The sequence below is a fragment of the Tateyamaria sp. 7Alg 36 genome, assembly GCF_059882455.1.
The window spans coordinates 2,477,913-2,931,350 of the sequence record NZ_CM187613.1 but is presented as its reverse complement, the minus strand read 5'-3'; the positions used below and the strand labels follow the sequence as shown (position 1 = coordinate 2,931,350).

The window sequence follows — 453,438 nt, the reverse complement described above, 5'->3', positions numbered from 1 at the left end:
TTGAGCACATCGGGATGCGCATGTTGGAACGGAATGTCGAGGTATGGCAGCACAAGACCGTCCGCCATCAGCGGGATCAAGTTGCGCACATGCGGATAGGGATAGACGTAGTGCAACCGCACCCACGCGCCAAGCGATCCCAGATCACGTGCCAGATCGGTGATATGGGCACGGTGGCCGCGATCTTCGGCATGTTTGATATCGACGCCATAGGCCGACGTATCCTGCGAAATCACCAGCAGTTCGCGCACACCCGCCTCGACCAGCTTTTCCGCCTCGCGCACGACGGCGTGGGCGGGGCGCGACTGCAAGCGCCCGCGCATGTCGGGAATGATGCAGAACTTGCACTTGTGATTGCAGCCCTCGGAAATCTTGAGATAGCTGAAATGGCGCGGCGTCAGGCTGACCCCACGGGCAGGCAGCAGGTCGATGAACGGGTCCGGCGACGGCGGCACGGCTTTGTGGACGGCATCCAGCACCTGTTCGTACTGGTGCGGGCCGGTCACGGCCATGACCTTGGGATGTGCGCCGGTGATAAACTCCGGCTCCGCCCCCAGACAGCCCGTCACAATCACACGCCCGTTTTCGGCCAGCGCCTCGCCAATCGCGTCCAGACTTTCGGCCTTGGCACTGTCAAGAAAGCCACAAGTGTTCACGATCACCGCATCGGCACCGCTGTAATCGGGCGAAATTCCGTACCCTTCGGCGCGCAGGCGCGTGAGGATGCGTTCGCTGTCCACCAGCGCCTTGGGACAGCCCAGCGACACCATGCCGATGGTGGGCTGCCCGTCACGGCGATTGGGATCGCGCACGGCCTGTGGCGCGGCGTCATCATCAAACCGTGCCTTCGGGGCAAGGTCGGGGCGGAGATCAGGAGGGTTTGTGCTCATACACCGCCTCTTATGTGAACTCGGGGCGCGGGAAAAGGGTTGGGATGCAGGCAAAGGGTGCATAGAGTGCCCCTAAACGTTGTCAAAGCGGAGCAGCCCCCATGAAATGGATCACACGTCTTGTCGGTTTCTTTGTGGTGCTGGTTCTTGTGACGGGGGTTTCAATCTTCTTTCTGCCTGCCGACCGGATCGCGAAACTGGCCGCGAACCAGATGCGCGTGGTGACGGGACGTGACGTGACGATCACGGGCGATGTGTCGATGACGCTGTTTCCCGTGCTGGGGGTCAATGTCGGCGGGCTAGAGGTTGGCAATGCCGAATGGTCCGAACAGGGGCCAATGCTGACGGCGGAAAACGCGGCCATCGGCGTGGACCTGATGGCCTACATCCGCAACCGCGAAATCCGCATCACCAATATCGAGGCGACGCGCCCGACGATCCGGCTGGAAAGCCGCAAGGACGGGCGGGCAAGCTGGGTCTTTACCGATGCCAGCGGCACCGCCCAGATCGAGACGGAGGTCGCCCCCGCCGCCCGCACCCCGCAAGCGATCTCGATCCAGCGTTTGTCGGTGACCGACGCCACCCTGATCTATGATGCCGAAGGCGCGGACCTTGTGTCCTATACCGGCGTCGATCTGACGCTGGACTGGCCCGAACGGCTGGGCGCAGCCGACATCACCGCCAGCCTCAGCCCCGCAGGCAGCGACGTGAATGTGGACGCGCGCATCGGTGCATTCGCGGGCTTCATCACCGGACAGGTACAGCCCGTGACCCTGTCGGTCAGCGCAGGCGGCGGCATCTTGTCGCTGAACGGGCGCGCCAGCACAGGTGGCGACGTGGCCGGGCGACTGTCCGTGGATATGCCCAGCACAGACGCCTTTATGGCCGCCCTTGCCCTGCCCCGCCCTGGCCTGCCTGCCGGATTGGGCAAGGCCGCCAAACTGCAATCGGACCTGACACTAACATCCGACCGCCGCCTGTCCTTGCGCGATCTGTCGGCGGATCTGGGCGGCAACGCCCTGACGGGGGCCGCTGACATCACCCTGAACGGCAAACCCGTCATCAACGCACAACTGAACGCAGGCGCGCTGGACCTCAGCGGCCTGAGTAGTGGCGAAGGCAGCGGCGCCGCATCGACCCCCGCCCCCGCAGGCAGCGGCTGGCCCAAGGACCGCATCGACGCCAGCGGCCTTGCCGCTTTTGACGGTGAAATTGCCCTGACGGCCAGTTCCATCGACCTCGGCCAGTTCAAGCTGGGCAAGACACGCACCCTGCTGCGCAACGACAATAGCCGCATGGTTTATGAACTGCGCGAGGTCAGCGCCTATGGCGGCACTGTCACGGGCGAATTCGTGGCCAACAACCGGTCCGGCCTGTCGGTTGGGGGCAAGATGATCGCCAGCGGCATCGACATGCAGGCGGTGCTGACGGACGCCGCGGGGCTGGACCGTCTGACAGGCGATGCCAATGCCGAATTGAACTTCCTCGGGGTCGGGCAATCGGTCGATGCAATCATGAAATCGCTGTCGGGTTCGGGCGCGATCAAATTCGGTCAGGGCACGATCATCGGCATTGATCTCGACCGGCTGATGCGCTCGGGCCAGACGGGCGGTGGCACCACTGTCTTTGACAGCCTCGGCGCGACGTGGACGATGGACAGCGGCGTCATGCGCAACCAAGACCTGCTGTTGCAACTGGCCAATTACGAGGCACGCGGGGCGGGCCAAGTCGGCCTTGGCGCGCAGACGATCGACTACACCTTCACCCCCGTGGCGTTGCGCGCGAATTCCGGCAACGGCATTGCGATCCCTGTACGCATCTATGGCCCGTGGTCCAATATCAGCATCCGCCCCGACCTTGAGGCGGCAATTGACTTGAACCTCGGCGAAAAGATCGAAGAGGAAAAGGCCCGCATCAAGGAACAGGCACGCAGCGCCGCACGTCAGAAACTGGCCGAGGAACTGAATGTGACCGACACGGGTCAGGATCTGGAAGACGCCGCGAAGGAAAAGCTGAAAGACGAAGTGCGCAAGGGCCTGTTCAAACTGTTCGACTAAGCCCCGCGCCTATATCGCGACCCTAGAACGTCTGATCGTAGGCACCGACTTCCGGCTGGCTGCTCACCACCGCGTCGATCCAGTCAAATATGCGGCGCAAATCCGCCTCTGACACCGGACTTTCGCAGACAACCACCAGATTGGGCGTATTCGACGACGCACGCACCAGCGCCCAGCCGCCCCCCTCCAACATCACGCGCGCGCCGTTCACCTTGACGATGTCCGTGATCCCGTGCCCGCCAATCTGCGCACCTTGGGCCTGCATTTCGTCCAGTTGCACCATGATACGGGCCAATACATCGCGCTTTTCCGTATCCGAACACCATGGGGCCATGGTCGGCGTCGTGAAGGTCTGGGGCAGCGCGTCATACATATCGGCCATGGACATGTCGGGATTGCGGTCCATCAGCTTGCAGATCTCGACCGCCACCCGCATGCCGCAGTCATATCCGCGCCCTATCGGCTCGGCCAGAAAGTAGTGGCCCGACTTTTCAAAGCCCGCCAGCGCGCTCAGTTCTTTGACCCGCCGTTTCATGTGGCTGTGGCCGGTTTTCCAGTAATCCGCCTTGGCGCCAAGTTCCTGCAACACAGGGTCGCTGGCGAACAGTCCGGTGGATTTGATATCGGCCACAAAGGTTGCGCCGGAATGCAGCTTGGCCAAATCGCGCGCCAGTATCACGCCCATCTTATCGGCAAAAATCTCGCGGCCTGTGTTGTCCACCACGCCGCAGCGATCACCATCGCCGTCAAAGCCAAGCGCAAGATCCGCGCCCGTCGCCTGCACGCTGTCGGACATGTCGTGCAACATCTCCATCGCTTCGGGGTTCGGGTTGTAATTGGGAAAGGTGTAGTCGGGCTTCGTGTGACTGTGGATCACCTCGACCCCGATCCGCTCAAGAAGCTCGGGCGCAAAAGCGCCCGCCGTGCCGTTGCCCGTGGCGCAAACCACCTTCAGCGGGCGCGTCATGCGGAAATCACCGGCCAGATCGTCCAAATAAGCCTCTCGCACCCCGTCGACAAAGCGGTATCCGCCGCCATCACGCGACTCACCACCGCCCGACATGACGATATCGCGCAACTCGGCCATCTCTTCGGGGCCAAGGGTCAGCGGGCGGTCAAACCCCATCTTCACCCCTGTCCAGCCGTTCGGGTTGTGGCTGGCCGTGACCATGGCCACCGCCGCCACATCAAGGTGGAATTGCGCGAAATAGGCCATCGGACTGATCGCGGGGCCGATGTCGCGCACCTGAATGCCCGCCTGCATGAGGCCTAGCATCAGCGCATTCTTGATCGACAGGGAATAGTCGCGATAGTCGTTTGCGACCGCAATAACCGGATCGACCCCGCGCCGGTGCATCAACGTGCCAAGGCCAAGGCCAAGCGCCGTCATCCCTGGCAGGTTGATGTCGTCAGGATATTTCCAGCGCGCGTCGTATTCGCGAAACCCCGTCGGCGCGATCATCGCATCGCGCATGAATTCCCAAGTATTCGGCGTGACGGAAGCGGCGGGTTTCTTCATGCCCGTCAGATCGTGATCGGGTTAGCTTTGGCCAGCGCGTCGAACTGCATCAGCGTGTCGATCAGCGCGGGCATCTGATCCAAATAGATCATGTTCGGCCCGTCCGAGGGGGCGGAATCCGGATCGGGATGGGTTTCGATGAACACCGCGGCAGTGCCAATGGCCACGGCGGCACGCGCCATCACAGGGGCAAATTCGCGCTGCCCGCCAGACGATCCGCCCTGCCCGCCCGGTTGTTGCACCGAATGGGTCGCGTCCATCACCACGGGATAGCCCGTCTGCGCCATCTGCGGCAGGCTGCGCATATCGGCGACAAGCGTGTTATAGCCAAAGGATGTTCCGCGTTCGGTCAGCAGAATGCGGGTGTTACCGGTGCTTTCCACCTTGGTGATGATGTTGGGCATCTCCCAAGGGGCCAGAAACTGACCCTTCTTGATGTTGACCACCGCACCGGAATTGCCCGCCGCCAACAGCATGTCGGTCTGGCGGCACAGGAAGGCGGGGATCTGGATGATATCCGCGACCTCGGCCGCCACGGCACACTGCGCCTCGTTATGAACATCGGTCAGGATCGGCACATTGAACGTGCTTTTGATCGACTGCAACGCGGCTAGACCCGCATCAATGCCCATCCCGCGCTGCCCAGAAAGAGAGGTGCGGTTGGCCTTGTCATAGCTGGCCTTGAACACGTATTGCGCGCCCGCGGCGGCACATGCCTCTTGCATGCGGCCCGCGATCTCGTGGCCCTGATCGACGCTTTCGATCTGGCAGGGGCCTGCGATCACTGTCAGCGGGCAGTCATTCCCGATCGTCAGACCGGCGACGTTCACGTGTTTCATATTAACTGGTTACCTGTTCTCTGAGGATCGACGCGGTAAGCGAGACCATCAAATAGATGCCAGCAAAGACGATGAAAGCCAAGACTGTGTTCTCGAAAGCGCGCGGATAGGACGGTTCCTGACTGGCAATCGGTTCAACCGCGACGGTCAGATAGCGCACCTGGCGGGACGCCTCGACGCGGGCCTGTTCCATCTGTTGAAGGGCCGATTGCATCATCATGTCCCGCGCGGCTAGGTCGGCCTGCGCGATCTGCAAGCGCGCCGCCAGTTCCGCCAGCGAGTTTTCGCCCTTGGACACATCGGTCATCTTGTCCTCAAGCAGCCGCAACTGCGTCTTGAGGATGTCCAGCGTGCCACGCGCACCGTCGACACGGCTTTGGTTGGGGCGCGGGTTGTTCAGCAGGCTCGCCAGTTCGATCTCTTTCTCGATCACCTGCGATTCCAGCCCCGAAATCTGCGTGCGCAACGACGCGATCACGCTTTCGGGGTCAAGGGTCGACCCTTCGATCTGCAAGCGCACCAATGCCTCTTGGGCATCGCGGCGTTCGGATTCCGCGCGATCAAACCCTTCGCGGGCATCACGCATCTGGTCTTCGCGCTTTTGCTGGGACAGGTTGTTCACCCGCTCTTCGGCATAGTTGATCAGCTGGCGCGAGAACTGGGCGGACACCTCGGGATCGGCGGCAGCCACCTCCATACGGATCATGCCCTCGGTCGGGTCATAGCCGATTTTGACGTTCTTCTTGTAGATCTTGTAAGCTTCTTCGTTAGTCGGCTCCTCACTCAACCGCTGGATCGGGTCGATCCATTCCTGCGAGAAGTGCGATTTGAACCCCACATCACGGTCAAGACGCAGCATGGCGTCCTTGGACTGCAAGAAACCCTGCACCGCGATACTGTCCGAATTGGTGGCAAACTGCGTTGGCAGCAGCCCGCCAAGCGGCCCTGCGCCCCCCGACCCTTCGTTCTGAATGATCAGGAATTCGGATTTGGTCGCGTACATGGGTGTCGCGATGGTATAGAAATAGTACCCCGCCAGCAGCGTGGGCAGCATCACAAAGAATGCCAGCCGCACCAGCAGCAGCGCCGTCTTCTTGCGGCGGCGGCGACCGATATCGCGCTGGATGTTGCGCATTTCCTGCGCGCGACGGTCCGCCGGGCTGACCTCGGTCGAGGGCAACTGTTGCTTTTGAACCGGCATCGTCTGGGGCAGTTGGACGCGGTTCGCCCCTGCCCCGCCCGCCTTGGCGGGCAGACCCGCGAACGCGTCGGGCGCGCCGCCTTCGTGCTGTTCGGCCCCCGCTTGGGGCACCACTAGTTCCAGCATGTTGGACCGCTGGAACGGGTCAATCCCTTGCGCACGCAGCAGGCGCACGGCATCAAAATCGGACGTCGCAGGCAGGTTGTGCTTCTGCGCCACGCGGCGGGCCATACGCAATTGGCGCCCTGTCAGCCCTTCCTGACGGATCGCTTCGATTGTATTTTCGCTCTCTACCTGACGGGGTGATGACACGTCTTGGGACACGGGTGCGCGGGCAGGTTGTTGGGGTGCGGGTTGCTGGGGCGCTGCGGGGCGCGGCTGCGCCTCTTGCGCAGACGGTTCGTTCGACTGCGCGCCTCCCGCATCCGGTGCAGCACTCAGGGAGGCCGTCCGTTTGATGCGGAATTTTCTAGCTTTGGGTTTCGTAGTCATAAAGCCGTTTCGCCTCTTCCAGCGTATCGAACATGTGCAACTTGCCATCCAGAAGGACAGCCGCCGAACGCGCGAATTTTTCGAGCGTTTGCGCCTGGTGCGAGACGATGATGATCGTCGTGGTTCGCAGCCGTTCTTGCAGCACAGCGCCCGCTTTGCGGTTGAATTCGACGTCGGTGGATGACGGCATCCCCTCGTCGATCAAATAGATATCGAAGTCGAGTGCCAGCATCAGCGCAAAGGAAAAGCGCGCCCGCATACCCGACGAATAGGTGCCGATGGGCTGGTCGAAATATTCGCCCAGATTACACAGCCAGCGGCAGAAACTTTCAACATAGTCGGGATCCAGCCCGTAAAGCCGCGCAATATAGCGGCAGTTCTCGTGCGCCGAAATCTTGGCGATCACGCCCCCCATAAAACCCAGCGGGAACGAGATGTTGCAGCTGCGGCGGATTTCGCCCTCGTCCGGTTTTTCCAGACCGGCCATCATGTTGATCAGGGTCGTCTTGCCCGTCCCGTTTGGCGCCAGCACCCCGAACGAGTGCCCCAACTCCACCCGAAAGGACACACGGTCAAGGATCACCTTGCGCTGTGTGCCCGTCCAGAAGGACTTGGATACATTTTCAAACTCAAGCATCCCGTTGCTCCGCGGTGTGCTGATGTCCTACCCCTGAAAGGTGGGAACGAAAAACCCTCCTTACCAGAGGTGTCTTAAGGTTTTAGCCGTCAACTTAGGCGACATTATGTCCAAGTTATTTAGAAATGTACAGGTGGCCCGACGCGCCCTTTGCAGCGCCGGACCACCCGTGAAACGTGTGGTTTTCAGGCCGTTTCAGGCCACCACCTGCCACGCGATACCGCCCAGAACCGCCCCCGTCAGCGCAAAGCCGAGATAGGCGGCAAACACCTTGGGTTTGACCAGTGCCCAGACCGCAATCGCGGCTGGGATACAGCTGACCCCACCGGCGAGCATGAACGACATAGCCGCGCCGTTCGACATGCCTTGATCCAGCAGTTCCGCCACCAGCGGCGCCGCCGCATAACCGTTGAGGTAGGCAGGCATGCCCACCAGCGCGCCAAGGATCACGGTACCGACCCCGTCACCGCCCAACACGTTCGCGATCAGGTCCGCAGGCATGTAGTGCACCATCAGCGCCTCGACCACATAGGCCAGCGTCAGCCACTTCAGCAGGAAGACCGCGTTTTGCAGCCCTGTGTCACGGAATACCTGCACACGGTCGCTGTCGGTCCAGAACTTCCACTGCGGCTTGGCCGAGAACGGCTTTTTCACACCGCAGCATCCGCCAACTTGCGGCTTTTCCCGCAATGGATCGCTGAACACAGGTGTGCCGGACAGCAGCATCGTGCCAAAGCCGCCGAATACACCCAAGCTCACCGCGGCCACAGCTTTGGCAATCGCGAACTCGGTCCCGATCGCGCCTGTGGTGATCGCGAACATTGCGGGATCCATCAGGGGCGAGGCCAGCCAGAACGCCATGACCGCGCCCAGCGGTGCGCCCACCGCCAGCAATGCGGCGATAAAGGGGATCACCTCGCACGAACAGAAGGGTGACAGCCCGCCCAACAGCGCGGCCATGACGATCATCCGCGCCTGATTGCCCTCGAACGCCTTGGCCAGCAGGTTCTCGGCCCCCGTCGCCTTGAGGTAGGCCACCGCCAGCACCGCAAAGGCGATGAACGGCGCGGTGCCCGCCAGCGCCTTTAGGACAAAGGCAATGGTCGGCCCGAATTGCGGCGGGTCCAACACGGCAACCAGCCCCAGCAAAAGGGCCGAGCATAGCCACGCCCCGCCAATGCGTTTGTGCCAGCGGATCGGATCCGGTGTGGTGGTGGTTGTGTCAGCCATGGGTGTGATCCTCGCAAGGGGTCGCGCTGTCGGCGCAGCATTCGGTCAGCAAAAAGTTCGACAGGCTTTGCACCTCGTCAAAGGCGACAGCGGCGCAGATGATGGACCGCCCTTGCCGCGCTTGGGTGACAAGGTTCGCGGCCGACAGGATTTTCATGTGATGGGTCAGCGTCGATCCGGTGACGCCAGAGCGCGTCCCAAGATCGCCGATGCTCAGCCCCTCGGGGCCGGCGCGCACCAAGGTGCGCAGCACGGTCAGACGTTGTTCTGACCCGAGGGCGGCAAAGGCGCTCGCCGCGCGGGTGACATCAAGCGGGAGGGGTGATTCCATTTTCATATTTCTAGATATATAGAAATGAAGCGCGCGCGCCAAGCATTAATTCGACAATCATCGAAATGATTGTTCCCCCGCGCTTAATGCCCTACCTCGCCCTGCATGAACCTTGCTGACGACATCCGCGCCTGCACCCTTTGCGCCGACCGCTTTGCGGCCACGGCCACAGCCCATGCGCCGCGCCCCGTCGCATGGTTCGGGCCCGCGCCGCGTATCCTGATCGCAGGGCAGGCTCCGGGGGCGCGGGTCCACGCCAGCGGGCGCCCCTTTACCGATCCGTCAGGGGATCGCCTGCGCGACTGGATGGGCGTGGACGAGGCGACATTCTATGACACCGCGCGCATCGCCATTGTGCCCATGGCCTTCTGCTTTCCAGGCTACAACGCTAAAGGCTCCGACCTCGCGCCGCCCAAAATCTGCGCCCAGACATGGCGCGCGCAAGTGATGGAGCAATTGGGCGAGGTACCCCTGACCCTGCTGATCGGCGGCTATGCCCAAAGCTGGCACCTTGGCACGCGCTCGAATGTTTCGGACACGGTCGCAGGCTGGCGCAGCCATGCGTCCCGCGCCTTTCCCTTGCCTCACCCGTCGTGGCGCAATACCGGATGGCTCAAGAAAAACCCGTGGTTCGAGGCCGAGGTGCTCCCCGCCCTGCGCGCCCGCGTAAAGGAAGTGCTGCAATGACACAGACCCCGCTGGATATGGCCCACACCGCCATGACCGCCGCCCCCGACGACGACGCCCTGCGATTACGCTTTTTCGAACGTCTGGGCGATGCAGAACTGTTCCTGCTGCTCGAAGGCGCGCCCGAGGGCGATGCGGTCACGCCGCAGGTCTTTGATCCGGGCACGGGGAACATCGTGCTGGTCTTTGACCGCGAGGAACGGCTCGCCGCCTTTGTCGGGGGGGAGGCCCCTTTTGCGGCACTGTCGGGCCGTCTGATCGCCCAATTGCTGGCGGAACAGCAGTTGGGGCTGGGCCTGAACCTTGATGTGGCGCCGTCCTCGTTCCTGCTGGATGCGGACGGGGTCGCGTGGCTGGCCCAAACGCTGAGCCACGGACCGGACGAGGTTGAGGCGCAACTGGCCGAAGTCACCGCACCCAAGGGTCTGCCCGACACGCTGATCACCGCCATCGACACCAAACTGGCCACCGCTACGGGACTGGCGCAAATGGCCTACTTGGTCGGTTCCAAAGATACGAACGGGGTGCAGGGGCATTTACTGGCCTTTGTCGGTGCGGCCAGCGGGGCAAAGGGCGCGCTGGCCCAAGCCGCGTCCGAGGCGCTGACGTTTTCGGGGATCGAGGCGGGGGCCATGGATGTCGGGTTCTTCGATGCGTCCGATCCGGTGACGGAACGGCTGGCCCGTGTCGGCCTGCGTTTCGACTTGCCCCAACCCGCGCCAGCACGCACACCGGACACCTCCGCCCCCGGATCGGACCCCGACCGCCCGCCACGCTTGCGCTAGGTGTCATCACGCAAATCCGACAGCGGGTCACTTCACCGCGAGGGGCCGTCACAGAACGTCAGGGCCGGTATATAGATAGTGGAACGTCGCAATTCAGCGGCATCACCCATCGACCGTCCCTGACCCATACCGACAAGGAGCCCCCATGACGTCCCGATTCGCCCTTACCCTCGCCGCCGCTGCCACGGCCCTGACCATGGCCAATGCTGCCTTCGCTGGCGAACAATATGTCGACCCGACAGGCTTTGCCGTGTCCGGCTATGACGTGGTCGCCTATTTCGATCTGCCACAAGCCGCCGTGGGCCAATCCCAACCCGCCGCTGTGCCAGGCAATGCGTCGATCACTGCCGACTATAACGGGGCCACCTTTGCCTTCTCCTCGACCGAGAACCGCGACAGGTTCCTCGCCGATCCCGCCAAATACGCGCCGCAATATGACGGGCACTGCGCCTATGGCGTGGCCAAGGGCGGCAAGGTTCCGGGCAATCCGAACCTGTGGCGGATCGTGGATGGCAAACTGTACCTCAACATCACCCGCAACGTTGTCGGCTTTTGGGAAGAAGACATTCCTGGCAATCTTGAGCTGTCCGAAACCAACTGGGTGTCGATCGACCCCGACCCCGCATCCGACCGCGCCATTCCCAAATTCGAAAGCGCCGCGCCGCTGAAATGACCGGCACAGCCCCACCACCGATCAAAGGCCCGACGCGCATGACGCGGCGAGCCTTTGGCATCGGGCTGGGGATTGCGGGGATCGGAGGCAGTCTGTTTGCCGCACGCTGGTACAATGTCGGGGCGCGGGCAGATGCTGAAACGGCCTTGTCCGCGCCCGACGCCCACCGCGCCGCAATGGCAGGGGCGTTAATACTGATCGACATCCGCCGCCCGGACGAATGGCAGCGCACAGGCGTTGGCGAAGGGGCCCGCCCGCTGGACATGCGGCGCGCAGATTTCACCGAGGCGCTGCTGGCCCAAGCATCCACCCACGATCAACCCATCGCGCTGATTTGTGCGCGGGGTGTACGCTCACGCGGGTTGGCCGCACAGCTAAAAACCGCAGGGTTCACCAATGTGCTGGACGTGTCCGAAGGGATGAGTGGTTCCGGCGCAGGCCCCGGATGGATCAAACGCGGCCTGCCCGTTGTAGCGTGGTACGAGGGCTGAACGCCCCCGCCCCTAACTTACTCGGCAGCCACCTCTGGCGCTTCGATCCGCGCACGAAACACCGCACGGGCCTGACGCGCATGGCCGACGATCGTCGGCTCGCGCAGGGTCAGCGGGTTATCAAGCCGCAGGCGCGTACACGTCGTCGAACTCAGCGCCGACAACGGCACCGACAGCAGCAGACTTGCCATGATCGGCACCAACCACCAAGAGATCAGGCCCGACAGCAACCCGACCAGCAGCAGCACGCCCAGAACCGTTTCCACCCAGTGAAACTTCACCAGCGTGGCCAAAGGATAGGCTTGCGCATCGCGGCTTTGCGGTTGCCAGCCAGAGCCATAGCCCGTCACACAGCGGATCACAGCGCGCGTCTGTTGGATCATCAGGATCGGCGCATAAGCAATGGACAGGGCCAGTTCCAACAGCACCGCCCCGATAAAGGCACGCCGCCCGCCGAACAGGCGCACTGCCTTGGCATGGGCGATGATGATGCTCGCGCTAGCAACCTTGGGGGCCAGCAGCATCGCATACATCACCAACAGGAAAATCGCGCTGTCGATATGGGTCATCGCCGGTGGCCAGTTGGGGAATAGCGGGTTCGCCTCGTTGAAATAGGTGATGACGTTGGTGTCGCCATCGCGCCCTAGCAAGGTCCAGAACACCAGCAGCACGAACCACGCTGGTGACATCAGGTAGGCAGCCGCCCCTTGGAACAGGTGGAAGCGGCTGACAGGATGCAGGCCACGTGTGGTCAGCAGGCGCAGGTGTTGCAGGTTGCCTCGGCACCAGCGGTTGTCGCGCAACACATAGTCGATCAACGTGCCGGGTGTTTCCTCGAAACTGCCGGACACACGCGGCAGGAAACGCACGCGCCAACCCGCACGTCGCAGCAGCGACGCCTCGACAAAGTCGTGGCTCAGGATCAGATCCTCGCGGCCCGTCATGCTGCGCAGATGCGGCAGACCCGCGGAGGAGGCGAAGGCCCGTGTGCGGATGATCGCGTTATGGCCCCAATAGTTGCCCTCGGTGCGCGCCCAATGGGCCAACCCCTCGGCCAGCAACCAGCCATAGGCCACGTTCGAAAACTGCTGCATGCGGGCAAACAGGGTGCCCGCGCCGATCAGTTGCGGCAAGCTCTGGATCAGGCCGGTTTGCGGGTCTGCCGCCAGTTCGCAGGCCAGACGGTCGATGGCACGGCCCGTCATCAGGCTGTCGGCGTCCAGCACCAGCATCGCCTCATAGGCCGCGCCCCACCCTGTCACCCAGTCCAGCAGGTTGCCCACTTTGCGGTCGGTGTTATCGGCCCGACGCCGGTAATGCACGGGAAACGGGGCGGAGGCGCTGAGCGCCTGATAGGCGCGCCATTCCTGCGCGGCGATGGCATCATCGCGGGTGTCGGACAGAACGAACAGGCTGTAACGGTGCCCGCCTTTCTGACGCGCCAGATCGCCCAGCATCGCTTGGGCATTGCCGAAAACATCCCACGGCGTTTCGTTATAGACAGGCACCAATAGCGCCACATCCATCGCGGGCGCAGGCGCGGCGCGTTTGTCGCGATCCAGCCGCCCGACCAGCCCAACGGTCACAGTGGACACAGCCAGACTGACCCAGACAAAGGTGGACCCGATGAGCGTCAGCAGGAAATATTCCAACACGGTCATGCCCGCATTTGAAAACAGCGAATGCAAACCCCAAAGCATCAGGCCGGTTGTGAACAACGCAGGGGCAAAGACCGCAATACGCCACAGGGGATCACGCGCCTCGGGCGCGGGCACGTCCAGCGGTGGTACGGTGGAAAAATCCTGTTCCGGCATTGCCAAGGGCGCACGCTCGGGCATGGATTGCGTTTGGGATTGGGTCAGGTCTTGGGTATGAGGTTCGCTTTGATCCATCACGATTTTATCCACCGGTAAAGCCACACTTCGCTCAACGCCTCGCCATCAAGGCGCAACTGGATACGGAATTCCGCCCACTCCGCCTCTCCGGGGGTAAAGGTAAACGCAAGGCGCGGGCCGCCCGTCGCCGGATTGCGCTGCATCACGCCTTCGGTCACTTCGCCAGCAGTCGTGCGCACCAGACGGTCGATGCGCGACAGATCATCCGGCACGTGGTCTGCATTCTCGAAATCAATGGCAAAGACGCGGCCCCCTTCGGGGCGCGCACCTGCGGCAGTGTTCAACACGCGCAGCGGCATGGCCGCCTTTGGCGCGGGATCCTGCCCCCAGTCCAAACGATAGGTAAAGCGGTGCGAGGAACCTGCCGCGATCTCTTCGGCGGGGCGCCAATAGGCGACGATATTGTCGTAGATTTCCAGATCAGCGGGAATTTCGACCAGTTGCACGGCCCCGTTCCCCCACCCTTCACCGGGTGTGACCCACAGGCCGGGACGGCGGTGGTAAAGCGCCTCAAGATCGTTGAAATCCTCGAAATCGCGGGCGCGCTGCATCAGCCCGAAACCGCGCGGATCGACATCGGCAAAGGCGCTGATCTGCAAGGTGCGCGGGTTGGCCAGCGGACGCCAGATGACCTCGCCCCCGCCGTTGTGAACCATCAACCCGTCATTGTCGTGCACCGCAGGGCGGAAATCGTCGAACCGCTGGCGGTCGGTATCATCAAACAGGAACATCGAGGTCAGCGGCGCGATCCCCACATGGCTGAGCGCCTTGCGGGCAAAAATCTCGGCCTCGACTTCCATATGCAGTGGCTGACCCGGCGTGATGGCAAAGCGATACGCCCCCGTGCAGGACGGACTGTCGAGCAAGGCATGCAGGATGATCGTTGCCGCGCCCGCTTCGGGCTCTTCCAGCCAGAAGTCGGTGAAATCGGGGAACTCTTCGCCCGACGGCTCGCCCGTGTTGAGCGCAAGTCCGCGCGCGGACAGGCCATAGATGTCATCGGTGCCGATGCCACGGAAATAGCTGGCGCCCTGAAATACCGCATATTCCTCATAAATGCCGGGCTGGCGCAACTCGGCGCGTAGGCGCAGGCCAGAATAGCCTAGCGTGTCATCGACCGGCACATCGGGGAACTTGTCGGTTTTATCGAACACGCCCATGTCGAACTTCAACGGGCGGGCCTGATCGCCCTGCACCACGTTGATCCGCACCGCCTGCGGGAAATAAAGCCCCGGTGGGAACACATCGACCCGCTGCGGCGCGTCCGATCCTTCCCACAGCGCATTGCGCGCATCGAACCAGATCTTGCGATACTGGTCATAGGTCAGCTTGCGCCATGCCTCGGGGATTTGCGGGCGCGGCGTATAGGGCTGGCCCGCCAAAGCGCGGGCGCGGTCCGTCACATGGGACGGGGTGAACGGGGTTGCTTCGGCCAGTTGCAGGCCCGGCTCGGCTGTTTCGGCAAAGGCCCCGCGGGGTGCCACAGCAAGAGCGGCCAGCGAAGCCAAGAATTCACGACGCAACATCAATGCGTTACCTTCTTCCATGGGTTGGATTTGTACCAGCCGGCTACATAGGCCGTAATGATCAACACACAAATCCCGAAAAGGTTCACAAGCAAAACTGTGCCGAAATTCCGCCCAAGCACATCCATGGCAAAGCCCATGAAGCGCGCGGTGAACATCGACACGACAAAAACCGCCAGCGATTGCTGCCCGACCTTGAGGATCAGCGTCAGCACGACGCCCCAGACGCGGCCTGCCACGCTGTGACCAGCACGCAGGCGGTCGCCCTTGTCACCTGCCAGCACCCACATCAGATAGGCCAGCGCCAGAAAGTGCACAAAGCGCAGGATGCCGAAGTCGGATTTGCTGATCCAAGCCTGATTGTCGGCCCGCCAGTCGCGCGCCCAGTCAAAGCCGAACTCGCGCGTGCCGATATTGGACAGCGGTACGTTGGCCAGCACCACCGTCAGCGCAATCGCGATCATCACCGTGTTCACGGGCGGTTTCGGCAGCCAGCCGCGCATGAAGGCAAAGCCGGTGAAAAAGATCAGTTGCCACGCAAACGGGTTGAAGAACCATGCACGGTCCGAGGACGGATCGGCAGGCAGTTCCAGATGCGGCAGGCCAAGCGCCTCGGTCAACGCCGTCTGGGCCAGCAGCCAGCTGATCCCCATGAACGCCGCAACCAGCCCCAGATGCACCCGCGCCAGCACCATCACCAGCGGCATCATCACCAGCACGACCATATACATCGGCAGAATGTCGAAATAGTTCGGCACATAGCGCAGCGTCATGAACCGCAGGATCAGGTCGGAAACCGTGCCGGTATCCACCTCGGAATAGAAACGCCAAAGGTTCAGCTGGCCCACATAGTTCCGCGTGCCCTCCCATTCGAGGCCCGTCAGAAACGACACCAGCGCCAGCGTGGCAAAGAACAGCCCCACATGCGCCCAGTACACCTGCCAGACGCGATAGGTTACGCGCGCTGTGCCCAGCCGCCAGCCCACCGTGTCAAACGCACGGCCAAAGGCGATGGCACTGGCCATGCCCGAACAGAATACAAAGATTTCCGTGGCGTCCGAAAATCCCCACCGTGCCGGAATCCACGACGTGGCAAAGTTGCCCGGCGTATGGGCGAAAAGGATGATGAACATCGCAATACCGCGGAAGAAATCCAGACGGATATCACGGACCCGCACAGGGGCCGCAGAAGGGGCTGCCACGGGTGCGCTAGCAGGCGCGGCAGAGGGGGAGGAGGAGGAAGGATCGGCAAATGTCATGGCCGCTCTTTAATCTGCTTCTGCGGGGGTGTCTCTGGCAATTACATCACTGCGCGGGTATGCGCCGTGCATCGCTCAAACTCTGCAATCTGGTTGCGGAAAACCGATCAATCGCGCCTGATCTTTGGGCGATTCTGTCCTCGATCAGGGTCTGGACCGCATCTGTCATTCCGGCACGCAGGCCCGCATCGATAGTCATACGTTCAAACACATCGCGCTGCGCGTGACTGCCGCCGATGGTTTGCAGTGACGGGCGCGCGGCGGCCAGATTGCGAAACGCCAGATCATAGCGTCCTTCGGCAAAGGCGTTCAGCCCTGCAAGTGCCGCGCGACCCGGATTTGCGACACGGGCAGGCATCTCGCCGCTTCGCGTGGCGTCGATGGCATAACGCTGTGTCAGCGCCGCGCTCGCGGTGGTTTTACCGGCGGCGGACAGGGCCAGCATGTAATGCAGATCAGCAAAGACAAGGCATCCATCATCGGTGCGTGCCTGTGCCAGTTCGGCCAGTTCATCCCAGCGGTTGGCGACATTCACGCCCTCAAGCTCCAGCCGCATCAACAGCGACGTCGCATTGGCCATATCGCGGTAGTCATCGCTTTTCTCGGCACGGATCTGATCGTCATACAGCGCCAGCACGATGTCATGTTCGCCGCGATCCAGATGCAACAGCGCCTTGTGCCACCACACATGGTAGCGGAAGTTGTTGCAGTGATCCCACGCGCCGCAATTACCCTCAATCAGGGCGATGCCTTTGTCGGCACGGGCCGTCATGTCATAGACATGGGCCACCGCATGCAGCCCCCATGCATCGTCGCGGGCAAGGTCCAGCCCGCGCAGCCCTGCCGCCTCTGCCGCGTGATACTCTCCGGTTTCCTCCAACGTGAAGGCGTGACAACCCAGTGCGTAGCCTTCCAGCGGGTGTCCTTTGTGGGCGTCCAGCACCGCCTCGATCGAGGCACGCATGCCGACCCCGTCGCCAAGGATAAAGCGGATGCCGTGGCTTAGCTTGGCCGACAGCGTATCGGTGGGATGGTCGACCAGAATCCGTTCCATCGCGGCAATCGCGCCCGACGGTCGCCCGTCCAGCCATTCGCCCAAGGCGCGCACCCAAAGCCGCTCTCGGGTGCTGCCGCCGGATCGGGCAAGTGCCGCTACCGCATCGCGGCCCGCCTCCCGCGCCACCTCGGTCAGTTCCTTGCGCCCCATCATTAGGGAAAACAGGCCCTTGGCCGCGTGCCCCATCGCGAAGTCCGGCGCGCCTTTCAGGACAGCGCCCAGATGGGTCGGCGTCGCGGTGCCGTGGGACAGGAAGGCGCGGATCATGCCGTTCCAGTCCTCCAACACCGCAGCATCATCCAAACAGACCGGCGACTGGCAGATATCGTACATCATGGGCGGCTTACCTTCTTATCAGAAACCCCGCCTTTTTATTGCATTTCCGTTGTAAAATCAGGTTTTCCGCCCTGCCTACACGCACACGTGAAGCGTGAACCCCATTCCGTGAGCAAGGTTTCAGCCCCGCGCCGGAATGGGCGGCAATTTCACGTCATGGGGGAGGTCGGTGCCTAGCTCTCGCTGTCCTGTTGCGCATCCAGCATCGCCAGAACCGCCGCGGTATCCTCGCCAAAGCGTGGTGGAGGGCGGTTATAGCGCACCGGCGTGGCCGAGAATTTGAGCGGGTTGGCCAGCAGGCGGACAAGCCCGCCTTCAACGCCTTCGCGCGCAACTTCGACGACAGTGCCACGCGCCTGTGCCTGGTCGGACCCCAACGCCTCGGCCACATCATGGATCGGGCCGCAGGGCACCTTGACTGCCTGCAACCGCTGCAAAAGCTCGGCCTTGGTGAAGGTCGCCAAAACGGGACGCAGCGCGGGGATCAATGTCTCGCGGTTTTCGATCCGGCCCAGATTGGTAAGGTAGCGCGGATCGGCCCCAAGGTCCGGCGCGCCGATGGCATCGCAAAAACGGGCAAACTGCGCGTCATTGCCCACGGCCACCAGAATGTGCCCATCGCTGGCGGCAAAGGCGTCATAAGGCACGATATTGGGATGGGCGTTGCCACGTCGTTCCGGCACCGCGCCGGAGGTCAGGAAATTGCACCCTTCATTGATCAGCCACGCCATCTGCGCATCGACAAGGGACAGGTCGATAAGCTGGCCCTCGCCAGTCTGGTCGCGGTGGCGCAAGGCGGCCAAAATGCCAATGGTGGCATACATCCCGCACATCACATCCGCGATGCCCACGCCGACCTTCATCGGTGCCCCATCAGGCGCACCGGTCAGGGACATGATCCCGCCATAGCCTTGGGCCATCAGGTCATATCCCGGCTGGTCGCGGTTCGGCCCGTACTGCCCGTAGCCCGAGATCGAACAGTAGACGAGGGAGGGATGCGCCGCGCACAATGTCGCGTGATCCAGCCCGTATTTGACCAGCCCGTCGGGTTTGTAATTCTCGATCACCACATCGGCGCGCGCAGCCAGTTTGCGCACAGTCGCCTGCCCTTCGGGGGTCGAGATGTCGACGGCGATGGACTGCTTGTTGCGGTTGGCGCACATGAAATAGGCCGACAGATCTGTCTTTTCGCCGCTTTCGTCACGGGCATAGTTCGGCCCCCATCCGCGCGTATCATCGCCGCCCGTCTTGGGGTTTTCGACCTTGATAACCGTTGCGCCCAGATCGCCCAGCAGCTGCGTCGCCGTCGGCCCCGCCAGAATGCGGCTAAGGTCGAGGACAAAGACTCCGTCCAGCGCGCCCGCTTGCGCAGGTTGTCCCGTCTCAGATGCGTCCGTCATATGCCCCCCGTTCGATCTCTGCCGCGATGACGGTGAACCTGTCGCTAGCCAGCGCTGCGGTCAATGCGGATTCCAGCGCATCGCGCGAGGTGACGGTATGCCCCTCGCCACCAAAGGCGCGACCCATGGCGGCAAAGTCGTGGCGGGCGAAATCGACGCCTGCATTCGGCAACTGGCGCTGGCGCTGCTTCAGCTCGATCAGGGACAACGATGCATCGACAAAAACGACGAAAATGGTCTTCAGACCCAGTTCGGCAGCGGTGGACAGTTCGCCCGCCACCATCAGGAACCCCGCATCCCCCGAAAAACTGACAACGGGGCGGTCCGGTTCGATCACTTGCGCCCCCATCGCCAGCGGCACCGCGCATCCCATCGTGCACAGGGCCGACGATTGCATCAGCCCGCGTGGCTGCGCACAGGTCCACATCTGGCTCAGCAGAATGCGGTGCGCGCCACTGTCTGCGGTGGCAAGGGTGTCCTGCGGCAGCACACGGCGGCAGGTGTCGATCACTGCCGCCGGTCCCCAGACGTCATCGCGGGGAAACGCGGCGGCAAGGGCCGCCTTGGCCGCCGCAACTTCGCCCCCTTCCCACGTGGCGCGCGGCATGACGCCCTCGCCCAATGCAGTCAGGGTGGCGGCGCAATCCCCGATCACGTTCATGGTCGCCTGATGCATGTAATGGTGGTTCGGCGCTGCGGTGATGTCGATCATCGTCTGGATGCCGGGAAAGTAAAAATCCCGCCAGCCGGTGCGCATTTCAATCGGGTCATAGCCCAGCCCGATGATCAGATCCGCCTGCTGCACGAGCGGCAGCAGCACACCGTCCGCCTTGGGTGACAGTCCTGCACCGCCCAGCGCCAGCGGGTGTTCCTCGTCCAGCACGCCCTTGGCTTTATAGGTCGTGATGACCGGCACGCCAAAACGCTCGACAAAATCCCGCACCGTTCCCGAGATATCGGCGCGCTGCGTATCGAACCCTTGGGTCAGTGCATCGACCCCGATAATCAGCACGGGGCGCGCGGCACCGGCCAGAAGGGCGCGCATCTCGGCCAATTGGGCGGGTGCTGGCACCACCGGACAGGCAGGCGCACGCGGCGCGGGAATTTCCGGCGCAACGGGTGTCACGGCAACGGTGATCGGCACATCGACAAAGACAGGACCGGGCCGCCCTTCGGTCGCGATGGTCACAGCCTTGTCCGCGATCACATGGGCCGCACCCACGTCCAGCGTGAACGTCGCCTTGGTGATCGGCGCAAAAACGGCGCGTTGGTCCAGCACTTGATGGGTATAGGTCTGCGCCTCGTCCGCATCGACACAGCCCGCCAGCACGATCAGCGGCACGCGGTCCTGATGGGCATTGGCCACCGCATTCACCCCGTTGAGCGCGCCGGGCCCGACAGTTGCCACCAGAATGCCGGGCGCGCCGGTGCGGTGCCACGCCCCTTCGGCCATGAACGCAGCGGCGTTTTCATGCTTGCACTGGATGAACCGGATTCCCGCCCGCTCAAGCGCGTCGATCAGTGTCAGAACCTCGCCCCCCGGCATGCCGAACGCGTGACGGCAACCGGCCTGATACAATCGCGCCGCCAGCACATCGGCAGCACGCGGAGGAGAAGGGGGCAGCTCTGGCATATCGGGGCCTTCGGTTGGTGCGCAGATGCGCATTTTTCAGCAGTCGCGCTCAATGGCGCGTATCTTTGACGTCCTGTGCAGTCTTTCCACGCACCACGCGCACAAACAACTCACAGCTGCGTTGGCCTTTGTTTCAGATAGATCGCCCGCGCCCTTGACCTTCCAGTCACGGGAACCCTTATCTGACCTATCATGAAAGACACATCCCTCTCATTCGGCCTCAGCGGCCTCCACTGCGCATCGTGCGTCGGACGGGCCGAAGCGGCCCTTGCCGCCCTGCCCCAAGCCCGCGACGTCCGCGTCAATCTGGCTGACCACACGGCGCATGTTACAGGGGCCAAAGCCGCCGAGGTGCAACAGGCCCTTGATGGCGCAGGCTATCCTGCGCGCACAACGCAGGTCGAATGGACGCTCAAGGATATGTCCTGCGCCTCTTGCGTGGGCCGTATCGAAGCAGCGGCACAGAACCACCCCACCGTGATTAGCGCGCGCGTCCACTTGCCAACCAAAACCCTGCGCGCAGAACTGCTTGGCGATGGCGAACCCTTGCGCAGCACTCTGGCCAAGGCAGGCTATCCCGTCAGCGAGCCACAGGAAGATACCCAAAGCCCGCCGGACGAGGTCACGCCGCTGTTCACCCGCTTTTGCATCGCGGCGGCCCTGACCCTGCCCGTTTTCATCCTCGAAATGGGCAGCCATCTGGTGCCTGCGATGCACCACTGGATTGCGGCCACCATCGGCACCGCCACCAGCCATATGATCCAGCTTGTCCTGACGGCCCTTGTGCTGGTCGGTCCTGGCGCGGGGTTCTTCCGCCGCGGCATTCCCGGTCTGTTGCGGGCAAGGCCCGACATGGATGCCCTCGTGGCCCTTGGCGCAGGCGCGGCATTCTCCTTTTCGGCACTGGCAGTCATTGCCCCCACCATCTTGCCCCCCACAGGCGTCTATTTCGAAGCTGCCGCCGTCATCGTGACCCTGATCCTTCTCGGTCGCTGGCTCGAAGCGCGGGCCAAGGGTCATACCGGCGATGCGGTGCGCCGTCTTCTCGGCCTGCGCCCCGACACGACCGAGGTGGAACGCGACGGCACATTCACCGACATCCCGCTGACCCAGGTACAGGTCGGTGACACCCTGCGCGCCCGCCCCGGTGCGCGGATCGCCGTGGATGGCACCGTGCTGTCAGGCCAGACCCACGTGGACGAATCCATGCTCACGGGCGAACCCGTGCCCGTGCTCAAATCCACCGGTGCCCCCGTCAGCGCCGGCACCGTCCTTACCACCGGCACGTTAACCTATCAGGCCACCCATGTGGGCGACGACACCGCGCTGGCGCGCATCACCGCCCTGACCCAAGCTGCACAGGCCGCCCGCCTGCCGGTCGAGGCATTGGTGAACCGCATCACGGCGTGGTTCGTGCCCGCCGTTCTGGTGATCGCCGCAGTCACCTTTGCCCTTTGGTGGGCGTTGTCGGGATTGGGGCCTGCGGTGGTCGCGGGTGTTTCTGTCCTGATCATCGCCTGCCCCTGCGCCATGGGGCTGGCCACACCGATGTCTGTCATGATTGGCACAGGGCGCGCCGCCGAACTCGGCGTGCTGTTTCACAAGGGCGCAGCGCTGCAACGCCTGCAAGATGCCCGCGTCATCGCCTTTGACAAGACCGGCACCCTGACCATGGGCACCCCGAAACTCACCGACCGGATCGGCACAGATACGGACAAGATGCTGCGTCTGGCAGCAGGGGTCGAAAGCCATTCCGAACACCCGATCGCCAAGGCCATCACAGACGCCGCGCCCGAGATCCCTCGCGACGCAACCGACTTTGAGGCGGTGCTGGGCCAAGGCGCTCAGGCCACGGTCGACGGCACGCACGTTGTCGTCGGAAATGCGGCCATGCTTGACCACGCAAACGTCACGCCCACCCCCGAATGGATCGAAACAGCGGAAGAATGGGCCAAGGCAGGCATCACCCCCGTCCACGTTGCCCTCAACGGCACACATGCAGGCGTGCTGGCGATCAGCGATCCGATCCGCACCGGCGCAAAAGACACAATTGCCGCCCTGCGCGCAGGTGGCCGCCGCGTTGCCATGATCTCCGGCGATACCGAGGCGACAGCAAAGCACGTGGCGCGAAGCCTCGGCATCGACGACGTGATCGCTGGGGTCAAACCCGACGGCAAAGTCGCCGCCCTCGACAGTCTGCGCAGCGCCCACGGGCCCGTTGCATTTGTGGGCGATGGCATTAACGACGCCCCCGCGCTCGCCTCTGCCGATGTCGGGCTGGCAGTGAACGGCGCAAATGACGCCGCGATCGAAGCTGCGGATGTGGTGCTCATGTCGCCCGAGCCCGACGCCGTGCTGCGCGCCATCGACATCAGTGCCGCCACTTTGCGCAATATCCGCCAGAACCTCGGCTGGGCCTTCGGCTACAACGCCTTGCTGATCCCTGTGGCGGCGGGAGTCCTCGTCCCCTTCGGCGGGCCACAACTCTCGCCCCCCCTCGCCGCACTGGCCATGGCCTTGTCCTCAGTCTTTGTGGTGACGAACGCGCTGCGCCTGCGCGGGGCGGTGCGGCCATGAACATCTCGCGCGCATCCAAAGTCACCGGTCTACCGGCCAAAACCATCCGCTATTACGAAGAAATCGGCCTGATCCACCCCGACCGGAACGCCAACGGCTATCGCAGCTTCAGCGACACCGAACTGCACCGCCTCGCCTTCCTTGCACGCGCACGTGCCCTCGGCTTCTCCATCGCGGACTGCCAGTCGCTGCTGACCCTCTGGCAGGATCGCGACCGCACCAGCGCCGATGTCCGCCGGATCGCCCAAGATCACCTCGACGCCATCCAGACCAAGATCGACGACCTCAGCGCCATGCGCGACACGCTCACCCATCTGGTGAAGACATGCGCAGGCGACAACCGCCCAGACTGCCCAATCCTCAGCAGCCTCGGCGCATCGTCTTTGGGTTAGAAATACCTTGGGGGAGGCGCCATGCGACGGGGGCAAAGCCCCCTGAAACATGACGTGGCGCAGCCTCCGCCGGATTAGCGGCGGCGGTCGCGGCGCGAGGACATGGGCTGGAACGCCACGCCCACGTGGGCCTCGCAATAGGGTTTGCCCTGTTGCACGGGCAGACCGCAGAACCAGAAGTTATCAGTGGCAGGGTCGCCCACGGGCCATTTGCAGGTCCGTTCGGTCAATTCCATCAGGCTGATCTTCTTGGATTTCTTCTCGACCTCGTTGACCTTGGCCAGCGCCTCGGGGCTGATCTCGTTCGCCGACGGCTGCGGCGGCAGCGGCTGACCGGCGGGAATGATCTGTTTGCGCGCGGGCAGGTTCGGTTTAGCCTCACCTGCGGGCACAGGCTTGATCGCCGGCTCGGTCTTGGGCTGCGGTTGGGCCGGTGGTGCTTTGGGCTTGGCCTCGGCCTTGGGGGCGGCGGGCTTGGCCTTGGCCTCGACCTTGGCAGGTGCGGCACCGCTGCCTGCACGGTTGGACAGACCCAGCCGGTGGACTTTGCCGATCACCGCGTTGCGTGTCACGCCGCCCAGTTCCTTTGCGATCTGGCTGGCCGACTGGCCTTCGCCCCACATTTTTTTGAGAAGTTCAACGCGCTCGTCAGTCCAGGACATCGGCAGGCTTTCTTAGCTAAAAAGCGGCCCGCTGGCTGGGGCCGCCTAGAATTCAGTGTCAGCACCCTATTTTAATGGCGCGCGCCGAAGTTACAAGGGAGCTTGGTCAACTTCCACCGCAACGCGCCGTCCCTCGCGCCACGCCAGCAGCAACGCACCGGTGATGATGATGGTCGCACCCAGCACCGTGACTGCATCCGGTATCACGCCATAAAACAACACATCGTAAACGGCGGCAAAAATCAGGGTGCCATAGCTGAACGGCGCGACAAAGCTCGCATCGGCCCGCGCCATGGCGTTCACGAAACAGGTTTGCGCCACGGCCATCGCACAACCCAACAGCGCCATCAGCGCCCATTGCTGCGGCGTCGGCCAGATCCAGACCCACACCGCCGCAGTGGTCGCAATCCCGACGCCGATCCCGTTGTTCACCAGCAGGATCGAAAACGGGTTCTCACGGCGCGTCAGCTTTTTGATGATGTTCAACTCGAACCCCAGCACCAGCGCCGCGCCCAGCGCAAACAGCGCCGTAGGCTGAAAACTGTCAGGCGTGGGCCGCAGCAGGACCACCGCGCCGACAAAGGCAATCACTGCCGCAAGCCAGCGCCACTTGCCCACTTTTTCGCCCAGCAGCGGGATCGCAAAGATCATCCCGAAGACAGGGTTCAGGAACGAAATTGCCGTCGCATCCGCCAGCGGAATATGCGCCACACTTGCGAACATCAGTACCAGACCGCCCCAGCCGCTGAACGTGCGTGCAAAATGCAGTGGCAGATGTGGGCGTTGCAGTCGCGGGCGAAAAATGGCGACCGCGATGGCAAAGGTCGAAAACGCGAAAAAGAACCGCCCGAACACGATCTGGAACGGATGCATCGGCGCACCGAACTGCGTGGTGCCTAAGGCTTTGGCGATCAGCGTGGTCAGCGCGATAAAGGCGCAGGCCACCGCAATCAGCGTGGCGGCAAGGGGAGGATTGTGGTTCTTGGCGGCATACATGGCGTTGCATTGCGCCCAAAAGCAGAACCCGCGCAAGCGCAAAAATGCGCCTTTCACACCACACCGGCCCGCCACGTGCCGCCCTGCCCAAAAAACACTGGCCAAGGAAATCGCAACGCTCTAAGCACGCGCCATGATCAAACGCACTTCCCTCCGACGATACTGCGCGCGCAGCTAAGGCTGCCATTGATCCTGCTTGTGCGATGCGCATCCTGCATTGTGCGGCCCCCTTTCCTTTCAAAATTGTTGACCCCGCCGGATGGCTCATGCACGAACACCGTCATGCCGCTGGCCTTCTTAAAGGATGATCCCGATGATCGCTTCCGTTCTGCCGACCTATAACCGTGCGCCCTTTCACTTTGTAAAAGGCGAAGGTGCCTGGCTGATCGACACGGACGGGCGACGCTTTCTTGATCTGGGCGCGGGCATCGCAGTGAACGTGCTGGGCCATGCCAACCCCGCCCTGACCGAGGCGCTGACCGCACAGGCAGGCGCGCTTTGGCACACCTCGAACCTCTATCACATTCCCCAGCAACAGGCGCTGGCGGACAAGCTGGTGGATGCGACATTTGCCGACACGGTGTTTTTCACCAACTCGGGCACGGAGTCCTGCGAACTCGCTGTGAAAATGGCGCGCAAGTATTTTTACGACAAAGGCCAGCCGGACCGTACCGATATCATCACCTTCTCGGGCAGTTTCCATGGCCGGTCCTCTGCCGGTATCGCCGCTGCCGGATCGGAAAAGATGACCAAAGGGTTCGGCCCCCTGCTCCCCGGTTTTGTGCATGTGCCATTCGGGGATCACGACGCGCTGCACAGCGCGATCACCGACACCACGGCCGCGATCCTGATCGAACCCGTGCAGGGCGAAGGCGGGATTGTCCCCGTGCCGGACCAGTGCCTGAAAGGGCTGCGCGACCTGTGCGACGAAAACGGCATCCTGCTGATCCTTGACGAAGTGCAATGCGGCGTCGGGCGCACCGGCAAGCTGTTTGCGCATGAATGGGCGGGGATCGAACCGGACATCATGATGGTCGCCAAGGGCATTGGCGGCGGCTTCCCTCTTGGCTGCGTGCTGGCGACCGAAAATGCCGCCAGCGGCATGACTGCGGGCACGCATGGTTCGACCTATGGCGGCAACCCCTTGGGCTGTGCCGTAGGCAATGCGGTGATGGACATCGTGAACACCCCCGCCTTTCTGGACGATGTGAACCGCAAGGCGGGCAGCCTGCGCCAAAAGCTCGAAGGGCTGGTGGCTGCGCATCCCGAAGTGTTCGACTGCGTGCGTGGGCATGGGTTGATGATGGGGCTGAAGTGCAAGGCGCCCAATACCGACCTTGTGCAGGCCGCATACGATCAGGCGCTGCTGACCGTGCCTGCGGCGGACAACACCGTCCGTCTGCTGCCACCGCTCAACATCACCGATGACGAGATCACGCAGGCCGTCGCGCGGCTGGACGCCGCCGCCTCGACGCTTAACGCCTAAGCGCCGCGCCTATCCTATTCTGACTGCCGGTGCCGACCGGACAGATGTTCCAACGCTGGCCACCGGCCCAAGTTACAAGAGACTGATATGACCCATTTTCTAGACATCCACACCACCGACCAAGGCGATCTGCGCCAGATCATCGACAGCGCCCACACCATGAAGCAGGCCCGCGCCGGTCGCCCCAAGGGCACGCCCGATGACGACCAGCCGCTGGCTGGCCAGATGGTGGCGTTGATCTTCGAAAAACCCTCGACCCGCACGCGGGTGTCTTTTGATGTGGGTGTGCGCCAGATGGGCGGGCAGACCATGGTGCTGTCCGGCTCCGACATGCAGTTGGGCCATGGCGAGACCATCGCCGACACTGCCCGCGTGCTGTCACGCTATGTCGATCTAATCATGATCCGCACGTTCGAAGAAGCGACCCTGCTGGAGATGGCCGAATACGCCACAGTGCCGGTAATCAACGGCCTGACCAACCGCACCCACCCCTGCCAGATCATGGCCGACATCATGACGTTCGAGGAACATCGCGGCCCGATCAAGGGCAAGAAGGTCGTGTGGTCGGGGGATGGCAATAACGTCTTTGCCAGCTTTGCCCACGCGGCCAAGCAGTTCGACTTTGACCTCGTCTTTACCGGACCACAAACGCTGGATCCGGAGCCGAGCCTGAACGGCCTTTACACCACCGTGCGCGACCCAGCCGAAGCGGTCGCGGGGGCCGATCTGGTGGTCACTGACACATGGGTGTCGATGCACGATCCGCAATCCGCCCGCGAACGTCGCCACAACCAGTTGCGCGGCTATCAGGTGAACGACGCGCTGATGGCGCGGGCCAAGCCGGACAGCCTGTTCATGCACTGCCTGCCCGCGCACCGCGATGACGAGGCGACCTCGGCGGTGATGGACGGCCCCCATTCGGTGATCTTTGACGAGGCCGAGAACCGCCTGCACGCGCAAAAAGCCGTCATGCGCTGGTGTCTGGGCGTCTAACCCGTGACCCGCCCCAGAATCGCCATCGCAGGCGCAGGCAGCATCGGCTGCTTTGTCGGCGGCGTCCTTGCCCATTCAGGGCACGAGGTGCGGTTTCTGGGGCGACAAAGCCTTGTTGACGCAAGCGCCAAGGGTGGCCTGCGCCTGACCGGATTTGACGGGATGGACCTGCGCATTGCAGCGTCTGTTATCCACACCGATGCTCAGACGGCTCTGGCGGGGGCGGACCTCGTGATGGTCTGCGTGAAATCGGGCGATACCGCCGCGATGGGCAGCCTGATTGCGCAGCATTGCCCGCGGGCACAGGTCATCAGCCTGCAAAACGGCATCGACAACGCCGCCGCCCTGCGCCGCGCCCTGCCCGACAGCGACGTGCGGGCGGCGATGGTGCCCTTCAACGTGGTGAACACCGGCCCTGCCCATTATCACCGCGCCAGTTCGGGCGACATTCAGGTCGAGGCCGGGCCGCTGCCCGATCTTTCCTCGCCCCACCTGCGCTGGACGCAGGCCAGCGATATCGCGGCGGTGCAGTGGGGCAAATTGCTGATCAACCTTGGCAATGCGGTCAATGCACTGTCCGACATGCCGCTGCTGGAGCAGTTGCAGGACCGTGCATGGCGACGCCTGCTGGCCGACCAAATGGCCGAGGCGTTGAACGTTCTGCGTGCCGCCGGTATCGCTCCGGCCAAGACCACTGCCGCGCCGCCACGGCTGATCCCGCTCATCCTGCGCCTGCCCACCCCGCTGTTCCGGCGGGTGGCGGCGCAAATGCTGACCATCGACGCACAGGCCCGGTCTTCCATGTGGGAGGATCTGAGCAAGGGGCGGAGAACCGAGATCGACGCACTACAAGGCACAATCCTGCGACTTGCCCAAACGGTCGGGCAGCAGGCACCGCTGAATGCGCGCATGCACGCACTGATCCGCAAGGCCGAAGCGGCGGGCAACGGCCCACCCGGTTTGAGCGTGAAAGACATCCGGTCGTAACGGCACTTCGCATGATCCGCTTGCGCCTGCCCCCCACCGACCTATGGTCTGGGCGAGTTTTATGGCATGAAGGGCGCAGGGCATGGCGGCAGATATCGGGGTTTACGGCTTGGGGACCATGGGCAGCGCGCTGGCCCTGAATTTGGCGGATAACGGGTTCTCTGTCGCTGTCTCGAACCGTGAGGCCGAGTGGATTGACCCGTTCCTGAACGAGGCGCAAGGGCTTGCCGGTGCGGTCAGTGGCCATGCGGAACTGGCGGACTTTGTCGCCGCGATCAAAGCGCCCCGCACGATCCTGTTTATGATTCCGTCCGGCACGCCCATGGACGAGATGATCGCCGATGTGCGCCCCCTGCTGGAAGACGGCGACACGATCATCGATGGCGGCAACGCCGATTTCAACCTGACCCGCCAGCGCAACGCGGAACTGGACGGCACAGGCATCCACTTTGTCGGCATGGGCGTGTCGGGCGGCGAATACGGCGCGCGCAACGGGCCATCAATGATGGTCGGCGGGTCGGATCACGCGTGGACACAGTTCCGCCCCATGGCCGAGGCAATCTCGGCCCATTTCGAAGGTGATCCTTGCGTCGCCCATGTCGGCCCCGATGGTGCGGGTCATTTTGTGAAAACCGTGCATAACGGCATCGAATATGCCGACATGCAGATGATCGCCGAGGTCTATGGCGTGCAGCGCGATCTTGGCGGCTGCACCCCGTCGCAGATCGGCGCGATGTTCGGGCGCTGGCAGGACGGGCCGCTGGCATCCTATCTGGTGGAGACCGCGCATAACGTGCTGGTCGCCGTGGATGACGAAACCGGGCGCCCCATGGTCGAGATGATCAGGGATGCCGCCGGACAGAAAGGCACCGGCCTGTGGACCGTGATCGAGGCGCTGAAGCTGGGCCAGTCCGCCTCTGTGATCGAAGCGGCGGTCGGCGCGCGGGCATGGTCATCGCAAAAGGACGCGCGATTGGCGGCGCAAGACTTGCTGGACCATGGCACAAAGCCCGACATCCTGCCGACCGAGGCCGATCTGGGCGATGCCCTTCTGGCGGGGCGCATTCTGGCCCATGCGCAGGGTTTTGGCGTCATGGCAGCGGCCTCGAAGACCTTTGACTGGTCGCTGGACATGGCGCGGATTGCCGAAATCTGGCGCGCGGGCTGTATCATCCGCTCGGCCCTTCTGGGGGCCTTTGCCGACGCGTTTCGCGGGGAACTGCCGCACGGCCATATGATCCTTGCGCCCGCGATGGTGGCGCAATTGCAAGCCGCAGTTCCCGGTTTGCGCCGCGTTGTAGCGGCCGCCGCCCTTGCGGGCCAGCCGGTGCCAGCACTGGCGGCTGCGCTGTCGTGGCATGACAGCATGGCACAGGGGCGGGGCACGGCAGATATGATCCAGGGCCTGCGCGATTTCTTTGGCAATCACGGGTTCGAACGCACCGATAAAAACGGTGCGCATCACGGCCCGTGGGCGGCGCAGCCCTGATCCAAAGGACGCTGTCGCGACGCGATAGTTAGGGGGCGCTGCCCCCGTCCTTACGGACTCCCCCGCAGTATTTTTGGCCAAAAGAGGCGGTTATTTGCGCGGTTTGGCGCGTAAAGTGGGGTCGGCTTGTGTCGGATCTTCGGGCCATGGGTGTTTGGGGTATTGGCCGCGCATGTCCTTGCGCACGTCGCTATAGGAGGTTTCCCAGAAACGCGGCAGGTCGGAGGTGACCTGCACAGGGCGTTGGGCGGGGGAGAGGAGCGTGACTTGCAGCGGGGTGGTGCCCAGCATGGGGTGTGTGGTGACGCCGAACATTTCCTGCAGGCGCACGGCGATGTTCGGTGTGCCGCCTTCGTAGTCGATGGCAATTTTGCGCCCCAGCGGGGTTTCGAAATGGCCGGGCACGGCGCGGTCGAGGCGTTGCATATCGTCCCATCCTAGATGCGCCTGTAGGGCGGGCAGGATATCGAACGCTTTCCATTCTGCGGCGGTGCGCACGGTGCCAAGATGGGGCAAAAGCCAGTCTTCGAGCGTGTCCATCAGGGTCTGTTCAGACAGGTCGGGGAAATCATCCCCCATCAGGGCGGCGCGCGCCATCAGACGCTTGGCCCCGCGCGATGGTTTTAACCCCAGTTCGCGCACCCCGTCGAGCATGGCGCGTGCCATGTCCGCATCTGGTGCCTCGCCCCATGCGCGGTCGTCCAGCACCAGCGCGCCGAAGCGGCGTTGCGTGCGGGCCAGTACGGCGCGGTCCCGTTTGGACCATGCGCACAAGTTTTGCCAACTGATCTGGTCCGCGAACAGGTTTTCGAGGCCTTCTTCAGTCAGGGCGGCGGCCTGTCTGATCCGGGCCTCGCGCAGATCACCATCAAGGTCGGTCGCCACCAGCAGGCGTTGCCCCGTGAGGCTGTCGCCTTGGGGCAGGACCGCGCCCTTCCCCCCCGACAACACATAGCGGGGTGCGTTGCCCGTGCGGTGCAAGCCGATGCGGTCGGGATAGGCCAGCGCGGCCATCTCGCCCAAGTCGAGCGGCGCGGCCCGCGTGGTGGTACGGCGCAGGCGCTTTGCCTCGTCCTTGATGCGGGCGATGACGCCACGGTGGGCACTGGGAAAGGCGCGCGGGTCGTCGATGGCGCGCATGCGCAGTTTGAGGTCGGTGCCCGCCCCGCGCAAAGGGTCGCGTTCGGCCAAAAGGGCTGCCAGCGGCGCGGCCTGTTGCCCTGCGGTCACCAGCATGTGGGCCAGTCGCGGGTGCAGCGGTTGGCGGGCCAGCGCGCGGCCATGGTCGGTGATGCGCATCGCATCGTCCAGCGCGCCCAACATGTGCAGCAGCGCGCGCGCCTCGGCCAGCCGTCCGGCGTGGGGTGGCGTTACAAAGCGCAAGCCTTCATCCCCGCCCCACACGGCCAGTTCTAACGCGAAGCCCGCCAGATCACCGCTGGAGATTTCCGGCGGGGGAAAGGCGGCAAGCGCGCCGTCCTCGCCCTTGGTCCAAAGTTTGTAGGCCACGCCCGGCGCAACACGACCTGCCCGCCCTGCACGCTGGGTTGCTTCGGCACGGGTGACGCGTTCGGTGACCAGCCGCGACATGCCCGAAGGGGCGTCGAATTTGGCCCGCCGCGCGCGCCCGCCATCCACCACGATGCGGATATCCGGAATGGTCAGCGAGGTTTCGGCGATCGACGTTGCCAGCACCACCTTGCGCGCGTCGGACGGGGTGATCGCGGCGCGTTGGGCCTTGAAATCCATCGCACCGAACAGCGGATGTACGGTGGTGCCTGCGGGCACATGGGCCTCGATCAGGGCTTGGGTGCGTCTGATTTCTCCCTCGCCAGGCAGGAAGGCCAGTAGCGACCCGTCGGCAGAGGACAGCGCGTTCAGGATCAGGTCCGCCATAGCCGTTTCGAACCGCGTGTCCTTGGGCACGGGGCGGTCCAGCCAACGGGGTTCGACCTCGAAACTCTTGCCTTCGGAGGTCAGGATTTCAGCCCCCATCACCTTGGCCACGGGACCGGCATCAAGGGTGGCGGACATGGCCAGCAGCAGCAGGTCATCGCGCAGCGCCTCGGCCACTTCAAGGCAGAGCGCAAGGCCCAGATCGGCATTGAGAGAGCGTTCGTGGAATTCGTCAAAGATGACCGCCCCGACACCGGGCAGATCGGGCGCGTCCTGCAACATGCGGGTCAGGATGCCTTCGGTCACGACCTCGATGCGGGTGTCGGGGCCGACCGCGCTTTCGCCCCTGATCCGGTAGCCGACGGTTTGGCCGGTCTTTTCACCCAAGGTCGCGGCCATGCGGTCGGCGGCAGCGCGTGCGGCAAGGCGGCGCGGTTCCAGCATCAGGATCTTGCCATCGGTCAGCTTTGCCGCGTGCATGGCCAGCGGCACACGCGTGGTTTTACCGGCCCCGGGCGGCGCTTGCAGCACGGCACGCCCTGCGCGGCGCAGCTCTGCGATCAGGTCAGGCAGGATGGCATCAATGGGCAGTTCAAAGGTCATTCGCGCCTTATGGCCGAAGACCACGCGCGCGCCAACACTGGACATTTGCGCCCGCCTTTCCCACAAAACACCCCAACACAGGAGAGCGCGATGGACACCACCGATCTGGCCCGCCGGATCGCCGCAGGAGAGCGGCGCGCCCTCGCCCGTGGCATCACGCTGGTCGAAAGCGCGCGCGCCGACCATCAGGCCGCAGGGGCCGAGGTGATCGCGGCCCTGCCCCGCGACCGTCAGGCACTGCGCATCGGCATGTCCGGCACGCCCGGTGTCGGCAAATCCACTTTCATCGAAGCGTTCGGCATGATGCTGGTAGACCAAGGGCTGCGCGTGGCCGTGCTGGCGGTTGATCCATCCTCGGCACGGTCGGGCGGGTCGATCTTGGGCGACAAGACGCGGATGGACCGTTTGGCCCGCGCGCCGCAGGCATTTATCCGCCCCTCTCCCAGCCGCACCCATCTGGGCGGTGTGGCGCGGCGCACCCGCGAGGCGGTCGCACTGTGCGAAGGGGCGGGATTCGACGTTGTGCTGATCGAAACGGTGGGTGTCGGCCAGTCCGAAACCGTTGTGGCGCAGATGGCCGATCTGTTCCTGCTGCTGCTGGCCCCTGCGGGCGGGGACGAATTGCAAGGCGTCAAGCGCGGCATCATGGAAATGGCCGACATGATTCTCGTGAACAAGGCCGATGGCGATCTGAAATCTGCCGCCACCCGTACCTGTGCCGATTATGCCGGTGCGCTGCGCCTGTTGCGCAAACGCCCGCAAGACCCCGAAGGCTTTCCCAAGGCGATGACCGTCTCGGCACTGGCCGAAGAAGGGCTGCACAGCGCGTGGGAGGACATGCAGACCCTTGTGGCGTGGCGGCGCGATGCCGGCCATTTCGACGCCACACGTGCTGCACAGGCCCGATACTGGTTCGAGGAAGAAGTGCGCCAAGCGCTTTTGGCGCAACTGGACGCGGCGGATGTGCGCGGGGCGATGCACGATCTGGCCGATCAGGTGGCAAGCGGCGCGTTGACCCCTGTTATGGCCGCACGCAGGCTGGTAGAGGAAAAGCTGGCGAGATAAGCAGTGGTTTGCCCCCCTGCACTGTGTCAGAGGGGTTGACGCGGGCGGGCCATGGGCCTAATCACCGCCAAACCAGATTCCCGGGCGCCGTCACCGACGCGTCCTTTGCTAGATTTGCGAAGTCCGTTTCGCACCAAATGACGAGGATAAGCCATGTCGCGCGTATGCGAATTGACCGGTAAAGGCCCGATGACTGGCAACAATGTCAGCCACGCCAACAACAAAACACGTCGTCGGTTCTTGCCGAACCTGAACGATGTCACTCTGCAGTCCGAAACTCTGGGCCGCGGCATCAAGATGCGCATCTCTGCTGCTGCGCTGCGCACAGTTGACCACCGCGGTGGTCTGGACGGGTTCCTTGCCAAAGCCAAGGACGCGGAACTGTCGCCAAGCGTGCTGAAAGTGAAAAAAGAAATCGCCAAGGCGCAAGCTGCAAACGCCTGATAGGCCCGTTTGTACGCACTGAATTTGGCCCCGTCTGCATCGGCAGGCGGGGCTTTTTCCATTTCCGGCAGGACCGCACGATACGCCGTTCCCCTGCACCGACGCAGTTTGCCGCAGTTGAGTGTGCCCTGCGTCTGGCGTAAGCATCGCCTATGATACGTGTTCTCGCATCCTTGCTGCTTTCTATGGTGGTTGCACTGACCAGTGTGACGACCGCGCAGGCGCGCCATATGGATGCGGCGGTGGACCGGATGGTCATCTGCACCGGCTTGCAGACCAGCGTGATCTACATCGACGCGCAGGGCAATCCGACACAAAGCCCCCATGCCTGCCCCGACTGCATGGTGGCAGCGCCCGATATGCTGGCCGTCGCTTCGTTCGAACTGCGCACGGCACCTGTGGTGGCCACCTCGCCCGATGCGCCGCGGGCCATAGTCGCGCCGGATCGCCCCGACGGGACGCGCAAGGCGCGCGCACCCCCTGTCGCGGCCTGATCCCGACCACATCCCGAACCGATTTATCTTCTGAAAAAGGGGGCTCTTATGTCCTATCGTACCCGAATTCTGGCCGCTGTGGCCGCAACCTGCCTTGCCCTGCCCGCCCTTGCCGATGGCATCATGGTTATGGATCCCTATGCCCGCGCCGCAACGCCAACCGCCAAAACCGGCGCGGCGTTCATGACACTGCACAATATGACAGATCAGGACGACCGCCTGATCGCGGTCAGCACCGATGCGGCCAAGCGTGTCGAACTGCACACCCATGTCGAATCCGGTGATGGCGTCATGCAGATGCGCGAAATCGAAGGCGGAATCGCCCTTCCCGCCGGAGAGATGCACCACATGGTGCGCGGCGGCGATCACGTCATGCTGATGGGGCTGACCGGCCCGCTTGAGCAGGACGCCGAGATCACTGTGACCCTCGTTTTTGAAACGGCGGGCGAGATGGTTGTGACCGTCCCTGTCGATAATGAACGCGCCCCCGAAGAAGGCGCACATGGCGGCCACGGCGCGGCCTCGCACTAAGCCTCTGAATGGCTGGCAGGCCAGCGCTTTATGGCCTGCCAGCACCATGCCCCTTGAAATGCATATTGCGTGTTCTATATTTGTTCCAAGCCAAGGAACGGAGAACACAGATGTCGTATCACGCACGTCAGCCCGGACTTTTTGATCCTGCACACAGCGCCATGCCTGTCGCAGAACCCACACCCGCGACCGAGAAACAGGTCGCCTATGCCCGCGCCCTCGCCGTCCGCACCGGGGAAAAGCTGCCCGCCGAATTGCTGCACGACAAGGCGGGACTGTCCGCATGGATCGACCGCGCAAAGCGCGCGCCCGAGAACCAGTTCGCCGCCTACCCGAGCGCCAAGCAGGTGCAGTTTGCCGAACGCATTGCGCGACTGAAACGGCGCCAGATTCCGGCGCAGTGTTTCAAGGATAAGGTGATGATGTCACGCTGGATCGACGGCAACAAACCGCGCTAAGGGCAGATTGCCGCGCCTATCCCCTGTTAAGGCGCGGCGCGTGCCCTAAGTGGCAAGGCATGTCCGATGAAACCCGAGTCCTTTACAATGCCGACTGCCCCGTGTGCAGTTTTGAGATTGACCACTACGCCGCCTATAGCGCGCGCCGTGATCTGCCGATTCGATTTGAGGATCTGAACCGCGACGAACTGGCCGATTGGGGCCTTACGCGGGACGCGGCGGCGCGGCGGCTTTATGTGCTGAAGGGCGACCAGATCTATTCCGGCATTCCCGCCTTTATTGTGCTGTGGCAGGACATGCCCCGTTATCGCTGGCTAGCACGGCTTGTGTCTCTGCCAGGCGTGAACTGGGTGGCCAATGCGACCTACGATCACGTGCTTGCCCCCCTCATCTATCGCTGGCACCTGCGCCGTGTTGGCGCAACGTCAACATACTCGTGACGATTGCCGGTCTAGACTAGCGCATCGTCCCAAGTCAGTTTGAGCTTATGTCATATCCTTATTCCCTTCGTGAAACCCTTGCCGACGCGTCCGTGCATGCAATCGGTGTGATCTCTGCCATGGCGGCGGGCATCGTGCTGGTGGTCTATGTCGCGCAGACGCAGGACCAGACGCAGATCGCGGCGACGGGCATCTATACCGGCCTACTGTTCCTGTCACTGGTCATTTCCGCCCTTTATCACCTGCTGCCGTGGGATCGGTCGCGTCCGGTGTTCCGGCGCTTTGACCACGCGGCGATCTACCTCAAGATTGCGGGCACCTATACGCCGCTGGTGGTGCTGATCGGATCGGTCTTTGCCTATGTGGTACTGGCGGGGGTCTGGATCGTTGCCCTGATTGGTGTCGTCGGCAAGCTGAGCTTTTGGACACCGGACGGGCGCGGATCGCTGCCCGTGTATCTTGGCATGGGATGGGCGAGTGTGCTGCTGATCTGGCCGATGATCCAGACGCTGCCGCCTGCCACCGTTGGGCTGATCATCGGGGGCGGTGTTCTTTATACGCTGGGCACATTGGTCTACCGCTATCCCGAGATGCGCTATCAGAATGCGGTCTGGCACAGCTTTGTGCTCGCGGCCTCTACCTGCTTTTTCGCGGCTGTAACCGTCGGCGTGTCCGCCTGATCACTTTGCCAGTTCGCTAAAGGCGCGGGCGTTGCGGCAGTAGTGCGGGGTCGCCGATACTGCCCCCACCTGTTCGCCCAGCCAGCGCGTACAGGTTTCTGTCTGGGTGCAGCCGCAGCAGTTGATCACCAGATCGGAAATGTCCGACGGGCTTAGATCGCCGCGCAGCGCGGCTTGTTGCAGGTCGATCCCACGGGCCGTGGCCATACGGTCAACAAGGTCAGCGTGGCGTTTAAGGCGGGCATTGGTCATGGTTGCGATCCTTGGCTGATGGGCTGTTGGGGCCACCATGCCTTGCCCCCGCCAAGACCGCCTTGACCCAGATCAAAGCGCGTCCAGATAGGCCCGCACGCAGGTTTGCACGTGGCGGAAACGGTCGCCGCCAAGGTGTTTGCCGCCATACCAGCGCGTCACGATCACCAGATGGTCCTGCAATTCGGCCCGCGCCAGCATGCGCAAAATCACCATACCCGCACCCGATTCGCCGTCATCACCCTTGATCGGGCCGCCGTCGCGCAGATCGACCGCCCATGTGTTGTGGGTGGCCTTGGCATATCGCCGGTCCTGTTTGAGATCGCGCAGCGCCGCATCAATCGCGGCGCGGTCCGTCACCGAACAGCCCGACACCGCGTATTTCGACCCTTTGTCGGTCAGTATCTGGCCAAGCTGTTTCAACCGACCTCCTGCCAGCGCTGTGGTGCCGTGCGGGTTCTGCCGGCGCGGGGCTTACAACCCTGCCGACGTCCGGCGCACGGTTTCGATACGCTGCGCGTTGGGCGGGTGCGTGCCAAGGAAACGATCACCGGGATCGGGGATGCGGTTAAAGAACTGCGCGCCCTCGACCGGATTGTACCCCGCGCGTGCCGTGATGACTGTGCCAAGCGCGTCGGCTTCAAGCTCAAAATCCTTGGAATAGCTGCGGGCGCCAACCTGCGCACCGATCCGCTGGGCCGCGTCAATCGCGTTGGGATCGCCACCTGTGATCGACGCCAACCCGCCAAAGATCACCGCCCCTGCGGCAGCATTCTGTTTCTGACGCGAGATATGGCCGCGAATGTGGTGCGCCGCCTCGTGTCCCATAACAAAGGCGATCTCGTCCGCGTTGCGCGCCTCGTCCAGCAGCGCCAGCGTAAAGACCAGCAGCGGGCGCTGGTTTTCATCCAAAGTCTGGAAGGCGTTGGCAGGCTGGTTCGGGCGGTCGTCCACAAGAATGCGGAAGTCGCAATTCACGCCCGTGGTGCGGGTGCGGCATTCGCGTTCCGCCACCGGTTCGACCCGCGCCACAACCGAGGTAAAGGCCCGCCCCGTCTGGTCACGTGTGCGCAACTGGTCAGGCACATCGCGCGCCTCGGGCAGTGGTCCGGTCGAGGTCGGGGCCGATCCGACGACAACGTCATCACAGGCTGCCGCAAGTGTCAGCATCGACAGAACAGCTATCCAACGGAGCATAGGGGCGTTTCCTCTTGGTCTATGGCGGGCGCACAGCACTGTGCGTGGCTGGCGTAATATTTAACATGCATGCGCGCCGCTTCCAGTCCCCATTGTATCGCGGGCGAAGTTCGGCCTCTTTGCAAATCGCGCGGCATGTCCTAGCGTCGTCCTTATGTTTACAATTGAACACGAATTCGACGCCACCGTTATCACCCTTGTCGATGAGGGCGCGCGCCCGCTTCAGGAAGACGTGATCGTCAACAGCTTTGCCGAATGTATCACCGTGGAACAGTTCGATCCGCGCACCGACAGCGTGCTGCGCATTACCCTGTCGCCCGAACAGGTCCGCGATCTGGCTGCCGCACTGGACCTGCCCGAAGGTGTGTACCAGTTGAAGCCTGCGGACTGAAAACGCTGGCAGTCGCATCCCTGTCTGATACCGTGCGCGAAACAAGCAGGGACAGACCATGGCAATCGGCACGCAAATCCGCACATATTTCAACGGCAGCTGGCATGACGGCGATGTTCCGATCATGCGCGCGGCGGATCATGGCAGCTGGGTTGGCACGACCGTCTTTGACGGCGCACGCTTTTTCGATGGCCGCGCCCCCGATCTTGAGGCGCACTGCGCCCGCGTGAACCGCTCGGCCGAGGCGCTGATGATCACGCCCAGCATGGACCCTGCCGATATCGTCGCCGCCGTGCGCGAGGGGCTGACCGCCTATGGCCCGAACGATGCCGTCTATATCCGCCCGATGTACTGGGCCATTGACGGCGACGCGTCGGGGATTGTGCCGCAGAAAGAGTCCACCGGCTTTGCTATCTGCCTCGAAGCAGTGCCAATGGCGGATCAAAACGCCTCGACCACCTTGGGACGCACGCAGTTCCGTCGCCCCGTGCTTGAGGACAATGTTGTGAACGCCAAGGCGGGCTGCCTATATCCCAACAACGCCCGCATGCTGGCCGAAGTGCGCAAGCGCGGCTTTGGCAATGCACTGGTGGCCGATGCCATGGGCAATGTCGCCGAAAGTGCCACCGCCAACGTCTTTATGGTCAAGGACGGCGTGGTGTTCACCCCGATTCCGAACGGTACCTTCCTGTCCGGCATCACTCGCGCGCGCCACATCTCGAACCTGCGCGCCGATGGCGTTGAAGTGCACGAGACTGTGCTGCGCTTTCAGGATTTTGCCGACGCGGACGAGGTATTCTTGTCCGGCAACATGATGAAAGTGACCCCCGTCACCGCCTTTGAGGATACACAATACCAGATCGGCCCCGTCACCCGCCGCGCACGATCGCTTTATTGGGACTGGGCCGCATCGGCCTGATCGCAAGTAACTTTCCATTGCCAGCTTCGTGTTGCAGCGTCATGCTGGGCGCGGGAATGAAAAGAGGCCTGTCATGCGCAAATTTCTGGTGGTGCTGGACGATAGCCGCGAATGCCTGAACGCGATGCGGTTCGCCGCGATGCGTGCGGCGAATACAGGGGGCGGCGTCGCGATCCTGTCGGTGATCCCTCCGGACGAGTTCAATCACTGGATCGGTGTCGGCGCGGTCATGCGCGAGGAAGCCCGCGAACGCATCCACGCCCATTTCGAGGTGTTCGCCAAATGGATGCGCGACAAGCAGGGTGTGGACCCCGAACTGGTGATCCGCGAGGGCCAGCCCGTGGACGAGATCATCAAACAGGTGCGGGAAGATGACGATATCGGCGTGCTTGTCCTCGGCGCGGGCACCGACAAAAAGGGGCCAGGCCCGCTGGTCACGCAACTGACGCGCAATGCGGGCAACCTGCCGATCCCCATCACCATCGTTCCCGGCGATCTCAGCAAGGAACGGCTCGAAGCAATTACTTGAGCTTGCGGCGCGGTCATCGCCCACAACAGTTTAGAACCATTCCAAACCTTGACTTGGGCCTGCGTCGGGCGCATATCCGTCACAACCTTTCAGGAGACGCGCAATGTTTATCCAGACCGAATCTACGCCAAATCCCGCCACGCTGAAATTCCTGCCCGGTCAGACCGTGCTTGAAATGGGCACTGCGGACTTCCCGACAGCGGATGCGGCGACCAAGTCACCGCTTGCCGCACGCATCTTTGCGGTCGAAGGCGTGACAGGCGTGTTCTTCGGCACGGACTTTGTTACCGTTACCAAGGCCGACAGCGTTGATTGGGACCACATCAAACCTGCCCTGCTGGGTGCGATCATGGAACACTTCCAATCCGGCCAGCCGGTGATGGATGACGGCCACGCGCCAGCCTCCGGTCACGCCGAACATAGTGGCGAGGACGAGGCCGTCGTGGGCCAGATCAAGGAACTTCTCGACAGCCGCGTGCGCCCTGCCGTTGCGCAAGATGGCGGCGACATCACATTCCACGGCTTTGAACGTGGCGTCGTCTACCTGCACATGCAAGGCGCCTGCGCTGGTTGCCCGTCCTCGACCCTGACCCTGAAAATGGGGATCGAGAACCTGCTGCGCCATTACATTCCCGAAGTGACCGAAGTCCGCCCCGTCGCGGTCTAAGGGCATGCTCCGGACGGCGCGCCACATTGATGGCGCTAATCAACCCACAACAAACAGCGACCCCCAAGCGGTCGCTGTTTGCCGTTACAGCACCAGCACGAGCCTTGCCCCGTGACCGACGCCCCCCTCATCCTCGGCTTTGACACATCCGGCCCCCATTGCGCTGCCGCCCTGCTTCGCGGTGAAACCGTCATCGCCAGCGCGGGTGAAGCCATGTCTAAAGGACAGGCCGAACGTCTGATGGTCCTGCTCGAAGAGGTCTTGCAAAGCGGCAATGCCAAGTGGTCCAACCTTAATGCAATCGCAGTTGGCATCGGACCGGGGAACTTCACCGGCATCCGCATCGGCGTCTCGGCGGCACGCGGTCTGGCCCTTGGCCTAGACATCCCAGCCTATGGCGTCACGGGGTTCGAGGCGCGCACGCTCTGCGCCCCCGCGGGCACCACAGTCACCATTCCGGCACCACGCGACATGGCCTTCGTCCAAAACGCAGATGGCCCGCAGCTTGTCGCGCGCGACACCATCGACACCCCCGCGCCCGATCCAGACCCCGATGCACTTGCCCGCGCCATCGCACAACACGCCGCGACGCTCTGGCCCGCGGCGCTCCCCGCGCCGACGCCCTTCTACATCCGCCCGCCCGATGCGGCCCCCGCGCGCGATGCGCCGCCGCGCCTGCTGCCGTGACGCCCGACAACCTTTCGGCCCTGCACGCCGCTGCGTTCACGCAGGACCGACCGTGGTCGGCCAGCGAATTCCGCAGCCTGCTCGACAGCCCGCACTGTCATCTCGACCACCGCCCCCACGGCTTTGCCCTCTGGCGCGCCGTCGCGGGCGAGGCGGAGTTGCTGACCATCGCCACCCACCCCGATCACCGCCGGCGCGGCATCGCCCAAGACCTGATGGCCACATGGATGACCGCCGCCGCAACACTGGCCGACACGGCCTTCCTCGAAGTCGCCTCAGACAACCAAAGCGCCATCGCCCTCTACGCAAAATCCGGCTTTGAAACGGTCTCGCGCCGCCCGAAATACTATGCCCGCCCCTCCGGCAAAGTCGACGCATTGCTGATGCGCGCGCCCCTCCCCTTCTCTGTTCCATAAAAATCCTCGGGGGGGGCTGCCCTGCCAAGGGCAGTGGGGGGGCAGACAACCCCCCGCCCAAGGCTTCAGCTTGTCGTTGGGTCAGGTCCGAAACCACGGTCACAGAAACCAAAAAGCGGTTGACCCCACCCCGCCCCTGCGGCCTAATCCCGCATGATCACTGCGATCCTGGGCGCGCGTGGCACTGCTGCCGATGCCCCAACCATAAACTCGGGAGACCTGACAACATGACCCTCATGCAGAAATTCCTCGGCGCGACAGCCGCATTCGCCCTGACGGCAGGTGCAGCCATGGCCGAACCTGCCCTGATCTTCGATCTGGGTGGTAAATTCGACAAATCCTTCAACGAAGCGGCCTTTAACGGTGCCAAGCGTTGGGCCGATGAAACCGGCGGCAAGTTCCTTGAAATCGAACTGCAATCCGAAGCACAGCGCGAGCAGGCCCTGCGCCGCTTTGCCGAGAATGGCGCGAATCCCGTCATCACCACCGGATTCGCCTTTGCCGATCCGGTCAGCGTTGTTGCCGGCGACTATCCGGACACAAAGTTTATCAACATTGACGGCTGGATGCCCGAAGTGCCCGCCAACGTCCAACTGATCGGCTTTCAGGAACACCAAGGTTCCTACCTTGTGGGCATGATGGCGGCGATGGCGTCGGAAACAGGCACAGTCGGCTTCATCGGCGGCATGGACATCCCGCTGATCCGTCACTTCGGCTGCGGCTTTGCCCAAGGCGTAAAAGCGGTGAACCCTGATGCAACCGTGATCGCGAACATGACCGGCACCACACCTGCCGCATGGAACGACCCCGTCAAAGGCTCCGAACTGACCAAAGCACAGATCAGCCAAGGCGCGGACGTGGTCTATGCCGCAGCGGGCGGCACAGGTGTTGGCGTTCTGCAAACAGCCGCGGACGAGGACATCCTGTCCATCGGCGTCGACAGCAACCAGAACTACCTGCACCCTGGCAAGGTTCTGACCTCGATGCTCAAGCGCGTTGACGTCGCTGTCTATGACTCGATGACAGCCGGTGCCGACATCGAAACCGGTGGCTTCACCATCCTTGGCCTGGCCGAAAACGGCGTCGGCGTAGCCGTTGACGAACACAACGCCGATCTGGTGACCGAAGAGATGCAGGCCGCCGTCGACGAAGCCCGCGAGAAAATCATCGCAGGCGACATCGAAGTTGTTGCTTACTATGACAACGATAGCTGCCCTGTTCTGGACTTCTGATCCAAACTGGTGACTACTCAGGCCGCGCCCCAGCTATTGTGGCGCGGCTTTTTCGACGAGCAGGGAACTGAAAAATTATGACCGCCCCCGCGATCGAACTCAAAGGCATCTCCAAGGCCTTTGGCCCCGTGCAGGCCAACAAGGATATCTCGATCCGCGTGATGCCCGGCACGATTCACGGCATTATCGGTGAAAACGGCGCCGGAAAATCGACCCTGATGTCGATCCTTTACGGCTTTTACAAAGCCGATGCCGGAGAGATTTATATTGCCGGAAACAAGACCGAAATTCCCGACAGCCAAGCGGCCATTGCCGCAGGTATCGGCATGGTCTTCCAGCATTTCAAACTGGTGGAAAACTTCACCGTTCTGGAAAACATCATCCTTGGTGCGGAAGATGGCGGCTTTCTCAAGCCCTCTCTCGCCAAGGCCCGCAAATCCCTGATCGAGCTTGCTGCCGAATACGAGTTGAACGTCGACCCCGACGCGCTGATCGAAGATATCGGCGTGGGCATGCAGCAACGGGTCGAAATCCTCAAGGCGCTGTACCGGCAAGCCGATATCCTGATCCTCGACGAGCCCACTGGCGTTCTGACCCCTGCCGAGGCTGACCAGCTGTTCCGCATTCTGGACCGTCTGCGCGCCGAGGGCAAAACCATCATCCTGATCACCCACAAGCTGCGCGAGATCATGGAAGCCACCGACACGGTCAGCGTGATGCGCCGTGGCGAGATGACGGCGACGGTCAAAACCTCGGAAACCTCGCCCGAGCATCTGGCCGAACTGATGGTCGGGCGCAAAGTGCTGCTGCGGGTCGACAAAGTGCCCGCCACCCCTGGCGAAGTGGTTCTGGACATCAAGAACCTGCGCGTTGTGGACGAACAAAAGGTCGAACGCCTGCGCGGCATCGATCTGCAAGTGCGCGCGGGCGAGATCGTCGGCATCGCGGGCGTGGCTGGCAACGGCCAGTCCGAACTTCTTGAGGTGCTGGGCGGCTATGCCGATGGCACCGGCACCATCACCCTGAATGGCCAGCCGATTGACCTGACCGGCAAGTATTCGGACGCCCGTTCGCGCCGCGCGCGCGGCATTGCCCACGTACCCGAAGACCGCCAGCGCGAAGGTCTGATCATGGATTTCGCCGCGTGGGAAAACACCGCCTTCGGCTATCACCGCGATCCGGCTTATCAATCCGGCGTGTTGTCGAACAACGCCGCGATCAAGACGGAAACGCAAGCCAAGATGGACCGTTTCGACGTCCGCCCACCCAATCCGCAGCTTGCGGCCAAGAACTTCTCGGGTGGGAACCAGCAAAAGATCGTCCTCGCCCGCGAGATCGAGCGTAACCCCGACCTGTTGCTGATCGGGCAACCGACCCGTGGGGTGGACATCGGCGCGATCGAATTCATCCACCAGCAGATCGTCGCCCTGCGCGATCAGGGCAAGGCGATCCTGCTTGTCTCGGTCGAGTTGGAAGAGATCCTGAGCCTTTCCGACCGCGTGGCGGTGATGTTTGACGGGCGCATCATGGGCGAACGCCTGCCCAGTGAAACCGACGAAAAAGAGCTTGGCCTGTTGATGGCCGGCGTCAGCGGAGACCCAGCATGAAGCCGATACTTCCCGCCCTCGTCGCCCTGACCTGTGCCTTTGCCGCACCTGTGGGCGCGCAGACCGAAATCGACCGGTTCGACATCGCAATCCGCGCCGAACAAGAGGCCGACCAGTCGAGCCTTGCGACCCTTGCCACCACATTCGCGATGCTGGCCCCGCAAACCTCGGGGATGCGGCGCAATTCGCGTGTGGAATACCATTCGGGCACGGGCATGGTCGAAGACGGCGCTGCCTCGGAAAAGCTGCGCAATGCCCTGCCGCCTGCACTCGTGCAATCGGTCGAGCAACTCGAAACCATGCGCGCGGGCTGTGATATTTCGCGACACAGCTTTGCGGATGCGGATATCCTGCTGATCGTGCACGACGCGACCGAGGCACAGCCGCAGGACGCGCACCGCTGTTTCGTTGCGGGGCTTTGGGTCTATCACACAGGCGGCGCGCAGGGCGTAGATGTCAGCAACTGGCGTCCGCCCTATGTCCGCATTCTGGAATCGGTTGCGACCGGACAGCCTGCTTTTGCGGGCTTTGCGACAGGGGATAAGTAACATGGATGTAATGCCCAGATGGGCAGAGGTGGTTCTGGTCCCGCTGATCTCGCTTCTGCTTGCCGCGATCCTGTCGGCGCTTGTCATCCTTGCCATCGGAGAAGACCCCGTCGCCGCCGTCAAATTGATGGTGACGGGCGCGCTCGGCTCCACCTATGGCTGGGGCTATACGCTCTACTACGCGACGAATTTCATGTTCACCGGTCTGGCCGTGGCCGTGGCATTCCATGCGGGCCTGTTCAACATCGGTGGCGAAGGTCAGGCGATGCTGGGCGGTTTGGGCGTGGCCCTTGTGTGCCTGTTCATCCCGTGGCCGCACTGGACGCTGGCGGTGCTGGGCGCCGTTGTCGCCTCGGCCCTGTTCGGGGCTGCTTGGGCGGCGATCCCTGCCTATCTGCAAGCCAAACGCGGCAGCCACATCGTGATCACCACCATCATGTTCAACTTCATCGCAGCGGCGGTGCTGAACTATATGCTGGTCAACATCCTGCGCCCACCGCGCAGCATGGACCCTGCCACCGCGCGCTTTCCCGAGGCGGTGCACCTGCCATCGCTGCATGATCTGCTGGCCCCGCTGGGCATCTCCTTTTCCAAAGCGGCCCCTGCGAACGTTTCGCTGCTGATCGCGATGGCTGCTTGTGTGTTGGTCTGGCTGCTGATCTGGCGCACGCCTCTGGGGCTGGAAATCCGGTCTTATGGCAAATCGCACCGCGCCGCCGCCTATGCGGGGATCGGAGCGGTAAAAATCACGATGATCGCGATGCTGATCTCGGGCGGGCTGGCTGGTATGATGGCCATCAACAACGTCATGGGCGAGGCCGAGCGTCTGGTCCTGAACGCGGTCGAAGGCGCGGGTTTCATCGGGATCGCCGTGGCCCTGATGGGCCGGTCGCATCCTGTGGGCGTGTTCCTTGCCGCGATCCTGTTCGGGTTCCTCTATCAGGGCGGTGCCGAGCTTGCCCTATGGACGTCGATCCCGCGTGAGTTGATCGTGGTCATTCAGGCGCTGGTGATCCTGTTCACCGGCGCGCTCGACAATATGGTGCGGATGCCGTTGGAACGGATCTTTCTGGCGCTGCGACGGGGGGATGCATCATGAACTTCCTTGCTTTGTTCGACCTGACCGTTCTGGACACAACGGTGCGTCTGGCGACGCCCTTGTTGCTGGCCTGCCTTGCGGGGCTGTTTTCGGAACGCGGCGGGATTTTCGACATCGGCCTTGAGGGCAAGATGCTTGCAGCCGCGTTCTTTTCCGCAGCTCTTGCGTCGATTACCGGATCGGTGTGGATCGGCCTTGCCGCTGGAATCGGTGCCTCTTTGGTGCTGTCTGCGGTGCACGGCGTCGCCTCGATCACCTTTCGCGGCAACCAGCTGATTTCCGGCGTTGCGATCAACTTCCTTGCCGCAGGCATGACAGTGCTGATCGCGCAGGACTGGTTTGAACAGGGCGGACGCACGCCGTCGCTGCTCGCGGGCGGGCGGTTCGACCCGATCACCCTGCCCTTTGCCGATGCACTGGCAAGCGTGCCCGTCCTCGGCCCGATCTATGCCGAGCTGATCTCGGGCCACTCGATCCTTGTTTACGTCGCACTGCTGTGCGTGCCTGGCACTTGGTATGTCCTGTTCCGCACCCGTTTCGGCCTGCGCCTGCGCGCGGTGGGTGAAAACCCTGCGGCGGTGGACACGGCGGGTGTGTCGGTGGTTGGCCTGCGCTTTGCCGCTGTGGCGATCTGTGGCGTTCTGTGCGGCATCGCGGGGGCTTACCTCGCCACCGGTCTTCAGGCGGGCTTCGTCAAGGACATGACCGCAGGTCGCGGGTTTATCGCGCTGGCGGCACTGATCTTTGCCAAGTGGCGGCCATGGCACGCGCTGTGGGCAACGCTTCTGTTCGGCTATCTTCAGGCCATCGCCCTGCGTCCCGACATTATCGAAGGGGCCTTGGGCTTTAAGGTTCAGGTGCAGTTGCTGGACGCGCTGCCCTATATCCTGACGGTCGTCATCCTTGCCGGTTTCGTGGGCAAGGCCATTCCGCCCCGCGCAGGCGGCGAACCCTATGTGAAAGAGCGTTAGAGGCGCACCAAGATCGTGCTGCGCGGACCAAGGATCGCGCAGCACCCATTGTATTTGTTTGTGCTGCAAAGCAGCGTGACATCTTGATTTAACCCGTGCGGAGCGGCAAACAGAAACTATGCAAATTTACCTGCCCATCGCCGAGGTATCGGTTAACGCCTTTCTTCTTTTAGGGCTGGGCGGATTGGTGGGCATTCTTTCGGGCATGTTTGGCGTGGGCGGCGGGTTCCTAATGACGCCGCTGCTGTTCTTTATCGGCATTCCCCCCGCTGTGGCCGTCGCGACCGAAGCCAACCAGATCGTGGCCTCGTCCTTTTCCGGCGTACTGGCGCATCTCAAGCGAAAGACGGTGGACCTCAGGATGGGGTTTGTCCTGTTGATCGGCGGGTTGATCGGCGCGGCTCTGGGCGTGGTGCTGTTCAACTACCTCAAGGCGCTTGGTCAGGTCGATCTGCTGGTCAAGCTGTGTTATGTGCTGTTCCTTGGCATCATCGGCGGGCTGATGTTTGTGGAGTCGCTGAATGCGATCCGCAAAACTGCCCGCGGTGCCGTCCCTACCCGCAGAAAGCATAACTGGATTCACAAGCTGCCCTTCAAGATGCGGTTCCGTGTGTCCGGCCTTTATATCTCGGTCATTCCGCCCCTGATCGTCGGACTGGCAGTCGGTGTGCTGGCGGCGATCATGGGTGTCGGAGGTGGCTTTATCATGGTCCCCGCGATGATCTATCTGCTGGGGATGCCGACCAAGGTGGTGGTGGGAACATCCCTGTTCCAGATCATCTTTGTCACCGCGTTCACCACGATGCTGCACGCCACAACGAACTACACCGTGGATGTCGTGCTGGCGGTGCTGCTGCTGGTTGGCGGGGTGATCGGCGCGCAAATTGGCACCCGTATTGGCGTCAAGATGAAAGCCGAGCAGCTACGCATCCTGCTGGCGCTGATGGTGCTGGCCGTCTGTGGCAAGCTGGCCTTTGACCTGCTGGTGATGCCGAGCGAGCTGTATTCCATCGGCGCGGCGGGGGGCCACTGATGCGGTTCCTTCTTGCCCTGCTGTTGCTCGCCCTACCCGCCTCGGCCGAAACGGTCGTACTGGGGTTAAGCCAGAACGAAATCGCCATCACGACCAGCTTTGACGGTTCGGAAATCCTTGTCTTCGGTGCAGTCAAACGCGACACGCCTGTGCCCGAAGGGCCGGAGCTGGAGGTGATCGTCACGGTCGCTGGCCCTTCCGTGCCTGTCACCGTGCGCCGCAAGGACAAGCGCGTCGGCATCTGGGTGAACACCGAAGCGGTCGAGGTCGACCGCGCACCAAGTTTCTATGCAGTCGCCACCAGCGGCAAGCTCGGCGATGTGCTGCGCGATACCGAGGACTTGCGCTATCAGGTGTCCGTCCCGCGCGCGATCCGATCTGTCGGGGCGCCCATGTCGATCGAGGATTCCAGCCGCTTTACCGAGGCGCTGATCCGCATCCGGTCAAACTCCAACCTGTATCAGCTGCAGGAAAACCACGTGGTGGTGGACGAACAAACCCTGTTTCGCGGGCGCATCGAACTGCCCGCCGCGCTGACCGAAGGGGCCTATGTGACGCGCATCTTCCTGACCCGCGACGGCCATGTAATTTCGAATTACGAGACCACCATCGACGTGCGCAAGGTCGGCTTGGAACGGTGGCTGTTTACCCTGAGCCGCGAGCAGCCGTTTCTATACGGTTTGATGTCGCTGGCCATTGCCATCATGGCGGGCTGGGGCGCGTCTGCCGCGTTCTCCCTGTTGCGTAACTAGGGACTTTTGCGCGGACAGGACCGAGGGGCCAGCCCCTCGGACTCCCCGGGATTTTTTGGAACAGAGAAGTTGGACGGCGGGGCGTTTTGCCAGCGGTCTTGGCTAGATGTCTTCTGAGGGGGCGTCGAGGGTCAGGGGGGCGGCGGGGGTGCTGCGCAGATCCTCAACGGTCAGGGGGCCGGTCGGTTTGGCCAGACGGTTGCGTGTGACCCAGATCAGCCGCTCTTGCGCGCGGGTGATCGCCACGTAGGCGAGGCGCTTCCACAAGGGTTGGCCAGCCTCTGACCGGCCCATACGCGCCGCGCCGTAAAGGTCGGGGGCGAAGACTTGAACCGTGTCCCACTGGCTGCCTTGCGCCTTATGAATCGTCACCGCCGCGCCGTGCAGGAATGTGGCGCCCATGCGGGCGGCGAAGGGGATAAAAGGTTCTTCCTCGTCCGGTTTTTCGATCTTCACGATGGAGGCGGCAGAGACTTGCGGGTCTTCGGCGCCCATCACGTGCAAGCGCGAGAAACCCGGTTTGCGCCCCTCGCCAAGGTAGATGACCTGCGCACCTTTGATCAGCCCGCGCGCTTCGAGGTCGAGGCGTTTCTTGCGGTGTTTAAGGGGCAGTTCGAGGCCATCGCAAATCAGCGGCTCCCCTTCCAAGAGCGCGTCTTCGGGCGCGCCATGCACGCTGCGGAAGGCGTTGATCAGGCGAATGCGGGTGGCGTTGCGCCAGACCAGAACGGGGCTGCGCGCCATCAGGTCCACTTCGACCCTCTGACCCCATACCACACGGTCATCGCGGGCGGCGGCCTCTTCCACCATCTTTTCAAAACGGTAGAAATCGACCTCGGGGTCGGCCAGTGCGTGGGCGAGATCAAGGATCGGGTTGCCCTCCGCCTGACGGTGGATCCGGTTCAGGTGCAGCACGCGCGGGGCTGGCAGTTTTTCAAAGACCATTGTGCCGGACTGGTTGACCGGTGCCAACTGCGCGGGATCGCCGAACAACAGCAATGTGGGAAAGATTTCCTTAAGGTCATTGAACTGTTTGTCGTCCAGCATCGAGGATTCATCGACAAAACCGATGTCGAGCGGTTCCTCGCGCCGTTTCCAGCCGGTGATGAAATCCGACCCGCGCAAGCCCGCAGCGGCAAGCGCGCCGGGGATGGATTTGTTGCCCTGATAGAACGCATAGGCACGGTCCAGCGCCAGTTCCGTCAGCCCGTCGACTTCAGGGCGGTCGCCATTGCCCGCCAGCCATTCAGCGATGCGTTCGTATTCGGGATCATAGACCGGCGTGTAGAGAATGCGGTGGATCGTCGTCGCTGGCACCCCGCGAAAGCGCAAAACGCTGGCCGCCTTATTGGTGGGGGCAAGGATGGCGAGTGTGCGCTTGTCGCGCTTTTTGCGGGATTCGTAGTCGCCCGACACGATCTCGACCCCTGCCGCTTCGAGCGCTTTGTACAGTTCGGCGAGCAACAGCGTCTTGCCCGATCCGGCCTTACCCGTGATGGCCATCACCGATGTGGCCGAGGATTTCGGCGGCGTGAGGATGGTATCGTCAAGGTCGATGCCTGCGCTGCGCAACATGTCGGTTACGGCGTCAAAGGCGGTCGCTTGATCGTCGGAAAGGGCAAGGGATGTGATCATGGCGCGACCCTACAGTCGGGGCGCGCCACGGACCAGTGGGATCAGGCGTGCGGGGCCTGATCTATGCATGTTTGGACGGCAGAATGCTGCGTCACGATCCGGCTCAGGCGCTTTGTGCAAACTGGTGCGCGGGTTGACCGCCAAAGGCTTGGGCGAACCACTGGCGCGAACGGGCCATCGGGACGCCTGCGCGCTGCGCGACCTTTGCGGCTGCTGCGGGGTCGAAGTGCCAGAGGCCAACCTTGATCTGATCGCGCCCTTCGCCAGTGCACCCCAACACTTCGGGAGAGGAACCGATCATCCGGTAAATTCGCACCATGCGTGCATCAAACACACCGACAAAATGCGCGATGCCAAAGTTCTGCATGATCTCGCCCCCGCCCAGCATCAGCGCCGCCGCCACATGGCTGCCTGCACCACGGGTCAGGCAGAACCGCGTGCATTCCCAAATTTCGGGGCTGGAGATATCGCCCGAAGTCACGTGGCCGAAATGTTCGTTTACCATCGTGCGTCCCGTGGTTGGCAGGAACCGCATCGATCCGCCATGGCTGCCATCGGGTTCTTCCCAGATCACATAAAGCGGGTTCAGATCGTCATATTCGTCCCGCTCATATCCTTGGGCGTCGATACTGACATCCCAGCCAAGGCGCGTCTTGAACTGGTCGGCGCGGTCAAGAAACATGGTGCGGGCAAGTTTGGGGTGATCCTTCAGATCGCGGGCATAAAGATAACGCAGCATTCGGGTACTCCTTGTCAGACCTCGGCGGGTGTGACGAAAGTACTAGTGCTGCGTGCGTTAACGTCTGTTCATGGCCGCGACCGTCTGATGCGGCCTGCGCGCAACGGCCCTGCTTACACCACGATCAGACCGCGACTCAGGGCGCGGGCCACGGCATGGGTGGTGTTGATCGCCCCCAGTTTGAAGCGCGCGCTTTCGATATAGACGCGCAGTGTATGCTCGGAAATCGCCAGCGTGTCGGCCACCTGCGCACGGCTATAGCCCATGGCCAGCAGGGTCATCGCATCAATCTCGCGCGGGCTGAGCGATTGGGATTGTTCCGGTGTGCGGTCGGGTTCGAGGTCGAGCGCCTTTTGATTAAAGACGTGGGCGATCAGGATCAGGTCGCGCCGGTGTGTTTCGGTAAACGCCTCCCATGCGTCGTCGTCGCAGGTGTGGCTGACTGTGAACAAGGCGAACTGCCCGTTCGGCCCGCGGATCGGAACCGAGAACCCCTGATTGCCAACACCGTGTTCTATCGCCTCCGCCTGAAACTGGCGCGCATTCTTGCCCGACCAGTCCAGCCGCTTCCAGTCTACGGGGTGAAACCGCTGGAAACATCCGATGATGACCGGATCGACGCGCAGGTAATTCTGGTCAAGGTAACGTTGCCGCCATGTATCCGAATAGGTGCCACAGCCATATTGGTCGCCCGCCGAGTCGACCCAATGATAGACGACGTGACTGATGCGAAAGTGGTCGCGAAAGGCTTCGGTCGCCGCCTGAAGGGCGGCAAGGCCCTCAGCCTTTTCCAGCTCCTCCAAAATAGTTTCCGGCGTTCGCTTCGCCGCCATGGCGCTGAGCATTTGGGTCATCCTTCATCGCGGCGATCTCGGCCATCGCGACGATTGACGCATCATCCAACTGTTCTGCCAGTATGGGCATGTCATTGGCGCGGGCAAACGTCTTGAGGTCCGTTAGAACGTCCAGTATCCAGTCACTTCTCATGCTCAGACTCGCTTCTAAGTGGTTAACGATACATTAACACAACTATAGCATGTGCAACTTAGCCACGAAATTCACGTATTTCCCCTCCCCCAAAATGGTGAGGCGCGGATTTCTAACCTGTTGAAGAACAACAAACCGCGTCGAAACGGAAAACGCCCGCGAACCAATCAAGTGATTCGCGGGCGTTCTGAAATCATTCGTAGGCCGATGCGTCCCTATCGGCGGGCAGCGATTGCATCCTCAAGCGTGCGCAAACCGGTCTTGGGGGCCTGAACCAGCACGCTCATATTGCCGGGCTTGTGCGCATTGGCGAGCATCTTCATATGCGCCGCGCGCAAGTCGTCCCATGCGAATACTTCGGACATGCATGGATCAAGACGGCGTTCGACCATCAGATTGTTCGCGGCACTTGCCTGCTTCAGGTGGGCAAAGTGGCTGCCTTGCAAGCGCTTCTGGTGCATCCACATATAACGGACATCGAAGGTCAGGTTGTAGCCGGTCGTCCCCGCGCAGATCACGACCATGCCGCCCTTTTTGCACACAAAGGTCGATACAGGGAATGTCGCCTCGCCCGGGTGTTCAAAGACCATGTCGACATTGTTGCCTTTGCCGGTGATGTCCCAGATTGCCTTGCCGAACTTGCGGGCCTCTTTGAACCATGTATCATATTCGGGTGTGCCAACCGTGGGTAACTGCCCCCAGCAGTCAAAATCCTTGCGGTTGATGACCCCCTTGGCACCAAGGTCCATGACGAAATCGCGCTTGGTCTCATCCGAGATTACACCGATTGCATTCGCGCCCGCCGTGTTGATCAACTGGATCGCATAGGACCCCAAACCGCCCGACGCGCCCCACACCAGAACGTTCTGACCGGGTTTCAGGTCATGGGGTTCATGGCCGAACAACATCCGGTAGGCGGTTGCCAGCGTCAGGGTGTAGCACGCGCTTTCTTCCCATGTCAGGTGCTTGGGGCGTGGCATCAACTGTTGCGCCTGCACATTGGTGAACTGTGCAAACGATCCGTCGGGGGTTTCATAGCCCCAGATGCGCTGGCTGGGCGAATACATCGGATCGCCGCCGTTGCACTCTTCATCGTCGCCATCGTCCTGATTGCAGTGGATGACCACCTCGTCGCCCACTTTCCAGCGTTTCACCTTGTCGCCAACGGCCCACACGATGCCTGATGCGTCGGAACCGGCGATGTGGAACGGCTTGCCATGGCCGTCAAAGGGGCTGATCGGAGTCCCGAGCGAGGCCCAGACGCCGTTATAGTTCACACCCGCTGCCATCACGAGGACCAGCACCTCGTTACTGTCGAGCACCGGCACATCCACCACTTCCAACTGCATCGCAGTGTCAGGGTTGCCGTGACGTTCACGGCGGATAGCCCACGCATACATCTGTTTGGGAACGTACCCCATGGGTGGGATTTCCCCCATCTCATAGAGATCCTTTTCAGGTGCGTCGTAGGACGCAATGCCGGTGTCGAGTGCCATATATGCCTCCATCAGAATGTGCCGCAGCGCAGAATCGCCGCGTTCTTCCGTCTGAATATGAGGGCGCACGAAAGAAAACAATCCCCTGATGTGGATTTTTGTAATTTTATGACTTTGCTATTGCAGCATGATTGACGAACATTTGGCGGCGCACAGGCCAGCCCGCACAGGGATTCTGCGCGCCACATGCGTTGCCCGAGGGCCGTTTCAGTTATTCAGAGGGGTCTTCCGACGTTGCGTCATCATATCGGGTCATTGCGTTCGCATAGAACTGCAACAGCGGCCTGCCCGCCTCTTGCGGGGTCCAGCCGTCGGGGGTGTCGATAATCAGACCCCGCGCGGCCATCTGGCCCAGCACATGCGCCATCGCGGCACTCAGGTCCGATCCGTCCAGTGCCACCTTGTCAGCGCGGGCGCTGTGCAACTGGTCGGTAAGGGACTGCGTAGACACCGGCACGTCTGTCGACAGCAATGCCTGCGCCGCAATCGGTCCGGCCATTACCGGCATCTCGGTCCCGATCTCCTCCATCAAGCGACGGGCCAGAACGTCAAGCGCGGGCTTCTTGCCAAATTCACTGAGAGTCAGCGGCGCGCCAAAGACGACCGCTGCCTCGCCAAATGTCACCGTGCGCCCGCGCACACGCTGCCAGAACTTGCGCAGGATGAACCCCGCCACCACGGACATCTTGGCCGAAAAGCGCCGCGTGCCCGACACATGCGCCGCCGTCAGCACACGATCCTCCAGCACGCGGTCATAGGAAATCGCCACCGGAACAAAGGCCACGTCCCGTCCGCTGCGTTGATACGCCTCGACCACATAGGCAAGAAGTCCAAGCTTGGGCGGCGCAAGCCGACCATCCAGCGACAGACCGCCCTCGGGGAAAATCGCCTGCGTAACGCCCCCTTCGGTTGCCAGTTGCACATAGCGCGCCAGCACACGGCGATAGAGTTGCCCGCGGGATTTGCGCCGGATGAAATATGCCCCCATGGACTTGATCAACCGCGACAGCGGCCAGACCCGCGCCCATTCCCCCACCGCGTAGCTGAGCGCCGAGGCGCGCGCTGCCAGATAGGTCACCAACACGTAATCCATGTTGCTGCGGTGGTTCATCACAAAAACGACTGTGCTTTCGGCCGGAATTTGCGACAGGTGATCATCGTTCAGCGCGCCGGTCCGCACGTTATACAAAGAACAGGCCAGCCAACGCGCCGCCCGCGTGCCAAAGCCGAAATAGGCAAAGGCGGAAAAGCTTGGCACGATCTCGCGGGCATACCGACGGGCCTGCTGGAAAGCGACGTTTTCGGGCACGTCCTTTTTACGGGCATGTTCGACAATGGCCTCTGTCACCTCGGGGTCATAGATCAGCCGCTGGATCATGTCGTGACGGCGGGCCAGCTTGAACGGCTCAATCGGCACCGAAAGGCGCTTGTTCAAACGCTTGACCGCCCGTTCCAGCCTGCGCCTGAAGAACCACCGCACCGAGGGGAACAGGAAATGCGATGCGAACGTGATCGTCGCGAACAGCACGATCAGCGCAAAAAGCCAGAGAGGAAGTTCCACGGTGCTTGTCATTGCAACTGACACTCGCAAACGCGCGCCACGCGGTAAACGGTAAACTGCGCGTGCCCCGTATGGTCACGCCTGTCTGCGTCGCCAGTTAGGGGATGACGCTGCGCTGCGGCGAATTGACAAAGCCATAAAGTTACCTGTACATCGACTAAAACGTAACTTTATTACTATCGCCATCACGAGGGACCGATGACCCAAAAAGACCGCCCGTGGCTGATCCGCACCTATGCCGGACACTCGACCGCTTCGGCGTCGAATGCGCTGTATCGTGACAATCTGGCAAAGGGTCAGACCGGATTGTCCGTCGCCTTCGACCTGCCCACCCAGACCGGATATGACAGCGATCATGTCCTAGCCCGTGGCGAAGTGGGCAAGGTCGGCGTGCCCGTGTCCCACCTTGGCGATATGCGCGCGTTGTTTGCCGATATCCCGCTGGAACAGATGAACACCTCGATGACGATTAACGCCACGGCCCCTTGGTTGCTGTCGCTGTATATCGCAGTGGCCCAAGAACAAGGCGCTGACGTTTCGGCCCTGCAAGGCACGGTGCAGAATGACCTGATCAAGGAATATCTAAGTCGCGGCACCTATATCTGCCCGCCTGCGCCGAGCCTGAAAATGATCGCGGATGTGGCCGAATATTGCTATTCCCACATTCCGAAATGGAACCCGATGAACGTGTGTTCCTATCATTTGCAAGAGGCGGGCGCGACGCCGGAACAGGAACTGGCATTTGCCTTGGCCACCGCCACTGCGGTTCTGGACGCATTAAAACCCCGCATTGATCCAAAGGACTTTCCAGCCGTGGTGGGGCGCATTTCCTTCTTTGTGAATGCTGGCATCCGTTTCGTGACCGAGATGTGCAAAATGCGCGCTTTCGTCGATCTTTGGGACGAGATTTGCGAAACACGCTATGGCGTGACGGACCCGAAATACCGCCGCTTCCGCTATGGGGTGCAGGTCAATTCGCTGGGGCTGACGGAACAGCAGCCTGAAAACAACGTGTACCGCATTCTGATTGAAATGCTTGCTGTGACCCTGTCGAAAAAGGCGCGCGCCCGCGCTGTGCAATTGCCCGCGTGGAACGAAGCACTTGGCCTGCCCCGTCCATGGGACCAACAATGGTCGATGCGGATGCAGCAGATCATGGCCTTCGAAACCGACCTTTTGGAATTCGACGACCTCTTTGACGGCAATCCGGCGGTGGATGCAAAAGTCGCCGCGCTGAAAGAAAGCGCCCGTCACGAATTGGCGCAATTGGATGCCATGGGCGGTGCGATTACAGCCATCGACTATATGAAAGCGCAATTGGTCACGTCGAATGCAGACCGGCTGGCGCGGATCGAACGCGGTGAGACGATCGTGGTCGGGGTGAACAAATACGAAGCGGGCGAACCCTCGCCCCTGATGACCTCGGACGGCGGGATTATGGTTGTGGACCCCGCCGTTGAGCAGGACCAGATCGACCGTCTGAACTTGTGGCGGGCCGAGCGTGACGATGCCGAAGTAGCAGCAGCCCTTGCCGCCCTGAACCGCGCCGCCGCAGAGGGCGAGAATATCATGCCCGCCTCGATCGCCTGCGCCCGCGCAGGGGTAACCACCGGCGAATGGGCCGCGCAGATGCGCGCCGTGCATGGTGAATATCGTGGCCCCACAGGGGTTTCGCCTGCGCAGTCCAACGCGACCGAGGGGCTGGACGACTTGCGCGCGGCTGTCGATGTCGTTTCTGCTCGGCTGGGACGGCGCTTGAAGTTCCTCGTGGGCAAACCGGGCCTTGACGGGCACTCAAATGGCGCGGAACAGATTGCCGTGCGCGCCCGCGATTGCGGCATGGACATCGCTTATGAAGGCATTCGTCTCACGCCCGAAGAAATCGTGCGCGCCGCTCAAGATGAATCCGCTCATGTGGTGGGGCTGTCCATTCTTTCAGGCAGTCACATTCCACTGGTCGAAGAGGTGATGCGCCGCATGCACAGTGAAGGGCTAAGCGATATTCCGGTGATTGTAGGTGGCATTATCCCAGAGGACGACGCAACGCGGTTGCGCGCAATGGGGGTGGCACACGTCTATACGCCCAAGGATTTCGAATTGAACACGATAATGGCCGATATCGTGACCCTTGCCGACCCAAACGCAGTGGCCGCGCAATAAACCGACCAATAAACGTTGCGAATCCATTGATACAAAGATGCGCCAATTGCCCCGATCACAGAGCGATTGGCGTTCAGGCGTTTTAACTATCTGCATCACGCGCCCGACATTCGGATCAGAATGCCACCCGTACGGGCAGGTTTTCCACTTGAAAGAGAGGCACTCGCGTTATTCGGGCAATCCTCCGCCGTTGACACAATTTAGACGAATGCAGGCATTGAATTACGTGGCAAAATTAGGAACTAGGTTGGGTGGGAACCATATTGGAGTATCACATGGCAGTTAACCTCGACGAGATGAACCGCGAAGAACTGGAAACTTTGCGCGCAGATATCGACAAAGCGATTGTCGCCTTGCGCAAGCGTGAAAGAAAAGAGGCGCTTGAAGCGGCGCAGAAAGCGGCAGCGTCTTACGGGTTTTCGCTGGATGAACTGACATCCAAAAGCGCCGGTCGCAGCACGGCAAAAGGCGCAACAGCCGAGCCGAAATACATGAACCCCGAAAATCCGACCCAGACATGGACCGGAAAAGGGCGTCAGCCAAACTGGTACAAACAAGCCATCGAAAGCGGCAAGGATGCAGACGATCTGCTGATCTGAGCTTGCAAAATTTATACGGGGGCGGCTGCGACTGCCCTCGTATCAGACCTGTCTTTGTCATAGCATGGGCCGACATTTTTTCGGAACGGAGTCCCCATGACTGTACATATAGGCGCCAAATCAGGACAAATTGCCGAAACCGTGCTGATGCCCGGTGATCCATACCGCGCCAAGTGGGCGGCAGAGACGTTTCTTGACGGCGCAGAGCTGGTCAACGAAGTGCGCGGCATGCTTGGCTTTACCGGCACATGGCGCGGCAACCGCGTGACAATCCAAGGGTCGGGCATGGGCATGCCGTCCCTGTCGATCTACGCCAACGAGTTGATCAAGGATTACGACGCCAAGACATTGATCCGCATCGGATCCTGCGGCGGGATGCAGTCCCACGTGGCAGTGCGCGATGTCATCATCGCCATGACTGCCAGCACAATCACATCGCCCTCTTCCGGCATTTTCCGCGAGGTGAATTATGCACCCTGCGCTGATTACGGACTGCTATCTGCGGCCGTGACGGCGGCAGGTGCCAAAGGGACAAACACCCATGTCGGCGGCATCTATTCGTCCGACGTCTTCTATGCCGAGCGCCCCGATCTGGACGAGCAGATGGTGCGGCACGGCATTCTGGGGGTCGAGATGGAAGCGGCCGAGCTCTACACCCTTGCCGCCCGCTATGGCCGGCGCGCTCTTGCCATCCTAACGGTCAGCGACCATTTGCAGACCGGTGAGGCATTGCCCAGCGAGGACCGCGAGCGCACCTTTGGTGACATGGTCGAGATTGCGCTGGAAGCGGCATTTTCCTGAGTTGAGACATATTGGCATGGCGTGTTGTGCGCCATGCCTGCCCTTGTGCCGGCTGTTAGGGCAGAAGCCTCCGGCGGGCATATTTTGGGAACAATGATGGGTATGCCTAGGCGCCGTGGGTGCCGTCATATCCGTTTCTGGCGGGGCTTTCCCATCCGTCCAGCGCCCCTTTGGCTGGTGCGAACACTTCGATCTTGAGCGGGTAGCAGGCGGCAGCGTCCGAAGAATGTTGCGCACTACAATCCCCACCCGGGCAGGCGCTGAGCGCGCCGAGCAGATCAATCTCCGCGAAGAAGTCGATATGATCCCCCGGACGAACGGGGCTGGCCTTCATGAAATACTGGCCGGTATCGCGGGTAAACCCTGTGCACATGAACACGTTCAGTACATCATGCACGAAAGGTTCGGCCTCGGCCCGTGTCATGCCGGTGTGATCGGCCAAAGCGCGGATCAGGTTGGAATGGCAGCAGTAGTGGTAGTGGCCACCTTGCAGCAAGTTGCCCGTGTAGGGATCGCAGCGGGTGCCGATCACGTCATGGACCGAACCGCCATATTGGTCGATGCCGTACCAATCCAGGGTGTCATGGATGATCGTGGCCATCGGGCGCAGGTTTGGAAAACTGCTCCACATCCGCTGACCGGTCGTGATGTGGGTGCCGTGCAGGGCGCGGGTTTTGCCGGAATAGAACCGTTCGCTCAGGTCGTGCGCGTTCCAGAGGTTGAGGTCACCCACCTGAGGCCCCTCAACCGAGGAGATGCGAAATGCATGGCCAGCAGGCACGTTGAAACAGGCGGCCTCCCGCGGTGGGGCAATTACTTCGTCCGTTTTGGTCATACCATCGCGCAGGGCGTGATAGCGCGCCATGTCCGGCACGGGCAGCGTGTCATTCGGATAGCAGATCACGGGTTTGATCGCGCGGCGGGCGTGGGCGTCTGGGGGGCTGGCAGGCATGATTGGAACCTTTGATCTTTTGCCCGCCATTCGACGCCTTTGTGCAGGGGCAGGCAAGACCAAATGATGCGGCCAATGCGCCGCTTTCGGGCACGTGCCTCGTCAGGTTCTCATCAGACAGCTTGGAAGCGAAACTTGGACTTGCAATTCGCCGCCAGCCTGCGACCCTACCACTGCTAGAATTTGGAGGGCACTATATGCGTTTGGTAATTTCGGTTTTGATGATGGGCGGCTTGGCCGCATGTATGGCACCCGAGGCACCACCCGAACCCAAACCCGAGCCCCCTGCCATTCCCTTGTACGAAGCGGACAATCCCGGCCCATGGTGCGGCTACGCCACGCGGTTGTCGATGAACCCGGATGCGGAACCATCGCAGAAGTCGGCCGTGGAAGCCTTGGCGAAAGAACGCGGCTGCTGATCCAAGCCGCTGTGTCTTCTGCCAGCGACGCATCTGAGCGCTGGCAGGACCATCCTTTCCGAAAAACGAAAAAAGGCCCCGCCGACGCGGAGCCTTTTTGTCATTGCACCCGCGCGATCAGACGGTGCGTTCAACCATCATCTTTTTGATGTTCGCAATCGCCTCGGCAGGGTTCAGACCCTTCGGGCATGTTTTGGCGCAGTTCATAATCGTGTGGCAGCGGTAGAGTTTGAACGGGTCGTTCAGGTCGTCCAGACGTTCGCCCGTCGCCTCGTCCCGCGAGTCGATGATCCAGCGGTAGGCGTGCAGCAACGCTGCTGGCCCGAGGTAGCGGTCGCCGTTCCACCAGTAGGACGGGCACGCGGTCGAGCAGGATGCGCACATCACGCATTCATAAAGACCGTCCAGCTTTTTACGGTCTTCGATGGACTGGCGCCATTCCTTGGCGGGGCGGTTTGTCTTGGTTTCCAGCCATGGCATGATCGACGCATGCTGCGCATAAAAATGGGTCAGATCGGGGATCAGATCCTTGACCACAGGCATGTGCGGCAAGGGGTAGATTTTCACATCACCCTTCACCTCGTCCATGCCGTAGATGCAGGCCAAGGTGTTGATGCCGTCAATGTTCATCGCGCAAGACCCGCAAATCCCCTCGCGGCAGGAACGGCGGAAGGTCAGCGTCGGGTCGATCTCGTTCTTGATCTTGATCAGCGCGTCCAGAATCATCGGGCCACACGTATCCATGTCGACGAAATACGTGTCCACCTGCGGATTTTTGCCGTCATCGGGGTTCCAGCGATAGATGCTGAACTTGCGCACATTCGTCGCGCCCTCGGGCTTGGGCCACGTTTTCCCCGTCTGGATGCGGGAGTTCTTGGGGAGCGTCAGTTGGACCATTCGGGTTCTCCTATCACAGCGCAAGGGCGGCGGCGCCGGCCCTTAGAACACAGTTTTGGGTTTCGGGCCGTTCGATCACGGTCCTTACGAGCGTAGCTGTTTCGTCTGTTACACCAAGCACGGCGGCCTTGGCGAACTGGCCGATTTCATTGGCCGAAGAGTTGTCGATCACACAGTCGGTGAACGGAGTAATGAGTTGTTTCGGCACGCCGGGGATGCGGGTGGCGATAGCCTCGGTCACGGCGACCTTGGCACTGCGGCGAGCGGCCTCGTCCACGGCTTTGGTGGTTTCGTCGCAGGCACCAAGCGCAAGCAGCGCTGCCAGTATCATTGCGCGTTTCATGTGAGTGTCACCTGTGCGTTCGCTGTTTCCAGCAGTTGGGAAAGCCGTTCGGCATCTTGGGGGAACACCTCGGCCAGCTTGAGCATGAAGTCGATGTCACGCGCCGCTGTCCAGATCAGCAATTGATATTCAAGGTCATCCGCCATTTGCGTGCTGCGCTTGGCCACCGCCAGATCGCTGGCCGATGCGGCGCGCCCCTGAAAGGACGACCCGCCGCCGTAACGCTGCACCTCGCCAAGGCCCAGATCGCGTCCAGGCAGTTTGATACGGTCCAACGCTTCGGCGCGGTACGCCTCGTCATTGGCCCAATCGTCATAGCACAGCGGGATCACGTCCGGCGCGCGCACGCGGTCCAGCATCTCGCCATAGGTGCGCAGCGCTTGCATCATCACGCGCATCCGTTCCAGCGGGCCGTATCCGTCATTGCCTTGGATCTTGCGCAGCAAGGATGCGGACCATTGCAGGAAACTGCGATAGATGATGATGCACTGTTCAGGCGCATCATAAAGCGGGTCGCGGGCAACAGGGGGCATTGCATCTTCGTAGCTGACGATGGTGAACGGCGCGTCACCCGCCGCCCGCAGCTTTTCCTGCCCGTTGGCACAGGGCAGTTCCGCACCGCCCTGAAACACCGAGATATTGGCGGCAGAGCGGAACGGATCACCGGCGGGGCGACAGTTGTTGAGGAACAGTCCATTGCCCCCTGCTGCGTTGCGCATCATCCAGTTGATCAGGGCGTGGTTTCCCGACCTGCGCATCCCGTAGACGCGCAGGACATGGCCAGGGGCCAATGCCAAAGAGGGATGGGAACGCACCGCCTGTGCCATAAAGGGTTTAGTACACCCGTGCTTTTGGCGCGATCTTCTTCAGGTCGATCCCGCCGTCATTGTGGCTGGTCAGCGGTTGCATATGCACCCCGCGGAAGCCAAGCGATGCCTCGTTGCCCTTGAACCAGACAAGGCTGTGCTTGCGCCAGTTCTCGTCGTCGCGATCGGGATAGTCCTCGTGCGCGTGAGCGCCACGGCTTTCCTTGCGGGCGGCAGCGGCGGTGATCGTCGCCACAGCGTTGGGCATCAGGTTGGTCAGTTCCAGCGTCTCCATCAGGTCCGAGTTCCAGACCAGCGAGGTATCGGTGACTTTGAGGTCAGCCTGCTTGGCAGCGACGTCTTTCATCTTTTCCTCACCCTCGGCCAGCGTCTTGTCGGTGCGGAACACAGCAGCGTCCTGCTGCATCGTTTTCTGCATCTCAAGGCGCAACTCGGCGGTTGGGACGTGGCCCTTGGCATAGCGCAGCCCGTCAAAGCGGCTGAACGCGGCCTCGACCGAGCGTTGGTTCGGCGTCGGCACGGGCGCGTTCGGATCCACAACTTCCTTGGCGCGGATGGCGGCAGCGCGGCCAAACACCACAAGGTCGATCAGAGAGTTCGACCCCAGACGGTTGGCGCCGTGTACCGAAGCACACCCCGCCTCACCCACAGCCATCAGACCCGGCGAGATGTTGTCAGGATTGTCCTTGGTGGGGGCGAGCACTTCGCCCCAGTAGTTCGTCGGAATGCCGCCCATGTTGTAGTGCACGGTTGGCAGGACCGGAATCGGTTCCTTGGTCAGGTCGACACCGGCAAAGATGCGGGCCGATTCACTGATGCCGGGCAGGCGCAGATCCAGCGTTTCCTTGGGCAGGTGGTTGAGGTGCAGGTGGATGTGGTCCCCCTGCTCGCCCACACCGCGCCCTTCGCGGATTTCCATGGTCATGCAGCGGCTGACAACGTCGCGGCTGGCCAGATCCTTGTAGGTCGGCGCATAGCGCTCCATGAACCGCTCGCCCTCGGAATTGGTGAGGTACCCGCCCTCGCCCCGCGCGCCTTCGGTGATCAGGCAACCTGCACCGTAAATGCCGGTCGGGTGGAATTGCACGAATTCCATATCCTGCAAAGGCAGGCCCGCGCGTGCTGTCATACCACCACCGTCACCGGTACAAGTGTGCGCCGATGTGGCCGAGAAATAGGCGCGCCCGTAACCACCCGTGGCCAGCACGACCATCTTGGCGCTGAACAGGTGCATGGTGCCGTCGTCCAGCTTCCAGCACAAAACGCCCTGACACACACCGTCTTCGGACATGATCAGGTCAATGGCGAAATATTCGATGTAGAATTCCGCGTTGTTCTTCAGGCTTTGACCATACAGCGTGTGCAGGATCGCGTGGCCTGTCCGGTCCGCCGCGGCGCAGGTCCGCTGCACGGGGGGGCCTTCACCGAATTCGGTGGTGTGACCGCCAAAGGGGCGCTGGTAGATCTTGCCCTCTTCGGTACGCGAGAACGGCACGCCGTAATGCTCAAGCTCGTAAACCGCTTTGGGCGCTTCACGGGCAAGGTATTCCATCGCATCCGTGTCACCCAGCCAGTCGGAGCCCTTGACCGTGTCATACATATGCCACTGCCAGTTGTCGGGGCCCATGTTGGACAGCGACGCGGCGATCCCGCCTTGGGCGGCAACCGTGTGGCTGCGGGTCGGGAACACCTTGGTCACACAAGCGGTGCGCAACCCCTGTTCCGCCATGCCCAATGTGGCGCGCAGCCCGGCCCCGCCGGCACCCACAACAACCACATCGTATTCATGTGTCTCGTACTCATATGCAGCCATTTCGCGGCCTCCTATCTCAAAGCGCCGTGTGACACGCGCGCCCGTCTAAATTCAAAGCGCCAGTCGGGCGATGGCGAAGATGCCCGTCGCGGCGGCGGCATAGCTCAGGCAGATCATCAGGATGATCAGCACCTTCTGCATTGTTCCGTGCACGTAGTCCTCGATCAGAACCTGCACACCGTCCTTGAAGTGTTTGAACGTCACCGCAATGGTCAGCGCGGCCACGATGGCAGGGAAGGGACGCGCGAAATAGGCGGTCACTTCGTCATAGGATTCACCCAGCATCGGCCCAAAGGTGAAGACGAACAGCGGCACAAGGATCAGCAGCGCGACCGAGCTGACTTTCATCGCCCAGAAATGTTCGGTGCCGGAGTTCGCGGAACCAAGGCCGGTGGCGCGTTTGCGGTCGGTAAGAAATTGCATATCGGCCTCCCTCAGACGATGATCACGGTGATGATGGTCAGCACGACTGAGCCGACCAGAATGCCCCAGCCCATCTTTTCGGCTGTGTCGATATCAAGGCCGATGCCGTTGTCCCAGATCAGGTGCCGCACACCTGCCAGCGAGTGATACCAAAGACCAAGTAGCGACAAGGTCATGACCAGATCACCGAAAAAGCTGGTCAGCACACCGTCAGCGACGGCAAAGGCAGCTTCGGAAGTCGAAGCGGCCAGCAACCACCACACCACCAGAAGCGATGAGATCAACAAAGCGTTGCCCGTGATCCGCGTCAGGATCGACGTCATCGACGTCAATTGCGGGCGATAGATAGACAGGTGGGGCGAAAGCGGGCGGTTGCCCCGATTGACGTCGGCCATGATGCGTCCTTTTTGTTCCTGTGCGTAGTGATAGCGTATTCTACAAGAGAGTCACGCGCTGCGAGCGCAAAGCAAGCGCGGTTTATTGGCGCAGAGCAGGGTTTTTTCGACGTCGTGATCACAGTGTAAATGTGTGTGATCACAAAGCCGACCCAGTTCGAAGTTGTTAACGGTATTTGCCGCAGCGATACCGTCAAACCACGCACCGCATTCGCCCACGCTACCCCGCCACAACCAACACCAGCGCAAGAACCAGTACGGCACCGAGTACCAGTGCCAGACGCCACGGGATGGCAACGCCGGTTACCACCTCGACCCGCCGCGCCGCACCGCCGAGCGGGACCGCCATGCACAAACCTACGGCAGTAATCAGCACCTGCGCCCAAACGGCGCCATCTGAGACAGGCCCAACGGCCAGAACCGCCGTTGTGATTGCAAGCCCGAGGAAGCCGCCCGCAAGTCCAAGGTAGAAGGCCCGCAATACAAGGCGCGTGGCCAGTGTTAGAACCAACCCCTCGGCCTTAAAAATCGCCGCGTGATAGTCGAGTGGCACGGGTCCGAACGCATACCGCGCAGCCATGGCCAGCAGCGCCAAGGCAACTACGCCATCCAGCAGAACCGCTGCCATCACCATCGCCGCACCCCCTTCACAGCTTATTTGCCGGCGCGCATTACAGCGGCATCAGCGCCCAGTAATCCAGATCCAGCAATACATCCGGCAGATATTTCCCATCTGCTCCGCGCAACTCGAACGGCGCGCCGCCCTTGGTCGCCACCAGCCGCAGCCGGATCGCGCCAACACCGGGGGCTGAGGTTTCGGCGATATCCAGAACCTCGCTCCATGCGCGGATGGTATCGCCCGACAAACACGGATTGGCATGCGCGCCCGCGTTCAGCCCTACAACCAACTGCGCATTGGCCAGCCCGTTGAAGGACAGCGCGCGCGCCATGGAAATCACATGTCCGCCATAGATAAGGCGCGTTCCGTCAGCGCGCGCGGAGGTGTCGAAATGCACTTTGGCCGTGTTCTGCCACAGGCGCGTGGCCATCATATGCTCGGCCTCTTCGACAGTCACACCGTCCACATGGTCGATTTTTTCGCCCACCATGTAGTCGCGCAAGCGATGCGGTTCCCCCGCCAATGCGAAGTCGTAGCTTTCGAAATTCAGACCCTCGGGCACAACGAGGTCTTCCGGTGCAACGACTGATGATAGCTCCGGCACCACAGTCTGCGGCGCAGGGGCTGCATCGTCCCGTTTGCGCACCATCACCCAGCGGACATATTCCAGAACGGGCTCGCCGTGTTGGTTCGTGCCGGTTGTACGCACCCAGACCACGCCGGTTTTCCCGTTCGAGTTCTGCTTGACGCCGATCACCTCGGACCGCGCCGTCAGGGTATCGCCGGCCCAGACAGGGGCCAGCCATCGCCCCTGCGCATAGCCAAGGTTCGCAACCGCGTTCAGCGACACATCGGGCACGGTCTTTCCGAATACAGTGTGAAAGGCGATCATGTCATCCATCGGCGAGGCAGCGAGCCCACAGCCCTTGGCAAACTCATCCGAGGAATAGAGCGCATGCCGCGCCGGATAAAGCGCGTGATAAAGCGCCCGCTCCCCCGCGCCAACCGTGCGCGGCACCGCGTGGGTCAGCACGTCACCGACGCTATAATCCTCAAAAAAACGCCCCGCCGAAGTTTTGCTCATCCCTATTGCGCCCCCAGTTTCAGGTCGGGGGAATAGTCGACATCCACCTCTTTGGTGACGGCCTGACCGCAGCGCATGACGCCTGCTGCATGGTCCCATGTCTGGGTCGGTGTGCCATAAAGCTCCCACCCCTTGCTGAGTGCCTCTGTGACCTTATGGCAAAAGGCGGACGTGTCCTCTTCGGACAGAAAACGATACAGTTTCATAAAATTACCCCGGAAATGGCCAGACACCCAGCCAGTTGTGGATCATCCCGATCACACCCATCAGAACAACGGACGCCACCAGAAACATTGCATCTTTCGCATAGCTGCCGCCGGTGCCGCGTTCCCATACAGGTTCGGCCGCGTTCACGATGCGCAAAGTCAGGATCGCCCAGATCAGCAACCCGCCGAACATGATGATCGACGCCAGATCGCCGTTGACCAGCAAATGCGCCACCGTCCAGATGCCAAAACCCGTCAGCATCGGATGCCGCATCCCCGCCAGCAGCTTGCCCCGCTTGGGCGCAGGGCTGAGCATGTAAAGCGCGATCAACATCAACGTGTTGTTGATGTGGACCATAAAGGCGGGCGGGTTCCAGACGGGAATAAAGTCGGTCCCGCGATAGCCAATGATCATCAGCACAATGCCGACCCCGATGGCCGCCGCCACAGCGCCCTTGCCCGCGTCACCCATCGCGGCGCGCCGCGCGGGCGTGACACGTTTGAACAGATGCGCAGCCCACCACAGGCCCACACCCAACACCAGAATGATCCAATACATCGCTTTACCCCTCGTTCATGGCCGCTATCGCTTCGGCGCGGGCCAATGTTTCGCGTGCGGTTACGATGTGCAGATTTTCCACGATACGTCCATCGACCACCGCAACCCCCTGCCCTGACGCTTCGACCGCGTCAAAGGCTTCGATCTGGCGGCGGGCAAGGTCAATGTCGTCCTGCGAGGGTGAAAAGGCCGTGTTGGCGATGTCGATCTGCGCCGGATGGATCAGCGTTTTGCCGTCAAATCCCATGTCACGCCCCTGCGCACATTCCACGGCCAGACCGTCCTCATCCTTGAACGCGTTATAGACGCCGTCGACAATCGCCAGCCCGTGCGCCTTGGCGGCAAGCAGACACAGGCCAAGACCTGTTTGCAACGGCAGACGGTCAGGGCGGAAGCGTGTCTGAAGTTCTTTGGCAAGGTCGTTTGTCCCCATGACCATGCCCGTCAGGCGCGGATGGGCGGCGATGTTGGCAGCGTTCAACATGCCCAGCGGCGTTTCCATCATCGCCCACAGGTCCGCATCGCCGGTGATCTGCGCCAAGGCGTCAAGATCGGCGGGGCTGGACACTTTGGGCAGCAAAATCGCATCCGCCCCCATCGACACGGCGGCTTGGGCATCGTCCGCGCCCCATTCCGTATCAAGCCCGTTGATGCGAATGATCTTCATCCGTGCGCCGTACCCGCCTGTGGCCAATGCCTCGGCCAGCGTCGCACGGGCGGCAATTTTTTCGTCCACTGACACCGCGTCTTCGAGATCGAAGATGATTGCATCCACCGGCAATCCCCGCGCCTTTTCCAACGCGCGCGGCTTGGATGCGGGTATGTACAGTGTCGATCGAAGCGGACGTGCCGTGGCCATGCGAAGAACCCCCTGGTCATAAAGTTGCGCGAAACTGGTCATTTTTTTCCACATAATTCAAGGGGCATCCTGCCGCAGCGCAGAAAAAAGCCGCAACGTCAGGCCAATCCAACCGTCGCCGCCACCCACCGCACGATTTGTTAACCTTTAATTCAGAGGCTGGGCGCAGGCTGTTGCCATTCCGATTACTCGCGGGAGGGCCGTTTCAGCAGGGCTGCTGAACAGTTTACGGAAAGCGAGGCAATGGAATGGAACTCAACCGGGGCCGCCCTGTCATCGCCGCACTGTCCGGCATGCCCAGATGACGAGAGGTGACGCCTTCCATTGTGAAAGGCTGAACGTGATGACACGAATGACGACATGGATGATGCTGGGTACGCTGGGTGCTGCGGCAGTTCTGAATTTGGCGACCACCGGCGCGGCGGTGGCTCAGCAACAACGCAATTGCGGCCCGCGCGAGATGGTCGTGACCCGATTGGCGCAGCGCTATGGCGAGACGCGGCAATCCATGGGCCTTGGCGCGAACAACGCGGTGGTCGAGGTTTTTGCCTCCGACACATCGGGATCGTGGACGATTACCGTGACATCGCCCACCGGCGTCACCTGTCTGGTCGCCAGCGGCCAAGCATTTGAGGAACTGGCCGAGGCGCTGCCAGCCAAGGGCAAAGACGCCTAAAGCGCGAACCTCAGAACGGACATTAGATCAGGCGCGCCCCACGGGTGCGCCTTTTGTTTTGGCGTGTATCAGGACAGCCCGTCGATGATCAGCTTGGTGCCCGTCATCATCAACAACACATAAGTCAGCCCGAAAAACGCGCGTTCAGGAACCAGCCGGTGCGCTTTGACCCCCAACCAAGTCCCTAGCAGCGCGAAGGGCGCCAACGCCAGATTGGCCTGAAAGGTCTGGAGCGTGAACATGCCCAGAAAGGCATAAGGCACAAACTTGAACAGGTTGATTGCCCCGAACAGCAAAACCGTACTGGCCTGATAGGTGGTTTTGCTCAGGCCGAGCGACAGCAGGTACACAGCCGCAGGCGGGCCGCCCGCATGACTGACAAAGCTGGTGAACCCCGCCACCAGCCCCGCGATATGCCCGACCCAACCGGGCAAGGCGCTGTCAGCCAGCCGTATCCACCCCTTGGCGCGACCCACTTGCCAGATCACAAACCCGATCGAGATCACGCCGATCAGCACGCGGAACACATCCGCATCCGCCTTCGCATAAAGCCACGCGCCAAGCGCCACCCCCGGCAAGCTACCCGCGATCAGGCGCATCACCGCCGCCCAATCCCATTTGCCCCAATAGGGCCGCAGCGCCGCCGCATCTATCAGCATCAGCAAGGGCAAGGTCACGCCAAGCGCCACGCCGGGGTCCAGCACCAGCGCCAGAATCGAGGTTGCCGCAAAGGCCGCGCCAGAGCCGAAGCCGCCTTTGGAAATGCCTGCAAAAACGACAGCCGGAGCCGCGATTGCAAAAAACCAAATATCCAGTTGCAACACGTCCCGCCCCTTTGAAAAACTTCGCCTTCCCCACGCCTTAGCCCAAAGCCCGACCTCATTCCAGCGTCCACCGCCCCCTGCGCCGCAGCGCAGCACACTTGCGCGGCGCGCCGTTGCGCGCTACGCACCGCGCCAAAGAAAACCCAACGTTCGGAGAACCCCACACCATGGCACGACCCAAGATTGCCCTGATCGGCGCCGGTCAAATCGGCGGAACCCTTGCCCACCTCGCAGCCATCAAAGAGCTGGGCGATGTGGTCCTGTTCGACATTGCCGAAGGCACGCCAGAGGGCAAAGCCCTCGATATCGCCGAATCCGGTCCCTCCGAAGGCTTTGACGCCAAACTGAAGGGCACCCAATCCTATGCCGACATCGCTGGCGCGGACGTCTGCATCGTCACCGCCGGTGTGCCCCGCAAACCGGGCATGAGCCGCGACGACCTGCTGGGCATCAACCTCAAGGTCATGAAATCCGTGGGCGAAGGCATCCGCGACCACGCACCAAACGCCTTTGTCATCTGCATCACCAACCCGCTTGACGCGATGGTCTGGGCGCTGCGCGAATTCTCCGGCCTGCCCCACGAAAAAGTCTGCGGCATGGCAGGCGTTCTGGACAGCGCACGTTTCCGCCACTTCCTCGCCGAGGAATTCAACGTCTCCATGCGCGACGTGACAGCCTTTGTGCTGGGCGGCCACGGCGACACGATGGTGCCGCTGACACGCTACTCGACCGTTGCAGGCATCCCCCTGCCCGACCTCGTCTCGATGGGCTGGACAAGCCAAGAAAAACTGGACGCCATCGTTCAGCGTACCCGTGACGGCGGTGCCGAAATCGTTGGCCTGCTGAAAACCGGTTCCGCCTTCTATGCGCCTGCGACATCGGCAATCGAAATGGCCGAAGCGTACCTGAAAGACCAGAAACGCGTTCTGCCTTGTGCCGCCTATGTGGACGGCGCGCTTGGCCTCAAGGGCATGTATGTCGGCGTGCCAACCGTGATCGGCGCTGGCGGCATCGAAAAGGTGATCGATATCCAGATGACCAAGGACGAACAGGCGATGTTTGACAGCTCGGTCAACGCGGTCAAAGGTCTGGTCGAGGCGTGCAAAGGCATCGACGACAGCCTGACCTAAGGGTCGTTTAAAACCTATTCGAAAGGGCCGGATGCGGATGCGTCCGGCCCTTTTCTTTTGAGGATCACACATCAAGCGGATCACGGGTTTCCGTGCCCCGCAATCACGCGTCGGCGGGACGCGGTTTTCCCAATGCCGCAAGGCGCCCTAACCCTTTATTCGTAAGTGATTTGATTCCCTGCCTGACGCAGGCACAGCTTTTGTGATCACAGGATTTTCGGCAGTGATCACAAAATGGCGTTTTTCCGCCGAAAAAGCGGGTCCAACCACATTCTCGGTTTACCCCTCGTTCAGGCATGTTGGTATAGGCCCAAATCAGATGCATCAATACGGGACCCTTCGCTTATGAACATCCATGAATATCAGGCCAAAGCCCTCTTGCGCAGCTTCGGGGCTCCTGTCTCGGACGGGCGCGTCGTTCTGAAGGCCGAGGACGCCAAGACCGCCGCCGGTGCGCTGGACGGTCCGCTGTGGGTGGTCAAGGCACAGATCCACGCAGGTGGCCGCGGCAAGGGTTCGTTCAAAGAAGCCGACGCTGGCGAAAAAGGCGGTGTGCGCCTGACCAAATCGGTCGAGGAAGCCGCCGAAGAAGCCAAGAAAATGTTGGGCCGCACATTGGTCACACACCAGACCGGCCCCGCAGGCAAACAGGTCAACCGTATCTACATCGAAGACGGCTCCGGCATCGAAACCGAACTGTACCTTGCCCTGCTGGTCGACCGTCAAACCAGCCGCGTCAGCTTTGTCTGCTCGACCGAGGGCGGCATGGACATCGAGGAAGTGGCCGCATCCACCCCCGAGAAAATCCTGAGCTTCAGCGTCGATCCCGCCACCGGTTATCAGGCCTATCATGGTCGCCGCATCGCGTTCTCGCTGGGCCTTGAGGGCAAGCAGGTCAAACAATGCGTCGGCCTGATGGGTCTGCTCTACAAAGCGTTCCTTGAAAAAGACATGGAGATGCTCGAGATCAACCCGCTGATCGTTACCGACAGTGGCGATCTGAAAGTACTGGATGCCAAGGTCAGCTTTGACGGCAACGCGATCTATCGCCACCCCGACATCAACGAACTGCGCGACGAGACCGAGGAAGACCCCAAGGAACTCGCCGCGTCGAAATACGACCTGAACTACATCGCGCTGGACGGCGAAATTGGCTGTATGGTGAACGGTGCGGGTCTGGCCATGGCAACCATGGACATCATCAAGCTTTACGGTGCCGAACCTGCCAACTTCCTCGATGTGGGCGGCGGTGCGACCAAGGAAAAAGTGACCGAAGCGTTCAAGATCATCACCTCGGACCCACAGGTCAAAGGCATTCTGGTCAACATCTTCGGTGGCATCATGCGCTGCGACGTGATCGCGGAAGGTGTGGTTGCTGCGGTGAAAGAGGTCGGCCTGAAAGTGCCGCTGGTTGTCCGCCTCGAAGGCACGAACGTGCAACAGGGCAAGGACATCATCAACAACTCCGGCCTTGATGTGATCGCGGCGGACGACCTCAAGGACGGCGCGCAGAAGATCGTGAAGGCGGTCAAAGGCTAAGTGATGCCAACCGCCCCCTTTCGCATAACTGCATCTGCTACATCTGCCGTCGGACATTCGTGTCCGGCGGTCAGCTGCGTGTTGTCCGTCAGGGCGGCGTGCGGATGTGGTGTGCGGGTTGCACAGGGGGCATAGATGCGGCTGTTTGCAGTTCTTTTGGTGCTGGTGACTGCCATGGCAGGATGCAACGACGTGCCCGCAGGCACGGCCCAAGCATCGCCCGGGCTGCCCCCGATCGGGCTGGCGGCGACTGCCCGCTGGCTCGCGGATCGCGAGGCACATGTACCACGCCGCCCCCGTGCCAGCGAAATTCCGACAGAAGATCTGTGCGATATCGTTGACGATTGCGTTGCGCAGGTGGCCCGATGAGAGGCGCAGTAGTCATAGCTGTGGCCGCCTGCGCCGTCGCGTTCAGCGCCCCAAGCGCACGCACGCATCCGGCAATCGACGCGTTCACTGCCTACTGCTTCAAGGCAGGGCAAACCGCCGCGCAGGCCCGCACGAACATGCAAGGCATTGCGGGCGATCCCCTGCCTTTTACCCTGACCTTCTGGGACAAAACGCTGGAACCGGCACCCGCCGCGCCCGCCCATGCCGAACGCCGATGCGAGGTCCGCTTTGAGGGCGATCACGCCGATGCCGCCGTGGCGCAGGTGCAGGCCAAGATGGCCATGCCGCCGGTCTTTGGCACCTCGATCCCGCTGACCCCGCCCTATGCGGCTGTCGACGGCACCGCCTATCTGGATGCACGCGAATTGCTACGCGGACGCGTTGCCGTGGTGCACATCAAAACCGCCAGCAATCAGACCGTGATCACCGTCGATCGCCTGCCCGCAGGCAAGGGGTTGCAACCATGAGCGACCTGCGCCCCTGCCCTGCCTGCGACAACCACGCGGCCACCCAAAGCGCCGCCTACAGCCGTGGTGAATGGCACATCGCGACCTGCGACGGCTGCGATCTGACTTATCTGCGCAACCCCGTGACCTATGAGGCGCTGGAAGAAGACTTTGCGTGGGAAAAAACCTACGAAGAGAAAAAGATCAAATCCGGCGGCTCTACCGTGCTGAGCCCGATGATCCGCAAATTGCGCGCAAAACTGCGCCTGACCCACAAAGGCAATCAGGCGCAGATGGGGGCGTGGTTCAACAATGGTCACGTGCTGGATATCGGCTGTGGCAACCTGATGAACGTGCCCGAACCGATGGTGCCCTATGGCATCGAACTCAGCCGTGCGTTGCACGCCTATGCCGATCCGCAGATGCGGGCGCGGGGCGGGTATTGCGTGCATGGTGCGGGCGCCGAGGCGATCTGGGAATTCGACGCCGAGATGTTTGACGGCGTCATCATGCATTCCTACCTCGAACACGAAGTGGACCTGATGGGTGTTCTCAGGGGCATTCACCGCGCACTGAAACCCGGCGGCGCGGTTTTTGTCCGCGTGCCGAATTTCGGGTCCATCAACCGCCACGTGGTCGGACGCAAATGGTGCGGCTTCCGCTATCCCGACCACGTCACCTATTTCACCTTGCCCACGCTGCGTGCCACTGCGGAACGCGCGGGCTTTATCACGCAACTGGTCAACCGCATCGGTTTGCCCATTGACGACAACATCAAGGCGCTGCTGCGCAAGCCGCGTATCGCCGCATGACACACCCCGAATGCCAAAAATACCCTCAAGGAGACGCCCCAAATGGCCGTACTGATTGACGAAAACACAAAGGTAATCTGCCAAGGCCTCACCGGCTCCCAAGGCACGTTCCACACAGAACAGGCCATCGCCTATGGCACCAAGATGGTTGGCGGCGTCACTCCCGGTAAGGGCGGCATGACCCATCTGGACCTGCCGGTCTACAACTCGGTGCACGAAGCCATGGCCATGACCGAGGCGAACGCGTCGGTGATCTATGTTCCGCCCCCCTTCGCTGCGGATTCCATCCTCGAAGCGATTGACGCGGAAATGCCGCTGATCGTGTGTATCACCGAAGGCATCCCAGTTCTGGACATGATGAAAGTGCAGCGCGCGCTGGAGGGGTCCAAATCCCGCCTGATCGGCCCCAACTGCCCCGGCGTCATCACACCCGACGCGTGCAAGATCGGCATCATGCCCGGTCACATCCACAAGCGCGGTTCGTGCGGTGTTGTGTCCCGTTCCGGCACGCTGACCTATGAGGCGGTTAAGCAAACGACTGATCTGGGCATCGGCCAGTCCTCGGCTGTGGGCATCGGCGGCGACCCGATCAAAGGCACCGAACATATCGACGTCTTGGAAATGTTCCTTGCCGACCCTGAAACCGAAAGCATCATCATGATCGGTGAAATCGGCGGCAGCGCCGAAGAAGACGCCGCACAATTCCTCGCGGACGAGAAGAAAGCGGGCCGCTGGAAGCCGACCGCTGGCTTCATCGCCGGTCGCACGGCCCCTCCCGGACGCCGCATGGGCCACGCGGGCGCAATCGTTGCCGGTGGCAAAGGCGGTGCCGAGGACAAGATCGAAGCCATGCGCGCCGCTGGCATCGTGGTCGCCGACAGCCCAGCAACACTGGGCGAGGCCGTGATGGAAGCCATCAAAGGGTGAACCGTGGCCCGCGCATAAGCGCGGCGCTTGCGCCACTGGCGCAAGCGCGCTGCCAAAAGGCGGGGCATTCGGGCCTTGCCCGCGGGCTGCACTACCCATCTGCGAAAATTGCCCGCGCAACGGCAACTTTGTCCTTGCGCGGGCAGTGCCCCAAAGTGCTGAACAGCAACGCATTGAAACCAATGCAGACCTGTCACGTTGGTCCCCTTCAAGGCGGACCAACCGCGCAAACCAAAGGGCACAACAGCCACACCCGTGATGTCATAGTACCACGCCCCATATATGACCGCGTCGATCCTATGGTCGCGCAAGCCAGTTGCATGAATGAAAACGCACAAATCGAACCGCAGGAACCATCTTGGTTTCAATGGCTCCGGGGCCACGTCCCGGCCCGAGCAATCTGCTGAGGTAACGCAATGACCGACCAATCCCCCAACGACCAGTTCCATGCCTCGTCTTTTATGCAGGGGCACAATGCCGAGTACCTCGAACAGATGTATGCACGCTATGCCAACGACCCTGCTGCGGTTGATGAGGCATGGCAGGCGTTCTTTCAGGCGATGGGCGACGACGAAATGTCGGTCAAACGCGAGGCCGAGGGGCCAAGCTGGGCACGCAGCGACTGGCCCCCGATGCCCGGCGACGACCTGACACAGGCGCTGACCGGCGAATGGGCCGCCCCTGCCGAAGTCAAAGGCGCAGGAGACAAGATTGCCGCCAAAGCGGCGGAAAAAGGTGTCGAGGTCAGCCACGAGCAGATCAAGCGCGCCGTTCTCGACAGCATCCGTGCGCTGATGATCATCCGTGCCTACCGCATACGTGGCCATCTGGTGGCCGACCTTGATCCGCTGGGCATGCGCGACCAGACCCCGCACCCCGAACTCGACCCGAAATCCTACGGCTTCACCGATGCCGACATGGACCGCCCGATCTTCATCGACAAGGTTCTGGGCCTCGATATCGCCACCATGCGCGAAATTCTGGACATCGTGAAACGCACCTATTGCGGCACATTCGCGCTGCAATACATGCACATTTCCGACCCTGAACAGGCCGGTTGGCTGAAGGAACGGATCGAAGGTCTGGGCAAGGAAATCCAGTTCTCCCGCGAGGGACGCCGCGCCATCCTTAATAAAATGGTCGAGGCCGAAGGGTTCGAGAAATTCCTGCACGTGAAATACATGGGCACCAAACGTTTTGGTCTGGATGGCGGTGAATCCCTGATCCCCGCGATGGAACAGATCATCAAGCGCGGCGGCAACCTTGGCGTGCGCGATATCGTCATCGGCATGCCCCACCGTGGCCGTTTGTCGGTGCTGGCCAATGTGATGATGAAACCCTACCGCGCGATCTTCAACGAATTTCAGGGTGGTTCGTTCAAGCCCGAAGATGTCGACGGATCGGGCGATGTGAAATACCACCTTGGTGCCTCGTCGGACCGCGAATTCGACGGCAACACCGTGCACCTCAGCCTGACGGCCAACCCCTCGCACCTTGAGGCGGTAAACCCCGTTGTACTGGGCAAGGTCCGCGCCAAACAGGACCAGAACAACGACCCCGAACGCACCAGCGTCATGCCCGTGCTGTTGCACGGCGATGCGGCCTTTGCCGGTCAGGGTGTTGTGGCCGAATGTTTCGCCCTGTCGGGCCTGCGCGGCCACCGCACTGGCGGCACCATGCATATCGTCGTGAACAACCAGATCGGGTTCACCACCGCGCCGCACTTCTCGCGCTCGTCCCCCTATCCGACGGACAACGCGCTGGTGGTCGAGGCGCCGATCTTCCACGTGAACGGTGACGATCCCGAGGCCGTCGTGCACGCTGCCAAAGTCGCGACCGAGTTCCGCCAGAAGTTCCACAAGGACGTGGTCATCGACATCTTCTGCTACCGCCGGTTTGGTCACAACGAGGGCGACGAGCCCATGTTCACCAACCCCGTGATGTACAAGAAGATCAAGAAACAGAAGACCACGCTGACCCTCTATACCGAGCGGTTGGTCAAGGACGGCCTGATCCCCGAGGGCGAGATCGAGGATATGAAAGCCGCCTTCCAAGCCAAAATGAACGAAGAGTTCGAGGCCGGCAAAGAATACCGCCCCAACAAAGCCGACTGGCTGGATGGCAAGTGGTCCCACCTCGATAAGATGAAGCAAAAGAAATACCAGCGCGGCAAGACGGCGATCAAGAAAGAGACCTTTGCCGAGGTCGGTCGCGCCTTGTCCACAGCACCCGAAGGGGTTGCGCTGCACAAGACAGTCGAACGGCTGCTGGATGCCAAAGCCAAGATGTTTGAAACGGGCGAAGGCATCGACTGGGCAACGGGCGAGGCGTTGGCCTTTGGCTCCCTGCTTACCGAAGGCTTCCCTGTGCGCCTTGCCGGACAGGATAGTACACGCGGCACGTTCAGCCAGCGCCATTCCGGCCTCGTCAACCAAGAGACCGAGGAACGCTACTATCCGCTCAACAACGTGCGCGCCGGTCAGGCACAGTACGAAGTGATCGATTCCATGCTGTCGGAATACGCGGTTCTGGGTTTCGAATACGGCTATTCCCTTGCCGAACCCAACGCCCTGACCCTGTGGGAAGCGCAGTTCGGTGACTTCGCCAACGGCGCGCAGATCATGTTCGACCAGTTCATCAGCTCGGGCGAAAGCAAATGGCTGCGTATGTCCGGCCTCGTCGTGCTGCTGCCACACGGCTACGAAGGGCAAGGGCCCGAACACTCGTCGGCACGTCTGGAACGGTTCCTGCAAATGTGCGGACAGGACAACTGGATCGTCGCCAACTGCACGACACCGGCCAACTACTTCCACATCCTGCGCCGCCAGATCCACCGCGACTTCCGCAAGCCGCTGATCCTGATGACGCCGAAATCGCTGCTGCGTCACAAGCTTGCCGTGTCCAAGGCAGAAGAGTTCACAACCGGCAGCAGCTTTCACCGCGTGCTGTGGGATGATGCCCAACAGGGGAATTCGGACACCACACTGGTCGCGGATGACAAGATCAAGCGCGTCGTCATGTGTTCGGGCAAGGTCTACTACGACCTTCTCGAAGAACGCGACGCCCGCGGCATCGACGACATCTATCTGATGCGCTTCGAACAGTTCTATCCCTTCCCCGCGCAATCAGCGGTCAAGGAACTGGAACGGTTCAAAGAGGCCGAAATGATCTGGTGTCAGGAAGAACCCAAGAACCAGGGCGGCTGGACCTTTATCGAACCGAACCTCGAATGGGTTCTGGGCCGTATCAAATCGAAACACACGCGCCCCCAATATGTGGGCCGCGCCACCTCGGCCTCGCCCGCGACGGGTCTGGCCAGCAACCACAAAGCACAACAAGCCGCTCTCGTTGACGAAGCGCTGACGATCAAAGGAAAGTAAGCCATGACAACCGAAGTCCGCGTACCCACACTGGGCGAAAGTGTTACCGAAGCCACCGTCGCCACATGGTTCAAAAAACCCGGTGAAACCATCGCCGTAGACGAAATGCTGTGCGAGCTGGAGACCGACAAGGTCACCGTCGAAGTGCCCAGCCCCGTGGCAGGCACACTTGACAGTATTGTCGCCGCCGAAGGCGAAACTGTTGGCGTCGACGCGCTGCTCGCGACCATCTCGGAAGGCGATGCAGGCTCTACATCCGCACCCAAGGGCCGCGAAGCCTCCGAAGATCCGAAGGCCGACGCCTCTGCCGCCCGCACCGCCAGTGATGATGCCGCCCCCGCTGGCGACAATGTCGACGTCATGGTGCCCACCTTGGGCGAATCCGTGACCGAGGCGACCGTCAGCACATGGTTCAAGGCCGTTGGCGACACGGTCGCGCAAGACGAAATGCTGTGCGAGCTTGAAACCGACAAAGTCTCGGTCGAGGTGCCAAGCCCCGCCGCTGGCGTCCTGTCCGAAATTATCGCCGCCGAAGGCAGCACCGTCGACGCATCCGCCAAACTTGCCGTGATCGCGCCGTCGGGTTCCGCCCCCGCCAAAACCTCGGGCGATGCCGAGCCGACCAGCGACTACCAGAACCCGCCCGCAGGCCAAGGCACCGCGCGCAGCGATGTTGAAGACGCCCCAGCCGCCAAGAAAGCGATGGCCGAGGCTGGCATCAGCCGCGATGCCGTCACCGGATCGGGCCGCGATGGCCGCGTGATGAAAGACGACGTGGCCCGCGCCGTCGCGGCTGCGGGGTCCGCCCCTGCTGCTGCTCCTGCCGCGGCCAGCGCGCCGCGTGCGCCAGTGGCTGCCGATGATGCCGCACGCGAGGAACGCGTGAAGATGACGCGCCTGCGCCAAACTATCGCGCGCCGCCTCAAGGACAGCCAGAACACCGCTGCCATGCTCACCACCTATAACGAGGTCGACATGACCGAGGTGATGGCCCTGCGCAACGAGTACAAAGACCTGTTCCTGAAAAAGCACGGCGTGAAACTGGGCTTTATGTCCTTCTTCACCAAGGCATGCTGCCACGCGCTGAAAGAAGTCCCCGAGGTCAACGCCGAGATTGACGGCACCGACATCGTCTACAAGAACTTCGTCCACATGGGCATCGCCGCAGGCACACCCACGGGCCTTGTGGTGCCGGTGATCCGAGATGCGGATTCCATGTCCTTTGCCGATATCGAAAAGGCGATTGCCGAAAAAGGCGCGCGCGCCCGCGATGGCAAACTCTCCATGGCCGAGATGCAGGGCGGTACTTTCACGATCTCCAACGGCGGCGTTTACGGCTCGCTCATGTCCTCGCCCATCCTGAACCCGCCACAGTCCGGCATCCTTGGCATGCACAAGATTCAGGACCGCCCGATGGCCATCAACGGTCAGGTCGTGATCCGTCCGATGATGTATCTGGCCCTGTCCTATGACCACCGGATCGTCGACGGCAAAGGCGCGGTGACCTTCCTTGTGCGCGTGAAAGAAGCGCTTGAGGATCCACGCCGCCTGCTGATGGATCTGTAATAAGTCGGCGGGCTACGGCCCGCCGACCACGACCCGCCCGACCGGCTGGCACCATCCCGCTAATAGCCAACGGGCCGACAAAAAATCACGGCGGTCCCGCGCCGCCGTGACACACAGCACCAAACGCGCAGGCGCATCGCGGCACAACCGTTTGCCCCCACCGCACACGGCATGGCAGCATCGATAGGATCGCACAGTGACCCCCGAACTCACCTACCTCACCTATGCCGTACTCCTGTTGATCGTACACATCCTTGTGCAGGCGACATTCTCGGACCTGTCCAAAGGCATCGGCTGGGCGCTAGGCCCACAGGATGAGGACCGCGGCCAGAACGTGATCGCGGGGCGTATCCAGCGCGCCTTGCGCAATTACCTCGAAACACTGCCCGCCTTCATCGCGCTTGCCCTGACCCTCGCCATCAGCGAATTGGGCAATGGCACATCTGCCTTTGGTGCGGCCCTGTGGTTCTGGGCGCGCGTGGCCTATGTGCCTGCCTATGCCTCCGGCGTGCCGCTGGTGCGCTCGGCCGCATTCGCCGCCTCCCTCGTGGGGCTCGTCCTGATGATCCTGCCGCTGCTTGGTGCGTGACACTCCGGTCTGCATATCAGCGCGCCATCGCCGCGCGCCGTGCCTTTCGCGTGCACGGCTACCCGACGCTGGCCGACGCCGGATTTGACGGCGACTATGTCTCGCCCATCCAGATGACATCCGGCAACCTCACCGGCCCGCTGCTGATGTCCAAAGACTGGCTCGACGCGCCCTCGGCCGACCAGCACCGTGACCAACTCAACCGCACAGGCTACCTGCCGGACGCGCCCTACAACCGCGTCATCGACCTTGCCCTCGACCTGCTGGGCCTCAAGCGCGCCGATATCTACATCACGCCGGTCTTCCACGCGCTTACCCCGAAACGCTCCAGCACCATTCCCGTCGCAGATGCCCGCGCCAGCTTTGACGCCGTCGGGCGGCACGAGTTGCTGGGCCGCCGCCCCGTCGCCCTCGGGCAGGACAGTGCCCGCGTTCTGCGCTATTTCAAAATCGACCACATCGAAGTACCCCACCCCTCGGCGCGCATCGGCAGCTATGCCAAACGCGCCGCCCTGATTGCACAAGGACTCCGCACCGCATGACACCTGAACTCACGGCCCTCACCCTCGCCGCACTGCTGCAAGTGGTCCAATTCGTCCTCTACTCTGTCACCGCCCAGAAACAGGTCGGTCCCAAGGCCGCTGTGTCGCCCCGAGACCGCAAGGTCGAACTCACCGGCACCGCAGGCCGCCTGCAACGCGCCCTCAACAACCACTTCGAAGGGCTGATCCTGTTCACGATTGCCTGCGTGGTGGTGACACTGGCGGGCAAATCCGGCACGTTCACCTCATCATGCGCCTACATCTACCTCATCGCACGGATCTTCTATGTCCCCGCCTACGCGTTCGGCTGGACCCCGTGGCGCTCTCTCATCTGGATGGTCGGGCTGTTCGCCACGGTCGCCATGCTGATCGCCGCGCTTCTGTGAACATCATTGTTCCGATAAATATGCACGGCACAGCGCCTGCACCCCAAACAAACGACAATTCAAAGGATCAGATCCAATGTCTTCTTACGACGTAATCATTATCGGCTCCGGCCCCGGCGGCTACGTCTGCGCCATTCGCTGCGCCCAACGCGGCCTGAAAACCGCCATCGTCGAAGGGCGCGAGACGCTGGGCGGCACCTGCCTGAACGTGGGCTGCATCCCCTCCAAGGCGCTTCTGCACGCCTCGCATATGCTGCACGAGGCGGAACACAACTTTGCTGCCATGGGCCTCAAAGGCAAAAGCCCCTCGGTCGACTGGAAACAGATGCAGTCCTACAAAGAGGACACAATCGGGCAGAACACCAAAGGTGTCGAATTCCTGATGAAGAAGAACAAGATCGACTGGCTCAAAGGCTGGGGCAGCATCCCCGAGGTCGGCAAGGTCAAGGTCGGTGACGAGGTGCACGAGGCCAAGACGATCATCATCGCCTCCGGCTCTGAACCCTCCAGCCTGCCGGGCGTGGAAGTGGACGAAAAAACCGTGGTGACCTCCACCGGCGCGCTGACCCTTGGCAAAGTGCCCAAGAAGATGGTCGTGATCGGTGCGGGCGTGATCGGCCTCGAACTCGGCTCAGTTTACAAACGTCTTGGTGCCGAGGTCGAAGTGATCGAATATCTCGACGCCATCACCCCCGGCATGGACGGTGAGGTCCAGCGCCAGTTCCAGAAACTGCTGACCAAGCAAGGGCTGACCTTCACCATGGGTGCCGCCGTGCAAAGCGTCGAGGCAGGCAAGAACAAGGCGACCGTCACCTATAAACTGCGCAGCGACAGCAGCGAACACAGCGTGGACGCGGATGTGGTACTGGTCGCGACGGGCCGCAAACCCTACACCGACGGTTTGGGGCTCGACGCCCTCGGGGTCGAGATGACCAAGCGCGGCCAGATCGCCGTTGATGCGCACTGGCAAACCAACGTGCCTGGCATCTATGCCATCGGTGACGTGATCGAGGGGCCGATGCTGGCCCACAAGGCCGAAGACGAAGGCATGGCGGTTGCCGACACCGTAGCGGGCAAACATGGCCACGTGAACTATGGCGTGATCCCCGGTGTGATCTACACCCACCCCGAAGTCGCCAATGTCGGTGCGACCGAGGAAACGCTGAAAGAGGAAGGCCGCAAATACAAGGTCGGCAAATTCAGCTTTATGGGCAACGGGCGCGCCAAGGCGAACTTCGCCGCCGACGGATTTGTGAAAATTCTGGCCGATGCCGACACGGACCGCATTCTGGGCGCGCATATCATCGGCCCCGCTGCGGGCGACCTGATTCACGAGGTTTGTGTCGCCATGGAATTCGGCGCCTCGGCCGAAGATCTGGCACTGACCTGCCACGCGCACCCGACCTATTCCGAGGCTGTGCGCGAGGCGGCACTGGCCTGCGGCCTTGGTCCGATCCACTCGTAAATCCGAAACTACCCAGCGGTTGCGCCCACGGGCGCAGCCGCATGCCATTCCATGTCGCGCAAGTGGCTAGTGCCCCGACCAGCCCTCACTAGGCCGCTCTGCCCGCAGAACTCTCACCACATCGTCTGTGCGGCGCGGGCATTCCATGCGGCGTCATACTCGGCTCCACCCTCATCCCCGCTTGAGGCTTCGGCAAGGATCTCTCCGGCAGTGGGCAGGCCCGCGCTGTCATCCCGCGACCACAGCCCCGCCCGCATCAGCGCACGCGCGCATTGGGTATAGACCTCGGCCACCGATATCACGATCACCGTCGCAGGGTGCCGCCCCTTTTGTTCGAACCGCGCGCACATCTCGGCATCAGCCGTCAGACGGGCGGTGCCATTGACCCGAACAACCGTGTTCGACCCGGGCACCATGAACATCAGCGACACGCGTCCATCCGTCACGATATTGCGCAAACTGTCGAGCCTCTGGTTCCCGCGCCAGTCCGGCATGGCCAGCGTCTTGGCATCCAACGTCATCACCACCGGACCGTCATCGCCCCGCGGGCTGCCGTCGGTGCCATCCGGCCCCACGGTGGTCAGAATCACAAAGCGCGAGGTCGCAATCCATTTCGCATAGAGCGGCGTCAGATGGTCCGTGACCTTGCGCAGCGACGCCGCGCCCGGTGTGCCATACAGCGCCTCAAGCGCGTCGATGTCAGTGATGAAGTCCATCTGGATCAAACCCTCCCTCAGCCATCAGTGCATCCGAGCGCGTCTCGACCACCTCTTCAAGATGGGCAAGAAAAGCGTCCCGCTCCATCCCCGGTGCAATGGCAGGCAAGAACTCAACGACCGCCAGACCCGGCTTGCGCCACATCCCCTTGCGCGGCCAGAACACGCCGACATTGGTTGCCACAGGCACGCAGGGCTGGCCAAGCTGTTCATACAGAACGCCGGTACCGACCTTGTAGGGCACCTTGACCCCCGGTGCGACGCGGGTGCCTTGGGAATAGATAATCAACTGACCCGGATCGGCGCGCCCCGCCTCGACGTCGCGCACCATCTTGGCGATGGCCGCGCCGCGTTTGCCGCGATCCACCGGCACACAGTCCAGACGCTTGGCATAGAACCCGATGATCGGGGTCCACAGGATGTCGCGTTTCATGATGAACTTGGCCTTGGGAAGGGCGGTAAAGATCATCATGATATCGAGAAAGGACTGGTGCTTGGCCGCGATCAGCACTTCGCCTTCCGGCACCTCGCCACGTACCTCGTGGCGCAGGCCAACCATCCAGCGCATCGTCCAGAACACCCAGCGGCTGTAGGTTTTGCAGCACAGCCGCGCGCCTTCGCGGGCAAACAGCGCATAGGGGAAAAAGACCAGACCGATGACCAGCATCATCACATACATCTGGATGATGAACAGGTAGGAACGGATATGTTGGATCATGACAATGCCCTTAATGCGCGGCCCGCTGCATAGGCCGTGGCCAGCAGCGCGACAAAGCCGCAAATGATCGGTAGGGCCAGCGGTACAAGCCAGCCCGCCCCCTGAAACCCGATGCCCGTCAGGAAACCCGGTGTGTCGCCGCCCGACGGCATCAGCCACACCGCGATCAGCCCGGCAATAACCCCGACCGACGATCCCAGCAGCGCGCGCAGCGTGAACCGCCGCACAAAGGCTTGCGCGATATAGCTGTCGGTCGCCCCCACAAGGCGCAGCACCGCCACCACCTGCGCATTCGCCGCAAGCGAGGCATTGGCCGCCAGCGTCACCATCGCCGCCACCGCCGCAAGGATCAGCAACGCCGCCCCCCAGCCCAGCAGGCGCAGCCGTTGCGCCGCCGACACGAGCGGCGCCCGCCAGCGGCTGTGATCATCCAGCACCGCACCAGGTACTTCGGCGGCAAGACGCAGCCGCAGGCCCGTCGCGTCAAAGCCCTGCGCGGTCGCCGTAATCTCGATCAGGCGTGGCACCGGCAAGGTATCAAGCGGCAAATCCTGACCGAACCACGGGGCCAGTAATTCCTGTTGTTCTTCATCGCTCAGCGCGCGGGCGCTTTCGATGCCTGCCGTCGTCTCAAGCAGTTGCAGCGCCGCCGCCGTCTGCTGGGCGCGTTGGTCCTGCGGGGCGACAATGCGGATGGTCGCGGTGCGTGCCAGTTCCTGCCCCCAGCGGTCAGCAAGGCGGCTGCTGGCCAAGGACAGCGCCAGCGCAAACACCGCAAGGAACGCCATTGCCGCCGACACGAACAATGTCAGTTGCGCGGTAAACCCTGATGGCGGCACAACGCGGTCCGCGTATCTGTCGCCGGTCAGAAGGGCGCGCAGGGTCGACAGGTCAAACTTCACAGATCCGCCCCCGCCAGCTGCACCCGACGGTTCGAAATGCGCAAAACGCGGGCCTGCACATGCGCCTTCGCCGCGCGGATCAGTCCCAAATCATGGGTCGCGATCAGCACGGTTTTGCCCATGCGGTTCAACTCGACCAGCAGGGTCAGCAGGCGCTGCGACATCTCCCAATCGATGTTGCCCGTTGGTTCGTCCGCCAGCACCACATCGGGCGACATGATGACCGCACGGGCAAGGGCCGCGCGCTGACGTTCACCGCCCGACAGTTCGGGCGGCAGGGCGTCGGCGCGGTTGGTCAAGCCAACCCATGCCAGCAGTTCGCGCAAATCGGGGCCTGCGGCCTCGGCATGGCGGCCCGACACGGTCAGCGGCAGCGCCACATTGTCCGTCACCGACAGATGGTCGAGGAATTTCACATCCTGATGCACCACACCGATCTTGCGCCGGATCAGCGCCACGTCATCGCGCTCAAGCGAGCGTACATCGGTCTGGAACAGGCGCACATAGCCCGCCGTCGGCATTAATGCGCCGTAACACAGCTTGAGAAGGGTCGTCTTGCCCGCCCCCGAAGGCCCTGTCAGGAAATGGAACGATCCCGGCGCGAGCTTGACGGAGATATCCGACAGCAGCTCGCCCCCGCCATAACTGTAGGCCACATTTTCCAGCTCGATCACGCTTGTCCCCGCTCAATCCACCTGTTGTGCCTCAGCATCATGCCTGTTTCAATTGTCGAACACGGCCAGCTTGTTGCAGTAATGACTTTTCTGAGTAACCACTACAACATATGGTAACGGTTAAGAAGAGAGCAGGACCATAGATGCGGCTGATTTGTCCAAATTGCGATGCCCAATACGAGGTTGTGGATGATGTAATCCCCAGCGATGGCCGCGATGTGCAATGTTCCAATTGCGGTCAGACATGGTTCCAGCATCACCCCGACAACATGCCCGCAGACGAGGAAGACGCCGACGCACCGGTTGCGGATGACGCACCTGCCGAAGACGAAGAGCGTGTGCCAACCCCTGCCGAGCCGCGCAAACGGGAACTCGACGCCTCGGTCGCGGATATCCTGCGCCAAGAGGCCGAGTTGGAAGCCAAGGCCCGCGCGCGCGCCAGTGACAATCTGGAAAGCCAGCCGGAACTGGGATTGCAAGACGGCGAAAGCGATGCGGACCGCCGCGCGCGGCAAGCCCGCGAACGCATGGCACGGTTGCGCGGCGAACCCTCGCCCAGCGAAACCCATGTGAGCGAAGCCGCCGCTACTGCGGCAGCCATCGGTTCGCGCCGCGATCTGCTGCCCGATATCGAGGAAATCAATTCTACCCTGCGCTCGACCAGCGACCGGCAGGCGGGAACGACCACCGAAATGGCCACCATGGACGGGGCCGCTACCACGGCCAACCAGCGCAGCCGCTCGGGCTTCCGGCGAGGGTTTTTCCTTGTGGTTCTTTTGGCGCTGGTGCTGGGCGCGATCTATGTCTTTGCGCCGCAAATCGCCCAAGCCGTGCCGCAGGTCGATCCGTATCTCAGCAGCTATGTTGCCTTTGTGGATGGCCTGCGCATGTGGCTTGATACGCAGGTGACGACGTTCCTGACATGGCTTGATGCCATGGCGTCCTCGCAAGAGGGCTAAGCTCCGCCTTCGCTTCGCCGCTTCCCGACCGCCGTAATCAGAAGCGGTCGAGCAGCCGTTTCAAATAGTTCAGTTCCGCCTCGGGCCGTTCCCCGTCGCCCGAGCGGCGGCGGATTTCGTCCAGCAGGTCGCGCGCACGGCGATACACATCTTCGTCCTGCAACAACCCCTCTTCGGTGCCCACAGACCCGTTCGATCCCGGATCACGGCCCAGCGGATCGCGTGCCTCGGCGCGGCGGTCGCTGTCGGCGGTGCCTTGGCCCTGCTGACCGTTCTGCGCTTCTTGCTGCATCGCCTCGCCCAAGGCGCGCATGCCTTCGCGCAGGCCTTCCATGGCCTGTGACTGGTTGTCGATGGCTTCGGCGAAATCCTCGTTACGCAGCGCCTCTTCGGCCCCGTCCATGGCGCGGCCCGCACGGTCAAGCGCATCGCGCGCCGCGTCGCCTTCGGGTGTGCCCTGTCCGGGCAGGTTGTTCTGTTGCCGGTTCAATTCGTCGCGCAACTGCTGCTGACGGTCGGCCAGTGACCCGTTCTGGCCCTGCTGGTCGCCTTCGCCGCCTTGCTGGCCATCGCTTTCCTCGCCCTGACCCTGACCGCCTTGTGAATGCTGTTCACCGCGCCCTTGCCCGCCATTGCGCCCTTCGTTGCCTTGGTTCTCACCGGCACGCGCATCGGGGTTGAACTGTTCCTGCAGATCGCGGAACGCCTCGTCGCTTAGGCCCTGCTGGTCGCGCAGCGTTTCGGACAGACCTTCCATCGCCTGTTCACCGGCGGACTGGCCATTCTGCCCCTCGCCTTGAGTGACGCGCATGTTTTCCAGCATCTCCTGCAACTCTTGCAACGCCTGCTCGGCCTCGGCCATGCGGCCCTGTTCCATCAGTTCCTGAATGCGGTCCATCATCCGTTGCAGATCGTCTTGGTTCATCTGCATCTGGTTCTGGCTGTTCTGCTGGTCGCCGTTTTCCTCGTTCGCTTCGTCGTCGAGTTCGGCCTGACGCGATAGCTGGCGCATGTAATCGTCGGTGGCGCGGCGCAATTCACGCATCAACTCTTCTATCTCGGACTGGCTGGCCCCGTCGCGCATCGCTTGGTTCAGGCGCTCTTTGGCGCGGCGCAACCGCTCCAGCGCGTCCGACAGGTCGCCCTCTTCCAGCCCGATGGCGAGGGACCACATATCGCGGGCGATGTCCTCTTGCTGGGCATCGGTCATGCCATAGCGGGCAAGAGTTTCAAGACGGGTGATGATGCGGCGCATCCGCAACTGGTCGACTTCCTTGCGGAACACCTCGTCAGGGCGGTGGGACACGGCGCGCAGCAGTTGGGCAATGCGCTTGGCATTGTCGCGCGACCACAGCAGATCGCGGCGCTGTTCAATCACTGCCGCCGCGAGCGGGTCGAAAAACCGCCGCCCCGGCAGGAACATCTGGCGCGGCGCGGTCTGGGCCTGTTGTTCGGCAGCATCCAGCACCGACAGCACCACGGTCACAGGTAAGTTCGCCCACGGATGTTCCGAGAAATCCTCGATCAATGTTTCGTCGAACGATGCACGACTGCCCGCGATCGGCATCGGCAGCGACACGGTCAGTTCGGGGCGTGGTTCGGGTTCGATGGCAAGGCCATGGCGGCGGTCCACCGCGTCGAGGTCTAACGCGAACCGCGCCTCGCCCGCTTCGACGCCATAGTCGTCTTCGGCCGCGAACGGCAGTGACATCTCACCCAAGGCGTCCGCCTCGGGGTCTTTGGTGATCTCGACCCGTGGTGTTTCATCAGGGATGACCGAGACGGACCAGACCCGCCCGTTGGGGCCATTGATCGCGATCTCGCCATCGGTGACGACGGTGAAATCCTGCTCAGCTGCCGAGGCGGGCGGCACCTCGCCCACGCGGTCCGACACGGTTTCAGCAACGGTCAGCGCGCCGACCTCGCCATAAAGGCGCAAAGTGATCAAGCTGCCAGCGGGAACTTCCAGCGGCCCCTCGGCAATGTCGTTAAGGTAGATCGTCGGCAATCCGGTATAGCGCGGACTTTCGGCCCAGCCCTCCCAGACGGGACCGGTGGCCAAGCCATTCCCCGCCCCCGGTGCCATGTTGGATACTGACCCGACGCGCCAGATCGACCCGAAAATCAGCGCCACAGCAAAGATCAGAACCGCGACATAGCGCAGCGCATAAGGGTCACGCCGCGCGATGCGCAAATCCGCAGGCACAGCGCGCGCGGCACTGGCACGGGCGGCCATGCGGGTCTGGTGGGCGCGCCATACGGCGATGGAATCGGCGTCGCCCTCGCCAATGGCTTGGGTATCCATCAGCGCCTGAATGGGCCGACCGGGCAGGGTTTCGTCCAGCCGCACCAGTGCGGCCATCCGCGTCGGCAGGCGGAACCGCGCAATGGCATAGACCAGCGCAGCAACACCGGCCACCACAGCCGTCACCGCACCGGCCCAGACGACTTCGACGATCACGCTGTCCTGAAGGCCCAGCATCAGCACGGCCAGAACCGCCAACACAACGGTCGCCAGCGGCCACGTCGCGCGCCAGAAATTCTCGGCAAACATGCCTGCACGCGTCCAGAACAGCGGCCAGCGCAGAGCCTCTAGCCCGCGACGTGGATCATGTTCTGAACTCTCGGCCATATCTCGCGTCCCTTACCGGTGGCGAAGCGCAACTCCGCGCCTGAACCTTTACATAGGCCCCGAGCGTGTCAAAGCCATTCAGGTATCGTATCGCGATTTATAATTTCTTCAAAGGTCGGTCGTGCGCGGATCACCGCGTATTGATCACCATGCACCAGAACTTCGGGGATAAGTGGGCGCGTGTTGTACTCGCTGCTCATTACCGCGCCATAGGCACCCGCAGAGCGGAAGGCGACCAGATCGCCCGCCGCGAGCGGAGGCATCATGCGGCCCTTGGCAAAGGTGTCGCCGGATTCGCAGACGGGGCCAACGATGTCATAGGGCGTCTGTTCGGTACCGACAGCCGGTTCGATGACCGGCACGATGTCGTGGTGCGCCTCGTACATGGCGGGGCGGATCAGGTCGTTCATCGCGCCATCAAGGATCAGGAATTCGCGGTCTTCGCCGGATTTCACATAGATCACTTGCGACACCAGACAGCCCGCATTGCCCGCGATCAACCGTCCTGGTTCGATTTCGATCTCGCAGCCCAGATGGCCGACGGTACGCTTGACCATTGCGCCGTAGTCGCTGGGCAAGGGAGGGTTTTCGTTGCTGCGGGCATAAGGAATGCCAAGTCCACCGCCCAGATCAAGACGGCGGATGTTGTGCCCGTCCGCGCGCAGCGTCTCAGTCAGTTCGGCGACCTTCTGATAGGCCAGTTCGAACGGCGCAAGGTCGGTCAGTTGCGAGCCGATATGCACGTCGATGCCCACCACGTCGAGGTGCTCCATCGCGGCGGCCATGGCATAGACCTCGCGGGCGCGGGCAATCGGGATGCCGAACTTGTTCTCGGATTTCCCTGTGGCGATCTTGGCATGGGTTTTGGCATCGACATCGGGGTTCACGCGGATGGTGATCGGGGCGATCACGCCCAGTTCCCCCGCCACGCGGTTCAGCACCACCATTTCAGGTTCGGATTCGACGTTGAACTGGCGGATACCGCCGCTAAGGGCAGCGCGGATTTCCTGCGCGGTTTTGCCGACGCCTGAAAACACGATCCGGTCACCTGGCACGCCTGCGGCACGGGCGCGCGCATATTCACCGCCAGACACCACGTCCATGCCCGCCCCCGCAGCGGCGAGTGTCTTGAGGATCGCCTGATTGCTGGCGGCCTTCATCGCGTAGCAGACCAGATGGTCCATCCCCGCCAACGCATCGTCCAGCACCTTGAAATGGCGCAGCAAGGTCGCGGTGGAATAGACGTAAAACGGGGTCCCGACCGCCGCAGCGATTTCCGAGATTGGGACATCTTCGGCGTAAAGCGCGCCGTCGCGATAAAGAAAATGATCCATGCCTGCGCCTTTAGCGGGACGCAGGGCACAGATCAATTGGTCATATAGCGCGGGCGGCCTAGCGTTTCTTTTTGCTGGGCTTGGTCAGACGCTCGACCTGTTTCTTTTGGTGCGCAGTGACACCTTCCCAGATAGGAGCCAGATCGGGGTTCATCAACCCGCGGTTGGCCGCAATCTGGTAAAGGAAGTGGGACGGGTTGTCGTTGCACTCAAGCACTTTGGGCCCGTCGCCCGTGACCGCGATGTCGAAACCGCAGACGCCGAATTCGGGGAACACCCCGTGCGCGTCCAAAGCCAGTTGCAGGATGTCATCCCAGTGCGGCAGCGTCACGCCGACCACAGGCGCGTTGGAAACCGGATGCGCCGCCAGCTCTTGCGACTGAAGCCCCGTGCCGCGCACACAGCGCAACACCTTCCCCGTGGCCAGATCAAGATGGGCGAGCATCGTACCCTCTTGCCAGAAATTGTCGGACATGGCCGCAGGTGCGGGCAGTTTCCACACGGCATAGGCTGGCTTGGGGCCAGAGCCGTCATTGGTCGTCACAACGCGGACACAGCCGATGGCACCGCCCGCGATCTCGGCCATTTTCGGATCGGGATCCAGCGCGTCCTGAAACAGGAAACCGCCGCGATACCGCTCCATCACCTCGGCGGCGAACGTGTCGATGTTCTGCGTCACGCCGTTGCCCAGCCGGATCATATCGTCATCGCGTGCGGCAATGCGCACCGACCCTTCGGACAGTGACCCGTGATGCGGCTTGCCAAACAGTGGATAGACCGCATCGCGGCGCAGGAAGTCGCTGATCGCCTCGGCGCTGCGCAGCACGCTCATGCGGCCTGCCTCGCGGAAACCGCTTACCAACGCTTGAGTGCGTGCCGTGGGTAATCCCAGCTGTGTCAAAAGTTGGGTGTACAGCAACTTGTTCCCCACAAAGGCGCGTGTCGGCACGGCCACCGGCGGGTTCATCGCGGTGTTAAGCGCATTGATCCCTGCCTGTCCGAGAAAGGCGCGCTTTTCCTCAACCGGTGTGGCAGGATCAAACAGACGCAGCGCGTAATATTCGGGGCCTGCGATTTTTTGCACGCCGCCGCGCATCGAAAAGATGTCGCGCATCTGGCGCAGCGGGGTGACGCCGTAGGATTTAGCGACCTGCGCAATCACCGAGGTTTTCGCATGCTCGGCCTTGGCCGGTCCGTTCAACAGCGCCCCTTGCGGCGCCTGAATGCTGGTATCTGTCATCACATTGCCCTGCGTTTTCTGCTCGGCACCATGGGTAGCGCGCAAAAATGGCGAGATTTGGGCGTGATTGTTTCCAGATTAGTGAAAATCTTAGGTGACGGGGCGCGACCGCAGGAACAGGTACAGCGGCAGTCCGCAGCTGACCCCGATGCAGAACGTGGCCGGAATGGCGACCAGCGCCAGCCAGTTGCGCCGCACTGCGACCTCGGAAATGATCCAGACGGTCAGGGCGATGGCCGCGATGGTCAGATCCCAGACCAGACCACTGGACGCGGCGTTCGCGTGCCACGCATCCACCATCGCCATCAGATCATAGCCGTTTTCGTTGAACCACGACACAAAGTAGTACATCGGATGCACCGCACCCCAGACCGCAAGCGCAAGATACAGGATGCGGATCGGTGCCATGGATCAGAAAATGCCGACGCCGACGCTCAGCGGGCCGCGGGACACCCCGATGGAACCGCCCGTAGACACGCCGCCCGATCCGATGCTGACACCGATATTTGCCGTCGGCCGCACCGGTTCGCCATCCACACCGCAGGCGGCAACGCCCAGCAGGGCAATCAGGCAAAAGGCGCGTTTGATCACAGCATATCCTTCCAGCGGGCAACTTGCGCACGGACCTGTTCCGGCGCGGTGCCCCCGTAAGATGTACGCGATGCCACGGAATTTTCCACGCCCAAAACGTCAAAGACATCATTTGTGATGCCGTCATGGGCCGATTTCATCTGCTCAAGCGTTAGATCAGGCAGGTCACATCCCTGCGCTTCGGCCATAGCCACAAGGCTGCCGGTAATGTGGTGGGCATCACGGAACGGCAGGCCCAGCACCCGCACCAGCCAGTCTGCAAGGTCGGTCGCGGTCGAGAACCCCGACCCCGCCGCCGCTGCCAGCGACTCGCGGTTCGCGGTCATGTCGCGCACCATGCCGTCCATCGCGGCCAGCGCCAGCATCCAGTTGTCCGCCGCATCAAAGACCTGTTCCTTGTCTTCCTGCATGTCCTTAGAATAGGCCAGCGGCAGCCCCTTCATCACCATCATCAACGCCGTGTTGGCACCGAAGATGCGCCCCACCTTGGCGCGGATCAACTCGGCCGCGTCGGGGTTCTTTTTCTGCGGCATGATCGACGATCCGGTCGAGAACCGGTCAGAGAGGGTTACAAAGCGGAACTGGGCCGACGACCAGATCACCAGTTCCTCGGCAAAGCGGGACAGGTGCATGGCGCAGATGCTGGCCGTGCTCAGGAACTCCAGCGCGAAATCGCGGTCACTGACCGCATCAAGGCTGTTGGCCGCAGGGCGGTCAAATCCCAACGCCTCTGCCGTCATGTGGCGATCAATGGGGAAACTGGTGCCCGCCAGCGCCGCCGCACCCAAGGGGCTTTCGTTCATCCGCGCCCGCGCATCGCGCACCCGCGACAGATCGCGGCCAAACATTTCGACATAGGCCATCATGTGATGACCCCATGTAACCGGTTGTGCCGTTTGCAAATGCGTGAAACCCGGCATGACCCAATCGGCCCCCGCCTCGGCCTGTTCCAGCAAGGCAGCGATCAACGACAACAATGCGCCTTCCGCCGCGTCCAACTGGTCACGTACCCACAGTTTGAAATCTGTCGCCACCTGATCGTTGCGCGATCGGCCCGTGTGCAAACGCCCCGCAGGTTCGCCAATCACCTCTTTCAGACGCGACTCCACATTCATGTGGATGTCTTCCAAAGCGGTCGAAAAGGCGAATGTCCCGCCCTCAATCTCTGACAAGACCGTGAGCAGCCCTTCCCGTATCGCCTCGACGTCCTTATTGCCTAGAATACCTGTGGCGCCCAACATGGCGGCATGGGCGCGCGAGCCTGCGATATCCTGCGCGGCCATTCGCTGGTCAAACCCGATCGAGGCATTGATTGCCTCCATGATGGCATCGGGTCCGGCGGCAAAGCGGCCGCCCCACATGGTATTCGCGGATTTGTCGGTCATCAAAGGCCCCACTAAGGAAGAAACATGAAAAGATTTGTTGCTGTTGCCCTCTACATCGCCCTGAGCATGGGTGCAATTCCTGCCCACGCCGATACCGCCGACGCAGCTGCCCTGCGCGACGGGGATATGCGCAAACTGGTCTTCCATGAAACGCCCGAAGCGGCCTCGAACGCCGAGTTCGAACTGGCCGATGGCGCGGGCACGGCGACGCTGGCTGACTATGAGGGGAAATATGTCCTGCTGAACTTCTGGGCCACATGGTGCGCGCCGTGCCGCAAGGAAATGCCGATGCTGTCGGCGCTGCAAACAGAATTCGGCGGCGACGATTTCGAGGTGCTGACCATCGCAACAGGGCGCAATTCACCCGCAGGCATCGCCAAGTTCTTCGAGGAAACCAAGATCACCAACCTGCCCCGCCATCAGGATCCCAAGCAAAAACTGGCGGCACAGATGGGTATCTTCGGCCTGCCGATCACGGTGATTCTCGATCCCAAAGGGCGCGAGATTGCTCGCCTGCGCGGCGATGCGGATTGGTCCTCCGACAGTGCGCGCGCGATCATTGCCGAACTAATCGGCGCGAACAGCTAGGCGCCTCTTGGTCGGCGTCGGGGCCCTCTTTCCACCTGACACAGGGCGCGGCGATGACGCCACGCGACACTTGACGAAACCGCACCCCTTCCCTTGGATATCCCAAGGGAGAGGGATCACATGCCATTGCCAATACTGCTTTCACTGGTGATCGGCGGCATTGCTGGCATCGCGCTGGCACTGCATCTGTTGGGCCTGTCCAACGCCCCGACATTTACCGAACAATCCGCACACGACACATGGCTGCGCCACCGCCCCGACGACATCGTGCGCGACATCACCCTCAGCAGCGACAAACGCGCCGCCCGCGTCACGACCGACGCAGGACGCGGCATCCTGTGGCAAATGGGGGCCGACACCTGTGCGCGCATGCTGGACGGCACCGAACAGATCGCAACACGCGGCACCACCGTCACGCTACGGCGCAAGGATTACACCGCCCCGTCTATCCGGCTGAACCTCTCGGCGCAGGATAAGGAAGAGTGGGCCAACTGGATGACACAAACATGATGAGCGACCTGACCTATCCCGACGTGGTGCAATTGGCGGTGCCGTTCTTTATCGCCGCCATCGCGATCGAACTCACTTGGATCGTAATGAAGGGGCGCGGCGGGCGATACGAAACACGTGACGCGGTGACGTCTCTGATCATGGGCGCAGGCAACGTGGCATCCGGCATCCTGCTCGGCTTTATCGCATGGGGATTTTTCCTGTGGCTCTGGGCACTGACCCCGTTTGATCTGGGCACCTCGCTCTGGGTGGTGGTACTGTGCTTTGTGCTGGACGATCTGCGCTATTACTGGGTGCACAGGTTCGGCCACCGCATCCGCTGGGTCTGGGCCAGCCATGTCAATCACCACTCGTCCCAGCACTACAATCTCACCACCGCCCTGCGCCAGACATGGACAGGCACTTTCACCTTCATGATGGTGGTGCGCGCCCCGCTGATCCTTTTGGGCTTCCACCCCGCCATGGTGCTGTTCTGCGGCGGGCTGAACCTGATCTACCAGTTCTGGATCCACACCGAAGCCATCGGCAAACTGCCCCGCTGGGTCGAGGCGATCATGAACACCCCCTCGCACCACCGCGTCCACCACGGGCGCAACCCGCGCTACCTGGATGCGAACTATGCCGGTGTCTTCATTGTCTGGGACCGCTTGTTCGGCACGTTCGTCCCCGAACTCGAAGAGGAAAAGCCCGACTACGGTCTTGTCGAGAACCTTGGCACGTTCAACCCGATCCGCGTGGCATTCCATGAATGGATCGGCATCTGGCGCGACGTCACCCAACGCGGCCTCACATGGCGCGAACGGGCCATGTACGCCTTCGCCCCTCCGGGGTGGAGCCATGACGGCACCCGCGACACCTCCGAAACGATCAAGGCCAAACACCTCGCCCGTCGTCCCGCAGACAGGAACACCCCCGGCTTCTCCTGAGGCCCATCTTCTCTGTTCCAAAAAATCCCGGGGAGGTGCGCAGCACCGGGGCAGAGCCCCAAAAGTCACCGCCGCCCAGACAAGCGCGACGCCACCATAGCAGCGGCACCGCCTACAACCCGACGCCTACGCCGCATGGCGCAGCAATGCGGCCTCGCTGGCGTTAAGGTTACGGCGCGCATAGGCACCATAGGTGTGCGGGTCGAACTCCAGATCCGGCAGGCGGTCCAGCAGACGCGTACGGTCCGGCACCGCCAAAGTGGACAGCGCCGTATTGGCGGGATGGAAACTCTCGGTTTCAACACCATTGGCACGCAGCACTTGATGGCTGGGCAACAGCAGGTGGATATAGGTCACTTCACGCGCTTGCAGATCGACGGTGATTGTCGTGCCGTTGATCAGATCCTTGGCGGCCACCAGCACTTCGTCCACATTGAACAGATCACGCGCCACCGCGCCTTCGACCAGCATCCGGTGATCCGGCGACACAAGCAGTTCCTGATCGGGCCGCTCGACGCCCAAAGCACCGGTCGCAATACGCACAGGGCGCAAACGCGGCATCGCAAACAGGCGCGCGCCGGTCATGCGGCGGCTGCCCACCCACTGGATTTCCTGCGGGCCGTTGTCCTTGGTCCAGACCTGATCGCCCTCGCGCAGTGCCTCGATCGGGTGCGCGCCATCAGGCGTGTCGATCCACGTGCCAGGTGTAAAGCAGATGACCCCGCCCGCCCCGGCGCCCATGCCATCGCCCCGCGCGGTGTTCAGCGTGTGGTGCATCACCCAAAGATCGGTATCACGCGGCGGAATATCGTCGATGAACATCAACAGCGGTGTCCCGCCCTGACGCGCCTCGATCACTGTCACTGTATAACTCTTGGCACCGTCGGTAACGACGAAACTGTTATCCGCCATGACCTGCGTGTCATCGGTATCAAGGTCGGGCAGTGGCGTGTTGTCCACCGCCGCGCCAACCAACCGATGCACCATGCGCGCAGCACGCCGCCGCATCGCATCTCTTCCATCTGCCTTATCCAGACGCAAAACATCCCGCGGCCCGTCCACACGCAGAGAATCTCCGCGCCATGACCAAGCTGCGCCGACCGTAAGGGACGGCATGGGTGCGGCCTCAAGACCGTCTATTTCTGTTTGCGACCAGGAGATGACAAACGTGCCTCGAAAGCCCGTTCCCATTGCCTGTATGCCTGCCTTGTCTTTTTTTATTAATCAAACGTTAACATTTTCAGGCGGACCTGAGAAGACAAAATATTCGTTACTTTTCAACGATCTACACGCTTACGTTGAGGTATTTCCCGCTAAAGTTGACCTGACAACGATGCAGGCGGGACGGTGTGCCGCCCCTAGAACGCCACCCGCAACCGGACCGAACCGACGACCTGACCCTCGGTCTGGCCTTCGAATTCCTCGCCCAGATAGGTCAGTCCGTAAAAGCCGGTGATGCCTGCTTCGCTGCGCCAAGACATGCCTGCGCGCAGCCGTTCGCGGGTATCCGACAGGGCGACATTGCCCCCATCGGGCAGAAAGGCGCTATCGGCGACGGCGGCGATATCGGCCCCGAAGACAAAGCTGAAACCGCTCCAGTCCGCTTGCACCGTGCGATAGCGGTGGCCCGACACGCTGTCGCGCACCAGCAACTCGCCCCGCCCCAGATCACCGATGGTCAGGTCAAACCCTGCGCGCAGCAAAGTTTCGTTCCCCGCCCGCCCTTCGACGAAGGGACGCACGACGCTGCGCGCACCCACGGGCATGCTGCGCCCGATTTCGAACACCGCTGTCGGGTTGATCGCGTTGCCAATCTGGTTGTCGCGCACCGCATCGGAGGGGCGCGGAATGTTGAACGCATCGTGGAACGCGTCCTGAAATTCGTCCAGCTTGGTTTGCGGCCCGATAAACACCACGTCACCGCCGACGGAATATTCCATCAGACCGCGCTGGAAATGGGTGTGCAGCCCGACCGAAATCGCGCCTGCATAGGACCGGTCCGAAGGTGAGACGTTGCGGATATCGTCGGGGGCAATGATCTCGGCCCCTAGTCGCAGCTCAAGCAGCTGGCCGAATTGCGCAGGTGCCACGCCCGTCCATTCCGGTCCCCAGATGCGAGAGGACTGGACACCGCCCGTGCGCCAGCGATCCTCGCCATCGCCGAAAAAGTCGTTGGTGATCAAGCGCCCGTATCCAAGGCGCGACCGCTCTTGCGCTTCAGCGACAGAAGCTATGGACACGGATGCGGCAAGCAAAGCCGCGAAAATTCGAAACATCAGGCCATCCTGAATTGAGTGTGCCCCCCCGAGCAGGTCTGGCTTAAAACGCGCAGCCCCCCTTGGCTAGTGCGCAAAGGTCACAGTGGTCATTTGTTGGCCTTTGCGCGTGCCACATTCTGGCCGCTATTCACCACGCGCACGGCCCATCAGCGCGCGCGCCATTTCCTTGGCCATCTGCGCGGCCTCTTGCATATCGCGCACATGGGCGGTGGAAATCGCCCCCTCTTTCAGCAGGGCAAGTTGTTCGGCCATAGCCTTAGGGTCGGGGAACTTTGCCTCGGCACAGGTCTTTTCCAGATAGTCCACGATGCGCCGTTTATGTTCTGCGGCGATGCGATGGGCGGGGTGGCCGTGATCGGAAAACTCGCTGGCCGCATTGATAAAGGCACAGCCAGAAAACCCCATATCCTTAAACGCTGCACCCTGAAACCAGACCTCGAGCGCGTCGAACATCGCCAGCAGCCGCTGTTCGGGGTCGGCCGAGGCTTTCTCCATCTCGCTCATCAGCCAGTTGCGGAACCGTTCATCACGCAGTTGCAGCGCGGCGAGGATCAACTCGTCCTTGGAGCGGAAGTGTTTGTAGAGCGTCATCTTTGCCACCCCCGATTCGCGCAGAATCCGGTCAATGCCGGTGGCGTTGAAGCCGTGCACGTAAAAAAGTTGCAGGGCAGTTTCGACAAGATCATCGCGACGGGACGCCAACAGCTTTTCTCCTGTTATCAGACAGTTCTGTCTGCTTATGGCCCAGAATGCAGTGCAATACAACGCTCATTCTCCGGCTGTTCCGTGTCACATACGTGTGAATGGGTGTTGCAAGGTATACCGATCTGTATACCCTTAAAGGCAGGGCGCACCCCGCCCCACTCGCAACCACGCAGCGCAAACCGCCTGCACATACAGGACCCCAAGATGACACGCCCCCCGCTTCCCCCCTTCACCTCGGAAACCGCAGCACAAAAGGTCCGTCTGGCCGAAGACGCATGGAACGGGCAGCAGCCCGAGGCCGTCGCGCGCGCCTATACGCCTGATAGCCAGTGGCGAAACCGCACCGAACAGTTTTCGGGCCACGCCCTCATTGTCGATTTCCTGACCCGAAAATGGGAACGCGAACATGACTACCGGCTGATCAAGGAATTGTGGGCCTATGACGGCAACCGCATCGCCGTGCGCTTTGCCTATGAATACCGCGATGCGGACGGCGCGTGGTTTCGGGCCTATGGCAACGAAAACTGGGAATTCGCCCCTGACGGGCGCATGCAACGGCGCATCGCATCGATCAATGACCTGCCGATCAAAGAGGACGAGCGGCTGATGCACTGGCCGCTGGGCCGTCGCCCCGATGACCACCCAAGCCTTAGCGAACTCGGGCTGTAAGGGGGCGATCATGGCCAATGCCTATGCGGATATCGCCTTTACCCCCGCCGTGCGCGCAGAACAGGTGCGCCACGGATCGGATCATATCTATGCGCCCGACCCCGAAGGCAGCCCCCTGCGCGGCGCGCATCTGACCGCGCGCGAGGCGTCGTTCCTAGCAGCGCGCGACGGGTTCTTTCAATCGACCGTCAGCGAAAGCGGCTGGCCCTATGTCCAGTTCCGTGGTGGCGCTCCGGGGTTCCTGAAGGTGATCGACCCGCAAACCGTCGCCTATGCCGACTATCGCGGCAACAGGCAGTATATCTCGACCGGCAACTTGCGCCTTGATGACCGCGTGTCGATCCTCGCCATCGATTTTGCGCAGCGTCGGCGGCTGAAATTGCTGGGGCATGCGCAGATTACCGAAGACCCGACCGTGATCGCGCAACTGAACCCGTCCGACGGGCCAGTGGCCGAACAGGCGATCGTGATCCGCGTGGCGGGGTTTGACTGGAACTGCCCCAAACACATTCCGCTTCGTCGTACCGATGCCGAATACGGGGGCGAGATTGATCGCCTTCTGGCCCGTATCGAAGAGCTTGAGGCAGAACTGCACAGCTCATCCTGACCGACAAGCGCCGCGTCCGATCCTTTCGGGCGCGGTTTTTCATTGAGACAATTCGCATTTCAGAAAGAGAGGAGATTGCCATGCCATCTGTCACCGTTTCCTTTGTCCACGCCCTTATTTCAGCGGCGGGATGGACCCTTACCCCCGATGGGCAGGTTCTGTCGAACGGCCGCACGATGCACGAGATGCCGCCCCTGACCGGCGCACATATTGACGAACAAACTCAGTTCGGCCTGATTGAGGCCATTGCCGCTGCCCATCCCGACCGCGTGGGTCTTGTGGCGCGCTATGCCGATGCGATCCGCCCCGATGCCCTTGGCGTGCTGGGGCTGGCCCTGAAAAGCGCACCGACCTTGGGTGCATCCCTGATCCGGCTTGAACGCTATTTCCGCCTGCTGAGCGATACGGCTGTGTACCGGCTGCATCGGGACAGCACGCAGGCGGCACTGGTACTGGAAAGCCGAACGCCCGATCACCCTGCCCTGACCTTGCGAAACGAATGCGCGCTAGCCGCTGTGATGCGCAATCTGCATGGGTTCGTTGCCGAGGGGCTGGAGATTGAGCGCGTGACCTTCCGCCATGCCTGCCCCGACGATCCCGACCGCTATGCCGCGCATTTCGGATGTCCGGTAGAATTTGACGCGCCGCAGGATGCGGTCGTAATGCCGCGCCATATGCTGGACGTCAAAAACCGTATCGGGGATGCCGCGATCTCGGACTTTCTGACACAGCATCTGGATCAAGCACTCAGGGCCATGCGCCCCGCGCCGCGTTTGCGCACCGACTTGTTCCGCCGCTTACCGAAAACACTCAGCACCGGCGTGCCACAGGCCGCGGCGCTGGCGCACGAACTGGGCATGAGCGAGCGCAGCTTTTTCCGCCACCTCGCCGAAGAGGGCACGACCTATCGCGACGTGGTGCGGGATGTACAGATCAGTCTGGCGCGCGAGTTGTTGCAGCGTCGTGATTGCACATTGGCCGAGGTCGCCTTCCTCACCGGCTTTGCCGAGCAAAGCAGCTTTGGCCGCGCTTTCAAGCGCCGCGTCGGGCAGACCCCCGCGCAGTTCCGCAATGCCGCCCGACTGCCCGCGCCATGCAGCTTGGCAGGCGCGGCCCAAAGGCTGGCAGACGGGGCCGATACGATGCGGGGGATGACGGTCTAACCTGACTGCATCACATCAAAACGACGCCCCCCGCGACACTGGCCAGATGTGCAGGCCACGCGGACAACCCGAAAGGCACAGATCATGCAACACCCTGCCCCCCGCCGTGCCCCGCACCTGATGTTCACATCCCTGCCGCGCAAGGGTGACGCGCACGGCATACTTGCCCTTTGGGTGTCTGTGGTGGCGGGCGCGCTGACCACAGGCGCGATTGCGACACTGATCATCATGTCCGCCCCGACCTACGGCGCACCCGTCCGCACCGACGACCTTAGCCCCATCGCAACTGTCTGCGCCTGCGCCCTGCCGGATCCCGCACCGGATTAACGCCGCCCCAAAACCGCCCTTTCCCCTCTCCCGACGACCCTAAAGCGGCACCTCAGTGCCGCGCCCGACCCCGCATGTCTTGCGGGGCCACCCCCCGCTGTCGCCGCGCAATGGCGCAGCGGCAAACCCAACCTGAAAAGGAGTACACACCATGAAACAACACGATCACACATCCTGCGGCTGCGACATCGCACCGGAAAAAGTGGATGCGGCTCGCCGCCGCCTTCTGGCAGGGGCCGCCGTTACGGGCTTTGCGGCCGCTGCTGTCGCCGCCGGTTCCGCAACTGCCGCAACGCCCGAAGCGCGCGCGCTTTATGCCGACCCCAAGAACCCCGGCCTGCCGCAGATCGATATGGAGATTGTGCCAGGCCGCACGGCCCTTGTGGTGACCGACCCGCAAATCGACTTTCTGTCTGAGGACGGTGTCACATGGGGTGTCGTCGGAGAAAGCGTCACCGAACAGGGCACCGTGGACAACATCGAACGCCTGTTCAAAGCTGCCAAAGACGCGGACATGCCGGTCTTCATCTCGCCACACTACTACTACCCGCATGACCACAATTGGCAGTTCGAAGGCACGCTGGAAAAGACCATGCACGCCATCGGCATGTTCGACCGCCCCGGCGCGCTGGACCTCACAGGCTTTGATGGTTCGGGCGCGGACTGGATGCCGCAGTACAAGAAATACATCGAAGACGGCAAAACCGTCATCTGTTCGCCGCACAAGGTCTACAGCCCTGCGCAGAACGACCTGAACCTGCAATTGCGCAAACGCGGCATCGACAAAGTGATCCTTGCGGGCATGTCGGCCAACCTATGCACGCAGGCGCATCTTTATGACCTGCTGGAACTAGGCTTTGAAGTTGCCGTGGTGCGCGACGCCACTGCGGGCGCGAAAGTGCCCGAGGGCGACGGATACCTCGCCGCGATCATCAACTTCCGCATGGTCGCGAACGGCGTCTGGTGGACGGACGACGCCGTGACCCGCATCGCGCGCGGCGCCTGACGCTGCCCGCCCTTTCGCCATTCCATACCAACCCAAGAAGGACTGAAACCATGACCAAACACTTCCTGACCGCCACCCTGTCTGCCGCCCTGATCTGCGTCGCGCCTCTGGCCTTTGCCGCGGACGAGTACAACGTGAACAACGGCCTGACCTTGACGGGCCACCCGCTGGGCCTGCACGGGTTTGACCCCGTTTCGATGTTCAAGGCCGACGCGCCCGCCATCGGGCAGGCTGCGTTCACCTCCGAATATGACGGGGTGGATTACTATTTCGCTTCGGCAGAAACCAAGGCGGCTTTTGATGCGGACCCTGCGCTGATGCTGCCCCAGTTCGGCGGGTTCTGCGCCTTTGGCGTCAAGGTCGGCAAAAAGCTTGATGGCGACGTGCGCTATGCCGACATCGTGGATGGCAAGCTGTACCTGTTCGTGAACCAAGCGATCTTTGACAAATATCTTGAGGATCGTGCGGGCGTCATCGCAGGGGCCCACGCCCAATGGCCCGCGATCAAGGCAACGCCGATCAGCGATCTCTGATCCGCTTTCGGCTTACCTCGTCGGGCCGCGTGTCCTCCTCGCGCGGTCCGGCATTTTGCGTTTTTTACGTTTCACTACGACTAATGCCCCCGACAAAACGCACGTCGAACGGGCCGATTTGCGCCTGCCCTCACGCATGTTTTGAAGTCACCCAGACCCCTTATGCGCGATTTGCGCGCAGGCACTGTACATTTCTGCGCATTGAGTAACCGAGCATCGCCGCCTAATTGCCACTCAACGACAAACAGCGTTCCGGAGCTTGGACATGAAAAATCTCTCATTGGGTCTGCGTGCCCTTTTGACAGTTGCCTTTGTGGCGGCGGGCCTCGCCAAACTGGCTGGCGTAGAGATGATGGTTGCCACCTATGACGCCATCGGTGTGGGCCAGTGGTTCCGCTATGTGACCGGCGCGATTGAGGTCGGCAGTGCGGTTCTTTTGTGGCTTCCACGCCGCCAAGCCCTTGGCGCGGCCCTGCTGGGCGCGACCATGGTGGGCGCGGTTCTTGCGCACCTGTTTGTGCTGGGCGCGGCGAGCGGCCTACCCGCCGTGATCCTTGGCCTGATCTGCACGGCGGTCCTCTACCTGCACCGCGATCAGATCCCCGCAACACTTGGCCGCACAGCAGCCTAATCCCCCCTTCAAGATAGGAGACATACCATGACACAACCATACAAACTTACCGTACTCGCAGGCAGCAACAGCGCCGAGTCGATCAACCTGCAAGTGGCCAAACACGTCGCCAATGTGGTGAAAGACACCGCCGCCACAGCGGTCGAGATCGAGGTTCTGGACCTTAACGATTACGAGATGCCGATCTACAGCCCTGCGCGTCAGGCCGCTGGCATCCCGCAACAGGCACATGACTTTTTCGCCAAGATCGGCGCGTCCGATGGTCTGGTCATCTCGCTGGCCGAATATAACGGCAGCTACGCGACCGCGTTCAAGAACATCTTTGACTGGACCAGCCGCATCGAGATGAAAATGTTCCAGAACAAGCCGATGATCCTGACCGCCACCTCGCCCGGTCCGATGGGCGGGCGCAACGTTCATGCGTCTGCGATGTCCGGCTTCCCGTTCTATGGCGGCAACATCGTTGCGGGCTTCCAGTTCGGCCCGTTCGCCGAGCATTTCGACACAGAAACACAGTCGGTCACATCGCCAGAGATCAAGGCAGAAGTGGCAGCCGCCGCCGCCGCGATGCAGACCGCTCTGGTCAAGGACAAGGAAGCCGCTTAAGGCCTCCTGCTTGGGTCCGTCGGTGTCTCCCCCGCTGACGGACCCGTTTGTGTTGTTCCCCGTTTCGGGGGCAATGCAGTGCCGAACCGTCCAACGGGCGGCTCAGTGCAAAAATGGGTTGGGCCACGGCCGGACCACACGGGCGCAGGTTTTACAGTCGCCACTCACGCAACAAACACCCCTCGTGTCGGGCCTTCGGAATTGATTTCCCGAAGGCCCGCTTTTTTGTTTGAACCGCGCAGGCGGCTCAGGGCGTCAGAGGGTAAAGGCCGCACTGAAGGCTTCCAAAGCGGCGACGTCATCGCCTTGCGCAAAAGCTTCCATGGCGACCGGACCACTATATCCCATATCCACAAGCGCCCGCGCCACGGCGGCATAGTTTATCTCGCCTGTGCCGGGTTCGAACCTGCCCGGATTGTCGGCCACCTGTACCTCGCCGATCCACGGCAAACATTTTTCGCACCAGCGGATCAGGTCGCCTTCGCCAATCTGCGTGTGATACAAATCAAGGTTGATCCGCAATTGTGGCCGGTCCACTGCCGACACCAGCGCCAGCACATCCTCGGTCGTGCCGAACGGACAGCCGGGATGGTCCAGCGGGTTGAGGTTCTCCAGCGTGAATACCACGCCCTCCTCCTCGGCCAGATCGCAGATGCGGTGCAGCGTGTCGCGCGCCTTAAGCCACATTGCCCCCGTCGTCACATCATGTTGCCAGATCGGAATACCGCCATCGCCAAGGCCCGTGCCGTGCAGGTTCAGACGGTCCACGTTCAACCGCTTGCCGACCTGCACCGTTTCGCGCGCTGAGCGCAGCAGCATCTCGGCCCCTTCGTCATCGGCCAAACGCCCTTTGAGATAGCCGTTCATAATGGTGAAGTTGGCACCTGTCTTTTCCAGCGCATCAATGTCCCACGCGGGCCAGTTCCACAGACCGACGCCAAAGCCCATCTCGTGCAGTTTAGCCGCGCGCCACGCGATCGGTTTGTCCTGCCACAACATCTCTGCGCAGGCGGCGAGTTCGAAAAGTGCAGTCATATCCGGTGCCTCATCTTCTATTGTGCTGTGGACGAAATTTGCCGTGTGGCCCCGTCGCGAAGGCTGCGGATGCAGTGCGCGGGGGCCGGTCATCGGATCGCACGGCCCTGCCGCCCGATCCGGAAATGGTGTGCCGCATTGCGCGGCGGCCTTTCGGCTCTGTCTGGCGGATAACAGCGCGCCGTCACGCGCACCTTGCCGCCTTAGCGAAAGCCCTTAGGCGTCCCGTTCCATGATCCACTCAACCGGCGGGGCGGGTACAAAGCGCCACTTGCGCTTGGGGCCAGCCATAACGTTTAGGTAATACATTTCGAACCCGTAAGGTGCGCCGCACGGGTGGTGGCCGCGTGGCACCAGAACCACGTCGCCATCGCTGGTCGCCATGGTTTCGTCCAACTGCCCGTCATCGGTATAGACGCGCTGAATACCGAAACCGTCAGCAGGGTTCAGACGGTGGTAATAGGTTTCTTCCAGATAGGTGATGCGCGGATAGTCGTCTTCGTCGTGACGGTGGCTTGGATAGGACGACCAGTTGCCAGCGGGGGTGAACACCTCGGTCACTAGCAGGCTGTCGCAATAGTCCTCGTTCTCCATCGCGATATTGTTGATGTGGCGCGTGTTGGTGCCCTTGCCGCGTTCGGTCAGGGTAATGCCATCAGGGCCGATGCGACGTGCCTCGTGACCGCCCATGCCCGGAGCGGAGCAGACCGCCAGCACACAATCGGTTTCTGCCACAGCGTCCCATTCGGTGCCGTTTGGTAGATACAGGCAATGCGGCGGGGTCTTTTCAAATACGTTCATCCGGTCGCCCAGCACGCCCCAGTCCTGGCCCGCGCCGTTGATCTTGGCCTTACCCTCGACCATCACCAGAATGACCTCGCGGTCGCCCGTCACTTCGGCAGCGGTATCACCCGCCTTGAGGCGATAAAGCGAGAACCCGACATAGCGCCAGCCCGCGCTTTGCGGTGTGATCTCGTGGACTTTGCCGCGTGTGCCAAAGGGTTTTCTCAAAAGATCAGGCATGGGAACTACTTCTCTATTGTGAGGCCGGAGCGGCCGCAGATTTCGGTGATGTGGTCAAAGCCCAGCTTGGAATATTCGAACGGCGGGGCCTTGGCCGGATCCTGTTCCGCCTCGACCACGATCCATCCGTGGTAATCCATTGCTTTGAGCTTGTCGGTGATGGCCTGAAAGTCGATGCAGCCTTCCTTGTCGCCGGGCACCGAGTAGACACCCGCCGCAACCCCGTCGAGAAAGCTTTTATCTTCGCCGTTGACCCAGTCCAGTACGGGCTGTCGTACATCCTTGAAGTGGACGTGGTGCACACGGTGGCCCCATTTGTCCAACACCGCAACCGGATCGGCACCGGCAAAGTGCAAGTGGCCGGTATCATAAAGAAGGGTCAGATCGTCGCTTGATCCCTCCATCAGCCAATCAATGTCTTCGGCATCCTGCACCATCGCCCCCATGTGGTGGTGATAGCTGAGCGCGACGCCCTGATCGGCGGACCATTTGGCAACTTCCGACAGTTTCGCGGCATAGGCCATCACCTCGTCGCGGGACAGTTTGGGACGCTGGCTGACAGGGGTGTTGATCATGCCCTGAATGGTGTTGGAGCATTCGGCATAAACGATACAGGGCGCATTCAGGGCGGCGAACTGTTCGACCTGCTGGCGGATCGCGGCCTGTTCTTCTTCGACAGGGCTGACCATCAGGTTGCCCGAGCACCAGCCGCCACACAGCGACACGCCATAGCGGTCAAGATATTCGCGCAGGCCTTCGGTGTCGGCAGGCATCCGGCGGCCACGTTCGACACCGGTATAGCCGATCTTCGCCGCGTCCTCCATCGCACCTTCGGTGGTGTAGTCCTTGGTCAGCTCTGGCAGGTCGTCGTTCTGCCACGCGATCAAAGAAATGCCGATTTTCACAGCCATCAGTCTGCCCTTTGTTGTTTCTTGTTGGCTTCATATGCGGCGCGTGCCGCGTTCACTTCGGCACGTTCGCTGACTTCGGGAACGCCGACTTCCCACCATGTGCCGCCATGTTCGGTGGACGGGTAAGGATCGGTGTCGATCACGATGACATAGGGGCCCTTGGCGTCGAACCGTTTGGCCAGTGCTGCTTCCAGCTCCGCGATCGTGCTGACCTTGACGCTGACCGCGCCCATGGATTCGGCATGTTTGGCGAAGTCGATATTGGAATTCTCGCCGCCAATGGCGTGGTCCAGCAGGTTGTTGAACTCGGCACCGCCGGTGCCCATTTGCAGCCGGTTGATGCAGCCATAGCCTCGGTTGTCGGTGATCACGACGGTGAACGGGATGCCCATCATCGCCGCTGTCGCCATTTCCGAGTTGGCCATCATATAAGTGCCATCGCCGGTAAAGCAGATCACGTCGCGTGCGGGGTCCGCCATCTTGATGCCCATCGCACCGGCGATCTCGTAACCCATGCAGCTGAACCCGTATTCCATGTGATAGGACATGGGCCGCGAGGATTTCCACAGTTTGTGCAACTCGCCCGGCATGGTGCCTGCGGCGCACATGACGGCAGTGTCATCGGTTGCCGCACGTTGCACCGCGCCGATCACCTGCATGTCGGTGGGCAGTTGGTTGCTGTCCTCGGGCGCGTTCGTCAACGGATCGACCTTGCCGAACCAGTCGTCCTTCAGCCCATCAATCGCCCCGGGGGACGTATAGGAACCAAGGCTGTCGCCCAACTCGCCCAAGCCTACCAGTGCGTCCGCCTGCAACGGCACCGCACCGTGTTTCATCGCGTCATAGGCCGCCACGTTCAGCGAAATCAGCTTGCGCGCAGGGTTGGCAAACAGGCCCCACGATCCGGTGGTGAAATCCTGAAAACGGGTGCCGACACCGATCACCACGTCCGCCTCTGCGCAGACCGTGTTGGCCGCTTCGCCCCCTGTCACCCCGATGGGGCCAAGGTTCAGCGGGTGATCCCATGGGAGGGCCGATTTGCCCGCCTGCGTTTCGGTCACGGGGATGTTGTGTGCCTCGGCAAAGGTGGCCAGTGCATCTGTCGCCTGTGCGTAATGCACGCCGCCACCGGCCACGATCACGGGGCGTTTTGCGGCGCGGATGATGTCGGCCACGTCGGCCAATTCGTCCGCATCGGGGCGCATACGGCGCTGACGCCAGACCTTCGGTTCAAAGAAGCTTTCGGGATAATCGAACGCCTCGGCCTGCACATCCTGACAAAAGCTGAGGCAGACCGGACCGCATTCGGCAGGGTCGGTCATCACGCGGAAGGCGCGCGGCAAGGCGGTGAGCAACTGTTCGGGCCGCGTGATGCGGTCGAAATAGCGTGTCACCGGCTTGAACGCGTCATTCACGGTGACGGTGCCATCGCTCCAATCCTCGATCTGTTGCAGCACCGGATCGGGACCACGGTCGGCAAACACCTCACCCGGGATCAACAGGACGGGTAAGCGGTTCACATGGGCCAGCGCCGCCGCCGTCACCATATTGGCCGCACCCGGCCCGATGGAGGACGTTACCGCCATCGCCTTGCGACGGCCCGACTGTTTGGCATAGGCGATGGCCGCGTGGGCCATGGTCTGTTCGTTATGGCCGCGCCACGTTGGAAAGCTGTCCTTGTGGGCGTGCAGCGCCTCGCCAATGCCAACCACGTTGCCGTGCCCGAAAATCGCCCAGCAGCCTTCAATAAAGCGTGTGCCGTCGGGGCCCATTTGTGCCGCGATATAGCGCACCATGGCCTGCGCCGCTGTCAGCCGGATCGTCTTGACCATCGAAATTACTCCCTGTTCAGGCGGGCATCTGCCCGTGCCGTATCCCAGATGTCGCAGAGGCGCGTGTAACGTTCAACCATCTGCGCAACAGCGGCATCATCTGCCATTTCCCCTTTCAGCCATGCGCGTGCGGCATCGCCAAAAATCGTGCGGCCAACGGCGAAACCTTTGACCAGCGGCTGTTTCGCCGCCAGCGCAAAGCTTGCCGCCAGTTCCGCTTCGGGCGCGTCGAGGCCCAGCACCACAATGCCACGCACGCGCGGATCGTTGCGTTCAATCGCGGCAACGGCATTGGCCCATGCGGCTTCGGTCTTGAACGGTTCAAGCTTCCACCAGTCGGGATAGACGCCCGCGTCATAGAAGGTCTGGATCAGCGTGGCCGAGGTGTCGTCATCCACAGGGCCAACCTTGGAGGGAATGATCTCCAGCAGGAATTCCAGCCCGTTGCGACGTGCGGCGGTAAACAGGCGCTTGACCCGTGCAACCTGCATCGCGGCGGTTTTGTCGTCGTCGTCAGGGTGGCAGAACACCAGCAGCTTCACGACATTCTCGCGCGCCCATTCGCGCAGCTGGCCAAGGTCTTCGCCCAGTTCCGGTTCGAATTCGATAGGGCGAGAACCTGGCAATTCAGTCGGGCGACCGATCCAAAGGCCACTGCCGCTGGCGCGGTGCAGGGCCGTGCGCCCAATGCGGTTGTCGCACAGAATGCCATAGCCCGGCTTGCCGTCCTGCACCTCAAGCGCGGCCTGAAGGCAGAGTTCCTTGAACGCGCCGCCCTTTTCGCGGGTATAGCCGTCCATCTCTTCAAGTTGCAGGCGGTGGTCAAAGGCAAAGGTCTTGACCGAGGACCAGTCGCCGTGGCGGTTCGTCGCCCAATGGACCTGCTCAAGCTCGACATCGTTGCGCAGATCGGGGCGCTTGATCCCGCGTTCAAAGAAGAATTGCAGTTCTTCCCAGCTTGGATAGGCGGGGGTGCAGCCATGGCGGCTGACCGCGAAGGCACCGCAGGCATTGGCGTATTTCAGGGCTGTTGGCCAATCCTCGCCATCAAGCCAGCCTTTCAGCAAGCCGGACATGAACCCGTCGCCCGCGCCCAGTACGTTGAACACTTCGATGGGGAAACCGGGACCGGCCTGCCCTTCATCCAGCGTGTCGGGAATGGCGCCTTCGAACGCCACCGCGCCATCGGCACCGCGCTTGCACACCAGTGTCGCACCGGACACGGCGCGCACGGCACGCAGGGCTTCGATGGTGTTGGTTGATCCGCCCGCGATATGGAATTCTTCTTCGGTGCCGACAATCAGGTCGAACAGGTGCAGCGTCGCCTGCAACTTGGCCGTCACGGCCACGCTTTCCACAAAGCGGCTTTCGCCGTCGCCGTGCCCCGCCACACCCCACAGGTTGGGGCGATAGTCGATATCAAGCGCGGTCTGCATATTGTTGGAGCGGGCGATCTCCAGCGCCTTGAGTGTTGCCGCCTCGACCTGCGGGTTGCTTAGATGTGTGCCTGTGGCCACCACGGCGCGGGCCGAGGTTATGAAATCCTCGTCCACGTCATCGACCGTCAGGCCCATATCCGCACAATCCTCGCGGTAGAAGATCAACGGGAACTGTTCACTGTCACGAATACCCAGCAGCACCAGTGCGGTCAGGCGGTCAGGGTCCACTTTGACCCCGTCGGTATTCACCCCTTCGCGGGCAAGCTGTTCGGTAATGAACCGCCCCATATGTTCATCGCCGACACCGGTGATCACCGCCGATTTCAGGCCCAGACGGGCCGTGCCGCAGGCGATGTTGGTCGGAGAGCCGCCGATATACTTGTCGAACGATCCCATGTCCTCCAACCGCCCGCCGATTTGCGCGCCGTAGAGATCCACCGAGGACCGGCCAATGGTAATGAGGTCGAGTTTTGCCATGTGACGCACCTGTGGTTCGCATTAGATTTTCACGGGGCTGGTGGGAAAGTACCCGCCAGCCCCGCTTACCATTTCGTGTTCTTGGGAGGAACCGAATGGTGTTGGTTGGGGCGGTCTTAGACCGTGCCGCCCAATGATCCTTCAAGCTGCGCCATCTCTTGGCCACCGGCCATGAGGTCTTGCAGTTCTTCGGGGCTGATCTCGCCTCGTTTGGCGGTGCCCAGCGTTTTGCCACGGTTAAGGACAGTGAACCTGTCCCCCACCGCCAGCGCGTGCCGGACGTTGTGGCTGATGAAAACCACACCCACCCCTTGCGAGCGGACCTTGTCGATGGTCGCCAAAACGTTGGACGTCTGCCGGACACCAAGCGCCGAGGTCGGTTCATCAAGGATCAGAACCTTGGCCCCGAAATAGACCGCGCGAGCAATCGCCACGGTCTGGCGTTCACCGCCGGACAAGGTGCCAACCGCCTGATCGGGACCACGCAGGTTGATGCCCATCTTGCGCATCTCTGTCATCGTGATCTCGTTGGCGCGGTCCACGTCGAACCGTTTGGTCAGCGCGCGGCCCTTTGTCGGTTCGCGCCCCATGAAGAAGTTGCGCGCCACCGACATCAGCGGGATCATCGCAAGATCCTGAAACACGGTGGCGATACCTGCCTCCATCGAGTCCCGAGGTGTGGCAAAGCTCATCGGTTTGCCTTCGAACAGAATCTCGCCATGGGTTGGCTGGTGCACGCCCGACATCGTCTTGATGAAGGTCGATTTGCCGGCACCGTTGTCACCCAAAAGGCAGTGGCATTCACCGGGGCGGATATCAAAGCTGACACCGGCCAGTGCGATGATATTGCCAAAGTGCTTCTGGATGTCCTTCATCTGGACAATCGGGGCAACGCTGTCGTCAACTTCGCCGTGATGGAATGTGCTATCGTCAGTCATATCAACGCTCCCCCGTGACGCGCTTGCGAATGGCATTGTTGAACAGAACCGCGATCAAGAGCATGCCGCCCAGGAACACCTGGAACCAGTCCTGATCAAAGCCCGTATAGGTCAGGCCGATCACCACCATGCCGAAGATGATAGAGCCGAAGAAGGCACCGATGGCCGAACCATATCCGCCCGTCAGCAGACAGCCCCCGATCACAGCGGCGATGATGGCCTCGAATTCCTTCTGGAACCCGCGCCGCGCATCGGTGGAGCCTGCGTCGATCACTGTGATGATCGCAACCATGGCGGCGCAGCAGGCCGTGACCATGAACAGGGAAATCTTGATCCGGTGGACCGGCACGCCGGAGTTCGAGGCCGCTGTGGCGTCACCGCCCGCAGCAAAGATCCAGTTACCCGCAGGTGTGCGCAGCAGGATGTAGGTCGCAACCAGTGCCAGCACGATGAACCACAGGATTTCGACCGGAATGCCGGTGACCTTGGGTGTGCCGTTCTTGAATGTCTCGACCAGCCCGAGTTCAGCCAGCCATGCAAACAGGCCAGGAAGGGCGTCGCCAGAAAAGACAGGGGCGAGCCAGTCGTTTTCGGTCGCTTCGCGGATGCCGCGCAACTGGGTCGACCCACCAGAGGCCCATTTTAGCCCCACCAGCGACAGGCCGCGCAGGATGAACAGGAAGGCGAGTGTCACGATAAAGGAAGGCAGGCCGGAACGGATGACGATCACGCCGTTGATCGCCCCGACGCATGCCGAAAACAGGAATGTCAGCGGGATCGCCACAACCAATGGCAGGCCCCAGACCATGACGCAGACCCCAAAGAACAGGCCCGCAAAGGCAACCATGGACCCGATGGACAGGTCGAATTCGCCCCCGATCATCAACATCGCCGCGCCGATGGCCAGAATGCCAAGCTGGGCTGCGGGTGTCAGGAAGTTTATGATCCCCGAGGCTGTGAACATCGCGGAATCCGCGGTGACAAGAAAGAAAACGGTAACCAGAACGACACCCGCGATGGCGCCAAGCTCGGGTCGTTTCATTAGGCGCGAGATAAAGGATTCGGCCTTTATCCGTTCATCCTGTGTTGCATTTGTCGATGTGTCGGTCATGTCCCTCTTCCCTTATTGGCGAGGGTGGCGCGGTCGTCGCGCCACCCGTTTTTGCATGCAGCCGAAGCTTAGCGGATGCCCTGAGACGACAGTTCGATCACCTGAGCGGCCTTGTCAGCCGTGATGAGGTTCGGACCCGAAGCAACGTCACCACCTGGCATCAGGCCGTACTTGCCTTGCAGCGCCATGATGGACACGGCGAGGTAGCCTTGCAGGTATTGCTGCTGGTCCAGAGCGAAGGCCGCATCGCCATCGACGACGGACTGCAGGAAGCCTGCGGACAAGTCGAAGGTTGCGACGTTCACGTCACGACCGGATGCTTTGACAGCCGCGACCGAAGGTTCACCGGCTGTGGATGCGCCCAGGGCCATGACAGTGTCGACGCTTTCGTCAGACGCCAGTGCAGCGGCCACTTTGGATTCGATTTCGGCAGGATCGTTTGTGGTTGGCAGAACGGTCACTGTACCGCCAAAGCCTTCCTCGAAACCGGCGCAACGCTGGTCGAGAGAGATGTTACCGACCTCTTGGTTGACGCAAAGCGCGTTGGTGCCGCCCATGTCGGCCAGTGCCTTACCAGCGGCAACACCTGCGTCATACTCGTCCTGACCAACATGCATCAGCGCACCCAGTTCTTTACCCTGCGCGCCACCTGCGTTGATGGTCACAACAGGAATACCGGCTGCGATCGCACGCTCGACCGATGGCCCAAGCGCATCTGGGTCGGGGAACGAGATGACCAGCCCGTCGGGCTCTTCGTTCACGGCGGCGTCGATCAGCTGGGACATCAGAACCATGTCGAATGTCTCGGGCGAGTTGTACGAGACGTTCGCGCCCGTGTCGGCAGCCGCCTGATCAACGCCAGCCTTGACGACAGACCAGAACGCGTCGTTCGCCTGACCGTGTACAACGACCGAAATATCCTGAGCTACGGCAGGTGCGGCAACAGCCATTGCACCGGCAGCAATTGCGCCTTTCAGAAAAGTTTTCATGTGGGTTTCCTCCCTTTGGTTTCCCTTTGCACCGGAAATCTCCGGCGTCTTCTTTACACAGCAACCGCTGCGCAGTTCGCATTGTCCGTTGCCGGACAAGTGCCCCTTGTCAGGCCGCCTCCCCGCAGCCCGTATTCCCGATCAGATCTGCCAGAGCGACAGGCTGGCCCGACTTGGCGGACTGCGTCGCAGCCTCTGCCATCGCCAGCGCAGCAACACCGTCATGCAGGTTGACCGGCATGTCCGCCTTGCCTTTGACCGCCTCGACAAACGCGGCCCATTCAGCCTTGTAGGCGGGCATATAGCGTTCGAGGAAAAAGTACGTCGGCTTGGCGCTGACGACGCCGGCAGTGGTGGATTTGACCACCGTGTTCTCCAGCATGTTCTGCGCTTGCAGCAGCCCGTCAGAGCCCAGAATTTCCACCCGTTGGTCATAGCCGTACACCGCACGGCGCGAGTTCTTGATCACCGCGAGGCGTCCGTCCGCATAGGTCAGCGTGACAACGGCTGTATCCACATCACCCGCCGCGCCGATCGCCGGATCGACCACGGAAGTTCCCACCGCAGAAACAGTCACCGGCGCTTCGCCGATGATGAAATTCGCCATGTCGAAATCGTGGATCATCATATCGCGGAACAGACCGCCCGACACCTTGATGTATTCAACCGGCGGCGGTGCCGGATCAAAAGATGTGATCGACAGCAGCTCAGCCTTGCCGATCTCTCCGGCGGCAAGCGCGCCTTTCAGCGACGCAAAGCTGGGATCGAAGCGACGGTTAAACCCGATCATAATGCGCGATGCCTTGTCACCCACCGCCTTCAGGCAGGCAGAGGCACGCTCAAGGCTCAGGTCCACCGGCTTTTCGCACAGAACCGCCTTGCCCGCAGCAGCGGCGGTTTCGATCAAGTCCGAATGAGTGTCCGTAGATGTGGCGATCAGAACCGCGTCGATGCTGCTGTCGGCGATGATCTCGTCCGATGTGCGCACCTCGCAATTGAAGGTCTTTGCCAATGCCTGCGCATTCGCCTCGAACGCGTCGGAGACTGCGACAAGTTCGCTCTCCGGATGCGCAGAAATTGCCTGCGCATGAACATTCCCGATGCGCCCTGCCCCGAGCAATCCTACCCGCATGTTGAGACCCTCCCGATTCTCGTTTGGTAGGATCATTCACAGTTTTGCACCCGCGTGCAACAATTTTTTGCACGCGGGTGCAACGTTGCGTTATACAAAGGGTGTCTATGGACTTTGCACGTGCAAATGTGCGACCCCCATAGACCACGGGAGGCAACACGCCATGAAAAATCAGGACGGTTCCGTCACGGCTGACGATGTTGCCACGCTTGCGGGGGTTTCCCGTTGGACGGTGAACCGTGCCTTCAAGAAAGATGCGTCCATCTCTGCCAAATCCCGTGAGAAGGTGATCGAGGCGGCAGAAACCCTTGGCTATGTGCCCGACCTTCTGGCTACCAGCCTTGCAACGGACCGCACCAATCTAGTGGCGCTGCTGGTGGACGATTTTGCCAACCCGCACAAACTGGTGATGATGGAACGCCTGACCCGCATCCTGCGCAAGAACGGCTATGACACGCTGCTGGTCAACACCAGCGACGAGGAAGATGCCTCTGCCGCGCTGCTGAACGCCAGCCAGCGCCGCGTGGACGCCGCCGTGCTGATCGGGGTCAGCTTCAATGACCAAAGCCTAGAGACCGCCCTTGGCGCGAAACGGGTAAAGAAGCTGATCGTGTTTGCGCGCATGTCGGGCAATGACAACACTATTTCGGTCTGCTGTGACGACCGCGCCGCCATGACGGCGATCACGCAATATGTGGTTAGGGCGGGCTATCGCAAACCGCTGTTTCTGGCCGGACCACAAACGCAATCTGCCCACTTGCAGCGCAAGGAAATCTTTGTGTCCCAATGGTCCAAACTGACCGGACGCGTCCCCGAATTTGTGTCCGTGGGCAGCTATGATCCAAAGCTCGCCTATGACCTGATCGCCAAGATGTATCGCGGCAAACCCAAGTCCGACCTGCCCGACGTTCTGGTCTGTGAAAACGATGCGCTGGCAATGGGCTCCATCGACGCGATCCGTTTCGAACTGGGGCTGAGCGTGCCGGACGACATCGCCGTCACCGGCTTTGACGATGTGCCCCAAGCCTCAGGCCCGCAATACCAGCTGACCACCTATCGCCAGCCGCTGACGGACATGGCCACCGCGCTGGTGGACGTGCTGGACGGCAAGAAAGAGACGAAAAAGCTGAACGCATTTACCGGAAATCTGATCATCCGGACCAGCGCATAAGGCGCGTTATCTAAGCGGATTGGTGGCCGCCGCGACATTCTCGACAATGCGCCGCAACGGGTGACGGGTAATCCCTGCCCACGGCATTGTTTTCAGCCCCGCTGTATATCCCCAAGACGCTGCGCGCTCCGCCTGCCCTGCCGTCAGTTCGGTCGTGCCGGTATAATCCCGATTGCCGTCGCGAATGTCATGCCGCCCCGCAACGACTTCAACATCAAGAAAAGCCGCCAGCCGCGCCAGCGTCGCAGCCGGATCAGTCACCAAATCCTCGTACCGGACAGTGATAACGCTGTGCAGATAGTCGATGTCGCGGCGCACGATGTCATAGGCGTCCAGCCAGTGATCCATCATCGCCGCATGTGGCATGTCCACCCATTTCGACGTTGCCGCCGCAACCGCTTCGGGGTGGCGCGTCACCACGACAAATTGCGACAGGGGGAACAACTGCTGGTACAACCGCATCCGCGTGAGGTTCACCGGAGATTTCTCAACCCGCCAAGGCGCGTCAGCAAAGTACGGTGCCCAGTCACGCTCGAGTCGCTGCTGGGTTTCCAGACGATCAAACTGCGATCCTTCGATATGATGCTGCGCCGGATCGTTGGCAAAGTGCATCGGCACGCCATGACGCGCCGTGTGCGGGATCGCCCCTTGCAGATACACGCCCTCGTTTTCTGGTACAGGCGCGGCGTTGATCGCGCTTACCCCCGGCAAATCACCGATCAACCGCGCCACCAGACTGGTGCCAGAGCGGTGCAGCCCACCCACAAAAACATAGCGATGAGACGTCATGGCAATTCCCCGATTAGAGAGGGGGAACTAGGGCACACCGAATTGGCGGCAAGAAGCTTAATGCGCAATTTGCGCTTTTTTCCACATTTTTCCGAATTGGAAATTATTTCACAGAAAGGGCGGGAACCACATCAAGATTTCGTGGTTACTTTTGCGAAGCTGACGAATTTCACAGCTCTGAACCAGTAAAATCGTGGGAGGCTGATATGCGCATCATGCATATTTCGCTGGGCGGATGTCTATCCGCCCCGCCCGTCAGGTACGGCATGACGGAAGATACCGGTGGGCATATTGCCTATGTTCTGGGCGCAGCAATGGCGCAATCGGAACGCCCCGACATTACCGAAGTCACTATTGTTACGCGGCTGTTTGATGCACCTCACTTGGGAAAAGTATTTGCATCGCCACAAGAAACGATTTCGCCGAAATGCCGCATTCTGCGATTGGCGTCAGAACGGTCGGAATATCTGGAAAAAGACGACCTCACTGGCGAGCTTCCCACGCTGCAACGCGCCCTGCTGACGATGTTGGATGATATGGGCACCGCGCGCCCCGATGTGATCCATGCACATTTTGCCGACGCCGCCGAACTGGCGCTGGCCGCACGCGAACGCTTTGGCATTCCGGTCCTTTACACCGCCCATTCGCTGGGCGCGGAAAAGTTGAAGCCGAATGAAACCCCGTCCCCTTCGCTGCGCGCCCGTATCGCCCGCGAAACCCGCGCATTGGAGCAAGCGGATGCGATCATTGCCTCCTCCCGCGATGAGGTGGAGCGTCAGATACCCAACCTTGTGTCCGACGCCGAAGGGCGCGCGCATCGCGTCGGCCCCGGTGTGTGCGTGCAGAACGCGGGCGATCCCGACCGCGCGCGTGACCTGCTGCGCCCTTTTCTGCGCGACGTGGACAAGCCTATCATCCTCGCCATTGCGCGGCCTATCCGCAAAAAGAACCTGCGCCGCGTGATTGATGCCTATGCGACCGATCCCACCCTGCAGGAACGTGCCAATCTGGTGATCGTCGCGGGCCTGCGCGACGGTCTGGACACGGACGGAAGCGAACGGGACAAGGTGATTGCCGACCTGTTCGATGGCGTCGACCGCCACGACCTTTGGGGCAAGGTTGCGCTGCCGCGCCAGCACAGCGCGCAGGACATCAGCGACCTTTATGCGCTTGCCGCGCAGGACGGCGTGTTCTGCAACCCCGCCTTTCACGAACCCTTTGGCCTGACCCTGATCGAGGCGGCACAGGCGGGTGTCCCCCTTGTCGCCACGCATTCCGGCGGTCCGTCCGACATCATCCCCGAACTCGGCTTTGGCGCGCTGGTCGATCCCTACGACACGGCCAGTATCACCGCCGGTTTGCGCCGTGTTTTGGACGCGCCCGAACGGCAACTTGCCGCACGCCGCGCCCGCAAAATCGCACGCCAGACCTATGACTGGAAAGCTTGGGCCAAGCGAACACAGAGTGTGATTGAAACGCTGACAGACGTGCCACAGGCACCCGCCGTTCACATTCATCACCCCGACCACCTGCTGGCCTGCGACATCGACAATACGCTGACCGGATGTCGCAACGGCGCGCGCGCTTTTGCGGACTGGCTGACGCAGGAGGGTCGCGACTACGCCTTTATCGTAGCGACAGGACGCTCGGTCGCCGAGGCGCAGCGCGTGCTCGCCGATTGGGATTTGACCACGCCCGACACGATCATCAGTTCGACCGGCACCGAGATCTGGCGCCACGGCCACCAAGGCTTCACGCTGTGTTCAGACTATGCAGCGACACTTGCAGATGGGTGGGACATAACGGCGGTGCGCACGGCCCTGCTCAATGCAGATGTGCGCCTGCAACCCGTCTATGATCAACGCCGCTGGAAGGTCAGCCTGTTCGGCACCGACCGCGATGTGCCTGCGATCAAGGCGCGGCTGCGGCAGGCGGGCATTGCGGCGCGCATCATCCCCTCGCACGGGAAATACATCGACATCGTTCCCGCCCAAGCGGGCAAAGCCGCCGCGATCCGGTTTGAGGCCGACCGCCGCAACCTGCCCGAAAGCAACGTCATCGTTGCGGGGGACAGTGGCAATGACCTCGATATGCTGACGCGGTTCGATTGCGCCGTTCTGCCCGCCAATGCGCTGGCCGAACTGGACGGGCTTGCCTCGGTCTACCGCTCGCCGTTCAAACACGCGGCGGGGGTTCTGGACGGGGTGCAACACTATCGCACGCCGCAACCGATGCTGATGGCGGGGGAATAGGCGATGCGAGATTTCCATGACCCCGCGCTGCGCCCTTTCGGCTATTTCGCGCACCATCAGGGGCGCGGCCATGCCGAACGCTGCGCCGCCATTGTCAACGCCCTGCCAGAGGATCGCCCCGTGCGCGTCTTTTGCGCCCGCGATGATATCTTTCCCGAACTGCGCCCCAATGTGACGGTACAAAAACTGCCCTCGCTGTTCGAACCGGACGGGTCAGAGCCGCAAGGTGCCGCCCTTCTCGACACGCCAGAGACGACGCATTGCGCCCCTGTGGGCTGGACCGGCATTCGCACCGCGATGTCCCATATGGCGCAGTTCTTCGCCACGGATGCGCCCGAGTTGATGGTGGTTGATGTCTCTGCCGAGGTGGCGCAACTGGCGCGTCTGTGTTCGGTGCCTCATGTCAAGATTTTGCAACACGGCGACCGCAGCGATCCGGCCCATCGCGCCGCCTATGATGGCGCGGCAGGGTTGCTTGCCCCGTTTCACGCAGACCTCGCACAGGACGACTGGACCGCGTGGCAGGACAAACTGCACTTCGCCCCCGGATTGGGCGTGAACGTCGCCCTGCCGCCCCGCGACACGGCGCGCGCGCGGATCAAACTCGGGGACCGCCCCGTGGCACTGGTGGTGTGCGGTGGTGGCGGCAACGGCATTTCCGAGGCCGCACTGGGTGTCGCCGCACGGACCTATCCGCAGATGGACTGGATCACCATTGGCGAGGTACAGCGCGACTGGCACGCGACCCTGCCACCCAACCTAACGCATCGCGGCTGGGTCGATAACGCCCCCGACTTCATCGCGGCGGCGGACCTTGTGATCTCCTCCACCGGTAACACGACATGCGCGCAGGTGCTGACCGCCGCGACCCCTTGGATCGTGGTGCCGGAATGGCGCTACTTCGATGAACAGGTCGAAAAGGCGCAAGCTTTGGGACGGGCGGGCGCGGCGCTGCATCTGCCGCACATGCCCAGTTCGGCCCATGCATGGCGCACCGCGATTGATCAGGTACAGCGCGACCACGACCCTGCCCGACAACGCGCCTTGGCAGGGGGCGCTGACGCCCCCGCACACACGGCGGAATGGCTGGAAACCCTTGCCGCCCGCCTTTGGGACCGCCCCGAAATTTCAACAGCTATGAAAGAGGTTCACCATGCGTGACGTATCCGTTCTGACCATCGCCCGTGGCCGCGAGGCGCATCTGCACAATGTCATCCATGGCCTTGCCCAACAGACTTTGCCGCCACGCGAACTGGTGATCGCCGCCATGCAGGACACGCTGTATGACAACCTGCCCGCGACCCCCTTCCCGATCCACCAGATCAAGGTGACACGGCCCGACGGTGAACTGCCCCTTGCCGCGGCGCGCAACGCGGCGGCGGCCAAGGCCAGCGGCACGGTCCTTGCCTTTGTCGACGTGGACTGCATCCCGCACCCCGACCTTGTGTCGGACGTGGCCGAGGCGTGCCATGACGGGCGCGGGCTTGTGATGGGCGAGGTTGCCTATCTACCCAAAGGTGCCGCGTCGGACACTTTGGATTTTGCGCGTTTCGACGCCATCAGCGTGCGCCATTCCGACCGTCAGGGACCGCCCGCCGAAGGGTTGCGCGCCTGCGAGGATTACCGCTGCTTCTGGTCGCTGAACTTTGCCATGCACCGCGCCGACTGGGACCGTAGCGGCGGCTTTGACGAAGGGTATTTCGGTTATGGCGGCGAAGACACCGATTTCGGCCGTGTGCTGGATGCGCGCGGGATCGACATCTGGTGGATGAAAGGGGCCAAGGTCTATCACCAATACCACGACCATTGCATGCCGCCGATCCACCATGTGGAGGCCGTCGTGCGCAACGCCGAATACTTTGCGACCCGTTGGGGCCACCGGACCATGGGGCACTGGCTGCATGCCTTTGACCTGATGGGACTGATCGAGGCAAGCGAGGAGTCCCTGACGATCCTGCGCGCCCCTGATGAAGCCGATTTCGCCCTGTGCCGGCAGACCGAGGACATGCCTTATGCCAACAGCCGCCGTGTGATGGACAAGCTGATGCGCGATATTGAAACCGAAGAAGCGCGCCGCGCCGCCGCAGAGCATGGCGAAGAACGTATCTCTGCCATCGCGGCGGAATAAGGCGATGAAGATTGCAGTGATCGGACATGTGCGCTTTCCCATCGCGCGCCCATTTATGGGCGGGATGGAGGCGCATTGCTGGCACCTGTGTCGCGGTCTGCGTGCCCGTGGCCATGACGTCACCTTGTTCGCGGCAGGCGACAGCGACTGGGGTGGCCTTGTCGAGCCGGTGGTCGATGTCCACTATGATCGCGATTTTCCATGGCACAAATGGCACGGCACGCCCGAGTTGACGGCGCATCTGGACCACTCCTTTGAACGGATGCTGCCGCGCATTGCCGAAGGTGGGTTTGACGTGGTGCACAATAACGCGCTGCATCGCTTTCCGCCGCGATTTGCCAGCCGTCACCGTGTGCCGATGGTGACCTCCCTGCATGTGCCGCCCTTCAAGGTGCTAAAGCGCGCTGTGGGTGACGGCGGTGCGCCGTGGTCGCTGTTCACCACATGCTCGACACGTCAGTTGGATGCGTGGTTTGACGATGGCGACACGCGCTTTGCCCGTGTAGTGCCGAACGGCATTGATCTGGATGACTGGCCTTTCCAGCCGCAGGGCGATGGCACCGCCGTGTGGATGGGCCGCCTAACCCCGACCAAGGGGCCGCACCTTGCCGCGCAGGCCGCTGCGCGCGCCGATATCCCGCTAACACTGTACGGCACGATTGAGGATCAGACCTATTTCGATGAGGAGATCGCGCCGCTGTTGAATGACAACATCCGCTATGGCGGCTTGTTGCAGGGCAAGGCGCTGACCACCGCCATCGGGCGCGCCTCGGTCCTGTTGTTCACGCCGCTTTGGGACGAACCTTTTGGCCTAGCTGCGATTGAGGCGATGGCCTGTGGCCTGCCCATCGCCGCCATCGAAAACGGCGCGATCCGCGAAGTGGCGGGCGACGTGGCCCGCTATGCCAGCGCGGATGCGGATGAACTGGCCGACGCCCTCAGACAGGCCATCACCATCCCGCGCAGCGCCGCGCGCGCACGGGTGCAGCGCCTGTTCACACTGGACCGGATGTTGGAAGGGTACGAGCGGCTGTACGCGCAAGCGATGGACGCCGTCGCACAGGATTTCACAGTGCCGCCGTTCGAGCCGATCCAGTTGCCTCACATGGCCGAAGGTTTGGCGCGCGCGTCCTAGTTTGGCACTACAACGTCATGGCCCGCGACCTTGCTGATCGTCAGGCCGGTGCCGAACAGATCGCTAAGCATCGGGCCGGTCATGGTCAGCGCACGCGGGCCGGACACGACCATTTCACCGTCTTTCATGGCAACGATTCGGTCGGCATAGCGTGCGGCGACTCCCAAGTCGTGCAAAACAATGACCACACTGCGCTGCGAAGCCCCCGGACGGGTCAGGGCATAAAGCCGGTCCATGATGTCACGCACATGGCGCGGATCCAGCGCAGAAAGTGGCTCATCCAGCAGCAACCAAGGCGTTTCCTGCGCCCATGCCATCGCCACAAAGGCGCGCTGCCGCTGACCGCCGGACAGGGAATCGAGCCGCCGTTCGGCAAGTGTAGTCAGGTCAAAGGCGGCAATGGCCGCGTCAATCTTGCGGTGGTCTTCTTCCTTCGGGCGACCATGGTGGTGGGTCCAGCGCCCAAAGCTCACCAACTCGCGCACGCTTAACCGCGCCGTCACCTGTTCGTTTTGCGCCAGCAGCGCAACGCGGCTTGCACGCTCTGGCGGGCGGGCGTTGATCATGTCGCAACCTTCGACCGTGACACGCCCCGCACTCGGCTTCGCCAACCCCGCAACCGCGCCCAGCAGGGTCGATTTGCCCGCTCCGTTCGGGCCAATCAGCGCAGTGATACCGCCCTGCCCGAACCGCAGCGACACGTCCCTCAGGATGTCTGTGCCGTTCTTGGTGATCGTCAAACTGTCGACTTCAATCATGGCCGTGGCTTTCGCAAAACAAGGAAAAGGAACAGAACGCCGCCCGCAAATTCGACCACCACGGTCAGGGTGGATTGCAGGCCAAGCAGGCGTTCAAACACAAACTGCCCGCTGACAAGGATCGTCGCGCCGATCAACGCCGCAGCAGGCAACAGACGCGCATGGCGCCATGTGGGCAGTGCCGCATGCGCAAGGCTTGACGCGAGCAAACCCAAGAAGGTGATCGGCCCCACAAGGGCGGTCGAGGTCGCCACCAGCAGCGCCACAAGCGCGAGGGCGACAAAGACCACGCGGTCGAAATCCACCCCAAGCGGCAGCGCGACATTCCGGCCCAGTGCGACCACATCCAGATGCCGCGCGAGGGTCAAGGCACCCGCCAGACTTCCCCCAAGGATCACCGCCGCGATGGCCAGTTGCGTTGGATCGACCGCACCGAAGGTCGCGAACGACGCCTGTTGCACGATGGAAAACTCGGACGGGTCCAGCAGCCGTTGCGCCAGCGCCGCCAGCCCGCGCAACAACACGCCAAGGATCACGCCCGTCAGCACAAGGCGCAAGATGTCTTCGGCCCCCTTGCGCAACAGGATACTGAACAGGGCAACGGCGGCGATCACAAGGATCAGCGCCTCAAGCCCGAACTGCGCCAGCGACGGCAGCGCGGCATAGCCGACACCGCCAAGCGTCAGCACCAGCGCCGTCTGGATGAACACGAACAACGCATCGAACCCGACAATGCCCGGCGTCAGCATGCGATTGGCGGCAATCGTCTGGAACAGCACCGTGGCCGTGCCGATGGCTGCCCCGACCACGCACAGCGCCGCGAGCTTTGTCAGCCGCAGCGACAGGATAAAGCCCATAGGCGCACGCAGGTTCCACAACAGGAACAGACCGCAGGCCAGCACCAGAAGTCCGGCGAGGATGAACAGGCGACGCTCAACCATGAGATTTCCTTGGTGCGGCGTGCAGCAACCACAGAAAGATGCCCGCGCCGATCACGGCGAAAACCGTGCCAGCAGGAATTTCGTAGGGAAAGCGGATGATGCGCCCGATGATGTCACAGCCCAGCACCATGCACCCGCCCAGCCACGCCACCACCGGCAGGTTGCGGCGCAGGTTGTCGCCCCGCCAGCGCGACACGATGTTCGGCACCACCAGCCCGACAAAGGGGATTGTGCCGACACTTACCACCACTACCGCGACAATTACCGACACAAGGATCAGCCCCGCCAACAGGGTCTGGCGATAATCCAGCCCGAGGCTGCGCGCCGCATCCTCGCCAAGGCCCAGCATGGTGATCCGGTCGGCCGCCAGCCAGACCAGCGCGCCGATGGCCGCAACCACCCACAGCAACTCGTACCGCCCTTGCAACACGCCGGAAAATTCGCCGCTTTGCCAGACGCCGATATATTGAACAAGGTCGGTGGTCCACGCGAGCCACAGCACCGCCGCACCGATGATCCCGCCATAGATCAACCCGACAAGGGGCAGCAGGACTGGATCGCGGCGCGGCACATGGCGGGCCAGCCACAAGAACCCCAGCGTGCCGATCAATGCTGCCCCTGCCGCCACCGACATCTTCACCATCAGCGCCGATCCCGGTGCCAACAGCGTCACCCCCAACAGGCCCAGCATGGCCGACTCAGGCGTACCCACAAGGCTCGGCTCGACCAGCCGGTTCTGGACCGACATCTGCACGACAACCCCCGCCAGCGCCAATCCCGCCCCCGCCAGAAGCGCGGCAAAGGTGCGCGGCAGGCGGCTGACAACCAGCACCATCTGGCGGTCAAGATCACCGTTAAAAATGTCAGCCACCCCGAAAAGACAACTCGCCCCCACAAGGAGGACGAGCGTCAGGGCCGCGAAGAGCCTGTGTTGCACGGTGTTGCCTAGCTTGCGCTGTCGGTAAAGGCGGCGACGACCTCTTCAATCGTGCCCATGAGCGACTGGTACCCGCCGCCCACGAGATACAGCGGTGCGGATTCGAGGTACACGATCTGACCGTTCTGTCCTGCCGTCGCGCCCGCCACCAGTGGGTTGTCCAGCGTGACTGCTGCCGCTTCGCCCTCTTGTCCGATGGCCGCGCCACGGTCGACGACAAAGATCCAGTCGGGGTTCAACTCGGCGATAAACTCGAACGACACCGCCTCGCCGTGGGTATCCGCGTTGAGGTCGGGGTAGGCTTCGCCAAGGCCCAAGGATGTATGCAACCAGCCAAAGCGCGACTCGTCCCCATAGGCCGAGACCTTGCCGCCATTGGTCAGCACGATGAGAGCGTTGCCGCGCCCTTCGGTGACGCTGCGCGCGTTTTCGATGGCCGCGTCCAGATCGGCCAGCAAAGCGTCGGCGACGTCTTCTTGCTGGAACATGGCACCATAGGCGGTGATGCGCGCCTTGGCATCTGCCATCAGGTTGTCACCGGAAATGGTCATATCAACCGTTGGCGCAATGCGCGACAGCGGCGCGACCTGCCCTTGCGAACGTCCGCCCGCGATAATGAAATCCGGCGCCATAACGGCCAGCGCTTCGAAGTCAGGCTCGAACAGGGTGCCGACAGTGGGCGTGCCGTCGATCACATCCGCCAGATAGGCAGGCGGCGCGATGGCAGGAACGCCAGCGACGGGTACGCCCATCACCGTCAGTGTATCCAGCGCGGCAAGGTCGAATGCCACGACCGTTTCCGGAGCAACCGGAACGGTTTGGACGCCAGCGGCGGTTTCAATCTCGGCGGTTTGTGCCAGTGCCAGCATGGGCAAAATAGCAAAAGCGGTAGCGATAAGCGTCGTCTTCATAGGGTAACCTTTGCGCAGATAGGTGGTCCGGGGGAGGGAGTGGACAAAGTTGATTAAATCGGTCAGATAACTTTCCGACAGAAATACTCGGGAATAGATGACATGCAAGCCGAAATGACAGACCATGGGCAATTCACCACCGAACATGCCAGCCGCTACCTCCAACAATTGTGCAAACACTTCGCCCACAAGGTCGAGGTCGCGTTTGACGAGACCACGGGCACGGTCGATTTCCCCTTTGGTCCCGCCAAGCTGAACGCGACCGCCCAAGAACTGACCGTCGACATCACGGGCGGAAACGAGGAAGAACTGGACCGCGCACGCGGCGCCATCGACCGCCACCTCGCCACATTCGCGTTTCGCGAAAACTTCACCACGATGAACTGGGACAAGCTGGCGGGGTAAGCATCGGTCGGCTTGGTGGCGCTTGATTGCCGAGCCTGCCTTGACCGCCTGATTAACCCGCCTTCGGCTTCAGAAAGGGGCACGCCCCCACCAATGCATCGACGTCGGCCTCGTAGCCGCCGAATGGATCCCTACCCGGTTGCCGTTTCGCACATTGGGTGGCACTACGCTTGCTCGCGATCCTTACGCCGGTGACGGATCCGCGCTTACGGTCCTGTTGGCACGCTTTTCACCGAGCATCAGCATCGCGGGAGTTACAATCAGCGTCAGGACCGTGGCGACGATCAGACCGCCCGCGATGGCCGAGGACAGTTCGGTCCACCATTGCGTGGACGGCGCGCCATAGACGATCTCGCGGGTGAAGAAGTTGATGTTCAGCCCGATCACCATCGGCATCAGCCCAAGCGCCGTCGTGATGGAGGTCAGCACCACAGGGCGCAAACGTTGCGCGCCGGTGCGCAAGGCCGCCTCCAGCGGGGACTGCCCTGCCTTCTTCAGATCGTTGTAGGTATCAATCAGGACGATGTTGTTGTTCACCACGATGCCCGCCAAGGCGATCACGCCGATCCCGCCCATGACCACGCCAAAGGGGCGGCCCGTGACGATCAAACCCAACAACACGCCCGCGATGGAGAAGATGATCGCGCTCATCACCACGAAGGCCTGAAAGAAGCTGTTGAATTGCAACACAAGGATCACGAACATCAGGAAGATCGCAGTGATGAATGCACCCACAAGGAAGATCATGCTTTCGGCTTGATCCTCTGCCTCACCAGCAAAACTGTAGGACACGCTTTCGGGCAGGTCGGCCTTGTCCAGTTCCGCCGTCAGTGCCAGCACCTGATCATTCACCAGCAGTCCGGGGGCGACGTTCGCCTCGATTGTTGTCACGCGTTTCTCGTCGATCCGGCGGATGATGCCGGTACGTTCGGACGGAGCGAAGGTCACGAAGTTCGAGATCGGGACCAACCCTGCCGAGGTCGGAACGCGCAGCCCGCCCAACTCGGCCAGTGATCGTTCCTCGCGCGGGAAGCGCACGCGGATATCAAGCGAGCCGTCCACGTCATCAGGGCGGTAGTCGGCGACTGTGATCCCTTGGGTCAAAAGCTGTACCGCCTGCCCCAACATACTGACATCGGCACCAAAGCGCGCCGCCTCGGCCCTGTCCACAAGGATCGAAACCTCGACCCCCGGCACGGGGCGCGTATCGGTCACGTCGGTAAAGCCGCCAAGGCGGTCCATGATGTCACGCACCTGCTGCACCGCTTGCGCCTGCACATCCGAATTGCCCGCGATGATTTGCAGGTTCACAGGTTTGCCCGCCGTGGGACCGCCGCTTTCGGTCTGGACCTGCACGTCGATGCCCGCAATGTCGGATACCGCTTGGCGGATATCTTCGCCAATCTCGGCGGCAGGGCGTCGCGTGTCCCATTCCGTCAGTTCCAGTTGCAGCGTCCCGATGGTTTCCTCGTCCCCCTGCCCTGCGTTCATCATCGAACGGGCATAGACGCTGGCGATCTCGTCATAGCCAAGGATGCGATCCTCGACCGCGCGCACGAGGGCATCGCGTTCAAAAATCGAAAAGTTGTCACGGGCGCGCACCTGCACCTGCATGAAGTCAGGTTCGACCGAGGGAAAGAAAGTGACGCCCTTGCCGAACTGCCCATAGATGCCAAAACCGCCGAGCAACAGCGCCAACGCCAGCAGAACCGTCGTTCCGGGGCGCAGGATGGACCATTCCAGCAGCCGCACATAGCCGCCCGTGAACCCGCCCATACTGCGCGGATCGCCCAGTTCGGCGGCGTGCAGCGCGGCCTTGGCGGCCTGTGACTGCGGCTGGCGTTTCCCGATCAGGCCGCCCATCACGGGAATAAAGATCAACGCCATAAACAGCGACGCCGACAGGGTCAGGATGACGGTAATCGGCAGAAATTTCATGAACTCGCCCACCATGCCGGTCCAGAACAGCAGAGGAAAGAACACGCTGAGCGTGGTGGCGGTGGAGGCGATGATCGGCCATGCCATACGCTTGGCGGCAAAGGCATAGGCCTCTTTCGCAGGCGCGCCTTCCTGTAACTTCCGGTCGGCCAGTTCGGTGGTGACAATGGCCCCGTCCACCAGCATCCCCACCACAAGGATCAGCGAGAACAAGACCACGATGTTCATCGTAAACCCCATTGACCACAGCGCGATGACACCGGCCAGAAACGCCCCCGGAATGGCAAGGCCAACCAGAATGGCAGACCGCGTGCCAAGCGCAAAAACGATCACGATCATCACAAGGATCACGGCGGCGATGACGTTCGCCTCAAGATCGGTCAACAGGTCTTTGACCTGTTTGGACTGGTCCTGAAGATAGGTGATTTCGATGTTGTCGGGCCAGTCGGCGCGCAACTCGTCCACCAGCGCCTGCACCTCGGCCACCGTTTCGATGATGTTCGCGCCGGACCGTTTCGTAACTTCAAGCGCCAGCGCGGGTTGGCCGTTGATGCGCGCGAACGAGGTCGGATCCTCGAACGTACGCCGGATAGTTGCCACGTCTTCAAAGGTCACAACGGCGTCGCCGCGCACCTTCACCGGCATGGCCATCACGTCTTCTAAATCTTCGATCAAGCCCGGCACCTTGAGGACAATGCGCCCTGATCCGGTTTCAATCGCGCCCGCCGCAATCAGACGGTTGTTGCGCTGGATCTGGCCGATCAGTTCGTCAAAGGACAGGTTGTAGGTCTGGAACACGGTCGGGTCGATCAGCACCTCAAGGAACTCGAACCGCTGCCCGCCGATATCGACCTCAAGCACACCTGGCAGGGCTTCGATTTCTTCCTGAAGGGTTTCGGCCAGCGAATTCAGCGTCCGTTCAGGCACAGGGCCGGACAGGATCGCGGTGATGATCGGGAACAGGGCCGTGTTGATTTCGGTAATGGTGATGTCGTTGGCATCTTCGGGCAACTCGCTTTGCGCGCGGTCTGCCGCGTCGCGCACCTTGTCCAGCGCCTCGTCATTGTCACCGCCTGGGGTGAATTCCAGCTGGATACTGGCAAAGCCCTCGGCCGCGTCGGAATTCATGCTGTCCAGTCCGGTGATCGCGCCGAATTCGGCCTCCATCGGTTCCAGCAACAGGCGTTCGGCATCCGACGGGCTGATCCCGTCAAGGCCGGTGGACACATAAAACAGCGGCAGCGGGACCTCTGGATTTGCCTCTTTCGGGATCGAGACATAGGCATATGCGCCGACTGTCAGAACAGCCAGCAGCGCCATGACCACGATGCGCGACCGTGAAAAGGCGAAGTCGATGATCCGGTTCATTGCCCCTGCTCCGCCATGCTGGGTGCAACCGTCTCGCCCGCACTGACAAAGCCCTGCCCGACCGTGATCAGGTCAATCGTGTCCGGCAGGCCCGTGACCCAGATCCCGTCAATCTGCGCTTTAACAATCTCGATGGGGAAGAATTCGACGACCGCCTGATCGTCCACTGTCTTCACACCCAAGGTGCCCTCGGTGCTAAGCGATACGATAGAGGGCGACAGAAAGTGCGCCTTGGCCTCGCCCGTGGGAATGATCACCTCGGCAGAGATACCGGCGGGGATGGCACCGTCATCATTCGCCACCTCGACCTCGGCCAGAAAGGTGCGCGTTTCCGATGCGGCAGAGGTGCCGACAAAGGTCAGTTCGCCATCGCGTTCCTCGCCCGTGATAAAGCGGACCTTGGCGGATTGCCCGACCTTGAGCAGGTTCAGCGATTGCTGCGGCACCTGAATGGCGACGGTCAGCGGCGTGATGTCGACCAGGCGCCCCACCTCGGCCCCTGCGGAGACATATTCGCCTTCATCAAGGTCCAGTGTTTCGACGCGTCCGGCGAAGGGCGCAGTGATGGTCAGCGCTTTGGCGGCTTCCTCGGCCTGTGTCACCTGCGCTTGGGCAGCAACAAAAGCGGCCTGAGTTTGCGACACGCGATCCGCTGTGCCGACCCCGCGTTCAAGCAGTTGCGTCGCGTTGTCAAAGTCGCGTTTCGTGCGGGCAAGCTCCTCGCGGGCGCGGGCCAGTTCCGCGTCGCTGTTGGTAGGGTCAAGGCGGGCAATGGGTGCGCCCGCCTCGACATCCTGTCCTTTGCGCACGAACACCTCGGCTACGTCGCCGGTGGTTTCGGCGCGCAGCATCGTGTCGCGATCCGGCAGCGCCTGCCCTTCGGCCTGATAGAACTGCGTGACGATTTCGGCCTGCGACGTGGTGACGGCGACCGCAACCGGTTTGGGGTCTTCGCGCGTGACCACGGGGGCGGCGGTGTCGGACGGGATGATGAACCCGCTGCCCATCCAGCCCACAAGGATCAGAACCAGCACTCCTGCGATCCAGAAGGACCGCGACGCGCCTTTGTCCGACTGGAACTCAAGCGTGCGAGGGGCCGCGCCCTGATCCGAAGATACAGGTGCCTTGTCGGCAGCAGCGGAGTTGCCTGCCTGTCCGGTCGTGTCTTTCGCCATGAGTGCTGTCCTTCGTGGGTGCGGGTGGTTGCCCTGCATGTATTGTTTCAAGCCGATCCACTACCAGCCCAAGAGGCGCGCCGACCAATGGATAGAAGTTAGGGGCGCGGTTTCCCCGTTCAACTGCACGCCCGTGCAAGACTAGCTACTTTTACGCTATTATTCGGGTTTTTCACCCATTTACGCGCAATTTTGGCGCGGGTGTGGGTGAACCGGCGCGAAACGGTCCGCGAGACTTGGCGACGCATTCCCAACCTCAGCGCGCAGATTGCTAACGAAAATGGGGCTCAAGCGCTTGGCTTGGACCCCATCGTCTCAGAACGTCTTTACGAAAGACGCTGCAATCACTTGTTGGCGATTGCGTCGTTCATGATCTGGGTCGCTTCGCTTACCCATTCTTTACCACCGATGTCGGCAGCAAAGCTTGGCCACAGTGCCTTGGCGGCCTCTTGCCATTTCGCTTCGTCCGTTGGTGCGCCAGAGAGGGTCATGCCAAGCTCGACCAGTTTCTCTTTTGCAGCGGCTGTTTCTTCGGCAGACACCTGACGTTCGTACAGGGCCGCTTCTTCACCGGCTTTGTTCAGTGCTTCTTGCAGGTCTGCGGGCAGGCCTTGATAGAAACGCTCGGACACGATGATCGGGCCGGACCAGATCAGGTAGTGTACTTCGGTGATGTAGTCCTGAACTTCATAGAACTTGGACGAGATCGCCGTGGTGTAGGGGTTTTCCTGCCCGTCGATCACACCTTGCTGCAAGGCGGGGAACACTTCGGCCCACGCCATAGGGATTGGATCAAGGCCCCAGGATTTGAACGTTTCGATGGCGATGTTGTTCTTGGACACGCGGATTTTTAGGCCCTTGAGGTCTTCGAGGGTTTTCACTTCGCGCTCGCCATTGGTGAGAACGCGGAAGCCTTTTTCAAAGTATCCCAGAACGCGCACGCCAGCTTCTTTTGGCAGACGCTCGTTCAGGGGGCCTTTGAGGGCGTCCATTGCGGCATGGGCTTCTTCGTTCGACGTGAACGCATAGGGCAGCATCATAACGCCAACGGATGGGGCCAGTGGCACGAGGTTACCGGTGTACAGGATTTCCGATTCAATCGACCCCATGCGCAGCGCTTGTGCCACTTCCTGCTCGGAACCCAGCTGGTTCGAGGGGAAGATTTGAACGTCGATGCGACCGTCGGAATATTTCTCGACCAGTTCTTCGAACTTCAGCGCGCCCTTGTGGGTCGGGTTGTTTTCGTTGTCGCCATGGCTCAGGCGCATTGTGTAGTCGGCCGCAGCCGCTGGCAGGGCCACCAGCAGGGCAAGCGCCGCTGTGGACAGTTTCTTGGTCAGATAGTTCATGGTTTTCTCCTCCATATGAACAAAATCAGTTGATGAAGCCCATCATTCTGGGCAGCCAAAGCGTCAGCTCGGGGATGAAGGCGACAAGCACCATCACCGCGATCTCGGCGCAAAGGAATGGAATGGATGCTTTGGACACACGTTCGACCGTGGTGTTCCCGATCTCTGCCGCGACAAAGAGGTTCACCCCCAGTGGCGGCGTCGAATAGCCGATCTCGCATGCGATGACGAAAATGATGCCGAACTGGATCGGGTCGATCCCCACATTGGCCACCACAGGCAGCAACAGCGGCGTCAGGATGATGATCTGGGTCAGCGTCTCCATCCACATGCCGATAAAGACAAGCATGAGAAGCACCAGCAGGATCAGCAGGATCGGGTTGGATACCGCATCAATCAGATAGCCGGACACCATCTGCGGCACTTGGAACATGGACAGCATCCGCCCGATGATCCGCCCCGTCACCAGCACCAGCATCACAGTGCCGGTAATCCGCACGGCATAGGCAACAGCATCAAAGAACAGGCCCAGCTTGATCTCGCGGTAGACGAACACCCCGACCAGCAGCGCATAGAGCACGGCGACGACCGACGCTTCGGTCACAGTAAAGACGCCAGTGTAGATACCGCCCAAGATGATGATCGGTGCGGCCAGCGCCCATTTCGCCTCCCACGCGGCCTGCCCGATATTGGCAAGGTTACGCTCGGTCACGCCACCAGAGCTGTAGCCGCGCTTGACCGAGATAAAGCGGCTGGTCATCCACAGCGCGACGGCCAGCATCAGGCCCGGTACAACGCCCGCCACGAACAGCGCACTGATCGAGGTTTCGGAGGTGATGCCGTAAATGATCATCGGGATCGACGGCGGGATCACCACACCGATACCGCCCGCAGAGGAAGTAATGGCCGCGCCGAACCCCTTGTCATAGCCGTCCTTGATCATCGCGGGGATCATGATCGACCCGATGGCCGCCGTGGTCGCAGGACCAGAGCCCGAGATCGCCGCAAAGAAGGTACAGGCGACAATCGTCACCGTCGCCAGACCACCGGGCGCGGGGCCGACAATGGCGCGGCTAAAGCCGATAAGCCGACTGGTCAGACCGCCTTTCTCCATCAGCGTACCGGCCAGAATGAACATCGGCACAGCGATGATGGTGAATTCGTCCACCGCCGAATAGGCTGTCTGCACAAGGTAGGACATAGGCATATTGGCCGACGCCATGGTCAGCACCGCCGCAAACCCGATCGAGATCGCCACCGGAACGCCCAGCAGCAGCAGCACGACAAAGGTGCCTGCCATCAAAAGTGTTGGATCCATGATTAATCCCCGATCCGAGAGTCTACGGGGCCTTGCCCGGTGCGCCAGCGGCGCAGCATTACCTGAACGATCCGTACCGACATGAAGGCAAAGCCAAGCGGCACGATCATCTGCACCCAGACAAGGTTGATGCCGGTCGTTTGCGAGATGTAGGGGAACTCGAACATCGACACCGTGAAGTGATAACCGTGCCAGATCACCACCGCGTTGAAGGCCAGCCAGATCACATCGGCGAGTGTCAGCATGACCAGCCGCGCCTTGGGTGGCAGCATCTCGATATGCAGGGAAACGCGAATGTGGCGATCCCCAGCGGCAGCAATGACAAAGCCGAAATAGACCGCCCAGACAAAGGCGAAACGGCTTACTTCCTCAAGCCAGCTAAACGAGCGTCCCATGCCGAAACGGGCAATGACCTGAAAGCCGAGCAGGACAACGACAAGGGTCATCAACAGCGCGCCCAGCCACTCTTCTGGCGAGCGGCCACCAAGGTACCTACGCATTCAGTTTCTCCTTTGAAAACGCGCCGATCAGGGCGCGGCAAGTGGCGGCATCGGCCGAGGCGAAGGCCTGGATCCAATGCGCAACGCTGTCGGAAAACGCTTGATCGGCCTGCAACTGCCACGGCCAGATCGACAGGCCGAGGACCGCATCCGCCAGATCGACAGCAGAACCGGCATGACGGTCGCGCAGTGCGGCAACCTTTTGGCCCAGCGGGTCTTGGGTCACGACGCCGCCCGCATCAGAGGTCAGATCGCCCCCCTGCAAGGCCCATCCGGCAAGTACCATCGCCTGCGGTTCGGCGGACAGCCCACACGCCAGACGTTCGGCAGCGGGCGCCCCGATCCGTTGCGGCAACTTGAAACTTGCGTCGCTCGCGATCTGGTTCAGCGGGTGGTGGATGGTCGGGTTCTGCAATCGCTTGAGGCTTGTGCGCGCATAATCTGCAAGGTTCTCACCTGCCGGACATTCAAGCGTGGCGGATTGCGATGCGAAAAACACGTTCGCCCAATCGATCAGGGCCGCATCGGTCGCCGCCGCACACGAACTGTCGCGTCCGCACAGACGCCCCAACTCGGCATAGGCCGATTGCAGACCGTTCAGCAGGCGGTGTTTCATATGCTCGTAGGGGGCCAACGCGTCGACGATCTGCACGCCGACCTGTTCAAAGGCCGGACGCTCGGTCGCAAAGCGGTCTTCGATCACCCACTGGCGGAACGGTTCCGCAACCACGCCAAGCGCACTGCGATAGCCGCAGGCCACCTGAAGCCGGTCGCGCGCCGTGTCGGACATGGCCGGAACGATGCGATCCACCATCGACGTCGGAAACGTCACATGGGTTTCAAGCCACTTGGGAAGATCAGGGAACACCCGCGCCGCATAGGTATGCATCACAGAACCCAACAAACGGCCATTATCCGCAACGTTGTCACAGCTGGCCAATGTGATCGGGCGTCCACCGCTGCGGCGGCGACGTTCAAGCATCCATGCGAGATAGCCGATGGCCGTGCGGGGCGTTTCGGGCGTGGCCAGATCCGCGCTGACGGCGTTCAGATCAAGGTCCATGCTGCCCGACAGGTGGCAGTATCCTTTTTCGGTGATCGTCAGCGTGGCAAAGTCGATCCCGTCCCAATCGACTGCGTGCGCATCGCTTGCATCCCATACTTTCAGCAAGGTGCCAATGGGCCGACAGGCCGCGCCGTCGTCGTCTTCTTTCAGAAGGGCATAGGTGCCACCCTCGGCAGCATGGGCGCTGGAAATATCCGGTGGCGTCAGGTTGATCCCAACCACGCCCCAGCCTGCACCGTTCGCTGCTTTGGCAAGGTCGTCATAGTATTCCTGCTGATGCGCGCGGTGGAATGCCCCCACCCCGACATGCGCGGCGCGGGGCCGCAGCAGGCTGCGATCATAGGAAAGGTCGCCGTGCATCAGAAATGTACCATGACCTTGAGCGCGTCGGTCTTATCGAGGGCACGGGCAAAAGTCGCCTTTGGATCGTCCAGCGACATATCCGCCGAGATCATCGGGCGCAGATCAACCTCGCCCGAGACGATCTGACGAACCGCCTCGGCGAATTCGTCGATAAATCGATAGGTGCCGACCAAAGTGATTTCACGGGTCAGCAGTTTTGCAAAGTTCACCGGCGCAGACGGTGGCAAGAAGCCAACCTGTACCACGGTGCCGCGCGGCTTGGTCGCCGCCAGCGCCATGCTAAGCGCGGGTGCCGCGCCAGAGGCTTCGAAAACTGCGTCACAGCGGGGCGCGTCGGTCAGGCTGGCCATCGCCGCCGCATCCGTCGCGTCAAACACTTCGTCAATGCCAAGCGCCTTGGCGCGTTCCAGCGCAGCGGGGGCAATATCGCTCATCAAAATGCGCGCGGCACCTGCCGCACGGGCGGCGGTGGCACACATCTGTCCGATGACCCCTGCCCCAGTGACCAGCACCGTGGCCCCTTGCAGATCACCCGCCATCGCAACCGCGTGCAAAGCAACGGCATAGGGTTCGGCCATCGCCACATGGCGCAGGTCCGCGTCCGCGGGCACCTTGATGCATTGGCGCGCCTCGACCACCAGATCGCTGGCAAAACCTCCGTCGCAATGGGGAAAACGCGCCGCACTGCCCATAAAGGACATGTCGGTACACAGGTTCGACAGAGCCTTCGTGCAATAGTCACATGTCTGGCACGGGAGCGCGGGAGTAACCGCGACTTTGTCGCCAGCGGCAAACTCGGTCACGCCCTCGCCCACGCCGGAAACGGTGGCGGAAAATTCGTGCCCCATGACCATCGGACCGCGCAGAATCGAATCGCCGACCTGACCGTGTTCGAAATAGTGGAGGTCCGAGCCGCAGATGCCGCCATAGGCAAAGGATAGCAGGACCTGACCCGCCTTTGGTACAGGCGTTTCATAGGTCTCAATCGCGACGTTTTGCGCCCCGTGAATCACACAAGCTTTCATAGATCCCCCTCCTCGGTCATCAAAGTTACCCCTTGATGTGGCACCGCTTAGAACATAAAGTTCACGGCAACGTCAATATAGAACACAAATTCTAAATTCAGCAAAATGGGGGGCCGGGAAGTCAGTGGGAAACAAGACGACAACCGGAGAGGAATCGCCCCAGCGGGACTATGTCGCGCTGCGCGAAGAGATTGCCGCCTCTTACGACGAGCTTAGTAACCGACTGAAACTTATCGCAGATTTTACCCTGCGCGATCCGTCCGGCTTTGCCCTGCGCACCGCCGCCGTGCTGGGGGACGAGATCGGCGTCGCGCCATCCGCCATCATCCGCTTTGCCAAACATTTCGGATTCTCGGGCTTTTCCGAACTGCAATCTGTGTTCCGGGACGAGCTTCAGGCCAGTTCCATCCCCTATCAGGACCGGATCAGAGACTTGGAACGTAGCGGCGCAGCCCGCGATACAGCCGAAATGACGGACCGTTTTGTCGAGGCGGGAATCGCCTCCCTGCGGGAGTTGCAGCACAGCACACCCATCGAAAAGATCGAGGCCGCCGCCCGCCTGCTGGCTGATGCGCGCATTGTGCACGTTCTGGCCCAGAAACGCACATTTACCGCCGCCACATACCTTGTTTACAACCTCGCGCGTCTTGAGGTGCCTGCCCATCTGCTGGATGGCAGCGGCGGTACGCTCGAACAGCAGATGACGATGATCAGCCCCGACGACACGGTCGTCGCGATCTCGTTCCATCCAAGCGCCGAAGATACGGTGCAGTCCTTTGAACGTGCCCGCGCCATCGGTGCGCGCACGATTTCGATTACGGACCTGCCCCGCGCGCCGTTCACCACTGCCGACATCTGCTTCCAGATTTCCGAGGCAAGTGTGGATGGCTTTCGATCCCTCAACGCAACCATCTCGCTTGCACTTATTCTGGCGATCCGCGCCGGAACGCTGTGCAGCGAACAAAGACCCCAAGAAGATTAAGGAACTAAAATGGCCACCCAGCCTACGCCTACCTACGATATCATCACCATCGGTCGTTCCTGCGCCGACCTTTATGCGGACCAGATCGGTTGCCGCATGGAAGATGCCCGCAGCTTTTCGAAATATGTCGGGGGCTGCCCTACCAATATCGCGGTGGGCGGCGCGCGTCTGGGCCTGAAGACCGCCCTGCTAAGCCGTGTTGGCGACGACCAGATTGGGCGCTTTGTGCTTGAAACGCTTGAGGCCGAAGGCGTCGAGACTCGCGGCGTGGCCACCGACCCCGACCGCCTGACGGCAATGGCCTTTCTGGGGATCGAGGATGATCGCAACTTCCCGCTGTTGTTCGTGCGCACCGATTGCGCCGATGCGGCCCTGTGCGAAGACGACATTAACCCCGATTTCATCCGTTCGGCCAAGGCGATTGTCGTCACGGGCACGCATTTCTCGAAACCCCACCTTGAGGCGGCAAGTTTCAAGGCGATGCGGATCGCCAAAGAGGCTGGGCGCAAGATCGTCTTCGACATCGACTACCGTCCGAACCTTTGGGGTCTGCTGGGCGCGGGTGCGGGCGACGTCCGCTTTATCGCCAACGCGCAAGTAACGGCACGGGTCCAAACCATTCTGCCCGATTGCGACGTAGTGGTGGGCACGGATGAAGAGGTGCATATCGCTGGCGGTTCGACCGACACGCGCACGGCCCTTGAGAACATCCGCAAAGTGTCGAAGGCAACGATTGTCCTCAAGACGGGGCCGAAAGGGTGCCTCGTGTTCCCCGACGCCATCCCAGAGGACATCGAAGACGGCATTTCCTCCGACGGCTTCCCAGTCGAGGTGTTCAACGTATTGGGCGCGGGCGACGGGTTTATGGCGGGCTTCCTACGCGGCTATGTGCGCGACCTGCCGCTGGAAGACTGCTGCCGGATCGCGAATGCCTGCGGGGCGCTGGCTGTATCCCGCCACGGCTGTGCGCCCGCCTACCCAAGCTGGGACGAGTTGGAATTCTTCCTTGACCGTGGTGTCGTGAACCCGCGCCTGCGCGAAGACGCCGATCTGGAGCATGTGCACTGGGCGACCAACCGGCGCGGACACTGGGACAACATCTGCGCCTTTGCCATCGACCACCGGATGCAACTTGAGAAGATGGCCGAAGATGCCGGTGCCGATCCGGCGCGCATCTCGACGTTCAAGGATCTCGCGCTGGATACGATGTTGAGTGCGCGACGCCCCCAGATGGCCCTTGGCACGCTGCTGGACAGCACCTATGGCCGTCAGGCCCTGTTCCGTGCCGAAAAGGAAGGGCTGTGGATCGGGCGTCCCGTCGAACTGCCGGGGTCGTATCCGCTGCAATTCGAGGGTGCCGCATCCCTTGGTGCCGAGGTGGCGTCGTGGCCGGATGACCATGTCATCAAATGCCTCGTCTTCTACAACCCCGACGATTCCGAGGCGCTGCGCCGCCAACAACTGGACCAGATGCACCGCCTTGCCTCTGCCGCACGCCTGAGCCGTCACGAGTTCCTGCTGGAGATCATCGGCACCGAAGACGGCAAGGCCGGAGAGCTGGCAACGGCAGAAGCCATGCAGCAAATCTATGACGAAGGCATCCGCCCCGACTGGTGGAAGCTGACCGATCAAACCGATGCAGGCTGGGCCGCCATCGGCGACGTGATCGACCGCAACGACCAATGGTGCCGCGGCGTTCTGCTGTTGGGGCTGGATGCGCCGTTCGACACGGTCGAAACCAGCATCATCCGCGCAGCGACCAACCGCCACGTGCGCGGTTTTGCCGTGGGGCGCACGATCTTCGGGGACGCAGCGCGGGCATGGCTGGCCAATGAAATCGACGATGACGCGGCCAAAAAGATGATGAAGGACCGTTTCGACCGCCTCATCAACTGCTGGATGAGCGCGCGACAACAGCAAGCGGCGTAAACCCCCAACAGTTTGAAACAGGAAGGGCGGCCAGAACGGCCGCCCTTTTTACATCTTGCCCCACGCAGTCGCGCACGGAACGCGCCCCGACAGCCGTCAAATCACTTCTGAAGCTTTGCCTGCTCCAGCGACCAGTATTCCATATCGAACAGGTCCGCGTCCGAGATCGGGGCGAAGCGTTTGTAATCCTCTGCCGCATTCACGATCCGCGTGGTCTGCTCGAACAGGTCGCCCGCAATACGTGCCGACTTGTCGTTGGCCCCCACGCCAAACACCCCCACGCCCGGCACCAGCACGATGCGCGGCAATGGGTCGAGCATGGTTTTCGGCTCTGATGCATTGGGCGCATTGCGATTGAAATAGGCGGCGTATTCAACTGCAAAGGCGTCCAGTGCCGCGTTGATGGCGGCGAGATCGGCATTTTCGTCAATGATCATCGGAAAGGGTTTGATGCGGATCACATGGTCCGGCGTTGCCGTGCCACGGCGCGACAGTTCCGGCAGGTTCTCGCGCGCCAAGTAGCTGCGGATCGACGAACTTGAACGGAAGTCCAGCGCAGGATCGGCCCCCAAATCGCCCCGCGCGGCCAGCGCGCTGTACAGCGTATCCGTCAGCGCTTTGGGCGCGTCTCTGTCTGTCTCTTCCGGGCCTGGCACCTGAATGCCACGGGCGGCGAGGTAATCCTCGGCCATCGTGACGAATTCGACCATCAGTTCGTAGCTCTCCTTTGCCGTTTCGGCAAAGGTGAACAGGCCGTGCTGCTTGAGCCACAGGCCGTCCACCGACGGATCACGCGCCAGCGCGTCGTTGCACGCATGGCTAAGTGAATAGCCCGGCATCACGTAGGGCACAAAGCCGATGCGCGTGCCGTAAATTTCGGTCACCACCGCTTCCATGTCCTCTTGATCCGCAAGGGCAAGGATCGCCGTGGCATGGGTATGATCCACAAAGGCATGGGGCATATAGGCATGCAACAATGCCTCGATCGACGGATTGGGCGCGCCCTGATCCAGCAGGTTGCGGCGCAAATAGGCCACCATATCCTCGTCCGACATATGCGGAACGTCGCGGGTTTCGAGCAGCGGGTCCAGCCACATCGCGGGCAGACCCGGTGCCTCGATATCCCCCAGATCCCAGCCGGAGCCTTTGACATGGATGATCGGGCCGCCCTCGGCATCGGGAATTTTGACAGACGTGTTGCCGCCCCCGTGCAGCACCAGATCCGGTTCCTGCCCGATCAGGCGCGAACTATAGACCCGGAGGCCAAGCGCGGCGGGCTGGCCCTGTGCCTCGGCGGCGTCGATGAACTGTTGTGCCTCGGTATCATTCCATCTGGACTGCATATCGGTATCCCTGAAAGTAGAAGCAGGGACACACTAGGCGCCCCTGCAGTTTATGTTTTCGACGTCGATCAGAAGTCGTAGTTGTCGATATTGTCTGCGGTGAAAACGGTGCGTTCGGGCAGCAGGATGATGCCGTTGCCGTCCGCTTCGTACTCGTAACCCTGCACCGCATTTGGCGAGACTTCGACTTCGCCAATGCCGTCAACGTCGATCTTGTCACCTACGTTCAACGGGCCGTTTTCCAGCACATGCGCCGCCACCGCGACCGAGATCGCGCCTTGCTGGGTCACGTCCCACAGGCCGAACCGTTCGACCGTGCCGCGCTTGACATAGGGGCGCATCACGTTGGGAGTCGAGAACCCGACGATGGTCACATCGCCGCCACGCTCAAGGTTCTCTGCCGCTTGGGCAGAGGCAGGAAGCGCGTTAGCATCCGGTGCAATGATCGCGTCCAGATCCGGATAGGCGGACAGGATGCTTTCAGCGGTTTGTAGGGATTTCTGCGCGTCGTTGTAACCGTATTGCGTGGTCACAACTTCCCAACCCGGATGCTCGGCAGCGATCTTGGCTTTTGCTGCTTCGGCCCATGCGTTCTGGTCCGTTACGGTTGGCGAGGAATAGAAGAATGCGACCTTGGCCTCTTCTTTACCTTCCAGACCGTCATCGGCCATGTCCACCAGCAGACCGCCCAGTTGCTCGGGCGTGCCTTGGTTGACGTAGTAGGAACGGCATTCGGGGTTCACATCGGAATCCCATGTCATCACCAACACGTCCCGCGCCATCGCCTGTTTCAGCGCAGGGCACAGACCGTCGGGCGAGACCGACGACAGGATGACCGCGCCGTAGCCTTGGTTGACGAAGTTGTTCACGAACTGGACCTGACCGGAAACGCTTGGCTCTGTCGGGCCGTCATAGGTGACGTTTACGCCAAGCTTCTCTCCCATTTCCATGGCGCCGTTGCCGCCGGACGTGAAGAAGCCGACGCCGACCAGTTTGGGCACAAAGGCGATGTCGTCCGCCCATGCGGCAGTGGTCATCATGAGGCCAGCGGCCATCGTGCTGAGCAGTTTTGTTGTTGTATTCATTGTGTTTTCTCCTCCATTGGAAACAGTGCCCGGGTCAGTTGGCCCGCACCGAGCGCTCCGGAAAATACTCTCGCAGCAGCGCGGCCCCGTGGCGCAGCGCTACGACAAGAACCAGCAGCGCCCCGGACAGCGCGCTGGAAATCTGGCTTGGGACACCGCTCATTTGCAGGCCCTGTTGCAGATATCCGATGATGAATGTGGCGATGACCGTGCCCAGCACCGACCCCTTGCCGCCATAGATGGACGCACCGCCCAGAACGGCTGCGGTGATCGCGGGCAGCAGAGTGGCACTGCCCAGATCAACGCGGGCCGAGCCGAAGTAGGCCGACAGCATGATACCGGCGAGCGCGGCGGCAAGCCCCGTCAGCACATAGGTCAAAAGCTGCACGCGAAAGACCGGCATACCCGAATGGCGCGCGGCCTCTTCGTTCTGGCCGATCTGGAACACGAGGCGGCCAAAGCGGGTCAGGTGCAGCAGCACCAGCAGCGTCGCGGCAAAGCACAGGAAAACGAACAGTGGCATCGGCAGGCCAAACACCTGCGCATAGCCAAGCGCGGTGAAACCGGCGGGAAAGCCCCCGATCCCTTCATAGCCGTTCGCGCCCACCACACCCGACAGCACCGTCGCCGCACCGGAAAACATATACAGCGATCCCAGCGTCACCACGAGCGGCTGCAACCGTGTCAGTCGGATGATGGTGGCATTCAGCACCCCCGCCAACGCGCCAGTGGCAAAGCCCACCAACAGCGACAGCGGCAAGGGCAGGCCAAAGAAGTTGGCAACCCCGAAGGCAATCGCGGCCAGCCCGACGGTCGAGGCAAAACTTACATCAATGCCCCCCGCGATGATCACCAGCGTCAGCGGCACCGCAACGATCCCCACCTGCACAAAGTCGGACGTCCCGAACAGCAGCGAACTGGGGCGCAGAAAGCGCGGATTGATCATGCCAAAGATCACAAGCTCGGCCACCAGAATGGCCAGCAACAGCACCTCCCACCGCATCACATAGCGTTTCATGCTGCGTCCTTTCGTGCTTGGGACTTCTGGTCCGGTTTGCTGCCACGGCGATAGCGGGCCGCGCGGTCCCGCGCCTCTAGTGCGATGCGCAAGCGTCCGTCGATCAGCAGCACGCCCAGCAGCATCGCGCCGCCAATCAGGTCGTTCCAGTAGGCAGGGATTTTCAGGAAGACGAGCGAGGTATCGATCGAGGTAAAGAAGATCACACCGATGACCACACCGCCGACCGAGCCGACCCCGCCCAGCAGGCTGATCCCGCCCAGAACCAGCGCCGCAATCGCGCGCAACTCGATACCATTGCCCGCCTGATTGGGCACGAATCCGATCTGTGCCGCAAAGGTGATACCGGCCAGCGCATACATCGCCCCCGCCCAGACAAAGGCCAACAACTCGATCCGCCGCACCGGCAGTCCCAGATGGCGCGCCGCCTCGCGGTTGTCGCCGGTGACCATCACCCAGCGTCCCCGCCGGCTGCGCAGGAACCACCATACCGCAACGATTACGACGGCGGTTAGAATGCCCATGACCGACAGTCCGCCAAAGGATTTGGCACCAAGCGCCTTCAGCGCTTCGGGCAGTTCTTCGATCCACTCGCCACCAGTGGCGATCAGCATCACACCACGGAACAAACCCAAAGTGCCAAGCGTCGCCACGATGGACGGCACGCCAAGCCCCGCCACCAGCAGGCCATTGACCAACCCCGCACAGATGCCCGCCCCCAGCGAAAAGCCAAGCGCGAGTGGCAGTGCAAACCCGTCATTCAGCGCGAGCCCCAGTACGACCGCCGACAGCCCGAGAACAGAACCGCCCGACACGTCGATATTGCGCGTCAGGATCACCGGAAAGATCCCCAGCGCGACCAGCATCAACACCAACCCGTTGGACCAGATGATGGTGGCCGTTCCCGCCGACAGGAACCCCGGCGCGGCCAAACCGACCAGAAGCAGCACCGCCACGGTAACAAGGAACAGGGTCGCGACACGGTCGCGGGCGATCCGCTCAAACATTCTCGGCCTCCTGGGCCTCGAAGGCCAGTTGAGAGATTTCTTCGGGGGTGGCACCAGCGGGCAAATCCCCCGCCAGATGTCCGCCGGCCATCACGGTGATCCGGTCCGACAGGCGCACGACCTCATCAAAGTCCGACGAGATCAGCAGCACCGCCGTGCCCTGCGCGGCCAGCTTTTCGATGATGCGGTAGATGTCGTTGCGCGCACCGACATCGACGCCGCGCGTTGGTTCATCCAAGATCAACAGCTTTGGCTCGGCCGCCAGACATTTGGCCAGCAGCACCTTTTGCTGGTTCCCGCCCGACAGACTGCCGACGGGTTGATCCGCGCTGGCACATTTGATCCCCAGCATCTCGCGATACTGGGAAAAGCGTTCACGCTCGACCTTGGGGCGCAGGAAGAACGGCAGGCGGTCATAGACAAAGGACGAGGCATTCCAGAACAGAGGCGCCTCAAGGAACAGCCCGTATTGCTGGCGATCCTCGCTTAGATGCACGATGCCTTGCCGCACGGCGTCACTGGGCGATTTAGCCAACAGTGCCCGCCCCTCAAGCGTGACATGACCACCCCCGCGCGGGCGCAGGCCAACAAGGGTCTCGGCCAGTTCAGTCCGTCCTGCCCCGACAACACCGGTCAGCCCCAGCACTTCACCACGGCGCACTGTGAGCGAGATATCGGCAAAGCCTTCACCGCTTAACCCCTCCAGCGACAAAACAACCTCGTCCGAGGTCTGCTTGCCCCCGCCACGCGCATCCAATGCCGTTACACCAGGGCTCATCGCGGTCAGAATGTCGGCATCAGTGCTGTGATCCATGTCGGCGCTCAGCACAACTTTGCCGTCACGCAGCACCGTGATGCGGTCGCAGACCGCACGTAATTCGTGCAGCTTGTGCGAGATGAACACCAGCCCGTGACCCGCAGCGCGCAGTGCCTGCATGCGCGCAAACAGGGTCTGCACCTCGTGCGGCGTCAGGGCCGAGGTCGGCTCGTCCAGAATCAGCACCTTTGCCTTGCGGATCAGACCCCGCAGGATTTCCACGATCTGACGGTCAGCGATTTCAAGCGTTGCCGCCTTCGTGTCCGGTGACAGCGCCACGCCAAGTTGCGCGATCAGCTCCTCCACCCGTGCGCGGTAGGTCGCGGACGGTTTGGGCAGACCGATGCAGATGTTTTCAAGAACCGACTGGTTGGGGAAAATATGAGCCTCTTGCGGCACCAGATAAAGACCCATGGCCAGCGCCTGTGCGGGCGTCGCAGGTTCCAGCGGCGCATCGGCGATCCGCACCTGTCCCGCGCTGGCCGACACGAGGCCTGCAAGAATCTTCATCAACGTGGACTTTCCTGCCCCGTTGCCGCCCAACAACGCATGGATTTCACCGGCGCGAACCGAGAAATCCACCTGTTTCAACACAGGGATACCAGCGTAGCTTTTCGACACAGAGTTCAGCTCTGCAAGGACAGGTTCCATAACGCCTCCTCAACGTTATCGGCTCTGCCGCTGGGGCGGTGATCGGCGATCCGGTCATGGATTCGCAAGATGATCATCTGTTAGCGACTACATCATTTGTTCAGCAAAGGTATTTTCTGTCAACCACGTTGAATCGAGATTCCCGCAATATTTCCCATCGCTCCTTCCGGTGAAGAAGCGTATTGACTTGATCAAATGATCATTCACATACTAAATGATCCGGCGAGCCGTGGAGGAAGGCCCCTATGACCGACCAGACAACAAATGACGCTGACGAGGCGCTGCTGGCCCGCGTTGCGTGGCTTTATTACAATGACGGCCTCACGCAGAGCGAAGTGGGCGAAATCCTGAACCTGTCGCGCATCAAGGTATCCAGATTGCTGGATGCCGGACGCACATCGGGACTGATCCAGTTGCGAATCAACTCGCGCCAGCGCGGATGCCTTGAGCTCGAAACCCGCATGAAGCAGGAATTCGGCCTGAGCGATTGCCGTGTCGTGCCAGAAAGCCCGATCGAAGACACGAATATGCGTATCGGCCAAGCCGCCGCGCAGTACCTGATGCAGAAACTGTCCCCCGGTGACAGCCTATCGGTCGGCTGGGGCGAAACCGTCACGCATTCCATCCGCATGCTGGGCTATACCGCGCAGGAACGGGGCGTCGGCCTGTATTCCCTGACCGGCGGCGTACAGACATATGTCGAAGGCATGCGCGAGGCCAACTGGCACCGTAATGTAAACATCATCCCCGCCCCGCTGGTCGTATCAACACCCGAACTGGCACAGGCGTTGATGCAGGAACCCACGGTTTCCACCCTGATGGCCAAGGCGCTTGAGGCGGATTACAAACTGGTCGGGATCGGCGGCATCAGCGAAACCGCGACCGTGGTCAGCTATGGCTACATCCCCCCAGGAGAGATCGACCCCCTGCGCCGCGGCGGCGCGCGCGGTGATATCCTCTGCCGGTTCTATGACCGCAATGGTGAGGGCCTTGCCCTGCCCCTGCATGAGCGTGTGATCGGGGTGGATATCGACCAATTGCGCAATTCCAGTCAGGTCATCGGGGCTGCTGGCGGCGCAGCCAAAGTCGGCCCGATCCTGTCCGCCCTGCGCGGCAAGATCGTGAGCATCCTCGTGACGGATGAACCTACAGCCCTAGCCCTTCTTGACGCGGTGGAGGTCTGATCATGGCGTATTTTCTGGCATTCGACGCAGGCACCGGCAGCGGCCGCGCCGTTCTGTTTGACGAGGCGGGCGAAGAGGTCTGCGCGTCGGCACAGGAATGGTGGCACGCCTCCGACCCGCGCTATCCCGGATCCATGGATTTCGATACCGCAGGTAACTGGGCCGCACTGGCGCGTTGCTGCCGAGAGGTGATCGCAACATCCGGCGTGGACCCCAAAGACATCAAGGCCGTCAGTGCCACGGCCATGCGCGAAGCCTTCGTGCTTCATGACAAAACAGGTGCGGAGATCTGGGCCTGCGCCAATGTCGATGCCCGTGCCAGCGACGAAGTGCGCGCGCTGAAGGCCGATCATCCGGATCTGGAACACGACATCTATGCGCGTTCCGGCCAGACCTACGCCCTTGGCGCGTTGCCGCGATTGATCTGGCTGCGCAAACATATGCCCGACGTGCTGGAACGGGCGCAGTCACTAACCATGCTGTCGGACTGGGTACTGTACCGTCTGTCAGGCAGCCTCACGTCCGAACCGTCGAACGCGGGTACCACCGGCCTGATCGGCCTACAGGACCGCAGCCCGTTGCGCGGCATCTTCACCCTGATGGACCTGCCACCGGACCTTATCCCGCGCACCGTCAGCACGGGCGAGGTTATCGGGGAAATACATGCCGCCGCCGCCAAGGAAACCGGCCTTGCACAAGGCACATTGGTGGTCGCAGGTGGCGGCGATTGCCAGACCGGCGCATTAGGGTTGGGCGTGGTGAACGAAGGCGACTGCGCCGTAATGGGCGGCACCTTCTGGCAACAGGTGGTCAACGTACCGTTGAACCTGACAGACCCCACAATGAACCTGCGCATCAATCCGCATGTGGTGCCGGACCTCAATCAGGTCGAGGCGATCAGCTTTTTCACGGGCGCGGTCATGCGCTGGTTCCGCGATGCTTTCGGCCAAGGCAAAAGCTATACCGAGCTGGAGGCCGCATCCAAATCCGTACCTGCTGGCGCGTATGGCATCATCCCCATCTTTTCCGACGTCATGCGCTATGGCGAGTGGTTCCATGCCGCGCCTTCACTGTTGAACCTTTCGATTGATCCCGAACGCTCCGGCCCCGAAGCGATCTTTCGCGCGCTACAGGAAAACGCTGCCATCGTCGCCCACCGCAATCTGGAAGCGGTGTTTGATCTGACCGGTCGACGGCCCGACCGGATCGTCTTTGCAGGTGGTGCGTCGAAGTCCCCCCATTGGGCGCAAATCCTTTCCGATGTGACCGGCCTGACTGTGGCAACACCACGCGTCAAGGAAGCAACCGCACAAGGCTGCGCCGCCGCCGCTGCAACCGGCGCGGGCCTGTTCCCGACGCTGCGCGATGCGGGCAGCAGTTGGGCAAAGATCGAGGCGGAGTTCACTCCGAACCCCGACCTGCGCGACCTTTACGCAGACGCCGGCGCACGTTGGGCCAAGGCCTATGCCGTGCAGCGGGAACTCGTCACCTCAGATGTAACAACCTCAATGTGGCAGGCCCCTGGCACCTGACGCCCGGCCCCATACCGATCATTCACGAAAGGATTTCCATGCTTATTCAACTCGTCAACATTCAGGTGGAGGATGGCAAGCGCGACCGGTTTCTTGAGGCGTTTACCATCAACTGCAACGGCACACGACAAGAGCCCGGCAACATCCGCTTTGACCTGCTGCACGATCCAGAGGATGCCAACAACTTTTTCGTCTACGAGATTTTCGAAAGCGAGGCCGCGTTGGATGAGCACCGCAAGACCGCCCATTACCAGACCTGCGTCGAGATGATCGACCCGATCACGATTGGCGGCCGCACCAAAACCTATTTCACGCCGGTTCTGGTTCAGTAAACGTGGGCAATGACTGGCAAGCAGGGGGACATTCCCCCTGCGGGGTGTGGTGTCATCCCACCTCTGTCCGCCTGATATTTCTAAGAGACGTCGCTAAGACCGTCCCGCTAGGCTAGGCGGCACCCTTCCATTCCGTCGGGGTCACATACACGATCCCCTCATCGGCACTGACCATCACTTCGCCGTCCTGAATGTTGATCTGGATTTTCATCGCGCGGCTGGCCAGCTTGGCCAACGCCGCGGTGTCCGCCTCGGCAAAGTTCACCACCCGAAGGTTATCAAACCGCGTGGTGCTGTTCTTGACCTTGTCCCACCACATTTCGGCCGTCCGCCCACCATAGGGATAGACGATCACCTTGCCCGCCTTGCCACATGACTGCCGGATCACTTTCTCGCTCGGCAGCCCCAAGGCCACCCAGACATCAAGTTCACCACTCAGGCTTTTCTGCCAGATATCCGGCTCGTCATCCGTCGACAGCCCCTTGGTCATTTCCAGATTTTCATGGGCGTTCAGCGCAAAGGCGACAATCCGCACCATCATCCGCTCATCCGTTTCTGACGGATGTTTGGCTACAGTGAGCTTGTGCGTTTCGTAGTAGTGACGGTCCATGTCCGAGACCGAAAGCTCGACTTTATAAATGGTAGCCTTTTGCGCCATGATTTGCCCCGATCCTTTGGTGATTGGCCTGCCTACTCTGTCCCGTAGCCTTTGGAAAGCGGCCAATGGAACAGTGGTCGGGGCGGAAAGAGGACATCAGCGGCGCATGGGCCGAGCTCTGCTTATGCCGCCTCAACGGCGGGTAGCGTCACATCGGCTTCCTTGAGCTGTTGGGCGACGATCTCATTGAACGTCATGTTCGGGTTTATCTCGGCGAGCATGCCAACTTTTATCCAGAACTCCGCCTGCGCGTTGATAGACCGGCACATCACCGTGCTGGCTTTGCGGATATCCTCGTGTAGCCCGTCGCCGATTTTTACGATGCCCATTGATGCGTCCTCTTACGGTATGTATACGAAACATATACGAATCGTATAGCGGGTGATTTGTCACCAGTATAGGGAAAGAACGCCAGATGGGCAGCTATATCAACGTACCGGTAGCCCCCGCCGCCAAGGATGCGCGCCGAACGGAAAGCATCAAGCTCTATGGGCCAGACGCTTTTGAGGGAATGCGCCGCGCAGGCGCCCTGACCGCTGCCTGTCTGGACGGCGTTGCGGATCTGATCCGCCACGGCATTCCCCTGTCCGACATCAATTCCTATGTTTTGGACTTCGCGGCATCACATAATGCGATACCTGCGACCCTTGGTTACAAGGGCTACGAATATGCCTGCTGCACATCGGTTAACCACGTTGTGTGCCACGGCTTCCCCAACGAGAAAAAGCTGCGCGACGGGGATATCGTCAACGTTGACGTGACACTGATCGTTGACGGCTGGCACGGCGATTCAAGTCGGATGTACGCGGTCGGCAAACCCAAGCGGGCGGCAGAGCGGCTTATCCAGATCGCGCACAAGGCGATGATGCACGGGATTGAAGCCGTGCGCCCCGGTGCGCGGCTTGGCGATATCGGTCATGCGATCCAGTCCTATGCGCAGTCAGAACGCTGTTCGGTCGTGCGCGACTTCTGCGGCCATGGCATTGGGCAGGTTTTCCACGACTCTCCCAATATCCTGAACTTCGGCAAAGCCGGAGAAGGATTGGAGCTGCGCGAAGGTATGATTTTCACAGTCGAGCCAATGATCAATCTGGGGCGTGGTGAGGTAAAGATGCTGGCAGATGACTGGACGGCAGTGACCCGCGACAAGTCCTTGTCCGCTCAGTTTGAGCATTCGGTAGGTGTGACCGCTGACGGGGTCGAAATCTTCACTCATTCTCCAAAGGGCCTTCATGCGCCCGGTGTTGAGATTGAAATGGCAGCGTCTTAACTGCCGTTTGTTTCGGCCGCCGCATCCTAATTCGCGGGACAGCAGCCGTACCTTCATCACTCCCGAATAGATTGACGCAGACCTGCTTCGACGATAGGCAACGCCCCATGGAAAACACGATGATCATCGCAATCACATGGTGGCTGGCCTCCTGACAGGGTGGCCGGATGACCGAACGTATTCCGAGGCCGCCGCAGGGGCGGCCTTTTGTTTTCCAAGCTTCCCGATGCGCGGCCTCTCATTTCATGAGAACACCCAAAATGAACAAATCAACAATTCTGACAGGCGACCGCACGACGGGGCCGCTTCACATCGGGCACTACGCGGGCTCGCTCGCCAACCGGCTGCGATATCAGGACAGCCATGAACAGTTCCTGCTGCTGGCCGATACGCAGGCGCTGACCGACAACGCCCATGATCCGCAGAAAGTACGGCGCAGCGTGATTGAGGTCGCGCTCGATTATCTGGCGGTGGGCATTGATCCCGCGCGCACGACGATCTGCCTGCAATCACATCTTCCGGCGCTGGCCGAGTTGTCGATGCTCTACCTGAACTTCGTGACAGTTGCGCGGCTGGAACGGAACCCGACGATCAAGGACGAAATCCGCGCACGCGGGTTCGGGCGCGATATTCCCGCAGGTTTCCTCTGCTATCCGGCGGCGCAGGCGGCAGACATTACGGCCTTCAAGGCAACGGTCGTGCCTGTGGGCGAGGATCAGGCCCCGCTGATCGAACAAACGAACGAGATCGTGCGCCGGATCAACGCAACCGCAGGCAGCCCCGTGCTACCCGAAGCGCGGGCAATCATCCCCAAGGCAGGCAGATTGCCCGGCGTTGATGGCAAGGCCAAAATGTCGAAATCCGGCGGCAACGCCATCGCCCTGTCCGCCTCGCCCGAAGACATCCGCGCCGCCGTCAGGGCGATGTTCACCGACCCTAACCACCTGCGCGTCGAAGACCCGGGACGTGTCGAGGGCAATGTGGTCTTCACCTATCTCGACGCCTTCGACCCCGACCAAGAGGCGCTTGCCGACCTCAAAGCGCACTATCAGCGCGGCGGGCTTGGCGACGGCAAGATCAAGGCGCGTTTGGAAGCGATCCTGCAAGAGCTTATCGCCCCGATCCGCACGCGCAGAGCGCAGCTCTCCGAAGACCGCGGATACATCCTCGAGGTAATCAAGGAGGGCACGAAACGGGCGAGAGAACGCACCGAGGCGACCAAGCGCGAAGTGGTGAGTGCCTTGGGGCTGTTCCAGTTGTAGGTGGCTACGGCAGGCGCGCCGCTGCTTTGGTCGATACGTCCTCCACTCCCCATACGGCAAGACAAGGTCGAACCGACGGCGCCATATCTACAGGTCCAAAAAACAAGGGAACCGAGCATTTCCGCCCGGTTCCCTTCTTTTGCTTGCAAGCTGGCTAGTTAAGCTCGGTCGCTGGACGCTTATTTTCCGTCAGAACCGCCCTCACCCGCACTTCGAAAAGCCGCACGACGCACAAGTCATACATCCTTCGACCATGCGCAACTCATAGCTGCCGCAACTGGAACAAGCCGCCCCGCGCGGTTTGCTCATGCCGGTCACTTCCGCCTGCGGATCGGATTTCAGCCCCATGCCTTCACCGGCAATGAACCCTGTGGCGATCATGTGCTGCTCGATCACACCACCAATCGCCGCAAGGATCGACGGAATGTACTTACCGCTCATCCACGCACCACCACGCGGATCGAACACGGCCTTCAACTCTTCCACCACGAAACTGACATCGCCCCCGCGCCGGAACACGGCCGAGATCATGCGCGTCAGCGCAACGGTCCACGCGAAATGCTCCATGTTCTTGGAATTGATAAACACCTCGAACGGACGACGGTGCCCGCCAATCACCAGATCATTCACGGTGATGTACAGGGCATGCTCACTGTCGGGCCACTTCACTTTATAGGTGTTGCCCTCCAGCGACTTCGGCCGGTCAAGCGGCTCGGCCATATAGATGACGTCGCCATGGGGCTGCATCGGTTCGGCATCGTCATTCGCGATCACCTCCGCGCCTTGCGCCTCACCCGTCAACGCATCGGTCGTGGTGCCAAGCGCCGCCGCAATCTTCTCAAGCGTCGCCTGCGAGGGCGCCTTGTCCTCCGACTTCATCGAGTGCACGTAACCGGCGCTCAACTCGGCCTTCAACGACACCGCCTGATCGCTCATGTCGAGAGTCGCAGCGATGCGTCGGATATTCTCGTAGACCGTTGCCGCTGCTGGCTTCTTTTCGTCAGAAATACTCAAAACCGATCCGGTCACAGCATTCGGACGGTATGTGGTGCAGCCCTTACAGCCCTGATCCCACGCCGCCATATACACATCCTTGAAAGCATCGAAATCGATGTCCTCTGGGCAGTTGATGGTCTTGGAAATCGACGAATCCACCCACTTCTGCGCCGCGGCCTGCATCTTCACGTGATCAGCCGGTGCCAATGTTTGGGCGTTGACGAAATAGTCGGGCAAAGGCGCATCGCCCTTCAGGTCGCGCCACATCTGCACCGCGTAATCCACCACTTCCTCTTCCGTGCGCGACCCGTCCTTCTGCAAGACCTTGCGCGTATAGGCATAGGCAAAGACCGGTTCGATCCCCGAACTCACGTTGCCAGCATACAGGGAAATCGTGCCCGTCGGTGCGATAGAGGTCAGCAGCGCGTTGCGGATGCCATGTTCCGCCACTGCGGCGCGCACATCCTCGTCCATCGCCTGCATGGTCCCCGACGCGAGGTAGCCTTCTGCGTCAAACAGCGGGAAAGCACCCTTTTCCTTCGCCAGTTGCACCGAGCTCAGGTACGCGGCGCGGGCGATCGCTTTCAACCATGCCTCGGTCTGACGCGCCGCCTCGTCGGAGCCATAGCGCAACCCGACCATCAACAGCGCATCGGCCAGCCCTGTGACACCAAGGCCGATCCGGCGCTTGGCCGCGGCCTCGCGGGCCTGCGCCTCAAGCGGGAATTTCGATGCATCAACGACATTGTCCATCATGCGCACGGCTGTTGCGACCAGATCGCTCAGCCCCTTTTCATCCAAGGCCGCCGCATCGCCGAACGGATCCGTCACCAGACGCGCAAGGTTGATCGAGCCGAGCAGACATGCGCCATAGGGCGGCAGCGGCTGTTCACCACAGGGGTTCGTCGCAGCGATGGTTTCGCAATAGTTCAGGTTGTTCGCTTCGTTGATGCGGTCGATGAAAATCACACCGGGTTCGGCGTAGTCATAGGTGGCGCGCATGATGCTGTTCCACAGATCGCGGGCCTGCACCGTGCGATAAACCGTGTCGCCGAATTTCAGATCCCACGACCCGTCCGACTTGACCGCGTCCATGAACGCATCTGTCACCAGGACGGACACGTTGAACATGCGCAGCCGCGCTGCGTCCGACTTGGCCGAGATGAAATCCTCGATATCGGGATGGTCGCAACGCATCGTCGCCATCATCGCCCCACGGCGTGAACCGGCAGACATGATGGTGCGGCACATCGCGTCCCACACGTCCATGAACGACAACGGACCGGACGCATCTGCCGCCACCCCTTTGACGTCCGCCCCTTTGGGCCGGATGGTCGAGAAATCATACCCGATGCCGCCGCCCTGCTGCATGGTTAGCGCGGCCTCTTTCAACATCTCGAAAATGCCGCCCATGCTGTCGGGGATGGTGCCCATGACAAAGCAGTTGAACAGCGTCACGGACCGCGCCGTGCCCGCACCTGCCGTGATCCGGCCCGCAGGCAGGAATTTGAAATCGGCCAGCGCTTCGTAAAACGTGTCTTCCCACGCCTCTGGCTTGTCCTCGACCTTGGCCAGATCGCGCGCGATGCGGCGCCAGCTATCCTCGACAGTTGTGTCGATGGGCGTGCCGTCAGACTCTTTGAAGCGGTATTTCATGTCCCAGATCTGTTCGGCGATTGGCGCGGCAAAGCGTGTCATCAAGGCGTCCCCTAAGTGGCAGTCGATTCTGTATCAAGCGTGAAAGAGCGCTACCCTAACATGCCCCACACGTTGCTAAAACACCTCTCGGTGCTACAATATGAAGTGTGGGCAAAGGGTGACTCCGTGAAAAACTATATTAACCTGATTAAACTGTCCGTTGGCAGCGAAACCTTTGACGATATTGTCGCATGGCAATCGACCAAACGCGCACAAACAAAGGACGGTCTGCCCCGCCACGTCACCCGCATGTGGCCCAAGCGCGAGGAAGAGATCCTTGCGGGTGGCTCCATCTTCTGGGTGATCAAGGGCGTAATTACGTGCCGTCAACGTATCCTGCGGCTGGACGAACATATCGGTCAGGACGGCATCCGGCGCTGTGCCATCGTGTCAGACCCCGAACTGATCCGCGTGCAATCATCTCTCAAACGCCCGTTTCAGGGCTGGCGCTATCTCAAGCCCGAAGATACGCCGCCCGATCTGCCCAAAGGCCGCGAGGATGAAGAACCCTTGCCCGCCGAACTGAACCGCGCGTTGGCCGAGATCGGCGTGCTGTAAGCGCCCTGCGCAAAAATTTTCGAAATTATCACACTTTGCTGAAACTCTTGGCGGCGCTGCCCCGTGGGTATGGTCAAGCATCCAAACAAAACGGGTGTTCAACCGACAAAAAGCAAAGGGTTAGATATGAAGACGTTTACACTTGCCGCCGCTCTTGCCACCGTGGCCACAGCTTCTTTCGCAGACGGACACGCCACACCGATGGTAACGGCCGCTAACCAGTCCGTTGCCAATGGCGTCGTCAGCGCCGATTCCATCACCGCCGCCGAAAACGGCTGGCTGGTCGTACACCGCACCGATGCCGAGATGAAGCCTGGCCCCGTTGTCGCCTACGCCCCGATCCGTGCAGGCGAAACCAAAGACGTCGCCGCGATCCTGACCGAAGAAGTTGCAGCAGGCGAGATGCTGATGCTGATGGTCCATTCCGAAGCGGGCGGCATGAAAACCGGTATCTTCGAATACACACTGGGCGCCAAGGAAGACGGCCCCATCCGTATCGATGACAAGCTGGTCATGACTGTCATCACCGCGGAATAAAGTTTTTAACGAGTGCCCCCCAAGTGACGAGTTCTCACCCGGCCCGGCAACGGGTCGGGTGACCTTCAAATATTTGCGGTTTCTCTGGTTTCTCTAGCCAGCAGGGATTTGACACAGTATCTCAGGGTCATGTTGACTCCGGCAGATATTGAACAGCTGATCGCACGCACGGCCCTCAAGGACCGCAAGGCGTTTTCCGCGCTTTATGATGCGACCAGCGCCAAGCTGTTCGGCGTGTGCCTGTCCGTCCTGCGAAACCGCGCCGAAGCCGAAGAGGCTGTGCAAGACGTGTATATCCGCATCTGGAACAAGGCCGACCGATACGCCGTCACAGGCCACAGCCCAATGACGTGGCTGATCGCTGTGGCGCGCAACCTCGCCATCGACCGTCTGCGCGCGCGCAAGGTTCCGGCCAGTTCGCTGGACAATGCCATGGAAACCTCTGATCCCAGCCCCGGCCCCGAGGCCAGCGCCATCGCAGGCGCAGAAGCCCGTCGCGTGCTGGACTGTATGGATGAACTTGACGCCGACAAGGCACGCGCCGTCAAAGGTGCCTATCTGAACGGCGACACCTATCAGGATCTCGCGACGCGTTTTGACGTCCCCCTTAACACAATGCGTACATGGCTGCGCCGGAGCCTTGCCGCCCTGCGCGCCTGTCTGACCCAATGACCGAAGCAACCGCCCCTTCCGATCCCGACATCCTCGCCGCGGAATATGTGCTGCGCCTGTTGGACGCCGACGAAACGCGTGCCGCCGAACAGCGTATGCTGTCAGATACCGCGTTCCGCGATCTTGTTTACGAATGGGAACGGTACTTTACATCGCTGGCCGTCGGGTTCGAAGAAGTCCGCCCGCCCGCCATCATCAAGAAACGCGTGCTCGCCGCCGTAAATCCTCCGTCCCGCCGCCGCCAACGCGGCCTGTTCGGTCTGCTGGCCGCAGGCGCCTTTGCTGCCGTGGTAGGTGTCGCATTGTTCAGCCCCGCGCTGCGCACACCGCAAGCGCCCGTGCCGCAGTATCAAGCGGAACTGGTCTCTGAATCGGGCGATCTGGTCATCAATGCAGGCTTTGCACCGGATCAGGATCTGCTGGTCATCTCGCGCCTGTCGGGCACTGCGCGACCCGGTCGTGCGCTTGAACTGTGGCTGATCGCAGAAGGCGCGGCCGCGCCTGTGTCGCTGGGTGTGCTTGGCGATGCTGAAAGCGTCACGATTCCGGTTAGTGCAGAGATCGCCAGTGGCCTGCCAACAGGCACGCTCGCCGTGTCGGACGAACCGCTTGGCGGCTCACCCACGGGCGCACCCACGGGTGATGTTCTGGCCGCCGCCGCTGTCAGCGCGCTTTAACCCAGCAGTTTAAGCAAAGCGCGCAGATCGCAGCGTTCGCTGTCATCCAGTGCGGCAATCCGGCTGCGCCACAGCGTCGCCTGCGACGCCAGTATCAGCCCGTCCGACAGCACCTTTAAGTGGTTGGCCCGCAGCGTGTCGCCACTGGTCGTGATGTCGGCAATCGCCTCGGCAGTCTCGTTGGCAATCGTGCCCTCGGTCGCGCCTTGGCTGTCCACAAGTTGATAATCCGACACACCGGCATGGCGCAGGAAATCACGGGTCAGGCGGTGGTACTTGGTTGCAATGCGCAGGCGGAACCCGTGGCGCGTGCGAAAATCCGACGCCACCGCATCCAGATCATCGGTCAAATCCACGTCGATCCAGCATTGCGGCACCGCAATCACCAGATCGGCAAAGCCGAACCCCATCTCTTCGATCGGTTCGACCTGCTGTTCCCACAGGGGCAGCTTTTCATGGATCAGATCGGTGCCTGTCACGCCAAGGTGGATGCGCCCCGCCGCCAGTTCGCGCGGGATTTCCCCCGCCGACAGCAACACCAGTGACACACCGTCAACGCCTGTAACAGCGCCCGCATATTCGCGATCCGACCCCGTGCGTGTCAGGGTGACACCGCGTTCAGCGAACCATTCAAAGGTTTTTTCCATCAACCGCCCTTTGGACGGCACACCCAGCTTGATTGTCATTGCGCGCCCTCCAGAAGGGCCATCAGATCGGGCCGCAGCACCGCCCCGACAGCAGGAATGGCCGACCCGTTACCAAGACGACGGGTCAGCGCGTCATAGCGCCCCCCCGTGGCAACAGCCGGAAGATCGGGGCGGTTGTCGGCGTAAAAGCCGAAGACAAACCCGTCATAATATTCCATCGACGTGCGCCCATAGCTCGCCTCGAACTCTAGCGCGTCTACATCGACGCCCCGTGCGGCCAAGGCGCCCGCGCGCGCATCCAGCCGCGCAACAGCCGCGCCAATCGCGGGCAGGTCAACCGACAAATCGCGCAATTGCGACAGGGCAAAAGGCAGCGTTTCACGTACCGACAGCAAGGCATCCAGACACTCGATCTCGACGGCGCTGATCGGGGGCTGGGCCGCATCCTCAACCAGCAGCGCAATGCGCGCGTCAATCTCGGACTGGCTGCGGACACCTGCGGCGGGACCGCATGGCGCAACCTCGCCCGCAAGCAAGGCGCGGCGGCTTTCGGGCACAGGGACGCGCGCCGCAAACCGGTCAAGCAAGGCGCGGAAACGGCGCGGACGCCAGATGTGGCGGCGCAATGCGGCCTTGCGGCGGGCGGTGGTGTTCAGCCCGTCAACAGCCGCCATAAGAATACCGATATCCCCCGTCGCGGCGCGCAGATTCAGTGGCGCCACAACATCCGCGATCGATGCGAATACCTCGGCATCCGCACCAGCGGGGTCTTCTCGGTCAAAAACTTCGTACCCGACCTGTAGATACTCGCTGGCGCGATCCGGATCGGTTTCCTGACGGCGAAACACCTCGCCCGCATAGGTATAGCGGGCAGGCTCGGCCCCGTGAGCCATGTGCATCTGCACCACCGGCACGGTGAAGTCTGGGCGCAGCATCTGCTCGCCCCGCATCGCGTCGCTGGTCACATAGGCGCGGGTGCGGATATCCTCGCCATAAAGGTCCAGCAACAGGTCAGCCGATTGCAGAATAGGCGGGTCCACCACCACGGCACCGTTGGCCGTGAACCGGTCCCGCAAGGCCAATGCCCGTGCGCGCATATCGCTCATCCGTTCAAAATCTCGCGCACCTTGGCCAGCATCTCTGTGCGGGGCACTTCGAACTGGCTGGGGCGGTCTTTCCACTCTTCGTGGGTCGCGGTTTCCGCGATCTTGGCACCAAGGATCAGATCCTTGATCTGCACCACGCCACGGTCCTTCTCGTCACCACCTTCGATGATCGCGATGGGCGAGTTGCGCTTGTCCGCGTATTTCAACTGGTTGCCGAAGTTCTTGGGATTGCCCAGATAAACCTCGGTGCGGATGCCCGCCTGACGTAGTTCGGCCACCATGGCCTGATAATCGGCCATGCGGTCGCGATCCATTACGGTGACTACGACGGGGCCATGATCCGCCACATCGCTGCGCCCCGTGGCGCGCAACGCGGCCAGCAAGCGGTCGACCCCGATCGAAACGCCCGTCGCAGGCACTTCCTGCCCCGTGAAACGCTTGACCAGATCGTCGTAACGCCCGCCACCGGCAACCGAGCCGAAGTTGCGCGGACGCCCCTTTTCATCTTTGATCTCGAATGTCAGTTCGGCCTCGTAGACTGGGCCGGTGTAATACCCCAAACCACGCACAACGGACGGGTCGATGATGATCCGGTCAGGTCCGTAACCTGCCGCATCCAGCAGGGCGGCAATCTCTTCAAGCTCCGCCACGCCCTTTTCGCCGATGTCAGAGCCCGCAACCAGTTCCCGCAGCCGCGCAACTGTCGCCGCACCTGTGTCGCGGCGCGCATTCATAAAGCCCATGACGACCTCGGCCTTGTCATCGCTCAGGCCCGCGCCTTCGGTGAAATCACCGCTGTCATCCTTGCGCCCTTCGCCCAGCAACGCGCGCACGCCGTCGGGTCCAAGGCGGTCCAGCTTGTCGATGGCGCGCAACACGATACCACGTGCCGCATCCTTGTCGTCGCCGGCAAGGCCCGCGACCTCCATCACTCCGTTCAGAACCTTGCGGTTGTTGATGCGGATCACATAGTCGCCGCGCGCGATCCCAACCTCTTCCAGAGTGTCGGCCAGCATCGCGCAAATCTCGGCATCTGCCGCCATGCTCGCCGTGCCAACCGTGTCCGCATCACACTGATAGAACTGGCGGAAACGCCCCGGCCCCGGCTTTTCGTTACGCCAGACAGGCCCCATCGTATAGCGACGGTACGGGTTGGGCAGGTCGTTGCGGTGCTGCGCATAGACCCGCGCAAGAGGCGCAGTCATGTCATAGCGCAGAGCCAGCCAGTCGCCGTCCTCTTCCTGCCACGCGAACACACCCTCGTTCGGGCGATCCACATCCGGCAGGAACTTGCCAAGCGCCTCGACCGTTTCGACCGCGCTGCTTTCCAATGCGTCAAATCCGTAGCGATGATAGACCCCCGCGATCTTCTGCAACATCGCGGCACGTTCGGTCACATCCGTACCGAAGTAATCAGCGAAACCTTTGGGCGTTTGGGCCTTGGGGCGCGGGGTCTTTTTCGGCTTGGCCATAGCAGCTCTCCGGACAGGGTTCGGGCGCGTCGATACCGCAGGCAGGGAAAGGGGGCAAGGTGCGCGACTTGCGCAATCACGCGGAATGCCCCACATGGGGATCATGAACACGCGCATCGACAGACTCGAAGAACAAATCGCCCACCTGACCCGCACGGTCGAGGACCTTTCCGACATCGTGGCGCGACAGGAACGCGAACTGGCCATCGTCACGCGCCGCGCGCAAATTCTGATGCAGCGCGAAGCGGAACGCGAAAGCCAAGGTGGCGGCGGTGTTGTCGTCGGCGACGAGCGTCCGCCGCACTATTAAGTCCGACCCGCGCGCTGTCTGAAAACGGCCCTTCGGGGAGGATTTTTTGGAACAGAGAAGCCGGACCTTGTTCACCGATTATTAAGGTTAATGCCTTTGACTGAAGGCGCGCAGGGAGCAGGGATGCGAACCTGCGTGAACGGAGAAGGCTCTTGATCCATCGCGATCAAGGGCCGGACCCCTTCATTCTCTGTTCCTAAAAAATCCTCCCCGAAGGGTCGGGTGGCAATTGCAGCCCGCGTCAGGGCGTTTTCACGGCAGCGGCCAGCAGCGCCCCGTCATGCAAAAGCATATCAGACCAGCGCGCGTTTTCACCGAAGTTTTCATAGACGCTGATGAAAGCGGTGGTCTTTTCCAGCCGCGCCATCTTGCTACCACACGGGGCATTGCGCTTGGCGTTGCAGACCCCGTTCTTGACCTTTTCATAGGCCTGATCGGTTGATGAGTAAGGATATTCCTCTGCTGGCAGGCCATAGCGCAGTTGTTCATGGAAAGCGGGCGCGCCGAAGATTGCGAGGGACGCGGTGAACTGGCGGGCACAGTTGTCCTTGAACCCCGTGACGTAAAAGGTGCGGGCATAGGGGGCGTTCGGCGCGCTGTCATAGAGGCGATAGCTCTTGCCTGCGGCCACATCAATCGGGTCGCCCAATTCGTTCATGCGCAGGTCGCACACGCGGCCCACTTCGCCGAAGGGTAGCGGCGTGCCCATCTCCACATCGGCCAGCGCCATGCCAGCGTTTGGCGGCGTCGCGCGCATTCCGAACAGCCCCCTGCGTTTCGCGGGTTCGACCAGATCCTGCGCGGGAGCTGTCGAAGCATCTGTCGCGACGATCTTGGTATCCGCGTCCGCGGCTTTGGCGAGGACGACGGTATCGGCCTCAGCTTCCTGACTTTCAGACGTCTCGGGTTGCGTCTGCGCCGTCTCGGCGGCGGCCTCGCTCGTCGCGGCCTGTTTCAGCCAGCCGAACACGCCTTTGCGGGCGGGCGGTTCTTTGGGCGTTTCGGTGGTGCCTACTTCGGCGGCTGCGCCCTCTTCCAACGACGGTTCACCGCTTGCCGCGCCCTCGGCCGCTTGCGGTTCTGTGGTGGATGGAAACAAACCTGCCAGCACGCTTGCCTCGCGGTCCAACTCTGCCTGACTGGGCAAAGCCGCGCTGGAAGGTTCATCCGGAATCGCCGCTCCATCGGACACTTTTTCAACACCAGAAAGCGGATCGCCACATGCCGCCAGCAAAAATGGCATCAAAACCAGTAGACCGAATATACGCATGGGTGGACCTGTCCTCTCGGGGCACAGACTTAACGTCGCGATGCAGGCGCGTCCAGCCGAGCGGCCAAAAGGCGCCTACATCTCCTGGACTTCGACCACGCCGGTAAGGGACTTGATCGCCCCCTTGATCTGGGGGGTCACGGGGTATTCCGCGCCGAGGTCCATTTCGACCTCTCCGGGCAGGCTGTCATCCATCAAACATACGGTAATCGGCCCGCGCCCTGCACTTTTCGCAGCACTTTGCGCCCCTTCCAGCACCGTCGCAACCGATCCGAGAGCGCCCACCGCATCCACAAAAATGCGCAAGCCGATGCCACCCACATCCGCCACCACCGTGTCGATAGGTGCGACCGATCGCCCCAGAAGTTTCAACTGGTCGGATTCCATCGTCGCCTCGACCGTGACGATCACCTTTTCACCCGTGACCAGAAAATCCTGCGCCTTTTCGAGGCTTTCCGAAAACAGCGTGACCTCGTAGGCCCCCGTCGTGTCCGACATCTGGCAAAAGGCAAACCGGTTGCCGCGCGCAGATTTGCGCACCTGCAATCCCGCGACCACTCCGGCGAGCTTGGCGATCAGCGGCGCGCCTTCGGCCTTGGCGGTCACCTCGTCCAGCGTGATGACGCCCTTGCGTTTCAGCGGGCCCATGTAATCGTCGAGCGGGTGACCGGAGAGGTAGAAACCCACAGCCTTGAACTCCTCGCCCAGACGTTCGGCAGGCAACCAGTCGTCCACCGGCAGCAGGCGCGGTTCGGGCAGGTCATCGCCCGCCTCGCCGAACAGTGACACCTGATTGGAATTCTTCTGGTCAAAAATCGCCGCCGAATAGGCACTAAGCGCATCAAGCGCGTCAAACACGCGCCGCCGGTTCGGATCAAGCTGGTCAAAGGCCCCTGCCCGCGCCAGCATCTCCAAGGGTCGCTTGCCCACCCGTTTGAGATCAACGCGGCGCGCAAAGTCGAACAGCGTGGCAAACGGCTTGTCTCCGCGCCCTTCGACCACCAGCCGCATTGCCTCGACCCCGACGTTTTTCAACGCGCCAAGCGCATAGACCAGCGCCCCGTCCACCACTTTGAACGTCGCATCAGACCGGTTCACGCAGGGCGGCACATAGGGCAGTTTCAGCGCCTTGCGCACTTCCTCGAAATACACCGCCAGCTTGTCGGTCAGGTGGATATCGCAGTTCATCACACCGGCCATGAATTCGACCGGATGGTTCGCCTTCAGCCATGCGGTCTGGTAACTGACCACTGCATAGGCCGCCGCGTGCGATTTGTTAAAACCGTAGTTGGCAAACTTGTCGAGAAGGTTCCACACCTCGATCGCCTTGGCCTCGTCCACGCCGTTTTCGGCAGCACCTTTCAGGAACTTCGGACGTTCGGCATCCATCGCTTCCTGAATCTTCTTACCCATGGCACGGCGCAACAGGTCAGCGCCCCCAAGGGAGTAGCCCGCCATTTCCTGCGCGATCTGCATCACCTGTTCCTGATAGACGATGATGCCTTGGGTCTCGTCCAGAATATGGTCGATGGTCGGGTGAAGTTTCTCGCGTTCAGACTGGCCGTTCTTGACCTCGCAGAACTTCGGAATGTTTTCCATCGGACCCGGACGGTACAGGGCCACAAGGGCGATGATGTCCTCGATACAGTCGGGTTTCATCCGCTTGAGGGCGTCCATCATCCCCGAGCTTTCAACCTGAAACACCGCGACCGTCTTAGCCGAGGCATAAAGCTTGTAGCTCACCGGATCGTCCAGCGGGATGCCCCCGATGTCGTTCTCCATCCCCTCAGCGGGGGTATAAAGTTCGGTCCCGTCTGCCGCCACATGCAACGGCCGCCCAGAGGCAAGGATCTGGTTCACCGCGTTCTGGATCACGGTCAGGGTTTTCAGACCCAGAAAGTCGAACTTGACCAGCCCCGCTTGTTCGACCCACTTCATGTTGAACTGGGTGGCGGGCATGTCGGATCGCGGATCCTGATACAGCGGCACCAGCGCATCAAGGGGGCGGTCACCAATCACCACACCGGCGGCGTGGGTCGATGCGTTGCGCAACAGCCCCTCGACCTGCTGGCCGTATTCCAGCAGGCGGGCCACCACCTCTTCGTTGCGGGCCTCTTCGCGCAGGCGCGGTTCGTCTGCCAGCGCCTTCTGGATGCTGACAGGTTTGACGCCCTCGACGGGGATCAGCTTGGACAGGCGGTCCACCTGCCCATAGGGCATTTGCAACACGCGCCCGATGTCGCGCACGGCGGCCTTGGACAGCAGCGCACCAAAGGTGATGATTTGGCCCACCTTGTCGCGCCCGTATTTGCCTTGAACATAGCGGATCACTTCCTCGCGCCGGTCCATGCAAAAATCGATGTCGAAGTCGGGCATGCTGACCCGTTCGGGGTTCAGGAACCGTTCGAACAGCAGCGCATAGCGCAACGGATCAAGGTCGGTAATGGTCAGCGCATAGGCCACCAGCGACCCCGCACCGGACCCCCGACCCGGACCGACGGGAATATTCTCGTCCTTGGCCCATTTGATAAAGTCCGCAACGATCAGGAAGTAGCCCGGAAACCCCATGCCCTCGATAATGTCGAGTTCGAAATCGAGGCGTTTCTGGTATTCCTCGACGCTCGCCGCATGGGGAATGACCTTCAGACGCTCGAGCAGACCCTCATTGGCCTGACGGCGCAGTTCCTCAATCTCGTCGTCCGCAAACTTTGGCAGGATCGGGTCGCGGCGATAGGCCATAAAGGCGCAACGCCGCGCGATCTCGACCGTGTTGTCGATGGCTTCGGGCAGGTCGGCAAACAGGGTCACCATCTCGGCCTGCGACTTGAAATAGTGCTGCGCGGTCAACCGGCGGCGCGGCTCCTGCTGATCGACATAGGCGCCTTCCGCGATACAGATCAGCGCATCGTGGCTTTCATACATGTCGGTCTTGGGGAAATAGACATCATTGGTCGCGACCAATGGCAGGTCCATCGCATAGGCCATCTCGACAAAACCGCGCTCGGTCAGCCGCTCGTTTTCCGGCGCGCCGCTTTCGCCCGGATGGCGCTGCAACTCGACATAAAGCCGGTCCCCGAACACATCCGCCAGACGCGTCATCAATGCCTCAGCGGCGGGGCGCTGTCCGGCCTGCAACAACATGCCCACAGGGCCATCCGGCCCGCCAGTCAGACAGATGATATCGCTAGAATGGCCCGCCAGTTCCTCGACCGTGACATAGGGCAACTCGGACCCCTCGCGCAGATACAGGCACGAGTTCAATTTCATCAGGTTTTCGTAGCCCGCCTCGGACTGCGCCAGCAGCACAACAGGGGCCGGATCGCGCGGGCGTTCACCCGGACGGGGTGTTACATATTGCACATCCACCTGACAGCCGATGATCGGCTGCACCCCCGCCCCCGCCATCCCGACCGAGAATTCGAGCGCAGCAAACATGTTGTTCGTGTCCGTCAGCGCAATGGCAGGCATGCCCGCGCCGCGCACAAGATCGGGCAGTTTCTTCAGGCGCATCGCCCCTTCCAGCAAGGAATACTCGGAATGGGTGCGCAGGTGAATGAATCGGGGGGTATCGGTCATGTCGCGCAGACTAGGCCCAGCGCCCGCCACTATCCAGTGGTGGCGCAAACTTATGCACACCAAATCCGCACTGGCGCGGAAAAGTGCAAACGCTCTTGCCAACACGGGCGGGTGGCGCATAGCCTCTATGCAATCTGCTCTGGCATCCACCTCTACGCCGCATCGAGGTCCCGCCACATATTCAAGAGCGCAAGGTACCGCGGCAGGTCACATTCATGCGCACGACATTTCTTCTCAACGGAAGACAGGTCACGGCGGACACGTCCCCCACCACCACATTGCTCGACTGGCTCCGCGAGGACCAAAGACTGACCGGCACCAAGGAAGGCTGCAACGAAGGCGATTGCGGTGCCTGCTCTGTCATGGTCACCGACGAAACGGGCGCGCATGCGCTCAATGCCTGCATCCTGTTCATGCCACAGCTTGAAGGGCGCGCCGTGCGCACCGTCGAAGGCATCAGTGCACCGGATGGCACCCTGCATCCGGTCCAAGAGGCGATGATCGAACATCACGGCAGCCAGTGTGGCTTCTGCACGCCCGGCTTCATCACCACCATGGCCTGCGCCCACCTGAACGGCCAGACAGACCACGACACACAACTGGCCGGGAACCTGTGCCGCTGTACCGGATACGCCCCGATCATCCGCGCCGCCAAACAAGCCGAAACCGCACCCGTCCCCGACCACATGAAAGATACCCCGCCTCTTTTGGCCAAAAATACTGCGGGGGAGTCCGCAAGGACGGGGGCAGAGCCCCCTACAACACCTGACGCTCTTGCCACGTGGATGGACGAGAACCCTGACGGCACCCTGATCGCGGGCGCAACCGATGTGGGCCTCTGGGTCACCAAAGGCTTTCGCGATCTCGGGCCGGTGGCCTTCCTGAACCGCATTCCCGAACTGGCTGGGGTTACTGTCACCGACGATACGATCCGCATCGGCGCGATGACCAGCTTGCGCGATCTGCAAAAAGCCATAACGCCGCACCACCCCGCCTTTGGCGAGTTGATCCGCCGCTATGGCTCAGCACAGGTGCGCAACGCCGCGACCATCGGCGGCAACATCGCCAACGGCTCACCCATCGGGGATGGGCCGCCTGCCCTGATTGCCCTTGGCGCGACGCTGCACTTGCGCAGCAGCGCGGGCCCGCGCGAGATGCCGCTTGAGGAATTCTTCCTCGACTACGGCAAACAGGACCGCGCCAAGAACGAATTTGTCGAGGCGATCAGCGTCCCACGCGTGCCGGACCACCTGCGTTGTTACAAACTCTCCAAACGGTTCGATCAGGACATCTCGGCCGTCTGCGGCTGTCTCTGGATCGAGGTCGAAGATGGCACAGTCACGCAGGCGCGGCTTGCCTTTGGCGGCATGGCGGGCATCCCCAAACGCGCCAGCCATGCCGAAGCGGCGATCCTGAACCAGCCGTGGAGCGAGACAACCGTGGCCAGCGCCATGACCGCCCTGAGCCAAGATTTTACGCCCATGTCCGACATGCGCGCCTCTGCGACCTACCGTCTTGAGGCGGCGCAGAATATGTTGCTGCGCGCATGGCTTGAGGATCAGGGACAGGCCACCAGTGTCTTGGGGGTCACAGCATGAGCGTCGCCAAACCCCTGCCCCATGATGCCGCCCACCTGCATGTCACGGGGGCTGCCCGCTATGTCGACGACATGCCCACGCCCACCGGCACGCTGCATCTTGCCTTTGGCCTCAGCCCGTCGGCCTGCGGTACTCTGACCGCGTTTGATCTGGACGCCGTGCGCGCCGCTGATGGTGTGGTTGCAGTGCTGACGGCGGCGGACCTGCCCTTTGCCAATGATGTCTCGCCTTCGGCACATGACGAACCGCTGCTGGCCACGGACACGGTGCACTACATGGGCCAACCGGTCTTTCTGGTGATCGCACAAAGCCACCTGCAAGCGCGCTTTGCCGCGCGTCAGGGGCGGTTCGAGATCGAGGACGGCACGCCGATTTTTTCCATCGAAGACGCGCTGGCAGCAGATTCCCGTTTCGAGGATGGGCCGCGCGTCTATGCCCGAGGCGACGCGACCAATGCGCTCGACAAGGCCGAGAACACGCTAAGCGGCAGCATCCATATCGGCGGGCAGGAGCATTTCTATCTCGAAGGGCAAGCCGCCCTTGCCCAACCGGGGGAAGACGGGGACATGCATGTCATCTCTTCCACCCAGCACCCGACCGAAATCCAGCACAAGGTGGCCGAGGCCATCGGCCTGCCTATGCATGCCGTGCGTGTGGAAACACGGCGCATGGGTGGCGGGTTCGGCGGTAAGGAAAGTCAGGGCAACGCGCTGGCCGTCGCCTGCGCCATCGCCGCACGCGCGACCGGACGGCCTTGCAAGATGCGCTATGACCGCGACGACGATATGATCGTTACGGGCAAGCGGCACGATTTCCGCATCGATTACGATGTCGGTTTTGAGGACGACGGGCTGATTACGGCGCTAGACGTGCGCCAGTTCACCCGCTGCGGCTGGGCGATGGATCTATCGCTGCCCGTGGCCGACCGTGCCATGCTGCACGCGGACAACGGATATTGGCTGCCCGATGTGCGCATCGAAAGCCACCGCTTGCGCACCAATACCCAAAGCGCCACCGCCTTTCGCGGCTTTGGTGGCCCGCAGGGGATGCTGGGGATGGAGCGGATCGTGGATCACGTCGCGGCTGAGCTTGCCCTTGATCCGCTGGTGGTGCGCCAAAGGAACTTTTATGCCTCCGGCGGCAGTATTTCCGGCCAAAAGATGCAGACAACGCCCTATGGGCAGCCGGTGGATGATTTCATTCTGGACGGGTTGGTCAAGCAGTTATGCGAAACGTCGGACTACGCGGCGCGGCGCGAGGCCGTTGCAGCGTGGAACGCTGCCAATCCCGTGCTGAAGAAAGGCATCGCGCTGACGCCTGTGAAGTTCGGGATCAGTTTCACCCTGACCCATCTCAATCAGGCGGGGGCCTTGGTGCATGTCTATGCCGACGGATCGATCCACCTGAACCATGGTGGCACCGAGATGGGACAGGGCCTGTTCCAGAAGGTTGCGCAAGTGGCGGCGAGCCGTTTCGGCGTACCGCTGGAGATGATCAAGATCACCGCGACCGATACGGCAAAGGTGCCCAACACCTCGGCTACGGCGGCGTCGTCGGGCAGTGACCTGAACGGCATGGCGGTCAAGGCCGCCTGCGACACAATCCGCACCCGTATGGCGGAACATCTGGCCGAGTTGCATCAATGCGATGTGGCGGATGTCGTCTTTGCCGATGGGCATGTGCGGGCGGGCGGGCACAGCTATAGCTTTGCCGAGGTTGCGGCCCTTTCCCATCAGGCGCGCATCAGCCTGTCCTCGACCGGATTTTACAAAACGCCGGATATCGAATGGGACCGGATCAAGGGCCATGGCCGGCCGTTCTTCTACTTCGCCTATGGCGCGGCGGTGACCGAAGTCGTGATCGACACCTTGACCGGAGAGAACCGGATATTGCGTACCAACATTCTACATGATGCAGGCGCGTCGCTGAACCCTGCGCTGGATATCGGGCAGGTCGAGGGCGGTTACGTGCAGGGCGCCGGATGGCTGACAACCGAGGAACTGGTCTGGGACGATCAGGGGCGTTTACGCACCCATGCGCCGTCCACCTACAAGATCCCCGCCTGTGCGGACCGGCCCGATGTGTTCAATGTCGCCCTTTGGGACGGCGAAAACCATGCCGATACGATCTACAAATCCAAAGCGGTGGGTGAGCCGCCGCTGATGTTGGGCATCTCAGCCTTTCTCGCGCTCAGCGATGCGGTTGCGTCCTGTGGCGCCCACTATCCCGACCTGCACGCCCCCGCCACGCCTGAAGCGGTGTTGCGCGCCATTCACAGGGCGCGCGGCGATGTTTGACCGCGCCGCCCTTATTGCCGCCTGCGAAGCGCATGGCCGCGTGGTCCGCGTCGTGGTCAGCGCCGTGTACGGGTCGGCACCGCGTGAAGTAGGTGCCGCGATGCTGGTCTGGGCCACGGGGCAAAGCGGCACGATTGGCGGCGGGGCATTGGAATATGACCTGAGCCGCGCCGCCCGCACCCTGACGCAGGACACCAGCACCCGCCACGCGCTTGGGCCCGATCTGGGGCAATGCTGTGGCGGCGCGGTGGAGGTGTTGAGCGAAGTATATGACCTAGCCCGCGCGCGCGCCCTGCCCGAAGATATCGTCGCACGCGGCCCTGACCCGATGCCGATGGCAGTCCGGCGGGTGCTGAAAGAGGCACGCAATCAGGGGCAGAAGCCAAAGGCTGCGCGCATCGACGGCTGGATGGTCGAACCTGTACAAAGCCGCGCCCGCGAGGTCTGGATCTGGGGCGCGGGCCATGTGGGGCGGGCCATTGTCGACGTGCTTGGCCCCCTGCCCGATCTGGCACTGACATGGGCGGACACAGCACCCGACCGGTTCCCCGATGCGGTACCGACCCATGTGCGCACCGTTCCGGCCAGCGACCTGCCGCGCCTGGCCGCCCACGCGCCTGTTACGGCGGAACACCTTATCCTGACCTATTCGCACGACATTGATCTGGCCCTATGCCATGCCTTGTTGCAACGCGGCTTTGCGCAGTGCGGGCTGATCGGGTCGGCCACAAAATGGGCGCGGTTTTCCAAGCGCCTCGCCGCATTGGGCCATGACAGCGCCCAAATCGCGCGCATCACCTGCCCGATCGGAGACCCCTCTTTGGGCAAACAACCACATATGATTGCGATTGGTGTGGCGCATCGGCTACTTTCAGCGCAACAGCACGAGACACGCACAGCAAAGGCGCGCGCATGAGCACACAACTTCTTGGCCTGCGCGGCCTGACCAAGGCCTATCCCGGAGTGGTGGCGAACGATTCCGTCACGCTTGAGATCGGCGTCGGGGAAATCCACGCACTGTTGGGGGAAAACGGCGCCGGCAAGTCCACGCTGGTCAAAATGATCTATGGTCTGGTCAAACCCGACAGCGGCACGATGCAGATGCACGGGCAGGATTTCGCGCCGACAGATCCACGGGCGGCACGCGCCGCAGGGATCGGCATGGTGTTCCAGCACTTTTCCCTGTTCGACGCACTGTCCGTCGCCGAAAACATCGCGTTGGGCATGGAAGCGCCACCGCCAATGCGTACTCTGGCCGCGCAAATTCGCGAAGTGTCGGAAACCTATGGCCTGCCTTTGACGCCGGATCGCCTTGTCGGTGACCTGTCTGCGGGTGAACGCCAACGGGTCGAGATCATCCGCTGCTTGCTGCAGGAACCCAAGCTGCTGATCATGGACGAACCGACTAGTGTTCTGACCCCGCAAGAGGTCGACATCCTGTTCGAGACGCTGCGCAAGTTGAAGTCAGAAGGCACCGCGATCCTTTATATCTCGCACAAGCTGGAGGAAATCCGCAGCCTATGTGATGCGGCGACGATCCTGCGCGGCGGCAAAGTGGTTGGTACCTGCGTGCCGCGGGACACATCCGCACGCGAGATGGCCGAGTTGATGGTCGGCACCACCCTCGCCAGCCCCAAAAGCAGCGCGCACGACTTTGGCGAGGTGGTGCTGTCGACGAAAAACTTGAGCGTGGCGTCGCCCTCGGCCTTCGGGATGCCCCTGCGCGATATTTCGTTCGAGGTGCACGCGGGCGAGGTGCTGGGCATTGGCGGCGTCGCGGGCAACGGGCAGGACGAATTGCTGGGCGTGATGTCGGGCGAGCTGCCTTGCGGGCACGGCATGGTGACGTTCAAGGGCCGCGACCTGTGTGCCGACGGCCCCGAAGCGCGGCGCGGCCTTGGAGTGCTGAGCGCCCCCGAAGAGCGGTTGGGCCACGCGGCAGCGCCGGACATGTCGCTGATCGAAAACGCGATGCTGACCGGCGCAACCCGCGAAGGGCTGGCACGGCGCGGCATGTTGAATTGGGGCAAGGCACGAGACTTTGCCGAACGTATCATCGCGGGATTTGACGTGCGCACCCCCGGCCCTGCCACGGCGGCACGATCCTTGTCGGGGGGGAATTTGCAGAAGTTCGTGATCGGTCGTGAAGTGTTGCAGCGCCCCGATGTGCTGATCGTGAACCAGCCCACATGGGGCGTGGATGCCGCCGCTGCCGCGTCGATCCGGCAGGCGCTGCTTGATCTGGCCTCGGGCGGGACGGCGCTGGTTGTGATCAGTCAGGATCTGGACGAGTTGATGGAAATCTCGGACCGGTTTGCGGCCCTGAACGAAGGGCGGCTGAATGCGCCACGACCGACTGCGCAGCTTGATGTGGAGCAGATCGGCCTGATGCTGGGCGGCGCGCACGGGATGGAGGTTGCACATGTGTGATCTGTCGGACCGTGCATATTTGAAGAACAATGAAAGGCAGCCGCGATGATCCGGCTTGAGAAACGCCCGCAGCCGTCGCGTGCCATGTCGTGGGCGACACCGGTTCTGGCGGTGTTGGCAACGATGGTGTTTGGCGGCGTATTGTTTGCCATTCTGGGCAAAGATCCGATTCAGGCCATCCTGACCATTTTCTGGCAGCCGCTGTTTGGCGAGTTCGCATTCTATTACCGTCCGCAACTGCTGGTGAAGGGCGCGCCGCTGATTCTGATTGCCATCGGCCTTGCCCTTGGGTTCAGGGCGGGCATCTGGAACATCGGGGCCGAGGGGCAGTATATCGTCGGCGCGATTTGTGGTGCGGCGGCGGGTCTGGCCTTTTACCCCGCCGAGAGCGTTTTCATCTTTCCGCTGATGGTTCTGGCGGGTGCTTTCGGCGGCTGGGTCTGGGCCATGATACCGGGGCTGTTGAAGGTCAAGTTCGGGACAAACGAAATTCTGGTGTCGCTGATGCTGGTCTATGTGGCCGAGCAATTGCTTGCCTCTATGTCTTTGGGGTTGCTGAAGAACCCCGAGGGGTTCGGATTTCCGGGCTCGCGGAACCTGCAGCAATATGCATCGGCGCATAATGGCGAGTTGATCGCGGGGACGGGCATGCACTGGGGTGTTGTCGCCGCGTTGATCGCCGTGATCTTCGCCTATGTTCTGCTGACGCGGCATCGGTTGGGATTTGCCATACGTGTCACCGGTGAAGCCCCCCGCGCGGCCAAATTCGGCGGCGTCAATCCGGCGCGTCTGGTGTTGTTCTGTCTTGGCATGTCCGGCCTGCTAGCGGGGCTTGCGGGCATGTTCGAAGTGTCCGGACCTGCCGGACAAATCAGCATCGACTTCAATGTTGGCTACGGCTTCACGGCGATCATCGTCGCCTTTCTGGGCCGTTTGCATCCGGTTGGCATCGTCGCCGCGGGGCTGTTGATGGCGTTGACCTATATCGGCGGCGACATCGCACAAAGCCAGTTGGGCCTGCCGGCCGCCGCTATTCAGGTGTTTCAGGGGATGCTGCTGTTTTTCCTGCTCGCGCTTGATGTGCTGACGCATTACCGCATCCGGATCGGCAAGGGAGAGCTTGCATAATGGACCTTTCTGCCATCAATCCCATCCTTCTGATCGCTGCGATGATCGCGGCCTCTACCCCGATCATGCTGGCCGCGATTGGCGAGTTGATTGTCGAGCGCGCGGGCGTTTTGAACCTCGGGGTCGAGGGCATGATGATCACCGGCGCGGTTTGCGGTTTCATCATTGCGGTGAACACAGGATCGCCCGCCGTCGGCTTTGTCGGGGCGGCGGTCGGGGGCGCGGTTCTGTCGCTGTTGTTTGCCTTTCTGACGCAGGTAGCGCTGGCCAATCAGGTGGCGTCGGGCCTTGCGCTGACGCTGTTCGGGCTGGGGCTGTCTGCGCTGATGGGTCAAAGCTATGTCGGGATCAAACCGCCGCAGATGCAGGGCACACCACTGGGCGCGCTGGCGGATATTCCGGTGATCGGGCCGATCCTGTTCGGCCATGACCTGATCGTCTACCTCGCGCTGCTGATTGTGGCGGGCACGTGGGCCACGCTGAAATACACGCGCGCGGGTCTGATCCTGCGGGCTGTTGGGGAAAACCACGATGCCGCACACGCGCTTGGGTATAAGGTCAAACGCATCCGCACCGGCGCGATTATGTTCGGCGGTGCCTGCGCGGGCCTTGGCGGTGCCTATATCAGTCTGATCCGCGTCCCGCAGTGGACCGAGGGGATGACAGCAGGCGTCGGGTGGATCGCACTCGCTCTGGTGGTGTTTGCCAGCTGGAAACCATTGCGCGTCCTGCTGGGTGCCTATCTTTTTGGCGGAATCACCCAGTTGCAACTGAACCTGCAAGGTGCAGGCGTTGCTATTCCCGTCGAGTATTTGGCAATGTCGCCCTACATCGTGACAATCATCGTTCTGGTGATTCTGTCTGCGGACAAATCCCGCGCCCCCGGCTCACTGGGGCGCACATTCCACGCCTCGGGATAAGAGGCGCTTTAACTTCAGGGGGTAACTCTCATATGAAATTCACCACATTGATGGCGACAGCCGCGCTTGCGGTCGGCTTTGCCGGCGGCGCGATCGCCGACGGTCACGAAAAAACCAAAGTCGGCTTTGTTTATGTCGGCCCTGTCGGCGACGGCGGCTGGACCTACGAACACGATCAGGGCCGCCAAGCGGTCGAAGCGGAATTCGGCGACAAGGTCGAAACCGTCTACGTTGAAAACGTGGCCGAAGGACCGGACAGCGAGCGTGTGATGACGCAGATGGCGCTGGACGGGGCCGACCTGATCTTCACCACGTCGTTCGGGTATATGGACCCGACGATCAACGTGGCGGCCAAGTTCCCCGACGTGAAATTCGAACACGCCACGGGTTACAAACGTGCCGACAACGTGTCGACCTATTCGGCCCGCTTCTATGAAGGGCGCGCCATTCAGGGCCACATCGCGGGCAAGATGACCAAGTCGAACATCATCGGCTACATCGGGTCCTTCCCGATCCCCGAAGTTATTCGCGGCATCAACTCGGCCTATATCCACGCGTCCAAGGTGAACCCTGACGTCGAGTTCAAGGTGATCTGGGTCTACACATGGTTCGACCCCGCCAAAGAGGCCGATGCCGCCAAGGTTCTGATCGAACAGGGTGCGGATGTTGTTCTGCAACACACCGACTCCACCGCGCCACAAGCCGCAGCGCAAGAAGCGGGCAACGTGGTCACATTCGGTCAGGCGTCTGACATGGGGCAGTACGCACCGTTCCCACGCGTTTCTTCGATCATTGACGACTGGGCCCCCTACTACATCGCGCGCACCAAGGCCGTGATGGACGGCACATGGGAAAGCACGGACACTTGGGACGGTATTGGCGCTGGCATGGTCGGTATCGGTGAGATCACAGACGCTGTACCGGAAGACGTCAAAGCCGAAGCACTGGCCCTGAAGGCCGCGCTGGCGGACGGGTCTTACCACGCGTTCACCGGCCCGCTGAACAAGCAGGACGGCTCGGTCTTTCTCGCCGAAGGTGAAACAGCCGATGATGGCACGCTGGCTGGTATGAACTTCTATGTCGAAGGCATCGAAGGCGACATTCCGCAATAAGCGGACAGGGATCAGGCGCAGCGACTTGCGCCTATCCACGAAAGGCCCCGTTTCGCACGGGGCCTTTTTTTATCCGTCACCGGTGCGCGGTGCGCCTGTGTCGGGAAATATCTGCACCATCTCGGCATTGAACGACGCCCACGTCATCGTGGCCTTGTTGCCCGCCACCCCGTGATAATGCGAGCGTCCGGTGTCATTGGGCAGTCCGGCCCAGATTTTCGCCAGATTGTTCATGAATGCCTCGCGTCCAAGGCTGCCTTCCAAAAACCGTGTCAGCCCCGCATCGCGCAGCAGCGCATCGGCCAGACGGTCCTGCACATCGGGGGTGAACCGCGTCTTGGGATCGATGTTCAACCGCTGCACCAGCATCCGCAGAGTCGGCGGAATGAACTGATAGCGGCCGATGGCATGTGGCTGTCCAGGGGTGTCTTCGATCCAGTCATAGATGTCCTGCACCGTCAGCGCAGTGGGCGGCGCATCGGGGCGGATCTTGGCCCCGTGCTGGACTGCGTCATAGCCTTTCGATCCTGCCTCGGCCCGGGCGATCAGGCTGCGCAGGCGGGCAAGCGGCGCGTGACGCGGGCTGCTATAGGCCGGACCGCGCATAACGGCTGGCGCAAACATGCCGCCGCCATCGCGCCCTGCGAATAGGCTAGGCGAATTGCGCGGTTTTGCCCCCTCTTTCCGGATCAGGGGTGCACGATCCACCAGCAGGCTAACGCGGCTGACCATCGGCAGCGCATCCGCCCATGCAAAAGCCGCCTGACAACACAAACCCACACAGGCCAACAGGCCCAAGAAACGCTCCATCACAACCTCATTCTGAAATCACCGCGTGAGGGGCAAGCTGCCAGCCAAGCGTTGACATAGGGTTGCCAGCACCCGCCGATACCCGTCGGGTTTTACTAAAATACGGTGCAATTCCCGACGCGGGACACGGGCAAAGCCGCCCACCGAGTGACGGTGCAATTCGCCGCCGACGCAGCCTTAACCGTTGCGCGGGCGGGGCAAGTCGTGGCACCAATCACGCATGATTACATCTCTGAATGGCACCCCGCTGTCCCCGCTGACCTTTGGCACAATGCAATTCGGCGGCAACGCCGACGCGAACGAAAGCCGCGACATGTTCGACGCAGCGCGCGCCGCTGGCATCACCCATTTTGACACCGCCTATGTCTATACCGGCGGCCAGTCCGAGACGATCTTGGGCGAGCTGGTCAAGGACGATCGCGACAGCATCATCGTCGCCACCAAGGCCGCCTATGAATACGGGTCGGGCCGCGACAACATCCTGCAAGGTTTCGCCACCTCGCAGCAGCGCCTTCAGCTGGACGTGGTCGACATCCTGTACCTGCACAGGTTCGACGACGACACGCCCTTGCAGGAAACCTTTGACGCGCTGGCGACCCTGAAACACAGCGGCAAGATACGCCACATCGCCGTGTCGAATTTTGCTGCGTGGCAGGTGATGAAGGCGCAGGCGGTCGCGGCCAATTTCGAAATCCAGATCGAAATGATGCAGCCGATGTACAGCCTTGTGAAACGCCAGTCCGAGGTCGAGATTTTCCCAATGTGCGTCGATCAAGGGCTGGAAATCGTACCCTATTCGCCGCTTGGTGGTGGCCTGCTGACCGGTAAATATGTGCACGGCGCCACCGGTCGCCTGACCGAAGACCACCGCTATGCCGCGCGCTACAACGTCGAATGGATGCGCCAAACGGCGATGCAGCTTGACGCGCTGGCGTCCGAAAGTGGAACGCATCCCGCAACGCTGGCTGTCGCATGGGCGATGGCCCATCCCGCACGCCCCCGCCCGATCATCTCCGCACGGTCGCTTGAACAGCTTGGCCCGTCGCTGGCCGCACTGGATTTCGAGATGACGCCGGAGCTTTATGACCGGATCACCGCGCTCAGCGTGACGCCTCCGCCCGCGACGGACCGGATCGAGGAAGCATGAGCGACATCATCGTGATCGGCGGCGGGATCGCAGGGGTCTCTGCCGCGGCACGTCTGTCGGCGCACGCCAATGTTACCCTGATCGAAGGGGAACCCTCGCTAGGCTATCACGCCTCGGGGCGCTCGGCTGCGCTGTTCGAACAGAATTACGGCCTGCCCTCGGTCATCACGTTGAACCGCGCCAGCGCCGATTTCCACCAACCCTACCTCAGCCCGCGTGGTTTCATGCTGATCGCCTGCGCGGGCGAGGATGATGGTTTCGATGCCGACGCCGCCCAGTTGAAATGCCCCGAAGTGTCCTTGCAAGAGGCACGCAATCACGTGCCGATCCTGAACGACACGATCTCCCGCGCCGCCTATCACCCCGAGGCGTATGACATCGACACTGACCGGATGATCCAGGATTTCGCCAAGACGATCCGCAGCAACGGCGGGCGCCTCCTGACCGGCACGCCCGTCACCGGCATTCACCACGACGGCACATGGCAGGTCGCCTGCGGCCCCGACATCCTGCGCGCAACGACGCTGGTGAACGCCGCAGGGGCGTGGGCCGATCAGGTCGCGGTCATGGCAGGCGTCGCGCCTGTTGGGATCACGCCGCACCGACGGTCCATGGCGCGTATTCCGGCCCCTGACGGTCTGGACGTATCCCGCTGGCCGATCTTCTTTGGCGTGGGCGAAGCATGGTATGCCAAACCCGACGCGGGCGCGCTGCTGGTTTCGCCAGCGGACGAGGACGCCACCGAACCGCACGACGCGTGGCCCGATGACATGGTGCTGGCCGAAGGGCTGGACCGCTATGGCCAATGCGTCACCGCCCCTGTCACGCGGCTGATCGCTTCGTGGGCGGGCTTGCGCAGCTTCGCCCCCGACCGCACCCTTGTACTGGGGCGCGACGCGGCACACCCCGAATTCATTTGGTGCGCGGGGCAAGGTGGCTATGGCTTCCAGACCGCGCCCGCCGCCAGCCAGTTGCTTGCCGATCTGATCCTTGGCCACGCACCCACCATCGACCCCGACACCATCGCCGCCTTGTCCCCTTCGCGTTTTTCATAAGTCCTAGAGGTTGCCCATGTTCCGCCGTACCATCGCCCTTCTGCTTCTTGTTGCAGCCTGTGGGACTGCCCCCGCCCCGTTCAACGGCCCCTTGGTGATCGGGGACAGCGCACCGGTACAATTCGCCGGACGGCAACCCAGCACCTATCCCGTGCGCGGCATGGATGCCGCACGGTTCCAGACTTCTGTGGATTGGGAACGGGCCAAAGCGGTCGGCATCGAATTCGCCTTCCTCAAGGCGACCGAGGGTGGCGACCTCAAAGACCCGAAATTCGACGACCACTGGCGGGGCGCAGGCCGCGCAGGCATCGCACGCGGGGCCTATCACTTCTATTATTTCTGCACCTCACCCGAAGTGCAGGCGCAGTTCTTTATCCGCACTGCCCCGCGCACGCGCGGCAGCCTGCCCCCTGTGCTGGACATGGAATGGAACCCGTTCTCACCCACGTGCCAGCGCCGTCCCGATGGCGCGACCGTGCGGGCCGAGATGCAGCGCTGGATGGACATCGTGACCGCCCATTACGGGCAAAAGCCGATCATCTACACCACCCCGCGCTTTTACAAAGAAAACGGGCTGGGTGCGTTCAAGGGCGTGGATTTCTGGCTGCGTACAACGGCCAAAACCCCGGCCCAAGCCTATCCCGGCCAAAGCTGGCGCTTTTGGCAGTACACGGCCACCGGCACATTGCCCAACACACCGGGTGCAGTGGATATCAACGCCTTCAACGGATCGCGTGAAACGTGGGAGGCGTGGAAGGCCCGCCGCTCCATCAAATAGTGTGCGGCCTGCCACGACGCATCCCTCGCCCCCCGTATCAGGCGGGCAAGGGATATGTGCTTAGCCGTCCTTGCGGATCGCCTCGTTCTTCGGATCATAGGGGCTGTCTACGACGACCTCGGCATCCCACAACTGGTCGAACATCTTGACCTGCAACTTGGTCCCCGCCTCAGCCAGTTCCGGCGCGACATAGCCCATGCCAATGGATTTCCCGAAGGCCACCGAATACCCGCCCGAGGTCAACCGCCCGACACGGCGATCACCGTGATACAGCGCCTCGCGCCCCCACGGATCGGCATCATCCGGCCCATCAATCAACAGCGTCACGCATTTCGACCGCACGCCGATCGCCTGCATCGCATCGCGGCCATGGAACGGCTTTGACAGATCGACAAAACGCGGCAGGTCCGCTTCAAGCGGCGTCGCATCGCGCCCCAGTTCCGTCCCGAACGCGCGATAGGATTTCTCCTGCCGCAGCCAGTTCTGCGCCCGCGCCCCGACCAGCTTCAGTCCGTGCGACTCTCCCGCAGCAAGGAGTTGATCCCAGAGGTAGTTCTGCATCTCGATCGGGTGGTGCAGTTCCCAGCCCAACTCTCCGGTATAGGCGACGCGGATCGCCCGCACCGGACACATGCCCAGTTCGATATCGCGGTAGGACAACCACGGGAACCGCTTGTTGGACAGTGCCGTTTCAGGGTCAGGATCAACAATCAGCGACTTCAGAACATCCCGCGACTTCGGCCCTGCAATGGCGAAAACACCCCATTTCGTGGTTTCTTCGGTCGTATTGATACGGCCAAACTCGGGTTCCATATCCGCAACGCACTTATAGAGGTAATCCTGATCATAGGCCGTCCATGAACCCGCCGACACGAGGTAATAGTCATCCTCGGCCAGCCGCACGATCGTGTATTCCGTGCGCGTGGTCCCCGCCGCCGTCAGCGCATAGGTCAGGTTGATACGCCCCACTTTCGGCAGCTTGTTGGTGGTGAACCAATCCAGAAACGCGGTGGCGCCGGGGCCGCTCACGCGATGCTTGGTAAAGGCGGTCGCGTCGATCAGGCCGACGCCCTCACGGATCGCGCGCGCCTCCTCCACAGCATATTGCCACCATCCGCCACGGCGGAACGACCGCGCGTCGTGGTCAAAGTTTTCAGGCGCATCGACGGGGCCGTAATAGTTTGGCCGCTCCCATCCGTTCACAAATCCGAACTGCGCCCCCTTGGCCGCCTGACGGTCATAGCTGGGCGACGTGCGCAGCGGGCGACAGGCGGGGCGTTCCTCGTCGGGATGGTGCAGGATATAGACGTGCTCGTAGCACTCCTCGTTCTTGCGCGCGGCGAACTCGGTTGTCATCCAGTCGCCATAACGTTTGGGGTCCAGCGACGCCATGTCGATCTCGGCCTCACCCTCGACCATCATCTGCGCAAGGTAATAGCCCGTGCCACCCGCCGCCGTGATCCCGAACGAGAACCCCTCGGCCAGCCACATGTTGCGCAAACCTGGCGCAGGCCCCACCAACGGGTTACCATCGGGCGTATAGCAGATCGGCCCGTTGAAATCATCCTTCAGCCCGCTGTTCTCGCAGGACGGAATGCGGTGGATCATCGCCATATACTGCTCTTCGATCCGCTCCAGATCCAACTGGAACAGATCGGCGCGGAAACTGTCCGGCACACCATGTTCGAACCGCGCAGGCGCATCCTTTTCATAGACGCCAAGGATCCACCCGCCGCGTTCCTCGCGCACATAAGACTGCGCATCCGCATCACGGATCACAGGGTGCTCCACGTTGCCCTCGGCGCGGAACTTCACCAACTCGGGATCCTGTTCCATGACGATGAACTGGTGCTCTACCGGAATGGCGGGCATTTTGATGCCCAGCATCTTGGCCGTGCGTTGGGCGTGGTTGCCACTGGCCGTGACCACATGTTCGGCGGTGATAACGATTTGCTCGTCACTAGGCACAAGGTTGCCGCCCTTTTCGACCATCTTGGTCGCCGTCACTTCCCACGCCGACCCGTTCCAATGGAACGCATCCGCCTGCCATTTGCGTTCGATCATCACCCCACGCTGGCGCGCGCCCTTGGCCATGGCCATAGTGACATCGGCAGGGTTAATGTATCCGTCGGTCTGGTGATACAACGCCCCTTTCAGATCATCGGTGCGGATCAGCGGCCACTTCTCCTTGATCTGCTCGGGCGTCATGAACGTGTAGGGCACACCACATGTCTCGGCGGTCGAGGCATAGAGCATATATTCGTCCATCCGTTCTTCGGTCTGGGCCATGCGCAAATTGCCCACCACGGCAAAACCGGCGTTCAATCCGGTCTCTTCTTCCAGCGTCTTGTAGAACCGGATGGAATAGTCATGGATATGGGTCGTTGCAAAGGACATGTTGAAATACGGCAGCAACCCCGCCGCATGCCACGTGCTGCCGCTGGTCAACTCGTCACGCTCCAGCAACATCACATCGTCCCACCCCGCACGGGCCAGATGATAGGCGATTGAGGTCCCGACGGCGCCACCGCCGACAACCAGTGCTTTAACCTGCGTCTTCATGTCTCGAATCCTCGAACAAACCCTCCCCACTTCTAGAAAACAGGACCGTTGCGCGCGCAAGACCGCCGACCGCTCAAGGCGCAAAAACGACGCATTCTTTGGGTCTTAAATACCTTGGGAGATTTCAAAGAGGGCAACGCCCTCTTTGGGCCCGCGCGGCAAGCGCAAATAAAATCGCTGCGCGCGCTAGCGCGGCCTTTGGATTGCCGCAGGGGGTGACAGGGCCAGTGGGATGATCCCCCATGGCCCTGCTCGTTTTAAAGGGCGAAAATCTTGCCCGGGTTCATGATGTTTTGGGGATCGAGCGCGATCTTGATCGCGGCCATGAAATCGACCGTGTCGCCCAGTTCGCGCACCAGATAGGGCATCTTGCCCTGCCCGATCCCATGTTCACCCGTGCAGGTACCGTCCATGCGGATCGCCTCTTCGACAAGGAAGGCGGTGAACTCTTCGGCGCGGGCGACTTCGCTGGGATCACTGCGGTCCAGCAACACCAGCGAGTGGAAATTCCCGTCCCCCACATGCCCGACAATCGGGGCCATCAGGCCAAGCTCTGCCGCTTTGGCCTGCGCCCCTGTGACCGCTTCGGCCAGACGCGAAATCGGCACGCAAACATCGGTGGACAGGGCCTGCGCGCCGGGGCGCAGTTGCAGGCTCGCCCAGTACAGATCGTGGCGCGCTTTCCACAGCTTATTGCGCTCTTCGGCAGTGCCGGTGGTGGCGAAATCGAACCCACCTACATCCTCGGCAATCGCGCCGAACATCTCGGCCTGTTCGACAACCGAATTGTCAGACCCGTGGAATTCCAGCAGCAAAAGGGGCGTCTCCGGCAGGTCCAGTTTGGAATAGGCGTTGGCGGCCCGCACGTTTACCTCGTCCAGCAGTTCGATCCGCGCAACAGGGATGCCATACTGGATCGTGGTCATCACCGCCTGACAGGCGGCATCAATGCTGGAGAACGACATGCGTGCAGCGCGGATCGCCTCGGGAATGCCCTGCAGGCGCAGCGTGATTTCGGTGATCAGGCCCAGCGTCCCTTCGGAACCAACCAGCAGCCGCGTCATGTCATAGCCGGCCGAGGATTTCTTGGCCCGCTGCGCCGTGCGGATCACACGCCCGTCGGCCATCACCGCCTCTAGGGCGATCACATTGTCCTTCATCGTGCCATAGCGCACCGCGTTGGTCCCCGACGCACGGGTCGAGGTCATGCCGCCTAGCGATGCGTTCGCACCCGGATCGATGGGAAAGAACAGGCCACGGTCGCGCAGATAAGTATTCAACTGTTCCCGCGTCACACCCGGTTGCACAACGCAATCAAGGTCTTCGGCGTTCACGGCGATGATCTTGTCCATCGTGCTCAGGTCAACCGACACGCCCCCCGCAGGGGCGTTCACATGCCCTTCAAGCGAGGTGCCCGTGCCATAGGGAATGACCGGCACCCCATGTTCGGCGCAGATCTTGACGATGTCGGACACTTCCTTGGTCGAGTTAGGAAACACCACCGCGTCGGGGGCCTGCGCCTTGATCCATGTGGTGGTGTGCGCGTGCTGGTCGCGCATCGCTTGACCGGTGTGGAACCGCTCTCCGAACTGTTGCTTGAGAATGCCAAGGGCCGCTGCAATGCCGTCTTCGTTGCGTGCCAGATCAATCGCCTGAACCATAGTGTCTTCCTCTTCCCTGTTTCATCGCGCTTAGTCGCCCATCGCGATGCCTTCGCGACGCGGATCCGCGCCGCCGTGCAACTGCTCTGCGATGGCGATGGCGTGCAGACCCGAATTCAAGTCACGTATACCGACCTCGTAGCCGAAATCCATAAGGGCGCGCTCCATTTCTGCCGCCGAAGTGCCGTCTTCGAGGTCGAAAGAGCCGAAACGGTTCACCGCATGGGGCAAGGCCACGGCCTGCTGCATATCCATCCCCCAATCCAGATGGGCGATGATCGACTTGGCCACATAACCGATGATCCGGCTACCGCCCGGACTGCCGATAGCCAGAACCGGCGCGCCGTCCTTCATCACGATGGTCGGTGCCATGGACGACCGCGGGCGTTTGGCCGGTGCGATGGCGTTGGCGATGGGCACCCCGTCCTTGTGGGTGGCAAAGCTGAAATCGGTCAGTTCGTTATTCAACAGGAACCCGTGCACCATAAGACGCGAGCCAAAGGCGTTTTCGATTGTTGTCGTCATCGACGCCACATTGCCATAGCTGTCCACAATCGACACATGCGAGGTCGAGGGCAGTTCGATGCTTTGATCGTCGGCAAGGTTCAGGCTGTGATCGAAGGCGGGGTTACCAGCAGTCACGTCCTCAAGCGCCACATCCCCCGACAGCAGCGCACCGCGTTCCGCCAGATAAACAGGGTCAAGCATACCTTTGACGGGCAGCGGCACGAAATCGCTGTCCGCCACGTACCGCCCGCGATCCGCAAAGGCCAGCCGCGAGGCATCGCCGATCAACCGCCAGCTTTCGGGATTTGCGGGCCCGAGTGCGGCAAGGTCATACCCTTCCAGCATCCCGAGGATCTGACCGACCGCCAGCGCACCCGAAGAAGGCGGGCCCATGCCGCAGACCTCGTGATCGCGATAAGGCGCGCAGATCGCTGGCCGTTCCTTCACGCGGTAGATTGACAGATCAACTTGCGACAACACGCCGGGATTGTCAGTCTGGCGCTGCACCGTGTCTTCGATATCCGCCGCGATCTGCCCGGTGTAAAACGCCTCGGCCCCGCCCACGGCCAAGCTGCGCAAGGTTGCTGCATAGTCGGGATTGTCGCGCAACGCGCCAGCTTGCAATGGCGCACCATCGGGCATGAAATAGTCCGCTGTCACGGGATAGGTCGCCAACCGCTCGGCATCCTGTGCGATCATCTGCGCAAGGCGCGGCGACACCTCGAACCCGTCAGTGGCCAGATCAATGGCCGCGTCAAACAGGCCCGCCCATGGCTGCGTGCCCCAGCGTGCGTGCAACTCTGCCAGCAACGCAGGCGTGCCCGGTGAGCCGACCGACCGCCCCCCGACCACCGCGTCGAAAAAGCCCATCGGCGTGCCGTCGTCCTTCAGGAAAAGATCAGGCGTCGCGGCCAGTGGCGCGGTCTCGCGCCCGTCGAGTGTGGTGAGCGTTTCGCTTTCCGCATCGTACCAGACCAGAAACGCGCCGCCGCCAAGGCCCGACGATTGCGGTTCGACCAGTCCCAGCACCGTTTGCACCGCAACCAGCGCATCAGCGGCAGTGCCGCCCTCTGCCAGAACATCGACACCCGCTTGCACTGCCAGCGGGTTCGCCGCCGCCACCATGTAGTTCTGCGCGACCACAGGTTTGCCCGCCTCTTTCGCGGCCTGCGCGGCGGCAATCGCGGGTGACGTGGCAAGGGCAGCGCCCGAGGTGCCCGCCTCTGGCTGGATAGCGTCGGCGGCCTGTTGCGCCAGTGCGGCACCGCAAAACAGGGTCAGGGCAGCAGTCAGTAGAAAACGCATGTCGCAATATCCTTGGCAGTGCGGAACGCGGCACGGCGCTGCGTCCGGCGGGGTGGGGTCGGGTTACAGCATCGACGGCACGACCTGATCCGGCGGGCGGTGTCCGTCGTCGAATGTCTTGATGTTGATGATGACCTTTTCGCCCATCTCGATGCGGCTTTCGCGGGTGGCCGAGCCCATATGGGGCAGCAGCACCACATTGGGCAATTCGCGCAAACGCGGGTTCACCTGCGTGCCGCCCTCGTAAACATCAAGGCCCGCGCCCGCGATCTCGCCCGCGCGCAGCATCCGTGTCAGGGCGTTCTCGTCGATCACCTCGCCGCGCGAGGTATTCACGATCACTGCGTCCGGCTTCATCAGTTTGAGGCGGCGCGCATTCATCAAGTGGAAGGTCGACGGCGTGTGCGGGCAGTTGATGGAAAGAACGTCCATCCGCGCCACCATCTGATCCAGACTGTCCCACCATGTCGCCTGCACCTCGTCCTCGACCTCGCGGCGCAGACGTCGGCGGTTGTGGTAATGCACCTGCATGCCAAAGGCCGTTGCACGGCGCGCAACCGCACGCCCGATCCGCCCCATGCCCAGAATCCCCAGACGACGCCCCGCAATGCGCCCGCCAAGGAAGGCCGTGGGCGACCAACCCTCCCAATCGCCGGACTGCATCGCGGCCATGCCCTCGGGCATCCGGCGCGTCACGGCGAGGATCAGACCCATCGCCATATCTGCCGTGTCCTCGGTCAGCACACCGGGGGTGTTCGACACAAGAATGCCGCGCTGGCGCGCCGTGGCGACGTCGATGTGATCAACCCCCGCGCCGTAATTCGCAATCAGCTTCAGCCGGTCCCCCGCCTGCCCGATCATCGCACCGTCCACCGTGTCGGTGATTGTCGGCACTAGCACATCCGCCGTTTTCATCGCCTCGACAATCTCGGCACGTGACATCGGCGCGTCCACATCGCGCAAGCGCACATCGAACAGTTCGCTCAGGCGGGTTTCGACCTCTGGCGGCAACCGTCGCGTAACGACAACACTCAGACGATCCTTTGGCATATATGCTCTCCCCGGTCTTGGCCTGTACGCCATTTGAAGGCATGGTGGAGGAAGTGAGCACGAGGCACAAGAACCTCGGCCATTCCAAGAGGCACGAGATGATGAAAACTTCCCCGATGGTGGCGGTCCTGCGGCTGGTGTTCTGCATTGGCCTTGCCCTGATAACTGCCCTTCCCGCTGTTGCAAAAGATGTCGGTACCAAGTCGGTCGGCCCTGTCACAAACCTGCCCCTGCCGCGTTATGTGTCGCTCAAGGCGGCCGAGGGCAATGTGCGCCGCGGCCCGTCCCTGTCCCACCGCATCGATTGGGTGTTCACGCGCCGCGACATGCCACTGCAAATCACCGCCGAACACGGTCACTGGCGCAGGGTCGAGGACCGCGACGGTCTTGGCGGCTGGGTGCACTACTCGCTGCTGTCCGGTACGCGCACGGTGTTGATCGAACAGGACATGCTGACCATCCGCACCCGCCCCGAGGCGCAGGCCCCCGTCGCCGCCGCACTTGAGGCCGGTGTGATCGCCCGCCTCGGCAAATGCGACACGGAATGGTGCCGCATCACTGCCGCAGGCTACAAAGGCTGGGCGCCCAAGGCGCGTCTTTGGGGTGTCGCCATGGACGAAGTGCGCAACTGACCCCATTCGCGCCGCCCTTCGGGGCGGTTTTTGCGGCTTGCCCTGCACCGGCACTGGCTTTTCAGGTCCACAGGCTACATCCTGACGCTCATACGCCACGATGAAGCGGACCCGATTTTATGCGCGCGATTTCCTATTCTTCCTTTGGTGCGGCAGCCGATGTGCTTGCCTTGCACGACCTGCCCACCCCCACCCCAAACGCCGGAGAGATCCTTGTACGGCTCAGCTTTTCCGGCGTGAACCCGTCGGATGTGAAGGCCCGCGCAGGCACCCGCCCCGGCGTGACCAAACCGCCATTTGAGCAGATCGTGCCGCATAGTGACGGCGCGGGCGTGATCGAAGCCGTGGGCGAAGGCATTTCCCCCGACCGCATCGGCACCCGCGTCTGGATCTGGAACGGGCAGTGGCAGCGCCCTTTTGGTACGGCGGCAACCCACATCTGCGTGCCTGCCGAACAGGCCGTCGCCCTGCCTGATTCCGTTTCACTGGAAACCGGCGCGATCCTTGGCATTCCGGGACTGACCGCCTGCCACGCGGTCTTTGGCGGCGGTGACGTCGCGGGCAAAACCGTGCTGGTTCAAGGCGGCGCGGGCACCGTGGGTCTGCTGGCCGTGCAACTGGCGAAATGGGGCGGCGCACGCGTTATCGCCACGGCACGCGGCGACGGCATGGATATGGCCAAAGACGCCGGCGCGGACAGCGTTCTGGACTACAGCCGTGACGATCTTGCCGCCGCGATCATCGACGCCAATGGTGGCGCGCCTGTGGCCCGCATTGTCGAGGTCGAATTCGGCATCAACGCTGCGACGGACGCCGAGGTGATCGCCCCGAACGGCACCATCGCTGCCTATGGCTCGGCCAAGGAGATGACACCGACGCTGGCCTTTGGCCCGATGCTGTTTAAGGCGGTGACCATAGACATCGTCCTGATCTATCTGCTGCCGCAACAAGAACGGCAAAGCGCGATCAAACGCCTGCATGACGCGCTGGAACAGGGTGCGCTGACCTGCCCCGTCGAACGCATCTACCCCCTTGCCGACTGCGTCGCCGCCCATGCAGCTGTCGAGGCAGGCAATCGCGCAGGCGCCATTCTGGTCGAGGTCGGCGCATGATCCGTATCCTCGTCCTACTGGTCTGCGGCCTTTTCGTTACACCTGCATTTGCCCAAACCTCGGACCAGCCGCAGGGCACCATCGCGGTCGAGGATAGCGCCACACAGGACGCCGCCATCGCCGTGCGCATCCGCGATATCCTCGCAGAGCTTGAGGGCTATGAGGACGTGACCCTTCAGGTGTCGTCGGGCATTGTCACGCTGCGCGGCACCACGCTGGATGCCAGCACGGCGGCGCGTCTGAATGATATCGTGGCCCGTGTTGCCGGTGTCGTCGCGATCGAGAACGAAGTGAGCGAGACGACCGACGTGGTCGCGCGCCTGAACCCTGCGGTCGAGCGGTTCCAAACCCGTTTCTATCAGACCATTGCGATGTTGCCGCTGGTGGCAGTGGCGGTGCTTGCCTTTGTGGTTGTGCTGTTCGCGGGCATTCTTCTGGCGCGCATGCGCTATCCGTGGGACCGGATCGCGCCGAACGCTTTTATCGCGGACCTCTACCGCCAGCTTGTGCGCATGATCTTTTTCATCAGCGGTCTGGTCATCGCGCTTGATATTCTAGGTGCGACGGCGCTGTTGGGCACCATTCTTGGTGCTGCGGGTCTGGTCGGCCTCGCCATCGGTTTTGCCGTCCGCGACACGGTCGAGAATTTCATCGCCTCGATCATGCTGTCGATTCGCCAACCCTTCCGTCCCAATGACATCGTTGAGATCGAAGGCGACGTCGGCAAGGTCATCCGCCTGACCAGCCGCGCGACGATCCTGCTAAGCTTTGATGGCAATCACATCCGCATTCCCAACGCGACCGTGTTCAAAAGCCGCATCGTCAACTTCTCGACCAACCACGAACGCCGCTTCGAATTCGAGATCGGCGTCGGCTCCGAAGGGGATCTGGGCGAAGTGCGCAAACTGGCCGAACAGGTGGTTGCGGACCTGCCGTTTGTGTTGACCGAACCAGCGCCGCTGACATGGATCGAACGGATCGGTGACGGGTCGGTCATTCTGGTCGTCACCGGATGGATCGACCAGCGCGGCACCTCCCTCGCCTTGGCCAAGGGTGAGGCGATCCGCATGGTCAAGGCCGCCATCGAAGCCGCAGGGATTGAAGTGCCCGACACCACCTACCGCATCCAGATGGTCGGCGGCACGACCGAACAGCCCAAGGCCCCCACCACCCCCACCAAGAAACGCGCACCCGAGTCTGCGATGCCCGCTCCCGCCGATGTGGGCGACAGTTCACAAGCCGCGCTGGACCGTCTGGTGGACGCGGAACGAAACGATCCGGAAAACCCCGATCTGCTGACCGAGACCGGTCCGACAGAATGATACATTTTTTCCCTGAAAGGGGCTTGCACGCGCCGCCACTCCAGACTAATTAGCGCGTCACGTTGGGATGTAGCCAAGTGGTAAGGCAACTGTTTTTGGTACAGTGTACCGTAGGTTCGAATCCTACCATCCCAGCCACTTTACTCTGAAATCACAGAACGACCGCCCCGAGGGGGTAATGTTGCGTAAGCGGCATGATTTGTTGCGCCTGCGGTTTATAAAATGCGGCGCCGACTACGCGATATAGTACCGCGTACAGAATCGGAAAATGGCACATCTTCCTATCCGCTTGCGCAATTCACTCGGTGGAACAGGGCAATTCCCGTTCACACGTCCCAAACGACGCGGAACCCTTGGTGCGTTGTGGCCGTGTCCGGTGAGTTCCCGCTGCGCGCTGCGATACGGTAGCGGAAGCAATAACTTTTGTGACAAAGGTGCGAGCCGCCCTTGAGCAGGCGATACCCGCGGCGCGACTGTTGCTGCGTGCGTACCTTTCGGCGCAGGGAGCGGACGGTGAAAGGCTCCGCCGTCCATTCCCAGACGTTGCCGACCATATTGTACAGACCATAGCCATTTGGCGTGTAGGATCGCGCTGGCGCGGTGAACAAATGCCCGTCCAGCCCCTGATTTTCGTACGGAAACCGGCCCTGCCAGATATTGCAGGGGAAGTGCGCGATATCGTCAGGCTCCGCATCCCCCCAAGGAAAGAGGACGTCCCCAAGACCGCCGCGGGCAGCGTGTTCCCATTCCGCCTCGGTCGGCAGGCGGCCACCGGCCCAGCGTGCGTAGGCCTGCGCGTCGTTCCACGAGACATGGACCACTGGATGGTCGGCACGGTCTTGCAGAACATCCCTCCCCCCGCCATCGACATCGCGCCAATTGGCCCCGTCCACGCGGTGCCACCATTCCAGCGCAGGGACGCCACTGGTCCCACCAATATTGTCCGCGACTTGAGAGTGGAACACAAAGCTCCAGCCGATGCGCTCGGCCTCCGTCACAAAGCTTGTGTCTGCGACGAAGGCCGCGAAATCCGCATTGGTGACGGCAGTGGATGACATCCGGAATGCTGTGACCCGTTTGGTTCGTAACGGTCCTTCGCCGTCGTCGGGAATATGCGGCCTGCGCGTGCCAACCAGCGCCTTTCCCCCGGGGATGTCCACGGCGCCTGCATCTGCGCGTGGCGCCGCCGCCTGTGAGATTGCCATGGCAGAAGGCACCGGTCCGCTATCCGCAGACGGGGCACAGCAGCTGCTAGGCTTCTTGTCCGGTAATTGGCTCATGCGATGGTTATCAGGGTCCGTTTGTCGCGTCGCGCGGCGCATTCGATGGCATAGGTCCAAACCGCGATGATGCTCCATGCGCCATAAAACATCACCCCGCACAGCAGTACAACATGTCCCGGCACAGGACCGATCGAAGCACGCTCGAACAACTGGTCGACACTGACCAGCGGTGTCGGATGGATCGAAAGCTTGCCGCAATAGGCCAGCACCTGAATCGCGAACACCCACGCGTAATTTTTGCGCAACCGCCGTCCAATGGCGCGGATGAAACTGATATGGAATTGGGGCCGTTCATAATCGTTGGCCAAAAGCTGTTCCCATTCGCCGTTCCGGCACCCCCCCGGGCCGCGCAACAGTGGCGCGTAAAAGTCCGTTTCCATCAACCGCGCCCGCGCGCGCCAGACGTTGAAATAGCGATACCGCCGCGCTTCCTGCATCAGAAACACGCCGACCAGCAAACCGACAAGGATCAGTGGCAATACGGTCGCATTAAGACTACCGAAGGTGACCGTGAGGGAAACGCCCGTCACGACCACCGCCCAGTTCGTGGTTGTGTCGAGGCGGGTCCGCCAGACCGTGCTGCGATAGACTTCGCCCCGATAGAGGTGGGCCAGCGCGCCCATTTCTGCAGGCGTGAAATCCGTGCGGTTCGATTTGGCGACAGGGATGACCGGCGTGGTAGGATGCAGGTTCAATTCCGACGTGTTCATGTTCATGAAGGATACCTCCTTAACTGAGGGGGAGGGTGCCGGTCAGGAGGCCGCATTTGCCCCCTGCCCCAGCCGATAGGTTAAACCGCCTGCCGTGCCGCGATCAGCGTGATCAGCTTTTGCCGGTCCTTGTCGAAATTGCGGATGCCTTCGGCAAGTTTCTCTGTCGCCATGGCGTCTTCGTTCATCTCCCAGCGGAAGCGATCCTCAGGCATTGCGATGGGGGCGATGCCACTGGCCTTTTCCGGCGACAGAGCCCGTAGCAGGTCTCCCGTGTCGTCGCCAAGTTCATCAAGAAGGTTCGGCGCGATTGTCAGGTTGTCACATCCCGCCAGCGCCTTGATCTGATCGGTATTACGGAAGGATGCGCCCATAACGGCAGTCTGAATGCCGTTTGATTTGTAATAGTCATAGATCCTGCGCACCGATTGCACGCCCGGGTCTTCGTCGGGCGCATAGTCTGCCATGCCGTCTTTCGCCTTGTGCCAATCCGTGATCCGGCCAACGAAAGGCGAAATCAGGAACACGCCCGCATCGGCGCAAGCCACCGCCTGAGCGAGGCTGAAAAGAAGAGTCAGGTTGCAGTCTATCCCCTCGTCCTGCAGAATTTTCGCTGCACGAATGCCTTCCCATGTTGCGGCAAGCTTGATCAGGATCCGGTCTTTACTAATGCCGCGCGCCGCATAATCGGCGATGATGGCGCGCGCCCGCGTCACCGAGGCGTCAGTATTGAACGAAAGATGCGCGTCTACTTCGGTCGAGACGCGACCAGGCACCAGATTACACAACCGCGCCCCCACTGTGACGGTCAGCGCATCGGCCAATTCCGAGGCATCTTTGCCCGCCTTATTTCCGGCTTCGATTTCTTGCGCGATCAGTGTTTCCGACGCGGGGTCTTGCAACGCCTTCAGCACAAGGGACGGATTTGTGGTGCAGTCCACGGGTCTGTATTTGCGCACCGCCTCAACATCTCCTGTATCGGCCACAACGTCCGTCATTTCTCGTAACTGGTCCAGTACGCTTGCCATGATCGCTCTCCGGTCGGAGGCAGCCCCTCCGCTTTGCGTTATTGTTTAAAAGTGTGAATGCCGATTGCGCTTTTGGGATAACAGCGCACAGCACGTCAGAGCCCGGCCCGTCAGGGGGCCGGGGGTCACCATCATTCAGGCGGCGTGCCTTTAGATCGGCGTCGGTTTCGGTTTTTCGTGGGCAGGAACGGCATGCGGATCTTTGAGGAATCCGGTCAACCGCTTGCGATAATCAGCGGCCAGATTGGCCCGCCCCGAGTTTTCCAGCCGCTCAAGATACAGCTCGGGATCGGAATAAAGGACCGGCCCGCGTGTGAGGTTCTGTTGCATCTTGTCAGGCCCAGAGGTGGGTCGCCCAGCATATTCGAACCACCAATCGGCCAGATCCGCCTTGAGGGGGGCCGCCAATTCCGGCTGATCCGGCATCAGATCCTTGGTCATGTTCGGATCATTGCGCAGGTCATAAAGCGCTTCGGGATCCGCCTTGTAGGTGCCCGGATGCAGCGTACGGATATACAGCAGGTCGCCTTTCCGCACCGCGCGTTGGAAAGTGTGGACCCCCTGACTGAGGATCAGGTGGTCACGTCCCTTGAAATCCTCGCCGCGCAGAACCGGCGCAAATGACTTGCCGTGCCAGCCTTCGGGCGTGGGCAGGCCCAGCATGTCACACAAGGTAGGCCCGAAATCGAGGTGATAGAACAGCCCGTCATGCGACCGTTTTTCCTCGGGCAATTTGTCCGTCACACCAGGCCAGTGCACGACAAGCGGCACCCGCGTCGTGGCCGGATGGGCATAGGCGTGTTCGCCGTAAATACCATGTTCGCCAAAGGCTTCGCCGTGATCTGCGGTGAATACGATGGCCGTATCCTGATCAATGCCCAGATCTTTCAGCTTTTGCAGAATCCGGCCGATGTGATGGTCGATATACGAAATCGCGCCGTCATAGCCGTTAATCAACTGTTCAAAATCGGCACGGTTCGTGATCGCATGCGGCGTGATATCGGGGCTTGGCGAAGGATCGCCATAGGCCCCGTGCAAATCCTTGGCAGTCGCAGCGCCATACAAATCCTGATGCTGGGCAATCGCGTCTTCGTCCGGCCACGCGGGAGCAGGGCCACTTGCCGCCGCGCGGTCAAGCGTTTCGCGATCAATCTGATAGTCCCGATGCGCATCCCAAAAGTTCAACATCAGGAACCACTTGTCATCCGCGCCGCGCCGGTCCAGCCAGTCCAGCGCCGTATCGGTGACGTCGGCGGCATCCTCATCGATACCCAAAGACAGGCTCGGGCGCAGGAACTCCATGAAATTTCCGTGGAACCAGTAGGCCTGATGCCGTTCAGCAAAACAGGTCATCCCCACTGTGTGGTAGCCACCTGTGTTGGCAAGGTGAAAGCCAAGAAAGGGCGCATTGCTGCGCTGGCTGCGGGATTCCGTCAGATACATGTCGCCGTCATTGGCCTGATGACCGACGATACCCGTCGAGATACCGAACCGTTGCGTGGTGAATGCGCCGCGCGATGGCATGCAGGGCGTATCGGAGCTGTGGTATTCATCGAATCGCACCCCTTTGTCCGCGATAGACTGGATATTCGGGGTCAACTTACGGGCATAGCCGTAGGGCGAGGTGTGGTCCGGTCGCAGAGAATCTACGTCGATGTAAATGATGCGCATGGGGCCCCTCGCTTTGGTAGATGTGGAAAGTTTGCAACAAACAAATACCACCACAAAATACCAAAATCAAACATAAAAGCCCAAAATACTGGGCAGTTACTCAGATAAAACAGTGATATTTGGGAACGTACGAAAGCTCGCAAACACCGGATCAAGCCGCGAGCACGACTTCCACGTCAAACTCGGCAAGAACTGCCGCCATTTCCGGTGGTAACGGTGCGTCGGTGATCAGAACGTCGATACTGTCAAACCCCATAACCCGCACCGCCGAGGATTTCCCGACCTTGGAACTGTCGAGCATGAGCACCCGAGAATGCGCCTGCATCGCGAGGGTTTTCTTGATTTCCGCATCCTCGAAGGAGTAGTCGAACAGGCCGTCTTCGGTAATGCCAGCCACCGCGAGAAAAGCAATTTCGAACCGGAAATCCCGCAAATATGCGACGGTTTGCGCCCCGACAGTTGACGGGTCGGCCCCCGCGATGCGCCCACAGGGGGCGTAGATTTGCATCTGGTTCTTCGCCAATACGCGCTGGATCGGCAATGACGCACACACAATGTGGACCGAACTGTCAGAGATCAGCGACGCCAGTTCAAAACAGGTTGTGCCCACGTCGATGGCAACGGTCGAGCGCGATTCAATCCGCCGCACGGCAGTGGCCGCGATGCGTTTCTTTTCCGACCTGTTACGGGTTGCACGGTTTTCAACGCTGGGTTCGATCATCTCGAACACTTTACTGCGCAAATCATCGTTGGAATGCGCACCGCCATGGGTCCGCACCACGTGCCCTTCGGCCCCCAGCTTGTCCATATCCCGCCGGATCGTCATTTCGGACACGCCCAGACGTTCGGCAATATCGCTGACGGACGCGTGGCCGTTGCTCTCGACTTCGGCCAGAATGGCCTCGAGCCGGACAGTGGCAGGGATGCGTTTGGCGGTCATTTATACAACTCAGTTTGAATTCCGGTCAGCATACACTGTATCTATCAAAAACGAACAAAAATTGTCAACGTGATCAAAGGACGTCCGCCGGATTACTCCGGCGGCCGCATATGCGCCCAAGGCGCAGCAAGTTCGTAGGCCCGTGACGCCTGCATTACCAGCGCGTCAGCATGGCGCGCCCCGACAATCTGCAGGCCAATCGGCAAACCACCCTTGGACAGCCCCGCAGGAACACTCGCCGCCGGTTTGTGGAACAAGTTGAACGGAGAACTGAACGGCGCCCATTCCATCCAGTCCCATTCGTGTTCGGGATAATTTTTGGGCAGAAGCCGACCGTTGGTGACCGGCAGACAAGCGACAGAAGGTGTCAGCAGCAGGTCGTGTTGACCGAACCATGCGACCAGACGCTGGTAGATCGGGAACGCCTTGACCTTATCGAACAGGAACTCGCCCGAGGTTTGCTCCAATGCGCCGCGGGCGCATGCAACGAGGGCAGGATCAAGCACATCCAGATGGTCGCCAAGGCGGTGGTTCACGATGGCGGACATGATTGCCTGCCAGTTGCGCTTGGCAATTTCCATCGACCCCGATAGGTCAAGGTCCGCTGGCACCACTTCGGCCCCAAGATCGCTGAAACGCTGTGCGGCAGCTTCGCAAGTCGCAAGTACCTCTGGGTCGATCTTTTCGACAAAGCCAAGGTCCGCGCTCCACCCGACCCGCAAGCCATTCAACGGCTTGTCGAGGTTTTCCAGATATTTGGGCGATGGGTCTTCCAGAGAATAGAGGTCGCGATCATCAGGGCCGGCACAAACCTCCATCATCATGGCGGCATCGGTCACGGTGCGGGACAGCGGGCCGTAATGAGTGTGCTGGTTGGTGTTGGGCAGCATCAGCGGGATGCGCCCGTGCGAAGGCTTCAGTCCGTAGATGCCGCAGAAAGATGCCGGTATACGGATCGAACCGGCGCCGTCGGTGCCCGTCGCCAACGGCGCCATCCCCGCCGCGACCGCCACCGCAGAACCACCGGAACTACCACCCGGATTGCGCGATTTGTCCCACGGGTTATGGGTCATCCCGTGCAATTCCGAATAGGTCAGCCCGATCCACGCCATATCCGGCGTCGTGGTTTTGCCCAGTGGGATCGCCCCCGCCGCTTCCATTCGCTCGATGATCGGAGAGAAACCGGTGGCCACATTATCCTTGCTGGGAAACGAGCCAACCGTCGTCACCTGCCCCTTGTAATCGTCCGAGTCCTTGATCGCATAGGGCACGCCATGCAGCGGCCCCCAGAACTCGCCCCGCATCTGGGCCTCTTCGGCTTTTTTGGCCTTGTCGCGGGCAATGTCGAACATCGGCAGGCAGAAGGCGTTCAATTCGCCATCCAGCTTTTCAATGCGAGCAATGCAGGCTTCTGTCACTTCGACCGGCGATAGCGTCTTGTCCCGCACCCGCGATGCAATTTCCGATGCGTCCATCCAGTGTAATTCTGTTGCAGTCATCGGCTTAGATCCTTTGACCCGTCAGCGCATCGAACAGATGCACCGCGCTAAGACGCAACGAAACGCGGATTTCCTGTCCGGGGCGTAGGTTCAACCGTTCTTGCTGGGTGATCTGCACCACCTGTCCGCCGATTGTGCCGGTCAGGATGGTTTCATTGCCTGTCGGCTCAACCACGTCGACTTTCATCACCGCCATGCCGTCACCTTGGACGATCTCGAAATGCTCTGGCCGGATGCCGTATTTCGCGGCCCGTCCATCCGGATTGGCGGCCCCGTCAGGCAAGGGCAAGGTGCTGCCATCGCTCAGCTTGAACACCGATCCTTCGATCATACCTTCCAGCAGGTTGATGGAGGGGGAGCCGATGAATGTCGCGACAAATTCGTTCACTGGCGCATCGTACAGTTCCAACGGCGACCCGATCTGTTCGATGTGACCGCCCCGCATCACCACGATGCGATCTGCCATTGTCATCGCTTCGATCTGGTCGTGCGTGACATAGACAGAGGTCGCGCCCAGCCGTTGGTGCAGGGATTTGATCTCGGTCCGCATCCGCACGCGCAGCTTGGCATCGAGGTTCGACAGCGGCTCGTCGAACAGGAACACTTTGGGGCTGCGCACGATGGCCCGTCCCATAGCGACACGCTGGCGCTGACCACCGGACAGTTCGCGCGGGAAACGGTCCAGATAGTCGGTCAGGTTCAGCGTTGCTGCCGCTTCGCGGATGCGGGCATCCATATCCTCGGCAGGCACCTTGGCCAACTTGAGGGCGAAGCCCATGTTCTGTGCCACAGTCATATGCGGGTAAAGCGCATAGCTTTGGAATACCATCGCGATGTCACGGTCGCGGGGCGCGATGTCGTTCATCACTTCGCTGTCGATGCTGACGATCCCGCCGGTGACATCCTCCAGCCCTGCGATCATCCGAAGCAAGGTGGACTTCCCGCAGCCCGAAGGACCGACGAGGGCCACGAATTCCCCGTCCTGAATGTTGAGGTCGATGCCATGGATCACCTCGACGGTACCATAGTTCTTCTTGAGGTTTTCTACTGAAACATTGGCCATGGGGTTATCCTTTGACTGCGCCGGCCGTCAGGCCTTTGACAAGGTATTTTTGCAAGAGAAGCACCAACGCGAGGGTCGGAGCGAGACCGATCAGGCAGATCGCCATCATGACGGTGAAAAAGACGAACTGGTCGGACACCAATCCTGCCAGCACCACCGGCAAGGTCATATATTCAGGCTTGGAGGCGATGATCAGCGGGATCAGCAACTCGTGCCACGAGATGATAAAGATGATCACACCACACGCTGCCAGCGCCGGTGTCGACAGCGGCACGACGATGCGCACATAGGCACCAAATCGCGAGCAGCCATCAAGCCGAGCGGATTCCTCAAGCTCTTTGGGGAATGCTTGGAAATAGGGCACCAGAATGATGATCGCATAGGGCAGCAACAGCCCCACTTCGGCCATGATGATCCCCGGTAAGGTGTTGAGCAAACCGATGTTTCGCATCACCACAAACAGCGGCAGCATCAATACGATCAAAGGCACCATGCGGCTGACGACCGTCATATTCATCAGATAGGTCGTCCAGCTAAGCCGAAGCCGCGTGACCGTCAGTGCCGTCAGTGTCGCCAGCGTCAGCGTCAGCACGGTCACACTTGTGGCGACGATCATCGAGTTCAGGAAGGCATTGCGAAACCACGTGACCGAGTTCGGCAGATAGTCGATCCCCTGAAAGGACTCGCCCTTGTTTTCCCCGCCCGACAGGATCAGACGGAAGTTATCCAGCGTGTATTCGGCAGGCAGCAATGCCCAGACATCCGCGTGCAGCGTCCGTTCCGATTGCAAAGCACCAAGGACCACAGGCACCAGCGGCAGGATCAAAAAGCAGATCACCAGCACGTTGGCGAGGTACATGAAGATGCGGTAACGCCAAGTCATTCTCTTCATGATCAGTACTCCACTTTCTTATAGACGTAGCGGACATAGGCAATGGCCACGACACCGACGATCAGCGCCAGAACATAGGCAGATGCGGCACCCACCCCGATGTCGAAAGGCGGATTGAACGAGGTCTTGTAGGTGTACCAGGCCGCAACCCACGTATCGTTGCCAGGCCCGCCTTGGGTGATCGCGAAAATCTCGTCGAAGATCATGAAGGCAAAGGTAGTCCGCAGGATCAGTGTCACCGCGATGATGGGGCGCAGCAGCGGCAGGGTGATATAGCGGAACTTCTCCCATACTGTCGCGCGGTCAAGCTCGGCAGCCTCATAGAGATGGTCGGGAATACCCTGAAGCGCGGCATGGTATAGCAGGATATTGAAGGGAACAGTGCGCCAGACATAGGCGATGATGATCGCCATAAAGGCGGTCGAAGGATTGCCCAGCCAGATCACCTGCTCCTCGATAAAGCCGAGCTGGTACAGCAAGCGGTTCAGATAACCGAACTGGGTGTTGAAGATAAACGCCCACAGGAAACCGTTGACGATTGGCGGCACCGCCCAAGGGACAAGGATCAGGAACTTGGTGACCTTGGACAATTTCACCCGATGCTCGTTGATGACAAGTGCAATGGCGAGGCCGATTACCACCTCCAGCGCAACCGAGATCACCACAAACAGCACTGTGTTCTTCAGCGACTTCCAGAACACCGGATCACGGAACAGTTCGGCGTAGTTTTCCCAGCCGGTAAAGGAATATTCACCGGTGCGCAGTTCGCGCACGCCAACCTCGTGGAAGGAAAGGTAACCCGCGAAAAAGATCGGGTAAGCGAGGATGAGAACGAAACATATCAGTGTCGGGATGTTCATCCCCAATGCCAACCAAGAGGGGGCTAACTCCCCCCACCGACGTTTCCGCGCCGTGGCCTTACCGATTACAGTGTCTGCCTGTCCTATCATAAGAAATGTCCAATATTTCTTCAATTTACTGGGGTGGCTGCGCGCATGATCCGCGGCCTCGGAATTGATACCGGCACATGGCCGGTATCAAGTTTCGCACGTCGCGTTCTAGCGTTTGGCGGCAATCGCAGCGGCAGAGATGTTGTCGCACGCCACATCAACCGAAATCTCGCCCTTCAGACACGCCGTCAGTTCGAGGTTCAGTTGCTCGTTCCACTTGCTGTACCAAGGCTCTGTCACGGCAGGGACAACTTTTTCATAGTTGACGCCATTTGCAAAAATCCCGTTCAGCACATCGACATCAACCCTGTCAGACCAAGCGTTCCGCACCTCGTCGCTTTGCGCGACCGAGGTAAAGCCGGGATAGAGCATGGAGCTTTTGGCAAGGCTCAGCGCTTGCTTATAGGTGCCGTCCTTGGTTCTGCCACCGAGGTATTGCAGCATTTTCCACGCCCATTCGCGATCACGCGTGGCATCGGACATCATGTAATACCACGTCGCGACAAGGGTCGCGCCATCGCCCGGCAAACCGTGAATCTTGCCCTTGCCCGCGATCGGAGATTGGGCCGGATCGTTCATCTGGTTCATGAAGTAGTTGTGGAATGTCCCGAGATAGAGATGCTTGCCGGTGTTGAACACCTTCACAGCAGGCAAGAACTTGAGGTTCAGCGAATCCGGATCGGCGATCTCGTGCTTGATGAACGTGTCCTGAAAATACTGGAGCGCCTCGCGCGCAATCGAACCGGGGCCGAGTTCTGGGTTCATGTCCTCGTCAAAGATCCGACCGCCTCGGTTACAGACCTGACTGAACCATGTGCCTGGAAGTGTTTCGAGCGCCGGACCGCCAACCCAAAGCAGGGGGTAGTTCGACACACCATCGGCTTTTGCCTTCAGGCACTGTTCGGTCAGCTCATCCCATGTCTGGAACGGCTTGTCCTCGAAACCGGCCTTGGTCAAAAGCTCGTCGTTATAGGCGAAGGCCCACGCAATCGACAGATAGGGCAAGCCCCACAGCTTGCCGTCAACCGTTGCGGTCGAGCGCGCAAGCGGTGTCATGTCTGCAATATAGTCTTCGACGCCGGGCAGGCCGTCCAGCGGAGCAGCGATGCCCTGATCAATATAGCTGGCCATGGTGGACAGGATCGAAACAAAGACGTCGATGTCTTCGCCCGCTGCGAACATGGTGGTCAGCTTGGCGATCTGCGGCTCGATATTCGGCTCGATGATCTTTTCAACAGAGACACCCCAGTCCTCTTCGAACTTGGCGGCGATCTCTTCATAGATGTTGCCGTACTGCCAGACGACCAGATTGATCTGGTCGACATCTGATTCGGGCCGCGCCGCATAGGCGTCCTGCGCAAGCGCCATCTTTGGCAACATACCTGCGCCCGCAGCGCCGACAGCAGCCAGCGCCTTCAGGAAATTACGCCGCGCCATCAGCACGTCGTTAAGCGATGTTTTCACCTTGGTCATTTCTTTACTCCCTGTGATGCCGCATCTGATGGCGGAATTCTGATTGGTGCAATTATCGACTAGCACAAAATAATACAAATTAAAACATAAATGTTGCTTGTTTGTGTTTTTATGTTAGTTATTGAGCTGTAGAAATTTTACCCAAGGAGCCTCAACCCATGATTTTCGATTTTTTGGGGGATAAAAAACGCGCTGTCGTCTCTATGTGTCATATGGGGGCCCTTCCTGGGTCGCCGCTCTATGATTCAGACGGTGGCATAAACAAACTGATCGACGACGCGCTGTCCGACATCCACAAGCTGCAGGATGGTGGCGTCGACGCGATCATGTTCGGCAACGAAAACGACCGCCCCTACCTGTTGGAAGCGACGCCCGAATCAATCGCCGCCTACACAGCCGTCGTTCAGGCCTGCAAACCCGAACTGAAAGTCCCGTTCGGGGTAAACTACCTCTGGGATCCGACCGCCTCGATCGCGATTGCGGTGGCCACCCAAGCCAAATGGGTACGCGAAATCTTTACCGGTGTCTTCGCGTCCGACATGGGCGTCTGGGCCCCCAACGCTGCGCGCCCAGCACGCATGAAACGCGATCTCGACCGCCGAGACCTTAAATTGTTCTTTAATATCAATGCAGAATTTGCGCACTCGCTGGATCAACGCCCCATCGAACTGCGTGCAAAATCCGCCATCTTCTCCTCCCTGGCTGACGCTATCCTTGTGTCGGGTCCGATCACCGGCCAACCCGCCGATGCATCCGACCTGCGCAAGGTGGCCGAGGCTGTGGGCGAGATGGTTCCGGTCTTTGCCAACACCGGCGTGAACGTCGACAACGTCACCGACGTGATGTCTGTCGCCTCGGGCTGCATCATCGGCTCGCACTTCAAGGTCGACGGTGACACATGGAATGCCGTGGACGGCGACCGCGTCAAACGGTTCATGGATAAGGTTAACACCTTGCGCTAAACTTGCGATCCACTCACGGTCAAGCAAGGCACGAACGGCCCAACCGCCGTTCGTGCGCCGACAATTCCGATCTTCAAGCAGGCCCATCCGGCGGGTGACGCCAAATTAGGCAGCCTTCGCGAAGCTCAAACAATAATTAACAGAAAGCATCAAGCCACCAGACACGCCGGCATGGGCTTTCACTGATCATAGGGGCGGTTCATGAGCTGCGTCATCGGTCTCGACATCGGGACAACCTCAACCATTGGCATCATCCTTGATGTCTCCACCTCAACGATCATCGCCTCTGCAACGCGGCCCGTGACATTGTCGTCCCCCCAACAGGGCTGGGCCGAAGAAGATCCGACCGAATGGTGGGCGAATGTCTGCTCTATCGTGCCGGAACTTCTGGAACAGTCCGGCCTGAAAAGTACTGATATCACGGCCGTCGGCACCACCGGCATGTTGCCCGCGACGGTCCTGCTGGACAGCGACGGCGTCGTGCTGCGCCCCTCCATCCAGCAAAGCGACGGGCGCACAGGCCAAGAGGTTAAGGAAATCGCCGCCGAAATACCGGAAGAGACATTCGTCATGCGCGCCGGCAATGGCATTAACCAACAACTGGTGGCCAGCCGCATCCGCTGGATCGAAAAACACGAACCCGACGTGTTCCGCAAAATCGCAACGGTGTTCGGTTCCTACGACTATATCAACTGGTGTCTGACGGGCACGCGTGCGGTCGAACAGAACTGGGCGCTCGAGGCCGGATTTGTCGATCTTTCGACGGACGCATTGTCGGATGACCTGATCGCCCTCGCCCATCTGAACCCCGGCATGGTCCCTGACAAAGTAGGTTCGGCCGAAATCATCGGCCATGTCTCGGCCCAAGCCGCAGCGCAGTCGGGTCTGGCAGAGGGCACGCCAGTTGTCGGAGGGGCTGCGGATCATATCGCCTCTGCCTATGCGGCGGGGGTTCTGGCCTCTGGCGATGTACTTCTGAAATTCGGCGGCGCGGCGGATATCATGATCGCCACCGATACGGCCCGCCCCGATCCGCGCATGTTCCTTGATTATCACATCATACCGGGCCTGTTCATGCCCAACGGATGCATGTCGACAGGTGGGTCAGCACTGAACTGGTTCATCGCGCAATTCGCCAAGGCCGAAGCTGCCGAGGCCGCAAAACGCGGGATCAGCCCGCATCAATATCTGGACGAACTGGCATCAGGCGTTCCGCCCAGGGCTGATGGCGTGACCTTCATCCCTTATCTGCTGGGTGAGAAAACGCCGATCCACGATCCCGATGCGCGGGGCACCATTCTGGGCCTCAGCCTTAACCACGACATACGCCACCTCTGGCGCGCACTGCTCGAAGGCTATGCTTACGCTTTCCGCCACCACGTCGAAGTGTTCAACGACATGGGCTATCCGACCACGCGCTTTCTCGCTTCCGATGGCGGCTCCAAATCGAAACTCTGGATGCAGATCTGCGCCGATGTCCTTCAAACCCCTGTTCAGCTTTTGACCGGCCACCCCGGTTCGTGCCTTGGCGCAGCGTGGCTGGCGGGCATGGGCACGGGTGCAACCGATGACTGGGGCGGCGTCGCCAAATGCGTCAGCTACGGGGACGAAGTACAGCCCGATCCCGCGCAGCAGGGCCGCTATGACGCCGGATACACGTTCTTTCGCGACAGCTATGAGACACAGAAGGAACTGCGCACATGATCCGAGCGATTGCATGGGACATTGATGGCACACTGGTCGATAGCGAGCCGCTGCACCTTTTCGCCCTGAAAGAAGTATGCCGTTTGAACGACGTGGACATCTCCGATCTGGACGACATGCATTTTGTCGGCGTCCACATCGGTAATGTCTGGAAGGAACTGCAACCACGCTTTCCCGCGGAACTTTCGTTTGCGGACTGGGCGGCGCAGTTGAACTGCGCGTTTGAACAGAACGCCTGGCGTCTTGTGGAAATCCCGGGTGCCTCCTCGACCATCAAGTATATCGCTGCGATGGGCTTGCGTCAGGCTGCTGTGTCCAACTCCAACCGCGCAGTGGTGGACACCAACCTCGACGCTATCGGCGTCACCGAGTTGATGGATTTCAGCCTGAGCCTTGATGACGTCTGCGAGGGCAAGCCCGATCCCTTTCCCTATCGCTACGGCTGCTATCGGTTCGCCTTACATGCAAGCGAGGTTCTGGCCGTGGAAGACAGCGCAACAGGTGTTGCGAGCGCACAGGCCGCAGGCCTGCCAGTGGCGTTCCTCAAAGGCGGCTCAAAGATTCCGCAGGGGCCGGTTTTCCCGATTTCTTCCCTGTCGGAGCTTCCCGATCTGATCGTGGAACTGAATGGCGCCTCCGGCAATCTTCGGCAGCACCAACGGCGGGAAGCGTGAAGGACAAGAACATCATGGCGGACAAACCGAATATCCTATGGATCACAACCGATCAGCAGCGGTTCGATACCATCCACGCGCATGGTAACGCGGCGATCAACACGCCGAACATCGACAGATTGGCCGCCGAAGGCATGTCTTTCATGCAAACCTATTGTCAGGCGCCAATCTGCACACCCAGTCGCGCGTCCTTTATGACAGGCCGCTATCCTGCCTCGCATCACGTCCATCGCAACGGCAACGACCACTGGCCCGCCGCTGAGAAGATTCTGCCGGCGATACTGAAGGAAACAACGGACTACACCACCGGACTGATCGGCAAACACCACCTGTCACGTTCCGAGGACCGGATCGAACTGATCCCCGAAGACGGCTATGACGTGGCTGAACTGTCTGATTGCTGGCCTATCGGGCGCGACTATGACACGTGGCTGAAGGACAAGCATGGCGTCGAAGATCCGCTAAAACTCTACCCAGAGCTGCTCGCAAATGCCCCGCGCGACTACGGCCCTGGCCTGCCAATGGCGTTGCAGCAGTCGACGTGGTGGGCCGAAAGGGCGACGGCCTTTATCAAGGATCACAAAGACGGCCCATGGTTTCTGAACCTCAACGCGGTTGATCCACACCCGCCCTTCTTTCCGCCGCAAGAATTTCTGGACAGGTACGACCCTGCGGACATGCCCCTGCCCCACTTCCGCGAAAGCGATATCGCGCGGCAGGAAGAATTCTGGGACATCGACCAGCAGTGGAAGAAAATTCAGGACGTCAGGCATTATGACGCGACGCAAGATGTCGACCAGTCCCAAACGCCCCTGCAGGATCGTAACCTGTTCGACTTCCCCCCCGATACGTACGACGCGCGCATGGTCAAAGCGTGCTATTACGCGATGATCGAAATGGTCGATGAGCGGATCGGCGCCGTGCTGAAGGCACTGGAAGACAGCGGGCAGGCCGAGAACACGATTGTCATCTTCACCTCGGATCACGGCGAGATGATGGGCGATCACGGTATGCTTTACAAAGGCTGCCGCTTTTTCGAGGGGCTGGTGCACGTACCGCTGATCATCCGCTGGCCCGGTGTCACTACTGCGGGTGCGCGGACGGATGCGCTTGTTGAACTGGTCGATATCGCGCCGACCGTACTTGATATCGCAGGCGTTGAACGACCCTACAATATGCAGGGTAAGCCGTTGACAGATCTGCTGGCGGGCAAGGCCACATCGCACAAGCCGCATGTGGTCTGCGAGTTCAACGAGGCACTTGCGGGGATGCCCTATCAAAGCCACGGCACCATGGTTTTCGATGGCCGCTATAAAACCTGCATGTATCACGACGCGAACAAGGCCGAGATTTTTGACCTCCAGCAGGATCCGGGCGAGTTCACCTCGCTTTGGGACAAGCCGGGGTTCGAGCGTCAACAAATCCGGCTTTTGAAGCAGCATCTTGATGCGGTCATGGCCACGTCCGATGCGGGCATCGAACGAACCGGAAACTACTGATCCCGAACTGGCCGCGCGGGGCCTTTGCATTGGCCCCGCACCGACGCCAGCGTCAGGTCATATAGACCCCGCCGGTGACATTTACGCCCTGCCCCGTCATGAACCGCGCCCCGTTCGAGGCCAGAAACACCACAACATCGGCCACGTCCTCCGGCGTTTCGATGCGGCCAAGCGGGGTCTGGCTGACATAGTCGGCCAACACTTCCTCGGACGTCAAACCACGCAATTCCGCCTCCCACGCGACTTCGCGCTCCTGCATCGGTGTACGCACAAAACCGGGGCAAACGGCGTTTACGCGGATACCATCCTTGGCATGCTCGCGCGCCAGTGCTTGGGTCCAGCCCAACACCGCGAATTTTGACGCCGAATAATGCGCCAATAGTGGCGCGCCAACTTTGGAGGCAAGCGAAGCGGTGTTCACGATCACCCCTTTGACGTCGTGGGCAAGGAAATGCCCCACCGCGACCTGATTGGTGAAAAAGACGCCCTTGGCGTTGACGTCGAAGTTAAAGTTCCAGTCATCTTCGGTCAGGTCCAACGCAGGCTTCATATTCGACACCCCCGCATTCGCGTGACAATGGGTGATCGTTCCGAACGCCTCGGCCCCTGCCTCGAACGCCGCCTCGATCGACGCCTTGTCCCTTACATCAACCTCAAGACAGACTTTCGGGGCATCAATATCTTTTGCAGCCGCCTTGCAACCCTCGAGGTTCAGGTCGGTCAGGACCAGATTATACCCCGCCGCCGCAAAGGCACGCGCCGACGCCAGACCAATCCCGTTGGCCGCGCCCGTAATGAAAACCGTATCTGTCATAGTATTTAGCACCTCGGCATGATCGAACAAATTAGCACTTAATATAACACAAAGTTACTCAATCACACAACTCGAAAGATCAATCAGAGCTGCGATAGATCCACTCGCGTGGCATACGGGAGGCATGCGACCAGCCTTTCGCCTCAGAGTGACGCTGAAAGGACAACCGCGCGGATTAGGCAAGCAGCGCACGCAACCAATACGCCCCCGTCATACCACGACGACATTGCCGCGCTTGTGGCCCGTCTCGACATAGGCATGCGCCTCAATCAGATCGGCCAGTGGGTAGATCCGGTCCATGACTGGCGCGAGGCGTCCCTCGTCCATCAGGTTCAGTATCTCGGACAGCATGGCCCGAAGGTGCTTCGGCTGTTCCAGTCCCACCGCCGCGAACAGCGCACGCTTTCGCCCGAAAAAAGCGGATAGCAGAATCGCGGGCAGGCGTCGCAGCGTCGGCACGGGGCACAGATATCGCCCCGCCTTCGCCAGCGCTGGCCGTGCGGCAGAGAAGGATGTGACGCCCACTGTGTCAAAGATCACGTCGTATCCGGCCTCATGTTCCAGCGCGTCTTCGCTGGCGTAATCTATCACTCGAGCGGCCCCGAGAGATGCGACAAGATAGGTGTTGCGGGCGCTGCTGGTGGCCGTCACCTCTGCACCCAAAGCGGCGGCGATCTGCACTGCGGCGGAACCAAGGCTTCCTGCCCCACCGAGGATCAGTACGCGGTCGCCGCGTTGCACTTGGCCGAGATTGCAAATGTAGTGCCATGAGGTCAGCACGCCATCACACAGAACCGCCGCATCCTCATGCGACAGGCTATCGGGCTTGGGCATCAGTACGCCGTCCTCGGGAAGGTTGATGTGGCTGGCATTCGCGCCAAAGCGCATCCCCGACTCGCCAAACACCTTATCGCCCAGCGCAAAGCGGCTGACCTCATCGCCGACGCCAATCACCTCCCCCGACAGGCCAGTACCCGACAACCCGTTGCGCGGGCGGCGTAGACCAAGGAAGGGACGCGCGAACAAAGGCTCCCCTTTGCGCATCATCCCGTCGGCGCGGGTGACGGCAGATGCATGGATGCGGATCAGCACTTCATCGGGGGCAAGCTCAGGAATTGCCAGCGTGACAGGCGTCAGGATGTCGGGGGCGCCATAGCGCGGAATATGCCAAGCGGTGCGCGTAACAGTCATGGAAATGTCCTCGGTTTGAAATCTGCCATTGAACTAGAGGTTTTCAATCGTTCCGATCATGGCCTATAATACGCCACAGTGGTTCATAAATGATCCGGTTGATGTATGGACTGGAAATCCCTTCCCGCCTTTCTTGCCGTTGCGCGGCATGGTTCTCTCAGGGCCGCTGCCGAGCGTTCGGGCGGCACCCACGCGACCTTGCGCCGTCAGGTCGAGGCGCTTGAGGCCCAGCTTGGCACGCAGCTTTTCCGGCGTGGCGCGGATGGCTTGGCCCTGACCGCGGCAGGGCGGCGGTTGCTGCCGCAAGCGCTCGAAGCAGAGGCGGCATTACTGAAGGGGTTTAACGCGGTTCAGGGGCTTGACCGCGAGGCGGCGGGACGCATCCGGCTTTCCGCCGATCCGATGACCGCGCATTACCTGCTGGCGCCAGTGCTGGCAGACTTTGCCACGCTGTATCCCGAAATCGAAATCGAACTTCGGCTTGCCTATACGCTCGACTCGATTGCACGGAACGAGACGGACGTTTCGATCCGCCATGCTGCGACAATCGAGGACGACGCAGTGGGGCGCAAACTCTTTCCGCTTTCAATCGGGGTGGTTGCATCACGGGACTATATCGACCGAATGCTTCCCTCTGCGGGCCACAAAGGGCGCGGGTTAAGCTGGATCGGCTATGGGGACGCGCCCGAGCTTGCCACCATGATCGCAAACTCTGCTTTCCCAGAAGCGCGTGTCCGCCATTCCGTGCCTGACCCAGAGATGCATCTGCACTTGGCCCGTGCGGGCGCGGGGATGACGTTTCTGGCAGGCTGGGTCACCTCGGTCTTCCCAGAGTTGCAGCGCGTTCCAGGCACCGAACTTGATCAAAGACGTTCAACATGGGTTCTTTTGCACGGCGATCTGCGACGAGTGCGGCGCGTGCGGCTTTTCGTCGACTATCTGTACAACGCCCTTCAGGAACGCCGCGCGGCATTTCTGGGGTCTTGAACCAGAAATGCCGCGCTCAGGAATTTGAGGGCCATGCCGAAGGTCGTGTTTCGAGGCACCCTCGCTGTCAATGTACCAAGTGGCTGGGGCAACGGCAGCAGTATACGCGTGCCATTGCCCCTCCTTACGCCTCGGATGGATAAGTGATCCAGTCAGCTACGCAGCTGCGCCCCTGTCTGAAGAGGACCACGCATTCTTGGAAAACGCGGGATCGAGATCCGTTTCCGCAACATGGTTGGTATAGTTCGACATGGTTTTCAGCGCCGTGCCGAGAATAACCTCAAGCACGGTTTGTCGGGTGTATCCGGCCTGCAAAAACCGCTCGACCTGCTGCTCCGTCGGCCATCCACGGCTTTCGTTGATCACGATGGCGAACTGGCGCAGGGCCTCCAACTTGCTGTCAGCGATGGGTGTATCGTTGCGCAACGCTTCGACCACATCCTCCGGCACGCCAGCCATCTGGGACAGGGTGGTATGGGCGGCCATGCAATAGGCACAGCCGTTCAGGCGGTTGTTCGTCATCAGGATGATCTGACGCTCGGTTTCCGACAGGGCTGTCTTGCCGAAAATTGTTGCGAGGGTTGTGTACCCTTCGAGGATGGTGGGTGCTTCGGCCATGGTGGCGTAGAGGTTGGGGACAAAGCCATACCCCTTCAGCGCGGCTTGCATAATTGGTTTGGCATCTGCGGGCGCAGACTCCAGCGTGTGCGTTCGGAAATCTTTCATTGTCTGATCCTTTCTGGTTTCGGGGTGTCAGTTTGGTGAGACATCGGTTGTAAGTCAGGCTTGCCCAACTGTTGTGCCAAGGCGCGCGTTGCCTCTTTTGCCTCCATGACCGACCGGTCATGACGCGCGTCCTTGAATTCCTGATATTCGATGGCAACTGTCTGGATCTGCGCGGCATCGACGCCGAAGTAATGCGCGCAGGCGGCAATCGCGGGATCCAGCGCGTTCAGGTGCGCCCGTGGCCCGCCGCGTCCAAATCCAAACTCGCCGCGTGACGACAGCACGACCAGTTGCTTGCCCTTCAGGATCGGCTCAATCGGGAAATCGCCACGCGCCAGATCGAACGAGAATGTCCGACCAATCCGCGCAATATGATCAATCCATCCCTTCAACGCGGCAGGCATCCCGTAATTGTACATCGGGGCACCCATGACGATGATATCCGCCGCTACAACCTCGTCGATAAGGGCGTCCGACAGTGCCAGCCTGTCCGCCATCCAGTTTTCGCGGGCGTCGGCGGGGGTGAATGCCGCGTGGATAAACCGGTGGTCAATCGCCGGAACCGGATTCCGCCCGATATCGCGGTCAATCACCTTCGCGTCTGGATTGGCATTCAGAAACTCGGCTGTGAAAAGTTGTGTTAGCATACGCGTAAGCGACCGGTCTTCCTGTTGGGCGCTGGCGTCAATGCGAAGCAAAGTAGTCATGTTGCTCTCCTGTAGATCAAAGGTGTTCGCCCTTCCGGTTGGAATGAAAGCGCAAGGCGATAAGGGCCGCCAAAGTCACGCTGCAACGGCTGTGTTCGATTGATGTCTGTGGCACGGGCATGCGAAACGCCTTTCCTGATCGGGGGAATGCCGACTGTCCTCAGGACATCGCGCCAGCACCCTTCGTTGATGTTAGGAAAGAAGTTAGTCACCAAACTGCGGCAGGTATTGACCGCGCCTGCCAAGGTCACGACCGTACCTGCCAAAATCCGTTAGGTCTTAATCAGGCTCTGCTTGCGTGCTGTCTGAACTGTGCCGGAGCTTGTCCGAACCAGCGTTTGAAGGCGCGGCTGAACGTACTCTGCTCGGAAAATCCGGTCAGAAACGCGATCTCGGCGATAGAGGCATCGCTGTCGCGCAGCAGTTCTTGCGCCAGCGCCGATTGGGCCCGCCCCACCACGTTGCGAAAGGTCAGGCCCTCTTCGGCAAGACGTCGATAGAGGGTACGTTCACTCAGCCCCATCTCGTGGGCGACCTCACCCGCCTGCGGCATGCCAGTGCTAAGCTTCGGGGTCAGGCGGTTCACTAGGATATTACCAAGAGACGTATCATCACGAAGAGACGCGAATTCGGTTTCCAAATGTTGCGACAGAAATTCTGACACCGCCGCATCGCCAAGACGGTTGGACAAGGACAGCATTGCAGGATCAAACTCAATCGCGTCGCGGTCCGCGTCGAAGACAACCGGACAGCCAAAAATGTCGGCATATCGTGCAGGATCGCCGCGGCAGGAATGGCGGAACGTGACCAAATCCAGCACAAGATCCGCCCCGACAAAGCGGCGCATATTCTGCGCGAATCCGGCCAACGCGCCTTCGTTACGGAATTCCAGCGTGGCGTTCTGCGCGCTGACGGGGTCAAAGACAAAAGCAGCCGCCGCCTCCGACTCTTCGAGCCGATAAACAGCTGTGTCCGTCACTAGTTTGTAGTATCTATCAACCCGTTGCAGCGACTCCCGAAGGGTGGGCGCGGTCTTGATCGCAAGACCAAGCACCCCGAGGTCGTCCGTCGTCACCCTTTTGGCATAAGCATCCAGCAGCGTGACATCATCGCCATGCGCCTCACGAACGCATTGCAGCAGTTCGTAGTAGTCACCGGCATCCATCCGATCATTCTCAAGCAACCGAAAGCGGCGGAGAGTCCCGCCGTCACAGATCAGCACGCCATCCTTTGTCAGGGACATTCCGGCCGCTTCGGCCATCACACGGGCAAATGCTGTTGTCACATTCGGCATGGTTTGGAAAAATACAGCACTGTCGCTTTCAGAACCAGAAAATCTGGCGATCGCGTTGTCTCGCGACCGAGGTATGCAAAGAAAAGGAGCCGAGGCGCTGCTTATGGGTCAGGGTTGCACCATCTCAAATGACACGCTTTTTGGCCCCATGTTGAGTTGCCGCTGGTGCGGTTTCACCCCGACCGCCAACCGAACAAACGGGCAGCAGGTGCAATAACAATCCAAAATTTGCCCACCTGCATTGCCGCGCCGCCATCACTTCCCCACACCTGCACCAAGCCACCACACCCGCATGGCTGGTTGCGCGCTTGCTGAAATTGGGTTTCTTTGCACCGCAGACCATTTTTGGGAGGAAACCAAGTGAACTTGATTCTGAAATCCGCCGTGGCCGCGATGGCCCTGTCGGCGGTCACCACAACTGTGGCACTCGCCGAAACGCGCGTGACCTACAAGTCGGCCAAGACCGGATCGTCTTATTACCAGATGGGCGTCGAACTGGCCGAGGGCATGAAAGCGGGCACCGATGGCGAAATCTCCGTCACTGTTGAAGAAAGCCAAGGCTCCGTCCAGAACGTGATGGAAGTACGCGCACGGGGCGGCGATTACGTCTTTACCACGCCCCCCGCGCTTGTCGGCCTCGCCCAGCAGGGCAAAGCCATGTTCGAAGGCAAAGGCAGCCCCGCCTTTGACGACATCCGCGCTCTATTCCCGATCCCGTCGCTGACCATGCATTTCGTGATGTCCGCCGATAGCGGCGTCACCGATATTGCCGATCTGGAAGGCCAGACGATCCTCCTTGGCAAAGGGACATTCGGCGCACGAGAGGGCGAGGCGTACCTCAAGCTCTTTGGCGTGGACGAAGTCGTCAAGATCGCCGATGTCGAACTGTCCAACGCGGTTGCCGCGCTGAAGAACGGCCAGATTGACGGCTTTGTCACCGCAGGTTCCTACCCCGCGCCGAACGTGATCGAAGCGGCGGCGTCCACCTCGGTCACAGTGCTGTCGATGAGCGATGCGCAAATTGCCGAGACCAAGCGCACCAAGCTGACCATTCCCGCCGGCACCTATGCCGGTCAGGAGGCGGACATCGCCACCACGTCGCTGCCGGTTGTGGCATTCACGACCACCAAGATGGACGACGACACAGCCTATGCCCTGACAAAGACGTTCTGGGAAAACAAGGCCACGCTGGGTGACACATCCCCTTGGTGGAACGGCGTCGACCCTGCAATGCTGTCCAACATCAGCGGCAAGATCCACCCCGGCGCGGTGCGCTACTATGAAGAAGCGGGTATTGAGCTGAGCGACGCGCACAAGTAAAGCGTCGATCACTTTTGCAGGCCGGTCGTCCGATCCGGCCTGCGCTCCCCCGACCAAGAGAACCCCCTATGCCCAATTCTAGCACCGGCCGTATCAACGCCGTTTTCTGGTTGATCATGGCCGCCGCCCTTGTGGCCTATCACCTTGTGCTGATCTTTTCGGGGCTGGTTCCAAATCTGGTCAGTCGCCCGCTGCATATGGCGTTCATCCTCCCCTTCGTTCTGGTGCTGGGCAATACCAGCCGCTGGGGAGCCATTAGCGGCACGATACTGGCGGGGCTGGGCATCGCTGCGGCCCTGTGGATCGCCATCAACCACGACATGCTGGGCGGGCAATACGGATTTCTGGAAGGGAACTTCCAAATTGCCATCGCGGTCACGCTGCTTGCCGTTACGCTCGAAGCCGCACGGCGCGCCATTGGCTGGCCCTTGCCGTTGGTAGCTGCGGCGGCGCTGCTTTACGGTCTGTTCGGTCAGTACATTCCAGGACAGTTCGGCCATTCCGGCACGCCCACCGCCAGCTTCCTTGGCACGCTCACCATTGCCGAAGGCGGCATCTGGGGATCGCTTACCGGCGTGTCCGTCAGCGTGGTGGCGATTTTTGTCATCTTCGGTGCGGTTCTGAATGCGGGCGAGGCCGGTCAGGGGTTCATGAACGTGGCGGGTGCCGCGGCGGGTCGCCTCAAGGGGGGCGGCGCGAAAGTGTCAGTGATCTCCTCTGCGCTGTTCGGGTCAATATCGGGCTCGGCGTCGGCGAATGTGGCCTCGACCGGCGCAGTCACGCTGCCTGCTATGACAAAACTCGGCTACCCCAAACGTCTGGCCGCCGCGGTAGAGGCTGTCGCCTCATCCGGCGGGCAGATCATGCCGCCGCTGATGGGCGCGGGAGCCTTTGTCATGGTTGAGCTGACAGGCGTGCCCTACACCTCGATCATGGCCGCCGCGATCCTGCCTGCGATCCTTTATTTCTTTGCGGTTTGGGTCGGCATCAACGCCTATGCCACCCGCTTTGACCTTAAAGGCGTGGACGAGGCGGACCGGCCAAGCGGGCGCGACGTCATCATCACCTCGCTGTTCTTCCTCGTGCCGTTTTCGGTCCTGCTGTGGGCGATGTTTGTGTCCGGCTTTACGCCGCAATATGCCGCCGCGCTGGCCATTCTGGCGGGTGCGCTGTTGCTGTTCTTCAACGCTGATCTGCAGTTCCGGCCTGCGCAAATCGCGGAACGGTTTCAGGGCGCGGCCCTGAACGCGGCGCGGCAGGTGTCAATGATTGCGGCCATCATCCTGTGTGCGTCGATCATCATCGGCGTGCTTGGCATTACCGGCCTCGGTGTCAAGATCACGTCCCTGATCCTCGAAGGGTCCGGCGGATTGCTATGGCCCTCGCTGCTGCTGACCGCGCTGGCCTGTCTGCTGCTCGGGATGGAGGTTCCGACGACGGCGGCCTATGTCATTTGCGTGTCTGTTGCAGGCCCCGCATTGACCCAACTGGGGCTGGAGCCGTTGCAGGCGCACCTTTTCGTCTTCTGGTTCGCCCTGCTGTCCACGATCACACCGCCCGTCTGCGGCGCGGTGTTCATCGCGGCGGGGATGATCGGGGAAAACTGGTTGAAAGTCGCGCTGACGGCAATGGCCTTGGGCGTCGGGCTTTACCTCATCCCTTTGGGCATGATCGCAAACCCCGACATCATCCGCCTTGCCGACAGTCCGGTGGCAGCACTGATCGCAATGCTGCGCCTCGCCGTTGGTCTGGCCCTTGTCTCCTACGGCCTGATCAGCGTGCGCGAGGGGGTCAAAACCATCCTGCTTCTCGTTGCGGGCTTGGCAGTCATTTTCTCGGGCATCTATATCTGACGTCATCCCGTTAGGGCGACCGCCTACTTCCTCAACGCAGGCACCATCCGCCGCAACGTGCCATCCTTGCGCACGAACTGGTTATAGATGGCGGCGACGGCATGGGCCGTGATCAGCGCGAACAGAACGATGTTCAGCAGCCAGTGCACATAGCCCAGATTTGCAACACCTTTCCATGTGATGCCGCCCATGATCACCATGCAGATCAGCGTGGCATAAAGCGACCGGTGAACAATGCTCGCCACCCTCGCCTGCATCGGTGACGTCCCCGACGCATGTCCGAGCGCGCCATGGCGATAGCGTAGGTAAAGCCGCGCCAGCAACGCCAGAAAAACGGCCGAGCCAAAGCCCACATGCACCCACGCCATCGACACGTCATTGCTTTCGGGTGTTGCACCGGTCTGGATGGCACCAAGGGTGCGCTTGATCGGTTCGTTGAACAGCCACTGCACCCAGATGGCCGCGAAAACGAACCAGTGCAGGGCAACCTGGGCGGGTCGATATGTCTGGGGTTGGGGGGCCATTGGATGCGCCTTTACGTGCTGGGACGAACAGTCACGGCCACGCCCGCAGGATCGGTACCGCACAGCACATCACCGTCGCGCCGCAGATGCGGAGAGGTGACAGCCGCGCCCTGGGAAATCAGTTCGTAATGCACCAGACCGGCCATATCCTGCGGCATCGGGGGGCGGTTGGGTCCGGCCCAGATGTTCATCGCCAAACGGTGCGTGTTCGGTGCGCCCGCGCCCATATCGGCAAAGCCCCAGTGATCCAGTGTCAGATGACGCTCAAACCCGAGGGTCGCGAACCAGTCCAATGCAGGTTCAAGCGCGGGCACCTTCAGGTGCAAATGCGCGAGATAGCTGTCAGCGGCCAAAGGGGCCATCGGGTCTGCACCAGCGGCAAAGGCACGTTCGGCTGGGACATCAAGCGGCCCGCGCCCTGAATGCCGGTTGCCATTAACGTCATACAAGGTCAGCCCTTGGTACATATTGCCGAAATGCGAAAACCGCTCCGGCGTTTCAAAGGTGATCTCGATCTCCAGCCCGTCAGGATCGTGGCAGTACAGCGATTTGGCCATCAGGTGATCCGTCGGCCCGACCTGCACATTCAGGTGGACCAGACGGGCGAGTATCCGTGAAAATTCTGCCTGACTGCGCACCCCGATCGCGACGTGATACATGCCCGTGAACGGGGCCGCGACGGGCTTTGTCGCACCTGGATGCAGAACGATCAGGGTGCGGTTCTTTGTACCCAAAGCGACACCCGGCGCGGTGGACTCACGCTCGACCAGCCCGAAGGCCCATGTCCAGAACGCAATCGCACGGCCAAGGTCGGTCACTTGCAGATCGACCGCACCCCATGACAGGCGATCCTTCTGCGGGGAACGGTTTTGGTTGTCGTCAGCCACGGATGTGAGCATGGGAAAGCACCCCTTGAAAGAAAAAGGCGCCCCAGCGGGAGAAACCGGAGCGCAAGTCTGCATGGATCAGCGACGCGGCGCGATGGGTGCCTTGTTCGTGCGGCCCCAGATCACCAGAACGGCCAGCGCGAACAGGATCGCGTTCATCGGCAGCACTTCGAATTCACCACGGAATGTGTGTACGCCAGCGGCCAGCACCATGATCACGGCCAGACCGGCAGCGGCCATTTTGGTCAGATACGGCATGATACGTGTCGCAGCGGGCAGGATCAGGCCCAACGCGCCCGCGACCTCGGCCAGCCCGATGAATTTGATCAGCAGGAAGGGCGCGTTTTCGGCCCAGCCCATGCCCATCGCGACCAGTTCCTCCGATCCCGACATCAGCTTGGTGCCGCCTGCCATCAGGAACATCGCCGCCAGAAGGGCCTGCACGACCCAAAGGCCGATGTTCCAGCCCTTGCCGGTTTTTACGGGGTTTGCATCAATGGTTGTCATCTTGTTCTCTTCCTAAAGTCGCTTTGTAGCGAGGTGTGATGAGAGCAATTTAAACCTTTCGTTATGCGACATCATTATGCCATTTATTGATCTACCATTTACTATGGGTTGATCATGGACACTTTGCTAAGCCTGCGCGTCTTTGCCGAAGTCGCCGAGAACAAGAACTTTTCTGCTGTGTCGCAGCGTTTGGGACTTTCGCCAGCGATGACAAGCAAACACGTCAAACATGTCGAGGCGCGTGTGGGCGCACGCCTGCTGAACCGCAACAGTCGCAACGTAAGCTTGACCGAAGCAGGGGCGCAGTATCTGCAAACGGTCCGCCCCCTGCTGGACGGGCTGGCCGAGGCCGAGGCGCAGCTCGCCACCGATAGCCTATCGCCGCGCGGCACTCTCAGGATGTCAATGCCGGTGTGGATGTCCAATCCGGCCTTTGCGCGGATCCTGACCACCTATCACCAGCAGCACCCGCACGTGACCTTCGACATCGACCTGAGCGGGCGCAAGATCAACATCATCGAGGAAAGGATCGATCTGGCGCTGCGGGTCGCGTTCAAGCTCGACGACGGGCTGATCGCGCGCAAACTGGGCGAGGTTACGTTCCAACTGGTCGCCGCCCCTGCCTTTCTGGATCGTTTTGGCCGCCCCGACACCCCTGCCGATCTGAACGACGCGCCGATGCTGGCCTATTCCCAAGTCGCCGCCGATGGCCGCGTCAGGTTTGGGGGCGAGGACGGGATGGACATCAAATTCCGTCCCATTCTGCTCAGCGCGAACGAAAGCATCCTGCATCAAGCGGCGGTGGCGGGGATGGGCTTTGCCATGCTGCCCGACTGGGCCGCGCAGACAGACCTGCAAGAGGGTCGCCTTGAAACCGTGTTGCCCAACACTGAATGGCCAAAGCTGCTTATCCAAGCGATCTATGCCGACCGCAGTTACCTTCCCGCCAAGGTGCGCAGCTTTCTCGACTTCCTCGCCGGACCCGACGGGTTCGCCGCGGCTTTGCAATAGCGACAGGAATGATGCAGCACGCTTTTACGGTCTGGCACGGATAAGCGCCGGACCGCTTTCCATCGCGATGCCCTATGCCGACAGCGCCTGCTGCTCAAGTTGCGCCACCGCCGTCAGCGCAGGGCGTTCGGCACAGCGTTTGATCCACGCCTGAACGGATGGCTGATCCGGTGCGGCCTCGGGCAGCCATTGGAACGGGCTCGACAGCAGCAGATCAACGGCAGAGTAATCTTCGCCCAATAGATAGGGCTGTTCGGCCAAAGCCTCTGACAGGCGGGCGATCACGGCGTCCAGATCACGGAAGGTCGAATAGACGGCGGGGTGGTCGATCTTGGCGAAATCATGCACCAGAACAGGCTCCATCACGCCCTGATAGTAGAACAGCCAACTCAGGAAAGCGCCGCGTTGCGGGTGTCCGACCGGACGGCCCATACCTGCGGCGGGAAACATATCGGTTAGATAGGCGACGATGGCACCGCGTTCACGGACATGGTCGGTGTTGTTCACCAGATAGGGCACTTTACCCTCGGGGTGCGGGTTGCGCGGATCGCGCGCGCCGGTGCCGTCATCCCGCGCGACGCTTACCTGCACAACGTCGATCCGGTCCGCAATGCCCAACTCGTCGATCAATGCAAGAATCGAGGAAGAGCGCGAATAAGGCGCGTGATATAGCGTGGTCATAATAGCCTCTTGCAAAGTGAAATCATGACACGTTGGTAATCCCCGCTGCTGACAGCGCATGGCAGTTACGCCGCGACGCCCGCCCTAGGGCCATTCGGCAAAGGACACCTCCTTGGTGCGGGTGCGATAGAGCGGCGTGTAGGTGCGGCGGAACTGCGCGGGCGCGAGGCTTTCGTGGCGGCGGAAGAAGCGCGTGAAATAGGCCGCGTCGCTGAACCCCAGCTTATAGCCGACCTCGGCCACTTGCAGGTTGGTGGTAATCAGCAGCGCCTTGGCCTCTTCGATCAGGCGGCGCTGCATATGCTGGTGGGGCGGAATGCCAATGGCGCGGCGCACCGCCTCGTTCAGCCGGTCGCGCGACACGCCAATGCGGCGCGCATATTCCGCGACGGTCCAGTGGTTTTGCAGGTGCAGTTCGACCAGATTGAGGAAACTGTCAGAGATGCGGTGCGGCTGAGTCTCACTGGCCTGCAAGGGCGGCGCGGCGGCGCGCCAGATCTCGATCAGCAGCAGCGACACACAATGGTGCAGCACCGCCTCCCCTCCGGGGGCGAGGTCGCGCAATTCGGCCTCCATCTTGTCAAACAGCGCCACAAAGGACTGCATGATCGGCGGCGTAATGTCGGACAAAAAGATGCGGCGGCTGACCACCTGACGCACATGGGCCGAAATCGCATCAGTCGGCAATGCCCGCCCCAGTGCGCGTTCGGGGGTTCGAATCAGAAAGCCGCGCGTGCCCGCCGCCAATTTGATGCGCGAGGACCACCCCGTAGGCGACCAGATCAGGCATGGGCCTGCAAAATCACGCTCAATCTCGTCCGAAACGAAGGTACCCAAACCGGATTCGAGAAGCGCAAAAGTCGCCCGCCCGCCCGAAGTTGCATATTCCGTCGTGGTCAGCGCGCTTTTTATGCGCTCTGCTTGAATATTTTGCGGTCCCAAAACGAATTTATCCCCAACTTCCGACCAGCATTCCGTCAAAAGTACAATTATACCCTCAAAATGTCTATTATCTCCTCCCAACTCTAAGCCTAGGCTTTGATCGTCCCCGCTTCGGGAAAGGCGCGGGATCGGACTGTCGGGCCAATGGGCCACGATACTTCGTGACATATTGGGAGGAATAAAATGAAGAATTCGCTTTCTGGGGCGGTCCGCACTTTGCGCCGTCTGACAACCTGCGCGGTCTCTGTGCTGGCCATCACCGCCAGCTCGCACGGCGTTGCCGCGCAAGAGCGTGACAAGGTCACCATCGGCTACGCCATCTCGAAATCCGGCCCCAACGCAGGCGGCGCGGATATGACCGTGACACCCAACTACGAATTGTGGATCGAAGAGGTGAACGCAAAAGGCGGCCTGACACTGCCCGATGGCAGCCAATTGCCCATCGAAGTCGTCGCCTATGACGATCGTTCATCTGCCGAGGAGGTTGTGCGTGCGGTCGAACGTCTGGCCACACAGGATAAGGTCGACATCATCCTGCCGCCTTGGGGCACAGGCTTTAACCTTGCTGTTGCGCCGTTGATGGCCAAGTTCGGCTATCCGCATCTGGCGGGTGCTGCGGTGACGGACAAGGCATCCGACTTCGTCAAACGCTGGGACACAAGCTTCTGGTTCATGGGCGGCAGCGTCGACTATGTTTCCGCCTTCACCGAAGTGCTGGTCGCCGAGCGTGAAGCGGGCCGGATCAACAACAAGATCTCCATGATCTCTGTTGCGGACGGTTTCGGCATTGATCTGGTCAAGGCGGCACGCCCCAGCTTTGAAGCCGCCGGTTTCGACGTCTCCTATGACAAAAGCTTTCCACCGGAGACATCGGACTTTGCGACGATCCTGAACGAGGCAGCGGCATCCGAAGCCGACACATTTGTCGCCTTCACCTACCCACCCCACACTTTTGCCCTGACCAAACAGGCCAAAGTGGCGAACTACAGCCCGCCGGTCTTCTACCTTGGCGTTGGCGCGGCATTCCCCGTCTATCCCAAGATCGCAGGCGGGTCTGTCGAAGGCGTCATGAGCCTTGGCGGTGTTGATCCCAACAACGAGTTGAACAATGCCTACCGTGCCAAGCACGAAGAGGTCATTGGCCGCGGCGCGGATTACTGGGGGTCGGTTCTGATCTACGCATCGCTGCAAATGCTGGAACAGACCATCGAACGGGTCGGCCTTGATAAGGCGGCAATCGCCGAGGAACTCTCCACTGGCACATTCTCGACCGTGCTGGGCGCAGAGACACGTCTGGAAAACAACCAGCTGCGTGCAATCAACTGGGTTGGCCAGTGGCAGGACGGCAAGTTCGTCGCAGTCTCTGCCGAGGGTGGCAACGGCACGGCGCAAGCCAAACTGCCAAAGCCAGGCTGGGAATAATCCCGCAGGCCTGACCCTGTAACCAAAGAGCCGGAGCGCGGCGGGATAGCCCGCCGCCTCTGCTCACTCTGACAACGATCGGACTTTTCCATGCTTGAACACGTCGTCAACGGGCTGGTGCTCGGCGGCACCTATGCGCTTGTCGCGATGGGGCTGACCATCCAGTACGGTATCGCGCGGATCATGAACCTCGGCTTCGGGGATATGATTATCGGTGCCTGCTTTGCCACCTACGTCCTTTTCACCACTTTCGGGATTAACCCGCTGCTGGCCTTGGTGATCCTTGTGCCTGCCGGATATGCGGTCAGCGATCTGATCTATCGGGTGCTGATGAAACCGCTGGTGGCCCGTGCGCCCGATGAAGGCGCGCTCGAGGTGGACAGCATTCTTGTGACCTTTGGCCTGTTGTTCGTGATCCAAGGCGTGCTGCTGGCGATGTTCGGCGGCGGCTATGCCAGCTACAGCTTCCTCAACACCCCCGTTAGCGTGTTCGGCGCGATTGTCTCGGGCAACCGTCTGCTCGCCCTTGTCCTCAGCTTGCTGATCGGCGCGGCGCTGGTGGTGATCCTGTTCCGCACCCGCTGGGGTATGATCCTGCGCGCCGTGGCCCTTGCCCCGAACAGCGCGCCCTTGTTCGGCATCGACACCAACCGCGCGGCACGCACCGCCTTTGCCATCGGCGGCGCAATGGCCGCGACCGGTGGCGTCGTGATTTCGATGTTCCAGACCTTTACCGCCACCGCAGGCGTCGTGTTCACCATGAAGGCGCTGATCGTCGTCATCCTTGGCGGCAAAGGCAGCGTTCCCGGTGCCATCGTGGCGGGCCTGTTGCTTGGCCTCGTCGAGACATTTGTGGCCGCCTATATCGACCCCGGTCTGACGCTGGCATCCGTCTATGCGGTGTTCCTTGTGTTGCTGCTTGTGCGGCCCAACGGCCTGTTCGGAAAGGCGTAACCATGAAAACCATTCCTGCATTTGCACTTGCGGGCGTTGCCCTGCTGGTTCTGGCCCTCGCGCCGTTCATCGTGTCCGACTACTGGACCGGCGTATTGCTGGGCATGACGGGCTATGTCACCCTTGCCACCGCTTGGGCGCTGTTCTCGGGGCCGACGCGCTATGTCTCGCTGGCGACGGTCGCCTTCTTTGGTGTCGGTGCCTACACGGTCGCCGTCCTAAACGAAGTCCTGCCCTACCCGCTGGTCCTGCTGAGCGCTGCCGCCATCGGCGCGGTCATGGCGTTGGTGGTCGGGTTGTCGACGCTGCGCCTTGCCGGTGTGTACTTCGTAATCTTCACCTTTGGGCTGGCCGAACTGGTGCGCCAGACCGTCAGCTGGTGGGAGGTCAACATAACCTACACCATGGGACGCTATGTCTTCCTGCCGTTCGAAGGGCGACACATCTACTGGCAGCTTCTGGCACTGGCGGCAGTCACCTTCCTGATTTCGTGGGCCATCGGACGCTCGCGTTTCGGCCTCGCGCTCAAGGCGCTTGGCGATGACGAAACCGTCGCCGCCCATGCAGGCGTAGATGTGACACGGATCAAGCTGGTGCTGTTTGTTTTATCGTCAACGCTCATCACCCTTGTCGGCGCCATCCAAGCCCCCCGCTGGACCTATATCGAACCGTCGATCGTATTTAACCCGACGGTCAGCTTCATGACCCTGATCATGGCCCTGCTGGGCGGCGCGATGCGCCTTTGGGGTCCGCTGGTCGGTGCAGTGCCACTGTTCCTGTTGTTCGAATGGCTCTCGGTCAGCTTCCCCGACCACTTCTCGATCATCCTAGGCCTGCTGTTCATCGTCATCGTCTTTGTCATGCCGAACGGGGTTCTCGCCAAATTCGAGGACATGCGCAAAGGAGGAGGCCGGACATGAGCAAGCCACTCGACATTACCCACCTGCACAAACGTTTCGGCGGGCTGGTCGCAGTCAAGGACGTGTCCTTCAAACTCGCACCTGGCGAAGTTGTGGGCCTGTTGGGGCCGAACGGATCGGGCAAGACGACCGTGCTGAACATGATCTCGGGCGCGCTGCCCTGCGATGGTGGATCGGTGCGTATCGGTGACACCGACATCACCAAGATGAAACCGCACGAGGTCGCCAAACACGGCGTGGCGCGCACCTTCCAACTGGTGCGCCCCCTACCCACCCTCAGCGTGGCCCAGAACGTGCAGCTTTCGCTCGCCTTCGGCAAAAACAAACACTGGGGCCGCGAAGCACAGGAACTGGCCGAGGAAAAACTGGCCTTTGTCGGCCTTGCGGGGCGCGGCGATGAACAGGTCGGCAACCTGACCTATATCGACCAAAAGCGGATGGAGATGGCGCGCGCCCTCGCCTCGGAACCGGATCTGCTGTTGCTGGATGAATGGCTGGCGGGGCTGAACCCGTCGGAACTGCGCATTGGTATCGACCTTGTGCAGCATTTGCAGGGTCAGGGCATCACCGTGTTGCTGGTGGAACATATCATGGAAGCCGTGCGCGCCCTGTGCTCGCGCTGCATCGTGATGAGCGCGGGCGAAAAGATCGCCGAAGGGCCCTCCGCCGACGTGCTGAAAGACCCCGCAGTGATCAAGGCATATCTGGGAGACGACCATGCTTGAGTTGAAGGATGTGACCGTTCGCTATGGCAAGCACCTTGCGGTGGATGCTGTTAGCCTGCCCGTGGCCAAGGGCGAAATCGTTGTCGTGCTGGGCGCGAACGGCGCGGGCAAGTCGTCCATGCTCAAGGCCATCGCAGGCATGGTACCGACCGCCGAAGGGTCGGTGAACCTGAACAGCGAGTCCCTGACCGGTGTCCCAGCCCATAACGTGACCAATCGCGGCATCGCACTGGTGCCCGAAGGGCGCGGCATCGTTGGCCGCATGACGGTCGAGGAAAACCTGCGCCTTGGCGCAACGCCCCAACGGGCGCGTGCGTCCGAAGAGGAAACTCTGGCGCAGGTGTTCGACATTTTCCCGCGGCTGGAGGAACGGCGCAAACAGTTCGTGCAGACCATGTCGGGCGGCGAACAGCAGATGGTCGCCGTGGGGCGCGCCATGATGTCGAAACCCGAATTCCTGTTGCTGGACGAACCCAGTCTTGGCCTTGCCCCCATCGTCGTGGGCGAGATGTTCAAGGCGCTGGCGCAAGTGCGCGAAACCGGCGTGGGCCTCTTGATCGTCGAGCAGAACGTAAAGATCAGCCTGCGCCATGCGGATCGCGGCTATCTGCTCGAAGCGGGCCGGATCACCGGCTCGGGCACTTCAGAAGAATTGATGAACGACGCGGCTGTCAGACAGGCCTTTCTAGGCGGTGACCTGTAAATGGAGAATAATATGAGCGTTTTGGACCTACTGATCGACGGTGAATCCGTGCAGGCCGAAGGGGGCCGCACCTTTACCCGCAACAACCCGCTGACAGGTGGTGTGGCAACCGAAGCCGCCGCTGCCTCTGTCGCGGATGCAAACCGCGCCGCCGATGCGGCGGCCCGCGCCTTCCCCGAATGGTCCGCCACGGGTCCGGCGGAACGGCGGCGCCTGTTGCTGGCCGCAGCGGATGCGCTTCAGGCGCGCTCGGACCAGATCGCGGCCGCAATGGCCGAGGAACTGGGCGCCACCGCCGCTTGGGCTGGGTTCAACGTGATGTTGGCCGCTGGCATGCTACGCGAGGCTGCTTCCATGACCACCATGATCAAGGGCGAGATCATCCCCTCCAACCGTCCCGGTTCGATGGCGATGGCCGTGCGCCAGCCTGCGGGCGTGGTGCTGGCCATGGCCCCGTGGAACGCGCCCGTCATCCTTGGCGTGCGCTCGATTGCGATGCCGCTGGCCTGCGGCAACACCGTGGTCATGAAATCGTCGGAACTGTCGCCACGCACCCATGCGTTGATTGTCGAGGCAATTCAGGACGCCGGTTTCCCCAAAGGCGTGCTGAACGTCCTGTCCAATGCCCCTGATGACGCAAGCGAGATCGTCGAGACGCTGATCCGTCATTCGGCTGTGCGTCGCATCAACTTCACCGGATCGACCCGCGTGGGCCGTATTATCGCCAAACTCGCAGCCGAGAACCTCAAGCCTGCCTTGCTGGAACTGGGCGGCAAGGCCCCGATGATCGTGCTGGATGACGCCGACCTTGATGCGGCTGTCGCGGCAGCGGCCTTTGGTGCCTACATGAACCAAGGGCAGATCTGCATGTCGACCGAACGCATCGTCGTGGCCGAAAGCATCGCGGACGAATTTGTCGAAAAACTCGCCACTAAGGTGCGCAGCCTCACCGTGGGCGACCCGCGCGAAGGCAACACGTCGTTGGGCTGTGTTGTGGACAAGAATGCCGTGACACGGATCATGGAACTGGTGCGTGACGCCGAAGACAAAGGCGCGAAAATCGTTGCTGGCGGTCACGCCGATGGCGTGCTGATGGAGGCAACGCTGATCGACCACGTCACCCCGTCCATGCGCATCTATGCCGAAGAAAGCTTTGGCCCCACCGCATCTGTCGTGCGGGTGGCCAGCGTGGACGAAGCCGTGCGCGTCGCCAACGATACCGAATACGGTCTGTCAGCCTGTATCTTCGGGCGCGACACCGTGCGCGCGATGAATGTGGCCAAGCGGATCGAAAGCGGCATCTGCCACATCAATGGCCCCACCGTGCATGACGAGGCGCAGATGCCTTTCGGCGGCGTCAAGGATTCCGGCTATGGCCGCTTTGGCGGTCTTGCCGCGATCGAAGAGTTCACAACCCTGCGCTGGATCACCATTCAGGACGGCCAGCCCCACTACCCGATCTAAAGCTAACATGGGAGAGAGTGCGATGTTTGATCTGGAAGGCAAGACCTGCCTTATCACTGGCGGTGCAGGCTCGCTTGGACTGGCTGCCGCGCGCCTGTTGCACAGTCACGGGGCGAAACTGGTCCTTGTCGATCTGGATCTTGCCGCGCTCGACGCCGCCTGTGCCGACGCGTTCGGCGAACAGGCGGCGGACATCCTGTGCGTCGCGGCGGACGTCACCCAAGACGATCAGGTCAGCCGCGCCGTCAAAAGTGCGGTCGACCGTTTCGGTGCGCTGGATGTTGTCATCTCGAACGCGGGCACCTTCGGCACTGTTGCCCCGATCGAAGACTACCCGCTCGAGGTCTTCGACAGCGTTATGGCCGTGCATGTGCGCGGCGCGTTCCTGCTGGCCAAATACGCGGTGCCGCATATGCGTTCGGGCGGCAGCATCGTCATGACCTCAAGCGTGGCAGCAACGCGGGGCGATCCGGGTGTTTATGCCTACATCACCGCCAAACACGCGCTGACAGGATTGATGCGCGTGCTGGCCAAAGATCTCGCCCCGCGCGGCATCCGCGTGAATGCCATCGCTCCGGGGCCGATTTCGAACGGGTTCCAGCAAAATGTCGAAGATGGTCTGGGCGCTGAAATCGGGCGCGACGGCACCGAATTCTTTAACGAGATGATCCCGATGGGCCGTCATGGCACAGCCGAGGAAATCGCGGCCTCCATGCTGTATCTCGCGTCAGCCCAATCGGCGTTTACCACCGGCCATGTCCTGATGGCCGATGGCGGAATGTCCGTGTGATATTAGCGGAAAAGACCCTCGATATAGTCCGCGCCGATGCCGGACTTTTCGTAGTGGTCTTTGCACATCGCAATGTACTGGTGGACGTCGAAATAGCCGTCAGGCTCCCCATCTTCGTCCAGCCAGATCAGCGGACCGGTCACCTTGAAGAACGCCTTCATCGGGTCTTCGTGCTCGTAAGCGACCAGGGTGTGCCCCTCGCCCGGGGTCTCGTAGATAAAGTCACCGGCAGTGGCGATCCAGTCATGTTCCAGATATCCCCACTTGCCCGAGATCGTGTAGGCGAACACCTCGTGCGGGTGGTAATGGCGGTTTACGAGCCCCGGCCCCGTGGCCATCAGGATGTCGCACCACTGGTTCTTGCTGGGCGAAATCCAGAGGGGTTTGGAAAACACCGTGTCGGTGAACGGCACGAAATAGCGCATGTCGTCATCGGCGACATTGGGCAGATAGACCTCGGGTTTGGCATCGGGCTGGAACACTTTGGTGATCGGCTTCAGATCGCGCCAGAACTCTGCGCCTGTGTGCTTGGACTCGTCGTTCAACTCTACACTCCTTTATGTGTCGAAAGTGGTTGGTCAGGGGGTGATCTCTTGGGCCAGCTCGTCGGCGGCAGCCTTCAGCGTCGCCGCGGCGCGGGTGACAAAAGCCGCATCAAAGCGCCCCAATGTGCCAAAGGCCGACAGGGTCATCACCGTGCGTGCGCCCGCCTTGATCGGAACAGAAACCGCGGCGATGTCGGGTTCATTGTCACCACGGTTCAGGGCAACACCTTCGACCGCCAAACTGTCCAGAACGGGCTCAAGCGCGGCAAGACTGTCGGCGGTTTCCCCCTGCGCTTCGGCCCATTGGGCGCGGTCGCGCGCACTCATCGCGGCAAGGAACAGCCGCCCCTGCGCCGTGGCCATCATGGGCAATGTGGTGCCCGTTCTGATCTGGACCGAGATCGGGCGCTGCGACTGCGACACCGCCACACAAAGCGGCCCGCGCGGCGTATAGCGGCAGGCCATCACCGATTCCCCCAGATCCTGCCGCGCACTGTCCAGCACTGCCTGCAAGCTGGGCGGCAAGGGCGCGAGGTCTTCGGCCATGCGTCCCAGACGCGACAACCGTGGCCCCGGCGCATAGACGCCGCGCCGCACCGCCGTCAGCACGCCCGCGATTTCCAGCGTGGTCAGGAACCTGTGCGCGGTGGCTTTGGTCAGGCGCAATTCGGTCGCCACGATGTCTGCGGTCAACTGCGGGCGCGTCGCGTCCAACAGGTCGAGCGCGTCAAACGCCTTCATCACGGAAAGGTTGAGCGCAGTGGCCATGGCGAGATCTCCGGAAAACAGGTCTTGACCAAATTTGCCGATCAATCTCAATATATGCAAACAGAATCTCATTAAGTGCGAAACGATCCGCGACAGAAAGGCCAGCCAGATGAAAGATATGTCCACGATTACCGCCGGTGGTGCGATCTTTGGCAAACTGAAGGCGCTTGGCGTGGACTATATTTTTGCCAATTCCGGCACCGATTTCCCGCCCATCATCGAAGGGCTGGTCGAAGCACGCCGCGCAGGCATCGATCTGCCCACCCCCGTCACTGTGCCCCATGAACATGCCGCCGTGTCGATGGCGCACGGCTACTGGCAGGTTACGGGCCGCCCGCAGGCGGTTCTGCTGCACACCAATGTGGGTCTTGCCAACGGGGCCACGGCGGCGATCAATGCGTGGTGCGATCAGGTGCCGATGATCCTGATGTCTGGCCGCACCCCCGTGACCGAACACAGCCGCTTTGGCGCGCGCACCGTGCCTATCGGCTGGGGGCAAGAGATGTTCGACCAAGAGGCGCTGATCCGCGAAACCACCAAATGGCACTATGAACTGCGCTTTGCCGATCAGATTTCGGAACTGATGGACCGCGCTTGGGCCATCGCGAACTCGACCCCGAAAGGGCCGGTGTACCTGAGCCTGCCCCGCGAGGTGCTGTGCGAACCCTGCCCCCAAGAAGGGCTCGATTCCCCCTCGCGCATCCAACCGGTCATCGCGGCACCCGAACCCGACAGTCTGGCGCGCGCTGCCAAAGCGCTGGCACAGGCCAAGAACCCGTTGATCATTGCGCAACGCGGCACGGGCAGCGACGGGGGTTTTGCCGCGCTGCAAACCCTGTGCGAAACCTACGCCCTGCCGCTGTCGCATTACTGGTCCAATCAGGTGGCGCTGCCGCTGTCCCATCCCTGCCAGATCGGGGCCGATCCCGCCCCGTGGCTGGCCGAGGCGGACGTGGTTCTGATCCTCGACGCGCTCGCGCCATGGTTCCCCGACAAGGTAACGCTGCGCGATGACGTCACGGTGATCCACGCCGGCCCCGATCCGTTGTTCACCCGCACGCCAGTGCGCAACTTTGCCGCCGACATCACCCTTGCAGGGCCAAGCGACGGCATCATTGACGCATTGACCAAGGCCATGGCTCACGTCGACACCAACCAAGATGCGATTTCAGAACGCCACAAGGTTATCGCCGCCGCATCCCGCGACAGTCGCGCCAAGGCCGTGGCAACCGCAGAAGGCGGCGCAGGGTCGCCAATGACCAAGGAATGGGTCAGCCTGTGCCTTGGCCGCGCCATCAAGGCCCAAGCCGAACAGCACAACCGCCGCGCTACCGTGTTCCACGAACTCGGTTGCCCGCTCATGCCGCTCGACCTTGACCAGCGTGACAGCTATTTTCAGGAACCGCATTCCGGTGGCCTCGGCTGGGGTCTTCCGGCTGCCATCGGTGCGCAAATGGCTTGCCCCGACCGTCTGGTTTTTGCAACGATGGGCGACGGAAGCTACATGTTCGCAAACCCGACGGCCTGCCATCTTGTGGCCGAGGCGCATGACGTGCCGGTGATTGTTCTGGTGTTGAATAACGAGGAATGGGGCGCGGTACGCCATTCGGTCGAAGGGCTGTATCCCGAAGGTGCGGCGCGGGCCTCGAACGAGGTGCCACTGACGTCCTTGCGCCCCAGCCCCGACTTTACCCGCACGGCAGATGCAAGCCGCGCGTGGACCCAGACCGTCACCGACGGGGCCGACCTGCCCGCCGCGCTGGATCGCGCCATCGACGTGGCAACCACCGAAAAGCGGCAGGTCTTGCTGAACATCGCAATTGCACGAACCGCGCCGCACTGATCCGGCGCGTCCATAAATCCAAGGGAGGATAGAATGAACATCATGAAAACTCTGGCCACGTCGGCCATCGCCCTCGGGCTGGCGGCAGGTGCCGCCACCGCGCAGGAAATCCAGCTTAAACTGCACCACTTCCTCAGCCCCAAGGCCCCCGCGCACACGCAGATGCTTGAGCCATGGGCGCAGCGCATCGAAGAAGCCTCGGGCGGACGCGTCTCAATCGAGATTTTTCCGGCCATGACCCTTGGCGGCAAGCCACCGCAACTGCCGCGTCAGGCGCGTGATGGTGTTGTGGACCTTGTCTGGATCGTGAACGCCTATGCCGCAGGGGCCTTCCCCCGCACTGAGGTGTTTGAACTTCCCGGCGTCCATCAGGGCGACAACGCCGCCGTCAACAAGGCGATGATGGCGATGTATGACGATTACCTCGCGGATGACTTCCAAGGTGTCGTGCCGATGTTCCAGCACGTCCACCAAGGGCAGGCCATGCACATGGCCAGCGACGAAATCCGCAGCCCCGACGATCTGGCGGGCAAGAAAATCCGCATCCCGTCGCGCACAGGATCTTGGGTTCTCGAAGCGTTGGGTGCCTCGCCGGTACAGACCGCTGTCGGTGAGATTCCGGTGTCTCTGTCCAAAAAGGTGATCGACGGCGCGCTAATCCCGTGGGAAATCATTCCCGCCCTGAAAATCCACGAAGTGACCGAGTACCAGATCGAAGGTCCGGGCGGGAAACGCCTTGGCACGACATCCTTCTCGGTGCTGATGAACGAAGCCAAGTGGGACAGCCTGCCCGAAGACATTCAGGCGATCTTCCGTGAGGTCTCGAACGAGGATTGGCACGCCGAAGTCGGCGCTGTCTGGGCCGGTGCGGACGCACACGGCATCGAAGTGGCCGTGAACGCGGGCAACACCCACATCCAGCTGACCGAGGAAGAATGGGCAGCCTTTGAAGAGCGTACCGCCCCCGTGGTCGAGCGCTGGATCGAGGACATGGACGCCCAAGGCATCGACGGCCGCGCGCTGTATGATCGCGCCGTTGAACTGGTCAACCAGAACATGACCACAAACTGATGTCAGAATATCAAAGCGCGGGGCGGTTTCGTCCCGCGCGTCTTCTCATTGAAATATGGGCGTTGATCGGCGGCGTGGTGCTTTGCGCCGTTGTCGCCGTGAATGCGTGGTCGATCCTTGCCGGATGGGTGATGAACCGCCCCTTTCCCGGCGATTTCGAACTGACCGAGATGGGCACCGCCATCGCAATCTTTGCTTTCCTGCCCTACTGCCAGTTGACCGGGGCCAATGTCTCGGCCGACATTTTCACCATGCGCGCGTCGCCTTGGCAGGTGGCGCTGATGTCTGCTTTGGCCGCTGTGATCGCCTGTGCCTTTGCCGTCGTCCTTGCGTGGCGGATGTGGGCGGGACTGGTGGATTACAGAACCTATACCGAGTTCACCGGCATCCTTGAAATTCCGATCTGGTGGGCCTTTGTGCCCGCGATCATATCCCTGCTGCTGCTTGTGGTGGCCGCCCTTATCACCCTGAGCGAGGCCATCACGGCCCTTGGCACCAACCGGAGGTCCTGACCGTGGACAATCTCATGATCGGCCTCACCGGCCTTGGCGTGCTGGTGGTGCTTATCGGCATCCGCGTGCCGATTGCCTATGCCATGATCCTTGTGGGCGGCGTCGGCACCGCCCTTCTGAACGGCTGGCCCATCGTGCTGAGCCAGTTAAAAGACCTCGCCTATGCCCAGTTCTCGACCTACGACCTGTCGGTGGTGCCGCTGTTCATCCTGATGGGGGCGATCGCGTCGCGCACGGGTCTGTCTGCCGATCTGTTCCGTGCGGCCAATGCATGGCTCGGCTGGATGCGGGGCGGTGTGGCCATGGCGGCCATCGCCGCCTGTGCAGGGTTCGGCGCGGTGTGCGGATCGTCCCTTGCCACCGCATCGACCATGGGGCGCGTCGCCCTGCCCGAGTTGCGCAAATACAAATATTCCAACCGGCTGGCGACCGGCACCATCGCCGCAGGTGGCGTGCTGGGCATCCTGATCCCGCCATCCGTCGTGCTGATCATCTATGCCATCATTGTCGAGGCGAACGTCGTCACGATGTTCATGGCGGCCCTGTTGCCCGGATTGATCGCAGTGCTGTTTTTCATGGTCACGATCTTTGCCTATACCAGCCTTGTGCCCAATGCCGGCCCAGCAGGTGAACGCGCCACGCGCGAAGAACTGATAAGCGCGACGCTGCATATTTTTCCGGTACTCGTCGTCTTTGCCGCCGTGATCGGGGGCCTGTATTTCGGTCTGTTCAACCCGACCCCTGCCGCCGCGGTGGGCGTTGTGATGGTCGCGCTGATCGGCGCGCTGCGCGGCAAGCTGACCCTTTCCGAAACGCGCGACGCCTTGCTGGAAACCGCCAGAACCACGGGCATGATCTTTCTCATCCTGCTGGGGGCGGAACTGCTCAAGATCTTCATGGCGCGGGGTGGTGTGCCACAGGCCATGGCCGAGATGATGGCCGCGTCGGGCCTTGCGCCGATGACGACGCTGGTGATCCTGCTGGTGGCGCTGATCTTGTTGGGCTGTCTGATGGACAGCCTGTCAATGATCCTGCTGGCCATCCCGTTCTTCTGGCCTGTGCTGGTCGAGATCAACGGTGGCGATTGGGTTTCTGCGGCGGACAGCCCGTTCGGCATGACCACCGAAGACCTCAAGATATGGTTCGGCATCCTTGCGCTGATTGTGGTCGAGCTTGGGCTGATCACGCCGCCGGTGGGTATGAATGTGTTCATCATTTCGGCCCAAGCACGGGATGTCCCGATGCGCGACACGTTTCTGGGCGTGCTGCCGTTCTTTGGCGCGGAACTGGTGCGGGTGGTCGTGCTGCTGTCGATCCCCGGTATCGTGTTCTGGCTGCCGCGCCTGTTCGGGTCTTGAACGCGCAATAGCCTGACAATGAACCGGTGGCGGTTCAGTACCGCCACCACACTACCCATCCTTTGAACCGCCAGAATTGGCGCGTGGCCCGACCGCCACGCGCTATATTTATCGTTTCGCCGCAAGCTGCTAGGTTGCAGCGCAAATGCGCATGCCGGAACGCTTTCAAAGGATACCCACATGACCCGTTACAGCCTGCTTATCGCAGCAGCCGTTCTGACCTTGCTGAGCCTGATCGGGCTGATGTGGTCGGGCTGGATGATCCTTTTTACGGTGCTGTTCGCGCTGCTGACGGTTCTGGGCATCTATGACGTGTTCCAACCCAGCCATTCCATCCTGCGCAACTATCCGATCATGGGCCATTTGCGGTTCCTGTTCGAAGGCATCCGCCCCGAAATACGCCAGTATCTGATGGAAAGCGATCAGGACGAAGAACCGTTTTCGCGCGATCAACGCTCGCTCATCTACCAGCGTGCCAAAGGGGTCGAGGACAAGCGCCCCTTTGGCACGCAGCAGCGCGTCTATGATTCCGGCTATGAATGGGTGACGCATTCGGTCGTGCCAAAACACATTACCGATCACAATTTCCGCGTCCGCATCGGCGGGCCCGACTGCAAAAAGCCCTACGACGCATCGATCTACAACATCTCCGCGATGAGCTTCGGCTCCCTCTCGGCCAATGCGATCCTTGCGCTGAACATCGGCGCACAAAAGGGCGGCTTTGCCCATGACACCGGCGAGGGCGGGATCAGCCGCTATCACCGTCAAGGCGGCGGCGACCTGATCTGGGAACTCGGCTCGGGCTATTTCGGATGCCGTACCGAAAGCGGGCGCTTTGACGCGGACAAGTTCGCCAAACTGGCAGCGGACCCGCAGGTCAAGATGATCGAGCTAAAGCTGAGCCAAGGTGCCAAACCCGGCCATGGCGGGGTGCTGCCTGCCTCCAAAATCACGGCCGAGATCGCCGAGGCGCGGGACATCCCCATAGGGCAGGACTGTGTCTCGCCCGCGGCGCATCCCGAATTCTCGACCCCAATCGAAATGATGCAGTTCATTGGCAAATTGCGCGATCATGCCGATGGCAAACCTGTCGGTTTCAAGATGTGCATCGGCCACCGGCGCGAATTCATGTGCATCGTGCGCGCCATGTTGGATACAGGCATCGTGCCAGACTTCATCGTGATCGACGGCAAGGAAGGCGGCACCGGCGCGGCACCGCTGGAATTCGCCAATCACGTCGGCATGCCGCTGGTCGAGGGGCTGACCTTTACACACAACACGCTGCGTGGCGCAGGCCTGCGCGACAAGATCAAGATCGGCGCGTCGGGCAAGATCGTGTCGTCCTTTGACATGGCCAAGATGCTGGCCCTTGGCGCGGACTGGGCCAATTCGGCGCGCGGCTACATGTTTGCCGTCGGCTGCATTCAGGCACAGGCCTGCCACACCAACCACTGCCCCGTGGGCGTCGCGACCCAAGACCCGATGCGCCAGCGCGCCCTTGTCGTGCCCGACAAGTCCGAGCGCGTGTACCGGTTTCACAAGAACACCCTTAAGGCGCTTGCCGAGATGACGGGGGCTGCGGGCCTGACACATCCCAACGATTTTCGCCCCCACCACCTGCTGATGCGCGAAAGCGACCGCGACATGGTGACGGGCCAAGAAGTCTATCCCTACCTGCCCGAAGGGTTTTTACTGCGCAACGAACAGGACGATTACGGCTATTTGATGCGCTGGAACCGATCCAGCGCCGAGAGCTTTGAACCTTTCGACGCGGAGTAAAGTCCGCCCCAAGTTTTTCGCGCCCCGCGCAACAAAACAGTAAACTTGCGCGCCATGTTCGGGCAGGCTGCTTCGTGATCCCGACGAAAGAAGGAGAGCGCGGATGCAGTTTGGCCTGAGCGACGAACAGGAGATGATCGTCTCGACCGTGCGGAGCTTCGTCGAGAACGAAATCTATCCGCACGAGGCCGAGGTCGAGCGCAGCGGACAGGTGCCCCCCGAACTGGGCGAGGCGATCAAATCCAAGGTGATTGATCTGGGCTTTTACGCCTGCAACTTCCCCGAAAGCGTGGGCGGCGCAGGGCTGAGTCATCTGGACTTCACACTGGTCGAACGCGAGTTGGGGCGCGGGTCGATGGCACTGACCCACTTTTTCGGCCGCCCGCAAAATATCCTGATGGCCTGCAACGATGACCAGCGCGAACGTTACCTGTTGCCTGCGGTGCGGGGCGAGCGGATGGACGCGCTGGCCATGACCGAACCGGATGCGGGATCGGATGTGCGCGGCATGAAATGCACCGCCGTGCGCAGCGGCGGCGACTGGGTCGTGAACGGGTCGAAACACTTCATATCCGGGGCGGAGCACGCGGATTTCTTTATCGTGTTCGTGGCCACAGGCGTGGACGAAACCGACAAGGGGCCCAAGAAACGGATCACCACCTTTCTGGTGGATCGCGGCACGCCGGGCTTTGAAGTGCGCGAAGGCTACAGATCCGTCAGCCATCGCGGGTACAAGAATTGCATCCTCGATTTCAACGATTGCCGCCTGTCGGATGCGCAGGTGCTGGGCGAGGTCGATGGCGGTTTTGCGGTGATGAACGAATGGCTTTATGCCACGCGACTGACCGTCGCTGCCTTTTCGGTAGGCCGCGCGCGGCGCTGTTTCGACTTGGCCCTGTCCTATGCCGCCGAGCGCAAACAGTTCGGCCAGCCCATCGGCAAGTTTCAGGGTGTCGGGTTCCAAATCGCCGACATGATCACAGAGATCGACGCGGCCGACTGGCTGACGCTGGCCGCCGCGTGGCGGCTGGATCAGGGCCTGCCCGCCAACCGCGAAATCGCGAGCGCGAAGCTTTATGCGTCGGAAATGCTGGCGCGGGTCACGGATGCGACGCTGCAAATCTATGGCGGGATGGGGTTGATGGACGACTTTCCGATCGAACGGTTCTGGCGCGACGCGCGCGTCGAACGGATCTGGGACGGCACCAGTGAAATCCAGCGCCACATCATCGCGCGCGACTTGCTGCGCCCGTTGGGTGCGTGATGGAAAGGGCTGGATCGAGGGGCGCCGCCCCTCGCGCTCCCCGAGGTATTTCGGACCCAAAGATGAACGCAAGGGGCGTGTGAGTGAGCGGGCTTGAGCGGCTTTTGCGGCCACGCGCCATCGCAGTTGTCGGGGGCGGGGCGTGGTGTGCGCAGGTGATCGCGCAATGCGTTCGGATGGGTTTTGACGGTGACATCTGGCCGGTGCATCCACGCGATGCAGTGGTTGCGGGGCTGAATGCGTATCAGGCGCTGGCGGATTTGCCGCGTGCGCCGGATGCGGTGTTTGTCGGCGTGAACCGACATGCCACCGTGTCGGTTGTGGCCGAGCTGGCGCGGATGGGCGCAGGGGGCGCGGTCTGTTTTGCCTCGGGCTTTGCCGAAGCCGCGGCAGAGGATGCGGGTGGGGCGGATTTGCAGGCGCAGCTTGTAAAAGCTGCAGGCGACATGCCAATCCTCGGGCCGAACTGCTATGGCTTTATCAATGCGCTGGACGGCGCACTGTTGTGGCCGGACCAACATGGATGTGCGCGCGTCGAACGTGGCGTTGCCATCCTGACCCAGAGTTCGAATATCGCGATCAATCTGACGATGCAGCAGCGCGGCCTGCCGCTGGCCTATGTGGTGACATGCGGGAACATGGCGCAGACGGCGCAGGCGCGGATTGCCGAGACACTGCTGGACGATCCGCGCGTCACGGCCATTGGCCTACATATTGAGGGGTTCGGTGATCCGCGCCTGTGGGAGGCCTTGGCCGCCAAGGCCCATGCGCAAAAGGTGCCGCTGATTGCATTGAAAGTCGGCGCATCGGATCATGCCCGCGCCAGCACTGTGTCGCATACCGCATCACTGGCAGGCAGCGACGCTGGCGCGCAGGCGTTTCTGGACCGGTTGGGCATCGCGCGTTTGCATGGGCTGCCCGAGTTCCTTGAGACGTTGAAACTGTTGCATGTGCAGGGGCCATTGACGGGGACGCGCCTTGCCTCCATCAGTTGTTCGGGGGGCGAGGCGAGCCTTATTGCGGATATGGCGTCCGAGACATCTCTGACTTTTCCGGCTTTGGATGCAGCGCAGACGGGCGCGTTGCGGGCCGCGCTTGGGCCGATGGTCGCGCTGTCGAACCCGCTGGATTACAACACCTATATCTGGCGCGATACGGCGGCCATGACCCGCGCTTGGGCGGGGATGACGGGGCCGGAAATCGACATGACCGTGTCCATTGTGGATTATCCGGTGACGGATGCGACCGACTGGACCTGCGCGACCCAAGCTGCGATTGGCGTGCGGCGCGCGACGGGGCGACCATTTGGCGTGATCGCGACATTGCCGGAACTGATGCCGCAGGAGGTCGCAGCGGAGTTGATGGCTGAGGGTGTAGTGCCGTTTTGCGGCCTGCGCGAGGCGTTATCCGCCATAGAGGCCGCAGCGCGAAACGGCGCGCCCCACCCTTTGCCCGTCTGTGTCCCGCGCGCGAGAGGTGAGGCTGTCACGTGGTCGGAAAGTGCGGCGAAGGCAGCGCTGCGCGCATCCGGCATCGCGATCCCCGAAGGTGTGTCCACATCGGCCAGCGATGTGCAGGAGGCTGCCGCGCATCTGACACCGCCACTGGTCGTGAAAGGCACAGGCCTTGCGCATAAAAGCGATGCGGGCGCGGTGCGCCTTGGCGTGATGCCGGACGGTTTGGGCGCGGCAGTCGCGGCCGTTGGCACCGACACGGTGCTGGTTGAAGAGATGGTCAGCAATGCAGTTGCCGAACTGCTGGTCGGGATCACCCGCGATCCGGCGCATGGGCTGGTCCTGACCCTTGGGGCGGGTGGTGTGCTGACCGAGTTGCTGCGCGACACGGCCTCCCTGTTGCTGCCCGCCACCACAGAAGACATTCGCGCCGCACTCGACCGGCTGGCCCTGTCGCGCCTGTTGTATGGCTATCGCGGCAAACCGGCAGCGGATCTGGAGGCCATCACTTCGGGCATCCTCGCGCTACAATCCTTTGCCCTGGCCCACGCCGATGGCCTAGAAGAGATCGAGATCAATCCGCTGATCTGTACCCCCGATGCGGCGATTGCCGTTGATGCACTGATCCGAATGCCCGCCCCCGAACAGGAGACGCCGACATGACCGACAACCCCGTGAAAACCCGCCGCGAGGGGGCGATCCTTGAAGTGACCCTCGACCGGCCCAAGGCCAACGCGATTGATCTGGCGACCAGCCGCATCATGGGAGAGGTCTTTGCCGATTTTCGCGACGATCCGGACCTGCGGGTGGCGATCATCACAGGCTCAGGGTCCAAGTTCTTTTGCCCCGGTTGGGATCTGAAGGCAGCGGCAGACGGAGATGCGGTGGATGGTGATTATGGCATCGGCGGCTTTGGCGGTTTGCAGGAAATGCGCGCCATGAACAAGCCGGTGATCGCTGCGGTAAATGGCATCGCCTGCGGCGGCGGCCTGGAACTGGCGCTGAGTGCGGACATCATTCTGGCCGCAGATCACGCCACCTTTGCCCTGCCGGAAATCCGCAGCGGCACTGTTGCCGATGCCGCGTCGGTGAAACTGCCCAAGCGCATCCCCTATCACATCGCGATGGAGTTGCTGCTGACGGGCCGGTGGTTCGACGTGCAAGAGGCGCATCGCTGGGGGCTGGTGAACGAAATACTGCCCGCAGACGCCCTGATGGCGCGGGCGTGGGACATGGCGCGCCTTCTCGCCTCGGGGCCGCCGCTGGTCTATGCAGCGATCAAGGAGATCGTGCGCGATGCCGAGGATTCCAAGTTTCAGGACGCCATGAACCGGATCACCAAAAGCCAGCTGCCCACGGTCGAACGGCTTTACCGTTCCGAAGATCAACTGGAAGGCGCGCGCGCCTTTGCCGAAAAACGCGATCCCGTCTGGAAGGGCCGCTAGCCGCGCCGCGCGCCCCAGATCACCACCAGCACCGACAGCGCCGTGAAGGCGGCGGCAATCGGATTGGTCAGCAGGAACCACGGATCGCCCCCCGTCGCGGCAAAGGCCTGCCGCGCGGTCTCTTCGAGCTTGGAGCCCAGAATAAACGCGATCACAAAGGGCAGCGGCGAAATCGCCAGCACCCGCATGCCAAAGCCGAGAACCCCAAAGGCAATGGTAAACCACACTGCCTCCATCCGCGTTTCCTGCACGTAGATGGCCGTCAGGGTCATGAACAGGACCACCGGCAGCAGGCGCTGTTTCGGCACCCGCGCCAGAAACCCGATGGAGCGCATGAATGCACCGCCCATGGTCCAGTTCATCGCGTTGGCGAGGAACATGCAAGTGAACAGGCCAAAGGCGATCACCAGTTCTGTGTTCACTGCCTGCGCCGTTACCTTGAACACCGATGGGCCGGGGTTGAAGCCGCCGATACTCTCTGTCGCGAGGATCAGAAAGATCGCCGCCGTGTTGCCCGGAATGCCAAGGGAAAGAACTGGGATCAGATTGGCACCGGAGACCGAAGAATTCGCCGCCTCGGTTGCCGCGATACCAAGCGGCTGGCCAGCGCCAAAGGCGGGCGCATCCGGCGCGCGTGTCCTGTCATGGCGCGCCTTGGCCGCCGTATAACCCAACGTCGCGGCAAGGGTGGACCCGATCCCCGGCAGGGCACCGATGAGCGTGCCGATGACCGACGATCGCAGGATGGTCGGGGCCAGTGCGCGCCGCTCTGCCCATGTCAGGGGCCCATCATCCGCCCCTTTCGGGCCAGCGGCGCGTTTTTGTACGGGCACGGTGTCTACCAGCGCCATCTGGTGGAACACGGCTCCGACGATCAGCACCCCGAGGATGGCCGTGACAAAAGGAAAGCCACGGTTCAGCGACTGGGTGCCCATGGACAGGCGGGGGTAAAAATCCTCTCCGGTACCGACATAGACGGTCAGCAGCCCCAACCCGCACGAAATCAGCCCCTTGCCCAGCGATCCGCCCACGGCGGCAGAGATAAAGGACAGCGACAGGATCAGGAGGGCAGTTTTTTCCGGCAGGTCGAGATAGGCCTCGACCAGCAGGGCGAGAAAGGGCGCGCACAGGATCAGCACGATGTCCGAAAACGTATCCCCAGAGACCGAGGCGAAATGCGCGATGCGCAGCGCCTTCTTCTCTGCGCCGCGCTGCGCCATGGGATAACCGTCAAGCGTGGTTAGGTAACTGTCCGGCGTGCCTGGAGTGTTGAACAGGATCGCAGGCACCGCGCCGCCGATTGTGGCCCCTTTCATCACGCCGATCAAAAAGCCGAGCACGGGCAGCAACGCGTCGGACGATATGCCGAAGACCGAGATCAGGATCGGCAGGGACACGGCCATCGCAATCGGCCCGCCCAAGCCCGGCGTGGCGCCGACCACGATGCCAAGGACAAAGCCCGCGGCGACCATCAGCAGCGTAACCGAGATACCGATGCCCAGCAGGCTGAACGCCTCCGGCCCCTGAAAGACGGCCAGCACCCCCATCCAGACGTAATCCAGCAAGTCCATCAGAAATCGCCATTCGGGGGCAAAAGCAGCGTATCAAAGGGCAAGTCGAACACCCCGATCATGGCCAGCACCGTCGCGCCCGCGATGGCAAATGCGGCCCACGTCACCCGACGCTCGGCCAGACAGATGATCCCGCCAATGGACATCAACCCGCCAAGGGCGAACCCCACATATTTCCACGGCACCGTCCCGCGCAGCACCCGGTATTCGACTGTTTCGTCGGCCCACAGCCCCACGAGCACCGCAACAAGCGGCCCTGCCACCAGCATCAGCAAAAACCCTGCCACCAACAGCCCCAGCATCGCCGCCCCGAACCGGAGCGATACAGCCTGCGGTCTGTGATCTGCATGCGGTGCGATCATCAGAACCAAACCGCCCAGCAGGATGAAAACCGCCGCCGCCGTGGGGGCAAGCGCATCTCCGATTTGCACGCGGCGGCGCACCTGTTCAACCAGCCCAGTCTCGGTATCTAACGGGATCCACACCACAAGGCACAGCAGCGCAAAGGCCATGCAGATTAGGCAAAGCACTCTGTTACCGGTGCGGGTCATACTGCGCGCGCGCCTTTCCTCTGTATCCGGCCAACTGCTGTGCCGCCTCCGGCGATCATGGCAGTTTTTGTTATTCCGATACAGCCTCTAGCAATGCGCCCGCCGCGTCGTAGCGTTCGACCAGCACTTGCTGCAACGCATCGCCCGCAATGATGACGGGGCCGCCCAATGCTTTGGCGATCAGATCGCCCGCGCGAGTGTCGGGTGTGCTGACCACCTCTGCGATGGCGGCGGCCATTGTGTCACGCGCGTCGACCGGCAGTCCGGCAGGGGCGACAAAGACGAACTGGCCATCAGCGCTGAACGGGACGCCCAAATCACTGAGCAGGGGCGCATCGGGGGATTGGCGCAACGGTTCTGGCAGGGCCGAGGCAAGGTTGACCAGATCGCCCGCGGCAACGCCCTTGGATTGCAGCCCCGCGACAAAGCCGAGGTCAAGATCGCCCGCGTAAAGGCCGTTCAACACAGCCTTGCCGCCGCGCACCTGTACGATGTTGAAAGGCACGCCATGGGTTTCCCCCAGAAGATAGGCGATGTCGGACAGTCGCGGGCTCATCGTGCCAAAACGCAGCGCCTCCCCCGCCTTTCCGGCAGCAATCGCGTCTTCGATACTCCCCCACCCTTTGTCCGACAGTGCGACGATCCCCATCTGGAAACCGGCGGTCGAGGTGATGGCAGTAAAGTCGTTCGGATGCATCCCCGCCTTCGACGCAGCGGCCATGTTGTAGCCAAGCGTTTCGGTCACGACCATGGCGATCACGGTGCCGTCCGCCGGTGCGTCCTTCAGTTCGGCGGCGAGGTTCAGACCGCCCTTTCCCGTCACCTGCACAGGGTCAATGTCCCAGCCGTGGCGCTGTTCAAGTTCCTCTGCGATCAGACGCGCCTGCGTGTCGGCAGCGCCCCCCGCCGCAAAGCCGATCATCAGTTTGATCGGTCCCGGCGGAGTCCAGTCAGCAGCATGGCCAAGCGTTGCAACCAGTGTGACGGCCAACGCCGCGCCAAGTCTTTTGACCACTGTTTTCATCAGTGCTGTCCCTTTGTTCGTGCCCGCATCCGGCATCCCTGCGGCGCGGTTGTTCTGTTTTGTCGGCCCATAATAAAGGAGGTGCGGATCAAGACAATGCGCAGATCACTGCCCCGCCAGCCCCAGATCCACAGGCAGGCCACTAGGCACTTCGGACGGGATGCCCAAGCGGCCCTGCCCTGCGGTTTTACCCGTCAGCGCGCCAAGGAATTCGACCAGTGCCGCGATGCCTTCGTTCGTCATCAGGTTCCGTTCCAAAGTGATGGCGCGGCGCTGGCGGTCAATCTCGCGGCTGTCCTGCCAGACGTTGAAGTCCGCCGCCGCAAGCCACGGCACCTCTGGCAGTGCCGCCAGTTCGGGGCGCCACATCTCGAACCCTCGGGCCGGATCAAGGTGATGGCGCACGATACCTTCCAGATCGGGATAGGCACCGTTGTGCCCGTAAGGCGCGGTCAGTGCCACATTGCGCAGCATCGGCGTACGGAAGGCATAGGCGTCCTCAAGCCGGTCGCTTTTGCCCATCCGCCCCACATCGCGCACCATCGGATCAAAGGGCCGCGTGCGTCCTGGCCCGAATGGCGGCAGGCCGATCGCGTGAAACCTCTGGTCACTAGTCAGAGGTCCGGAATGGCAGCGCGAACATCCCGCCTTGCCGTAAAACAGGGTCATGCCCGCCTTTTGCATCGGTGTCATCGCGGCGCGGTCGCCTGCCAGATAGGCGTCAAAAGGACTGTCGATACTGGTCCACTCGTGGATCATAAAGGCGCTGAGCGCGTTGGCGATATCGGCAATTGTGATGTCGCTGGCCCTGTCGATGTGGTCAAAGGCTTGCGCGAACATCTCGGCATAGGCGGGAATGTGGCGCACCCGGTCGGTCAGGATCGGCCATGCATAATCAATTCGGTCATGGATCGCGCCCGCCACCTCGTTCTCGCGCGGGTTGCCCGCCATTTCGAACTGCGCCACCAACGGAAAGATCGCCTGCGCGGCCAGCAGGTTGGCCAACCCTTCGGGCAGGCGTTCCTGCGCGGGGGAGTTGAACCCGTTCTCATACGTGTCGGCAATGCTCAGGCGGCCATCATGGAACATCACGTTCAGATCGCGCGCGCCAAGGTTCCACAAACCGGGCGCATTACGCGGGATACGCTTGGGGATGCGGTCATCGCCTGTCCCGCCGGTGCGCGTGGGGCCAAGGCCGACACCCCCTTCACCGATGCCAAGGCTCAACCCGTCGCCGGTGCCAAGGTCTGGATGGTGACAGGTGGAACAGGCGATATTGCGGTTGCCCGACAGAATGCGATCGTAAAACAGCAACTGGCCCAGTTTGGCTTGTGCAAGATCGACCGTGATGAAATCATCCGGCCCTAACGGGCGCGGCAGGTCATCGGCAAATGCTGGCGCCGCGCACAGGAGGACAACATGCGCAAACTTGCCATAGCCCTTACCTTGCTTGCCCTGCCCGCGCAGGCCGACATGGAAAAGGCGCGTGACCTGATGGAGGCAGGCGCCTACCCCGCCGCCTACGAGGCGCTTTGGCCTGCGGCGCGATCCGGCAATGCCGAGGCCGAAGAATTGATCGGCGTCATGTATGCGATGGGCCTTGGCGTGCCGCGTGACGACGAGCGCGCCTTCGAGTGGTATCTGCGTGCGTCGATGAAGGGCCATCCCGGTGCGCAATCCGGTGTCGGCTGGTATTACGAAATCGGGCGCGGCATGCCCGCGCCGGATCTTGTGCGCGCCTATATGTGGTACACCCTGTCGGCCATCGGCGGCGATCCCGACGCGGCCATCTCGCTTGAGGAAGTGGTCAAGAAGATGACGCAGGAAGAGATTGATCGGGCGCATATTCTGGTCGCTGACTACAAGGTGTGGATGTATCCGTTCCGCTAGAGTGTGGCAGGCCGACATCGATATGAAAAGAGGGCAGCGCGCCGCGCTTTGGCGCCTGTTTATTCGTGATTGGAAGCGCACGTTTTTGCCCCCGCGCATTCGCCCGCCACGGCATTCTGCCACATCCGCGATGGAACGATACCGCAGCCGCTTTGTTACTCACCTTGAAATCTACACAAACCGAAGTGAGCGACATTATGGCATTCTGCACATCCACCGACGGCACCGAAATCCACACCTTGACCTATGGCGAAGGCCGCGACGTGGTGCTGATCCACGGCTGGCCCCTGTCCCACGCGATGTGGGAATATCAGATCGCCGATCTGGTGAACGCGGGCAATCGGGTGACCGCCTATTGCCGTCGCGGTTTTGGCCATTCCGGCAAGCCATGGACGGGCTATGATTATGATACGATGGCCGACGATCTGGCCGCCGTCATCGACCATGCCGACATCAAGGATGCGGCACTGGTAGGCTTCTCGATGGGTGGGGGCGAGGTGTCGCGCTATATGACCCGCCACCGTGGCAAGAACGTGCGCGCCGCTGCACTGGTGTCTGCCGTGACGCCCTTCATGCTTAAAACCGAGGACAACCCCGATGGCGTCGATGGTCAGGTGTTCGAGGATATGAAGGAAGGGTTGAAGAAAGACCGCCCAGCATTTTTGAACGACTTCTATCAGGACTTTTTCGGTCAGGGGACCGAGGCGGGCGGTGTGTCCGAGGCGCTGCTGCACGACGCGGTGCGCGTGGCGATGCAGGCCAGCCCGAAGGCGACCATCGACTGCGTTGATGCATTCGCTAAGACCGACTTCCGCCCCGACATGGCCGCCTTTGATGTGCCGACACTGATCATCCACGGCACGGGTGACAAGACCGTCCCCTTCGAGGCCAGCGCGAAACGCGCCGCCGACATGATCAAGGATGCGGAGTTGAAAACCTATGACGGTGCGCCGCACGCCTTGGTGAACACCCATACCAAGCGGTTCAACGACGACCTGATCGCGTTCCTCAAGGCATAACTGCCTTCCGAGCCAAGGGTGTACCGCACAGCGCGGTGCACCATTGGGCTTACGCGCACCATGCCAGCGACCCGCCACCGTCGATAGGAGGCCTCATGTCTTTCCCCACAGCGATATATCTCGATTACAACGGTCAGTGCCTGTCCGGTGTCCGCTATGACGCGCCCAGTCCCACTGGTGCGCGGGTTTTGATGAACCACGCCTTTGGCGTTACCCGCACAGGGGTCGGGCGCGCTTTTGTCGATCTGGCGCGCGGGCTGACGGACGCGGGCTGTACCGTCTATGCCTTTGACCGTTTGGGACATGGCGAAAGCGACGGGCGGTTTCAGGACATCACCGTGCCGGACGAACTGGACCAACTGTCAGCAATGCTGGACCATGTGGTTCAGGAGGCGGACGGGCCTGTGCATGTGTTGGGCCATTCACTGGGTGGTATGGAATCCGCCCGCCTAGTTGCGCAAAGGACCAAGGATGTGGCCAGCCTGACCCTTTGGGCGGCGGCGGCGGTGTTTGTCGATGACATCAAGGATAACCAGATACAGGGCAAATCGCTGGACCCTGTCTATGAAACCGGCGTGTTCGACCATAACGGTCAGGCACTCGGCCTGCCTTTCGTCGAAACCGCCAAAAGTTTTGACCCCTACGAAGGGTTGGAGGCCTACACAGGGCCGGTCTGGGTACACCAAGGCGCGGCGGACAATGTGGTGCCAATGAAATACGCCGAACGCTATGCCGAGATCTGGGGCGATGCAGCGACGTTGTATCGCTATGACAAGGCCGACCACGGCTGGAACAGCCTGCCGGAGCGGACGCTGCTGCTGCAACGCACCGTGGCGGATATCGCGGGTTTGGCGCAGGGATCGTAAACACACCCATAGCCAACAAAAAGGCCGCCCCGTTTCAGGGCGGCCTTTCGCATTTTCCGGACGGGCACGCGGCCCGCAGGATCAATTTAGATCAGCATCGCGCGAAGCGTTCACGTCAGCCTCGGCTTCCGCAACGGCTTTGGTCAGCGCGTCAAAGATTTCGGGGCCACGGGCCACGTTGCTTTTGAACCACTCGTAAACTGGCGTGGATGCTGCGGCGAATGCCTCCTTCTGCTCGGGTGTTGGTACGTAGAGGTCACCACCATCGGCTACGAACTCTTCATAGGCGGCGATGGATTTACGCTTGGGCGAGGCGAATGTCGCCTGTTGCAGCGCGTAGAAACCGTCCACAACGACGCGGCGCATATCCTCTGGCATGCTGGTGAACTTTTCGTTGTTCATCCACCACAGCGCGCCCATGTAGGCGTGGCCGTCCAGCGTCACATATTTCAGACCCGCATCGGGGAACTTCATGCCCATGATGTCGGTGATCCCGTTCTTGGATCCTTCGACAACGCCGGTCTGGAACGAAGTGAACAGCTCGGGCCACGGGATCGGGGTCGGGGACGCGCCAAGCGCCTTGACGAGTTCCTGCGGCAGGTCCGCGACCACGGTGCGGATTTTCAGCCCTTCCATATCCGCAGGCTCGGCCACGCGGCGTTTGGTATTGGCAAAGTTGCGCCAGCCGCCGGTGTTCCCGATGGTCATCAGGCGGATCATGTTGTCGGAATCCTCAAGCGCCATATCGCGCATCGCCCGTGTGAAGTCGCCCGACAGCACATGTTCCGCAATCCGGTCGTCGGCCATCAGATACGGCAGGTCGAGAACCTGCACATATGGGAAGATGCCGGACGCGCCGCCGGATGTGGAAATGTACACGTCGATCGACCCGTCCGCGACACCTTGCAGACATTCCGCACCGTTGCTGCAAAGCTGTGTGCCGATGAACAGTTCGACCGCGATGGCGCCGTTCGATGCCGCTTCGACATAGTTTTTGAACACGACAAGGCCGTCATAGTCTTCGTCGTTCTCGTTCGAGTTGGCGGTGGCGCGGATCGTGTATTCCTGCGCGCTGGCCATCATGGCGGATCCGGCAACAAGCGCCGCCGCCGCAAGGGTTTTCAGGGTTGTGTTGAGCATGGTTTGGTTCCTCCCGTTATCACTCAATCGTTTTTGTTTTGGCTAGTTCGCAAACCCCGCGAGGCGAGGAATGGTCATGGAAATGGCCGGAATATAGGTGATCAGAAAGATCACGATCACCTCGACCGCAAGAAAAGGCAGGATCGCCTTGGCGATGGTTTCGACCTTTTCCTGACTGACCGCCGCCGCCACGAACAGGACAAGCCCCATCGGCGGTGTGGCCAGCCCCACGGTCAGGTTCACCGACATGATGATGGCAAAGTGGATCGGATCGACGCCCATATCGGTAAAGATCGGCGCAAGGATCGGCCCCAGAATGATGATCGCGGGACCGGCATCCAGAAACATCCCCACCACGAACAACAGCAGGTTGATCAGGAACAATAGGATCAGCGGATTTTCCGACAGGGTCAGGATGTAATCCGCAAGGATTTGCGGCGCATAGGACAGGGACACAACCGTCTTGAACGCCATTGCGGCCCCCACCAGCAGCAGCACAATAGCCGACGTCAGGCCCGCACGGCTGAGGATATCAGGCAGGTCGCGCAGGGACATGGTGCGCAGCACAAAGAAGGCCACAAACAGCGCATAGGCCACCGCCACCGCCGCTGCCTCGGTCGGGGTGAACACGCCACCGAGGATGCCGCCAAGGATCAGAACCGGCGTCTGCAAGGGCACAATGGCGCGTTTGCACACGATGCGGAATTCGGCGCTGACCAAGGTGCGCAGCACCAACATCAGCGCGTGAGCGACGATGACCGCGCCTGCCAGCGTGACCCACTGCATCGTGGTCGACGATACCTCAAGCGGGGCAACCGCCCAGATCAGCACACCGATATTCAGCCGCACCAGAACAAAAGACACCCAGTATTCGAGCGGCTTCAGCGCAACGCCGTCAAAGGCGACACGCTTGGCCGCAGGCAGGTCGTAATGATCCGCTGTCAGGCGGATCACCACCATCAGGCCGACGCCCACCAAGATGCCTGGCACGATACCGGCCAGAAATAGGGCCGCGACGCTTTCGCCCATCACATAGGCATAGATGATCATAATGCCCGAGGGCGGAATGATCGGCCCGATCACCGAACTTGCCGCTGTGATGGCGGCGGCGAAACGGCGGGTATAGCCCTCTTTCTCCATCGCGGGGATCAGCATGGAGCCGAGCGCCGAGGTGTCCGCCACCGCCGAGCCGGACAGACCCGCAAACAGGATCGATGACAGCACGTTCACCTGCGCCAGACCGCCACGCAAATGGCCCATCAGGGCTTGGGAAAACTGTACAAGGCGGATTGTGATCCCGCCCTTGTTCATCAACTCACCCGCCAACATGAAAAACGGGATCGCCATCAGCGGGAAACTGTCCATCCCGTTATAGACGTTGCGATACAGCAAGGTGATGTCCTTTTCCTGCCCGTTCATCCACAACAGCAGACCCGGCGCGGCAAGCAGCCCGAAGAACACCGGCAGGCCGATCAGAAGAAACAGCAGAAACAGCGGCAGGAACCAGATCAACATTATTCAGCCCCCGCCAGATCGCCCATGTCGAGCACGGGCAGGCGATGCCCACCGCCCAACAACCGTATGATGCTGCGCAGGATCAGTTCGATATTCACGGCCAGCAACAGCCCCACACCCACCAGCAGCGACAGCATCATCCAGCTGCGCGGAATGCGGAACCAGCCGTCCAGCGTGGGCAGATACAGCGATGCCGTGGCAAAGCGCCCGCCAAAGCCTGTCACCTCGGACCAGCCGATCTGGACCGCGACAATCAGGATCAAGAGAGAGATGCACAGCAGTACGAGCGACAGGACCGCCGCCACCCGTGACGACATGAACCCCGAGATCATGTCGAGCGCCACGAACCCGCCCCGACGGAACGCGGTTGGGGCCATCAGGCCCGTCATCCACAACATGCAAAAACGGGCTGCCTCGTCAGGCCATGGCAGGGCGTTGTTGAACACATAGCGCGCAACGACTTGGGTCAGGATGGCCGCGACCATCACCGCAATGGCGACAATGCCGATGCCGCGCCCGATCTTGAGCACAAATGCATTCACGGCGCTGATCGGTGCCAGCACCGCCAGTAGTGCGCCCATACGGGCCCTCCCTTTTTATGCGTGGTCCGGCAGTTATATGTCCGCCGTGACCGTTTCGTCTGCGCGTTATCCCTGCGCGAGGGTCCCGAAATCGCCAGCGTAGAATGTCAGCGCAGAGCCGTCGCGCATCGACGTACGCTGCACCTGTCCGACGATGATAACGTGATCGCCCGCCGCATGTGCCGCCACTCTGCGACACTCGAACCGCGCAAGGCAATGATCAATCAAAGGCACGCCATCGGTGTTCAACTCCAGCCCCTCGTCCTGCAAGGCATGGGCGTTGCGCGCCACGCGGTCACACAGGGTTTTCTGATCAGCGGCCAGCACGTGGATCGCGTAATGATCCGCCGCCTCAAAATAGGGGAAACGGCGTGCGCTGCGTTCGACCGACCACAGTACAAGGGCCGGATCAAGCGAGACCGAGGAAAAGCTGTTAGCGACAATGCCGATGGGGCCATCCGCGCTTGGCACGGTGATAACCGTGACGCCGGTCGCGAACTTGCCGAAGGCATCGCGCAACTGGCGGCCCGTATCCTGATCGGGGCGAAAAACAGTAGAAAGGTTGGGATTTTGCATGGTCATCACGCGACCTCGTGTCCAAGGGCAGCCTCGTACAGGCGGAACCATGTGGGACGGTCCAGCGTCACGCGCAGCGCATCGCCAAGCCGCTTGATCCGGTCCAGATTGTTGGTGCCCATCACCGGCAGGATGCCCGCGGGATGCGCCAGCAGGAAGGCCACCGCGATGGCGGCACGGTCCACACCGTTTTCGGCGGCCAGTTCGTCCATCACCTTGTGCAATTTGTCACTGCCCGACATCAGCCCGCCGCCACCCAGCGGGGACCACGCCATGGGGCGGTGTCCGTGACGCTGGTGAAAGGCGATGTCGCCATTGGAAAACGGGTTGATCTCGCCCAGACTGATCTCGATCTGGTTGGTGACCATCTGCGTCTTCATCGCCGATTGCAGCAGTTCCCAGTCGTAGGGGCGGAAGTTCGACACTCCCACCGCGCCGACCTTGCCCGAGGCGACGGCCTCGTCCAGCGCGGCACCGGTTTCGTGGTGGTCCATGAACGGGTCGGGGCGGTGGATCAACAGCAGGTCGATATGGTCGATCGCCATGTCGCGCAGGGAATGTTCGATGCTCGCCATGATATGGGCGCGGCTGGTGTCGTAATATTTGACCGGCGCGCCCTCATAGCGGCCAACGGGCGCGACGATATCGCATTTGGTCACAATCTCCATCTTGGCGCGCAGGCCTTTGTCGGCTTTCAACGCCTCGCCCAACAGCGCCTCGGCCACATAGCCGCCATAGATATCGGCCTGATCAAAGGTCGTGATGCCTTGATCCAGACAGGCGTGGATCTTGGCCTGAACGTGGCTGGCGGACGTGTCGGAATCGTCGCCCAAGCGCCACATGCCATAGACGATGCGGGAAAATTCTACGGTATCGGATAGTTGGACACGGTCCATCAGCGGCGCTCTCCTAGCGAAAGGGGTGTGGCGGGCGCGCTTGCAGGCACCCGTCCGTAAACGTGGGGCAAAGAACAGGTTTTCAAGTGCGGCATGACACGCGCGCCAAAGTGTTTTGCTTCGTCCAGATGCGGATAACCAGAGAAGATGAAGGCACGGATGCCCATTTTCTGATATTCCTCGATCTTGGACATCACCTGATCGGTGGAGCCGACAAGCGCCGCACCGCAGCCCGACCGCGCCCGCCCCACGCCGGTCCAGAGGTTGGGTTCGACATAGCCGAACTTGTCCGCCAGTTCGCGGGCCTTGGCCTGATGCGCCACCCCGAGAGAGCCGGAATCGAGCCCGCGTTCGCGGATGATCTGACCATATTCGTCATCTAGCTTGGACACGATGTAATCGGCGTATTCTCGGGCCTCGGCCTCTGTATCGCGCACGATCATGTGCACGCGCAGACCGTAATCCAGCGTCCGGCCATAGCGTTCAGCCACCGCGTTCACGTCGCGCATGCGCCCCGCCAAAGCCTCTTTGGGTTCGGGCCACATCAGGTAGACATCGCAATGCTGGCCGCACAGTTCCAGCGCCGCCGGCGAATAGCCGCCAAAGTACAGCAGCGGCCCGCCGGTCTGGTACGGGCGCACAGGATCGGTGGTCAGGCCCGCGAAGTTATAGACCTCGCCCTTGTAGTTGATCTCGTCCTGCGTCCACGCCTGTTTCAGGATCTCGACCACCTCGCGCGAGCGTTGGTAACGGTAGTCGCTGTCGGCCTTTTCGCCGGGAAAGTCGGAGCTGATGATATTGACCGTCAGCCGCCCTTCCAGCATGTGATCCAGCGTTGCGATCGTGCGCGCCAGCATGATCGGCTGCATCTCGCCGCAACGCACGGCGGCCAGCATGTTGATCTTGGACGTAATCGGCGCACAGCCCGCCACAAAGGACAACGTGTCCTGCCCCACCTGATAGGAGGACGGGCACAGGATGTTGCGAAAGCCCTGCGCCTCGGCCTCGCGCACGATGTTGCTGCAATGTGCCCAACTGGACCGGAGATCGCCATCCGGCACGCCAAGGAACTGGTAGTCGTCCGAACACAGCGCCGAAAACCACGACACCTCTGCCGCGTCGAGATCGGGAGACGTGATGGGGACGATGGTCATCTGTGGCACCTGTTCGGCTGAGCGGAAGTTAAGTCTTGCGTAACATTGTCGTTGATGTAGATCAATAATGTATCAATTTTCCGGCAGCTGCCCCAAAAGGTCCAAGTGAGCACCCCGCGCAACGCCCCCCATGCCCTGCCGATCTATGTGCAGATCGCCGAGCTGTTGACCCGCGATATCGTCTCGGGCCGCTTGATCGACGGGCAGCGCCTGCCGCCCGAGCGGGAGATGGCCGCCGAACTGGGTGTGAGTGTCGGCACCTTGCGCAAATCGCTGCGTGATATGGCCGAAAAGGGTCTGATCGAAAGCGTTCAGGGATCGGGTAACTATGTGCGCGCTGGCGGGGATACCGGTACGGTCTATGCGATGTTCCGCCTTGAATTGCTGACGGGCGGCGGGCTGCCACGGGCAGAAGTTCTGGCGCTGGATCACATGGACAAGCCCACCGATCTGCCCGCCTTTGGCACGGCGGATCGCGCCACGCGTATCCGACGCCTGCGCAGCCTGAATGACACAATCATCGCGATCGAGGAAATCTGGCTGGATGCGGATGCGGGAATCATCGACCCCGCGACCATGTCCGAATCGCTTTATGCTACCTACCGCTCGGAATTGGGGCTGTGGATCCAGCGCGCCGAGGATCGGGTAAGCCTTGGCACCGTCCCCGCATGGGCCCCGCAAAGCTATGAACCGCGTTCGGGCGACATGGTCGGCTATATCGAACGGTTCAGTTGGGCAGACCGGCCCGACGCCATCGAATTTTCGCGCACATGGTACGATCCGGCCCGCGCGGTCTATGTCCAACGACTGAAGTAGAAAGGCCACACATGGCACAGCAGATACGGTATGGCATCATCGGATGCGGCATGATGGGGCAGGAACACCTGCGCAATATTGCCCTGTTGCCCGACACCGATGTGGCCGCGATTTTCGAACCCGACGCCGCGATGGCTGCCACGGCGCAGGCCATGGTGCCGGATGCCGTGATGGTGGACAGCGTCGCGGACCTGCTGGCGATTGAGGGGTTGGACTGCCTGCTGATCGCAAGCCCGAACTTCCGCCATGTCGAACAGTTGCAGCAAATCGCCGCCACACGCCCCCTGCCCGTTCTGGTCGAAAAACCGCTGTTCACCGCGGCAGAGGATTTCGAAAGGCTGCGCCTGTTCCGCGACACCTATCCCGCGCCGGTCTGGGTTGCGATGGAATACCGCTATATGCCCGTGATCGCGCAATTCCTGTCAAATGCCGATGTGGCCACGGGGGGCATCAAGCAGCTTTCGATCCGCGAACACCGTTTTCCCTTTCTGGAAAAGGTCGGGGACTGGAACCGGTTCAACCGCTACACAGGCGGGACGTTTGTCGAGAAATGCTGCCACTTCTTTGACCTGATGCGCCTCGCGCTGAAGGCCGAACCGGTTCGCGTCATGGCTTCGGCCTCGCAGGCGGTGAACCATCTGGACGAGCGCTATGACGGTGAGGTGCCGGACATTATCGACAGCGGCTATGTGATTGTCGACTTTGCCGACGGCACGCGCGCGATGCTGGAACTGTGCATGTTTGCCGAAGGCGCCGCCTATCAGGAAGAGCTGTCCGCCGTGGGTCCGGCAGGCAAGATCGAAGCCTTTGTGCCGGGACCGGGGCGGTTCTGGCCGGAGCACCTTGGCGATGCGCCGGTGGCAAAGCTCATCACGTCGCCCCGTTCACCGCAGGGGCCTGTGACCCACGCCATTCCGGTGGATCCGACCCTGCTGGAAGCGGGCGATCACAACGGATCGACCTATTACCAGCATCAACGCTTTGTCGCGCTGGTGCGGGGTGAAACCGAGCGGCCCGAGGTCACGTTGGATGATGGCTGGGCCGCGGTGGCGATGGGGATGGCAGCACAGGAAAGTGCGCGCGCGGGGCGTGCGGTGGACCCTCGGGACTATCTGTAGGCTCTTAGGTTTCGCCGCGCTGGCGCTGCGGCGACCGACCGGGGGCGTTGCCCCCGGACCCCCACAGTATTTTTGGCCAAAAGAAACGTGGTGCAGTGAAAGTACCCGAGCCGCCGATCGGGTGTGGTTCGGGATTTTTCTTTTAGGCAGTCAGCATGGATTTGAAGGCGTGCCATGACGCTTTGGGGGTGCGTTTGAGCGTGTCGAAATCCACGTGCACCATGCCGAAGCGTTTTTCGTAGCCCAGCGCCCATTCGTAGTTGTCCATCAGCGACCACGCCATGTAACCCTTGAGCGGAACGCCTTTGGCAATCGCCTCACGCGCGGCGTGCAGGTGGCTGTTAAAATAGGCGATGCGGGTGGCATCATCGACAGCGCCGTTCACCACGTGGTCGTCATTCGCCATCCCGTTTTCGGTGACATAAAGCGGCAGGTCGCCGGTGTATTCCCGCGCCGTACGCACCAGCAGATCGTGCAGCCCTTGCGGGTAGATTTCCCAGCCCATCTGGGTCTTTTCCAGCGGTCCTGTCACGCTGTGCAGATGCGGCCACGGTCCGTCATTTCCGGCCAGCAGCGTGCGCGTGTAATAGTTGATCCCTGCCCAGTCGAGCGGCGCGGCAATGGTTTTGAAATCGTCCTGCCAGCCGGTGGGGAAGTGGGGTTCCAACGCTTTTACGATACGGTCGGGGTAGCAGCCCTTGAACGCGCCGGAGACGAAGAAGTGGTTGTAATAGTCGTCATGGGTAGCGGCGGCTTCGAGGGCGGCGGGGCTGTCATCGGCGGGGGCGGCCCATTCGTAGTTGAACACCGCGCCGAGGTTCTTGACACCCATGGCGCGCATCCGTTCGATGGAGGTGCCGTGCGCCAGCATGACATGGTGCATCGCACGCGCCGTGGCGCGAATGTCGCGCAGGCCGGGCGCGTGGTGGCCGAGGAAATGGGACAGCCACGCGACGCACCAGAATTCGTTGATTGTCGCGACCGAGAACACCCTGTCGCCAATCCGGTCCATGATGGTTTCAGTGAAATCGCCGAACCACGCCGCCACATCGCGGTTGCGCCAGCCGCCCTGATCGGCCAGCGCCGAAGGCATTTCCCAGTGGTAAAGCGTTGCCATTGGTTTCAGCCCGCGTTCGAGCATCCCGTCCACCAGCCGGTCGTAGAAATCCAGCCCTTCGGGGTTCACCGTGCGCCCGTCCGGCATCACGCGCGCCCAGCTGGTTGAAAAGCGGTAGGCGTCAAAACCGGCATCGCGCAGCAGGTCAAGATCAGCGCCATAGCGGTTGTAGTGATCGCAAGCCGTCGCGCCATCTTCGGCACGCACGACGTTGCCGGGCGTCGCGGCAAAATCGTCCCACATGGCGCGGCCTGCGCCGCCGAAACGGTGCCCTTCGATTTGGTAGGCCGAGGTGGCAGCCCCGAACAGGAAGCCTTCGGGGAAGTCTGAGCGTTTATGGTCGAGCATGGTCTAGTCCTTGCGTGGGCCGGTCGAGGCGCCAACGACGAATTCGGCCTCCCACAGCGTTTGGGTATGAGGGGCGTCGGGGTCGTTGATCCGTTCGATCAGCATCCGTGCGAGGGCAGCGCCCGCCTCGCGGACGGAGGATTGCACGGCGGTGAAAATGGGCGGGGAACCTGCGTTGCCGAAATAGCTGAGGCAGTCGTCAAAAGTGGCGACCGACACGTCCACGCCCTGCCGTAGACGCCGTTCACCCAAGGCGCGGCGCGCACCAACGGCGCAGATGATCGACGCGACGACAAAGGCGGTGGGTGGATTGGGCCCGTCCAGCATGGCCGAGGCCGAGGCGTGGCCGTAGCTTTCGGTCATTTCATCGGACACCATCAGCGCAGGATCGACCTCGATTCCCGCGTCGCGCAGCGCGGTTTCAAATCCTTGGCGGCGGCAGATCGCGAAATCCAGCGTCTCCTGCCCGTTGATCAGCGCTATGCGGCGGTGGCCCAAGCCGATCAGGTAGCTGGTCAACTGGTGAAAGGCGCGGGTGTTGTTCACGTCCAGTCCCGTATAGGCGACAGTCGATCCGCTTGAACTGCCATGCACCACGAAGGGCAGGCCGATTTCGGTCAGTTGCGCCAGACGTGGATCGTTCTTGCGAGGCGCGTGCATGACCAGCCCGTCCACCACGCCGCGCGCCTTGAGATCGCGGTAAATCTCGACCTCGTCCTGATTGCCGACGCGCGACACCATCATGTCATAGCCATGCGCGGAATAGGTTTCACCCGCCCCGGCCATGAAGTCCCCGAAGATCGGGTTCACCATTTCACCCGAATCACCTTCGGAGATCACATGCCCGATGCACCGGCTGTGACCGGTGGCGAGGCCCCGCGCACGGGCATTCGGGCTGTAGTTGTATTTTCTTGCAGCCTCAATGACTCGCGCCCGCGTCGCCTCGGACACCTCGGGATATCCGTTCAGCGCCCGACTCACTGTCGTCTGGCTAAGGCCCAAATGGCCTGAGAGTTCCTTGAGATTAACGGGCATTTCCATCCAAAGCGCTTTTAGTTCGGGCGACGCTACTCCGAAGTTGGCAGGTTCGTCAAAACCTAAGGGCGTCGCGCTGATGTCCCGCCTACCCGTCTGATAGCGCAATCACAATGTTTGACAGGCGACGCGTTTTGAGCAACTCTGCCGACATTCCAAAGCGCTTTGGCAATCAACCATTGTGCTAACGTCCGGCGCACTAGACGCTGTACGTGGAGATGAAACGGGAGGAAGACCAACATGACCAGAACTCTACTGGCCAGTGCGGCTGCGCTGGCAATTACGGCTGCATCCGCCTCTGCGGACGGCCACATCGCTTTCCCCATCGGGGAAGGTCCATTCAGCTGGGACAGCTATAACGCTTGGGCCGAAAACGCGCCTGACCTCAGCGGACAAACCGTTACGATTTTCGGCCCATGGCTGACACCCGAAGACGGGTTCCTGAACAACGCGCTGGTCTATTTCGAAGAAGCCACAGGCGCTGACGTGATCTATACCGGTTCGGACAGCTTCGAGCAGCAGATCGTTATCGACGCCGAAGCCGGTTCCGCGCCCAACATCTCTGTCTTCCCACAGCCGGGTCTGGCGTCGGTCATGGCCTCCAAGGGCCAGTTGCACCCGCTGGGTTCCGAAACAGCCGACTGGGTTGCGGAAAACTATGCCGCCGGGTCGTCCTGGGTCGATCTGGGTTCCTACGCTGACGAAAACGGCGAAGACCAGATGTTCGGTTTCTTCTACAACGTGAACGTCAAATCGCTGGTCTGGTACAACCCCGAGAACTTCGAGGATGCGGGTTACGAAGTGCCCGAAACCATGGAAGAGCTGAAAGCGCTTACCGAGCAGATCGTTGAAGACGGCGACACACCTTGGTGCATCGGGCTGGGTTCCGGTGCCGCGACCGGCTGGCCTGCGACCGACTGGGTCGAAGACATGATGCTGCGCACAGTTGATCCGGCGGTTTATGACCAGTGGACCACCAACGAAATCCCGTTCGACGATCCACGCGTTATCGCAGCGATCGAAGAGTTTGGTTATTTCGCGCGTGACGATGCGAAAGTCGCAGGTGGCGCCGGTGCGGTTGCCTCTACCGACTTCCGTGACAGCCCCAAGGGTCTCTTCACCTCGCCGCCACAGTGCTACATGCACCGTCAGGCGTCCTTCGTGCCTGCGTTCTTCCCTGAAGAAGTGGAATTCGGCGTCGACACAAACTTCTTCTACTTCCCAAGCTATGCTGAAAAAGACCTCGGCAATCCGGTTCTGGGCGGTGGTACGCTGATGGCAATCACCGATCCTTCCGAAGGTGCGACTGCGCTGATGGAATACTTTAAACTGCCCCTCAGCCACGAAGTCATGATGGCGCAAACCGGCTTCCTTACACCCCACAAGGGCGTGAACACCGAAGCGTACAAGGACGAGACCCTGCGCGCTTTGGGTGACGTTCTGCTGGGTGCGACCACCTTCCGTTTCGACGGGTCCGACCTGATGCCTGGTGGAGTTGGTGCTGGCACGTTCTGGACAGGTATGGTTGACTATACAGGCGGCAAAGATGCAGCGGCCGTGGCTGCCGACATCCAGTCCAGCTGGGAAGCGTTGAAGTAAGCGCCCCGCACGAGATACCGGCCAGTCCGCGCACAACAGCGGGCTGGTCCAACAACAAGACCGCAAAGGTCAATGGGCCTGATATGGCCTGACATCAGGGAGGACCGTCCATGAATCCGGCATTCCAAGGCTTGATCACCATCTTTATCGGCGTCGGTGGGTGCATCGCCTACTTCTATTTCTCGAACCAGCTTCTGGACAAAGTGCTCTTCCGTGCCGAGGGGCCGAATGCAGGGCGCAACATCAACCGTGCCAACATGATCCGCCCTTGGCTGTTCCTGTTTCCCGCGATGTTCGCCCTTGGTCTCTACCTTGCCTATCCCGTTGTCGAAACGCTGCGCCTATCCCTGACGGACCGTGATGCGGGCGGGGCCTTTGTCGGGCTTGCCAACTACAATCAGATGTTTGGTGAATCCAAGTTCTGGGAAGCGCTGCGCAACAACATGCTGTGGCTGATCGTAGTGCCTGCGGCGTCTACCGCCATGGGCCTGTTGGCCGCGCAACTGACGGACCGGATCAAGTGGGGCTCGATTGCGAAATCTCTGATCTTCATGCCGATGGCCATTTCCTTTGTCGGCGCGGCAGTGATCTTCAAACTGGTCTATGACACACGGCCCGCAGATCAGGACCAGATCGGGGTGCTGAACGCGGTCTGGCTGCTTTTTGATGGCGGGTTCGCATCGATGTTGCTGCTGAAATTCGTGCCCATCGTCATTCTTTTGTCTTTCGCCGCGCTGGTCGCCTATGTCGGCTGGATTTTTGTGCGGCCTATCGCAAACTCCAATGCGACGGGTGGCGGGGCGGGCTATGTCCCGCTGCGGCTATTGGTGGCCTTTGGCGGGCTTTACCTTGTGTATCTGTCGCTGACCTCGATCGTGTCGCTGCTGGGTGCCACCCTGCCATACGGAGAGCCGCAGACCTGGCTGACCATTCCATTCTGGAACAGCTTTTTCCTAATGATCGTGCTGATCTGGATCCAGACAGGCTTTGCCATGGTGATCCTGTCCGCCGCCCTGCGCGGCATCCCCGAAGAAACCATCGAAGCCGCAATCATCGACGGTGCGGGGCCGTTCCAGATCTTTTTCAAGATCAAGGTGCCGCAGATCATGGGCACCATCGTTGTGGTCTGGACCACGATCACCATTACCGTTCTCAAAGTGTTCGATATCGTGTTCGCGATGACAAACGGGCAGTGGGAAACTCAGGTTCTGGCCAACTACATGTTCGACAAACTGTTCCGCGCCAATGACTGGGGCGTCGGGTCCGCAGCGGCGATCATCATCATGATCATGGTGTCCCCGATCCTGATCTGGAACGTCTACAATGCCCGCAAGGAAATGAGATAATGGCCCGAGGACATAAGGAAGCACATCATGGATAACATCGCTGGTTCCAAATCCTCCCTGAGCTGGGCGGTCAACATATCGGTCGTTCTGCTGGTCGCCCTGTGGGTGTTCCCGACGGTTGGCCTGCTGGTGTCGTCCTTCCGCACCACCGACCAGATTTCGACCTCGGGCTGGTGGAAGGCGCTGTTCCCAAGCGAGCAATCCCAACGCTTCCGCGTGGCATCGCCCGATGACAACCGCCGCGAGATTGACGGCGTGTTCGTCGTCGAAGGCACGTTCTTTGACGCCGGATCAGAGGCCGAGATCAGCCGCTGGGGCACCTCCAGCCGCGAGATCGAAGCCTATGCCGCCGGTGAAACCGCCGATCTGGGCGATGGCGAAACCATGACTGTCGAAGCCAACGGCGACTATGTCTGGTCCGGCAATGACGAACAGATCAGCGGACGCGGCCAGCGCGTGTTTGTAACCGCTCTGTCGCCGCCCGAATTCACCTTGGACAACTATGACAACATCCTGTTCAGCGGCAACGCGGGCGACAACATGGCCAAGGCGTTCTTTAACACGCTGACCGTGACCATTCCCGCCACGATCATTCCCATCGTCGTCGCGGCGTTTGCCGCCTACGCACTGGCTTGGATGGATTTTCCGGGGCGTGCGCTGCTGATCGCGGCGGTGGTTGGCCTGCTGGTGGTTCCGCTGCAACTTGCGCTTATTCCGCTGCTGAAACTGCACGTCGATATCGGCATCGGCAAAGGGTATCTGGGGGCGTGGTTGGCCCATACCGGCTTTGGGCTACCGCTCGCTATATACCTGCTGCGCAACTACATGGTTGGCCTGCCGCGAGACATCATCGAGAACGCCAAGGTCGACGGTGCCACCGACTTCCAGATCTTTACCAAGATCATCCTGCCATTGTCCTTTCCGGCACTGGCATCCTTTGCCATCTTCCAGTTCCTGTGGACGTGGAACGACCTGCTGGTCGCCAAAGTGTTCCTGATCGACTCGACCGGACAAACCACAGTGATGACCGACCAGATCGTGAACCTTTTGGGGACACGGGGCGGCAACTGGGAAATCCTTGCCACGGCGGCCTTCGTGTCCATCGCTGTGCCGCTGGCGGTATTCTTTGCCATGCAGAAATATCTGGTGCGCGGCCTGCTGGCCGGCTCCGTCAAATAAAGGCCCGACATGAACGACCTAACGAACATAGACACATCGAACGCCCTTGTGGCTGATAAGGACTGGTGGCGCGGTGCCGTCATCTATCAGATCTATCCGCGCAGCTTTCAGGACAGCAACGGCGACGGGATCGGCGATCTGAACGGGATCACCCAACGCCTGCCCTATATTGCGTCCCTCGGCGTCGATGCGATCTGGATCTCGCCCTTCTTCACCTCGCCGATGAAGGACTTCGGCTATGACGTGTCCGACTATCGCGGCGTTGACCCGATGTTCGGCACCATGTCCGATTTCGACGCGCTGACGCAGGCCGCGCACAGCCTCGGGCTGCGCGTGATGATCGATCTTGTGCTGTCGCACACCTCTGACGAACACCCGTGGTTCAAGGAAAGCCGCGCGGACACCGAAAACGACAAGGCCGACTGGTATGTCTGGGCCGACCCCAAGGATGACGGCACGCCGCCCAACAACTGGCTGTCGATCTTTGGCGGGCCTGCATGGCAATGGGATGGCCGTCGCGAGCAGTACTATCTGCACAACTTCCTGACCACACAGCCCGACCTGAACTTCCACTGCCCTGCCGTGCAGGATGCGCTGCTGGACGTGGTGCGGTTCTGGCTGGATCGCGGGATGGACGGCTTCCGCCTTGATACGATCAACTTCTATTTCCACGACAAGCAGTTGCGCAGCAATCCGGCCCTGCCCAAAGACCGGCGCGACGCGACCATCGCGCCGTCGGTGAACCCCTATAACCACCAGCTGCACCTCTATTCCAAGAACCAGCCCGAGAACCTCGCCTTCCTTGAACGGTTCCGCGCCGTGCTTGAGGAATACGATGCCGCCGCGGCCGTCGGCGAAGTCGGGGACGCGCAGATGGGTCTCGACATCATGGGCGAGTACACCAAGGGCGATGACCGCATCCACATGTGCTACAGCTTCGAGTTGCTGTCAGCCACTATGCCCACCGCTGCGCGGATCGCCAAGGTGATGGGCGATGTTGACCGTCTGGTCAGCGATGGCTGGGCCTGCTGGGCGTTCTCCAACCACGACGTCGTGCGCCATATGACCCGATGGGATCTCTCGGACGCCGCCGCACGCGCGCTGGCGACACTGATGATGTGTTTGCGCGGTTCGACCTGCATCTATCAGGGCGAAGAGCTGGGTCTGACCGAAGCCGATGTGGCATTTGAAGACCTGCAAGACCCCTATGGCATCGAATTCTGGCCCGAGTTCAAAGGCCGCGACGGCTGCCGCACGCCGATGGCGTGGGAAGATTCCAACCGCAACGGCGGCTTTACCACTGGTGATCCATGGCTGCCCGTCAGCCCCGAACACACCCGCGTCGCCGCTGGCACGCAGGAAAACGATCCGGCCTCGATGCTGAACCACTACCGCAAGGCAATTGCCCTGCGCCACGCGCACAAGGCCCTGCAAAAGGGCGACCATGACGCGGTCACGGCAACTGGCAACGTGGTGCACTTTACCCGCAGCGAAGGGGACGAACAGATTTTCTGTGCCGTGAACCTGAGCGACGAACCGGCAACACTTGCCCTGCCCGAAGGCAGCGAGTGGGTGTCGATCGGGGCGGAACTGGGCAGCATTGCACCCGGACCGGATGGGCAATTACACTTGGGTCCATGGCAAGTCGCCTTGGCGCGCAAGGTCTGAACGTAACAAGAAGCGCCCGAACCAGCGGGCGCGTCCACGGGAGGGGACGACCATGGCAGATTTGAAACTTACGAACGTCGCAAAGACATATGGCGGCAGTGTCAATGTCCTGAACAACATCAACCTCGACATTGAAAAGGGCGAGTTGATCGTGTTTGTGGGCCCGTCGGGCTGTGGCAAGTCCACCCTGTTGCGCATGATCGCGGGGCTGGAAAGCATCTCGGACGGGACGCTGGAAATCGACGGCACCGTGGTGAACGACGTACCGCCCGCTCAGCGCGGTATCGCGATGGTGTTCCAGTCCTACGCGCTGTACCCGCACATGACCGTGCACGACAACATGACCTTTGCGCTGAAGCTGGCCAAGAAATCGACCGAGGAAATCAATGCTGCGGTCGACAAGGCCGCGCGTATTCTTCAGCTTGAGCCCTATCTTGACCGCCTGCCCAAGGCCCTGTCAGGCGGTCAGCGCCAGCGTGTGGCCATCGGGCGGTCCATCGTGCGTGACCCCAAGGTCTATCTGTTCGACGAACCGCTTTCGAACCTCGACGCCGCCCTGCGAGTCGCCACGCGGATCGAGATTGCGCAACTCAAAGAGTCGATGCCCGACAGCACAATGATCTACGTGACCCACGATCAGGTCGAGGCGATGACCCTCGCCACCCGCATCGTGGTGCTGGCGAACAAGGGCATCGCTCAGGTCGGCACGCCGCTACAACTTTATGAACGCCCCGAAAACGAATTCGTCGCGCAGTTCATCGGCTCGCCTGCGATGAACCTGTTGCCGGGTGAGGTGGTGGAAACCGGATCGGTGACACGGGTGAAGATGAAGTCGGGCCATGTGGTCACGTCCTCTGTCCCGACCCGCGAATCCGACCGTGGCATGACCGTCAACGTGGGCGTGCGCCCCGAGGACATGACCGTCACCGAAGCCGACAATGCGGTCTACGAAGGCGTTGTGGATTTCACCGAAGCACTGGGCGAGGTGACGATCCTTTACTTCGAGGCCGCTGCCGGTGCCGAACCTGTCCTTGCCAAGATGCCTGGCATCCATCAGGGCCTGCGCGGCACCACGGTGAAGGTGACCGCCGACCCTGCCAAGGTGCAGCTTTTTGCGAACGGGCAGTCGCTCTACTATCGCTAAGGGGATGCGCGGGGCGCTTAGCCCTGATCAAACATCGCGGCGGACCGGTCCAGCAGGAACTGGCTGATGATCGGCCCCGCCGCCGCCCCGATACCACGCGCATTGGCACCGATCTGACCCTCGGCGGTGCTGGGGGTGATCAAGCCGCGCATGTCCTTCGTCGCAAGGCGCATACGGGTCATATAGACCAGTTGCGTGCGCAAGGCGGGGGGCAATGACCCGTCAATAACCGCCGCCTCGAAATCAATGACGGCACAGGCCGTGACCATCGCAGTGGCGAGCGCATCGGCAGTCTGTTCCATCCATGGCGTAACAAAGCGTTCCAAGTGGGACCAGTCTTGCGGCGATTCCCACAGGCTGCGCGGGTTCTCGCCCGCTTCGATCAGGCGCAATTCCAGCGTCCGGATCGAGGCAAGGTCGATCAACTGCCCCGACTTGCCGTTCACATCTTTGATCGGCATCGGGCCAAAAGCACCGGCGTTCTGCAGGTTCCCCTCGAACACGGCGTGGTCCAGAACCACCCCGCCCCCGATGAACGCACCAATAAAGAAATAGATGTAGTCGCGGAATTCCCGACCGACCCCGAACAGGTGTTCGGCACGGCACGCGGCTGTGGCATCGTTCACCATATGCACGGTCAGGCCGGTGATCTGCGCCACTTCTTGGGTAAAGTCGATGTCGCGCCAGATCGCAAAATCCTCGGCAGGGGCGCCGATCAACTCGTGCCAGTTCCACAGCTCGTGCGGGGCCGCGACACCGATCCCGCACAGGCGGGACCGCATGGTTTCGGGCATGTCTTCCAGCAACTCGGCAAAGCCGGTGCGCAGGAAATCGAACACGGCTTCGGGCAGCGGGTAGTCATAGGAATGGCGCAACTGATGGCGCACGGTGCCCGACAGGTCCAGCACCACCAGATCGGCACTGCGTCGCCCGACCTTCAGGCCCAGCGAATATGCCCCGTCAGGGTTCAGCGCGAATGGCACCGACGGCTTGCCCACCTTGCCCTTGATCGGCGCACCCTTGGTCAGAAGCCCGTCCTGTTCCAGCTTGCGCAGGATGACAGATGCGGTTTGCGGCGACAAAGCGGTGCGGCGCGCAAGATCACTGCCCGGCAACGCGCCATTGCGTTGCAAGATCGAAAGCAACAGCCGTTCGTTATAGGCCCGAACACCTGTCTGGTTGATCCCCGCAGACAAGCTGCGCACATGATCCAGCGTCATTTCATATTCTCTCCCCACAGATCATAGGGACACAGAGAAATTAATAAATCAAGTTTATTTATTAATTGACACGATTCGAGAATCGCGTTTTACCTAGGGGCAGTCGAACACGGGAAACTGCCCGTATTGACCAACATCCTAGGGAGGACACTATGAAGAAACTACTGCTTGGCTCCGTTTGTGCATTCACCGCAATGGCAGGCGCTGCGTTCGCTGATGCACATGCTGTATCCGCTTGCCTGATCACAAAGACCGACACAAACCCGTTCTTTGTTAAGATGCGCGAAGGCGCGACAGCCAAAGCCGAAGAATTGGGCATCACGCTCAACTCCTACGCTGGTAAAGTAGACGGCGACCACGAAACACAAGTGCAAGCGATCGAAACATGCATCGCGAACGGCGCAAAAGGCATCCTGCTGACCGCGTCCGACACTTCCTCGATCACACCTGTTGTACAGCAAGCCCGCGACGCAGGCCTTCTGGTCATCGCGCTGGACACACCGCTTGACCCGATCGACGCCGCAGACATGACATTTGCGACAGACAACTTCCTTGCCGGTGAACTGATCGGCCAGTGGGCTGCCGCAACACTGGGCGACGAAGCCGCCAACGCCAAGATCGCGATGCTTGATCTGGCCATCAGCCAGCCAACTGTCGGCGTTCTGCGCGACCAAGGCTTCCTGACCGGCTTTGGCATCGACGTCAAAGACCCAAGCAAATGGGGTGACGAAGATGACGCACGCATCGTTGGCAACGACATCACGTCCGGCAACGAAGAAGGTGGCCGTAAGGCGATGGAAAACCTTCTTGCCAAAGATCCAGGCATCAACGTTGTCTACACCATCAACGAACCAGCGGCTGCGGGTGCTTACGAAGCACTGAAAGCCATCGGTCGTGAAAACGACGTGCTGATCGTATCCGTCGACGGCGGCTGCCCCGGCATCCAGAACGTCGCAGACGGCGTGATCGGTGCAACATCCCAGCAATACCCGCTGCTGATGGCCTCCATGGGCATCGAAGCGATTGCAGCATGGGCCAAAGACGGTTCCAAGCCACAAGCGACAGACGGCAAAGACTTCTTTGACACAGGCGTTTCGCTGGTCACAGACAAGCCTGCCGAAGGCGTTGACAGCATCTCGGTTGCCGAAGGCACCGACCGCTGCTGGGGCTAATTGCCCTGCCTCGGGGGTGAACGCCCCCAAGGCATGCTTTTGCACACATGGGCGACGGTCGAAGACAACCATCGACCGTCGCCTTTGAATTTCATTAGTATGAAACATCAGGGGCGGGCATTTCGCCTGCCCCTTTTAAACACCCTCGGGAGGGGAAGACCAAATGTCACCATCCGACAACTATGAATCAGCGGCGTCATCCGCTGACGCCAACGTCGCCCAATTCGAAGACACCCGCACCGGACTGATTGGCCGCTTGCAGCACACGCTGCACCAGACGCCATCGCTTGTACCACTTATCGTTCTGGTGTTTTCACTGATCCTGTTCGCGGTCCTTCTCGGCTCGCGCTTCTTCTCCCCCTTCGCGCTGACGCTGATCCTGCAGCAGGTGCAGATCGTCGGCGTACTGGCCGCGGCCCAGACACTGATCATCCTGACCGCAGGGATCGACCTGTCGGTCGGTGCCATCGCGGTGCTGTGTACGGTCATCATGGGCAAGGCATCGTTCAGCTATGGCATCCCGCCCGCTATTTCCGTGGCCATCGGCCTTGCGGTCGGCACCCTTCTTGGCGCGATCAGCGGTTGGCTGGTCAGCCGGATGAAGCTGCCCCCCTTCATCGTGACCCTCGGCATGTGGCAGATCGTGCTGGCGGCGAACTACCTTTATTCCTCGAACGAAACGATCCGCAGTCAGGATATCGAGGCTGACGCGCCCTTCCTCCAGTTCCTCGGCACCAAGCTGTCGCTCGGTGGCGCGACCTTTACCCTTGGCGTGCTGCTGATGATCCTGCTGTTCATCGGGCTGGCCTATGCGCTACGCTCGACCGCGTGGGGGCGTCACGTCTATGCGGTTGGTGACGACCCAGAGGCGGCAGAACTGTCCGGCGTCAACGTGCACAAGACCTATATGAGCGTCTATATGGCCGCAGGGTTCATCTGCGGGCTGGCAGGCTGGGTCATGATCGGTCGCTTCGGTTCGATCTCTCCTTCGGCCACCACAGGCGTCATCGGCAACATTCAGGCCATTACGGCTGTTGTGATCGGCGGCATCTCGTTGTTCGGCGGACGCGGCTCTATCGCAGGGGCCCTGTTTGGCGCCCTGATCGTCGGTGTATTCGAACTCGGCCTGCGCATGGCAGGGGCCGACCCCCAATGGACATTCATGTTGATCGGTATGCTGATCATCGGTGCCGTCGCAGTGGATCAGTGGATCCGGAAAGTGAGCGCATAATGGAACCCATTCTCAAAGCACGCGGCCTTGTAAAACGCTATGGCAAGGTCACCGCACTGGATCACGCAGACTTTGACCTGATGCCAGGCGAAATTCTTGCCGTGATCGGCGACAACGGGGCCGGCAAATCCTCGATGATCAAGGCCGTGTCGGGGGCCACCATCCCCGACGAAGGCACCATCTGGATGGAAGGCAAGGAAATCAGCTTCCGCTCGCCCATCGAAGCGCGCGAACACGGGATCGAAACCGTGTACCAGCAGCTGGCCATGTCCCCTGCCCTGTCGATTGCCGACAACATGTTCATGGGCCGCGAGTTGCGCAAACCCGGCCTCATGGGGAAACTGTTCCGCCAGCTCGACAAAAGCGCGATGGAGAAGTTCGCCCGCGAAAAGCTGTCCGAACTGGGCCTTGCGACGATCCAGAACATCAACCAAGCGGTTGAGTCCCTGTCCGGTGGTCAGCGTCAGGGCGTGGCCGTGGCCCGCGCGGCGGCCTTCGGGTCCAAGGTCGTCATCCTCGACGAACCCACCGCCGCCCTCGGGGTCAAGGAAAGCCGCAAGGTGCTGGAACTGATTCAGGACGTGCGCAGCCGTGGCATTCCGATCATCCTGATCAGCCACAACATGCCCCACGTGTTCGAAATTGCGGACCGCATCCATGTGCACCGTCTGGGCCGTCGCCTGTGCGTGATCGACCCGAAAGAGCATTCGATGTCGGACGCCGTTGCCTACATGACTGGCGCTGCGGAACCGGCAAGTGCCGCCTGACCTCTCACTCTCACAGATCTGTACGCAGATCATGCAGGCGCCGCTGTCCCCACAGCGGCGCCTGATCGCCGTTGTGGGGCCCCCCGGCAGTGGGAAATCCACTGTGTCTGGAATGCTCGCAAACACGCTTCAGGCCATGGGACATATGGCGCTGGTCGTCCCGATGGACGGGTTTCACCTGGATAACCGTCTGCTCGATCTTGACGGCACCCGCGCCGAAAAAGGCGCGCCACATACATTCGACGCACGCGGCGTGCTGCGGCTGGTAAGTGCGATGCAGGATCCGGCCGATCTGGTCTATCCGCAATTCGACCGCAGTCGCGACATCGCCATCGCAGGCGCAGGGCGCCTGCCCGCCGCCTGTGAGACCGTCCTGATCGAAGGCAACTACCTGCTGTACGACGCGCCTGTTTGGCGCGAACTGGCGCAGCACTGGTCGCTGTCGATTGCCCTGACACCGCCGCGCGCATTGCTGCGGCAACGGCTGGTGCAACGCTGGCTGGACCACGACATGCCCCCGGATCAGGCCATTGCCCGCGCCGAGGGCAACGACCTGAAAAATGCAGACCGCGTGCTGGAAAACATGCTGCCTGCCGACATTATTCTGAACGAGGTGCCGACATGATCCTGTGCTGCGGAGAAGCGCTTATTGATATGATCCCCGACGCAAACGGGGCCTATGTGCCGCATGTGGGCGGCGCAGTGCTGAACACAGCGGTAGCTTTGGGGCGGCTGGGCGTGCCCACGGGGCTGATTACCGGACTGTCCTCGGACCCGTTCGGCACGATGATTGCCGACCACATGGCCGCAAGCAACGTATCGACCAACCACGTGGTGCGCAGCGCGCGCAACACGACGCTGGCCTTTGTGCATTTGGACGAAGGTCAGGCGACCTACACCTTCTACGATGAAAACACCGCGACCCGCGGCATCGAACCGGACGACATCGACCCCGTCCATTCCGATGCCGAGGCGTTGTTCTTTGGCGGTATTTCCCTTTGCAATCCGCCTGTAGCGGACAGCCTGCTGACCCTCGCATTGGCCCAGCCAGAGCGGCGTCTGGTTATGGCCGACCCTAACATCCGCCCCAGCTTTGTGTCCGACCACGACGGTTATCGCGCACGGTTGAACGCGTTGATCGGACGCGCAGATATCGTGAAGCTGTCCGATGACGATCTGAACTGGCTTGAGCCCGGCACAGCATCGCTGGCCGACAAGGCGCAGGCGATCCTGTCCAAAGGCACCAAAATGTTCCTGCTGACCGAAGGCAGCCAAGGCGCAACTGCCTATCTGCAAGGGGGGCGCCACCTGCACGCCCCTGCGGTCAAGGCCACGGTCGTCGACACAGTCGGCGCGGGCGATACGTTCAACGCAGGCTGCCTTGCCGCGCTGCGCGCCGCCGATGCGCTGCACCCGTCCGCCATTGCCGACCTGCCCGAGGCGACGTTGCACGATATGCTGACCCTTGCGGCACGTGCGGCATCGGTCACCGTGTCCCGCGCGGGCGCGAACCCGCCATGGGCCAGCGAACTGTCCTGATTGTCACATGATCACAGCGTCGCAGTTTGCTGCGGCGCTGCGCCCCCCGCGGACATGCCCCGCGCCTAGCTAGACAAAGGGCAGGTAGAAATCGCGCACCTCGTCCACGGATTTGTCCTTAAGCCGCTTCCACTCGTCCTGCTTGAGGAAGATCACCGCGTCGCAAATCTCCTCCCCCACCGCGTTGCGCAGAGTCGCGTCCTTGTCCAGCGCCTCTAGTGCGCGGTCCAGCGATGCAGGCACGTGGCGTGTGGCGCGGACATTTTCCAACCCGTCCAGATCTTCGGCCTCTGGCACAGGATAGGTGTTTTCAACGCCCAGCAGGGCCGCCTGCAACACCGCCGCCACGGCGAGATAGGGGTTCGTCGCACAGTCTGCCATACGATGCTCCAACCGCGCCGATTTGGGCGAGGTCACACAGGATCGCGTGGTAACCAGACGGTGATCGTCGGCCCAATTGCCCCAATAGCCCGCCATCGACGCAGGCCCAAGGCGGTCGTAACTGTTCACCGTCATGCCCAGCAATCCGGCCAACCCCTCGTGATGGTGGATCAACCCCGCGATGCAGCCCCGCGCCACATCCGACAGCGCCCCGTCAGGCGCAATAACGTTTTTGTCGTCACTGTCCTCAAAGCTGAAATTGATGTGCATGCCCGATCCGCCACGGTCGGGAATGGGCTTCGGCAGGAAGGTCAGCAACAGACCCATATCGGCAGCAACCTCGCGCGCCATGGTCTTGAACAGAAACGCGCTGTCGCAGGCGGCAACCGCATCATCAAACCCGAGGGTCAGTTCGAACTGCCCGCTGTCATATTCACCGTTCATCGATTCAATGCCCAGCCCGACCGACACTGCCGTGGACCACAGCGCATCCATCAAACCGGCCGGATCATTCTGCGGCCCCGTGCCGTAGACGAAAGCCCCCGGCGTGTCATAGGGCGTCCAGACGCCGTCGCTGTCCTGCTGGAAGACATAGGCCTCAAGCTCGATCCCAACCTTGGGTTTCAGCCCCCGTGCCGCCCATGCATCAACTGCCGCTTGCAACCGCCCGCGCGCGCACAGGCCGAAGGGGGCACCATCGACATGCAGACTGCCCAAGGCGATTTCGGTGTCACGCTGCCAGTCGGGGTGGCGTGCCGCGTCCAGCACCAATTCCATATCCGGCAATCCGTCGAACACCCCCGCCCCTGGAACAGGGATCAGGTCGCGGTCAAAAGTGGTGCCGAACACCCCGCGTGCAAAGCCGACCTTGCCCCCTGCGGCCAGTGACGACGGCACATATTTGCCGCGTGGCAGGTTCAGAAGGTCACAGAATAAGACGCGGGTCCGTTGGGTCATGGGCATCACTTCAAAGTTGGGCGCAGGGTCAGGGATTTGACCCCGCAGATGAAATTGGATCGGGTCCACGTGGGCGGCGACACGGCCTCAAGCCCGCTGATACGGCCCGCAAGTTCCTGCAACACGGCCCGGAGTTCGAGCTTGGCCAGCCACATGCCAAGACAGACGTGCGGCCCGCCCTGTCCAAAGGCCATGTGGCGGTTGGGGCTGCGATCAAGGCGCGCCGCGTCCGGTGCGTCAAACACGGTGTCGTCTCGGTTGCCCGACACAAACCACAGCAGCACCTTGTCGCCCTCGCGGATGGTGGTGTCATGCAGGGCCACATCCCGTGTCGCCGTGCGCCGGAAGTGCAAAGTGGGTGAGGCAAGGCGGATGAATTCATCGGCGCATGTGTCCCAGACCTTGCCCGACTGCAACTGGCCCAGCAGATCCTTCTGTTGCGTCAACAGCCAGAGCGCCATGGCGATGGAATAGCGGGTCGTGTCATTTCCGGCCGCCACCAGCAGGCAGAAGAAGTTCTTGAAATCCTGCCCCGCCATCGCGCCGTTTTCCGCCCGCAGCACCCGCGCCAGAATGCCCGCGTCATCGACAGGGCGCGCACCGCTCAGCACTTGATCGGCATAATCATACAGCTCGACTCCGGCAGGCGAGCGGAAGGGCATCATCCGGTAGGCATCTGTATCCACCTTGTCGATCACCGTGTCGGTAAAGTCTGGGTCGGTGTTGCCGATCAACGCATCGCCGCGCTGGACCAGCCATTCAAGATCGCCCTCAGGCACGCCAAGGATGCGCCCCAGCATCAACATCGGCAGCCGCTTGGCAATCAGGTCGATGCCGTCAAATTCGGTATGATCCAGCGCCTGCGAAACGATGTCCTTGGCCAAGTCGCGGATCAACGGTTCGAACCCCGCCATCACCGGTTTGGCAAAGGCTGGGTTCACCAGCCGTCGCGTCGCGGAATGTTCGGGCGGGTCGGTCTCCTGAAAGGTGCGGCGGGCAAGGTATTCTTCGCGGCTTTGATCCTCGATCCGGATGCCCTGCGCGCTGGAAAAGGTCAGCGCGTTCTTTTGCGCGGCCATGATGTCGGCGTAACGGGTCAACGACCAGAACCCCTTGTCCCCGCCATGACTGTCGGTCCAGTGCACGGGCGCGTTGGCGCGCATCGCGGCAAAGGTGTCATGCGGCACCCCGTCCATGAAACTGTCGTGGTCGGCCAGATTTTTCACGGATGCCCCCCGATAAATTTCGTGATCCATTGGCCGAACACCGCACCATCATTGCGCCGCCCCAGCGTCGCCTTGGCTTGCGCCACCTGATCGGATGACAGGACCGGCGCGGTGTGGTCCAGCACGCAGCGCATGAACGGGTCGGTAAATTCGGGGTGTGCCTGCGTGGTCAGGATATGGCCCCCCTTGGCGAACCCCGCCGTGGCGCAGTGATCCGAGGTGGCATAGCGGATGCACCCGTCAGGCAGGGTCGTCACCGCATCATGGTGGAACTGATAAAGGTTCAGGCGCGCGCTTTGCGGAACAGTCAGGCCCGACTGCGCGCTGATTGCGACCTCTTCAATGCCGATGTTCCAGTCCTGCCGCACAACGGTGCCACCAAGGGCGACGGCAATCGCCTGATGCCCGAAACAGCAGCCGATCAGTGGTTTGCGCGCTGCATCGCAGGCGCGGATGAAATCATACAGCGCGGGCAGAAACGGCAGATCGTCCAGTACCGACAAGGGCGATCCGGTGATCAGATACGCATCCTGTTCGTCGACGTCCCGCGGCACCTCACCCCCGATGGTCATGTAGATGCGGTAGTTGAACCGTTGGTCCTGCGCATCGAACAGGTCGCGAAAACGGTGTGCATCATCGGGAAACGCATCGCCCACCTCGACCGAACGGTCGTGGTTCACCTGCAATATGCCTAGGTTCAAGCGCGTCATATCATGTCCTGTAATGGAAAGGGGCGACCCACCAAGACCGCCCCTAAAGGTCAGCGGCCCAAGATCGTGTCGATCTCGGCTGATTTGACGCGGTCGGTTTCAATACGCGCTTGCGCCTCTTCCTGACCCTGCCAGTACACAGCGGCCCCAGTTTCAGACATCAGCGCCTGCGCCGCGTCCGAGGCCATCGTCTTGGCCGCGATCTCGGCAATGGTGTCGATCACCTCTTGTGGCGTGCCTTTTTTGACGAACAGACCGTTCCACAGCTCCACATCGTTCACGCCCGACTGCGCGGCAATCGTTTCGACCCCGTCCAGCTTGGCAATCGGTTCGGCACCGATATTGCCCAGCACGTTGATGTCGCCCAGACAAGGTTCGATCAAGGCCAGCGTCGTGTTGATCACATCCGCATCACCCGAGGACAGCGTGTTGCAATCCAGCATGTCAAAGGCGCTGTCATCCGCAAACTCGAACCCCATCTGCGCTGCGGCTGCCATGGATACCGAGGTCGGCGTCAGACCCGCGCCGAAGTGGCCCAGCACCACATCGTTGTCTTTTGCGTATTCCGCCAGTTCGGCCATGTTCGAATAGGGCGCGTCGCCTAGTGCGGCGAGGACGAAGGGATAGGTCAGAAAGATGCCCACGGGCACAAAACTGTCCTCTTCGATGCCGATGTCGATCTTGGGACCGACCACAGGCACACCGATCACAAGTGATCCGATCACCGATCCGTCTGCCGGTGCATCAAGCACCTCAAGCGCACCGGGAAAGGGGCCATCCCCGCCACCGGGACGGTTCACAACCGATGCAGGTTGTCCCGTTGCCTCGGCCATGTCGGCGGCGATCATGCGGGTCAGGATGTCTTCGAAATCACCCGGAGGCCACGGCACGATGAACTGCACCGGTCCCGTCGGATATTCAGCCAGAACAGGTGTCGCCAACGCGGCAATCGCGAAGGCGGCGGATGTCAAAAGCTTTTTCATAAGTACTCTCCCCTGTGGTTTATGTGCTTTCGGTTTTAGTGTTCGAATCTTTTACTCCGGAAACTGGTAAAAATTGTTATAACGATGACGATCAGGATCACGGCAAACAGCGTGCCGGATACGGGCCGGTTGATCAGATCGTACACGGTTTTGATCTGTCCCGCGCCTGCGGTCAGCTTTTCGATCATGATGGATCCCAGCACCAAGCCAAGAACAATCGGCACCAAAGGCCAGTCGATGCGCCGCAGGACATAGCCGAGAAAGCCGAAACCGGCGGCGAACATGCAATCCGTAATGGCGTTGCGGATCGAAAAGACTCCGACAAAGGACAGGATCAGGATGAACGCACCCAGCAGGCGGTTGGGCACATAGATGATGCGCGCAATCAAGCGGGTCGAGGCAAGCAAGGTCAGCACCACCAGCACGTTGATGATCAGCAGCGCGATGAACAGCGAGAACAGGAAATCGGGATTGTTCTCGAAAATATCCGGCCCTGGTTTGATGCCCGCATCGAAAAAGACGACCATCATCATCGCCGTCAGCGCCTCCCCCGGAACGCCGAGGGCCAGAAGCGGCACCATGGCGGCGGCAGGCACGGCGTTATTGGACGCCTCTGACGCGATCAACCCGTCCGGTGCGCCGCGCCCGAAGGCCTCGGGCGATTTGGACATGCCCCGCGCGGTGGAATAGCTGAAGAATTGCGCGACGAACTCGCCCACGCCCGGAATGATGCCCATGATGGTGCCGTACCCCGCGCTGATCAGCGCCACGGGTTTGAACCGCCCCAACTCGGCAAAGCCGCCTAGCAAGCCGCCCTTCAACCGCGCCTCGGGCGGGTCGGAATCCTTGCCCGTCAGCAGGAACAGCGCTTGGGAAATCGCAAAAATTCCGACGATCACAACGATCAGGTTGAACCCTGCAAACAGGTAGTCGATGTCGAACGTGTAACGGTCGATCTGCCGCGTGGTCTGCCGCCCGACCAACGAGATCAGGAAACCCAGCCCGAACAGCAGCGCGGCAATACCCATCGTCTTGCGATGCGCCGCGATCAGCAACACCGCCCCTAATGCAGCGGCCATAAAGATATCGCGCTGCCCGAACAGCGCACCCAGATCGCGCAGATACGGGCCGAACAGCATCAGCGCCGACAGTCCCAGCAGGATCGAAAAGCACCCCCCGAAAAACGACGCGGCATAGGCGAGTGACAAGGCGCGCGCCGCCTCGCCCCGCCGCGTCATGGCATAGCCGTCATAGGTGGTCAGCGCATTGACCGGCGTGCCGGGCGTATTGATTAGGATCGCGGGGATCGCACCGCCGTACATGGACGACCCGTACACCCCAAGCAGCAGCACAAGGCTGACCAGATCGTCCAGAAACACCGTGGCAGGCAGCAGGATCGCAATGGCAATCGCAGGTCCGATCCCGGGGACGGCCCCAATCACCAGCCCGCCGACCGACCCGATCAGGATCGCGACAAGGACAGGCCAGCTTGCAAGATTATCCAGACCTGTCCAAAGCGCCTCCATCTAGAACCACACCTTCATGAAGGTTTCGGCCCGTTGCGGCAGTTGATCATATAGCCAGATGTTGATCGGGGTGCGTATCTGCAAACCTGTGCGAAACACCAGCACGATGGCAAAGCTGGCGGCGAAACAAATTCCCATCCAGCGCCCCCCGCGATAGCCCAGCCGCCACGGCAGCGCCGTGCCCAACAGCAGTGTCGACATTAGATAGCCTAGCACCGGCACCAGCGCGGTATAGGCGATGAACCACACGATGAACTCAAGCCCGCGCAGCCATTGCGTCGCTTCATATGTCATGTCGGTGGGCAGCTTGAACCGCTTGCGCCACGCCTGTGCGCGCAAGGCGCCGATCAGGTTCCAAACCGCCGCAGGCACAAGGATCGCCAGACACAATAGCGGTGCCACCCAGCCCTGTTTCAAGATGCGGCCCAGCCGCGCGGTGCGCCCTTCTGGGTCGGTCACGCCGAACTGGTCCATCCAGTACCGCGCCATATTCGCGGGCAGCTTGCGGTCCTCCCACCCTGTCTGGGTGAAAAAGAAGCCAAGGAAGAACAACGCCACCGCAAGCATGAACAGCGAAAAGGCGAGATCGCCGCGCCCGCGGCGGAAATTGTTCACGTCCTCGATATTGACCCGCGGTGTGGGCGGACAGGCGCTCGCGAAACGGCGGCTCGAAGTGCCAGATCGCAGCGTTGCCGGCCGCGCGGCGCTGGTCAACGCCGAGGACGAGGCGCGGGTTTTCACGTGGCCGCCAACGCCTTTAACCCTGTCTCGGTCGCGGAAAGGATTTTATGGATGTGCGAGGCGTCCACGATCAGAGGCGGCGACAGGATCACATTGTTGCCGGACACGCGCACCATCACACCATCCTCATAGGCGGCCTTCTGGAAGGTCAGCGGCGCGTCCTTGGACACGGGTTTCTTGGTGGCGCGGTCACTGACCAGTTCAATCGCCGCCATCAGCCCCTCGCCACGCACATCACCGATCACGTCATAGCGGGTGGCAAGCTCTTGCAGCCCCGCCTTCAACTCTGCGCCGCGCGGTCCGGCGTTTTCCCATGGCTTGATACGTTGGGTTTCTTCCATCGCGGCGACAGCAGCAGCCGCGCCCACAGGGTGGCCGGAATAGGTATAGCCCATGTCGACGGACCCCGCGCCGGTGCGGTCCTCTTCAAACGTGGCGACCATGTGATCCGCGATCATCACTGCGCCGAACGGGAAATAACCGTTGGTGATCGCCTTGGCGGTGCAGGTCAGGTCAGGCTTTACCCCCCAGTGTTGCGAACCGGTGGGCGATCCCAGCCGGCCAAAGGCAGTAATCACCTCATCCGCGATCAACAACACACCGTGGCGGTCGCAAATCTCGCGGACCATCGGCATAAAGCTTGGATGCGGCGGGATAACACCCCCCGCGCCCAACACAGGCTCCATCACAAAGGCGGCGACTGTGTTGGCCCCTTGGAACTGGATTTCGCGCTCAAGCATCGCGGCTGAAAGTTTCGCCAACTCCTCGGCGCTGTCGGTGCCAAAAACGTTGCGGTACAGATACGGGCCAGGAATGTGATAGCAGCCGGGCAATAGCGGCTCGTAAGCGTTGCGGAACTTGGCGTTGCCGTTCACCGATGCGCCGCCAAAGTGGTTCCCGTGATATCCTTTTTCGAGGCTGATGAACTTCGTCCGCGTCCCCTCTCCGCGAATGCGGTGGTACTGGCGCGCGAATTTCAGGGCGACCTCGATACTGTCGGACCCGCCCGACGTATAAAAGCTGCGCGACATGCCGTCCGGCGCAAAGAAGTCGGCCAGCAGATAGGCAAGCTCGACCGCCTTGTCGTTGGTCGAGCCACGGAAGGTCGAATAGTAGGGCAGCGCGTCCAGTTGCGATGCGATCGCGGCCTTTACCGGTGCGCAGGAATAGCCGAGGTTCACGTTCCACAGACCACCCACCGCGTCGATGCTGCGATGCCCGTCCAGATCGGTGATATAGACCCCTTCGCCGCCCGTCAGCATAACCGGCGGGTTGGCCATGCTGTCCGCCGGATGCGCCATCGGATGCCAGAACTGGCGCGCATTGTGTTCTTTGAGGAAGTTGTCGTCTTTCATGACACGGCCCTTTCGCGGCTCGGGGTCCAGATTTCTTGTACGTCGGGCGGCACCGAGCCCCCCATGGCTTCGCAAATGTCGCGCCCTTTGGACATCAACAGGCGGGCAAGGCGGGCTTCGGCCTCTTTGCCGCCGCGCCCTGTTGGAAAGGCGATGGCGCAGGTGGCGAATACGGCCCGCGACGCGTTGAACAACGGAATGGCCACCGACGACACACCAAGGCGCAGCGCATCGCGGTTGCGCGCATATCCATGGCGCAAAACGGTTTTCAATTCGTGAAGGACCGCCTCGCGGTCCGGCGCAGGCGCCCCGCGCACCCATGTGCGTCCGTCGTTCAGCGCATGATCCACCAGCCCCTGCTGCGCATAAGCAAGGAAAGCCTTGCCCGAGGACGTCGCCAGCAAAGGCGGTAACCCGAAGGGATCGAAGCTGACCCGCACGGGGTGCGAATGGTTTTCGGAATGATACACATCGACCAAATCGAAACCCTGCACGCGGCTGACATGCACCAACTCGCCCGCCTCGGCGCTAATCGCGTCGATCAGGGCGCGCAGCATTTCGACCTCGGGCACCGTGCGGGCACGCATTCCGGCAAGACGGGTCAGCGACGCACCAAGGAAATAGGCGCGCGTGTCGGGGTCTTGCTCAAGAAAACCGGCCTGCTGCAACGCGACCATGTGGCGGTGCACCGTGGCTTTGTCGCGCCCCGTCAGCCGCTGCACGTCCGACAACCCGAGACGCGGCTGCGCTTCGGTGAACAGGTCGAGAAGGCCAAGGGCTTTTGCGATGGTAGACATGTCACAAATCTAGCCGCAGCTTGCACCATCTTGCAATTCATTTTTGCATCCACCGGTTCATATAATGAACCAGCCTGTTTGAGCAAACCCTGAATACTCACCAGCTCCCCGCTCAACGGCACAAACAAAAACAGCCGCGCAGGTCGGCGCGGCTGTCATAGTGTTGATTATATTGGAAAGGTTCGCGTCACGGTGCTGGTCGCCCTCAGGCCGCGCCCTGCGTCAGGTAATGCGCACAGCCATGCAAGGCGGAGGCATCATCGTTCAACAAATATGTCGGAATCTGCGCCAGACGCCCGTCAAACCCCGCCTCTTGCAGCAAGGGCGCGAGCGCCAGATCGCGTGTCGCACCGCTTAGCAATGTGCGCGCAAGGCTGCCGTTGAAGTAGATTCCGCCCTCGGGCAGGTACAAATACGCAACCTCGCGCACCAACGCACCCAAGGCGCGGGCGGCGATTTGCAATGTCTCGATACCGCCCTCTGCGGCCTCGACATGTTCGGGGTCACAGCCATGGCCGGTGCGCGCGCGGTGCAACTTGGCCAGTCCCTTGCCGGACAGCAGATGTTCCACCGTATCAAAGATGTCGTCATCGCCTGCCGCCTCGGCCACGATCGCCTCGACCGAATGGGGCAGACGGGCATGGCCCATCTCTGCCGAAAAGACGACGCCAGAGGGGCGGTGGGTCAGCGCGGCATTGAACCCCGTGCCAAGGCCCACAACCACGGCCTGCGGTTCCTGCGGGGCTGGCGTGCCGCTCAGGTGGGTCAGCGAGTCGCCCTCAAGCACACAGATCGCGTGGCCCAAGGCCTCAAGATCGTTCAGCAGAAAGACCTCTTGCAGCGACAGTTCCGCGGCCAAAGCCTGCGCGTCGAAATGCCAGTTACGGTTGGTCAACCGCCCCTCGCCTTTGCCCACCGGCCCTGCAATCGCGATGGCGGCGGTGGTCAGTCCCGGATGCTCTGCCACATAGCTCGCCGCCAATGCGCCAAAGCTGTCGTAATTGTCGTTGCGAAACCGGCGCACGGTATCTGCCCGCACGCCCGTCGCGTCGGCCACGGCAAGACGACAGTTCGTCCCCCCGACATCCGCCACCAAGTGCAGCGTCGTGGCCGACCCTTCACGCATTCTGGCTTTCCCCGGGCTTTTTACCCATAATGATCATCGACAACACATCGTCCTCTGTCACGTCTTCGACCCGCTCGGTTCCGATCAACTGACCGTTTTTCATCACCGACACGCGGTCGCACAAATCCATCATCTCGCGCGTATCGTGCGAAATCAGGAAAATGCCAAGACCCTGTGCCTTCAATTCCTTGATCAGGTCCGCAACCATGGCCGTTTCATGCACACCAAGGGCCGCAGTCGGTTCGTCCATGATTAAAATGCGGGCGTTGAAGTACACCGCGCGCGCAATGGCGACGGACTGGCGTTGGCCACCCGACAGCGACCGCACCGGTTCAGAGAAGCGTTGGAAGTTGGGGTTCAGCCGCGCCATGATCTTGCGGCTCTCGGCCTCCATCTTCGTGTCGTCCACCAGCCCGAAGCGGGTTGTGATTTCGCGACCCAAGAACAGGTTCGACGCCGCATCCAGATTGTCCGACAGCGCGAGCGTCTGGTAGATCGTTTCGATGTTCAGATCGCGGGCGTCGCGGGGGTTGTTGATCTCGACCTTTTTGCCGTCGACGTAAATCTCGCCACTGTCGCGGGTATAGGCACCGGCAAGGATCTTGATCAGCGTGGATTTGCCTGCACCGTTGTGACCCAACAGGCCGACAACCTCGCCCGGCATCACGTCGATGGACACATCGTCGACCGCCTTGATCCCGCCAAAGTGGATCGAGATGTTGCGCATTTCTAGAAGTGGGGTGCTCATCAGCTGTCTCCCGTTCTGCGACGATAAAGAATGTCGATCCAGACAGCGAGGATAAGCACGCCCCCCACGATCATGTTTTGCAGCGGTGAATCCACACCGACCATGCCCATGCCCGACACAAGCGCCTGCATGATAAAGGCGCCGAGGATCGCGCCATAGATGGTGCCGACGCCACCCGCCAGCGCGGTGCCCCCGATCACGGCGGCAGCGATCACGCGCAATTCGTCCAGTTCCCCCAGCGAACTGCCGGCCGACCCCAGACGGGCCGAGGCGATGACACCCGCAATGGCCGTCAACGCACCCATCAGGGCAAAGACCTTGACCGTCAGGAGGCGCGTGTTGATGCCCGACAGTTCCGCCGCATCAGGGTTGCCCCCCATCGCAAAGATGTAGCGCCCAAAGCGGGTCTTTTTGGCGACAACCGTCATCACGATGGCCACGGCCAGAACGATCAGCACCGAAATGGGAAAGCCGTATGCCTCGGTATAGCCTTCGGGCATTTCCAGCCCTTCGGCGGCAAACCGGCGTTGCAGGATCCGCGATGGCACCAGATAGGCGTTCATGATCGCCGTCACGCCACAGATCGCGCCCACAAGGATCGCGCCCAGTGCGTATTCCGCCCAAAGCGGCTTGACCGCGAAGTTGTGGCTGATGTGCTGGCGACGGGTGTTGATCAACAACAGGACGGTCACAACCGACCCGACCAACGCCAGCAACCAGCTGGCCGTGACCCCGATGGTGCCCGTGGCACCGCCCAGCATCACGAATGTCGGATCAAGCGGCGAGATCGTCGTGCCCTTGGACACCCACCACGCGCCACCGCGCCAGATCAGAAGTCCACCCAGCGTCACAATAAAGGAAGGGATCGCGAGATAACCGATCAACCAGCCCTGAAAGGCCCCGATGGCCGCACCGATGAAGATGCCCAACGCGACCGTCAGTACCCAGATCAGGGGACTGCCGAAACCGACGATATCTGGCAGCATCTGCGCCTGAAAGACGCCCATGATCATGCCGACCATGCCCAGAAGCGACCCGATCGACAGGTCGATATTGCGCGTCACAATGACGAACACCATCCCCGTCGCCATAACGGCCACGGACGCGGTCTGTAGCGTCAGGGTGAACAGGTTGCGCGGGGTCAGGAACGTGCCGCCCGTCGCAAGGTGAAAGACAAATGCGATCAGGAAGAAGGCACCGACCATGCCCAACAACCGTGTATCTATCTGAAGTGTTTTTACTAGTTTCCCAAGTCCGCCGGACATTGGCTCCCCCTCCCTGCTCGGACCTTTTTTTGACAGGTCGCGATACATGATGTCCCACCCGCGCAGGGCGGATGGGACTGATAGTTCAGACGCTGCTTATTCGCAGACAGCCAGACCGCTCACGCCCTGACACAGGACGTCTTTTTCGATCCAGCCTGCATCCAGAACGAGGTTCAGGTTGTCTTGCGTTACTGGCAGGGGGGCCAGCAGCATGGAGTTCACTTCGACACCACCGGGGGATGTGAATGTGGCAGAGCCTTCAATCGCATCCATGGCTGTTCCATTGGCCAGAGCAACGGCGATCTCGCCCGCGTTGCGGCCCAGTTCACGGCTGTCTTTCCAGACCGAAACGGTCTGCGTGCCTTGGGCAACACGGTTCAGTGCCGCGTGGTCGCCATCCTGACCCGAGACAGGGATACCGTCCATGCCTTGCGCCGCCAGAGCCGCGACAACACCGCCAGCCATGCCGTCGTTGGAAGAGATTACCGCGTCGACCTCGTTATTGGTCTGGGTCAGGATCTGCTCCATGTTGCGCTGTGCGTTCGCAGGCTGCCAGCCATCTGTATAGGTCTCGCCAACGATGGTGATGTCACCCGCGTCGATGGCCGCTTGCAGCACTTCTTGCTGACCGCCACGCAGGAAGTCGGAGTTCGGATCGGTGGGCGAACCCTTGATCATCACGTAGTTACCGGTTGGCTGCTTGTCGAACACGGCCTGCGCCTGCATCCGGCCCACTTCGACGTTGTCGAATGTCAGGTAGAAGGCGCGCGGATCTTCGATCAGGCGGTCATAGCCGATGACCGGAATGCCAGCCGCTTCGGCAGCATCAAGGGCGGGGCCGATGGCGCTGCCGTCCTGTGCCAGAATGATCAGTGCGTCGACGCCTTGTGTGATCAGGCTTTCGACATCGGCAAGCTGTTTGGTGGCCGAAGATTGCGCGTCGGCCGACAGATATGTCGCGCCAGCGGCGTCCAGCGCGTCAACAATGGCCGCTTCATCTGTTTTCCAGCGCTCTTCCTGAAAGTCGGACCAGCTTACGCCAACGGTCTTGGCATGGCCGTCCGCAAAGGCGGCTGTGGTCAACATTGTAGATGCCGCAAGCGCGGCAAGAATCGTGCGTCGTTTCATGTGGTGTCCTCCCAAAGACTGTTCCCGATCGTCATGGTTCGCGATCAGGTATTTCATTGTTAGCGGCTTAAATTCGAAATGCAAATTAAATTGGACAGCCCGTGAAAAAAGCGCCATCATCATCGCCATAACCCGCGCCACATACCCGTTTACCAGTTAGAAATAGGACGTCTTTTCATGGCCTTCGGACATCACAAAGCCGAAAGCAGGCGGTTGTTGCTGAAAGAGATTTCGCAGCGCGGCCCCCTGCCCCGCATCGATCTGGCAGAGCGCACGGGAATCAGTCGCGCCACCGTTACCTCGGTCACGGCGGACCTGTTGCGCGGCGGTCTGATCGAGGAAGTACCGCGTGATGCCAAGGCAGACGAGACCGCGCGCGGACGCCCCCGCGTCGACCTCAAGATCGCGGGCGACGCGCATCTGATCGCGGGTCTGAAAGTTTCCGATACGGCGGTGACGCTGGTGCTCATGGATTTCGAAGGCCACGATGTTGCGGAATTCGAACACCCCATCACCCGCGAGGGTAAAAGCCCCGAAGCACTGGCAGAAGAGATCGCAACCGGCATGGCGGGGCTGTGTGATATGGCGGGCTGCGAGATCACCGACATCTCCGCCTTGGGCGTCGGGCTGGCCGGTGTGGTCGATGCGGGCAACGGTCTGGTCTACTGGTCGCCGTCCCTGAATCAGCGCAACGTGCCGTTCGGGCAGGTGCTGCGCGACCGTCTGGGCATCAACGCCTATGTAGACAATGACGCAAACCTCGTGGCGCTAGCGGAACTGACCTTTGGCATCGGCAAGGACTGTTCGGATTTCATCGCCATCACCATTGAAAGTGGCGTTGGCATGGGCATCGTGCTGGGCGGGCAGCTTTATCGTGGCACGCGCGGCTGCGGTGCGGAGTTCGGCCATACCAAGGTGCAACTTGATGGCGCGCTATGCCGATGCGGGCAAAGGGGATGTCTTGAGGCCTATGTCGCCGACTATGCCCTGCTGCGCGAGGCCAACAGCGTCAGCACCCTCGCCGCCGCTGGCGATGCGGCCCACACAGTGACGAGCGTGCTGAACGCCGCCAGAAACGGCGACCCGACTGCGCGCACTGTGGTGGACCGCGCCAGCAAGATGTTTGCCATGGGCCTCGCCAATATCGTCAACATATTCGACCCCGAAGTGATCATTCTGGCGGGCGTGCAGATGGAATGCGACCACCTTTATGCCGACGCGGTGATCGAAGAGATGCGCAAAAGCATCGTGGATGTCGACAAGGCACCACCGGATGTGGCCGTGCATAAATGGGACACGGCGATGTGGGCGCGCGGCGCGGCGGCCTATGCGCTGGAATTCGTGCAACACACCGCGGTCGAGGAACTTGCCGATGCTTAGACCCGCCGCACTTGCCCTAGTGATCCTCGGTGCGCCTGCCTTTGCCGAAGCACCGAAATTCCGCCCTGTGAGCATGCCTGCACACGTATATGATGGCGGCTGGGAGCATTTTGTCGGGGGCGGTCTTGCGGTGTTTGATTGCAATGGCGACGCCCGCCCCGATCTGGTGGCGGCAGGGGGATCGAACCCGCCTGTCTTGCTGCGCAACACGTCCACACAAGGCGGCGATGTGACATTCGAAGTAGCCACGCCAGAGGCGCTGGAACTGAGCGCGACCGTCGGAGCCTATCCGTTGGATTTCAACAATGACGCGATCATGGATCTGGTCGTACTGCGCGTCGGGCCAGATGTGCTGCTGCAAGGTACCGGCGATTGCGGTTTCACCGCCGCGCCCTTCGACTTTGACGATCACTGGTCCACTGCCTTTTCCGCCGCATGGGAAAAGGGCCAAACCCGCCCGACCCTCGCCTATGGCCACTATGTTGACCGCGCCGACCCCGATGGCCCGTTCGAGGCCTGCGATGACAACCATCTGTGGCGTCCCGAGGGTGAAGGATATGCACAGACCACCCTCAGCCCCGGACATTGCGCGCTGTCGATCCTGTTCAGCGACTGGGCCCGCAGCGGGCGCGCCGATCTGCGCGTGTCCAACGACCGCCACTATTACGTGCGCGACGGGCAGGAACAGCTTTGGGCGATGGAGCCCGCGCCGCGCCTGTTCACCGAGGCCGACGGCTGGCACCAGCACAAACTGTGGGGCATGGGCATCGCCGCGCGCGATCTGGACCGCGACGGGCGCGACGAAGTGTTCCTGAGTTCGATGGGCGACCAGCGGCTGATGCGCCGCGAGGGCGACGGCCCGCGTTTTCGCGACGTCCCCTTTTCCATGGGCACAACGGCGCAGCGCCCTTATCTGGGCGATGACGGGCGCCCCTCGACCGGTTGGCATATCTCGTTCGGGGATGTGGACAATGACGGGCGCGACGATGTGTTCATTGCCAAGGGCAATGTCCAGCAGATGCCCGGCAACGCGATGGAAGACCCCAACAACCTGCTGATGGCGCAGGCCGACGGCACCTATGCCGAAGCGGGCGATGTCGCGGGTGTGGCGTCGATGCATCGCGGGCGCGGGGCGGCGCTCGTGGATTTGAACGCGGATGGTCTGCTTGATCTGGCAGTGGTGAACCGCCGCGCCCCGCTTGAGGTCTGGCAGAATGTCACCGCCGATACGGGCAAATGGATCGCTGTGGACCTGCGCCAGACCGGCCCCAACACCCAAGCCGTCGGGGCGTGGATCGAGGTTGACGACGGCCAAACCGTTCAGGCCCGCGAAGTGACCGTTGGCGGTGGCCACGCCGGTGGCATCGCAGGTCCGCAGCATTTCGGACTGGGCAAAGCGGATCAGGTCCGGTTGCGCGTGCGCTGGCCGCATGACGACTGGACCCCGTGGCAGGATGCGACAGCCAACCAGATCCTGACACTCAACAACCCCTGATACGCGCCTAGCGGTCTATGGGCAGGCCACTTGGCACCGCATCCGGCACGCCAAGTGCGCCGCGCAGGCTTTGTGGATCGGTCAGCGCGTTCAGAAAGGCGATGATATCCGCCACCTGCGCGTCCGACAGGTCTTGGGGGGACAACACATTGGCAGCGGCAATCGCGTCAACCTCGGCAGGGTCGGACAGCACGCGCAAATCGTCGGTGTCCATTTCGGGCAGCAGGGCATCGCGAATGTCATAGGCCCGCAAGGACGCAACAGGATCAAGGTGATGGCGCACCACCCCTTCGAGCGTGCCATAGGCACCCGAATGACCATACGGACCAGTATGCGCCACGTTGCGCAGCGGCGGTGTGCGGAAGGCATAGGCGTCCTCGGCCCGTCCCGTCACCCGCATCCGCCCCACATCACGCGCATGGCTTTCAAACCGTGCCGCCTTACCCGGACCGATCTGCGGCATGGCAATGGCGTGGAACTGGTGATCCGTCTGGAACCGCCCCGAATGGCAGCTTGAACAGCCCGCATCGCCATAGAACAGGTCCATCCCACGCATCGCAGCATCCTCCATCCGCGTCCCGTTGCGCAGGTACAGGTCAAAGGGGCTCGCCACGCCGCGCCATTCGAAATCAAGGAAGGCCGCGATCGCATCGGAAATATCGGTAAAGCCCACGGGCTCAGGCCCGATCACCGCATCAAAGCGGCGGCGGTATTCGGGAATGCCCTCGACCCGCTTGGCCAGAATGTCCCACGCACCGCCCGCGCCGGTCAAAAGCCCCTGCCGCACGGCGCGCGACACATCGCTTTCGGCGTAATGCCCCGCCATCTCGTCAGGTGACAGAACCGGAAACATCGACTGCGCCGAAAGGGCCGAGGCAAAGCCGCTTTCCATCTCGGCCCCGAGCGGCGTGCGCAAACTCGAGGCGCGGTTGTCGTCCCTCTCAAGCCGTCCGTCATGGAAAAAGACGGTGAATTCCGTTGCCCCGAGGTTGAACAAAGGCGGCGCGTTTCGCGGAATGCGTTGTTCGGGCAGGTTGTCTGGATCGGTCACACGATCCGGCCCCAGCCCGCGCCCGCCATCGCCCAGCCCCAGCGAAACGCCATCGCCGGTGGCGTGGTTGGGATGGTGACAGGTGGCGCAAGACACGGTCTTTGATCCGGACAGGATCGGGTCGTAAAACAGCAACTGCCCAAGCGCGACCTGTTCAGATTGCACAGGGCCGAACACAGGCTCTGCATAGGGCAGGTCCTGCGCCCAAAGCGGCCCCGTTGTCAGGGCCGCCCCAAGCGCAGCGCACAGTGTTGCGATCAGGGATCTAGACGAAACGCGAAACATAGTTCTCCAACATCTCCTGACGGCCCGACCGCGGCTGCGGATCAAGGCCGTGGCCCAGAACCCGTTCCGAAATCGTGCCCAGATCGCTTTTCAGCATATCCTTGGCCTCTTTGCGATCCCAGCCGGCATAGCGTTCCTTCAGCGCGTCTTCCAAACCGCCATCTTCGATCATCGCCGCCGCCGCCTTGAGGCCGCGCGCGCAGATGTCCATGCCGCCCACATGCGCCGCGATCAGGTCTTGCGGGTCCAGCGACTGGCGACGCAGCTTGGCATCAAAGTTGGTTCCCCCCGCGCCCAGACCACCCGCCTTGAGGATGTGATAGTAACACAGCGCCACCTCGGGCACATTGTTCGGAAATTGGTCGGTGTCCCATCCAGACTGGTAATCGTTGCGGTTCATGTCGATCGACCCGAGCATTCCCTCGGACGCGGCAACTGCGATCTCGTGTTCGAACGAGTGACCCGCCAGAATGGCGTGCCCTTGCTCAAGGTTCAGCTTCACCTCGTTCTCCAGCCCGTATTTGCGCAAGAACCCGATGCAGGTAGCTGCGTCATAGTCATACTGGTGCTTGGACGGTTCCTGCGGCTTCGGCTCGACCAAGATCTGCCCCTTGAAGCCGATCTTGTGCTTGTACTCGACCACCATGTTCAGGAACGCGCCCATATGGTCCAGCTCGCGGCCCATGTCGGTGTTGAGCAGCGTCTCGTACCCTTCACGCCCGCCCCACAGGACATAGTTCTCGCCGCCCAGCTTGTGCGTCGCATCAATGCAGGATTTCACCGTCGCCGCAGCATAAGCAAAGACCTGCGGGTCGGGATTGGTCGACGCGCCCGCCATCCATCTGCGGTGCGAGAACATGTTCGCCGTGCCCCAAAGGCAGCGCACCTTGGCGCTTTCCATCTTGGACAGGAAATAATCGGTGATTTCGTCCAGCCGCGACACACTCTCGGTCAATGTCGCGCCTTCGGGGCGCACATCGGCGTCGTGCCAGCAGAAATAGGGCACGCCCAACCGCTCGAACATCTCAAAGGCGACATCGGCCTTCATCTTGGCACGCCCCATCTCGTCCTGCGGATGCCACGGGCGTTCGAATGTCGGCCCGCCGAACGGGTCGCCGCCTTCCCACGCAAAGGAATGCCAATAGGCCACGGCAAAGCGAAGATGGTCCTCCATCCGCTTGCCCATCACCTTTTCGTCGGGATTGTAGTGGCGGAAGGCCAAGGGGTTCGTGCTGTCCTTGCCTTCGAATTTGGCAGGGGCGACAGAGTCAAAAAATCCGGTGGTCATGGCATGTCTTTCAAAGTTGGATAGGCAGCCGCAAAGCCGCGGTAAGCATCGTCATAGGCCGCAACAAGATCGGCCTGTGGTTGGAACACGGCCGCCACGGGCGGCTTGGTCATCACATCACGCGGGTCAGCGCCGGTGGTGCCGCACATGGCGATCCGCGCCGCGCCAAGGGCGGCGCCAAAGGCACCCTCCTCCGCCCGCTCAAGCGGAATGCCGAAAACGGTCGCCATCAACGACGACCAGTAATCCGATCGACTGCCTCCGCCGATAATCAGCGCCGTATCCAGCGTGGCACCGGACGCTTTCAGCGCCTCGAAACTGTCCCGCAGCGCAAAGGCAACGCCGGTCATGACCGCGCGCGTCAGATCCTGCGTACCGCTGGCCACATCAAGGCCGGTAAAACTGCCACGCACCTGCGCATCGTTATGCGGCGTCCGCTCGCCCGACAGATAGGGGTAGAACCGCACCGCACTAGGAGCATCCAGCGTATCGCCCATCGCTGTCGCCAACGCCCCCGCGCTCTGGCCCGTGATCCGCGACAACCAGTTCAGACTGTCCGTCGCAGCAAGCACCACACCCATCTGGTACCAGCGTTCAGGTACCGCGTGGCAGAACGTGTGCACTGCACTTTCGGGCAAGGGCGCGCATCTATCGCGCCCCGTCAACACCACCCCAGAGGTGCCGAGCGAAACAAATCCCTGCCCCTCGCCCAAGGCACCGACACCGCAAGCGGCCACGGCATTGTCCGCCCCGCCCGCCACAACCTTGCAATCCACAGACAGCCCCAGATCACGGCGCGCGCCCTGCACGTCGCCAACAATGTCCGTGCCTTCCAGCAATTCGGGCATCTGCGCCGTGCGCATACCGCCAAGCTGCAGCAACTCGTCCGACCACGCCCGCGCCCCAACATCCAGCCACGCGGTCCCCGCCGCGTCCGACATCTCGGTCACATAGCGCCCCGTCAGCCACCACAGCACATAATCCTTCGGCAGCATCACCCGCGCCACGCGGGCAAAAATCTCCGGCTCCTGCGCGGCAACCCACGCCAGCTTTGGCGCGGTAAAGCCAGGAAATACGATATTGCCACTGATGGCGCGCGCGACCGGATCGGCATCCATCGCCGCCGCCTCGCGGTGACTGCGCGTGTCATTCCACAGGATGCAAGGGCGCAACACCGCACCATCCGCATCCACCAGAACCGCCCCATGCATATGCCCCGACAAGGACAACCCCTTGACCGCGCCGAACGCGTCGGGATGCGCCGCGCGCAACGCCGCCAGCACGTCGGCCACGGCGCGCGTCCACTGCGTGGGGTCCTGTTCGCTCCACCCCGACGCGGGGTGGCTGACGTCATAGGTGGCGTCCGCACTCCCGACAGCATGGCCATCGCCATCCATCAAAAGCGCCTTGACGCCGGATGTCCCCAGATCAAGCCCGATATACATTGCAGTCCTCCCTGCGATGCACAGTTGCGCCCTTTAATTCGAATGTCAAATTAAACTCGATCCAATCTTCTCTGTTCTAAAAAATCCCCGCCGGAGGCTCCCGCCCTTGCACAAGCGCTGCGGGACGATAATACAAGCGGCACATCCACACAGGAATTCGCCATGACCTTCGACCGCTCCCTCAAAATCGCACCATCCATCCTTGCCGCCGATTTCGCGAATTTCGGGGCCGAATGCGCCGCCGTCGAGGATCAGGGCGCGGACTGGATCCATGTCGATGTGATGGACGGCCATTTTGTGCCCAACATCACGTTCGGGCCCGCGACCTGTGCTGCGATCCGCCCGCACATCAAAGGCGTCATGGACGTGCACCTGATGATCGCGCCAGTCGATCCCTATATCGAGGCGTTTGCGGATGCGGGCGCGGATGTCCTCACCGCCCATGTCGAAGCGGGGCCACACATCCACCGCACCCTGCAAGCCATCCGTGGCGCAGGCATGAAGGCGGGTGTCGCCCTGAACCCCGGCACGCCAGCCAGCGCGGTTCAGGAACTCATGGACATGGTCGATCTGGTCTGCGTGATGACCGTGAACCCCGGTTTTGGCGGTCAGAAATTCATCGACATGACGACCAAGATCAAAGCCCTGCGCGAGATGATTGGCGACCGTCCCGTGCATATCGAAATCGACGGCGGCGTCGATCCGACCACCGCACCAATTGTGGCCAAGGCCGGGGCGGACGTGCTGGTCGCAGGCTCTGCCGTGTTCCGTGGTGGATCGGTCAGCGACCCCGCGCCTTACGGCAAAAACATCCGTGCGATCCGGGCCGCCGCCGAAGGTGTGTGGACCTGATAACCGCCCCCGCGCGGGTCAGTCGAGTTCCGCCGCAAAGGCGGCAACCAGCTTGTGCTTGAGGATCTTGCCCGTCGGTGCAGCAGGCAGGGTATCGGAGAAGACATAGCGCGCGGGCCGCTTGTAGCCCGCCAACCGCTCGGCCACGAAGGCGCGCAGATCATCGGCGCACAGCTCTGACCCTGACAGCGGCTGGACAAAGGCCAGCACCTCTTCGTCCCCGTCGACAGCGCGCCCGATCACGGCGGCCTGTACTACCTCGGGATGGTCGTTCAGCGCCGCCTCGACTTCGGGCGGGTAGACGTTGAAACCGCCGTGGATGATCAACTCTTTCGACCGGCCCAGAATGTGCAACCGCCCCTCGGCGTCGATCCGGCCCAGATCGCCGGTGCGCAACCAGCCGTTCGCATCCAGCACCTGCGCTGTCGCTTCGGGATTACGGAAATACCCTTTCATTACATGCCCCCCACGGGTCAGAACCTCGCCCGCGCCCTCACCGCCGCCCGCGACAGTGCCGTCAATCGCGATTTCCACATGCGGCAGCGGTGGTCCGACCGAGGTGTCGGGATCGCCCATCCGGTTGCGCGTCGCCGCCGCGCCCGCGCTGCTTTCGGTCAGGCCGTATCCGTTCTGGATCGCCACCCCGTAGAACGCCTCGGCCTTGCGCTTCCATGCAGGATCCAGCGGTGCCGCCCCCGACGACACGAAGCGCAGCGTGTCGGACCCCAAACGGTCCAGTCCTTGGGTCTTGGCAAAGGCCATCAGCACCGCATGCATCTGCGGCACACCGGAAAACAGGGTGATCCCGTCGCGCAGCCCCGCATAAACCGCCGCCACGTCAAAGCGCGGGATCAGACGAACTGCCGACCCCGCATGGACCGCTGCCACCACGATCGAACACAGGCCGAACACGTGGGTCATCGGCAACACGCCATAGATCAGATCGGCAGGCGTCATCTCGCGGAACACGGCAGAGGTCGCGCCGCCAAAACGCACATTGCCATGGGTCAGCATCACGCCCTTCGGATCGCCCGTGGTGCCCGTGGTATATAGGATTACCGCCACATCCGCGTCGGCACGTTCGGTCCCTGCATCCCGCGTCACGGCATCAAGTGCCCCCCACGCCCCAGACAGGGTACTTGCCCCCAAGCGTTCTCCATGAGCCCGCGCATCCGGCGACACAGCCGAGGTGAACAGCACCACACGCGGATCGGCATGGGCGATCACCTTGTCGATCTCGGGCGCGCTTTGGCGGGCATTCACGGGCACGGCAACGGCCCCGACTGTCCACGCTGCGAACAGGCCAGCCACCGCGGCGGCACAGTTTTCGGCCACCAGCATCACGCGATCCCCCGCGACAACGCCATGATCGCGCAGCGCGTGGGCAAGGCTGTCCACCGCCGTGTTCAGCGCGCCGTAGCTCCACGCGATTCCAGTCGCATCCTCAAAAGCGGGGGCATCGGGACGGGCCGCGACTTGCGCCTGCAAAAGATCGTGGACCGCTGCACCCCCTGCCATCATCCGAACTCCGGCTTGCGTTTTTCAAGGAAGGCGGCAATGCCCTCTGCCGCCTCGTCCGAACCCGAGGCGCGCGCCATCGCGTCCCGTTCTGCATCCAACTGCTCTGCCTCCGTCCGCTCATAGGCGGCAGCGACCAGTGCGCGAATTGTCCCTTGGGCATCGCGCGGTCCGGCGGCAAGTGCGTCGGCGATTACATGCGCCTCCGACACCACCAGATCGGCGGGGGCGGCAACATTGACCACACCCAAGGCCAGCAACCGGTCCGAAGGGACAGGACGGGCAAGCAGGCACATCTCCATCGCGAGCGGGCGCGGCAACATACGCGCCAGTGACGCGGTTAGCCCCGCATCCGGCACCAAGCCCGCCTTTACATAGGCGGCTGTAAACATGGCACCGGTTTCGGCCACGATAAAATCACAGGCCAGCGCCAGCGACGCCCCAGCCCCAGCCGCACCGCCTTTGACGGCGGCAATCACCGGCACCGGACAGGCCCGCAATGCGCGCACCAGATCATGCAGCGTATCAATCCCTGCGCGGCGTTCATCCTCGGCCAATGTCCGCCGCGCGATCAGCACATTCAGATCACCGCCCGCGCAGAAAAAGTCGCCTTCGGAGGTCAGGATCACCGCACGAATGCGCCGTTCCTGTGCACGCTCCATCGCCTCGGCGATAACCTCGTACAGGGCGGGCGACAGCGCGCCGCGCTTGGCGGCATTGCCGTTCCAGATGATTAGGCGGTCGCCCGCGTCTTCCAGCCGTGCGGTCATGCGCGTACCCTTTTGTAGATGCCCGTCGAGGTCGCGATCACAGTGCCATCCGCGTCCGTTAGCACGCCTTCGGCAAAGACGGTGGACCGCCCGCCGCCCGCGACGGTGCCCGTGGCGACCACCCGTCCCTCGCGCGCAGGGGCGAGGTATTGCGTGGTCATCGACAGCGTCATGAACCGCGTCTGCCCTGCGTCATCCCCCGTCAGCGACGCGGCAAAACCCATCGCATTGTCGAGCATGCAGGACATGATCCCGCCATGCAGCCCACCGTGGCGGTTGGTGTGCTGCGGCCCGATATCCAGAATGCAGCGCGCCGTGCCATCCCCGTCCGAGATATCCACCACATAGCCCAGCAGGCTTTGCGTGCCGGTTTCGTCGCGGATGATTCCGCTGTCCTCAGGCGGCAGAGAGGGCAATGAAACGCTCCAGATGGTAATCCGTATCACCGAACCTGTGGTCGGCCATGATGATCCGCTTGGCGATATGGGCGAGCTCGTATTCCTGCGTCATCGCGATGCCGCCATGCATCTGGATCGCCTCTTCGGCGATCAAACGGCCCACGCGCCCGATCAGGTTCTTGCTGGCCGACAGGTGGCGGTCGCATGCCGCGTCCTCAAGATATCCCGCGGCGTTGATGACGGCGCTGCGGGCTTGCTCCATTTCGATCAGCATGTCGGACATGCGATGCGCCAAGGCCTGAAACGTCCCGATCGGGCGGCCGAACTGCTTGCGCGTCATCAGATAGTCCTTGGTCAGCGCGGTCGCGGTTTCCATCGCGCCCAATGTTTCTGCACAAACGGCGACTAGGCCCAGACGGGTCGCAGCCTCGTAGTCCGCCAGCGTCAGGCCCAGCGGTTCGGCTGGCGTATTGTCGAGCGTCACCTCGGCCGCACGCCCACCTGCCAGCAAGGGATAGCCGCGTACATCCAGCCCACTGGCATCGCGTGCCACTAGGAACAGCGCGATCTCGTCCCCGTCCCGCGCCGACACGATCAGGTGATCCGCAGCCTCGGCATTCATTACTACGGCCTTGCGCCCTGTCAGCGCGCCACCCTCGGCCCGTGTCTGCACATGGTCGATGTCATAGCGCCCGCCAGGTTCGCCATGGGCCACGGCAAGGTGCAGCGCGCCGCCGATCAGTTCCTCGACCATGTCGGTTTTGCCTGCGGCGGCCAGCAACCGCCCGCCCAGCAAGGCGCTGTCCATCACAGGTTCGACGACCCCTGCGCGGCCCAGTTCCTCGAACACCACGGCGATGTCGAAACCCGCGCCGCCGAACCCGCCCTGATCCTCGGTGAACAGCGCGCCCAGCACGCCCAGTTCCGCCAGTTCGCCCCAGATCGTCGCGGACATGCCCGCATCGGAATCCAGAATGTCGTTGCGCACAGAGGTCGTGTATTTGTCGCGCAGATACCGGCGCAACGTGTCCTGCAACATCTGGCGTTCTTCGGTCAGTTCAAAGTTCATCGGCCTGCCTCGCTGAGTGTGACTTTGGCGATAATGCCGCGCTGGATTTCGTTCGATCCGCCAAAGATCGACAGTTTGCGGTTGTTGAAATACTGCGCTGCCACCGGCCCCGCCTGATTGGGATCGGGGATGGTGTCATTCGCGCCCTCGACCGCCTCGGACGCGAACGGCATCGCATAGGGCCCTGCCGCACGGCGGGCCAGATCGTTGATTTCCTGCCGGATGGTCGATCCTTTGACCTTCAGCATCGACGCCTCAAGCCCCGGCGCACCACCGGCTGCGGCTTGCGACACGATGCGCAGGTTCGATGTGGCCATCGCCGCCATGTCAATTTCCACCTGCGCGATGCGGGCGGCAAAATGCGGGTTCTGGATCAGCGGCTTGCCATTGTGGTTTTCGGCACGCGCCAGTCGCTTGACGGCGGCAAGGGCCGCCTGACTGGCACCGACACCGCCCAGACCCGTGCGTTCATGGGTCAGCAGATATTTGGCATAGGTCCAGCCCTTGTTTTCCTCGCCCACAAGATTTTCGACAGGCACTTTCACATCCGTGAACCAGACCTCGTTCACCTCGTGACAGCCATCCAAAAGGATGATCGGCCGCACCTCAACACCGGGGCTGTCCATATCGATCAGGAGGAAGGAAATCCCCTCCTGCTGCTTGGCATCCGGATCCGTGCGCACAAGGCAGAAAATCATGTTCGCGTGCTGGCCCAGCGTCGTCCACGTCTTTTGACCATTCACGATGTAATGGTCGCCCTCGCGCACTGCACGGGTTTTCAGCGACGCAAGATCCGACCCCGCGCCCGGCTCGGAATAGCCCTGACACCACCAGTCGCTGCCATCCAGAATGCGCGGCAGCCAATAGTCCTGCTGCTCTTTCGAGCCGAATTTTTGCAACACCGGCCCCAGCATGGACAGACCGAACGGCACGATGCGCGGCGCGTTATGGGCGGCGGCCTCGACGTCGTAAATATGGCGCTGCACCGCGCTCCACTCTGCGCCGCCAAAGGACTTGGGCCAGTTCTGCGCCAGCCAGCCGCGTGCGTTCAGAATGGAATGCCAACGCTCCATGTCATCCTTGGTCAGGTCGCGCCCCATGCGTACCTTGTCCGCAATATCGGCAGGCAGTTCTTCCTTCAGGAAGCTGCGCAACTTGTCCTGAAAGGCCAGTTCTTCGGGGGAATAGCTCAGGTCCATCTCTCAGCCCTCTTTGTTCAGATCATCAAATGTGCGGCCCGTCGCCACAAGGTCGCGCAGTAATGGCGCGGGTTCCCAGAAATACGGATCGGTTTCGGCATATGTCTCGATATCGGCCAGCACGCCCGCTAGCCCCTGCATGTCCGCCCATTTCAACGGCCCGCCGCGATAGCGGGGAAAGCCGTAGCCGAACAGCAATGTCATATCGACATCCAGCGGGCGGCGGGCGATGCCTTCGCCCACGACCTTGGCCGCCTCGTTCACCATCGCCGCCATATATCGGCGCACGATTTCGTCGTGATCAAAGCTGCGCGGCGTGATGCCTTGTGCGGCGCGCTCTGCCTCGATCAGGGGCATGACATCGGGGTTGGGCACCCGCGCCTTCGGCCCTGCGGAATAGTCGTAATAGCCCTTGCCCGTTTTCTGTCCGAAATGCCCGTCCTCGCACAGACGGTCGGCATAGGTCGCATCCCGCGCCCGCGGGTCCAGCCCCTCGGCACGCTTGCGCTTGCGCACGGCCCAGCCGATGTCCAGCCCCGCCAGATCGGCCACCGCGAACGGCCCCATGGCAAAGCCGAACGCCTCAAGCGCCGCGTCGATGTCATAAGGTGATGCGCCATCAAGGATCATGTGATCGGCGCATGTGCGATAGGCGGACAGGATGCGGTTGCCAATAAATCCGTCACACACACCCGCACGCACCGAAATTTTGCCAAGCCGCTTACCCAGTGCAAATCCCGTCGCCGCCACCTCTGGCGTGGTCTTGTCCGCCACTACGACCTCAAGCAGTTTCATCACATGCGCCGGTGAAAAGAAGTGCAACCCGATCACATCAGACGGGCGCGACGTGGTCGCGGCGATCTCGTTGATATCCAGATAAGAAGTGTTTGACGCCAGCACCGCACCGGCTTTGCAGACGCGGTCCAACTCGGCAAAGACCGCCTTTTTGACGTCCATGTCCTCGAACACCGCCTCGATCACCAGATCGACATCACCAAGCGCGTCATAGCCGGTAACGACCTGCAACGCGTCGTCCAGCATCGCGGCATGGGCCTCTGCACTGATCTTGCCGCGCTTCAACGCACCGGCCAGATTGCCCTCGATCCGGCCTCGCGCAGCCTCTCCGGCCTCGGGCGACATTTCCACCAGATGCACGCGCAATCCCGCCAGCAGCGCCGCCGTGGCAATCCCCGCGCCCATGGTGCCACCGCCAACCACACCGATATGATCAACAGGCCGTGCCTCGACCCCCTTCAACTCTGGCAGGTTCCCGACCGCACGTTCCGAGAAAAACGCATGGATCATGCCCTCGCGCTGGTCGGTCTGCATCAGATCGAAAAAGATCTGCCGCTCGGCCTTCAGCCCTGCATCGAACGGGTTTTCATAACTGGCCTGAATGGCCCGCACACACCACGCGGGCGAAATCTGCCCCTTCGACCGCGCCAGCGTCGCCTCGAATGCCGCGTCCCAGTCAATCGGCTCCGGCAAGGGCATCGCGCTCACAACACGGCGCGGCGCGTCCTGATCCAGCAATTCCTGCGCATAGGCGATGCCGTTTTCCAGCGGATCGCCCTCGCGTACCACATCAAGAATACCCAGATCGCGCGCCTTGTCCGCGCCGATCTGCCGCCCCGTGGTCATCACATCCAACGCCGCCTCGATCCCCGTCAGGCGGTGCAGGCGCTGCGTCCCCCCCGCCCCCGGAATGAGCCCCAGATGCACCTCGGGCAACCCCACCCGCGCCGCAGGCACGGCAATGCGGTAATGACAGCCCAGCGCCACCTCCAACCCGCCACCAAGGCTGACCCCGTGCATCGACGCCACCACCAGCAGGGGCGACGCTTCGATCCGGTTGATCAGATCGGGCAGAAAGGGATCAAGCGGCGGCTTGCCGAACTCGGTGATATCGGCGCCCGCAAAAAACGCACGCCCCTCGCCCACGATCAGCACAGCGCGCACGCCGGCATCGGCCTCGGCCCTGTCCATCCCGTCCCAAAGACCTTGGCGCACAAGCTGGCTCAACGCGTTCACAGGTGGGTTTTTCACTGTGAGAACAGCAATATCCCCATGCCGGGAATAGGCGATTTTGTCGCTCATAAGGCCTCCGCTGATATGTCAGAACGCGACAAGGCTCCTCTCCCTGTCGCGCCACAACCAGCCTAAGTCCCGCCAGCAAAAGGGCAAGCCTTTGCTTTTCCGACGCCACGTCCCTTCTTCTCTGTTCTTAAAAAATCCCCCCCGGAGGGCCGGCCGACATCCCGCGCCGCGGATCAGCTTTCGCGCTTGTAGACAAAGCAGCGCCCGGGCACCGCCCCTTCCGGCAAGGGCTGTTCGACAAGGGCGTCGAAATACATCCGGTCAGAAGACACCATAAGCCCGCCCACTGCCAGCAGCGGCTCGATCAGTGGTGACACCTTTTGCGCAAAAATGTCGTTCTTCGCCGCATCGTGCCCACCCAGATCGGCATGCACCAAGCCCGCCGTGGGGCCGAACCGCTCCAGCGCCTGCGGCAGCGTGTCGAACACATCGCCCAGCAGTACCATGCCTTCGGGCGGGGTGCTGTCGGGATGCGAGGCGATGGCGCGTTCGAACACATAGATGTCACGCTCGGGCATGATGTGGCGCATGTGGTGATAGGTGCGCCCGTTGCCCAGCCCTAGTTCGAACACCGGCCCAGACAGGTCTGCCGTCAGCTGCGCGGCGTGGTCCAGACAGGCACGTTGCGAGACCATGCGGTCAACGAAAAGATCAAGGCGGCTCTGGGTCATAATCTGCTTCCTTTGGGTTTTATCCTAAATGGGGCAGTTGGACAAAAAAGTGTAGCCAAAATCACGACATAACCCTCCTATGGACCTATCTGCCGGAATCGGCTTCACTGCACTCTGTTCGCCTGCGCAACAAAGGATGGCACATGCCCCCCCTTCTGGACGTGAAAGATCTCTCTATCGGCTTCGGGTCGGAACCGCCCGTCGTCACAGGGGTAAGCTTTGGCGTGCAGTCGGGTGAAACGCTGGCCCTTGTCGGCGAAAGCGGATCGGGCAAAACGCTGACCTGCCGGTCGATCCTGCGCATCCTGCCCAAGGCAGCGCAACTGCGCAGCGGTTCCATCACTTTCGGCACAGGCGAGTCCCGCGCCAACCTGCTAACCATGAGCGCGAGCGAAATCCGTGCCGTGCGCGGCAATGCGATCTCGATGATCTTTCAGGAACCGATGCGGTCGCTGTCCCCGCTGCACCGGATCGGCAATCAGGTCAGCGAGGTGCTGACCCTGCACCGAAATATGTCCCAATCCGAGGCCAAGCGCGATGTGCTCGCCACGTTCGAACGTGTCGGCTTTGTCGACCCCGAACGCGCCTATCGCGCATACCCGTTCGAAATGTCCGGCGGCATGCGCCAGCGCGCGATGATCGCCATGGCTATGGTGGCCAAGCCCGAACTGCTGATCGCGGACGAACCCACCACCGCGCTGGATGTGACGACGCAAGCGCAGGTGCTTGGGCTGATGAAGGATTTGCAGCGCGAAACCGGCATGGCGATGATCCTTGTCACCCACGATCTGGGCGTCGTGGCCAACATGGCCGACAGCGTCGTGGTGATGAACAAGGGCCACGTCATGGAAAGCGGCCCTGCTGCCGCCGTCCTTGGCGCGCCCGGTCATGGCTATACCCAAAAGCTGTTCGCCGCCGCGCCGATGATACCGGATGTGGCCAAACCCTCTGACCCGCTGGTCGAGGACGATTTGATCCTGCAACTCAAATCCGTGTCCAAAACCTATTCCGTGCGCGCCGGTGGCTGGCGCGAGAACAAGAAGGTGCATGCCTGCCGCGATGTGTCGCTGAACCTTCAACGGGGCACGACCCTTGCGGTAGTGGGCGAAAGCGGCTCGGGCAAGACGACCTGTGCGCGCATCGCTTTGGGGGCCGAAGTGCCGGATGAAGGGTCCGACGTTCTGTTCCGCGCCCACAAGGACTCTGATCCCGTCCACGTGAACGCCCTGTCGCGCGCCGAAAAGGTCGCCTTCCAACGGCAGGCGCAGATGGTGTTTCAAGATCCCTACTCGTCCCTTTCCCCGCGCATGCGCGTCCAAGAGGCCCTGACCGAACCGATGGAAATCCACAACATCGGAACGCGGGCCGAGCGTCGCGATAAAGCGGCCGAGATGCTGCGTTGGGTGGGTCTGAACCCCGATATGCTCAAACGCTATCCGCATGCCTTTTCCGGTGGGCAGCGCCAGCGTCTGTCCATCGCGCGCGCGCTGACGCTTGATCCAGTCCTGCTGGTTTGCGACGAACCGACCTCGGCGCTGGACGTGTCAGTGCAGGAACAGATCCTGACCCTGCTGGAACGCATCCGCGACGGTATGGGCCTCAGCTATCTGTTCATCAGCCACGATCTGGCCGTTGTGGCCCGCATCGCGGATGAAGTGGCGGTGATGCGTCAGGGTGTGGTGGTCGAACAGGCCCCGCCGGACACATTGTTCTATGCCCCACGTCATCCCTACACCAAGGCGCTGATCGCCGCGCAGCCCGAACCGGACCTGTCCCGACCCATTGACCTTGCCGAAGTTGCCAAGGGCGCGGGGTCCGCCGCCGATTGGGACGAGGAGTTCAGGTTTGAGGGCCTCAATGCCCCCGATCTGGTGCAGGTCGAACCCGGACATAAGGTACGTTGCCATGTTTAACCGCGTGATTGGACTGTTTCTTGCAGGGGCGCTGGCCCTGCCCGCCGCCGCCGACACCACCCGCATCGCCGTGCAGGAAAGCGCCTTTTGGGCCGATGAGGTCGAAAAGGGCTATATGGACCCCGCGCCGCTGCGGATACCGGACGTACCGCTGATCGTGGACCTAGAGGCCAAGGGCCGGACCTTTGGCACGCAGGGCGGCACCTTGCGCACCATGGTCACACGGTCAAAGGACGTGCGCCAGATGGTCGTCTACGGCTATGCCCGCCTTGTCGGCTATGACGAGAATTACCAGCTGCGCCCCGACATCCTGCGCGATTTCGAGGTCGAGGACGGGCGCATCTTTACCCTGCACCTACGCCCCGGCCATCGCTGGTCAGACGGCGCGCCCTTCACCTCCGAAGACTTCCGCTATTGGTGGGAAAATGTCGCGCTCAACCCCGAACTGAGCCCCAATGGCCCACCCGAAGTAATGCGCGTTGGGGACATGATCGGCACGATGGAATTTCCGGACGCCCACACCGTGGTTGTGCGTTTTCCCGTGCCCAACCCGATGTTCATCCAGATGCTGGCACAAGCGGCCCCGCCGTTCATCTTCCGGCCTGCGCATTACCTCAAACAGTTCCACGTCGATTTCAACACGCCCGAAGCGATGGAAGAGATGATCGACGCCAAGCGCGTGCGCAGCTGGGCGCCGCTGCATAACAAGCTCGACAATATGTACCAGTTCGACAACCACGAACTGCCCACATTGCAGCCGTGGATGCCTGCCAGTTCCGGTGCGACCTCGCGCCAGTTGTTCGTGCGCAATCCCTATTTCCACCGCGTCGATGCGCGTGGCACCCACCTGCCCTATATCGACGTGGTCGAGATGGGCATCGTCGGGTCGGGTCTGGTTGCCGCCAAATCCAACGCGGGGGAATCCGACCTTCAGGCACGTGGCCTCGATTTCCGCGACGTGTCGATCCTGAAGAAAGGCGAGGCCGATGGCGCGCCCTATCGCACTTTCCTGTGGTCCAACGCCGCCGCCAGCCAAATCGCCATCTATCCCAACCTCAACTTTGCCGACCCCGTCTGGCGCGAGGTGATCCGCGATGTACGGTTCCGCCGCGCCCTGTCCTTGGCCATCGACCGCCGCATGATCAACCGCGCGCTCTATTTCGGCCTCGCGAAAGAGGGCGGGATGACCGCGCTTGAGGGCAGTCCGTTTTTTGACATCCCGAACCGCTTTGCGTGGTCGATCTATTATCCGCGCCGCGCCAATGCATTGCTGGATGAAATGGGCCTAACCGAACGCACCCCCGCGGGCATCCGCAAACTGCCCGATGGTCGCCGTATGGAATTCGTGATTGAAACCGCCGGCGAACGCCAAGAGGTCGAGAATACCCTTGCCATCATCACCGACACATGGCGCGAGATCGGGATCAAGCTGATCATGCGCCCGCTGGATCGTGACATCCTGCGCAACCGTGTGTTCTCGGGCGTGACCATGGCCGCTGTCTGGTACGGCTGGGACAATGGCATTCCGCAGGCATTCACCCCGCCCGACTACCTTGCGCCCACGGATCAGGTGTTCTTTGCATGGCCCAAATGGGGCCAATATTACCAAACGCGCGGCGGGGCAGGCGAACCTGTGGACCTGCCCGAGGCCAAGCGCCTGATGACCCTGAACGCCCAGTGGCGCGCCACCAACGATGACGAGGTCCGCAAGCGCATCTGGCGCGAGATGCTTGCCATCCATGCCGACCAGCAGTTCGGGATCGGCATCCTGTCCCAAGCGCCGCAACCCGTTGTCGTGTCCGACCGTTTGCGCAACGTGCCCGAATTCGGTGCATGGGCGTGGGATCCGGGGGCGCATTTCGGCGTGCACCGCATGGACGAATTCTATTTCAGCGATGACGAACAGATTGCGCAGGTTACCGAATGATGTTCATCCGCTATGCCGTGTGGCGTCTTTTGACGATGCTGCTGACGCTGGCCGTGGTGTCGGTGCTGGTGTTTATCATCATTAACCTGCCGCCTGGTGACTACCTGTCCAACCAGATCGCGGAACTGCGCGCCACGGGTCAGGCCGAGGGCGTGGCCAAGGCCGAATTCCTGCGCAAGGAATACGCGCTCGACCGCCCGCTGTGGCAGCAATACTTGATCTGGGTCGGCATGATCCCCGGCCCGCAGGGGTTTTCCGGCCTGTTGCAGGGCGATTTCGGCTGGTCCTTCGAATTTGACGCGCCCGTGGCCGAGATTGTCGGCGATGCCTTGTGGCTGACGGTTCTGGTGAACCTTGCGGCGGTTCTGTTTGTCTATCTGGTGGCGCTGCCGCTGGGGGTACTGGCGGCGGCGCGTTCGGCGTCATGGGTGGATTATACTACCGCCTTTGTGGGCTATCTGGGACTTGCGACACCCAACTTCCTGCTGGCGCTGATCCTGTTCTACTACGGGCACAAATATCTGGGCCTGCCCATTGGCGGGCTGATGTCGCCCGAGTTCGAAGGCGAACCGATGAGCCTTGCCAAAGTGCAGTCGATCTTGATCCACCTGATCGTGCCGACCTTTGTGATCGGCACATCGGGCGCGGCGGGCATGATGCAGCGTTTGCGCGCCAACATGCTGGACGAGCTGTCCAAACCCTATGTGGAAACCGCACAGGCCAAGGGGCTGGGCCCGACCAAGCTGCTGACGAAGTATCCGCTGCGCATGGCGTTCAACCCGTTCGTCGCAGACATTGGCAACCTGCTGCCCGCGATGGTGTCGGGGTCGGTTCTGGTCTCGGTCGTGCTGGGTCTGCAAACCATCGGTCCGGCGCTGCTGACCGCCTTGAAATCACAAGACCAGTTTTTGGCGGCCTTTGTGCTGATGTTCGTGGCGCTGCTGACGCTGATCGGGACGATGATCTCGGATTTGCTGCTGGTGCTGCTGGACCCGCGTATCCGCTATGGCGCGCGAGAAGGATAACCGAAAGATGAGCACCCTTCCCGACGGCCGCTATATCGACGACGCCCCCTATGATCCGGATGTGGACCTGTCCGCACTGGACCGCACGGATATGGACGCGCCCAATTGGCTGCTGGTCTGGCGCAAGTTCAGAAAGCACCGCCTCGGGTTGATCTCGGGTATTTTCCTGTTTCTGGCCTATCTCGCGATCCCCTTCGCGGGGTTCTTTTCGCCCTACACGGCGAACGAACGAAGTGCCGAATATCTGTACCACCCGCCCCAAGCCATCAACCTGTGGCACGAGGGCGATTTCATCGGCCCCTTCGTCTATCCGACCGAGGCGTTTGCCGATCTCGAAAATTACCGCTGGACTTATATCACCGACGAAACGCGCCCCATGCCGTTGGAGTTTTTCTGTGAAGGGTCAACATACAATCTGTTCGGTTTCATCCCGTCCAACACGCACCTGTTCTGTGCGCCGGACGGGGCGACAGTCTTTCTGCTGGGGTCGGACAGGCTGGGACGGGATGTGTTTTCGCGGATCTCATACGGGGCGCAACTGTCCCTTACGGTGGGTCTGATCGGCATTACCGTGTCGTTCATCCTCGGCATCGGCTTCGGGGCGATTGCGGGCTATTTCGGCGGCTGGGTCGATTGGGTCGTGAACCGCGCCATCGAAATCCTGCGCAGCTTGCCTGAACTGCCCCTATGGCTGGCCCTGTCGGCGGCGGTGCCGTCGAACTGGGGGCCGGTATCGGTGTTCTTTATTATCTCGATCATCCTCGGGCTGCTGGATTGGCCCGGCCTTGCGCGGGCGGTGCGCAGCAAGTTCCTGTCTTTGCGCGAAGAGGAATACGTGCGCGCCGCCGAAATGATGGGGGCCAAACCGGGCCGTGTGATCCGCCGCCATCTGCTGCCGAACTTCATGTCGCACCTGATTGCATCGGCAACCCTGTCGATCCCCGCGATGATCTTGGGGGAAACGGCGCTGTCATTTCTGGGGCTGGGCCTGCGCGCCCCTGCGGTATCGTGGGGCGTGATGCTGAACGACGCGCAGAACCTCGCCAGCATCGAGATCTATCCGTGGACGGCGATCCCGATGCTGCCGATCATAATCGTGGTGCTGGCGTTCAACTTCCTTGGCGACGGTCTGCGCGACAGTCTGGACCCTTACACAAGCTGATCGCTGTGCAAGGGCCGCTGTGCCATCAGGATTTGCGGCGCGGCGGTTGCCCGCCACCTGCGCCCGCCGCACGGCGGGCCTGATTTTTCTTGCTGTTGTACTTGGCCTTTTTGGGCGCTCCACCCGCGGGCGGGCCGCTTGGCTTGCCGCTGTGATCAGGCTTGCCGCGTGGCTTTTTCGGGGTGCTGACACTGCCGTCTTTGACCGCTTTGGCCATGGTGCTGGGCGCTTTGGCGAACGGCTTTTTGCCCGATGGCTTGCCAGCCGGTTTCGCACCGGGCTTGGGTTTGCGCGGTTTGGGCGTCGAGGTATCGTTCCAGTCGATCGGCGCGGCGTCATTGCGCGGCTTGGGCTTGGGCGCGGCCTGTTCGTCCCAGACCTTACGGCTTGAGGCGGGTTTGGGCGCATCGCCGTATTCCCGCTTGGGCTTGCCACCAAAGTCGCGTTTCGGCTTGTCGTCAAAATCCCGCTTGGGGCGGTCATCGTAATCGCGTTTCGGCTTGTCACCGTAGCCGCGCTTGGGTTTGTCCCCGAAGTCGCGCTTGGGCTTGCCACTCGGTTTGCCGTCAAAACGCGGCTTGGGCTGGTTCGCGGCATCGGGAATGCCGTCCAGCTTGGTCACCGTCGCGCCGCCTTCGATCTGCATGCCGCTACCCAATGCTGCGACGAAATCGTCCGCGCTGCTTTGCTTGAGTTCGACATAGGACGTGTCGTTCTGGATGCGGATCGCACCGATGTCGTCCTTGGTGATGTCACCCGCATTGCACAGGATCGGCAGCAACCGGCGTACTTCGACGCCCTGATCGCGTCCGCCCGTGACCGAGAACCAGACGCTTGGGCCAAACGGCGCACGCGCTTTGGGCGCGCCCTTGTCGCCGCCCACTTCGGACAGGTGTTCGGGCGAGGTGTGGCGCAGCCCGTGGATGCGCAACAGCGCGGCAGCCAGTTGGTCGGCGCTGAACTGTGCGGCGAGCTTGGCCACCATTTCACTTTCGGTTTCGGTGATCGGATCGGTCCACATCGGATCGTCCATCAGACGCAATTCGTCCTGTGCGCGCACGGCTTCGGCAGAAGGCGCATCGACCCATTCCGCATCGACCTGCGCACCCTTCAGAATGCGCATCGCTTTGGAACGGACCTTGGCCGTGACGATCAGCGCGCTGGTGCCTTTGCGGCCCGCGCGGCCTGTCCGGCCCGACCGGTGCAGCAAGGTTTCGTGGTTGCTGGGCAGTTCGGCATGCACCACCAGATCAAGGTTCGGCAGGTCGATCCCGCGTGCCGCCACGTCCGTCGCCACACAGACCCGCGCACGCCCGTCGCGCATCGCTTGCAGGGCGTTGGTCCGCTCGGATTGGGTCAGTTCGCCCGAAAGGGCCACAACCGGAAAGCCACGATTGGACAGGCGCGTGGTGACGCGGTTGACCATGGCGCGGGTGTTGCAGAACACGATGGCGTTGGGCGCCTCGTGAAAGCGCAGGATGTTGATGATCGCGTTTTCCGCGTCATGGTTGGCCACGGTCATCGCTTGATAGGTGATGTCGGCGTGCTGCTTTTCGCCGGTAGTGGTGGCGACGCGCACCGCGTCCTTCTGATAGGTTTTGGCAAGTCGGGCGATCTGCGCAGGCACCGTTGCCGAGAACAGCAAGGTGCGGCGCGAGTCGGGGCATTCGCTCAGGATGAATTCAAGGTCTTCGCGGAAACCGAGGTCAAGCATCTCGTCCGCTTCGTCCAGCACCACGCCGCGAATGTCGGTCAGATCGATGGACCCGCGCATGATGTGATCGCGCAGACGACCGGGGGTGGCGACGACAATATGCGCGCCACGGGCAAGGGCGCGCTTTTCGTCGCGCATGTCCATGCCGCCGACACAGGACGCCATGACCGCGCCTGTCTCGCCATACAGCCAGCCCAGTTCGCGTTTCACCTGCATCGCCAGTTCGCGTGTCGGGGCGATCACCAGCGCCAGCGGGGCCGCTGCCGTCTGGAACAACTCTTCTTCACCCAACAGGGTGGGACCAAGCGCCAGACCAAAGCCGACGGTCTTGCCCGAACCGGTCTGGGCCGAAACCAGCAGGTCGGAGCCGACAAGGTCGGGGTCTGTCACTGCCTTTTGTACGGGGGTGAGGTCGGTATATCCGCGGGCGGTCAGCGCGGTCTGGAGCGGTTTAATCACGGGTCAGGTCCTATCAATACAGCGGGCAACAGGCCGTGCCTGCCACCAAGCCTGCGCGCCTATGCCCTTTCATGGCCCGTGTCGAGGGGATTCCTCTGCTTGGGGTTAGCGATCGTCGCCGTCTGTTGCCCCGCCTTCCATCAATTCCTCTTCTACCGAGGCACGCGCCGCCGCCGATACGGCCTTGCGTTCGTCGTCGGTCAGTTCCCCGACCTGCTTGCCATCGGCAAGGCGCACGGTCACCTCGCGATGGGCAAATTTGATCCCTTCCCGTTCGAACAGGGCGCGGATTTCCTCGTATACCTTCTTGCGCACAAGCCACTGGTCACCCGGTTTGGTCATGAACTTGACGCGGATGATCATGGCGCTGTCCTGCATCTCGATCACGCCTTGGGATTTGAGCGGCTGGATAAAGTTGTCGCCAATCACCGGATCGTCCAGCAATTCAACGCCCAGCTTCTTGATCATCTTGCGCACCTTTTCCACATCCGTGTCATAGGTGACGCGCAGCGGCAGTTTCATGATGACCCAATCGCGCGAATAGTTGGTCAGCACCTGAATCTCGCCAAACGGCATGGTGTGCAGCGCGCCCAGATGGTGGCGCAGCTGGAAACTGCGTACTGAAATCTTCTCGACCGTGCCTTTCACGCCACCCACGTCGATATATTCGCCACGGCGGAACGCATCGTCAAACAGGAAGAACGCGCCGGAAAAGATGTCGCGCACAAGGCTCTGACTACCAAAGCCGATGGCAACGCCCAGAATACCCGCACCGGCAAACAGCGGGCCGACATTCACGCCCACCTCCATCAAGGTGATCAGGATGATGGTCACGATGATCAGGATCAGCATGAAATTGCGGAACAGCGGCAACAGTGTCGCCAGCCGCGAAGCACTCGAACCGCCGCCTTCGTCGCCCAGCTCGCCCGCTTCCTCATCGCCCTGTTCGTCCGCGATCTTGCGGTCGATCCAGATGCGGAAGGCGTGGTACGCGATATACCCCAAAAAGATGATGACGATCACGTCCAGCAGCCGGTCCGCCAGACTGTCCGTCATCACCCCGACACCCGGGCTCCACATGCCGATAAAGGCGTATGACCCCGCCACAAAGGCGATGATCCCCGCAATACGCCGCGCCAGATCCTGAAACGAGGTCAATCCGCCGCCCACTGGGCCAAGTTCAGCAGGGCGGGCCGCGTCCTCGTTGCCCTCTTGGGCCTTGCGGTGTTCTTCAATCAGGCGGGCGCGGGTGAAACTGCGTTCGATGAAATAGTTCAGCACGCCATAGACGACGATGATGGTCGTCAGGATGACCCAGCCGCCCACCAGCAATGGCACCGTATCCGGATCGCCCAGAACAAGGTGATAGGTCTGTTCGCAAAAGGCGAAAACAAAGAACAGGATGCTGATCGGCGCCCAAAGGCGCGACAGGGTGCGCAGCGCCCAGCTTGCCTGTTCGGGCGGCGTGCCGTGCAGGATTGCCTGCGTCACGGTGCGGCGGTTGAACAGCACCAGCGCGACGCTGAACAGCATGACAAAGAAGGACAGCAGCGAGAACAGGAACACGAACACTTCGAGGTTCAGACCCAGTTCACGGATCCACACCCCGAACAGCACCGTGCCAAGACCCAGAACCGAACCCACACTCAGCCAGCGATACAGGCGCTTGGAATCCTGATCGGACATCAGCGGGATGCGGTATTGCGTCAGGAAAGGCGACAGGATCATGCGCCACATGTCGATCATCACGCTGATCGCCAGAAATCCCACATTGATCAGCGTGGCGGTGAATTTCAGCGACGCATCCTCAAGCGGGCCGAACAGCACCGCCCCCAGCACAAAGGCCACGGCAATCGCGACAAAGGTGCCGATGACGCCCATGAAAAAGCGGAACACAAGGAACGGCATCTTCTCGCCATAGCCGACGGGATTTTCGCGGATGCGGGCGACCACGAAACTTTTGGCGATGCGCTGGCCATATACCTTCAGCTTGAACACGATCCCGAAGGACAGCAGCAAAAGCGCCAGTCCCGCCACCTTCAGATAGGCCATGATTGTGCCATCGGGGCTGGTGGCGCGCAGGATATAGACGACTTCGTTAAACGCGACGGGCAGGTTCAACAGCCGGTCGGTCAGCGCGGTGCGAAAGGCCGATGCATCATCCTGTATCGACATCAATGTGCCGCCCATGCCGGTGCTTTCAGCGGCGGCGGCATCGGCGTCTGTATCTGCCTCGCCAATCTCGGTCAGCACGCGGCCATTGCTGTCGATGACAATGACGCTGACCCCGTTTTCGGCGGCGGCGCGCATCACGTCATCAATGTCGCTGTCACTGGATGTGTCAGAGGTTGCGAACAGACTGCCCAGCGATTGGGCATGCACCGGAAAAGAGGCAAAGCCGGAGATCAGAACCAGCAGGGCGGCGCACAGCGCGTGTCCGGTTTTCAACTTCATCTCGCACCTGCCATCCAACTGCACGCGGTAAACGCTAGGCCACGGGCCATGCAAACACAATTCCAAGTCCGGCGAAAAGTGAACGCACTTGTTTTGCAATGTGCCCTTTTCCGTGTCATAGCGCGATAAATGGCGTTGGATGACACAGCAACTTGTTGCGTTTCCACATGATCGGACGGGCAGGCGTTGACGCGAGGAAGCAAAAGCCTGTTCAATACAAGACGAGGGATTCTTTGGCGAACCGGACACCGGACGACAAAGAGAGCGGGAACAAGACGGCGGCGATGGGCACTTTGACACCAGCGACACATGCTCAGTCCGGCCAGCGCCCGCGGCGCGTCGTACTGTACAGCCACGACACATTCGGTCTCGGGCATTTGCGGCGCAGTCGTGCGCTTGCCTCGGCCCTGACGCAATCGGGCACCGCCGGATCGGCGATCATCCTGACAGGCAGCCCCGTCGCGGGGCGTTTCACCTTTCCGCGTGCGGTCGATCACGTCCGCCTGCCCGGGGTCAAGAAGCTGGCCGATGGCACCTATGTCAGCCAGAACTCCGGCATGGATCTGGAATCCACCACCAGCCTGCGCGAAGGGCTGATCAATTCAACTATCGCGCAATACGACCCCGACCTGTTGATTGTGGACAAGGAACCCACAGGATTTCGCGGCGAACTGCTGCCCACGCTGGAAAGCCTCAGCAAGACGGGCCGCACCCGCATCGTTCTGGGCCTGCGCGACGTGCTGGACGAACCCGAAGTGCTGGAAGCCGAGTGGAAGCGTAAGGGCGCGCTGGACGCGGCCGAAAGGTTCTATGACGAGTTGTGGGTCTATGGGCCGCAATCCGTCTATGACCCCACGACCGGCCTGCCCCTGTCGCAATCCGTGCGCGACCGCACGGTCTGGACAGGCTATCTGCGCCGCGCGATCATTGATCCGGCGGATGTACCGGACACGCCCTATATCCTCATCACACCAGGCGGCGGCGGTGACGGAGAGGCGATGGTCGATCTGGTGCTGCAAGCCTATGAAAAAGATCCCGACCTTGGCCCGCATGCGGTGCTGGTCTATGGCCCGTTCCTGTCCGGCGACACCCGCGAACGGTTCGAAAACCGCGTTGCGGCGCTGAACGGACGGGTCACGGCAACAGGGTTCGACAGCCGCATTGAATCGCTGTTTGCGGGCGCGCAAGGCGTGATTTGCATGGGCGGCTACAACACGTTCTGCGAGGTGCTGTCCTTTGACCAGCGCGCCGTGATCGTGCCGCGCACCAAGCCGCGGCTGGAACAGTGGATCCGCGCCAACAGGGCCGAGGAACTGGGCCTTGTCCGCAACCTTGATGAATTCCGCGACGGCCTGACCGCCGAGTCGATGATCGCCGCGATCCGTGGCCTGCCGCACCAGCAACGCCCGTCAGAGGCGGGGGCGGACGGGCTGCTTGACGGTCTGGACGTGGTGATTGACCGTGCGCGCGCACTGATGAACACGCCGTTGGAAAACGCCGCCGAATGACTGCCAAAGCCCCACGCCTTGCGGTGGTCGTAAAAGGGTGGCCGCGCCTGTCCGAAACGTTCATCGCTCAGGAACTGGTGGCGCTGGAACGTGCGGGCATTGATTTCGACATCTGGTCGCTGCGCCACCCCACCGACACCAAGACGCACCCGCTGCATGACCAGTTGCGTGCGCGCGTCTTCTACCTGCCGGAATATCTGCACAACGAACCGCTGCGCGTGATGCGCGGGCTGCTGTCGGCACTGCGGCGTCCTGCGTTCTGGTCCGCCTTGCGCCAGTTCCTGCGCGACCTGTCCCGCGACCGCACCCGCAACCGCGTGCGCCGCTTTGGTCAGGCGCTGGTGATGGCCCACGAACTGCCTGCGGGCACACAGGCGCTTTATGCCCATTTCCTGCACACGCCCGCCTCGGTCGCGCGCTATGCGGCGATGTTGCGCGGGGTGCCGTGGTCGTTTTCCGCCCATGCCAAGGACATCTGGACCTCGCCCGAATGGGAATTGCGCGACAAGCTCGACAGCGCCAGCCACGGCGCGGCCTTTGGCGCGACCTGCACCGCCTTTGGCGCGGACCACCTGAACGCGCTGGCCGCCACCACCCCTGTCGATCTGGTCTATCACGGGCTGGACCTGTCCCGTTTCCCTGCCGCGCCCGAGCGTGAGATGCGCGCCGCAAGCGATCCCTTCGCGATGCTGTCGGTGGGACGTCTGGTGGAAAAGAAAGGCTTTGACCGCCTGATCGACGCGCTTGCCCTGCTGCCTGCCGATCTTGACTGGCACTGGACCCATATCGGCGGCGGCGCGCTGAAGGACGAGATGCGCGCCCGCGCCGAACGCCACAGCATCAACGACCGCATCACGTGGCGCGGTGCCTGCGACCAACCCGAGGTGATCGCCGCCATGCGCGCCGCCGACCTGTTTGTCCTGCCCAGCCGTATTGCCGAGGATGGCGACCGCGATGGCCTGCCCAATGTGTTGATGGAAGCGGCAAGCCAGAAGCTGCCCATCCTGTCCACGCCCGTGTCCGCCATTCCCGAATTCATCGACACCGGCGTGCACGGCATCCTGTGCGCCGACGATCCCGCCACCATCACCCAAGAGATGACGCGCATCGCCACCACGCCGTCCCTCGGCCCCGAACTGGCAGAAGCCGCCCATGCACGTCTGCACGCGGAATTCACCATGCAACCGGGGATCGACCATCTGGCGCAACGGCTGCGCGCGGTGATGGGCGCATGAAACTCGCCTTTTACGCCCCGCTGAAGGCACCCGGCCATCCCGTGCCCTCGGGCGACCGCGCCATGGCGCGCGCGCTCATCTCGGCGCTGGACCATGGCGGGCACGCGGTTTCTATCGCGTCGGATCTGCGCCTTTATGACGGGCGTGGCGATGCACAGGCGCAGGAACGCATGGCGGATCAGGCAGCACTCGAAGTCGCCCGCCTGATGGGCGCGGGGCGTCAGAAGGGCTGGCAGGCTTGGCTGACCTATCACAACTATTACAAGGCCCCCGACCTGATCGGCCCGACCGTGGCGAAGATGCTGGGCATTCCCTATCTCCAAGTGGAAAGCACCCGCGCCCGCAAACGGCTGACGGGCGACTGGGCAGGCTTTGCCGCTGCGGCCGAGGCGGCCAGTGATGCGGCGCACACGATCTTTTACCTCACCCACCGCGACGCCGAAACGCTGCGCCGCGATGCGCCCGAGGGGCAGAAGCTGGTCCACCTGCCGCCCTTCCTGGACCGCACCACTCTGCCCCGCCGCAGTGCGCAGGATAGCGCAATGCTGTCTGTGGCGATGATGCGTGCAGGGGACAAACTCGCCTCTTACGCGCTGATCGCCGAAACGCTCGCCGCGCTGCCCGCGACGCAGGACTGGCATCTGGACATCGCAGGCGACGGTCCTGCCCGCCCCGAGGTTGCCGCCCTTATGGCCCCGTTCGGCCCCCGCGTGACGTTCCTTGGCGCGCTTTCGCCCGACGCACTTGCCGCGCAATACGCCAGCGCCAGCCTGCTGCTCTGGCCCGGCGTGAACGAAGCGTTCGGCATGACGTACCTTGAGGCGCAGGCCGCGGGCATTCCCGTGGTGGCACAGGACCGCGCGGGCGTGCGCGATGTGGTATACGGCCCGATGACGCCAGTCGATGCAGGCCCCGCCGCACTTGCCCAACGGGTGCAGTCGCTGTTGCAAGACCCCACCGTCCTGCACAAAGCAGGCACGCAGGCCCGCGACCGGATCGCCGCGCAGCACCTGCTGCCTGCCGCCGCTACGAGGCTGAACGAAACGCTGGAGACCCTCGTATGATCCGCCTAGCCCTTTTGCGCCACGGCCACACCGCGTGGAACCGTGCCGGACAGATCCAAGGGCGCACCGACATCCCCCTTGATGACGAGGCGCGCGCGCATCTGGCCGCGCTGCACCTGCCCGACGGCTGGGACGGGGCCGATGTCGTGGCCAGCCCCCTCGCCCGCGCTGTCGAGACCGCGCAGATCGTCACCAAGCGCACACCCCTCCGCGAACCGGCACTGATGGAGATGGACTGGGGCGCTTGGGAAGGCCGCAAGGGCGTCGAACTGCGCGCCGATCCGCAGTCAGGCTTTCGCGATATCGAAGACTGGGGCTGGGACTACCGCCCGCCACAGGGCGAATGCCCCGACGACTTGCGCCAGCGCCTGCGCCCGTGGATCGCAGGGTTGCAACAGGACACCATTGCCGTGTGCCACATCGGCGTGATGCGGGTGATCATGGCCATGGCCACAGGCTGGGATTTCGACGGGCCCGCCCCGTTCACCATCAAACGCGACCGCCTGTTCGTGCTGCATATCGACGGCAATGACTGGACTCCGCAGCCCACGCCGGAACGACTGGTCCGGCGCCCGTCATGAGGCTGCGCCGATGAGGGTCATGATCGTCGTCACCCACCTGCTGGGCACCGGTCATCTGGCCCGTGCGCTGACGCTGGGCCGCGCTTTTGCTGCGGCGGGTGACGCGGTAACGGTGGTCAGCGGCGGCACCCCCGTGCCGCATTTCGACAGTGCAGGCATCACGCTGGTGCAATTGCCGCCGGTCCGATCAAACGGCACCGATTTCACTACCCTTCTGACCGGCGACGACACGCGGGCCGACGTCGCCTATATGCAGGCCCGCACCGACGCGCTGTCACAGGCACTGGCCCGCTGCGCACCGGATGTGGTTGTGACCGAACTCTTCCCCTTTGGCCGTCGCATCCTGCGCGCCGAATTCCGCGCGCTGCTTGAGGCCGCCCATGGGCAAAACCGGCGCCCGCTGGTCCTGTCCTCGATCCGCGACATCCTTGCCCCGCCCGGCAAACCGTCCAAAGCTGTCTTTGCCGATGACATGGTGGCGCGGTTCTATGACGGCGTTCTGGTCCATGCCGATGCCGAGATTGTCGCGCTGGATCAAAGCTGGCCCGTGACGGACCGGCTGCGCCCCCACCTGCATTACACCGGCTTTGTCGCGCCCGCCCCGCCCGACGACACGGGCGACAGCAACGGCACCATTCTGGTCAGCGCAGGGGGCGGCGACGTGGGCAGCGCGATCTTTGCCGCCGCGACCGAAGCCGCCGCGCTGATGCCCGACACCCCGTGGCTGTGCCTTGTCGGGGGCGATGCCGATCGCCGCGCAACCCTCGCCGCCACTGCCCCCGCCAATATGCGTGTTGAGCCGCCCCGCCCCGATTTCCGCAACCTGTTGCGCGGCGCATTGGCGTCGGTGTCCATGTGCGGCTACAACACCGCGCTGGATGTGCTGCAAACCGGCGTGCCTGCGGTGTTGGTGCCTTTCGATGACGGGGGCGAGGTAGAGCAGGGCCTGCGGGCCGACGCACTTGGCAACCAGACAGGGATCACCGTGCTGCGTCAGGACGCGCTGTCGGGCGCGGCCATGCGCGACGCCATCGAAAAGGTTCGCACAGCCCCCGCCCGCGCCCCCAGAACCCAAGGGATGAACGGCGCAGCGCAAACCGTGAGCGTTGTGCACGACCTGCACGCCCAGCATGTGCAGAACCAAAAGGCGCGGCCATGAACATCGACTGGACCCCCGTTCAACAGGCTCTTGCCGCGTGCCGACGCGACGGTGTTGCCGTGCCGCTGTGGTGGCGCGACGATGATGCGATTGCGCCGACGCCCGCGCTGCGACAACTGACGGACCTTGCCGCAGCCACTGGCCTGCCCGTGCACCTTGCCGTCATCCCCGCCCATGCCACCGCCGCACTGGCACGTGACAGTGACCCTAACTGGATCATACCGGTGGTGCACGGCTGGGCGCATCAGGATCACAGCGGCGGCGTCGGCAAAAAGAACGAATTCCAGACTGAACGCCTCGACGCCTTGCAAGAACCGCAGCGCGCGCTGACCACCCTGCGCGCCCTGTTCGGTGCGCGCCTGCGACCCATGTTCGTCCCGCCATGGAACCGGATTAATGCTGAGGTGACCGATGCCCTCCACGGCGCAGGCTACGCTGCCCTGTCCACCTTTGGCCCCCGTAGCAACGCCCGCGCGGCCACGGGGCTGCCCCAGATCAACACCCATATCGACCCGATCTGGTGGAAAGGCACCCGCGATCTGGTCGACCCTGCCGCGCTGATCGCCCAAACCGCCGATCTGCTGCACGCGCGCCGCACCGATGCGCAGGATCCGACCGAGCCGCTTGGCCTTTTGACACACCACCTTGTGCACAGCGCCGCAATCTGGGACTTCGCGGGACAGTTCGTGCGCGAAATGCTGGACGGCGGTGCAACCCCTTGGGTGATGGAGACGACAGAATGAGCAGACTGGAATCGATGCGGCGGCGTCTGACCGCGCAGATTGACGGGATCAACTGGGCCGCCGACCTGATCAAGGGTATCGACGGCGACGTGCTGGAAATGGGTCTGGGCAACGGGCGCACCTATGACCACCTGCGACAGGAAATCACCGACCGGCGCATCTGGGTTATCGACCGCATCCTCAAACCCCATCCCAGCTGCATCCCCCCCAAACAGGATTTCCTGATGGGCGAGGCGCAGGACATGCTGACCCGCCTGACCGATGAGGGTCGCAAGATGGCGCTGGCGCATTACGATTTCGGCCACGGGGTCAAGGAACTGGACGTCGCCGAGGGTGCCGCCCTCAGCCCGTTCATCGCCAAAGTGATGACCAAGGGCGGGCTGGTCCTGTCGCAACAACCGCTGGTTGGCTTTACCCAGATCAAGGGGCCGGACACGATTGATCCCGAACGCTACCTTTTTTATCGCGCCCCATAACTGGCGCAGCGTCGTACGGCCCGCACACAGTACAGTGGTTGTCATATTCGCGCGCTACCCCTTAGGATAACGTCAATGCAGGTCGCGAAAGTCGACCGATCCAACGGGAGTTTACGAATGAACATGTTAAAAACAGCCATGCTGGCTGCTGCCGCGCTGGTCGTCGCAGGGACCGCCTTTGCCGCACCGCTGAAACTGAAACCCGCCAGCCCGCAGCCTTCGGGGCTGAAAACCGGACTGTCCGTGAAATACGCCTATCCGCTTGACGTCAAAAGCCTGAACCAAGCGACGCGCTACCTCAAGAAGGGCAAGGCGGGCCAACCCCTCAAGGGGCTGGATTACCGCGACACCGCGCCGAACGAAAAGGCGCTGACCTCGACCCAAGTGGAACATGTCGCCGCCGAGATCAAAGGCTATGTCAAATTCGACAGCCCTGGCGTCTACACAATCGACTTTTACACCAATGACGGTCTGGACGCGCGGATCAGCGGCCAGCAGGTCGGCTATTTCGACGGTCGCCAGACCTGTCAGGGTACCCGCCCCGTACAGGTCGAAGTGCCACAGGCCGGATGGTATCCGCTTGAAATGACCTACTTCCAGCGCGTCGGCACATCCTGCCTGATGATGCGCGCCGGTAAGGGTTCGCCCGAATGGATGCCGAACAAGGCGTTTGGCTACAAATAAGCCCGACCATAATCAGACACCGCACGCGCGGCCCACGCACGGGTCGCGCGTTCGCACATCCACTAAGGGGGAACGCGCATGAAAAAGTCCGGCATCCTGAACGCCGAATTGTCACGGATCATCGCGACAATGGGCCATGGCGACATGCTGGTGATCGGGGACGCGGGCCTGCCCGTGCCGGCAGGTGTGCCCTGCGTCGATCTGGCCGTGACCCTTGGCGTGCCGCGTTTTCTTGAAGTGCTCGACGCCGTGCTGAACGAGTTGTGTGTTGAGTCCGCCTTTCGCGCTCAAGAGGCCGAGGCCATCGGCGCCGAGATGGACACACGCCTGCCCTGCACCCAGATCAGCCACGAAGCGTTCAAAGCCCGCTCTGCCGAAGCCGTGGCGGTGGTTCGCACTGGCGAAGCGACCCCATACGCCAATATCGCACTGGTCAGCGGCGTCACTTTCTGACCCGCCCACCTCGCATTTCACACAGGGTTTTCGCCCCGCGCGCACTGTCACCACTTGCCCTGTGGCGCCGCCTGCGGCATGACGTACCCGCGCGGTCCCGTAGCTCAACTGGATAGAGCACCTGACTTCTAATCAGGATGTTGAGGGTTCGAGTCCTTCCGGGATCGCCAGATTCACCAGCTTTTCCAGCGCCCCCCTCGGGTCAGCCAGAAATCCCCGACACATCGAAGAACGACTCCGGTCCGGCGCACCAGTGGGCGAGGATGTCGCCGCAGGTTTCACATTTTTCCCGCGTCAACCCGTGTGCGGAAAGATCGGCCAGCACTGCTGCCGTCGCGCGGTAGAGATCCAGCAGACTGCGCTGGTTCAACACATCCGCCACCGGCCACGTATCCTCCATCGCGGAAGAGACCGACACGAGGGCCAAGGCCAGATGGTGCACCGACGCATCCGGATGGCGCTGGCACACGACAGGCACCGCGCAGCGCACATTCATCCCCTGATCGAACAGCAATTCGGCCAGATGGGACTCCAACCGGTCCCAGACAATAAGGCTCACATCAGTCTCAACATTCTTCTGCAACAGCGTCGAACTAGCCATAAAACGCCTGTTTTTGCCACCGAATATGCCCGTATCATTGATGTCGCAGGCACGACGCCGCGCAGTCACAAGCCGCAATTGCATCGTTAACCGACGGCGCATCCCCAACCGCGACAGACCCACGGCGCGTAGTGACCCCAGACCTTTCCGCCCAAAGTTTTCAAGCTGCACACTTGAGCGGCGCAAATTTAACTGCAATGCTGATATTATGGGCAGTTTAAGAACGATAATCGCCTCTACGCTCCTCTTCGCCAGCTTGGGCACACCAAGCATGGCCGAGCGTGACCTTGTTCTCACCTTCGCCGGATGCACCGGCCGGATGTCTGCCGAGATGGAACATGCATGGCTTGTCAGTGATCCGCGCGCAGACACGTTTCAATCCCAGCGTGCGCGCTTCGTGTCGATCCTTGACGCCATCCTTCCCGCAGAGCGTGCAGCCGAGGCCCTCCACCACCGCATCGAAGCCAAGATGGCGCATCGGGCGATTCTCTCGGATGCACGGTTCGGGACCGATCCGCGCAGGGTAAGGCTGGCAAAACGGCGCGCACAGACAGATGTACAAATCTGTAAAACCATGCTGCTCGACGGATAAAACCGCAAAAACCCCGTAAATTTCGCCTAATTTCGCGGCAGATTTCGCGCGCGCCGCTCAATAATTAATCACAGCAGGTTGATTGCACAAGCAATACACGACCAAGACTCGGTCCTGTCGCCGCACTGTATCTAGATGGGCCTCGGCCCTGACAGGCCAGAACAGCTGTGCGGCAGTGTTAGACTTGCAACCCTGAACACCACCGCACGCGCCTATTTGAAAGCGCATGGGTGATATGTGGGCTTTGGCCCATTTTCGCAATCCCCCTGCGCACTGCGCTAGAGGAAACGCAATGAAAAAGACCCTTCTTGGAACCACCGCTGCTGCGCTGCTGGCATCCGTGGCCCCAGCTATCGCTCAGGACTGCCCGATCAAAGTGGGTGTGTTGCACTCGCTGTCCGGCACAATGGCAATTTCAGAAACCACTTTGAAAGACACAATGGAAATGCTGGTCGAACAGCAAAACGCCGCTGGTGGCGTTCTCGGCTGCGAGCTTGAGGCCGTGGTGGTCGACCCAGCGTCGGACTGGCCGCTGTTTGCGGAAAAAGCCCGCGAACTGCTGACCGTGCACGAGGTCGACGTGATCTTTGGCAACTGGACATCGGTATCGCGTAAATCTGTCCTGCCCGTGATCGAGGAACTGAACGGCCTGCTGTTCTATCCCGTCCAATACGAGGGCGAAGAGTCCTCTAAAAACGTGTTCTACACCGGTGCTGCCCCGAACCAGCAGGCGATCCCCGCAACCGATTATTTCCTTGAAGAACTCGGCGTCGAAAAATTCGCCCTGCTCGGCACCGACTATGTCTATCCGCGCACAACGAACAACATCCTTGAAAGCTACCTCAAGGACAAAGGCATCGCCGCCGAAGACATCTTTGTGAACTACACGCCCTTCGGTCACTCCGACTGGTCCAAGATCGTGGCCGACGTGGTCGCCCTTGGCGCGGATGGCAAAAAGGTCGGCGTGATCTCGACCATCAACGGCGACGCGAACGTGGGTTTCTACAAGGAACTGGCCGCTGCGGGTATCTCGGCGGATGACATTCCTGTCGTCGCCTTCTCGGTTGGCGAAGAAGAACTCGCCGGTCTGGACACCTCGAACCTCGTCGGCCACCTCGCCGCGTGGAACTACTTCCAGTCCGCCGACACCGACGCCAACGCCGAATGGATCACCGCGTGGAAGGCCCGCATGGGCGAAGAGCGCGTGACCAACGACCCGATGGAGGCCCACTATATCGGCTTCAACATGTGGGTGAACGCGGCCACGGCGGCAGGCACCACAGATGTGGATGCGGTCCGCACGGCGATGTACGGTCAGGAGTTCCCGAACCTCACCGGCGGTACGGCGGTCATGCTGCCCAACCACCACTTGGCCAAACCTGTCCTGATCGGCGAAATTCAGGAAGACGGCCAGTTCGACATCATCAGCCAGACCTCCGAAGTTCCCGGCGATGCATGGACAGACTTCCTGCCTGAATCGGCGGTTCTCAAGTCGGATTGGAAAGAGCTCGGCTGCGGTATGTACAACACCGAGACCGAAAGCTGCGTCCAGATCAAGTCGAACTACTGATCCCACCGGATCACTCTGACATGTCGGGGGGCGGGCAACGGCCCCCCGATCCACAGCCAAGCGGTGATATATGCAAAAATTCCTCCTCCTCATCCTGTGCCTGGCCTTTGCCTGGCGCGCGGATGCCCACCACTCCAACACGCCGAATGCCGACGCCCCGATCCAGCAGGTCATGCAGGCCCATGCCGACACGCTGGCCAAAGCGTCACGCCGCACCATCCAGACCGCGATTGATGCACTGACCGACAGCGGGTTGCCCGCCGCCCAGACCGTGCTCGAACGCTGGCAGGCCAAAGAGGTCTGGCAGGATAACGCCACCGGCCTCTTCGTCTTTGCCGAAGAAATCGACCGCGACACGTTGCACATCTTCGATGTTGCCGACGGCCACGATCTGGGGCTGGTGCTGGATGACGACTATACGCAACTCAAACCCAACAGCGGCGTGCGCGGCCTGATCGCGGCAGGTCTGGTCAAATTCCAGCTTTCCGATCCCGATGCGGCCGTGCGCCTGACCGCGCTCGACGCGATCTCGCGCGATCCCAAGGACAGTCACCTGCCCGCCCTGCGCAGCGCGCTCAGCGCCGAGAAAGACCCAGCCATCGCCGCCCGCATGGCACGGATCGAACGGTTGCTGACCATCGGCTACGGCGACACGGACGCCGAAAAGATCGAGGCGATTTCCTACTTCAAGGGGGATCTCGGCGTGGATGCCCGCGCCGCGCTGAACCCGCTGGCCACCACCCTTATCAGGGTGGCCCCAACCGTGCCCGACACAGCCGACGTGCTGCGCACCCTGTCGCCCGGCGATGACGGGTTGCCCAAAACCGAGGCTTACGCCCTGCTGGTGGAGGCCGACCTCGCGCCGCCGCTGATCCCAGCCAGCGGGGTGCGCGACGCATTGATCAGCAACATCGAAGGCACCACAGTCGCAGGCGTACAGGTCGCCAGCCTCACCACCGACAAGGCGCGCAATGCCGCCTTTGCCACTTTGGTCGAACAGGGACGCGCAGAACCTGCCGCGACCTCCGAACAGATCGACACGGCCCTTGCGGCCTACCAGTTTTTCGAAGTTTTTGTCGGCGCCCCGCCCACTGTGGCGCGTGCTGCCGCGCAGGTGCTGGGCGATATCGAAACCGCCGTTGCCCTGAACCAGACCGCCGATCTTGCGCTTGATGCGATCTCGCTCGCCTCGATCTACTTCCTCGCCGCCATCGGGCTGGCGATCACTTTTGGCGTCATGGGCGTCATCAACATGGCCCATGGCGAATTCATCATGATGGGGGCCTATACGGGCTACGTAGTGCAACTCTTTGTGCCCGATCACACCCTGTCGATCCTGTTGGCCATTCCGCTCGCCTTCGCCGTGACCTTTGCCGCCGGTGTCGCGATGGAGCGTTTGGTCATCCGCTGGCTCTATCACCGCCCGCTCGAAACTTTGCTGGCCACGTTCGGTGTCTCCATCGCGCTGCAACAACTGGCCAAGAACATCTTCGGCACCCAAGCCCGCCCCCTGACCGCGCCCGCATGGCTCGATGGGTCGATGGCGATCAACGACATCGTGTCGATCAGTTATATCCGCATCGCAATCTTCATCCTCGCACTTGTCTTCCTCGCTCTTTTCCTGCTGGTCATGAACCGCACCCGCCTCGGCCTCGAAGTGCGCGCTGTCACACAAAACCCGCGTATGGCGTCCTCGATGGGCATCAACCCCGACCGTATCAACATGCTCACCTTCGGCTTCGGCTCCGGCATCGCGGGCATCGCAGGTGTCGCCATCGGCCTCTATGCCAAGGTCACCTCCGAAATGGGCAGCGACTATATCGTGCAATCCTTCATGACCGTGGTCGTGGGCGGCGTCGGCAACATCTGGGGCACGCTGTTGGGCGCGGCCATGGTCGGTTCGATGCAAAAAGGCATCGAATGGCTGAACCCGTCCAACACGCTGGCGGCTCAGACCTACATGATCCTCTTCATCATCCTGTTCATCCAGTTCCGCCCCCGCGGCATCATCGCCCTCAAGGGCCGCGCAGCCGAGGCCTGAGTCATGCAGATCGAACGCACCACAGGGGACGATGCGCGCCTGCGCCCCCTGCTCATGGCGCACGCCGCCTTCTGCGCGGCGACCAGCCCCGAAGAAAGCTGTCACTTCCTGCCGCCCGACACGATGGCGCAAGACCGCGACCTGCTAGTCTGGATCGCCACAAAGGACGGTGAAACCGCAGGCGTCGGCGCGCTGCGCGTCACCGGATCAGAGGGCGAGGTCAAATCCATGCACACCGCCGCCAGCCATCGCGGGCAAGGTGTCGCCCAACTGATCCTGACAGAAATCATCGACGAGGCCCGCCGCCGCACCCTCACCAAGCTTCAGCTTGAAACCGGCACAGTGGACGCCTTTGCCCCCGCCCGCACCCTGTATGAACGCGCCGGCTTCACCCCCTGCCCCCCGTTCGGCGATTACGTCACCGACCCGCACAGCACGTTCTACGCCCTCGCCCTGAACACCCCCGAGGAAATGCAATGACCGACACCGCCCCTTCTCTGTTCCGGAAAAATCCCGGGGGTCCGGGGGCTGGCCCCCGGTCCCGCAGCTTCCTCTCGCGCCATCCCTCAGTACTGGTGTTCATCGCCAGCCTCGCGCTGTTCACCCTGATCGTCACAGTGCTGGCCGAAGGGTTCGGCATCGGCGTGATCTCTACCAGCTTTGTCAAAACTCTGGGCAAGACCCTGTGCCTGTGCATGGTGGCGCTGGCGATGGACCTGGTCTGGGGCTATTGCGGTATCCTCTCGCTCGGTCACATGGCGTTCTTCGGCATCGGCGGCTACGCGATCGGCATGTGGCTGATGTATGCGCGCACCGAACTCATTGTGGTGCAAAGCCTCGCCAACGCGCCCCTGCCGCCCACCGCATCGGAGATTTCCCAAGGCATCGCCACACAGATCTTCGGCGTGGTCGGGTCATCCGACTTCCCGCCGGTCTGGGCCTTTGCCCATTCCCTGCCGCTGCAACTGGCGGCCATCGTCATCGTGCCCGGATTGCTGGCACTGGTCTTCGGCTGGCTCGCCTTCCGCAGCCGCGTCACCGGCGTGTACCTGTCGATCCTGACCCAAGCCATGACGCTCGCCCTCTCGCTCTACCTTTTCCAGAACGACAGCGGCCTGCGCGGCAATAACGGTCTGTCCGGCCTGCAAAACCTGCCCGGACTGGACAGCGTCCCGCAATCGGCAGTTTCGCTCTGGTTCCTCTGGGCCTCGGCCTTCGCACTCGCACTGGCCTACGGGCTGTGCGCATGGGTGGTGTCGGGCAAGTTCGGCTCGGTGATCCGCGCCATCCGCGATGACGAGGCGCGCGTGCGCTTCCTCGGCTACTCGGTCGAAGCCTACAAGCTCACCATCTTCACCCTGACGGCCGTGATCGCCGCCATCGCGGGCGCGCTCTATTACCCGCAGGCGGGCATCATCAATCCGGCGGAAATCGCGCCCATCGCCTCGATCTATCTGGCGGTCTGGGTCGCCATCGGCGGGCGCGGACGGCTCTATGGCGCGGTGATCGGCGCGGCTTTTGTTTCCCTCGTGTCCACATGGTTCACCGGCGGGCAGGCGCCTGACATCAACCTCGGCTTCTACACGATCTCTTGGGTGGACTGGTGGACCGTCCTGCTCGGCTTCTCCTTCGTCGCCGTCACCCTGTTCGCGCCCAAAGGCATCGGCGGGCTGTTCGATCTACTGCCCACCCCCAACCGCCACGGCGCGCCTCTTGGCCCCGATGACGGCGCCCTGCGCCAGAACGAAGCCGACGCAAGAAAGGCCGACGCATGAGCACCCTTCTCGAAGTTTCCGGCGTCTCGAAAACCTTTGACGGGTTCAAGGCCATCAACAACCTGTCCTTCCAGATCGGCGAACCGGAAATGCGCGCCGTGATCGGCCCCAACGGCGCAGGCAAGACGACCTTCATGGACATCGTCACCGGCAAGACCAAGCCCGACGAGGGCCGTGTGCTGTTCGGGGAAAAGTCGCGCTCGCTGCTGTCGATGAGCGAAAGCCAGATCGCCCAAGCGGGGATCGGGCGCAAGTTCCAGCGCCCCACCGTGTTCGAGGACCAGACCGTCGCGGACAACCTGATGATGGCGCTGAAGAAAGACCGCAGCCCGTGGGCCGTCCTGCGCTTTCGCCCCGCCGCCGAGGATCACGCCGCCGTCGAGAAACTCGCAGGCGAAATCGGCCTGACCGACCAGTTGGCGCGCAAATCGGGCGAACTCAGCCACGGGCAGAAACAATGGCTCGAAATCGGCATGTTGCTGGCACAGGATCCGCGCCTGTTGCTGGTGGACGAACCCGCCGCGGGCATGACACCGGCGGAACGCGAACACACGACCGACATTCTGGTGCAGGCCGCCAAAACCCGCGCCGTGGTGGTGGTGGAACACGACATGGAATTTGTCCGCCGCCTCAACTGCAAAGTGACCGTGCTGCACGAAGGCTCCGTGCTGGCCGAAGGGTCGCTGGACCACGTGACAGCCAATGAAAAAGTGATCGAGGTGTATCTTGGGCGATGATGTTCTGAATATCTCGGATCTGACCCTGCATTACGGGGGCAGCCAGATCCTGAACCGCGTCAGCGTGACCGCACGGCGTGGCGAGGTCACTTGCGTCATGGGCACCAACGGCGTGGGCAAGACCAGCCTGCTCAAGGCGATCTCGGGCACGCATCCGCGCTCGGGCGGAACCTACCTGCTCGACGGTGCCGAAGTCGGGCGCGCCTCGGCCCATGCTCTGGCGCAAGCGGGCGTCGCCTATGTCCCGCAGGGGCGCGAGATTTTCCCCTTCCTGACCGTGCGAGAGAACCTCGAAACCGGATTTGCCTGCCTGCCGCGCAGCGAACGCACCGTGCCGGACGAGATTTTCGACCTGTTCCCGATCCTCAAGGATTTTCTGGGTCGCCGTGGCGGCGACCTGTCCGGCGGGCAGCAACAGCAACTCGCCATCGCCCGCGCCTTGGTGACACGCCCCAAACTGCTGCTGCTGGACGAACCGACCGAGGGCATCCAGCCCAACATCATCCAGCAAATCGGCCGCGTCATCGCGCAACTGCGCGCACGCGGCGACATGGCAATCGTGCTGGTCGAGCAATATTTCGACTTCGCCCGCGATCTGGGCGACCATTTTCTGGTGCTTGAACGCGGCGCCGAAAAACTGCGCGGCCGCGCGGATGAAATTGACCGCGACACCCTGCTCGCCGCCGTCTCCGTCTGATCCCCGTCGCCCCAAGGGGAATCAGGCAGCGGCGGCAGGCCAGAAAACCGGCCTCAAGTAGCCGGAGGCGGTAGGCCAAAAAAGAATCATGGATTGAACTCTCGCACTCAGCGTAGCCCGAAGGGATGCGCGTAAGTCGAGACCTGACAAAAACCACCAAGTCCAACGCACGAATTGTTCGCAAAAGAGGGATGGTGCTGTGAGAGAGGATTGAACTCTCGACCTCACCCTTACCAAGGGTGTGCTCTACCACTGAGCTACCACAGCATCGTGGCGGGTGATTAGCGACAATCGTCACAGCGCGCAACCCCATTCTGGACGCCCCCGCGACCCTGCGTTAGAGAAGCACCATGGCAGACAAAACCGCACCCCGATCCAAGGCCCAAGATGACCGCGAGGCGCGCCTCAAGGCGGCGCTGAAGGCGAATCTGGCGCGGCGCAAGGCACAGGCCAAGGCGCGCAAGGATGTGGACACAACGGATGAACCCCGTAAGGAGCAGGACAATGGATAGTATTTTGGTACGCGGTGGCGGCGCGCTGAACGGGCAGATACCGATTGCGGGGGCCAAAAACGCGTGTCTTGCGCTGATGCCTGCAACCTTGCTGAGCGACGAGCCGCTGACGCTGACCAATGCGCCGCGACTCAGCGACATCCGCACCATGACCCAGCTTCTGGAATCACTCGGGGCCGAGGTCACGTCGATGCAGGACGGTCAGGTACAGGTCATGTCCTGCCACGGCCCCATCAATACCCGCGCCGAATATGACATCGTGCGCAAGATGCGCGCATCGAACCTTGTGCTGGGCCCGTTGCTGGCCCGCGAAGGCCATGCCGAAGTCTCCCTTCCCGGCGGCTGCGCAATCGGGGCGCGTCCGATGGACATCCACACCGACGGGCTGGCGCAGATGGGGGCCGAAATCGAATTGCGCGACGGCTACCTGCACGCCAAGGCCCAAGGCGGCAAGCTCAAGGGTGCGGTCATCGACTTTCCCTTTGCCAGCGTCGGTGCGACCGAGAACATCATGATGGCGGCGACCCTCGCTAAGGGCACAACCGTGATCAACAACGCCGCCCGCGAACCCGAGATCGTGGACCTTGCCGATTGCCTGCGCGCCATGGGCGCTCAGATCGACGGGGACGGCACACCGACCATCACCATTCAGGGCGTTGACCGCTTGCATGCCGCGACCCACCGCGTTGTCACCGACCGGATCGAACTGGGTACCTACATGCTGGCCCCCGCCATTTGCGGCGGCGAGGTCGAGCTTCTGGGCGGGCGCATCGACCTTGTCGGCGCGTTCTGCGAGAAACTGGACGCCGCAGGCATCCATGTCGAGGAAACGGAAAAAGGCCTTAAGGTCAGCCGCAAGAACGGCACCATCCGCGCCGTGGACGTGACAACCGAACCTTTCCCCGGCTTCCCCACCGACCTTCAGGCCCAGATGATGGCGCTGCTGTGCACTGCCGAAGGCACCTCGGTGCTGGAAGAAAAGATTTTCGAAAACCGCTTTATGCACGCGCCCGAACTGGTGCGCATGGGCGCGGATATCGAGGTGCATGGCGGCACCGCGACGGTCAAGGGCGTGGCCAAGCTGAAAGGGGCGCCCGTGATGGCGACCGATCTGCGCGCCTCGGTCAGCCTGATCTTGGCCGGTCTCGCGGCCACGGGCGAAACCCGCATCGCACGGGTCTATCACCTTGATCGCGGCTATGAACAGGTCGTGCGCAAACTGTCCGGTGTCGGCGCCAATATCGAACGGGTGCAGGGCGAATGAGCGACGCACGGTTCGAAGACGGGCGCGAAGCGCCGATCAACCTCGGGGCGCTGGACGCCGACGACCTGCAGGTGATCTCGTCGCTGGTGCAGGACGCCGTCTTTCCCATCACCGAAATGACCTATGTGCGCGCACAACGACGCTTTGCGCTGCTGCTCAACCGCTTCCGCTGGGAAGATGCAGGGCGCGAACGCCACGCCCCCGAACGGGTGCAGGCGGTGCTGGCCTTTGACAATGTACTGGGCGTGGCCAGTCAGGGCATCGACCGCAATGACAGCGACACGATCCTGTCGATCCTCTCCATTGCCTTCGAGGCAGGCGAGGACGGCGCGGGGGATATCCTGCTGACGCTGGCCGGTGACGGCGCGATCCGCCTACAGGTCGAAGCGATCGAGGCGACCCTCAAGGACGTGACGCGCCCCTATGTCGCACCGTCCAAAACCGTGCCGAAACACGACACCTGAACGCATTTCTGGCGTCGGCGGGGCGCAAATGGCCCCCTGCCGCGCCGTCCTGCGCCCCGCGCGGCTTGAGACCACGGCCCCGCCCCGCTATGTCCCCGCCTGAACGGAGATGAGATGATGCCCCAATTCCTTGACCACGCCGCGCCCGATTTCGAAGCGCAGTTCACCGCCCTGCTGAACGCCAAGCGCGAGGACAGCCCCGATGTGGACGCGGTGGTGGCCGACATCATCGCGCAAGTGCGCACGCAGGGCGATGCCGCCGTGATCGCGTTGACCGAACGGTTCGACCGCATCACCCTGACCCCCGACACCCTGCGCATCACCGCAGCGGAAGTGGACGCCGCCATCGCGCAGGTGGATGCGCAGGACCGCGCCGCGCTGGAACTGGCCGCAGACCGGATCGCCGCCTATCACGCCCGCCAGATGCCTGCCGATGACAGCTGGACCGACGCGGCGGGCGCAACGCTCGGCTGGCGCTGGACGCCGGTGTCGGCAGCGGGCCTTTACGTGCCGGGCGGGTTGGCGAGCTATCCGTCCTCCGTGCTGATGAACGCGATTCCGGCCAAGGTGGCAGGGGTCGAGCGTCTGGCCATCACCGTGCCCACACCGGACGGGGTGCTGAACCCGCTGGTGCTGCTGGCGGCGAAAATCTCGGGCGTCGATGAAATCTATCGCATCGGCGGGGCGCAGGCGATTGCCGCGCTGGCCTATGGCACCGACACCATCGCCCCCGTGGACAAGATCACCGGACCGGGCAACGCCTTTGTCGCGGCGGCAAAACGGCGGGTGTTCGGCAAGGTCGGCATCGACATGATTGCAGGGCCGTCCGAAATTCTGGTCATCGCCGATGGCGACAACGATCCCGACTGGATCGCGCTGGACCTGCTGAGCCAAGCCGAACATGACGAAAGCGCGCAAAGCCTGCTGATCACCACCGACCCCGCCTTTGGCCGCGCCGTGGCCGAAGCGGTCGAGACGCGGCTGGAAACACTGGAACGCCGCGCCATCGCGGGCGCAAGCTGGCGCGATTTCGGCGCGATCATCACCGTGCCATCGCTGGAGGTCGCGGCAGCCCTGTCCGACCGCATCGCGCCGGAACATCTTGAACTCTGCGTCGCCGACCCCGACGCGCTGGCGGCCAATATCACCCATGCGGGCGCGATCTTCCTTGGTCAATGGACGCCCGAAGCGATTGGCGACTATATCGGCGGCCCCAACCACGTGCTGCCCACCGCCCGCTCGGCGCGGTTCTCATCTGGCCTGTCGGTGATGGATTTTGTGAAACGTACAACACTGGCCAAGATGACCCCCGACGCCCTGCGCGCCATCGGCCCCGGTGCCGAACGGCTGGCCGCGTCAGAAAGCCTAGAGGCGCACGGCCTGTCCGTGACCGCCCGCCTGCGCAAGCTGAACGGTTAAGCGGGGGCCAGCCCCCCGCGCCTTACGGCGCGTCCCCCGGGATTTTTTTGGAACAGAGAAGCGGCAGGGGCCGCGACGTAAAAGCCCCTGTGCCCATTGTGTTGCGGCGGGGGCTCGCCTAAGCATTTCTGATCCGCCTTTTGCAACTGATCCAGATGCCCATGACACGTATCGCCAATATCACTCTTGATGACGCCAACCTGCCCGCACCGACCCCCGAGATCGAGCAGGAGCGCAAGGTGGCGATTTTTGATCTGCTGGAAGAGAACACCTTTGTCCTGCCTGTGCGGGACGGACGGCGCGTGGCCGAAGGGCCCTATAACCTTGGCCTGTCGATCCGCGACAAACGTCTGGTGTTTGATGTGACCACGGAAAGTGCCGAGACAGCAGCGGAGTTCCATCTGTCGCTGGGACCGTTCCGGCAGGTGGTCAAAGACTATTTCCAGATTTGCGAAAGCTATTTCGAGGCAGTCAAGAAACTGCCCCCCAGCCAGATCGAAACCATCGACATGGCCCGCCGCGGTATCCACAACGAGGGCAGTCGGGTGCTGCAAGAGCGTCTGGCCGGCAAGGCCGAGATCGACACCGACACGGCCCGCCGCCTGTTCACCCTGATCTGTGTTCTGCATTTTGGCGGATAAATGACCCATTCCTTGCCGCAATCTGTTCTGTTTTGCTGCGATCACAATGCGGTACGGTCCCCCATGGCCGAGGGGATCATGAAGAAGTTTTACGGCCAAGGCACCTATGTCCAGTCGGTCGGGGTCAAGAACGATCTGGAGATTGACGGCTTTTCCATCGCGGTCTGTCAGGAACTCGGTGTCGAGCTGAGCCGCCACCGGTCGCGCAGCTTTGACGAGATGGAGCAATGGGGCGACGACCTGTCCTCGTTCGATCTGGTGGTGGCGCTGTCGCCCGCCAGCCAGCGACGCGCGCTGGAACTGACCCGCTTTTACCATCTGGATGTGGAATACTGGCCGATCCTTGATCCCACAGGCCTTGGCGAAACCCGCGAGGCCAAGCTGGAAAGCTATCGCTCGGCCCGCGACCAGATCATCACCCGCCTGACGGATCGGTGGGGACCGGCACATAAGGACGAGGACAGCTGATGGATATAGTGCGCACATATTTCGAGGCGTTCAACGCCGGTGACACCAAGGCGATGCTTGCCTGCCTGACGCCCGACGTGGCCCATCACGTGAACGAGGGGCAGGTGCGCACGGGCCACGCCCTGTTTGCCGAGTTCTGCGACCACATGACCCGCTGTTACCGCGAGGAACTGACCGACATGGTGATCCTGTCGGACCCCACAGGCAACCGCGCCGCCGCCGAATATGTGGTGAACGGCACCTATCTGGCCACCGAGGCGGGCCTGCCCGAGGCGCGTGGCCAGACCTATACCCTGCCGGCGGGGTCGTTTTTCGACCTGAGGGACGGGCTGATTTCGCGCGTGACCACCTATTACAATCTGGCGGACTGGGTGCGGCAAGTCTCGGCATGAGGATCGAAACCCTGACCGGCGCCGACCTTGCCGACGCGCTGGACGATGTGGCGCGGCTGCGCATCTCGGTATTCCGCGACTGGCCCTATCTTTATGACGGCACGCTCGATTACGAGCGCGAATACCTGCAAGCCTATGCGCAAAGCCCGCGCGCCATACTGGTCGCTGTCTATGACGGCGACTGGCTGGTGGGGGCGTCGACTGCCGCGCCGCTGGCGGAACATGCCGACGGCTTTGCCCAAGCCTTTGACGGCACCGACATCGACATCGCCGCGACCTTCTATTGCGGGGAAAGCGTGCTGTTGCCGCGCTATCGCGGGCGCGGCATCGGCAATGCGTTCTTTGACCACCGCGAGGCATTCGCCCGCAGCCACGGTTTCACGCGCATATGCTTTGCCGCGGTGATCCGCGACCTCGACCACCCGCTCCGGCCCAGCGCCTACCAGCCGCTTGAACCGTTCTGGCAAAAGCGCGGGTATGAACGGCTGCACGGCGTCGTGGCAGAGTTCGAATGGAAAGACGTGGATCAGGACGCGCCCACGCAAAAGCGTCTGCAATTCTGGGCGCGCGCGCTATAGGCCCAATGGTTGCCCCCTCAGGCCCGCACGATCAGGTGCACATCTGTGCGGCGGTGTCGCTGTATTCTTTCCAGCGCTTCCAGAACAGCTCGTCGCTGGAGCGGTCCGACTGGCGCACAACCTGTGCCTGATGCGGGTCCGAAAAGAACCCCGCGCCGCGACGCTGGTCTGAGAACACGAGCGACTGGTCCGCCACCGCCTGCACACAGCCACAGCGCGCACGACTGGCCTGCTTGCGATCGGACTTCAGACAGGCGCTGTAAATCGGGCCCGAGGCGAACTGGACAGAGGCCGGACCGCGCACCGCACTGGCGCTGGAATAGCGCGTGCCACTGCCGGAACAGGCCGCAAGGGTAAGGGCGGCACAGGCCGCAACTGCAAGTTTGACTGCGTTCATGGATGAACTCTCTACTCTGCCTGAATGTGGCGGGTTGGCCCGCTCTGGCACGGACTATGCCGGATTTTTCGGGTTGAGGCAATCGCGCAGCGCGCCCACATCACCCGTCTGGCGAACCTGTGATCATTCAGCGTTTGGCTTTTTCTTGGATCATCGCGCTGTGAACCGCGCCGACATGGCAGACGGCAAAGCGCGGCCAGGACCCGACGCGCCCCCACGACGCGGGCGCATGTTTCGACAAAACCGCACAGGCGAATCGCGGAACTGGCAGTGGTTTCACGCCCAGCGCCAAGGCAGGCAACACCACACTTCCCAGCGCCCATTCACCCTCCGTTAACGAATACCCGCGCACGCTGCGTTAACCCCGCCAACCGTGCATCTGCGGTGTACAGCCTGTGCACGCGCTGTGTACGGCCTGTGCATACCCGATTCCCCCTGTTTCACGGGCGTTAACCCCCGAATCGCGCGGCATGTCCCCCACACCCCAGCGTGCGTTGCGTCGCAGGGCATCGCGGGCCATTGACCAACCCCCAAATCCGCTACATATCCATCCCATGACACCACTCTCACATATCCGCAATTTCTCGATCGTCGCGCATATCGACCACGGGAAATCCACGCTGGCCGACCGGCTGATCCAGTCGACCAACACCGTGTCCGAACGGGACATGAAGGCGCAGCTTCTGGACTCCATGGATATCGAGCGCGAGCGCGGCATCACCATCAAGGCCCAGACCGTCCGCATCAACTACACCGCGCAAAACGGTGAGGACTATGTGCTCAACCTGATCGACACCCCCGGTCACGTCGACTTTGCTTACGAGGTCTCCCGCTCCATGCGCGCGGTCGAAGGCTCTTTGCTGGTGGTTGACGCCTCCCAAGGGGTCGAAGCGCAGACACTGGCGAACGTGTACCACGCCATCGACGCCGACCACGAAATCGTGCCCGTCCTGAACAAGATCGACCTGCCCGCCGCCGATTGCGACCGCGTGGCCGAACAGATCGAAGACGTGATCGGCATCGACGCGTCCGGCGCGATCCGGGTCTCGGCCAAGACCGGCGTCGGCATTGCCGAAACGCTCGAGGCGATTGTCCAACACCTGCCCGCCCCCCAAGGGACCGAGGACGCGCCCCTGAAGGCGATGCTGGTCGATTCATGGTACGACAGCTATCTCGGCGTGATCGTCCTTGTCCGCATCATCGACGGACGTCTGAAAAAGGGCGAGCGGGTCAAATTTGTCTCCAACGGCACCGTGCACCACGTGGACCGCATCGGCGTGTTCCGCCCCGCCATGCAGGTGGTCGACAGCCTCGGCCCCGGCGAGATCGGGTTTCTGACCGCCAGCATCAAACAGGTCCGCGACACCCGCGTCGGTGACACCATCACCCACGAACGCAAAGAGGTCACGCCCCTGCCCGGCTTCAAACCCGCGCAACCCGTTGTCTTCTGTGGCCTTTTCCCCGTGGACTCGGCAGAATTCGAGGACATGCGCGAGGCCATCGACAAGCTTGCCCTCAACGACGCCTCGTTCAGCTTCGAGATGGAAACCTCCGCCGCGCTGGGCTTCGGCTTCCGCTGCGGCTTCCTCGGGCTGCTGCACCTAGAGGTGATCCGCGACCGGATCGAACGTGAATACAACATCGAACTCATCACCACCGCGCCGTCGGTTGTCTATCACGTCTACATGCGTGACGGCACGATGACCGAACTGCACAACCCCGCCGACATGCCCGACCTTTCCGTGGTGGACCACCTCGAAGAACCGCGCATCAAGGCGACGATCCTTGTGCCCGATGACTACTTGGGTGACGTGCTGAAACTGTGTCAGGAACGGCGCGGCATCCAGATGGATCTGACCTATGCAGGTTCGCGCGCGATGACGGTCTATGACCTGCCGTTGAACGAAGTGGTCTTCGACTTCTACGACCGCCTGAAATCGGTGACCAAGGGCTATGCGTCCTTTGACTACCAACTGACGGGCTACCGCGAGGATAACCTCGTCAAGATGTCGATCCTTGTGAACGATGAACCCGTGGATGCGCTGTCGATGATGGTGCACCGCGACCGCGCCGAAATGCGGGGCCGCGCCATGGTGGAAAAGCTCAAGGATCTGATCCCGCGCCACATGTTCAAAATCCCGATCCAAGCGGCCATCGGCGGCAAGGTTATCGCACGCGAAACCCTATCGGCCATGCGCAAGGACGTGACCGCGAAATGCTACGGCGGCGACGCCACGCGGAAACGCAAGCTGCTGGACAAGCAGAAGGCGGGTAAGAAGAAGATGCGCCAGTTCGGCAAGGTCGACATCCCGCAAGAGGCGTTCATCTCTGCCCTGAAAATGGACGGGTAACCGTCCGTTTTCGACCGTTCGTGCGCGTTTACAGCCGCGCAGGTCCTGTCATTAAATCTTTGGAAAGCTGCGTCTGTCATACTGGCGCAGACCGACTTTTATTTGTTCGTGCGACAGTGCGCACCAACACCGGGTCGAAGCGGGCAGAAATCTCTGCCACGCTCCAATCTCTTTTTCGTCACGCTTAGGCGGACTGCATGTCTAGCGCCTGACCGTCCATGTTACCGGTCGTTGCGGCTTGCGCCAGCACCGATGCCACGTCCGCACGGCTCGCCTTGGCCGACTTGTCCACGTCATCGCCAAGGATCACATCCGCGCTGCGCCCCTCATCGGTCAGCGCGACAGGCCGCAAGATCGCATAGGGCAGACCGGACGCTTTCAGGTGCTCGTCCGCCTCATGCTTGGCCTTCAGATAATGCGCAATCTCACCCGACGGGTCGGACTGGTCCGCGCCCACAGTGCTCAGCATGACAAAGCGTTCAACGCCCGCCTTGCGCGCATGATCCACAAGGGAAATCGCCCCGTCGCGATCCACCTTGTCGGTCATTTCCGGCCCTGTCGAACCGCCAGACCCAGCGGCGAAAATTACCGTATCCACGCCTTCACACACGTCCGACGGCAGATCGGTCAGATCCCCTTGGCGCAGCGACGTGCCCTCGGGCAGCGCGCTCGTGTCCGAGCTTTCGCGCACCAGCGCAATCACGTTTTCCCCTTGGTCTTGCAGGGTCTTAGTCAGGATTTGGCCGGTTTTACCAGTGGCGCCGGCGATCAAAATCTTCTTATGCATATCGTGTCCTTTCAGTAGGTTAGCTTGATGGAGGTGCCATGGGACCGACGGCTTTTGTCGCAGCTTCATAGCCGGACTGCCGTTGTAGCGCGTCCCAATAGGCACCGAGTTTCGGGTGGTCGGCCAGCAATTCGCAGCGGTCTAGCACCGCGATGATGTAGGACAGTTGAATGTCCGCCAGCGTTACCTTGTCCCCGAACAGCAGCGGGCCTTCCCCGATGCTGGTGGTCAGATAATCCAGATGTTTGTCCAGCGCGGCCTTCGCATCCTGCGGCACCGGCTTGCCTGCAAAGGCAGGGCGGATGGCCTGCAACGCCACCTCGGCCAAGGACGCCTCGACATAGTCAAACAGCGTCTCGTGCCGCCAATACGCCGCCGTGCCCTTGGGCGGCGTGTGACTGTCGTCACCATACTTCGCCGCCAGATAGCGCAGGATGGTGCCACTCTCGGCAATCATCTCGCCCTCATCCTCGATCACAGGCGACTTGCCCAGCGGATGCACCTTTTGCAGCGTCTCGGGCGCACGAAAGGCCTCTGTCCGGTCATAGTCCACACGGGTGCAGGGCTGGCCAAGATCGGCCAAAAGCCACAGCACCCGTGTGGCACGGGAGTATTTCAGGGCATGCAGAACAATCATGGCAGGAAAATCGCCTTGGCGTTGGCAAATTCCTTCATCCCGAAACCGCCATGCTCGCGCCCGTAACCGGAATCCTTCACACCGCCGAATGGCATGTTCGGATCGGCCGCCCCAAATGAGTTGATGCGCACCATACCCGTATCGAAATAATCGCGGGCCAGCTTCAGCGCGTGTTCCTCGTCCTTGCAGAAGATGCCGCCGCCCAGGCCATACCGGCTATCATTGGCGATACGCATTGCATCCTCGTTGTCCTTGGCGCGGATCACCGCCGCCACGGGGCCAAAGATCTCGTCGTCATAGGCGGGCATACCAGGGGTCACATCGACCAGCACCGTAGCGGGGTAATATGCCCCCGTGCGGTCGGGCACCTGCCCCCCGCACAGCGCCTTGGCCCCCTTGGCCACACTCTGCTCTACCTGCTCCTTGACAGTCTCAAGCTGCTCATCGCTCGACAGTGGCCCAAGCTGGGTATTCTCGTCCGTCGGATCGCCCAGCGTGATCGCTTCCATCTGCTCGACAAAGGCCGACACGAACGCGTCATAGACCTTTTCCGTCACGACAAAGCGTTTGGCCGACACGCAGGTTTCGCCGTTGTTATACAGCCGCCCCATGACCGAATATTTCACCGCCGTTTCAATGTCGGCGTCTTCCAGCACGAGGTAGGCGTCGTTCGATCCCAGCTCCAGCACGGATTTCTTCAGCGCCTTAGCCGCCGCAGCGCCCACGTGGCGCCCGGCACCGTCGCTGCCCGTCATGGTAACGCCGCGCACCAGTTCATGTTCAATGAGCGCATCGCTTGTGTCGTGATCAATCACGATGACCTGAAACAAATCCTCGGGCAGACCCGCCTCGATACACAGCTCGCGCAGGCGCATGCCCGACCCTGTGCAGATCGACGCGTGTTTCAGCACGCAGGCATTGCCCGTCATCAGGTTCGCCGCCAGCACGCGGACAGGTTGGTACAGGGGGAAGTTCCACGGCTGGATCGAATAGATCACGCCAATCGGCTGGTACGTCACCACGCCGCGCGATCCGTCCTGCCCGTGTGTGCGATCCTCATCTGCCAGCACGGATGGGCCGTGTTCAGCGGTGTATTCGAAGATGGCGGCACAAATCTCGACCTCGGTATGCCCATCTTTCAACCGCTTGCCGGTCTCTGCAGTCATCAACGCGGCCAGTTCATCGGCATTCTCGCGCAGCTTTTCTGCGATCTTGGTCAGGTAGGGTGCGCGTTCGGCATGGGACAGCTTGCGCCACTCAAGAAACGCGCCATGCGCCGCCTCGAGCTTCGCAGTCGCTTCCTGCTCGGACATGACTTGATAGGTTTCAAGGGTCTCGCTGGTTGCGGGATTGATTGTGTTGATCGTGGACATGACAACTCCTGTGGTTTCAGCCGTTCAACCAGCGAGGTCGGGGATGGGTTCCTTGAGCATCAGCCACAGCACCTGCGCATCTCGCAAACGTGATGCACGCGTGAAGGTTGCGCGTTCCGTGGGGAACGGCGTCAGGCAGCGCATAGAGGCGTCAGATGGGGGGATCGTTGGCGCACTGCCCGCCAGCGGCGGACATGCGCGGATGGCGGCCCTTACAGCCGCCATACAGCGATAGGGGAAGTACTAGACGCTTAGTGCGTCCACGCCCCACGACGGTTCGTCGCGAAATTCTCGCCATACCCGCCGGGGCGGATGTTCGAACGGCGCTTGTTGGGGTCTTGCACAAGGGCGTCGATACCGTGATCGGCCGCGTAAGCCACTGCTTCTTCCTTGGTGTCGAACTTCAGACGCACCTGCGCCTGCGTGTCATCGGACGATGTCCAGCCCATCAGCGGATCAACCGAGCGCGCCGAGGACGGCACGAATTCAAGCAGCCAATGTCTTGTCTTGGCCGAGCCGGAAGACATGGCGGTTCGGGCGGGCTGGAAGATGCGTGCGCGCATGGGACTACTCCGTTTGATCGTGGGAGTTTTAACACAGGATTGGCCGGTCGATGCAATAGGCCATCGCGCCGCATCGTTCTAAAATCAGGCCAAAACCTAGCCGCACTGCCGCAATTCTTCCGACCGCAACCGCAACTCTGTGGTGGAAACGTCGGGCGTGCGAGGCAGATAGATGACCTCGCACAGGTCCGACAGGAAATCGAAGTGACCCGCCCAGTCATCGCCCATGGCAAAGACGTGCACGCCGTGGGTCTGCACATCGGCGCGCTTCTGCTCCCAATGTGTTTCGGGAATGACTAGGTCGACATAGCGGCAGGATTCCAGAATCTCGCGCCGCGCCAGATAGGGCATGACAGATTCCTTGCCTTTTCCTGCGTTGAACTCGTCCGTCGAACAGCCCACGATCAGGCGGTCACCCAGCATGCTCAGCCGTTGCAAAAGGCGCACGTGGCCCACATGGAACAGGTCATAGGTGCCATAGGTCAGAACGGTCCGAGGCGTCTCAGAAACAGCAATCACTTTTCAAGCTCCTCAAGAAACTCGGAAAAATTATCATTCGCGGCGGCCCAAGGGAACTTGAACAGCGGGTCCGGCACGCGCCACCCCTCGCCATAATTCACGGCCAGCATCTTTTCTGGTGCCTGTGGAATCTTGCACTGCGACACCGCGCATTCGGTCAGGGGCAGAACGTCATCCACACTCAATTCGCCATAGGTGTGCGGATAGACAAACATGCGCCCGTCACTGACCCACGCAGGGAACAGATCGACCTCGAAGTCACCCGCACGGGTAAGTTTATGGGTTTCCGGCGACCTTTGCGCCGCTTCGTCCCACAAATCGTGTTCCCGCAAATAAGCAGACAAGCGCTTCCATTCTTTTGCAGCCGTTTCAGCATTGTCAGCATTCAAAACAACAGCAAGGTCCACATCGTCGTCATGACCGATCAGGGACTGATCCCGCGTCACTCCCAACAACGTGCCGGAGTTCAGAAATACCTCGAACCCCTCTTTCTCAAGCCGCTTAGTCAGGTCCTGAACATGCGCCCAAATCGGAGACTGATCGACATGGGAAAAACTGCTCGTTCGGAACTTGTGATTGGTCAAGATTACTGGGTGCAGATAATCGCGCACGCGCTTTTCAAAGAGTTGGAATTCTGTCTCTGGCAGCTTGTTCCGCAGACGATTCAGGTTGCCAGTCACCTTGGCGGGCCGGATACGTCCAATGCAGCATATCATGATATACGCCTCAAGCCATGTGGCGGACAGCGGTCGCCGCTTGATGCGGTTAAGTTCGTCGAAATAGTACCAAAGATCGAAATCGCCGGACTTGGTCAGAATTTCGGCCAAAGCAATTGAATGAATCTCTTTTACGCGATCCACCTTGGGTGAATCGACGTCCGCGTGGTCTTGCATAACGTGCCTCAGAATTTGTTGCTTATAACGCGCAACTTAATCACGAATTGCAGCATACAATTTTCGCCCTGCCAACGCCCAACGCCCCCCGCCTAGTGATATCACCTTAAGATGTGGTAAATTGACCTCTATGAGGGGCCTAATGTGGTCAATTTTTGGCAGCAAGGCAGCGGTGAAATCCGACAACACCTTGTATCTGCGCGATTGCGTGACAGATAGAGACGCAAGGAGCTTTGCCATATGCCTCATGTCCACACCGATCAGTCCCAAACCAGCCTTGCCAATCCGGCCGAGGACGTGCGCACGCGCCTGAAGCTGGAAGGCGGCAAGCGTCTGCGGATGAACACCGAATTTCAGCCTGCAGGCGACCAGCCTACCGCGATCAAGGAGTTGAGCGCGGGTGTTCTGGCAGGTGATCGCGATCAGGTGCTTTTGGGGGCGACGGGTACGGGTAAAACCTACACCATGGCCAAGGTTATCGAAGAAACCCAACGCCCCGCCATCATTCTTGCCCCGAACAAGACGCTCGCCGCCCAGCTTTATGGCGAGTTCAAAGGGTTCTTCCCCGACAACGCAGTCGAATATTTCGTCAGCTTCTACGACTATTACCAGCCCGAGGCCTATGTGGCGCGGTCTGACACCTATATCGAGAAAGAAAGCCAGATCAACGAACAGATCGACCGCATGCGCCACTCGGCCACGCGGGCACTTTTGGAACGCGATGATGTGATCATCATCGCCTCGGTGTCGTGCATCTATGGTATCGGGTCGGTCGAAACCTATGGGGCCATGACGCAGGATTTGAAGGTCGGCAAATCCTATGACCAACGGCAGGTGATCGCAGACCTTGTGGCGCAACAATATAAACGCAACGATCAGGCGTTCTTTCGCGGCACCTTCCGCGTGCGCGGCGACGCGCTCGAAATCTTCCCCGCCCACTTGGATGACCGCGCTTGGCGGCTGTCCTTCTTTGGCGAAGAGTTGGAAAGCATTACAGAATTCGACCCGCTGACCGGCGAAAAGACCGATACGATGGAGCATATCCGCGTCTACGCGAACTCCCACTATGTCACGCCCAAACCGACGATGAACCAAGCGATCCAGAGCATCAAGAAAGAGCTCAAGCAGCGTCTTGATCAACTGGTGAACGACGGCAAACTGCTTGAAGCACAGCGCCTTGAACAACGCACGAATTTTGACCTCGAAATGCTTGAGGCAACGGGGGTGTGCAACGGGATCGAGAACTACTCGCGCTATCTCACGGGCCGCGCCCCGGGTGAACCGCCCCCCACCCTGTTCGAATTCATTCCCGACAATGCCATCGTGTTCGCCGATGAATCCCACGTGTCCGTGCCCCAGATCGGCGGCATGTACAAAGGCGACTACCGCCGCAAGTTCACGCTGGCCGAACACGGTTTCCGCCTGCCTTCCTGCATGGACAACCGCCCCCTTAAGTTCGAGGAATGGGATGCCATGCGCCCGCAATCGGTGTTCGTGTCTGCCACCCCCGCCGCGTGGGAACTGGATCAGGCGGGCGGTGTGTTCACCGAACAAGTGATCCGCCCCACGGGCCTTCTGGACCCCGTCGTCGAAATCCGCCCCGTCACCACGCAGGTCGATGACCTGTTGGACGAAGTGCGCAAAGTGACGGCCAACGGCATGCGCACATTGTGCACCACGCTGACCAAACGCATGGCCGAGGATCTGACCGAGTACATGCACGAACAGGGGATCAAGGTCCGCTACATGCACTCCGACATCGACACACTCGAACGGATCGAAATCCTGCGGGACCTGCGCCTCGGCGCGTTCGATGTGCTGATTGGGATCAACCTGCTGCGCGAGGGGCTGGATATCCCTGAATGCGGGCTGGTCGCCATTCTGGATGCGGACAAGGAAGGGTTCCTGCGCTCAGAAACCTCTCTTGTGCAAACCATTGGGCGGGCAGCGCGGAACGCGGACGGTCGCGTCATCATGTACGCCGACAAGATCACAGGCTCGATGGAGCGTGCATTGGCCGAAACCGACCGCCGCCGCGCCAAGCAGATCGCCTATAACGAAGAACACGGGATCACGCCGCAGACGGTCAAGAAGAACGTCGAGGACGTGCTGGCGGGCCTGTACAAAGGCGATACCGACCAATCCCGCGTCACGGCCAAGATCGACAAGGGCATGGCCGGTGGCAACCTGCAAACCGTGCTGGACGGCCTGCGCGCCGACATGCGCAAAGCGGCTGAAAACCTCGAATTCGAAGAGGCGGCGCGCCTGCGGGATGAGGTCAAACGGCTTGAAGCGGTCGATCTGGCTGTGGCCGACGATCCGCTTGCGCGTCAATATGCGGTGGAAAAGGCCGTGGACGATGCGCACAAGGCCAGCGGTCGCAGTACAGCAGGGCGCGCAGGTCAACGGGGCGGGAACGTCAAACGGCGAAAGCGCTGATAGATATCAGCGCCCCACCCAAAGTAAATCAGGGCAGGCCATAAAGGCCTGCCCTTTCGCTATATTCAGTCCTTGTCCATCCGCACGGTGGCACGGATTTGCCCGCGCACCTCTTTGGCGAATTCCAGCGTGAACTCGTCCTCGTTCGCGCCGATGCGCCCCTTGCCCACAGGCGTCTCGTAAACCTTCACGTTGGAACTGTCGCGCAAGTCGCCGGTCAGGGACACCGCGTCCACAAAGATGCAGTAGCTCTCGAACGGCAGCCGTTTGCTTGTCCCGATGGTCCACACCTTGGCATTCGAATTCTCGGTATGTGCCACGACCAGCGGGTTCTGCGCCTGTTCGGTGATGTTGTGGTACGAGTTGCCGTCAAAAAACACCGACCGGTTGCGCGAATGATCCAGATCGGAAAAGCTCGTATCGACCCGTTCCGCTCGCGTCATCACGCCATTGATGGACCGGAACCGGTTGCCGCGCACCGTCACCCCGTTCAGGAAGTGACCGGACCCGTGCGGCTTGACCACAAGATAGCTGAACCAGGGGCCCACATCGCCTGACAGCAGGACGTTGTCCGTCATGCTGAAAGAACTGAACGAAAAGCCAGAGGTGAAATCCGGTGTACGGTCCCGTTCATTCGTCCATTCGATAAAGCAGTTGTCGATATAGTTCCCTGTGACCACGCTTGCGGTATAATTATCCTGCAACACAATACCGGCTGTGCGCACGCCGTTCGGCTCTCCGTCGCCTTGGAAAAAGTGGTTGCCCATGATCAGATGGTTCTGCCCCGCAAGGCACGCGAAATGCCGGAACTGAGTGGCGCGGCAGTCGCGGATCTTGGCATCGTTGGAGTTGACGTTCAGCGCGATACTGGTGCGCTGATCGACAGGTTCGCTTTCCTCGCTCGACAGGAATTGGCACCGGTCTACAAGAATGCCCTGACACCCCCCACCGATCGAAGTGATCCCGCGATCTTTGGGACGGCTGATAAAGCATTCCTGCAATTCGAATGTCGGCCCCGACGGCGCCAGCATGATGCCGCTACACTTGCCGTTACACTGGAATTCGATGTTGGACAGGTTGAACTTGGAAAGCTTCGAGAAGCCGCCGAAATCGACCAGATATTTGAAACGGGTGAACGTGTAGGTTTGCGTGCCCTCTGCATCATAGGGCGGCGCGTTCAGAGTGATGCGCCCCGCGGCCACGTTCACCTCGCGCACATAGATTTCGCGCCCCACACCATTGGCCTGCACCAGCGCGCCAACCGGAATATTGGCTGCGTTTGTGACGTTAGACAGCGTGCGCGAATCCGAGTTGCTGTAAGTAGCCTGACTGGTCACAACCACAGTGTCCCAGTTTTCCCCGACCGCTTCGATCTGCCCGTTGCGAATCGCACGGCGGGTGTTGAACTGGTCGCGATTGGGCACAGCGGCCTGCATGTCGATGGTATCATCCACTTGAATACGGCGTCCGTTCAGATCAAGGCTTTCGTGATCCGAACTGTTCAGCAGCGCCTGAAACGCCTTTTTGAAGGCGAGCGTTTCGTCCCCGAACGCCTCCATATAGGTGGCGAAATCAAAGCTTTTGCGCAGCAGCAAAATCTTGTCGACAGGCATGGTCACCTGCCCTTCGAACTTCACCAGCGTGTCAAAGGCTACGTCCCGTTCCAGACGGAATGTCCCCGCAGGCACTAGAACCGTGCGCCCGTTCGCGGCAGCATTTGCCGCATCAAAGGCAGTGCTGTCATCGGTTACGCCATTACCGACCGCGCCATAGTCACGCACATCGACCACCGACACCATGTCGCGCAAAAAGGCCGAGGTGACATCCGTGATCTCGATATCGTCGATGCGCACCACGCCACCATTCGGCCCCGTCAGGTCGATGCCGAAATGGCCATAGACAGGCGCCGCGCCCCAAACCAGGTCGACACCGCCCCGATTGCCCGCCCCCACAATGGCCGACACCTCGATGACCTCGCCATAGCTGGTCAGCGCCACGCTGTTCGCCTCAAGGGTCAGACCGCCAACCGCCGTGCCGTTGGCCTGCGCGGCATATCCGGCAATGCGCACACTTGGCAGGCTCCCGCTCAGCGCCTTGATTCGCGCGGAGACGCGTAGATAGCATCCCGGCAGCAGTGGCGTTTCACCCATGTACCGCAGGCGCGTGGTGTTCTCGATCTTTTGCAACTCAAGACAGCCGCCAAAATCCTGATCCGACGGGACATAGGCCGCATTGGCGGCGTTCTGGTAGGTGTCCGTTCCAGGTGTACCGTCGCCGCTCGACCAGACATTCAGGCCGTCTGCAAATGCCGGCGGCGTGAAAAGCACGCCATCTGTGATCGCCTTGTTCATACATCTATCCCTTTTGTCGCAAGCACCGGGGGCTCCGGCCTGTTCGGGAAGGGGAAGTATCAACGGCAGGTTAACACGCGGTCAGGCAAGCGCGCGCTTCACCGCCACGTCGGGCAACGCGCGGCCCTTGCGGTCGGTCGCAAATGACCAAGCACAAACAGCTCTAAGTCACTGATTTTAGGTGTATCCGACGACGGCTAGGGGCGCGCCCTTACACAGTCAGGTGTCGTGCCCGCGCGCCACGCTCAATCGCGGCAGCATGCAAACGATCAATGTTCAACTCGTAACGAATTTCTTCCAGCAGGCGCAGTTCGGCCTCGTCCAGACTGCCATCCGCTGCGGCCACATCGCAGGCCAGCGCATACGCCGTCTCGAACAACCGCTCTGGCAGCGCCTCGCGCACGAGACCGAATAGGGCATCAAGTCCGTCTTCCTGCTCGAACAAGTCAAACACCATCTGTGAGGTCGCGTTCATACGATCCACATCATAGTCTGCGAACACAGGCAGGTGGTTCACAGCGGCGTTGATCTTGATCAATTCGGCAGTGCGAATATCCTCGTCCGACGCGGATACGGCGATCATCATCGCCACCAGCGCATCCTGAGCCGTCAGGCTGAATTGTTCCGTCTCAGACATGGCGCTTCCTTTCGCTGTTCACTTCCCTAAATATTGACGGCTGACGCCCCTCGCAATAGGTAGCGCCACAATGATAGGCCAATGCCGCAGATCAGATTGGCCCCCGCAACGGGCGCGGGCCGAACCAGTTAGGACAGAACCTTATGTCGAGTATGCGTGACACCGCGATGACAAGCAAAGCGTGGCCCTTCGAAGAAGCGCGCCGTGTGCTGAAACGCTACGAAAAGTCGCCGCCCGAAAAGGGCTATGTTCTGTTCGAAACCGGATACGGCCCCTCGGGTCTACCGCATATCGGCACCTTTGGCGAAGTGGCGCGTACATCCATGATCCGCCGCGCGTTCGAGGAAATCTCGGACATCCCGACCAAGCTGGTGTGTTTCTCTGATGACCTTGACGGCATGCGCAAGGTGCCAGGCAACGTGCCCAACCCCGAACGGTTGCAGGAACACCTGCAAAAGCCGCTCACATCTGTCCCCGACCCGTTCGAGAAATTCGAAAGCTTCGGGCACCACAACAACGCGATGTTGCGCCGGTTCCTCGACACGTTCGGCTTCCAGTACGAATTCATCTCGGCGACCGAATTCTACCGCTCGGGCCAGTTTGACGAAATCCTACTGCGCGCTGCGGAAAAGTATGACGACATCATGGCTGTCATGCTGAAGTCGCTGCGCGAGGAACGTCGCCAGACCTATTCCATCTTCCTGCCGATCCACCCCGATACTGGGCGCGTCATGTACGTGCCCATGAAGCATGTCGATGCGGTCAACGGCAAGATCACCTTTGACACCGAAGACGGTACCGAAATGACCCTGCCCGTTACAGGCGGCAACGTGAAACTGCAGTGGAAACCCGACTTCGGTGCCCGTTGGGCCGCCCTAGGCGTCGATTTCGAAATGTACGGCAAGGACCATTCGACCAACACGCCGATCTATGACCGCATCTGCGAGATTCTGGGGCAGAAAAAGCCCGAACACTTCACTTACGAACTGTTCCTCGACGAAAACGGCCAGAAGATCTCCAAATCCTCCGGCAACGGGGTCAGCATTGATGAATGGCTGACATATGCCAGCGCGGAATCGTTGTCCTATTTCATGTATCAAAAGCCCAAGACGGCCAAACGCATGTATTTCGACGTGATCCCCAAGGCCGTGGACGAATACCACCAGCAACTCCGCGCCTATGTCGGGCAGGACGACACGCAGCGCCTGAACAACCCCGTCTGGCACATCCACGGCGGCGACGTGCCTGCCAGTGACATGGTCGTGCCCTTTGCCATGCTGCTCAACCTCGCATCGGTCAGCAGCGCAGAAACCAAAGACACGCTATGGGGCTTTATCCAGCGCTATGCGCCCGACACCGGCCCTGCCTCCCATCCTGGCATGGATCAGGCCGTCGGCTTTGCCGTGCGCTATTACAACGACTTCGTGAAACCTGCGAAAACCTACCGCCTGCCCACAGATGCCGAGCGTGAGGCGCTGCAAGCACTGCGCGACGAACTCGCCGCCTATGACGGCCCGATTGAAGATGAGGCGCTGCAATCCGTCGTCTACTCGGTCGGTCGTGACCGCTTTGACCCGCTGCGTGGCTGGTTCACCGCCCTTTATGAAGTGCTGCTGGGCGCGAGCCAAGGGCCACGCTTTGGTGGCTTCATCGCGCTCTATGGCCTCGAAGAGACCATTGCGCTGATCGACAAGGGGCTGGCGGGCGAACTCGTCGCCTGACAACCGTACATTGCCCGAACCGGCCCGCCACTTGGCAACGATACGATCCGCCCTACCATCTTCCTATCACATAGGGAGATGGTAGATGCGGAACTGGTTGATGGGCGCGGCTTTGGCGGCAAGCATGGCGGGCGGCGCATTCGCCCAAGGCAACGATATCCAAGGGGTCATCAGCGACCAGATCGACGCATTCAAGGCGGACAATTTCGCCGAAGCCTTCGAATTCGCCTCCCCCTCCATCCAGAACATCTTTCGCACGCCGGACAATTTCGGGCGTATGGTCACCCAAGGGTTCCCCATGGTGTGGCGCCCGTCGGAAGTGACCTACCTGAACTTGCGCGAGGCCGATGGAGTCTATTGGCAGACGGTGCGCATCGTCGACACCAAAGGTATGGTGCACCTGCTGGAATACCGCATGTTGAACACCGATGCCGGTTGGAAAATCAACGGCGTGCGCCTGTTGGAAAATGCAGGCGTTAGCGCCTGATCCCTAGAACCGCGGCGCACCATAGGCTGACAGTTCCCGAACGCTCCATTCCACCGCATCGCGCATGGTCGACCCAAGCGCACGGTCGAACGCATCCACCACGGTCACCGGATTGTCATTCGCCGCAGGGACAAATTCGCCAAAGGACTTGGAAGAGATGATGCGGTCGGAAAAGGCGTCGATCAGCTTGATGTTCAAGCGCACCTGAATCTGCAACGGCGCATCAGGATTATCCGTTGGCACGACGGCCTGAAATTCGCGGATGTCGGTCACGATCAGGAAATCGGCGCGCAAGCCGATGGCCGAACTGCCCACGGCAGGCACCTTGCCCGAGTTTTCGAAACTCTCGATCATCAGCGCCTGCACGATCAACGGCGCGCGATCCACCCATCGCGCCTCTGGCAGGTACTGCACCCGCAACGGTGTCGGCTGCACGGCGATCTGGTCCGTGTCCACGGCCGCCGTGGCCGTCGGTTCCTGAACGGCAATCTGATACCGCAAGGACGGCAGCGCGCTGTCAAACGTGCTTTTCGGTGTCAGCACGTACAATTCGTTCGGCGTCGCGGCAGCAGACAGGCCCGCAATCGTCGCACAACCTGGCAGGGTGCACAGCAGCATCAGGCCGACCATCCACGGCTTTACATAAGTCATCATCGATCAAACCTTGAGTTTTGAGTCCCCAGCAAAAAGCGTGCAGGGTCGCGTTCGATTTTGTTCACAAGCCGGTCGATATTGCCGACCAGACTGCGCGCCTCGTCCGTGAACTTGAGGACGGAAGGCAGGCCAAGCCGCACAAAGTCCGACAACTGGCGCTGGTTGGAACTGATCACTTGTTCCAGCGACCGTGTGAGGTTCGCCGCCGAGGTGGACGCCGCCAGCACCTGATCCGTCACGGTATCGATACTGGCCGAGGTCGCGTTGACGGTCGAGGTAAAGGCCGTGGCAGCCCCGCGCAGGTCGGCGATGATCCCGCCGATGTCATTCTCGATCAAGTCGTTGGCCATATCGAATGTCCGGTTGGCCGAGGCGAGTGTGACCGACGCGTCCTCCATCGCCGTGAACACAGCAGTAAGGGTGACATCCGCATTGGTGAACGTCTTGTCCGCTGTCGCGATCAACTCGGTGCCGTCGTCGGCAAAGGTGATGAACTTGTCCGCGACCACTTCGGCGCGTGCGCCCACATCTTCCATCACACGGTTGGCGGTCTGCGTTGTCACCCGCGCGTCACTGGCCAGTGGGATCAACTGCGTGTCGATCAACGTATTGGCGCGGGCAACGGTGGTACGCGCATCCAGCACGGTCTGGCGCGTGTCATCCAGCACCGAATTCACTGTGTCCATGGCGACAGTGCCCTGCTCTGCCAGAGTGTCCATGCGCCCCGCGATACGGCTGACATCGGCCCCCGCGTCCGCGATCACTCGGTTGGCAGTTTGCGTCGTGGTGCGCAAATCATCCGCCAAAGGCACAAGGTTCGTGGTGGTAAAGCTGTTGATGTCGCCAATGGCCGTATTGGCCGATGCGAATGTCTGGTTGGCCGTGTCCAGCGTTCGGGTTGCGCCCTCAAGCACCACGGCCCCTTGTGTGGTCAGCGTGTCGATCTTGCCCGCGATCACCTCGGCCTGCCCGCCCACCTCATCGATGATGCGTGTCGCGCTTTGCGTGGCGCTGCGCAGGTCATCGGCCAGAGGTACAAGGCTGGTCGTGGTGAAATCGCCGATGGTGCTGATCGTCCCGTTGGCTGTCTCAAGCGTGCCGGTCGCCGTGGTCAGCGTGGTTTCGGCAGTGGTGGCCAGACTGTCCAGCCGGTCGGTGAAATTCGCGATCTCGCGCGCGGCAGCGCCCAGATCCCCCGACAGGGATTCGAAATCCGCCAGAACCGTGTCGATGCGGGACGAGGCCGATGACAGGTTTTCCAGCATCTCGCTGACCGCTTGGCGGTTGTCCTCGTTGAACACGTCGTTGACGTCTTCCAGCAACTCGACAGCGCGGTCCAGAATGACAGGGGCACCTTCGAACACCGATTGCAACGCTGTACGCTCGGACGGGATCGTCGCACCACCCGGCAGGGGCGGGGAGGTCTCGGACCCGCCGGACAGGCCCACATAGCTGACCCCTGTGACCCCTTGGGATTGCAATTGCGCCACGGTTTCGGTGTTCACCGGCGTGTCTGCGGCCACTTCGATACGCACGCGCACCTGCGATGAATCCTGATCGTCCAGCGCCACGTCAACCACCTGCCCCACGGGCAACCCGTTGTACCGCACATCACTGGCCGAGCCGAGGCCCGACACATCCTCGAACAGGATGTCATAGTAGCTATAGCTGCGGTCCACCTCGACCTTGGCCAGCCACAACAACAGCCCCAACGCACCAAGGAGCCCCCCTAGTGTGAACAGTCCGATCAGGACATAATTGGCTTTGGTTTCCATTGGTGCAGGCAGCCTTCCTCAGGTTTTCGCTTGTGCCGCGCGGGCACGGGGTCCGGTGAAATATTCCTGAACCCACGGGTGGTCGATCTCTGTCATCCCCTCGATCGGTCCCTCGAACATCACCCTTTTGTCCGACAGCACCGCAATTCTGTCGCAGATCGCATAAAGAGAGTCGAGGTCGTGGGTGACCATGAACACGGTCAGCCCAAGCGACCGCTTGAGTTCGTTGATCAGATCATCATAGGCCGCCGCCCCGATGGGATCGAGGCCCGCGGTCGGTTCATCCAGAAACACGATGGACGGGTCCAACGCCAGCGCACGGGCAAGGGACGCCCGTTTGCGCATGCCGCCCGACAGTTCGGACGGAAACTTGCCACAGGCCAGCGCGGGCAGGCCCACGAGGCTGATCTTGAGCGCGCCAAGCGCCTTCATCAGCGCGGGGCTCAGGTTCAAATGCTCTCGCATCGGCGCCATCACGTTTTGCAGCACAGTCAGCGACGAAAACAGCGCGCCATCCTGAAACGCCACGCCCCAGCGTTTTTCGGCGCGCAGGCGTTCCTCTCGGGTGCCGTGCAGCACGTCCGACCCCAGCACATGGATCGACCCCGCCGCAGGCCGGTTCAGCCCCACAATGGTGCGCAGCAGCACGGACTTGCCCGTGCCCGATCCACCGACGATGCCCAGCACTTCGCCCTTCCAGACATCAAGGTCCAGATTGTCATGCACCACCTGCGTGCCGAACCGGTTTACCAGCCCGCGCACTGTGATCACCGCCTCGCGGTCGGGGTCATTTGCCGGACTGTCGCTCACACGCCCAACTCCGCGAAAAAGATCGAGAATACAGCATCCGCGACAATCACCAGAAAGATGGATTGCACCACCGAAGAGGTCGTATGCCGCCCGACACTGTCGGCAGAGCCCTGCACCTGCATCGCTTGCCAGCACGCCACCGTCGCGATGATGGCGGCAAAGAACGGTGCCTTGATCATACCGATGGCCAGATGCCAGACATCGGTGTTTTCCTGCAGCCGCGTGACAAACATGCTCGGGCTGACGCCCAGTTCTACCCAGCTCATCAATGCGCCACCTAACAGGCCGGACACATTGGCGATAAAGCCCAGTACAGGTAGCATGATGATCAGGGCGATCACGCGCGGCAGCACCAGCACCTCGGTAGGATCAAGCCCCAGAGTGCGCATCGCGTCCAACTCCTCGCGCACCTTCATCGACCCGATTGACGCGGTAAAGGCCGACCCCGACCGGCCCGCAACGATGATCGCCGTCAGCAAAATGCCCAACTCGCGCAGGATAGAGATCGCGATCAGGTCTACGACAAACACCTCTGCCCCGAACTGGCGCAATTGCGATGCCCCCTGAAAGGACAGCACGATACCGATCAGGAAACTCATCAACACGACGATAGGAATGGCGTTCAGGCCGGTTTCCTGCATCTGGCTGACAAGGGCCGCAGGCCGCCAGCGCCGTGGACGCACGACGCCATAGACAAAGCTCGCCAATATCTCACCGACAAAGCTGAGCAGCGATGCTGCGGTGGTGCCGACACTGGCCGTGGCCGCGCCCACGCCTTCGACCCACGGCAGAAAGCCGCGCGGCGGGTGCTCTTCCCCGTCCTCGTCCGGCAGGGCGTCCAGCACTGTGTCGATCAGCGCCATGCGGTTTGAGGATGTATCGGTGAATTCGACCGTCGCTCCTGCCGCCTCGAACCGCTTTTTCAGCGTCGCAATCAACCACGCGCCACCCGTGTCCAGACTATCCAGCCCATCCAGATCAATGCGCAGCGTCTTGGCGCCGGTGTCGCCCGCGTCAAATTTGGGTGCCGCTTGTTCCAGATGTTCGGTGACAAGATCACCGCCGAGATGCAGCACCTGCACACCGTCATCATCGGCAAAATTTACACTCGGGGCAGTCATGGGAAGGTCTTGATCCGGCAGATGGATTCGGGGGCAGAGGGTCGGCGCAGGCTGCAATTCTATCCCACGGATATGGCAATGGCCACGCCCATCGCTGTGCACCGCACTATGATACACACCGCATCTGCGCGACACTGCCCGTCAGCGGCAAAATAGTGAAATTTCTTGAGAAAAACGCACGCTCCGCGTAGGTTCGAGGGGTATATTTAAGCTTTTCCATTCAGTCCGTTGAGGTGCCCATATGTTCCGCAGGTCCGCCGTTTTCGCCATCCTTGCCACCCTGTGCGCACCGATTGCCGTCGCGGCCCCGCCCTCTTGCGCGCCTGGGCACAGCTATGGCGTGGCGGACTTTTCCGCGCCGATCACCGACCTGGCCGACCGCGACGGGCGCAACGCCGCGACCGAGCTTTGGCGCTTGGGCATCGAAACGATCATCCGCTATTACGATCACCCCGACGAAACCATTCCCTGCAAAACACTTGTCCCCGAGGAAACGGATGTCCTGCTGGATAATGGGTTCAGCATCGCGGTCGTTTTCCAGCACCGCAACGACAGCCCCCTGACCTTTCTAGACGGACGGCGCGGCATCAAAGACGCCGAGCGCAGCATCGAACTTGCCCGCGCCAACGGTCAGCCCGTGGGCAGCACGATCTATTTCGGCGTTGACGGTGTGGCCGAAGGGATCAAGGGCGCGAACTATCAGTATGCGATCAACAAGGGGGCCGCGATTTCCGCCACCCAAGCCACCGAGATGAAGAACCGCATGGGCGCGGGCAACTTCAAAAAGCACGCCGATTTCTACGAAGTGTTTCGCACCAAACATCAGGAATATTTCGGCCTACCCGGTGGGAAAGTCCCGCCCGAAGCGATCCTGCCCTTCATCGCCCAGTATTTCGAAGATATCCGCGGCGTGTTCGACCAGCACCGCGCCAGCACCGGCACGATGGGCTATGAGATCGGCGGATATGGCAGCGGCCTTGTCTGCGACTATCTATTGAATCAGGGTGTGATCAGTCGTTGCTGGCTGGCGCAATCCACCGGCTGGCCGGGATACGAGGCGTTCTCGACCTCGGGACGCTGGGCTTTGCGCCAGCAACTGGTCACCAAATGCGACGGATGGAGCCGCCGCTCTGGCGGGCGGGTCGAATTCGACTTTAACGAGGTCAACGGCAACGACTACGATTTCGGCCAGTGGAATTACCTCGATGAACGCGCGCCCAGCTTTACCCGCCCCACGCGCAATCCGGCGGTCAGTTGCTATGCCGACTGAACCTGCGGGCAGGCGCACATCGCGATTGACCCAAGGGCACCAAGCCGCCTATACAGCGCCCAAGCCGAAAGGCTGACATGGGAGAGCGCAGGGTAAGATGCCTGCCGCCGAAGGAGCAACGCCCCGGAAACTCTCAGGCACAGGGACCGTGTCAGCCGCGCCCGATAAACGGGCATGTAGACGATCTGGAGAGCGGTCGGGCGTAACGCCCCCGATCCACCGACGGAGAAAGCGCCAGAGTTCTGGCGTCAAGCTCTCAGGTAACGCAACAGATGGGGATGTGGACCGACGCAACCGTCGGCTGCATCCGTATCAATGCGTTGCAAACGGGGGACACCCGACATGACCCATATCGCCGTCATCGGTGCCGGAATCACCGGTATCACAACTGCCTACGCTCTGGCCCGCCGCGGCTATGACGTCTCTGTCTTCGACCGCAACCGCTATGCGGCCATGGAAACATCCTTTGCCAATGGCGGCCAGCTGTCCGCCTCCAATGCCGAGGTCTGGACCCGCTGGGGCACCGTGCTAAAGGGCATGAAGTGGATGCTAAAATCCGACGCCCCGCTGTTGGTCAACCCCAAGCCAAGCTGGCACAAGCTGTCGTGGATGGCCGAATTCATGAGCAACATCCCCGACTACGAGGCGAACACCATCGCCACCGCGCGTCTGGCCATCGAAGCCCGCGCACACCTGCTGGAATTCGCCCGCGAAGTCGACGTCGATTTCGACCTCGAACAGCGCGGCATCCTGCACGTCTACAAGAAACAGTCCGAATTCGACCACGCCCGCCGCGTCAATGTCCTGCTGGAAAAGGCGGGGCTGGAACGGCGCGAAGTATCCGCGGACGAAGTGCGCAAACTCGAACCCGCGCTGCAAACCGACACGTTGGGCGGCTTTTACACCGAAAGCGACTTTACCGGCGACATCCACCGATACGCACGTAAGCTGTCCGAAGGCTGCGAGAAGATGGGCGTGTCCTTCCACTACAAATCCAAGGTCACACAATTCGACCACACCGGCGACGGCGTCAAACTGGACTGGGAAGAAGGCCAGAATTTCAAAGACGCCAACAGCGCTGTCTTTGATGGCATCGTGGTCTGTGCCGGTGTCTACAGCCGCACCATTGCCGCACAACTGGGCGACCGCGTGAACATCTATCCGGTCAAAGGCTATTCGATCACGGTCAACCTTGACGACGACGCCAGCCAAGAAGCCGCCCCATGGGTCAGCCTTCTGGATGACGAGGCCAAAGTGGTCACCTCGCGTCTGGGCAAGAACCGCTTCCGCATCGCGGGCACTGCCGAATTCAACGGCTACAACCTCGACATCCGCGACAACCGGATCAGACCGCTGCGCGACTGGTGCGAAACATTCTTCCCCCGCGTGTCGACCGAACATTGTGTGCCATGGGCGGGCCTGCGCCCCATGCTGCCATCAATGATGCCCAAAGTCGGCCCCGGATCGAAACCCGGTGTGTTCTACAACACCGGCCACGGCCATCTGGGTTGGACCTTGTCGGCGGCGACCGCACAGGGTGTGGCCGATTCCGTCGACGCAGCGCGCATGAAGAATGCGGCCTAAGTATCTCAGTGGATCAGACGCGCCTTTCGGGGCGCGTCTGGCCCACTTAACTGCCGTAGATCTGGCCCCAGCGTTCGATCAACTGCTGTTGCATCGCCTTGGCGCGCCGGTTCCAACTGCGTGCGCCTTGGGGCGCTTCGCGGTTGGCTTTGGCAATGCGCGACCGAGTCGCCTCGTCCGCGGCAAAAATTGCAAAGGCCAGAACCCGACCGTTGCGCGCGGTCATATAGCCCGCAAGGCCGGACACAAAATTCAGCGTGCCGGTTTTTGCGTCCACATCAATCGGGTGGTTCTTGATGACGCGGCGCTTTTCATCCAGCATCGCAAAGGGTTTGAGTATAGCGCGCAACTGCTTGCTCGCGTGCACCTTGACTAGCGCCTGCACCATGTCATCCGCTGTCATCTTGCTGGCATCACCCAGACCGGAATGATCCACCAGCCGCATTGATTTGGTGCCAAGGGCGGAATTGGCCCATCGGTTCATTTCGGCTGCCGACGCCCTCAGGTTCGATGGCACCCGCCCCGTCCGCTTGGCCGTGGCCGACATGCCCACCATTTCCGCCGTCAGGTTGGTGGAATAGCGCAACATATCGCGTAGGATCGTGTTCAACGGATCGCTTTGGTGCGTGACCAGCGGCGTGCCTTGCGGCGCACGGTCCACCACCTCGGGGTTCTTCAGAACGATGCCTTGGGCGCGGGCGAGGGTCTGGAACACGTCACCCACATAAAGGCCGGGCTTGCGCACCGGCAACCAGCGCGACCCGCCATTGCCAAGCGCCGTCTTGGCCACGGTCCAGTTATCGCTTTGGCCGCCATCCTTGTAGGTATAGACAGGCAAGTTGCGGTTCACGATCTGCATCTTGGTCACATAGACCGCAGGGCGCAGCCGGTCCGACCGCGCATCCATCGTGATCCCGTACGCCCCGCCGGACCGTTTCCATTCGAAATGCACACGGTTGTAGTTCAGTGCCACGCCGCTGACCGCAGGGCTATAGCCGACATGGTCGGGTTGGTCCCCGTCGATCGTGCGGACATAGGGAAGCGCGCCCTCGGCCACTTTGAACGCACCGCGCACCTCGCGGATACCCTTGGCCTTGAGGGCTGCGACCATCGACGACAGCGCATTGGTGTCCAGCGTCGGATCACCGCCCCCGACAAAGACCAGATCGCCCTGAACGACGCCGCCCGTTACGCCGCCAGTTGCAATGACGCGGGTGGCAAAACGGTATCCCGACCCCAGCACGTTCAGCGCATAAAGCGCCGTAATCGCCTTGGCCACGCTGGCGGGCGGCGTGCCCTGCTGGGCATTGCCCGATTCAAGCCGTGCGCCGGTCGTTGCATCCGCCACCGCGAAACAAACCCGCCCGTTCAACTGAGCGGCGTTCACGATGGCCTCTGGCCCCGCCACGGCCTTTTTCGCAAAATCCCCCGCGCGCGCATTGGGGCGCAAGGATGCCGCCGGTGGCGCAGACAGCGCCGCCGTCGCCACCCCACTCGTCAAAAGGCCCAACACGGCCCGTCGTGAAAATGATCTAACCATGAGGCAACTTAACCCTACGCAGATCGGGCAAACAAGCGCCCAACCATCACGAAGTGGAAAGGGCCGTCCATCCTCCCGCCGCACGGATCGCGGTAGAGGACTGACCCGACATCGGCACGTTCACAAAACACCACGCGGGCGCATCGGCACGGCCAAGCATATGGCTTGCGCGGCCCGCGATCCGGTAGGGCGCGTAAAGGCGCGCGGCGCGGCTCATCCGTGCGGAAATCCGATCCCCCGGACGGGCAAGGACCCCGACCGGCACGTTCTCCATGATCCATTCCCAATCCTGCCAGTGATGGAACTGCGCCAGATTGTCCGCCCCCATCAGCCAGACAAAGCGCACCCCGACATAGCGCGCCTGCAACGCCGCCAGTGTCTGGGCGGTGTAGCGCGTGCCAAGATGCGCCTCGATATCCGTCACTGTGACACGCGGATCATCCATCACGCGGCGCGCATACTCGACCCGTTGCGCTAAGGGCGCGGGGCCGCGTTTCTTCAGCGGATTGCCGGGGCTGACCATCCACCACACCTGCGACAGGCCGAACCGTTTCAGCGCCTCGCGGGTGATATGGGCATGCCCGTCATGCGCAGGGTCGAACGATCCGCCCAAAAGGCCGATGGTCTGCCCCGCATAGGCCAGAGGAAAGGCATGTCTCATCCGCGTATCGCCCCGATCAACGACCCAAAACAGGCGCGAACGGACAGCACTAGGGGGCGTTTGTCAATCAACGGGCCGCACCACATCGCCAATCGCAACATGGCCGGGCGTCATAACCTCGGCGCACCAGCCGCCGTGGCCGCGCACCGCGCCATAACCGCCATGGCCAAAGGCACGTTCCATCTGGCTGCAGGGCGCGCAGATCACCGTGATACGCAGCACCGCCGATCCGACCTGCACCTCGCGCCCGCGCAATCCGGCAAGGTTCAGACCCCGCACAACCAGATTGCGCCGCAGAATGGCCGGTTCCACCGATGCACGGCCCAGAAACGATGCGATCACCGGCAAATGTTCGCCCTGCAAAAGGGTCACGGCCCGCTTACCCGCCCGTGCGCGATCTCCGACCAGACCGTCGGGCGTTATCTCGACCCGATCCAGCGGCTTCATCGGCGCGCCGCGCTCGGGGCGCACACCGATCCAGTCGATCGCCCCGTCCACGGCCCAACGGGCCATCATCTCTTTCAGCGCACTCATCTGCGGGGCCACAACTTTCCGACCGTTTCCAGCGTTCTACCCCAATCCCGACCAGCGCGAAACACGCCCGCAACAGGGCGGCGCGGCACCTCCCATTGCGCCTAGGCTTTTCCGCCTGTATCTGGACACGAAACCAGTTATTCCAGCCCATAGGAGCGTGCCATGGCCGCCTATCAATACGTCTATCACATGTCCGGCGTGTCCAAGACATATCCGGGCGGTAAGAAATGCTTTGAGAACATCCACCTGAACTTTCTTCCCGGCGTCAAAATCGGCGTCGTCGGCGTGAACGGCGCGGGTAAATCCACGCTGATGAAAATCATGGCCGGCCTCGACAAGGATTTCACGGGCGAGGCATGGGTCGCCGAAGGCGCCAAGGTCGGCTACCTGCCGCAGGAACCCAAGCTCGACCCCGAACTGACCGTGCGCGAGAACGTGATGCTGGGCGTCGCCAAGAAAAAAGCGATTCTCGACCGTTACAACGAACTGGCGATGAACTATTCCGAGGAAACCGCCGACGAGATGGCCACCTTGCAGGACCAGATCGACGCGGAAAACCTCTGGGATCTCGACAGCCAGATCGACGTGTCCATGGAGGCTCTGCGCTGCCCGCCGGATGATGCGGATGTGACCAAGCTGTCGGGCGGTGAAGCGCGCCGCGTGGCGCTGTGCCAACTGCTCCTTGAAGCGCCGGAGATGCTGCTGCTCGACGAACCGACCAACCACCTTGATGCGGAAACCATCGCGTGGCTGCAACAGCACCTGATCGACTACAAAGGCACGATCCTGATCGTGACCCACGACCGCTATTTCCTTGATTCCATCACCGGATGGATCCTCGAACTGGACCGCGGCAAGGGCGTGCCATGGGAAGGCAACTATTCCAGCTGGGTCGAACAAAAGGCCAAGCGCCTTGAACAGGAAGCCCGCGAAGACAAAAGCCGCCAGAAAACGCTGGAACGCGAACTCAAATGGATGCGTCAGGGGGCCAAGGCCCGTCAGGCGAAGTCCAAGGCGCGGATCAACAACTACAAGGACATGCTGGACACGTCCGAGCGCGAGCGCCTGTCCTATGCGCAGATCGTCATTCCCAACGGCCAGCGTTTGGGCGGCAAGGTGATCGACGTGCAGGGCCTGACCAAAGGCATGGGCGACAAGCTGTTGATGGAAGACCTCAGCTTCTCCATCCCGCCCGGTGCGATTGTGGGCGTCATCGGCCCCAACGGCGCGGGCAAATCGACCCTGTTCAAGATGATCACAGGTCAGGAAACGCCCGATGCAGGCACGGTCGAAATCGGTGACACGGTGCAACTGTCCTACGTCGACCAGACTCGCGACGACCTGAACCCCGACGACAACGTCTGGGAGGCGATCTCCGGCGGGGCCGAACTGATCGCGCTTGGTGATGCCGAGGTGAACTCGCGCGCCTATTGCGGGTCGTTCAACTTCAAAGGCGGCGACCAGCAGAAAAAAGTCGGCCTGCTGTCGGGCGGTGAGCGGAACCGCGTGCACATGGCGCGCCTGCTTAAGGAAGGCGGCAACGTGCTGCTGCTCGACGAACCGACCAACGACCTTGACGTCGAAACGCTCCGCGCACTGGAAGACGCGCTGGTCGACTTCGGTGGCTGCGCCGTGGTCATCTCGCACGACCGCTTCTTCCTCGACCGGATCTGCACACACATGCTGGCCTTCGAAGGTGACGCACACGTGGAATGGTTCGAGGGCAACTTCGAAGACTACGAAGAAGACAAGAAACGCCGCCTTGGCGACGACGCGATGGAACCCAAGCGCCTGAAACACAAGAAGTTCGCGCGCTGAGTTTCACGACGTAGATGTGATTGATTGAAGCGGGCAGCCTTTTGGCTGCCCGTTTTCTTTTGCGAAACAGCAGCCCCCGAGGGGTGACGTAGTCGCCCCCGCCCATTGGGGCGGTCGGGGGCGGCCAAAACGCGGGGCGTTTCCACTATGCGCTGAGTTATGCGGGGATGTGCAGGCCCTTTCCCGCGCTTTACGAAGACCTCGGAAAGATGGCGACCAAGACCGACCATCACCGCCTCCCCCACCTGTCACAAACGATTTCTCACCGGTGACGCGGCGCGTGTGGTATCCTCTGCCCATTGAAACAATCTGATTACTCCGGAGTACTTCCATGCCCGACGACGAAATCAAGAAGATCACAACCCAACTCAAAGGCAAGAAAGCCAAGGTCAAGTCGCTCGACTCCAAACCCGAAGGCACCAAGGCCATCAAGCTACCCAAGGACGTGAAGAACGGGCTTGAGGAACACTTTGGCGCCAAGCTGACCAAGGTGCGCGTGCATTTTGGCGGCAACGCCCCCCAGATGTGCAAAGAGCTGAAGGCCCGCGCCTTTACCATGGGTAACGACATCTATGTCAGCAAACCCGGCTTTGCCAAAGACAGCCATCTTCTTGCCCACGAACTGACCCACGTGATCCAGCAAGCGGGCGGGAAAAAGATGCCCAAAGCGCAAGAAGGCAAAGCACTGACGACCAAATAGAGGGGCGTAATACCCCCTATTCTCACCGAAAGTTGACATAAGCCGCGCATATCTAGGCAGCGGGACATTGATTTTGCGCGCCATACGGGCATGGTTGGGGAAACTGCACGTAACAAGGAATCCCAATCATGGATCGCCGCACCTTTGTCGCCCTCGGCGCTGCCGCCCTCGCCCTGCCTCCCGTCGCCGTTCAGGCACAGGAAAACGCCGTCTTCGACCCGACCCCGCAAGAGGTCCGTATCAAGAAAGGCTTCACACCCGGAGAGATCGTTGTCCTGCCGCGCAGCTACTACCTCTATTGGGTGACCGAGGAGCGTAAGGCGATCCGCTATGGCGTGGGCGTGGGACGCGCGGGGCTGGAATTCACCGGCACGGCTGTCATTCAGGTGAAAAAGGAATGGCCCACGTGGCGCCCGACCCCCGAGATGATCGAGCGCGAACCGCGCACCTATTCCAAGTTTGTCGACAACGATTACATCATGCCCGGTGGGCCGGGCAATCCGCTGGGCGCGCGCGCGCTCTACCTGTTCCAGAATGGCGTCGACACCTATTTCCGCATCCACGGCACCACACAGCCGCAGACCATCGGTTCGTCGATCTCGAACGGCTGTATTCGCCTGACAAACGAAAACGTCACCGATCTGTACAACCGAGTCCCCATCGGCACCAAGGTCACGGTTCTCTAATCGCGCCACACACACCCCCAACAAAAAAGGCCAGCCCGAAGGCTGGCCTTTTGCTATCTCTCTAGGGACGCGGCTTAGTTCAACGCCTTGTCCGTGATCGCATGTGTCCAAGCGCCTTCAGGCTCTTTCGAGATCACAGGATCGGACCCGCCGGACAACAGCGACGACACAGTGCGCTGGTAGTCTGCTTCGTCCAGCGCGCCATTGCTGCCCGAAGTCAGCTTGGCCACTTCGCCCATCATCCGTTTCTGGTGCTCTTCTGTCTGTGCACCGGACGCGTCGTTGTCCAACACGATTTCTGCGGCCTCGTCTGGGTTTTCCTCGGCGTATTTCCAGCCCTTCATGGACGCGCGCACAAAGCGGACCATTTTGTCCTCGAACTCGGGGTCGGCCAGATTGTCCTCAAGCGCATACAGACCGTCCTCAAGCGTTGCGACGCCCTGATCCTCGTATTTGAAGACCTGCAGTTCTTCGGGCGTCAGGCCCGCGTCGATCACCTGCCAGTATTCGTTATAGGTCATGGTCGACACACAGGCCGCCTGCCCCTGCAACAGCGGATCAACGTTAAAGCCCTGCTTGAGGACCGTCACACCGCCTTCGGAGCCATCGGTCGGGATTTCAAGCTGGCTCATCCACGACAGGAAGGGGAATTCGTTGCCAAAGAACCAAACGCCCAGCGTCTTGCCAGGGAAGTCTTCGACACTGGCAACACCCGCATCCTTGCGGCAGGTCAGCATCATGCCGCTGGATTTGAACGGCTGCGCGATGTTGACCATCGGCAGTCCCTTTTCACGGGCTGCAAGGGCGGCTGGCATCCACTCAACAGTGACGTCGGCACCACCACCGGCCAACACTTGGGTCGGCGCGATATCCGGCCCACCGGGCTTGATCGTGACGTTCAGGTCTTCTTCTTCGTAAAAGCCTTTGTCCTGCGCCACATAGTAGCCGGCAAATTGCGCTTGCGTGACCCATTTAAGCTGCAAAGTGACATCATCCGCGGCTTGGGCTGCCACCGCGCTCAGGCCGAAAACGGCACCAGCGGTAAAGGTTGCAATGGTCTTCATCGTGTACTCTCCTTGTTGAATTATACGTTTTTATCGTCAGGGCGTCATCGGTGCGCCCTTTGGGATGGATGCCAGAATGTGACCGCGCGTTCGATCAGCGCGACGCCCCCATAGGCGAGCGAACCGACAATTGCGGCGACCACAATCTCGGCCCACACGAGGTCCAGCGCAAGCTGTCCCACCGAGGTCGAGATACGAAAGCCCATACCACGAATGGGAGAGCCGAAAAATTCAGCAACAATCGCGCCGATCAGCGCCAGCGTGGTGGCGATTTTCAGTCCGTTGAAAATGAACGGCATCGCCATGGGCAGGCGCAGCTTGATCAGGGTCGTCATCGGGCTGGCCGCATAGGTCTGCATCAGATCGCGCTGGATCTGGCTGCTGGCCTGCAACCCCTGCACCGTGTTCACCAGCATCGGGAAAAACACCATGACGACGACAACCGCCGCTTTGGACTGCCAGTCGAAACCGAACCACATCACAAGGATTGGCGCCATGCCAACCACAGGCAGCGCCGCCACGAAATTGCCCACTGGCAACAATCCGCGCCGCAGGAAATCATAACGGTCCATCAGCACAGCCATCACAAAGGCCGCGCCACAGCCCATCACATAGCCGCTGAGCGCGCCCTTGATGACCGTCTGTACAAAATCGACCCAAAGGATGTCAGTCGAAGCGGCAAAGCGTGCGGCAATGGCCGACGGCGGCGGCAGCAGCACGGCCGACACCTCAAGCCCCCGCACCACGCCTTCCCAGATCGCGATCAGGGTGACGCCGAAAACCACCGGCATGGCAAGGCGCACCAAAGGCGTCGGCGTCATGCGCGACAGCCATGCGTTCAACGCCCATCCCGCGCCCCAGACTACCGCTGCAAAGATCAACCAGCCCATCACGCCATCCCCATCCGGTTCAAGGTCACACGCTGGATCACACCGATCACCGCGACCAAAGCCGCCGCCAGCGCCGCCGCCATGATCAACGCCGACCAGATCTGGATCGTCTGCCCGTAATAGCTGCCCGCCAGCAACCGCGCGCCCAGCCCGGCCACAGCGCCGGTCGGCAATTCACCCACAATCGCGCCGACCAGACTGGCCGCCACGCCCACTTTCAGCGAGGCAAACAGGAACGGCATCGACGAAGGCAAGCGCAACCGCCAGAACGTCTGCGACGCACTCGCATTCCACGTCCGCATCTGATCCAGCTGCATCACCTCGGGGCTGCGCAACCCTTTGACCATGCCCACAACCACAGGGAAGAACGACAGATACATCGAGATCATTGCCTTGGGCAGCAACCCCGAAATCCCCACCGCGTTCAGCACAACGATGATCATCGGCGCAAGCGCGAGAATGGGAATGGTCTGACTGGTAATGATCCACGGCATCACAGACCGGTCCATCACACGGTTATACACAATACCGATCGCCAACAGCACACCCAGCCCCGTGCCAAGGGCAAACCCCATCAATGTCGCACTTAACGTGATCCACGAATGGTAAATCAAAGACCGCTTCGAGGTGATCTTCTTCTCGACAGTGGTGTTCCAGATCTCGACCGCAACCTGATGCGGCGCAGGCAGCTTCGGCTTCGTCTGTGACCAAGTGTCAGAGACAAGCTCGACCGCGCTCAACTCAATCCCCGCCCGCTTTGCCTTGTCCATCGCCCAAGGCGCATTCAGCAAAACGGCCGCCCCGTACCACAGCACGAAAATGGCGCAAACAACGGTCAGAACAGGCACCAGATTACGCATGTTCAGCACCACATCTTGCATCATTGTTCTGCAAATATGCAAAACGCACCGCGGATCGCACGAACAGTTTTTTGCATATTTTAAGAACAATGAAAGGAATTTGAGTCGAAATGACAGCACGGTACAGGCAGGCATGCCGATGACCGTGAACGATGATGGGGGTCGCCGCGCCTTCAACCCAAATGCGGCTCGGCAGCAGGGTCAGGGCAATCGCCTTACCCTGCGCGGGTGACACCAGCCTATTCATCACCATGCCCCGCGCGCAGCCCTTCGCGCACCCGATGCGCCACTTCCAGAAACGCGGGCGTTTCACGGATATCCAGCGGGCGCTCCTTTGGCAGGGGACTGTCGATGACATCCGTGATCCGGCCCGGCCGTGGTGACATCACCACGATTTTGGTGCTCAGATACACCGCTTCGGGGATCGAATGGGTGACAAAGGCAATTGTCTTCTCGGTACGCGCCCACAGATGCAAAAGCTGCTCGTTCAAGTGGTCGCGCACGATTTCATCCAGCGCGCCAAAGGGTTCGTCCATCAGCAAGATATCCGCATCAAATGCCAGTGCCCGTGCAATCGACGCACGTTGCTGCATCCCACCAGAAAGTTGCCACGGGAACTTCTTCTCGAACCCCGCCAGCTCAACCAGTTCAAGCACACGCTGCACGCGCTCGACCTGCTCGGCCTTGGAATATCCCATGATTTCCAGCGGCAGCGACACATTGCGTCCGATCGTACGCCATGGATACAGACCCGCGGCCTGAAAGACATAGCCGTAGGCGCGGGCTTTGCGCGCTGCTTCGGGGCTGACACCGTTCACCGTAATGGTGCCGCCAGTTGGTTGCTCCAAATCCGCCATCACACGCAAAAAGGTTGTCTTCCCACAGCCCGACGGCCCGATGAAGCTGACAAAATCGCCCTTTTCGATGTCCAGCGATACGCCTTTCAGCGCATGCACGGGGCCATCATTGGTCTGGAATGTCAGGTCCAGATCTTTGGCGCTGATCACTGTCGGGTTCACCATGTTACTTCCAGCCCCGCATCGCCTTTGCGCCGTTTCACGTCTGTCGCCTGCCTTTGTCCTTCAACCTGCATCAAATACCCGCCGGAATGTTCAGCGGATCGCGCTGGATCATCTTGGGCGCATTCAGCGCCTTCCACTTGCTCAGCGCCTTCGACGCGGAGGAGAACGCAGGCCGTGGCACGAATTTACCGCGCCCGGGATTGGATTGCGAGTTCTGGCCCCATGCCCAGATTACCTCGCCACGGCTCAGCGTGAACCGCGACTGCGCCTTGACCTCGAACCCTTCGAACACGTTGTAATCCAGCACCGAGTGGTGGTTGCTGGGCGAAATCGTCTTGGTGATCTTCGGATCCCACACCACGATATCCGCATCCGCCCCTTCCACGATCGCCCCCTTCTTGGGATATATGTTCAGGATTTTGGCGACGTTGGTCGACGTGGCCGCCACAAATTCGTTGGGCGTCAAACGGCCCGTCTCGACCCCTTCGGTCCACAAAACGGCCAGACGCTCCTCCAGCCCGTTCGACCCGTTGGGGATGATCCGGAAATCATCACGGCCCGCGCGTTTCTGTTCGGTGTTGAACGCGGCGTGATCCGTCGCCACCACCTGCAAAGACCCCGACTGCAAACCGGCCCACAGGCTGTCCTGATGGTCCTTCGACCGGAACGGCGGCGACATCACACGCCGCGCGGCATAGTCCCAATCCGTGTCGAAATAGACGCTCTCGTCCAACGTCAGGAACTGGATCAACGGCTCGCCGTACACCCGCATCCCCTTCTGGCGCGCACGGCGGATCGCCTCATGCGCCTGCTCACAGCTGACATGCACAATGTACAGCGGAACACCGGCCGCATCCGCAATGGTGATGGCGCGGTTGGCCGCCTCGCCCTCGAATTCAGGCGGGCGGGAATAGGCATGGCCTTCAGGCCCCGTGATCCCCTGATCGAAATACTTCTGCTGCATCTCGGCCACCAGATCGCCGTTCTCGGCATGCACCATCGGCAGCGCACCCAGTTCCGCACAGCGCTTGAACGAGGCGAACATCTCGTCGTCCTCGATCATCAATGCGCCCTTATAGGCCATGAAGTGCTTGAATGAATTGACACCCATATCGACGGCGTCTTTCATCTCGTTGAACACGTTCTCGTTCCAGCCGGTAATCGCCATGTGATAACCGACATCGGAACAAATCTGCGGCGCCGACTTGCGGTGCCATTCGTTGATCGCATTCTTGATCGACCCGTCCGCGCCGGGCAGGCAGAAATCGACAATCATGGTGGTGCCACCTGTGGCCGCCGCCCACGTGCCGGACTCAAACGTCTCGGCCGCGGTCGTGCCCATGAACGGCATTTCGAGATGCGTGTGCGGGTCGATCCCACCCGGAATGACATAGGCCCCTTCGGCGTCGATATACTCGTCCCCGACAAGGTCTTCGCCGATGGCCTTGATCACCTCGCCCTCGATCAACACGTCCGCTTTCCATGTGCGGTCGGCGGTACACACCATACCGCCCTTGATCACCTTGCTCATCTGGTCACTCCTTCGTCAGCCCGTTTCTTTTGGCCAAAAATACTGCGGGGTCTGGGGCAGCGCCCCAGTCGCATGCCAGCCCGTCACCGCATCATCCCTGACGCGCCGACGCACCCGCTCACCCGACAATCTGTGCCGTCTCGACCACAGCATGCATCAACACGTCCGCGCCCGCCATCGCCCATTCCTTGGAAATCTCTTCCGCCTCATTGTGGCTCAACCCGTCGACACATGGGCACATCACCATGGCCGTCGGCGCCACACGGTTGATCCAGCACGCATCATGCCCCGCACCGGAAATCAGATCCATGTGGCTATAGCCCAAACGCTCTGCCGCCGAACGCACCGCGCTGACACAGCCCTCGTCAAAGGCGACCGGATCGAACCCGCCCACTTTTTCAAAGGAAATTTCCATGCCCATCTCGTCGGCGATCTTCTGGCCTTCGCTGCGCAGGCCGGCCTCCATATCTTCGATCACGCTCAGTTCGGGCGACCGGAAATCGACCGTGAACACGACCTTGCCGGGGATCACATTGCGCGAGTTCGGATAGACGTCGATATGGCCCGCCGCGCCGACCGCGTGGGGGGCGTGGCTCCATGCGATCTGGTCAACCGCCTCCAGCACACGCGCCATGCCCAGACCCGCATTCTTGCGCATCGGCATCGGCGTTGAACCGGTATGGGCATCCTTGCCGGTGATCGTCACCTGCGTCCACGACAGGCCCTGCCCGTGCGTGACTACCCCGATATCCTTGCCCTCGGCCTCAAGGATCGGTCCCTGTTCGATATGCAGCTCAAAAAACGCATGCATTTTACGCGCACCGACTTCTTCTTCACCACGCCAGCCGATCCGCTTTAATTCGTCGCCGAACTTCTTGCCCTCCGCATCGACGCGGTCATAGGCCCAGTCCTGGGTGTGGATACCCGCAAAAACCCCCGACGACAGCATCGCGGGCGCATAGCGCGTGCCTTCCTCGTTGGTAAAGTTGGTCACGACGATGGGGTGCTTGGTTTTCACATCCAGATCGTTCAGCGTGCGGATAATCTCCAACCCGCCCAGCACCCCAAGGATGCCGTCATATTTCCCGCCCGTAGGCTGCGTGTCGAGGTGCGATCCGACATAGACCGGCAGCGCGTCGGGGTCGCTGCCCTCGCGCCGCGCAAACATGTTGCCCATCTGGTCCAGACCCATGGTGCAGCCTGCGGCCTCGCACCACGACTGGAACAGGGCGCGGCCCTCGCCGTCTTCATCTGTCAGGGTCTGGCGGTTGTTGCCGCCCGCCACACCGGGACCGATCTTAGCCATGTCCATCAGGCTGTCCCACAGCCGGTCGCCATTGATCCGTAAATTTTCACCTGGTGCAGCCATCACATCCCCCGTTCACTCTTTCCATCGGTCGCTTTTTGACCAATTGGTAAATACACGATTGCCAGTGAAACCATATGTGTCAAGAACTGCTTTGAACCGAATTGCCTGTTCGCAGGTCATCTGCCTAGACTTGCAGCACAACCAACCAAAAGGATCGCCCATGCCCGATGGCGCACAGAAAAAACCAAGCCGCATCCAGCGTCGCAACCGACGCCTGATCCTTGATGCGGCCTTGGACGTCTTCTCGATCTACGGCTATCGCGGCAGCACGTTGGACCAGATCGCGGACGCGGCGGGCATGTCGAAACCGAACATCCTGTATTACTTTTCCGGCAAGGAAGAGATCCACGTCACCCTTCTGTCGCAACTGATGGAAACGTGGCTCGACCCGCTGGTCGCGCTGGATGCCGACGGCGATCCGCTGACCGAACTGCTCGGCTATGTGCAGCGCAAACTTGACATGGCGCGCGACCTGCCCCGCGAAAGCCGCCTGTTCGCGGGTGAAATTCTGCAAGGTGCACCGCGTATGCACCCGCATCTGGTGGCGGACCTCAAACCGCTATTTGATGAAAAATGCGCCGTGATCCAGTCATGGATTGATGCGGGCAAACTGGCCCCTGTGGACCCGCGCCACCTGATCTTCTCGATCTGGTCGACGACGCAGCACTATGCGGATTTCGACGCGCAGGTGACGGTGCTGCTGGACGGTGACCGTGCCGCAAAGGGCGCGGATGCGTTTCTCGCGGATCTGTTCGGCAACGTGCTGAAACCGCACTGAACCGCGCTTACGCCTTGCCCGACATCCGCAGTTTCAGCACGCGATTGAACAGCACAACCATCGCCGCCAGAAACAGGCTCAGATCGGCATAGGTCTGCACCTTGGACACATTCGGCATCCGCGCCGCCTGCACCTGCACTTCGGTAAAGGATTTGAGGTTGTCGCTCCGCTTGCCGAACTGGCCAAGCTGCTTTTCCAGCTTCACGATCTCGGCCCCGAACTTCTTGACCTGCCCGACAAAGCGCTGGTCCAGCGTGCGGTCCGCCTTGATCTTGGCCATCATCCCGTCCAACCCCGACTTGAGCTTGGCGGCATCATCGCGCTGCTTTTTCCACAGCTTCTGCTGGGTTTCCAACTTCTTGGCCAGCGCTTGCAAGGCCATCTCGCGCTTTTGCTGGGCCTTGTTCAGCGCGACGTCCTTTTTCGAGGCGTCGCGCGTGTGTTTCGAGGGCTGCTTGCCCGCCTTGTTCCGTCCCGGAGAGGGTGCGCGCATGGTCATGTTCCCCGTTAAGTCATCCGCAAACAGGGAACCACGACCATGCGGCTTTGTCTATTCCGCCGCTGTCGCGCTCGGATTGTTGGGATGGGTTGTCCAGTTCGCATAGTCCGGCTGAACGACCTTGTCGGTGCGCGGATCAACCGTGCCCGCATCCATCTCCACCATCGAGATACAGTTCTCGACCGGACAAACATTGACGCACAGGTTACAGGCCACGCATTCCGCGTCGATCACTTCGAAAACGCGATCCTCGGACATGGAAATCGCCTGATGCGACGTGTCCTCACAAGCGGCATAGCAGCGGCCGCACGAAATACAGGCATCCTGATCAATCTTGGCCTTCGCCACATAGTTCAGGTTCAGATACTGCCAGTCCGTCACGTTCGGCACGGCACCGCCGGTGAAGTCCGCGATGCTTGTATGACCCTTCTCATCCATCCATTCGGACAGGCCGCTGATCATTTCCTGCACGATCTTGAAGCCATAGGTCATCGCCGCCGTGCACACCTGCACGTTGCCACAGCCCAGCATGATGAACTCGGCAGCGTCGCGCCACGTAGTGACCCCGCCAATCCCCGAAATCGGCAGCCCCGACGTGTTCGGGCCCCGCGCAATCTCGGATACCATGGACAGGGCGATCGGCTTGACCGCCGGACCGCAATAGCCGCCATGCGACCCCTTGCCGTCGATGGACGGTTCGGGCGACATGGTGTCGAGGTTCACCGAGGTGATCGAGTTGATCGTGTTGATCAGGCTCACCGCATCCGCGCCACCGGCCTTGGCCGCAGCCGCAGGTTTGGTGATGTCGGTGATGTTCGGGGTCAGCTTCACGATGACGGGTTTCGAATAGTACTGCTTGCACCACCGCGTCACCATCTCGATATATTCCGGCACCTGACCGACAGCCGCGCCCATGCCACGCTCGCTCATCCCGTGCGGGCAGCCGAAGTTCAACTCGATCCCGTCCGCGCCGGTGTCCTCGACCAGCGGCAGGATGGCTTTCCACGCCTCTTCTTCGCATGGAACCATGATCGACACGATCACGGCACGGTCCGGATAGTCCGCCTTGACCCGCTTGATCTCCTCAAGGTTGGTGAACAGGTCGCGGTCGGTGATCAACTCGATGTTGTTCAGCCCCAGCAAGCGCCGGTCCGCCCCGTAGATCGCGCCATAACGCGGGCCGTTCACGTTCACCACGGGCGGCCCTTCAGACCCAAGGGTCTTCCAAACGACCCCGCCCCAACCAGCCTCGAAGGCGCGGCGGACGTTGTATTCCTTGTCCGTTGGCGGCGCCGAGGCCAGCCAGAACGGGTTCGGGCTTTTGATGCCCACGAAATCGCTTTGCAAATTTGCCATCAATTAGATCCTTTGCCTCAGGTTGGCCGATGCGCCGACCGTCACCCCATCAAAACGTTATGAATATCCAGCGCCGCATCGCGCCCTTCGGCCACGGCCGTCACGGTCAGATCATCGCCGCCAAGGGCGCAGTCGCCGCCGGCCCAAACGCCCTCGACGCTGGTGCGCCCCGCGCCTGTGACCGCGATCTTGCCACGCTCCAACGCAGGCACATCGCCGCCGTCCAGCGTTTGCCCGATGGCGCGCAACACCTGATCCGCCGCCAGCTTCACGGTCTGGCCCGTACCGCTCATATCCTCGTTCACATATTCGAACTCGATCTCGCGCACGGCACCGTTGCCATGCAGCGCAACCGGCACCACATGCGTCATGATCCGCACCCCTTTCGAGGCCGCCAGATCCTGTTCGAAAACGCTGGCATTCATGCGATCACGCCCACGCCGATAGGCCAGCGTAACGTTCAACGCGCCCAGCAGCTTTGCCTGCACAGCGGCATCTACCGCCGTCATACCGCCACCAATCACAACCACATCGCGCCCCACCGGCAGGCTGGCCATATCCTCGGCCTGCCGCAGTTCCGCGATGAAATCGACCGCGTCCAGAACGCCGGCCTTGTCGGCACCCGAGACAGACAGCGCATTCACGCCGCCAAGGCCCATGCCTAGAAAAACCGCGTCAAACTCCGCGTTCAGCTCTGCCAGCGTCAGATCGCGTCCCAGCATCGTGTCGTTCTGGATGGTGATGCCACCAATACCAAGCAGCCAGTCCACCTCGGCCTGCGCAAACCCGTCCGGCGTCTTGTAGGCCGCGATCCCGTATTCGTTCAAACCACCCGGCTTGGGACGCGCATCATAGACGGTGACCTCATGCCCCAGCATCGCCAGACGGTGCGCACAGGACAAACCCGCAGGCCCCGCCCCGACAACAGCCGCCCGCTTGCCCGTCGCGTCGGCGCGAGTAAACGGATGCACACCCTTGGCCTGCAAATGATCCGTGGCATAACGCTGCAACTGCCCGATCAGCACTGGCTTGCCCTCGGCCACCTCACGCACACAGGCCTGTTCGCACAGCGTCTCGGTCGGACAGACCCGCGCGCACATGCCCCCCATGATGTTCTGGCTCAGGATCGTCTTGGCCGCCGCATCCGGCGTGCCTGTCGCGATCTGGCGAATGAACAACGGAATGTCGATATCCGTGGGACAGGCCGTGATGCAGGGCGCATCATGGCAGAAATAGCATCTGTCCGCAGCCACCAACGCCTCGTGTGTGTCCAGCGCAGGATGCAGATCGGAAAACCGGTCCGCATATTCCCCTTGGCCCAATCGGCCCGCCACCACACCCTCTGTGAAAGGAGATTCCGTCATATCAACTCCATCGCAACAATCATTCGTTAAGAAACGCTCTCACAGAAGATTATTTTTATCAACTGGTAAAAATATATTCGCCCGTTCAAAAAATGACGCTGCACAAAGAAGCGGCAAACAGCCAAAACACGCCGCGCACATCGAAATGCTTGCAATACGAAAAAATGCATTCATCTATTAAAGTGCTACATCATCTATCGACCCACTGCTCCTCTCGGCTCAGTCACTCGATCTTATGACGACGCCACGCTGCCGCATGTTGCGGGCAGACCCACAAGAGGAGAACCGACGATGGCAAACGGCACCGTCAAATGGTTTAACACAACAAAAGGCTACGGCTTTATTGCACCTGAAACCGGCGGCAAGGACATCTTTGTCCATATTTCAGCCGTTGAACGTTCCGGCCTCACCGGCCTCGCCGACGACCAGAAAGTGACCTACGATCTGGAATCAGGCCGCGACGGCCGCGAAAGCGCTGTGAACATCGCACTGGCCTGACCCGCCACACCTTGGAAAATCTGAACCGGCGGCGCACCTGATGCGCCGCTTTTTTGTTTGCAGATGTCGGAGCCTCCGGCGGCAGTATTTTTGGCCAAAAGAAACCGCGCACCCGCCCCAAATTCTTTTGGCAGGAAATACTGTGGGGAGTCCGAAGGACGGGGCGAAGCCCCTGAAAAATGTCGTCGCCGGCACGGCGTCCGTTGGATCCCCGAGGGCGCGAACCTAGTCGATCTGCCCCAACAACGCGATCACATCGGGCCCAAGCGTTTCCACAATGCGCGCCACCCCGTCCGCGTTGGGGTGGATACCATCGGGCTGCATAAAGGCGCGCACCACGGCAGGCTCCGCATCAATCCCGCCCAGCCCCTCGAAGAAACTGGGGGCGAGCAAGGTGCCATACTGTCCTGCCAGATCGGGATACATGCTGTCGAACGCGGTTTTGTAGTCCGGCCCATAATTGCCCGGCGCCTGCATGCCGACCAGCAGAACCTCGACCTCGGCTGCATCGGCCGCCTGCAAGATACCATCCAAATTGGCGCGGCTCACTTCGGGGTCGATCCCGCGCAGCACATCATTGCCGCCCAGCGTCACAATCATCGCATCCACATCCGGCGTCAGTGTCCACGCAACGCGCGACAGACCGCCCGCGGTCGTATCGCCCGACACGCCCGCGTTGATCACGCGCACATCCTGCCCTTGATCGCGCAGCCATTGCTCTAGCTGCGGGACAAAACCGTCCTCGGCGGGCAGGCCATAGCCTTGGGTCAGACTGTCGCCCAAAGCGGCGATTGTCACCGTTTCCGCTCCTGCGGCAACTGGCCACAAAAACACAACAATTGCGCCTAGTACCTTGCTCATGTCGCTGTGACCTCCATATGTCCCTCTAACACACAATAAAGGTGCTGCTTGATGTCCGATCCAGTCCTCTCCCTCAAAAATGCAGCACTACGTCTGGATGGCAATGCCGGACCCGTCGAAATCCTGCATGGCATATCGCTTGATATCGCGCGGGGCGAGACAGTTGGGCTGGTCGGCCCTTCCGGCTCGGGCAAGTCGTCACTGTTGATGGTTATGGGCGGGTTGGAGCGTGCCACGGGCGGTGCGATCCACACCTTGGGGCAAGATCTGACAGCGATGAACGAGGACGCGCTTGCCCGTTTTCGCCGCGGCCACATGGGGGTCGTCTTCCAATCTTTCCACCTGATCCCCACCATGACCGCGCTGGAAAATGTCGCCACGCCGCTGGAACTCGCAGGCGCACGCGACGCCTTTGACCGCGCGCGGGCCGAGCTCGAGGCCGTCGGCCTGTCCCACCGCGCCACCCACTATCCCAGCCAGATGTCCGGAGGCGAACAGCAGCGCGTTGCCCTTGCCCGTGCCTGCGTGACACGGCCCGAAATCCTGCTGGCCGACGAACCCACCGGCAACCTTGATGGCGCAAATGGTGCGGCGATCATGGACATGCTGTTTTCCCTGCGCGACCGGCATGGGGCGACCCTTGTCCTTGTGACCCACGCACCCGAACTGGCCGACCGCTGCGACCGCGTGATCCGGCTCGAGGACGGGCGGCTCGTCTCCGAAGCCGCGTCCAAGCCCGCCACGCCCGACCAGAAGGCCGCCGCAGAATGAGCCTTGCCACCTCCGCCCGATTTGCCCGCCGCGAATTGCGCGGTGGTCTGCGCGGCTTTCGCATCTTCCTAGCCTGCCTTGCCCTCGGCGTTGCGGCCATCGCCGCTGTCGGCTCCGTCCGCTCTGCCATCGAGGCGGGGTTGGAACGCGAAGGTGCCGCCCTTCTTGGCGGCGATGCCGAGATGGAATTCACCTATCGCTTTGCTGATGCCGAAGAACGGGCGTGGATGGACAGCATCGCCACAAACGTGTCCGAGATCGCGGATTTCCGGTCCATGGCCGTGGTCGATGGCCCCGACGGGGCCGAACGCGGGCTGACCCAGATCAAGGCGGTCGATGACCTGTACCCCCTTGTCAGCGCAGTGCAACTGACCCCAGCCATCCCCCTTGCCACCGCCCTTGCGGATCAGAACGGCCGCCCCGGTGGCGTGATGGAGCGCGCCTTGATCGACCGCCTCGGCCTTGCCGTGGGCGACACGTTCCGCCTTGGCACGCAGGAGTTTACCCTGACCGCAGAACTCAGCCGCGAGCCCGACAGCGCGGCGGGCGGCTTTGCCCTTGGCCCGCGCACCATCGTCTTGCGCAGCGCCCTCGAAAACGCACAGCTTCTGGCCTCGGGCACGCTCTTTTCCTCGAAATACCGCCTGACCCTGCCTGACGACACCGACCTCGCCGCGCTGAAGACGCAGGCGCAGGACAACTTCCAGAACGCCGGTATGCGCTGGACGGATTCGCGCAACGGTGCGCCTGGCGTGACGCGTTTTGTCGAACGGCTCGGCGCGTTTCTAGTGCTTGTCGGGCTGTCGGGTCTTGCCGTGGGCGGCGTCGGGGTCTCTGCCGCTGTGCGCGCCTATCTGGCGGAAAAAACCAGCGTCATCGCGACCCTGCGCACCTTGGGGGCCGAACGCGCCACGATCTTCCAGACCTATTTCATTCAGATCGGCGCGCTTAGCCTGATCGGCATCGCCATTGGGTTGACCCTTGGCGCGCTGATCCCCGTCGCCCTCGGCCCGATGATCGAGGCGCGCCTGCCCATTCCGGCCAGCTTTGGCATCTTCCCCGCGCCCCTGATCGAATCCGCGATTTACGGATTGCTGACCGCCTTTGTCTTCACCCTCTGGCCTCTCGCACGGGCCGAGGATGTGCGCGCCGCCACCCTGTTCCGCGACGCCTTGGGCAGCACACGCATGTTGCCCGCGCCGCGTTATCTGGTGTGGATCGGCATCGGTCTCGCCGCGCTGATCGGACTGGCGGGCCTGTTCTCCGGTACGTGGATGCTCACCCTCTGGACGGCGGGCGGCATTGCCTTTGCCCTTGCCCTGCTGGCGCTGGCCGCAACGGGCATTCGCTGGCTGTCGCGCATTGCTGCCCCCCGCGCTCAAGGGCGTCCTGCCTTGCGGTGGGCGCTTGGCGCGATCTCGGGCACCCGTGAAGGGGCGGCATCCGTGGTACTATCGCTGGGGCTGGGCCTGTCGGTCCTGTCTGCTGTCGGCCAGATCGACGGCAACCTGCGCAACGCGATCTCGGGCAACCTGCCCGACGTGGCCCCCAGCTATTTCTTCGTCGACATCCAGCGCGACCAGATGGACGGCTATACCGAACGGCTTGAAAACGACCCCGCCGTCAGCCGCATCGACAGCGCGCCCATGCTGCGCGGCGTGGTTACACAGATCAACGGAAAACCCGCGCGTGAAGTGGCGGGCAACCACTGGGTCGTGCGCGGCGATCGCGGCCTGACCTATGCCGCCGAACCCCCTGCCGACACCCGCATCACCGCCGGCGAATGGTGGCCCGAGGATTACACCGGCCCGCCCCAGATCAGCTTTGCCGCCGAAGAGGCCGAGGAGATGGGCATCGAACTGGGCGACACGCTGACCATGAACATTCTGGGCCGCGACATCACCGGCACCATCACCTCCTTCCGCGAGGTTGATTTTTCGACCGCTGGCATCGGCTTTATCCTCACCATGAACCCAAGCGCGTTGGAGGGCGCCCCCCACACGTTCATCTCGACCGTCTACGCCGAAGAACAGGCCGAGGCGCAAATTCTGCGCGACCTTGCCAACGCCTATCCCAACATCACCGCCATCCGCGTGCGCGACGCCATCGACCGCGTCAGCGACGTGCTGGCGGGGGTCGCGGCGGCCACCTCTTATGGCGCGGCGGCAACGCTGCTGACCGGTTTTCTCGTGCTAATCGGGGCCGCAGCCGCAGGCACCCAAGCCCGCACCTTCGAGGCGGCGGTGCTCAAGACCCTTGGCGCCACGCGGCGCCGCATCCTGCTCAGCTTTGCCTTGCGCGCCGCGCTGCTGGGCCTCGGTGCGGGATTGGTTGCACTGGCCGCAGGGATCGCAGGCGGCTGGGCCGTCAGCACCTTTGTGATGGAAACCGACTTTACCGTGATCTGGCCTTCTGCACTGGGCATCATCAGCGGCGGGGTGATCGCGACCCTGATCGCGGGGCTGGCCTTTGCATGGGGGCCATTGGCGGCACGTCCGGCACAGGTACTGCGCGGGCGCGAATAAGCCGCGTTGCGGGTCCGTGCCACCCATGCCAGTTTGCGCACAAATCCGACCCACGAAAGGCCCACCATGACCGACCAACTGCCGATGCCCGTGACCGCCCCCCTGACGCCCGCGCAAAAGACGCAACTGATCAATCTGGTGCGCCGCGCCGCCAAGGCCGAGATCATGCCCCGCTTCCGCCGCCTCGACGCGGGCGACATCGCCACCAAGAAAGACGAAACCGATCTGGTGACCGCCGCCGACACAGGGGCCGAGGCGATGATCACCCGCGGCCTGCAAATCGCCTTTCCCCACGCGCTTGTGCTGGGGGAAGAGGCCGTGTCGAAATCCCCCGACCTGCTGGACGGCATCGCCGAGGCCGAGCTGAGCTTTATCATCGACCCCGTGGACGGCACGTGGAACTTCGCGCACGGCATGCCGCTGTTCGGTACGATCATCGCCGTCTGCCGCTTTGGCCAGCCGGTGTTCGGCCTGATCTATGACCCCGTTGGCAATGACCTGATCCTGACCGACAACACCTCACCCACCCAGTGGCAGGCCACCTCGGGCCGCCGCCGCCCCGTGCAGACCGCCGCGCCCAAGCCGATGGACAAGCTTGCAGGCTACATGCACATCCGCCTCATGCCGCCCGCGCACCGCGCGTTCATGTGGTCCAAAGTGGGCGCGCTGGCCTATGTCGGCACGCTACGCTGCTCGGCCCATGAATACCGCCTGCTCGCTACAGGGGCGGCGGATTTCATTCTTTCCGGCCACCTGAACTGCTGGGACCACGCGGCGGGCGTGCTGCTGTGCCAACAGGCGGGCGGCGTGTCCCAAATGCTCGACGGCAGCGCCTATTCGGCATCTCTCACCTCGGGCTACCTGCTCTCGGCCTCTTCACCACAGGTGTGGGACGAGGTCGCCAACCACTTTTCCGGCCTGTTGCAGCCTGCATGACCCCTTGGTTCTTCGGCTATGGCAGCCTCGTCAACCGCGCCACGCACAGCTACCCCGAGGCGCAAACCGCCACGCTGCACGGCTGGCGGCGCAAATGGGTCTGCACCGACCGGCGCGACGTGGTGTTTTTGTCCATCGAACCGGCGGCAGGGCATGCAATCAATGGGCTGATCGCCAGCGTACCACAAGGCGACTGGGCCGCGCTTGATCTGCGCGAAACCGGCTACGGGCGCATCGACACCACCGCCCATGTGACCCACGGCGCCTCCGCCAGCCAGATTGCCGCCTACCGCGTACAGCCGGAAAACCAGCGCGGCGGCAACGGCCACCGGATATTGCTCAGCTATCTCGACGTGGTGGTACAGGGATTTGTCCGCGAATTCGGACAGGCCGGAGCCGAAGCGTTCTTTGCCACCACCGACGGCTGGGACACGCCCGTGCACGATGACCGCGCAGCACCGCTTTACCCCCGCGCCCAAGTCCTCACACCGCAGGAACGCGCCCTCACAGACCGCCTGCTGGCCCAAGTGCATTAATCACAAACCGAACAGACAACCGGACATGAAAAAGGGGCGTACCCGCCCCCTTCTCTGTTCCAAAAAATCCTCCCCGAAGGGCCGTTATCAACCGGCGCGACGGGGCATCGGATCAGCGCGCCTTCACAACCTGCAACAGCGGCATCAGCGCGGCCATATCCGGCCCGTGCGCCTGTCCGGTCAGCGCCTTGCGCAGTGGCATGAACAACCCGCGCCCCTTGCGGCCCGTGGCTTCCTTGACCGCGCCGGTCCATGTGGACCACGTGTCCGCCCCGAACGGCCCCTCGGGCAGCATCGCCATGGCCTGCGCCACAAACTCGCGGTCCTCGTCCTCGATCACCGGATCGGCGCCATCACGGCACAGGGCCCACCACGCGTCCAGATCGTTCAGCGTCTCGATATTCTCGCGCATCACGGTCCAGAACGGCGCGGCCATGTCCGCAGGCACACCAATCGCCTCGATCCGGCCCGCCACATCTTCCAGCGGCAGCGTCTGCAAATAACGCCCCGTCAGCGGGAACAGGTCGGCCTCGTCGAACTTTGTCGGGGCCGAGCCGAAACGCGAAATATCAAAACCGTCGATCAGCGCGGCCATATCGGTGCGCAACTCGATCGGATCGGACGACCCAAGCCGCGCCATCAGCGACAGCAGCGCCATCGGCTCCACCCCACGCTCGCGCAGATCGCGCAGCGCCAAGGTGCCCAGACGTTTGGACAGCGCCTCACCCTGTGGGCCGGTCAGCAGCGAATGGTGCGCAAAGGCAGGCGGCGTGCCGCCAAGCGCTTCGATGATCTGGATCTGCGTGGCAGTATTGGTCACGTGATCCGACCCGCGCACAACATTTGTCACGCCCATTTCGACATCATCCACCACCGACGCGATGGTATAAAGAACCTGACCGTCCTGACGGATCAACACAGGGTCCGACACCGATGCCGCATCAATGCTGATGTCGCCCAGAATGCCGTCGTTCCACTCGATCCGCTCCTGATCCAGCTTGAACCGCCATACGCCGGTGCCACGCTCGGCACGCAACGCATCCTTCTCGGCCTCGCTCAGCGACAGGGCGGCGCGGTCATAGACCGGCGGCTTGCCCATGTTGAGCTGTTTCTTGCGCTTGAGGTCCAGTTCGGTCGGCGTCTCGAACGCCTCATAGAACCGCCCCGCCGCGCGCAACTGGTCCGCTGCCTCGTGATAGCGGTCCAACCGCTCGGACTGGCGCTCGACCCGATCCCAGTGCAGGCCCAACCATTCCAGATCGGCCTTCAACCCGTCCACGTAATGCTCTTTGGAGCGTTCGGGATCCGTGTCGTCGATACGCAGGATAAAGGTGCCGCCCGCCTTGCGTGCGATCAGGTAATTCATCAGCGCCGTGCGCAGGTTGCCTACGTGGATGTAACCTGTGGGCGATGGGGCGAAACGGGTGGTGGTCATGAATACTCTCCGGACTGTCGCGCATGCCTTGTCACAGGGGGGCCACCTTGTCCAGTTTGGCACGCCCTTTGCGGCGGCGCGGTCCTGCCACCCGCCTCACCTGCAACCGGCGTGATGATTTTTCCGTGAACGCACGTGACTGTCGCAAACCCGTGCTAGATTGAACCATCAAACAACAAGGAGAACCGCTATGTCTACGTCCCCGAAACTGTCGCGCCGCTCTGCTTTGATGGGTGCTGCCGCGCTGCCACTGGCCGCCGCAGCCACCAATGTCCGCGCCGCCGCCCCCATGATGGGAATCGCCCAAGAGAACTTCCGCCGTGTCAAAGTCGGCAGCTTCGAGGTGACAACCCTGCTGGCCGGCACCCGCCCCGTGGAAAACCCGCACACGATTTTCGGCCTCAACGTGGACGATGACGAATTCGCCGAAGTCTCCGCCGCCGAGGGCCTGCCGACAGACGTTTCGCAGTTCTTCTTTACCCCCACGCTGGTCAACAACGGCGCCGAACTGATCCTGTTCGACACAGGGCTTCAGGGCGCCGCCACCGTGCAGGCAATCGAGGCCGCAGGCTACACTGCCGACCAGATCGACAAAGTGGTGATCACCCACATGCACGGCGACCATATCGGCGGCATCTCGACCGACGGCACACCCACCTTCGCCAATGCCGCCTACATCACGGGCGCGACCGAATTCAACGCTTGGTCCAGCATGGGCAACGAAGGGTTTGACACCAAGATCGCCCCGCTGGCCGAACAGTTCACCATGCTGGATGATGGCGGCGCACCTGCCTCGGGCATCACCGCCATGGCCGCCTTCGGCCACTCGCCCGGACATATGGCCTATATGGTCGAGGACGGCGGCACCCAACTGGTCATCGGCGCGGATTTCGCCAACCACTATGTCTGGTCGCTCGCCCACCCCGAATGGGAAGTGAAGTTCGACATGGACAAGGAAATGGCCGCCGCCACGCGCAAACGCATGCTCGACATGATGGCCGCCGACCGCACCGCCTTTATCGGCTACCACATGCCATGGCCCGGCATCGGCTATGTCGAAAAGAACGGCGATGGCGGCTACCGCTACGCCGCGCACAGCTATCAGCTGATGGTCTGACACGATCCATGGCGGCGACGAACATCAACGCGTCGCCGCCATGGGCCAACAGTGGTTGAGGTGGTGTCAGCGCACTCTTTTGCAAAGGGAGGTTCCGAGCCTAAACCGCCGAAATTCTACAATGTCGCGATTTTCCGCTACCTCTGACTAGTGATGGGGGCTACTATCATCGATGCGCGCGAGATTTATTGGGCCTGCTCAATCGCGCAGATGGCTTGAAGCAGCGCTGTCGTAAGCTCGTTTGCTTCTAAGATGTGCCGAAGACCAGCGGCAAGTGGCTCCAAAGCCTCGGTAAGATCTTCGTCGGCAAAGCCTTGAGCGAGAAGCTCACGATCAAATTTAATTGGGAGGACAAAACAAACGCCCGGATCGATAGTCATTCCAAGAGATCGGAAACCATCTTGAATCTCGGCATTATTTTTCACCATTTCCCTAAATTGCTTTTTCTTAAGGACCGTGGAAAGCTTCAGGACAATGCCAGCGCCTTGGACGCCAGCAAACTCCGAAAGCCATATCTTCTCGTCATCCCCAGTTCCTTCGAACGTCACCCAAATTTTGTGCTTTGGGGTAGTGTCGCTATCAGATGGTATGCGCCATGCGGGGGAAGCTATACTAATGATGTCACCCAGCTCCTCAGGTTCATCCCCATCCCCCTTGATCAATTTTTGTTGCGTCTCGAATATCTCAATGACTTTTTTGCCCAGCAAATCATTCATACGTGTCTCGGCGTACTCGAACGCGGCTTGAAACACTTCAATATTTTGGACAATCATCGCCCCTACATCGCTGTCTACATCATCCATATTTTTCTCCATCAAAACGTCTTAACATAATAGCCGAACATGGCGATTACCTGGGCAGTAAAGCCACGTTCGCGCACGGGCAGGCCTGCTGCGCGTTCGGCGGCTGTCGCGATGTCTGACCAGCTTGTGTCCGCTACACGTTCGGCTGAGGCTGCGAACGGTGCCAGAAACACTACATGAGGCTGGCGGGACTGATAGGCCCCGCTTAGCTCCAAACTATCGCGATATCGCTCCAATTGCATATTTCCTAGGCCCGCATCGACCTTAACCTCTACAGCGATCAAGTGATCTTCGGTCCTAATGATAATATCCACTCTGTCTTGGACTTCCCCAAGGGGACAGATTTCCGTGTCAACTTGATATCCTCGAGCAAGCTCGACATGCCAGTCTACACTCGGCAATGCGAAGCCTAGATATTCAGCTAGGAAGATCCTCGACCTGATACCAGCGAAGCTTTCCTGCCACAGGTTGACCAAAGCTGCTGAAATGCGCACTTCACTACGTTTCAGGCCAGCAACCTTCCATATATTTTCTAGGCCTCCTTCTTCGCGCTTTCTCTCCAGTGGTCGAGCGATCGATTTCACGAAGATTTGCAATGCGGAATGGGATATCTGGGTGGTTGGCGGGGGCTCCGGCGATAATTTTCTCTCAATGAAAGGCGCTATCTCAAAAATTACCTTTTTAAGAGCGACTCTGGTCAACGGCGCCGAACTAGAGTTTTTGAAGAATGGTGCAACGTCTCCAAGAACTGACGCAAGGGACGCTGGATTAAGCGATGTCATAGTCGAGATGCCATTCAAATTCAGACCAATAAACCCTGACAGCCCCGAAGAAAGTGTCAATGCTTATTGACTCGGGGAGGATCGGATGAATTGCTACACTTGCAGCCGACACTTCCTAGTTAGATGTAAAAAGCCACCGTTTGTTAATGGTTCGCAGAACTGGACTTGGACGCGCACGCGGCAAAAGTCTGAAAGGTCCGCAAACCGCACACTCCCCTTACCCCGGATCGCGCCAGCGGTTCACGATTGGATAGCGACGGTCCAGCCAGAACGCGCCCTTGGTCAACCGCGCACCGGGGGCCGACTGGAAACGTTTGTATTCGCTCAGATACACCAGCCGCTCGATCTTGCGCGCCACATCGGCGTCGAACCCTGCGGCGACGCAATCGGCAATCGACCCGTCCCGATCCACCAGAATCTCCAGCAGCGCATCCAGTTCGGGATAATCCGGCAGGCTGTCGCTGTCCTTCTGGTCCTCGCGCAACTCGGCACTTGGCGGCTTGGTGATGATACGGGTCGGAATGACCTCGCCCTCATTGCCCAGCATCCAGTCCCGCTTGTTGGCATTGCGCCAGCGGCAGGTCTCGAACACGCGCGTTTTGTACAGATCCTTGATCGGGTTATAGCCGCCCGCCATGTCGCCATAGATGGTGGCATAGCCCACCGCGACTTCCGACTTGTTGCCCGTGGTCAACAGCATCTCGCCGAACTTGTTCGACAGCGCCATCAACAGCAATCCGCGTATCCGGCTCTGCACGTTTTCCTCGGTCAGATCCTCGTCCAACCCTTCGAACATCGGCGCGAGCGTTTCTGTCACCGCCGCCCGCGTCGCCCCGATCGGCACATAGTCATAGTGACAGCCAAGCGCCTTTGCGCAGGCCTCCGCATCTTCCAGACTGTGGGACGAGGTATATTCCGACGGCAACATGACACAGCGCACGTTTTCAGGCCCAAGCGCATCCGCGGCAATCGTCGCCACCAGCGCGGAATCGACGCCACCGGACATACCCAGCAACGCCTTCTTGAACCCCGTCTTGCCGCAATAATCGCGCAAGGACGTGACCATCACGCGGTAATCCTGCTCCCACGCATCGGGATGGCGTGCCTTCTCGCCCTCGACCACGCGCCAGCCCTCCGGCCCGCGCTCCAGATCCACATGGGCCACCATCGCGTCGAACAGCGGCAACTGCACCGCCAGCTTGCCCCCAGGGTTGAGCGCAAAGCTCCCCCCGTCAAAGACCTGATCATCCTGCCCGCCCACCATATTGAGGTAGATCAACGGCAAACCCGTCTCGACCACACGCGCCACCATATGGTTGATGCGGGTTTCGAACTTGCCACGGTAATAGGGCGACCCGTTGGGCACCAACAGGAACTCGGCCCCCGTCTCGGCCAATGTCTCGGCCACGTCGGAATGCCACGCATCCTCGCAAATCGGGCTGCCAATGCGCGTATCCCCGACCGAATAAGGCCCCGCCAACGGCCCCGCATCAAAGATACGCACCTCGTCAAAGACGGTCTCGTTGGGCAAATGATGCTTGAGCACACGCGCCGCGATCTTCCCACCCTTGCAGATCAGATAGGCGTTGAACAACTCCGTGCCCTCGGCCCATGGCGCGCCTATGGCCAACGCAGGCCCGTCCGCGCAAGCCTCTGCCAAGGCCTCAACCGCCTTCATCGCCGCCGCATAGAACGCGGGCTTCATCACCAGATCCTGCGCGTTGTAACCGGCAATGAACATCTCGGGCAGCGCCACCAGATCGGCCCCCGCCGCACGCCCTTCTTCCCACGCCGCACGCGCCTTGGCCGCGTTGCCGTCAATATCACCAACCGTCGGGTTCAACTGGCCCAGCGTGATGCGGAATCTGTCAGCCATAAGGGCGCTCCTTTTTCGTCACGGCTGATGTAGCAGAAACCGCCCCGTAGGAAACCCACCCAAACCACCGCGTCCCCTTCTCTGTTCCACAAAATCCCGGGGGGAGTCCGCAGGACGGGGGGCTGGCCCCCCTTCCACCTCCGCCCCGGAACCCGCCGCTCGTGGTTAAGACCATTGCCCACAGCCGCCCCCTGTCCTAGGCTCACCCCGCCTGCTGCACCGACGCGGGCCAACGAATCTTTGAGGTATTCCATGTCCCTGCGCAGTCTCATCTTCTGTCTTGCCCTCCTGCCCATGGCGGCTGCGGCACAGTCAGACGCGGTCCTGACCAAGCAATATGACGATGGCGGCATCTACGAAGGCACCTTCCGCGGCGGCTTGCAACACGGGCAAGGCACCTACCGCCTGCCCAACGGCTACGAATACACCGGCACGTGGGTGGACGGAGAGATCAAGGGCGAAGGTGTTGCGCGCTTCCCCAACGGCTCGGTCTACGAAGGCGCGTTTTCCAAAGGCAAACCCGACGGCTTTGGTAAGATCACCTTCGCAGATGGCGGCACCTATGAGGGCGACTGGGACACAGGCGCGATCACCGGATCGGGCATTGCGCTTTATGCCAATGGTGTCCGCTACGAGGGCGAATTCCGCAACGCCCGCCACCACGGCAAGGGCGTCATGCAAAGCCCCGGCGGCTATGAATACAAAGGCGACTGGGTCGACGGCGTCAAACAGGGGATGGGCGTGATCACCTACCCCGATGGCGCGGTCTATGACGGCGAAATCGCCAATGGCGTGCGTCAGGGCACCGGCACGCTGACCATGCCCGACGGGCTGATCTATGTGGGCCTGTGGAATGACGGGCAGATCGACGGCAAAGGCACGCTGACCCAACCCAATGGCGACGTCTACGAAGGCGACCTGACCGAAGGCCGCCGCGAAGGCAAAGGCCGCGTGACCTATTCCAACGGCGACGTCTACGAAGGCGAGTTCTCAGATGACCGCCGCCACGGCCAAGGCACCTTTATCGGCAATGACGGCTACACCTATATCGGCCAGTGGGCCGCTGGCCAGATCGAGGGCGAAGGGCGCGTGACCTATCCCGATGGCGCGGTCTACGAAGGCACGTTCGAAAACGACCTCGCCAATGGCAAGGGCAAGATCACCTACACAGACGGCTCCACCTATGAAGGCGACTGGGTCGCGGGCGTGATCGAAGGCACCGGCAAGGCGACCTACCCGAACGGCGTCGTCTACGAAGGCGGATTCAAGAACGCGCGCAACCACGGTCAGGGCGTGATGACCTATGCCGACGGCTACCGCTACGAAGGGGAATGGCTGGACGGGCAGCGCCACGGCATGGGCACCGCAACCTACCCCGATGGCACCGTCTATACCGGCCAGTTCGAGGCCGGACAGCGCCACGGTCAGGGCCGCATCGAAATGGCCTCGGGCTTTATCTATGACGGCGCGTGGATGCGCGGCGAAATCGACGGGCAAGGCACCGCAACCTACGCCAATGGCGACGTCTACGAAGGCATGTTCAAGGCTGGCAAACGTCAGGGCGCAGGCGTAATGCGCTATGCCTCGGGCGAAGAGGCCGCAGGCCAATGGGACAGCGGCGCCCTGAGCGAAGAAGCCGCCCCCGCTAACGCTGACGAAGACGCAGAGGCCACCGAAGCTGACACGGCGACCGACGACGCCAGCACCGATGCCCCTGCGGATGACACCGCCGCGGATGACACAGCGGCAGAAGACGGCTGATGCACCGCACCGGCGCGCTGTGCCTGTGGCTGATCGCTGCGGGCTGTCCCGCTTGGGCCGACTGGACCTTTGTGGAAGGCTGGAACGAACCGGTGCAGGATTTCGAAACCCGCGCCGCCACCACCACCAATGACGCAGGCTTTGCGCTGCATCTTTACCGCAATCCGGTCGGGCGGGTTTACGCGCTAATCTCCCTGCCCGACGGCACGCCCGATCTTGTCACTTCCGGCCCCGTCGCCACACTCACCCCCAAAGGCTTTGCCGCCAAACAGATCGAGGCGCAGGGCGAACGCGGGCGCATCGTGGAATATGCGATCAGCACAGGGCGCGCATTGCGCGACCGGCTCTGGCATGGCGAGGGCGAGGCCCCCGCCTTCGGCACCTTTCACGACATGCTCGAAGCCGACAGCCTGTCCGCAACCCTGACTTTGCAAAACGGCCAAACCGTGCAGACCGAATGGTCGATGGACGGCGCAGGCACCCCGATCGCGCGCGCCCTCGGCATCAACATCGCGGGCATCCCCGCCGGTGCCGAATGGGACGACGCGGCAGCGCAGGCGCTTCTGGCCGCAATGACCGCCTGCCAGTTCCCGAAACTCGATGTGACCTGCGTGCAGAAGGTCACCGCCTGTAGCCCCCAGATCAGCGAAGAACGCGACATCGACGCATTCGAAGCCTGCGTTGCGGCCGACCCTTAGGCGCGTCGTCCTTCAGGCGGGTTTCACCAAATGCCAGACCTGCTCCACCGGATACTCTTTGGCCCACGCCGCAGGAATTGCCGCCCGCGTCCCTTCCGCATGCGCGGGGGCGTATAGCTCCTGATAGCGTTCCACCGTGAATCCGATCTGGTGGAACAACGCCATCCAGCCCGACCACGTCAGATTGAAACAGACGCCCGACGGCTCGAACGCCACCTCGGTCCAGTCCGCGCCCCACATATCGCGGTAAGGGCGGTGCAGCATTTTGTCCGCAGGCGACCCATCCAACGGTGAACACAGCAGGGACAGCGGGTGGTTGCCCAGAAACACCAGCCGCCCGCCAGCCCGCAAAAGGCGCCACGCCTCGCGCAACCACGACTCGGGCGGGCACCAGATCGACGCCCCGTATTCCGAGATCGCAAAGTCAAAGGCGGCGTCAGGCAGGCCCGTCGCCTCGGCATTGCCTTCGATGAACGTGATATCGGCCCCATGCAGCGCCGCCAGCCTGCGCGCCGTGGTCAGTTGCGCCGCCGAGATGTCGATGGCCGTGACCCGCGCACCGCGCCGCGCCATCCAGCCCGCGACATATCCCGTTCCACAGCCAAGCTCGACCGCATCGCGCCCCGCCATATCGTCAGGCAACAGGGACAGCTCCGTCTCGCTGTTGCCCCACGTGCCCCATCGCGGCGTGTCCAGCGCCCACAACTCTTCGGCGATGCCGACCCAATCAGGGGCATCGCGGTTCCACATGTCCCGATTGATCGCCAGATAGTCGCCTGTCATACCAATGCTCCCGATGTCGCCTTGCGCGCCCATCCTAGCACAACTCGCACGCCTTTTCGGCCCCAGCCCCGCCCAGCGCAGACAAGGCCGCCCCGACGCACCATGCCTCCGGCAAATGCACCATTCCGGTGTACGCACGGTGCACAGCCTGTGCACACCCTGTGCACAGCCAAAATCGCCCCTAAACGACCTCGCCCGCGCTCATCCGATCCAGAAAATCCTCCGCCTCGGCCAGCACCGTTTCGCGCTTTTCGGCGTCCATCCGGTCCCACGTGCGGTACATATTGCCCATGCGCGGATTGCCCTCCAAACGGTCGCGGTGCCGGTCAAGGAAATGCCAATAGAGCAGGTTGAACGGGCACGCCCCCTCGCCCGTTTTCACGCTGACCTTATAAGCGCATTTCTTGCAGTGATCCGACATCCGGTTGATGTAAGCTCCTGAACTTACATAGGGTTTCGACGCGATCACACCGCCGTCCGCAAATTGCGACATGCCCACAACATTGGGGGCCTCGACCCACTCGAACGCATCCGCATAGACGGCCAGATACCATTCGGACACTTCATTGGGGTTGATCCCCGCCAGCAAGGCAAAGTTCCCCGTGACCATCAAACGCTGGATATGGTGCGCATATGCCTCGGTCTGGGTCTGCGCTACCGCCTTGGAAACACAGCGCATTTTCGTCTCGGACCCCCAGTAGAACGCAGGCAGCTTGCGCTGGTGGTTCAGCCCGTTCCGCCGCGCATACTCCGGCCCCTCGTGAAAGTAGATGCCGCGCACATATTCGCGCCAGCCGATGACCTGCCGGATAAAGCCTTCGGCGGCATTGATCGGCACATCCCCCGCCTTCCACGCCGCTTCCACCGCACGGCATACCTCCATCGGATCCAGCAAGCCGATGTTGAGATATGGCGACACCAAAGCGTGATAAAGGAACGCGTTGTCGTCCAGCATCGCGTCCTGAAAATCCCCGAACCGCGCCAGCCCGTATTTGACGAAATGTGCCAGCGCGCGCCGCGCCTGCCCTTGATCCGTGGCGAACCAGAACGGGCGCAAGTCCCCGAAATGATTGCCAAACCGCCGCTCGACCAGATCAAGAACCGCCTCGACGGTCTCGTCCGGTGTGAACTGCATGGGGCCGGAAAAACTGACATCGTCTGGCGCAGGCTTGCGGTTCTCGTGATCGAAATTCCACTTGCCCCCCGCAGGTTTGTCCCCCTCCATCAAAAGGCCGGTCTTACGACGCATCTCGCGGTAAAAATACTCCATCCGCAGCGCCTTGCGACCGTCGGCCCACGCCTCGAACTCCGCGTGCGAGGCGACAAACCGGTCGTCCTCCAGCAGGCGCACATCCAGCGGACAGTCCTCAAGCGCCTCGATCAGACGGAACTCCCCCGGACGAGTGGCAAGCACCTGCGCTGTACCAAACTGGTCGGCACGGCGGATCAACTCTCCGGCAATGCTCTGCGTATTCTCTGTGTCGTCCAACTCGCTATAGGCGACCTCCCAACCCGCATCGCGCAACAGCTGCGCAAACTTGCGCATCGCCGCCAGTACCAGCGCGATTTTTTTAGGGTGATGCTGGACGTAACTTCCCTCCTCCCCCACCTCGGCCATGACAACGATGTCGCTGTCCTTGTCAGCCTCTCGCAGCGCCACGATGTCCTCGCTCAACTGGTCGCCAAGGATCAGGATCAGGCGGCTCACCACGCCACCTCCGCACCGGAATAGTCGTAAAATCCACCCGTCTGCGCCGCATCCAATCCGTCCATAACAGCGATCAGATTTTCCGCCGCCTCGGTTGCGGGCACCGACGGGTGGCGGCCCAGATACTTCTCGGTAAACGGCGTCGCGACAGTGCCAGGATGCAGCGCAACAACCGCCGCCTGTTTGTGCGAGCGTGCTAGTTCAATCGCTGCCGTGTGCACGATCTGGTTCACTGCCGCCTTGGCGCTGCGATAACTGATCCAACCGCCAATCCGGTTATCCCCGATCGACCCCACCCGCGCCGACAGCACGGCGAAAACCGCTTTGCGGTCGCGCGGCAACAAATTATGCATATGCGACAGGACCAGCGCCGGACCAATTGCGTTCAACGCAAACTGTGCCGCCATCGCATCCTCATCCAACCCTTTAATCGTCTTCTCAGGTGCCGCGCCCGCAATCTCCAGCGCGCCGGTCGCCACGACCACACGGTCATACGGCCCGCGCCCGCCCAGATGGCGCGCCACTGATGCCGCATCCGTCACATCCAACCCGTCGCTCGAACGCGACAGGCGATCCACCTCAGCCCCGCGCCCCTCATATGCCGCCGACAGGGCCGACCCGATGCCGCCCGAAGCGCCAATAATCAAAACCTTTTCCATGAAGGCTGACCTAGGCTGCACAGCGCACCCATCAACTTCTTTTGGCCATAAATACTGCCCCCGGAGGGTCCCGAACCCGCCAAATGCGCAGACAGGGCAGAATCCAGACTTCCCATTTGCCAATGGCGCGATATAACGGGGCCATGACACGCCACGCACATATCCCTTGCGCACGCCTTTCGGGCGCGCTTGGCCGTGGTCTCTTGCTCCTATCTCGCCTCTGAGCGCAGCCAGTCGGCGCGCCCGCTCAGAGGACAGCCCGCGCGCCATAGGCTTCAGGAACAGAACTCAAAAAGAGATACCAACATGACCCAAGACGACAAAACCCAGGACCGCGTTGTCATTTTCGACACGACGCTGCGCGATGGCGAACAATCCCCCGGCGCGACGATGACCCACGCCGAAAAGCTCGAAATCGCGGGCCTGCTGGATGACATGGGCGTCGATATCATCGAGGCCGGATTTCCCATCGCTTCCGAAGGGGATTTCAACGCCGTCAGCGAGATCGCCAAGAATGCACGCAACTCGGTAATCTGCGGTCTGGCACGTGCTCAGATCGGTGACATCGACCGTTGTTGGGAGGCCGTGAAACACGCGGAGAAACCGCGCATTCACACGTTCATCGGCACCTCGCCGCTGCACCGCGCCATCCCGAACCTGACAATGGATGAAATGGCCGAACGGATCGAACAGACCGTCAGCCATGCGCGCAACCTGTGTGACAACGTGCAATGGTCGCCCATGGATGCCACCCGCACCGAACTCGACTACCTCTACCGCGTGGTCGAAATCGCGATCAAGGCAGGGGCCACCACGATCAACATCCCCGACACGGTCGGCTATACCGCCCCGCGTGAAAGTGCGGAGCTGATCCGCAAGCTGCTTGAAAACGTGCCCGGTGCGGATGAAATCGTCTTTGCCACGCATTGCCACAACGACCTCGGCATGGCGACCGCCAACAGCCTTGCCGCTGTCGAGGCGGGCGCGCGCCAGATCGAATGCACCATCAACGGTCTGGGCGAACGCGCTGGCAACACCGCGCTGGAAGAAGTCGTGATGGCCCTCAAGGTGCGCAATGACATCATGCCGTTCCGCACCGGCATCGACAGCACCAAGATCATGAACATCTCGCGCCGCGTCGCCTCGGTTTCCGGCTTTCCGGTCCAGTTCAACAAGGCCATCGTTGGCAAGAACGCGTTTGCGCACGAATCCGGCATCCATCAGGACGGCATGCTGAAAAACGCCGAAACGTTCGAGATCATGCGCCCCGCCGATGTGGGCCTGACCGAAACAAATATCGTCATGGGCAAACACTCGGGCCGCGCCGCGCTGCGCTCGAAACTCGAAGACCTCGGCTTCGAACTGGGCGACAACCAACTTAAGGACGTATTCGTGCGCTTCAAGGCGCTGGCCGACCGCAAAAAGGAAATCTACGAGGACGACCTGATCGCGCTGATGCGAACCGCCACCGACGCCGAGGAAGACCGGATCAAGCTGGTATCCATGCGTGTTGTCTGTGGCACGGACGGCCCGCAAGAGGCGCAGATGGTGCTGAACATCGACGGCACCGACCAAAGCACGACTCAGACAGGCGACGGCCCTGTCGATGCGTCCTTTAACTGCATCAAGGCGCTGGTCGAACACACTGCCCGCCTGCAACTCTATCAGGTGCACGCCGTGACCGAAGGCACAGATGCCCAAGCCACTGTGTCCGTGCGGATGGAAGAAGACGGGCGTATTGTCACAGGCCAGTCGGCGGATACCGACACGGTTGTGGCCAGCACACGCGCCTATGTGCACGCCCTGAACCGCCTGCTTGTCCGCCGCGAAAAGTCCGGCAAGGACCGCGCCGAGGTCAGCTATAAGGACGTAAGCTAAAACCTTTTTCCCGCCCGCGATGCCCTTTGGGCGCTCGGGCGGGAACCCCGAAACGGCCCCTTTGGTCAGCGCAAAACGCACGCACCCGCCACTGCACCCCATACCCTTTTGCAAGGTCAGGTTGCACGGCACACAGCGTGTGCGGTTTGCCGCCAATCTACGCCGGAATACGGGCTTTAATCCGCACCCGCACAGCCATATAAGGCGAGGTCTATACGCGTGCCGAGTCGGCGCGCCAATACTGCATTCGAGGTGGGCGGCAGATGTCGATATTCGGAAATTTCGGTGGATTATTCTCGTCAGATATGGCGATTGACCTCGGCACTGCGAACACGCTCGTATACGTGAAAGGCAAGGGCGTCGTCCTGTCCGAACCGTCAGTCGTGGCCTATCACATCAAGGACGGTGTGAAAAAAGTGCTGGCCGTGGGTGAAGACGCGAAACTGATGCTGGGCCGGACACCGGGCAGCATCGAGGCGATCCGCCCCATGCGCGAAGGTGTGATTGCCGATTTCGACACCGCCGAAGAAATGATCAAGCACTTCATCCGCAAGGTGCACAAACGCTCGACCTTCTCCAAACCCAAGATCATCGTCTGTGTGCCGCATGGTGCGACGCCGGTTGAAAAACGGGCGATCCGCCAGTCAGTTCTGTCTGCGGGCGCACGTCGTGCGGGCCTGATCGCCGAACCCATCGCTGCGGCCATCGGCGCAGGCATGCCCATCACTGACCCTACCGGCAACATGGTTGTCGACATCGGCGGCGGTACAACCGAGGTGGCCGTTTTGTCCCTTGGCGACATCGTGTATGCCCGTTCCGTCCGCGTTGGTGGTGACCGCATGGACGAGGCGATCATCTCTTACCTGCGCCGCCAGCAGAACCTGCTCGTCGGGGAAACCACTGCCGAGCGGATCAAGACCTCCATCGGCACAGCGCGCATGCCCGACGATGGCCGTGGCACGTCGATGCAAATCCGTGGCCGTGACCTGCTGAACGGTGTGCCCAAGGAAATCGAAGTGACCCAAGCACAGATCGCTGAGGCGCTGGCCGAACCTGTGCAGCAAATCTGCGAAGCGGTGATGACCGCGCTGGAAACCACGCCCCCCGATCTGGCGGCGGACATCGTCGACCGTGGCGTGATGCTGACCGGTGGTGGCGCGCTGCTGGGCGACTTGGATCTGGCCCTGCGCGAGCAGACCGGCCTTGCTGTGTCTATCGCCGATGAATCGCTGAACTGTGTGGCACTGGGCACCGGCAAGGCGTTGGAGTTCGAAAAGCAACTGCGCCACGCGATTGACTACGACAGCTAAGGCGCTGCACGCACGATCTGTTGACCGCGCCAGAACATCAGCGGGGCGAGAGTGTTCTTGCCCTGCATGAACAGAACACAGATAATTGCCCGCAGCGGGCATCGGATGGTTTCGCCTGCCTGAAATGGCGGCTGTCCGGCACAGTTGCCTGCAAGGCGCATGGCGCGGACGACACAACGGACGCGCCCCAGAATTGAGGTGACCCACCTTTGGCCAAGGACCGCTCGAATGTGGACTATGCCGGCCCGCTCAGGCGGCTAGTTCTGGCTGTCATGGTGTTGCTTCTGACGGGTATCTTCCTGCTGTGGCGGATCGACAGCCCACGGGTGGAACGGTTCCGCGCTCAGGTCACGGACCGGATTGTGCCGAACCTTGATTGGGCCATGGCCCCCATTACCGGCACCATCAATCTGGCCCGCGATTTCCAAAGCTATCAGCGCATTGTCGAACAGAACACCGAACTGCGGCGCGAGTTGCGCCAGATGCAGGCGTGGAAAGAGGCGGCGCTGCAGCTTGAACAGGAAAACGCGCGGCTTCTGGACCTCAACAATGTGCGGCTTGATCCGCGCCTGACCTATATCACCGGCGTCGTGCTGGCCGATTCCGGTTCACCCTTTCGTCAGTCCGTTCTGTTGAACGTGGGCGCGCGCGATGGCATCGTCGAAGGCTGGGCCACCATGGACGGCATCGGCCTTGTCGGGCGAGTGTCGGGCGTGGCGCAGAATACCGCCCGCGTTATCATGGTTACCGACGCCTCAAGCCGCATTCCCGCCGTCATCCAGCCCTCGGGACAGCGGGCGATTGTGGCGGGCGACAACTCTGCCGCACCGCCCATTGATTTCCTTGAAAACCCCGACCTCGTACGCCCCGGCGACCGCGTCGTGACCAGCGGCGATGGCGGCGTGTTTCCCGCCGGTCTGCTGATCGGTCAGGTCGCTGCCGATCCGGGCGGGCGGCTGCGCGTGCGACTTGCCGCGGATTACGAGCGGCTCGAATTCCTGCGGGTGCTGCGCCACTACGGGACCGAGCCTGTGTCGGACACGAACAAGGTGCTGGGCGCGACAGCGACCCCCGCAGACACAAGCACAGACGCGGACGCACCGGAACTGACGGAGGCCAGCGAATGAGCGATCGCGAACCTTCCCGCCTGTGGACCATGCGCACCGCCTTTGTGGCGCTGATCGTGGCGATCCTGTTCTTTCACCTGCTGCCGCTGCAAACGGCGACGGGGGGCTGGATCTGGCCGAACCTTGTGCTGTGTTTTGCCATGGCGTGGTCGGTGCGGCGGCCCGAATATGTGCCGACCGTGCTGCTTGGACTGACCTTTCTGCTGGCCGACCTTCTGTTGCAGCGCCCCCCCGGTTTGTGGGCGGTGCTGGCTCTGATCGGCTGCGAACAGCTTAAGACCCAGTCGCGCAGCCTGCGCGATTCCACCTTGGCGGCCGAGATCGTATCGGTGGCGATCTGCGTTATCGGCATCGCTGTGGCCTATCGCGTGATCCTTGGCCTTTTGCTACTGAATGCGCCGCCCTTTGGCGGGACCGTCATTCAGGTTATTATGACCATCGTCGCCTATCCGCTGGTGGTGGCGATCACGCATGGCGTGCTGGGCGTGCGCAAGGCCGCGCCTGTGGAGCTGGGCGGCAAGGGGGTGCGGTCATGAAACAGCCTCGGGTAGATGCGGAAACAGGCCATCGCCTGCTGACCCGCCGCGCGGCCATTCTGGGCGGTGTGCAATTGGCGTTCGTCGGTGGTCTGGCCGCACGGATGCAGTTCCTTCAGGTCGAACAGGCCGACCAGTTCCGCCTGCTCGCCGAAGAAAACCGCATCAACATCCGCATCATCCCGCCCGCACGTGGCGAAATCTTTGACCGCAATGGCGTGCCACTGGCGCGCAACGTTCCCAGCTATCGCATCGTCATCGTGCGCGAAGACGCGGGCGACGTCGAAGAAGTCCTCGAACGGCTGGGCAAGATCGTCCCGCTGGACGAAGAGGAAGTCACCCGCGCCATGGCCGAGATGAAACGCTCGGCTCCGTTCCTGCCGATCACCTTCGCGGACGAGGTGTCGTGGGAAGACCTGAGCCGCGTCAGCGTCAATGCCCCCGCCCTGCCCGGTGTCACGCCCGAGGTTGGCCTGTCGCGGGTCTATCCGCTGGGATCGGATTACGCGCATGTGCTGGGCTATGTCGGCCCTGTCAGCGACTATGACCTCGACCGGCTGGAAGACCCTGACCAGTTGCTGCGCATTCCGCGTTTCCAGATCGGCAAGGTCGGTGTCGAGGCCAAGGCCGAAAGCCTGCTGCGCGGCAAAGGCGGTGCCAAACGGGTCGAGGTGAACGCGACAGGCCGCGTGATGCGCGAACTGGACCGCCGCGAGGGCACGCAGGGGTCCGACCTGCAACTGACGATTGATTCCAAACTGCAAAGCTATGTGCAGGCGCGGTTGCGCGAGGAAAGCGCCAGCACCGTGGTGATGGACGTGAACTCGGGCGATCTGCTGGCCATCGCATCGGCCCCGACCTTTGATCCCAATCTGTTCGTGCGCGGCATCTCGACCAAAGATTACGCGGCCCTGACCGAGAACAAGTACCGCCCGCTCGCCTCCAAAACGGTGCAAGGCGCCTACCCCCCCGGATCGACGTTCAAGATGATGACGGCCATGGCCGCCATCGAGGAAGGCATCGTCGGGCCGGACGAAACGGTCTATTGCCCCGGCCACCTTGAAGTCTCGGGCCGCCGGTTCCACTGCTGGAAGCGCGCAGGCCACGGCTGGGTCGATCTGAAGAATTCGCTCAAACAGTCCTGCGACGTGTACTATTACGACCTTGCCCTCAAGGTCGGCATTGAAAAGATCACTGCCATGGCCAACCGGTTCGGTCTGGGCGTGCGCCACGATGTGCCCATGTCTGCCGTGACCCAAGGGTTGACCCCGACCAAAGAGTGGAAGCTGCGCACCCACAATCAGGACTGGGTTGTTGGCGACACGGTCAACGCCTCTATCGGGCAGGGCTATATGCTCGCCTCGCCCTTGCAGCTGGCCGTGATGACCGCACGTCTGGCCAGTGGTACCGATGTCAGCCCGCGCCTGATCAAATCCGTGGACGGGATCGAACAGCCGACAATTGGCGGCAATGATCTGGGTATGAACGAAAACAACCTGCGCAAAATGCGTCAGGCCATGTTCGAAGTGGTGAACGACCGACGCGGCACCGCCTATGGCAGCCGCATCATCGACGACACCATGCGCATGTCGGGCAAAACCGGCACCTCGCAGGTGCGCAACATCAGCGCCGCCGAGCGTGCGCGCGGCGTGACCCGCAACCAGGATTTGCCGTGGGAACGGCGCGACCACGCCTTGTTCGTGAACTTCGCCCCGCACGACAATCCCAAGATCGCGGTGGCCGTGGTGGTCGAACACGGCGGCGGCGGATCCAGCGTAGCAGCCCCCATTGCCCGCGACATCACTCTGCAAGCCTTGGCAGGAGGCGAGCCCCCTCTCGAAGCCTATCCGCCCAAAGATCGCGCCCGCATCCGTGAACAGCAGCGCGTGCTGCGCAGCATTGAACCCCTCGCCAATATCAACGGCAAGGATCAGGCATGAGTTATCTTGAGTATAACGCCAAATACGTCCCCACCGGCCTGCGCAAAATCCTGTACCTGAATTGGCCGCTGGCGCTGTTGCTGGCTGCAGTGGCGGGCGTCGGGTTCCTCATGCTCTATTCCGTGGCGGGCGGGTCTTATACCCCGTGGGCCGAACCGCAGATGAAGCGGTTTGCCCTCGGTTTCACACTAATGGTGATGATCGCCATGGTGCCTGCATGGTTTTGGCGCAACATGGCGTCGGTGGCCTATCTGGGTTCCCTATTGCTGCTGGTCGGTGTTGAGCTGTTCGGCTCTGTCGGGATGGGCGCGCAACGCTGGATTGACCTTGGCTTTATGCGGCTGCAACCGTCCGAACTGATGAAGGTGACGTTGGTTCTGATGCTGGCGGCCTATTACGACTGGCTGCCCGTGGCGCGCAAATCCCGCCCGCTCTGGGTGCTGCTGCCCGTAATCCTGATCCTGCTGCCCACCGCGCTGGTGCTGCGCCAGCCCGACCTTGGCACCTCAATCCTGCTGATGGCCGCAGGGGGCGGGCTGATGTTTCTGGCAGGCGTGCACTGGGCCTATTTCGCGGCTGTCATCACCGCAGGCATCGGCCTGATCACCGCCGTACTGCAATCACGCGGCACGGACTGGCAACTGCTCAAGGACTACCAGTTCCGCCGGATCGACACCTTCCTTGATCCCAGTTCCGACCCCCTTGGCGCGGGTTATCACATCACGCAATCCAAGATCGCCCTAGGCTCCGGCGGCTGGACGGGGCGCGGATTCATGCAAGGCACGCAAAGCCGCCTGAACTTCCTGCCCGAAAAACATACCGACTTCATCTTCACCACATTGGCCGAGGAGTTCGGCTTTGTCGGGGCGTTCTCGCTGCTTGCGCTTTATGCGCTGATCATTCTGTTCTGCGTGGTCTCTGCACTGGCGAACAAGGACAGATTTTCCTCGCTCCTCACACTGGGCATCGCGCTCAACTTCTTTTTGTTCTTCGCGGTCAACATGTCGATGGTCATGGGGCTTGCCCCCGTGGTCGGTGTGCCGCTTCCGCTGGTCAGCTATGGCGGTTCGGCCATGCTGGTCCTGATGCTCGCCTTTGGCCTCGCCCAAAGCGCGCATGTCCACCGCCCCCGTTAAGGAAATTCCCCCAATGGCCCTCTTCCACCTTGCCTTCAACGTCCGCGATCTGGACGAAACCCGCGCTTTTTACGGCACGCTTCTGGGCTGTGACGAAGGGCGCAGCACGGACACATGGGTCGATTTCAACTTCTTCGGCCACCAACTGTCCTGCCACCTTGGCACGCCCTTCGCCTCTGCGCCCACGGGCAAAGTGGGCGATCACGATGTGCCCATGCCGCATTTCGGTGCCGTTCTGGACATGGCCGACTGGCGCGCACTGGCAGACAAGCTGACACAGGCAGGCGTGGCATTCATCCTCGCCCCGCATATCCGCTTCGAAGGGGAGCCCGGCGAACAGGCCACCATGTTCTTCACCGATCCCGCAGGCAACCCGATCGAGATCAAGGGCATGGGCAACCTCGACAAGGCATTCGCAACATGAGCATCAACATCCTTTTCGCCGCCACCGATGACCGCTGGCCAGCTTACGAAACACCGCTGAACGACGCGTTCAGCGAAGCAGGTCTTGATGCCCGCCTGTCCCGCGACCTGCCGCCCGAGGATGTGGATTACATCGTCTACGCGCCCGACTCGTGGCTCAAGGATTTCACCCCCTACACCCGCGCCAAGGCGGTACTGAACCTCTGGGCGGGGGTCGAAGGCATTACAACCAACACCACCCTGACCATCCCGCTGTGCCGCATGGTCGATCCCGCTTTGACCCAAGGCATGGTCGAATGGGTCACAGGCCATATCATGCGCCTGCATCTGGGGATGGATGCACACATCAATGCCGCCCCCGGAACGTGGAAGCCCAAAGCCCCGCCGCTGGCCTTTGACACGCGCGTGTCCATTCTCGGTCTGGGGGAACTTGGCACAGCCTGCGCCCAAACTCTCGCCAGCCTCGGCTTTCAGGTTACAGGGTGGAGCCGTCGGCAAAAACAGATCAATGGCGTGCAATGCCTATCGGGCACCGAAGGATTGGACGCGGCCCTGTCACAGGCCGACTATTGCGTCCTGCTGCTGCCCTCTACGCCGGATACGGAAAACACGCTGAACGCGCGGACATTGGCCCTGATGCCGGAAGGCGCACGCATCCTGAACCCCGGACGCGGGCCGCTGATCGACGATGACGCCCTGCTCGCGGCACTCAACAGTGGCCAGATCGGGCACGCGACGCTCGACACATTCCGCATCGAACCACTGCCACAGGACCACCCCTACTGGACCCACGACCGCGTGACAGTCACGCCGCATGTGGCATCCGAAACCCGCCCCGCCTATTCGGCAAAATCCATCGCCGAAAACGTCAAACGCGCAGAAGCGGGCAAGCCTCTCCTCCACCTCGTGGACCGCTCGGCAGGCTACTGACCCGAAACGTCTTTGAGTCCGAAATACCTCGTGAGAGGCCAAAGGCCGGGGGCAGAGCCCCCAACCCCGCTGACGCATCACACACCGCCGAAAAGCGCGGAGAAGGTGGCCCTCAGGCCGCCAGCCCCCGCCCTTTCAACAGCGCCTCCACCCCGGGCACCCGCCCGCGAAACGCGGTGTACAGCTCCCCCGCATCGGCAGAGCCGCCCTTGCTTAGGATATGCGCCTCCAACGCCTGTGCCTGTTCGGGATCGAACGGGCCATCCGCCTCTTCAAAGGCAGCGAAGGCGTCGGCATCCATCACTTCGGACCACATATAGCTGTAGTAACCCGACGAATATCCGTCGCCCGCGAACACATGGGCGAAATGCGGCGTCGCGTGGCGCATGGAAATCGCGGCAGGCATGCCAAGGTCCGCCAGCACTTCGGCCTGAAGCGCCATCGGATCAGTCGGGGCAGGACCATCGTGGAATTCCAGATCGACAAGGGCCGAAGCCACGTATTCTACCGTCTGGAACCCCATGTCATAGGTCGCAGCCGCCAACACGTTGTCCAGCAAGGTTTGCGGCATCGCCTCTCCGGTACGCGCATGCACCGCGAATTCACGCAGCACCTCCGGCACTTCCAGCCAGTGTTCATACAGCTGGCTGGGCAGCTCCACGAAATCACGCGCCACCGACGTGCCGCTGACCGATTCATAGGTCACATCCGACAGCATCTGGTGCAGCGCGTGGCCGAACTCGTGGAACAGGGTGCGCGCATCATCATAGCTTAGCAAGGCAGGATCGCCCTTGGCAAAGTTGCACACGTTGATCACGACGGGCGATTGCACATCAGGATACTTGGCTTGCGCCCGCATCGCCGAACACCACGCGCCCGACCGTTTGGACCCACGCGCGAAATAATCCCCGATGAACACGGCCACATGCTCGCCATTGCGGGTCACTTCCCATGCGCGGCAATCGGCATGGTACAACGGGATGTCCAGCGGTTCGAACGCCAGCCCGAACAGACGGGTGGCACAGGAAAACGCCGCCTCGATCATCTTGTCGAGCTGGAAGTAAGGCTTGACCTCGGACTCGTCGAGATCGTGCAATTCCTTGCGGCGACGCTCGGAATAGAAGCGCCAGTCCCACGGGGCCAGCGGACCGTTCACGCCGTCCTGCATCATCATCTGCTCCAGAACCCACGCATCCGCATCGGCCTGCGCCTTGGCGGGTTCCCACACGTCCATCAACAACCGGCGCACCGCGTCCGGCGTCTTCGCCATCTCGGTTTCCAGCTTGTAGGCCGCAAAGTTCTCATAGCCGAGCAGTTGCGCCCGCTCGTGACGCAGAGCGAGTATTTCTGCCGCCAAGGCGCGGTTGTCAGTCTCGCCGCCATTCGCCCCGCGTGCGGTCCACGCTTTATAGGCCTGTTCGCGCAGGCTGCGACGGGTCGAGAATTGCAGGAACGGCACGATCAGTGACCGCGATAATGTGACAACCGGCCCGTCCACGCCCTTTTCCGCACCCGCTGCACGGGCCGTGTCGACGACGAAATCCGGCAGTCCTGCCAGATCGCCTTCGTCCAGTTCCATGAACCAGTCGCGTTCGTCCGCCAGCAGGTTCTGGGTAAAGGCAGTGCCCAGTTCTGCCAGTCGTCCCTTGATCTCTTTCATCCGCGCCTCTCGCGCCCCTTCAAGGGCCGCGCCCGAACGGACAAAGCCGCGATGGGTCAGCATCAGCACCCGCGCCTGCTCGTCGGTCAGATCCAACTGGTCGCGTGCGTCATAGACGGTGACCACCCGCGCAAACAGCGCCTTGTTACCGGAGATTTCGGCGAAATGCGCCGCCAGTTTGGGCGAGAATGCGCGTTGAAGCGCCTCGCGCGCAGGGTTGCTGTCGGCCCCCGCGACGGTGAAGAACACGCCCAGAACCTTGTCCAGATCACGCCCGACCGCCTCCAACGCCTCAATTGTATTGGCAAAGGTTGCAGGCTCCTGCGCCGAGGCGATGGCGTCAATCTCGGCGCGGTGGCGCTCCAGTGCGATCTCCAGCGCGGGCGCGAAATCGTCGTCGCTGATCTTGTCGAACGGGGCGATCTGGAACGGCGTGTCCCAGTCCTGCAAAAGCACATTGGTCATGGTGGCGTTCTCCTTTGACACTGTATGTAGGGGTGCGGTCAGTCCGCTGCCAGCGTCGATCCGCATGTGGCGCAATCCGCGCGCCGCGACAGGGTGATTTTCCGGCTTTCCCCGTAAAGCGCGTCATAAATCAGCATCTCGCCGCGCAGGGATGTGCCCGCGCCAGTGATCAGCTTGACCGCCTCCAGCGCCATCATTGCCCCCACCACGCCGGGCAAGGGGCCGATCACCCCCGCCTCGGCACAGGACGGGGCCAGTTCCGGCGCGGGCGGTTCGGGAAACACACAGGAATAGCACGGCGCATCACGGGCCGGATCAAATACGCTCACCTGCCCCTCCCACTGGGTCAGCGCCCCCGAGATCAGCGGAATGCCCGCCCGCCAAGCCGAGGCATTGACGCGGTACCGCGTGTCGAAATTATCTGTGCCATCAATCACCAGATCGTATTCGGCCACCAGCTCGTCCGAAATTTCGTCATCCAGACGCCGGTGATAGGGGCGCACCGTGACAAAGGGGTTCTGCGCCTCCATCGCTGCTTGAGCAGAGAAAACCTTGGGCGTGCCGATCCGCGCATCAGTGTGGATAATCTGGCGTTGCAGATTGGTATTTTCGACCTCATCGTCATCGATCACCCCGATCGTTCCGACCCCCGCCGCCGCTAGATATTGCAACACAGGCGATCCGAGTCCCCCCGCCCCGATCACCAGCACACGGGCATTTTTCAATGCTTTCTGTCCCGCGCCGCCGACTTCACGCAGGGCAATGTGGCGGGCATATCGGCCCAACTCGGTCTCGGAGAACGTGCCCTTGCGTTCAGGTTCCGCCGCCGCCTCGTTCGCGACCACGCGCCCCCGCAACCGGCGCAGTACATAGCGATAGCCCAGCACAAGCGCCGCAAACGCCCCGAGGAGCAGCCAGAACGCGGGACTTTCCCCCGTGGCAAGGCGCACAGGATGGTTGTCAGGCAGAACAAGTTGCAGGGTCAGCACCCCGACATATAGCAAGCCAATCATCCGCCAGCGCGACGCGGTTGGCACCTTCATCGCCGCGCCGACGCCCCACATAACCGCCGCCAATGCAAAAACCAGTATCATCAGCCCCGCCCCGTAGATCCGAAACCGCCCGCGCCTCTATCCGTCTCGTCCAAGGCAGCAACCTCGTCGAACCGGACCTGCACGACAGGCGCAACAACCATCTGCGCGACGCGCATGCCATGGGTGATCTCGAACGCCACGTCCGAGGTGTTCAGCACGATCACTCCGACCTCGCCGCGGTAATCGCTATCAATCGTGCCCGGACTATTCACCAAGGCGATGCCGTGGCGCAACGCCAGCCCCGAACGCGGACGCACCTGCACCTCGAACCCAGCCGGAACCGCCATGGCAAGCCCTGTGGGGATCAACGCACGCGCCCCTGCGGCAAGCGTAACGCCTTCCCCGTCGGGGAAATTCGCCCGCAGGTCCGCCCCCGCCGCACCGGCGGTTTCATAGGCGGGCAAAGGCATCGACATATCCGACCCTTGCACCCGCATCAGTTTCAAAGCGACCTGTTCCATCTTCACCTTGTTAGAAATACTCAAATCCTGCCCCAACCACCGGCGCTTACGTCAACGCTTGGGCGATCCGGTCTGCCAACTGCGCAGCAACGGCGCCCTTGGACATCCGCGACCAGCTTTCGGCACCGGCCTCGCTGATCAGCGTCACCGCATTCTCGGCACCGCCCATGATGCCGGTTTCGGGCGACACATCATTGGCGACAATCCAGTCACATTGCTTGCGCAGGCGCTTGGCCGTTGCGTTTTCAATCACGTTATCTGTTTCGGCGGCAAAGCCGACCACGAGCGCGGGACGCCCCTGTGCCATCTGGGACACATGCGCAAGGATATCGGGATTTTCCGCAAATTCGAGCGTGGGCATCTTGCCCGCCACTTTCTTGATCTTGCTCTGGCCTGCGCCTTCTACGCGCCAGTCGGCCACAGCGGCCGCGAACACCGCGCCGTCAACCGGCAGCGCGTTCATCACGGCCTCTTTCATTTCATCAGCCGTTTGAACCGGAACCACCTCAACCCCCGCAGGGGGCGGCACGTCCGCTGGGCCTGTGACAAAGACAACATGCGCGCCAAGTTGCGCCAAGGCGTGCCCGATGGCGGTGCCTTGCGCGCCGGATGACCGGTTGGCGATGTAGCGGACCGGATCAATCGGCTCGTGCGTCGGGCCCGAGGTGACCAGCACCCGCTTGCCCGCCAGCGGACGAGGGCCGAAATGCGCGGCCACGGCATCGACAATCGCCAGAGGCTCGGACATCCGGCCAGGCCCGTGTTCACCGCAGGCCATGTCCCCGTTGTCGGGCCCCACAACCGAAACGCCGTCTGCCCGCAGCTGCGTTAAATTGCGCTGCGTGGCGGGGTGGTCCCACATCCGTACGTTCATCGCAGGCGCGATCATCACCGGCGTATCGGTGGCCAACAAAAGCGTCGAGGCAAGATCATCCGCCCGCCCCTGCGCCATCTTTGCCATGATATCTGCGGTTGCAGGTGCAACAAGGATCAGGTCGGCGGAGCGGGAAAGCTGGATATGCCCCATCTCGGCCTCGTCCGTGAGGTCAAACAGATCACGATAGACCTTTTGTCCAGCCAGCGCCGACACGGAAAGAGGGGTCACAAACTGCTCTGCCGCGCGGGTCAGGACGGGAGTGACAACGGCCCCGCGCTCCCGCAGGCGGCGGATCAGGTCCAACCCTTTATACGCCGCGATCCCTCCGGTCAGGATCAGCAGAATGCGTTTGTGGTGCAGCATGGCGAGTACTCCGGCGGTTGTTCAGGTCGGACCTTATGCGCAGGTTTGCCCTAGGGCCAGCCCCGCCGACATCGGGGGCCAGCCCCCTCGCGCTGCGCGCTCACCCCCGGGATTTTTCTGGAACAGAGAAGGAGGGAGCGTCAGTTTGACCTTTTGAAAGCCGCGCAGGGATCGGGGCGGTCTATGGCGGGTGCGGTGCGGATGGTATCGAATGTGCCCGTGGGGACTTGTGTACCTTCGGATTGGCCCAGTGCGAGAATGGTGAGGTCGGGGACCGCGCGGGCGAGTATGGCGGGTGCGCCACAATGCTTACTCGCATGGCCGTTGCCTGTGATGACAATGACAGGACCGGAAGTCTGATCCGGTCGGGTTTCGTATGCTTGCAGCGCCATTTGTGCGAGTGTTGCGTCCCTGAGCCGCTGAACGTCGACCATGATGGGCAGCATCTCTTCCGGCAGTGCGCCGCAATGGGCCTGCGCCTGCAAAGCCTCGCGTGCGGATTGCTCTGCTTCGGACAGTGGTATGTCGAGGCCGAACAGGGCGGCGTCTGGGCCGAATGCCCGTGCCACGGGGGATTCCATAAGGGCGCGCGCCTGACTTCGCGGGATTTCTGCGCCGAAGAGTGTGGCGTTCGGTGCAGCAGCGAAGATCGGGTAATACATCGCGAAATCCGGCCAGCCGCGTTCTTCCCAGTTTAGAACACTCGATAGAGTTTCGGGATCACTTCGCGCATCGGCAATGGTGTCAGGGTCGACATCGGCCGGTATCATCTCGAATACTATTGCGGCGGGGCTCAGCGCGCGCACCCATTCCGCCTGTCGGCGATGATGCGAAGGGTTGTCATGCGCCTCACCCAGAAACACGATGTCGGCGTCATAGGCGCGATTGGGGATGTCCGCCCATGCGAAAGGCGCAGCCAATATAGCTGCGCCAATCAAAACTGTTCCGAACCACCTCATACGAGGAAGTGGTGAACCTCGCGGCTCTGGTTTTCGAGCGACTTGCGCATCTTGCTAAACGCCGCAGCCTCCAGTTGGCGCACGCGCTCTTTCGACAAGTTCAACTCGTCGCCGAGGCTTTCCAGCGTGCGGGGCTGCTCGCGCAACTTGCGTTCGCGCACGATGAATCGCTCACGCTCGTTCAGGTCATTCAGCGCCGACAGCAACCAAGCGCGCAACTGTTCGGTATCGTGGCTGTGTTCGACCGTCTCATCCGCCTGCGCGCTTTCGTCGACCAAGGCATCGATCCATTCACGCCCTTCATCCTCCGCGGACTGCGTCGCGTTCAGCGAGTAATCGGAACCGGACAAGCGCCCTTCCATCATCTCCACATCGTGCAACGGCACACCAATCTCGGTCGAAATCATCTGGCGCATCTGATGCTTGTCCAACGCTTCGCCCGCCGCAGCACTTTCCCGTTCAAGCCGCGCCTGCACACGGCGCATGTTGAAGAAAAGGGATTTTTGCGACGATGTGGACCCCGTGCGCACCATCGACCAGTTGCGCATTACGTAGTCCTGAATGGACGCCTTGATCCACCAGACCGCATAGGTCGAGAACCGCACGCCGCGATCCGGATCGAACTTGTCCGCCGCCTTCATAAGGCCGAGGCCAGCTTCTTGGATAAGGTCATTCATCGGCGCGCCATAGCGCTTGAATTTCGACGCCATCGAGATCGCCAGACGCATGTAAGCGGTGATCAAACGGTGCAACGCGGCCTCGTCCCGATCATCCCGCCACGCATAGGCAAGGCGCAATTCTGTCTCTGCGTCCAGCAGCTCTGCTTTCATCGCAGTGCGGGACAGTGAAAATTCGCGAACGTTATCTAAAGGCATCTGTTCATCCCCCTGTGGATGTTGCGCTTGGTCTGCACACTCATTAACTCTACGCATAAAGGTGCCATTCGGTTCACTCGGGGGATGAAAAAATGTTGTCTTCCATGACACTTGTGCTAGGTGGCGCGGCCTCGGGAAAATCCCAAGTTGCAGAAAAATACATTATAAACAGCGACTTACACCCTGTGTATCTGGCGACAGCCCGCATTTGGGACGACGAGGTGCAAGACAAAGTAAATTTGCACCGTGCCCGCCGGTCAGAGGCGTGGACAACCATCGATGCCCCGATTGACCTTGCCACTTCCTTGGCAAATGCACGTGCCGATCAGGTGATCTTGCTCGACTGTATGACGATGTGGCTGACCAATGTGATGCTGGATGACCACGATCTGGAGAGGGCTCAAACCGAAGCACTCGCCGCTCTCGCAGGCTGCGCCGCGCCGGTGATCGTGGTGTCGAACGAGGTTGGCCAAGGCATTGTCCCCGACACGCCCCTTGGTCGCCGCTTTCGCGAGGCGCAGGGCAGGCTGAACATCGCCCTTGCGGCGCAGGCCGATACAGTCATCCACGTGGTCGCCGGACTGACGCGCGTCCTGAAAGGGCAGGACATATGACAACGTGGCACTGGGTACGGCACGGTCCGACGCATCAGAAAACCTTTACCGGCTGGCGGGACGTTCCCGCCGATCTGTCCGACAGCGCCGCAATTGAACGTCTGGCCGCGCATCTACCTGACACGGCAGTCGTGATCTCTTCGGATCTGACACGCTCTGTCGACACAGCCAATGCAATCCAGCGCAACCGCCGCCGGTTGCCCCATGACCCCGCTTTGCGCGAATTCCACTTCGGCACATGGGACGGCGCGCATTTTTCAACTGTGGCGGACGCCTATCCAGACCTCAGTCGCGCCTATTGGGAAACGCCAGGCACCCACGCCCCCCCGGGCGGGGAAAGCTGGAACACAGCCGCCGACCGCGTCGCGCGCACAGTTGCTCGGCTGGAGGCGGCATTCCCCGACGGCGACATTGTCGCGGTGGCCCATTTCGGCGTCATCCTTACCCAATTGCAAAACACGCTCGGCATCTCGGCCCAAGCGGTCCTTGCCCACAAGATCGACCCGCTGTCCGTCACCAGCCTGCATCCGGCCTCCTCCACGGCGCATCACATCAACCTCACCCCGTGAATGCCCAAGCGCGCCGCCTCCCAATCATTGTTCCTTAAATATGCAAACGCGATCTCCACTCGCGTTAACCAATCCTAAACTACCACTTGCTAGCGATTAACCATGTCTGACGGAGACGGCGCATGGTAGCACGGGCCTACACAGTTGCATTCCAAGGGGTAGAGGCCCGCGAGGTCGAGGTGCAATGCGCCATGTCCCCCGGCCTGCCCGCATTCTCCATCGTTGGTCTGCCGGACAAAGCTGTCTCTGAAGCCCGCGAACGGGTCCGCGCGGCGCTGACGGCGATGTCCATTGCGCTGCCGTCCAAACGCATCACCATCAACATGTCCCCGGCCGACCTGCCTAAGGAAGGGTCGCATTTCGACCTGCCCATCGCGCTCTCGCTCCTCGCCGCGCTTGGCATCCTGCCCGCTGACGCGGTCGAGGGCACGGTGGCCTTGGGCGAATTGTCATTGGACGGCACGCTGGTCCCCGTGCTCGGCGCACTGCCTGCTGCCATGGCTGCAGCGGAACAGGATCGCGGCCTGCTCTGCCCCGCCGGTTCGGGGCCGGAAGCCGCTTGGGTCGACGCAACCCGCGTGATCGCCGCCGCGACTTTGGGCGACGTGGTGCGTCATTTTACCGGACAGGTGCCCATGGAACCGGCAAAGGCCGGACAGATTGCCAAAGCTACCGGCCAGCCCGATCTGGCCGACGTCAAAGGGCAGGAACGCGCCAAGCGCGCGCTTGAGGTCGCAGCGGCAGGGCGTCACCACCTGTTGATGGTCGGAACACCGGGGTCGGGAAAATCCATGCTCGCCGCGCGCCTGCCCGGCATCCTGCCGCCCCTGTCCGCGATGGAGGCGCTGGAAACCTCAATGATCCACTCCCTCGCCGGACTGCTCGACACGGGCGGCATTTCAATGGAGCGTCCTTTTCGCGAACCGCACCACACCGCTTCCATGGCCGCCATCATCGGCGGCGGCCGTGGCGCGAAACCGGGGGAGGCCTCGCTGGCCCATAACGGGGTGCTGTTCATGGACGAGTTCCCCGAATTCCCCCGCACCGTGCTCGAAACCCTGCGCCAACCGATCGAGACGGGCGAAGTGATGATTGCCCGCGCCAACAACCACGTCAAATATCCCTGCCGCTTCATGCTGGTTGCTGCGGCGAACCCGTGCAAATGCGGCTGCCTGTCCGAACCATCACGCGCCTGTGGCCGCGCGCCAGCCTGCGGTAAGGATTATATGGGCCGCATATCGGGGCCCCTGATGGATCGATTCGACCTGCGCGTCGATGTCCCGCCAGTCAGCTTTACCGACCTCGACCTGCCCGCCGCCAGCGAATGCTCCGCCACAGTGGCCGAACGCGTCGCAGCAGCGCGCGCCGTCCAGATGGAGAGGTTCGCGGGCACAACGCTGCGCAGCAATGCAGACTTGAACGGTGCTGCGCTGGAGGAGTTGGCAACACCCGATCCCGAAGGGCGCACCCTACTGGCGCGGGTGGCGGACCGGTTCGGGCTGTCAGCGCGCGGCTACCATCGGGTCATGCGCGTGGCCCGCACCATTGCCGACCTCGACGGGTCCACCGACATTCGCAAACCACACGTTGCCGAGGCCGTCAGCTACCGCGTCGGTGTACACGTTCAGGCCTGAGTGTTGATCCAGTCCGCCACCTGATCCAGCGTGCGCCGCGCCTCTGGCAGGATATTGTGGAACAGGGGCCAGACATGGGGCAGGTCGTGCTCTTCAATCAAGGTAACATCCACCCCTTGGGCGCGCAGCCTGTCTGCCATGCGACGGCTGTCATCGCGCAGAATTTCGGTGTCGCCCACCCAAATGGCAACCGGTGCCGCGCCAGCGAAATCGGCATGCAGGGGCGAGGCGCGCGGATCGGTGCAATCACTTCCGCCCATATAAGTCTCGCTCATCTGGCGCGCGCGGGCGGCGGGCAAGACGACATCGCGGGCGGCATTATCGCGCAAGGAGGCCCCCGAACATGTCAGGTCGGTAAGCGGTGAAAAAACAAAAACCCCACGCGGTTGCGCAAGCTTTTTGGCGGTGATCTGCCCCAACAGGGACAGCGCCAATCCTCCGCCCGCGCTGTCGCCCCCGATGAAAATGCTAGAGGCTTCGAACCCATCCGCCAACAGCTGTTCATAGACCGTGAGTGCATCTTCAACAGCAGCGGGAAACGGATGCTCGGGCGCTTTCCGGTAATCCGGCAGGATCGCACACGCCCCCGACAGTCGCGCGCCAAGCTGCGCCAGCATCTTGCGGTGGGTGGCGGGCGAACCGAAAACATAGCCCCCGCCGTGAAAGTAGAGGATACAGGTGCGAGCCTTGGCCCCTACGGTTGCTGGCATGACCTGCACGCAAGAACACCCGCCCATCGGGGCCGCGTTATAGACCGCGCCACGCGGACCATGGAAGAACAACCGCGCCTGTGTTTCGAACCTGCGCCGCAATTTCTTCGGATCAGTGGCGCGCTGCAAATATGGCCGCTCGGTCCAGCGCAGCCACCTGTTTAGAAGGCGCGCCTGAACGCTCACCCGACGCGGGCCTCGATCGCGACCCAGATCTTTTCGGCGATGTTTACGCCGTCAAAACGCTCAAGCTCCTGAATGCCGGTGGGTGAGGTTACATTGATCTCGGTCAGATAGTCACCGATAACGTCGATCCCGACAAAGACCTGCCCGCGCTCTTTCAGCAGCGGGCCAATGCGGGCGCAGATTTCAAGATCACGTTCGGTCAGCCCGATCTTCTCGGGCCGCCCGCCTACATGCATGTTCGACCGCGTCTCGCCTTCGGCGGGCACACGGTTAATGGCCCCGACGGGCGCGCCGTCCACAAGGATCACACGTTTGTCGCCGTTGCTGACATCGGGCAGGAACTTCTGCACGATCAACGGCTCGCGGCTGAAACCGGTGAAAAGCTCGTGCAAAGAGGCGAGGTTGCGGTCGTTCGCATCTAAACGGAACACGCCCGCACCGCCGTTCCCATAAAGCGGCTTCAGAATAACGTCCTGATGCTTGGCCTTGAACGCCTTGATCGTATCCAGATCTCGGGCAATCGTCGTAGGAGGCGTGAGGTCGGGGAAGTCCAGAACGAGCAGCTTTTCGGGGAAATTGCGTACCCAGAACGGGTCATTCACCACCAAAGCCTTGCCCTTGAGGCGGTCCAGAAGGTGCGTTGAGGTGATATAGTGCATATCGAAAGGCGGATCCTGACGCAGCCAGACGACATCGAAATCGGCCAGATCGACCTCGCGCATGGGCCCTAGAATGGCATGATCGCCCTGTACACGCTGCACTGTGAAATCCTGACCACGGGCCGTGATGCGCCCCTCTTGATAGGCAAGCTGATCGGGGGAATAGAAAAACAGACTGTGCCCGCGCGCCTGCGCCTCTTCGGCCAGCCGGAAGCTGCTGTCGGCATCTATGTTCACGTCCCCGATCGGGTCCATTTGAAAAGCAATCTTCATGGCACATCTCCGGCATGGTTCTTGCCCTAGATGGCGCAGCCACGCCGCCGGTTCAATGCCATAGGTGATCAGAACCGCGTCAGCCGTCCCGAAACGCCCCTACATCCAGCCGCTGAACGCATTTTCCATGACGGTGACCTGCCCGCGCCCGTCGACCAGCGCGAGGTCAAACCGCACATCTGTCAGGCTGCCGTTCGGACAAGTGCCCAGATATTCCTCGCCCGTGCGGAACAGGCGGCGCACCTTGGTCGGGGTCACATGGGACATCGCCGTTTCGACATCGCGGCTTTGCTTGACTTCGACCAGTATAACGCCGTCCCCGTCAGCGAAAATAAGATCAATCTCGCCCCGCTTGCCGCGCCAGCGTTCCGCGATCAACCGATACCCGCGCGCCACATAGTCAGCGGCAACAGTCGCCTCTGCCGCCAGACCGGCGTGGTAGGACATGTGACCTCGTGCAGCGCGCGCAGCGATCACCGGATTGGCCCGAACGAATTCGCAATTGCGCGGGGTAAACGTCATAATTCCATCCCTGCATGGGCAGCCTAGCCACGAGAAAGGGCTAGCGCCTGCTGATAAACCTGCCGCTTTGGCACATTGAAGGTTTCGGCAACAAAGGCCGCAGCATCCTTCACCGACATATCTTCAAGAGCCGAGTTTAGGGCCGATTCGATGTCTTTTTCGTTAACAGCCACAGTTGCGGCCCGCCCGATCAGGACGACAATCTCGCCTTTGACGTTAGCGTCAGCGTAGTGATCGGCCAGTTCCTGCAAGGTGCCATGCCGTTTTTCCTCGAACTTCTTGGTTAGCTCGCGACACACCGTTGCCTCGCGATCCGGTCCCAGCACACGGGCGGCGTCGGCCAGTAATGCCGCGACGCGTTTGGGCGATTCGTACATCACAAGGGTGGCTTGTATCGCTGCCAGCGTGCCGAGCGCGGTTTGTCGCGCACTGCGGGTGGCGGGCAGGAAACCCGCGAAATGGAACGCGTCAGTGGGCAACCCACCCACAACAAGCGCCGTCAGTACCGCCGATGGGCCCGGTGCGCAGGTGACGGCGACCCCCGCCTCGCGCGCGGCGCGGGCCAGTTCAAACCCCGGATCGGCGATCAGGGGCATGCCCGCCTCGGAGGCATAGGCGATGCTCTCGCCGCCCTCGGCCCGTGCGATCAGCCGTCCGACCACGCCGCCTTTGGAATGTTCGTGCAATGCCTCGATGCGCCGCCCGTCCAAGGGAACGCCGTGGATGTCCATGAGTTTGCGCAGCGACCGCGTGTCTTCCGCCACTAGCACATCGGCTGATGCTAGCACATCAAGAGCGCGCAGCGTGATATCGCGCGCCGTCCCGATCGGGACGCCCACAAACCATAAACCTGCACTCAGAGGGACCTTGTTATGATTCAACGCTGGACCCGCCTTTCGTGACGTTTATGATCTGCCCAAAGAAAACGGGCTGGCTACTCACCGCCCGACTGTTGGGAGTGACTGTTCTTATGTTCGCGTTTTTCGAGACTCTGCGCAAGGTAACACGCCGCGCAATCATGCCTTTGGCCGCCTTGGCCCTTGCCGCCTGTGACCCTGCCGCCCTTGGCGGACTGGGCAGCGGGATCGGCAATGGCCCCACGGTCGACGCCAGCAAGCCCGTCCCCGTCGCCCTTCTGGTGCCGCGCGGCTCCGCGCAGGCAAGCGATAACCTGCTGGCACAGAACCTCGAGAACGCGGCGCGCCTTGCGATGCGTGATCTGAACGGCGTGCAGATTGACCTGCGCGTCTATGGCACAGCCGGCAACGCGCAAACCGCCGCCACCCAAGCCGCGCAAGCGGTGAATGACGGCGCACGAATCATCCTCGGCCCGCTTTATGCCGAAGCGGCCAACGCTGCCGGTGTTGCCGCTGCCGCCAAAGGTGTGAACGTGCTGGCATTCTCCAACAACACCACCATCGCGGGCGGCAACGTCTTTGTGCTGGGCTCCACGTTCAACAACACGGCCGACCGTCTGGTCAGCTATGCGGCAAGCCAAGGGCGTAACAAGATCGTCGTCGTACATGCCCAAGACGTTGCGGGCCAGTTGGGCCGCAATGCGATCGCCCAAGCCGTAGCGCGCAACGGCGCGACATTGGCGGGCAGCGTCGATTACCCGTTGTCACAACAGGGTCTAATCGCCGCTGTGCCACGGATCAAATCGGCGGTCGACAATGCCGGAGCGAACGGCGTGTTCATGACCGCCTCGCCCGCTGCTGGCCTGCCGCTGCTGACGCAGTTGCTGCCCGAAGCAGGGGTTTCCCCCGCCACGACGCAGTATATGGGCCTGACCCGCTGGGACATTCCGGCGCAAACCCTCGACCTGCCTGGTGTGCAGGGCGGCTGGTTCACCCTGCCTGACCCGAACGCAACCGCCGCGTTCAACGCCAAGTACCAAGCGGCCTATGGCGGTGCACCGCACCCTCTGGCGGGCCTCGCCTTTGACGGTATCGCCGCTGTGGGCGCACTGGTCAGCCGTGGGCGTGCCGATGCACTGTCGCGTACGTCGCTGACCCAGAACTCGGGCTATCAGGGCGCGACAGGCATCTTCCGTCTGCGCAATGACGGCACCAATGAACGCGGCCTCGCGGTGGCCACGGTGCGCGACAACAAGGTCGCCATCATCAGCCCCGCCCCACGTGGTTTTGGAGGTGCCGGTTTCTGATCGGCACCCACTGACCAAGAAAGCCTTTTGTGACCGACACAGTTGACCAAGAAGCCGTCACCGAAGCGCGTGACCTGATCTGCGACGCCCGCGACATCTTTGACGCGGGCGCCTTTGATGCCGTCCTGTCCCAAGCCATTGCGGACAAAGACACGACGGCACGGGACGCCATTCTCGCACATCTCAAATCCATGCAAAAAGAAGGCCGCGCGCGGATCGCCGACGCGTTCCGAGCCGCCCCTTTCAAGTCGCGCCCGACCACGCATGCCTATTCCTACCTGACCGATTGCCTTATCACCGCTGCCTTGCGCACCGCGCAGGAACTGCTCCACCCCAATGCGAATCCGACCAGCGGCGAACGTCTGGCCGTAATGGCGGTGGGCGGCTCCGGTCGGGGCGAGATGGCACCGTTCTCGGATGTCGATCTGCTGTTCCTGACGCCTTACAAGATCACCCCGTGGGCCGAGAATGTGATCGAGGCGACGCTGTACATCCTGTGGGATCTAAAGCTGAAGGTCGGCCATGCCAGCCGCACGATCCGCGACTGCCTCAGGCTCGGGGCCGAGGATTTCACGATCCGCACCGCCATGCTGGAACACCGATTCTTGTTCGGCGATGTGGAACTGGCCGCGGAACTTGACCGGCGTCTGGACGAGGATTTGTTCAAGGGCACCGAGCGGGAGTTTATCGAGGCCAAACTGGCCGAACGGGACGCGCGGCACATGCGCCAAGGCCAGCGATATGTGGTGGAGCCCAATGTCAAAGAAGGCAAAGGCGGCCTGCGCGATCTGCAATCGCTGTTCTGGATCGGCAAATATATTCACCGCGTTCAGGATGCCGCCGATCTGGTCCCGCTGGGCCTGTTCACAGAGGATGAATTTGATGCCTTTGTCGAGGCCGAGGATTTTCTGTGGTCCACCCGCTGCCATCTGCACTTGCTGACCGGACGCTCGACCGAACAGTTGACCTTTGACATGCAGGTCGCCGTGGCCGAGGCGATGGGGTATCAGGACAAGGCCGGTCGGCGCGGCGTCGAAATCTTTATGCAGGCCTATTTCCTGCATGCCACGGCGGTGGGCGATCTGACCCGCATCTTCCTTACCAAGCTTGAGGCCGACCACCTTAAGGACGAACCGCTGCTTGAGCGGCTGTTCAAGCGCAAGCCCAAGGTCAAGGCAGGCTATGCGGTCATCAACAACCGCCTCGCGATCGAGGACGACGCGGCCTTTCTTGCCGACAAACTGAACCTGTTGCGCATCTTCGAAGAAGGCCTGCGCACGGGCATGTTGATCCACCCCGACGCGATGCGCCTGATCAAGTCCAACCTCGATCTGATCGACGACGAGATGCGCAAAACCCCAGAGGCACAGCGCATCTTCCTTGACCTGTTGTTGAAACACGGCAACCCCGAACGGGCGCTGCGGCGGATGAACGAATTGGGCATGTTGTCCGCGTTCATTCCCGAATTCGACCACATCGTGGCGATGATGCAGTTCAACATGTATCACAGCTATACGGTCGACGAACACACGATCCAGTGCATCGCCCAGCTTGCCATGATCGAAAAGGGCGAACTGGTCGAAGACCTGCCTGTCGCGTCCTCGATCCTTAAGCGTGGGGTGAACCGCAAGGTTCTGTACGTGGCGCTGCTGTTGCACGACATCGCCAAGGGCAAGCCCGAGGATCACGCCATTCTGGGGGCGCAGATGGCCCGCAAGATCGGCCCCCGCCTTGGCCTCAAGCAGGAAGAAACCGACACGGTTGAATGGCTGGTGCGCTATCACCTGTTGATGTCCGATATGGCGCAGAAACGCGACATCGCCGACCCGCGCACTGTGCGTGATTTCGCCAAGGCCGTGCAAACGGTCAAGCGTCTTGACCTGCTGTGTGTGCTGACCGTCTGCGATATTCGCGGCGTCGGCCCGAACGTCTGGAACAACTGGAAGGCCGTGCTGATCCGCGCCCTTTACCGCCAGACCAAGCGCGCGCTGGAAGACGGGATGGAGGCACTAACCCGCGACAATCGCGGTTCGCAAGCCAAACGTGCCCTGCGCGAGGCACTCAAGGACTGGCCACGCAAGGATCTGCAAACCGAAACGGCGCGCCATTACGATCCCTACTGGCAGGGCCTGCATGTGACGGCCCATGTCGCCTTTGCCGAATTGTTGCGCGGCATCGGCGAGAACGAGATCGGGATGGACCTGCACCCCGACGATGAACGGGACGCCACGCGTGTCTGTTTTGTCATGCCGGACCACCACGGCATCTTTGCTCGGCTAACCGGTGCGCTGGCCCTTGTGGGCGCGAATGTTGTTGATGCCCGCAGCTATACAACCAAGGACGGTTTTGTCACCGATGCGTTCTGGATTCAGGATGCGGAAGGCAACCCCTATGACGCCGCGCGCCTGCCGCGCCTGCGCAAAATGATCGAACGCACCTTGGCCGGAGAGGTCGTGACCACCGTCGCCATGCGCGACCGCGACCGCGTGAAAAAGCGCGAGAAGGCGTTTAAGGTGCCAACCCATATCACCTTCGACAACGAAGGGTCGGATATCTACACCATCATCGAGGTCGATACCCGCGACCGCCCCGGATTGTTGCACGACCTGACGCGCACGCTCGCGAACTCCAACGTCTATATCGCCAATGCGGTCATCGCGACCTATGGCGAACAGGTGGTGGACACGTTCTATGTCAAAGACATGTTCGGGCTGAAATATTACTCGGCCAGCAAGCAGGCATCACTGGAACAAAAGCTGCGGGACGCGATTGCCGAAGGTGTCGAACGCGCGCTCGGGTAGCCGCGTGTAACGTGCGGTACGCGCGTTTTTTCATTCTAGTATTGGATACATATCATGGGTCAGTTCAAACCGGCAAAGACGGTCAAAATCTCTCAGGCGGATGCGCTGGCGATCTTTGAATGGGTCCATGGCAAATCCGGCCTCAAGGCGCAGGACATGACCAAGGAGGATCGCGGTTATGCCCAGACGATGCTGGTCGAGATGCTGGATGCGAGCTTTGCCGTCGGCTTTATCGAGGCACTGTTCCGGTCCTCCGCAAAGCTGCCACGGGGTCCGGCGGCTGTCATCAAAAGCTTTTTGAAAGGCGCGGGCAAAAACCTTATCAAGTATAAGGACAAGGACGACCTGAAGAAGATGATGAAAAAGCCGGTGATCTACAAAATGGTCTTCAACACGGTCAAGTTGAAGACCAAGTCGCTGTGGGGCATTCGCGTCTCTATCGGGGAATGGTGAAGCGTTGTACCGATAGGGCGCCCTCTCAAATGACTGCTGGCGCTGAGGCTGCCACCATCTGCACAACAGCTGCACATCTCTCCCGTTGCGCAGCGCACGCCCAAGCGCTACGGCAAGCTTCATGAAACCAATCCGCCTCATCTCCGGCTTTTTGACAGTCGGCTTCTGGACACTGGCCAGCCGCGTGCTGGGCTTTGTCCGCGAGATCATGATTCTGTCACTGATCGGCCCCGGACCGTTGATGGACGCCTTTGTCGCGGCCTTCCGGCTGCCCAACATGTTCCGCCGTTTCTTTGCCGAAGGGGCGTTTAACGCAGCCTTTGTGCCGATGTTCTCGGCCAAGTTGGAAGGGGACGAGGACGCGGCGCGTTTCGGGCGGGAGGCGCTGAACTGGCTGGGGCTGGTGACGCTGATGCTGACCGCGCTGGCGATGGTGTTCATGCCTGCGCTGGTCTGGGCCACCGCGGGCGGTTTTGGCCCCGAGCGGTTCGACCTGACCGTCGGGTTCGGGCGCATCGTGTTCCCCTATATCTTTTTCATGTCCCTGTCGGCGCTGTTTTCCGGCGTGCTGAACGCGACGGGCCGTTTTGCGGCGGCGGCGGCGGCACCTGTGTTGCTGAACATCTTTGTGATCATCGCCATGGCAGCGGCGTGGGCCACGGGCGGCACGGTCATTACATGGCTGATCTGGACGATCCCGCTGGCCGGTGTGGCGCAATTGGCGCTGACATGGGGTGCAGCGGCACGTGCCGGTTTTGCCTTGGTCCCGAGCATGCCCCGCTGGACGCCGGACATGGCCCTGATGGTGCGCACGGCGGTGCCTGCGGCCCTAGCTACAGGTGTTATGCAGATCAACCTTGTGGTCGGCCAACTGGTGGCAAGCCAATATGACAGCGCGGTCAGCTGGCTTTTTGCTGCCGACCGCCTGTACCAACTGCCCCTTGGCGTGGTCGGGATCGCGGTGGGGATCGTCCTGCTGCCCGACCTGTCCCGCAGGCTCAAGGCCGACGATATGGACGGGGCGCGTAGTGCCTATTCCCGCGCGACCGAGTTTGCCATGGCCCTGACCATCCCGTCAGCCATCGCACTGATCGTGATCCCCCTGCCGCTCGTGTCGGTTCTGTTTGAACGGGGCCAGACGAATGCGGATGACGTGGCCTCCATCGCGCTGGCGGTTGCGGTCTACGGCCTTGGTCTGCCCGCCTTCGTGCTGCAAAAAGTGCTGCAACCGCAATATTTCGCCCGCGGCGACACCAAGAGCCCGTTTCGTTTTGCGGTGGTCGCAATGATCATCAACGCGGGCATCGCCATCGGTTTGGCCCCGACTGTGGGATGGATCGCGCCCGCGCTGGCCACAACCGTTGCCGGATGGGCGATGCTCGGGCTGCTTTACTGGGGCTTGCGCGGCATGGGCGACACGGTCAGCGTCGATGACCGCTATCGCCGTCGCCTACCGCGTATCGTGCTGTCGTCGCTGGTCATGGGGGCGGTGCTGTGGGTTGTTGCGATCCTGCTTAAACCCGCGCTTGGTACGGATTTCGTGCGCTACTTTGCCTTGCTTGGGCTGCTGGTACTGGGCGCGTTCGCCTATTTCGGCGCGGCACAACTGTTTGGCGCGATGAAATTGTCGGATATCAAAGGGGCCATGCGCCGCCGTTAAGGCGCACGGCCTGAGCCTGCCTGCCGCCCCTAGCGACGGCGCAGCAGGGACAGCATTCGCCCCATGCCGCCAGGCACGACTAAGGCGGTCAGCGCAAACCCAGCGACAAAGCCGCCCAGTTCACCCACCCACGCATAGCCGACCTGAAACAGCGCGCCAAAGATCAACTGGATGCCCATCAGCACCCCGATCAGCATGAATGCCTGCCCCTGCGGACCGCCCGTCATCACCTGCCGCTGCCAGTAAAGGAATGTATAAGTGCCGATCAGCCCATAGACAGATGGATACGCCCCGACCAGCCACGCCTGATTGGTCAACAGGCCAAAGGCCAGCGCGCCGACCACGCCGCACAGCACGAACATCAGCACCACGGCCCAGCCGCCAAGGGCCTCTCCAACCATCTTGCCCATGGCCAGCAAGATCACCCCCGCAAACAGCGCCGAGGTAAAGCTGCCAAAGACGAACGGATAGGACACAAAGCGCAACAGATGCTCGGGCAGCAAGCGACGCTGTTCCAGCATGAAGTCGAACGCCTCGCCCGAGAACGCATAGTCGTTCAGCGCATTAAGCCGCCAGCCCACCGCTTGGGGGCCACCGACCAATCCCGCCTCGCCCGCGCTGAAGATCAGTTCGGGCAGGGCAAGGGCGATGAACAACAGCCACACCAAAGGGGGCAGCGGGTTGACGGGGCTTGGGTCGCGGTGGTCTGACATGATCTGGGCCTGCTTGACGGTTGTTGCGCCCATGGGTAAGCCAGCCACGCAAGAATGCCCAGAGGTTCCCATGTCGCAAGATCAGAATACGAATGCGCCGAGCAGTGCTTTCACCCCCCGCGTTTTCTCTGGCATCCAGCCGTCTGGGGGGCTGACCCTTGGCAACTATCTGGGCGCGATCAAGCGGTTCGTGTCCATGCAGGACGAAGCCTACGAGACCATCTATTGCATGGTCGATCTGCACGCGATCACGGTCAAGCAAGACCCAAAGGCGCTGACGCACAACACCCGCGAACTGGCGGCGGGCTTCATCGCATCGGGCATCAGCCCCGAAAAGTCGATCCTCATCAACCAGTCGCAAGTGCCTGAACATGCGCAACTAGGCTGGATCCTCAACTGTGTGGCGCGCATGGGCTGGATGCAGCGCATGACGCAATTCAAGGATAAGGCGGGCAAGAACGCGCAGAACGCCTCGCTCGGGCTTTTTGCCTATCCCGCGCTGATGGCCGCCGACATCCTGATCTATCACGCGACTCACGTGCCCGTGGGCGAGGACCAGAAGCAGCACCTTGAACTGACCCGCGACGTCGCGGCCAAGTTCAACCACGACTATGGCGTCGACTTCTTTCCGATGACCGAACCGGTGATCGAAGGCGCGGCCACCCGCGTCATGTCCCTGCGCGACGGCTCCAAGAAGATGAGCAAATCCGACCCCTCGGATGCTTCGCGTATCAACATGACCGACGACGCCGACACCATCGCCAAAAAAATCCGCAAGGCCAAAACCGATCCCGACGCCCTGCCAAGCGAGGCCAAGGGATTGGAAGACCGCCCCGAAGCACGCAACCTCGTCAACATCTACGCGGGCCTGTCAGGCCAGACGGTGGACCAAGTGCTGGCCGAATATGGCGGCGCGCAGTTCGGTACATTCAAGCCTGCACTCGCTGACCTTGCTGTGGCGCAACTGTCGCCCATCTCGACCGAAATGGCGCGACTGATGGACGACGTGACCGAAATCGACAAGATTCTGGCCAAGGGCGCATTGCAAGCCCGCGAGATCACCGCCCCGATCCTGAAAAAGACCTACGAGATCGTGGGGATGGTCGGCGCGTAAACACACGAACGACAGTCGCAGCCCACGGCACACCCTGCCCCGTCGGTGCAGGGTCACATTCCGTTGTGGTATCCATGATAAGGGTCAGGCGGGCGGCGCTTGACGACAGGCACCCCGACGGGGCGATGGCGGGACAGAAAGGGCTGCGGCGATGACGACACTCAAGCTTGCAATCGGCAGCATCTTTATCGGCTTTGCGGTCCTTGCGCTGAAAGTGGCCGCATACTGGATGACCGGATCGGTCGCGCTGTTGTCCGACGCACTGGAAAGCACGGTGAACGTCGCCACGGCCTTTGCCGCGCTGATCGCCATCCGAATTGCCGCGAAACCGGCGGACGCTGGCCATCCCTATGGCCACCACAAGGCCGAATTCTTTAGCGCGGTCCTCGAAGGGGTGATGATCATTGTCGCCGCGCTGCTGATCTTTCGCGAGGCATGGTACGGCTTTATGCAGCCCGCGATCATCGAGGCGCCCCTTGACGGTTTGGTCGTGAATATGGTGGCCACGGCGATCAACGGCGCATGGGCATGGGTGCTGATCACACGCGGGCGGGCGCAGAAATCGCCAGCACTGGTGGCGGATGGCAAGCATCTGGTGACGGATGTCCTGACCTCGGTCGGGGTGGTCACAGGGCTGGTTCTGGCGCTGCTGACGGGGTGGTGGGTTCTGGACCCGCTGATGGCGGCAGTGGTCGCGGTCAACATCCTTTGGTCAGGCGCAAAGATCGTCGGTGATTCCGTCACGGGCCTCATGGATGGGGCGGTGTCGGAACGGACCCTGACCGCCATTCGCAAGACCATCGCCGCCCACGCAGGCGGCGCGATCGAGGCGCATGACCTGCGCACGCGCCACGCAGGCGTCGCCACTTTCATCGACTTCCACCTTGTGGTGTCTGGCGACACCACCGTGTTCCAAGCGCACGAGATTTGCGACCGCATCGAAAAGGCGCTGATGGACCTGCTGGACGATGCCAAGGTCACCATCCATGTCGAACCGGATCACAAGGCCAAACACGCCGACGCCATCATCCCTGACTAGGGACTGGCTGCCGCAGTGGAGGGCCGTTAGCCGCCCAAAGACCGCAGCAGTGCGACCGATGGATCGCCCGTCGCCGCCTGCCCGATGCTGCGTTGATAGGCCGAGATGGCGGCGCGGCTGTTGCTGCCCAGCACCCCGTCGGCGCCGCCCGTGTCAAAACCTCGTGCCGTCAGGCGGCTTTGCAACGCGATGCGGTCATCCTTGGTCAGCCCGTATTTGTCGGGCGGAAAGCTGCCGCGCAATGGCCCAGCCCCCGCGATCCGGTCCGCCAGATGGCCGACGCCAATCGCGTAGGCATCCGAGTTGTTGTAGCGCTTGATCGCGCGGAAGTTCGATGTGACCGCAAATTTCGGCCCACCTGCCTGCGGCTGGATGATTGACCCCGCTGGCGCGCCATTGCCAACCTCTCCGCCCCATTTCACACCACGGCTCCAACCGTTGCGCGACAGGTACGCGGCGGTCGAGGCAAGCGAATCCGACGGGTCGTCCGACCAGATGTCGCGCCGCCCGTCGCCGGTGAAATCCACGGCAAAGGCTTGGTAAGAGGTGGGGATGAATTGCGTGTGCCCCATCGCACCCGCCCAAGACCCCACCAGCTTGTTCGCGGTAATGTCGCCCGATTGCAGAATCTTCAGCGCCGCAATCAGTTGTTTTTCGAAAAATGCACCGCGCCGCCCGTCAAAGGCGAGCGTCGACGTTGCTGACACCACCGGCACATTTCCGCGTCGTTCGCCAAAGAAACTTTCCAGCCCCCAGATCGCACAGACAATTTCCGCCGCCACGCCATAGCGCGCCTCGACCGCGGCCAGCGTGCTGCGCTGGCGGGCATAGGCCGCGCGCCCCTTGCGCACCCGTTCGTCCGAGGCGGCGATAGACAGGTAATCTTCGAGCGTGCGGGAAAATTCTGTCTGGTTGCGGTCACGTTTCACCACACCCGGAAGGTACCCGGTGCCTCGAAATCCGGCGTCGAGCGTTCCGGCGGAAATACCGCTGGCCGCTGTGCGCGCACGGAAACTGCGCACCCAATTGGCATAAGCCGCATTGGGCACGGGGCGCAGATCGGCAGGCAAACCGCCGCCGCCCGAGGACGACGGGCCAACCGCGCCCCCCGTAGTGCAAGCCGCAAGGCCGAACGCGCCCAAGGAAAACAATGCCGTTCTACGAGTGAGTGTCATGGGTCCAAGCGCCTTTGTTCAGTTACCTCAACGCTAACCTAGCGCCGGATGTGACAAAAGCCGGATTTTCATTGCCACACATTTCCGCCGGTTTGGCGCGGCAGACCTCTGCGCGGAAAAAATATTAGCGTCCGGTGAAACTCATCCCCCGCGCGCTTCGTGGATCGGGGCAACAGGCGGCAATAACGCCCCTGATTGCAACATGGAGTATGCACCTATGAAAACCGTCATTATGTCCGCGATCGCCGCTTTGGCCACCACCACCGCTGCACTGGCCGAGAACCCCACCGTGGGTGGCGCGCCGATGCTGGCTGACCAGCCGATTGCCGTGAACGCATCCAACGCGCCGAACCTCACCACTCTGGTCGCTGCTGTATCCGCTGCCGGCCTTGTAGACACGCTCGCCTCGCCCGGTGAGTACACGGTGTTCGCGCCGACAAATGACGCGTTTGGCCGCATCTCCGAATCCTCTCTCAACGCGCTGCTCGAAGAGGGCAACAAGGCGCAACTGACCCAGATCCTGACCTGCCACGTGGTCGCGGCCGAGGCGTTCTCGACCGATATCGCGGGTATGATCGCCGATGATGGCGGCGAACATATCGTGCCAACGCTCGGCGGGTGCCAGCTCAAGGCGTATATGAAGGGCAACAAGCTGATGCTCGAAGACGAAAATGGCCGCACCGCGACCGTGACAACTGCCGATGTGGACCAGTCCAACGGTGTTGTGCACGTGATCGACCGCGTGCTGCTGCCTGCGGGCCAGGCGGGCTAAGCCACACACAAGTTCACTCACGCGAACAACGCGAAAACTGGAAAGGGGCTGCCTGCGTGCGGCCCCTTTTCGCATCTAGGCCGTCGTGCAGCGGCGCACGCCGACTGCGCGGGCCTACCCCTTGTGTGCAAAAGCGGAAAGGCAGACCTTATTGCCACGTCACAAGGACACTCGCAAAGGACACGCTATGCCCGCAACTGCCCCTGCCGCCACCTGCGTTGGCCACATACACCTGAAAGTGTCGGACCTTGACCGCGCCATCACGTTTTACGGCGATGTACTGGGCTTTACCGTGACGCAGCGATATGGCGATCAGGCCGCCTTTCTGGGCGCGGGCGGCTATCACCATCACATCGGGCTTAACACGTGGCATTCACGCGGGGCGGGCCCTGCGCCTGTGCGCGCGGCGGGGCTGTATCACTCGGCATTCCTTTATCCCGACCGTGCATCGCTGGGCGCGGTGCTGCAACGTGTGCTCGACCATGGCATCGATTTGGACGGCGCCGCCGATCATGGCGTGTCCGAGGCGGTGTATCTGCGCGACCCCGATGGCAACGGGGTCGAGCTTTATCGCGACCGCCCCCGCGATGAGTGGCCAAGGGATGCGGACGGCAACTTGGCCATGTCCAACGCGCCGCTGGACCTCGCCGCCCTGGTGGCCGAGGCCAAGTGATCCCCCCCTGACCGCGCCCGCCCGCACATGGTGCGTTGCGGGCGCTGGCCGAATCCGCTTTGCTGTGCCCAGCAGAAGGAGAACGGCATGACCACGGGATTTTACTGGGACGAGCGTACGATGTGGCATGCGGGGGGCAACTATGCCTCGACCCTGCCGCTTGGCGGGCTGGTGCAGCCGCTTGCCGCTGGCGGATTGCCCGAAAGCCCCGAGACAAAGCGACGCCTGAAGAACCTGATGGACGTGACGGGGTTGATCAATGACCTGTCCGTGACCTCCGCCAGCCCCGTCACCATGGACCAGATGCGCGCCGTGCATGACGCCGCCTATCTGGACCAGTTCAAGGCCCTGTCAGATGATCGCGGCGGCGAGATCGGCCATCACGCCCCTTTTGCCCGTGGCGGGTTTGAAATTGCGGCACTGGCTGCCGGTTTGACCACCGCTGCGGTAGAGGCCGTGCTGGACGGGAAATATGACAACGCCTATGCGCTGACCCGTCCCCCCGGTCACCACTGCCGCGCCGATATGCCTATGGGGTTCTGCCTGCTGGCAAATATCGCCATCGCCATCGAAGCGGCGAAAGCCACCCGCCCCGACCTGAAAGTGGCCGTGCTGGATTGGGACGTGCATCATGGCAACGGCACCGAAAGCATCTTTTACGACCGCGCCGACGTGCTGACCATCTCGCTACATCAAGAGGGGAACTATCCGCTTGAGACAGGGCATCTGGCGGATCGTGGTGCGGGTGCGGGGGACGGGTACAACCTGAACCTGCCTTTGCCTGCGGGGGCGGGTCACACCGCCTATCTGCACGCGCTGGACCGCGTTGCCATCCCTGCAATCACTGCGTTCAAGCCCGATCTCATCATTGTCGCCTGCGGCTATGACGCATCGGGCATCGACCCCTTGGCGCGGATGCTGGCCACCGCTGACACCTACCGGCAGATGACCCTCAAGATCAAAGCACTGGCCAAGACGCTGTGCGACGGAAAGCTCGTCCTGTCGCACGAGGGCGGCTATTCCGAGGTCTATGTCCCGTTCTGCGGTCATGCCACGATCGAGGCGCTGTCCGGCAGCCCCATCGTGGCCCGCGATCCGATGGACGGCGCATTGACGGCACGCCAACCAGGGCCACGGTTCGACGCGTTCCTGCGGGCGGAAATTGACCATATGGCGGGTGAATTGGGCCTCTGACCCCTTGACGCCCCGTCACGTAACCCCGACATGAGGGGAAACCATGTAAAAAGGCGTAACATATGCCCACTCCCAATCCCGAAGCCTTCGATTTTCTAATGACGCGCCGGTCGCGTCCGGCCAAGACACTGGCCGAACCCGTGCCGGACCGTGACACGCTGCAAGCCCTGCTGACAGTTGCGTCGCGCACGCCGGATCATGGCAAGCTTGAGCCGTGGCGCTTTATCGTCATCGATAAAGGCGCAATGGCGCGTCTGGCCGATGCCGCAGAAGCACGCGGCACCGAGATCGGCCTTGATGCCGAAACCATCGCCAAGGGACGCGGCCAGTTCGACCAAGGGCACCTTGCCGTGGCCGTGATCGAAGTTCACAAACCGTCCGAGAAGATCCCCGCACTGGAACAGACCTATGCCGTCGGAGCGGTCTGCCTTGCGCTGGTGAATGCCGCCCTTGCCTCGGGCTGGGGGGCCAACTGGCTTAGCGGATGGGCAAGTCACGACCGCGAGTTCATGCGCACAGCCTTTGGGCTGGCCGATCACGAACGCATCGCTGGCCTGATCCACATCGGCACCGAAACCAGCGCCCCGCCCGAGCGTCCGCGCCCCGATGTCGATGCGCTGACCACTTGGCTCGCCGAATGATCCTGTCGTCCTTTTTCGCCGCACTGGGCCAATTGGCCGATGCGCGATTCCGCCGCGTCCTGCTGATCGGTCTGGCGCTGACGATTGCGCTGCTGATCGGCGCGACATCGGGCTTTGTCTGGCTGATCGGCACACTGACCGCCGACAGCGTGACCGTCCCGTGGGTGGGAGAGATCACGTGGCTGGACGACATTATCAGTTGGGGGTCGTTCTTCCTGTTCTTTGTGCTGTCGGTGTTTTTGATGATGCCGGTCGCCTCGGCGATCACCTCGATGTTTCTGGACGAGGTCGCGGCGGCTGTTGAAGACCGTCACTATCCCCACCTGCCCCCTGCCCGCACCGTGCCTTTTGGCGATGCGCTGGTCGATACGCTGAACTTTCTGGGGGTTCTGATCGGGGCCAATATCATGGCGCTGATCCTGTATCTGTTCTTTGCCCCGCTGGCGCCGTTTATCTTCTGGGGGCTGAACGGGTTCCTGTTGGGTCGGGAATATTTCACGCTGGCCGCCATGCGCCGCGTCGGACGCGCCGAAGCGAAAGAGCTACGCCGCGCGCATACAGGCACCATTTGGCTGGCCGGTACGCTGATGGCGATTCCGCTGTCGATCCCGCTAGTGAACCTGTTGATCCCGATCATCGGGGCCGCCACGTTCACCCATCTGTATCACAAACTTACAGCGGCTTGAGCGCGCGGTCGAACCAATCCATATCCGCCAGCGTGATCCATCCCGACAGGATGATGCCGGCGATAATGCACCACAGGACAAACGCAACGCCGGTCACAATCCACGCCTTGCGCTTGAGGTTGTGGACCTGCGGCGCGCCCGCATGGGTGCCCGGTTCGACCTGACCCAGATCGCCTTGGGTCTGCACTTTGACCGGCAGCGCGATCAGAAAGCACATCCACCAGATCACCGCGTACAGAACGATGGCCGAGGTTATTCCCATGATTTACACCTGCTCCAGTTCGACGAGGCAGCCGTTGAAGTCCTTTGGGTGAAGGAACAGGACGGGCTTGCCATGTGCGCCGATCTTCGGCTCTCCGTTGCCCAGCACGCGTGCGCCGGTTGATTTCAGATGATCGCGCGCCGCGATGATGTCGTCGACCTCGTAACAGACATGATGCATCCCGCCCGAGGGGTTCTTTTCAAGAAAGGCCGCAATCGGGCTGTCGTCGCCCAGTGGGTACAATAGCTCGATCTTGGTGTTGGGCAATTCGATGAACACAACCGTGACCCCATGATCCGGTTCATCCTGCGGCGCGCCGACATTTGCGCCCAAGGCGTCGCGGTACTGCGCAGCGGCGGCCTCAAGGTCCGGGACAGCGATTGCAACGTGGTTCAAACGGCCGATCATGCGTGGCTCCTTGGGTTTTCATCCTTATCGCCAAGCAATCGTTGTGGTGCAAGGGCGGGCGTTAACTTGCTGTTAGGGAAGGAGACGTAACCATTGAGTCGAGCCAGAGGATAGGAGCACCAACAATGGATACGACCGACCCTTTCACTGCGAGTTACCCGTCACCGACGGCGATGCGCCCCCTGCTGGGGCTGACCGTTCTGGTGATTGAAGACAGTCGTTTCGCGTGCGAGGCCTTGCGCCTGCTGTGCCTGCGCAGCGGTGCGCGCATACGTCGCGCCGACACATTGCGGGCCGCACGCCGCCATTTGCAGGTATACCGCCCCACGGTGGCCGTGATCGACGTGGGCCTGCCGGATGGCAACGGGGCCGACCTGATTGCCGAATTGTCGATCTCGAACCAGCGCCCTGACGTCCTGCTGGGCACCTCCGGCGATATTGATGGCGAGGCGCAGGTGATGGCCGCCGGTGCAGACGGGTTTCTGGCCAAACCCGTGGTGTCCCTTGCCCTGTTCCAAGACCTGATCCTGACCAACCTTCCGGCCGAACGCCGCCCCACCGGTCCTCGCGTCCTGCCGCAAGAGATGATCGCCCCCGACCCGATTGCCTATCGCGATGATATGGCGCACGTGGCGGACGTGCTGGAAGGGGCCAGCGACGCGCGCACCCTCGACTATGTGGCGCAATTCCTTGGCGGTGTCGCTCGCAGTGCCGAGGACCGCGAACTGGAACATGCCGCCGCCGCCCTTGTGGCAAAACGCGCCTGTGGCGGGTCTGCCGCGTCAGAGGCTGCAACCGTCGCGGGGCTGGTGCAGGTCAGGCTATCGGAAAAGATCGCGATCTGATCACGGCGCCAGCCATGGGTCATCCGCGACGCGCACAAGGCGGGTCATGTCCGATAGCCGTTCAGCCTGCGCGCCATCGGGGCCGAAATTGGCCGGATCAAGCCAGACGCGAAACGCTTCTTTCAGGGCGGGCCATTCGGCATCAATGGCGGCGAACCACGCAGTGTCACGGTTGCGCCCCTTGACCACTGCCGCCTGCCGGAAAACGCCTTCATAGCTGAAGCCCAGTCGCTGGGCCGCACGACGCGACCCTTCGTTCAGGGCATCGCATTTCCATTCAAAGCGCCGGTATCCCGCCTCGAACGCCCATGCCATCATCAGAAACAGCGCCTCGGTTCCTGCGCGGGTGTTCTGCAAGGCGGGGCTGAAGTTTATATGCCCGACTTCGATGCTGCCCATATCGGGAGAGATACGCAGAAAGCTGGCAACCCCTTCGTACGCGCCGGTTTGCAAATTCTTGACCGCAAAGAACTGGGTGCTTTGGTCGGCCTCGGTCTCGCGCATCCAGCGGTGATATTGGGATGACGACGAAAACGGCCCGTAGGGCAGATAGGCCCAGACATGATCGTGGCCCACATAGGCGCGGAACAAAAGCGCCGCGTGCCGTTCGGCCACCAGCGGTTCCAGCAGGCAATAGAGCCCTTCAAGGATTAGCGACGGGTCCGGCACCGGCGGCGGCGTCCAATCGGGGACGGGCGTGTGATGGGGTTGATAAAGTTCAAACATACGGTGACGTTAGGCGCTGTACCGCGCCGCGCCAAGCCAATAAAACGTGGCGCTTTACAACAAAAGTCCCGGATCGCTGCCCATATCCAACCCCGGAAAGATCGCGCTTTCCAGTGTACTGCGATCCAAACCAGTCAGCCCGCGCATGACCCACGCCGCCGCCGCGCGCACGTCGCCCGTCGGCATCAGGTCGCGCCCTTGGTAAAGATCGCTTTGCTCCAACCCCGGCCAGTCGCCATAGACACGTCCCCCGCGCACCGCACCACCCGCCAAAATCATCAGGCCGCCCGTGCCGTGATCGGTGCCGCCCGTGCCATTCTGGCGTACAGTGCGCCCGAATTCGGTCATCGCGACCACCGCCGTTTTGCCCCACGTATCGCCCCGCATTTTCCCGCGCAGCGTCACCAGCGTTTCGGCCAGACGGTCCAGCGCCTTGCCGATGATCCGCCCTTGGTTACGGTGCGAATCCCAGCCGTTCAGCGAAAACGCCGCAATGCGCGCATCTTCGGAAAGTTGCTGTGCCGCGAACTCCGCAATCTCCACATGGTCCGAAGATACGTCGCCCGCCATATCGTTCCCCGCAGCCGCCAGCATCCGCGCCTCGGTCAGGGCCGCGTGCATGGCCGGATCACCTTCTGACACCAGTTCCAGCAGGCGCACCGCTTGGGGGCTGATATTGAACTGCGCATCGGGCGACCAGTTCGCCACTTCGGCTGTGCCTTTCAACAGGCGCATGTCGTCGCGGCCAATCGCATAGGCCGTGCGCGCCGTCAGGTCAGGCACGGTTTGCAGCATCCGGTTCAGCCACCCGTCCCGCACGCCGGCAAGGCTGTCGGTGCCCGCCTCAAGCAAATCCTGCCCGTCGAAATGGCTGCGCTTGTCGCGATAAGGCGTGGACACAGCGTTGACAAAGGCCAGGTGCCCCGCCTGCCACATCGGCATGAGCGGCCCCAGATTGGGGTGCAGAGCAAAGTAACCGTCAAGGTCCAGCGCGCCGCCTTCCGGCCCTTGGGACAGCGATGCGCGCACCTGCGCCAGCGCCGGATCACCATAGGGCTGCAACACGTCCAACCCGTCCATCCCGCCGCGCAGGATGATCACAACCAGCCGCGTATCCCACGGAGCGGCGGCGAAACTGACGGGCGTCAGCAGCGGGCTAGCCGCCAGCGAACAACCGATAATGCCGGTGCGGGCCAGAAAGTCACGACGGGACAAGGGAGCAGGCATGATCGGTTCCTATCGGCGTTGAAAGGCGGGGGACATCAGGACAAGGCCGATGGCCTCGGGTTTGCTCTCGGCGGCGCGGGCGGCAAAGCGGATCGTTTCGTTCGCGTAAGGCCCGAGCGCACTTTCCACAAAGATGCGCGGATCGTTATCAACGCCCAACATGGCTTCGGGCACACTCATCGCCCATGTGACCCGTGCGGCAAGCCCCTGCGGCGTGATCCAGTCACTGTCCGCTTCGGACCAGCCATCGGGGCCGATGGGCTTTTCCCACGACTGCCCCATCGTGCTGAGCGGCGCGGTGATATAACGCATGATCTCACGCGGCTTGGTGCCTTGCACGATCTCGGGTGCGGGGGTCAGGGCGCGAAATGCGGACGAGATGAAGTCGATGGGCGGCTTGTAGTTCACCAGTTCGGGGTTCCACACAGCGGGGTGGTCCAGCAATGTCTCGTACACGGCGGCAAGTGATCCGTTTGTGCGCAAATACGTCGCCTCAAGCGCGTCAACCAACGTGGCGTCGGGCGTATCCGTCGTGAAATGTACGGCCAGCTTGTGTGCCAAATGGCGTGCCGTGGCGGGATGCGCTGCAAGGTCTTGCAAGACGGCACGCACAGGCTTGTCGGAGTAGGCATCGGCATAGGTTTTGCCCAAAACCGTCTCGGCCCCCGGCTCCACATAGTCCTTGCGGAATTTGTAGCCGTTTTGCGCCTGAAAAGTCATGCCGGTGAACAGCTCGGCCAGTTGCGTGACATCGGCCTGCGTATAGGGGCCATCGACACCAAGCGTGTGCAGTTCCAGCACCTCGCGGGCCAGATTTTCGTTCAGTCCGGGTGCCTTTTTGCCGGATTTGCGTGCTGCAAGTCCGCTATTGGGTCCGATCGACCGCGCCTGATCCAGATAGTCGAGCATCAGCGGATGCATCACGGCAGCTTGCAGCAAGTCGGCAAAATTCTGGGTGATAAAGGGGCGAATGGCGGAATCGACATAAGGCGTTGTGCCGCGCCGGATCACCCCGCGCTTGCCCGTCGCGGTAAAGTGGTCGGCCCAGAACGCGACCAGCCGTTCGCGAAAGGCGTTGGGCGAATAGGTGCGGCGCAGCATCGTCTGTCCGACCCACCCCAGCCACGCCCGCCGCGCATCGGCATTGATGACATTGCGGGCCTTGCGCGCCGCTGCAGCCTCGGGTGTGCCGCGATTCTTGCGCCGGATCGTGTTAGCCTTTTGCGCATTGACCATCCGGTCGCGAAAGGCGGCGAATGTCTCGGTCGGGAATTGCACCAGCATGTCGTCGGGCGCAGTCAGCCCCGACAGCATCTGTTCAGGACTTTCCGGTGCCGCGATCAACGGCGACAGGCCATAGCCCAGCCGGATTTCAGCCAGTTCGGGGGTGAATGTGTGCATTTAAACCTGCCCATCGCGTGCAACGATGGGCAAGGATAACACGGGCGCGCACGTGCTGCACGTCCAACGCGTGCAGCCTGCGCAAAGAACTGCTTAGTCCTGTGGGATCACCCGCAGGCCCAGTTCCATCAGCTGATCGCTGGTGGGTTCGCTGGGCGCGTTCATCATCAGGTCTTCGGCGCGTTGGTTCATCGGGAACAGGATCACCTCGCGGATGTTCTGTTCGCCTGCCAGCAGCATGACAATCCGATCGATCCCTGCCGCGCAACCACCGTGGGGTGGGGCGCCGTACTGGAACGCGTTGACCATGCCGCCAAAGCGTTTGCGCACTTCGGCCTCGTCATAGCCTGCGATTTCGAACGCTTTGAACATGATCTCGGGGCGGTGGTTCCGGATCGCGCCGGACACCAGTTCGTACCCGTTACACGCCAGATCGTATTGATAGCCCAGCACTTCAAGCGGATTGCCCTGCAGCGCTTCCATCCCGCCTTGGGGCATGGAGAACGGGTTGTGTTCAAAGTCGATCTTGCCGGTTTCTTCGTCCTGTTCGTAGATCGGGAAATCCACAACCCACGCAAAGGCATAGCGGTCCTGATCCGTCAGACCCAGTTCGTTGCCGATGACGTTGCGCGCACGCCCCGCGACGGCTTCGAACGCCTTGGGTTTGCCACCAAGGAAGAACGCTGCATCCCCGACCCCAAGGCCCAGTTGCTGGCGGATCGCCTCGGTGCGTTCGGGGCCGATGTTCTTGGCCAGTGGTCCGGCGGCTTCCATGCCACCTTCGACTTCGCCCGCCTTCAGTTTGGCCTGTGCTTCCTTGACCGAAATACCCAGTTCCTGCGCGACGGAGTCGGCAGTCTTGTCGCGCCAGAAGATGTAGCCCATGCCGGGCAGCCCTTCTTTCTGGGCCCACGCGTTCATGCGGTCGCAGAACTTACGCGACCCACCTTTGGGCGCGGGAATGGCGCGGATTTCGGTGCCGTCCTGTTCCAGCAGTTTTGAGAAGATGGCAAAGCCGGAACCGGCGAAATGCTCGCTCACGACCTGCATCTTGATCGGGTTACGCAGGTCGGGCTTGTCGCTGCCGTACCACAGGGCCGCATCGCGATAGCTGATCTGCTCCCACGTCTGGTCGACTTTCTTGCCACCGCCGAATTCCTCGAACACGCCTGTCAGCACGGGCTGGATCGTGTCGAACACGTCCTGCTGGGTGACAAACGACATTTCGAGGTCAAGCTGGTAGAAATCGGTGGGCGAGCGGTCGGCACGCGGGTCTTCGTCGCGGAAACAGGGCGCGATCTGGAAATACTTGTCAAAGCCCGACACCATCAACAGCTGTTTGAACTGCTGGGGCGCTTGGGGCAGCGCATAGAACTTGCCCGGATGCAGGCGCGACGGCACGAGGAAGTCGCGCGCGCCTTCGGGGCTGGACGCAGTGATGATCGGCGTCTGGTATTCGCGGAAATCCTGATCCCACATGCGCTTGCGGATCGACGACACCACGTCGCTGCGCAGCTTCATGTTGGCTTGCATTTTTTCACGACGCAGGTCGAGGTAACGATAGGTCAGGCGGGTTTCTTCGGGGTATTCCTGATCGCCGAACACCATCAGTGGCAGTTCTTCCGATGCGCCCAACACCTCCATGTCGCGGATGAATACTTCGATCTCGCCCGTTGGGATCTTGGTGTTGATCAGCGATTCATCGCGGGCCTTCACCTCGCCGTCGATGCGGATACACCATTCGCTGCGCACCTTTTCCACCTGTTCAAAGACGGGGCTGTCGGGATCGCACAGAACCTGTGTGATGCCGTAGTGGTCGCGCAGGTCGATGAACAGGATGCCGCCGTGGTCACGCACCCGATGCACCCAGCCCGAAAGGCGGACGGTTTCGCCCACATTGGCCGAGGTCAGCGCGGCGCAGGTGTGAGAGCGGTAAGCATGCATGATGTGGTCCCTTCGGGGGTGTGGCAAATATCGGCGCAGATACACCGCCCGACGGGTGGAAAGTCAAGGCGGCAAAGGAAAAGCGCCCCTTCAAATGCAAAAACGCGGGGCAACAAGCGGCCCCGCGTTTTCAATTCGTTTCAGTCGGCTTAGGCCAGATCGAAGCGATCCAGCTCCATCACCTTGGCCCATGCCGCCACAAAGTCGGTCACGAACTTCTCGGAACTGTCGTTCTGGGCATAGACTTCGGACAGGGCGCGCAGTTGCGAGTTCGACCCGAAAATCAGGTCAACCCGTGTGCCGGTCCATTTAACTTCGCCCGTGGCGCGGTCCTTGGCCTCGAACGTGGAACCGTCGTCGGTCTTGGGCGACCATTCAATACCCATATCCATCAACGCCTTGAAGAAGTCGTTGCTGAGCGTGCCGGGCTTGTCGGTGAACACGCCGTGGGACGAACCGCCATAGTTGGCGTCCAGCATGCGCATGCCACCGACCAGGACAGCCATTTCAGGCGCGGTCAGGGTCAGCAGTTGCGCACGATCTACCAGCAACTCTTCTGCCGACAGGGTGAAGTCCTTGGCCAGATAGTTGCGGAACCCGTCTGCCTTGGGCTCAAGCGGCTCAAAGCTTTCGGCGTCGGTCAGTTCTTGGGTGGTGTCCCCACGGCCCGGTGTGAATGGCACGGTCACGTCATTGCCGCCCGCTTTGGCCGCAGCTTCGACTGCTGCGTTACCGGCCAGCACGATCAGATCGGCAAGCGAGACTTTCTTGTCACCCTTGGCGTCAAACTCGGCCTTGATGCCTTTCAGCACTTCCAACACCTTGGCCAGCTGAGCGGGTTGGTTCACCTCCCAATCCTTTTGCGGGGCCAGTGCGATACGTGCACCGTTTGCGCCGCCACGCTTGTCCGAGCCACGGAAAGACGCCGCAGAGGCCCATGCCGTGCCAACCAGTTCAGAGGTGGACAGGCCCGAAGCCAGAACCGCCGCCTTGAGGTCCGCAACATCTGCGTCATCCACCAGCGGGTAGTCCGGCGCCGGAACGGGGTCTTGCCAGATCAGCTGTTCGCTGGGCACTTCGGGACCGTGGTAGCAGTTGATCGGCCCCATGTCGCGGTGCGTCAGCTTGAACCATGCACGCGCAAACGCATCCGCGAACTTGTCGGGATTGGCGTGGAAATCGCGGCTGATTTTCTCGTAGGACGGATCCATGCGCAGCGCCATGTCGGCGGTGGTCATCATGATCGGCACCTTGCCATTGCCGTCGACCTGTGGCGCTTGGCTGCCATCGTCGAGGGTTTTTGGCTGCCACTGGTGTGCGCCTGCAGGGCTTTTGGTCAGTTCCCACTCGTAACCGAACAGCGCGTCAAAATAGGACATGTCCCATGTGGTTGGCGTTGGCGTCCACGGACCTTCGATGCCCGAGGTGATCGCGTCCACGCCCTTGCCGGATTTGTAGGTCGACTGCCAGCCAAAGCCCATCGCCTCGATCGGGGAACCTTCGGGTTCGGAACCGACATGCGCCGCATCACCGGCACCATGCGCCTTGCCGAACGTGTGGCCACCGGCGACCAGCGCCACGGTTTCCTCGTCGTTCATTGCCATGCGGCCGAATGTGTCTCGGATATCGCGTGCCGAGGCGAGCGGATCGGGGTTTCCGTCTGGCCCTTCGGGGTTCACATAGATCAGGCCCATCTGCACAGCGGCCAGCGGGTTTTCCAGAACGCGGTCACCGGAATAGCGCGAGTTCGCCCCGCCGCTGACTTCCAGCCACTCTTCTTCGGCACCCCAGTACACGTCTTCTTCGGGTTCCCAGATGTCGGCACGACCGCCACCAAAGCCGAAGGTTTTGAACCCCATGTCCTCAAGCGCGCAGTTGCCCGCAAGGATCATCAGGTCGGCCCACGAGATCGCACGACCGTATTTCTGTTTGATCGGCCACAGCAGGCGACGCGCTTTGTCGAGGTTGCCGTTATCCGGCCACGAGTTCAGCGGCGCAAAACGCTGCGTGCCCGAGGTGGAACCGCCACGACCGTCAGCCGTGCGGTATGTCCCTGCCGAGTGCCACGCCATGCGGATGAAGAACGGGCCATAATGGCCATAATCCGCAGGCCACCAGTCCTGGCTGTCTTTCATCAGCGCCACGATGTCGGCCTTGACCGCCGCCAAATCCAGCGTCTTGAACGCTTCGACATAGTCAAAGTCGGGGCCGTTTGGGTCCAGTGCAGGTGAATTCTGGTGCAGCACTTTCAGGTTCAGCTGATTGGGCCACCAGTCGCGGTTGGACCGCACGCTGAATGTGTGCATGCTTGTCCCGTGGATAACTGGGCATTTGCCGCCGTCTGTTCCGTCCATGATACTCTCCGAGTTTTTGAATTCTGATCGCATTCTAACGCCAACCTAGAATCATTCTAGACTAGCTTTGCAATTATTTCGCCTGCTTTCGCAGACATGTGATTGGTTTCGCGGATTCCCCCCGCATCGCTTTGCAGCTGTTATGTGCGCTCCCTATCAGGGTCACGCCATTGGTTTAAGTTGCATTTTTCTATCGCCGCAATAGTTTCAGATTATGAAGAACCTCACCATCCGCCAGTTGCGCTACTTCCAAGCCCTTGCGCAGGACCGACACTTTGGCCGTGCCGCCGAACGTTGTGCCATTTCGCAACCTGCCTTGTCGGTGCAGATCAAGGATCTGGAAGACAGCCTTGGCTTTGCCCTGTTCGAGCGCGGACCAAGGCAGGTGCGGCTGACCGCATTGGGTGAGGCATTTTCAGAACGTGCATCCGACATTTTGCGCAGCGTGGCGGATATCGAGGATTGGGCCGACGCGGTGCGCGGCGACGGTTTCCACCACCTGCGGCTGGGCCTTATCCCCACCATCGCGCCCTATCTACTGCCACGCCTGATCCCCGATCTGTCGCGCGCCTATCCTGACCTTGACCTGCACATTCGCGAAACCGTTACCCCGCGGCTGATCGATGAATTGAACGAGGGGCGACTGGATGCGGCCATTGTGGCCCTGCCCGTTGATGACCCACGGCTGGTGGAACTGCCACTGTTTGACGAGGAACTGGTGCTGGTCCGCCCCGACACGGATGATGACGCGCGGCCTGTCTCGGCCCAAGACCTAAACGAGATGCGACTGCTGCTGCTGGAAGAGGGGCATTGTTTCCGCGACCAGACCCTGTCGTTCTGCTCAATCAACCCCGCCCGCCCCCGTGAGGGGTTGGACGGCAGTTCACTATCGACGCTTGTTCAGATGGTCGGCGCAGGCATCGGGGTCACGCTGATCCCCGACATGGCGGTGCAGGTTGAAACACGCTCTGCCCCCGTAACCGTCACGCGGTTCCAAACCCCGCCGCCGACGCGCACGGTCGGGTTGGTCTGGCGCAAGACCAACCCGCTGAACGATGCGCTGACGCAGATGGGTGACATCGTGCGCGGCGCGGCCAAAACCTAAAGGCGCGTTAGACCGAAACGCCGATCAGGTTCGCATCAGGTTTGCTGAGGTCGGCGAGGACTGTTTCGCCCGCCACAGCCGTTTGACCCAGACAGATCATCGGCTTGACTCCGTGGGGCAGGTACACGTCCAGACGGCTACCAAAGCGGATCAGCCCGAACCGGTGCCCCGCTGCAATTGCGTCGCCCGTTTCGGAAAAACAAACGATGCGCCGCGCAACAAGGCCCGCGATCTGCACCACACCGATGGTCACACCATCCGGCGTTTCGATGGACAGGCCGTTGCGCTCGTTATGCTCGCTCGCCTTATCGAGGGATGCGTTCAGGAACTTGCCCGCGTGATAGGTGATCGACCGGATCGTGCCCGCCACGGGGGCGCGGTTAACATGGCAATTGAACACGTTCATAAACACCGACACGCGATAGACAGGTGCCTCGCCCATATTGAATTCGGCAGGGGCGACAACCTCTTCGATCAGGGACACGACCCCGTCGGCGGGCGACAGCACAAGGTTGGCATCCTGCGGCACCACGCGCACCGGATCGCGGAAAAAGTAGTAACACCAGACCGTCGCACCCAGCCCGAGCCAGAACAAAGGATCCCAGATCATCCCGAGGACAAGCGAGATCCCCGCAAAGATGGCGACGAATTTCCGCCCTTCGGGGTGCATCGGCACCGCCACGATTTTCAGCATGTTCATAGGTATTTCCGTTCCGGCAAAAAGAGGTTCACATCGTCGCGCTGGCGCGTTGCGCGCGCATATAGGCAAGGGGCAAAGACCCCAGATACAGCACATTGGCAACAACCAAGGTTGTCCATGGATACACCACAAGACACATGACCAGCACAACGCTTGCGATGATGATAAAGGGCAGCCAGCTGCGTTTGACCGACGTGTGTTTGATCGAGAATGTCGGCAATGTGGACACGGCCAAACTGCCGACAAAGATCACGTAGATGGCTACCAGATAGCCGAAATCCGGCAGGCTTTCCCACCCGTTCAAAATCAGAAAGGTTGGCATAAGGGCAAGGCAGGCCAGCGCGGGCGCAGGCACGCCTACAAAATAGGAATGCGCCAGCTTTGGCGGCGTGGGGTCTCGCAGGGCAAGGTTGAACCGCGCCAGTCGAAGCGCGCAGCACACTGCCAGCACCACACAGCTTAGCCAGCCGATGCTTTCGAAATCGGACGCGCGGAAGATGGTGCAATACAGCAATATCCCCGGCGCGATGCCGAAGTTGAAGAAATCGGCTAACGTGTCCAACTCGGCCCCGAACGGGCTGGCGGAGTCAAAGAAGCGCGCGATCTTGCCGTCCATCCCGTCCAGAAACACGGCCAGCATGATCAGGTACAGCGCGGCGGTCGGATTGTCGTGGATGCTCATCCGGACCGATGACAGGCCCGCGCAAATGGCAAAGACGGTGATCAGACTGGGCAGGATGTGGCGCAGCTTGATCCGCTTGCCATCCGCCCCGTCCGAGGACAGCCCACCGCCCACCCGTTTCGAGCGATCTGTGTTGGTGTTCATCTTTGTCATCTTACGTCACCGAAAACCATGTCATCCGATCCATCGGGTTGAACGCGAAAGTCGGCATGGGGGACATTCGCCCGCCCTGCCCAGCGTCTTGGCCTCACACATGTGCCACATATCCGCGCCATGAGCGATAGCGATCGTACATCACCCATCTGCGACACAGCGGCATAAGGGGCGGTCGGCCATACTGCAACCCGATGCGATATGCCGGTCGGCACGAGGTTTCAGCCTGTTTTCACCGACATCACGACCTTCGAAAGAATGGCCCGCTATCCGTGCGGATACCGGAATTAACCGTTAGCGCGCTCGTCCCGCGAGGACGCGGGAAATATGATCTCGGCATTGATTGGCACTCTTTTGTCGGGGACCGTTTTGAACGTCACATTCTTTCAGACAGGCGCGCTTGGCTGGGCCTTGATCGCGGCGGGATGCGCCGGATATGCGGCCTCGTCGAACGTGGATCTTTCGTTTCAGCGCAGCCCCGATCACGCACCCTATGCGACGCACGCCGCAGGGCGCGGGCGCACATGTTTGTCGCAAGGTGATCTGCTGGAAGTCAAAGTGTTCGAAAATGACATGCTGGACGGGGAATATGTGATTGCAGCGGATGGAACGCTTGGCCTGCCTTACCTTCGCGCCATCCCGGCCCGTGGACGCAGTGCCGCGCAAGTTGCCGCCGAAGTGTCGCGGCAACTGGCCGAAGATTTCTATGGCTTCGCACCGCGTGTGTCCGTGCGCCGGATCGCCAAAGGCGCGGGGGGTGACGGCGTTTGCGAGTGATCCAGACGTCGCAAAACAGTCTCTATCAAGGTCGATCTGCCGCCTGACGAAGTGCGGCGCGCGTTCGTTGGCACATGGACAGGACATCGTCGCGCATCTGCCAGATACGCGCTGGCGTGCCTGCCTTGACTGCTTGTTCCAAAGATACCAGCACCTGGCGCAGTTGGCTCGCCCCGAACAAGGTGGCGGAACCTGCGACCTTGTGCGCGGCGGCGGCGATGTCAGCAGGATCCGCATCCACGGTAAAACTTTCGGCAAACGCTGCGACCTCGGTGTCAAACTTGGCCAGCAAGGGCGCGAACGCATTTGCCCCGACCGTGTCGCGGGTTTGGGACAGTAGGGACAAATCCAATAGGTCGTCGTCGGGCGTATCAGCCTTTGGTTCATCCGCATTGCGCAGCACCGCCTGCAACGCGGCCCGCGTCAGCGGTTTGGTCAGCACGCCGTCCATTCCGTTGGCCAGAAAATCCGCCTGTTCCTCGGGTAGAACATTCGCGGTCAGCGCCACGATGCGGGATGTCGCAGAGGCGCCATTCCCCTCTCGGATTTTCGTCGTGGCGGTGCGCCCGTCCATCACCGGCATCGAGATGTCCATTAGGATCAGATCGAACGGTTCGGCGCTTGCCATTTCGACCCCTTGTTTGCCGTCAAAGGCCTCGGCGACGCTGTGGCCGTCCGCGATCAGCATGTTGCGCACGACAAAGCGGTTGATCTCGTTATCTTCGACGATCAGCACACGTTGTGGCGCGCTTGGCAGGGTGAACGCCTCGTCCGCGTCCTGCTCGTCCTGCATCTCGGCAGCGGCGGCGGGGAATGTGACCATAAAGGTACTCCCTTCGCCCAGCGTGCTTTCTACCGACACCTCGCCTTCCAGCGCCTCGACAAAACGGCGCACGATGCCAAGCCCAAGGCCCGTGCCGCTGGCCGCGCGATCATAGGAGGTGTCACCGGTCACAAAATCATCAAACACAAGGTCCAGCAGGTCGGGCGCAATGCCGACGCCCGTATCCTCGATCATCACGGACAATTCGCCATCCGCCCATGACAGCGTGACCGATACGCGCCCCTGTTCGGTGAACTTCACCGCATTGCCGATCAGGTTCATCAGGATGTGCTGGATCCGGTCGGCATCGCCACTGATCCACTGCTGCGCAGACCCTTCCCACCCCCAGTCGAGCGTCGTGTTCTGCGATGCGGCCATGCCACTTTGATTGTCGATTATGTCTTGCAACAGGGCCGAAATGTTCAGCGGCGCGGACTGCACCGAAATACGCCCGCTGTCATAGCGCGCAATGTCCAGCACGTCCGACACATGGCTCATCAACAAGCGGCCCGAAGTCTCCATATGCCGCAGATACGTGTCCTGCTGCGCACTAAGGGATGTGTCGCGCAACAGGCTCATATTGCCCAACAGACCATTTAGCGGCGTGCGGATTTCATGGCTCATCGTGGCAAGAAAGTCGGAGCGGGCTTGTTCGCCCGCGATGGCCTTGTCACGGGCGCGGATCAGTTCCTGCTCATCCGCCACCCGCTGCGAGACATCGCGCAGGAACGCGATGTAGATGTCGCCCTCGTCCATGACGGCCGATTGCACCGCCAGTTCGACCGGAAAGGTGCTGCCATCCCCACGCCGCGCCTCCAGCTGAATGCGCCCCTTGCCGACCACACGTTTCTCACCACCCGCCTGAATGCGCGCCATGCCTGCGTTATGTGCGTCAAGCAGGTGATCGGGCACGATCACATCGCCAATCGACTTGCCCAGCACATCGTCGGCATTGTGTCCGAATATCTTTTCCGCCGCCGCATTGAAGGCAGTGATATGCCCCTGCGCATCGCTCACAATCACGCCGTCCAGTGACGTATTCATAATGGTGGCACTGCGCATCGCGGTTTGTACCTGCTGGCGCTCGCGCTGGATAATCTTGCCGTTGAGGCGCACCAGATAGACAACCCCCAGCCCAAGAACCGAGATCAGCACCGCCAAGGCCGCCGCAAGCTGGATCATTGTGCGCGCCACGGCCTCGCGCTTGGCATCGGCCTGCGTGGCAAACCAGTTCAGCCCAGCAAGCGACAGCCCCCGCACCGCAAGGCCTAAATCCTTAACCAGCGTGGCGATCTGCGGCACGTTCGCGATCAGTTGCGCATCATCAACGTCAATTAACGGGGCGGCATTCTGTAAGAACGCTTCGACTTCGTCCAGAAAGTTGGCGAAATCCTCGTTGGTGCGCAGATTGGCAAAGACGCGAGCATTCCGCACCGTGTTGATGCGGCTGTAGAAAATATCGAACCGCCGCCGGATATCTGCTGCGGAGTCGCCAGCCAGCAAGTGATTGCGCAACTCCTGAAACTCTACCTCGGTCTGGGACAAGGAAAATTGCGCATTGTCGGACTGGGCCGAGCTTTGTTCCTTAATCTCGTGCGACACACGAAGCGTCAAAAAGGCGATAGCCGCCAAAGCCAGAAAACCGGCCAGCACAGCAATTGTGCGGCCGGCCCTGTGACGTCCGTGAGTGTGGTTTGGCACGTCTTAGGTTCCGATCTGGCTATGTCCTCTCCGGTTACTCGACGACTTCGATCCGGTCGAGTTGCCAGATGCTGCGGGAATAAATGACCTCGGTGCGGTAATCGGCCGACGAGTCATAGGGATATACAATCCAAAGAGGGCCCTTGTCGCGCAGGGACATCGTCGCGCCGTTCAGCGTCATGGCGATCATTGGGCCACCTTCGACTGCATCGCTTACTGGCACTTCGACCGTGTAGTCGTTGGTGGCAGTGGCCAGCAACTTGCCCTCTTCGACCTCAAGCGCCTCGACCAACGCACTGAGCGGCACACCTTCGAAGGTTTGCGGGCCATCTGTCCAGATCGTGGTGGTTTCGAATGTCTCAAGCCCTAGCGCAGCCAGCGAATCGCGGTCGTACTGAATTTGAGTACCAGCGTCGGCGTCCACTTTGTTCAGGGTGACGGTCAGCACAACCTCGCCTTTGGGCGCGGCGGTATTTTCGGCATGTGCAGCACCGGCAACGGACAGAGCAAGCGCAAGGGCGGCGGTCAAAGCGGACAATCTAGCGAACATTTCAAACTCCTTCAGAACTCGCGCTTTTTTGACATATGAGACTGCACTGCGCCTGTGGGTATTGGGATAGGGCATAATCCGAACGGATAGGTTTTGGCATATACCATTGGATTTACTTAGGGATTTTGTAAGAGGATTGATGCAAGCGTACCAAAGCCGGCAGAATTTGGCGCCATCTGCCAAAGGAAGGGCAATAGCTGCCCTAAAAACCCTCAACCCCGAATTGAACCAACGTATTCAGCGCCTTGGCGGGTGCTGGTGAAAATTGATCTCACCCGAGGCGCAATGCTGGCACGGGTTGCCAGCGCAATCTGCCCTCAGTGCAGGCCGCACATATATCCGTTCGGGTGACCTGACTGGCCATTTTCCCCATACTGTTTGCCTTTGTTTAACCGCAAAGTTTGGTAAGAGTGACCCAGTGCGACCTGAGGACGTTTTTTAATGAGAATTCTGATTGCCGACGACCATGACCTTTTGCGCGACACGCTCGTGATGTTCTTCGAGGCGCAAGGCACGATTGAAACCGCGAGTGCGGGCACCTTGCAGCAGGCGATTGACCGTATCAAAGCGGATGATGCCTATGACCTCGTTCTGCTGGACTACAACATGCCGGGCATGAACGGGCTGGACGGGCTGCGCACGGTGTTGGCGATGGACAAGGCGGATCGCGTCGCGCTGATCTCGGGCGAGGCGACCAAGCAGATCGCCGAGGACGCGCTTGAAGCGGGTGCCGCCGGTTTTGTGCCAAAGTCGCTGCCCGCCAAATCACTGGTCAACGCGGTCAAATTCATGGCGATGGGCGAACAATATGCGCCGCTGGATTTCATGACCGCGGTTGAGGAAGCGCCGAAAAGCGCGCTGGCCGAAAAGCTGACAACACGCGAGTTGCAGGTGTTGGAAGGGCTGACCGCCGGCAAGGCGAACAAGGAAATCGCGCGTGATCTGGATATCACCGAGCCGACCGTAAAACTGCATGTCAAAACGCTTTATCGCAAGATCGGCGCGGCCAACCGGACACAGGCGGCACTGATCGCCCGCGAGGCCGGATTGTTCTAGGGCGCAAGCCGCTTCACGCCTTCGAAACGGGGCGAAATTGCCCCCATCCCCTCCCCTTTTGTGTGATCCTGCGATAGATGTGGGGAGAGAGCCGAGGCAAAGGATTGAGCGCCGGAATGAGTGACCGCCCCCATAGAAAAAACACCACGGCGGGCACCGCCGGAATAACGCCGTCATGAGCGAAAACCACTCCACTTCGAACAGCCCGCTGTTGCTGTCAGACTATGAACAGCGCGCAGGCGAAATGCTTGATGAACCCGCGCGCGCCTATTTCCTTAAAGGCGCAGGGGATCAGGTCACCTATCGACGCAATCTGAGTGATCTGGCGGCCATCACATTGCTGCCGCGCGTGCTGGCCAACCTCAAAGGGGGCGGAACCGCCTGCACCATCGCAGGGCAGCGGCTGGAAACGCCGATCCTTGTTGCCCCGATGGCATTTCAAGCGCTGCTGCATGGCGATGCAGAGTGCGGCACCGCAGCAGCGGCCACTGCGCAAGGCTGCGGCATGGTGCTAAGCGCGCAGGCCAGCCAGCCGATGGAAGATGTACGCGCAGCAGGCGAGAATTGCGGCTGGATGCAGATGTATTGGCAACCCTCGCGGGACGGCAATCTGGCCTTTGCCCAACGCGCCGCCGATTGCGGGTTTACCGCCCTAGTCCTGACCGTCGATGCGCCCGTGCAGGGAGTGCGCGACGCCGAGATCAAGGCAGGCTTTCGTCTGCCCTTGTCCGTTCAACCCGTGAACCTGCAGGGGGTGGCGCAGGCACGGTTTGCGCCGCTTCAGGACGGTGAAAGCATGTTGTTTGACCGGATCAGCCACATCCTGCCCAGCTGGGACGATGTGGAATGGCTCTGCGCAAACGGGCCGTTGCCGGTGATCCTAAAGGGGGTCATGCATCCAGCGGATGCGGCGCGGGCTGTGCAGGCGGGTGCGGCGGGGATCATCGTATCGAACCATGGCGGGCGCGTGCTGGATGGGGCGCCATCTACCGTGTCCGTCCTGCCCGCAATTGCCGAGGCGGTGCAGGGCGTGCCGGTACTGATGGATGGCGGCATCCGGCGCGGCGTCGACATTTTCAAGGCACTTGCCCTTGGGGCCGATGCGGTTCTGGTTGGGCGTCCGGTCTGCCACGGCCTGACCGTCGCGGGAGCGCAGGGCGTCAGCCATGTGCTCCGCCTGTTGCGCGACGAACTTGAGGTCACGATGGCGCTGACGGGCTGCACGCGCCCCGACGATATCACCGCCGACAAAGTGCGCGTGCCCGAGGGTCTGCTTACTTTTTGATCCGGAAGTTAAACGGGATCACCATGGCAAAGGTCTCGCCCTCAAGATGGTTGGGCGGCGTCGGCATTTTGCCGATCTCGTCCAGCACCTTTAGCGCAGCCTCGTCCAGCGCAGGATAGCCCGAGGATTTCTCGATCTCCCGTGTCAGGACGCGACCATAGCGGTCGATCTCGAATGCGACGCGGACCTCGCCCTCGATCCCGTCCTTACGTGCGCTTTGCGGATAGGTCTTGGCTTTGGCGATGCGGATCACGATGGATTTCTGCCAGTCCGAGATTTCTTCGAGTTGCTCGGCGCTAAGACCTTCGCTTGCGGCCTGCGCGCTGTCGGCATTCTGGTCGGCATCCACACCTGACACCGACGCGTCAGAGGCATCTGTCTGCTCGGCCCCGACCGAGGCCTGTACCTCGGTCTTTTCTTCCTGAAACTCCTCGGCGATCTCTGTCGCTTTCTTTTCGGTCTCTTCCTCGGTCTCGGGCGCGGCGACGTCGAATTTCAGCGAGTCGTCCTTGATGTCGTAAGGCACCTGTTGCAGCAGCGGTTGCTCCGCCGCCTGCGCGGGGTCCAGCGAGTGCGGGCTGTCGGTGACGGTGGGCGCTTCTTCGGCTTCGGCCACTTCGGCGCTGTCTTCGCTGGTGTCGGACGGGGCGGCGATCTCATCGGACAGATCGAACATGATCGCACCCTGAATACCGGTTTCCTGACGCACGATTTCCTGCTGTTCCTCTTCGTGCACCAACTGGCTGGTCACGAGGGTCGGCACCGCGGCGTGCAGCACCACACTGCCGCCGATGGCGGCAATCACCAGCGGGATGAACCCGACGCGGGACTGGTAGACAAGGCTCATGGCTGTGCGTCCTGTGATGGTGCGGCCGGTGCCCCTTCGACTGGGTCTGCGCCGTCGGCGACAGGCGGTGCCGCGGTTTCATCAAGGCCGACCAGCCCAATTTTGACATAGCCGTCCCGCTTGAGCGCGTTCATCACGTTCACCACCTCGCCATAGGGCACGGATTTGTCGGCGCGGATATAGATGCGCTCCTCGCGGTTCACCTTGGTCTGGATGCTGACCTCGATATGCAGCATGTCGAGGCTGACCGTCTTTTCGCCAACCGCGACGCTGAGGTCTTCCTTGATGGTGACGAACACTGGTTCCGAACTGCGCTGCGGCGCGTCCGCCACCGCCACAGGCAACTCAACGGGAATGTCGACCGTGGACAGCGGTGCCGCCACCATAAAGATGATCAGCAGCACCAGCATCACGTCGATAAACGGGGTTACGTTGATCTCGGCATTTTCGCCAAGATCATCGCTGTCATCATGTCCGATACGCGCGCCCATGGGATTACTCCGCCGCTTGGGTCATGGCGAAATCGGTGCCAAGATCGGTGTCGGTCTTCGCCTCATCCGCCTTAACCGGCGCGACCGTTTCGGCCTGAGCAGGGCGCACATGGGCCAGATCCAGATCCCGCGACAGAGTGCGGCTGACCAGCGCCGAGGCGTCGCCCAGCATTCCCTTGTAGCCGCCGTTCGCCCGCGCCAGCAGGTTATAGAAGATCACCGCAGGGATCGCCGCCACCAGACCGATGGCCGTGGCCAGCAGCGCCTCAGCAATACCGGGGGCCACAACGGCAAGGTTTGTCGTGTTGGTTTCGGCAATCGAGATAAAGCTGTTCATGATGCCCCAGACCGTGCCGAACAGGCCCACGAAAGGCGCGGAGGAGCCGACAATCGCCAACAGGCCCGTACCGCGCTGCATGCTGCGCACCGCACCGGATTCGATGCGCGACAAGGCGCTGTCAGTACGTTCCTTGATCCCCTGATCGCCACCCTGTTCGGACGCTTTGCGCTCGGCCAGCGCCGCACGCACCATCGCGCCGACGACGCCGCGCCGTTTGCTGAACGTCTCTCGTGCGACATGCAGGCTGCCAGCACGGTTCAGGGCGCGGTAGTTCCAGCGAAGGCGTGCACGCGATAGGACCAGCAGAACAAGGCGCGCAAAGAACACCGCCCAGACCAGCACCGACGCCACGGCGAGCGATACCATCACGGCCTTCACTACAATGTCTGCGGCCATGAACATGCCGACGGGCGACATGTGGTCCTGCCCTGCGGTTTCGGCCCAAGCGCTGAGGGATTGCATGTGCGTTTCAAGCCACATGCGCCATTCTTGAATAAAATCGTTCATCTTAGACCTCCGTCCATGTGCGGATCAGGTTGTGATAGATGCCTGTCAGCCGGACGACTTCGGGGTCGTCGGTGCCGTGGCGCATTGCGAGTGATTGAATGGTCTGGTCCAGATCGAACAGGATCGTGCGCTGCTCGTTCGATTTGATCATGCTTTGCAGCCAGAAAAAGGACGACACCCGCGCCCCGCGCGTCACAGGCGTGACTTGGTGCAGGGATGTGGACGGGTACAGCACCATATGGCCTGCGGGCAGCTTGACCTCTTGCGTGCCGTAGTGGTCCTCCACCATCAGAACCCCGCCGTCATATTCGTCGGGGTCGGAAAAGAAGATTGTCATCGACAGGTCGGTGCGCAGTTGTTCCCCGTTATAAGGGTTCACGCGGATCGCGTTGTCGACATGCACGCCGAAGGTCTCGCCGCTTTCGTAGCGGTTGAACATGGGCGGCAGGATACGCAGCGGCAATGCGGCAGACACGAAAGCCGGCGTTTGGCCCAACCGTTCGAGGATCGCCTTGCCAAGCGACTGGCCGGCCTCGGACGTGGCGGGCAGTTGGCGGTTTTGCTTGACCGATGCGCTTTGCGCCCCGGCGGTACGTGCGCCGTCCTCCCAGTCGGCGGCATCGAGTCTTTGGCGGATGTTTTGCACCTCGTCGCGGTCAAAAACATCGGGGATGGTGATCAGCATGGGTTTGCCTTCGAAATAGGTGCAGGGGCGACCCGAAAGCCGCCCCCGCTGAGGGAACTGTGGAGGGCTTTAGAATTTCACCTCGAGTGTCGCCCAGACTTCACGGCCTGGTCCGACATAGGTGAACGGTTCGCCCGAACGATACGCGGTGTCATAGATGGTCTTGTCGGCCACGTTCTTGACACCGAAGTTGAGAACGCTTGTGTCGCTCAGCTCGTAAGAGCCAACGAGGTCCAGCGTCAGGTAGGAAGGCAGCTTGCGGCCGTTGGTTGCGGTCGTGCCAAGCTCCATCTCGCCCTGCCAGTTGATCTGACCACCCAGCATCAGCCGGTCTGTCACATCATAGGTCATCAGCAGGTTGATCTGTTCATGGGCGATGGTCGCAACCGAAGACCCGACATCGGCAGGGTCTTGCGCCTGCAGGATTTCGGAGTCCATGAACACCGCGCCGCCGAACAGGCCGATCCGGTCGCTTACGCGGCCCGCAACACCCAGTTCGATACCGCGGAAACGGTATTCCAGCGTATCCGTAGTGGTAGCATTCGCGCCACGACCCGACGTTTCACGCCCGTTCTTCTTGGTAGTCTGGAACAGCGCCGCAGTCAGCAACAGGTGATCGTTGAACTCGTATTTGATCCCTGCTTCGATCGAGGTGTTCTTTTCGGGCGCAAGCGCCTGACCTGCAGTGTCAAGACCACCATAGTACCCGCCGCCGGCGGCAATCTCGGAACCCATCGGGTTCGTGGATGTCCCGAATGCACCGTAGATGCTGATATTGTCCTGCGGCTTGTAGGTGACGCCGAGGTTCCCGTTCAGCATGGTATCGCTGCGCTCGTAGACCGATCCGTTCTCGGTACGTTTGATATCGTAGTGGTCCACCCGCAGGCCCGCATCCACGATCCAGTGGTCAGACAGTTTGATCTTGTCCACGAAATAGGCCGAAACCGTTTTCACATCCGTGACCCGTGGATTACCGTCCAGAGGAGGCTTTACGCCGTTCCAGCAAACGCTGGTATCGGGGTTGATCGCGGCAACGGAACACCCGTTTCCACCGGCGGGGAAATCCTCTGTCGAGGAACCGTAGTTGTCGGATTCGACACGCTCTTTTTGCAACATCACACCAGCTGTGAACGTGTGGTTCAGCCCGAACAGTTGTGACGTGCCTGTCAGCTCGGTCGTGTTCGAGATGACGTCCGTTTCCTGATACAGGTTCTTGTCTCCAAGACCGACGGTCCAGTCGTTCGGATCGGCGGAACCGTTGTCTGACACCGAACTCGGGGCGGTCAGGATATAGTCGTTGATCGCGTGCGACGCGCGCAGCGTGTTGGTCAGGGTCGCACCGGACTGAAGATCCCAGATCAGGCGGGCATTGGCGACGGTACGCGTCACGTCTTGGTAATCGCGGCCCAGAACACCGTAGAACGTGTCACTCGGCACACCGAATTCTGGGGTCGGACCTTCGGGGACATCGACGCCATCGTTGGGGTCTTGATCCGTGATAAAGCCCACACCCCAGTCGGGCATCTGCTCGATCTTAGTATGGCTGATATCGGCCTCTAGTGTGAGGGTGTCGGTCAGGTCATAACGCAGCGCCAAGGCAAGGCCGGCGCGGTCGTCATAGACGTTGTTACGTCCGGCCACTTCGCCGTTCTGCCACATGCCGTTCAGGCGCAGTTGCACACGCTCGGTCTCGCCATAGTTCAGATCGAATGTCGTGCGCAGCGTGCCTGCGTCGGTCATGTTGAATGTGTAGTGCTGGAAATCCACATCCTGCGGCTTTTTCGTCGCGATGTTCAGCGCGCCACCGGTGGTGCCACGGCCCGCAACGGAACCGGATGGACCTTTCAGGACTTCGACCTGTTCGGTGTTGAAGTTCTCGCGCACCGATGTGCCGGGATCGCGGACACCGTCCACATAGACGTCGTTGTTGGCCTTGAAGCCACGGATATAGATGTTGTCGCCATAGGCGTTGCCGCCCTCACCAAAGCCGAGCGAGATGCCGGGCGTTGTGCGGGCCAGTTCGCGCACCGATGTGGTGTTGGTGGTTTTCAACACTTCGGAGGTGACGGTTGTAACCGTGCGAGGCGTGTCGATGACTTCGCCGATGACGCGGCTGTTGGTCAGCGTGTCGGCCTTGAACGGCGCGTCCGGGTCGGCGTTGGGGTTGGTGCCAGCGCGTGCACGGCGTTCTGCCTCGGCAGCAGCGGCTGCTGCGGCAGCAGCTTCGGCGCGGGCTTGCGCTTCGGCAGCTTCCTGATCAGCGCAGACAGGTGTTCCGGCCAGCGCAGGTGTACAGACCTGTGGTGCGCGGGACGTTGTCTGACGACGCGGTGTGGCCTGACGGCGCACTGGCGCGGGCGCCGGTGCTTCGGTTGTTTCAATGTCGACGGTGGGCAGAACAACAGCCCCGTCCGCGCTGGCATCTTGGGCATAAGCTGTACCGGCAAAGCAGGCAGCAGCGGCAGTTGCGCCCAGCAGGGGAAGACGCGATCTGGGCGCTTTCTCCGAATGGTTTTTATGCGTTGTACGCAAGGATCTCATCACTTCTCTCCGATTTTAAGTAGCGTTTTTGCTGTCTTGACCGGTGAGTCTGGATGGCGCGCAATTCTTCGCACTTCCTAGTTGACTATTTTAGTCGGGAAAAGGTGCAGAAAGTATGTTCAGACAAATTTTGCCCCAGCGAACCGAAGGTGTTGCGAATTAAACACGGTCTGCAATTGAAAGGCGCGGATGAGCATTTTCCTCTCCGCACGCAGAATGCCCGCCACGTCGATGGTGCGGCATAATGCCTATCCGGCGCGCAAACGGGCAAAAACCACCCCCTCCGCTTGAAAGAGATCGGCGCGGAACATATCAAGAACACATGACACGCAAAACAATTGATCAGAAGCTCGCGATTCTCAGCGACGCGGCAAAATACGATGCGTCCTGTGCATCGTCCGGTTCGACCAAGCGCGACTCGCGCGATGGTAAGGGGTTGGGGTCGAACACCGGCTCGGGCATCTGCCATTCCTATGCGCCGGACGGGCGCTGCATCAGCCTGCTGAAAATCCTGATGACAAACTTCTGCATTTACGACTGCGTCTATTGTGTGAACCGCGTGTCGTCGAATGTGGAACGCGCGCGGTTTTCCGTGGACGAGGTGGTGAAGCTGACCATCGACTTTTACCGCCGCAACTATATCGAAGGGCTCTTTTTGTCCTCGGGCATCATCCGCTCGCCCGACAAAACGATGGAAGACATGGTGCGGATCGCCCGCAAGCTGCGCGAGGAGGAAAACTTTCGCGGCTATATCCACCTGAAGACCATTCCCGACGCCGCACCTGAACTGATTGCCGAGGCGGGGCGCCTTGCCGACCGTCTGTCAATCAACGTCGAACTGCCGACCGATGCGGCGGTCAAGGATTACGCCCCCGAGAAAAGCCCCGAGCAAATCCGCAAGGCGATGGCGGATGTGAAACTGCGCCGTTCGGCCAGCAAGGAAAAGTCGTATACGGGCAAGCGCCCGCCTAAGTTCGCGCCAGCGGGCCAATCAACGCAGGTGATCATCGGCGCAGACGGGGCGAATGATGCGACGATCCTCGGCCAGTCGACGCGGCTTTATGGCTCTTACGGGCTCAAGCGGGTGTACTATTCGGCGTTCAGCCCGATCCCTGATGCCTCAGCGCGCCTGCCCTTGGTCAGCCCGCCCTTGCAGCGAGAGCACCGACTGTATCAGGCGGACTGGCTGCTGCGGTTTTACGACTTCCGTTTGGACGAAATCACCGACACTGCGCTTGGCGGGAACCTCGACCTTGATATCGACCCGAAACTCGCTTGGGCGCTGGCGCACCGCGAATTGTTCCCTGTGGATGTGAACACTGCCCCGCGCGAGGTGCTGTTGCGGGTGCCGGGGTTCGGGGTGAAAACCGTCAACCGCATCCTGACGACCCGCCGCCACCGCACGCTGCGCTATGAGGACATCACCCGCCTTGGGGCGTCGTTGAAAAAAGCGCGAGCCTTTATCACGGCGGTGGGGTGGTCCCCGCGTGGCCTGACCGACAGCGCCAATTTGCGCGGGCTGTTCGCACCGCCACCCGAACAGCTTAGCCTGTTCTGATGCAACGGATCGTTATCCCGCGTCTGGGGGCGGATACCGCGTGGCGCGATGCGGCGCGGGCCTGCCTTGCCGCCGGAATGGCTCCGACCGACGTGACCTTTGGCGATGCGGCGGATGTCGGCCTGTTTGACGAGGTGATCGCACCGCCCACAGTGGCGGCGGGCGATATCAGGGTCACGAAATCCTTTGTGTCGCTGGCCAACTCCGTGGTCTGGCACAGCGCGGCGGACAGGTTTGACCGCCTCTACGCCTGCCTTTACCGCGCGCAGCGCGAACGCGGGCTGATGCAGGACCGCGCCGACCCCTTGGTGCAATCGCTGCGGCAGATGGAAAAGGCAGTGCATCGCTGCCAGCACAAGATGAAGGCCTTTGTCCGTTTCCGCGAGATTGGCGATCCGGACGCACCACGGCGGAGCTTTGCCGCGTGGTTCGAACCCACCCACCACACGGTGGAACCGACCGCGACGTTCTTTGCCAACCGCTTTGCCGATATGGACTGGCGCATCGTGACACCGGATGTGACCGCCATTTTCGAAGGGGGCAAACTGCGCTTTGCGCTCGACCTGCCAAAGCCCGACTTGCAGGACGACGCGCACGAGGATCTCTGGACCACCTATTTCTGCAACATCTTCAATCCGGCGCGGCTGAAGGTGAATGCCATGACTTCGGAGATGCCCAAGAAGTACTGGAAGAACCTGCCCGAAGCGGCGTCGATCCCCAAGCTGATTGAACAGGCCCCTGCCCGCGCGCGCGCCATGGCCGCTGCCGCGCCAACCCTGCCCCCCTTGCGCACCGCCCGCGTGCAAGAGGCGGCAATCCGTGGCACCCATTGGGATGGCCCGTCCGAAGGGCTGGATGCCGCCGTTTCCGCCTGCACCCGCTGCCCGCTACATGCGCAAGCCACCCAAGCCGTCCTGGGCGTGGGGCCGGAGCAGGCCGACATCATGATTGTCGGTGAACAACCCGGGGATCGCGAAGACCTTGAAGGTGTGCCTTTTGTCGGTCCTGCGGGGCAGGTGTTAAACGCGGCACTGGCGACGGCAGGCATGAAACGCGAGGCACTGTACCTGACCAACGCGGTGAAACACTTCAAACATTATGTGCGCGGCAAGCGGCGTATCCACCAATCGCCCGAACGTACCGAGATCGAACATTGCAAGTTCTGGCTCGATGCCGAAATCGCCCGCGTGCAACCCAAGGCGATTGTGGCCCTTGGCGCAACGGCGGCCTTGTCGCTGACCGGACGGCAAGGGGCGATCAAGGCGCGGCGCGGACAGGTTGAATTGGGCCTTGCCGGTGTGCCCGTCCTGATCACCTATCACCCCGCTTATATATTGCGTCTGCCGGACCCCGCCGCACAGGCCGAGGCGCGCGCAGCCCTGATGCAGGATTTGCAGGCGGCTCAAGCCTTGGTTCAGGACCACGCGCGCCGCGCTTAAGGGAAAAATCACCCATTTCGGGATCCAAACGCCGTTTCGCGGGTTCTCTTGCCAAGTGATACCGGAGAAACTTGTGATCAAACGTGCCCTACACGTGCTGGCCCTGCGGCTTGAGCGGCTATTCGAACGCCTTTTTGACAGCACCGCCGAGACCCGCGAAATCGACCCCTATATCGGCTATGTAACGCAGGATCATATCATCCTGCGCGGACGCGTTCTGGCACGGCTAACGCCAGATACGGCCACCAAGGACCAGACCAAGCTGGAGAATTTTCGCGGCATGGTTTCGCACTTTTTCTCGGACGAGATCGCGAACGTCACGGTGCGCAGCGGAGATGTATCAGCCCAAAGCGATGAGGAAGGGTATTTCACCCTTCTGCTGCCCAGCGACGGTCGCGAGGGGTGGAGCACGGAATATGTACATGTGGACGGGCGGGTGAATCCGGTGGCCTGCCCCGTTTTCGCGCCGCGCAAGGATGCGCGGTTTATCGTGGTGTCGGACATTGACGACACGATGATCCAGACCGGCGCTTATTCCCTGCTGCGCAATCTTTTCACCACGTTCACCGGCAACGCCCAGACGCGGCACGCCTTTGACGACGCCATCGCGCTTAGCAAGACGTTGTCCGAGGACGGGCGCAATCCGATGTTCTATGTCAGTTCCTCACCTTGGAACCTGCACGGGTTCCTGCGCCGTGTGTTCGCCAATACAGGACTGGTCGCGGGGCCGATGTTCCTGCGTGATCTGGGGCTGAGCGAGACACAGTTCATCACCGACAGTCACGGCAACCATAAAGGGGCGAGCATTGATCTTATCCTGCAAGCCTATCCCGACCTGCCCGTGGTTCTGTTGGGCGATACCGGCCAGCATGATGCACAGATTTACCATGCCGCGATTGAACGGCACGGATCGCGCATCGCGGCTGTTGGCCTGCGTGCCCCCGGTCCCGGTATGGATGCGCAAGACAAGCGTGACCTTGAGGCGCTGCGCGCCACGGATCGCCCTGCCTATGCTTCCCCCAGTTTTGACGGGTTTGCCGAGGTGCTGGCCCTTGCGCGCCCTGATCTGTTTTCGAATAACCCCCAAAGGATTGCCTCATGAAACGCACCATTGCCGCCCTGTTTGCCCTGTGTAGCGGCGCCGCCCATGCCGAAGTTGTCGGCAATGTCGATGTTGACTGGCTGGGCAACGACATTGTCGTCGAGGCATTTGCCGATCCAGATGTCAGCGGCGTCACCTGCCACGTCACCTATTTCGACCGCGGCCTGATCGACCGCCTGTCTAACGGCAACTGGTTCGAGGATCCGTCGAACTCGGCCATCGCCTGCCGTCAAACCGGCAAGATCGAGATTGGCGATATTGATCGCGGCCGCGAGGGGGAATCGGTGTTCTCGGAACGGCGGTCGATCATCTGGAAGTCGCTCAAGGTCACGCGCATCTATGATGAGGCAAACAAGACGCTGATCTACATCGCGCACGGGCGCGAGGTGCAGCAGGGATCGGCCAAAATGGCGATTTCGACTGTGCCGCTTTATTCGGAGTGATGGGCGGGGCGGTGAACTTTTGCCGCCCCCGCGCGTTCGGTGTCAGCAGTGGCGCATATCGTGCCAGCTGATGCAAAGGACGACAGCATGGACCACGACAGTATTGATCTTCGCCTTGCCGTGATCGGATTCGGGCCGCGTGGTCTGGGCGCGCTTGAGGCGCTGGCCGCCGATACGACCCATGGGCCAAAACGCTGCAAGATCGACCTGTTCGACACGACGGATGCGTTGGGGGCGGGGCCGAATTTCCACCCCGACGAAGACCCGCTGTGCATCCTGAACATCCCCGTCCGCGCGCTTGAGATTGATCCGTCGGATGTGCTGGCGGACCATATCTCGCCCTTTGCGGAATGGTCGGCCACGGACTATGCGCCCGACAACTTCCCGCCCCGCAGCGATCTGGGCGCGTATCTTTGTGCGCGGTTCGAAGCACTTTGCGCAGCAACAAAGGACCGGTTCGACATTTCCCATATAGACGCCCGCGCCTGCGCCCTTGCCCGCGACGATGATGGCTGGTGGATCACGGCGGACGATGCGCGCCACGGCCCTTATGACGAGGTGCTACTATCCCCCGGACAGCCCGCGTCAGCAGCCGATCCACAATTGGAACGCTGGCGCGCGCATGCACAGGAACATTCGCTGGATTTGGTACATGCCTATCCGGGGACAGAGTTGTTGAAGGCCGCACGGGATTGGAGCGATCAGACCGTCGCCATTCGCGGTCTTGGGCTGTCCACACATGATGTGCTGCGCCTGTTGACCGTGGGCATGTCGGGGCGGTTCGAAAGCGGACGGTATATCCGTTCCGGCCAAGAGCCGCGCAAGATCCTGCCCTTTTCCCGCGACGGCCTGCCCCCCGCGCCCAAGCCTGTGACTGCTGAACTGGACGCCATGTTCGACCCGACCGAGGATGAGACGTCCGCCTTTCGTGCGGCTCTCGCCGCGGCGGTTGAACAGCCCCCAGAGGACGCACTGAAAACCATCAGCGACGCGCTGGTCGCGCCCAACTTGCGCATTCTCGGTGGGTTCGATGTGGAACCGTCGCGGGATGATGTCGAAGCATGGCTGGAGGTCGAGCGCACGGACCCCGGTGCGCAGGACATTCAGGACACGCTTGCCGCGCTGCGCACCACGATTGAAATGGCGCACCAGCGCATTGCCCCGTCCGAAGGGTACGTCATCGGGCAACTCTGGCGCAAATTGCAGAACGACATTCGCAGCGGCGTGAACAGTGCCGTGCTGAGCGCGGAGACGGCCAAGGCCATTGTCGGCTTTGACGAGGGCATGAAACGCTACAGCTATGGCCCACCCGTGGCCGCCTCTGAACAATTGCTGATCCTGATCGAGGACGGGTTGGTCGGTCTGCAACAGGTGGATGATCCCGACATCTACCTTGCGCCGCAGGGATGGCGCCTGATCGAAGGGGATGATGCCACCCTTGCCCACGTGATGATTGATGCCGTGCTGCCCAGCCCTGTCTTGGAGCAAGTGACCGAACCATTGATCAAAGGCGCGATCGAGGACGGGTACCTGACGCCCGTCGATGACGGGTTCGGTGCGCAGACGCGGCCCGACGGGTCGGCCGTGCGGCGGGATGGCAGCGTGAACGAGGGGCTAAGCCTGCTTGGGCGGCTGTCGCTGGGCAGTGTGATCGCAACTGATTCCCTGCACGACTGTTTTGGCGCATCGACACACCGATGGGCCAAGGGCGTGGCCGAACGGATGGCTTGAAGCCCCCGCCGCCCCCTGCGAAAGCGTATGAAAATGTAACAAGGAAACCGAGTAACCGATGACGACACTGACCGACACACCGCACCGCTATGGCCCTATCAGCCGCATTCTGCACTGGGGCATGGCCGCCCTGTTTGCCGCGCAATTCCTTTCTGCCGCGGCGCATTGGACGCTGCCACGTGAAAATGCCCTGCGCGAAACATTGTGGAGCTATCACACAACGCTTGGCACGACGCTGTTCCTGTTGGTGCTGATCCGAGGCGCATGGGGGCTGGCGAACATCTCGCGCCGTCCGCCGCAAACGGGTCAACTGGCGCTGGCGGCGACGGCGGGCCACGTGGTGATCTATGCGCTGATGGTAATTGTCCCTGCCGTGCGCCTGCTGGCCGCAGCGGGCGGGACGCGGGGGCTTAGCTATCTTGGCGTGACCATCTTTCCCGCGCGCGAGGCTGAGGTGCCGTGGACGCAAATCGGTGCGGAATGGCACGGGGAAATGGGCTGGATCCTCGCGCTGGTGGTGCTGGGGCACATCGCGATGGCGGTGGTTTGGCACCGCATTGTGCAAAAGGATGATGTTCTGGCACGCATGGCCTGAGCTTTAGGAAGTCAGATCAAGGGGCTGCGTCACGGGCAAACCGGCGCGGCCCTTTTTCTTTGCGTACACAACAGGACAAACCAGATGCGTTTGGACGCTGGCAAAGCTTAGGCGGGTGTGGGGAGTGTCGGTGTCTTCCGAGGGGGAAAACCGGTGGTGCCCAGAAGAGGACTCGAACCTCCACGACCTTGCGGTCACTGGCACCTGAAGCCAGCGCGTCTACCAATTCCGCCATCTGGGCACGGGTTGGTAGGCGGCGTGTAAGCGGAGCGGATGGGGGTGTCAATCCGATTCTGTCAGAGTTTTTGCGGAATGTGCGGATCACCGCGGTACGGTTTCTTTCACAGCAGTGCTTTTGCAGGGCAAACAGGCCGAAATGGTATCTTGTCTGGGGGTTTGAGGGTCGATAGACCGTAGGTGTCGTCTAACGTAAGGAGCGTAAACATGTCCAAGCTGGTCACCATCTATGGCGGGTCGGGTTTTGTCGGCAGGTATATCGCTCGGCGTATGGCGAAGGCGGGATGGCGCGTGCGCGTGGCCGTGCGCCGCCCGAACGAAGCGATGCACGTCAAACCCTATGGCGTTGTCGGTCAGGTCGAGCCTGTTCTTTGCAACATCCGCGACGATGCATCGGTGGCCGAAGTGATGGCCGGTGCGGATGCGGTTGTGAACTGCGTTGGCATTCTGGCCAAATCGGGCAAGAACACATTTAACGCGGTTCAGGCCGAAGGGGCGGCCCGTGTGGCACGCCTTGCGGCGGAATCGGGCGTTGCGCAGATGGTGCAGATTTCGGCCATTGGTGCGGATCTGGAAAG

423 protein-coding genes, 4 tRNA genes and 2 riboswitches (2 of these 429 running past the window's edge) are annotated in these 453,438 nt (G+C 61.6%); of the genes, 214 read left to right on the top strand and 213 right to left on the bottom strand.

The genetic code is table 11. The features are described from left to right. A protein-coding gene (gene rimO / locus AC6GQJ_RS14280; protein WP_500769393.1) for a 30S ribosomal protein S12 methylthiotransferase RimO crosses the window boundary here: on the bottom strand, positions 1-890 show its 5' portion. The gene continues 514 nt to the left of window position 1, outside the view; 890 of the gene's 1,404 nt are visible here — the first part of the coding sequence; it begins with the start codon at positions 888-890; the stop codon falls past the left edge of the window. A 101-nt stretch (positions 891-991) separates the two neighbouring features. Here rimO and AC6GQJ_RS14275 point away from each other — a divergent pair, with 101 nt between their 5' ends. Further along, the gene (locus AC6GQJ_RS14275; protein WP_500769391.1) at positions 992-2,947 is read left to right on the top strand and encodes an AsmA family protein; all 1,956 of its coding nucleotides are present in this window, start codon (positions 992-994) and stop codon (positions 2,945-2,947) included. A 22-nt stretch (positions 2,948-2,969) separates the two neighbouring features. Here AC6GQJ_RS14275 and AC6GQJ_RS14270 read toward each other — a convergent pair whose 3' ends face one another. From AC6GQJ_RS14270 to AC6GQJ_RS14245, 6 genes are all read right to left on the bottom strand, one after another. Beyond that, the gene (locus AC6GQJ_RS14270; protein WP_500769389.1) at positions 2,970-4,466 is read right to left on the bottom strand and encodes a phosphomannomutase/phosphoglucomutase; all 1,497 of its coding nucleotides are present in this window, start codon (positions 4,464-4,466) and stop codon (positions 2,970-2,972) included. A gap of 5 nt (positions 4,467-4,471) precedes the next feature. Continuing rightward, positions 4,472-5,305, bottom strand: a complete 834-nt coding sequence (kdsA, locus tag AC6GQJ_RS14265) for a 3-deoxy-8-phosphooctulonate synthase (protein ID WP_500769387.1) — start codon at positions 5,303-5,305, stop codon at positions 4,472-4,474. A 1-nt stretch (position 5,306) separates the two neighbouring features. After that, a complete protein-coding gene (locus AC6GQJ_RS14260; protein WP_500769385.1) occupies positions 5,307-6,998 on the bottom strand; it encodes a KpsE/RkpR family capsule polysaccharide export protein in 1,692 nt (563 codons plus the stop codon). Next, positions 6,976-7,635: an ABC transporter ATP-binding protein gene (locus tag AC6GQJ_RS14255; RefSeq protein WP_500769383.1), complete on the bottom strand. Its 660-nt coding sequence runs from the start codon at positions 7,633-7,635 to the stop codon at positions 6,976-6,978. Before AC6GQJ_RS14255 ends, AC6GQJ_RS14260 begins: the two co-directional genes overlap by 23 nt. Before the next feature lie 195 nt (positions 7,636-7,830). Beyond that, positions 7,831-8,865 carry a permease gene (locus tag AC6GQJ_RS14250; RefSeq protein WP_500769381.1) on the bottom strand — a complete coding sequence of 345 codons (1,035 nt, stop codon included), beginning with the start codon at positions 8,863-8,865 and terminating at the stop codon, positions 7,831-7,833. Further along, complete coding sequence (locus AC6GQJ_RS14245) at positions 8,858-9,202, bottom strand: ArsR/SmtB family transcription factor (protein ID WP_500769379.1); 345 nt, start codon at positions 9,200-9,202, stop codon at positions 8,858-8,860. The genes AC6GQJ_RS14250 and AC6GQJ_RS14245 overlap by 8 nt, the downstream gene beginning before the upstream one ends. Before the next feature lie 99 nt (positions 9,203-9,301). On the opposite strand from AC6GQJ_RS14245, the gene AC6GQJ_RS14240 reads away from it, so the two are divergent. From AC6GQJ_RS14240 to AC6GQJ_RS14225, 4 genes are all read left to right on the top strand, one after another. Continuing rightward, a complete protein-coding gene (locus AC6GQJ_RS14240) occupies positions 9,302-9,883 on the top strand; it encodes a uracil-DNA glycosylase family protein (protein WP_500769377.1) in 582 nt (193 codons plus the stop codon). Beyond that, positions 9,880-10,668: an SseB family protein gene (locus AC6GQJ_RS14235; protein ID WP_500769375.1), complete on the top strand. Its 789-nt coding sequence runs from the start codon at positions 9,880-9,882 to the stop codon at positions 10,666-10,668. Before AC6GQJ_RS14240 ends, AC6GQJ_RS14235 begins: the two co-directional genes overlap by 4 nt. 145 nt (positions 10,669-10,813) lie before the next feature. Then, positions 10,814-11,341 (top strand): YHS domain-containing (seleno)protein, encoded by a 528-nt coding sequence (locus tag AC6GQJ_RS14230; protein WP_500769373.1) that lies wholly within the window; start codon positions 10,814-10,816, stop codon positions 11,339-11,341. A gap of 38 nt (positions 11,342-11,379) precedes the next feature. Then, on the top strand, positions 11,380-11,832 hold the full coding sequence (locus tag AC6GQJ_RS14225; protein ID WP_500769371.1) for a rhodanese-like domain-containing protein: 453 nt from the start codon (positions 11,380-11,382) through the stop codon (positions 11,830-11,832). A gap of 17 nt (positions 11,833-11,849) precedes the next feature. Here AC6GQJ_RS14225 and mdoH read toward each other — a convergent pair whose 3' ends face one another. The 6 genes from mdoH to AC6GQJ_RS14195 form a co-directional block, all read right to left on the bottom strand. Then, positions 11,850-13,724 carry a glucans biosynthesis glucosyltransferase MdoH gene (mdoH, locus tag AC6GQJ_RS14220; protein ID WP_500773933.1) on the bottom strand — a complete coding sequence of 625 codons (1,875 nt, stop codon included), beginning with the start codon at positions 13,722-13,724 and terminating at the stop codon, positions 11,850-11,852. Continuing rightward, positions 13,724-15,253 (bottom strand): OpgD/OpgG family glucan biosynthesis protein, encoded by a 1,530-nt coding sequence (locus AC6GQJ_RS14215; RefSeq protein WP_500769369.1) that lies wholly within the window; start codon positions 15,251-15,253, stop codon positions 13,724-13,726. Before AC6GQJ_RS14215 ends, mdoH begins: the two co-directional genes overlap by 1 nt. Continuing rightward, on the bottom strand, positions 15,253-16,512 hold the full coding sequence (locus AC6GQJ_RS14210; protein ID WP_500769367.1) for an OpgC family protein: 1,260 nt from the start codon (positions 16,510-16,512) through the stop codon (positions 15,253-15,255). The genes AC6GQJ_RS14215 and AC6GQJ_RS14210 overlap by 1 nt, the downstream gene beginning before the upstream one ends. A 46-nt stretch (positions 16,513-16,558) precedes the next feature. Continuing rightward, the gene (locus AC6GQJ_RS14205) at positions 16,559-17,905 is read right to left on the bottom strand and encodes a tetratricopeptide repeat protein (RefSeq protein WP_500769365.1); all 1,347 of its coding nucleotides are present in this window, start codon (positions 17,903-17,905) and stop codon (positions 16,559-16,561) included. A gap of 173 nt (positions 17,906-18,078) precedes the next feature. After that, on the bottom strand, positions 18,079-19,305 hold the full coding sequence (locus tag AC6GQJ_RS14200; protein ID WP_500769363.1) for a CaiB/BaiF CoA transferase family protein: 1,227 nt from the start codon (positions 19,303-19,305) through the stop codon (positions 18,079-18,081). Further along, entirely contained in the window at positions 19,289-20,938 is a 1,650-nt protein-coding gene (locus tag AC6GQJ_RS14195) for a thiamine pyrophosphate-binding protein (protein WP_500769361.1), read from the bottom strand. The genes AC6GQJ_RS14200 and AC6GQJ_RS14195 overlap by 17 nt, the downstream gene beginning before the upstream one ends. Before the next feature lie 192 nt (positions 20,939-21,130). Here AC6GQJ_RS14195 and AC6GQJ_RS14190 point away from each other — a divergent pair, with 192 nt between their 5' ends. Both AC6GQJ_RS14190 and cueR read left to right on the top strand, forming a co-directional pair. Further along, the gene (locus tag AC6GQJ_RS14190; RefSeq protein ID WP_500769359.1) at positions 21,131-23,515 is read left to right on the top strand and encodes a heavy metal translocating P-type ATPase; all 2,385 of its coding nucleotides are present in this window, start codon (positions 21,131-21,133) and stop codon (positions 23,513-23,515) included. Further along, on the top strand, positions 23,512-23,907 hold the full coding sequence (gene cueR, locus AC6GQJ_RS14185; RefSeq protein ID WP_500769357.1) for a Cu(I)-responsive transcriptional regulator: 396 nt from the start codon (positions 23,512-23,514) through the stop codon (positions 23,905-23,907). Before AC6GQJ_RS14190 ends, cueR begins: the two co-directional genes overlap by 4 nt. Before the next feature lie 74 nt (positions 23,908-23,981). Here cueR and AC6GQJ_RS14180 read toward each other — a convergent pair whose 3' ends face one another. Both AC6GQJ_RS14180 and AC6GQJ_RS14175 read right to left on the bottom strand, forming a co-directional pair. Then, positions 23,982-24,569 carry a GcrA family cell cycle regulator gene (locus tag AC6GQJ_RS14180; RefSeq protein ID WP_500769355.1) on the bottom strand — a complete coding sequence of 196 codons (588 nt, stop codon included), beginning with the start codon at positions 24,567-24,569 and terminating at the stop codon, positions 23,982-23,984. Between the two features lie 90 nt (positions 24,570-24,659). Beyond that, the gene (locus tag AC6GQJ_RS14175) at positions 24,660-25,565 is read right to left on the bottom strand and encodes a DMT family transporter (protein ID WP_500773931.1); all 906 of its coding nucleotides are present in this window, start codon (positions 25,563-25,565) and stop codon (positions 24,660-24,662) included. A 313-nt stretch (positions 25,566-25,878) separates the two neighbouring features. Here AC6GQJ_RS14175 and AC6GQJ_RS14170 point away from each other — a divergent pair, with 313 nt between their 5' ends. From AC6GQJ_RS14170 to gnd, 4 genes are all read left to right on the top strand, one after another. Then, entirely contained in the window at positions 25,879-27,051 is a 1,173-nt protein-coding gene (locus tag AC6GQJ_RS14170) for an aspartate aminotransferase family protein (RefSeq protein ID WP_500769353.1), read from the top strand. An 87-nt stretch (positions 27,052-27,138) separates the two neighbouring features. Beyond that, the gene (gene argF, locus AC6GQJ_RS14165) at positions 27,139-28,044 is read left to right on the top strand and encodes an ornithine carbamoyltransferase (RefSeq protein WP_500769351.1); all 906 of its coding nucleotides are present in this window, start codon (positions 27,139-27,141) and stop codon (positions 28,042-28,044) included. A 3-nt stretch (positions 28,045-28,047) separates the two neighbouring features. Continuing rightward, positions 28,048-29,031, top strand: a complete 984-nt coding sequence (locus AC6GQJ_RS14160; protein WP_500769349.1) for a 2-dehydropantoate 2-reductase — start codon at positions 28,048-28,050, stop codon at positions 29,029-29,031. Between the two features lie 82 nt (positions 29,032-29,113). Next, positions 29,114-30,520 carry an NADP-dependent phosphogluconate dehydrogenase gene (gene gnd, locus AC6GQJ_RS14155; protein ID WP_500769347.1) on the top strand — a complete coding sequence of 469 codons (1,407 nt, stop codon included), beginning with the start codon at positions 29,114-29,116 and terminating at the stop codon, positions 30,518-30,520. Positions 30,521-30,610: 90 nt separating this feature from the next. Here gnd and hrpB read toward each other — a convergent pair whose 3' ends face one another. Continuing rightward, on the bottom strand, positions 30,611-33,019 hold the full coding sequence (gene hrpB, locus AC6GQJ_RS14150) for an ATP-dependent helicase HrpB (protein WP_500773929.1): 2,409 nt from the start codon (positions 33,017-33,019) through the stop codon (positions 30,611-30,613). Between the two features lie 90 nt (positions 33,020-33,109). On the opposite strand from hrpB, the gene meaB reads away from it, so the two are divergent. The 7 genes from meaB to trhA all read left to right on the top strand — a co-directional run bounded on the left by meaB (position 33,110) and on the right by trhA (position 37,131). Continuing rightward, positions 33,110-34,084 carry a methylmalonyl Co-A mutase-associated GTPase MeaB gene (meaB, locus tag AC6GQJ_RS14145; RefSeq protein ID WP_500769345.1) on the top strand — a complete coding sequence of 325 codons (975 nt, stop codon included), beginning with the start codon at positions 33,110-33,112 and terminating at the stop codon, positions 34,082-34,084. A 153-nt stretch (positions 34,085-34,237) separates the two neighbouring features. Further along, complete coding sequence (gene rpmB, locus AC6GQJ_RS14140; RefSeq protein WP_500769343.1) at positions 34,238-34,528, top strand: 50S ribosomal protein L28; 291 nt, start codon at positions 34,238-34,240, stop codon at positions 34,526-34,528. Positions 34,529-34,680: 152 nt separating this feature from the next. Next, positions 34,681-35,022, top strand: a complete 342-nt coding sequence (locus AC6GQJ_RS14135; protein WP_500769341.1) for a hypothetical protein — start codon at positions 34,681-34,683, stop codon at positions 35,020-35,022. Between the two features lie 48 nt (positions 35,023-35,070). Then, positions 35,071-35,553: a copper chaperone PCu(A)C gene (locus AC6GQJ_RS14130; RefSeq protein ID WP_500769339.1), complete on the top strand. Its 483-nt coding sequence runs from the start codon at positions 35,071-35,073 to the stop codon at positions 35,551-35,553. Positions 35,554-35,663: 110 nt separating this feature from the next. Beyond that, complete coding sequence (locus tag AC6GQJ_RS14125) at positions 35,664-36,011, top strand: hypothetical protein (protein ID WP_500769337.1); 348 nt, start codon at positions 35,664-35,666, stop codon at positions 36,009-36,011. A gap of 59 nt (positions 36,012-36,070) precedes the next feature. After that, positions 36,071-36,451 carry a thiol-disulfide oxidoreductase DCC family protein gene (locus AC6GQJ_RS14120; RefSeq protein ID WP_500769335.1) on the top strand — a complete coding sequence of 127 codons (381 nt, stop codon included), beginning with the start codon at positions 36,071-36,073 and terminating at the stop codon, positions 36,449-36,451. Between the two features lie 47 nt (positions 36,452-36,498). Further along, complete coding sequence (gene trhA / locus AC6GQJ_RS14115; protein WP_500769333.1) at positions 36,499-37,131, top strand: PAQR family membrane homeostasis protein TrhA; 633 nt, start codon at positions 36,499-36,501, stop codon at positions 37,129-37,131. Here trhA and AC6GQJ_RS14110 read toward each other — a convergent pair whose 3' ends face one another. The 3 genes from AC6GQJ_RS14110 to AC6GQJ_RS14100 all read right to left on the bottom strand — a co-directional run bounded on the left by AC6GQJ_RS14110 (position 37,132) and on the right by AC6GQJ_RS14100 (position 38,580). After that, the gene (locus tag AC6GQJ_RS14110; protein ID WP_500769331.1) at positions 37,132-37,383 is read right to left on the bottom strand and encodes a DUF6455 family protein; all 252 of its coding nucleotides are present in this window, start codon (positions 37,381-37,383) and stop codon (positions 37,132-37,134) included. It lies immediately after the preceding gene. Between the two features lie 72 nt (positions 37,384-37,455). Beyond that, positions 37,456-37,806, bottom strand: a complete 351-nt coding sequence (locus tag AC6GQJ_RS14105; protein WP_500769329.1) for a YigZ family protein — start codon at positions 37,804-37,806, stop codon at positions 37,456-37,458. A gap of 51 nt (positions 37,807-37,857) precedes the next feature. Beyond that, positions 37,858-38,580 carry a M48 family metallopeptidase gene (locus AC6GQJ_RS14100; RefSeq protein WP_500769327.1) on the bottom strand — a complete coding sequence of 241 codons (723 nt, stop codon included), beginning with the start codon at positions 38,578-38,580 and terminating at the stop codon, positions 37,858-37,860. Positions 38,581-38,734: 154 nt separating this feature from the next. Between AC6GQJ_RS14100 and AC6GQJ_RS14095 the strand changes: the two genes are divergently transcribed. The 13 genes from AC6GQJ_RS14095 (at position 38,735) to AC6GQJ_RS14035 (ending at position 49,431) form a co-directional block, all read left to right on the top strand. After that, positions 38,735-38,971, top strand: coding sequence for a DUF8831 family protein (locus AC6GQJ_RS14095; RefSeq protein WP_500769325.1), 237 nt, complete (start codon positions 38,735-38,737; stop codon positions 38,969-38,971). A gap of 58 nt (positions 38,972-39,029) precedes the next feature. Beyond that, positions 39,030-39,890: a branched-chain amino acid aminotransferase gene (locus tag AC6GQJ_RS14090; protein ID WP_500769323.1), complete on the top strand. Its 861-nt coding sequence runs from the start codon at positions 39,030-39,032 to the stop codon at positions 39,888-39,890. A gap of 73 nt (positions 39,891-39,963) precedes the next feature. Next, the gene (locus AC6GQJ_RS14085) at positions 39,964-40,419 is read left to right on the top strand and encodes a universal stress protein (RefSeq protein WP_500769321.1); all 456 of its coding nucleotides are present in this window, start codon (positions 39,964-39,966) and stop codon (positions 40,417-40,419) included. Positions 40,420-40,522: 103 nt separating this feature from the next. Continuing rightward, positions 40,523-41,086 (top strand): NifU family protein, encoded by a 564-nt coding sequence (locus AC6GQJ_RS14080; RefSeq protein ID WP_500769319.1) that lies wholly within the window; start codon positions 40,523-40,525, stop codon positions 41,084-41,086. Between the two features lie 111 nt (positions 41,087-41,197). After that, the gene (gene tsaB / locus AC6GQJ_RS14075; RefSeq protein ID WP_500769317.1) at positions 41,198-41,773 is read left to right on the top strand and encodes a tRNA (adenosine(37)-N6)-threonylcarbamoyltransferase complex dimerization subunit type 1 TsaB; all 576 of its coding nucleotides are present in this window, start codon (positions 41,198-41,200) and stop codon (positions 41,771-41,773) included. Further along, the gene (locus tag AC6GQJ_RS14070) at positions 41,770-42,189 is read left to right on the top strand and encodes a GNAT family N-acetyltransferase (protein ID WP_500769315.1); all 420 of its coding nucleotides are present in this window, start codon (positions 41,770-41,772) and stop codon (positions 42,187-42,189) included. Before tsaB ends, AC6GQJ_RS14070 begins: the two co-directional genes overlap by 4 nt. A gap of 227 nt (positions 42,190-42,416) precedes the next feature. Next, positions 42,417-43,421 (top strand): BMP family lipoprotein, encoded by a 1,005-nt coding sequence (locus tag AC6GQJ_RS14065; RefSeq protein WP_500769313.1) that lies wholly within the window; start codon positions 42,417-42,419, stop codon positions 43,419-43,421. 77 nt (positions 43,422-43,498) lie between these two features. After that, positions 43,499-45,028, top strand: a complete 1,530-nt coding sequence (locus AC6GQJ_RS14060) for an ABC transporter ATP-binding protein (protein ID WP_500769311.1) — start codon at positions 43,499-43,501, stop codon at positions 45,026-45,028. After that, positions 45,025-45,576, top strand: coding sequence for a hypothetical protein (locus AC6GQJ_RS14055; protein ID WP_500769309.1), 552 nt, complete (start codon positions 45,025-45,027; stop codon positions 45,574-45,576). The genes AC6GQJ_RS14060 and AC6GQJ_RS14055 overlap by 4 nt, the downstream gene beginning before the upstream one ends. Position 45,577: 1 nt before the next feature. Further along, the gene (locus AC6GQJ_RS14050) at positions 45,578-46,675 is read left to right on the top strand and encodes an ABC transporter permease (RefSeq protein ID WP_500769307.1); all 1,098 of its coding nucleotides are present in this window, start codon (positions 45,578-45,580) and stop codon (positions 46,673-46,675) included. Continuing rightward, the gene (locus AC6GQJ_RS14045; RefSeq protein WP_500769305.1) at positions 46,672-47,646 is read left to right on the top strand and encodes an ABC transporter permease; all 975 of its coding nucleotides are present in this window, start codon (positions 46,672-46,674) and stop codon (positions 47,644-47,646) included. Before AC6GQJ_RS14050 ends, AC6GQJ_RS14045 begins: the two co-directional genes overlap by 4 nt. A 118-nt stretch (positions 47,647-47,764) precedes the next feature. Next, a complete protein-coding gene (locus AC6GQJ_RS14040) occupies positions 47,765-48,679 on the top strand; it encodes a sulfite exporter TauE/SafE family protein (protein ID WP_500769303.1) in 915 nt (304 codons plus the stop codon). After that, on the top strand, positions 48,679-49,431 hold the full coding sequence (locus tag AC6GQJ_RS14035) for a TIGR02186 family protein (RefSeq protein WP_500769301.1): 753 nt from the start codon (positions 48,679-48,681) through the stop codon (positions 49,429-49,431). The genes AC6GQJ_RS14040 and AC6GQJ_RS14035 overlap by 1 nt, the downstream gene beginning before the upstream one ends. Before the next feature lie 102 nt (positions 49,432-49,533). Here AC6GQJ_RS14035 and AC6GQJ_RS14030 read toward each other — a convergent pair whose 3' ends face one another. From AC6GQJ_RS14030 to AC6GQJ_RS14005, 6 genes are all read right to left on the bottom strand, one after another. Next, positions 49,534-51,066: an ATP-dependent DNA helicase gene (locus AC6GQJ_RS14030; protein ID WP_500769299.1), complete on the bottom strand. Its 1,533-nt coding sequence runs from the start codon at positions 51,064-51,066 to the stop codon at positions 49,534-49,536. 103 nt (positions 51,067-51,169) lie between these two features. Continuing rightward, entirely contained in the window at positions 51,170-51,805 is a 636-nt protein-coding gene (locus AC6GQJ_RS14025; protein ID WP_500769297.1) for an acyl-homoserine-lactone synthase, read from the bottom strand. Positions 51,806-51,918: 113 nt separating this feature from the next. Further along, on the bottom strand, positions 51,919-52,638 hold the full coding sequence (locus tag AC6GQJ_RS14020; RefSeq protein WP_500769294.1) for a helix-turn-helix transcriptional regulator: 720 nt from the start codon (positions 52,636-52,638) through the stop codon (positions 51,919-51,921). Then, entirely contained in the window at positions 52,586-52,792 is a 207-nt protein-coding gene (locus AC6GQJ_RS14015) for a hypothetical protein (protein WP_500769292.1), read from the bottom strand. The genes AC6GQJ_RS14020 and AC6GQJ_RS14015 overlap by 53 nt, the downstream gene beginning before the upstream one ends. A 215-nt stretch (positions 52,793-53,007) precedes the next feature. Then, positions 53,008-54,288 carry a crotonyl-CoA carboxylase/reductase gene (ccrA, locus tag AC6GQJ_RS14010; protein WP_500769290.1) on the bottom strand — a complete coding sequence of 427 codons (1,281 nt, stop codon included), beginning with the start codon at positions 54,286-54,288 and terminating at the stop codon, positions 53,008-53,010. A 211-nt stretch (positions 54,289-54,499) separates the two neighbouring features. After that, complete coding sequence (locus AC6GQJ_RS14005) at positions 54,500-55,861, bottom strand: 1-acyl-sn-glycerol-3-phosphate acyltransferase (protein WP_500769288.1); 1,362 nt, start codon at positions 55,859-55,861, stop codon at positions 54,500-54,502. 186 nt (positions 55,862-56,047) lie between these two features. On the opposite strand from AC6GQJ_RS14005, the gene AC6GQJ_RS14000 reads away from it, so the two are divergent. The 3 genes from AC6GQJ_RS14000 (at position 56,048) to deoD (ending at position 59,409) form a co-directional block, all read left to right on the top strand. Continuing rightward, positions 56,048-58,009, top strand: coding sequence for a methylmalonyl-CoA mutase family protein (locus AC6GQJ_RS14000; protein ID WP_500769286.1), 1,962 nt, complete (start codon positions 56,048-56,050; stop codon positions 58,007-58,009). Positions 58,010-58,284: 275 nt separating this feature from the next. Continuing rightward, on the top strand, positions 58,285-58,608 hold the full coding sequence (locus AC6GQJ_RS13995; RefSeq protein ID WP_500769284.1) for an H-NS histone family protein: 324 nt from the start codon (positions 58,285-58,287) through the stop codon (positions 58,606-58,608). A gap of 96 nt (positions 58,609-58,704) precedes the next feature. Beyond that, positions 58,705-59,409, top strand: a complete 705-nt coding sequence (deoD, locus tag AC6GQJ_RS13990) for a purine-nucleoside phosphorylase (RefSeq protein WP_500769282.1) — start codon at positions 58,705-58,707, stop codon at positions 59,407-59,409. Positions 59,410-59,515: 106 nt separating this feature from the next. Here deoD and AC6GQJ_RS13985 read toward each other — a convergent pair whose 3' ends face one another. Continuing rightward, positions 59,516-60,361: an urea carboxylase-associated family protein gene (locus AC6GQJ_RS13985; protein ID WP_500769280.1), complete on the bottom strand. Its 846-nt coding sequence runs from the start codon at positions 60,359-60,361 to the stop codon at positions 59,516-59,518. Positions 60,362-60,558: 197 nt separating this feature from the next. On the opposite strand from AC6GQJ_RS13985, the gene AC6GQJ_RS13980 reads away from it, so the two are divergent. Then, positions 60,559-60,780, top strand: coding sequence for a hypothetical protein (locus tag AC6GQJ_RS13980; protein WP_500769278.1), 222 nt, complete (start codon positions 60,559-60,561; stop codon positions 60,778-60,780). Between the two features lie 117 nt (positions 60,781-60,897). Here the strand turns inward: AC6GQJ_RS13980 and AC6GQJ_RS13975 are convergent, their stop codons facing one another. The 11 genes from AC6GQJ_RS13975 to AC6GQJ_RS13925 all read right to left on the bottom strand — a co-directional run bounded on the left by AC6GQJ_RS13975 (position 60,898) and on the right by AC6GQJ_RS13925 (position 68,805). Further along, positions 60,898-61,677 (bottom strand): succinate dehydrogenase iron-sulfur subunit, encoded by a 780-nt coding sequence (locus tag AC6GQJ_RS13975; protein WP_500769276.1) that lies wholly within the window; start codon positions 61,675-61,677, stop codon positions 60,898-60,900. Positions 61,678-61,690: 13 nt separating this feature from the next. Further along, the gene (locus tag AC6GQJ_RS13970; RefSeq protein WP_500769274.1) at positions 61,691-62,020 is read right to left on the bottom strand and encodes a hypothetical protein; all 330 of its coding nucleotides are present in this window, start codon (positions 62,018-62,020) and stop codon (positions 61,691-61,693) included. Further along, positions 62,017-62,835, bottom strand: a complete 819-nt coding sequence (locus tag AC6GQJ_RS13965) for a hypothetical protein (protein WP_500769272.1) — start codon at positions 62,833-62,835, stop codon at positions 62,017-62,019. Before AC6GQJ_RS13965 ends, AC6GQJ_RS13970 begins: the two co-directional genes overlap by 4 nt. Before the next feature lie 19 nt (positions 62,836-62,854). Beyond that, the gene (gene sdhA, locus AC6GQJ_RS13960) at positions 62,855-64,660 is read right to left on the bottom strand and encodes a succinate dehydrogenase flavoprotein subunit (RefSeq protein WP_500769270.1); all 1,806 of its coding nucleotides are present in this window, start codon (positions 64,658-64,660) and stop codon (positions 62,855-62,857) included. Positions 64,661-64,711: 51 nt separating this feature from the next. After that, entirely contained in the window at positions 64,712-65,083 is a 372-nt protein-coding gene (gene sdhD / locus AC6GQJ_RS13955) for a succinate dehydrogenase, hydrophobic membrane anchor protein (protein ID WP_500769268.1), read from the bottom strand. Between the two features lie 11 nt (positions 65,084-65,094). Next, positions 65,095-65,478, bottom strand: coding sequence for a succinate dehydrogenase, cytochrome b556 subunit (gene sdhC / locus AC6GQJ_RS13950; protein WP_500769266.1), 384 nt, complete (start codon positions 65,476-65,478; stop codon positions 65,095-65,097). 220 nt (positions 65,479-65,698) lie between these two features. Continuing rightward, the gene (locus tag AC6GQJ_RS13945; protein ID WP_500769264.1) at positions 65,699-66,112 is read right to left on the bottom strand and encodes a hypothetical protein; all 414 of its coding nucleotides are present in this window, start codon (positions 66,110-66,112) and stop codon (positions 65,699-65,701) included. Between the two features lie 37 nt (positions 66,113-66,149). After that, positions 66,150-67,181, bottom strand: a complete 1,032-nt coding sequence (locus AC6GQJ_RS13940) for a MaoC family dehydratase (RefSeq protein WP_500769262.1) — start codon at positions 67,179-67,181, stop codon at positions 66,150-66,152. A 2-nt stretch (positions 67,182-67,183) separates the two neighbouring features. Then, positions 67,184-67,387: a DUF1737 domain-containing protein gene (locus AC6GQJ_RS13935; protein ID WP_500769260.1), complete on the bottom strand. Its 204-nt coding sequence runs from the start codon at positions 67,385-67,387 to the stop codon at positions 67,184-67,186. Positions 67,388-67,391: 4 nt separating this feature from the next. Then, positions 67,392-67,946, bottom strand: a complete 555-nt coding sequence (locus AC6GQJ_RS13930) for an NnrU family protein (RefSeq protein WP_500769258.1) — start codon at positions 67,944-67,946, stop codon at positions 67,392-67,394. A gap of 4 nt (positions 67,947-67,950) precedes the next feature. Next, positions 67,951-68,805, bottom strand: a complete 855-nt coding sequence (locus tag AC6GQJ_RS13925; RefSeq protein WP_500769256.1) for an HpcH/HpaI aldolase/citrate lyase family protein — start codon at positions 68,803-68,805, stop codon at positions 67,951-67,953. Positions 68,806-69,148: 343 nt separating this feature from the next. Between AC6GQJ_RS13925 and AC6GQJ_RS13920 the strand changes: the two genes are divergently transcribed. Beyond that, positions 69,149-69,481 carry a hypothetical protein gene (locus AC6GQJ_RS13920; protein ID WP_500769254.1) on the top strand — a complete coding sequence of 111 codons (333 nt, stop codon included), beginning with the start codon at positions 69,149-69,151 and terminating at the stop codon, positions 69,479-69,481. Between the two features lie 68 nt (positions 69,482-69,549). Here the strand turns inward: AC6GQJ_RS13920 and AC6GQJ_RS13915 are convergent, their stop codons facing one another. Then, positions 69,550-70,305: a sulfite exporter TauE/SafE family protein gene (locus tag AC6GQJ_RS13915; RefSeq protein ID WP_500769252.1), complete on the bottom strand. Its 756-nt coding sequence runs from the start codon at positions 70,303-70,305 to the stop codon at positions 69,550-69,552. Positions 70,306-70,472: 167 nt separating this feature from the next. On the opposite strand from AC6GQJ_RS13915, the gene mdh reads away from it, so the two are divergent. The 12 genes from mdh (at position 70,473) to lpdA (ending at position 83,477) form a co-directional block, all read left to right on the top strand. Then, entirely contained in the window at positions 70,473-71,435 is a 963-nt protein-coding gene (mdh, locus tag AC6GQJ_RS13910; protein ID WP_500769250.1) for a malate dehydrogenase, read from the top strand. Positions 71,436-71,780: 345 nt separating this feature from the next. Continuing rightward, a complete protein-coding gene (gene sucC / locus AC6GQJ_RS13905) occupies positions 71,781-72,974 on the top strand; it encodes an ADP-forming succinate--CoA ligase subunit beta (RefSeq protein WP_500769248.1) in 1,194 nt (397 codons plus the stop codon). A 135-nt stretch (positions 72,975-73,109) separates the two neighbouring features. Then, positions 73,110-73,343 (top strand): hypothetical protein, encoded by a 234-nt coding sequence (locus AC6GQJ_RS13900; protein WP_500769246.1) that lies wholly within the window; start codon positions 73,110-73,112, stop codon positions 73,341-73,343. Then, entirely contained in the window at positions 73,340-73,831 is a 492-nt protein-coding gene (locus AC6GQJ_RS13895) for a hypothetical protein (protein ID WP_500769244.1), read from the top strand. The genes AC6GQJ_RS13900 and AC6GQJ_RS13895 overlap by 4 nt, the downstream gene beginning before the upstream one ends. Further along, positions 73,828-74,622 (top strand): class I SAM-dependent methyltransferase, encoded by a 795-nt coding sequence (locus AC6GQJ_RS13890; protein ID WP_500769242.1) that lies wholly within the window; start codon positions 73,828-73,830, stop codon positions 74,620-74,622. Before AC6GQJ_RS13895 ends, AC6GQJ_RS13890 begins: the two co-directional genes overlap by 4 nt. 42 nt (positions 74,623-74,664) lie before the next feature. Continuing rightward, the gene (sucD, locus tag AC6GQJ_RS13885; RefSeq protein WP_500769240.1) at positions 74,665-75,549 is read left to right on the top strand and encodes a succinate--CoA ligase subunit alpha; all 885 of its coding nucleotides are present in this window, start codon (positions 74,665-74,667) and stop codon (positions 75,547-75,549) included. Between the two features lie 416 nt (positions 75,550-75,965). Further along, a complete protein-coding gene (locus AC6GQJ_RS13880; protein WP_500769238.1) occupies positions 75,966-78,929 on the top strand; it encodes a 2-oxoglutarate dehydrogenase E1 component in 2,964 nt (987 codons plus the stop codon). A gap of 3 nt (positions 78,930-78,932) precedes the next feature. Next, positions 78,933-80,495, top strand: coding sequence for a 2-oxoglutarate dehydrogenase complex dihydrolipoyllysine-residue succinyltransferase (gene odhB / locus AC6GQJ_RS13875; protein WP_500769236.1), 1,563 nt, complete (start codon positions 78,933-78,935; stop codon positions 80,493-80,495). Positions 80,496-80,691: 196 nt separating this feature from the next. Next, the gene (locus AC6GQJ_RS13870; protein ID WP_500769234.1) at positions 80,692-81,084 is read left to right on the top strand and encodes an MAPEG family protein; all 393 of its coding nucleotides are present in this window, start codon (positions 80,692-80,694) and stop codon (positions 81,082-81,084) included. Continuing rightward, positions 81,081-81,626, top strand: coding sequence for a hypothetical protein (locus AC6GQJ_RS13865; protein WP_500769232.1), 546 nt, complete (start codon positions 81,081-81,083; stop codon positions 81,624-81,626). The genes AC6GQJ_RS13870 and AC6GQJ_RS13865 overlap by 4 nt, the downstream gene beginning before the upstream one ends. Continuing rightward, positions 81,623-82,012: an MAPEG family protein gene (locus AC6GQJ_RS13860; RefSeq protein WP_500769230.1), complete on the top strand. Its 390-nt coding sequence runs from the start codon at positions 81,623-81,625 to the stop codon at positions 82,010-82,012. The genes AC6GQJ_RS13865 and AC6GQJ_RS13860 overlap by 4 nt, the downstream gene beginning before the upstream one ends. A 76-nt stretch (positions 82,013-82,088) precedes the next feature. Beyond that, a complete protein-coding gene (gene lpdA / locus AC6GQJ_RS13855) occupies positions 82,089-83,477 on the top strand; it encodes a dihydrolipoyl dehydrogenase (protein ID WP_500769228.1) in 1,389 nt (462 codons plus the stop codon). Between the two features lie 113 nt (positions 83,478-83,590). Here lpdA and AC6GQJ_RS13850 read toward each other — a convergent pair whose 3' ends face one another. Genes AC6GQJ_RS13850 through AC6GQJ_RS13835 form a run of 4 tightly spaced genes read right to left on the bottom strand, consistent with a single transcriptional unit; the run spans position 83,591 to position 86,487 of the window. Next, positions 83,591-84,193: a pyridoxamine 5'-phosphate oxidase family protein gene (locus AC6GQJ_RS13850; RefSeq protein ID WP_500769226.1), complete on the bottom strand. Its 603-nt coding sequence runs from the start codon at positions 84,191-84,193 to the stop codon at positions 83,591-83,593. After that, positions 84,177-84,911 (bottom strand): lysophospholipid acyltransferase family protein, encoded by a 735-nt coding sequence (locus tag AC6GQJ_RS13845; protein WP_500769224.1) that lies wholly within the window; start codon positions 84,909-84,911, stop codon positions 84,177-84,179. The genes AC6GQJ_RS13850 and AC6GQJ_RS13845 overlap by 17 nt, the downstream gene beginning before the upstream one ends. Further along, a complete protein-coding gene (locus AC6GQJ_RS13840; protein ID WP_500769222.1) occupies positions 84,908-85,813 on the bottom strand; it encodes a cell division protein FtsX in 906 nt (301 codons plus the stop codon). Before AC6GQJ_RS13840 ends, AC6GQJ_RS13845 begins: the two co-directional genes overlap by 4 nt. Then, positions 85,810-86,487: a cell division ATP-binding protein FtsE gene (locus AC6GQJ_RS13835; protein WP_500769220.1), complete on the bottom strand. Its 678-nt coding sequence runs from the start codon at positions 86,485-86,487 to the stop codon at positions 85,810-85,812. The genes AC6GQJ_RS13840 and AC6GQJ_RS13835 overlap by 4 nt, the downstream gene beginning before the upstream one ends. 143 nt (positions 86,488-86,630) lie before the next feature. Between AC6GQJ_RS13835 and AC6GQJ_RS13830 the strand changes: the two genes are divergently transcribed. Continuing rightward, entirely contained in the window at positions 86,631-87,446 is an 816-nt protein-coding gene (locus AC6GQJ_RS13830) for a zinc-ribbon domain-containing protein (protein WP_500769218.1), read from the top strand. A 37-nt stretch (positions 87,447-87,483) separates the two neighbouring features. Here the strand turns inward: AC6GQJ_RS13830 and AC6GQJ_RS13825 are convergent, their stop codons facing one another. The 6 genes from AC6GQJ_RS13825 to argH all read right to left on the bottom strand — a co-directional run bounded on the left by AC6GQJ_RS13825 (position 87,484) and on the right by argH (position 94,628). Then, the gene (locus AC6GQJ_RS13825; RefSeq protein ID WP_500769216.1) at positions 87,484-90,078 is read right to left on the bottom strand and encodes a TIGR02302 family protein; all 2,595 of its coding nucleotides are present in this window, start codon (positions 90,076-90,078) and stop codon (positions 87,484-87,486) included. Between the two features lie 68 nt (positions 90,079-90,146). Then, positions 90,147-91,412: a diaminopimelate decarboxylase gene (gene lysA / locus AC6GQJ_RS13820; RefSeq protein WP_500769214.1), complete on the bottom strand. Its 1,266-nt coding sequence runs from the start codon at positions 91,410-91,412 to the stop codon at positions 90,147-90,149. 58 nt (positions 91,413-91,470) lie between these two features. Then, positions 91,471-92,652 carry a sugar-transfer associated ATP-grasp domain-containing protein gene (locus AC6GQJ_RS13815; RefSeq protein WP_500769212.1) on the bottom strand — a complete coding sequence of 394 codons (1,182 nt, stop codon included), beginning with the start codon at positions 92,650-92,652 and terminating at the stop codon, positions 91,471-91,473. A 90-nt stretch (positions 92,653-92,742) separates the two neighbouring features. Continuing rightward, positions 92,743-93,060 (bottom strand): DUF2834 domain-containing protein, encoded by a 318-nt coding sequence (locus AC6GQJ_RS13810; protein ID WP_500769210.1) that lies wholly within the window; start codon positions 93,058-93,060, stop codon positions 92,743-92,745. A gap of 3 nt (positions 93,061-93,063) precedes the next feature. Continuing rightward, on the bottom strand, positions 93,064-93,243 hold the full coding sequence (locus tag AC6GQJ_RS13805) for a hypothetical protein (protein ID WP_500769208.1): 180 nt from the start codon (positions 93,241-93,243) through the stop codon (positions 93,064-93,066). Then, positions 93,240-94,628: an argininosuccinate lyase gene (argH, locus tag AC6GQJ_RS13800; protein ID WP_500769206.1), complete on the bottom strand. Its 1,389-nt coding sequence runs from the start codon at positions 94,626-94,628 to the stop codon at positions 93,240-93,242. Before argH ends, AC6GQJ_RS13805 begins: the two co-directional genes overlap by 4 nt. A gap of 24 nt (positions 94,629-94,652) precedes the next feature. Between argH and AC6GQJ_RS13795 the strand changes: the two genes are divergently transcribed. The 3 genes from AC6GQJ_RS13795 (at position 94,653) to AC6GQJ_RS13785 (ending at position 96,652) form a co-directional block, all read left to right on the top strand. Further along, on the top strand, positions 94,653-95,216 hold the full coding sequence (locus AC6GQJ_RS13795; protein ID WP_500769204.1) for a TlpA disulfide reductase family protein: 564 nt from the start codon (positions 94,653-94,655) through the stop codon (positions 95,214-95,216). Positions 95,217-95,336: 120 nt separating this feature from the next. After that, positions 95,337-95,726 carry a hypothetical protein gene (locus AC6GQJ_RS13790; protein ID WP_500769202.1) on the top strand — a complete coding sequence of 130 codons (390 nt, stop codon included), beginning with the start codon at positions 95,337-95,339 and terminating at the stop codon, positions 95,724-95,726. Next, the gene (locus AC6GQJ_RS13785) at positions 95,723-96,652 is read left to right on the top strand and encodes a sterol desaturase family protein (RefSeq protein ID WP_500773927.1); all 930 of its coding nucleotides are present in this window, start codon (positions 95,723-95,725) and stop codon (positions 96,650-96,652) included. The genes AC6GQJ_RS13790 and AC6GQJ_RS13785 overlap by 4 nt, the downstream gene beginning before the upstream one ends. Before the next feature lie 126 nt (positions 96,653-96,778). On the opposite strand, the gene AC6GQJ_RS13780 is transcribed toward AC6GQJ_RS13785, so the two are convergent. The 3 genes from AC6GQJ_RS13780 to AC6GQJ_RS13770 all read right to left on the bottom strand — a co-directional run bounded on the left by AC6GQJ_RS13780 (position 96,779) and on the right by AC6GQJ_RS13770 (position 99,633). Further along, a complete protein-coding gene (locus AC6GQJ_RS13780; RefSeq protein WP_500769200.1) occupies positions 96,779-97,843 on the bottom strand; it encodes a Hint domain-containing protein in 1,065 nt (354 codons plus the stop codon). Positions 97,844-98,010: 167 nt separating this feature from the next. Then, positions 98,011-98,928 (bottom strand): lipid A-modifier LpxR family protein, encoded by a 918-nt coding sequence (locus tag AC6GQJ_RS13775; protein ID WP_500769198.1) that lies wholly within the window; start codon positions 98,926-98,928, stop codon positions 98,011-98,013. Positions 98,929-99,054: 126 nt separating this feature from the next. After that, on the bottom strand, positions 99,055-99,633 hold the full coding sequence (locus tag AC6GQJ_RS13770) for a TetR/AcrR family transcriptional regulator (RefSeq protein ID WP_500769196.1): 579 nt from the start codon (positions 99,631-99,633) through the stop codon (positions 99,055-99,057). Positions 99,634-99,840: 207 nt separating this feature from the next. Here AC6GQJ_RS13770 and AC6GQJ_RS13765 point away from each other — a divergent pair, with 207 nt between their 5' ends. The 8 genes from AC6GQJ_RS13765 to AC6GQJ_RS13730 all read left to right on the top strand — a co-directional run bounded on the left by AC6GQJ_RS13765 (position 99,841) and on the right by AC6GQJ_RS13730 (position 105,178). Beyond that, on the top strand, positions 99,841-100,305 hold the full coding sequence (locus tag AC6GQJ_RS13765) for a nuclear transport factor 2 family protein (RefSeq protein ID WP_500769194.1): 465 nt from the start codon (positions 99,841-99,843) through the stop codon (positions 100,303-100,305). A gap of 10 nt (positions 100,306-100,315) precedes the next feature. Then, the gene (locus AC6GQJ_RS13760) at positions 100,316-100,912 is read left to right on the top strand and encodes a pyridoxamine 5'-phosphate oxidase family protein (protein WP_500769192.1); all 597 of its coding nucleotides are present in this window, start codon (positions 100,316-100,318) and stop codon (positions 100,910-100,912) included. Positions 100,913-100,992: 80 nt separating this feature from the next. After that, positions 100,993-102,075 carry an AraC family transcriptional regulator gene (locus AC6GQJ_RS13755; protein ID WP_500769190.1) on the top strand — a complete coding sequence of 361 codons (1,083 nt, stop codon included), beginning with the start codon at positions 100,993-100,995 and terminating at the stop codon, positions 102,073-102,075. Positions 102,076-102,159: 84 nt separating this feature from the next. Beyond that, positions 102,160-102,402: a hypothetical protein gene (locus AC6GQJ_RS13750; RefSeq protein WP_500769188.1), complete on the top strand. Its 243-nt coding sequence runs from the start codon at positions 102,160-102,162 to the stop codon at positions 102,400-102,402. Between the two features lie 151 nt (positions 102,403-102,553). Then, positions 102,554-103,408 (top strand): cysteine hydrolase family protein, encoded by an 855-nt coding sequence (locus AC6GQJ_RS13745; protein ID WP_500769186.1) that lies wholly within the window; start codon positions 102,554-102,556, stop codon positions 103,406-103,408. A gap of 50 nt (positions 103,409-103,458) precedes the next feature. Continuing rightward, positions 103,459-103,941 carry a YHS domain-containing (seleno)protein gene (locus tag AC6GQJ_RS13740; RefSeq protein ID WP_500769184.1) on the top strand — a complete coding sequence of 161 codons (483 nt, stop codon included), beginning with the start codon at positions 103,459-103,461 and terminating at the stop codon, positions 103,939-103,941. Between the two features lie 265 nt (positions 103,942-104,206). After that, positions 104,207-104,572, top strand: coding sequence for a DoxX family protein (locus AC6GQJ_RS13735; protein WP_500769182.1), 366 nt, complete (start codon positions 104,207-104,209; stop codon positions 104,570-104,572). A 27-nt stretch (positions 104,573-104,599) separates the two neighbouring features. Beyond that, a complete protein-coding gene (locus AC6GQJ_RS13730; RefSeq protein WP_500769180.1) occupies positions 104,600-105,178 on the top strand; it encodes an NADPH-dependent FMN reductase in 579 nt (192 codons plus the stop codon). Between the two features lie 255 nt (positions 105,179-105,433). Here the strand turns inward: AC6GQJ_RS13730 and AC6GQJ_RS13725 are convergent, their stop codons facing one another. The 9 genes from AC6GQJ_RS13725 to iolG form a co-directional block, all read right to left on the bottom strand. Further along, a complete protein-coding gene (locus tag AC6GQJ_RS13725) occupies positions 105,434-106,213 on the bottom strand; it encodes a TIM barrel protein (protein ID WP_500769178.1) in 780 nt (259 codons plus the stop codon). A 216-nt stretch (positions 106,214-106,429) separates the two neighbouring features. Next, the gene (gene iolB / locus AC6GQJ_RS13720; protein ID WP_500769176.1) at positions 106,430-107,236 is read right to left on the bottom strand and encodes a 5-deoxy-glucuronate isomerase; all 807 of its coding nucleotides are present in this window, start codon (positions 107,234-107,236) and stop codon (positions 106,430-106,432) included. A 5-nt stretch (positions 107,237-107,241) separates the two neighbouring features. Further along, positions 107,242-108,147, bottom strand: coding sequence for a myo-inosose-2 dehydratase (gene iolE / locus AC6GQJ_RS13715; protein WP_500769174.1), 906 nt, complete (start codon positions 108,145-108,147; stop codon positions 107,242-107,244). Then, entirely contained in the window at positions 108,147-109,979 is a 1,833-nt protein-coding gene (gene iolD / locus AC6GQJ_RS13710; RefSeq protein ID WP_500769172.1) for a 3D-(3,5/4)-trihydroxycyclohexane-1,2-dione acylhydrolase (decyclizing), read from the bottom strand. The genes iolE and iolD overlap by 1 nt, the downstream gene beginning before the upstream one ends. A 5-nt stretch (positions 109,980-109,984) precedes the next feature. Then, positions 109,985-111,895, bottom strand: a complete 1,911-nt coding sequence (locus AC6GQJ_RS13705) for a bifunctional 5-dehydro-2-deoxygluconokinase/5-dehydro-2-deoxyphosphogluconate aldolase (protein ID WP_500769170.1) — start codon at positions 111,893-111,895, stop codon at positions 109,985-109,987. A gap of 116 nt (positions 111,896-112,011) precedes the next feature. Then, complete coding sequence (locus AC6GQJ_RS13700) at positions 112,012-112,833, bottom strand: ATP-binding cassette domain-containing protein (protein ID WP_500769168.1); 822 nt, start codon at positions 112,831-112,833, stop codon at positions 112,012-112,014. Between the two features lies 1 nt (position 112,834). Next, positions 112,835-113,944, bottom strand: a complete 1,110-nt coding sequence (locus AC6GQJ_RS13695) for an ABC transporter permease (RefSeq protein WP_500769166.1) — start codon at positions 113,942-113,944, stop codon at positions 112,835-112,837. 68 nt (positions 113,945-114,012) lie between these two features. After that, positions 114,013-114,933 carry a sugar ABC transporter substrate-binding protein gene (locus tag AC6GQJ_RS13690; RefSeq protein ID WP_500769164.1) on the bottom strand — a complete coding sequence of 307 codons (921 nt, stop codon included), beginning with the start codon at positions 114,931-114,933 and terminating at the stop codon, positions 114,013-114,015. A 109-nt stretch (positions 114,934-115,042) separates the two neighbouring features. Then, positions 115,043-116,065 (bottom strand): inositol 2-dehydrogenase, encoded by a 1,023-nt coding sequence (gene iolG / locus AC6GQJ_RS13685; RefSeq protein ID WP_500769162.1) that lies wholly within the window; start codon positions 116,063-116,065, stop codon positions 115,043-115,045. A gap of 163 nt (positions 116,066-116,228) precedes the next feature. Between iolG and AC6GQJ_RS13680 the strand changes: the two genes are divergently transcribed. Beyond that, positions 116,229-117,236 carry a LacI family DNA-binding transcriptional regulator gene (locus AC6GQJ_RS13680; RefSeq protein WP_500769160.1) on the top strand — a complete coding sequence of 336 codons (1,008 nt, stop codon included), beginning with the start codon at positions 116,229-116,231 and terminating at the stop codon, positions 117,234-117,236. A 6-nt stretch (positions 117,237-117,242) separates the two neighbouring features. Here AC6GQJ_RS13680 and AC6GQJ_RS13675 read toward each other — a convergent pair whose 3' ends face one another. Continuing rightward, the gene (locus AC6GQJ_RS13675) at positions 117,243-118,025 is read right to left on the bottom strand and encodes a sulfotransferase family protein (RefSeq protein ID WP_500769158.1); all 783 of its coding nucleotides are present in this window, start codon (positions 118,023-118,025) and stop codon (positions 117,243-117,245) included. A 266-nt stretch (positions 118,026-118,291) separates the two neighbouring features. Here AC6GQJ_RS13675 and AC6GQJ_RS13670 point away from each other — a divergent pair, with 266 nt between their 5' ends. Genes AC6GQJ_RS13670 through AC6GQJ_RS13655 form a run of 4 tightly spaced genes read left to right on the top strand, consistent with a single transcriptional unit; the run spans position 118,292 to position 123,540 of the window. Then, positions 118,292-120,277 carry an HAD-IIB family hydrolase gene (locus AC6GQJ_RS13670; protein WP_500769156.1) on the top strand — a complete coding sequence of 662 codons (1,986 nt, stop codon included), beginning with the start codon at positions 118,292-118,294 and terminating at the stop codon, positions 120,275-120,277. A 3-nt stretch (positions 120,278-120,280) separates the two neighbouring features. Then, the gene (locus AC6GQJ_RS13665; protein ID WP_500769154.1) at positions 120,281-121,438 is read left to right on the top strand and encodes a glycosyltransferase; all 1,158 of its coding nucleotides are present in this window, start codon (positions 120,281-120,283) and stop codon (positions 121,436-121,438) included. After that, positions 121,431-122,405, top strand: a complete 975-nt coding sequence (locus tag AC6GQJ_RS13660; protein WP_500769152.1) for a glycosyltransferase family 2 protein — start codon at positions 121,431-121,433, stop codon at positions 122,403-122,405. Before AC6GQJ_RS13665 ends, AC6GQJ_RS13660 begins: the two co-directional genes overlap by 8 nt. A gap of 4 nt (positions 122,406-122,409) precedes the next feature. Next, positions 122,410-123,540, top strand: a complete 1,131-nt coding sequence (locus AC6GQJ_RS13655; RefSeq protein ID WP_500769150.1) for a glycosyltransferase — start codon at positions 122,410-122,412, stop codon at positions 123,538-123,540. Here the strand turns inward: AC6GQJ_RS13655 and AC6GQJ_RS13650 are convergent. The 4 genes from AC6GQJ_RS13650 to AC6GQJ_RS13635 are packed head-to-tail and all read right to left on the bottom strand — an operon-like array spanning position 123,537 to position 127,087. Next, positions 123,537-124,298 carry an ATP-binding cassette domain-containing protein gene (locus AC6GQJ_RS13650; RefSeq protein ID WP_500769148.1) on the bottom strand — a complete coding sequence of 254 codons (762 nt, stop codon included), beginning with the start codon at positions 124,296-124,298 and terminating at the stop codon, positions 123,537-123,539. The two genes, AC6GQJ_RS13655 and AC6GQJ_RS13650, sit on opposite strands and share 4 nt — an antisense overlap. Next, positions 124,295-125,239 (bottom strand): iron chelate uptake ABC transporter family permease subunit, encoded by a 945-nt coding sequence (locus tag AC6GQJ_RS13645; RefSeq protein ID WP_500769146.1) that lies wholly within the window; start codon positions 125,237-125,239, stop codon positions 124,295-124,297. Before AC6GQJ_RS13645 ends, AC6GQJ_RS13650 begins: the two co-directional genes overlap by 4 nt. Continuing rightward, positions 125,232-126,176 carry an ABC transporter permease gene (locus tag AC6GQJ_RS13640; protein WP_500769144.1) on the bottom strand — a complete coding sequence of 315 codons (945 nt, stop codon included), beginning with the start codon at positions 126,174-126,176 and terminating at the stop codon, positions 125,232-125,234. The genes AC6GQJ_RS13645 and AC6GQJ_RS13640 overlap by 8 nt, the downstream gene beginning before the upstream one ends. A gap of 8 nt (positions 126,177-126,184) precedes the next feature. Further along, on the bottom strand, positions 126,185-127,087 hold the full coding sequence (locus AC6GQJ_RS13635; RefSeq protein ID WP_500769142.1) for a siderophore ABC transporter substrate-binding protein: 903 nt from the start codon (positions 127,085-127,087) through the stop codon (positions 126,185-126,187). A 114-nt stretch (positions 127,088-127,201) separates the two neighbouring features. Between AC6GQJ_RS13635 and AC6GQJ_RS13630 the strand changes: the two genes are divergently transcribed. Then, on the top strand, positions 127,202-127,492 hold the full coding sequence (locus AC6GQJ_RS13630; protein ID WP_500769140.1) for a DUF2218 domain-containing protein: 291 nt from the start codon (positions 127,202-127,204) through the stop codon (positions 127,490-127,492). A gap of 183 nt (positions 127,493-127,675) precedes the next feature. On the opposite strand, the gene AC6GQJ_RS13625 is transcribed toward AC6GQJ_RS13630, so the two are convergent. From AC6GQJ_RS13625 to AC6GQJ_RS13595, 7 genes are all read right to left on the bottom strand, one after another. After that, a complete protein-coding gene (locus AC6GQJ_RS13625) occupies positions 127,676-130,798 on the bottom strand; it encodes an efflux RND transporter permease subunit (RefSeq protein ID WP_500769138.1) in 3,123 nt (1,040 codons plus the stop codon). Then, on the bottom strand, positions 130,795-131,973 hold the full coding sequence (locus tag AC6GQJ_RS13620; protein WP_500769136.1) for an efflux RND transporter periplasmic adaptor subunit: 1,179 nt from the start codon (positions 131,971-131,973) through the stop codon (positions 130,795-130,797). The genes AC6GQJ_RS13625 and AC6GQJ_RS13620 overlap by 4 nt, the downstream gene beginning before the upstream one ends. 344 nt (positions 131,974-132,317) lie before the next feature. Next, the gene (locus tag AC6GQJ_RS13615) at positions 132,318-133,322 is read right to left on the bottom strand and encodes a TRAP transporter substrate-binding protein (protein WP_500769134.1); all 1,005 of its coding nucleotides are present in this window, start codon (positions 133,320-133,322) and stop codon (positions 132,318-132,320) included. Between the two features lie 25 nt (positions 133,323-133,347). Beyond that, positions 133,348-134,640: a TRAP transporter large permease gene (locus tag AC6GQJ_RS13610; RefSeq protein ID WP_500769132.1), complete on the bottom strand. Its 1,293-nt coding sequence runs from the start codon at positions 134,638-134,640 to the stop codon at positions 133,348-133,350. A gap of 2 nt (positions 134,641-134,642) precedes the next feature. Beyond that, positions 134,643-135,140: a TRAP transporter small permease gene (locus tag AC6GQJ_RS13605; protein WP_500769130.1), complete on the bottom strand. Its 498-nt coding sequence runs from the start codon at positions 135,138-135,140 to the stop codon at positions 134,643-134,645. Further along, entirely contained in the window at positions 135,133-136,566 is a 1,434-nt protein-coding gene (locus tag AC6GQJ_RS13600; protein ID WP_500769128.1) for a mannitol dehydrogenase family protein, read from the bottom strand. The genes AC6GQJ_RS13605 and AC6GQJ_RS13600 overlap by 8 nt, the downstream gene beginning before the upstream one ends. Continuing rightward, positions 136,566-137,594: an L-idonate 5-dehydrogenase gene (locus tag AC6GQJ_RS13595; RefSeq protein ID WP_500769126.1), complete on the bottom strand. Its 1,029-nt coding sequence runs from the start codon at positions 137,592-137,594 to the stop codon at positions 136,566-136,568. Before AC6GQJ_RS13595 ends, AC6GQJ_RS13600 begins: the two co-directional genes overlap by 1 nt. A 124-nt stretch (positions 137,595-137,718) precedes the next feature. On the opposite strand from AC6GQJ_RS13595, the gene AC6GQJ_RS13590 reads away from it, so the two are divergent. After that, complete coding sequence (locus AC6GQJ_RS13590; protein ID WP_500769124.1) at positions 137,719-138,576, top strand: MurR/RpiR family transcriptional regulator; 858 nt, start codon at positions 137,719-137,721, stop codon at positions 138,574-138,576. Positions 138,577-138,585: 9 nt separating this feature from the next. Further along, positions 138,586-140,505 carry a bifunctional 5-dehydro-2-deoxygluconokinase/5-dehydro-2-deoxyphosphogluconate aldolase gene (locus AC6GQJ_RS13585; RefSeq protein WP_500769122.1) on the top strand — a complete coding sequence of 640 codons (1,920 nt, stop codon included), beginning with the start codon at positions 138,586-138,588 and terminating at the stop codon, positions 140,503-140,505. A 101-nt stretch (positions 140,506-140,606) separates the two neighbouring features. On the opposite strand, the gene AC6GQJ_RS13580 is transcribed toward AC6GQJ_RS13585, so the two are convergent. The 5 genes from AC6GQJ_RS13580 to lsrA form a co-directional block, all read right to left on the bottom strand. After that, positions 140,607-141,848: a class II aldolase/adducin family protein gene (locus AC6GQJ_RS13580; protein ID WP_500769120.1), complete on the bottom strand. Its 1,242-nt coding sequence runs from the start codon at positions 141,846-141,848 to the stop codon at positions 140,607-140,609. A 68-nt stretch (positions 141,849-141,916) separates the two neighbouring features. Further along, entirely contained in the window at positions 141,917-142,933 is a 1,017-nt protein-coding gene (gene lsrB, locus AC6GQJ_RS13575) for an autoinducer 2 ABC transporter substrate-binding protein LsrB (RefSeq protein ID WP_500769118.1), read from the bottom strand. Between the two features lie 34 nt (positions 142,934-142,967). Further along, positions 142,968-143,951, bottom strand: a complete 984-nt coding sequence (locus AC6GQJ_RS13570) for an ABC transporter permease subunit (protein WP_500769116.1) — start codon at positions 143,949-143,951, stop codon at positions 142,968-142,970. Then, complete coding sequence (locus tag AC6GQJ_RS13565; RefSeq protein WP_500769114.1) at positions 143,948-144,958, bottom strand: ABC transporter permease subunit; 1,011 nt, start codon at positions 144,956-144,958, stop codon at positions 143,948-143,950. The genes AC6GQJ_RS13570 and AC6GQJ_RS13565 overlap by 4 nt, the downstream gene beginning before the upstream one ends. Continuing rightward, positions 144,951-146,426, bottom strand: a complete 1,476-nt coding sequence (lsrA, locus tag AC6GQJ_RS13560; RefSeq protein ID WP_500769112.1) for an autoinducer 2 ABC transporter ATP-binding protein LsrA — start codon at positions 146,424-146,426, stop codon at positions 144,951-144,953. The genes AC6GQJ_RS13565 and lsrA overlap by 8 nt, the downstream gene beginning before the upstream one ends. Before the next feature lie 245 nt (positions 146,427-146,671). On the opposite strand from lsrA, the gene AC6GQJ_RS13555 reads away from it, so the two are divergent. Genes AC6GQJ_RS13555 through AC6GQJ_RS13545 form a run of 3 tightly spaced genes read left to right on the top strand, consistent with a single transcriptional unit; the run spans position 146,672 to position 149,474 of the window. After that, the gene (locus tag AC6GQJ_RS13555; RefSeq protein WP_500769109.1) at positions 146,672-147,610 is read left to right on the top strand and encodes a sugar-binding transcriptional regulator; all 939 of its coding nucleotides are present in this window, start codon (positions 146,672-146,674) and stop codon (positions 147,608-147,610) included. Positions 147,611-147,612: 2 nt separating this feature from the next. Continuing rightward, positions 147,613-149,142, top strand: coding sequence for an autoinducer-2 kinase (gene lsrK, locus AC6GQJ_RS13550; protein WP_500769107.1), 1,530 nt, complete (start codon positions 147,613-147,615; stop codon positions 149,140-149,142). Positions 149,143-149,180: 38 nt separating this feature from the next. Further along, entirely contained in the window at positions 149,181-149,474 is a 294-nt protein-coding gene (locus AC6GQJ_RS13545) for an antibiotic biosynthesis monooxygenase (RefSeq protein ID WP_500769105.1), read from the top strand. A 112-nt stretch (positions 149,475-149,586) separates the two neighbouring features. Here AC6GQJ_RS13545 and AC6GQJ_RS13540 read toward each other — a convergent pair whose 3' ends face one another. Beyond that, entirely contained in the window at positions 149,587-150,132 is a 546-nt protein-coding gene (locus AC6GQJ_RS13540) for a YaeQ family protein (protein WP_500769103.1), read from the bottom strand. A 122-nt stretch (positions 150,133-150,254) separates the two neighbouring features. After that, a complete protein-coding gene (locus AC6GQJ_RS13535) occupies positions 150,255-150,461 on the bottom strand; it encodes a ParD-like family protein (protein WP_500769101.1) in 207 nt (68 codons plus the stop codon). 86 nt (positions 150,462-150,547) lie between these two features. On the opposite strand from AC6GQJ_RS13535, the gene map reads away from it, so the two are divergent. Together map and trpS (AC6GQJ_RS13525) are read left to right on the top strand one after the other, a co-directional pair. Further along, complete coding sequence (gene map, locus AC6GQJ_RS13530; protein WP_500769099.1) at positions 150,548-151,402, top strand: type I methionyl aminopeptidase; 855 nt, start codon at positions 150,548-150,550, stop codon at positions 151,400-151,402. A gap of 260 nt (positions 151,403-151,662) precedes the next feature. After that, entirely contained in the window at positions 151,663-152,664 is a 1,002-nt protein-coding gene (gene trpS / locus AC6GQJ_RS13525; protein ID WP_500769097.1) for a tryptophan--tRNA ligase, read from the top strand. Between the two features lie 201 nt (positions 152,665-152,865). On the opposite strand, the gene AC6GQJ_RS13520 is transcribed toward trpS (AC6GQJ_RS13525), so the two are convergent. Next, the gene (locus AC6GQJ_RS13520) at positions 152,866-155,358 is read right to left on the bottom strand and encodes an adenosylcobalamin-dependent ribonucleoside-diphosphate reductase (RefSeq protein WP_500769095.1); all 2,493 of its coding nucleotides are present in this window, start codon (positions 155,356-155,358) and stop codon (positions 152,866-152,868) included. A gap of 126 nt (positions 155,359-155,484) precedes the next feature. On the opposite strand from AC6GQJ_RS13520, the gene AC6GQJ_RS13515 reads away from it, so the two are divergent. The 4 genes from AC6GQJ_RS13515 (at position 155,485) to AC6GQJ_RS13500 (ending at position 157,802) form a co-directional block, all read left to right on the top strand. Continuing rightward, entirely contained in the window at positions 155,485-155,916 is a 432-nt protein-coding gene (locus AC6GQJ_RS13515; protein WP_500769093.1) for a DUF1489 family protein, read from the top strand. Positions 155,917-156,042: 126 nt separating this feature from the next. Continuing rightward, positions 156,043-156,453 carry a DUF7282 domain-containing protein gene (locus AC6GQJ_RS13510; protein ID WP_500769091.1) on the top strand — a complete coding sequence of 137 codons (411 nt, stop codon included), beginning with the start codon at positions 156,043-156,045 and terminating at the stop codon, positions 156,451-156,453. Positions 156,454-156,582: 129 nt separating this feature from the next. Next, positions 156,583-157,125, top strand: coding sequence for a sigma-70 family RNA polymerase sigma factor (locus tag AC6GQJ_RS13505; protein ID WP_500769089.1), 543 nt, complete (start codon positions 156,583-156,585; stop codon positions 157,123-157,125). Beyond that, positions 157,122-157,802 (top strand): anti-sigma factor, encoded by a 681-nt coding sequence (locus AC6GQJ_RS13500; RefSeq protein WP_500769087.1) that lies wholly within the window; start codon positions 157,122-157,124, stop codon positions 157,800-157,802. Before AC6GQJ_RS13505 ends, AC6GQJ_RS13500 begins: the two co-directional genes overlap by 4 nt. On the opposite strand, the gene hisG is transcribed toward AC6GQJ_RS13500, so the two are convergent. From hisG to hisS, 3 genes are read right to left on the bottom strand one after another with little or no spacing between them, the layout of a single operon-like run. Next, positions 157,799-158,488 (bottom strand): ATP phosphoribosyltransferase, encoded by a 690-nt coding sequence (gene hisG, locus AC6GQJ_RS13495; RefSeq protein WP_500769085.1) that lies wholly within the window; start codon positions 158,486-158,488, stop codon positions 157,799-157,801. The two genes, AC6GQJ_RS13500 and hisG, sit on opposite strands and share 4 nt — an antisense overlap. After that, a complete protein-coding gene (locus tag AC6GQJ_RS13490; protein WP_500769083.1) occupies positions 158,485-159,546 on the bottom strand; it encodes an ATP phosphoribosyltransferase regulatory subunit in 1,062 nt (353 codons plus the stop codon). Before AC6GQJ_RS13490 ends, hisG begins: the two co-directional genes overlap by 4 nt. 5 nt (positions 159,547-159,551) lie before the next feature. Beyond that, the gene (gene hisS / locus AC6GQJ_RS13485; RefSeq protein WP_500769081.1) at positions 159,552-161,027 is read right to left on the bottom strand and encodes a histidine--tRNA ligase; all 1,476 of its coding nucleotides are present in this window, start codon (positions 161,025-161,027) and stop codon (positions 159,552-159,554) included. A 115-nt stretch (positions 161,028-161,142) separates the two neighbouring features. On the opposite strand from hisS, the gene AC6GQJ_RS13480 reads away from it, so the two are divergent. Then, positions 161,143-161,337, top strand: a complete 195-nt coding sequence (locus tag AC6GQJ_RS13480) for a SlyX family protein (protein WP_500773925.1) — start codon at positions 161,143-161,145, stop codon at positions 161,335-161,337. 241 nt (positions 161,338-161,578) lie between these two features. Here AC6GQJ_RS13480 and AC6GQJ_RS13475 read toward each other — a convergent pair whose 3' ends face one another. Next, positions 161,579-162,607 carry a hypothetical protein gene (locus tag AC6GQJ_RS13475; RefSeq protein WP_500769079.1) on the bottom strand — a complete coding sequence of 343 codons (1,029 nt, stop codon included), beginning with the start codon at positions 162,605-162,607 and terminating at the stop codon, positions 161,579-161,581. A gap of 75 nt (positions 162,608-162,682) precedes the next feature. Then, positions 162,683-166,183 carry a DNA polymerase III subunit alpha gene (dnaE, locus tag AC6GQJ_RS13470; RefSeq protein ID WP_500769077.1) on the bottom strand — a complete coding sequence of 1,167 codons (3,501 nt, stop codon included), beginning with the start codon at positions 166,181-166,183 and terminating at the stop codon, positions 162,683-162,685. Positions 166,184-166,398: 215 nt separating this feature from the next. Here dnaE and xdhA point away from each other — a divergent pair, with 215 nt between their 5' ends. Genes xdhA through AC6GQJ_RS13435 form a run of 7 tightly spaced genes read left to right on the top strand, consistent with a single transcriptional unit; the run spans position 166,399 to position 175,668 of the window. Further along, positions 166,399-167,781, top strand: a complete 1,383-nt coding sequence (gene xdhA / locus AC6GQJ_RS13465; RefSeq protein WP_500769075.1) for a xanthine dehydrogenase small subunit — start codon at positions 166,399-166,401, stop codon at positions 167,779-167,781. Further along, a complete protein-coding gene (xdhB, locus tag AC6GQJ_RS13460; protein ID WP_500769073.1) occupies positions 167,778-170,078 on the top strand; it encodes a xanthine dehydrogenase molybdopterin binding subunit in 2,301 nt (766 codons plus the stop codon). Before xdhA ends, xdhB begins: the two co-directional genes overlap by 4 nt. Further along, the gene (xdhC, locus tag AC6GQJ_RS13455) at positions 170,071-170,994 is read left to right on the top strand and encodes a xanthine dehydrogenase accessory protein XdhC (protein WP_500769071.1); all 924 of its coding nucleotides are present in this window, start codon (positions 170,071-170,073) and stop codon (positions 170,992-170,994) included. Before xdhB ends, xdhC begins: the two co-directional genes overlap by 8 nt. Then, positions 170,991-172,508 (top strand): ABC transporter ATP-binding protein, encoded by a 1,518-nt coding sequence (locus tag AC6GQJ_RS13450; protein ID WP_500769069.1) that lies wholly within the window; start codon positions 170,991-170,993, stop codon positions 172,506-172,508. The genes xdhC and AC6GQJ_RS13450 overlap by 4 nt, the downstream gene beginning before the upstream one ends. 45 nt (positions 172,509-172,553) lie before the next feature. After that, a complete protein-coding gene (locus tag AC6GQJ_RS13445) occupies positions 172,554-173,636 on the top strand; it encodes an ABC transporter permease (protein WP_500769067.1) in 1,083 nt (360 codons plus the stop codon). Further along, positions 173,636-174,556 (top strand): ABC transporter permease, encoded by a 921-nt coding sequence (locus AC6GQJ_RS13440; protein ID WP_500769065.1) that lies wholly within the window; start codon positions 173,636-173,638, stop codon positions 174,554-174,556. The genes AC6GQJ_RS13445 and AC6GQJ_RS13440 overlap by 1 nt, the downstream gene beginning before the upstream one ends. A 32-nt stretch (positions 174,557-174,588) precedes the next feature. After that, positions 174,589-175,668, top strand: coding sequence for a BMP family ABC transporter substrate-binding protein (locus tag AC6GQJ_RS13435; RefSeq protein ID WP_500769063.1), 1,080 nt, complete (start codon positions 174,589-174,591; stop codon positions 175,666-175,668). Positions 175,669-175,737: 69 nt separating this feature from the next. On the opposite strand, the gene AC6GQJ_RS13430 is transcribed toward AC6GQJ_RS13435, so the two are convergent. After that, entirely contained in the window at positions 175,738-176,478 is a 741-nt protein-coding gene (locus AC6GQJ_RS13430) for a hypothetical protein (protein WP_500769061.1), read from the bottom strand. A 220-nt stretch (positions 176,479-176,698) separates the two neighbouring features. Here AC6GQJ_RS13430 and AC6GQJ_RS13425 point away from each other — a divergent pair, with 220 nt between their 5' ends. From AC6GQJ_RS13425 to AC6GQJ_RS13415, 3 genes are read left to right on the top strand one after another with little or no spacing between them, the layout of a single operon-like run. Beyond that, on the top strand, positions 176,699-177,625 hold the full coding sequence (locus tag AC6GQJ_RS13425; protein WP_500769059.1) for an aldo/keto reductase: 927 nt from the start codon (positions 176,699-176,701) through the stop codon (positions 177,623-177,625). Then, positions 177,622-178,680, top strand: coding sequence for an NAD(P)/FAD-dependent oxidoreductase (locus tag AC6GQJ_RS13420; RefSeq protein WP_500769057.1), 1,059 nt, complete (start codon positions 177,622-177,624; stop codon positions 178,678-178,680). The genes AC6GQJ_RS13425 and AC6GQJ_RS13420 overlap by 4 nt, the downstream gene beginning before the upstream one ends. Before the next feature lie 16 nt (positions 178,681-178,696). Further along, positions 178,697-179,458, top strand: a complete 762-nt coding sequence (locus AC6GQJ_RS13415; RefSeq protein WP_500769055.1) for a GH25 family lysozyme — start codon at positions 178,697-178,699, stop codon at positions 179,456-179,458. A 60-nt stretch (positions 179,459-179,518) separates the two neighbouring features. On the opposite strand, the gene AC6GQJ_RS13410 is transcribed toward AC6GQJ_RS13415, so the two are convergent. The 4 genes from AC6GQJ_RS13410 to AC6GQJ_RS13395 form a co-directional block, all read right to left on the bottom strand. Next, positions 179,519-182,020, bottom strand: a complete 2,502-nt coding sequence (locus AC6GQJ_RS13410; protein ID WP_500769053.1) for a GcvT family protein — start codon at positions 182,018-182,020, stop codon at positions 179,519-179,521. A gap of 257 nt (positions 182,021-182,277) precedes the next feature. Continuing rightward, entirely contained in the window at positions 182,278-183,681 is a 1,404-nt protein-coding gene (locus AC6GQJ_RS13405) for an FAD-binding oxidoreductase (RefSeq protein WP_500769051.1), read from the bottom strand. Positions 183,682-183,711: 30 nt separating this feature from the next. Beyond that, on the bottom strand, positions 183,712-185,493 hold the full coding sequence (ggt, locus tag AC6GQJ_RS13400) for a gamma-glutamyltransferase (protein ID WP_500769049.1): 1,782 nt from the start codon (positions 185,491-185,493) through the stop codon (positions 183,712-183,714). A gap of 63 nt (positions 185,494-185,556) precedes the next feature. Next, positions 185,557-186,543 carry a 2-hydroxyacid dehydrogenase gene (locus tag AC6GQJ_RS13395; RefSeq protein ID WP_500769047.1) on the bottom strand — a complete coding sequence of 329 codons (987 nt, stop codon included), beginning with the start codon at positions 186,541-186,543 and terminating at the stop codon, positions 185,557-185,559. Positions 186,544-186,641: 98 nt separating this feature from the next. Here AC6GQJ_RS13395 and AC6GQJ_RS13390 point away from each other — a divergent pair, with 98 nt between their 5' ends. From AC6GQJ_RS13390 to AC6GQJ_RS13375, 4 genes are all read left to right on the top strand, one after another. Continuing rightward, positions 186,642-187,175 (top strand): SH3 domain-containing protein, encoded by a 534-nt coding sequence (locus AC6GQJ_RS13390; RefSeq protein WP_500769045.1) that lies wholly within the window; start codon positions 186,642-186,644, stop codon positions 187,173-187,175. Positions 187,176-187,294: 119 nt separating this feature from the next. Further along, positions 187,295-188,287, top strand: coding sequence for an NADPH:quinone reductase (locus AC6GQJ_RS13385; protein WP_500769043.1), 993 nt, complete (start codon positions 187,295-187,297; stop codon positions 188,285-188,287). Then, a complete protein-coding gene (locus AC6GQJ_RS13380) occupies positions 188,284-189,609 on the top strand; it encodes a mechanosensitive ion channel domain-containing protein (protein ID WP_500769041.1) in 1,326 nt (441 codons plus the stop codon). Before AC6GQJ_RS13385 ends, AC6GQJ_RS13380 begins: the two co-directional genes overlap by 4 nt. Positions 189,610-189,672: 63 nt before the next feature. Continuing rightward, positions 189,673-189,747: transfer RNA gene (locus AC6GQJ_RS13375), tRNA-Gln, on the top strand. 188 nt (positions 189,748-189,935) lie between these two features. Here AC6GQJ_RS13375 and AC6GQJ_RS13370 read toward each other — a convergent pair. The 10 genes from AC6GQJ_RS13370 to AC6GQJ_RS13325 form a co-directional block, all read right to left on the bottom strand. After that, the gene (locus tag AC6GQJ_RS13370; protein WP_500769039.1) at positions 189,936-190,814 is read right to left on the bottom strand and encodes a formylglycine-generating enzyme family protein; all 879 of its coding nucleotides are present in this window, start codon (positions 190,812-190,814) and stop codon (positions 189,936-189,938) included. Positions 190,815-190,885: 71 nt separating this feature from the next. Further along, positions 190,886-191,608, bottom strand: a complete 723-nt coding sequence (locus AC6GQJ_RS13365; RefSeq protein ID WP_500769037.1) for a DUF2270 domain-containing protein — start codon at positions 191,606-191,608, stop codon at positions 190,886-190,888. Positions 191,609-191,682: 74 nt separating this feature from the next. Next, positions 191,683-192,630, bottom strand: coding sequence for a transaldolase (tal, locus tag AC6GQJ_RS13360; protein ID WP_500769035.1), 948 nt, complete (start codon positions 192,628-192,630; stop codon positions 191,683-191,685). A gap of 150 nt (positions 192,631-192,780) precedes the next feature. Beyond that, on the bottom strand, positions 192,781-194,301 hold the full coding sequence (locus AC6GQJ_RS13355) for a sulfatase family protein (protein ID WP_500769033.1): 1,521 nt from the start codon (positions 194,299-194,301) through the stop codon (positions 192,781-192,783). Between the two features lie 151 nt (positions 194,302-194,452). Further along, positions 194,453-195,241, bottom strand: a complete 789-nt coding sequence (locus AC6GQJ_RS13350; protein ID WP_500769031.1) for a DeoR/GlpR family DNA-binding transcription regulator — start codon at positions 195,239-195,241, stop codon at positions 194,453-194,455. A gap of 92 nt (positions 195,242-195,333) precedes the next feature. Then, positions 195,334-196,740 carry an amidase gene (locus AC6GQJ_RS13345; RefSeq protein ID WP_500769029.1) on the bottom strand — a complete coding sequence of 469 codons (1,407 nt, stop codon included), beginning with the start codon at positions 196,738-196,740 and terminating at the stop codon, positions 195,334-195,336. Between the two features lie 4 nt (positions 196,741-196,744). Next, positions 196,745-197,803 carry an ABC transporter ATP-binding protein gene (locus tag AC6GQJ_RS13340; RefSeq protein ID WP_500769027.1) on the bottom strand — a complete coding sequence of 353 codons (1,059 nt, stop codon included), beginning with the start codon at positions 197,801-197,803 and terminating at the stop codon, positions 196,745-196,747. A 4-nt stretch (positions 197,804-197,807) separates the two neighbouring features. Next, a complete protein-coding gene (locus tag AC6GQJ_RS13335) occupies positions 197,808-198,695 on the bottom strand; it encodes a carbohydrate ABC transporter permease (RefSeq protein ID WP_500769025.1) in 888 nt (295 codons plus the stop codon). 2 nt (positions 198,696-198,697) lie between these two features. Then, the gene (locus AC6GQJ_RS13330) at positions 198,698-199,555 is read right to left on the bottom strand and encodes a carbohydrate ABC transporter permease (protein ID WP_500769023.1); all 858 of its coding nucleotides are present in this window, start codon (positions 199,553-199,555) and stop codon (positions 198,698-198,700) included. 198 nt (positions 199,556-199,753) lie between these two features. Continuing rightward, entirely contained in the window at positions 199,754-201,118 is a 1,365-nt protein-coding gene (locus tag AC6GQJ_RS13325; protein ID WP_500769021.1) for an extracellular solute-binding protein, read from the bottom strand. Between the two features lie 158 nt (positions 201,119-201,276). Here AC6GQJ_RS13325 and AC6GQJ_RS13320 point away from each other — a divergent pair, with 158 nt between their 5' ends. From AC6GQJ_RS13320 to AC6GQJ_RS13305, 4 genes are all read left to right on the top strand, one after another. Further along, positions 201,277-202,080 carry a BtpA/SgcQ family protein gene (locus AC6GQJ_RS13320; protein WP_417522529.1) on the top strand — a complete coding sequence of 268 codons (804 nt, stop codon included), beginning with the start codon at positions 201,277-201,279 and terminating at the stop codon, positions 202,078-202,080. A gap of 201 nt (positions 202,081-202,281) precedes the next feature. Next, complete coding sequence (locus AC6GQJ_RS13315) at positions 202,282-203,784, top strand: FGGY-family carbohydrate kinase (protein WP_500769018.1); 1,503 nt, start codon at positions 202,282-202,284, stop codon at positions 203,782-203,784. Further along, positions 203,781-204,458: an HAD family hydrolase gene (locus AC6GQJ_RS13310; RefSeq protein ID WP_500769016.1), complete on the top strand. Its 678-nt coding sequence runs from the start codon at positions 203,781-203,783 to the stop codon at positions 204,456-204,458. The genes AC6GQJ_RS13315 and AC6GQJ_RS13310 overlap by 4 nt, the downstream gene beginning before the upstream one ends. After that, a complete protein-coding gene (locus AC6GQJ_RS13305) occupies positions 204,455-205,957 on the top strand; it encodes a sulfatase family protein (protein ID WP_500769014.1) in 1,503 nt (500 codons plus the stop codon). Before AC6GQJ_RS13310 ends, AC6GQJ_RS13305 begins: the two co-directional genes overlap by 4 nt. Positions 205,958-206,009: 52 nt before the next feature. Here AC6GQJ_RS13305 and AC6GQJ_RS13300 read toward each other — a convergent pair whose 3' ends face one another. After that, positions 206,010-206,771, bottom strand: coding sequence for an SDR family NAD(P)-dependent oxidoreductase (locus AC6GQJ_RS13300; protein WP_500769012.1), 762 nt, complete (start codon positions 206,769-206,771; stop codon positions 206,010-206,012). 210 nt (positions 206,772-206,981) lie between these two features. Beyond that, positions 206,982-207,962 (bottom strand): NAD(P)-dependent alcohol dehydrogenase, encoded by a 981-nt coding sequence (locus AC6GQJ_RS13295; protein WP_500769010.1) that lies wholly within the window; start codon positions 207,960-207,962, stop codon positions 206,982-206,984. A 105-nt stretch (positions 207,963-208,067) separates the two neighbouring features. On the opposite strand from AC6GQJ_RS13295, the gene AC6GQJ_RS13290 reads away from it, so the two are divergent. After that, the gene (locus tag AC6GQJ_RS13290; RefSeq protein WP_500769008.1) at positions 208,068-208,949 is read left to right on the top strand and encodes a LysR family transcriptional regulator; all 882 of its coding nucleotides are present in this window, start codon (positions 208,068-208,070) and stop codon (positions 208,947-208,949) included. A 156-nt stretch (positions 208,950-209,105) separates the two neighbouring features. Here AC6GQJ_RS13290 and AC6GQJ_RS13285 read toward each other — a convergent pair whose 3' ends face one another. From AC6GQJ_RS13285 to AC6GQJ_RS13275, 3 genes are all read right to left on the bottom strand, one after another. After that, a complete protein-coding gene (locus AC6GQJ_RS13285) occupies positions 209,106-209,675 on the bottom strand; it encodes a carboxymuconolactone decarboxylase family protein (protein ID WP_500769006.1) in 570 nt (189 codons plus the stop codon). Continuing rightward, the gene (locus AC6GQJ_RS13280) at positions 209,672-210,382 is read right to left on the bottom strand and encodes an FMN-dependent NADH-azoreductase (protein ID WP_500769004.1); all 711 of its coding nucleotides are present in this window, start codon (positions 210,380-210,382) and stop codon (positions 209,672-209,674) included. Before AC6GQJ_RS13280 ends, AC6GQJ_RS13285 begins: the two co-directional genes overlap by 4 nt. A 283-nt stretch (positions 210,383-210,665) precedes the next feature. After that, positions 210,666-211,676: an AraC family transcriptional regulator gene (locus AC6GQJ_RS13275; protein ID WP_500769002.1), complete on the bottom strand. Its 1,011-nt coding sequence runs from the start codon at positions 211,674-211,676 to the stop codon at positions 210,666-210,668. 393 nt (positions 211,677-212,069) lie between these two features. Here AC6GQJ_RS13275 and AC6GQJ_RS13270 point away from each other — a divergent pair, with 393 nt between their 5' ends. Next, positions 212,070-212,996 carry a TAXI family TRAP transporter solute-binding subunit gene (locus AC6GQJ_RS13270; protein WP_500773923.1) on the top strand — a complete coding sequence of 309 codons (927 nt, stop codon included), beginning with the start codon at positions 212,070-212,072 and terminating at the stop codon, positions 212,994-212,996. A 68-nt stretch (positions 212,997-213,064) separates the two neighbouring features. Then, positions 213,065-214,849, top strand: a complete 1,785-nt coding sequence (locus tag AC6GQJ_RS13265) for a TRAP transporter permease (RefSeq protein ID WP_500769000.1) — start codon at positions 213,065-213,067, stop codon at positions 214,847-214,849. Between the two features lie 23 nt (positions 214,850-214,872). Here the strand turns inward: AC6GQJ_RS13265 and AC6GQJ_RS13260 are convergent, their stop codons facing one another. The 3 genes from AC6GQJ_RS13260 to AC6GQJ_RS13250 all read right to left on the bottom strand — a co-directional run bounded on the left by AC6GQJ_RS13260 (position 214,873) and on the right by AC6GQJ_RS13250 (position 216,767). Further along, positions 214,873-215,373, bottom strand: coding sequence for a cytochrome b (locus AC6GQJ_RS13260; protein ID WP_500768998.1), 501 nt, complete (start codon positions 215,371-215,373; stop codon positions 214,873-214,875). 11 nt (positions 215,374-215,384) lie between these two features. After that, positions 215,385-216,272 carry a VOC family protein gene (locus AC6GQJ_RS13255; protein ID WP_500768996.1) on the bottom strand — a complete coding sequence of 296 codons (888 nt, stop codon included), beginning with the start codon at positions 216,270-216,272 and terminating at the stop codon, positions 215,385-215,387. A 66-nt stretch (positions 216,273-216,338) separates the two neighbouring features. Continuing rightward, positions 216,339-216,767, bottom strand: a complete 429-nt coding sequence (locus tag AC6GQJ_RS13250; RefSeq protein ID WP_500768994.1) for a DoxX family protein — start codon at positions 216,765-216,767, stop codon at positions 216,339-216,341. 114 nt (positions 216,768-216,881) lie between these two features. On the opposite strand from AC6GQJ_RS13250, the gene AC6GQJ_RS13245 reads away from it, so the two are divergent. Beyond that, a complete protein-coding gene (locus AC6GQJ_RS13245) occupies positions 216,882-217,778 on the top strand; it encodes a LysR family transcriptional regulator (RefSeq protein ID WP_500768992.1) in 897 nt (298 codons plus the stop codon). Between the two features lie 72 nt (positions 217,779-217,850). Here AC6GQJ_RS13245 and AC6GQJ_RS13240 read toward each other — a convergent pair whose 3' ends face one another. Together AC6GQJ_RS13240 and AC6GQJ_RS13235 are read right to left on the bottom strand one after the other, a co-directional pair. Next, positions 217,851-218,459 carry a glutathione S-transferase family protein gene (locus tag AC6GQJ_RS13240; RefSeq protein ID WP_500768990.1) on the bottom strand — a complete coding sequence of 203 codons (609 nt, stop codon included), beginning with the start codon at positions 218,457-218,459 and terminating at the stop codon, positions 217,851-217,853. 84 nt (positions 218,460-218,543) lie between these two features. Beyond that, positions 218,544-219,296, bottom strand: a complete 753-nt coding sequence (locus tag AC6GQJ_RS13235; protein ID WP_500768988.1) for a helix-turn-helix domain-containing protein — start codon at positions 219,294-219,296, stop codon at positions 218,544-218,546. 288 nt (positions 219,297-219,584) lie between these two features. Between AC6GQJ_RS13235 and AC6GQJ_RS13230 the strand changes: the two genes are divergently transcribed. The 7 genes from AC6GQJ_RS13230 (at position 219,585) to AC6GQJ_RS13200 (ending at position 226,379) form a co-directional block, all read left to right on the top strand. Further along, on the top strand, positions 219,585-220,823 hold the full coding sequence (locus AC6GQJ_RS13230; protein WP_500768986.1) for an amino acid ABC transporter substrate-binding protein: 1,239 nt from the start codon (positions 219,585-219,587) through the stop codon (positions 220,821-220,823). A gap of 90 nt (positions 220,824-220,913) precedes the next feature. After that, positions 220,914-221,777, top strand: a complete 864-nt coding sequence (locus tag AC6GQJ_RS13225) for a branched-chain amino acid ABC transporter permease (RefSeq protein WP_500768984.1) — start codon at positions 220,914-220,916, stop codon at positions 221,775-221,777. 2 nt (positions 221,778-221,779) lie between these two features. Next, the gene (locus AC6GQJ_RS13220) at positions 221,780-222,697 is read left to right on the top strand and encodes a branched-chain amino acid ABC transporter permease (RefSeq protein WP_500768982.1); all 918 of its coding nucleotides are present in this window, start codon (positions 221,780-221,782) and stop codon (positions 222,695-222,697) included. Then, a complete protein-coding gene (locus tag AC6GQJ_RS13215) occupies positions 222,694-223,422 on the top strand; it encodes an ABC transporter ATP-binding protein (RefSeq protein WP_500768980.1) in 729 nt (242 codons plus the stop codon). Before AC6GQJ_RS13220 ends, AC6GQJ_RS13215 begins: the two co-directional genes overlap by 4 nt. After that, positions 223,415-224,125 (top strand): ABC transporter ATP-binding protein, encoded by a 711-nt coding sequence (locus tag AC6GQJ_RS13210; RefSeq protein WP_500768978.1) that lies wholly within the window; start codon positions 223,415-223,417, stop codon positions 224,123-224,125. The genes AC6GQJ_RS13215 and AC6GQJ_RS13210 overlap by 8 nt, the downstream gene beginning before the upstream one ends. A 12-nt stretch (positions 224,126-224,137) precedes the next feature. Further along, positions 224,138-225,589 carry an aldehyde dehydrogenase gene (locus AC6GQJ_RS13205; protein WP_500768976.1) on the top strand — a complete coding sequence of 484 codons (1,452 nt, stop codon included), beginning with the start codon at positions 224,138-224,140 and terminating at the stop codon, positions 225,587-225,589. Positions 225,590-225,611: 22 nt separating this feature from the next. Further along, entirely contained in the window at positions 225,612-226,379 is a 768-nt protein-coding gene (locus tag AC6GQJ_RS13200) for an SDR family NAD(P)-dependent oxidoreductase (RefSeq protein ID WP_500768974.1), read from the top strand. A gap of 2 nt (positions 226,380-226,381) precedes the next feature. Here the strand turns inward: AC6GQJ_RS13200 and AC6GQJ_RS13195 are convergent, their stop codons facing one another. Both AC6GQJ_RS13195 and AC6GQJ_RS13190 read right to left on the bottom strand, forming a co-directional pair. Continuing rightward, a complete protein-coding gene (locus AC6GQJ_RS13195; RefSeq protein ID WP_500768972.1) occupies positions 226,382-226,924 on the bottom strand; it encodes a 2,4'-dihydroxyacetophenone dioxygenase family protein in 543 nt (180 codons plus the stop codon). Between the two features lie 33 nt (positions 226,925-226,957). Next, the gene (locus tag AC6GQJ_RS13190) at positions 226,958-227,692 is read right to left on the bottom strand and encodes an IclR family transcriptional regulator (RefSeq protein WP_500768970.1); all 735 of its coding nucleotides are present in this window, start codon (positions 227,690-227,692) and stop codon (positions 226,958-226,960) included. A gap of 109 nt (positions 227,693-227,801) precedes the next feature. On the opposite strand from AC6GQJ_RS13190, the gene AC6GQJ_RS13185 reads away from it, so the two are divergent. The 8 genes from AC6GQJ_RS13185 (at position 227,802) to AC6GQJ_RS13150 (ending at position 238,418) form a co-directional block, all read left to right on the top strand. Then, positions 227,802-229,535, top strand: a complete 1,734-nt coding sequence (locus tag AC6GQJ_RS13185) for a thiamine pyrophosphate-requiring protein (RefSeq protein ID WP_500768968.1) — start codon at positions 227,802-227,804, stop codon at positions 229,533-229,535. A gap of 33 nt (positions 229,536-229,568) precedes the next feature. Next, positions 229,569-230,606 (top strand): TRAP transporter substrate-binding protein, encoded by a 1,038-nt coding sequence (locus AC6GQJ_RS13180; RefSeq protein WP_500768966.1) that lies wholly within the window; start codon positions 229,569-229,571, stop codon positions 230,604-230,606. Then, complete coding sequence (locus tag AC6GQJ_RS13175; RefSeq protein WP_500768964.1) at positions 230,606-231,118, top strand: TRAP transporter small permease; 513 nt, start codon at positions 230,606-230,608, stop codon at positions 231,116-231,118. Before AC6GQJ_RS13180 ends, AC6GQJ_RS13175 begins: the two co-directional genes overlap by 1 nt. 2 nt (positions 231,119-231,120) lie before the next feature. Beyond that, positions 231,121-232,476: a TRAP transporter large permease gene (locus tag AC6GQJ_RS13170; RefSeq protein WP_500768962.1), complete on the top strand. Its 1,356-nt coding sequence runs from the start codon at positions 231,121-231,123 to the stop codon at positions 232,474-232,476. A gap of 180 nt (positions 232,477-232,656) precedes the next feature. After that, positions 232,657-234,255 (top strand): FMN-binding glutamate synthase family protein, encoded by a 1,599-nt coding sequence (locus tag AC6GQJ_RS13165; RefSeq protein WP_500768960.1) that lies wholly within the window; start codon positions 232,657-232,659, stop codon positions 234,253-234,255. 103 nt (positions 234,256-234,358) lie between these two features. Next, entirely contained in the window at positions 234,359-235,519 is a 1,161-nt protein-coding gene (locus AC6GQJ_RS13160) for an acyl-CoA dehydrogenase family protein (RefSeq protein WP_500768958.1), read from the top strand. 83 nt (positions 235,520-235,602) lie between these two features. Continuing rightward, the gene (locus AC6GQJ_RS13155; RefSeq protein ID WP_500768956.1) at positions 235,603-237,636 is read left to right on the top strand and encodes an acetate--CoA ligase family protein; all 2,034 of its coding nucleotides are present in this window, start codon (positions 235,603-235,605) and stop codon (positions 237,634-237,636) included. Beyond that, positions 237,633-238,418, top strand: coding sequence for a carnitinyl-CoA dehydratase (locus AC6GQJ_RS13150; RefSeq protein WP_500768954.1), 786 nt, complete (start codon positions 237,633-237,635; stop codon positions 238,416-238,418). Before AC6GQJ_RS13155 ends, AC6GQJ_RS13150 begins: the two co-directional genes overlap by 4 nt. Here AC6GQJ_RS13150 and AC6GQJ_RS13145 read toward each other — a convergent pair. The 4 genes from AC6GQJ_RS13145 to AC6GQJ_RS13130 form a co-directional block, all read right to left on the bottom strand. Continuing rightward, the gene (locus AC6GQJ_RS13145) at positions 238,415-239,989 is read right to left on the bottom strand and encodes a tripartite tricarboxylate transporter permease (protein WP_500768952.1); all 1,575 of its coding nucleotides are present in this window, start codon (positions 239,987-239,989) and stop codon (positions 238,415-238,417) included. The genes AC6GQJ_RS13150 and AC6GQJ_RS13145 overlap by 4 nt on opposite strands. Then, positions 239,989-240,540 carry a hypothetical protein gene (locus tag AC6GQJ_RS13140; RefSeq protein WP_500768950.1) on the bottom strand — a complete coding sequence of 184 codons (552 nt, stop codon included), beginning with the start codon at positions 240,538-240,540 and terminating at the stop codon, positions 239,989-239,991. The genes AC6GQJ_RS13145 and AC6GQJ_RS13140 overlap by 1 nt, the downstream gene beginning before the upstream one ends. Before the next feature lie 70 nt (positions 240,541-240,610). Further along, positions 240,611-241,564 (bottom strand): Bug family tripartite tricarboxylate transporter substrate binding protein, encoded by a 954-nt coding sequence (locus tag AC6GQJ_RS13135; protein WP_500768948.1) that lies wholly within the window; start codon positions 241,562-241,564, stop codon positions 240,611-240,613. 105 nt (positions 241,565-241,669) lie between these two features. After that, positions 241,670-242,914 (bottom strand): cytochrome-c peroxidase, encoded by a 1,245-nt coding sequence (locus AC6GQJ_RS13130; RefSeq protein ID WP_500773921.1) that lies wholly within the window; start codon positions 242,912-242,914, stop codon positions 241,670-241,672. Between the two features lie 69 nt (positions 242,915-242,983). Between AC6GQJ_RS13130 and AC6GQJ_RS13125 the strand changes: the two genes are divergently transcribed. From AC6GQJ_RS13125 to AC6GQJ_RS13115, 3 genes are all read left to right on the top strand, one after another. Next, positions 242,984-243,454 (top strand): tetratricopeptide repeat protein, encoded by a 471-nt coding sequence (locus AC6GQJ_RS13125; protein ID WP_500768946.1) that lies wholly within the window; start codon positions 242,984-242,986, stop codon positions 243,452-243,454. A 197-nt stretch (positions 243,455-243,651) separates the two neighbouring features. After that, positions 243,652-244,473 (top strand): alpha/beta fold hydrolase, encoded by an 822-nt coding sequence (locus AC6GQJ_RS13120; protein ID WP_500768944.1) that lies wholly within the window; start codon positions 243,652-243,654, stop codon positions 244,471-244,473. A gap of 95 nt (positions 244,474-244,568) precedes the next feature. Next, positions 244,569-245,339 (top strand): alpha/beta hydrolase, encoded by a 771-nt coding sequence (locus tag AC6GQJ_RS13115; RefSeq protein ID WP_500768942.1) that lies wholly within the window; start codon positions 244,569-244,571, stop codon positions 245,337-245,339. Positions 245,340-245,420: 81 nt separating this feature from the next. Here the strand turns inward: AC6GQJ_RS13115 and AC6GQJ_RS13110 are convergent, their stop codons facing one another. The 6 genes from AC6GQJ_RS13110 to AC6GQJ_RS13085 all read right to left on the bottom strand — a co-directional run bounded on the left by AC6GQJ_RS13110 (position 245,421) and on the right by AC6GQJ_RS13085 (position 251,201). Beyond that, complete coding sequence (locus AC6GQJ_RS13110; protein ID WP_500768940.1) at positions 245,421-246,479, bottom strand: TRAP transporter substrate-binding protein; 1,059 nt, start codon at positions 246,477-246,479, stop codon at positions 245,421-245,423. A gap of 42 nt (positions 246,480-246,521) precedes the next feature. Next, positions 246,522-247,994 (bottom strand): TRAP transporter large permease, encoded by a 1,473-nt coding sequence (locus AC6GQJ_RS13105; RefSeq protein WP_500768938.1) that lies wholly within the window; start codon positions 247,992-247,994, stop codon positions 246,522-246,524. After that, positions 247,994-248,575: a TRAP transporter small permease gene (locus AC6GQJ_RS13100; RefSeq protein WP_500768936.1), complete on the bottom strand. Its 582-nt coding sequence runs from the start codon at positions 248,573-248,575 to the stop codon at positions 247,994-247,996. Before AC6GQJ_RS13100 ends, AC6GQJ_RS13105 begins: the two co-directional genes overlap by 1 nt. A 66-nt stretch (positions 248,576-248,641) precedes the next feature. Next, on the bottom strand, positions 248,642-249,157 hold the full coding sequence (locus AC6GQJ_RS13095; RefSeq protein WP_500768934.1) for a flavin reductase family protein: 516 nt from the start codon (positions 249,155-249,157) through the stop codon (positions 248,642-248,644). Next, entirely contained in the window at positions 249,157-250,047 is an 891-nt protein-coding gene (locus AC6GQJ_RS13090) for an aldo/keto reductase (RefSeq protein WP_500768932.1), read from the bottom strand. Before AC6GQJ_RS13090 ends, AC6GQJ_RS13095 begins: the two co-directional genes overlap by 1 nt. Next, positions 250,047-251,201: an LLM class flavin-dependent oxidoreductase gene (locus AC6GQJ_RS13085; protein WP_500768930.1), complete on the bottom strand. Its 1,155-nt coding sequence runs from the start codon at positions 251,199-251,201 to the stop codon at positions 250,047-250,049. Before AC6GQJ_RS13085 ends, AC6GQJ_RS13090 begins: the two co-directional genes overlap by 1 nt. A 105-nt stretch (positions 251,202-251,306) precedes the next feature. Between AC6GQJ_RS13085 and AC6GQJ_RS13080 the strand changes: the two genes are divergently transcribed. Together AC6GQJ_RS13080 and AC6GQJ_RS13075 are read left to right on the top strand one after the other, a co-directional pair. Next, complete coding sequence (locus AC6GQJ_RS13080; RefSeq protein ID WP_500768928.1) at positions 251,307-252,017, top strand: GntR family transcriptional regulator; 711 nt, start codon at positions 251,307-251,309, stop codon at positions 252,015-252,017. A gap of 11 nt (positions 252,018-252,028) precedes the next feature. Then, positions 252,029-253,135 carry a Gfo/Idh/MocA family protein gene (locus tag AC6GQJ_RS13075; protein ID WP_500768926.1) on the top strand — a complete coding sequence of 369 codons (1,107 nt, stop codon included), beginning with the start codon at positions 252,029-252,031 and terminating at the stop codon, positions 253,133-253,135. A gap of 142 nt (positions 253,136-253,277) precedes the next feature. Here the strand turns inward: AC6GQJ_RS13075 and AC6GQJ_RS13070 are convergent, their stop codons facing one another. Both AC6GQJ_RS13070 and AC6GQJ_RS13065 read right to left on the bottom strand, forming a co-directional pair. Further along, positions 253,278-254,600, bottom strand: a complete 1,323-nt coding sequence (locus AC6GQJ_RS13070) for a GH1 family beta-glucosidase (protein ID WP_500768924.1) — start codon at positions 254,598-254,600, stop codon at positions 253,278-253,280. 3 nt (positions 254,601-254,603) lie between these two features. Next, positions 254,604-255,641, bottom strand: a complete 1,038-nt coding sequence (locus AC6GQJ_RS13065) for a LacI family DNA-binding transcriptional regulator (RefSeq protein WP_500768922.1) — start codon at positions 255,639-255,641, stop codon at positions 254,604-254,606. A 234-nt stretch (positions 255,642-255,875) separates the two neighbouring features. Here AC6GQJ_RS13065 and AC6GQJ_RS13060 point away from each other — a divergent pair, with 234 nt between their 5' ends. The 5 genes from AC6GQJ_RS13060 (at position 255,876) to AC6GQJ_RS13040 (ending at position 262,571) form a co-directional block, all read left to right on the top strand. Further along, positions 255,876-257,234, top strand: coding sequence for an ABC transporter substrate-binding protein (locus AC6GQJ_RS13060; protein ID WP_500768920.1), 1,359 nt, complete (start codon positions 255,876-255,878; stop codon positions 257,232-257,234). A gap of 110 nt (positions 257,235-257,344) precedes the next feature. After that, the gene (locus tag AC6GQJ_RS13055; RefSeq protein WP_500768918.1) at positions 257,345-258,580 is read left to right on the top strand and encodes a carbohydrate ABC transporter permease; all 1,236 of its coding nucleotides are present in this window, start codon (positions 257,345-257,347) and stop codon (positions 258,578-258,580) included. Positions 258,581-258,607: 27 nt separating this feature from the next. Next, on the top strand, positions 258,608-259,759 hold the full coding sequence (locus AC6GQJ_RS13050) for a carbohydrate ABC transporter permease (RefSeq protein WP_500768916.1): 1,152 nt from the start codon (positions 258,608-258,610) through the stop codon (positions 259,757-259,759). 9 nt (positions 259,760-259,768) lie between these two features. Further along, a complete protein-coding gene (locus AC6GQJ_RS13045; RefSeq protein WP_500768914.1) occupies positions 259,769-261,427 on the top strand; it encodes an alpha-amylase family glycosyl hydrolase in 1,659 nt (552 codons plus the stop codon). Between the two features lie 52 nt (positions 261,428-261,479). Further along, a complete protein-coding gene (locus tag AC6GQJ_RS13040) occupies positions 261,480-262,571 on the top strand; it encodes an ABC transporter ATP-binding protein (protein ID WP_500768912.1) in 1,092 nt (363 codons plus the stop codon). A gap of 17 nt (positions 262,572-262,588) precedes the next feature. Here AC6GQJ_RS13040 and AC6GQJ_RS13035 read toward each other — a convergent pair whose 3' ends face one another. After that, positions 262,589-263,791 carry an ROK family transcriptional regulator gene (locus AC6GQJ_RS13035; protein WP_500768910.1) on the bottom strand — a complete coding sequence of 401 codons (1,203 nt, stop codon included), beginning with the start codon at positions 263,789-263,791 and terminating at the stop codon, positions 262,589-262,591. Between the two features lie 152 nt (positions 263,792-263,943). Here AC6GQJ_RS13035 and AC6GQJ_RS13030 point away from each other — a divergent pair, with 152 nt between their 5' ends. The 5 genes from AC6GQJ_RS13030 to AC6GQJ_RS13010 all read left to right on the top strand — a co-directional run bounded on the left by AC6GQJ_RS13030 (position 263,944) and on the right by AC6GQJ_RS13010 (position 268,500). Continuing rightward, entirely contained in the window at positions 263,944-264,963 is a 1,020-nt protein-coding gene (locus AC6GQJ_RS13030) for a sugar ABC transporter substrate-binding protein (RefSeq protein ID WP_500768908.1), read from the top strand. A gap of 163 nt (positions 264,964-265,126) precedes the next feature. Then, a complete protein-coding gene (locus AC6GQJ_RS13025; RefSeq protein WP_500768905.1) occupies positions 265,127-266,194 on the top strand; it encodes an ABC transporter permease in 1,068 nt (355 codons plus the stop codon). Next, entirely contained in the window at positions 266,194-266,961 is a 768-nt protein-coding gene (locus tag AC6GQJ_RS13020; protein ID WP_500768903.1) for an ATP-binding cassette domain-containing protein, read from the top strand. Before AC6GQJ_RS13025 ends, AC6GQJ_RS13020 begins: the two co-directional genes overlap by 1 nt. A gap of 112 nt (positions 266,962-267,073) precedes the next feature. After that, entirely contained in the window at positions 267,074-267,586 is a 513-nt protein-coding gene (locus AC6GQJ_RS13015) for a nucleoside/nucleotide kinase family protein (RefSeq protein ID WP_500773919.1), read from the top strand. A gap of 29 nt (positions 267,587-267,615) precedes the next feature. Further along, positions 267,616-268,500 (top strand): carbohydrate kinase family protein, encoded by an 885-nt coding sequence (locus tag AC6GQJ_RS13010; RefSeq protein WP_500768901.1) that lies wholly within the window; start codon positions 267,616-267,618, stop codon positions 268,498-268,500. 69 nt (positions 268,501-268,569) lie between these two features. Here the strand turns inward: AC6GQJ_RS13010 and AC6GQJ_RS13005 are convergent, their stop codons facing one another. The 12 genes from AC6GQJ_RS13005 to xylF form a co-directional block, all read right to left on the bottom strand. Beyond that, a complete protein-coding gene (locus AC6GQJ_RS13005; RefSeq protein ID WP_500768899.1) occupies positions 268,570-269,838 on the bottom strand; it encodes a type I glutamate--ammonia ligase in 1,269 nt (422 codons plus the stop codon). A 5-nt stretch (positions 269,839-269,843) separates the two neighbouring features. Next, positions 269,844-271,034 carry a cytochrome P450 gene (locus AC6GQJ_RS13000; RefSeq protein WP_500773917.1) on the bottom strand — a complete coding sequence of 397 codons (1,191 nt, stop codon included), beginning with the start codon at positions 271,032-271,034 and terminating at the stop codon, positions 269,844-269,846. Positions 271,035-271,060: 26 nt separating this feature from the next. Then, a complete protein-coding gene (locus tag AC6GQJ_RS12995) occupies positions 271,061-271,774 on the bottom strand; it encodes a type 1 glutamine amidotransferase (RefSeq protein ID WP_500768897.1) in 714 nt (237 codons plus the stop codon). A 50-nt stretch (positions 271,775-271,824) separates the two neighbouring features. Beyond that, entirely contained in the window at positions 271,825-272,757 is a 933-nt protein-coding gene (locus AC6GQJ_RS12990; RefSeq protein ID WP_500768895.1) for a tripartite tricarboxylate transporter substrate-binding protein, read from the bottom strand. A 35-nt stretch (positions 272,758-272,792) separates the two neighbouring features. Continuing rightward, entirely contained in the window at positions 272,793-274,283 is a 1,491-nt protein-coding gene (locus tag AC6GQJ_RS12985) for a tripartite tricarboxylate transporter permease (RefSeq protein ID WP_500768893.1), read from the bottom strand. Next, positions 274,284-275,024, bottom strand: a complete 741-nt coding sequence (locus AC6GQJ_RS12980; protein ID WP_500768891.1) for a tripartite tricarboxylate transporter TctB family protein — start codon at positions 275,022-275,024, stop codon at positions 274,284-274,286. Further along, entirely contained in the window at positions 275,021-276,379 is a 1,359-nt protein-coding gene (locus AC6GQJ_RS12975; RefSeq protein ID WP_500768889.1) for an aminotransferase class III-fold pyridoxal phosphate-dependent enzyme, read from the bottom strand. The genes AC6GQJ_RS12980 and AC6GQJ_RS12975 overlap by 4 nt, the downstream gene beginning before the upstream one ends. Next, positions 276,376-277,176, bottom strand: coding sequence for an IclR family transcriptional regulator (locus tag AC6GQJ_RS12970; RefSeq protein ID WP_500768887.1), 801 nt, complete (start codon positions 277,174-277,176; stop codon positions 276,376-276,378). Before AC6GQJ_RS12970 ends, AC6GQJ_RS12975 begins: the two co-directional genes overlap by 4 nt. A 205-nt stretch (positions 277,177-277,381) precedes the next feature. Then, complete coding sequence (locus tag AC6GQJ_RS12965) at positions 277,382-278,302, bottom strand: glucokinase (RefSeq protein WP_500768885.1); 921 nt, start codon at positions 278,300-278,302, stop codon at positions 277,382-277,384. Continuing rightward, positions 278,295-279,050 (bottom strand): ATP-binding cassette domain-containing protein, encoded by a 756-nt coding sequence (locus tag AC6GQJ_RS12960; RefSeq protein ID WP_500768883.1) that lies wholly within the window; start codon positions 279,048-279,050, stop codon positions 278,295-278,297. Before AC6GQJ_RS12960 ends, AC6GQJ_RS12965 begins: the two co-directional genes overlap by 8 nt. Then, positions 279,050-280,315 (bottom strand): sugar ABC transporter permease, encoded by a 1,266-nt coding sequence (locus AC6GQJ_RS12955; protein WP_500768881.1) that lies wholly within the window; start codon positions 280,313-280,315, stop codon positions 279,050-279,052. Before AC6GQJ_RS12955 ends, AC6GQJ_RS12960 begins: the two co-directional genes overlap by 1 nt. Before the next feature lie 96 nt (positions 280,316-280,411). Next, positions 280,412-281,443, bottom strand: coding sequence for a D-xylose ABC transporter substrate-binding protein (gene xylF, locus AC6GQJ_RS12950; protein WP_500768878.1), 1,032 nt, complete (start codon positions 281,441-281,443; stop codon positions 280,412-280,414). Between the two features lie 177 nt (positions 281,444-281,620). Between xylF and AC6GQJ_RS12945 the strand changes: the two genes are divergently transcribed. After that, on the top strand, positions 281,621-282,823 hold the full coding sequence (locus tag AC6GQJ_RS12945; protein WP_500768876.1) for an ROK family transcriptional regulator: 1,203 nt from the start codon (positions 281,621-281,623) through the stop codon (positions 282,821-282,823). Further along, the gene (locus tag AC6GQJ_RS12940) at positions 282,816-284,318 is read left to right on the top strand and encodes a CRTAC1 family protein (protein WP_500768874.1); all 1,503 of its coding nucleotides are present in this window, start codon (positions 282,816-282,818) and stop codon (positions 284,316-284,318) included. Before AC6GQJ_RS12945 ends, AC6GQJ_RS12940 begins: the two co-directional genes overlap by 8 nt. 7 nt (positions 284,319-284,325) lie before the next feature. Here the strand turns inward: AC6GQJ_RS12940 and AC6GQJ_RS12935 are convergent, their stop codons facing one another. Genes AC6GQJ_RS12935 through xylB form a run of 3 tightly spaced genes read right to left on the bottom strand, consistent with a single transcriptional unit; the run spans position 284,326 to position 288,387 of the window. After that, the gene (locus AC6GQJ_RS12935; RefSeq protein WP_500768872.1) at positions 284,326-285,654 is read right to left on the bottom strand and encodes a cytochrome-c peroxidase; all 1,329 of its coding nucleotides are present in this window, start codon (positions 285,652-285,654) and stop codon (positions 284,326-284,328) included. Continuing rightward, positions 285,635-286,942 carry a xylose isomerase gene (xylA, locus tag AC6GQJ_RS12930; protein ID WP_500768870.1) on the bottom strand — a complete coding sequence of 436 codons (1,308 nt, stop codon included), beginning with the start codon at positions 286,940-286,942 and terminating at the stop codon, positions 285,635-285,637. Before xylA ends, AC6GQJ_RS12935 begins: the two co-directional genes overlap by 20 nt. Beyond that, entirely contained in the window at positions 286,939-288,387 is a 1,449-nt protein-coding gene (gene xylB, locus AC6GQJ_RS12925) for a xylulokinase (protein WP_500768868.1), read from the bottom strand. The genes xylA and xylB overlap by 4 nt, the downstream gene beginning before the upstream one ends. Positions 288,388-288,549: 162 nt before the next feature. Here xylB and rpe point away from each other — a divergent pair, with 162 nt between their 5' ends. Further along, the gene (rpe, locus tag AC6GQJ_RS12920; RefSeq protein ID WP_500768866.1) at positions 288,550-289,239 is read left to right on the top strand and encodes a ribulose-phosphate 3-epimerase; all 690 of its coding nucleotides are present in this window, start codon (positions 288,550-288,552) and stop codon (positions 289,237-289,239) included. 18 nt (positions 289,240-289,257) lie between these two features. Here rpe and AC6GQJ_RS12915 read toward each other — a convergent pair whose 3' ends face one another. From AC6GQJ_RS12915 to AC6GQJ_RS12885, 7 genes are all read right to left on the bottom strand, one after another. Next, on the bottom strand, positions 289,258-290,760 hold the full coding sequence (locus AC6GQJ_RS12915; RefSeq protein ID WP_500768864.1) for a class I adenylate-forming enzyme family protein: 1,503 nt from the start codon (positions 290,758-290,760) through the stop codon (positions 289,258-289,260). Continuing rightward, a complete protein-coding gene (locus AC6GQJ_RS12910; RefSeq protein ID WP_500768862.1) occupies positions 290,757-291,527 on the bottom strand; it encodes an oxepin-CoA hydrolase, alternative type in 771 nt (256 codons plus the stop codon). Before AC6GQJ_RS12910 ends, AC6GQJ_RS12915 begins: the two co-directional genes overlap by 4 nt. Further along, positions 291,524-291,943 carry a PaaI family thioesterase gene (locus AC6GQJ_RS12905; protein WP_500768860.1) on the bottom strand — a complete coding sequence of 140 codons (420 nt, stop codon included), beginning with the start codon at positions 291,941-291,943 and terminating at the stop codon, positions 291,524-291,526. Before AC6GQJ_RS12905 ends, AC6GQJ_RS12910 begins: the two co-directional genes overlap by 4 nt. Beyond that, the gene (locus tag AC6GQJ_RS12900; RefSeq protein WP_500768858.1) at positions 291,924-292,994 is read right to left on the bottom strand and encodes an acyl-CoA dehydrogenase family protein; all 1,071 of its coding nucleotides are present in this window, start codon (positions 292,992-292,994) and stop codon (positions 291,924-291,926) included. The genes AC6GQJ_RS12905 and AC6GQJ_RS12900 overlap by 20 nt, the downstream gene beginning before the upstream one ends. After that, positions 292,991-294,193, bottom strand: coding sequence for an acyl-CoA dehydrogenase family protein (locus tag AC6GQJ_RS12895; RefSeq protein ID WP_500768856.1), 1,203 nt, complete (start codon positions 294,191-294,193; stop codon positions 292,991-292,993). The genes AC6GQJ_RS12900 and AC6GQJ_RS12895 overlap by 4 nt, the downstream gene beginning before the upstream one ends. A gap of 3 nt (positions 294,194-294,196) precedes the next feature. Further along, a complete protein-coding gene (locus AC6GQJ_RS12890; RefSeq protein ID WP_500768854.1) occupies positions 294,197-296,290 on the bottom strand; it encodes a 3-hydroxyacyl-CoA dehydrogenase NAD-binding domain-containing protein in 2,094 nt (697 codons plus the stop codon). A gap of 173 nt (positions 296,291-296,463) precedes the next feature. Next, the gene (locus AC6GQJ_RS12885; protein WP_500768852.1) at positions 296,464-296,961 is read right to left on the bottom strand and encodes a class I SAM-dependent methyltransferase; all 498 of its coding nucleotides are present in this window, start codon (positions 296,959-296,961) and stop codon (positions 296,464-296,466) included. Positions 296,962-297,104: 143 nt separating this feature from the next. On the opposite strand from AC6GQJ_RS12885, the gene AC6GQJ_RS12880 reads away from it, so the two are divergent. From AC6GQJ_RS12880 to AC6GQJ_RS12865, 4 genes are read left to right on the top strand one after another with little or no spacing between them, the layout of a single operon-like run. Next, positions 297,105-298,874 (top strand): ABC transporter ATP-binding protein, encoded by a 1,770-nt coding sequence (locus tag AC6GQJ_RS12880; RefSeq protein ID WP_500768850.1) that lies wholly within the window; start codon positions 297,105-297,107, stop codon positions 298,872-298,874. After that, the gene (locus tag AC6GQJ_RS12875) at positions 298,867-300,801 is read left to right on the top strand and encodes an ABC transporter substrate-binding protein (RefSeq protein WP_500768848.1); all 1,935 of its coding nucleotides are present in this window, start codon (positions 298,867-298,869) and stop codon (positions 300,799-300,801) included. The genes AC6GQJ_RS12880 and AC6GQJ_RS12875 overlap by 8 nt, the downstream gene beginning before the upstream one ends. Then, positions 300,798-301,826 carry an ABC transporter permease gene (locus AC6GQJ_RS12870; RefSeq protein WP_500768845.1) on the top strand — a complete coding sequence of 343 codons (1,029 nt, stop codon included), beginning with the start codon at positions 300,798-300,800 and terminating at the stop codon, positions 301,824-301,826. Before AC6GQJ_RS12875 ends, AC6GQJ_RS12870 begins: the two co-directional genes overlap by 4 nt. Positions 301,827-301,833: 7 nt before the next feature. Continuing rightward, a complete protein-coding gene (locus tag AC6GQJ_RS12865; protein ID WP_500768843.1) occupies positions 301,834-302,988 on the top strand; it encodes an ABC transporter permease in 1,155 nt (384 codons plus the stop codon). A 25-nt stretch (positions 302,989-303,013) separates the two neighbouring features. Here the strand turns inward: AC6GQJ_RS12865 and AC6GQJ_RS12860 are convergent, their stop codons facing one another. Next, positions 303,014-305,161 (bottom strand): DEAD/DEAH box helicase, encoded by a 2,148-nt coding sequence (locus AC6GQJ_RS12860; RefSeq protein WP_500768841.1) that lies wholly within the window; start codon positions 305,159-305,161, stop codon positions 303,014-303,016. A 105-nt stretch (positions 305,162-305,266) separates the two neighbouring features. Continuing rightward, positions 305,267-307,615: a mechanosensitive ion channel family protein gene (locus AC6GQJ_RS12855; RefSeq protein WP_500768839.1), complete on the bottom strand. Its 2,349-nt coding sequence runs from the start codon at positions 307,613-307,615 to the stop codon at positions 305,267-305,269. 284 nt (positions 307,616-307,899) lie between these two features. On the opposite strand from AC6GQJ_RS12855, the gene AC6GQJ_RS12850 reads away from it, so the two are divergent. The 10 genes from AC6GQJ_RS12850 (at position 307,900) to AC6GQJ_RS12805 (ending at position 315,688) form a co-directional block, all read left to right on the top strand. Then, positions 307,900-309,123 (top strand): glycosyltransferase family protein, encoded by a 1,224-nt coding sequence (locus tag AC6GQJ_RS12850; protein ID WP_500768837.1) that lies wholly within the window; start codon positions 307,900-307,902, stop codon positions 309,121-309,123. Further along, on the top strand, positions 309,120-310,358 hold the full coding sequence (locus AC6GQJ_RS12845) for a glycosyltransferase family 4 protein (RefSeq protein WP_500768835.1): 1,239 nt from the start codon (positions 309,120-309,122) through the stop codon (positions 310,356-310,358). The genes AC6GQJ_RS12850 and AC6GQJ_RS12845 overlap by 4 nt, the downstream gene beginning before the upstream one ends. Next, on the top strand, positions 310,355-311,422 hold the full coding sequence (locus AC6GQJ_RS12840; RefSeq protein WP_500768833.1) for a glycosyltransferase family 4 protein: 1,068 nt from the start codon (positions 310,355-310,357) through the stop codon (positions 311,420-311,422). Before AC6GQJ_RS12845 ends, AC6GQJ_RS12840 begins: the two co-directional genes overlap by 4 nt. Continuing rightward, positions 311,419-312,003 (top strand): histidine phosphatase family protein, encoded by a 585-nt coding sequence (locus AC6GQJ_RS12835; protein ID WP_500768831.1) that lies wholly within the window; start codon positions 311,419-311,421, stop codon positions 312,001-312,003. Before AC6GQJ_RS12840 ends, AC6GQJ_RS12835 begins: the two co-directional genes overlap by 4 nt. Before the next feature lie 10 nt (positions 312,004-312,013). Further along, a complete protein-coding gene (locus tag AC6GQJ_RS12830; protein ID WP_500768829.1) occupies positions 312,014-313,162 on the top strand; it encodes a glycosyltransferase family protein in 1,149 nt (382 codons plus the stop codon). Continuing rightward, positions 313,159-313,905, top strand: coding sequence for a polysaccharide deacetylase family protein (locus AC6GQJ_RS12825; RefSeq protein ID WP_500768827.1), 747 nt, complete (start codon positions 313,159-313,161; stop codon positions 313,903-313,905). Before AC6GQJ_RS12830 ends, AC6GQJ_RS12825 begins: the two co-directional genes overlap by 4 nt. Next, the gene (locus AC6GQJ_RS12820) at positions 313,902-314,381 is read left to right on the top strand and encodes a class I SAM-dependent methyltransferase (protein WP_500768825.1); all 480 of its coding nucleotides are present in this window, start codon (positions 313,902-313,904) and stop codon (positions 314,379-314,381) included. Before AC6GQJ_RS12825 ends, AC6GQJ_RS12820 begins: the two co-directional genes overlap by 4 nt. 117 nt (positions 314,382-314,498) lie before the next feature. Beyond that, positions 314,499-315,065: a PA14 domain-containing protein gene (locus AC6GQJ_RS12815; protein WP_500768823.1), complete on the top strand. Its 567-nt coding sequence runs from the start codon at positions 314,499-314,501 to the stop codon at positions 315,063-315,065. Between the two features lie 78 nt (positions 315,066-315,143). Then, positions 315,144-315,518, top strand: a complete 375-nt coding sequence (gene rbsD, locus AC6GQJ_RS12810) for a D-ribose pyranase (protein WP_500768821.1) — start codon at positions 315,144-315,146, stop codon at positions 315,516-315,518. A 93-nt stretch (positions 315,519-315,611) separates the two neighbouring features. Further along, positions 315,612-315,688, top strand: a tRNA-Arg gene (locus tag AC6GQJ_RS12805). Between the two features lie 32 nt (positions 315,689-315,720). Here AC6GQJ_RS12805 and AC6GQJ_RS12800 read toward each other — a convergent pair. Next, positions 315,721-316,119 carry a hypothetical protein gene (locus AC6GQJ_RS12800; RefSeq protein WP_500768819.1) on the bottom strand — a complete coding sequence of 133 codons (399 nt, stop codon included), beginning with the start codon at positions 316,117-316,119 and terminating at the stop codon, positions 315,721-315,723. 271 nt (positions 316,120-316,390) lie between these two features. On the opposite strand from AC6GQJ_RS12800, the gene AC6GQJ_RS12795 reads away from it, so the two are divergent. The 7 genes from AC6GQJ_RS12795 to urtE all read left to right on the top strand — a co-directional run bounded on the left by AC6GQJ_RS12795 (position 316,391) and on the right by urtE (position 323,531). Next, entirely contained in the window at positions 316,391-316,711 is a 321-nt protein-coding gene (locus AC6GQJ_RS12795) for a hypothetical protein (protein WP_500768817.1), read from the top strand. A 292-nt stretch (positions 316,712-317,003) separates the two neighbouring features. After that, on the top strand, positions 317,004-318,281 hold the full coding sequence (urtA, locus tag AC6GQJ_RS12790; RefSeq protein ID WP_500768815.1) for an urea ABC transporter substrate-binding protein: 1,278 nt from the start codon (positions 317,004-317,006) through the stop codon (positions 318,279-318,281). Between the two features lie 70 nt (positions 318,282-318,351). Next, positions 318,352-320,322, top strand: coding sequence for an urea ABC transporter permease subunit UrtB (gene urtB, locus AC6GQJ_RS12785; protein ID WP_500768813.1), 1,971 nt, complete (start codon positions 318,352-318,354; stop codon positions 320,320-320,322). Between the two features lie 3 nt (positions 320,323-320,325). After that, positions 320,326-320,802, top strand: a complete 477-nt coding sequence (locus AC6GQJ_RS12780) for a GNAT family N-acetyltransferase (RefSeq protein ID WP_500768811.1) — start codon at positions 320,326-320,328, stop codon at positions 320,800-320,802. After that, complete coding sequence (gene urtC, locus AC6GQJ_RS12775; protein WP_500768809.1) at positions 320,799-322,097, top strand: urea ABC transporter permease subunit UrtC; 1,299 nt, start codon at positions 320,799-320,801, stop codon at positions 322,095-322,097. Before AC6GQJ_RS12780 ends, urtC begins: the two co-directional genes overlap by 4 nt. Beyond that, the gene (gene urtD, locus AC6GQJ_RS12770) at positions 322,094-322,834 is read left to right on the top strand and encodes an urea ABC transporter ATP-binding protein UrtD (RefSeq protein WP_500768807.1); all 741 of its coding nucleotides are present in this window, start codon (positions 322,094-322,096) and stop codon (positions 322,832-322,834) included. Before urtC ends, urtD begins: the two co-directional genes overlap by 4 nt. Beyond that, entirely contained in the window at positions 322,824-323,531 is a 708-nt protein-coding gene (gene urtE / locus AC6GQJ_RS12765) for an urea ABC transporter ATP-binding subunit UrtE (protein WP_500768805.1), read from the top strand. Before urtD ends, urtE begins: the two co-directional genes overlap by 11 nt. A 192-nt stretch (positions 323,532-323,723) precedes the next feature. On the opposite strand, the gene AC6GQJ_RS12760 is transcribed toward urtE, so the two are convergent. Further along, positions 323,724-323,798: transfer RNA gene (locus AC6GQJ_RS12760), tRNA-Thr, on the bottom strand. Between the two features lie 83 nt (positions 323,799-323,881). Between AC6GQJ_RS12760 and AC6GQJ_RS12755 the strand changes: the two genes are divergently transcribed. The 8 genes from AC6GQJ_RS12755 (at position 323,882) to AC6GQJ_RS12720 (ending at position 329,269) form a co-directional block, all read left to right on the top strand. Continuing rightward, a complete protein-coding gene (locus tag AC6GQJ_RS12755) occupies positions 323,882-324,043 on the top strand; it encodes a hypothetical protein (protein ID WP_500768803.1) in 162 nt (53 codons plus the stop codon). Beyond that, positions 324,036-325,307 (top strand): UDP-N-acetylglucosamine 1-carboxyvinyltransferase, encoded by a 1,272-nt coding sequence (gene murA, locus AC6GQJ_RS12750; protein ID WP_500768801.1) that lies wholly within the window; start codon positions 324,036-324,038, stop codon positions 325,305-325,307. The genes AC6GQJ_RS12755 and murA overlap by 8 nt, the downstream gene beginning before the upstream one ends. After that, a complete protein-coding gene (locus AC6GQJ_RS12745) occupies positions 325,304-325,771 on the top strand; it encodes a DUF2948 family protein (protein ID WP_500768799.1) in 468 nt (155 codons plus the stop codon). Before murA ends, AC6GQJ_RS12745 begins: the two co-directional genes overlap by 4 nt. A 117-nt stretch (positions 325,772-325,888) precedes the next feature. Next, positions 325,889-327,190 carry a histidinol dehydrogenase gene (gene hisD / locus AC6GQJ_RS12740; protein ID WP_500773915.1) on the top strand — a complete coding sequence of 434 codons (1,302 nt, stop codon included), beginning with the start codon at positions 325,889-325,891 and terminating at the stop codon, positions 327,188-327,190. A gap of 161 nt (positions 327,191-327,351) precedes the next feature. Further along, positions 327,352-327,831 (top strand): UPF0262 family protein, encoded by a 480-nt coding sequence (locus AC6GQJ_RS12735; RefSeq protein WP_500773913.1) that lies wholly within the window; start codon positions 327,352-327,354, stop codon positions 327,829-327,831. Further along, on the top strand, positions 327,832-328,299 hold the full coding sequence (locus AC6GQJ_RS12730) for an arsenate-mycothiol transferase ArsC (RefSeq protein ID WP_500768797.1): 468 nt from the start codon (positions 327,832-327,834) through the stop codon (positions 328,297-328,299). Next, the gene (locus tag AC6GQJ_RS12725) at positions 328,299-328,691 is read left to right on the top strand and encodes a ketosteroid isomerase-related protein (RefSeq protein ID WP_500768795.1); all 393 of its coding nucleotides are present in this window, start codon (positions 328,299-328,301) and stop codon (positions 328,689-328,691) included. The genes AC6GQJ_RS12730 and AC6GQJ_RS12725 overlap by 1 nt, the downstream gene beginning before the upstream one ends. After that, entirely contained in the window at positions 328,688-329,269 is a 582-nt protein-coding gene (locus AC6GQJ_RS12720) for a GNAT family N-acetyltransferase (RefSeq protein ID WP_500768793.1), read from the top strand. Before AC6GQJ_RS12725 ends, AC6GQJ_RS12720 begins: the two co-directional genes overlap by 4 nt. A 31-nt stretch (positions 329,270-329,300) precedes the next feature. Here the strand turns inward: AC6GQJ_RS12720 and AC6GQJ_RS12715 are convergent, their stop codons facing one another. Next, a complete protein-coding gene (locus tag AC6GQJ_RS12715) occupies positions 329,301-329,666 on the bottom strand; it encodes a hypothetical protein (protein WP_500768791.1) in 366 nt (121 codons plus the stop codon). 554 nt (positions 329,667-330,220) lie between these two features. On the opposite strand from AC6GQJ_RS12715, the gene lepA reads away from it, so the two are divergent. After that, positions 330,221-332,017 carry a translation elongation factor 4 gene (lepA, locus tag AC6GQJ_RS12710; protein WP_500768789.1) on the top strand — a complete coding sequence of 599 codons (1,797 nt, stop codon included), beginning with the start codon at positions 330,221-330,223 and terminating at the stop codon, positions 332,015-332,017. A 184-nt stretch (positions 332,018-332,201) separates the two neighbouring features. Here lepA and AC6GQJ_RS12705 read toward each other — a convergent pair whose 3' ends face one another. The 6 genes from AC6GQJ_RS12705 to AC6GQJ_RS12680 form a co-directional block, all read right to left on the bottom strand. Next, on the bottom strand, positions 332,202-332,804 hold the full coding sequence (locus tag AC6GQJ_RS12705; RefSeq protein ID WP_500768787.1) for an SDR family oxidoreductase: 603 nt from the start codon (positions 332,802-332,804) through the stop codon (positions 332,202-332,204). 19 nt (positions 332,805-332,823) lie between these two features. Then, positions 332,824-333,441 carry a glutathione S-transferase family protein gene (locus AC6GQJ_RS12700; protein ID WP_500768785.1) on the bottom strand — a complete coding sequence of 206 codons (618 nt, stop codon included), beginning with the start codon at positions 333,439-333,441 and terminating at the stop codon, positions 332,824-332,826. After that, positions 333,438-334,814: an NAD-dependent succinate-semialdehyde dehydrogenase gene (locus AC6GQJ_RS12695; protein ID WP_500768783.1), complete on the bottom strand. Its 1,377-nt coding sequence runs from the start codon at positions 334,812-334,814 to the stop codon at positions 333,438-333,440. Before AC6GQJ_RS12695 ends, AC6GQJ_RS12700 begins: the two co-directional genes overlap by 4 nt. A 251-nt stretch (positions 334,815-335,065) precedes the next feature. Next, entirely contained in the window at positions 335,066-335,377 is a 312-nt protein-coding gene (locus tag AC6GQJ_RS12690) for an ETC complex I subunit (protein ID WP_500768781.1), read from the bottom strand. Positions 335,378-335,473: 96 nt separating this feature from the next. After that, complete coding sequence (locus tag AC6GQJ_RS12685) at positions 335,474-335,896, bottom strand: adenylyltransferase/cytidyltransferase family protein (RefSeq protein ID WP_500768779.1); 423 nt, start codon at positions 335,894-335,896, stop codon at positions 335,474-335,476. Continuing rightward, the gene (locus AC6GQJ_RS12680; protein WP_500768777.1) at positions 335,893-336,756 is read right to left on the bottom strand and encodes a LicD family protein; all 864 of its coding nucleotides are present in this window, start codon (positions 336,754-336,756) and stop codon (positions 335,893-335,895) included. The genes AC6GQJ_RS12685 and AC6GQJ_RS12680 overlap by 4 nt, the downstream gene beginning before the upstream one ends. Before the next feature lie 273 nt (positions 336,757-337,029). On the opposite strand from AC6GQJ_RS12680, the gene uvrB reads away from it, so the two are divergent. Then, the gene (uvrB, locus tag AC6GQJ_RS12675; protein ID WP_500768775.1) at positions 337,030-339,228 is read left to right on the top strand and encodes an excinuclease ABC subunit UvrB; all 2,199 of its coding nucleotides are present in this window, start codon (positions 337,030-337,032) and stop codon (positions 339,226-339,228) included. Between the two features lie 65 nt (positions 339,229-339,293). Here the strand turns inward: uvrB and AC6GQJ_RS12670 are convergent, their stop codons facing one another. Next, on the bottom strand, positions 339,294-341,579 hold the full coding sequence (locus tag AC6GQJ_RS12670) for a glycosyl hydrolase family 28-related protein (RefSeq protein WP_500768773.1): 2,286 nt from the start codon (positions 341,577-341,579) through the stop codon (positions 339,294-339,296). Between the two features lie 211 nt (positions 341,580-341,790). Then, the gene (locus tag AC6GQJ_RS12665; protein WP_500768771.1) at positions 341,791-342,216 is read right to left on the bottom strand and encodes a tellurite resistance TerB family protein; all 426 of its coding nucleotides are present in this window, start codon (positions 342,214-342,216) and stop codon (positions 341,791-341,793) included. A 143-nt stretch (positions 342,217-342,359) separates the two neighbouring features. On the opposite strand from AC6GQJ_RS12665, the gene AC6GQJ_RS12660 reads away from it, so the two are divergent. Both AC6GQJ_RS12660 and AC6GQJ_RS12655 read left to right on the top strand, forming a co-directional pair. Continuing rightward, positions 342,360-343,937 (top strand): lysine--tRNA ligase, encoded by a 1,578-nt coding sequence (locus tag AC6GQJ_RS12660; RefSeq protein ID WP_500768769.1) that lies wholly within the window; start codon positions 342,360-342,362, stop codon positions 343,935-343,937. A gap of 85 nt (positions 343,938-344,022) precedes the next feature. Continuing rightward, positions 344,023-344,424 carry a DUF4864 domain-containing protein gene (locus AC6GQJ_RS12655; RefSeq protein WP_500768767.1) on the top strand — a complete coding sequence of 134 codons (402 nt, stop codon included), beginning with the start codon at positions 344,023-344,025 and terminating at the stop codon, positions 344,422-344,424. Positions 344,425-344,427: 3 nt separating this feature from the next. Here the strand turns inward: AC6GQJ_RS12655 and AC6GQJ_RS12650 are convergent, their stop codons facing one another. Genes AC6GQJ_RS12650 through AC6GQJ_RS12635 form a run of 4 tightly spaced genes read right to left on the bottom strand, consistent with a single transcriptional unit; the run spans position 344,428 to position 348,784 of the window. Then, a complete protein-coding gene (locus tag AC6GQJ_RS12650; RefSeq protein WP_500768765.1) occupies positions 344,428-345,078 on the bottom strand; it encodes an ABC-type transport auxiliary lipoprotein family protein in 651 nt (216 codons plus the stop codon). Beyond that, complete coding sequence (locus AC6GQJ_RS12645) at positions 345,075-346,853, bottom strand: MlaD family protein (protein WP_500768763.1); 1,779 nt, start codon at positions 346,851-346,853, stop codon at positions 345,075-345,077. The genes AC6GQJ_RS12650 and AC6GQJ_RS12645 overlap by 4 nt, the downstream gene beginning before the upstream one ends. An 18-nt stretch (positions 346,854-346,871) precedes the next feature. Beyond that, positions 346,872-347,663: an ABC transporter ATP-binding protein gene (locus AC6GQJ_RS12640; protein WP_500768761.1), complete on the bottom strand. Its 792-nt coding sequence runs from the start codon at positions 347,661-347,663 to the stop codon at positions 346,872-346,874. Further along, a complete protein-coding gene (locus AC6GQJ_RS12635; RefSeq protein ID WP_500768759.1) occupies positions 347,660-348,784 on the bottom strand; it encodes an ABC transporter permease in 1,125 nt (374 codons plus the stop codon). The genes AC6GQJ_RS12640 and AC6GQJ_RS12635 overlap by 4 nt, the downstream gene beginning before the upstream one ends. A 241-nt stretch (positions 348,785-349,025) precedes the next feature. Here AC6GQJ_RS12635 and AC6GQJ_RS12630 point away from each other — a divergent pair, with 241 nt between their 5' ends. Together AC6GQJ_RS12630 and AC6GQJ_RS12625 are read left to right on the top strand one after the other, a co-directional pair. Further along, positions 349,026-350,054 carry a glycoside hydrolase domain-containing protein gene (locus tag AC6GQJ_RS12630; RefSeq protein WP_500768757.1) on the top strand — a complete coding sequence of 343 codons (1,029 nt, stop codon included), beginning with the start codon at positions 349,026-349,028 and terminating at the stop codon, positions 350,052-350,054. Positions 350,055-350,122: 68 nt separating this feature from the next. Beyond that, positions 350,123-350,213, top strand: a riboswitch (glycine riboswitch). A 16-nt stretch (positions 350,214-350,229) separates the two neighbouring features. Beyond that, positions 350,230-350,336: riboswitch (glycine riboswitch) on the top strand. 60 nt (positions 350,337-350,396) lie between these two features. Beyond that, the gene (locus tag AC6GQJ_RS12625) at positions 350,397-351,638 is read left to right on the top strand and encodes a D-amino acid dehydrogenase (protein ID WP_500768755.1); all 1,242 of its coding nucleotides are present in this window, start codon (positions 350,397-350,399) and stop codon (positions 351,636-351,638) included. Positions 351,639-351,684: 46 nt separating this feature from the next. Here the strand turns inward: AC6GQJ_RS12625 and dacB are convergent, their stop codons facing one another. From dacB to AC6GQJ_RS12610, 3 genes are all read right to left on the bottom strand, one after another. Beyond that, positions 351,685-353,178, bottom strand: a complete 1,494-nt coding sequence (gene dacB / locus AC6GQJ_RS12620) for a D-alanyl-D-alanine carboxypeptidase/D-alanyl-D-alanine endopeptidase (protein ID WP_500768753.1) — start codon at positions 353,176-353,178, stop codon at positions 351,685-351,687. A gap of 46 nt (positions 353,179-353,224) precedes the next feature. Continuing rightward, positions 353,225-353,839, bottom strand: coding sequence for a nicotinate-nucleotide adenylyltransferase (locus AC6GQJ_RS12615; RefSeq protein ID WP_500768751.1), 615 nt, complete (start codon positions 353,837-353,839; stop codon positions 353,225-353,227). 63 nt (positions 353,840-353,902) lie between these two features. Beyond that, positions 353,903-354,373: an MOSC domain-containing protein gene (locus AC6GQJ_RS12610; RefSeq protein ID WP_500768749.1), complete on the bottom strand. Its 471-nt coding sequence runs from the start codon at positions 354,371-354,373 to the stop codon at positions 353,903-353,905. Positions 354,374-354,535: 162 nt separating this feature from the next. On the opposite strand from AC6GQJ_RS12610, the gene ettA reads away from it, so the two are divergent. The 3 genes from ettA to AC6GQJ_RS12595 all read left to right on the top strand — a co-directional run bounded on the left by ettA (position 354,536) and on the right by AC6GQJ_RS12595 (position 357,577). Then, a complete protein-coding gene (gene ettA / locus AC6GQJ_RS12605; RefSeq protein WP_500768747.1) occupies positions 354,536-356,191 on the top strand; it encodes an energy-dependent translational throttle protein EttA in 1,656 nt (551 codons plus the stop codon). A gap of 331 nt (positions 356,192-356,522) precedes the next feature. Continuing rightward, a complete protein-coding gene (locus tag AC6GQJ_RS12600; RefSeq protein WP_500768745.1) occupies positions 356,523-356,891 on the top strand; it encodes an eCIS core domain-containing protein in 369 nt (122 codons plus the stop codon). A gap of 125 nt (positions 356,892-357,016) precedes the next feature. Then, on the top strand, positions 357,017-357,577 hold the full coding sequence (locus tag AC6GQJ_RS12595; RefSeq protein ID WP_500773911.1) for a L,D-transpeptidase: 561 nt from the start codon (positions 357,017-357,019) through the stop codon (positions 357,575-357,577). Between the two features lie 74 nt (positions 357,578-357,651). On the opposite strand, the gene AC6GQJ_RS12590 is transcribed toward AC6GQJ_RS12595, so the two are convergent. The 6 genes from AC6GQJ_RS12590 to AC6GQJ_RS12565 form a co-directional block, all read right to left on the bottom strand. Next, positions 357,652-358,641 carry an ABC transporter substrate-binding protein gene (locus AC6GQJ_RS12590; protein WP_500768743.1) on the bottom strand — a complete coding sequence of 330 codons (990 nt, stop codon included), beginning with the start codon at positions 358,639-358,641 and terminating at the stop codon, positions 357,652-357,654. 44 nt (positions 358,642-358,685) lie between these two features. After that, positions 358,686-359,531 (bottom strand): ABC transporter permease, encoded by an 846-nt coding sequence (locus AC6GQJ_RS12585; protein ID WP_500768741.1) that lies wholly within the window; start codon positions 359,529-359,531, stop codon positions 358,686-358,688. Further along, positions 359,531-360,391, bottom strand: coding sequence for an ABC transporter permease (locus AC6GQJ_RS12580; protein ID WP_500773909.1), 861 nt, complete (start codon positions 360,389-360,391; stop codon positions 359,531-359,533). The genes AC6GQJ_RS12585 and AC6GQJ_RS12580 overlap by 1 nt, the downstream gene beginning before the upstream one ends. Positions 360,392-360,630: 239 nt before the next feature. Further along, positions 360,631-361,413 carry an ABC transporter ATP-binding protein gene (locus AC6GQJ_RS12575; RefSeq protein ID WP_500768739.1) on the bottom strand — a complete coding sequence of 261 codons (783 nt, stop codon included), beginning with the start codon at positions 361,411-361,413 and terminating at the stop codon, positions 360,631-360,633. A 70-nt stretch (positions 361,414-361,483) separates the two neighbouring features. Beyond that, positions 361,484-362,944, bottom strand: a complete 1,461-nt coding sequence (gene hydA / locus AC6GQJ_RS12570) for a dihydropyrimidinase (protein WP_500768737.1) — start codon at positions 362,942-362,944, stop codon at positions 361,484-361,486. Positions 362,945-363,062: 118 nt separating this feature from the next. Then, positions 363,063-364,313 carry a Zn-dependent hydrolase gene (locus AC6GQJ_RS12565; RefSeq protein WP_500768735.1) on the bottom strand — a complete coding sequence of 417 codons (1,251 nt, stop codon included), beginning with the start codon at positions 364,311-364,313 and terminating at the stop codon, positions 363,063-363,065. Positions 364,314-364,473: 160 nt separating this feature from the next. On the opposite strand from AC6GQJ_RS12565, the gene AC6GQJ_RS12560 reads away from it, so the two are divergent. Next, positions 364,474-365,091 (top strand): TetR family transcriptional regulator C-terminal domain-containing protein, encoded by a 618-nt coding sequence (locus AC6GQJ_RS12560; RefSeq protein WP_500768733.1) that lies wholly within the window; start codon positions 364,474-364,476, stop codon positions 365,089-365,091. Between the two features lie 7 nt (positions 365,092-365,098). On the opposite strand, the gene AC6GQJ_RS12555 is transcribed toward AC6GQJ_RS12560, so the two are convergent. The 3 genes from AC6GQJ_RS12555 to AC6GQJ_RS12545 are packed head-to-tail and all read right to left on the bottom strand — an operon-like array spanning position 365,099 to position 368,310. Further along, positions 365,099-365,584 (bottom strand): hypothetical protein, encoded by a 486-nt coding sequence (locus tag AC6GQJ_RS12555; protein ID WP_500768731.1) that lies wholly within the window; start codon positions 365,582-365,584, stop codon positions 365,099-365,101. Between the two features lie 57 nt (positions 365,585-365,641). Beyond that, positions 365,642-366,946, bottom strand: coding sequence for an NAD-dependent dihydropyrimidine dehydrogenase subunit PreA (preA, locus tag AC6GQJ_RS12550; RefSeq protein ID WP_500768729.1), 1,305 nt, complete (start codon positions 366,944-366,946; stop codon positions 365,642-365,644). A gap of 41 nt (positions 366,947-366,987) precedes the next feature. Further along, entirely contained in the window at positions 366,988-368,310 is a 1,323-nt protein-coding gene (locus tag AC6GQJ_RS12545; RefSeq protein WP_500768727.1) for an NAD(P)-dependent oxidoreductase, read from the bottom strand. A 291-nt stretch (positions 368,311-368,601) separates the two neighbouring features. Between AC6GQJ_RS12545 and AC6GQJ_RS12540 the strand changes: the two genes are divergently transcribed. Beyond that, complete coding sequence (locus AC6GQJ_RS12540) at positions 368,602-368,808, top strand: cold-shock protein (protein WP_500768725.1); 207 nt, start codon at positions 368,602-368,604, stop codon at positions 368,806-368,808. Between the two features lie 225 nt (positions 368,809-369,033). On the opposite strand, the gene AC6GQJ_RS12535 is transcribed toward AC6GQJ_RS12540, so the two are convergent. Next, complete coding sequence (locus tag AC6GQJ_RS12535; RefSeq protein WP_500768723.1) at positions 369,034-369,669, bottom strand: arylesterase; 636 nt, start codon at positions 369,667-369,669, stop codon at positions 369,034-369,036. A 51-nt stretch (positions 369,670-369,720) separates the two neighbouring features. On the opposite strand from AC6GQJ_RS12535, the gene AC6GQJ_RS12530 reads away from it, so the two are divergent. The 4 genes from AC6GQJ_RS12530 to AC6GQJ_RS12515 all read left to right on the top strand — a co-directional run bounded on the left by AC6GQJ_RS12530 (position 369,721) and on the right by AC6GQJ_RS12515 (position 374,437). Next, the gene (locus tag AC6GQJ_RS12530; RefSeq protein WP_500768721.1) at positions 369,721-370,440 is read left to right on the top strand and encodes an ABC transporter ATP-binding protein; all 720 of its coding nucleotides are present in this window, start codon (positions 369,721-369,723) and stop codon (positions 370,438-370,440) included. Beyond that, the gene (locus AC6GQJ_RS12525) at positions 370,437-372,965 is read left to right on the top strand and encodes an ABC transporter permease (protein ID WP_500768719.1); all 2,529 of its coding nucleotides are present in this window, start codon (positions 370,437-370,439) and stop codon (positions 372,963-372,965) included. Before AC6GQJ_RS12530 ends, AC6GQJ_RS12525 begins: the two co-directional genes overlap by 4 nt. A gap of 66 nt (positions 372,966-373,031) precedes the next feature. After that, positions 373,032-373,901, top strand: a complete 870-nt coding sequence (locus AC6GQJ_RS12520; RefSeq protein WP_500768717.1) for an inositol monophosphatase family protein — start codon at positions 373,032-373,034, stop codon at positions 373,899-373,901. Beyond that, positions 373,898-374,437 (top strand): gamma-glutamylcyclotransferase family protein, encoded by a 540-nt coding sequence (locus AC6GQJ_RS12515; RefSeq protein WP_500768715.1) that lies wholly within the window; start codon positions 373,898-373,900, stop codon positions 374,435-374,437. The genes AC6GQJ_RS12520 and AC6GQJ_RS12515 overlap by 4 nt, the downstream gene beginning before the upstream one ends. Before the next feature lie 112 nt (positions 374,438-374,549). Here AC6GQJ_RS12515 and gltX read toward each other — a convergent pair whose 3' ends face one another. Next, positions 374,550-375,872, bottom strand: coding sequence for a glutamate--tRNA ligase (gene gltX / locus AC6GQJ_RS12510; protein WP_500768713.1), 1,323 nt, complete (start codon positions 375,870-375,872; stop codon positions 374,550-374,552). Between the two features lie 190 nt (positions 375,873-376,062). Here gltX and AC6GQJ_RS12505 point away from each other — a divergent pair, with 190 nt between their 5' ends. Then, positions 376,063-376,989, top strand: coding sequence for an MBL fold metallo-hydrolase (locus AC6GQJ_RS12505; RefSeq protein ID WP_500768711.1), 927 nt, complete (start codon positions 376,063-376,065; stop codon positions 376,987-376,989). A 185-nt stretch (positions 376,990-377,174) separates the two neighbouring features. Here AC6GQJ_RS12505 and AC6GQJ_RS12500 read toward each other — a convergent pair whose 3' ends face one another. The 3 genes from AC6GQJ_RS12500 to AC6GQJ_RS12490 all read right to left on the bottom strand — a co-directional run bounded on the left by AC6GQJ_RS12500 (position 377,175) and on the right by AC6GQJ_RS12490 (position 380,450). Next, positions 377,175-377,792 (bottom strand): hypothetical protein, encoded by a 618-nt coding sequence (locus tag AC6GQJ_RS12500; RefSeq protein ID WP_500768709.1) that lies wholly within the window; start codon positions 377,790-377,792, stop codon positions 377,175-377,177. A gap of 11 nt (positions 377,793-377,803) precedes the next feature. Further along, entirely contained in the window at positions 377,804-378,574 is a 771-nt protein-coding gene (locus AC6GQJ_RS12495; protein ID WP_500768707.1) for a hypothetical protein, read from the bottom strand. 217 nt (positions 378,575-378,791) lie between these two features. Beyond that, positions 378,792-380,450, bottom strand: a complete 1,659-nt coding sequence (locus AC6GQJ_RS12490; protein WP_500768705.1) for an NAD+ synthase — start codon at positions 380,448-380,450, stop codon at positions 378,792-378,794. A gap of 252 nt (positions 380,451-380,702) precedes the next feature. On the opposite strand from AC6GQJ_RS12490, the gene AC6GQJ_RS12485 reads away from it, so the two are divergent. Together AC6GQJ_RS12485 and AC6GQJ_RS12480 are read left to right on the top strand one after the other, a co-directional pair. Further along, positions 380,703-382,211: an MORN repeat-containing protein gene (locus AC6GQJ_RS12485; protein WP_500768703.1), complete on the top strand. Its 1,509-nt coding sequence runs from the start codon at positions 380,703-380,705 to the stop codon at positions 382,209-382,211. After that, positions 382,211-382,909 carry a hypothetical protein gene (locus AC6GQJ_RS12480; RefSeq protein WP_500768701.1) on the top strand — a complete coding sequence of 233 codons (699 nt, stop codon included), beginning with the start codon at positions 382,211-382,213 and terminating at the stop codon, positions 382,907-382,909. The genes AC6GQJ_RS12485 and AC6GQJ_RS12480 overlap by 1 nt, the downstream gene beginning before the upstream one ends. A 12-nt stretch (positions 382,910-382,921) precedes the next feature. Here the strand turns inward: AC6GQJ_RS12480 and AC6GQJ_RS12475 are convergent, their stop codons facing one another. From AC6GQJ_RS12475 to AC6GQJ_RS12465, 3 genes are all read right to left on the bottom strand, one after another. Further along, positions 382,922-383,692, bottom strand: coding sequence for a class I SAM-dependent methyltransferase (locus AC6GQJ_RS12475; RefSeq protein WP_500768699.1), 771 nt, complete (start codon positions 383,690-383,692; stop codon positions 382,922-382,924). A gap of 181 nt (positions 383,693-383,873) precedes the next feature. Further along, the gene (locus AC6GQJ_RS12470; RefSeq protein WP_500768697.1) at positions 383,874-385,400 is read right to left on the bottom strand and encodes a cryptochrome/photolyase family protein; all 1,527 of its coding nucleotides are present in this window, start codon (positions 385,398-385,400) and stop codon (positions 383,874-383,876) included. Continuing rightward, positions 385,397-386,059 (bottom strand): SDR family NAD(P)-dependent oxidoreductase, encoded by a 663-nt coding sequence (locus AC6GQJ_RS12465; RefSeq protein WP_500768695.1) that lies wholly within the window; start codon positions 386,057-386,059, stop codon positions 385,397-385,399. The genes AC6GQJ_RS12470 and AC6GQJ_RS12465 overlap by 4 nt, the downstream gene beginning before the upstream one ends. A gap of 306 nt (positions 386,060-386,365) precedes the next feature. On the opposite strand from AC6GQJ_RS12465, the gene AC6GQJ_RS12460 reads away from it, so the two are divergent. The 8 genes from AC6GQJ_RS12460 to AC6GQJ_RS12425 all read left to right on the top strand — a co-directional run bounded on the left by AC6GQJ_RS12460 (position 386,366) and on the right by AC6GQJ_RS12425 (position 395,339). Continuing rightward, entirely contained in the window at positions 386,366-387,937 is a 1,572-nt protein-coding gene (locus tag AC6GQJ_RS12460) for a 2-isopropylmalate synthase (protein ID WP_500768693.1), read from the top strand. A gap of 263 nt (positions 387,938-388,200) precedes the next feature. Beyond that, complete coding sequence (locus AC6GQJ_RS12455; RefSeq protein ID WP_500768691.1) at positions 388,201-389,247, top strand: rod shape-determining protein; 1,047 nt, start codon at positions 388,201-388,203, stop codon at positions 389,245-389,247. A 209-nt stretch (positions 389,248-389,456) separates the two neighbouring features. Then, entirely contained in the window at positions 389,457-390,374 is a 918-nt protein-coding gene (gene mreC / locus AC6GQJ_RS12450) for a rod shape-determining protein MreC (RefSeq protein ID WP_500768689.1), read from the top strand. Continuing rightward, positions 390,371-390,910: a rod shape-determining protein MreD gene (locus AC6GQJ_RS12445; protein WP_500768687.1), complete on the top strand. Its 540-nt coding sequence runs from the start codon at positions 390,371-390,373 to the stop codon at positions 390,908-390,910. Before mreC ends, AC6GQJ_RS12445 begins: the two co-directional genes overlap by 4 nt. Further along, positions 390,907-392,850, top strand: coding sequence for a penicillin-binding protein 2 (mrdA, locus tag AC6GQJ_RS12440; protein ID WP_500768685.1), 1,944 nt, complete (start codon positions 390,907-390,909; stop codon positions 392,848-392,850). The genes AC6GQJ_RS12445 and mrdA overlap by 4 nt, the downstream gene beginning before the upstream one ends. Further along, positions 392,847-393,986 (top strand): rod shape-determining protein RodA, encoded by a 1,140-nt coding sequence (gene rodA / locus AC6GQJ_RS12435; protein ID WP_500768683.1) that lies wholly within the window; start codon positions 392,847-392,849, stop codon positions 393,984-393,986. The genes mrdA and rodA overlap by 4 nt, the downstream gene beginning before the upstream one ends. 13 nt (positions 393,987-393,999) lie before the next feature. After that, positions 394,000-394,410, top strand: coding sequence for a VOC family protein (locus AC6GQJ_RS12430; RefSeq protein WP_500768681.1), 411 nt, complete (start codon positions 394,000-394,002; stop codon positions 394,408-394,410). After that, entirely contained in the window at positions 394,407-395,339 is a 933-nt protein-coding gene (locus tag AC6GQJ_RS12425) for a 2-hydroxyacid dehydrogenase (RefSeq protein WP_500768679.1), read from the top strand. Before AC6GQJ_RS12430 ends, AC6GQJ_RS12425 begins: the two co-directional genes overlap by 4 nt. Positions 395,340-395,451: 112 nt before the next feature. Here the strand turns inward: AC6GQJ_RS12425 and AC6GQJ_RS12420 are convergent, their stop codons facing one another. The 6 genes from AC6GQJ_RS12420 to AC6GQJ_RS12395 all read right to left on the bottom strand — a co-directional run bounded on the left by AC6GQJ_RS12420 (position 395,452) and on the right by AC6GQJ_RS12395 (position 402,093). Further along, positions 395,452-397,464, bottom strand: coding sequence for a M3 family metallopeptidase (locus AC6GQJ_RS12420; protein WP_500768677.1), 2,013 nt, complete (start codon positions 397,462-397,464; stop codon positions 395,452-395,454). A gap of 38 nt (positions 397,465-397,502) precedes the next feature. Continuing rightward, positions 397,503-398,558: a HesA/MoeB/ThiF family protein gene (locus tag AC6GQJ_RS12415; RefSeq protein ID WP_500768675.1), complete on the bottom strand. Its 1,056-nt coding sequence runs from the start codon at positions 398,556-398,558 to the stop codon at positions 397,503-397,505. After that, positions 398,558-399,019, bottom strand: a complete 462-nt coding sequence (gene dut, locus AC6GQJ_RS12410; RefSeq protein WP_500768673.1) for a dUTP diphosphatase — start codon at positions 399,017-399,019, stop codon at positions 398,558-398,560. The genes AC6GQJ_RS12415 and dut overlap by 1 nt, the downstream gene beginning before the upstream one ends. A gap of 46 nt (positions 399,020-399,065) precedes the next feature. After that, positions 399,066-400,259, bottom strand: coding sequence for a bifunctional phosphopantothenoylcysteine decarboxylase/phosphopantothenate--cysteine ligase CoaBC (gene coaBC, locus AC6GQJ_RS12405; RefSeq protein ID WP_500768671.1), 1,194 nt, complete (start codon positions 400,257-400,259; stop codon positions 399,066-399,068). 140 nt (positions 400,260-400,399) lie between these two features. Then, positions 400,400-401,179, bottom strand: a complete 780-nt coding sequence (locus tag AC6GQJ_RS12400) for a ChaN family lipoprotein (RefSeq protein WP_500768669.1) — start codon at positions 401,177-401,179, stop codon at positions 400,400-400,402. Positions 401,180-401,214: 35 nt separating this feature from the next. Further along, positions 401,215-402,093 carry an RNA polymerase factor sigma-32 gene (locus tag AC6GQJ_RS12395; RefSeq protein WP_500768667.1) on the bottom strand — a complete coding sequence of 293 codons (879 nt, stop codon included), beginning with the start codon at positions 402,091-402,093 and terminating at the stop codon, positions 401,215-401,217. 104 nt (positions 402,094-402,197) lie between these two features. Here AC6GQJ_RS12395 and cobU point away from each other — a divergent pair, with 104 nt between their 5' ends. The 3 genes from cobU (at position 402,198) to AC6GQJ_RS12380 (ending at position 404,910) form a co-directional block, all read left to right on the top strand. Next, a complete protein-coding gene (cobU, locus tag AC6GQJ_RS12390; protein ID WP_500768665.1) occupies positions 402,198-402,707 on the top strand; it encodes a bifunctional adenosylcobinamide kinase/adenosylcobinamide-phosphate guanylyltransferase in 510 nt (169 codons plus the stop codon). Continuing rightward, the gene (locus AC6GQJ_RS12385) at positions 402,704-403,276 is read left to right on the top strand and encodes a histidine phosphatase family protein (protein ID WP_500768663.1); all 573 of its coding nucleotides are present in this window, start codon (positions 402,704-402,706) and stop codon (positions 403,274-403,276) included. The genes cobU and AC6GQJ_RS12385 overlap by 4 nt, the downstream gene beginning before the upstream one ends. 122 nt (positions 403,277-403,398) lie before the next feature. Further along, complete coding sequence (locus tag AC6GQJ_RS12380) at positions 403,399-404,910, top strand: YifB family Mg chelatase-like AAA ATPase (RefSeq protein ID WP_500768661.1); 1,512 nt, start codon at positions 403,399-403,401, stop codon at positions 404,908-404,910. Here AC6GQJ_RS12380 and AC6GQJ_RS12375 read toward each other — a convergent pair. From AC6GQJ_RS12375 to rsmI, 4 genes are all read right to left on the bottom strand, one after another. Continuing rightward, positions 404,901-405,806: an alpha/beta hydrolase gene (locus tag AC6GQJ_RS12375; protein ID WP_500768659.1), complete on the bottom strand. Its 906-nt coding sequence runs from the start codon at positions 405,804-405,806 to the stop codon at positions 404,901-404,903. The genes AC6GQJ_RS12380 and AC6GQJ_RS12375 overlap by 10 nt on opposite strands. Next, entirely contained in the window at positions 405,803-406,738 is a 936-nt protein-coding gene (gene gshB / locus AC6GQJ_RS12370) for a glutathione synthase (RefSeq protein WP_500768657.1), read from the bottom strand. The genes AC6GQJ_RS12375 and gshB overlap by 4 nt, the downstream gene beginning before the upstream one ends. A 99-nt stretch (positions 406,739-406,837) precedes the next feature. Continuing rightward, a complete protein-coding gene (locus AC6GQJ_RS12365) occupies positions 406,838-407,260 on the bottom strand; it encodes a YraN family protein (RefSeq protein WP_500768656.1) in 423 nt (140 codons plus the stop codon). Positions 407,261-407,283: 23 nt separating this feature from the next. After that, complete coding sequence (gene rsmI, locus AC6GQJ_RS12360; RefSeq protein ID WP_500768654.1) at positions 407,284-408,141, bottom strand: 16S rRNA (cytidine(1402)-2'-O)-methyltransferase; 858 nt, start codon at positions 408,139-408,141, stop codon at positions 407,284-407,286. An 89-nt stretch (positions 408,142-408,230) separates the two neighbouring features. Between rsmI and AC6GQJ_RS12355 the strand changes: the two genes are divergently transcribed. The 4 genes from AC6GQJ_RS12355 (at position 408,231) to murJ (ending at position 414,338) form a co-directional block, all read left to right on the top strand. After that, positions 408,231-409,424 (top strand): penicillin-binding protein activator, encoded by a 1,194-nt coding sequence (locus AC6GQJ_RS12355; RefSeq protein ID WP_500768652.1) that lies wholly within the window; start codon positions 408,231-408,233, stop codon positions 409,422-409,424. A 29-nt stretch (positions 409,425-409,453) separates the two neighbouring features. Beyond that, the gene (locus tag AC6GQJ_RS12350) at positions 409,454-412,225 is read left to right on the top strand and encodes a [protein-PII] uridylyltransferase (RefSeq protein WP_500768650.1); all 2,772 of its coding nucleotides are present in this window, start codon (positions 409,454-409,456) and stop codon (positions 412,223-412,225) included. 54 nt (positions 412,226-412,279) lie between these two features. Then, positions 412,280-412,678: a hypothetical protein gene (locus tag AC6GQJ_RS12345; RefSeq protein WP_500768648.1), complete on the top strand. Its 399-nt coding sequence runs from the start codon at positions 412,280-412,282 to the stop codon at positions 412,676-412,678. Between the two features lie 121 nt (positions 412,679-412,799). After that, the gene (gene murJ / locus AC6GQJ_RS12340; RefSeq protein WP_500768646.1) at positions 412,800-414,338 is read left to right on the top strand and encodes a murein biosynthesis integral membrane protein MurJ; all 1,539 of its coding nucleotides are present in this window, start codon (positions 412,800-412,802) and stop codon (positions 414,336-414,338) included. Between the two features lie 29 nt (positions 414,339-414,367). Here murJ and AC6GQJ_RS12335 read toward each other — a convergent pair whose 3' ends face one another. Then, positions 414,368-415,051, bottom strand: a complete 684-nt coding sequence (locus AC6GQJ_RS12335) for a rhomboid family intramembrane serine protease (protein ID WP_500768644.1) — start codon at positions 415,049-415,051, stop codon at positions 414,368-414,370. A 70-nt stretch (positions 415,052-415,121) separates the two neighbouring features. Here AC6GQJ_RS12335 and trpS (AC6GQJ_RS12330) point away from each other — a divergent pair, with 70 nt between their 5' ends. Then, positions 415,122-416,165: a tryptophan--tRNA ligase gene (gene trpS, locus AC6GQJ_RS12330; protein WP_500768642.1), complete on the top strand. Its 1,044-nt coding sequence runs from the start codon at positions 415,122-415,124 to the stop codon at positions 416,163-416,165. Between the two features lie 151 nt (positions 416,166-416,316). Next, entirely contained in the window at positions 416,317-417,204 is an 888-nt protein-coding gene (locus tag AC6GQJ_RS12325) for a cation diffusion facilitator family transporter (RefSeq protein WP_500768640.1), read from the top strand. Positions 417,205-417,230: 26 nt separating this feature from the next. On the opposite strand, the gene AC6GQJ_RS12320 is transcribed toward AC6GQJ_RS12325, so the two are convergent. Further along, positions 417,231-418,379: a lytic murein transglycosylase gene (locus AC6GQJ_RS12320; protein ID WP_500768638.1), complete on the bottom strand. Its 1,149-nt coding sequence runs from the start codon at positions 418,377-418,379 to the stop codon at positions 417,231-417,233. A 217-nt stretch (positions 418,380-418,596) separates the two neighbouring features. Between AC6GQJ_RS12320 and AC6GQJ_RS12315 the strand changes: the two genes are divergently transcribed. The 5 genes from AC6GQJ_RS12315 (at position 418,597) to AC6GQJ_RS12295 (ending at position 422,345) form a co-directional block, all read left to right on the top strand. Next, complete coding sequence (locus AC6GQJ_RS12315) at positions 418,597-419,151, top strand: fasciclin domain-containing protein (RefSeq protein ID WP_500768636.1); 555 nt, start codon at positions 418,597-418,599, stop codon at positions 419,149-419,151. Between the two features lie 187 nt (positions 419,152-419,338). Beyond that, complete coding sequence (locus AC6GQJ_RS12310) at positions 419,339-419,824, top strand: VOC family protein (protein WP_500768634.1); 486 nt, start codon at positions 419,339-419,341, stop codon at positions 419,822-419,824. Positions 419,825-419,911: 87 nt separating this feature from the next. Further along, entirely contained in the window at positions 419,912-421,018 is a 1,107-nt protein-coding gene (locus AC6GQJ_RS12305) for a class II histone deacetylase (protein ID WP_500768632.1), read from the top strand. A gap of 62 nt (positions 421,019-421,080) precedes the next feature. Next, positions 421,081-421,659, top strand: coding sequence for a nitroreductase family protein (locus AC6GQJ_RS12300; protein ID WP_500768630.1), 579 nt, complete (start codon positions 421,081-421,083; stop codon positions 421,657-421,659). Beyond that, on the top strand, positions 421,656-422,345 hold the full coding sequence (locus AC6GQJ_RS12295; protein ID WP_500768628.1) for an EI24 domain-containing protein: 690 nt from the start codon (positions 421,656-421,658) through the stop codon (positions 422,343-422,345). Before AC6GQJ_RS12300 ends, AC6GQJ_RS12295 begins: the two co-directional genes overlap by 4 nt. Here AC6GQJ_RS12295 and AC6GQJ_RS12290 read toward each other — a convergent pair. Together AC6GQJ_RS12290 and mce are read right to left on the bottom strand one after the other, a co-directional pair. Next, a complete protein-coding gene (locus AC6GQJ_RS12290) occupies positions 422,332-422,607 on the bottom strand; it encodes a DUF1467 family protein (protein WP_500768626.1) in 276 nt (91 codons plus the stop codon). The genes AC6GQJ_RS12295 and AC6GQJ_RS12290 overlap by 14 nt on opposite strands. A 3-nt stretch (positions 422,608-422,610) precedes the next feature. Continuing rightward, on the bottom strand, positions 422,611-423,015 hold the full coding sequence (mce, locus tag AC6GQJ_RS12285) for a methylmalonyl-CoA epimerase (protein WP_500768624.1): 405 nt from the start codon (positions 423,013-423,015) through the stop codon (positions 422,611-422,613). Between the two features lie 125 nt (positions 423,016-423,140). Here mce and AC6GQJ_RS12280 point away from each other — a divergent pair, with 125 nt between their 5' ends. Then, positions 423,141-423,860, top strand: coding sequence for a response regulator (locus AC6GQJ_RS12280; protein WP_500768622.1), 720 nt, complete (start codon positions 423,141-423,143; stop codon positions 423,858-423,860). Here the strand turns inward: AC6GQJ_RS12280 and AC6GQJ_RS12275 are convergent, their stop codons facing one another. From AC6GQJ_RS12275 to katG, 5 genes are all read right to left on the bottom strand, one after another. Further along, entirely contained in the window at positions 423,861-424,586 is a 726-nt protein-coding gene (locus tag AC6GQJ_RS12275) for a GNAT family N-acetyltransferase (protein ID WP_500768620.1), read from the bottom strand. Between the two features lie 54 nt (positions 424,587-424,640). Beyond that, the gene (locus AC6GQJ_RS12270) at positions 424,641-425,813 is read right to left on the bottom strand and encodes a DUF1501 domain-containing protein (RefSeq protein ID WP_500768618.1); all 1,173 of its coding nucleotides are present in this window, start codon (positions 425,811-425,813) and stop codon (positions 424,641-424,643) included. Between the two features lie 9 nt (positions 425,814-425,822). Further along, a complete protein-coding gene (locus AC6GQJ_RS12265) occupies positions 425,823-427,214 on the bottom strand; it encodes a DUF1800 domain-containing protein (protein ID WP_500768616.1) in 1,392 nt (463 codons plus the stop codon). A gap of 93 nt (positions 427,215-427,307) precedes the next feature. Then, positions 427,308-429,158, bottom strand: a complete 1,851-nt coding sequence (aspS, locus tag AC6GQJ_RS12260) for an aspartate--tRNA ligase (protein WP_500768614.1) — start codon at positions 429,156-429,158, stop codon at positions 427,308-427,310. Positions 429,159-429,307: 149 nt separating this feature from the next. Beyond that, positions 429,308-431,512 carry a catalase/peroxidase HPI gene (katG, locus tag AC6GQJ_RS12255; RefSeq protein ID WP_500768612.1) on the bottom strand — a complete coding sequence of 735 codons (2,205 nt, stop codon included), beginning with the start codon at positions 431,510-431,512 and terminating at the stop codon, positions 429,308-429,310. Positions 431,513-431,726: 214 nt separating this feature from the next. Between katG and AC6GQJ_RS12250 the strand changes: the two genes are divergently transcribed. Then, the gene (locus AC6GQJ_RS12250; protein ID WP_500768610.1) at positions 431,727-432,617 is read left to right on the top strand and encodes a hydrogen peroxide-inducible genes activator; all 891 of its coding nucleotides are present in this window, start codon (positions 431,727-431,729) and stop codon (positions 432,615-432,617) included. 7 nt (positions 432,618-432,624) lie between these two features. On the opposite strand, the gene AC6GQJ_RS12245 is transcribed toward AC6GQJ_RS12250, so the two are convergent. Together AC6GQJ_RS12245 and AC6GQJ_RS12240 are read right to left on the bottom strand one after the other, a co-directional pair. Further along, positions 432,625-433,323 carry a phosphatidylserine decarboxylase gene (locus tag AC6GQJ_RS12245; RefSeq protein ID WP_500773907.1) on the bottom strand — a complete coding sequence of 233 codons (699 nt, stop codon included), beginning with the start codon at positions 433,321-433,323 and terminating at the stop codon, positions 432,625-432,627. A gap of 22 nt (positions 433,324-433,345) precedes the next feature. Continuing rightward, positions 433,346-434,143, bottom strand: coding sequence for a CDP-alcohol phosphatidyltransferase family protein (locus AC6GQJ_RS12240; RefSeq protein ID WP_500768608.1), 798 nt, complete (start codon positions 434,141-434,143; stop codon positions 433,346-433,348). Between the two features lie 336 nt (positions 434,144-434,479). Between AC6GQJ_RS12240 and AC6GQJ_RS12235 the strand changes: the two genes are divergently transcribed. Next, positions 434,480-434,929: a polysaccharide biosynthesis/export family protein gene (locus AC6GQJ_RS12235; protein ID WP_500768606.1), complete on the top strand. Its 450-nt coding sequence runs from the start codon at positions 434,480-434,482 to the stop codon at positions 434,927-434,929. Between the two features lie 25 nt (positions 434,930-434,954). On the opposite strand, the gene AC6GQJ_RS12230 is transcribed toward AC6GQJ_RS12235, so the two are convergent. Together AC6GQJ_RS12230 and AC6GQJ_RS12225 are read right to left on the bottom strand one after the other, a co-directional pair. Then, entirely contained in the window at positions 434,955-437,453 is a 2,499-nt protein-coding gene (locus tag AC6GQJ_RS12230) for a hybrid sensor histidine kinase/response regulator (protein ID WP_500768604.1), read from the bottom strand. 34 nt (positions 437,454-437,487) lie between these two features. Further along, positions 437,488-438,003 carry a putative pterin-binding protein gene (locus tag AC6GQJ_RS12225; protein ID WP_500768602.1) on the bottom strand — a complete coding sequence of 172 codons (516 nt, stop codon included), beginning with the start codon at positions 438,001-438,003 and terminating at the stop codon, positions 437,488-437,490. Between the two features lie 441 nt (positions 438,004-438,444). Between AC6GQJ_RS12225 and AC6GQJ_RS12220 the strand changes: the two genes are divergently transcribed. Both AC6GQJ_RS12220 and AC6GQJ_RS12215 read left to right on the top strand, forming a co-directional pair. Further along, positions 438,445-439,059, top strand: a complete 615-nt coding sequence (locus tag AC6GQJ_RS12220) for a response regulator (RefSeq protein ID WP_500768600.1) — start codon at positions 438,445-438,447, stop codon at positions 439,057-439,059. Positions 439,060-439,234: 175 nt separating this feature from the next. After that, complete coding sequence (locus AC6GQJ_RS12215) at positions 439,235-440,344, top strand: alpha-hydroxy acid oxidase (protein WP_500768598.1); 1,110 nt, start codon at positions 439,235-439,237, stop codon at positions 440,342-440,344. Here the strand turns inward: AC6GQJ_RS12215 and AC6GQJ_RS12210 are convergent. The 5 genes from AC6GQJ_RS12210 to AC6GQJ_RS12190 all read right to left on the bottom strand — a co-directional run bounded on the left by AC6GQJ_RS12210 (position 440,334) and on the right by AC6GQJ_RS12190 (position 445,746). Then, positions 440,334-441,191, bottom strand: a complete 858-nt coding sequence (locus tag AC6GQJ_RS12210; RefSeq protein WP_500768596.1) for an energy transducer TonB — start codon at positions 441,189-441,191, stop codon at positions 440,334-440,336. The genes AC6GQJ_RS12215 and AC6GQJ_RS12210 overlap by 11 nt on opposite strands. Next, complete coding sequence (gene exbD / locus AC6GQJ_RS12205; RefSeq protein ID WP_500768594.1) at positions 441,188-441,682, bottom strand: TonB system transport protein ExbD; 495 nt, start codon at positions 441,680-441,682, stop codon at positions 441,188-441,190. Before exbD ends, AC6GQJ_RS12210 begins: the two co-directional genes overlap by 4 nt. A gap of 4 nt (positions 441,683-441,686) precedes the next feature. After that, positions 441,687-442,529, bottom strand: a complete 843-nt coding sequence (gene exbB / locus AC6GQJ_RS12200; RefSeq protein ID WP_500768592.1) for a tonB-system energizer ExbB — start codon at positions 442,527-442,529, stop codon at positions 441,687-441,689. A gap of 1 nt (position 442,530) precedes the next feature. Continuing rightward, positions 442,531-443,214, bottom strand: a complete 684-nt coding sequence (locus tag AC6GQJ_RS12195; RefSeq protein WP_500768590.1) for a Fe2+-dependent dioxygenase — start codon at positions 443,212-443,214, stop codon at positions 442,531-442,533. A 69-nt stretch (positions 443,215-443,283) separates the two neighbouring features. Then, on the bottom strand, positions 443,284-445,746 hold the full coding sequence (locus AC6GQJ_RS12190) for a TonB-dependent receptor (RefSeq protein ID WP_500768588.1): 2,463 nt from the start codon (positions 445,744-445,746) through the stop codon (positions 443,284-443,286). A 331-nt stretch (positions 445,747-446,077) separates the two neighbouring features. Here AC6GQJ_RS12190 and AC6GQJ_RS12185 point away from each other — a divergent pair, with 331 nt between their 5' ends. The 6 genes from AC6GQJ_RS12185 (at position 446,078) to AC6GQJ_RS12160 (ending at position 452,623) form a co-directional block, all read left to right on the top strand. After that, complete coding sequence (locus AC6GQJ_RS12185) at positions 446,078-447,313, top strand: putative DNA modification/repair radical SAM protein (protein WP_500768586.1); 1,236 nt, start codon at positions 446,078-446,080, stop codon at positions 447,311-447,313. Next, complete coding sequence (locus tag AC6GQJ_RS12180) at positions 447,313-448,752, top strand: UdgX family uracil-DNA binding protein (protein ID WP_500768584.1); 1,440 nt, start codon at positions 447,313-447,315, stop codon at positions 448,750-448,752. The genes AC6GQJ_RS12185 and AC6GQJ_RS12180 overlap by 1 nt, the downstream gene beginning before the upstream one ends. A gap of 73 nt (positions 448,753-448,825) precedes the next feature. After that, positions 448,826-449,854, top strand: a complete 1,029-nt coding sequence (locus tag AC6GQJ_RS12175; protein ID WP_500768582.1) for a phosphatase domain-containing protein — start codon at positions 448,826-448,828, stop codon at positions 449,852-449,854. After that, positions 449,851-450,297, top strand: coding sequence for a CreA family protein (locus tag AC6GQJ_RS12170; RefSeq protein WP_500768580.1), 447 nt, complete (start codon positions 449,851-449,853; stop codon positions 450,295-450,297). The genes AC6GQJ_RS12175 and AC6GQJ_RS12170 overlap by 4 nt, the downstream gene beginning before the upstream one ends. Before the next feature lie 87 nt (positions 450,298-450,384). Next, entirely contained in the window at positions 450,385-452,028 is a 1,644-nt protein-coding gene (locus AC6GQJ_RS12165; protein WP_500768578.1) for an FAD/NAD(P)-binding protein, read from the top strand. Positions 452,029-452,086: 58 nt separating this feature from the next. After that, complete coding sequence (locus AC6GQJ_RS12160) at positions 452,087-452,623, top strand: cytochrome b (protein WP_500768576.1); 537 nt, start codon at positions 452,087-452,089, stop codon at positions 452,621-452,623. Positions 452,624-452,777: 154 nt separating this feature from the next. On the opposite strand, the gene AC6GQJ_RS12155 is transcribed toward AC6GQJ_RS12160, so the two are convergent. Continuing rightward, positions 452,778-452,864, bottom strand: a tRNA-Leu gene (locus AC6GQJ_RS12155). A 203-nt stretch (positions 452,865-453,067) separates the two neighbouring features. Between AC6GQJ_RS12155 and AC6GQJ_RS12150 the strand changes: the two genes are divergently transcribed. Further along, positions 453,068-453,438: the 5' end (the start) of a complex I NDUFA9 subunit family protein gene (locus AC6GQJ_RS12150; protein WP_500768574.1), read on the top strand. 610 nt of this gene lie beyond the right edge of the window; 371 of the gene's 981 nt are visible here — the first part of the coding sequence; the start codon lies at positions 453,068-453,070; its stop codon lies off the right edge, out of view.

What these genes read in the sequence shown, in the direction of transcription:
- AC6GQJ_RS12730 (WP_500768797.1), top strand. Translation starts at nt 327,832, where the DNA reads ATGACCCATTCCTTGCCGCAATCTGTTCTGTTTTGCTGCGATCACAAT.
- AC6GQJ_RS13745 (WP_500769186.1), top strand. Translation starts at nt 102,554, where the DNA reads ATGAAACAACACGATCACACATCCTGCGGCTGCGACATCGCACCGGAA.
- AC6GQJ_RS13105 (WP_500768938.1), bottom strand. Translation starts at nt 247,994, where the DNA reads ATGTTGATCTGGTTCCTGCCGCTGTTTCTGCTGTTTCTTCTGATCGGC.
- AC6GQJ_RS13665 (WP_500769154.1), top strand. Translation starts at nt 120,281, where the DNA reads ATGCGAGATTTCCATGACCCCGCGCTGCGCCCTTTCGGCTATTTCGCG.
- AC6GQJ_RS12645 (WP_500768763.1), bottom strand. Translation starts at nt 346,853, where the DNA reads ATGGAAACCAAAGCCAATTATGTCCTGATCGGACTGTTCACACTAGGG.
- AC6GQJ_RS13490 (WP_500769083.1), bottom strand. Translation starts at nt 159,546, where the DNA reads ATGCGCGCACGGGCATTGGCCTTGCGGGACCGGTTCACGGCCAACGGT.
- AC6GQJ_RS12265 (WP_500768616.1), bottom strand. Translation starts at nt 427,214, where the DNA reads ATGCACACATTCACCCCCGAACTGGCTGAAATCCGGCTGGGCTATGGC.
- AC6GQJ_RS13280 (WP_500769004.1), bottom strand. Translation starts at nt 210,382, where the DNA reads ATGACTACTTTGCTTCGCATTGACGCCAGCGCCCAACAGGAAGACCGG.
- AC6GQJ_RS12670 (WP_500768773.1), bottom strand. Translation starts at nt 341,579, where the DNA reads ATGAACAAGGCGATCACAGATGGCGTGCTTTTCACGCCGCCGGCATTT.
- AC6GQJ_RS13015 (WP_500773919.1), top strand. Translation starts at nt 267,074, where the DNA reads ATGCTCGCAAACACGCTTCAGGCCATGGGACATATGGCGCTGGTCGTC.
- AC6GQJ_RS13025 (WP_500768905.1), top strand. Translation starts at nt 265,127, where the DNA reads ATGTCACCATCCGACAACTATGAATCAGCGGCGTCATCCGCTGACGCC.
- AC6GQJ_RS13900 (WP_500769246.1), top strand. Translation starts at nt 73,110, where the DNA reads ATGCGGCTGTTTGCAGTTCTTTTGGTGCTGGTGACTGCCATGGCAGGA.
- AC6GQJ_RS12310 (WP_500768634.1), top strand. Translation starts at nt 419,339, where the DNA reads ATGCCCGCAACTGCCCCTGCCGCCACCTGCGTTGGCCACATACACCTG.
- AC6GQJ_RS13035 (WP_500768910.1), bottom strand. Translation starts at nt 263,791, where the DNA reads ATGACGCTGGATCATGTGCGCAGCTTGTCTGCGGGGATCAACCAGACA.
- ggt (WP_500769049.1), bottom strand. Translation starts at nt 185,493, where the DNA reads ATGCGTTTTCTACTGACTGCTGCCCTGACCCTGTTTTGCGGTGCCGCA.
- AC6GQJ_RS13320 (WP_417522529.1), top strand. Translation starts at nt 201,277, where the DNA reads ATGATTTTCGATTTTTTGGGGGATAAAAAACGCGCTGTCGTCTCTATG.
- AC6GQJ_RS12480 (WP_500768701.1), top strand. Translation starts at nt 382,211, where the DNA reads ATGCACCGCACCGGCGCGCTGTGCCTGTGGCTGATCGCTGCGGGCTGT.
- AC6GQJ_RS13945 (WP_500769264.1), bottom strand. Translation starts at nt 66,112, where the DNA reads ATGGTGATGGCAGCGGTTCTGCTGGATGGCGTAGTTGCCTTGGCGCTG.
- AC6GQJ_RS12485 (WP_500768703.1), top strand. Translation starts at nt 380,703, where the DNA reads ATGTCCCTGCGCAGTCTCATCTTCTGTCTTGCCCTCCTGCCCATGGCG.
- AC6GQJ_RS14205 (WP_500769365.1), bottom strand. Translation starts at nt 17,905, where the DNA reads ATGATGTACGATATCTGCCAGTCGCCGGTCTGTTTGGATGATGCTGCG.
- AC6GQJ_RS13060 (WP_500768920.1), top strand. Translation starts at nt 255,876, where the DNA reads ATGACCAGAACTCTACTGGCCAGTGCGGCTGCGCTGGCAATTACGGCT.
- AC6GQJ_RS13565 (WP_500769114.1), bottom strand. Translation starts at nt 144,958, where the DNA reads ATGTTTGAGCGGATCGCCCGCGACCGTGTCGCGACCCTGTTCCTTGTT.
- murJ (WP_500768646.1), top strand. Translation starts at nt 412,800, where the DNA reads ATGAAACCAATCCGCCTCATCTCCGGCTTTTTGACAGTCGGCTTCTGG.
- AC6GQJ_RS13535 (WP_500769101.1), bottom strand. Translation starts at nt 150,461, where the DNA reads ATGGGCATCGTAAAAATCGGCGACGGGCTACACGAGGATATCCGCAAA.
- AC6GQJ_RS14180 (WP_500769355.1), bottom strand. Translation starts at nt 24,569, where the DNA reads ATGTCCTGGACTGACGAGCGCGTTGAACTTCTCAAAAAAATGTGGGGC.
- AC6GQJ_RS13630 (WP_500769140.1), top strand. Translation starts at nt 127,202, where the DNA reads ATGACAGACCATGGGCAATTCACCACCGAACATGCCAGCCGCTACCTC.
- AC6GQJ_RS13085 (WP_500768930.1), bottom strand. Translation starts at nt 251,201, where the DNA reads ATGACCATCGTCCCCATCACGTCTCCCGATCTCGACGCGGCAGAGGTG.
- AC6GQJ_RS13940 (WP_500769262.1), bottom strand. Translation starts at nt 67,181, where the DNA reads ATGAGCAAAACTTCGGCGGGGCGTTTTTTTGAGGATTATAGCGTCGGT.
- AC6GQJ_RS14125 (WP_500769337.1), top strand. Translation starts at nt 35,664, where the DNA reads ATGTCGTATCACGCACGTCAGCCCGGACTTTTTGATCCTGCACACAGC.
- AC6GQJ_RS12990 (WP_500768895.1), bottom strand. Translation starts at nt 272,757, where the DNA reads ATGAAAAAGCTTTTGACATCCGCCGCCTTCGCGATTGCCGCGTTGGCG.
- AC6GQJ_RS13645 (WP_500769146.1), bottom strand. Translation starts at nt 125,239, where the DNA reads ATGGTTGAGCGTCGCCTGTTCATCCTCGCCGGACTTCTGGTGCTGGCC.
- AC6GQJ_RS13600 (WP_500769128.1), bottom strand. Translation starts at nt 136,566, where the DNA reads ATGCACGGCGACCTTTCCTATGATCGCAGCCTGCTGCGGCCCCGCGCC.
- AC6GQJ_RS12455 (WP_500768691.1), top strand. Translation starts at nt 388,201, where the DNA reads ATGTCGATATTCGGAAATTTCGGTGGATTATTCTCGTCAGATATGGCG.
- AC6GQJ_RS13765 (WP_500769194.1), top strand. Translation starts at nt 99,841, where the DNA reads ATGACACGCCCCCCGCTTCCCCCCTTCACCTCGGAAACCGCAGCACAA.
- AC6GQJ_RS12690 (WP_500768781.1), bottom strand. Translation starts at nt 335,377, where the DNA reads ATGCGCGCACGCATCTTCCAGCCCGCCCGAACCGCCATGTCTTCCGGC.
- AC6GQJ_RS12735 (WP_500773913.1), top strand. Translation starts at nt 327,352, where the DNA reads ATGACACGTATCGCCAATATCACTCTTGATGACGCCAACCTGCCCGCA.
- AC6GQJ_RS12210 (WP_500768596.1), bottom strand. Translation starts at nt 441,191, where the DNA reads ATGAGCCTTGTCTACCAGTCCCGCGTCGGGTTCATCCCGCTGGTGATT.
- AC6GQJ_RS13160 (WP_500768958.1), top strand. Translation starts at nt 234,359, where the DNA reads ATGCAGTTTGGCCTGAGCGACGAACAGGAGATGATCGTCTCGACCGTG.
- AC6GQJ_RS13205 (WP_500768976.1), top strand. Translation starts at nt 224,138, where the DNA reads ATGAGCGTTTTGGACCTACTGATCGACGGTGAATCCGTGCAGGCCGAA.
- lepA (WP_500768789.1), top strand. Translation starts at nt 330,221, where the DNA reads ATGACACCACTCTCACATATCCGCAATTTCTCGATCGTCGCGCATATC.
- AC6GQJ_RS13775 (WP_500769198.1), bottom strand. Translation starts at nt 98,928, where the DNA reads ATGTTTCGAATTTTCGCGGCTTTGCTTGCCGCATCCGTGTCCATAGCT.
- AC6GQJ_RS13650 (WP_500769148.1), bottom strand. Translation starts at nt 124,298, where the DNA reads ATGATTGAAGTCGACAGTTTGACGATCACCAAGAACGGCACAGACATC.
- AC6GQJ_RS13270 (WP_500773923.1), top strand. Translation starts at nt 212,070, where the DNA reads ATGGCCCTGTCGGCGGTCACCACAACTGTGGCACTCGCCGAAACGCGC.
- AC6GQJ_RS13240 (WP_500768990.1), bottom strand. Translation starts at nt 218,459, where the DNA reads ATGACCACGCTATATCACGCGCCTTATTCGCGCTCTTCCTCGATTCTT.
- AC6GQJ_RS12855 (WP_500768839.1), bottom strand. Translation starts at nt 307,615, where the DNA reads ATGAAGTTGAAAACCGGACACGCGCTGTGCGCCGCCCTGCTGGTTCTG.
- urtC (WP_500768809.1), top strand. Translation starts at nt 320,799, where the DNA reads ATGACCGACACCGCCCCTTCTCTGTTCCGGAAAAATCCCGGGGGTCCG.
- AC6GQJ_RS14100 (WP_500769327.1), bottom strand. Translation starts at nt 38,580, where the DNA reads ATGCTCCGTTGGATAGCTGTTCTGTCGATGCTGACACTTGCGGCAGCC.
- AC6GQJ_RS13040 (WP_500768912.1), top strand. Translation starts at nt 261,480, where the DNA reads ATGGCAGATTTGAAACTTACGAACGTCGCAAAGACATATGGCGGCAGT.
- AC6GQJ_RS13390 (WP_500769045.1), top strand. Translation starts at nt 186,642, where the DNA reads ATGATGAAAACTTCCCCGATGGTGGCGGTCCTGCGGCTGGTGTTCTGC.
- AC6GQJ_RS14020 (WP_500769294.1), bottom strand. Translation starts at nt 52,638, where the DNA reads ATGGCGGCGAAGCGAACGCCGGAAACTATTTTGGAGGAGCTGGAAAAG.
- AC6GQJ_RS13260 (WP_500768998.1), bottom strand. Translation starts at nt 215,373, where the DNA reads ATGGCCCCCCAACCCCAGACATATCGACCCGCCCAGGTTGCCCTGCAC.
- AC6GQJ_RS13245 (WP_500768992.1), top strand. Translation starts at nt 216,882, where the DNA reads ATGGACACTTTGCTAAGCCTGCGCGTCTTTGCCGAAGTCGCCGAGAAC.
- AC6GQJ_RS12890 (WP_500768854.1), bottom strand. Translation starts at nt 296,290, where the DNA reads ATGAGCGACAAAATCGCCTATTCCCGGCATGGGGATATTGCTGTTCTC.
- hrpB (WP_500773929.1), bottom strand. Translation starts at nt 33,019, where the DNA reads ATGACCTTTGAACTGCCCATTGATGCCATCCTGCCTGACCTGATCGCA.
- AC6GQJ_RS13925 (WP_500769256.1), bottom strand. Translation starts at nt 68,805, where the DNA reads ATGGCCACGGCACGTCCGCTTCGATCGACACTGTACATACCCGCATCC.
- AC6GQJ_RS13070 (WP_500768924.1), bottom strand. Translation starts at nt 254,600, where the DNA reads ATGCTCGACCATAAACGCTCAGACTTCCCCGAAGGCTTCCTGTTCGGG.
- AC6GQJ_RS13345 (WP_500769029.1), bottom strand. Translation starts at nt 196,740, where the DNA reads ATGACTGCAACAGAATTACACTGGATGGACGCATCGGAAATTGCATCG.
- AC6GQJ_RS13335 (WP_500769025.1), bottom strand. Translation starts at nt 198,695, where the DNA reads ATGAAGAGAATGACTTGGCGTTACCGCATCTTCATGTACCTCGCCAAC.
- AC6GQJ_RS13520 (WP_500769095.1), bottom strand. Translation starts at nt 155,358, where the DNA reads ATGACACGCTTTGCCGCGCCAATCGCCGAACAGATCTGGGACATGAAA.
- AC6GQJ_RS13250 (WP_500768994.1), bottom strand. Translation starts at nt 216,767, where the DNA reads ATGACAACCATTGATGCAAACCCCGTAAAAACCGGCAAGGGCTGGAAC.
- AC6GQJ_RS12445 (WP_500768687.1), top strand. Translation starts at nt 390,371, where the DNA reads ATGAGCGATCGCGAACCTTCCCGCCTGTGGACCATGCGCACCGCCTTT.
- dnaE (WP_500769077.1), bottom strand. Translation starts at nt 166,183, where the DNA reads ATGACCGATACCCCCCGATTCATTCACCTGCGCACCCATTCCGAGTAT.
- AC6GQJ_RS13735 (WP_500769182.1), top strand. Translation starts at nt 104,207, where the DNA reads ATGAAAAATCTCTCATTGGGTCTGCGTGCCCTTTTGACAGTTGCCTTT.
- AC6GQJ_RS12780 (WP_500768811.1), top strand. Translation starts at nt 320,326, where the DNA reads ATGCAGATCGAACGCACCACAGGGGACGATGCGCGCCTGCGCCCCCTG.
- AC6GQJ_RS13895 (WP_500769244.1), top strand. Translation starts at nt 73,340, where the DNA reads ATGAGAGGCGCAGTAGTCATAGCTGTGGCCGCCTGCGCCGTCGCGTTC.
- rbsD (WP_500768821.1), top strand. Translation starts at nt 315,144, where the DNA reads ATGAAAAAGTCCGGCATCCTGAACGCCGAATTGTCACGGATCATCGCG.
- AC6GQJ_RS12985 (WP_500768893.1), bottom strand. Translation starts at nt 274,283, where the DNA reads ATGGAGGCGCTTTGGACAGGTCTGGATAATCTTGCAAGCTGGCCTGTC.
- AC6GQJ_RS12635 (WP_500768759.1), bottom strand. Translation starts at nt 348,784, where the DNA reads ATGACTGCCCCGAGTGTAAATTTTGCCGATGATGACGGTGTGCAGGTG.
- AC6GQJ_RS13740 (WP_500769184.1), top strand. Translation starts at nt 103,459, where the DNA reads ATGACCAAACACTTCCTGACCGCCACCCTGTCTGCCGCCCTGATCTGC.
- AC6GQJ_RS12185 (WP_500768586.1), top strand. Translation starts at nt 446,078, where the DNA reads ATGACACGCAAAACAATTGATCAGAAGCTCGCGATTCTCAGCGACGCG.
- xdhC (WP_500769071.1), top strand. Translation starts at nt 170,071, where the DNA reads ATGTTTGACCGCGCCGCCCTTATTGCCGCCTGCGAAGCGCATGGCCGC.
- AC6GQJ_RS12665 (WP_500768771.1), bottom strand. Translation starts at nt 342,216, where the DNA reads ATGTCTGAGACGGAACAATTCAGCCTGACGGCTCAGGATGCGCTGGTG.
- AC6GQJ_RS12580 (WP_500773909.1), bottom strand. Translation starts at nt 360,391, where the DNA reads ATGCGTAATCTGGTGCCTGTTCTGACCGTTGTTTGCGCCATTTTCGTG.
- AC6GQJ_RS13050 (WP_500768916.1), top strand. Translation starts at nt 258,608, where the DNA reads ATGGATAACATCGCTGGTTCCAAATCCTCCCTGAGCTGGGCGGTCAAC.
- AC6GQJ_RS13100 (WP_500768936.1), bottom strand. Translation starts at nt 248,575, where the DNA reads ATGGGCGCACTACTGGCGGTGCTGGCACCGATCAGCGCCGTGAATGCA.
- gshB (WP_500768657.1), bottom strand. Translation starts at nt 406,738, where the DNA reads ATGAAGATTGCTTTTCAAATGGACCCGATCGGGGACGTGAACATAGAT.
- AC6GQJ_RS13880 (WP_500769238.1), top strand. Translation starts at nt 75,966, where the DNA reads ATGACCGACCAATCCCCCAACGACCAGTTCCATGCCTCGTCTTTTATG.
- AC6GQJ_RS13980 (WP_500769278.1), top strand. Translation starts at nt 60,559, where the DNA reads ATGCGTTTGGTAATTTCGGTTTTGATGATGGGCGGCTTGGCCGCATGT.
- AC6GQJ_RS12840 (WP_500768833.1), top strand. Translation starts at nt 310,355, where the DNA reads ATGAAACTCGCCTTTTACGCCCCGCTGAAGGCACCCGGCCATCCCGTG.
- AC6GQJ_RS13330 (WP_500769023.1), bottom strand. Translation starts at nt 199,555, where the DNA reads ATGAACATCCCGACACTGATATGTTTCGTTCTCATCCTCGCTTACCCG.
- AC6GQJ_RS13625 (WP_500769138.1), bottom strand. Translation starts at nt 130,798, where the DNA reads ATGAACCGGATCATCGACTTCGCCTTTTCACGGTCGCGCATCGTGGTC.
- lpdA (WP_500769228.1), top strand. Translation starts at nt 82,089, where the DNA reads ATGTCTTCTTACGACGTAATCATTATCGGCTCCGGCCCCGGCGGCTAC.
- AC6GQJ_RS12515 (WP_500768715.1), top strand. Translation starts at nt 373,898, where the DNA reads ATGACCCCTTGGTTCTTCGGCTATGGCAGCCTCGTCAACCGCGCCACG.
- AC6GQJ_RS13215 (WP_500768980.1), top strand. Translation starts at nt 222,694, where the DNA reads ATGAGCAAGCCACTCGACATTACCCACCTGCACAAACGTTTCGGCGGG.
- AC6GQJ_RS13265 (WP_500769000.1), top strand. Translation starts at nt 213,065, where the DNA reads ATGCCCAATTCTAGCACCGGCCGTATCAACGCCGTTTTCTGGTTGATC.
- trpS (WP_500769097.1), top strand. Translation starts at nt 151,663, where the DNA reads ATGAACAAATCAACAATTCTGACAGGCGACCGCACGACGGGGCCGCTT.
- trpS (WP_500768642.1), top strand. Translation starts at nt 415,122, where the DNA reads ATGTCGCAAGATCAGAATACGAATGCGCCGAGCAGTGCTTTCACCCCC.
- AC6GQJ_RS13355 (WP_500769033.1), bottom strand. Translation starts at nt 194,301, where the DNA reads ATGCGCATCATTTACATCGACGTAGATTCTCTGCGACCGGACCACACC.
- AC6GQJ_RS12825 (WP_500768827.1), top strand. Translation starts at nt 313,159, where the DNA reads ATGAACATCGACTGGACCCCCGTTCAACAGGCTCTTGCCGCGTGCCGA.
- AC6GQJ_RS12345 (WP_500768648.1), top strand. Translation starts at nt 412,280, where the DNA reads ATGGGTCAGTTCAAACCGGCAAAGACGGTCAAAATCTCTCAGGCGGAT.
- AC6GQJ_RS13175 (WP_500768964.1), top strand. Translation starts at nt 230,606, where the DNA reads ATGTCAGAATATCAAAGCGCGGGGCGGTTTCGTCCCGCGCGTCTTCTC.
- AC6GQJ_RS13570 (WP_500769116.1), bottom strand. Translation starts at nt 143,951, where the DNA reads ATGAAACGCTATGTGATGCGGTGGGAGGTGCTGTTGCTGGCCATTCTG.
- AC6GQJ_RS13825 (WP_500769216.1), bottom strand. Translation starts at nt 90,078, where the DNA reads ATGGCCGAGAGTTCAGAACATGATCCACGTCGCGGGCTAGAGGCTCTG.
- AC6GQJ_RS12250 (WP_500768610.1), top strand. Translation starts at nt 431,727, where the DNA reads ATGAAGAACCTCACCATCCGCCAGTTGCGCTACTTCCAAGCCCTTGCG.
- hisG (WP_500769085.1), bottom strand. Translation starts at nt 158,488, where the DNA reads ATGACAATCAAGCTGGGTGTGCCGTCCAAAGGGCGGTTGATGGAAAAA.
- AC6GQJ_RS14060 (WP_500769311.1), top strand. Translation starts at nt 43,499, where the DNA reads ATGACCGCCCCCGCGATCGAACTCAAAGGCATCTCCAAGGCCTTTGGC.
- AC6GQJ_RS12880 (WP_500768850.1), top strand. Translation starts at nt 297,105, where the DNA reads ATGCCCCCCCTTCTGGACGTGAAAGATCTCTCTATCGGCTTCGGGTCG.
- AC6GQJ_RS12465 (WP_500768695.1), bottom strand. Translation starts at nt 386,059, where the DNA reads ATGGAAAAGGTTTTGATTATTGGCGCTTCGGGCGGCATCGGGTCGGCC.
- AC6GQJ_RS13075 (WP_500768926.1), top strand. Translation starts at nt 252,029, where the DNA reads ATGGCACAGCAGATACGGTATGGCATCATCGGATGCGGCATGATGGGG.
- map (WP_500769099.1), top strand. Translation starts at nt 150,548, where the DNA reads ATGGGCAGCTATATCAACGTACCGGTAGCCCCCGCCGCCAAGGATGCG.
- xylA (WP_500768870.1), bottom strand. Translation starts at nt 286,942, where the DNA reads ATGACCACCGGATTTTTTGACTCTGTCGCCCCTGCCAAATTCGAAGGC.
- tal (WP_500769035.1), bottom strand. Translation starts at nt 192,630, where the DNA reads ATGGCAAGCGTACTGGACCAGTTACGAGAAATGACGGACGTTGTGGCC.
- AC6GQJ_RS12940 (WP_500768874.1), top strand. Translation starts at nt 282,816, where the DNA reads ATGCTTAGACCCGCCGCACTTGCCCTAGTGATCCTCGGTGCGCCTGCC.
- iolG (WP_500769162.1), bottom strand. Translation starts at nt 116,065, where the DNA reads ATGCGGGTAGGATTGCTCGGGGCAGGGCGCATCGGGAATGTTCATGCG.
- AC6GQJ_RS14230 (WP_500769373.1), top strand. Translation starts at nt 10,814, where the DNA reads ATGACGTCCCGATTCGCCCTTACCCTCGCCGCCGCTGCCACGGCCCTG.
- AC6GQJ_RS13000 (WP_500773917.1), bottom strand. Translation starts at nt 271,034, where the DNA reads ATGGACGGGGTGCCGCATGACACCTTTGCCGCGATGCGCGCCAACGCG.
- AC6GQJ_RS12225 (WP_500768602.1), bottom strand. Translation starts at nt 438,003, where the DNA reads ATGTTCGCTAGATTGTCCGCTTTGACCGCCGCCCTTGCGCTTGCTCTG.
- AC6GQJ_RS12885 (WP_500768852.1), bottom strand. Translation starts at nt 296,961, where the DNA reads ATGACCCAGAGCCGCCTTGATCTTTTCGTTGACCGCATGGTCTCGCAA.
- trhA (WP_500769333.1), top strand. Translation starts at nt 36,499, where the DNA reads ATGTCATATCCTTATTCCCTTCGTGAAACCCTTGCCGACGCGTCCGTG.
- AC6GQJ_RS13395 (WP_500769047.1), bottom strand. Translation starts at nt 186,543, where the DNA reads ATGCCAAAGGATCGTCTGAGTGTTGTCGTTACGCGACGGTTGCCGCCA.
- AC6GQJ_RS13475 (WP_500769079.1), bottom strand. Translation starts at nt 162,607, where the DNA reads ATGCGTATATTCGGTCTACTGGTTTTGATGCCATTTTTGCTGGCGGCA.
- AC6GQJ_RS12490 (WP_500768705.1), bottom strand. Translation starts at nt 380,450, where the DNA reads ATGGCTGACAGATTCCGCATCACGCTGGGCCAGTTGAACCCGACGGTT.
- AC6GQJ_RS12290 (WP_500768626.1), bottom strand. Translation starts at nt 422,607, where the DNA reads ATGGGAATAACCTCGGCCATCGTTCTGTACGCGGTGATCTGGTGGATG.
- AC6GQJ_RS14080 (WP_500769319.1), top strand. Translation starts at nt 40,523, where the DNA reads ATGTTTATCCAGACCGAATCTACGCCAAATCCCGCCACGCTGAAATTC.
- AC6GQJ_RS13010 (WP_500768901.1), top strand. Translation starts at nt 267,616, where the DNA reads ATGATCCCCGACGCAAACGGGGCCTATGTGCCGCATGTGGGCGGCGCA.
- AC6GQJ_RS14135 (WP_500769341.1), top strand. Translation starts at nt 34,681, where the DNA reads ATGATACGTGTTCTCGCATCCTTGCTGCTTTCTATGGTGGTTGCACTG.
- AC6GQJ_RS12525 (WP_500768719.1), top strand. Translation starts at nt 370,437, where the DNA reads ATGAGCCTTGCCACCTCCGCCCGATTTGCCCGCCGCGAATTGCGCGGT.
- AC6GQJ_RS13585 (WP_500769122.1), top strand. Translation starts at nt 138,586, where the DNA reads ATGGCCACCCAGCCTACGCCTACCTACGATATCATCACCATCGGTCGT.
- AC6GQJ_RS13545 (WP_500769105.1), top strand. Translation starts at nt 149,181, where the DNA reads ATGCTTATTCAACTCGTCAACATTCAGGTGGAGGATGGCAAGCGCGAC.
- AC6GQJ_RS12170 (WP_500768580.1), top strand. Translation starts at nt 449,851, where the DNA reads ATGAAACGCACCATTGCCGCCCTGTTTGCCCTGTGTAGCGGCGCCGCC.
- AC6GQJ_RS12560 (WP_500768733.1), top strand. Translation starts at nt 364,474, where the DNA reads ATGCCCGATGGCGCACAGAAAAAACCAAGCCGCATCCAGCGTCGCAAC.
- AC6GQJ_RS14000 (WP_500769286.1), top strand. Translation starts at nt 56,048, where the DNA reads ATGACCCAAAAAGACCGCCCGTGGCTGATCCGCACCTATGCCGGACAC.
- xdhB (WP_500769073.1), top strand. Translation starts at nt 167,778, where the DNA reads ATGAGCGTCGCCAAACCCCTGCCCCATGATGCCGCCCACCTGCATGTC.
- AC6GQJ_RS13210 (WP_500768978.1), top strand. Translation starts at nt 223,415, where the DNA reads ATGCTTGAGTTGAAGGATGTGACCGTTCGCTATGGCAAGCACCTTGCG.
- AC6GQJ_RS14035 (WP_500769301.1), top strand. Translation starts at nt 48,679, where the DNA reads ATGCGGTTCCTTCTTGCCCTGCTGTTGCTCGCCCTACCCGCCTCGGCC.
- AC6GQJ_RS12585 (WP_500768741.1), bottom strand. Translation starts at nt 359,531, where the DNA reads ATGGGCTGGTTGATCTTTGCAGCGGTAGTCTGGGGCGCGGGATGGGCG.
- AC6GQJ_RS13055 (WP_500768918.1), top strand. Translation starts at nt 257,345, where the DNA reads ATGAATCCGGCATTCCAAGGCTTGATCACCATCTTTATCGGCGTCGGT.
- AC6GQJ_RS12910 (WP_500768862.1), bottom strand. Translation starts at nt 291,527, where the DNA reads ATGACCGCACGGCTGGAAGACGCGGGCGACCGCCTAATCATCTGGAAC.
- AC6GQJ_RS13850 (WP_500769226.1), bottom strand. Translation starts at nt 84,193, where the DNA reads ATGGACTTCATCACTGACATCGACGCGCTTGAGGCGCTGTATGGCACA.
- AC6GQJ_RS13985 (WP_500769280.1), bottom strand. Translation starts at nt 60,361, where the DNA reads ATGCCTGCCAGCCCCCCAGACGCCCACGCCCGCCGCGCGATCAAACCC.
- AC6GQJ_RS12820 (WP_500768825.1), top strand. Translation starts at nt 313,902, where the DNA reads ATGAGCAGACTGGAATCGATGCGGCGGCGTCTGACCGCGCAGATTGAC.
- AC6GQJ_RS14190 (WP_500769359.1), top strand. Translation starts at nt 21,131, where the DNA reads ATGAAAGACACATCCCTCTCATTCGGCCTCAGCGGCCTCCACTGCGCA.
- AC6GQJ_RS12955 (WP_500768881.1), bottom strand. Translation starts at nt 280,315, where the DNA reads ATGTCCGGCGGACTTGGGAAACTAGTAAAAACACTTCAGATAGATACA.
- AC6GQJ_RS13030 (WP_500768908.1), top strand. Translation starts at nt 263,944, where the DNA reads ATGAAGAAACTACTGCTTGGCTCCGTTTGTGCATTCACCGCAATGGCA.
- AC6GQJ_RS12995 (WP_500768897.1), bottom strand. Translation starts at nt 271,774, where the DNA reads ATGACGCGCTTGAACCTAGGCATATTGCAGGTGAACCACGACCGTTCG.
- AC6GQJ_RS14040 (WP_500769303.1), top strand. Translation starts at nt 47,765, where the DNA reads ATGCAAATTTACCTGCCCATCGCCGAGGTATCGGTTAACGCCTTTCTT.
- AC6GQJ_RS12335 (WP_500768644.1), bottom strand. Translation starts at nt 415,051, where the DNA reads ATGTCAGACCACCGCGACCCAAGCCCCGTCAACCCGCTGCCCCCTTTG.
- AC6GQJ_RS13405 (WP_500769051.1), bottom strand. Translation starts at nt 183,681, where the DNA reads ATGGTTCAGGCGATTGATCTGGCACGCAACGAAGACGGCATTGCAGCG.
- AC6GQJ_RS13605 (WP_500769130.1), bottom strand. Translation starts at nt 135,140, where the DNA reads ATGCGTAGGTACCTTGGTGGCCGCTCGCCAGAAGAGTGGCTGGGCGCG.
- AC6GQJ_RS12545 (WP_500768727.1), bottom strand. Translation starts at nt 368,310, where the DNA reads ATGACGGAATCTCCTTTCACAGAGGGTGTGGTGGCGGGCCGATTGGGC.
- AC6GQJ_RS12870 (WP_500768845.1), top strand. Translation starts at nt 300,798, where the DNA reads ATGATGTTCATCCGCTATGCCGTGTGGCGTCTTTTGACGATGCTGCTG.
- rodA (WP_500768683.1), top strand. Translation starts at nt 392,847, where the DNA reads ATGAGTTATCTTGAGTATAACGCCAAATACGTCCCCACCGGCCTGCGC.
- AC6GQJ_RS12720 (WP_500768793.1), top strand. Translation starts at nt 328,688, where the DNA reads ATGAGGATCGAAACCCTGACCGGCGCCGACCTTGCCGACGCGCTGGAC.
- AC6GQJ_RS13125 (WP_500768946.1), top strand. Translation starts at nt 242,984, where the DNA reads ATGCGCAAACTTGCCATAGCCCTTACCTTGCTTGCCCTGCCCGCGCAG.
- AC6GQJ_RS14095 (WP_500769325.1), top strand. Translation starts at nt 38,735, where the DNA reads ATGTTTACAATTGAACACGAATTCGACGCCACCGTTATCACCCTTGTC.
- AC6GQJ_RS13005 (WP_500768899.1), bottom strand. Translation starts at nt 269,838, where the DNA reads ATGACCCAACGGACCCGCGTCTTATTCTGTGACCTTCTGAACCTGCCA.
- AC6GQJ_RS12895 (WP_500768856.1), bottom strand. Translation starts at nt 294,193, where the DNA reads ATGGACCTGAGCTATTCCCCCGAAGAACTGGCCTTTCAGGACAAGTTG.
- AC6GQJ_RS14175 (WP_500773931.1), bottom strand. Translation starts at nt 25,565, where the DNA reads ATGTATGCCGCCAAGAACCACAATCCTCCCCTTGCCGCCACGCTGATT.
- AC6GQJ_RS13610 (WP_500769132.1), bottom strand. Translation starts at nt 134,640, where the DNA reads ATGGATCCAACACTTTTGATGGCAGGCACCTTTGTCGTGCTGCTGCTG.
- AC6GQJ_RS12835 (WP_500768831.1), top strand. Translation starts at nt 311,419, where the DNA reads ATGATCCGCCTAGCCCTTTTGCGCCACGGCCACACCGCGTGGAACCGT.
- urtA (WP_500768815.1), top strand. Translation starts at nt 317,004, where the DNA reads ATGAAAAAGACCCTTCTTGGAACCACCGCTGCTGCGCTGCTGGCATCC.
- AC6GQJ_RS12970 (WP_500768887.1), bottom strand. Translation starts at nt 277,176, where the DNA reads ATGTCTACCATCGCAAAAGCCCTTGGCCTTCTCGACCTGTTCACCGAA.
- mrdA (WP_500768685.1), top strand. Translation starts at nt 390,907, where the DNA reads ATGAAACAGCCTCGGGTAGATGCGGAAACAGGCCATCGCCTGCTGACC.
- AC6GQJ_RS14065 (WP_500769313.1), top strand. Translation starts at nt 42,417, where the DNA reads ATGACCCTCATGCAGAAATTCCTCGGCGCGACAGCCGCATTCGCCCTG.
- rpe (WP_500768866.1), top strand. Translation starts at nt 288,550, where the DNA reads ATGACCTTCGACCGCTCCCTCAAAATCGCACCATCCATCCTTGCCGCC.
- xylF (WP_500768878.1), bottom strand. Translation starts at nt 281,443, where the DNA reads ATGAAACGACGCACGATTCTTGCCGCGCTTGCGGCATCTACAATGTTG.
- AC6GQJ_RS12195 (WP_500768590.1), bottom strand. Translation starts at nt 443,214, where the DNA reads ATGCTGATCACCATCCCCGATGTTTTTGACCGCGACGAGGTGCAAAAC.
- AC6GQJ_RS12755 (WP_500768803.1), top strand. Translation starts at nt 323,882, where the DNA reads ATGGCAGACAAAACCGCACCCCGATCCAAGGCCCAAGATGACCGCGAG.
- AC6GQJ_RS14250 (WP_500769381.1), bottom strand. Translation starts at nt 8,865, where the DNA reads ATGGCTGACACAACCACCACCACACCGGATCCGATCCGCTGGCACAAA.
- AC6GQJ_RS13315 (WP_500769018.1), top strand. Translation starts at nt 202,282, where the DNA reads ATGAGCTGCGTCATCGGTCTCGACATCGGGACAACCTCAACCATTGGC.
- AC6GQJ_RS12505 (WP_500768711.1), top strand. Translation starts at nt 376,063, where the DNA reads ATGTCTACGTCCCCGAAACTGTCGCGCCGCTCTGCTTTGATGGGTGCT.
- xylB (WP_500768868.1), bottom strand. Translation starts at nt 288,387, where the DNA reads ATGTATATCGGGCTTGATCTGGGGACATCCGGCGTCAAGGCGCTTTTG.
- AC6GQJ_RS13425 (WP_500769059.1), top strand. Translation starts at nt 176,699, where the DNA reads ATGATTACATCTCTGAATGGCACCCCGCTGTCCCCGCTGACCTTTGGC.
- AC6GQJ_RS13620 (WP_500769136.1), bottom strand. Translation starts at nt 131,973, where the DNA reads ATGGCGAAAGACACGACCGGACAGGCAGGCAACTCCGCTGCTGCCGAC.
- AC6GQJ_RS13150 (WP_500768954.1), top strand. Translation starts at nt 237,633, where the DNA reads ATGACCGACAACCCCGTGAAAACCCGCCGCGAGGGGGCGATCCTTGAA.
- AC6GQJ_RS12215 (WP_500768598.1), top strand. Translation starts at nt 439,235, where the DNA reads ATGAGCGAAAACCACTCCACTTCGAACAGCCCGCTGTTGCTGTCAGAC.
- AC6GQJ_RS13750 (WP_500769188.1), top strand. Translation starts at nt 102,160, where the DNA reads ATGCAACACCCTGCCCCCCGCCGTGCCCCGCACCTGATGTTCACATCC.
- AC6GQJ_RS13435 (WP_500769063.1), top strand. Translation starts at nt 174,589, where the DNA reads ATGAAATTCACCACATTGATGGCGACAGCCGCGCTTGCGGTCGGCTTT.
- AC6GQJ_RS13500 (WP_500769087.1), top strand. Translation starts at nt 157,122, where the DNA reads ATGACCGAAGCAACCGCCCCTTCCGATCCCGACATCCTCGCCGCGGAA.
- AC6GQJ_RS12420 (WP_500768677.1), bottom strand. Translation starts at nt 397,464, where the DNA reads ATGACCAATGTGCTTTTGCAGGACTGGGACACGCCGTTCCAGATCGCC.
- AC6GQJ_RS14255 (WP_500769383.1), bottom strand. Translation starts at nt 7,635, where the DNA reads ATGCTTGAGTTTGAAAATGTATCCAAGTCCTTCTGGACGGGCACACAG.
- iolB (WP_500769176.1), bottom strand. Translation starts at nt 107,236, where the DNA reads ATGCCTGATCTTTTGAGAAAACCCTTTGGCACACGCGGCAAAGTCCAC.
- AC6GQJ_RS12600 (WP_500768745.1), top strand. Translation starts at nt 356,523, where the DNA reads ATGCCCGACGACGAAATCAAGAAGATCACAACCCAACTCAAAGGCAAG.
- AC6GQJ_RS13725 (WP_500769178.1), bottom strand. Translation starts at nt 106,213, where the DNA reads ATGACTGCACTTTTCGAACTCGCCGCCTGCGCAGAGATGTTGTGGCAG.
- AC6GQJ_RS13065 (WP_500768922.1), bottom strand. Translation starts at nt 255,641, where the DNA reads ATGGAAATGCCCGTTAATCTCAAGGAACTCTCAGGCCATTTGGGCCTT.
- urtD (WP_500768807.1), top strand. Translation starts at nt 322,094, where the DNA reads ATGAGCACCCTTCTCGAAGTTTCCGGCGTCTCGAAAACCTTTGACGGG.
- gltX (WP_500768713.1), bottom strand. Translation starts at nt 375,872, where the DNA reads ATGACCACCACCCGTTTCGCCCCATCGCCCACAGGTTACATCCACGTA.
- AC6GQJ_RS12975 (WP_500768889.1), bottom strand. Translation starts at nt 276,379, where the DNA reads ATGAAAGACGACAACTTCCTCAAAGAACACAATGCGCGCCAGTTCTGG.
- AC6GQJ_RS13370 (WP_500769039.1), bottom strand. Translation starts at nt 190,814, where the DNA reads ATGGCAATCTCACAGGCGGCGGCGCCACGCGCAGATGCAGGCGCCGTG.
- AC6GQJ_RS12365 (WP_500768656.1), bottom strand. Translation starts at nt 407,260, where the DNA reads ATGACGTTTACCCCGCGCAATTGCGAATTCGTTCGGGCCAATCCGGTG.
- hisS (WP_500769081.1), bottom strand. Translation starts at nt 161,027, where the DNA reads ATGGCCAAGCCGAAAAAGACCCCGCGCCCCAAGGCCCAAACGCCCAAA.
- murA (WP_500768801.1), top strand. Translation starts at nt 324,036, where the DNA reads ATGGATAGTATTTTGGTACGCGGTGGCGGCGCGCTGAACGGGCAGATA.
- AC6GQJ_RS13350 (WP_500769031.1), bottom strand. Translation starts at nt 195,241, where the DNA reads ATGACCGCCAAACGCATCCCTGCCACTGTCCGGCTCGAGGCCATTCTG.
- AC6GQJ_RS13410 (WP_500769053.1), bottom strand. Translation starts at nt 182,020, where the DNA reads ATGAAGACGCAGGTTAAAGCACTGGTTGTCGGCGGTGGCGCCGTCGGG.
- AC6GQJ_RS14215 (WP_500769369.1), bottom strand. Translation starts at nt 15,253, where the DNA reads ATGTTGCGTCGTGAATTCTTGGCTTCGCTGGCCGCTCTTGCTGTGGCA.
- lsrA (WP_500769112.1), bottom strand. Translation starts at nt 146,426, where the DNA reads ATGGAACCTGTCCTTGCAGAGCTGAACTCTGTGTCGAAAAGCTACGCT.
- AC6GQJ_RS13145 (WP_500768952.1), bottom strand. Translation starts at nt 239,989, where the DNA reads ATGGACTTGCTGGATTACGTCTGGATGGGGGTGCTGGCCGTCTTTCAG.
- iolE (WP_500769174.1), bottom strand. Translation starts at nt 108,147, where the DNA reads ATGGCTGTGAAAATCGGCATTTCTTTGATCGCGTGGCAGAACGACGAC.
- dacB (WP_500768753.1), bottom strand. Translation starts at nt 353,178, where the DNA reads ATGGTTAGATCATTTTCACGACGGGCCGTGTTGGGCCTTTTGACGAGT.
- AC6GQJ_RS13540 (WP_500769103.1), bottom strand. Translation starts at nt 150,132, where the DNA reads ATGGCGCAAAAGGCTACCATTTATAAAGTCGAGCTTTCGGTCTCGGAC.
- AC6GQJ_RS13190 (WP_500768970.1), bottom strand. Translation starts at nt 227,692, where the DNA reads ATGGCCACTGCGCTCAACCTTTCCGTGATGAAGGCGTTTGACGCGCTC.
- AC6GQJ_RS12160 (WP_500768576.1), top strand. Translation starts at nt 452,087, where the DNA reads ATGACGACACTGACCGACACACCGCACCGCTATGGCCCTATCAGCCGC.
- AC6GQJ_RS13200 (WP_500768974.1), top strand. Translation starts at nt 225,612, where the DNA reads ATGTTTGATCTGGAAGGCAAGACCTGCCTTATCACTGGCGGTGCAGGC.
- dut (WP_500768673.1), bottom strand. Translation starts at nt 399,019, where the DNA reads ATGGAACAGGTCGCTTTGAAACTGATGCGGGTGCAAGGGTCGGATATG.
- AC6GQJ_RS12700 (WP_500768785.1), bottom strand. Translation starts at nt 333,441, where the DNA reads ATGATTGTTCTGCATGCCCTGAAATACTCCCGTGCCACACGGGTGCTG.
- AC6GQJ_RS12425 (WP_500768679.1), top strand. Translation starts at nt 394,407, where the DNA reads ATGAGCATCAACATCCTTTTCGCCGCCACCGATGACCGCTGGCCAGCT.
- AC6GQJ_RS13755 (WP_500769190.1), top strand. Translation starts at nt 100,993, where the DNA reads ATGCCATCTGTCACCGTTTCCTTTGTCCACGCCCTTATTTCAGCGGCG.
- AC6GQJ_RS13655 (WP_500769150.1), top strand. Translation starts at nt 122,410, where the DNA reads ATGAAGATTGCAGTGATCGGACATGTGCGCTTTCCCATCGCGCGCCCA.
- AC6GQJ_RS13445 (WP_500769067.1), top strand. Translation starts at nt 172,554, where the DNA reads ATGATCCGGCTTGAGAAACGCCCGCAGCCGTCGCGTGCCATGTCGTGG.
- AC6GQJ_RS14235 (WP_500769375.1), top strand. Translation starts at nt 9,880, where the DNA reads ATGACACAGACCCCGCTGGATATGGCCCACACCGCCATGACCGCCGCC.
- xdhA (WP_500769075.1), top strand. Translation starts at nt 166,399, where the DNA reads ATGCGCACGACATTTCTTCTCAACGGAAGACAGGTCACGGCGGACACG.
- AC6GQJ_RS12745 (WP_500768799.1), top strand. Translation starts at nt 325,304, where the DNA reads ATGAGCGACGCACGGTTCGAAGACGGGCGCGAAGCGCCGATCAACCTC.
- kdsA (WP_500769387.1), bottom strand. Translation starts at nt 5,305, where the DNA reads ATGAAACACGTGAACGTCGCCGGTCTGACGATCGGGAATGACTGCCCG.
- AC6GQJ_RS12380 (WP_500768661.1), top strand. Translation starts at nt 403,399, where the DNA reads ATGGTAGCACGGGCCTACACAGTTGCATTCCAAGGGGTAGAGGCCCGC.
- AC6GQJ_RS13785 (WP_500773927.1), top strand. Translation starts at nt 95,723, where the DNA reads ATGATGAGCGACCTGACCTATCCCGACGTGGTGCAATTGGCGGTGCCG.
- AC6GQJ_RS13135 (WP_500768948.1), bottom strand. Translation starts at nt 241,564, where the DNA reads ATGAAAACAGTGGTCAAAAGACTTGGCGCGGCGTTGGCCGTCACACTG.
- AC6GQJ_RS13505 (WP_500769089.1), top strand. Translation starts at nt 156,583, where the DNA reads ATGTTGACTCCGGCAGATATTGAACAGCTGATCGCACGCACGGCCCTC.
- AC6GQJ_RS12475 (WP_500768699.1), bottom strand. Translation starts at nt 383,692, where the DNA reads ATGACAGGCGACTATCTGGCGATCAATCGGGACATGTGGAACCGCGAT.
- AC6GQJ_RS13090 (WP_500768932.1), bottom strand. Translation starts at nt 250,047, where the DNA reads ATGGACCGTGTCCAACTATCCGATACCGTAGAATTTTCCCGCATCGTC.
- AC6GQJ_RS12430 (WP_500768681.1), top strand. Translation starts at nt 394,000, where the DNA reads ATGGCCCTCTTCCACCTTGCCTTCAACGTCCGCGATCTGGACGAAACC.
- AC6GQJ_RS13290 (WP_500769008.1), top strand. Translation starts at nt 208,068, where the DNA reads ATGGACTGGAAATCCCTTCCCGCCTTTCTTGCCGTTGCGCGGCATGGT.
- AC6GQJ_RS12795 (WP_500768817.1), top strand. Translation starts at nt 316,391, where the DNA reads ATGGCCGAGCGTGACCTTGTTCTCACCTTCGCCGGATGCACCGGCCGG.
- AC6GQJ_RS12240 (WP_500768608.1), bottom strand. Translation starts at nt 434,143, where the DNA reads ATGAACACCAACACAGATCGCTCGAAACGGGTGGGCGGTGGGCTGTCC.
- AC6GQJ_RS14030 (WP_500769299.1), bottom strand. Translation starts at nt 51,066, where the DNA reads ATGATCACATCCCTTGCCCTTTCCGACGATCAAGCGACCGCCTTTGAC.
- AC6GQJ_RS12540 (WP_500768725.1), top strand. Translation starts at nt 368,602, where the DNA reads ATGGCAAACGGCACCGTCAAATGGTTTAACACAACAAAAGGCTACGGC.
- AC6GQJ_RS12590 (WP_500768743.1), bottom strand. Translation starts at nt 358,641, where the DNA reads ATGAAGACCATTGCAACCTTTACCGCTGGTGCCGTTTTCGGCCTGAGC.
- AC6GQJ_RS14200 (WP_500769363.1), bottom strand. Translation starts at nt 19,305, where the DNA reads ATGACGGACGCATCTGAGACGGGACAACCTGCGCAAGCGGGCGCGCTG.
- AC6GQJ_RS12915 (WP_500768864.1), bottom strand. Translation starts at nt 290,760, where the DNA reads ATGATGGCAGGGGGTGCAGCGGTCCACGATCTTTTGCAGGCGCAAGTC.
- AC6GQJ_RS14015 (WP_500769292.1), bottom strand. Translation starts at nt 52,792, where the DNA reads ATGAGAAGTGACTGGATACTGGACGTTCTAACGGACCTCAAGACGTTT.
- AC6GQJ_RS13675 (WP_500769158.1), bottom strand. Translation starts at nt 118,025, where the DNA reads ATGACGTCTCATCGCTATGTTTTTGTGGGTGGGCTGCACCGCTCTGGC.
- AC6GQJ_RS12630 (WP_500768757.1), top strand. Translation starts at nt 349,026, where the DNA reads ATGTTCCGCAGGTCCGCCGTTTTCGCCATCCTTGCCACCCTGTGCGCA.
- AC6GQJ_RS13615 (WP_500769134.1), bottom strand. Translation starts at nt 133,322, where the DNA reads ATGAACTATCTGACCAAGAAACTGTCCACAGCGGCGCTTGCCCTGCTG.
- AC6GQJ_RS13365 (WP_500769037.1), bottom strand. Translation starts at nt 191,608, where the DNA reads ATGAACATGAACACGTCGGAATTGAACCTGCATCCTACCACGCCGGTC.
- AC6GQJ_RS13830 (WP_500769218.1), top strand. Translation starts at nt 86,631, where the DNA reads ATGCGGCTGATTTGTCCAAATTGCGATGCCCAATACGAGGTTGTGGAT.
- AC6GQJ_RS12385 (WP_500768663.1), top strand. Translation starts at nt 402,704, where the DNA reads ATGACAACGTGGCACTGGGTACGGCACGGTCCGACGCATCAGAAAACC.
- AC6GQJ_RS12610 (WP_500768749.1), bottom strand. Translation starts at nt 354,373, where the DNA reads ATGAGTGCGCTGAAAGAGATGATGGCCCGTTGGGCCGTGGACGGGGCG.
- AC6GQJ_RS12565 (WP_500768735.1), bottom strand. Translation starts at nt 364,313, where the DNA reads ATGGCTGCACCAGGTGAAAATTTACGGATCAATGGCGACCGGCTGTGG.
- AC6GQJ_RS13660 (WP_500769152.1), top strand. Translation starts at nt 121,431, where the DNA reads ATGCGTGACGTATCCGTTCTGACCATCGCCCGTGGCCGCGAGGCGCAT.
- AC6GQJ_RS13220 (WP_500768982.1), top strand. Translation starts at nt 221,780, where the DNA reads ATGAAAACCATTCCTGCATTTGCACTTGCGGGCGTTGCCCTGCTGGTT.
- AC6GQJ_RS12180 (WP_500768584.1), top strand. Translation starts at nt 447,313, where the DNA reads ATGCAACGGATCGTTATCCCGCGTCTGGGGGCGGATACCGCGTGGCGC.
- AC6GQJ_RS12280 (WP_500768622.1), top strand. Translation starts at nt 423,141, where the DNA reads ATGGATACGACCGACCCTTTCACTGCGAGTTACCCGTCACCGACGGCG.
- AC6GQJ_RS12830 (WP_500768829.1), top strand. Translation starts at nt 312,014, where the DNA reads ATGAGGGTCATGATCGTCGTCACCCACCTGCTGGGCACCGGTCATCTG.
- AC6GQJ_RS12965 (WP_500768885.1), bottom strand. Translation starts at nt 278,302, where the DNA reads ATGCGTGAAGGGTCGGCCACGACGCTGCACTTGGTGGCGGATGTCGGG.
- gnd (WP_500769347.1), top strand. Translation starts at nt 29,114, where the DNA reads ATGGCGGCAGATATCGGGGTTTACGGCTTGGGGACCATGGGCAGCGCG.
- AC6GQJ_RS12395 (WP_500768667.1), bottom strand. Translation starts at nt 402,093, where the DNA reads ATGCCTTTAGATAACGTTCGCGAATTTTCACTGTCCCGCACTGCGATG.
- AC6GQJ_RS14170 (WP_500769353.1), top strand. Translation starts at nt 25,879, where the DNA reads ATGATCGCTTCCGTTCTGCCGACCTATAACCGTGCGCCCTTTCACTTT.
- odhB (WP_500769236.1), top strand. Translation starts at nt 78,933, where the DNA reads ATGACAACCGAAGTCCGCGTACCCACACTGGGCGAAAGTGTTACCGAA.
- AC6GQJ_RS12460 (WP_500768693.1), top strand. Translation starts at nt 386,366, where the DNA reads ATGACCCAAGACGACAAAACCCAGGACCGCGTTGTCATTTTCGACACG.
- AC6GQJ_RS12295 (WP_500768628.1), top strand. Translation starts at nt 421,656, where the DNA reads ATGATCCTGTCGTCCTTTTTCGCCGCACTGGGCCAATTGGCCGATGCG.
- mdoH (WP_500773933.1), bottom strand. Translation starts at nt 13,724, where the DNA reads ATGGATCAAAGCGAACCTCATACCCAAGACCTGACCCAATCCCAAACG.
- AC6GQJ_RS12300 (WP_500768630.1), top strand. Translation starts at nt 421,081, where the DNA reads ATGCCCACTCCCAATCCCGAAGCCTTCGATTTTCTAATGACGCGCCGG.
- AC6GQJ_RS12520 (WP_500768717.1), top strand. Translation starts at nt 373,032, where the DNA reads ATGACCGACCAACTGCCGATGCCCGTGACCGCCCCCCTGACGCCCGCG.
- AC6GQJ_RS13935 (WP_500769260.1), bottom strand. Translation starts at nt 67,387, where the DNA reads ATGAAACTGTATCGTTTTCTGTCCGAAGAGGACACGTCCGCCTTTTGC.
- AC6GQJ_RS13680 (WP_500769160.1), top strand. Translation starts at nt 116,229, where the DNA reads ATGAAAAATCAGGACGGTTCCGTCACGGCTGACGATGTTGCCACGCTT.
- AC6GQJ_RS13285 (WP_500769006.1), bottom strand. Translation starts at nt 209,675, where the DNA reads ATGAAAGATTTCCGAACGCACACGCTGGAGTCTGCGCCCGCAGATGCC.
- AC6GQJ_RS12845 (WP_500768835.1), top strand. Translation starts at nt 309,120, where the DNA reads ATGACTGCCAAAGCCCCACGCCTTGCGGTGGTCGTAAAAGGGTGGCCG.
- AC6GQJ_RS13890 (WP_500769242.1), top strand. Translation starts at nt 73,828, where the DNA reads ATGAGCGACCTGCGCCCCTGCCCTGCCTGCGACAACCACGCGGCCACC.
- AC6GQJ_RS13690 (WP_500769164.1), bottom strand. Translation starts at nt 114,933, where the DNA reads ATGAAAACTTTTCTGAAAGGCGCAATTGCTGCCGGTGCAATGGCTGTT.
- AC6GQJ_RS13670 (WP_500769156.1), top strand. Translation starts at nt 118,292, where the DNA reads ATGACGGAAGATACCGGTGGGCATATTGCCTATGTTCTGGGCGCAGCA.
- AC6GQJ_RS14045 (WP_500769305.1), top strand. Translation starts at nt 46,672, where the DNA reads ATGAACTTCCTTGCTTTGTTCGACCTGACCGTTCTGGACACAACGGTG.
- AC6GQJ_RS13760 (WP_500769192.1), top strand. Translation starts at nt 100,316, where the DNA reads ATGGCCAATGCCTATGCGGATATCGCCTTTACCCCCGCCGTGCGCGCA.
- AC6GQJ_RS12935 (WP_500768872.1), bottom strand. Translation starts at nt 285,654, where the DNA reads ATGTTTCGCGTTTCGTCTAGATCCCTGATCGCAACACTGTGCGCTGCG.
- AC6GQJ_RS12495 (WP_500768707.1), bottom strand. Translation starts at nt 378,574, where the DNA reads ATGACATCGCTTAATCCAGCGTCCCTTGCGTCAGTTCTTGGAGACGTT.
- ettA (WP_500768747.1), top strand. Translation starts at nt 354,536, where the DNA reads ATGGCCGCCTATCAATACGTCTATCACATGTCCGGCGTGTCCAAGACA.
- AC6GQJ_RS12270 (WP_500768618.1), bottom strand. Translation starts at nt 425,813, where the DNA reads ATGCCTGCTCCCTTGTCCCGTCGTGACTTTCTGGCCCGCACCGGCATT.
- AC6GQJ_RS13225 (WP_500768984.1), top strand. Translation starts at nt 220,914, where the DNA reads ATGCTTGAACACGTCGTCAACGGGCTGGTGCTCGGCGGCACCTATGCG.
- AC6GQJ_RS12615 (WP_500768751.1), bottom strand. Translation starts at nt 353,839, where the DNA reads ATGAGACATGCCTTTCCTCTGGCCTATGCGGGGCAGACCATCGGCCTT.
- lsrB (WP_500769118.1), bottom strand. Translation starts at nt 142,933, where the DNA reads ATGAATACAACAACAAAACTGCTCAGCACGATGGCCGCTGGCCTCATG.
- sdhC (WP_500769266.1), bottom strand. Translation starts at nt 65,478, where the DNA reads ATGGCCGACGTCAATCGGGGCAACCGCCCGCTTTCGCCCCACCTGTCT.
- AC6GQJ_RS12275 (WP_500768620.1), bottom strand. Translation starts at nt 424,586, where the DNA reads ATGTTTGAACTTTATCAACCCCATCACACGCCCGTCCCCGATTGGACG.
- AC6GQJ_RS12575 (WP_500768739.1), bottom strand. Translation starts at nt 361,413, where the DNA reads ATGGTGAACCCGACAGTGATCAGCGCCAAAGATCTGGACCTGACATTC.
- AC6GQJ_RS12555 (WP_500768731.1), bottom strand. Translation starts at nt 365,584, where the DNA reads ATGCGCGCACCCTCTCCGGGACGGAACAAGGCGGGCAAGCAGCCCTCG.
- AC6GQJ_RS13970 (WP_500769274.1), bottom strand. Translation starts at nt 62,020, where the DNA reads ATGAAACGCGCAATGATACTGGCAGCGCTGCTTGCGCTTGGTGCCTGC.
- AC6GQJ_RS12850 (WP_500768837.1), top strand. Translation starts at nt 307,900, where the DNA reads ATGGGCACTTTGACACCAGCGACACATGCTCAGTCCGGCCAGCGCCCG.
- AC6GQJ_RS14130 (WP_500769339.1), top strand. Translation starts at nt 35,071, where the DNA reads ATGTCCTATCGTACCCGAATTCTGGCCGCTGTGGCCGCAACCTGCCTT.
- AC6GQJ_RS13930 (WP_500769258.1), bottom strand. Translation starts at nt 67,946, where the DNA reads ATGTATTGGATCATTCTGGTGTTGGGTGTGGGCCTGTGGTGGGCTGCG.
- uvrB (WP_500768775.1), top strand. Translation starts at nt 337,030, where the DNA reads ATGCCTCATGTCCACACCGATCAGTCCCAAACCAGCCTTGCCAATCCG.
- aspS (WP_500768614.1), bottom strand. Translation starts at nt 429,158, where the DNA reads ATGCATGCTTACCGCTCTCACACCTGCGCCGCGCTGACCTCGGCCAAT.
- rpmB (WP_500769343.1), top strand. Translation starts at nt 34,238, where the DNA reads ATGTCGCGCGTATGCGAATTGACCGGTAAAGGCCCGATGACTGGCAAC.
- AC6GQJ_RS13340 (WP_500769027.1), bottom strand. Translation starts at nt 197,803, where the DNA reads ATGGCCAATGTTTCAGTAGAAAACCTCAAGAAGAACTATGGTACCGTC.
- AC6GQJ_RS13705 (WP_500769170.1), bottom strand. Translation starts at nt 111,895, where the DNA reads ATGGCAAAACTCGACCTCATTACCATTGGCCGGTCCTCGGTGGATCTC.
- coaBC (WP_500768671.1), bottom strand. Translation starts at nt 400,259, where the DNA reads ATGCTGCACCACAAACGCATTCTGCTGATCCTGACCGGAGGGATCGCG.
- AC6GQJ_RS14245 (WP_500769379.1), bottom strand. Translation starts at nt 9,202, where the DNA reads ATGAAAATGGAATCACCCCTCCCGCTTGATGTCACCCGCGCGGCGAGC.
- AC6GQJ_RS13510 (WP_500769091.1), top strand. Translation starts at nt 156,043, where the DNA reads ATGAAGACGTTTACACTTGCCGCCGCTCTTGCCACCGTGGCCACAGCT.
- AC6GQJ_RS13300 (WP_500769012.1), bottom strand. Translation starts at nt 206,771, where the DNA reads ATGACAGATACGGTTTTCATTACGGGCGCGGCCAACGGGATTGGTCTG.
- lsrK (WP_500769107.1), top strand. Translation starts at nt 147,613, where the DNA reads ATGGCGTATTTTCTGGCATTCGACGCAGGCACCGGCAGCGGCCGCGCC.
- argH (WP_500769206.1), bottom strand. Translation starts at nt 94,628, where the DNA reads ATGACCGACAAATCCGCGAATACCATGTGGGGCGGCCGCTTTGCCGCC.
- AC6GQJ_RS12650 (WP_500768765.1), bottom strand. Translation starts at nt 345,078, where the DNA reads ATGATGACTTATGTAAAGCCGTGGATGGTCGGCCTGATGCTGCTGTGC.
- AC6GQJ_RS12655 (WP_500768767.1), top strand. Translation starts at nt 344,023, where the DNA reads ATGCGGAACTGGTTGATGGGCGCGGCTTTGGCGGCAAGCATGGCGGGC.
- AC6GQJ_RS12415 (WP_500768675.1), bottom strand. Translation starts at nt 398,558, where the DNA reads ATGATACTGGTTTTTGCATTGGCGGCGGTTATGTGGGGCGTCGGCGCG.
- AC6GQJ_RS13095 (WP_500768934.1), bottom strand. Translation starts at nt 249,157, where the DNA reads ATGACCATGCAAAATCCCAACCTTTCTACTGTTTTTCGCCCCGATCAG.
- hisD (WP_500773915.1), top strand. Translation starts at nt 325,889, where the DNA reads ATGCCCCAATTCCTTGACCACGCCGCGCCCGATTTCGAAGCGCAGTTC.
- AC6GQJ_RS13180 (WP_500768966.1), top strand. Translation starts at nt 229,569, where the DNA reads ATGAACATCATGAAAACTCTGGCCACGTCGGCCATCGCCCTCGGGCTG.
- AC6GQJ_RS13580 (WP_500769120.1), bottom strand. Translation starts at nt 141,848, where the DNA reads ATGCAGTCCAGATGGAATGATACCGAGGCACAACAGTTCATCGACGCC.
- AC6GQJ_RS14120 (WP_500769335.1), top strand. Translation starts at nt 36,071, where the DNA reads ATGTCCGATGAAACCCGAGTCCTTTACAATGCCGACTGCCCCGTGTGC.
- deoD (WP_500769282.1), top strand. Translation starts at nt 58,705, where the DNA reads ATGACTGTACATATAGGCGCCAAATCAGGACAAATTGCCGAAACCGTG.
- AC6GQJ_RS14225 (WP_500769371.1), top strand. Translation starts at nt 11,380, where the DNA reads ATGACGCGGCGAGCCTTTGGCATCGGGCTGGGGATTGCGGGGATCGGA.
- AC6GQJ_RS14055 (WP_500769309.1), top strand. Translation starts at nt 45,025, where the DNA reads ATGAAGCCGATACTTCCCGCCCTCGTCGCCCTGACCTGTGCCTTTGCC.
- AC6GQJ_RS13730 (WP_500769180.1), top strand. Translation starts at nt 104,600, where the DNA reads ATGACACAACCATACAAACTTACCGTACTCGCAGGCAGCAACAGCGCC.
- AC6GQJ_RS13635 (WP_500769142.1), bottom strand. Translation starts at nt 127,087, where the DNA reads ATGAAGACGACGCTTATCGCTACCGCTTTTGCTATTTTGCCCATGCTG.
- AC6GQJ_RS13815 (WP_500769212.1), bottom strand. Translation starts at nt 92,652, where the DNA reads ATGACAGATACCAGCATTCAGGCGCCGCAAGGGGCGCTGTTGAACGGA.
- meaB (WP_500769345.1), top strand. Translation starts at nt 33,110, where the DNA reads ATGGACACCACCGATCTGGCCCGCCGGATCGCCGCAGGAGAGCGGCGC.
- AC6GQJ_RS14260 (WP_500769385.1), bottom strand. Translation starts at nt 6,998, where the DNA reads ATGACTACGAAACCCAAAGCTAGAAAATTCCGCATCAAACGGACGGCC.
- AC6GQJ_RS12865 (WP_500768843.1), top strand. Translation starts at nt 301,834, where the DNA reads ATGAGCACCCTTCCCGACGGCCGCTATATCGACGACGCCCCCTATGAT.
- AC6GQJ_RS12325 (WP_500768640.1), top strand. Translation starts at nt 416,317, where the DNA reads ATGACGACACTCAAGCTTGCAATCGGCAGCATCTTTATCGGCTTTGCG.
- AC6GQJ_RS13810 (WP_500769210.1), bottom strand. Translation starts at nt 93,060, where the DNA reads ATGGCACCGATCCGCATCCTGTATCTTGCGCTTGCGGTCTGGGGTGCG.
- AC6GQJ_RS13115 (WP_500768942.1), top strand. Translation starts at nt 244,569, where the DNA reads ATGTCTTTCCCCACAGCGATATATCTCGATTACAACGGTCAGTGCCTG.
- AC6GQJ_RS14110 (WP_500769331.1), bottom strand. Translation starts at nt 37,383, where the DNA reads ATGACCAATGCCCGCCTTAAACGCCACGCTGACCTTGTTGACCGTATG.
- AC6GQJ_RS13185 (WP_500768968.1), top strand. Translation starts at nt 227,802, where the DNA reads ATGAAAGATATGTCCACGATTACCGCCGGTGGTGCGATCTTTGGCAAA.
- AC6GQJ_RS13295 (WP_500769010.1), bottom strand. Translation starts at nt 207,962, where the DNA reads ATGACTGTTACGCGCACCGCTTGGCATATTCCGCGCTATGGCGCCCCC.
- hydA (WP_500768737.1), bottom strand. Translation starts at nt 362,944, where the DNA reads ATGAGCAAGGTGATCAAGGGCGGTATGGTGTGTACCGCCGACCGCACA.
- AC6GQJ_RS13975 (WP_500769276.1), bottom strand. Translation starts at nt 61,677, where the DNA reads ATGGTCCAACTGACGCTCCCCAAGAACTCCCGCATCCAGACGGGGAAA.
- AC6GQJ_RS13385 (WP_500769043.1), top strand. Translation starts at nt 187,295, where the DNA reads ATGCGCGCGATTTCCTATTCTTCCTTTGGTGCGGCAGCCGATGTGCTT.
- AC6GQJ_RS13700 (WP_500769168.1), bottom strand. Translation starts at nt 112,833, where the DNA reads ATGACTGACGATAGCACATTCCATCACGGCGAAGTTGACGACAGCGTT.
- sdhD (WP_500769268.1), bottom strand. Translation starts at nt 65,083, where the DNA reads ATGCAATTTCTTACCGACCGCAAACGCGCCACCGGCCTTGGTTCCGCG.
- AC6GQJ_RS12705 (WP_500768787.1), bottom strand. Translation starts at nt 332,804, where the DNA reads ATGCATAAGAAGATTTTGATCGCCGGCGCCACTGGTAAAACCGGCCAA.
- AC6GQJ_RS14025 (WP_500769297.1), bottom strand. Translation starts at nt 51,805, where the DNA reads ATGCTGCGTTATCTTTATGCCCGCGATCTGAAGGATCACCCCAAACTT.
- ccrA (WP_500769290.1), bottom strand. Translation starts at nt 54,288, where the DNA reads ATGGCACTCGACACCGGCATTGCGTCCTACGACGCACCTGAAAAGGAT.
- argF (WP_500769351.1), top strand. Translation starts at nt 27,139, where the DNA reads ATGACCCATTTTCTAGACATCCACACCACCGACCAAGGCGATCTGCGC.
- AC6GQJ_RS12815 (WP_500768823.1), top strand. Translation starts at nt 314,499, where the DNA reads ATGAACATGTTAAAAACAGCCATGCTGGCTGCTGCCGCGCTGGTCGTC.
- AC6GQJ_RS13230 (WP_500768986.1), top strand. Translation starts at nt 219,585, where the DNA reads ATGAAGAATTCGCTTTCTGGGGCGGTCCGCACTTTGCGCCGTCTGACA.
- AC6GQJ_RS13120 (WP_500768944.1), top strand. Translation starts at nt 243,652, where the DNA reads ATGGCATTCTGCACATCCACCGACGGCACCGAAATCCACACCTTGACC.
- AC6GQJ_RS13165 (WP_500768960.1), top strand. Translation starts at nt 232,657, where the DNA reads ATGACCCGTTACAGCCTGCTTATCGCAGCAGCCGTTCTGACCTTGCTG.
- iolD (WP_500769172.1), bottom strand. Translation starts at nt 109,979, where the DNA reads ATGGTCAAGACGATCCGGCTGACAGCGGCGCAGGCCATGGTGCGCTAT.
- AC6GQJ_RS13695 (WP_500769166.1), bottom strand. Translation starts at nt 113,944, where the DNA reads ATGACCGACACATCGACAAATGCAACACAGGATGAACGGATAAAGGCC.
- AC6GQJ_RS13325 (WP_500769021.1), bottom strand. Translation starts at nt 201,118, where the DNA reads ATGACCAAGGTGAAAACATCGCTTAACGACGTGCTGATGGCGCGGCGT.
- AC6GQJ_RS12500 (WP_500768709.1), bottom strand. Translation starts at nt 377,792, where the DNA reads ATGGATGATGTAGACAGCGATGTAGGGGCGATGATTGTCCAAAATATT.
- sdhA (WP_500769270.1), bottom strand. Translation starts at nt 64,660, where the DNA reads ATGGCTGCATATGAGTACGAGACACATGAATACGATGTGGTTGTTGTG.
- AC6GQJ_RS13780 (WP_500769200.1), bottom strand. Translation starts at nt 97,843, where the DNA reads ATGGGAACGGGCTTTCGAGGCACGTTTGTCATCTCCTGGTCGCAAACA.
- AC6GQJ_RS12695 (WP_500768783.1), bottom strand. Translation starts at nt 334,814, where the DNA reads ATGTCCACGATCAACACAATCAATCCCGCAACCAGCGAGACCCTTGAA.
- AC6GQJ_RS12220 (WP_500768600.1), top strand. Translation starts at nt 438,445, where the DNA reads ATGAGAATTCTGATTGCCGACGACCATGACCTTTTGCGCGACACGCTC.
- AC6GQJ_RS12725 (WP_500768795.1), top strand. Translation starts at nt 328,299, where the DNA reads ATGGATATAGTGCGCACATATTTCGAGGCGTTCAACGCCGGTGACACC.
- AC6GQJ_RS13845 (WP_500769224.1), bottom strand. Translation starts at nt 84,911, where the DNA reads ATGATCCAACATATCCGTTCCTACCTGTTCATCATCCAGATGTATGTG.
- AC6GQJ_RS13440 (WP_500769065.1), top strand. Translation starts at nt 173,636, where the DNA reads ATGGACCTTTCTGCCATCAATCCCATCCTTCTGATCGCTGCGATGATC.
- AC6GQJ_RS13110 (WP_500768940.1), bottom strand. Translation starts at nt 246,479, where the DNA reads ATGCTCAACACAACCCTGAAAACCCTTGCGGCGGCGGCGCTTGTTGCC.
- AC6GQJ_RS13790 (WP_500769202.1), top strand. Translation starts at nt 95,337, where the DNA reads ATGCCATTGCCAATACTGCTTTCACTGGTGATCGGCGGCATTGCTGGC.
- katG (WP_500768612.1), bottom strand. Translation starts at nt 431,512, where the DNA reads ATGGACGGAACAGACGGCGGCAAATGCCCAGTTATCCACGGGACAAGC.
- AC6GQJ_RS12535 (WP_500768723.1), bottom strand. Translation starts at nt 369,669, where the DNA reads ATGAGCAAGGTACTAGGCGCAATTGTTGTGTTTTTGTGGCCAGTTGCC.
- AC6GQJ_RS12800 (WP_500768819.1), bottom strand. Translation starts at nt 316,119, where the DNA reads ATGGCTAGTTCGACGCTGTTGCAGAAGAATGTTGAGACTGATGTGAGC.
- mdh (WP_500769250.1), top strand. Translation starts at nt 70,473, where the DNA reads ATGGCACGACCCAAGATTGCCCTGATCGGCGCCGGTCAAATCGGCGGA.
- AC6GQJ_RS13995 (WP_500769284.1), top strand. Translation starts at nt 58,285, where the DNA reads ATGGCAGTTAACCTCGACGAGATGAACCGCGAAGAACTGGAAACTTTG.
- AC6GQJ_RS13555 (WP_500769109.1), top strand. Translation starts at nt 146,672, where the DNA reads ATGACCGACCAGACAACAAATGACGCTGACGAGGCGCTGCTGGCCCGC.
- AC6GQJ_RS12320 (WP_500768638.1), bottom strand. Translation starts at nt 418,379, where the DNA reads ATGACACTCACTCGTAGAACGGCATTGTTTTCCTTGGGCGCGTTCGGC.
- AC6GQJ_RS14085 (WP_500769321.1), top strand. Translation starts at nt 39,964, where the DNA reads ATGCGCAAATTTCTGGTGGTGCTGGACGATAGCCGCGAATGCCTGAAC.
- sucC (WP_500769248.1), top strand. Translation starts at nt 71,781, where the DNA reads ATGAACATCCATGAATATCAGGCCAAAGCCCTCTTGCGCAGCTTCGGG.
- AC6GQJ_RS13255 (WP_500768996.1), bottom strand. Translation starts at nt 216,272, where the DNA reads ATGCTCACATCCGTGGCTGACGACAACCAAAACCGTTCCCCGCAGAAG.
- AC6GQJ_RS12900 (WP_500768858.1), bottom strand. Translation starts at nt 292,994, where the DNA reads ATGAACTTTGAACTGACCGAAGAACGCCAGATGTTGCAGGACACGTTG.
- AC6GQJ_RS14050 (WP_500769307.1), top strand. Translation starts at nt 45,578, where the DNA reads ATGGATGTAATGCCCAGATGGGCAGAGGTGGTTCTGGTCCCGCTGATC.
- AC6GQJ_RS14005 (WP_500769288.1), bottom strand. Translation starts at nt 55,861, where the DNA reads ATGACAAGCACCGTGGAACTTCCTCTCTGGCTTTTTGCGCTGATCGTG.
- AC6GQJ_RS12875 (WP_500768848.1), top strand. Translation starts at nt 298,867, where the DNA reads ATGTTTAACCGCGTGATTGGACTGTTTCTTGCAGGGGCGCTGGCCCTG.
- AC6GQJ_RS13430 (WP_500769061.1), bottom strand. Translation starts at nt 176,478, where the DNA reads ATGGAGCGTTTCTTGGGCCTGTTGGCCTGTGTGGGTTTGTGTTGTCAG.
- AC6GQJ_RS13450 (WP_500769069.1), top strand. Translation starts at nt 170,991, where the DNA reads ATGAGCACACAACTTCTTGGCCTGCGCGGCCTGACCAAGGCCTATCCC.
- AC6GQJ_RS12165 (WP_500768578.1), top strand. Translation starts at nt 450,385, where the DNA reads ATGGACCACGACAGTATTGATCTTCGCCTTGCCGTGATCGGATTCGGG.
- sucD (WP_500769240.1), top strand. Translation starts at nt 74,665, where the DNA reads ATGGCCGTACTGATTGACGAAAACACAAAGGTAATCTGCCAAGGCCTC.
- AC6GQJ_RS14240 (WP_500769377.1), top strand. Translation starts at nt 9,302, where the DNA reads ATGAACCTTGCTGACGACATCCGCGCCTGCACCCTTTGCGCCGACCGC.
- AC6GQJ_RS12355 (WP_500768652.1), top strand. Translation starts at nt 408,231, where the DNA reads ATGTTCGCGTTTTTCGAGACTCTGCGCAAGGTAACACGCCGCGCAATC.
- AC6GQJ_RS12660 (WP_500768769.1), top strand. Translation starts at nt 342,360, where the DNA reads ATGTCGAGTATGCGTGACACCGCGATGACAAGCAAAGCGTGGCCCTTC.
- AC6GQJ_RS13140 (WP_500768950.1), bottom strand. Translation starts at nt 240,540, where the DNA reads ATGACCCGCACCGGTAACAGAGTGCTTTGCCTAATCTGCATGGCCTTT.
- urtB (WP_500768813.1), top strand. Translation starts at nt 318,352, where the DNA reads ATGCAAAAATTCCTCCTCCTCATCCTGTGCCTGGCCTTTGCCTGGCGC.
- exbB (WP_500768592.1), bottom strand. Translation starts at nt 442,529, where the DNA reads ATGAACGATTTTATTCAAGAATGGCGCATGTGGCTTGAAACGCACATG.
- cueR (WP_500769357.1), top strand. Translation starts at nt 23,512, where the DNA reads ATGAACATCTCGCGCGCATCCAAAGTCACCGGTCTACCGGCCAAAACC.
- lysA (WP_500769214.1), bottom strand. Translation starts at nt 91,412, where the DNA reads ATGGATCATTTTCTTTATCGCGACGGCGCGCTTTACGCCGAAGATGTC.
- AC6GQJ_RS12530 (WP_500768721.1), top strand. Translation starts at nt 369,721, where the DNA reads ATGTCCGATCCAGTCCTCTCCCTCAAAAATGCAGCACTACGTCTGGAT.
- AC6GQJ_RS13795 (WP_500769204.1), top strand. Translation starts at nt 94,653, where the DNA reads ATGAAAAGATTTGTTGCTGTTGCCCTCTACATCGCCCTGAGCATGGGT.
- AC6GQJ_RS13275 (WP_500769002.1), bottom strand. Translation starts at nt 211,676, where the DNA reads ATGCCGAATGTGACAACAGCATTTGCCCGTGTGATGGCCGAAGCGGCC.
- AC6GQJ_RS13595 (WP_500769126.1), bottom strand. Translation starts at nt 137,594, where the DNA reads ATGAAAGCTTGTGTGATTCACGGGGCGCAAAACGTCGCGATTGAGACC.
- preA (WP_500768729.1), bottom strand. Translation starts at nt 366,946, where the DNA reads ATGGCAAATTTGCAAAGCGATTTCGTGGGCATCAAAAGCCCGAACCCG.
- AC6GQJ_RS12945 (WP_500768876.1), top strand. Translation starts at nt 281,621, where the DNA reads ATGGCCTTCGGACATCACAAAGCCGAAAGCAGGCGGTTGTTGCTGAAA.
- AC6GQJ_RS13380 (WP_500769041.1), top strand. Translation starts at nt 188,284, where the DNA reads ATGATCCGTATCCTCGTCCTACTGGTCTGCGGCCTTTTCGTTACACCT.
- AC6GQJ_RS12715 (WP_500768791.1), bottom strand. Translation starts at nt 329,666, where the DNA reads ATGAACGCAGTCAAACTTGCAGTTGCGGCCTGTGCCGCCCTTACCCTT.
- AC6GQJ_RS14275 (WP_500769391.1), top strand. Translation starts at nt 992, where the DNA reads ATGAAATGGATCACACGTCTTGTCGGTTTCTTTGTGGTGCTGGTTCTT.
- AC6GQJ_RS13920 (WP_500769254.1), top strand. Translation starts at nt 69,149, where the DNA reads ATGACACGAATGACGACATGGATGATGCTGGGTACGCTGGGTGCTGCG.
- cobU (WP_500768665.1), top strand. Translation starts at nt 402,198, where the DNA reads ATGACACTTGTGCTAGGTGGCGCGGCCTCGGGAAAATCCCAAGTTGCA.
- mce (WP_500768624.1), bottom strand. Translation starts at nt 423,015, where the DNA reads ATGATCGGCCGTTTGAACCACGTTGCAATCGCTGTCCCGGACCTTGAG.
- AC6GQJ_RS13045 (WP_500768914.1), top strand. Translation starts at nt 259,769, where the DNA reads ATGAACGACCTAACGAACATAGACACATCGAACGCCCTTGTGGCTGAT.
- AC6GQJ_RS14195 (WP_500769361.1), bottom strand. Translation starts at nt 20,938, where the DNA reads ATGCCAGAGCTGCCCCCTTCTCCTCCGCGTGCTGCCGATGTGCTGGCG.
- AC6GQJ_RS14090 (WP_500769323.1), top strand. Translation starts at nt 39,030, where the DNA reads ATGGCAATCGGCACGCAAATCCGCACATATTTCAACGGCAGCTGGCAT.
- AC6GQJ_RS14270 (WP_500769389.1), bottom strand. Translation starts at nt 4,466, where the DNA reads ATGAAGAAACCCGCCGCTTCCGTCACGCCGAATACTTGGGAATTCATG.
- AC6GQJ_RS13415 (WP_500769055.1), top strand. Translation starts at nt 178,697, where the DNA reads ATGTTCCGCCGTACCATCGCCCTTCTGCTTCTTGTTGCAGCCTGTGGG.
- AC6GQJ_RS12960 (WP_500768883.1), bottom strand. Translation starts at nt 279,050, where the DNA reads ATGAGCACCCCACTTCTAGAAATGCGCAACATCTCGATCCACTTTGGC.
- AC6GQJ_RS12625 (WP_500768755.1), top strand. Translation starts at nt 350,397, where the DNA reads ATGACCCATATCGCCGTCATCGGTGCCGGAATCACCGGTATCACAACT.
- AC6GQJ_RS13020 (WP_500768903.1), top strand. Translation starts at nt 266,194, where the DNA reads ATGGAACCCATTCTCAAAGCACGCGGCCTTGTAAAACGCTATGGCAAG.
- AC6GQJ_RS12305 (WP_500768632.1), top strand. Translation starts at nt 419,912, where the DNA reads ATGACCACGGGATTTTACTGGGACGAGCGTACGATGTGGCATGCGGGG.
- AC6GQJ_RS12235 (WP_500768606.1), top strand. Translation starts at nt 434,480, where the DNA reads ATGATCTCGGCATTGATTGGCACTCTTTTGTCGGGGACCGTTTTGAAC.
- exbD (WP_500768594.1), bottom strand. Translation starts at nt 441,682, where the DNA reads ATGGGCGCGCGTATCGGACATGATGACAGCGATGATCTTGGCGAAAAT.
- AC6GQJ_RS14210 (WP_500769367.1), bottom strand. Translation starts at nt 16,512, where the DNA reads ATGACATTTGCCGATCCTTCCTCCTCCTCCCCCTCTGCCGCGCCTGCT.
- AC6GQJ_RS12315 (WP_500768636.1), top strand. Translation starts at nt 418,597, where the DNA reads ATGAAAACCGTCATTATGTCCGCGATCGCCGCTTTGGCCACCACCACC.
- AC6GQJ_RS13310 (WP_500769016.1), top strand. Translation starts at nt 203,781, where the DNA reads ATGATCCGAGCGATTGCATGGGACATTGATGGCACACTGGTCGATAGC.
- AC6GQJ_RS13860 (WP_500769230.1), top strand. Translation starts at nt 81,623, where the DNA reads ATGACACCTGAACTCACGGCCCTCACCCTCGCCGCACTGCTGCAAGTG.
- AC6GQJ_RS13420 (WP_500769057.1), top strand. Translation starts at nt 177,622, where the DNA reads ATGAGCGACATCATCGTGATCGGCGGCGGGATCGCAGGGGTCTCTGCC.